Below are 445028 nucleotides of genomic sequence, written 5' to 3' on the forward strand. Positions count from 1 at the left end.
GACTTTGATTCAGGCGCTCGACAAGGAGCTTGCCGATCCGGCTCTCTATGAGAAGGCGCCGGCCAAGGCGGCCGAGAAGGCCAAGCAGCGCGGAGAAGCGGCGGCAAAGCTTTCGGCAGCGGAAGAGCAATGGCTGGAGCTGTCCACCGAATACGAAGAGGGCATGGCGGGCTGACCGTTGGCCTTACCTCTTTGCAACCCGAAGCAGTCTAAACCCGCCTACGAGGCGGCAAGGCCCAAATCGTACGAATTTGGTTGTAATCCATAGCGTTCCCATTGTTTTCTTATAATATTTAAATCAGAAAATCGTGATGTTGCGCAACTCAGGCGCGATTTTTAGTAAACTTTTAAATTCCAGACCACATCATTCCCGCGAGTTAGTTCAGCCTACTTCAATCCAAAGTGCATTTCGTACCCATCGTCAGCCTTCTGGCCGGATGACTGTGCGCAAACGTTTTTGTCCCCGACGGGCCCCTCCGTTGCCGGGAATTGCGAAGCTGTGCGCGGAACGATCTGCACACCTGAGAAGCGCCTCGGTGATGCAACCGGGGCTCCCCCTCCCCGCGATCCATGCCATGAGGGCACGGACCCGGAGTGAACGGAAAGCTGCGGAATGTCGACGAAACCCCTGTCCATCAAAGCCTCGCTGCTCGGGGCCTTCATGCTTCTACTTGCCCTTCTCGTCGTCCAGGGTGGCTTTGCCCTCTGGTCGATGAATGGTGTCTTTTCCAATGTCCAGCGACTGGCGCAAGGCTCGGTACCGGTCGTCGACATCACCAACCGCCTGAATATCTCCATTGCCAACCTGCGTGCCTTGCAGACGCGGCATATACTGAGCACGACCCCGGAGACGCTTGCTGCAGCCGACGCGGCAGTTGCCAAAGAGGTCGATAAATTGAGGGACCGGATGGCGCGCTATGAGGCAATGATCACACTTCCGCAGGAAAGGCCCGCTTTCGAAGGATTCAAGGCCAGCGCCGAAAACTATCTTATCGCAGGCGACCGCATGATCGAACTTTCGCGCACCGGCGACAAGGCTGCCGCTGCGGCGTTGCTCACGGGGGAAATGGTTGTCGCCTATGACGAGATGGATGGCTATGCAGACACATTCCGCGACGCCAATGTCGATGCGGCTGCCGCGATGTTCGAAGAAAGCGCCAGCAGTTTCCGTCTCTCGCTTCTGAGCAATGCCGCGATCCTGGTTGTCGGTGCGCTGGCCGGCATTGCCGCCATGATCTTTGTCGCGCGCGGCGTTACCAAACCGATCGAACGCATGACACGGATCATGGGGCGCCTCGCCCGCAACGAGTTCGATGTCGAGATCGCCTATCTCGAACGGCAGAACGAGATCGGTGACATGGCGCGTGCCGTCGATGTGTTCAAGCAGAACGGTCTTCGGGTGCGGAAAATGAACGCGCAGGAGCACCGGATGAAGCAGCGCTGCGACGAGTTGCAGGAAAGCATCGGCCAGGTTTGTGCTGCGGCCATTGCCGGCGACTTCTCCCAACGGATCGATCGCGATTTCGAGTTCCCGGATCTCAATGCCTTCGCAAGCTCGATGAACGACCTGGTGCGCTCGATCGACAACGGCCTTGCGGAAACACGGCGCGTCATCGCCGGTCTGTCCGATGGCGATCTGACCGATACCATGCGCGGCGAATTCAACGGCGCCTTTGCGGAACTGCAGGGCAATGTGAACGGCACGATGCAGGTTCTCAGAACCGTCGTCGCCGAGGTTCGTACCTCAATCGATCAGATCCGCTCCGGATCGGGCGAGTTGCGTTATGCCTCCGACGACCTTGCCAAACGCACAGAACAGCAGGCGGCCGCACTTGAGCAGACCTCGTCTGCACTCGAGGAAATCACCGCAGCGGTCCGGCAATCGACCGACACGGCGCTTCAGGCGACCCGCATGGTCGACGAGGCGCGCCGCAGCACCGAGGAATCGAGTTCTGTCGTCGGCGACGCGGTCGCGGCGATGGGACGGATCGAGCAGGCGTCAGGCGAGATCGGCCAGATCATCAATGTGATCGACGAAATCGCCTTCCAGACCAATCTTCTCGCCCTCAACGCCGGCGTCGAGGCGGCGCGGGCGGGTGAGGCTGGCAAGGGCTTTGCCGTCGTTGCCCAGGAGGTCCGGGAACTCGCCCAGCGTTCGGCAGGTGCGGCCAAGGACATCAAGGCGCTGATCACCAAGTCGGGCGAGGAAGTCGGGATCGGCGTGCGCCTTGTGACGGCAACCGGGGATGCGCTGTCGCGGATCAGGGACCATGTCATGCATATCAACCAGTCGGTTCACCAGATCGCGGCAGCGGCCAGGGAACAGTCCCACAAGCTCCATGAGGTCAATACCGCCGTCGGCCAGATGGACCAGTTCACACAGCGCAATGCTGCGATGGTGGAGGAGACGACCGCCAGCACCAACAGGCTGGCCGATGATGCCGTCAACCTGTCGCACCTGATCAGCCACTTCAAGCTCGAGACCGCCTCGTCCCGGGCACGATCATCGCTGCCCGCGGCAAACGACACTGGGAACGGGCTGCGAAGAGCAGCAGCCACGCGGTGATCAAGACATCATAGCAAACTGCGAAGGGCCGCCCTGTGGCGGCCCTTCTGCATTTCTGGCATTCGACGATTTCAGGCCTTCTTCTCCCAGCGCCCCTCTGGGCTCTGTTGCCAGTAGGTCAGTGTGTGACCCTGGCTCTTCAGCCGTTTCCATTGCGAGCGGGCCCCGTCGAGCTGTTCCGCGTCGTATCCGTCGAAGACGAAGACGACGCGGTCGTAGGGCAGCTCATCCGGCGGCTCGGCGCCATCGACCAGAAAGCGGACGCTTGCCTGGTTGATGTTTTCGGTACCCGTGGTCAGCAGCACCGGCTGGCGATCCGGCGAGGCGCCGTCTTCTGTGCCATGTGGCAGAAAACTCTCGTCCCGATAGGTCCAGAGAAGCGCATCGAGCGCATCCCGGCGTTCGGGATCACGCGTCTGGACGGCCACGCGCCAGCCGCGCTCCACGCTCTTTTCCAGGAGCGGCGGGAGCGCGTCTTCCAGCTTCGATTCCGTCAGATGGTAGAAGAGAACATCGGCCACGGAGGCAGTCACCGCCATCAGGATTCGTAATGCGCGCGAACGAGCTCATCAAGCAGGCGTACGCCGTAGCCCGAGCCCCAGGACTGGTTGATCTCGTCGTTGGGTGAACCCATCGCCGTGCTGGCAATGTCGAGATGGGCCCAAGGCGTGTCCTTCACAAAGCGCTTGAGGAACTGGGCTGCCGTAATTGAGCCTGCCTGACGGCCGCCGGTGTTCTTCATGTCGGCGAACTTGGAATCGATCAGCTTGTCGTACTCCTTGCCGAGCGGCATGCGCCAAAGCCGTTCATTGGTCGCGAGGCCGGCGGCCAGCAGCCTTTCCGAAAGCTCATCGTCGTTGGAGAACAGTCCGGCATGCACACTGCCGAGTGCTACGCCGATCGCCCCCGTCAGCGTGGCAAGGTTGATCATGAAGGTCGGCTGGAAACGATCGTTGCAATACCAGAGGGCATCGCAGAGCACGAGGCGGCCTTCCGCATCGGTGTTGATCACCTCGATCGTCTGGCCGGACATCGATGTCACGATGTCGCCGGGACGCTGGGCATTGCCGTCGGGCATGTTTTCCACCAGGCCGAGGATGCCGATGACATTGACCTTGGCCTTGCGGGCGGCAAGCACATGCATCAAGCCCGCGACGGCAGCGGCACCGCCCATGTCACCCTTCATGTCCTCCATGCCGCCTGCCGGCTTGATCGAGATGCCGCCGGTGTCGAAGACCACGCCCTTGCCGACAAAGGCGATCGGCTTGTCTTTCGACTTGCCGCCCTTCCACTGCATCACAACGAGCCGCGGCGGACGAACCGAACCCTGGGCGACGCCGAGAAGCGCCCCCATGCCGAGCTTCTTCATTTCTTTTTCCGTCAGGATCTCGACCTCGACGCCGAGCTTTTCGAGCTCCTTAGCCTTGGCGGCGAATTCGAGCGGTCCCAGCACGTTGGCAGGCTCGTTGACGAGGTCGCGGGCGAGGATCACGCCGTCGGCAACCGCTTCCGTTTCCGCAAAGGCCTTCTTGGCGGCTGAGGCCTCAGCGGTGACGATCGTCACCTTCACCGTCTTTTCAGCCTTCTCTTCCTCGTCATCCGACTTCTTCTTGGTCTTGTAGGTGTCAAACTTGTAGGCGCGAAGCAGCATTCCAAGCGCGAAATCCGCGACAGCCTTCGGCGAGACCTGAAGTCCGGGGACATCGACGTAGACGGTTACGGTGTCAGCCCCCTTCACCGCCGCCGTGGCAACGCCCCCTGCCTTCAACCAATCATGCGCGGACAAGCTATCGCCCTTGCCGAGCCCGAGAACGACCAGCCGGTCGAGCGGCGAGCCATGCGGAGCAACGATGTCCAGGGTTGAAAGCGACTTGCCGGTGAACTTGCCGGACTTGGCGGCGCGGGCATAGACGCCGGCCGGATCCGCTTCAGTTGCCCCCGCCGGCATGTCTGCACCTGACGTCGTCAGGAGAATGGCGAGCCCTTCCGCAGCGGCGTGGGACTTTGCGAAGGAGACGGCGAGTTTCAGCGACATGACGGGCATCCTGGATACGTGATGAGAAGACTTACAGGGATCATGGTCTTTTCGCGAACGATGGCAAGAGTTTGACCGGGCATTCCTCATCCAATCCCCCGATTGCAGCCAGGGCCGCGCCAGCGTGTCCGATTTATCGCGGTGGAGGAAAAAACAGGATCACGAAGCCGGGGAAATTGACATCCGTCGGTCGCCAAAATGCCGCAAGCGTTGTAGAGAACGCCAATCCTCGGCGCGACGTCTGCGTGTCGCGCCTGCAAGGGAACCCTATGAAGATACTCGAACAATACATCCTGCGACGGGTCGTCCTGATGTTCACGACAGCGCTTTTACCGGTGCTGGCGATCATCTGGACGACGCAGGTGTTGCGACGTATCAACCTCGTCACCGACAGTGGCCAGTCGGTAGGGTCCTTCATGCTCTTGGCGACGATGATCCTGCCGACCATCATCGCGACCGTCCTGCCCTTCGCGCTCGTCATCGGCATCACCCATACGCTGACCACGATGAACAACGATTCGGAGCTTGCGGTCATCGATGCTGCCGGAGCACCGAGACGGACGATCCAGCGTCCTCTCCTGATGCTGGCGGGCGGCCTCAGCATTTTCTCGCTGGTCATGCTCGGCTTCGTCGAGCCGGCAATGCGCGTCAACGTGCGAAGCATGATCGCAACCGCTTATGCCGATCTGCTTTCTTCGGTGATCGAGGAAAAGACCTTCCGACAGATCGAGCCCGGCCTCTATGTGCAGATTTCCGAGCGGCAGGCAGGCCGCCAGATGAAGGGGCTGCTGGTCGCCGATTCCCGTGATCCGGCTTCCGAGCTCATCTATTATGCCCGTGAGGGCGCAGTCGAAGAGACCGGCAAGGCGCTCGTGATGCAGGATGGCGAAGTGCAGCGCAAAGCGCCGAACGGCGATGTGACCGTCATCCGCTTCGACCGCTATGCCTTCGATCTTTCGGATCTCTCCGAGGAGCGCGGCCAGGCCCGCTTCGGCGCCAAGGATCGCGACCTTTTCTATCTGATGGATCCCGATCCGCTCGACGAGCGCTATGTGAGCAATCCCAACGACTTCACGGCCGAGCTCCACCGCCGCATCAGCGCGGCCTTCTTCCCGCTCGTCTTTGCCGTGATCAGTCTGATGATGTGCGGTGATGCCCGGTCCCACCGCGAAGCGCGGCTGCATCCGATGGCGTCGACCCTGCTGATGTCGCTCACCCTCTTCTGGGCTTCGAACTACGTCACCTCGCTCGTCGAAACATCCGCGGCATACGTGCCTCTGCAGTATTTCGTGCCCCTGGCCAGCGGGGCCGCTGCCGCCTTCATGCTGGCAACGAATCGCAGTCCGCGATTGCCGCGTGCGGTCTCCATTCTGGTGAGCAAGGCGATCACACTCACGCAGAAGCGGCTTGGCGCAAGCACCGGGGGCGCGGCATGATCTGGACTCTCGGGATTTATTTCTTCCGACGCTACATGATGACGACGCTGTGGTTCTTCCTCGGCGTCATCTCGATCACCTATCTCATCGATTTCACGGAAACCTCCGGCCGCTATGACAACCTGCCGGGCTATTCCGTGACAGGCGTGCTCTACCTCACCGCCTTGCGGCTGCCGCTGATCCTGCAACAGACGGTGCCGTTCATCGGCCTTTTCGTCGGCATGGCGACGCTGATTGCGCTCAACCGCAAGTCTGAACTGGTTGTCGCGCGGGCGGCCGGCATTTCCGTCTGGCAGTTCATGGCGCCCTTTCTGATCGGCGCCACCCTGATCGGTCTGACGACGACGCTGGTGATCAATCCCCTCGCCGCCTGGGGTGAACGCCAGGGCACCGAAATCGAAGCGAAATGGCGTGAAACGGCAGGCAGTGCGAAACCGGCGCCGATTCCGTGGCTGCGCCAGTCGAGCGGCGACAATGACGTGGCGCTCGGCGCTCGTTCTGTCCTTGAGGACGGAACCCTGCTTGTCGATGCCGTTCTGCTGCATTTCGACCAGGACGGACGCATCGTGCTGCGCCAGGATGCGCGCACCGCGACTTTGAAAGATGGTTACTGGATGCTTACCGACGTTCTCGAGACGCGTCCGGGAGAAATCCAGACGCGTCTCGCCGAAGCGCGGGTTGCGACCAATCTCAACGAGGAATTCGTCCAGCAGCGTCTAGCCAGACCGGAAAGCGTTGCTTTTTATGATCTATTTCAGAAAATTGAAGTTGCCCGATCCTTCGGGATCGCACCCCATGCGCTGGAAACGCAGTTTCATTCGCTGCTTTCACTGCCGTTCCTGATGATTGCAATGACGCTGATTGCTGCAACCGTTTCGCTGAAATTCAGCCGTATCAACCAATCGAGAACGGTGATTCTCGGTGGAATATTGTCAGGCTTCGTGCTTTATGTTGTCTCTGTGCTCGTCAGGGCATTCGGAAGCAGCGGCGTCATGCCGCCATATGTTGCGGCCTGGGTCCCAGTTGTCGTAGCCATGGCACTGGGGGCAACGATTCTGCTTCACAAGGAGGATGGTTAGTGGCGGTAAAAGACCGCGGGAATATCAGGAGGCTCTCAGTAGCCCTGCTGACCAGTGTCGCTGTGTGCGCTATGGCGCCCGCTGCGCCTCTCGTGCATGCGCAGAGCCTGTCCGACTCAGCGTCGATGGCAGGCAACGTCCCTGATGACGCGAAGCTGCTTCTGGCAGCCAATGAACTCGTTTATGACCGTGATGCCGAGCGCGTTGTCGCGAACGGTGCGGTACAGATCAATTATGCCGGCTACCAGATGGTGGCCCGTCAGGTCGTGTACGACCAGAAAACGGGCCGCGTCACCGCGGCGGGCAATATCGAGCTGGTCGAGCCGACCGGAAACCGCATCTATGCGGATTCACTCGATGTCACCGACAATTTCTCCGACGGCTTCCTGCGTGCCTTGCGCGTGGAGAGCACGGACAACACCCGTCTTGTTGCCGAAAGCGCCCAGCGCGTCGGCGGCACGCAGATGATCCTGCACAAGGGTGTGTACACGGCATGTCTTCCCTGCGCGGAAAACCCCTCTCGTCCGCCGCTCTGGCAGGTGAAGGCTGAGCGCGTCGTTCAGGACGGCACCAAGAAGACAGTGCGCCTCGAAAGGGCCCGGTTCGAACTTTTCGGCAAGTCGCTTGTGACGCTGCCGTTCATCGAGGTGCCGGACAATACCGTCAAGCGGAAGTCGGGCTTCCTGTTCCCGCAGTTCCGTTCCGGCGAAAATGTCGGCTTCGGCATTGCGGTCCCCTACTACATCGCCATTGCTCCGGACCGCGACGCGACGGTCACCGCTACCGGGTTCAGCGCCCAGGGCGTGCTGCTGGAAGCGGAAGTCCGCCAGCGCTTCGAGAAGGGTCAGGCCAGCATCCGCTTCGCCGGCATCAGCCAGATGAACACCGACGAGTTCACCGCCGGCACGAGCGACGCCGCGCGCGATACGCGTGGCCTCATCGCGTCGAAGGGCGAGTTCAAGATTAATCCGCGCTGGGCATTCGGCTGGGATGTGATGGTGCAGAGCGACAACAACTTCGCGCGCACCTACGGCATTGATGGCCTCAATGCGTCCACCAACACCAATGTCGTCTATTTGACCGGCATCGGCGAACGCAATTTCTTCGACATGCGCGGCTACTATTTCGACGTTCAGGACGCGGATCTGAACAACACGTCGGAAAAGAAGCAGGCGACCGTCCTGCCGGTCATCGACTACAGCTACTACGCACCCGAACTGGTCGCCGGCGGCCAATTGTCGGGCACCTTGAACTTCACGTCCCTGTCGCGCTTCTCGAGCGAATTCGCCGACACCAATAGGGACGGCGCGTTCGATGTTTATCGCGGGCTGAAGGGCAACATGAACCGCCTGACGGGCGAACTCGAATGGGAACGCACCTACGACGGTCCGGGCGGATTGCAGATCACACCGCTTCTTGCTGCCCGTGGCGATGTCTATGGCCTGGCCATGGACGCCCCCGGAAACTACACCGGCGGCTATACAAGCAACGATGCCCTTGGTCGCTACATGCTGACCGCCGGCATCGAGGCCCGTTATCCGTGGCTGATTACCACTGCGAACAGCTCGCATATCATCGAGCCGATCGCGCAGATCTATGCCCGCAACAACGAGGGCTATGCTGGCCAGTTGCCGAACGAAGATGCGCAGAGCCTGGTGTTTGACGCCAGCAACCTCTTCTCGCGCAACAAGTTCTCCGGCTTTGACCGTGTCGAGGGCGGAACACGCGCCAATGTCGGCATGCGCTACACCGGCAGCTTCGACAACGGGATCGGTGTACGCGCGGTCATCGGTCAGTCCTACCATCTGGCGGGCCTGAACTCCTACGCGACACAGGACCTGCTGGCCGTAGGCTCCGGTTCCGGCCTCGAGACGGATGTTTCCGACTATGTGGCATCGGCTGGTTTCGAACTGCCGATCGGGCTTTCGCTGAGCGCCGGCGTGCGGCTTGATGAGAAATCGCTCGACGTTCGTCGTACCGACCTCAATGCGACCTATTCTCAGGACAGGTTCGAAACAAGCCTGACCTTCACCCAGCTCGACGCGCGCCCGGCCTACTCGTTCAACAACGACAACCAGACGATCACCAGCTCGACCACAGTGAAGGTCACCGAGAACTGGTCGGTGTTTGGTTCGTTGAACTACGATATCGATGCTGACAAGTTCAACCGTCGAAGCGTTGGCATCTCCTATGCCGACGAATGCACGGTCTTCTCGATCGCCTATTCGGACAAGTATGATCCGAATGCGGAGACCGCGAACGACTGGACGATCGGTGGAAAGCTGGTGTTCCGCACACTCGGAGAGATCAATCTCAGCGACACCTCGTTCGAGTGAGGCCAAAGCGCTGCGATGCAGGTCATTGTTTCGCCGCATGGATTGTGCAATCCGTGCGGCGGTTCTAAAATCCGTTACATGATCTACGTCCGGAGCAGGCTTCTGCAGTTCGGAGAAAGGATGACAGATGGCTCATGCAAACAAAGGCACCGGTCTGCTGCTTGCCGGCGTCATCGCGCTGTCCTTAAGCGTCAGCCCGACACCAATCTTTGCGCCGGCTCAGGCAGCAACATCGGTGGCTGCCGTTGTCAACAAGACCGCAATCACAAGTGCTGACGTCGCTCGTCGCGTGGCCTTCCTGCGACTGCAGCGTCGCACTGGCAATCTCCAGCAGATCGCCCGCGACGAACTCGTGAACGAGACGCTGAAGCGCGAGGAGATCGCGCGGGTCGGCATGTCCGTCAGCACGGCGGATGTCGATGCCTCGTTCGAACGCTTTGCGTCGTCGAACAAGATGTCGGTGTCGCAGCTCAATACCGTGCTCGATCAGGCCGGCGTCGGTGCCGCGCACTTCAAGTCCTTCATCGCCATCTCCATGAGCTGGCCGCGCCTCGTGAACGCACGCTATGGGGCGGGAGCGCGTGGCCGTTTGTCCAACCAGGATCTCGTGACGCGTCTTCTCGAAAACAAAGAGAAGCCGGTGACGACGGAGTATTTCCTCAAGCAGGTGATCTTCGTGGTGCCCGCCTCGAAGAAGGGCATCGTCGGCAAGCGCAAGGCGGAAGCCGAAAAGTCGCGCGCCTCCTTCCCCGGCTGCGATCAGGCCATGGAGTTCGCCAAGAACTATCTTGATGTGTCGATCCGCAATCTCGGCCGTGTTCTCGAGCCTGAAATGCCGCCGGAGTGGAAGCCGCTGGTGGAGAAGGCAAAAGGTGGCACGACGGCAACCCGCGTGACCGATCGCGGCGTCGAGTATCTCGCCATCTGCAACCAGCGTCAGGTTTCTGACGATGTTGCGGCTGAGGTCGTCTTCCGCGCCGAGGATATCGGCAAGGAACAGCAGGGCGAAAACCCGAATTCCGATAAGTATCTGGAAGAACTGCGCTCCAAGGCCCAGATCGTAATACAATAAGCCGCGAAAGGCCGATCCATGACCAATGGCGTCCTTCCGCTGGCGCTCAGCCAGGGCGATCCGGCCGGTATCGGGCCGGATATTGCTCTTCAGGCCTGGCTGAAACGTGATGAGCTGGCGCTTCCGCCGTTTATCTATGTCGGCGATCCCGAGGTCCTGAAGGTTCGCGCCCGCCAGTTGGAACTCGACGTTACCGTCGAGGAGACGGATGCGGCGCATGCAAGCGACGTCTTCGTCCGCGCGCTTCCGGTTCTTCCCATTCCGACGGGCGTCGATGTCTTGGCCGGAAAGCCGCATGTGGCGAATGCCCGCGGCACGATCACAGCAATCGAGACGGCCGTCGCCCTGTGCCTCTCGGGTGCAGTGCGCGCGGTCGTGACCAATCCGATTGCAAAATCCGTGCTGTACGAAGCCGGCTTCGGGTTTCCCGGGCATACCGAGTTTCTCGCCGATCTCGCGGCGCGTGCAAAGGGTGGCTCCGTAATGCCGGTCATGATGCTCGCGGGGCCGAAGCTGAAGGCCGTACCCGTGACCATACACATTCCGCTGAAAGATGTTCCCGGCGCCCTGACCGAAGCCTTGATCGTCGCCACCTGCCGGATCGTCGCGCAGGATCTCGCCGATCGGTTCGGGATCGCCTCCCCGCGACTGGCGGTCGCCGGCCTTAATCCGCATGCGGGCGAGAATGGCGCGATCGGCCATGAAGACGATGATATCATCCACCCGGCGATCGGCAGGCTGCGTGACGAGGGCATCGATGCGTTTGGCCCCCTGCCCGCCGACACCATGTTCCACGACGATGCGCGTGATCGATACGACGTGGCGATCTGCATGTATCACGACCAGGCACTGATACCGGCCAAAGCCCTCGGCTTCGACGACAGCGTCAACGTAACGCTCGGACTTCCCTTCATCCGCACCTCGCCTGACCACGGAACGGCTTTCGGTCTCGCGGGCAGCGGTTTCGCCAAGGAAACCAGCCTCGTTGCAGCCTTGCGGATGGCTGATCGAATGGCGCATGCGCGGAATGCATCTCGCTGATGGCCGCGCTCGATGGACTGCCGCCGCTGCGCGACGTGATTGCGCGCCATGGACTGGATGCCAAGAAGGCGCTCGGACAGAACTTCCTGCTCGATCTGAACCTGACCCAGAAGGTGGCCCGCAATGCCGGGTCACTTGAAGGTGTGACGGTGATCGAGGTCGGGCCGGGTCCGGGCGGCCTTACCCGGGCAATCCTTGCTTTAGGCGCGAAGAAGGTCATTGCCATCGAGCGTGATCCGCGTTGTCTTCCGGCTCTGCAGGAAATTGCCGACCATTATCCCGGTCGCCTCGAGGTGATCGAAGGTGATGCGCTGAAGACCGATTTCGAGAGCCTGGCTCCAGGCGAGCCGGTGAAGATCATCTCGAACCTGCCCTACAATGTCGGTACGCAGTTGCTCGTCAACTGGCTGTTGCCAAACCAATGGCCGCCCTTCTGGCAGTCCCTGACGCTGATGTTCCAGAAGGAAGTCGGGCAGCGGATCGTGGCCCGCGAGGACGACAATCATTACGGCAGGCTCGGCGTGCTCTGCGGCTGGCGGACAGAGGCGCACATGGCCTTCGACATCCCGCCGCAAGCCTTCACGCCGCCGCCCAAGGTGACCTCGACCGTGGTCCATCTGGTCCCGATCGAGAAGCCCCTGCCCTGTGATCCGGACAAGCTGGAAAAGGCGACGCAGGCTGCTTTCGGCCAGCGTCGCAAGATGCTCCGGCAAAGCCTCAAGCCTATCGGCGGGGAAGCATTGCTCGCCCGCGCCGATATAGATCCTCAACGCCGGGCGGAAACGCTCAGCGTCGAGGAATTCTGCCGGATCGCCAATCTGCTCTGACTACCCGGCTCTTCGTCAGGCGGCCTCGCGGCCGCGCTGACGATTCTCGTTTCCAGGCAATTTGAACATGGCGATCTGACCGTTGAGCCGGTCGGCTTCAGTCGCCACGCTCGACGTTGCTGCACTCGCTTCCTCAACCATCGCCGCATTCTGCTGGGTCACCTGGTCCATCTGGCTGACGGCCTGACTGATCTCGTTGAGGGCTGCCGACTGCTCCTTTGCAGCCGAAACGATGGCCGTGACGCGTTCGTTGATCTTCATCACATGATCTTCGATGCCCTTCAGCGTGTCGCCGGTTTCGTTGACCAGCCGAACCCCGGCCTCTACCTCCTGCGCCGAGCGATTGATCAGTGCCTTGATCTCGCGGGCAGCGTTGGCAGACCGCTGGGCGAGTTCGCGGACTTCCTGCGCGACGACGGCAAAGCCCTTGCCGGCCTCCCCTGCCCGGGCGGCCTCGACGCCCGCATTCAGGGCGAGAAGATTGGTCTGGAAGGCGATTTCATCGATGACCGAGATGATCTGGCTGATCTGCCCGGAGGACTGTTCGATATGGTGCATGGCCTTCACCGTATCCGCCACGACGGCACCGGATCTCTGGGCGGTCACGCTTGCTTCGCGCACCAGATGGCCTGCCTCTTCCGCACGTTGCGTGGAACTCGTCATGGTCGCGGTGATCTGGGTGATGGAGGCGGCAGCCTCCTCCAAAGCTGCAGCCTGACGTTCGGTACGGCGGGCGAGGTCGTCGGCTGCCAGCTGCAGTTCCTGCGAGCCGCCATGCAGCTGTCCGGTACTTTCGCGGATGGTCGACATCACGCCGCACAGCCGCTCCATCGAGCCGTTGAAGCTTATGCGAAGCGGATCGAGAGAGGGCGCAAAGGGTTTGGAGAGACGATAGCCGATTTCCCCCGCTGACAGCGCATCCAGGCCGCTGGCGAGTTGTTCAACCGCATAAGAGATCTCCGCGGCACGTTCTGCCCGTTCGCGTTCGGCCTCCAGTTCGGCCGCACGCTTGATCCGCTCGGCTGCTTCCTGCTCCTCGCGTTCCTTGACCATGCGGGCCTTGGCAAGCGCGATATATTCGGTGACGGCGCGCCCCATCTGGCCGATCTCGTCCTTGCTCTCGGCTCGGATCAAGTCGACTTCGACATTACCGGCGGCCAGATCATTCATCGTCCGTGTCAGGCGCCGCAGCGGACGCACGACGGTCAAGGACAGGGAGATAGCAAAGAAGCAGGCAAAGGTGAGCACCGTACTCGTGATCCCGGCAACACGCAGCAGATGATGGTACTCCTGATCAGCCATCCCCTGCGCATCCACGACAATGGTCGCCAGCGTCTCGTTTTCGAGTTCCTTCAGACGCTCTATACGGCGCGCCGAACGCTCCAGCCACTCACCGCTGTCGATCGCCGAGAGGTCAGCCGACAGGCCACCCACCATCATCTTCGAGCGGATATCCTCGACGGCCTCCGCATCCGGCGTATGCAGCGATTCACGGTAGTGTTCGCGATCCTCGTCCGGCAGCAGTTCGAGATACTGGTCGATCAGCGATTTCTGCGAACCGAACATACCGACGAAATCAAGATAATGCGCCTCGTCGAACTTGCCTTCGGAGATGAAGGCGTGCCCTAGATTACGCTCCTGGCCTGCCACTTCCTTGGCGTTCATAAGCAGGCTGTAGGCCATCATCTTGCCGACCACGCCCTTGGCGCCGGCAGCGAGCGAGAACTCGCGCGAGACATTCATGAGCCGGTGAACGAGATCGGTGTAGTAGACGAATACTTCTGCGGGCGCCAAGGTCAGATTGTCGGTCGAGGACCGGATCTGCGGAAGCTTCGCCAGCACCGCCGTGAGCTCCTCTTCGTGGCGCATGAGTGTCGGATCGCCCTCGGCCTTCATGTCGGCGAGAACCTGGTCCATCTTGTCGAGGGCGGGCGCACCGGCGGTTCGGGCGGCCTCAAGTTCGGCGCCATGCTCCCGTCCCCTGGAGGCGAGCAGGCCCACCGCTTCGGCGCGTTCCGCCTGGAGCGCATGCACGAAATCACCGATCACGCCGAGATCGGCGCTGACGATGTTCAGATGGCGAGCATGCTGATAGGCTGTAAACGTCGTATTGATTTCGACATAGGCCAGACCGGCCAGAGCCACGAGCGGTATGGCAAGCGCCACCGCGAGGCGCCAAGTCACTGAAACATCCGTCAGTCGCATCTCGATCCCCAGCGTTGCATCGGATTTTACTAAAATTACGCAACCATAGCGTCAAACTGATCATGCGCTGCAATGGTTAAACATTAGTCATACTGAAATTGAGAAAATTGAGAGATGAGGCCGTTTCTTTGGCTTTCAGTTCGCAAAACGTCCAGCAACTGAGCCAGCGGCCTCGTCGATCAACCATGTGGCCAGCAGATTGACGGCTTCGCTGCTGCTGCCCGGCACAAGCCAGTAACCACGCCCTTGGACCGCCATCACCTCACCCGCCACGACCAGCAAATTGGCCTCGAGCAGCTGATCCACGACGCCCAGCCAGCCGAGAGCCACACCCTGCCCAGCCATGGCGGCCTGAACCACGAGCGCATAGGTGTTGAAGCGGAGATCGCCCGGACTGTCCTGCAGGCTTTCGCCCCGTTGCAACCGCGACAAGTATGCAGGCCAGTCGAGCCAAGGCGAGACGTGCTCGGCTTCGAGATGGATCAGGGGACATTGCCGGATGGGCAGGCCCGGACCATCCTTGAGGCTGTGCGCCAGGATGGGCGTGCAGACAGGCACGACCCGTTCGGGCATCAGCAGGCGGGCGTCGGCGCCGAACTCGCTGCCCGAGCCGAAGGCGACGGCGAGATCCGCATCCTCGCGCCAATGGGGCCCGAGGCGCTGGGTTGCGACGATCTGCAAATCGATTTCCGGATGGCTTTGCCGAAAGACATGCATGCGAGGAATCAGCCAAAGGCTGGAGAAGGCGTAATCCGTGGCGAGCCGCACGGTGGGTCTTCTGCGCGCAGCACGCACGCTGCGCTGCAGGGCATCCACCTCCGACACCGTGCGTTCCGCAATCGCGAGCAGTCGCCGCCCTTCATCGGTATACCTCACGCCTCTGTGGAGCCGATGCAGCAAGGGCTGACCAAATCGCTGCTCCAGAAGGCGGATCTGATAGCTCACGGCCGGCTGGGTCAGGCCGAGCGCTTCGGCTGCGGCCGACAGGGAGCCTTTCCGGTCGATCTCGACCAGCAGTCGCATCCAGGCGAGATCGACCGGCGCCTCAGACATAAATTTTTTCTATGTGAAACATCAAAATTCTCCCGCTTCACAGGTGAATGGTGCGGCTCTTGAATAAGGGTAACCAATATCACAACAAGAGGGAACCATCATGCGCAAGACACTCACGTGCGGCACACGCCTTGGCGGGCTCGCCGCTCTGGCAATGCTGTTGATTACCACCACTGCGGCGGCTGCGGACGCCGAAAGCTGCAAGGTCGTCCGGTTGTCCGATCCGGGCTGGACCGACATCACGGCGACCAATGGTGTCGCCTCGGTCGTTCTCGATGCGCTCAGCTATGAGCCCGATGTGAAGACGCTATCCGTGCCGATCGGCTATCAGTCGATGAAGAACGGCGAGATCGACGTGTTTCTCGGCAACTGGATGCCCGCTCAGCAGGCCTTCATCGACGACCTGAACGGTGCACAGGCGATCGAAGTGCTGGCGAAGAACCTGGAAGGTGCAAAGTTCACCCTCGCTGTCCCGACCGCGGTTGCAAACAAGGGCATCAAGGATTTCGCCGATCTCGGCAAGAATCCCGACGAGTTCGAAAGCAAGATCTACGGCATCGAGCCGGGCGCGCCGGCCAATGCGAACATCCAGAAGATGATCGATGCCGGCGAATTCGGTCTGAAGGGCTGGGAACTTGTCGAGTCCGGCGAGCAGGCGATGCTGGCCCAGGTCGAGCGCGCCACGAAGGAAGGCAAGGGCGTGGTCTTCCTCGCCTGGGCGCCGCATCCGATGAACGAACGGTTCGACCTCACCTATCTTTCAGGCGGAGACACCTATTTCGGCGCGAATTTTGGCGGCGCGGAAGTCTATACGCTGGCCCGCACTGGCTGGAGCGGCAACTGCCCGAACGCTGCCACCCTCTTCAAGCAGATGACCTTCGACGTCTCGATGGAAAACGTCTTGATGGGCGAGATCCTCGGCGGCAAGGATTCGAAGGAAGCCGCAACCGAGTGGCTAAAGGCCAATCCTGCCGTCATGGATGGCTGGCTGAAGGGCGTGACGACCTTTGACGGCCAGCCGGGTGACGCGGCGGTCAAATCCGCTCTCGGTCTTTGAGGTCGTATCCAGTGACATCACGCCCCAATATTCTGATCCTGATGGTGGATCAGGCCAACGGGACCTTCTTTCCGGACGGTCCCGCTGATTTCCTGCATGCGCCGCATCTCAAGTCCCTGGCGAAGCGCTCCGTGCGCTTCGCTAACACCTATACGGCAAGCCCGCTCTGCGCACCGGCGCGTGCCTCCTTCATGTCCGGGCAATTGCCGAGCCGGACCCGCGTCTACGACAATGCAGCGGAATTCGCCTCCGATATCCCGACCTATGCGCATCACCTCAGGGCTGCCGGTTATCAAACCAGCCTGTCGGGCAAGATGCATTTCGTCGGGCCTGACCAGCTGCACGGTTTCGAGGAGCGGTTGACGACCGACATCTATCCCGCCGATTTCGGCTGGACCCCCGACTATCGCAAGCCGGGCGAGCGGATCGACTGGTGGTATCATAATCTGGGTTCCGTCACGGGCGCCGGCGTTGCCGAGATCACCAACCAGATGGAGTATGACGACGAGGTGGCCTACAACGCCACGCGACGGCTCTACGACCTGTCGCGCGGACACGACGAGCGGCCCTGGTGCCTGACGGTCAGTTTCACCCATCCGCACGACCCCTATGTTGCGCGGCGAAAATATTGGGATCTCTACGAGGGCTGCGACGCCCTGCAGCCGAGTGTGCCTGCGATCCCCTATGACGAACAGGATCCGCATTCGCAGCGCCTGATGGATGCCTGTGACCACCTCGCCTTCGACATCACGGACGAGCACATACGCCGTGCGCGGCAAGGCTACTTCGCCAATATCTCCTATGTCGACGACAAGATCGGCGAGATCCTCGACGTGCTCGAGCGCACCCGGATGGCGGACAACACCGTCATCCTCTTCGTCTCCGACCATGGCGACATGCTTGGCGAGCGAGGCCTCTGGTTCAAGATGAACTTCTTCGAGGGCTCCGCGCGGGTACCGATGATGATGGCTGTGCCCGGGATCGAGGGACGGCTGGTAACCACGCCGGTCTCGACGCTCGATGTGACGCCGACGCTTGCCGGTCTCGCGGGCATCGACATCTCGACGATCAAGGACTGGACCGACGGCGAGGACCTGATGCCGCTTGCGACCGGCACTGGCGGCCGCAGCATTGTTCCGATGGAATATGCGGCGGAGGGCACGGTGAGTCCCATGGTCGGGCTTCGAAACGAGCGTTACAAACTGACGCTCTGTGCGGCGGATCCACCGATCCTGGCCGATCTAGAAGCTGATCCCTGTGAGATGACCAACCTCGCTCACGATCCGGCGGCGGCAAGCGTGTTCGAGGCATTGCGCGAGGAAGCAGCCCGACGTTGGGATCTGATGCGTTTCGATGCCGCTGTGCGGGAAAGTCAGGCGCGGCGACACATCGTCTATACGGCACTGCGCAACGGCGCCTATTTCCCCTGGGATTACCAGCCGCTGCAGAAGGCATCGGAGCGCTATATGCGCAACCATATGGACCTCAACATTCTCGAAGAAAGTCAGCGCTTCCCAAGAGGCGAATGATCCAAACAAGAAGGGCGGCCGAGATAATCGGGCCGCCCTTTTCAATGAATCAGAGACAATCTCAGGCGATCAGACCTTCAACAAAGTCGAAGAGGCCATGGCGACGATCGCGGCGCAGGCGCTCGGCCTTGACGATGGACTGGACGGCATCGAAGGCGGAGTTCAGGTCGTCATTGACGATGACATAGTCATATTCGCGCCAGTGCTTGATCTCTGAGCGGGAATTGTTGAGGCGTGTCTGGATGACCTCCTCCGTATCCTCTGCACGGCGATGAAGGCGCGACTGCAGTTCGGCCATGGTCGGCGGCAGGATGAAGATCGAGACGACATCGGCCGACATCTTTTCCTGTAGCTGCTGGGCGCCCTGCCAATCGATATCGAAGAGCATGTCGCGGCCCTCGCCCATGGCCGTCTCGACGGCCTCACGCGGCGTACCATAGTAGTTGCCGTGCACCTGCGCCCATTCGAGCAGCGAGTCGCTATCGCGGAGCCGTTCGAATTCGCGCTGGGAGACGAAGTGGTAGTGAACACCCTCGATCTCGCTCTGGCGGCGCTGCCGGGTCGTCACACTGACCGAGAGGCTGATCTGCTGGTCGCGATCCATCAAGGTGCGGGCGATCGTCGACTTTCCGGCGCCCGAGGGCGAGGAGATGACGAGCATCAGGCCGCGCCTTGCGATCTTGACGGAGGTGGGGGCGGCAGCGGCCATGGACTACTCCAGATTCTGAACCTGTTCGCGGAACTGGTCGATGACGACCTTCAATTCGATGCCGGCGGCAGTGACTGCGACGGCATTGGACTTGGAACAGATAGTATTTGATTCGCGGTTAAATTCCTGCGCCAGGAAATCGAGCTTGCGGCCGACGGGACCACCAACGGACAACAGTTCGCGGGCCGCCGTCACATGGGCCTTGAGGCGATCGATTTCCTCACGCAGATCCGCCTTGGTGGCGATCAGGGCAATTTCCTGATGCAGGCGGTCGCGGTCGAGGCCGCTGGTCGTGTCCATCAGACTGGCGAGCTGGGCTTCAAGCCGGCGTGCGATCTCATCGGGCGAACGCGACGGATCCGCCTCGATCTGCAGGGCAAGCTCTTCGATCCTGGCGATGTGCTCTTCGAGGATCCGGCGCAGTGCCGCCCCCTCGGTCGCGCGCATGTCGACCAGTGCGGAGATAGAGCGTTCGAGGCCGGCGAGAATGTCCGCGTCACGCTCGGCGATCGCTTCGGCATCATCAGTCGCTTCGCGCATGTCGACGAGCCCTCGGATCGACAGGAGTGTGTCCAGCCTGAGCGGAGCCGGGTCCAGTACGTCGGGTCCGAGCTCGTTGCGCAACGCGAGAACGGCCGCCAGTGCATCATGATTGAGCACCGCTTCGACGCGGTTTTCACTGACCGTCACGCTAAGGCCGATCTGCAGATTGCCGCGCGTCAGGCGCTCGCTGGCAAGGCGACGGATATCCGTCTCCAGCGCTTCGTGCCCCTGCGGCAGGCGCGTGCGCAGGTCGAGCCCCTTGCCGTTCACCGAGCGCAGTTCCCAGGCCCAGCGATAACGACCGGACGAGCCCTCGACCCGGGCGAAGCCCGTCATGGATTGCAGTGTCATGTCCCCGCCCCTTACCGCCGGTGTCAGTTATTGGCCGACGGATCGACTTCCGGATCGATATCCAGTGTGGCTGGCGGCGTTTGAGCGCGCTCGGCCTCGATCTTGCGCCAGCGACGCACATTGGCATTGTGCTCGTCGAGCGTCTTGGCAAAGGCGTGACCACCGGTCCCGTCAGCGACGAAATAGAGATCATCCGTCTTCCACGGATGGGCGACCGCTTCGAGGGCAGCACGGCCCGGATTGGCGATCGGGCCTGGCGGCAGCCCCCTGATCACATAGGTGTTGTAGGGCGTTTCCTTGCGGATGTCCGACTGATAGATCGGGCGATCTGCCGGTTTGCCGTCACCACCGAACAGGCCATAGATGATCGTCGGGTCCGACTGGAGCCGCATGCGCTTGTTCAACCGGTTGATGAAGACCGAGGCGACATGGGCACGCTCGTCGTCCTTGCCGGTTTCCTTTTCGACGATCGAAGCCAGCGTGACGAACTCTTCCTTGGTCGTGACAGGCAGATCCGGATCGCGCTTCTCCCAGATCTGGTCGATCAGGCGCTCCTGGGCGGCCCGCATCTGGGCAACGATCTCGGCACGGTTCGTGCCGCGCGTGAACTTGTAGGTATCTGGACGCAGGCTGCCTTCCGGCGGAAGCTCCGCAGGCAGGTCGCCTTCAAGCACCGGATCGGCGGCAAGCCGCAGGAACATCTGTTTGACGGTCAGGCCTTCCGGGAAGGACACCGAATACAGGATGGACTTGCCGGATTCGAGAAGCGCCGTGATCTCCTTCATCGAAGAGCCGGCCTTGATCTCATATTCGCCGGCCTTCAGCGTCTGGCCGTCCGTGAGGTAGGTCGTCGTGACATAGCGATAGATGCGGGCGTCAGAGACGATGCCGTTGCGTTCCAGGTTGTTGGCGATCTCGGCGAGGCCAGCACCGCTGCGCACGACGAAATTGGTGTTGGCGACGAGCGGACCGGGCTTCTGGTAGCTGTCCATGACGTAGAAGAAGCCGGCCACGGCCACGACGCTGACAAAGACCACCATGGTCATCAGGAAGTTCAGGAAGATCACCAGCTGGCTGCGCGCCTTGCGCGACCGGCGCGGCGGCTGCGGCACGCGCTCGGGGCGCAGGGCCTCGTTCGGCGACTTCGGAATGAAGGGTCCCTTGCCCGGCTGGGTCTCGGCATCGCGGCCGAAGGAGACACCGTTGTTCTGGCTACCGCCGTTCTGGCTGTTGTCGGTCACCGGCAATCCTTCTTTGTTTCGCACTCGCGGCTGTTTTATCCAGCAATGCGGCAAAAATCCGGGTCATCGTCCGGCACAGGTGCGCCGGGCGTTGGCATGATTTCTACCCGCTAAAAGTGGTGGCGGGCAAGAGCGCCCGGCCTTCATCCAGTGCAATCGCGGGCGGCAGATCAGCGACCGGCCGCCCGGGTGCGATCAGGCCTCGTAGCGCTTCAGCACGAGCGAGGCATTGGTCCCGCCGAAGCCGAAGGAATTCGACAGGGCAACATTGATCTCGCGCTTTCTCGCCTTGTGCGGCACGAGGTCGATCTTGGTCTCGACATCGGGAGTGTCGAGGTTAAGCGTCGGCGGCGCGATGTTGTCGCGGATCGCCAGCGCCGAGAAGATTGCTTCCACCGCACCGGCCGCACCAAGCAGGTGACCGATGGCCGACTTGGTCGACGACATCGAGACATTTTCGGCATGATCGCCGAGCAGGCGCTCGACGGCACCCAGCTCGATCGTATCGGCCATGGTCGAGGTGCCATGGGCGTTGATGTAGTCGATGTCGGACGGCTTCAGACCGGCACGCTTCAGCGCCATGGTCATGCAGCGGAACGCACCGTCACCATCCTCGGAGGGAGCCGTGATGTGGAAGGCGTCGCCCGAGAGACCATAGCCGACGACTTCGGCATAGATCTTGGCGCCACGGGCCTTGGCGTGTTCCAGTTCTTCCAGAACGACGATGCCGGCGCCTTCGCCCATGACGAAGCCATCACGGTCCTTGTCATAGGGACGCGAGGCGGCGGTCGGATTGTCGTTGCGGGCGGTCGACAGCGCCTTGCAGGCGGCAAAGCCGGCGAGCGAGATGCGGCTGATTGGCGATTCGGTACCGCCGGCGACCATCACGTCGGCATCGCCGAGCGCGACCAGACGGGCAGCATCGCCGATCGCATGGGCGCCGGTCGAGCAGGCCGTCACGACGGAATGGTTCGGGCCACGCAGCTTGTGGCGGATCGAAACCTGGCCGGAGGCGAGGTTGATCAGGCGGCCCGGAATGAAGAAGGGCGAGAGGCGACGCGGCCCCTTGTCGCGCAGGATGTGGCCGGCTTCGACAATGCCTTCGAGGCCGCCGATGCCGGAGCCGATCAGGACGCCCGTGGCACACTCTTCTTCGTAGTTCTTTGGTTCCCAGCCGGCATCCTTCAACGCCATATCGGCTGCAGCAAGGGCATAGATGATGAAGGCGTCAACCTTGCGCTGGTCCTTGGGCTCCATCCAGTCGTCGGGGTTCCAGGCGCCCTCGCCTTCGGTCGGGATGCGGCAGGCGATCTTGGCCGGCAGGTCCTCAACCTCAAATTCCGTGACCAGGCGGGCACCGCTCTGGCCGGCCAGTAGCCGCTGCCAGGTCAGTTCCGTTCCACATCCCAGAGGCGATACCATGCCGGTACCGGTGATGACGACACGTCTCATCGTGCGAAGCCCACCCTAAATTGGTTGACCGAAGTCACTGTAAACAAAGGTCCAGATACAACAAGGCCCGCTCATCGCGGGCCCAAGCGGATAGGACGGGCTCGCGCCCGCCTTCCGCAGCAGTGTGATCGATCAGGCCTGGGCCTTCTCGATGAACTTGACAGCGTCGCCGACCGTCAGGATCGAGTCAGCTGCATCGTCCGGGATCTCGACGCCGAATTCTTCTTCGAAGGCCATGACGAGTTCGACGGTGTCGAGCGAGTCAGCGCCCAGATCGTCGATGAAGCTCGCGCCTTCGACGACCTTTTCAGCGTCAACGCCGAGATGATCAACTACAATTTTCTTCACGCGTTCTGCGATATCGCTCATGTCGGTATCCTCGACCTTCTAAAATTCAGAGGGAGCCTTAATGGCGTCCCTACCCTGCATTCAGCCAGTGACGCTTTCGTCCCACCAGCAAACCTGTTCGGCCCTGACCCAGAGCGGTTTATGCAAACAAAAGCATAAACTTCGGCTCATGAGACGGAGCAACTGCTCACAGTCATGGCCCGCTTAACACGGTTTAAGCGCGCCGCAAAGCCAGAAATTCGCCCCCTCGCCTTGGTCAACATCCTATTGCGCAGGGGCTGTTTCCGGCAATGTTATCAGATCATCGCCATGCCGCCATTCACGTGCAGCGTCTGGCCCGTCATGTAGGCTGCCTCGTTGGAGGCGAGGTAAACGACGGCGGAAGCGACTTCTGCGCCCGTGCCCATGCGCTTCATCGGGATGGCGCCCATGATCGCATCCTTCTGCTTGTCGTTCAGCTTGCCGGTCATGGCGCTTTCGATGAAGCCCGGCGCCACGCAGTTGACCGTCACGTTGCGGGTCGCGATTTCCTGGGCGAGCGACTTGGAAAAGCCGATCATGCCGGCCTTGGAGGCGCAGTAATTGGCCTGGCCCGGATTGCCGGTCACACCGACGATCGAGGTGATGTTGATGATGCGGCCGAAGCGGCGGCGCATCATCGGATGGGTCAGCTCGCGCGTCAGGCGGAAGACGGCGGTCAGGTTGACTTCGAGCACCGCATCCCAGTCGGCATCCGACATGCGGACGAACAGGCCGTCCTTGGTGATGCCGGCATTGTTCACGAGGATGTCGACGCCTTCGAGTTCAGCTTCGGCCTTTTCGCCGAGCGCCTTGACTTCGTCGCGATCGGAGAGGTTGGCCGGGAAGATCTTGACGCGATCGCCGAGCTCGGCGGCCAGTGCTTCCAGCTTTTCGACGCGCGTGCCGTGCAGGCCGACAATTGCGCCCTGGGCATGCAGCTGGCGGGCAATTTCTTCGCCGATGCCGCCGGTGGCGCCAGTCACGAGGGCCTTGCGGCCTGTCAGATCGAACATGGTCGGATTCCTTGTTATTCGTTGAGGCGGTCAGCCGTTGAGGGCGGCGAGCGCTGCGTCGATGTCGGCCGGGCCGTTGACGGCCACACCGCTGATGTTCTTGTCGATGCGGCGAGCAAGACCTGTCAGGACCTTGCCGGCACCCACTTCATAAAGCGTGGTGACGCCATTGGCGCCAAACCACTCCACCGTTTCGCGCCAGCGCACCTGACCGGTGACCTGCTCGACGAGCAGATCGGCGATCTCGGCAGCGGAGGTGACGGGGGCTGCACGCACATTAGCGATCAGCGGCACGATGGGGTCTTTCTTCTCGACCTTGGAAAGGGCCTCGCGCATGGCGTCGGCTGCCGGGCCCATGAGTGCCGAATGGAAGGGTGCGGAGACCGGCAGCATGATGGCGCGCTTGGCGCCCTTTTCGGTGGCGAGTGCTGCGGCCTTCTCGACGGCGGCCTTACCGCCGGAGATGACAAGCTGTCCGCCGCCATTGTCATTGGCGATCTGGCAGGGACCGATTGCGGAGGCTTCAGCGCAGATCGCCTGCACATCGCCGTGCTCCAAACCGATGATCGCGGCCATCGCGCCTTCACCCACAGGGACGGCGGCCTGCATGGCATTGCCACGAATGCGCAGGAGACGCGCGGTGTCGCCGATCGAGAAGGTGCCGGCAGCGCAGAGCGCCGAGTACTCGCCGAGCGAATGGCCGGCGACGTAGGCAACCTTGGACTTGAGATCCAGGCCCCTGGCCTCCAGCACGCGGATGACTGCCATCGAGACGGCCATCAGCGCCGGCTGGGCATTGGCGGTCAGCGTCAGCGTCTCTTCCGGACCATTCCACATGATATCGGAGAGTTTCTGGCCGAGCGCTTCATCGACTTCTTCGAAAACGGCGCGGGCCTCGGCAAAACTGTCGGCAAGGTCCTTGCCCATTCCGACAGCCTGACTGCCCTGACCCGGAAAGGTGAATGCGACTGACATGGGCGTTTCTCCCTTGGTTTTTCCCTGTCAATTCACAGTTGGCCCTTGCGAGTCAAGCCTTGGCACCATTCCTCGACCGCCCGAAACACCGGAAATAGAGGGCTGTTCCACAGCTATCGACATCTTGCGATGCATCAATTTCTGACTAGATTGCTCCGGAACTCATCCCGCCTCCCAAGGCAATCCCTCCACATCAGAGGCTTCACCCATGAAGATGAACCGGCTCGGCCGAACCGATATCCTTGTTTCCGAGATCTGCCTGGGCACCATGACCTGGGGTTCGCAGAACACGCGCGAAGAAGCCTACCAGCAGATGGATTACGCGCTCGACCACGGCGTCAATTTCTTCGACACGGCCGAGCTTTATCCGACGACGCCACTTTCGGCTGAGACCTATGCCGACACGGAACGCCTGATGGGCGACTGGTTTGAAAAGACCGGCAATCGCGACAAGGTGGTTCTGGCAACCAAGGTCGCCGGCCCCGGCCGCCCCTACATCCGCGAGGGCAAGCCGATCACCGGCGCCGTGGTCAGGCAAGCGCTCGACGCCAGCCTGACACGGCTGAAGACCGATTATGTCGACCTCTTTCAGATCCACTGGCCGAACCGCGGCCATTTCCACTTCCGCGGCGCCTGGAACTACAATCCTTACAAACAGGATAAGACAAGGGCCTCTGCCGACATCGCGGAAATCCTCGACGCGCTGGGCGATTGCGTGAAGGCCGGCAAGCTTCGTGCCGTCGGACTGTCCAACGAGACCACCTGGGGCACACAGAAATATCTGACGCTTGCCGAAGCCAACGGGCTTCCGCGTGTCGCCACGATCCAGAACGAGTATAATCTGCTCTATCGCCACTACGATCTCGATCTGGCTGAACTCTCTCATCACGAAGACGTTGGCTTGCTCGCCTATTCACCGCTCGCGGGTGGTATTCTCTCGGGCAAATATCTCGACGGAAAGAAGCCGGCGGGCTCGCGTGGCTCGATCAACGGCGATATTGGCGGCCGCCTCGTGCCGCATCAGGAAGCGGCAACGCGCGCCTATGTCGAGCTTGCGGTCAAGCATGAAATTGATCCCTCCGCCATGGCGCTCGCCTTCTGCCTGACGCGCCCGTTCATGGCCTCCGTGATCATCGGCGCCACGACGATGGAGCAGTTGAAGACCAATATCGACGCTGCGGAGCTGACACTCTCAGACGAAGTGATGCAGGAGATCGCCAAGATCCATCGTCTCTATCCGATGCCGATCTGACGACACGAATACCGGGAAGCCGTCCGACAAACAAAAGCGTGAACGGACGTGACCTAAACATCGCCGCAGTGCATCACCACCTGCGGCGACGATCACATATCGGCCGTTTGGGCCTTGTTTTATGGGGGTTTGTCTTGGATTACCTGTTCGTGGCCGGGGGCCTGGTCGGCCTTTATTTCGGGGCCGAATGGCTCTTGCGCGGTGCAATCGGCGTGGCGCAGAAGCTCGCCATACCGACGCTGATCGTTTCGCTCGTGATCGTTGGCTTCGGCACATCCATGCCGGAGCTGCTGGTCTCCGTCCGCGCCGCCCTCACCGGTTCATCCGACATCGCCATCGGCAACGTGGTCGGCTCCAATACGGCCAACATTCTCCTGATCGTCGGAGCCTGTGCGATGATTTTCCCGATCACGCATTGGGACAAGGGCGTGAAACGCGACACCTATGTGATGATCGGCGCTGCCGTTCTGCTGCTGGGTCTCGTCCAGTTCGAGGCCATCGGGCGAATCGCAGGCCTCCTTATGGTCGCGGGTCTGATCGCCTACATCGTCTACGCCTATGTTCAGGGTAAGGGCGCGGTCGAAGAACTGGCGGATGAAGACGTGAAGCACGAGACACTCGGCACGGGCTTCATGACCCTTCTGATTGTCGGCGGCCTGGCCACGCTGTTTATCGGCGCAGAACTGCTGGTCCGCGGTGCAACCAATCTCGCCCGCGACTTCGGCGTCTCCGAAGCCGTCATCGGCCTGACGGTCGTTGCCGTAGGAACGTCGCTTCCGGAGCTTGCCACCGGCATCATGTCGGCGCTGCGCAAGCATTCCGATATCATGATCGGCAACATCGTCGGATCGAACATCTTCAACATCCTGTTCATTCTGGGTGTGACCTCCGTCATTCAGCCGATCTCGGTCGATCCGCGATTCGGCAGTTTCGACGTCCCAGTCATGCTGGGCGTCACCATCGGCTTCGCCTTCCTGCTTCTTGCGCATCTGGGCGTGCGCAGACTGACGGCCGGCGCGATGCTCGTGGCCTATGTCGGATACACGCTCGCACTGGTTCAGGTCTGACGTACCAGCGCCATTGCAAACCTTGACACGGGCCGCCGGCATAAAATGCCGTGCGGCCCTTGCTTTTGTGGCTAATCCGCGTATAAGCGCGCCGTTCACAACACCCGGTCTCTGGCTGGTGGCTGAACGGAGGGCTGGCAGGCCGATAAGGCTTGCAGCAGGAACCAGAAGGGTTTCCGGTCTCCCGTGTCTCCGCTCTCGACCGTCTCGAACACAACACTTTTCTTGCCGCGGCACACGCCGCACAGGAGCAGTCTGTGAGGCTTAGCGCCGGATCCGGGTGACGACAACCGCAAGAAAAGGCAAAGCTTACATGGCTCTTTACGAACACGTATTCCTTGCCCGGCAGGATATGTCCGCTCAGCAGGTTGATGCCCTCGTCGAACAGTACAAGGGTGTCATCGAAGCTAACGGCGGCAAGGTCGGGCGCGTAGAAAACTGGGGCCTCAAGTCCCTCACCTACCGCATCAAGAAGAACCGCAAGGCTCACTACGCCCTGATGGACATCGATGCTCCGGCACCGGCCGTCCATGAAATGGAGCGCCAGATGCGCATCAACGAAGACATTCTTCGTTACATGACCATCGCTGTTGAAGCCCACGAAGAAGGCCCGTCTGCCATGATGCAGAAGCGCGACCGTGACGACCGTCCGCGTCGTGACGGCGACGATCGTGGCCCGCGTCGCGATTTCGGTGACCGTGGCGATCGTGGTCCGCGTCCGGACCGTGGCCCGCGTGAAGGTGGCTTCGAGCGTCGTCCGCGCGAAGACCGCGCGTAATCTGAGCAATAGGAGAACACACAATGGCTGATGCATCCTCTTCTCAGGCACGTCGTCCTTTCCATCGTCGTCGCAAGACCTGCCCCTTCTCGGGCGCAAACGCTCCGCGCATCGACTACAAGGACGTCCGTCTCCTGCAGCGCTACATTTCCGAGCGCGGCAAGATCGTTCCGTCGCGTATCACCGCAGTTTCCCAGAAGAAGCAGCGCGAACTGGCCCAGGCCATCAAGCGCGCCCGTTTCCTCGGCCTGCTGCCGTACGTCGTAGCGTAATCTGATCCGAAGCCTGCCGGCTCTCCGCCGGCGGGCTTCATCCCTTCCGCGTTGGGCGCGGATCGGAACCGACCGCCAGATGGCGCGATTGCCGCGACGTCAGGTGAAAACCCATGTTGGGGATGGCTCTTGCGAGATCGCGTTAGCCTCTCCCCTAACTGCTAGAACAGCAGGACAGCGACATTGAAGAACCTGGATGCGAAATCGCTGACGACCGGCTTTGTTGCCGGCATTACCGCCGCCCTGCTCGTGCTGGGTGCTGCGGCACAGCCCACGCTTGCCTCCATCCTCTATGCTGCTTCCGCCCTTCCCGTTCTGATCGTCGGCCTCGGCTGGGGCAATGCCGCCGCCATCACCGCGATGGTGACGGCCGCCCTTCTCGGTATGGTCAGCGTATCGCCGACATTTGCCTTCGGCATGACAATCTTCACGCTCGGGCCGGCCGGCTGGCTGGCACACCTGTCGAGCCTGGCGCGTCCAGCGTCCGAAATCGGCGGCCCTGACCACCTGATCGCCTGGTATCCCCTTTCCGATATTCTTCTTCAGCTCTGTGCTTTCGTGTCGATCGCCGTCGTCGTGCTCGGCGTGATCATCGGCTTTGGTCCGGAATTCACGGGCCAGCTTGTTGATGCGATGACGCAGGCGATGAGCACGCAGGATCCGGCCATGCTGCCCGATGCCGTGGCGCTCGAGCAGTTGAAGCGGACCATGGTCATCCTGCTGCCGATCATCCAGGGCGGCACCTGGGTTCTGCTGCTGACGATGATGTATTACATCGCCATGCGGATCGTCACGGCTTCCGGCCGCAACAAGCGTCCGCGCGAAGACTTTCCGTCGGCGCTCCGGATGAACCGCAACACGGTCTTCATCTTCCTCGCCGGCATTGTCGCCTGCTTCATCGGCGGCGTGCCCGCCATGATCGGGGCAGTTGTCTGCGGCACCTTCGGCGCGGGCTTCCTGATGGCTGGCTTTGCCTCCATGCATCTCAAGACCCGGGGCAAGGACTGGCGCCTGCCGGCCCTCGTGCTCGCCTATCTCTCTTCGATCATGCTGCTTCCGCTCATGATCCCCTTCATCATCGGCCTTTCGGACACACGACGGACCGTTGCCCTGACGCCGGCCGGCAAGGCCGACACTTCAAACTCCGACACTGACAACTGAAAGGAACAGGATCATGCAAGTCATTCTCCTCGAACGCATCGCAAAGCTCGGCCAGATGGGCGAAACCGTCAAGGTTCGCGACGGCTTCGCTCGTAACTTCCTGCTGCCGCAGGGCAAGGCGCTGCGCGCCAACGAAGCCAACAAGAAGCGTTTCGATGCCGAGCGCGCCACGCTCGAAGCCCGTAACCTCGAGCGCAAGTCGGAAGCCCAGACCGTTGCCGACGCTCTCGCCGGCAAGTCCTTCATCGTCGTCCGTTCGGCTGGCGAAACCGGCCAGCTCTACGGTTCGGTCGCTGCTCGTGACGTCGTCGAAATCCTGGCTGCCGAAGGCTTCAACATCGGCCGCAACCAGGTTGAACTGAACACCCCGATCAAGGCCATCGGCATCCACCAGGTCACCCTGCACCTGCATGCGGAAGTCGAACTGTCCGTCGAGCTCAACGTTGCCCGTTCGGCTGAAGAAGCCGAGCGCCAGGCCAAGGGCGAAAGCCTGACCTCGGCCGACGCCATCTACGGCGTTGACGAAGACGCTCTTCGTCCGGAAGACTTCTTCGATCCGGACGCAGACATGGACGGCGAAGACGACTGATTTTTCCGCCATCGCGGAGACGAAACGCCCGGATTTTTCCGGGCGTTTTTCGTTTGCGCTCTGCTAAAATGAACGCTCCAGATCGCCGATTCGGCTGATGTCACAGTCAACCGAAAAGATCGGATTGCTCGGCTTTTTCTAAAGTCGCGATTGGGCGCCTGTGAATCAATGTGGGTTGCTGCGCGGGCCATTCCGCTGGCCCAGGTTCTCGCTATGGTGCAGCCACCGCCGACACTCTGAACGGATATGAACGAATGAATGATGCTGCGCGCAAACTGAGCCCGGTCCAACCGACTGAGCCGCTCTATCGGGAGGCTCCGAACAATATCGAAGCCGAACAGGCACTGCTCGGCGCCATTCTCGTCAACAACGATGCCTTCTACCGCGTTTCGGACTTCCTGAAGCCCGAGCATCTCTATGAGCCGCTGCACCGCAAGATCTTCGAGGTCGCCTCCGAGATCATCCGCATGGGCAAGACAGCGAACCCGGTTACCATCAAGACCTTCCTGCCGGCCGACCAGAAGGTCGGCGACCTTACCGTTGCGCAGTATCTCGCGCGGCTTGCTTCCGAAGCGGTCACAATCATCAATGCGGAGGACTATGGTCGCGCTATCTACGATCTGGCGCTGCGCCGCTCGCTGATCCAGATTGGCGAGGACGTTGTCAACATCGCGTACGACGCGCCGCTCGACATGCCACCACAGGCGCAGATCGAAGACACCGAACGCCGCCTCTTTGCGCTGGCCGAAAACGGCCGCTACGACGGCGGCTTCCAGTCCTTCTCGGATGCGGTCGCCCAGGCCGTCGACATGGCAGGGGCTGCTTTCGAGCGTGACGGCAACCTCTCGGGCGTCTCCACCGGCATCATGTCGCTCGATGCTAAGATGGGCGGACTGCAGCGTTCCGACTTGATCGTGCTCGCCGGTCGTCCGGGTATGGGCAAGACCTCGCTTGCGACCAACATCGCCTGGAACATCGCGGCCGCCTATGAGCCGGAAGTCCTGCCCGACGGCTCCTTCAAGGCGAAAAACGGCGGCGTGGTCGGCTTCTACTCACTCGAAATGTCGGCTGAACAGCTGGCCACCCGTATCATGTCCGAGCAGACGGAAGTCTCCTCCTCTAAGATCCGCCGCGGTGACATCACCGAGCACGAATTCGAGAAGCTCGTCGGCTTTTCCCAGACCATGCAGAAGGTGCCGCTGTTCATCGACCAGACCGGTGGTATCTCGATTGCCCAGCTCGCTGCCCGTGCCCGTCGTCTGAAGCGTCAGCGCGGTCTCGACTTCCTGGTCATCGACTATATCCAGCTGATGACCGGCTCGGGCAAGTCGGGCGAAAACCGCGTGCAGGAAATCACCCAGATCACCACGGGCCTGAAATCGCTGGGCAAGGAACTGAACGTGCCGATCGTTGCACTTTCCCAGCTCTCCCGTCAGGTTGAAAACCGCGAAGACAAGCGCCCGCAGCTCTCCGACCTTCGCGAATCCGGTTCGATCGAGCAGGACGCCGACGTCGTGCTCTTCGTGTTCCGCGAGGAATACTATGTGAAGAACCTCGAGCCCCGCGACATCGCCGATCCGAAGTATCCGGAATGGGAAGCGCATATGGAGAAGGTCAAGGGTACGGCCGACGTTATCATCGCCAAGCAGCGTCACGGACCGACCGGCACCGTGAAGCTCGCCTTCCAGTCGGAATTCACCCGCTTTGCGGATCTGGCCGAACCGAGCTTCATCCAATACGAAGAACCGTGAGATCGGAGGGCGCCCCAGAGGCGCCCTACTCATTTTCGGGTCAGAGGCCGAATAGACGCAGGAGCGCTACGGAGATGACGCCGAGTACTGCTGCCGGCAACAGTGACAGACGCAGCGCCGCTGCGACAACCACCAGGCAACCGATCGTCTCAGGCCAGCCCGTTGCCAGCGCCGTCGGCGCGACCACGGCCATCAGCACGGCGGGCGGGACGGTGGCGAGTGCCTTTTCGGCGCTGGCACCGAGTTTGAGACGGCGCACGAGGAATGCGCCGGACAAGCGGGTGAAAACCGTGGCGGCCATCATGGCAAGGATGGTCGCGAGGGTTGTGGGATCGAGGCTCATGCCGCCTGCTCCTTCTGCTTCAGCGGAATGAAAGCCGCCGCAAGGCCCGCGAGTGCGCCGGCGGCAATGTACCAGGCGCCCGGCACGAACGCCTGGACGGTGAGCGCCGCAAGTCCGCTGGCCGCCAGCACCAGTCCGGTCTCCCTGCCCTTCCAGAATCCGGTCAGCAGCACGATGAAGACCGCCGGGAAGGCGAAATCCAGGCCATAGATGGCGATGTCGCCGATCAGCGCACCGAAGAGCGCGCCAGCGAGGCTCGATGCCACCCAGCCGAGATAGAAGGGCAAGGCGAGCCCGAGATAGTAGGCTGGCGTCAGCACGGTCGTCCTAGCCCGCGCCTCTGCCAGCGCCCAGTTCTCGTCCGCCATGATGAGCAGCGTCGGCAGCTTCTGCCAAGGGCGGAAGAGGTCGAGGCTGCGTTCCAGCGAGGCGCCCATCAGTACGTGGCGGAGATTGACCAGAAGTGCTGCGAAGCCGAGCGCCGTCCAGGAGGCCGGGTGGGTCCACAGATCCATGGCAACGAATTGCGAGCCGCCGGCAAAGACCAGCGCGCTCATCAGCGTCACCTCAACCGGCGAAAGACCCTTGCCAGTCGCGACCGCGCCGAAGACGAAGCCGATGGGGATTGCGGCGATGATCAGGGGAAGGATGGCGCGAAAACCGTCGAGGGCTTCGCGCCGCAATGCTTGTGCTTTCATGGGGCCTCCTGTTCACGGAGGGTCTAGCCGGTTTGGTAACGCGCCGTCTTGAACGAAAGTGACTGATATCAGCCGGCGCGGAAGACGGCTGGGGTAAGGCCGGTCCGCGCCTTGAACTGCCGGGTCATATGCGCCTGATCCGCGAAGCCACAGGCCGCTGCCGTGTCCGACGGAGTGGCGCCTGATCGGAGCAGATGCCGGGCGTGGCGGATGCGCATGTCCGTCTGGAAGGCATGCGGCGTGATGAAATACTGCTTGCGGAAGGCGCGGATCATGTGGGCACGGCTGAGGTTCGCCACTTTCGCCAGCGTCTCGAGGCCGATCTCGTCGTCGAAATGGGCGGCGATATGATCGCGGACCCGGCGCATGGCCGAGGGTTCGCTGTGGTCAGGCGCGCGGATGATCTCGCTGCCGTGGCGGGCGAACATGGTGGCGAGAACACAATACATGCTCTCCTCGCCCTCCAGTGCCGCAACCTCACCGCTCTCGATCCGGCGGTGGGCAAGGTTGAAGGCCTTGGCAAGTTCCGGGTCGGTCAGAAGCTGTCGACCGAAGCTCGCAATGCCATGGAAGGCGCGGCCCGTCACGTCCTCGATGATGTCGGTCAGCAGCGCGACCTCGGGATAGATCATCCGGTAGCGATAGCCGTCCGGCGCGCCGGGCTGGCCGTCATGGATCTCGCCCGGATTGATCAGATAGAGCGCACCGGGGCCGGTGTGTTCGCGCGTGCCACGGATGCTTGCCACCTGGCAGCCGACCTCAATCGCGCCGATCGAGAAGGTGTCGTGCGAATGGGGCGAGAATTCATGCGTGATGAAGGAAGCGGTCAGGCATTCCATGTCGCGGAAGCGCCCGTCCCGCCAGAAGCGGGTTCGCTCCTTGCGTGAGACCGGATTGGCCTCGGCGGCCTCCTGCTGCGAAACACTGTGCATAGCAGCATAATATCGGGCCGCCGCATTTTCGTCTTGAAGAAAAGTGCTAGGGTCGGCGCATCGATCAACTGACCCGAAGCCTCCATGACAGACCGTTTCACCATCCTCGATGCGCCGGAGGAATTTCTTTCGGCACCGCTGCGCCTGACCGTGGATCTCTCGGCGATTGCTGATAACTGGCGAGAGATGGCACGCCGCTCCGGCAAGGCCCGGACGGCCGCCGTCGTCAAGGCGGATGCCTATGGTCTCGGCATCGAGGATGTCGGTCAGGTTCTGTATCACGCGGGCGCCCGCGACTTCTTCGTCGCGGTGCCGGCGGAGGGGGCCACACTCCGCCCCTATGCGCCCGAGGCTCGCATCTTCGTGCTGTCAGGCATCTGGCCGGGCCAGGAAGAGATCTTCTTCCAGAACGATCTCGTGCCCGTTATCGCATCCGAGGAACAGCTTGCCTTCTGGATGGCGGTGCTCACCGAGCGCGGCCCATACCCTTGCGCCCTGCATGTCGATACCGGCTTCAACCGGCTGGGACTACCGATGGCCGACGCGCTGGCGCTGACCGACGACGTCTCGCGTCCGGCAAGCCTCGATCCGGTTCTGGTCATGAGCCATCTCGCCTGCGGCGATGATCCGTCTTCGCCGATGAACCGCCAGCAACTCGAGAAATTCCGGGAGGTTAGCGCGGCTTTCGAAGGTGTTGATTCCAGCCTCTCGGCATCTGCCGGCATCTTCCTCGGCTCGGATTACCACTTTGATCTCACCCGTCCCGGAATCGCGCTCTATGGCGGGGAGGCTGTCAGCGGCGCCAGAAACCCGATGCAGCCGGTGGTCAAGGCCGAGGCCCGCATCCTGCAGATCCGCGAGGCAAAAGCCGGCGAAAGCGTCTCTTACGGCGCAACGCATGTGCTGGCGCGCGACAGCCGGCTCGCCGTTACGAGCGTCGGTTATGCGGATGGCTATCTGCGCAATCTCTCCGGCTCGGGTATCGCCTTGCGCGGGACAGGAATTGCTGGTGCAGAGGGGGTGATCGCCGGTCGGCGTGTGCCGGTCGTCGGCCGGGTCACCATGGATCTCACCGTCTTCGACATCACCGATCTGCCCGACAATGCGGTGCGCAGCGGCGACTATATCGAACTCCTCGGCCCCTCCATGCCGCTCGACGAGGTGGCCCGCGCCGCCGGCACGATTGGTTACGAAATGCTCACCGGACTTGGGCTGCGCTATGAACGGATCTATCTCGAGGGGGAAGACTGAGGTCTGGCGCGGGTGGATTTGTTCTGCTATTGTTCCCATAAATGGAGCATCTGATGACCGAAGAAAGCCCATCCCAAGCGACTGTTCAGGTACAGCTCGAACCTGACGAATCTGCCTTTGTCGAGCAGCAGATCAGCAACGGCATCTATGCTTCTGCTGAGGATATGCTGCGGGCTGGCCTTCGTCTGCTGGCTCAGAACGAGCGGCTGGAGCGGATCAAGGAACTGCGCACGATGATCGATGACGCGGACCGATCGGTGGATGCTGGTGACTTCAGGGAGTTCTCCAAGCCCGGCGACCTCACGGCATTCATTGTCGCCGAAGCGAAAGCACGACGGTGAACAGCAGTCCCGGTCGACCGTATCGACTGTCACCCCAAGCCGTCGAGGATCTCATCGAGATCTACGCCTACCTTTATGTCCGAAGTCCTGTTCCAGCCGAGCGCTTCACGGCCGATATCGAACAAAAGATTGGCGACCTGGCTGCCTCCAGAAACCCGGGGGTCGCCAGCGATTGGGTCAAAACCGGATTGCGCGCATTTCACTATCGACGTCGATGCATCTATTTTCGTCTCGTCGACGACACTCTGGTTGTGCTGCGCATCACGCACGGCCGCCAAAATATCTCCCCCGACGATTTCCCCGAAAGCGACCTGTAATTCATGGCCAAAGCCAAGACCCAATTCATCTGCCAGAACTGCGGCACAGTGCATTCCCGCTGGGCGGGAAAATGCGATGGATGCGGCGAGTGGAACACCATCGTCGAGGAAGATCCGATGGGCGGGATCGGCTCCGGTCCCGGCAAGGCGCCAAAGAAGGGGAGGCCCGTCACCCTCACCTCGCTGTCTGGCGAGATTGAGGAAGCGCCGCGCATTCCGACAGGCATGGGTGAACTCGATCGGGCAACCGGTGGCGGTTTTGTGCGCGGTTCGGCGGTCCTTATTGGTGGGGACCCTGGCATCGGTAAGTCGACGCTCCTGATGCAGGCAGCGGCGGCGCTGGCGCGGCGTGGTCATCGGGTAATCTATGTCTCGGGCGAAGAGGCGGTCGCCCAGGTCAGGCTGCGCGCCCAGCGACTGGGCGCTGCCGATACGGATGTGCTGCTCGCCGCCGAAACCAATGTCGAGGACATCCTCGCCACCATTTCAGAGGGCAAGCGGCCGGATCTCGTGATCATCGATTCGATCCAGACGCTGTGGAGCGATACGGCTGACAGCGCGCCGGGGACCGTGACCCAGGTGCGCACCGGGGTTCAGGCAATGATCCGCTTTGCCAAGCAGACCGGGGCGACCATGGTGCTGGTCGGGCATGTCACCAAGGAAGGCCAGATCGCCGGTCCTCGCGTCGTCGAGCACATGGTCGATGCCGTCCTCTATTTCGAGGGCGATCGCGGCCATCACTATCGCATCCTGCGCACGGTGAAGAACCGCTTCGGACCGACCGACGAGATCGGCGTCTTCGAAATGTCGGACAAGGGTCTGCGCGAAGTCGCCAATCCATCCGAGCTCTTCCTCGGCGAACGCAACGAAAAAGCCCCGGGCGCGGCGGTCTTTGCCGGGATGGAAGGAACACGGCCCGTGCTGGTCGAGGTGCAGGCACTGGTGGCCGCCACCTCGCTCGGCACGCCTCGTCGTGCGGTCGTCGGTTGGGATTCGTCCCGCCTCGCCATGATTTTGGCGGTATTGGAGGCGCATTGCGGGATCAGGCTCGGTCAACATGACGTTTACCTGAACGTTGCCGGCGGCTATCGGATCAGTGAACCGGCGGCCGACATGGCGATTGCTTCGGCACTGGTTTCGTCGCTGGCCGGTATTGCCCTTCCGGCCGATTGCGTCTATTTCGGCGAAGTCAGCCTGTCGGGGGCGGTGAGGCCGGTGGCCCATACGGCCCAGAGGCTGAAAGAGGCGGAAAAGCTCGGTTTCTCCGCTGCGGTCTTGCCGGCTGCCTCCCCGGACCTTCCAAAGGGTTCGGCAGGCAAATGGAGGGAAGTGGACAGCCTTCCCGATCTCGTGGCGCGGATCGCCGGTTCCCGGCTGAAAGCCCCCACGGGTCAGGAAGACGGTTGATCCGGTCCGACGCGTGGTATCACGCGTTCCGGCGGAATCGCGGTGACATCAATGCCGGTCTTTTCCGGCAGCCTTGGAGTTGGTATTTATGCCCATCACAATTTTCGACGGTATCGTCATCGGCGTCGTCCTGTTTTCAGCGGTGCTGGCGATGGTGCGTGGCTTTTCGCGTGAAGTGCTGTCCATCGCGAGCTGGGCGGGTTCGGTTGCTGCCGCCTACTATCTCTATCCCCTGCTCGTTCCCTATCTGATGAGCTACACCAACGATCCGCGGATCGCGATGGCCGGGTCTGCCGGCATCATCTTCCTGATTGCGCTGATCGTGATTTCCTTCATCACTTCGCGCATTGCCGACTTCATCATCGACAGCCGCATCGGCGCGCTCGACCGCACGCTCGGCTTTCTCTTCGGCGCGGCCCGTGGCCTGCTGCTGCTGGTCGTTGCGGTGGCTTTCTGGAACTGGTTGATCAACGAGCCGCAGCGGCCGGACTGGGTCAACAACTCCAAGTCCAAACCCTTCCTCGACTCGCTGGTGCAGAAACTTGAGGCCGTCCTGCCGGAAGACATCGAGCCGCAGATCCGCGAGCGCATCCTCGGCCGCGACGAGCCGGAAGCCGGCGCTGCTGGCGAAACGGCTCCCGCCGAGCAGGCGCCCGAACAGGCTCCGGCCCAGAACAACTGATCCTCTCGCGGCTTCGGCCGCGCGACATGAGACAAGACACAGATGCCGCCGGATCGGGACAGACCGGCGGCTTCCCTGTTCAAAGCGCAGCATCCCGCGTCTGTCCCCGGAGCAAAGGCCCTCGCCATGAAGCAGATCAGCCCTTCTTACGTCGTCTATGGCAGCCAGGACGACAAGTTCCACGAGGAATGCGGCGTGTTCGGCATTCTCGGTCATCCGGATGCTGCGACCCTGACAGCGCTTGGCCTGCACGCCCTGCAGCATCGCGGCCAGGAAGCAGCCGGCATCGTCTCCTTCGACGGGCGCCAGTTCTATACCGAAAAGCATATGGGCCTCGTCGGTGACCACTACACCAATCCGGCGACGCTCGCGAAACTGCCCGGCCCGCAGGCGATTGGCCATACCCGCTATTCGACGACAGGGGAAGTTGCGCTGCGCAACGTCCAGCCGCTGTTTGCCGAGCTCGAAGAAGGCGGCATTGCAATCGCCCATAACGGCAACTTCACCAACGGTCTGACGCTGCGCCGCCAGATCATTGCGACCGGCGCCATCTGCCAGTCGACCTCGGATACCGAAGTGGTGCTGCATCTGATCGCCCGCTCGCGCCATGCCTCGACCACCGACCGCTTCATCGATGCGATCCGCCAGATGGAAGGCGGCTATGCGATGATCGCGCTCACCCGCACCAAGCTGATCGCCGCCCGCGACCCGATCGGCATCCGTCCGCTCGTCATGGGTGAACTCGACGGCAAGCCGATCTTCTGTTCGGAGACCTGTGCGCTCGATATCATCGGCGCGAAGTTCGTGCGCGACGTGAAGAACGGCGAAGTGGTGATCTGCGAAACGCAGGCCGACGGCTCCGTGACGATCGAGTCCCGCATGCCGGCCCGTCCCCTGCCGGAACGCGTCTGCCTGTTCGAATATGTCTATTTCGCGCGGCCTGACTCGGTCGTTGCCGGCCGCAACGTCTACACCACCCGCAAGAATGCAGGCATGAACCTGGCCAAGGAAGCGCCTGTTGAAGCCGATGTCGTGGTGCCCGTGCCGGACGGTGGCACGCCGGCGGCGCTGGGATACGCACAGCAAAGCGGCATCCCCTTCGAATACGGCATCATCCGCAACCATTATGTCGGCCGTACCTTCATCGAACCCACGCAGCAGATCCGCGCTTTCGGCGTAAAGCTCAAGCATTCGGCCAACCGGGCAATGATCGAGGGCAAGCGCGTCGTGCTGGTGGATGATTCCATCGTGCGCGGCACGACCTCGCTGAAGATCGTCCAGATGATCCGCGATGCCGGCGCCAAGGAGGTGCATATCCGCGTCGCGTCCCCGATGATCTTCCATCCTGATTTCTACGGCATCGACACGCCGGATCGGGACAAGCTGCTTGCCAACCAGTATGCCGGCGACGAGGCGATGGCGAAGTATATCGGCGCGGACTCGCTTGCCTTCCTGTCGATCGACGGCCTCTACACCGCGGTCGGCGGCGCTCCGCGCGATCCGGCCAACCCGCAATTCACCGACCACTATTTCACCGGCGACTATCCGACGCGCCTTGTCGACAAGGAAAGCGAGAAGCCGGGCCGCAAGGAAAGCATGCTCGCCGCCAACGGCTGAGCTCCAGAGCAAGTCCAGCAAAAGTGCGCCAGCGGTTTTGCGTCCGGACTGCGTTAAAACAAGGAGATAGAGCATGTGATCCGGCTTAAGCCGGACATGCTCTAGGGATATAGGACAGACCATGACCATCGACCTCAAGGGACGGCTTGCGCTCGTCACCGGCGCCTCGCGCGGCATCGGCTATTTCACCGCGATCGAACTCGCCAAGGCCGGCGCGCATGTGATCGCCTGCGCCCGCACCGTAGGTGGCCTGGAAGAGCTGGATGACGCCATCAAGGCCGTCGGCGGGTCTGCGACGCTGGTCCCCTTCGACCTGTCGGACATGGCCGCCATCGACCAGCTCGGCGGGCATATCTTCGAGCGCTGGGGCAAGCTCGACATCGCAGTCCTCAATGCCGGTGTGCTCGGTGTCATCTCGCCGATCGGCCATGTCGAGGCAAAGGTTTTCGACAAGGTCATGACGATCAACGTCACCGCCACCTGGCGCCTCATCCGCTCGCTGGAGCCGCTGCTGATCAAGTCCGACCAGGGTCGTGCTCTGATCCTGTCTTCGGGTGCGGCCCACAAGTGCCGTCCGTTCTGGGGCCCCTACTCCGCCTCCAAGGCGGCCGTCGAGGCGCTCGCCCGCACCTGGGCGGCCGAGACCCAGCGCCTCCCTTTGCGCGTGCTCTCCGTCGATCCAGGTGCTACCCGCACCGCGATGCGCGCTCAGGCCATGCCGGGCGAAGATCCAGCCACTCTGCCGCATCCGTCAGAAGTTGCCGCCAAGCTCTTGCCGCTCGTCGGCCCGGACCAGACGGAAACGGGCAAGCTGTTCATCGTTCGCGAAGGCAAGATGGTCGATTACCGGATGCCGGAGTAAGGAAGGACCACCACCCTAGCGGCGGCCGTCCCGTAGCAGGATCACCCATGTCGCCCAGAGATTTTGCCGCTTATGCCTATCTGTCCCTGGCCTGGGGACTGTCGTTCCTGCTGCTTTTGCATGTCGTCGATGCGTTCGGCTGGATCGGCGCGGTGACGTTTCGCTGCTTCATCGCAGGCGCCCTGCTTTACGTGATTGCAAGGGCTATGCGACGCCGGCTTGACTTCGGCGCAGGCTGGCTTCCTTTCGCGGTCGTAGGCGCCACGACCGTGGCCGGGCAGCTGGTGGGGCTTTCCTATGCGACGCCGCTGATCGGCACGGCGATGGCCGCAATCTTCGTCGCGTCCATCCCGCTTTTTTCCATGGTCATCGCGCAGCTCTGGGGGCTGGAGCGGATCACGCCTGCGCGTGTGCTTGGACTTGCGCTTGGAACGATCGGCATCATCATGCTGGTCGGCTTCCCGGCCGTGCCGGTCACTGGCGCCTTCCTGCTCGGCTGTGCCGCCATGGTCGGCTCAACCTTCTCGGCCGCCTTCGGCAGCAATTATGCGAGCCGGCACCTTTCCGGCACCGGCCCCTGGGAGGTGACGATCGGCTCCTTCATCGCCGGCGGTATCCTGACGCTGCCGCTTCTGTGGTTCGTGCCTGTTCCCGGAACACCTGTAGCGATCGACTACCTCTATCTCGTGGCACTGGCAGCCTTGATGAGTGCGCTGACCTATGTGCTCTATTTCGGTCTGGTCAAAAGCATCGGCGCGACCGCCGCGATCAGCGTCGAATTCGTCGTGACCGTCGTTGCCGTGCTGGTCGGGGCTCTCGTACTCGACGAACCGCTGACGGTGATGCAGCTGGCGGGTGGTGCCGTCATCATCGTCGGATGTGCTCTGGTTCTGGGCCTTGTCCGCCCGGTGCGAGCAGCTACCTGATCACTTGCCTCGCCGACGGATGCGAGGAGCCGAGCGACGCGGTTCACCCGCGACCAGGGCGAGCGTTGCTGCCGTTTGCTCCAAAAGGACTGCGGGTTCGCAGAGACGAACGCAGTTTCGTCCATCCGCCTTGGCCCGGTAGAGAGCGGCATCGGCGCTGGCCAGGAGCATATCGAGATCCGCACCGCTCGCACTGGCTTCGGCAACACCGATGCTGACGGTAACCTGCAGGGGTGAGAGCGGCGACATCGCCATGCCCGCGACTGTAAGGCGCAACTCTTCGGCCAGGGCGAGCGCCTGTTGCACGCCAATGCGCGGCAAGAGACAGGCGAATTCTTCGCCACCCAGACGGGCAAAGAGGCAGCCCTTGGGCATCCGCTGTTCGATGGCACGTGAAAAGGCAATCAGGACCTGATCGCCGGCGGCATGGCCATGGGTATCGTTGACGGTCTTGAAGTGATCGATGTCTAGCAACAGCACACTCGTGCCGCCCTCCTGGCTGAGAGCGGCCTTGGCTTCCGTGACGAAGGTGCGCCGGTTGGCGAGATTGGTCAGGGGATCGCGCTCGGAAGCCAGTCGATAACGGAGTTCGTCGCGCTCCTTCGCCAGCATCAGCAGAGCGACGAGCGTCAGCACGATCATCATGGAGTTGGCCAGCACGACATAGGCAAACCAGGGTGCCGTCGTGCCATCGGCCGCATAGGCCGGGCCCACGAGAAGAGAGAGCGGCACCGGCACCAGCCAAATCGCGCCTCGAATGAGATTTGCCACCGCTGCAATCGACCTGGACGGCAACGGCTCTCGCTTTGCCTTGCGCAAGATATCTCGCGCCGTAAGGAAGCAGTAGCCGGCAATCAGGGCGCCGAGAATAGTGGTTCTTACCTCTATCGATTGATAGACGACCGGCATCAGCCAGAGCGCCGTCCAGACAATCAGCCCGATGGCGGCCTTTGTTAGAGAGGCCTTGCCGCCCTCGAACACAACGACCGCCTGCCAGTAGAGGCCGACGGCGAAGACGCCGAGCCCGAGACCGATGCCCGACGACAAGAAAAGCGGCAACGAACTGCGGGCAGAATGCAGAAACATTGCCGTGCAGCCGGCGAGCCCGGCCGCAACGAGGAGAGGCAGGATCCGGCTGTCTCGGTTTCGCAGCCACATATAAATCGTCACGACCGTCGATATCAGTGTGATCAACGCATGGACGATCATCACTGTTGGCAGATGCAGGCTGTGGTCCATACCGAAGATCATCTCCGAGGGCGGGGGAATACCACGCTAGAATTGGGGTAGTAATCTTGAAAAAGACTTAAGCCGAGGAGCAGGTATCCACAGTGACGGACACGGACATGCCGCTTTTCGGGACGCCGCAAGCGCCCTTGACCAAAATCACGACCCGCGCCATAACACCCAGCATGAAAACGAGCCTCTGCACCATTTGCGGGATCATTATTCGCTAGCGCATTCGCTGGCCTGGCCGTTTTCGTCTCCTGCATAGCCCCAGATGACAAACGACCCTGTCCAGCCGGGTCAATCATTTTGGGAGTTTCACATGGCCGGCGGCCTCAAGCTTTACAACACGCTCACACGCGAGAAGGTCGATTTCGAACCGATCGACCCCGACAATGTGCGCATGTATGTCTGCGGGCCGACCGTCTACGACTTTGCCCATATCGGCAATGCGCGCCCCGTGATCGTCTTCGACGTGCTCTACCGGCTGCTGCGCCACACCTATGGCGCGGACAAGGTCACCTACGTTCGCAACATCACCGACGTCGACGACAAGATCAACGCGCGGGCACTGCGCGATTTCGGCGGGCAGATCGCCGACGGATCGATGAGCCTCAATGAGGCAATCCGGGCCGTCACCGGCAAGACGGAAAGCCAGTTCCACGAGGACGTCGCCTCGCTCGGTTGCCTCAAGCCGACCGTCGAGCCACGCGCCACCGACAACATTCCGCAGATGATCACGATCATCCAGCGGCTGCTCGACATGGGCCACGCCTATGTCGCCAGCGGTTCGGAAGGCCATGAAGTGCTGTTTTCGACCGCGTCGATGGCCGATTACGGCATGCTGTCAAAGCGCAAGCTCGAAGACCAGCAGGCAGGCGCCCGCGTCGCGGTCGAAAGCCACAAGATGAACCCGGCCGATTTCGTGCTGTGGAAGCAGTCCGCTGACACAGAGCCAGGCTGGCCGGCGAGCTTCACCTTCGAGAAGATCACCACGCCGATCTATGGGCGTCCCGGCTGGCATATCGAATGCTCCGCCATGTCCGACCGCTATCTCTGGGAAGAGATCAAGGATCGCCTGTCCCCCAAGGCGAAAGCCAAGCCGCACCAGTTCGACATCCATGGCGGCGGACTGGACCTGATCTTCCCGCACCACGAAAACGAGATCGCCCAGTCCTGCTGCGCCTTCGACAACGACCTGATGGCGACCGTGTGGATGCATAACGGCTTCCTGCAGGTCGAAGGCCGGAAGATGTCGAAGTCGGAGGGTAATTTCGTCACGATCAACGAGTTGCTGGCGACTGAGAAATTCGGCGGTCGCCAGTGGCCGGGCGAGGTGCTGCGGCTGGCGATGCTGATGACGCATTACCGCGAGCCGATCGATTTTTCGGTGAAGCGGCTTGAGGAGGCGGAACGCCTGCTGGCGAAGTGGCCGGCGGGTGATGCCGGGGATACCGCCCCGGATGCATCGGTTATTGAGGCCCTTTCGGACGACCTGAATACGGTTGCTGCCGTTCAGGCGATTCATGCACTCGCGCAGGCAGCGAATGCGGATCCGTCGAAGCTGCCGTTGTTCGCGGCTTCCGCCGCCTTGCTCAGTGTTGCGCCGAAGAAGGCAGAAGTCAGCGACGACCTCTCCGCCGCCGTCCAGGCCCTCGTCGACCTCAGGCTCGAAATGCTGAAGGCGAAGAACTTTGCCGAGGCCGACCGCATCCGCGACGAGCTTGGCGAAAAGGGCATTCAGCTCAAGGACGGCAAGGACAAGGATACCGGCGAGCGGGTAACGACCTGGGAGGTCAAGCGGTAGTTGCTTGGGGGAAACCGTTGGCATATGCTTGGCATATGCCAACTCAGGAGATGCGAATGGAACTGGAAAGACATGTCCGGATCTTCAAGAACGGTCGCAACCGCGCCGTTCGCATTCCCGTGGAGTTCGACTTCCCCGGTGACGAGGCGATCATGCGCAAGGAGGGTGACAAGATCACCCTAGAACCCGTCCAGGCAAAGAAGGAAAGCATGATCGAATGGCTGCGCCGCCAGGAGCCAATCGAAGAGGACTTCGACTTCGACCTTCGTGAACCGCCAACGCGGGACGTCGAGCTGTGAATACGCCTCGCTACATGCTCGACACGAATATTGTTTCGGACGTGATCCGCAACCCGCATGGATCCGCCGCCACGATGATCGAGAGCGTCGGCGACGCGCAGGTGGCGATCAGTTCGATCGTTGCGTCCGAACTGCGTTTCGGCATTCTGAAACGCAACTCCGAGCGCCTGACGTTCCTGGTCGAAAACCTTCTCGATCGGGTTTCGATCCTGCCCTACGAAGACAAGGAAGCTTCCCATTTTGCCGAGATTCGCCTCGACCTTGAACGGAATGGAACGCCGATCGGTTCGACGGATCTCTTCATCGCCGCGCATGCAAGATCTCTGGACGTGACCCTGGTGACGGCCAAGGTCCGAGAATTCGGCCGAGTATCAGGCCTCAAGGTAGAAAACTGGGTCAGGTCGAACCCATGACCCAACCCAACCCCAACACCAAAATGCCGAAATGGCTGCTTTACGGGCTGATCGCAAAGGGCGTTCTGGTGGCTGCCGTGATCATCGGCGTCACGGTCTATGTGACGATGCAATGAGGACGTCGAGATGAGCGAAATCGAAAGCGGTGGCTGTCAATGCGGCGCGGTCCGGTTCCAGGCGTCGAAGCTTGGGCGCCCGTCGATCTGCCATTGCCGTATGTGCCAGAAACAATTCGGCTCCTTCTTCGGCGCCTTTGTCACCGCCGACCAGGCGCATCTGACCTGGACGCGCGGGCAGCCGATGCTTTACCGCTCCTCGGCCAAGGTGAAGCGCGGCTTCTGCGCCAAATGTGGCACGCCGCTCTCCTATCACCACCCCAACGGTGTGGAACTTGCCATCGGCGCCTTCGACCATCCGGAGCTGTTCGAGCCGCAGATCCAGGTCAATCACCACAAGCGCCTGCCCTGGATCGACCATCTCTTCGAAAAGCCCGCATATTCCAGCCCAGAGATGGAGGCCTTTTTCGCCTCGATCGAGAGCTTCCAGCATCCCGACCATGACACGGCTGAGTGGCCGCCGGAGGATGATCAATGACCCGTCAGGTGCATTCCGGTGGCTGCCAATGCGGCGCGATCCGCTACAAGATCGCGGGCGAGCTCGGCTATCCGCATATCTGTCACTGCCGCATGTGCCAGAAGGCGAGCGGCAACTTTTTCATGGCGCTGGCCGGCTCGCGCCAGGAAGATTTTTTGCTGATGCGCGGCGAGCCAAGCTGGTTCCAGTCGTCTGATCCTTGCGGGCGCGGCTTCTGCAAGGATTGCGGTACGCCGCTCTTCTTCCGCACCAAGGGTTCGCCCTATATCAGCGTGACGATCGGCAGTCTCGATAAGCCGGAGCTAGCCCAACCCATTTCGCAGGATGGGGTCGAAAGCCGAGTGCCGTACTTCGACAGACTTTTCGGACTGCCGGAAAAGCAGACCGACCGGTCGGACCTTCCGGCGGGCAATGCCGGGATCGCCGCCACCTCACGGCAACATCCCGATCACGATACGGTGGCCTGGCCGCCGAAAAGGACATGACATGACGAATGAATTGCGGGGCTTTTATCCCGAGATCGAACCCTATGAGACCGGCATGCTAGATGTCGGCGACGGGCATCAGATCTATTGGGAGCGTTTCGGCACCAAAGGTGCCAAGCCTGCCGTCTTCCTGCATGGCGGCCCGGGCGGTGCGACCAGCCCGTCGCATCGCCGCCTCTTCGATCCCGCGCTTTATGATGTGATCCTCTTTGACCAGCGCGGCTGCGGCAAGTCCACGCCGCATGCCTCGATCGAGGCCAATACGACCTGGCACCTGGTCGCCGATATCGAGCGGCTGCGTCAGATGATCGGCGCTGAAAAGTGGCTCGTCTTCGGCGGTTCCTGGGGTTCGACGCTGGCGCTTGCCTATGCCGAAACCCATCCGGAGCGCGTGTCCGAACTCGTGCTGCGCGGCATCTACACGCTGACCAAGGCCGAGCTCGACTGGTACTACCAGTTCGGCGTCTCCGAGATGTTCCCCGACAAGTGGGAGCGTTTTTGCGCGCCGATCCCGGAAAATGAGCGTCGCGAGATGATGGCGGCCTATCGTCGCCGGCTGACCGGTACCGACCGCGAGGAGCAATTGCGCTGTGCGATGGCCTGGAGCTCCTGGGAAGGCGAGACGATCACGCTTCTGCCGAACCCTGATTATTCCGGCCATTTCTACGACGCGGACTTCGCACTCGCCTTTGCCCGCATCGAAAACCACTTCTTCGTCCATGCAGGCTGGCTGGAGGAAGGTCAGCTCTTGCGCGATGCCTACAAGCTGAAGGACATTCCCGGCGTGATCATCCACGGCCGCTACGACATGCCCTGCCCGGCGAAGTATGCTTGGGCTTTGCACAAGGCCTGGCCGAAGGCGGATTTCCACCTGATCGAGGGTGCGGGTCATGCCTATCTCGAGCCTGGCATCCTCGATCAGCTGATCCGGGCGACGGATCGGTTTGCGGGGAAGAACTGAAGTAAAGATTGCCCCTCACCCTACCCTCTCTCCGCAAGCGGGGAGAGGAAGTGAGATCACCGAGTTGCCTGAGGACAACAGCATGACGCTTGAAAAGATCACTCTGTTCGACACGACGCTCCGCGATGGCCAGCAGACGCCGGGGATTGATTTTTCCGTCGAGGACAAGATCGCGATTGCGGCCATGCTGGACGAGTTCGGCATCGACTTCATCGAGGGCGGTTATCCCGGGGCAAACCCGACGGACACGACCTTCTTTTCCAGGAAGCGCACGCAAAAGGGCGGCTTCGTCGCTTTCGGCATGACCAAGCGTGCAGGCATCTCCGCCTCCAACGATCCGGGCCTCAGCCAGCTTATCCAATCCAAGGCGGATGCCGTCTGTCTGGTCGCCAAGAGCTGGGACTATCATGTGAAGGTGGCGCTCGGCTGCACCAACGAGGAAAACCTCGAAAGCATCCGCGATAGCGTCAAGGCCGTGGTCGAAGCGGGCAAGCTTTCCATGGTCGACTGCGAGCATTTCTTCGACGGCTACAAGGCCAATCCGGACTATGCTATTGCCTGCGCGAAGGAGGCTTACGACGCCGGCGCCCGCTGGGTGGTGCTCTGCGATACCAATGGCGGCACCCAGCCGCCGGAGATCCGCGAGATCGTCTCGGCGGTGATTGCCTCCGGCATCCCCGGTTCTTCGCTCGGCATCCACGCGCATAACGACACCGGCCAGGCGGTTGCAAATTCGCTCGCCGCCGTCGAGGCAGGCGTGCGGCAGATCCAGGGGACGCTGAACGGCATCGGCGAACGTTGCGGCAATGCGGATCTCGTCACGATCATCCCCACGCTCTGTCTCAAGGAGACCTATGCGTCGCGCTTCGAAACCTCGATCGACCGGGAAAAGCTCGTCGGCCTGACCCGCCTGTCGCGCGCCTTCGACGAGTTGCTCAATCGCTCCCCTAACCACCAGTCGCCTTATGTCGGCGGCTCGGCCTTTGCCACCAAGGCTGGCATCCATGCCTCGGCGCTGCTCAAGGACCCGAAGACCTATGAGCACGTCGAGCCCGAAAGCGTCGGCAATTTCCGCAAGGTCATGGTGTCGGATCAGGGCGGCAAGGCGAACTTCCTCAACGAGCTGAAGCGTCGCGGCATCACGGTTGCCAAGGATGATCCGAAGCTCGAAACGCTGATTTCCGTCGTCAAGGAACGCGAGGCCTCGGGCTATGCCTATGAGGGGGCCGATGCGAGCTTCGAGCTTCTGGCGCTGAAGACGCTCGGCACCGTGCCTAATTTCTTCGCGGTTGAAAGCTTCCGCGTCATGGTCGAGCGGCGCTTCGATAGCCACGGCAAGCTGAAGACAGTGTCTGAAGCCGTCGTGAAGGTGCTGGTCGATGGCGAAATGGTGATGTCGGTTGCGGAAGGCGATGGTCCGGTCAACGCGCTCGACATCGCGCTGCGCAAGGATCTCGGCAAGTACCAGGCGGAAATTCTCGACCTCGAGCTGGCGGACTACAAGGTCCGTATCCTCAACGGCGGCACAGAGGCCATCACGCGCGTTCTCATCGAGTCCACCGATGCCACCGGCGCCCGCTGGTGGACGGTCGGCGTGTCCGAGAACATCATAGACGCCTCCTTCCAGGCGCTGATGGACAGTATCGTCTACAAGCTGATGAAGAACCGCGAACTGGCGGGGCAGATCGCGGCGGAGTGAGATCGGCCGCGCCCAAACGATCGGTCTGCCTGAACGATGCTTCACAGAAATGAATTGGCGCCTGCAACCTTGCAGGCGTAATCCCGTTTCCAAGCATAACAAAAGTCAGGAAACACCATGGCCGACGTCTCCGCTCCTGCCGAGAACCGGGACAGCCTGAACGGCTTTCTCTTTGCGCTCTCGGCCTATCTGCTGTGGGGCTTCCTGCCGCTCTACATGAAGGCGCTCGCGCATATCTCGCCGGCAGAGGTGATCGCGCATCGCATCCTCTGGTCGATCCCGGTTGCCGGCCTGCTCTTGATCATCCTCAAGCGCACCGACGATTTGAAGAAGGCGATCAGAAACCCGAAGATGCTCGGCATGGCCGCCGTCACCGCAACCCTGATCAGCGTCAACTGGGGCATCTATGTCTGGGCAATCGGGGCCGGCCATGCACTGGACACCGCGCTCGGCTATTTCATCAACCCGCTTTTCTCGATCCTGATGGGCGCGGTAATCTTGAAGGAAAAGCTGAAGCGCACGCAGATTGCGGCCTTGGCACTCGTCGTGCTCGCCGTCGTGATCCTGACTGTCGAAGCGGGCCGGCTGCCGGTGGTGGCGCTGGCGCTCACCTTTTCCTGGGGCTTCTATGCCTTCTTCCGCAAGACGCTGCCGATCGGACCGAACCAGGGTTTCCTGCTGGAAGTGCTGCTGCTGTCGCCGATCGCGCTCGGCTATCTGGTCTATCTCAACCTTGAGGGCGGCGGACATTTCCTGATGGGCAACACGACCGATACGGTCCTGCTCGCCTCGGCGGGGCTGGTGACGGCAGTGCCGCTGATCCTTTATGCCAACGGCGCCAAGCTGTTGCGCCTCTCGACCATCGGAATCATGCAGTATATCGCGCCATCGATGATCTTCATCACCGCCGTCTTCGTCTTCAACGAACCCTTCAGCGCCGCCAAGGCCGTCGCCTTCCCGCTGATCTGGGCAGCTCTCGTGATCTATACGCTGCCGATGCTTCGGCAGCGCTGATCAGTACTCAAGTTCAGAGCTTGGAAATCGTTTCCGGGTCGCCTTCAGGCGCCTCGGTCTCGGCCCAGCGCGTTTCGATCGCCGGCACGATATCCTCGATCCGGTCGATGACCAGCGGCCGCACGAGATGGGCCGTGTGGATGAAGCCGGAGGCCGACATGTGGTCGATCAACTCCAGCATGGGCTTCCAGAAGTCGTTCACATTGGCAAAGACCATCGGCTTGGCATGACGGCCGAGCTGGCCCCAGGTCATGATCTCGACAATCTCCTCCAGCGTGCCGATACCGCCGGGCAGCGTCACGAAGGCGTCAGAGCGCTCGAACATGGCGTGCTTGCGCTCATGCATGTCCTTGGTGATGATCAATTCGTTGAGTTGGCCGAGCGAATGGCGCGTCGCTTCCATATCGACGAGAAATTCGGGTATGATGCCGGTGACATGACCGCCGGCCGAGAGCACGCCCGAGGCAACTGCCCCCATGATGCCCTTGGTGCCACCGCCATAGACGAGGCGGAGGTTGTTTTCGGCCAGCGCTCGACCGAAATTGCGGCCGGCTTCCATGAAGTCGGGATCGCGTCCGGGCTGGGAGCCACAATAGACGCAGACGGATCGAATCGGGGTTTTCTGTTCGCTCATGCGAAGCAAAAAACAGTCTGCGCTGACCAAGGTCAACAAAATTGGCTGAAAACCCCTGTCCAGCCGGGTGGATTGATCCATCGCCGCTTGTCGATTCATCAGGTTGACGCTAGCAATTCCAAGGGAATGGCGGCTGTTCCGCCGGGAGACTTGAGAAATGAAGAACCGTGCCCTCTGGGTGGTCCTGATCGTCCTTGCCATCGTCAGCCTGCTGATGGTCTTTGTCATCATGCCGCGGCTCAACTCACCGGTGGGGGATCTGCCGACCGTGAATGCTGCCGCTGATGCCGTGAAATCGGCAGCGGATGAGGCTAAGGCCACCGCCGAGACTGCAGTCGCCGATGCCGCTGCGACCGCGAGCCAGAAGATGGATCGCCTGAAGGCCGAGGCGGAAAAGGCCGTCGATGGCATCTCGGCGCTGTTTGCCGACGGCCGCACGCCGGGCATCGAAGCCTATACCGCCGCCAAGACACTGGCTCAGGGTGCCCTGCAGGCTCTCTCTTCGATCGAGATCCCAGAAGGCCTCGATGCGACGATCATGGATGGGATCAAGACGGTACAGGCCGATGCTGCGCGGGCTCTGGAGATGCTTCAGCAGCTGCCGGCTGATCCGGCAAAGGCCGCCGGCCTCGTCGCCTCGATCAAGGATGCGCTGCTCGGCAAGCCGGTCACCACCCCTGCTCCGGTCGCCGAGACGCTGGCGGACGTCGCTCCGCGCTTCGACGTCCTTCGCGTAGAGCCAGATGGCTCCACGGTCATTGCTGGCAATGCCGTGCCCGGCGCCACCGTCGAGATCCTCAATGGTGACCAGGTCATTTCCTCGCAGACGGTCGACGGCACCGGCGATTTCGCCGCCGTGCTTGATCAGCCGCTGCCGCCCGGCGACCACGCGCTGCAGATCCGCGCCACCGCTCCCGACGGCAAGGTCGTCACCTCGGAAGAGGTTGCGACGATTTCCGTACCCGAAGGTGGCAAGGGCGAGCTCCTGGCCATGGTGTCTAAGCCTGGCGAGGCGAGCCGGTTGATCACGCTTCCCGGTTCCGAAAATGCTGCGGCATTGGCAAGCCAGCCGGCAGCAGCAACTGATACCGCCACGCCGGCTGCAGCACCTGCCACACAGGCTGGTGGCGTCACCCTGCCCGACCTTCCTGCTGCGGCGACCGAGCTTGCCGGCTCGGCACCTGCCATGCCCGGCATGACCGACACGGCTGCAGCATCCGCATCGGAACCGGTGGCCGAAGAACCCGCCGCCCTTCCCGGCGCAACCGAGGTCCAAGTCACAGCTGTGGAGATCGAAGGCGATCGTATTTTCGTCGCCGGAAAGGCACGCGCCGGAGCCACGGTTCGCGGCTTCGCAAACAAGGCCGCCATCGGTGAGGCTGTGAGTGACGGGAATGGTAATTTCGTCATTGAAGGCGAGATGAAGCTCGACGTCGGCAACCACATCATCGAGGTTGAACTGCTGGATTCCGCCGGCAAGGTTGTCTTACGCGCCTCGGTGCCGTTCGAGCGTCCCGCCGGCGAGCAGGTCTCCGTCGTTGCCCAGACGGGAGCGGGCGCGGAGTCTTCGCCGACGAGCCCCGAACAGGCGGAATTCGAGCGTCTCAGGATCTCGTTGACCAAGGCTGTGACGATCCTGGAAAACCTGTTCGCCAACGGTCAGAAGCCGGCGCTGGAGCAGGCGGCAGCGGCGCGGTCTGCAACGGAAATCGGATTGCAGTCGATCATCGGCTTCCGTCCGTCTCCGAATGTTGGTCCTGAACTTGCAGCCGCCTTTAGCAGCCACGCCGCCAAGGCACGGGAGGCGCTCGCGCTCTTGCAGCCGATTCCAAACGGCAATGTGGACGCATTGGGCGCCGCCTTACCGCAGCTCGTCGCGCTGATCCGTGATCTCCTCAACGATCCGGCACCTGCTCCTGCTGCACAAGCACCGGCCGCACAGCCGGAGGCCGGTGTTGCGTCAAGCTCGCCTGCCCCGGAAACGGCGGCGGCCTCCGGCGAGCCGAAAACCATCCAGCAGGCGCCGCTCGAACAGAGCGACAGCAGCGTCATCATCCGCCGCGGCGACACGCTCTGGCAGATTTCGCGACGGGTCTACGGTCAGGGTGTCCGCTACACCACCATCTATCTCGCCAACGAGAACCAGATCAACAATCCTGATATGATCGAGCCCGGCCAGATCTTCATGGTGCCGCGCGATGCGCTTCCCAATGCGGAAGAAATCCACCGCAAACGTCTGCGCGGCGAGGCGGTGAACTGAGCTTTCACAGTTCCGTTATTGTATTCGCGCGAACTGGAACCTAATTGAGTGATAGCGGCGACTCCTCCGAGGGGTCGCCGCTTTTTGATCTTGATACAAGTGAGAGGGTCGGGGATGGCAGAGGCGAAGAAGAAGACGGTATCGGCCGACGACGGCAACCCGATGCAGACCCTCGTCAACCTCTGGCCCTATATGTGGCCGGCGGACCGCTTCGACCTCAAGATGCGGGTCGTCTGGGCGACCGTCTTCCTGATCATCTCGAAATTCGTCCTGATCCTCGTCCCCTATTTCTTCAAATGGGCGACCGATGCGCTCGATGGGCGGCTGGACATGGCAGGCCTGCTGCCGACCTTCCTCCTCGGGGCAGTCGCGCTCGTCATCTTCTACAATCTCACCCGCATCCTGCAGGTCGGCCTCAACCAGCTGCGCGACGCGCTGTTTGCCAGCGTCGGTCAGCATGCGGTGCGCCAGCTCGCCTACAAGACTTTCGTGCATATGCATCAGCTGTCGCTGCGCTTCCACCTGGAGCGCAAGACGGGCGGGCTTTCGCGCATCATCGAGCGCGGCACGAAGGGCATCGAGACGATCGTCCGCTTCACCATTCTCAATTCGATCCCGACGTTGATCGAGTTCATCCTGACGGCCGCAATCTTCTGGTGGACCTACGGCTTCTCCTATCTCGGCGTCACCGCCTTCACCGTCTGGGCCTATATCTGGTTCACCATCCGCGCCTCCGACTGGCGCATCGGCATTCGCCGCGCGATGAACGACAGCGACACGGATGCCAACACCAAGGCGATCGACTCGCTTCTCAACTTCGAGACGGTCAAATATTTCGGCAACGAGGAGATGGAGGCCAAGCGCTTCGATGCCTCGATGGCGAAATACGAGAAGTCCGCGACCCAGGTCTGGACCTCGCTCGGCTGGCTGAACTTCGGCCAGGGACTGATCTTTGGCGTGGGCACCGCGATCATCATGGTGATGTCGGCGCTTGCCGTGCAGCGCGGCGAACAGACGATCGGCGACTTCGTCTTCGTCAACGCCATGCTGATGCAGCTGTCGATCCCGCTCAACTTCATCGGCTTCGTCTACCGCGAAATCCGCCAGGGTCTGACCGATATCGAACAGATGTTCGATCTCCTCCAAGTCGAAGCCGAAGTGGTGGACAGCCCCGCCGCCAAGCCGCTCGTCATTGCGCAGGGCGCCATCGCCTTCAAGGACGTGCATTTCCACTACGACCCTGAGCGACCGATCCTCAAAGGCGTCTCCTTCGAGGTCCCGGCCGGCAAGACGGTGGCCGTGGTCGGGCCGTCGGGTGCCGGCAAGTCCACCATTTCCCGCCTGCTCTATCGCTTCTACGATGTGCAGCAGGGCTCGATCACCATAGATGGACAGGACGTGAGGGACATCACGCAGAAATCGCTGCGCGCGGCCATCGGCATGGTGCCGCAGGATACCGTACTGTTCAACGATACCATCGCCTACAACATCCGCTATGGCCGACCGGGCGCTGCGGAAGATGACATCGTCCAGGCGGCAGAAATCGCGCAGATCTCGAACTTCATCAAGGACCTGCCCGATGGCTTCGACACCAAGGTCGGTGAACGCGGGCTTAAGCTGTCAGGCGGCGAAAAGCAGCGTGTGGCGATTGCCCGCACGGTTCTCAAGGCGCCGCCGATCCTGATCCTCGACGAGGCGACCTCGGCGCTCGATACGACCACAGAGCACGAGATCCAGTCTGCCCTCGACATCGTCTCGAAGAACCGCACGACGCTTGTCATCGCTCACCGTCTCTCGACCGTCGTTGCAGCAGACGAGATCATCGTTCTGAAGGGCGGCGAAATCGCCGAACGCGGAAGCCATAGCGAGCTTCTGGCCCAGGACGGCCTCTATGCCTCGATGTGGAACCGTCAGCGGGAGGCGACGCAGGCAGAGGAAATGCTTCGGCAGGTGCGCGAAAGCGACGAACTCGGCGTCGTTGTCCGGCGCCCGCCAGCCGTCTGACGCGGCTGGTCAGCGACAGAGGACGATCAGTCCGCCCGGCATAGCCGATTGCGCCCATCGCGCTTGGCCCGATACAGGGCGAGATCGGCCCGCCGCAGCGCGTGGTCGATCGTCTCCTGCAGCGGATCGAAATCGGCAAGGCCGATGCTGATGGTGCCGACCGTGCCTATGCCGGTCACTACCGCGCAGTAGCGAGCGATATCGGCCCGCATCCGCTCGAGGATGGCAGCGGCCTGAGACGCATTGTCGCCAGTGAAGAAGGCAAAGAACTCTTCCCCTCCGGCACGTGCAATCAGAACTCCCTCCTCCTCATGGGCCCGCAGGGTGTCGACAATCGAACAGAGGGTTACGTCTCCCTCGCCATGCCCCAGCTCGTCGTTGATCGACTTGAAGTGGTCGATGTCGATGACGGCCACGGCGAAGCTCCGCTCACCTTCATTCGCCGTCTCGATTGCGGAACCCGCTACCTGGAAGAACTTGCGGCGGTTGTAGGCATTGGTCAGCGGATCGCGTTCGGCAGCTGCGGTCAGGCGTGACTCGAGTTCCTTGCGTTCTGTAATGTCGATCAGCACACCTGCAATGCCGCGCAGGCCGCCTTCGGGAGAGGCGACACAGGCCTTGTGCAGCATGATGTGACGTACGCCCGTGTCGGGAACGCAGACATCTGTCTCGAGCCTGATGGCGCCGCCCCTGCGCATCACTTCGAGATCCGATTCCCGATGTGCTTCGGCAACATCCGGCGGGAGAAAATCGGCGAGTGTGTGACCAATGACGCGGTCGCGTTCCGTGCCGACGAAATGGCTGAACGCCGTGTTGCAGCCAAGATACCGGCCGCCAACGTCTTTCAGGTATATCGGCGTCGGCAGATGGTCCAAGCCGTCCTGCCAGGCATCGAGCTTGTCCTGCAGCGCGGCGAGCGTCTTTTCATGCGTCTGCAGCAGGGTGAGGTGACGCTTGGCGCGCAAGAGGCAGCGCAGCAGCTGTGGGGTGCCCTCCTCCATGAGAAGGTCGTCCACCCCCGCGTCGAAGAGTTCCGCCTGAAACTCTGATGTCGCCGATCCGGTCACCGCGACCAGGTAAAGGCGATCGCCGCAGATCTCACGGAGCCGAACAACCTGGGCGATCAAGCCCTTGTCAGCGCAATCAAGGAAGCAAAGCGACGAGGCTCGCAGTGCCTCCGGAGCCGCGATGCGAGACGGCGACAGCGACGCGATCAAAGCTGGCGGCGGCAGTCCGCGAGAGGAATGCCAGGATATCGTGGCGAGCGTTACCGTGTCCGAATCCGGTTCAATTTGCCTGGCGAGCTGCAACGGTCATCCCTTGCCCGGACGGCTCCGAAAACGGCACCGCATTCCGGATCCTGCTTAAATCCAACACCCCTTTTTTAGGGTGCAGTTATTTATAAAGTCTCGCCAGGCTCATGAGCAATTGAGCTTTTTTTTGGGCCAGGTGTGGATTGTCACATGTGCTTTAGCGCGCCTTGATTTGACCGGCGGCATTGCCCATCTGCGGCTTTCAGAGTAGTCACGGGCGACACAATTCAAAGACCGAGGACCCCATGGATCTGTTCGAAACCATCCGCAAGACGATCGTGCCCGTGCACAAGGAAGGCTATCCTTTCGTTGCCGCCTTCTTCGTTGCATCGCTGGTGCTCGGCTGGATCTGGGATCCGCTTTTCTGGATCGGCCTGATCCTCACCCTCTGGTGCGCCTACTTCTTCCGCGATCCCGAGCGCGTCACACCGCAGGACGACGATCTGGTCATCAGCCCGGCCGACGGCCGCGTTTCGTCGGTACAGATGGTCGTTCCGCCGCAGGAACTCAATCTCGGCACCGAGCCGATGCTGCGCATCACGGTTTTCATGAATGTCTTCAACTGCCATGTGAACCGGGCACCGATGCGCGGCCGGGTGACGACAATCGCCTATAAGGAAGGCCAGTTCCTGAATGCCGAACTGGACAAGGCAAGCACCGACAACGAGCGCAACGGCCTCGTCATCGACACCAAGCATGGTGCAATCGGCGTCGTTCAGATCGCCGGCCTCGTTGCCCGCCGGATCATCTGCTGGACGAACATGAACGAGCCGCTGGATGCCGGTGAACGCTTCGGCCTGATCCGCTTCGGCTCGCGACTCGATGTCTTCCTGCCGGCGGGTGCCGAGCCGCGTGTTTCGCTTGGCCAGACCGCGATTGCTGGCGAGACCGTGATTGCCGAGTTCGGCTCGACCAAGGGCCCGGTCATCAGCCGTCGCAGCTGAGGAGATATTGATGGACGATCAGACCCCCTCGACCGAATTACGCAGCAGCACCCAGACTGATACGGGTGCGCGCGGCCCGAGGCTCCGCGAAATTCCTCTCCGGCTGATCATTCCCAATCTGATCACTGTGCTCGCGATCTGCGCGGGCTTGACCGGGATCCGGCTGGCCTTCGAAAACCGCTATGAATTGGCGGTCGCCATGGTTCTGGCCGCCGCCTTTCTCGACGGCATCGACGGCCGCGTCGCGCGGATGATGAAGGCGACGTCGAAATTCGGCGCGCAGATGGATTCGCTCGCCGACATCATCAATTTCGGCGTGGCGCCTGCTCTCGTTCTCTATGTCTTCGTGCTCGACCAGGCCCGTTCGCTCGGCTGGATCGCCGCTCTGATCTACGCCATCGCTGCCGGGCTTCGGCTCGCGCGCTTCAACGTAATGGACGAGCGCGAGACCAAGGCACCCTGGCAGTCGGAGTTCTTTGTCGGCGTACCGGCACCTGCGGGTGCTGCCCTCGTGCTGCTCCCGGTCTATCTCGGCTTTCTCGGCGTGGCACCGGTCGGCATCTTCGCCTATGCCAGCACTGCCTATACCGTCGTCATCGGCTATCTCCTCGTCAGCCGCCTGCCGGTCTGGTCGGGCAAGTCGGAGACGAGCCACATCCGCCGCGATTTGGTTCTGCCGATGATTCTCGGCGTCGTGCTCTATGTGGCGCTTCTGATGAGCTTCACCTGGGAAGTGCTGGTTGTCAGCGTTCTTCTCTATCTCTGCTCGCTGCCGTTCGGCGCCCGAAACTGGCACCGTCGCTACGGCACGCTGACCATTGGCGAAGAATCAGCGGAAAAGGGGCTTTCGGAGATCGATCGGGGCGTCTGACCGGCATTTTCGTTCAAGCTTGAAGTATTTTTGAGCCCCGCCAAGCCGAAAAGCTTGCGCGGGGCTCTCCATATCTACTCTTTTTCTTCAAATTTGATTTGTGTCACAGCAACGGCCACGCTTTTGTCATGATCTCCGCAGAGAGAGCCGCAAACAAAAAACACCGGTCAGGAAACACTCCAAGGAACATGATGATGACGACTGAGAATCAAGCCGAGCAGCAGAAGCCGGCAAACGAGAATCTCGCCGCGAAGTACCGCCCAGTCGGCCTCAAGGCCGTTCTCGCTGCAGCTCTCATGCTGAAGCCCAAGGTGGCACCGAAGATCGCCTGAAGGCTTTCAGGAAGACCGCAATTCTGTGCATGGGAAGCTCGCTTCCCGTCCCGGAAATTGCCTAGAACAGGCTCATCTGCCCGTCGCCGGACTTGTCCGCGATGGGCTTTTGTTTTTTCGGCTGGAGCGCAACTGGGGTCTGGAGTTCCGGACCCACATTGGCGACCTTGTTGACGAGGTCGGACACCGGGATCGCCTCGAAATAGTCCTCCGCTGCGGGCTGCAGAAGATCTGCCACATCGCGCGGCTCACCATGGCGGCAATCGAGCCAGCGGCTGAAATCCTGCGGCTGGATCACCACGGGCATACGGTCATGGATCTCGCCGATGGCTTTGTTTGCGCCGACCGTGAGGATACAGCCAGTATCGAGCTCGGAGCCGTCCTTCGACATGTAGGTTTCCATCAGCCCGCCGAAACAGACGATCCCGCCGTTCCTCGGGCGGATCCAGTAGGCCTGCAGCTTTTCGCCGCTCTCCTTTGGCGGCCGGTGCCATTCGTAGAAGCCGGAGGCTGGAACCAGAATACGCCGGTGCCGCATCGCCGCGCGAAAGGATGCCTTCTCGTTTGCCGTTTCGGAACGGGCATTGATCAGCAATGTGAATTCCTTGGGGTCCTTGACCCAGGACGGGATGAGGCCCCAGCGCACCAGCACCGCCATGCGATCCGGCCGGTTCGAACCGGGCTCCGCAGGCGGGGACGCCACCGCCACGAGGATCGGCTGCGTCGGCGCGATATTGTAGCGCGGCGGAAAGCCCTCGAGCTCCATCACGCCGAGTATCTCCGCCACTTCTTCCGGGCTCGCAGTCAGGGCAAAACGTCCGCACATGTGACGTAGATGGCAGTCCCACCCGCCAGGGTCAAGGCGTGACGCGATGCTTGCAGGGGGCGGCAAAGCCCGCGATAATCGGGGCATACTGCTTCGTCGCCGCGGTGCGATCTTTCGACCGGAGTTTCCAGTTCATGAGCATGCCTCGCCTCGCCTCTTCCGCCATCGTCGAGCGGGCCGGGCGTTATCTCCTTGTCCGGCGCGGCAATCCGCCGGCGGCGGATCTCTTTGCCTTTCCGGGGGGGCGCGCCGAGCCGGGCGAGATGCCGGAGGAAACGGCACTCAGGGAGCTGTTCGAGGAAACCGGGATCGTCGGGCGTAATCCGCGTCTATTCGAGACGGTCGAGCTTCTGCCGGAGGCCGGCGTCGCGGGCAGCCATTTCCTGCTTTCTGTGTTCCAGGTGGAAGCCGATGCGACGGGCGAAGCGGAAGCTAGAAGCGACGCGCTAGAGGCAGGCTGGTTTCTTCCGGAGGAAGTGCTTGAGCTTCCCATCCCCGAGAGCGTGCGCGACTGCATCCTGCGCCTGTCGTCAGCGACCCCGCGCGAGGGTGCAGCATGAGGAAGATAACGAAGTCCCTCCTCCTCGCAGCAGTTCTTCTGGCAATCGCCGGCCCGGTGGCTGCGCAGGGCAGCACTGAGGCCATCGTTCCGCCCGTGGCAGACACCGAGAAGCCGACGCCCTACGATGACCGTCTCGCGCGGCTTTCGGAGATCATCGGAGCCGTTCACTACCTGCGCAATCTCTGCAAGGCGGATGGGGAACCGGAATGGCGTCAGTCGTTGCAGGGCCTGCTGGACGCCGAAACGCGCGCCGAGCCGAAGCGCCGGGCACGGATGACGGCTGCCTACAACCGAGGCTACCGTTCTTTCGCCTCCGTCTATACCTCTTGCACGCCGGCCGCAGTTCGTGCAGAGCAGAATTACCGTATCGAAGGCGCAACACTTGCCACAGAAATTACCGCACGTTTCGGAAATTAACGATTAATTCACCTCTTTTGGTCTGCCCCCGTGTCGTTTTGGCAAAAGGCTGATAGGGTCGTTAAGGACTGAGTAAGTGCTTCGAGGAATGCCCATGGAACCGCGCCGCAACGAAATCGACGAGATGATCGTTCACGAGAAGATGCAGGCTGCGCTGGAATACCAGAACGAGGCCTGGGCAGACGGCATGGCCGACGGAATCGAGCCCGAGATCATCGCCGAGGCGTCCTTTGCGTTGGCGATGCGCGAGACCATCCGCATTCATGGCGAACATGGCGCCGAGGCTGTTCTCGACGCGCTCAAGGCCCGGCTGCTCGCCGGCGAATTCTCGCCCGAACGCCAGCTTCAGTAAGACAGCAATCGAGGGACACAATGATGATCTCGTCGCGGGTCAGGCTCCTCCGCTTGACGAGCGCGCTGACGCTCATGCTTGCCTCCACGGTGACGGCTCTGCCTGCCTTCGCCCTCTCCGACATCAAGGATATCACGCCGCCTGCCGCCGAATCGTCAGAGCCGCCGTCGAGCGATGAACTTGATGTCATCGAGGATTCGATCCCGGTGATCCCCGATCCGGATCCGCTGATCCGTTCACCTGAGCCGGAACAGGTCGAAGATGCCGAGCGCGTCGAGCCCGCCGGTCCGCCGGCCGAAGTCATCTATGACATCGAGAAGGCGCCGGAACCCGTGCGACGGATGCGCGAACTCATCATTGAGGCCGCAAAGACTGGTGACATCTCGAAGCTGAAGCCGCTGATGAACCCTGGTCCGGACCAGACTGTCGTGCCGCTTCAAGCGCCGGACCAGGACCCGATCGAGGCGCTGAAGGCGATCTCCGGCGATAGCGACGGCGTCGAGATCCTGGCGATCCTGCTCGATATTTTCTCCACCGGCTTCGTGCAACTCGACAAGGGCACGGCGGACGAGGCCTATGTCTGGCCCTATTTCGTCGGAAAATCGCTTGGCCTGCTGACGCCGCAGGAGAAGGTCGAACTGCTGCGCATCGTGACGGCCGGTGACGTCGCGGAGATGCAGGAATACGGCAATTACAACTTCTTCCGCGTCGGCATCACACCCGACGGCCGCTGGAAGTTCCTCTCCGTCGGCGACTGACCACGATCCAGATTGTCGGCCAAACTGTGGGCTGTGATCGGAACTGCTTGTCGTCTAGACTGGCAGCGCCTAACTCAGTCGGCATCGAAACAGCCCGGTGGACCCCATGCCCTCAGCCTTCCTGCCCGATCGCGCCTTTGTCCGAATAACGGGGGCGGATGCCGAGCACTTTCTGCAGAATCTGATCACCACCGATCTCGGGGCACTTGCGGCCCATGAGTGGCGTCCAGGCGCGCTTCTGACGCCACAGGGCAAGATCTTCTATGATTTCCTGATCTCCCGCAGCGATGACGGTTTCCTGATCGATATCCGCGCCGATCAGTTGGAAGCCTTCGTCAAGCGCATGACGATGTACAAGCTGCGCGCTGCCGTGACGATCGAGACGCTGCCGGAAACGGGGGCGACGGTCATCTGGGGCGAGGCCAGCGACGGCGCCGCCGATCATCGATTCGCGCTCGCCGGAACCGAGGTTCGCCGCCAACCGGGCCGGATCGATGGTGCTGGCGACCGGGGCGCTTACGATGCGCTTCGCATTCTCCACGGCGTGCCGGAATCGGGGCAGGACTACGCGCTTCAGGATGCCTTTCCGCACGACATTCTCTTCGACAAGTCGGCTGGTGTCTCCTTCCGCAAGGGATGTTATGTCGGTCAGGAAGTGGTGTCGCGCATGCAGCATCGCTCGACCGCACGGCGGCGCGTGGTAATCGTCTCTGGCGAAGCGCCGCTTCCCGCGTCCGGCTCAGAGATCACCATTGCCGGCAAGACGATCGGCGCGCTCGGCACCGTCGCAGGCGAGCGCGGGCTTGCGATTGTCCGCATCGACAAGGCCGGCGAAGCCATGGCAGCCGGCGAGCCAATTCTTGTCGGTGACGTGCCGGTATCGGTTGCCCTTCCCGGCTGGACGGGACTGACGTTCCCCAGCTCGGCCGAGGAGGCCTGACATGGGTTCGGCTGCCGCTCTGCCCTCCGCCCGTGCCTGGCAACGCATGCTCTCCGGTCGGCGTCTCGACCTGCTCGACCCCTCGCCGCTTGATGTCGAGATCACCGATATCGCCCATGGGCTTGCCCGTGTCGCACGCTGGAACGGGCAAACCTCCGGCGATCATGCCTTTTCCGTTGCCCAGCACAGCCTGATCGTCGAGGACATCTTCCGCCGCTCAAATCCAAAAGCCACGGCCGACGATCTGATGGTCGCGCTGCTGCACGACGGGCCTGAATATGTCATCGGCGACATGATCTCGCCGTTCAAGGCCGTCGTCGGTGGCGGCTACAAGGTCGTGGAAAAACGCCTGGAGGCGGCCATCCATTTGCGCTTCGGCCTGCCTGCCCATCCGAAAGCGGCGCTGAAGGACCTGATCAAGAAAGCCGACATGATCTCTGCCTATTTCGAGGCAACCGTGCTCGCCGGCTTCGCCGAGGCCGAAGCCCGCAAGCTGTTCGGCCAGCCCAAGGGCTTCACCCGCGACACGATCCTGATCGAACCGCTGCCCGCCTATCAGGCACAGGCAAAGTTCCTCGAACGCTTCGAGGAGATCGAGGCCGGCAGGCAGTCGACGACCTGGGCCAGCGCATGAGCGTCATCGTCGTTTCACCGCTCGCCCGAATTGCCGAGATGGCTGTGCGTCACAAGGCGCGCGAAATGATCAGCCTGCTCGCTGCCAATCAGGATTTTCACCGGCCGGCGGTGATCCAGGCCGAGCGGCATCTGAAGCTTGCGATGAACGACATCAGCTTTGCCGGGACCGGCGATCTGATCGCGCCGCAGGAAGCACATGTCGCCGAGATCATCGGTTTCGCAAAGGCCTGGGATCAGACCCAGCCGCTTGTCGTTCACTGCTGGATGGGCGTGTCGCGGTCCCCGGCAGCGGCGATGATCGCAAGCCTTGCGGTTGCTCCCGACGATGACGACGACGCGCTGGCGAAGCGTTTGCGCGAAGCCTCGTCCTTTGCCACGCCCAACATGCGGCTGGTGGAGATCGGCGACGAGATGCTCGGTCGTGGCGGACGCTTCGCGAAGGCGGTGAAGGCGCTGGGGCGGGGCACCGATGCCGACGGCAACACTCCGTTTGTATTGCCGCTTCCCTCAAGGGAACCCATCCAGTCATGACGGCACCGGCGGAGATCGAGATCGGGCTCAATGCCGCGATCGTCGCCATCAACGCCCGCACCCCACGCCTGCTCGTGGTCGGAGAGGACGGCAACGCACTTGATGCGCTGCCCTTCGGCCCCTTCGATCCAAACCGGCACCGGACGATGGAAATGTCGCTTCGGCATACCGTCGAAGCACAAACGGCGCTCGAACTGGGCTACATCGAGCAGCTCTATACCTTCGGGGATCGCGGCCGCCACAAGATGCCCGGCGATCAGGGGCCGCATATCGTGTCGGTCGGCTATCTCGCGCTGACGAGGCTCGACACCGACGGCGATGCACGGCTGGAACTGTCCGGAGCCCGGTGGCGTGACTGGTACGGATATCTTCCCTGGGAGGACTGGCGGCAGGGGCGACCGGCTCTCTTGGACCGTGTCATCCTGCCAGCGCTGACCGCATGGGCAGAAGAGGCGTCGGCCGCCTCGCGCCGCTCACGGCTGCGACTTGCTTTTGGTCTCGATGACTTCCCCTTCGACGAGGAACATGTGCTGGAGCGCTACGAGCTTCTCTACGAGGCAGGGCTGGTCGAAGAAGCCGTGCAGGACGGGCGCGTCGAGCGATGCCAAACGGGGGTCACCCTGGGGCGGCCGATGCGCCATGACCACCGGCGGATCGCCGCGACGGCGCTTGCCCGGTTGCGCAGCAAGATCAAGTATCGGCCTGTCATCTTCGAACTGATGCCGCCGGAGTTCACCCTCACCGAACTGCAGGGCACGGTCGAGGCGATTGCCGGGCACCACGTGCACAAGCAGAATTTTCGGCGTCTGGTCGAAGGCGCCGAACTGGTCGAAGCGACGGGGTCGACACAGGCCGCCACCGGTGGCCGGCCGGCGGCACTCTTCCGCTTCCGTCGCCAGGTGCTCGAAGAGCGTCCGGCTCCAGGCCTGAAGGTCGGAGGCCGGACCAGCGGTTGACCTCGCCTCCCCCTGCCCCATCTAGGCCTTGGACATCAATAGCCCAAGGAGCAGTACGGCATGGATTTGGATACGAACGAAGCGATCCTCGCGACACAGGCAGCACTGGCGCAGGCAAGCCAGCTTGCCGTCCAGTATTCCTTCTCTATCGTCGGAGCGCTTCTTCTCCTGTTCATCGGCTGGTGGCTTGCCGCCCTTCTCAGCCGGTGGACCCATGCCGGTCTCATGCGCGTGCGCGGCATCGACGAGACGCTGGCGCGCTTCTTTGCCAATGTCGTGCGCTACGGCGCCCTCATTCTCGTCTTCGTCACCGTGCTTGGCCAGTTCGGCGTCCAGACCGCCTCGATCATCGCAGCGCTGGGTGCGGCCGGTCTTGCCATCGGCCTTGCGCTGCAGGGCACGCTGCAGAACATTGCCGCCGGCATCATGCTTTTGGTGCTGCGTCCATTTCGCGTCGGCGAATACATCGATACGGGCTCGATATCGGGGACCATCGTCGAGATCGGACTGTTCGCCACGGAGCTGAAGACGCCTGATGGCCTATACCGGCTCGCGCCCAATTCGACGCTGTGGAATGTGCCGATAACCAATTTCAGCCGTCTTCCAACCCGACGTTTCGAACTGAAGGTGGGCATCGATTACAATGACGACATCGACCTGGCCGAGGAGATCATGCGCGATCACGCGGAGGCGGATGCACGGGTGCTGAAGGATCCGGCCATCTCCACCCATGTCGACCAGCTGGGCGACAGCGCGGTGGTCATTACGCTGTGGTACTGGACGGCGGCTTCAGACTTCTGGTCGACGTCACGCGAGATGATCAAGAAGGTGAAGAAGTCCTTCGACGAGAACGGGATTTCCATCCCGTTCCCGCAGGTGACCTATCACGGCTCGCCGCAAATGGTCGCCCTACCCGAACGCTTCGTCGACGCTCGGGCGAAGGAAGCCTGAGCGTCACCTGCCGCCACAGGTGCAACCCAGGTTTTGAAATGAGAGGCAGCGGGGTCAGCTTTCGCTCTGCTGCCCTGCAGTCTTTTCGAGGTGCCGGTCGATGATACGCTGCATTTCGGCAAGCACTTCCAGCACGCTGACAGTGTCGTCCTCGGTCATGCCCGCAGTGGTCTCGGCTTCCGGGTCCGCCTGCACCTGTTCAGAGCCGGACACGGACTTTTGCGTCACAAGCGTTGAACGCACAGGGGAAATATCGTCGCGAGCAGATGTCGTGTCGGAGTGACGTCCGTCACAAGCGATTGCTAGATCATTTTTAGTAAAAGATGCAGGTATCGAAGCATCATGGCGGGCATCCCTGCCCAGGGGTGCGCTGTCCGGCTTCAAAAGTGTCGTCGTCATACTTGCCCCTTACACAGTCGTCGTTCCGTCTGCATTACCCCGATGCGATACAAACTGTATGCATGACAAAGGGCTAGGGGATTCGGTTTTGGCGGTCAAAAACCAGGAATCACGGGTAATAACTAGCGAAGCAAATGCTGATATATCAGCAAGGCCTTGGCACACATGGGTTTTCCAGTGCGCGCGGGATCCCAGTGCGTGCTGCACCGCAAAACAATCCGCAAACTTTGTCGTGAGTTCAGCGGAGCGAGATGTCGAGGCCGATGTCGAGTGTCGGGGCTGCCATGGTGATCTTCGAGGTCGAGATATAGTCGACACCCGTCTCGGCGATCGGTCGAATCGTCTGCAGGTTGACGTTCCCCGAGGCTTCGAGGACCACGCGCCGGACATCCGAGGCGTAGTCAGCCAGGCCCAGGCCATGATGCCCGCGATTGATCGCGACCGCCTCGCGCAGCAGATCCGGCCCCATGTTGTCGAGCAGGATCACATCCGGTCGTGCGCCGAGTGCTTCGCGCATCTGCTCCAGACCATCAACCTCAACTTCGATCTTCACGAGGTGGCCGGCATAGGCGCGCGCGGCATGGACCGCGGAGGCGACGCCACCGGCGACGGCAATGTGGTTGTCCTTGATCAGGATCGCATCGTCGAGCCCGAAGCGGTGGTTCGAACCGCCACCCAGACGCACCGCGTATTTCTCCACAGCCCTTAGCCCCGGCAGTGTCTTGCGGGTGCAGGTCACCCGCGCCTTGGTATGGGTGATCTCGGCTGCAAAGCGTGCCGTGTAGCTGGCCACGCCCGAGAGATGCATGAGGAAGTTCAGCGCGACGCGCTCGGCCGACAGGACCGACCGGGCGTTGCCGGAAACGCGGGCGATCGCCTGCCCCGGCGCTACCGTATCGCCATCGGCCACAAAGGCTTCGAAGCGCAAGGACGGATCGATCAGGCGAAAGGCCGCTTCCGCCAGCGGCAGTCCGGCGACGACGCCGTCTTCGCGACTGTTCAGATCGGCCACCGCCGTCTTCTCCGGCCCGATCGTCGCATAGGTGGTGATATCCCCGGCACGGCCCAGATCTTCAAGGAGTGCGTTGCGGACGAGGTCCTCGATCATCAGGGGCGAAAGCTGAGGGCGAAAGCTCGTGGTCATCGGCGTGGTCTCCTCAGCCGGCCAGTTCGGCGGCAATGCGGTCGGCATCTTTCAGCGTCAGATAGGTGCGATGACGCTGCGCTTCCTCAGGATGCGGATGATCAGCGCGCGTATGGGCGCCACGGCTTTCCCTGCGCAGATAGGCGCCAACGGCAATCAGCTTGGCGGTCGCCGTGATGTTGGAGAAGCGCACGCGCGGGCGCTTGCGCTCCAGAGCCACCAGTTCACGGATCAGCACCTTCAGCCCCGCCTCGTCTCTGATGACGCCCGCATGGCGGCTCATCAGACCGCGCAGGTCCTTGAGCTCGGGGCTGTCTTCGACAGTGACGAGGTCATCGTTTTCGCCGGCGCTCGTGCCCCATTCGTAAAGGGCCGATTCCGGCAGCATGCCCTTGATCGATTCGGCGATCCGACCGGCAAAGACGACGGCTTCGAGAAGCGAATTGGAGGCGAGACGGTTTGCGCCATGCACGCCGCTCGAGGTCACCTCTCCCGCTGCCCATAGGCCATCCAGCGAGGTGCGGCCATCGGCATCCACGAGCACGCCGCCCATGTGATAATGCACCGCCGGGACCACCGGAATGGGCTGGCTCACCGGATCGATGCCGGCGGCGATGCAGGAGGCAAAGACGGTCGGAAAGCGTTTGGCAAAATCCTTGCCGATCGCCTTGGTGCAATCGAGGAAGGCGCCGCGGCCGGCCGCCACTTCGGCAAAGACGCCGCGGGCCACGATGTCACGCGGTGCAAGCTCCGCGTCCACATGCAGATCGGTCATGAAACGATGGCCGGCCGCATTTACGAGCACAGCGCCATCGCCGCGCAGGGCCTCGGTCGCGAGCGGCGCCGGGTCCTGGCCGATATCGATGGCCGTCGGGTGGAACTGGACAAATTCCGGATCGGCGATCATGGCGCCGGCCTTCGCCGCCATGCCGACGCCCGTGCCGCGCGCTTCGGCCGGGTTGGTGGTCACAGAATAGAGATGACCGACGCCACCGGAGCAGAGCACCACCGCACGCGCAGGAAAGGCGACGCGCGTCTTCGACTGGCCGGCATCAGGCCTTGCGATGACGCCGGAGACGAAGCGACCTTCGGCAATCAGTTCCTCGACCACATAACCTTCCATCACGCGGATCGACGGCGTGCGGCGGACAGCCGAGATCAGCGCCTCCATGATCGCGCCACCCGCCCTGTCACCGGCCACGCGGACGATCCGACGCTCGGAATGGGCGGCCTCTCGCGACAGAAGAAGATGGCCTTCCAGATCGCGGTCGAAGGGCACGCCATAGGCGAGCAGATCATGCACCCGATCCGGCCCCTCCGAGATCATCAGCCGCGCCATCTTCTCCTCGACCAGCCCGGCACCGGCTGAGACCGTATCGGCCAGATGCTTGTCGAAACTGTCGCCGGGGCTCATGGCGGCAGCAATGCCGCCTTGCGCCCAGGCCGACGACGCGCCCTGCCCGATCGGGGCGGCGGCCAGCACCGTGACGGGGCGTGGCGCCAGTTTCAGCGCGCAAAAGAGGCCAGCCAGGCCACCACCGACGATGACGATATCGTCGATGCCCTGCCAGGATTGCGGCCGCATGGATTCAAGATTGGTTGGCATTCAGCCCTCCCCGGCCGGCCGGTATTCAATTCTTCAGATTGATCATCCGCTCCACGGCAAGCCGTGCGCGGCCGGCAATCGCCGGATCAACCGTCACTTCCTCGGTCATGAAGAGCAGGCTGTCGAGGATCTTCGGCAGGGTGATGCGCTTCATGTGCGGACAGAGATTGCAGGGTTTGACGAAGTCGACTTCGGGCACCTCGACCTGGATATTCGAGGCCATAGAGCATTCGGTAACGAGCAGCACACGGGCGGGGCGCTTCGTCTTGACGTAGTCGATCATCCCCTTGGTCGACCCGGCATAGTCCGAGACGGCAAGCACGCTCGGATGGCATTCCGGATGGGCGACGATTTCGATGCGCGGATCGGCGCGCTTGTATTCCAGAAGTTCGTCGGCCGTGAAGCGCTCATGCACTTCGCAATGGCCCTTCCAGGTGAGGATCTTCTTGCTCGTCTGGTTGGCGACGTTCATCGCCAGATATTCGTCGGGGATGCAGAGCACGGTGTCGCTGTCGAAACTGTTGACCACGTCGACGGCATTGGCCGAGGTGCAGCAAATGTCGGTTTCAGCCTTCACGTCGGCGGAGGTGTTGACATAGGTGACGACGGGCACGCCGGGATAACGCTCACGCAGCAGGCGGACATCGGCACCGGTGATCGATTCCGACAGCGAGCAACCGGCGCGGCCGTCGGGGATCAGCACGGTCTTTTGTGGATTGAGGAGCTTCGAGGTCTCGGCCATGAAATGCACACCGCATTGGACGATGATCTCGGCATCGACGCTGACGGCATCGCGGGCGAGTTGTAGCGAATCGCCCTTGATGTCGGCGACGCAGTGGAAGATCTCCGGCGTCTGGTAGTTGTGCGCCAGGATGACCGCGCCGCGTTCCTTTTTCAGCCGGTTGATCGCATGGATGTAAGGCGCAAAAATGGGCCACTCGATCGCGGGGATGAAATCGCGGACACGCTCGTAGAGGTGCTCGGTCTCCCTGGCTATGGCCGGCGTATAGGTGAGATCCGGGCGCTCCCAGACGCCAAAACGCTCGGCTGCCGTGCGGGACGTGCGGGTGGTTTGCACCGGGTGCTGCGCTTCCATGGCCATCTCCTCCATTATTTATGCTCAATTTGAGCATAACAAGCGCCAAAGAAAACCGGCGATCGCCGGTACTGCGGATGTAGAAAGTTTCGCCCTCGATTGCAAGGGAGGTTTTAACCCCGTCTTCGCGCCTCGCAAGGTCGGCCATGACCGCGGCGTGATGAGAAACGCTTTCCCTGATCGAGAAAACCGTTAGTTTGGCGGCTCCTTGAGGCACGGCTCTGTGAGGCCAAATGTTCGAACTGTTGCCGCTGATCCTGATCGGCGTTCTCTTTGTCATCAACCGGGGCGCCGCCAAACGTATCGACCGCCTTGAGAGGGAACTCGGGGAGGTCCGCGAGCGGCTGCTCAAGGTGAGCGGAGCGACAGCAACGCCATCTGCCATTCAGGTGGGCCCGGAAGAGCCGGTTGAGATCGTCCTTCCGGAGACGTCCGCAGAGACCCTGGTTGCGGAGGCGGCAGCACTCGATGGAGCGCCGTATCAAAGCGCACCAGCCTCGTTGCCGGAAGAAAACGCTGCCGCCCTCACCACGGCGGCCAGCAGCAGAGCCACCGCCGCCGCACCCGCAGAGAGCCTGGAAAATCTGCTCGGCGCACGTTGGGCCGTCTGGGCCGGCGGACTGGCTCTGGCGCTCGGCGGGGTCTTCCTCGTCCGTTATTCGATCGAAAGCGGTCTGCTCGGCCCTGGCGTGCGACTGACGCTTGCCGCCCTGTTCGGCCTCCTCCTGATCGCCGCCGGCGAACTGGTCCGCCAAAAGGCATTGCCGAAGGCCGAAGCCCTCTATGCCAATGCCATGGTGCCGGGCATCCTGACGGCAGCGGGCGCTGTCTCGCTGTTCGGGGCGATCTATGCCGCCCACGGCATCTATGAATTCATCGGCCCCACTCTCGCCTTCCTGCTCCTCGGGCTCACCGCCTTCGGTGTGCTCGGCCTTTCGCTGCTCCATGGGCAGGCTCTGGCCGGGCTCGGGCTTGTCGGGTCGATGCTGACGCCGCTTCTGATCTCGACCACGGCGCCGAGCCTTTGGACACTGTTCATCTATCTGACCGTCGCCCAGATCGCGACGGCGCTCGCCTCGCGGATCAAGGGCTGGCTGATCGTGCCGGCGATTGCCCAGGTGCTGCTCGGGCTCTGGGCGCTCGTGGCACTCATTGACTCCGCCGAGATAACGCCGATTGCCTTGTCGCTGATCGCCATGATCGCGGCCTGGATGCTGATCTGGCCGGGTGTGAAGGGTGAAGATCCGGCGGAGCCCGGCACACCTCTGTCGCTCGATGCCCTTGGTCGGCGGATGGCCTGGGGTCCGCTTGCGCTCGACATCACGCTGTCGCTCGCGGTGCTAATACCGGCGCTCGTGATGCTGGACAGCGGACCGGCGGTCTCCTTGCCGCTCTTTGCCTTCGCCGCTCTGGTCGCAGCGCTCGCCGCTGCGGGAAGTGCGCGCCATGGCGCCTTCTGGCCAACGGTACTTGCGGCCGTGGGCGCCCTGATCGGCGCCGTGGTAAAGTCCGGCTTGATCGCCCAGGCGCAGGTCCTGCTGCTCGGCTTCGGCTGGGAGGAAACGGCCGTGGTCAGCCTCGGCGGACCTGTCATGCTGATCTTCCTGGTGCTTGCCGCCGTCTTCGCCTTTATCGGTCTTGCCCAGAACCGCCGTCGCTTTGCCGATGAGCCCTTGTTCGCAACGGTCTGGGCGGTGATCGTGGCGGTCCTGCCGGTGACGCTCGCGACCATCAGCTTCCTGTTTTACGGAACCTATGCGCGGGACTGGGTGCATGGCCTCTTTGCGCTCGGCCTCGGCTCCGTGCTGCTCGCAGCCTGTGAATATCTCTATCGACAAGGCGCCCTGCCCGCTTTCCGGCGCGGGGTCGACATCTTGCTTCTCGGCAGTTTCTTTGCCTTCGTGCTCGCGCTGCATTGCCTGACCGACGGCGTTGTAACCACGATCCTGCTGGCGCTCATCGGCTTTACCTATCTGATGGCGACCCGCAAACGGGCGTGGAGCGGACTGCCCTGGGTGATGGTGGCTGCGCTCGTTGGCGTACTCTTCCGCATCTTCTGGGATCCGACGCTGGTCGGGCCGGATGCGCTGTCGCGGACGCCCGTGTTCAACCCGTTGCTGCCCGGCTACGGCATTCCGGCACTGCTGGCGCTTCTCTCGGCCTATCAGATGCGAAACTGGCCGGGCCTCAGGGTTCGCAACGCGCTTCAGGGCCTGGCCAGCCTTCTTGGCCTGCTGGCGGTCGCAATCCTGGTCCGTCATGCGATGAATGGCGGCGTGCTCGACGCCTCCGCTCCGACGCTCGGTGAACAGTCGATCTACACATTGCTGGTGGTGGGTCTCTCCGGTATCCTGATGACGCTCAATGTCAAATCACCAAGCCACGTCTTCCGCTACGGTTCGATGTTGGCCGGCGGCCTTGCCATAGCGCAGACCATCAGCCTGCATCTCGGCGCGCTCAATCCCTATTTTTCTGGCGAGAGCAGTGGCAGCTGGCCGCTGATCAACCTGCTGCTGATCGGCTATCTGCTGCCTGGCCTCGCCTATGCGGGCCTCGCCTTCTACGCCCGCGACAAGCGCCCCCTTCCCTATGTCATTCTGTTGGCACTTTCCGGTGCGTTGCTCGGCTTTGCCTGGGTGACACTGTCGGTGCGACGCTTCTGGCAGGGCGAGTTCATCGCCTACTGGAAGGGGTTCGAACAGGCGGAAACCTACAGCTATTCGGTGGCCTGGCTTGCGATCGGCGTCGGGCTTTTGGCGCTCGGCTCGCGCTTCGATGCGAGAAGCCTTCGCATCGCCTCTGCCGTCATCGTCATCCTGACAGTCGCCAAGGTCTTCCTGATCGACATGGCGAATCTCGAAGGCGTGCTACGGGCACTTTCGTTCATCGGTCTCGGCTTCGTGCTGATCGGCATCGGGCTCTTCTATCAGAGGATCTTGAGCGGCAAGTCGAGCCGATCGCCAGCCGTGGACGAGGACGAGGCGCCGACGGGGATCTGATCAAGGGCGGTTGAACAGTTTGGCCTTGCGGGGCTAGATGCGGCCAGCCGAAACGGGGAACCAACGTTTGACCGCCCTTCTCACCGCCTCTGACTTCGCCCCCCACGATGCGCTCGCCGCCGTTCTCCTCGATCACGCGACCGAGGGGGATGATGGCTCGCACGACCTTGCCCATATCCACCGCGTCTTCAGGAATGCGCTGAAGATTCAGGCCGGCGAAGGTGGAGATGCCGAGATCCTCGCCGCCGCCGTTCTGCTACATGACTGCGTCGCGGTCGAGAAGAGCTCGCCACTCCGGTCGCAGGCTTCGCGGCTGGCCGCAGATAAGGCAAGTGGCATTCTTGCCGCGCTTGGCTGGCCGAAGGAGAGGATCGAGGCCGTGGCGCATGCGATCCTCACCCATAGCTTTTCCGCCAACATCAAGCCGGAGACACTGGAAGCGAAGATGCTGCAGGATGCCGACCGGCTGGATGCGATTGGCATGGTCGGCGTAGCGCGCTGTTTCTACATCGCCGGGCGGATGGGTTCCGGCCTCTACCACCCCGGCGATCCCAGCGCCGAGAACCGCCCGCTCGACGACCGCTCCTATGCGATCGACCACTTTCCGGCCAAGCTCCTGAAGCTCTCCGACGGCTTCCAGACGGCGACCGGCCGAAAGCTGGCTGAGGAGCGGCACGAGCGGCTCAATCTGTTCTTGACCCTCTTCCGCGACGAAATCTGAAGGACGCTAATCCATGCAAGTGACCGGGCTCTCCATCTATCCCTTCAAGAGCGGGCGCGGCATTGCGCTTCCCCAGGCGCGCATCGATGCCATGGGCCTCTCCGGCGACCGGCGCATGATGCTGGTCGATCCTGATGGCCAGTTCATCACCCAGCGGGAAATGCCCGACCTTGCTCGCCTCACGGCGCTCCCGGCCGCCGCCTATCTGACGCTTCGATTGAATGACGGGCGTGAAATGATGGTCGCGCCGCCGCAGCCGGACAATCGCATGGATGTCACCATCTGGCGCTCGACCGTCAGCGCGGCGATGGCGCATGACAGCGTTAATGCCAAGCTTTCCGACTGGTTCGGCCGGCCGGTGAAACTCGCCTTCATCGACGAGGAAAGCCGCCGCGAGGCGAGCGTGGAATGGGCCGGAGAAGCCTCGCCGATGGGCTTTGCCGACGGCTATCAGATCCTCGTGACGACATCAGGCTCCTTGCGCGCGCTGAACGAGGACATGGAGCGGCACGGCGAAGGTTCTATTGGCATGGATCGGTTCCGCCCGAACATCGTCGTCGACTGCGACGAGCCCTGGGCGGAAGATGCCTGGACCGGCCTCGAGATCGGCGGCGTCCGCTTCGATTTCGTCAAACCTTGCCCGCGCTGCATCATGACCACTCAGGACCAGCAGACCGGATCGCGCGAGGGCGCCAACCCGATGCCGGCCATGGGCCGCATCCGGATGTCTGCCGATCGCCGCGTGCCGGGGGTGCTTTTCGGCTGGAACGCGGTACCGCAGGGCGAGGGTATGGTGCGGGTTGGTGATACGGTGTCTGTGCTCGGCACTCGCGAGGCTTGGGCGATCAAGCAGCGGTGAGATTACGGGGTCAGCAGAGCTTGCGGCGCCCATCTCCCCCTTGGTGGGGGAGAAAGCGATTTCGATGAGTTAGTCGTGGCGGAAGCCACGGCTAAACATCTGAAATCGCAAGCGAGGGGGGCCGTGAGTCTGCGTCCACAGGACCGATCCCCTCACCAACATAATCTGAAGTTTAGCCCTGATCGGGCTAAGCCTTCGATTTTGTAACCTCTCCCACAAGGGGGAGAGGTGGCGCGACATCCCGCGGTCCCCTTCGGTCGGACCGACCCGCCCCCCCTGACATCCATCAAATCCCCTGATGGCCAGTTCATCAAAAGGCGTTTCTGCTCATGATCCGACTGCACTAGTGTGTGATCGACAAAGGAGAATCCGCGATGAACGCTATCAGCCGTCCCGCCATGCCCTGGCTTATCATTCTTGCGGGATCGCTGATTGCGGTGATGACCTTCGGGCCGCGTTCGGCGATGGGGTTCTTCCAACTGCCAATGCTCGCGGACCGGGGTTGGGACCGCTCCACATTCGGGCTTGCCATGGCATTCCAGAACCTGTTCTGGGGCTTGAGCCAGCCGTTCTTCGGGGCGCTCGCCGACAAATACGGCACGGGTCGGGTGCTGGTCATGTCGGGCGTGCTTTATGCCGCTGGCCTGGTGATGATGGCCAATGCTTCGGCGCCTATCTGGCTGCATATGGGCGGTGGCGTGCTGATCGGTCTTGCGATCGGCGCCGGCTCTTTCAGCGTCATTCTCTCGGCCTTTGCCCGCAACGTGACGCCGGAACAGCGGTCGATGGCATTTGGCATTGGGACAGCTGCGGGTTCGGCCGGCATGTTCCTGTTTGCGCCGCTCAGCCAGGGTTTCATCTCGGCCTTCGGCTGGTCGGATAGTCTCGTGATCATCGCTGTCATGATGCTGGTCGTGCCGCTGCTTGCCTTTCCGCTGCGCGGCAATGCACAGTCGGGCACGCAGTCCGGCAACCAGTATCAGCAGACGATCGCCGAGGCGCTGAAAGAAGCTTTCGCGCACAAGAGCTATCTTCTGCTGACGACCGGCTTCTTCGTCTGCGGCTTCCAGGTCGCCTTCATCACCGCGCATTTCCCCGCCTATCTCGGCGATATCGGCATCGAGGCGAGTTATGCGGTGATCGCGATGGCGCTGATCGGCTTCTTCAACATCATCGGCTCGCTGGCGGCCGGCTGGATCGGGCAGCGCTATTCCAAACCCTATTTCCTCGCCTTCATCTATATCGGTCGCTCGATCACAGTGACGCTCTTCCTGCTCCTGCCGCAGACGCCGGCCTCGGTCGTTGTCTTTGCCGCTGTCATGGGGCTGCTCTGGCTCTCCACCGTGCCGCCGACCAACGGGCTCGTGGCGATCATGTTCGGCACGCGCCACCTCGGCCTGCTCGGAGGCCTGGTCTTCCTCTCCCACCAGATCGGGTCCTTCCTCGGCGTGTGGATGGGCGGCTATCTCTACGACCACTTCGGAACCTATGACCAGGTCTGGTGGTTGGGTGTGGCGCTCGGCATCTTCGCGGCTGTGGTGCATTGGCCGATCCGCGAACAAGCCGTCGAACGCCCGGCAACGGGCGTGGCGTAATTTTGCCCAAACTGAGATCATATTTCGGCATTTCGCTCGTGCCGGATCAAAATTCCTGTGTTTTCAGCTGAGCAAGACTGTCACAGAAAATTATTTTATTTTTCCCGCACCGCCCGTTGACGGATTCCGAGCCAGCACCTACCTTGTGCGAGCTGGTTCGGATCCTGACGACGAACCATGTACGGCCTCGCTATTGAAGGCCGCAGCCAAAGAAGGAGGTCAGCGAAATGCAAGTTGTGTTTCTTGATGCCATCCGATCCTGGCAGCCGACCCCGCGCCTCGTGATGGTGAAACGCCATCCCGACTGCATCTGTCGAATGTGACGCTGCGCAAGCACTGATTCCATTTCATCGACACCTTACACAACGCCGTGCCGCGCGCATGGGCGGGGAATATCGTTATGAAGAAGCAAGTTATCGAATATGCCGGGATCCCGGTTGGCATCACCATACCCGATGGCGACAGGGTCAAGTTCATCGCCGTCAAATATCCGGTCATCGACCTCGACGGCGGTAGCTATCGCAACATCAGCGAACTACAGGCCGCGATTCATGATCACATGGCGAAATCGGCGCCAGAAGATCAGGCCGTGTTCCTGGGCGCGGCCAATTCGCCGGGCGCTTCCAGCGAACGCAAGGTTTTCAACGCCGCCTGACAGAACCCCTCGCGTGCCGCGCCGGGCTCCAGGCCCCGCGGCCCGTAGACATGCCGATCCAAAAAATAGGATGTCAGCCGAAAGGCGGCAGCGAGGCTGTCCGGATCAGCCGCCCGGTTCGTGCCGGGCGTGAGGAAATCCGGCAGCGCCAGCATCTTGTCCGCCCAGGGCGCGCCCGCCTCGCGGCTGACCGCCCTGCCCGACTTCGGCGAGACATAAGCCAGATCATGATGCGTGCCCGTCGCGGCACATTCGGTCAGATCCAGCCCGAAGCCGAGATCATTCAGCAGCCCAAGCTCGAAGCGGACGAAGAGTTCGCCGGCCGTCGCAGGTTCCTCCAGATGATCGAGAATGACATCCAGCGCCTGAAAGAGATGCGGATGGGGATCTCGCTCCGGCAAAAGCCGCAGCAGGGCCCCGAGCGCCTGCACACCGTAGACGGCGGTCGCGCTTTCCATCAACCGGCCCGCACGCAGCATCAGAGGTTCTATGCGAAACTCGCCCAGATGTTCGTCCAGGCGGGCACGCCAGGTGACTTCCAGACGATTGCCGGGCTGCAGCACCGGCTGCATCGTGCGTGAGCGACCAGAGCGCACCATGCCCAGATGCCGGCCGCGGCTGGCCGTCATCACCTCGGCGATGACGCTTGTTTCGCCATGCCGCCGCACCCCGAGAAGGATTGCCTCGTCTGTCCATTGCATGATCAGGTTTTACCGCAGAGGCCGCTTAAGCGCGAGGAATTTCGCGAGCGGTCAGACGTCCGCGAGATAGCGTTGCACCCAGCCGCGCCAATGGGCGATCGCTTCGGGCTTTCCCGGATAGCGTTTTTCTTCATGCAGTTGCACAAGTGACTTCATCGCCTGGAAGAGCACAACCGACATGATCTCGGCCTGTTCCTCGGGCAGGTGCGGGCGCCAGAGCGTAAGGATCTCGGTGATCCGCTTGCGCAGGCTTTCGCGAAGCACGCCCGGGCGCACACCCGGCTGCTCCCATCGGGCATCGAGCAGGCTGAGCGCCAGGCTGCGCTCGGCAGCATGGGCGACGAGCACATCGAGCAGGCGGTCGGCAAGCTGGCTTCCGTCGAGGTCTCCGACCTGCGCCCTGATTCGGTCCAGCGCTGCCTCGACATGCTCGGCATAGCGGGCAACGAGCGCGTCGGCGAGCACATCCTTGTTGGGAAAGAACTGGTAGAGTGAGCCGATCGGTGCCTCGGCTCGAGCAGCGATCTCCGTCATGGTCGCGGCCCTGTAGCCCTGCTCGGCGAAGACGGCGGCACCGGCATCAAGAAGCTTTGCGACCCGGGCAATGCCGCGCTTGCGTTTGGGCTCCTTGGCGGTCGGCGCGGGCGTCGCCTGCGGCGTCGAGGCCGAACTTGACTTTTGCGAGGCCATGCTCATAAAACTCGTTTGTGAGGTCTACCTCATTTATTTGATGAAAACGCGCTTTCGTCCAGCCCTTTCCGGCAAAGGTGTCTCAGACGAAGGACGGAGACAGTCATGTCCTTGGACAAAGAGCATGGGACGCCTACCCAACCCGGCCTGCTGACACCGCTTCCGGTCGCCCTTCGCTGGCTCATTCTCTTCGCCCTGTCCGTTGCGATCTCCGGCGGGCTTTTCCTCGCGCGTATCCCGGGCGCGCTGCTGCTCGGGCCCATGGTCTCGGCCATTCTCGTGGCCACAAACGGCGCACGGCTTTCCGTTCACCGCTACCCCTACATCTTCGCCCATTCGCTGATCGGTTGCATCATCGCCCGCTCGATCGATCTGGGAACGCTGTCGATGGTCGCAGACGACTGGCCGGTCTTTCTGTCCATCGTGCTTGCGATCATCGCGGCGAGCAGCCTGCTCGGCTATTTCATGGCAAAAGCCGAGATCCTTCCGGGCACAACCGCAATCTGGGGGACATCTGCGGGAGCCGCCTCGGCCATGGTGCTGATGGCAGAAGCCCATGGCGGGGATGCGAGGCTGGTCGCCTTCATGCAGTATCTGCGCGTCGCCTTTGTCGCGACCGGCGCCTCGTTGATGGCGGCCTTCGTCTTCAACGTCGAAGGCGGTGCTGCGCAGGCCGTCGTCTGGTTTCCGGAAACCGACTGGCTCGATCTGTCCTTAACGCTGGTTGCTGCCCTTGCGGCGGCGATGGTCGGCGCACGGTTTAGGATACCGGCGGGCACCATGCTCCTGCCGCTGGTTGCAACGACGGTTCTGCATGTCATGGGCTATATCACCCTGCAACTGCCCGAATGGCTGCTGGCGCTGGGTTACGGCGTGATCGGCTGGCGGATCGGCCTGTCCTTCACGCGTCGGATCCTGAGGCATGCGGCAAGCGCCCTGCCCCAGATCGTCGGCTCGATCCTGGTGCTGATGGCGTTCAGCGGCGGGCTTGCCTTCCTGCTCTGGTCGCTGCATGGCATCGACCCGCTGACTGCCTATCTCGCGACGAGTCCAGGCGGGCTCGATTCGATCGCGATTATTGCCGCGACCACGCCGGTCGACATGTCCTTCATCATGGCGCTGCAGACCATGCGGCTGATCGTCATCATCCTGATCGGACCGACGATTTCGGACTTCGTGGCAAGGCGCGTGGCGAAGGGCTGAGCGCCCTTCGCTTGATTGCGCTTAGTCGCGGGGGAATTCGAGGCCCATTTCGCGGAAGCGTTCGGGATCGTTGCCCCAGTTCTCGCGCACCTTCACAAAGAGGAAGAGGTGGACCGGCTGTTCGAGGATCTCGGACATCTCCTTGCGGGAAGCCGTGGAAATCGCCTTGATCGCGTCGCCGTTCTTGCCCAGCACGATCTTCTTCTGGCTGTCGCGCTCGACATAGATAACCTGTTCGATACGAACAGAGCCATCCTTGCGCTCTTCCCAGGTCTCCGTCTCGACATGCGAGGAATAGGGAAGCTCCTGGTGCAGGCGCAGGAACAGCTTCTCGCGGGTGATTTCGGCTGCGAGCTGGCGCATCGGCAGATCGGAAATCTGGTCTTCCGGATAATACCAGGGACCTTCCGGGAAGGTCTCTGCCAGATAGTCCATGATGTCGTCGCAGCCCGACCCGGTCGTGGCCGAGATCATGAAGGTGCGGTCGAACTTGACCGCTTCGTTGGCCTTCTCGGCCAGCGTGAACAGATCTTCGTGGCGCACCCGGTCGATCTTGTTCAGGACCAGGATCTTCGGCTGCGGCACGTCCTTCAGAGCTTCCAGGATCGCCTCGGCATCGCCGCGCAAACCGCGTTCGCTGTCGATCAGGAGCAGGATGATATCGGCATCCTTGGCACCGCCCCAGGCAGAGGTCACCATGGCGCGGTCGAGCTTGCGGCGCGGCTTGAAGATGCCGGGCGTGTCCATGAAGACGATCTGGGCGTTCTTGTGGATCGCGATGCCGCGCATGACGGCACGGGTCGTCTGCACCTTGTGGCTGACGATCGACACCTTGGCGCCGACGAAGCGATTGACCAGCGTCGACTTGCCGGCATTGGTCGGGCCGATCAAGGCGACGAAGCCGGATCGGGTCGGGGTGTTGACGGTGGCTTCGCCGCCGTCATGGGTTTCGGTATCGGTCATATCATCCATTCAATTCGCGTCGGAGGCCTTGGCCCAGACGCCTTCGCGTTCGAGTATCTTGGTCGCGGCCACCTGTTCGGCGGCACGCTTGGAACGTTCGATGCCGATCTCCGGCTTCAGGCCCGGGATCTCTACGATCACCGTGAAGCTGGGATCATGATCCGGTCCGGAGCGATCGGCAACCTTGTATGTGGGCGGCTTGCCAAATCTGGCATGCGTCCATTCCTGCAATTCGGTCTTGGCATCGCGGCGGGCGCCGTCGGCGCGGGCAGCACGACCCTCCCAGTATTTGAGGATGAAGCCGCGCGCGGCCTCCAATCCTGCCTCAAGATAAATGGCGGCGATCAGGCTTTCAACGACGTCGGCGCGGACATTCAGCATGTTCTTCGCCGTGATCTTCTTCACGTCCGCGCCTGTGCGGATGAAGCGGTAAAGCTCGATCTCGTCGGCGACCGAGGCACAGGCCTCGGCGCTGACCAGCTGGTTGAAGCGAACCGAGAGTTCGCCCTCGGTCGCGTCGCGGAAGGTCTTGAACAGCATTTCGGCGACGCAGAGGCCAAGCACCCGGTCGCCGAGGAATTCCAGCCGCTCGTAGTCGCCCTTCTTGCCCCGCGAGACCTGGGCGCTGGCATGAGTCAGCGCCCGCTTCAGGCGGTCGCGGTCGGCGAACTTGTGGCCGATCGCAGCTTCGAGCTGCTCCCAATCCTTTTCGCCGACCACGCTCTTATTCGTCATTCGACCACCTTGAACAGGCGATCCCAGCGCATGTTGGCCGGCCACTTCCAGACTTCGCGGAAGGAGGTGTCGTTGCCAAGCGAGAAGAAGATCAGCGAGGCCTTGCCGATCAGGTTCTCGGCCGGCACGAAGCCGACATCGAAGCGGCTGTCGAGCGAGTTGTCGCGATTGTCGCCCATCGCGAAGTAGTGGCCTTCCGGCACGATGAATTCGCGCGTGTCATCGCCACGGGTGCCCTGCGCCTGGTCGAGCGTGTTGTAGCTTACGCCGTTGTCGAGCGTTTCGCGGAAGACGGGAACGTCGGTGCCCGGATCCATACGGTAATCAGAGGTGAAGACGCCGTCCTGAACCTTCGGCACGGGCTGACCGTTGACCTGCAGCACGCCGCCGATCATCTGGATCCGGTCACCCGGCAAGCCAACGATCCGCTTGATATAGTCGATGCTCGGGTTCGGCGGGAAGCGGAAGACCGCGATATCGCCGCGCTCCGGTTCGCTCTCGAAGATCCGGCCCTCGAACAGATCCGGCGAGAAGGGCAACGAGTACTTCGAATAGCCATAGGAGAACTTGTTGACGAAGATGTAGTCGCCAACCAGCAGCGTCGGCATCATCGAGCCAGACGGAATTGTAAAGGGCTGAAAGAACACGGTCCGGATCACCATCGCCAACAGCAGGGCCTGGATGATGACCTTGACGTTTTCCCAGAGGGCACTTTGCTTCTTTTCTTCGCTCACGCGGATCGGTTCCTTCTTGCGAAAATCCTGCTCTCTCTAGTCGGTTCGGGCGAGCGCGGCAACCGCGTAGCCCCGTCAACCAGCGCGACCAGTTAACTCAGCGGCTTTCCGGCAGGGCCTCGACGATGACGAATGCCTGGGCATAGGGGAATTCGTCGGTGATGGTGAGATGAATGACAGGACGATGGCCTGCCGGCAGGAGGCGTTCCAGGCATCGGGCGGCGCCACCAGTCAGTTCCAGGCCCGGCTTGCCGTTCGGCAGGTTCACGACGCCCATCTCCTTCCAGAAGACACCTTCGGCAATTCCGGTCCCCAGCGCTTTCGCCATGGCCTCCTTGGCGGCGAAACGCTTGGCATAGGAGGCAGCGCTGTCCTTGCGGCCATTCGAGCGCGCCTGCTCCTCGTCCGTGAAGCAGCGGGCGGTGAATTTCTCGCCGAAACGGGTGATCGATTTCTCGATTCTTCTGATGTCGACCAAGTCGCTGCCGATGCCGATGATCATGTCAGACGCTCGATCCCTGGAGAGCTTCGGCGAGGCGGACACGGGCGCGTTCGGCAAGCCGTTCGCGGCGACGGGCCTGGAATTTCGCCACGGTGAAATAGATGACGCAATAGATGACCGCGCCACTGACGACGGCGAGCGGGATAGCCCCCACGAGCATCGGCTTCAAGATCGGATGCCACATGCTCTCGAAGGCCGAAAGGGAAAACTTTTTCTCGAGATCTACACTATCCGTGACCGGAACCCCCTTGCCGATCAGGCGATGGCCGACCTCCCAGGTCGAGGCCCAGATGAGCGGAAAGGTCAGAGGATTGCCAAAGGCTGTTCCGATGGCAGCAGCAACCATGTTGCCGGCAATGAGATAGGCAATCGCGAAGGCGAGCAGAAAATGCAATCCGATGAATGGGGTCCAGGACGAGACGACGCCTGCCACAACGCCGGCGGCAATCGCATGCGGGGTGGCCGACAAGCGCAAGATTCGTTTGCTCAGATATTGAAACGACCGGATGAAGCCCCGGCGCGGCCAAAAAAGCTCGCGTAGCTTCGTCAGTCTGGAAATCGGTTGCCTGCGTCGAAACAGCATGCGGGATATGTAGTGGATGCCGGACGGGTTGGGCAAGGAAAAGCGGCCATCAAGGTGGCCAAAAAGCAAAGACGCCGGCAAGAACCGGCGTCGCAGCATGGACCAGATATGGTCGGTCGACGTATCAGCCGCGGCGGAACATGCCACGGTCGATTTCGCGCTGGCGGTATTCCAGGTCGACGAGATCGCGGGCGCCGTTCAGGTAGCTCATTTCACGCTCTGCAACGGTCGGAACGCGAAGGGCGCGGGCGAATTTGCGGATCGGAGTAAACATCGTTTTGTCCTCGGTTCTTTGTCTTCATCTGTTGACCGAGATATAATGGTGCGGCGCACAATCAACCAGAGACAAGAACTGACGTCAGCCATGCGCGGAACGCATAGCGAAGGGGTCGAGGTTTACGAATTAGGCAGGATTGTGATGAAAAGTGAGGCAGCGAGGGCGGCTGCGAGGCGACCGGGCGGACATTATCCGCACCGGTCATGTCTGTGAGACGGCAGATCGCCTCAGTCGTAAACGCGCTTCACCGTCGAGATGCAGTCGAGTTCCTTGAGCTCGCCAAGCAGCTGGCTCAGCTGACGAAGGTCCCAGACCTCGAGGTCGATCCCCATTTCCGTGAAGTCGGTGGCGATGCGGATCATGTTGAGCACTCGGATGTTGATATCCAGACGGGCAACGCATTGCGCAACGGTCGCCAGCGTCCCCGGCTCATTGAGCGCATTGATCAGGATTCGTGCAACGAAACGCGACTTGTTCGCCTCGTCGAGATCCCAGCGCACGTCGATCCAACGCTCCGGCTCGTTTTCAAAGCGCTGCAGGGCGGAAGCCTGGATCGGGTAGATGGTGATGCCCTTGCCATCTTCCATGATGCCGACGATTCGGTCGCCGGGCACGGCACCTGCAGGCGCGAAATGCACCTCGGCGTTTCCGGAAAGGCCGCGGATCGGCAGCGGATCCGGACCATCGCCCGCTGTCGGCACATCACCCTTCGGATGGGCGGGACCGGGGATCTTGAAGACCATGCCATTGGCGCTGTTCATCGCGAACCAGCCCTCGTCCGAGGAGGGCTTCACGGTCACACGTTCATCCTGATAGTCGGGGAAGACGGCCCTGAGAACGTCGAGCGAGGAGGTCTCGCCGCGACCGACCGAGGCGATCGCGTCTTCCACGTCGCGCTGGCCGAGACGATGCAGCGCGGGTCTCAGCGTGTCCTTGGAGAACACCTTGCCGGCGCGCTCGAAGGTGCGCTCCAGAATGCGCTGGCCAAGGCCTGCATATTGCTTGCGAATCGCCATGCGGGTGGCGCGGCGGATGGCGGCGCGGGCCTTGCCGGTGACGACAATCTCTTCCCAGGCGGCGGGCGGCACCTGCACGCCGGAGCGGATGATTTCGACCTCGTCGCCATTCGACAGACGGGTGACCAGCGGCATGATCGAACCGTTGATCTTGGCGCCGACGCAGGTATCGCCGACATTGGTGTGAACGGCGTAAGCAAAGTCGATCGGGGTGGCACCGCGCGGCAACGCAATCAGCTTGCCCTTGGGCGTGAAGCAGAAGACCTGGTCCTGGAAGAGTTCGAGCTTGGTGTGTTCGAGGAATTCTTCCGGGTTGTCCCCTTCCGCCAGCGCCTCGATGGTATGGCGGAGCCAGGAATAGGCATTGCTTTCGCGCTGCAGCGGCTCGCTCGGATCGCCGTTCTCGCCATCCTTGTAGAGGCTGTGGGCGGCAATACCGAATTCGGCGATATCGTGCATGCGCCGCGTGCGGATCTGCAGCTCGATGCGCTGGCGCGACGGGCCGACGATGGTGGTGTGGATCGAGCGGTAGTCGTTCTGCTTCGGCGTCGAGATGTAGTCCTTGAAGCGGCCCGGCACGACGCGCCAGCGAGTATGCACGATGCCAAGCGCGCGGTAGCAGCCGGGGATGTCGTCAACGAGAATGCGGAAGCCATAGACGTCCGAAAGCTGTTCGAAGGAGAGCGATTTCGACTGCATCTTGCGGAAGACGGAGTAAGGCTTCTTCTGCCGGCCCTTGACCGAGGGGGTCAAAAGGCCGTTTGCCACCAGGAGCTCGCGGAGCTCGTCCTCGATCTTGGTGATCAGGCCTTCGTTGCGGGTCGACAGCTCCGCCAAGCGATTGGTGACCGTCTCATAGGCTTCCGGGTTCATGTAGCGGAAGGACAGGTCCTCCAGCTCGTCGCGCATGTCCTGCATACCCATGCGGCCGGCGAGCGGCGCATAGATTTCCATCGTCTCTTCGGAAATTCGCGCACGCTTGTCGTCACGCATGTGCTCGAGCGTGCGCATGTTGTGCAGGCGGTCGGCGAGCTTCACCAGGAGAACGCGGACGTCATCGGAAATGGCGAGCAGGAGCTTGCGCAGGTTTTCCGCCTGCTTGGCCTTCTTGGTGACGAGGTCGAGCTTCTTAATCTTGGTGAGGCCCTCGACCAGACGGCCGATATCCTCGCCGAAGAGTTCGTCGATCTCGGCACGGGTCGCGGAGGTGTCCTCGATCGTGTCGTGCAGGAGCGCAACCGCGATCGTCGATTCGTCGAGATGCATGTCGGTCAAGATGGCGGCGACTTCGAGCGGGTGGGAGATATAGGGGTCCCCGCTGGCGCGTGTCTGCTTGCCGTGCTTCTGCATGGCATAGACATAGGCCTTGTTCAGCAGAGCTTCGTTGGCATCGGGCTTGTATTTCTGCACCCGCTCAACGAGCTCGTATTGCCGCATCATTCCGATCGTCTCCACAAACGAAAAAGCGCGCCAGTCGAGACGACTGGCGCACGTTCATCCTACAGTCAGATCAAGACTTAAGTCTGATCTGTTGACGATTAGTAATCGTCGCTCTTTTCCGGCGGAACAAGGCCTTCGATACCGGCAAGCAGCTCTTCTTCCGACATCTGGTCGAAGGTGAGCGTTTCCGGCAGTTCGTCCTCTTCCTCGCCCTTGCCGGCGGTGCCGGTATTGGCCAGCATCGAGCTCGGCTCCTGTTCCGGCTCGTCGACTTCGACGTGCTTCTGCAGCGAATGGATCAGATCTTCCTTCAGGTCGTCGGGCGAGAGGGTCTCGTCAGCGATTTCACGCAGAGCGACGACCGGGTTCTTGTCCTTGTCGCGATCGATGGTGATCGGCGCGCCCTGGGAGATCTGGCGGGCACGGTGGCTTGCGAGCAGAACGAGCTCGAAGCGGTTCTCGACTTTGTCGATGCAATCTTCAACGGTGACACGGGCCATTGCCTGTCCTTTGCGATCTTGAATGCGTGGGATTGACGGCTGCGATACAGGCAATGGCAGGCAAATTCAAGTTTTTCGTGCTGGCACCCTGCCAAGCCCAAAAATGAAGGCCGGAAAAGGCCCTCAATACACCACATTTCAACCGCAGGCTGCTTGGATTGCACCTGACGATGCCCTAGATAGATTTTTATATGATCATTTCATAATGTAAAACTGTGATCATAACTGGAGGGGCAAGGTATTGTTTTGATTGCCGATTGCCGAGACTGTTCATATTTGACGTAAGGATATCGAAATGTTCGACCCCCGTGAAAAAATTGCACTCTTCATCGATGGCGCCAATCTTTATGCCGCGTCCAAGAGCCTCGGCTTCGACATCGATTACCGCAAGCTCCTGAAAGCCTTCCAGAAGCGCGGCTATCTCCTGCGCGCCTATTACTACACCGCTCTCATCGAGGACCAGGAATACTCCTCGATCCGCCCGCTGATCGACTGGCTGGACTATAACGGCTACAAGGTGATCACCAAGCCGGCGAAGGAATTCACCGACTCCATGGGCCGCCGCAAGGTGAAGGGCAACATGGATATAGAGCTTGCCATCGACGCGATGGAACAGTCCGAAACCGTCGACCATCTCGTGCTCTTTTCCGGCGACGGCGATTTCACCACGCTGGTCGAAGCGCTGCAGCGCAAGGGCCGCAAGGTCTCTGTCGTCTCGACCATGGCGACGCAACCGCCGATGATCGCCGACGACCTGCGCCGCCAGTCCGATCACTTCATCGATCTGATGACGCTGAAGGCCGAAATCGGCCGCGATCCGTCCGAACGCGGCACCCCGCGCGCACCGGAACCGGCAACTGCGAGCGAAGACGAACACTGAAGCAGGGCTGCCGGCCTTGCCGCCTTCCCGCTGCAGACCGCCGATTGCGGTCGATCGAGCGGCGAGAAAAAATCGGCGCCCGATTTTCGGCGGCAGGGTTGAGCGGGGTGGGTTATGGTGCCGCCATGCTGTTCCAAAAACCCGACCACGACACCCTATACGACGCCCTTATCCGCCGCGATCCGGCCCATGACGGCCTGCATTTCGTCTGCGTGACCTCGACACGGGTCTTCTGCCGGCTGACCTGCAGCGCCCGCAAGCCGAAATCGGAAAACTGCATCTTCGAGGACACTATCGCCGCCTGCCTCGGTGCCGGATTCCGTCCCTGCAAACGTTGCCGACCGACGTTGCATCACGGCGGCAACGACCCGCTTGTCGCGGGCCTCGTCGAAGCCCTGGAAGCCGATCCGTGCCGACGCTGGAGCGAGCAGGACGTGATCGCCCGCGGACACGATCCCTCCACGGTGCGCCGGGCCTTCAATCGCCGTTTCGGCATGAGCTTTCTGGAAATGGCGCGCCTGCGCCGCCTTGGCAGCGGTGCCGACACATTGTCGGGCGGCGAGAGCGTGATCGAGGCGCAGCTCGATGCAGGTTACGAGTCCGGCAGCGGTTTTCGCGCGGCGATCACCCGGCTCTTCGGCACGGCCCCGGCTGGCCTACGCGGCCAGGCACTGCTGAAGGCGGATTTCCTCGAGACACCGATCGGCACGATGGTCGCAATCGCCGACGACCATGCGCTGCATCTGCTGGAATTCACCGACCGCCCTTCCCTCTCTTCCGAGATCGCACGACTGCAGGCCCGCCAGAAGCTGGGCGTGATGCTCGGCAAGATCCGTGTCATCGAACAGGTCAGAGACGAGATCGACCGCTACTTTAGCGGCCAGGGCACCGACTTCACGGTCAGGCTCGCGGGACATGGCAGCGCCTTCGAGCGCGACGTCTGGCAAGCCCTGCGGGACATTCCGGCCGGCGAGACGCGCAGCTATTCCGGGATCGCCGCCGATCTGGGCCGGGAGAGCGCCGTCAGGGCCGTGGCCCGCGCCAATGGTGCGAACCAGATCGCCATCATCATTCCCTGTCACCGAGTGATCGGCGCCGATGGAGGCCTCACCGGCTATGGTGGAGGGCTCTGGCGCAAGCGCTGGCTGCTGGAGCACGAGCGACGCATGGCATTGTCTTTGCCATCGACGGGCGCAATCTCCGTCGACACATCCGCGTCGCACCGGCGGCACATGCAATCCCTGACCACGCCTGAAGCCATGCCTTCCGGACAGATCAAGGACTGATCAAACGACCGCAAGCCGAACGCCTCCCGAACATACGACCGCAACGGCGGGGCGTGCCCGGTCGCCCATCGCCATCTAAAGCAATTGCAGCAGAAGCGCGAAGCGGTTTTGCGTCCGGAATTCCGTAAAAACAAAGAGATAGAGCATTGAAGGCGACTCCGTTTCGCCGGAAATGCTCTAGGGGATCGACACCATGCAAACCAGACACAAGTGGCTCAACGCATCCGGCATCGAAGCCTCCCAACGCGCCCCGCTCACACTTTTGATGACCGCTGTCGCATGGCTCTTTCGCCACCGCGCCCAAGGACCGGTCAACTACGTGAATCACCTCGATGCGCACGGGCTGAGGGACATAGGGCTCGACGCGCAAGATGCCGCCCGGATCCCCTCGACGGCGCGTGCGGATGCGTTGCGTCTGCTGATGATGCGGGGCAACCTGTGAATGGGGGCACGGCCGCGGCCGTCGCTCACATCGCCTCGAAAGTGATAGCCTGCGCGCCCTGCCAAAGCACCATTTTCCCCATGGCCTCCAGCTGCTCCCCACCCTTCACCACCGTCAGAAAGTGATTGCCGGCCAGCACGCCCATCTTGCTCGCAAACTGCGAGGAGCCATAGGCGAAGAGCAGTTCCGTTTCGCTGAAGCCGCCGGGATAAAGCAGGATGTCGCCGCGCGAGGGATGGGCCGTGTGATTTTCGAAACCGGCCCCGAACTGGAAATCGCCGAGCGGCACCCAGACCGCCTCGCCCGACCAGCGCGAATGGATCGCCTGGTTGCGGAACGGCAGGAAGCTTTCGAAGATGCGGCAGGTCTCGGGCGCCTTTTCGCGTTCGAAACGGGCCTCGAAGACGAAGGGGCCGACGGTCAGTCTCAGGAATTCTAGGGACATGCCACTCAACCCGTCTTCATCAGGCGCTGCTTCTGGCGGTTCCAGTCGCGTTCCTTCTCGGTCTCGCGCTTGTCATGCAGCTTCTTGCCCTTGGCGAGCGCAAGCTCCAGCTTCGCCCTGCCCTTCTCGTTGAAATAGATCTTGAGCGGCACCAGCGTCATGCCTTCGCGATTGATCGAGGCGCGCAGGCGGTTGATCTCGCGCTTGGACAAAAGCAGCTTGCGACGGCGGCGCGGCTCGTGATTGAAGCGGTTCGCCTGCAGATATTCCGGCAGATGCGAATTGATCAGCCAGATCTCCTCACCCTCGTCGGAGGCATAGGATTCGGCAATATTGGCCTTGCCCTCGCGCAACGACTTCACCTCCGTGCCGGTCAGAACCAGACCCGCCTCGTAGGTGTCGATGATCTCATAATTGAAACGCGCCTTGCGGTTCTCCGCGACAATCTTGTTGACGGTGCGCTGCGAGCCTCTGGGGGCCATGGTCAAATCTTCCGTTTCGCCCGGGATTTTGTCGTGGATCGCCTGCGCCCGGGCGGGGCGTGGCTGTTGTCAGGGATATGTAATGGAGGATGGGGGGGAAATAAAGGTGGATGAGGATTTGGGGCGGGGGATCGCGCCTCGTATGGCGACCGGGAACCCTGGCTTGGTTGCATGGCGCGCCGAATTCTCCCGTCAAAGCAGCTGTATCGGAACATCCAGCAACCGTTTTTGGGAGGAACCCTCCGCATGTCTTCATTTGCGTCGACTTTAAAAAAGCGTGGTGCAAAAAAGACGGCGTCGAACTCTCATTGCTTCAAGGACACAAGATGAAATTCCATCGCCTTCGTACTGGTATGCTGGCCATCGCTTTCGGCATCGCGGCTAACGGCATGACCGTAACTGCGGCTCATGCCGATGAATTCTCGTTCACTGCCACGAACTCGACCAACACAGCTATCACCCAGCTATTGGTGTCCGAAGACAAGGCTGAGTGGGGTTACTTCGACATCGGAAGCGGCATCAAGCCGGGCGCGACCGTCGACATCGCTTGGGATCAGAGCACCAATGGCGACAACTGCACGCAGTGGGTCAAGGCCGCCTATGCCGATGGCAGCGAGTCGGAGCCTACCAAGTTCGATTTCTGCGAAAGTGGACTTGAGCTCGAATTCTGATCGGATTCTCGTCGGTTCATGAAAAACTGGCAGGTTACTTTCGGTAACCTGCCTTTTCTTTTGCTGGGTGCGGATCTAGACGGCGCGACCTCGCCTCCTCATCCCCTCAGTTCAGCAGTCCCGCATGCTTCAGCGCCGCATCGATCGCGGCTCCCGTCGAGGCCTCCAGCGTTGCCAACAGCGGCAGGCGCCCCCCCTCACCCATAGGTGACCTTGCGCAGCAGCAGTTCCAGCGGGCCGTGGCCGAAGCGGCTCGCGAAGGCGACGACCGGGAGCATGGCGAGGATTGTAACGGCGAAGGACAGGGCAAGCAGCGTAAGGTTGCCGAGCGTGCCGAACAGGCCGAGGCCATAGCCGCCAAAAAGGAGGCCGGCGAGCAAGCCCTGGGTGACATAGCAGCTCAGCGAATTGCGTCCCGCGAGCAAGAAAAAGCGGGGAAAGCGGACACGGTCCGACAGGCTGAGGATCAGGCCGAGATAGGCGGTGGCCAGTATCGGACCGCCAAGGGCGAGGCTGCAGAAGCCGAGAGAAGCAAGGACGGGGCTTGCCTCGCCGAACGCGCCGCTCGCGACATAGAGAGCATTGATGGTAAGGCCGAGGACGAGCAGCGGCAAAACCTTGCGTCGCAGATTTTTTGCCAGGGCATTTCCGCTTTCAAAAAGACCGTTTCTGGCGGCGACGATCCCGGCGAGGAAGGCGGCGAAAGCCAGATGCCCCTGGAAGAGCAGGAGGAAGAAGAAAGTCTGCGGCCAGTCGCGCCAACGGGTCAGGACCGTCTCGGTATAGCTGCCGCCGAGATTGGGATGGGCTGGCGGAAGCGGGATTTCCGCGAAGAGGACGGCGAGCACCATGAGCGAGAGGGCGGCCACAGGGATCATGCCGCCGGCGATCAGCAACAGCCTGCGGCTGGTAGCGCCCCTGACGGCCCAGGTGATCAGACCGAGCATGGCATAGAGCAGGAGAATATCGCCCGAGAAGACCAGAACGGCATGCAGGGCGCCGAACAGCGCCAGCATGGCGAGACGCCGGGAAAAGCGGCGGGCAAAGGAAGCGCCCGCGCGCTGTGCGGCCTGGATCTGGATCTCCATGCCCCAGCCGAAGACAAAGGAGAACAGCAGGAAGAACTTCGCCTGGAACACCAACTCCACAAGATAGAGCGCGACCCGGTCCACGGCGGCGGCCGGCGTCACCAGCATGGTCTCCATGGGCTGCGCCATGAAGGGCAGATTGACCACGGCGATCCCGATAAGCGCCACGGCGCGGACGACATCCACCGCCTGGTTGCGATCCTGAGTCATTGAGGGTACTCCATTGAGCGATTGCTCTATTTTATTGAGCGACCGCTCAATCTGTCAAGTGGAGGCGCCCGTGACCGGCAAGCCTGAGATCGACATGCCCCTTGTGACCCGAAACGGCACGCCCGCGATCAGCAAGCGGGAGAGGATTTTTGCTGCCACGGTCGAATTGTTGCTGGAGGAGGGGCTCGTTGTCGTTCAGACCCGTGCGGTGACCGAGCGAGCCGGTGTCGGGACCGGCCTGCTGAACCACTACTTCCGCTGGCCGGAACTGCGCGCAGCAGCCTGGAGCGTCATTTTCGCTGACATTGCCGAGGATATGCGGCGAGCCAAGGAAAGCCCGGCACAATCGCTCGACCGCTTTTTCAAGGAGAGCTTTTCGCCTGAGGCACAACCGATCTGGCGCCTGTGGATGGAGGCGGAAAGTCTTGGCTCTCAAGACGAATGGCTGGCAAAGGCCGTGGAGACGGCACGCCATCGGCTGCGGGACGGGCTCACGGCACTTCTCGTCGAAGGCCTTGCAGAACAGGGCCTGTCACTCGCCTCCCCGCGCGATGCAGCGTTGCGGCTTGAGGCCTTGCGCGACGGGTTGATTGGGCTTTTGCTGGCTCGGGATCGCGAGATCGACAGCGCAAAAGCCGAGGCCCATTTGCGCGAGGCCTTGCGTCGGGAGACCTGACCGCCGTCTGATCAGATCAGATAAGATAAGGTCAGGTCGAGGCCGTTGCGCTCGCCGCCTGGGCGGCGAGCGGTCATCCCCTCAGTTCAGAAGTCCTGCATGCTTCAGGGCCGCGTCGATCGCGGCTTCCGTCGAAGCCTCAAGCGTTGCCAACAGCGGCAGGCGGACGGTGCGGTTCATGCCGCGGGTGCGGTTCAGCGCATATTTCGCGCCGCAGAGACCGGGCTCCAGGAAGATCGCCTTGTGCAACGGCATCAGGCGGTCCTGGTAGGCGAGTGCCTTCGTATAATCGCCGGCCAGGGTCGCTGCCTGGAATTCGGCACAGAGGCGCGGGGCAACATTGGCGGTGACCGAAATGCAGCCGGTGCCGCCATGGGCGTTGAAGCCGAGTGCGGTTGCATCCTCGCCCGAGAGCTGGACGAAATCCGGGCCACAGGTAATGCGCTGGTCGGAGACACGCTCGATCTTGCCGGTCGCATCCTTCACACCGACTATGTTCTTGTGCGCCTTGGCGAGCGCCCCCATCGTTTCCGGCGACATGTCGATCACCGAACGGCCGGGAATGTTGTAGATGATGATCGGCAGCGCGACGGCTTCTGCGATCGCCTTGTAGTGCGCGATCAGGCCCTTTTGGGTCGGCTTGTTGTAATAGGGGGTGACGACGAGCAGCGCATCGGCGCCGACGGCTTCGGCATGCTGGGCAAGCTCGATGGCCTCAAGCGTGTTGTTGGAGCCGGCACCGGCGATCACGGGCACGCGCTTGTTTGCCACTTCGACGCAGAGCTCGACCACGCGCTTGTGTTCGGCATGGGAGAGGGTCGGCGATTCACCCGTGGTGCCGACCGGCACGAGACCGGAGGAGCCTTCGGAAATCTGCCATTCGACATGGGCGGCGAAGGCTTGCTCGTCGACAGCGCCCTCTTCAGTGAACGGCGTGACGAGCGCGGGAATGGATCCCTGATACATGCAATGAACTCCTCGGGGGCCGACATCCACGCTTCGGCCGCATTCTCAGATTAAATCGGGGGCACATTACTTCGCACCATCAGGTGCGACAAGCGCATCTGCAGGAGATTTGTGACAGTTTTCCGAGGCTTCGTTCGAGAGAATGTGATCGCTGGCTTTAGGCTTTTGTTAACCGCGTGCTCGGCCTACTCTCTCGTGTGATGCCATGAGTTATAGTGTGTGGATGAAGATGTCGCTGCCTTATCGTTCTGTCCTCGGTCTCGGTCTTGCGCTCGTCCTGTCGTCGACGAGTGCGCAGGCGCTTTCCGACGTGCCTGTGCCGCCTATGAAGCCGCTCGGCTTTGCACCGAGTAAGGCGGCACCGCCGTCGCTTGAGACCACCGGCGCCATTCCGCGCGGCGAGCGGCTGGCTGCCGCCAATCCGCGGCTGAAGTCCGGCCTTGATGCTCTGTCTGATCGCAAGGGCGCCCAGGCGATCGCGATCCGCGACCGCATGCCCGCCGGGCTCGACCGGCAGATGCTGACCTGGTCGATCGCCATGTCCGGCTTGAGCGACGTACCGGCGGCCGAAATCGCCGCTGCCCAGCGGCAGCTTCAGGGCTGGCCGGGGCTCAAATCCTTCCGCGCCAATTCGGAAAAGGCGCTTTTCCGCGAAAATCCGGCGCCATCCGCCGTGCTTTCCGCCTTCGGCAATACAGCGCCGGAGACGACCGAAGGCACGATGCTTCTGGCACGCGCGCATCTCGCGACGGGTGACCGGAGCAAGGCTGCAAGCCTGATCCGCAACCTCTGGCGCACGGAGGGCCTGGACGAAGCGACGGAAGATCGGGTGAAGGGTGAGTTTTCCGGCCTGCTGCGGCCCGCCGATCACCGCGCCCGCATGGACTATCTGATGTATCGCGAGCGGGTGGGCCAGGCGAAGCGCTTTGCCTCGCTCGGTGAGGCGCAGTCGCTCTACCGCGCCTGGGCAGGGCTGATTTCGAAGGCCGACAATGTCGGCGGGCTGATCCAGGCCGTGGATGGCAAGTGGCGCAACGATCCGGCGCTGCTCTTCATCCGCATTGAAAACCTGCGCCGCCAGCAGAAATTCGAGGAAGCGGCCAAGCTACTCTCGCAGATGCCGCGTGATCGGGCCGAGTTGGTCAATACCGGCGCCTGGTGGGACGAACAGCGTATCATTGCCCGCGGGCTTGCCGATCAGGGTCAGGTCCGCGAGGCCTATCGCATCGTCTCCCGGCATGTGGCGACTCAGCCAACCGATATTGCCGATGCGGAATTCCATGCCGGCTGGTTTGCACTGCGCGCGCTGAACGATCCGGATACCGCGAGCCGGCATTTTGCCCGCATCCTCGAGGTTTCCAACCGGCCGCTGACTGCCAGCCGCGCCTGGTACTGGCTGGGTCGCGCCGCGGAAGTGTCGCGCGACCGCAAGGCGCGCGAGTATTTTGCCCGCGCCGCCGAGCATTCCAGCACCTTCTATGGCCAGCTCGCCGCCGCGCGCCTCGACCGGCCGGGGATCGAGATCCCCTATCCGCGTCCCAGCCAATCCGATCGCAACCGCTTTGCGCAGCGCGAAGCCGTTCAGGCGATTGCCCGTTACGAAGCGGCCGGTCATGGCTGGCGGGCGCAAAGCCTCTACCGTGCGCTGGCCGATCAACTGGAGAGCCCTGGCGAACTCGCTATGTTGAGTGCAAGGGCGGAGAAATCCTCCGGCGGCCATCAACTGGCGCTGCAGATCGGCAAGACAGCCTATTCGCGGGGGATCGACGTGCCGGCGCTGGCCTTCCCCGTCGGCGTCATTCCGTCCTCGGCCAATATTGCCGGCTCCGGCAAGGCGCTTGCCTATGCCATTGCCCGCCAGGAAAGCGCGTTCAACCCGACCGCCATCTCGCCGGCGGACGCGCGCGGGCTCCTGCAGCTTCTGCCGTCGACCGCAAAGGCTGTCGCGCAACGCCATGGCCTTGCCTATCGCCCGGAGAAGCTGACCAATGATCCCGGCTTCAATGCCACGCTCGGCGCCCATTATCTGGGCGAGCAGATCGACCGCTTCGACGGCTCCTATGTGCTGACCTTCATCGCTTACAATGCCGGCGCCAGCAAGGTGCCGGGCTGGATCGAGCGTTACGGCGATCCGCGTGGCAAGTCGATCGACGAGGTCGTCGATTGGATCGAGCGGATCCCCTTCCCCGAGACGCGCAACTACGTCATGCGGGTGATGGAGAATTACCAGGTCTACAAGAGCCGGCTTGGGCAAAAGACCGACATCGTGCACGACCTGCGCTTCGGCCGGTAAGCGCCCGGCCCTGTCCATTATTGCCTGGTGACCGGCGGTGAAGGCTCCGCTAGGCTCTCTTTCGACACAGCGAAGGAGAGCCGCATGGCCGATGTTATCGACCGCTTCATCACCGTTCCCGACGGACTCAACCTGCATGTGCGCATTCATGGCGCAAACAATGGCGGCACGCCAATCGTCTGCCTGCCTGGGCTCACACGCAATGTGCTCGATTTCGAAGATCTCGCGCGGATGCTGGCAGCTCCGCCCTATGATCGGCGGATCATTGCGATCTCCTCGCGCGGCCGCGGCCTGTCGGATCGGGACCCGCAGCCGGAGCGCTACACAATCCCAGTCGAAGCGGGCGACGTTGTCAGCGTGCTCGACGCCTTAGGCATCGACCGCGCCGCCTTCATCGGCACCTCGCGCGGCGGCTTGATCCTGCATGTGCTGGCAATGACGCATCTGGATCGCATCGAACGGCTGGTGCTCAACGATATCGGGCCCGTGCTGGAGACGGAGGGGCTGAGGCAAATTCAGGGCTATCTCGGCACTCGGCCTGCGCCTTCAAGTTATGCCGAAGCGGCTGACATACTCAAGGCCACCCATGGCGCAGAGTTTCCGGCGCTGAGGCCGGACGACTGGGCCGGCATGGCGCAGGCGCTCTACCGCGAGATCGATGGAAAGCTCACCGCAGATATTGACCAAGCCATCGCCGCGCAGTTTCGCGCCGCCGACTTAAGCCAGCCCTTCCCCGACCTCTGGGCGCAGTTTGCGCTGCTTGCGGACAAGCGAGTGATGGTGGTGCGGGGGGAACACTCGCGGCTTCTGTCCCGCGCCACGACTGATGACATGGCTCAGCGACATGCCCAATGCACGGTCGTCGAGGCCAAGGGACAGGGCCATGCTCCGCTGCTGCATCTCAATGGGCTTGCAGAAGCGATCGGCACGTTTCTGGGCAGCTGAACCCTGCCGCAGATCGCGCACCAGCGATCGTCACAAAACCTCTTCAAAAACGAAAAGCCCGGCACAAGGCCGGGCTTCCCTTATTCGATCTGGAGATCGAATTAGAACGAACGGATCAGGCGAACGAAGCCGGTCCACTCGCCGCTGTCGGCCTTGTTGTAGTCAACAGTGGTGTCAACCTTGAGGCCCGAAGCAACAGCGTAGGAAGCCAGAACGCCACCGGTTACGTAGTCGACGTTGTTGAACTGCTCAACAAAGTTGACAGACGGGGTGATCGTCAGCTTTTCGGTGGCCTTGAAGCCGTAAGCAGCGCCAACGGTCCACTCAACGGTGCCGACGTAAGCCGACGGGTCGGAAGCCCAACCAGCGTAGAGTTCGAACGTGCCCGGGCCGATTGCAGCAGCGCCCTTACCAACGACATAGCCTTCGTCAGCCTTGGTGTCGTAGCCGCCCCAGAGGGTCAGGGTTACGGCGCCGAGGGTCGTGGAAGCCAGACCCTGGATGCCGAATGCGCCGTCAGCCTGACGGAGTTCGTCAACGCCGAGACCAACGGTAAAGGCGTCAGCCGAGTAGGTGTAGCTGACCGAGTCAAACTTCGCGTTGTCGATGAACGTGTCGTTTTCGCCGGAGATGCCGATGTCGTCAGCCCAGGTCAGGAAGTAACCAGCCTTGAAGCCGCCAACGGTGATGTAAGCCTGGTCAAGGGTCACGCCCTGCGAACCATCGCTCGTGCCCTGAAGACGGATGTAGGAACCGATGGTGCCAACTTCCGAGTCGTTCTTGGATTCGATTACGAGACGGGCGCGGGTCTGGAAGTCGTCAGCGTTGCGAGCTGCAACGGTGTCGCTGGTGTTCCAGTCGTAAGCGAAACGAACTTCGCCGCCGATCTTGAGGCAGGTTTCGGTGCCGGGGATGTAGAAGTAGCCGGTGCCGAAGGCGTCGCAAACGCGAACGTATTCCATGGGCTCGGGCTCAGCAGCGACGATTGCGTCAGCAGCCTGGGCGCCGGAAACTACAGCGAGAGCTGCAGCGGAGCCGAGAAGAAGGCTCTTGATGTTCATTATTGACCTCCAGTCAATTATAGAGGTCGCACCAGGTGATTTCAGAATTTAATTATTATTATCAATTGCTTGCTGGTGTCGCGTGAATCTGGTCGGCAACGCGGCGGCGAGTTGCGCGTCTCGGGAAACAGGATTTCTGACGGAGCTGTGGAAGGAAGCCAGGCGCGCAAGCTCGCGCAAAAGCTCGAGACAGTGCGAACGATATGCAAAGTGTAATGGTGATGTGCAGGGGTAAAACAATGGCGGAGAGGAAGGGATTCGAACCCTCGATACGCTTTTGACGTATACTCCCTTAGCAGGGGAGCGCCTTCGACCACTCGGCCACCTCTCCGGTGACGCCTGATTATTTGCTTGAATCAGTGATTGCAAGGCCTTTTCTCCGCTCTCAACATTTTAGCGAGCGGTCGCCAATGCCAGGTGTTGATCCCATCACTCATAGGAAAAGCCGAATCGTTCCCGCCTCACGACATGATTCTGTCGCTCGGGCGGCCATCTGCTGCCGATTTTCAGGCTTAAGGTCTGAAGCTGCCATTGTCGAAGATGCAGCTTCGAGGCGAGCCGACATGGTTCTAAATGCAACTTTTTGCGGAATCCTGTGCCAAAATGAGAAGACCACCCGCATGCGAACACCTGCCCCGCATACCCAAGAGCCTGTGTAAGCGGCGGTTTTTTTTGGATTTTCTTAACAAAACCTAAATGGATATGGGGCGGCGCAAGGGAGTTTGTGGCCTTTCAGCAACAGGCCGGGTGGAAGGGTGACCACATTCTCTCCATTCCACTCTTTGGTGATTGCATGACCGACGGGGTTTTGTATTTTCAACCTCGGAAGCGAGGCGGTGGATCGTCCGTCTTCTGAAACCGACGGGGATGGGGCAGGGAATGCTGTCCTTCAGCCAATTAACCCAGACCCATACGAAACTTGACTGGAGGTCAATAATGAACATCAAGAGCCTTCTTCTCGGCTCCGCTGCAGCTCTCGCTGTAGTTTCCGGCGCCCAGGCTGCTGACGCAATCGTCGCTGCTGAGCCCGAGCCCATGGAATACGTTCGCGTTTGCGACGCTTTCGGCACCGGCTACTTCTACATCCCCGGCACCGAAACCTGCCTCAAGATCTCGGGTGAAGTCCGCGTTACTCTCTCGGCTAACGAGAACAACGCTCCTTACGGCACCCCGTCGAACGACACCTGGGATAGCGCAGTCCGTGCTCGCCTGGCATTCGACGCCAAGAACGACTCGGAAATCGGAACGATCGGTTCCTACGTCCGCATTCAGGCTGATAGCCAGGGCGCAACGACCACAGGCGCTAACATCACGCTCGATCAGGCCTACATTACTGTTGGCGGCTTCAAGGTTGGTCGTTCGCTGACCTGGGCTGACGACTGGGGTCTGGCTGGTGAGTCTGACGACTTCTTCGGCAATGCCAAGTTCAACACCGTTTCCTACACCTACTCGGCTGATGCCTTCACGGTCGGGCTCGGCGTGGACGACCTCTCCGACCAGTTTGCTGGCAACGAAGTTGGTCTGGAAGCCGTTGGTTCCGCTTCGCTCGGCGTGGCCACTGTCACCGTGAACGGCGTTTATGACTTTGGCTCGGAAGAAGGCGCGATCGCCGGCGTGGTCGCCGCTGACGTTGGTCCTGGCACCTTCGCTTTGGCCGCCGCTTGGGCGTCTGGTCAGTCGGTTGGTTACAACTTCACTTCCGAGTGGACTGTTGGCGCTGCCTACACCTTCAAGGCAACCGACAAGCTGTCGATCACCCCGCAGGTTGTTTACTGGGATAGCGTTGGCTTCACGAATGCTGACCAGTGGGGCGCAGACCTGCTCGTTGAATACGCTCTCGCTTCCGGCCTGAAAGCTTCGGCTGACGTTCGTTACCTCGATCGCGACGGCGCTGCTGACGGCAACTGGGACGGCTTCGTCCGCCTGACCCGCTCGTTCTAATCCACAGCGATTAGCGAAAAAATGCGTTGGGTCCGGCTTCATCACGAGCCGGACCCTTCGCGCATTCCGGAATGAGCTTGAATACGCGTTCTGCCAAGGGCTTGGGCAGGATCAGTCAGGCTCTTCGTCAGAACAGAAAGGAGCGCGAACGATCCATTCAGACAGTCCGATAGGGGCTTAACACGAAAGTTTGTGCTGTTCTGCACTATACTTTTTATAAGTTATAACGATATCTACGCCTGTGGGGACGGGCGGTGAGCCCGTTCGCGTGCTCGCCAAAGGGAAATTTGGGGGATACATGCAGGTGGAAATGCCGGCCGGTAAGGGTTTTGACGTCTTTGTGGGCGTGCCCGATTATTCGGTACATTATCAATACAGACAGGGAACGATCCTGCACGAGGTGCGCGAAACCAATTTGCGCGAACTGTTCGGCAAATATGGCGACCTGTTGTGGATGAATGGCAGCCACAAATATAACGTAACCAATTTTATTGGAGAGCTTCACGATCTCCTTGATTTTCCGAGCTTTTCGGCTTTTTCAGACGAGATGCTCGACCAATTGATCGGCAAATTGCGCAAACGCGGTAATAGCAATGCCACCATCAACCGAAAGATGGCGGCCTTAAGCAAACTGCTGCGAAAGGCGAACAAGATGGGAGACGTTCACAGTCTGCCTGAATTCAAGCGCCAGAAAGAGAAAGCGGGTCGCATTCGCTTCCTCGACAGGGATGAAGAGGACCTGCTGTTTTCCGAAATCCGGGCGCATTCCGAACTCTATTGCCGGTTCTGCCTCTTCCTGGTCGATACCGGCGCCCGCCTGAGCGAGGGTCTGAACCTGCGCTGGGGTGACATACATAAAGACCGCGTGACCTTCTGGGTGACAAAATCGGGACGCTCGCGCTCGGTACCGCTCACCCAGCGCGCGCTGGCTGCCATTGAAGCGTCGGATCGTCGATATTCGGGCCCGTTTGCCGAGATCGACCAGCAGCGCTTCCGCATCGCCTGGCACAACGCCAAGGATGCGGTGGGCTTTGCCGACGACAAGGATGTTGTGCCGCACGTGCTGCGCCATACCTGCGCATCCCGTCTGGTTCAGGGCGGGATCGATATCCGTCGCGTTCAGATGTGGCTTGGCCACCAGACGCTCACCATGACCATGCGTTACGCCCATCTGGCTTCGCATGATCTCGACATGTGCGTTCCGATCCTGGAACGGGCGGCGGCGTCGTGAGTCATATTGTGATGTAAGTTGCAAAAGGGCCGGCTTTGTCCGGCCCTTGATCTTTATATTGTGTCATTCCCTGCCCTGCCCCAAAGGCGGGCTCATGGCCTCAGACCATCAGGCTCTTCAGGTCGAGCGCGGGATCTGCAATCGAGACAGGATCGACCGGCCGACTGAGTTCCAGGAGCTTCTTGCCGGTCACATAGGCCTTGGCATCGTTGATCGCATCGACGGCGATGAAGACGCCCTTGCAGAAATACCAGATCGAAAGGCTTCCCTCGCGGGTACCGGGGCGGAGCACCGTCTGATCATAGCCCAGATTGAAGCCGGCGATCTGCAGCTTCACATCATACTGGTCCGACCAGAACCAGGGCTTCGGGCGATAGGGCTCGGATCCACCCGCGATCACGGCTGCGACGGCTTCGGCCTGATCCACCGCATTCTGTACGGATTCGAGTCGTACCTGCTCCCCGTTCCATGCCTGAACGGCGCAGTCGCCCATGGCGAAGATGGCAGGGTCGCTCGTGCGGCCAAAACTGTCGACGGCGATGCCGTTCTGAACCTCAAGACCGGCATCACCCGCCAGACGATCGTTTGGGGTCACACCGATCCCGACGATGACGAGGTCGACGTTGATGACGCGGCCGTCCGAGAGCTCGGCGGCCTTCACCCTGCCCTCATCGCCGATCAAACGGGTCAGACCCGTCTTTTCGTGGATGTGCACGCCCTCGGTTTCGTGGATCGTGCGGATCGCATCCGCCGTGTCGGAAGCTGCAACGCGGGACAGAATGCGGTCCGCCATTTCGATCAGCGTGACGTCGAGACCCAGCTTGCGGGCGACGGCTGCGGCCTCAAGACCGATATAACCGCCGCCGATAATGAGAAGCCGATGGCCCGGTTTCATCTCCTCGGCCAGACGATCGGCATCAGCCTTGTCACGCATCGTGTAGACGCCCTCGAGATCACCGCCGATTGCGGCCGGCAGACGGCGCGGCGTCGCTCCGGTGGCGATGGCGAGGGTCTCATAAGGGATCTCGCTGCCGTCGAAAAGCGTGACCACGCGCTTGTCACGATCGATCGCTTCGACCGGCGTCGACAGGCGGATCTCGACCCCGTTCTCGCCATACCAGGCTTCGGGCCGGAACAGCAGTCGATCGAAGTCCATGTCGCCGAGCAGATACTTCTTGGAAAGCGGAGGCCGCTGATAGGGCAGCACCGGCTCGTTGCCGACAAGGGTGATCGGCCGCTCGTCCTTCAGCGCCCTCAGTTTCGCGGCCAGAGCGAAACCCGCCTGCCCCGCTCCGATAATCACCAGTCGCTCCGCCACGTGACGCACTCCCTGCAGCATGCCGTCCAAATCAGAATCGTTGCCTGAAGACCGGCTACGATGCGATGCAGCAAGGCCTAACTTTGTGGCGGTTTGCGGTCAAGTTGGCCTGGGGCTCGCCGGTCGAAACCGCCCATTGTAAACGGCGTGCACATCCTCGCTGATTGCTACCTACGGCATTCCCGACCAAAAACGGCACAAACAGCCAACTGACGAAGTAGCTGGCAAATCTTGCCAATTTGAAAGCTCGTCTGGATTTTACGGTTTGCATGCAGGATCTGGTAACGGACATCGGCTAGCATGTCATTCTAACTTGACACCGTGGGAGGGTAACATGCCCTTGCAGAGGATACCGGACGCAAAATCGGACATCCCTCGGGATCAGATCTTCGAGAAATTCAAGATCGATCGCCCCGGCAAGATCGTGTTTGTCGGCCACCATCTCAGCATGGCACGGTCGCAGCGCTGCCTCATCCGGACGATTTCGCTCTATGGCGCCGATCTCGACGTCTCGCCGCATGTCCAGGTGCCCCCGAACTTCTTTCTGGAGATCCTCGGCATTCACGATGACATCGGCTGCACGCTGATCCGCCGCGAAGCCGAAAAGGTCACGGTCGGCTTCAACATGTTGATCGACCCCGAATTCCTGCACCGTGTCGTCAGGCTTTCCTTCGAAACAAGTCACTGACATCTCGCGCCGACTGATCACCGCTTGCGCCCTCTTGCGGGCGCCAGCGCGGCCTGCGCTTGCCGGGACGTCCGTTGAAACCGAATATTCAGTATTGGTAAAATTTGAGCGATCTTATTGATGCTACTGCAAATATTAGTGCTCACAGTGGGAGACAGAAGAGTTTGGGGAGCCGGTCATGGCGATGGAAAATGCGACGCATCTGGCTGGGGTACGCTCGGAAATGTACGAGCGCAAATGGGAGCGCTTCTATGTCCGCCGGCCGGCCAAGGTGATGTCGGTTCGCCCCGGCCTCACAGGCATCACGATCCGCAGCTGCGAAGTGGTCGACATTTCGCAAGGCGGCGCAGCGATCGAACTCACGACCGCGATTGGCCTCTCCTCTCATTATTATCTGCAGATCGTCGGCCTTGCCGACCGGATCGGATGTGCCGAGGCCTATCGCAACGGCAACAGAGTCGGCGTGAAGTTCATTGCACCGATCTCCGAGCACATGTTGCACCGGATTGTCCGCGCCGACTTCATGCTTGGCGACGCCGTCAATGCACCGCTCAAGCCTTTCCAGAACGGCAACGGTGCGCGCCTCGGTCGCTGAGAAAATCTCTGCCGGCAGATGAGGTCTGATCGCCGCGGATCCGGCTTGCTTCGGCTGCGGCGGCACTTATGGTGGGCGGATCGCTCTCGACCTCCGGATGCCGCTTCGCAATGACCGCCTTCTCACGCTTCACGCCCCTCTCCGCCTCGCTCCCCGCAACCGTGCCCTTTGTCGGTCCCGAAGCCATTGAACGGCAACGGGGCCTTGCGGTTCGCGCCCGCATCGGCGCAAACGAAAGCGGCTTCGGCCCGGCACCTTCCGTGCTCGCGAGAATCGCCGAGAAGTCAGGCGAGATCTGGAAATACAATGATCCGGAAAACCATGCCCTCAAGGTGGCGCTCGCCGCGCATCTCGGACTGAAGCCGGAGAACTTCGTGATCGGCGAAGGCATCGACGACCTGCTCGGGCTGATCGTCCGGCTGGTGATCGAGCCCGGCATGCCTGTCGTCACATCGCTCGGTGCCTATCCGACTTTCAATTTTCATGTGAACGGGTTTGGCGGGCGCCTGGTCACCGCTCCCTACCGGGACGACCGCGAAGATCTCGACGCGTTGCTCGCATTGGTGAAGCAAGAAGACGCGCCGCTCGTCTATTTCGCAAACCCCGACAATCCGATGGGAAGTTGGTGGGATTCAGACAGCATTGTCGCCTTTGCCCGCGCCCTGCCCGCTACCACGCTTCTCATCCTCGATGAAGCCTATAGCGAGACGGCACCCGAAGGGTCGATCCCATGCGCAGATGCGCTGATCGCCCTGCCGAACGTGATCCGCACGCGCACCTTTTCCAAGGCCTATGGCCTGGCGGGCGCCCGTGTCGGCTATGGCATCGGCACGCCCGGCACCGTCTCGGCCTTCGACAAGATCCGCAATCATTTCGGCATGCCACGGCTGTCGACCGAGGCGGCTCTGGCGGCGCTCGCAGACCAGGCCTATCTCGACGACGTCGTCGGGCGGATCAAGGCGGCACGGGACAGGATCGCCAGCATCGCGACCGCGAACGGTCTTAGCCCCCTGTCCTCGGCCACCAACTTCGTCGCGATCGATTGCGGCCGCGACGGGGTCTATGCCCGGGCCATCGTCGACGGCCTAATGGAGCACGGTGTCTTCATCCGCATGCCCGGCGTCGCTCCGCTCAACCGTTGCATCCGGGTCTCGGCAGGACTGCCTGAAGATCTCGACCTTTTCGAAGTGGCACTGCCGAAGGTGTTGAAGGCGCTCAACTGACCTCGCCACAATGAAAAAGACCGCGCCGGCCTTGTTCCTGCCGGTCGCGGTCTTTGAAAAGTGTTGGCCCTGGCCCCGTCCAAAGGTCCCCGCCACGTTCCCCACTCAGGGTTATTCTTGTCATTCTCCTGCCGCGATCGCGGCCGGAATTCGTCAGTGCATGGTCATCCATTCGCGGGCGGCACGAAGCGCCTCGGCGAGCTGGATCTTGCTCATCGTCTGGGCGAGATCGGCGCGAAGCTCGGCGGCGCGGTCGCAGCCCTTGATCGCGGCGATGTTCAGCCACTTGTGTGCCGACACCAGGTCAACAGGGCAACCGCGGCCGGTCGCATACATCAGACCCATGTCGCGGAAGACATCAGCCCGGGTTTCGCCACCCATCGTGGCATTTTCGGAATTGTGCATTTCAAAGCGTGCCATTGGTTTTGTCCCTGTTTGCCTAGTTTCTCGGTGGTCCCTGTTTTCCCTTGCGGGCCCTTCCGAAACGGCGCCGGATCTTTGTCCGGTCATTCTCGTATCGGTTGGGTTTGGCGGGGTTTTTCCCTGCTCGTTTGATGGGTTCACTATGCCAAACGGTCTTCAAAACTCGCTTAAAATGCATCCTTAATTTGCTGAAAACAAAGTACAAAAGCTTCGTAAACTTCGGATTCCGTTAAGCATCGCTTCCCCTGCAACCCAAGGATTTCCGCTCAAAATTTACGAAAGCTTCACGCTGACAAATCAACCGATTTTTCACCATGTTTCCCGAAGGCATTTCGCAAAAGTGCAGGATTTGCTGCGATCTGAGGCTTTCCACCGCTCGCATTTCGCGGCGGATTGCTTTTACCTTTACGTGTGCGTAAGATAATTCTTAACCGTTGGACGGCTGCGGAGAGGACCGTCTCCGACCACGGGAGAGGACCATCATCTCGGGAGGAGAGATCAGACCATGCGTTCCATCATCATTGCGGCAGCCCTTGCGCTTTCGGCCTTCACAGCCCAGGCCGCCGAGCCCATCGAAGGCAACTGGAAAACGGCATCCGGCGCCACGGCCCAGATCGCACCGTGCGGCGGCGCCTATTGCGTGACGCTGAAGAGCGGCAAGCACAACGGCAAGCAGATCGGCAAGATGTCCGGCAGCGGCGACAGCTACAAGGGCGAGATCACCGATCCGGAAACCGACAAGACCTATGCGGGCTCCGGCTCCGTCTCCGGCAATTCGCTGAAGATGAAGGGGTGCGTCATGGCCGTGCTCTGCAAGACGCAGACCTGGACACGTCTCTGAAGCGATCGACATTCGAAAATAGCAAAGGGGCGCCGGCTACAACCGGCGCCCCTTCTGCATTCAAGGATTGATCACAGGGGCTGGCCCACATCGATGCGATTGCCATCGGGATCTTCGAAGACGAAGGCCCGCAGGCCGTAATCCTTGTCCTGAAGACGCTTGACCACTTTCAACCCTCGTTGCTGCACGAGGTCATGCAGCCGGTCGATATTCTCGACCATCATGTGGGCGATGTTGAAGTCAGCGGCCTTGTGGTTCTTTTGAAGCGTGAGATGCAGTTCGGCGTCGTCGCGCTGCAGGATCATGAAGCCGACGGGGCTACCGTTCTCGAAGACCTTTCGAAATCCAAGCAGATCGACATAGAAGGCTTGGGCCCGCTCCATGTCCTTGACGGGCAAGGTCGCGGCAATGCGCCCAAACCGGAGGGCGACGTCGTGTTTTTCTGTCATGGGTGAAACCCTGTTGCCGGACGGCGGGGCGCATGGCGACGGTGCACCAAAGGCGAGGCCATTCGGTAAGGAGAGCAGGACGGGACGGTGCCCGCCGGTTTCCATTATGTCCAGAAGCCGGAGAGAGGGAAGAGGCATTTCCAGACGCCCCGCATTTCAGTTAACCCTTCTGAATGCCAGATGAACCCACATCTCAGCCAGCATTCAGACCCGCTCCGCTATACCGGTCTCAACAGATCGGAAAGGAGCAAGGACATGGCCAAGCTGGCACGGCGTCTCACCATCATCTCTTTGAGCATGGCGCTTTTCGCCTTCATGTTCGCGCAGCTCGTCGTCAACACTCAGCCGACCGTGCGGCATCTTTCTTCGGGTCTCGTCGCAAGCTGCGCGCCGACCGGCCTCAACAGCTGCCGCCCGACCTTTTGATCGAAGCCAGGCGCGCAAGCGGCTCCGAAGAAATCTTGACGCATCCCCCATGACGTCGTTTGCTTGTCAGATTTCGTCTCCTATAATGCGCCATGAACACACGAATCCTGTCCCCAGCACCCCAGAACTCCATCAGCCCCGAGCCCTTTGCGCCTCAGGTCTTCACAGATGCGACGGCGGCCGTCGACGCGCTGACGGCGCTTTACGAGCGCAATACAAATTTCCTGATCGAGGCCTTTTCGTCTCTGGCCAAGGGCGGTCCGATCGAGGGTCGATATCGCGCCTTCTACCCTCAGGTCAGCATAGAGACGACGAGCTTCGGCCATGTCGACAGCCGTCTCTCCTACGGACACGTTACCTCGCCCGGCATCTACACCACGACGATCACACGACCGCAGCTCTTCCGGCATTATCTGAAGGAACAGCTGGCGCTTCTGATGCGCAATCATCAGGTGCCGATTACGGTGTCTGAATCAGCAACCCCCATTCCGCTGCATTTTGCCTTTGCGGAAGGCGCCCATGTCGAGGCGTCTGCCGGCGGCCTCGTCGACATGCAGCTGCGCGACATCTTCGATACGCCTGATCTCACTGTTACCGATGACGAGATCGCCAATGGCGAATACGAGCCCTTGCCCGGCGAACCGCATCCGCTGGCCCCGTTTACGGCACAGCGCATCGATTATTCGCTAGCGCGCCTGTCGCATTATACCGCGACGAGCGCATCGCATTTCCAGAACTTCGTGCTGTTCACGAACTACCAATTCTATGTGGACGAGTTCTGCGCCTATGCCCGCAAGCTGATGGCGGACGGAAACAGCGACTACACGGCCTTCGTCGAGCCCGGCAACATTCTCACCCCTTCGGGCCATTCCGAACCGATCGAAGGTGTCGCCCTTGGACGCCTGCCGCAGATGCCGGCCTATCATCTGAAAAAGAAGGGGCACGGCGGCATCACGGTCGTCAATATCGGCGTCGGTCCTTCCAATGCCAAGACAATCACCGACCATATCGCAGTACTACGGCCGCATGCCTGGCTGATGCTCGGCCATTGCGCCGGACTTCGCAACAGCCAGCGGCTCGGCGACTACGTGCTCGCGCATGCCTATATGCGCGAGGACCACGTGCTCGACGACGATCTGCCGGTCTGGGTGCCGATCCCCGCTCTGTCAGAAGTGCAGCTGGCGCTGGAAGATGCGGTCGAGGAGATCACCGGCTATGAGGGCTTCGAGCTGAAGCGCATCATGCGCACAGGCACGGTCGCCACGATCGACAACCGCAACTGGGAACTGCGCGACCAGCGCGGCCCGGTAAAGCGGCTGTCCCAGGCACGCGCCATCGCACTCGACATGGAATCGGCCACCATCGCCGCCAACGGCTTCCGCTTCCGCGTGCCCTACGGCACGCTGCTCTGTGTGTCCGACAAGCCGCTGCATGGCGAGCTGAAACTGCCGGGCATGGCGACGGCCTTCTACAAGACCCAGGTCAGCCAGCATCTGCAGATCGGCATCCGGGCGCTGGAAAAGCTCGGCGCCATGCCGACCGAGAAGCTGCATTCCCGCAAGCTCAGAAGCTTCTTCGAGACGGCATTCCAGTAAGGCAGCAAGCGCAGCGGCCGGCAGAAACGGCAGAATGGTGTCCGGCAGGAATTTCCTTCCTGCCGGCAGGTGTCTGATAGGAGCCTGAATCTCAGCGCGCCAGAAATTCGCCGCGCGTCAGTTCGTACCAGACATCGCCGTGTTCGGAACCCGGGATGGGATCGGCAAAATCGGCAAACTCCGTGCGCGTGTGTTTCATGCCGATTTTTTCCATCACCCGTCGCGAACCCTGGTTCACGGCCATCGTGGTTGCCACGATTTTTTCGTAGCCACCGCTGGTGAAGCCCCATGTGACAAGCGCCGAGGCTCCTTCCGGCGCCAGTCCCTGGCCCCAGCACGCTCGGCGCAGGCGATAGCCGATCTCGGCGATCATCTCCGTTTCCGGAAACAGACAGAACCATCCGACAAACGCGCCGTCGGTCGTCATGCGTGCAGTCCACACATAGGGTTCCGTGCCTCTCGGCATCAGGAACGGCGCTTGCTCCGGATCGATCTTCTGGTGATCGACCGCGCCGCCGTTCAGAAAGCGCATCACGTCCGGGTCGCGTTCCAGCGCGATGAAATCGGCAGCGTCACTCGAGCGACAAGGAGCGAGCGTCAGGTTCGCCGTCTGCAATTGTACCATCAGGTCTCCTCGCAGGTCTTCCCGTTGCATGACGATATAGGTGGTCGACGGGAGAGCTTCCGTCGGGCAATACCTGCCCCGCCCTCACCTTTCACGCCTCGACGATCTTCGCCTCGCAGCGCACAGGGAAATTCACCGAATTGGCAATGAAACACTTCTCGTGCGCGTCGCCATGAAGGTCCAGCGCGAGTTCCGGAAAGGTGCCACGCTTGATGGTAACGGTGGGGCGAAGCACGACATCGGTAAAGCGCCCCGTACCATTGGCATCCATTTCCATGACACCTTCGGCATGGTCTTCATAAGCGATCACAATGACGCCGGAGACGGCGCAGAAGTGCAGATACCAAAGCTTGTGGCAGGCCGACAGCGAGGCGAGAAAGAGATCTTCCGGGTTCCAGCGCTTGGGATCGCCGCGAAAGGCCGGATCGGCGGAGCCGAGAATATCCGGCTTGCCTTCCGCCGAGATCAGATGATCACGTCCATAGTCGCGGTAGCCGGAGGTGCCTGTGCCGGCATTGCCCTGCCAGGTGACCGTGACTTGGTATTCGTGCCGCTTCTCGCTCATCGACGCCCTCCTCAGCGATTCCTCTTGCGATCTTAGTCCTCGCGCACAAGCCGGACCAGCATGACCCCGGAGAGATTTTTATGGCCGGGCCTTGCATCGTCCGATCTAAGATATATCTTAGATGCAATTCAAACAGAACGAGAGATGATCATGAGACATTCCCAGAGCGGCCGCGGCGAATGCGGCAATCCCTTCCACGCCTTTCGCCAGGCGATGCATGCTATGCGCAATGGCGGCCCCCAGGGCGGGCCTTTCGGCGGCCCCAGAGGGCGTGGCGAACGCCGCCGTATGTTCGACGGCGGCGAGCTGCGCCTCGTTCTCTTGAAGCTGGTCGAGGACCAGCCGCGTCACGGCTATGACCTGATCCGCGAGATCGAGAGCCTGTCGGGCGGTGCCTATGCCCCTTCGCCCGGCGTCGTCTATCCGACCATGACGCTGCTTCTCGACATGGGGCTCGCGGAAGAGCATGAGAGCGACGGCCCGCGCAAGGTGATGACCATCACCGAAGCCGGCCGGACACATCTCGCAGAGCGGGCCGACGAGGTCGCGACCGCGATGGGACGCCTGACGGCCCTTGCAAAAGTCAGCGAAAGAACCGATGCAGCCCCGGTGCGTCGCGCCATGCACAACCTGAAGCAGGCCCTGCACGACTGTCTGTCGCGCGAAACGACCACGCGCGAGACGCAATTGGAGGTCGCCCGCATTCTGGACGAGGCGGTCGGCAAGATCGAAAGGCTTTGATCATGGCAACAACGACGACAACCGTTTCCACCGAAAACGGCTGGAAATATCTGCAGCAGCTCTGCAAGCACTGGTCCCACAAGCTCGAGGTCGAGCTCGACGAGCAGAACCACAAGGCCGTGGTGAAGTTTCCCGAGGCAACAGCATCCATGCACAGCGATGCATCGAGCCTGACGGTCACGATCGAGACCGAAGATGCCGGAAAGCTCGAAACCTATCAGGGCGTGGTGGCCAGCCACCTTGACCGCTTCGCCTTCCGCGAGGCCCCCCTGCCCTTCGACTGGAAAGCGGCTTAAGCCATTCCCGACGTCACTGGTTCGCCGGCCAGAACAGTCTGCTTTTTGGATCAGTCTCCTGCGTGAGGCTGATCCCTCTGGCGGAGGATGTGCAATACGTTCTGCCCCGCCTTCGATCCCCCCAAGATAAGAACTTTCCCTGGCAACAAAACTTGCTAGAAACTCGCAACTCGGTAAGGGCGCTAGGCAATGGGGGATGCCATGAATGTGGTAACAAGGACATCGACATCTTGGTTTTCTCGTCTGGGTGGGGCACTGATGGGGGCCATATTCGGCTTCATTCTCGTCATCGTGGCAATCGTCGCGCTGCTCTGGAACGAAGGGCGATCGGTCGCGACGTATGAGTCGCTGGTGGAAGGCCAGTCGATCGTCGTCAGCACCGATGCAGCGCGGATAGACCCTGCGCTCGATGGCAAGCTGGTGCATATCGAAAGCGGCGTGGTTCCGGAGGCTGACGTCGTCGACCCGGACACGGGAATCAGCGCGAGCGGCGTGATTGGCCTGGCTCGCAAGGTCGAGATGTATCAGTGGGTCGAGGAAAAAAGCAGTAAGACCGAGAAGAAGCTGGGCGGCGGCGAAGAAACCGTGACCACCTACACCTATTCCAGGGAATGGAGTGGGGATGCGCAGGACTCCTCGAAATTCCAGGAATCTGCGGGGCATGAGAACCCCGAATTCTGGCTGCCGTCGACGGAAACGCTGGTGGAGACGGCGAAACTGGGTGCCTTCAGTGTGGAAGGCTCGCAGATTGCCTCGGCTGGCACGCGGCAAGCCTTGCCGATCACCGCTGAAACGGCAGCCGAGGCTTCCGAAGCCCTCGGCTATCCCGGCGAAGGCCGTGCCGTCACGCAGGCGCTTTATTTCGGCGCCGATGAGAAGGCGCCGGAGGTCGGGGACACCCGGATCCGCTTCGAGAAGATCGTGCTGCCCGAAGTCAGCGTCGTGGCCATGCAGCGTGGCGATCGCCTGGCCGAATACACCACGGAAAATGGCTACACGCTCTTCCTGCTCGCCGCTGGCCGCGAAACCTCGGACAAGATGTTCGCCGACAGCCAGACCGAAAACGTCATTCTGACCTGGGTTATCAGGGCAGCGGGGATCCTGGGTTTGTTCGTCGGCTTTGCCCTGATCCTGCGGATCTTCAGCGTGATCGGTGACGTCATTCCGTTCGTAGGCACCCTGATCGGCTTCGGGACGGGTCTGATTTCGTTCGTCCTGGCGATCGCGGTCGGCGTAACGGTCATTGCGATCGGCTGGTTCGCCGTCAGGCCGCTGCTGTCGATCGGGCTGATCGTGGGCGTGGTCGCAATTATCTGGGCCTATTCCAGGTATGTCCGCAAACAGACGGCCCAGCCTGCAGCGTGACCCGCGGACGGTAGAGCACTGAGCACGCCTGGGTTCACTGAAACATCCTAGGTCAAGGTGCAACGAGATGGACGAGAGCGGCCTTGCCAAATCACATCGGGGCCGCTCTAAGCTTGTCTGACAACAGGAGGACAAGCCCATGACCGCACTCACCATCCCCGACCTTTCTGGCAAGGCCGTGCTGATCACCGGCGCATCGAGCGGCATCGGCGAGGCCCTGGCACGCGGCTTTGCCGCACAAGGCGCCCTGGTCGGCCTGCACTACAATTCGAATGCGGAAGCGGCGCATGCCATCGCCCGCGACATAGAAGCCGCCGGTGGCAGCGTCGTACTGGTGAAAGCCGATGCGGCGTCATCGGAGGCCATGGCCGAGGCCGTCGAGCATGTCGCCAAGACCTTCGGTCGGCTCGATGGTGTCATCAACAATGCCGGCAGCATGATCGCCCGCGTGCTCTATGAAGAGATGACGGACGCTCATTACGACAAGGTGATGGACGTGAACGCCCGCTCGGTGATCGCTACGACACAGGCCGCCGTGCCGTATCTGAAGCGTGAGGGCGGCTTCGTCATCAATACGACGTCGGTGGCCGCTCGCACGGGCGGCACCGCAGGCTCCGGCGTCTACGGTTCCTCGAAAGCCTTTGTCGGCGCAGTCACCAAGGGCATGGCGCTGGAATTCGGCAAATACAATATCCGCGTCAACGCGGTGGCACCCGGCGTCATCACCACCCCATTCCAGGACAAATATGCCCTGCCCGGCCAACTCGATCAGGTGGCAGCCGCCGTGCCCTTGAAGCGCACCGGCACACCGGAGGACTGCGTCGGCGCCTATCTCTTCCTCGCCTCGCCGATGCTCTCCGGCTACATCACCGGACAGACGATCGACATCAATGGCGGGCAATTCATGCCGTGAGGCAAAGGGCGCCGGTCTCGCCGGCGCCTCATTGGTTGGGCCCCTTCACCCCTCGCCGCGATTGTCCTTCAACCAGTCCAGGCCGTTGCGCAACGTATCGACCGCCTGGTCGATCTCGGCGCGCGAGATGATCAGCGGCGGGGAGAAGAGCATGCGGTCGCCGGTGGCGCGCAGCACGACGCCGGCGTTCACACATTGGTTGCGGACAGCTGTCCCGGTATCGTCAGGCTTCTTGAAGCGGCGGCGGGTGGCCTTGTCGGCGGCGATCTGGACGGCGCCCATCAGGCCGACGCTGACGGCTTCGCCGACGAGCTCATGGTCGGTGAGCGAGGCGAGAGCTGCGGCGAGATAGGGGCCGGTGTCGTCGCGCACGCGCTCGACCAAGCCTTCTTCCTCGATGATGCGGATGTTTTCCAGCGCTGCAGCTGCTGCCACCGGGTGACCGGAATAGGTATAGCCGTGGTAGAAGTCGCCGAGTTCGTTGACCATGACTTCCGCCACGCGGTCGGAGACGAGAACGCCGCCAATCGGCAGATAGCCAGACGACAGGCCCTTGGCGATCGGCGCGAGGTCCGGTTCGAAATCATAATGCTGGTGGCCGAACCACGAACCCAAACGGCCAAAGCCAGAGATGACTTCGTCGGCGACAAGCAGAATCTGGTACTTGGCGCAGATTCGCTTGATTTCCGGCCAGTAGGTAGACGGCGGCACGATGACGCCGCCGGCCCCCTGGATCGGCTCGGCAACGAAGGCGGCGACATTCTCTTCGCCGAGTTCGATGATCTTCTCTTCCAGCTCGCGGGCGACTTTCAGGCCGAAATCCTCAGGTGTCAGATCGCCGCCCTGGGCATACCAGTAGGGCTGGTTGATGTGGTGGATGCCCTCGATCGGCAGGTTGCCCTGCTCGTGCATCCACTTCATGCCGCCCAGCGAGGCGCCGGCGACGGTCGAGCCATGATAGGCGTTCTTGCGGGCAATGACCTGTGTCTTCGTCTCATGGCCGAGCGCCTTCCAGTAGACGCGCGCCATGCGGAACCAGGTGTCGGAGGCTTCCGAACCGGAGTTCGAGAAGAAGACGCGGTTCAGCTTCGGACCGGCCTTTTCGGCGATCTTCTGGGCGAGCAGCGTGGTCGGCGGCGTCGTGGTGCCGAAGAAGGTGTTGTAATAGGGCAGTTCCAGCATCTGGGCGTGGACCACATCGGCGATCGACTTGCGGCCATAGCCGACATTGACGCACCAGAGCCCGGCAAAGGCATCGAGATACTGCTTGCCGGTCGAATCCCAGATATGCACGCCTTCCGCACGGGTGATGATCTTGGTGCCGGCCGCATTCAGCTTCTTCATGTCCGAGAAGGGATGAAGATGGTGGGCAGCGTCGATGGCACCGAGGTTGGAGACGGCGGTAAGCGGCTTGTTCATGGGTCGGGTCCTTGACCGGGGCGGAAGCTCTTGCTTTCACGGCCAAACATGGTCCGCGTGGCAGCCCTGCCCCGCATTGAAAGGCGGAACATTATCGGCTACGAACATGACCGTCCAAAACGCGTTTGGCAAGGCACCGATTGCCGCGTTCCTCCGGCCAAATCCGCCCCGAAAGCCAACGAGAGTTTTCCCATGACAGCACCGACCGAGGCCGCCGATCTTACCGCAGCCGACCCTTCCGCGCGCATCGAGGTGCTGCTCGTCGGCATGAATGGCGACCTGCGCGGCAAGATGATTCCGCTGAAAGCCGAGGACAAGGTCTGGAAGAACACGGTGCGCCTGCCGGCCTCGACGCAATCGCTCGACATCTGGGGCGACGACAATGACGACATTACCAAGATCTCGCTGACGCTCGGAGATCCCGATGGCATCTGCATGCCGGACAAGAACTCGCTGACGACGCTTCCCTGGGGGCCTGCCGGCTCCAAGCAGGTGCTGGCCACCATGCATACGCTCGATGGAGAGCCGCATTTCGTCTGCCCGCGCGCGATCCTCGCCAATGTGATGAAGCGCTTCGAGGAGAAGGGCCTGACGCCTGTTGTTGCCACCGAGCTTGAATTCTATGTGATGGAGCCGGATTTCCGCGAGACCGGCGTGCCGATGCCGCCGAAGGCGCTGGTCATGAATGGCGAAGTCGAGGGCTACCAGCTCTACGACATGCGTGCGACCGCCGCGATGGAAGATTTCCTCGACACGGTGCGCGAATACTGCGACCATATGGGCCTGCCGGCCGATGCGACGACCGCCGAATTCGGCCCCGGCCAGTTCGAGGTCAACCTTTTGCACAAGCCGGACGCCATGGCCGCTGCCGACGACTGCATCTACCTGAAACGCGTCGTCGATTTCGCCGCCCGCCGGCATGGTTTCAAGGCGACCTGCATGGCCAAGCCCTATGGCGATCACGCGGGTTCCGGCCTGCATGTGCATGCCTCGATCATCGACAAAGACGGCAAGAACATCCTCGACGCCAAGGGCGGCGATCCGGTGAAGCTGAAGTCGATCACCGCCGGCATGCTGAAGAGCATGCAGGATGCGCAGCTGATCTTCGCGCCCTTTGCCAATTCCTATCGCCGCTTCCAGCCGGGCTCCTTTGCGCCCGACAAGATCGACTGGGGTTTCGGCAATCGCGGCACCGCCATCCGCATTCCCGACAAGGACGGCCCCGCCGCCCGTATTGAACATCGCGTCGCCGGCGCCGATGCCAATCCGCATCTCTTGCTCGCCGCCATCCTCGGCGGCATCCTGCTTGGCCTCGACGAGGATCTTGATCCCGGCCAGGTCACGACGCCGGACAGCGCGCCTGAAAACCCCGACATGCTGACCTATGATTTCCTGACCGCCGTCGAGCGGTTCCGCGCATCCGCCTTCATCGCCGACATCTTCGGGGCCGAATATCAGCGCATCTATGGCGACACCAAGCGCAAGGAGGCCATGGCCTTCCTCAGGACCGTGTCGAGCTTCGATTACCAGACCTATCTGCCGCGCATCTGACCCCTACCGAGCCACCGGAAACCTTGCAGACGCGGCCCTCGGGCCGCGTTGTCGCATTTCGGGCAGGATTTGACGCTATAATTTTATTTCGTCACAAAACGGTCACACGAAATCTTCGTGCCAAGTCACAGGCCAACCCTCCAATTTCCTCCCAAAAATTAGGGTAGCCACAAAAAATGCGGCTTGCCACCTCCGCACGAATATTCTTCTCTCCCTTTCCGTTAACGTGAACTGGGAGTTCCAAACGATGTCTATCCAGACGCGCCGGCTGCTCGGCACCTCTCTTCTCCTCACCTCCTTGATGTTTGGCGCAAGCCAGGCGCTGGCCGAAGTCGTGCTTCATCGCGGCAATTCCGGCGAGCCGCAGACGCTCGATCAGGCCAATACCTCGATCGACATCGAAGCCTTCATTCTGAAGGATCTCTATGAGGGCCTGACGATCTACGACGCCAAGGGCGAAATCGTGCCCGGCGCTGCCGAAAGCTGGACCATCTCCGACGATGGCACGGTCTATACCTTCAAGATCCGCGAAAACGCCAAGTGGTCGGATGGCTCGCCGGTGACGGCTGAAGACTTCGTCTACTCGATCCAGCGCGTCCAGAACCCGGAAACCGCCGCGAAATACGCCAACATCCTCTACCCGATCAAGAATGCCGAAAAGGCCAACAAGGGTGAAGCGAAGCTGGAAGAAATCGGCGTCAAGGCCGTTGACGAGAAGACCCTCGAAGTGACCCTTGAGCGCGCAACGCCTTTCTTCCTCGAGCTTCTGGCCCACCAGACCGCCCTGCCCGTCTCCAAGGCAAGCGTCGAAAAGAACGGCAAGGATTTCGTCAAGCCGGGCGTGATGGTGTCGAACGGCGCCTACAAGCTCGAGAGCCACGTGCCGAATGATAACCTCGTGGTCGTGAAGAACGAAAACCACTGGGATGCCGCCAATACCCAGATCGACAAGGTTGTCTTCTACCCGATCGACGATCAGGCCGCTTCGGTCCGTCGTTTCGAAGCCAAGGAAATGGACCTCGTCTACAACTTCTCGGCCGACCAGATCGACCGGCTGAAGGACAGCTATGGCGAGCAGGTCCGCGTTTCGCCGTCGGCCTCGACCTATTACTACGTCTTCGACACCCGCCAGGAACCCTATAGCGACGTGCGCGTCCGCCAGGCCCTCTCCATGGCCGTCGATCGCGACTTCCTGGCCGAGGAGATCTATTCCGGCGCGCAGCTGCCGACCTACTCGCTGGTTCCGGATGGTCTCGGCGGCTACGAGGCAGCCAAGGCCGACTTCGCCGAGATGTCGCAGCTCGACCGCGAAGACAAGGCGATCGAACTGATGAAGGAAGCCGGTTACGGTGAAGGCGGCAAGCCGCTCAACATCGAGATCCGCTACAACACCAACCCGAACCACGAGCGTGTCGCGACCGCCGTTGCCGACATGTGGAAGAACACGTTCGGCGCAACGGTGACGATGACCAACCTCGACGTGGCCTCGCACTACGCCTACCTCCAGGAAGGCGGCGCCTTCAACGTGGCTCGTGCCGGCTGGGTCGCCGACTATGCGGATGCTGAAAACTTCCTCGGCCTCAACGTCTCGACCAACACCTCGTTCAACTACGGCAAGTACAACAACCCGGAGTTCGACGCGCTGATGGCCAAGTCCTACACCGAAGGCGATGCCGAAGCCCGCAAGAAGATCCTGCATGATGCCGAAGTCATCCTGATGCGCGACCAGCCGATCGCTCCGCTGATGAGCACGGCGAACCTGTGGCTGGTCTCCGACCGCGTCAGCGGCTGGCAGGACAACGCCGCCAACGAGCATCTCAGCCGCTTCCTCCGCGTCGCTGAATAATCTCGTCACGTGACCGGACGACGCACGGCTCCGCCGCGCGTCGTCCTTTCAGGAGCAGGACATGACATCCTTCGTTCTCCGGCGGCTAATGAGCGCCGTTCCGACGATCTTCATCGTCGTCACCATCTCATTCTTTCTGATGCGGTTTGCGCCCGGCGGCCCCTTCAATCTCGAGCGCCCGCTTCCGCCTCAGACGATGGCCAATATCATGGCCACCTACAAACTCGACCAGCCGCTGATCAGCCAGTATCTGAGCTATATCGGCAATGCCGTCACCGGCGATCTCGGTCCGAGCTTCATTTACAAGGACAACACGGTCTCCGAACTGATCGGCAAGGCCCTGCCCTATTCGATCCAGCTGGGGGGGATCGCGATCCTGGTCGCGCTCATCGGCGGCGTCCTGCTCGGGACGGTCGCAGCACTCAGGCAAAACAGCACGATCGATTTTGCGGTCATGACGTTTGCGACGGTCGGCGTTACCATTCCCAATTTCGTCGTGGGTCCGGTGCTGACGCTTCTGTTTGCCGTGATCCTCAACTGGCTGCCGGCCGGTAGCTGGGGCGACGGCTCGCTGCGTTACCTGATCCTGCCGGTCACGGCGCTCGCCCTGCCGCAGCTTGCCGTTTTCGCCCGCCTCACCCGTGGCGCGATGATCGAGGCGCTGCATACCGACCATATCCGCACGGCCAAGGCTTACGGCCTGCCCTCGCGTGTCGTCGTCGTCACGCATGCGATGCGCGGTGCGATGCTGCCGATCGTCTCCTATCTCGCACCCTGTGCCGCCGCACTTCTGACCGGTTCCGCAGTGGTGGAGACGATTTTCACCATTCCCGGCGTCGGTCGCTACTTCGTGCTCGGCGCACTCAACCGCGACTATCCCCTCGTCATGGGCACCGTCATCCTCGTCGCCGTGTTCGTGATCGTCTTCAACCTGTTGGTCGACATCGCCTATGGCCTGCTCGATCCGAGGGTTCGCAATGACTGATATCACCGCTTCCCCCCAGCCGGAGATCACCGGACGCAGCCTCGCCCAGCTCGCCATGATGCGTTTTCGACGCAACAAGGCAGCCATCTCGGGCTGCGTGCTTCTGGCGTTCGTGACCCTGTTCTCCTTCGCCGGCCCGCTGTTCGTGCCACACAGCTACGATCAGGTCTTCTCCTCCTACGTCAACGTGCCGCCGAGCCTGACCCCTCGGCCCGATCCCGAGACGCTTCAGGACGTGGCCGAAAACGTGGCCCAGCGGGCAAGAGTGACACTCGACAGCTTTACGGTCGAGGATGGCCGCTTCACGGCCGTGGTCAGCTCGGATGAGGAAATCGATCCGCGCACGATCCGCTATTTCGACCGCAACAACGAGTTCAAGAATTCGGAAGTCGTTGAACAGGCAGCGGACGGTCGAAGCCTTACCGTGTCCGGAACCGTGGATCAGCTTACCTTCCCCTTTGGCACGGATTCGAACGGCCGCGACCTCCTCGTCCGCGTCATGCTCGGCGGGCAGATCTCGCTCGCCGTCGGCCTTGCAGCCAGCCTCGTCTCGCTCGGCATCGGCGTCGTCTATGGCGCGACCTCGGGCTATCTCGGTGGCCGCGTCGACAATGTGATGATGCGTATCGTCGAGATCCTCTACTCGCTGCCCTTCGTTTTCCTCGTCGTCGTGCTCGTGGTCTTCTTCGGGCGATCGGTGATCCTGATCTTCCTGGTGATCGGGGCGGTGGAATGGCTTGAAATGGCCCGGATCGTGCGCGGCCAGACGCTGTCGCTGAAGCGCCGCGAATTCGTCGGGGCTGCGGAAGCGCTGGGCCTGACCGACTGGCAGATCATCCGGCGCCACATCATCCCGAACACGATCGGCCCGGTCATCGTCTTCGTCACCGTCATCGTGCCGAAGGTCATCCTTCTCGAGAGCTTCCTGTCCTTCCTCGGCCTCGGTGTTCAGGCGCCGCTTGCCAGCTGGGGCACGCTGATCTCGGAAGGGGCGGCCAGCATGCAGAACGCACCCTGGCTTTTGATCTTCCCGGCGATCTTCTTCGTGACAACACTGTTTTCGCTGAATTTCGTGGGCGACGGCCTGCGGGATGCACTGGATCCGAAGGACCGATGAGCATGGACGACAAGACACACAACGAAACCGTGCTCGACGTTTCCGACCTCAAGGTGACGTTCGCGACACCCGACGGCACTGTCGAGGCGGTCAAGGGCATCAACTTTTCGGTGAAGAAGGGCGAAACGCTCGCCATCGTCGGCGAAAGCGGCTCGGGCAAGAGCCAGACCATGATGGGCATCATGGGCCTGCTCGCCAAGAACGGCGACGTCAGCGGCACGGCCGTCTATGGCGGACGCAACATCGTCGGCCTGCCGATCGGCGAGTTGAACAAGGTGCGCGGTGCGAAGATCACCATGATCTTCCAGGAGCCGATGACCTCGCTCGATCCACTCTACCGGATCGGCAAGCAGATATCAGAACCGCTCATCCATCACCGCGGCATGAGCAAGACGGAAGCGCGCGCCCGCGTGCTGGAACTCTTGAAGCTCGTCGGCATTCCCGACCCCGAGCGCCGCATCGACAGCTATCCGCACGAAATGTCCGGCGGCCAGCGCCAGCGCGTGATGATCGCCATGGCCTTGGCCAACGAGCCCGACGTGCTGATCGCGGATGAACCGACGACCGCGCTTGATGTCACCATCCAGGCGCAGATCCTCGATCTGCTGGCTGACCTGCAGAAGCGCTTCGGCATGGCGATCGTGCTGATCACCCACGACCTCGGCGTGGTCAAGCACGTGGCCGACCGTGTCGCTGTCATGCGCAAGGGCGAGATCGTCGAAACGGGAAGCCGCGATGCGATCTTCGGCAACGCCCAGCACGACTACACGAAGATGCTGCTGGCGGCAGAACCCTCTGGTACAAAGCCGCCGCCGGCTGACGATGCGCCGGTCGTGCTGGAAGGTCGCAATGTCACCGTCGATTTCGACATCGGCAGCGGTGGTTTCCTGCGTCCGAACCGCACCTTCCGGGCCGTCGACCAGGTCAGCGTCCGGCTCCGTCAGGGCCAGACCATCGGCATCGTCGGGGAATCCGGATCTGGCAAATCGACGCTCGGACGGGCGCTTTTGAAGCTGCTCGCAGCCGATGGCGCCTTCCGCTTCGAGACGGCGGATATCTCGAACCTCGACCGGGCCGGCATGCGCCCCTTCCGCAAGCAGTTGCAGCTGGTATTCCAGGACCCCTATGGCTCGCTCTCGCCGCGCCAGACCGTCGGCGAGATCATCACCGAGGGTCTCTACGTGCACGAGCCGCAGCTCAGCCGCGCCGAGCGTGACGCGCGCGCCATTGCTGCTCTCAAGGAGGTCGGCCTCGATCCGGCGGCCCGCAATCGCTATCCGCACGAATTCTCCGGCGGCCAGCGTCAGCGTATCGCCATTGCCCGCTCGATGATCCTGAAGCCGAAGGTGGTCATCCTCGACGAGCCGACCTCGGCGCTAGACCGGTCGGTCCAGCGGCAGGTGATCGAACTCTTGCGCGACCTGCAGGACAAGCATGGGCTTTCTTACGTCTTCATCAGCCACGACCTGTCGGTGATCCGTGCGATGTCGGACCATGTCATCGTGATGAAGAACGGCAAGATCGTCGAACAGGGTGCGACCGAGGCGATCTTCGATCATCCGCAGGAAGACTATACCCGCGACCTGATCGCGGCTGCCTTCAGCCACTGAGCTCGGTTCATCCACAAACCAGAAAGCGGCGCCCCAATCGGGCGCCGTTTTGGTTCATGCCGGCGCCTGCGGCCGCGCCACGAGCACCTTCAGCTGTCCGGCATGGATCTTGATCTCGACGTCAGCGGGCATGCGCAGCAATTCGCCGTCGAGCACACAGGCGGCACCCTTGCGATGTTTGGGGAAATGGAGATGCACCTTCTCCGCAGTCGAGGCGGTCACTGCCTCGTTCTCCTTGAACTTGCCCCTGATGATATCAAAAGCCAGCTTGCCGACGCCTGTCGGTTCCAGCGGCTCCGCCAGATAAACGCCAAGCCTGCCGGTATCGACTCGGTCGGCGAAGAACAGCGAATTGTTGCCGAGCGGATTGTTGGAGACGGAAATCGCCGAGACCGGGCGCTCCTCGCTGCGGCCGTCTCCGTCGATATCGAAGACGACCTCGAAGCGCGGCGGATCAAGCATGACGCCGAAGGCTGCACTCGTGCTTGCCCGGATCTTGCCGATACGGGAGGCAAAATTCATCTGGTTGCGCATCCGGACCATGCGGGCGTGCAGACCTGCGGAAAACTGGTGCACGAAGGGACGACCGTTCGCCGTTGCAATATCGACGTTGACAACGGTTGCGTCGGCCAAGAGGTCGAGTACCTTCCAGATGTCGAGCGGTAGCTTCAGCGAGCGGGCAAAGAGGTTCATCGTGCCGGCGGGGATGATGCCGAGCGGCACGCCGGCTTCCCAGGCGATGCCTGCGGCCGTGGATATCGTGCCGTCCCCACCGCCGGCCAGAAGCGCATCAAGGTCGCTCTCTTTGCTCGCCTTTTCCAGAGACTGCACAACCTCGTCGCCGCCGACGACATCGCATACGAGATCATGGCCCTTCGCCGCAAAGGCGCGGGTTGCCGTCTCGCAATAGGTCTGCATGTCGGTGGTCTTGAAGGTGCCACCTTCGCGATTGAGTACCGCCTTGATTTTCATGTCGCCCTTTCGCGGCCCTTGAGAGGCCAATGCTCACAACGTGTCGACGCCTCGAAAGTTTCGAAAGCCGCCTGCAGATCGATAGCGCACGAGCAGATTTCAAGATGGCGAGCAAAAGCCTTTGCCGCAGCGCACACGGATATGATAAAAAACAGTTCCTTCTTACGGCCTGCTGGCTCCTTTCTTTCATTTCGGCTTCCTCGGAAGCGCGTTTCGCGTGGCAAGGTTCTCTTGCGCGCCCATGGTGTTTTCATGACCGAATTCGCTTCGTCCCCCACCGCAGAACTACAACAGTCCCCGGCCCTGACGCCAACGACGATCCTGCTGATCGAACTGGCGCTCGCCGCTGGCGGTTTTGGCATCGGGACCGGCGAGTTCGTGATCATGGGGCTGCTGCCGGAGGTCGCAGAGACCTACGGGGTAACGGTGCCGCAGGCAGGCCATGTGATCAGCGCCTATGCGCTGGGTGTCGTCATCGGCGCACCGATCATCGCAGCACTTGCCGCCAAACTTCCGCGCAAGACGTTGCTCTTGCTGCTCATGGGCCTCTTCGCCGTCGGCAATTTCGCCAGTGCGCTCGCCACAGAATTTGCGACATTCACGCTTCTTCGCTTCATCACCGGTCTGCCGCATGGCGCCTATTTCGGTGTGGCCGCCCTGGTTGCCGCCTCCATGGCGCCGCCGAACCGTCGCGTTAGGGCCGTTGGCCGCGTGATGCTGGGGCTGACGATCGCCACGCTGATCGGCACGCCGATCGCAACCTTCCTCGGCCAGTTGATGAGCTGGCGCGCCGCGTTCTTCCTGGTAGCAGCCATCGCGGCCATAACCGTGGCGTTGATCGCACTCTATCTGCCGAAGGACGAAGTGGCCGAGGGCGCCAGCATCCGCCGCGAACTGTCGGCCTTCGGACGCCTGCAGGTCTGGCTGTCCTTCGGTGTCGCTGCCGTCGGCTTCGGCGGCATGTTTGCGATCTTCAGCTATATCGCCAAGACCGTGACCGATACCGCGGGTCTCCCGGCCAGCATGGTGGCAGTGGTTCTTGCCCTCTTCGGTATTGGCATGAATGTCGGCAATATCGTCGGCAGCCGCATGGCCGACTATTCGCTGAAGGGGACGATCGGTGGCATGCTCGCCTTCAATATCGTGCTGATGGCAGTCTTTTCGCTCACCGCGCACAATCCGATCATGCTGTGCATCTGCGTCTTCCTCACCGGCTGCGGCTTTGCCGCCTGCCCGGCCGTGCAGACCCGTCTCATGGATGTGGCAGCCGACGCGCAGACGCTCGCCGCCGCCACCAATCATTCCGCCTTCAACATTGCGAACGCGCTCGGCGCATGGCTCGGCGGACTGGTGATTGCCGCCGGCTACGGCTACGCCGCCACCGGCTATGTCGGCTCGGTGCTCTCGGCCTTCGGCCTGATCATCTTCCTGATCTCCATTGCTTTGGAAAAGAGGCTGTCACGCGGCTGAGGCGGTCTTCAAGGTCCGCTTGAGGGGACAGCCGGGAAATTGCTGGCCATCCTTTCGCGAGGGCGTGACATAGTCGGCACTGTGAAATGAACCGAGGTTCTTTTCTGTGCCTACAGACAACATGTGCATTCTTGCAGAACTCCAATCAATGTCCTTAATGAGTAGCGTTCAAACGCCAGACAGGAGTTTTCCATGCGCGCCATCGGCTTCCATATGCCCCAGCCCATCACCTCGGAGACGGCGCTGGTCGATCTCGAGCTGCCCGTGCCGGAGGCGGCAGGCCACGATCTCCTCGTCGAGATCAAGGCGATCTCGGTAAACCCGGTCGATACCAAGGTTCGCCGCAACCAGACGCCGCCGGCAGGCGAAGCCCGGATCCTCGGCTATGATGCGGCGGGCGTGGTCAAGGCCGTCGGTCCGGATGTCAGCCTCTTCAAGCCAGGAGACGAGGTCTACTACGCCGGCGCGATCAATCGTCCGGGCACCAATGCCGAATATCACCTCGTCGACGAACGCATCGTCGGCCTGAAGCCGAAGACGCTCTCCTTCGCACAAGCCGCCGCCCTGCCGCTGACTGCCATCACCGCTTACGAGGCGCTGTTCGACAGACTGAAGGTGAGCGATCCGGTCCTCGGCGCCGGACGGTCGATCCTGATTACGGGCGGTGCCGGTGGCGTCGGCTCGATTGCCATCCAGCTTGCCAAGGAACTGACCGACCTTACCGTCATCGCCACCGCCTCGCGCCCGGAGACGGTGGACTGGGCGAAGTCTCTCGGTGCCGATCACGTCATCGACCACAGCAAGCCGCTCGCCCAGGAATTTGCCGCGCTCGGCATCGACCCGCCGGGTTTCATCTTCTCGGTGACCCATAGCGGCCAGCATCGACTGGCGATGGCCGAGATCGTCGCGCCGATGGGCCGCATCTGCCTGATCGACGACTTCCCCGAAGGCTTCGACATCCTTGCCTTCAAGCAGAAGGTCGTCTCCCTGCACTGGGAGTTCATGTTCTCCCGGCCGGTCTTCCAGACGCCTGACATGATCGAGCAGCACAAGCTCTTGACGCATGTTGCCGAACTCATCGACGCGGGCAAAATCCGCACGACGCTCGATACCGTGCTCGGGCCGATCACGGCGGAAAACCTGCGCGAGGCGCACAGGCTGATCGAGAGCAACCGCACGCGCGGCAAGATCGTGCTGGAAGGTTTTCCGGCCTGAGCCAGTTCTTACCGGCCGCCGTCTCTGCGGCGGCCACCTCTTCCGCGATCAGGTGCGAACCGGGAGCTTCAGCGGCGCGCCTGTCTTGACGCTCCTGATCGCAAAATTCGACCGGATGTCGGTCACGTTGGGCAAGACGAGCAGCTTCTCCGTCAGCAAGGTCTCGTAGGCCGAGAGATTTTCGACGACGACTTCTGCCAGGAAATCGGACTCGCCCGAAATCATGTAGCAGGCAACGACTTCGGGAATGTCGAGCAAGGCCTCGTGCAGCGCATCGGCGTTCTCGCGCGTGTGGCGCGCCACCTTGAAGGCGACGAACACGGTGAGTTCGAGCCCCAGCATCCGACGGTCAAGATCTGCACGATAGCCGCGGATGAGACCGGTCTCCTCCATCAGCCTGATACGTCTGAGGCAAGGCGATTGCGAGAGCCCGACCTTGTCGGCAATCTCGACATTGGTGATGCGTGCGTCATCCTGCAGAAGCTTGAGGATCGCGTGATCGAACTTGTCGAGTTTTGGCAGCAATTAGAACTCCAATGCTTCTTTTTGGCATATTCTGCCAAATTGCTAACCATCAGGCGTGCATTGCGCAAGGACACGTCAGAGCGAACGGCATAAGATTGGACGCAAGCATCATCTTCTGGAGCAACCATGTCCGCCGTCGGCACCACTCCCCTTCCCGGCTCCGGCCGCTCAGCGCTGGGTGCATTGTCGGCGCTGTCCGTCGTGCTCATCTGGGCGTCGTGGCTGGTTTCCACACGTCATAGCGTCGGCGCCGGGCTTGGCCCCCTCGACCTCAGTCTTCTGCGTTATGGCATTCCGGCGCTCGTGCTGGCTCCGGTCTGGTGGCGTACGGGCCTGTTTCCCAAGGGGGCCATGGGACCACTCTGCCTGATGATTCTCGGCTCCGGCGCGCCCTTCTTTCAGATCGTCGCCTTTGGCATGCGCCATACACCCGCCTCGGCGGCCGGCGTCTTGCTGCCGGGGCTGATGCCGCTTGCGGTCGCAGTCATCGGGATGGCATTCCTTGGCGAACGACCCGACAGATGGCGCAAGGCAGGCATGGTTGCGATCCTCGCAGGCGGCGGCATCCTGCTCGCGGGCAATCTGGGTGCTGACGGGCTCGGCTGGATCAGCTTCACCATCCTTCCCATCGGCGCGACGCTCTGGGCCATCTATACCCATGCCTTCCGCCGCAGCGGACTCGATGCCTTCGAAGGAGCGGCCTTGATCTGCGTCTGGTCGACCCTTCTCAACCTTGCGGCCCTGCCCTTTGTCGGCACCCAATTCCTGACGGCACCCTTGGGGGAAATCGCCCTGCAATCCGTCACACAGGGCCTGCTTTCAGGCTTAGTCGCGACCTTGCTCTATGGGACGGCAGTTCGCGCACTCGGCGGAACCCAGGCTGCCGCCTATACGGCGATCACGCCAGTGGCTGCGGCCATTGGCGGTGCCGTGCTGCTTGCGGAGCCGCTCGGCATCTCGGTTCTCGTTGCGGCGCTTGTCACCGGGCTCGGCGTCCTCTTGTCCACCGGCCTTTTGTCCCGACGTCCGCCCGCAGGCTGACGGTCGGCATTACGCAGCAGAACGCATGATCGCTGCACTGCCCGTCGGGCTCTCGCTCGGCTTCAGTGCCGCATCCTCGACGGCCACGAGGTTCTCCTGGCCCCAACGGCCGATCGCCTGAAGCACCGGCTCGAGGCTGCGGCCGAGCGGAGTCAGCGAATAGTCCACACGCGGCGGCACGACCGGATAGACGGTGCGGGCGACGAGACCGGCGACCTCCATGTCGCGCAACTGTTTCGACAACATGCGATGGGTAATCGATGGCAGGCGCTTCACCAGTTCGTTGAAGCGCAGCACTTCGTCCTTGAGGAGATGGTGGAGGATCACGCCCTTCCATTTGCCGTCGAACAGCTGCAGGGTCGCCTCGATCTGGCAACCACCGAGGTCGGACAAGCCGGCGTTCATATCGCGAGCCATTCAAAATCCCTTCTCAAATCTTCGACGCGGCCGGTCACCGGCGCATCTGTTCCCACTTAGTCCCGATCGGTCGGCGGAAAAAGCCTCCGGCCGATCGGAATTGGTCGACACAGCGTCAACCAGACATTCGACGCACAAGAGCGCCGGAAAGTTTCATTGCGGGGAGATTGGGGCAAAGACTTGGAGCTGCAAGCGTGATGGCACAGTCGTGACTGGGTGTGACAAGACAGTGCCAATCGATCACAGCAAAGTGGCGCCGGTCCGGGAACCAGCGCCACAATAAAGACGGGAAAGTCGAAGCGCCGATCAGGCCTGAATCACCACGACCTTGCTGCCGACATCGACACGCGCATAGAGATCGATCACGTCGTGGTTCATCATGCGGACGCAGCCCGAGGACATCGCCTGGCCGATCGACCAGGGCTGGTTGGTGCCATGAATGCGGAACATGGTGTCGTTGCCGCCACGATAGAGATACATGGCGCGGGCGCCGAGCGGATTGTTCGGGCCGCCGGGCACACCGCCGGCATATTTCAGGTTCCGCTCGGGGTCACGGCGGATCATGTTGGGGGTCGGCGTCCAGCTCGGCCATTCTGCCTTGCGACCGACATAAGCATTGCCGGAAAGAGCAAGGCCCGCGCGGCCGACGCCGATGCCGTAGCGCATGGCCCGACCATTGCCCATCACGTGGTAGAGCCGGCGCTCTGGCGTATTCACCACGATCGTGCCCGGAGCGTGTGGCGTCTCGTATGCCACTTCCTGACGACGCAGTTCCGGCTTGATCTTCTCGATCGGTACCTTTTTCAGCGGAAACGGCTCGTCCGGCACGTCGCCATACAGGGCCTGCTGATTGGGAACGGACTGGCAGCCGGCGATGAAGAGCGGCAGGCCAAACAAAAGACCGCGGCGGGAAATGGTCATGTTTCAGGCGTCCTCGGGATTACGATTCGTTGCCGAGGAGCCTAGGAATTTATGGTTAATGACTGGTTAAATCTAAAGGTGCTTGTTAAGATCGATGGCGAAGATGGGGCGGTGGCTGGTGGCGACACCGCACTGCAATGCAAAAAGGGCGACCTCTCGACCGCCCTTTGAATAGACATTACATGTCGGATAGACCGGCCCTTCGCCGCCAATTTGCCAGCGGCGGTCCGTGCGGGCCTGCCTCTCGAACATTTACATGTTCGGATAGACCGGCCCTTCGCCGCCTTGTGGCGGTACCCAGTTGATATTCTGGTTCGGGTCCTTGATATCGCAGGTCTTGCAGTGAACGCAGTTCTGGGCGTTGATCACGAAGGTCTGCTCGCCCTCCTTCTCCACCCATTCATAGACGCCCGCCGGACAGTAGCGGGTCGACGGACCGGCATAGACGTCGAGTTCGGATCGCTTCTGCAGATCCATGTCCTTGACCTTGAGGTGGACCGGCTGGTCTTCCTCGTGGTTGGTGTTGGAGAGGAAGACCGAGGAGAGGCGGTCGAAGGTCAACACACCATCCGGCTTCGGATAGGCGATCGGCTTGTGGCTCGCTGCCGGCTCCAGGGATTGTGCATCGGTCTTGCCATGCTTCAGCGTGCCGAAGAAGGAGAAGCCCACGAGCTGGTTCATCCACATGTCGATGCCACCGAGGCCGACGCCCAGCGCCGTACCGAGCTTCGACCAGAGCGGCTTGACGTTGCGCACGCGCTTGAGGTCCTTGCCGATGTCGGTCGAACGCCATTCGATCTCGATCTCGATCGGTTCGTCATTGGCGCGGCCGGCGGCAATCGCATCCGCAATTTTTTCTGCTGCCAGCATGCCGGAGAGCACGGCGTTATGGCTGCCCTTGATGCGGGGGACGTTGACGAGACCGGCGGAACAGCCGATCAGCGCGCCGCCCGGGAAGGAGAGCTTCGGCACGGACTGGTACCCGCCTTCGGTAATGGCGCGGGCGCCATAGGACAGGCGCTTGCCGCCTTCAAAGGTCTTGGCGATCGCCGGATGGGTCTTGAACCGCTGGAACTCCTCGAAGGGATAAAGATAGGGGTTCTTGTAGTTCAGGTGCACGACGAAGCCGACGGCAACCATGTTGTCTTCGAGATGGTAGAGGAAGGAGCCGCCGCCGGTCTTCATCCCGAGCGGCCAGCCGAAGGAATGCTGGACGAGGCCCGGCTTGTGGTGCTCGGGCTTGACCTGCCAGAGTTCCTTCAGGCCGATGCCGAACTTCTGCACGTCGCTTTCGCGCGAAAGATCGAACTTGGCAATCAGCTGCTTGGCGAGCGAGCCGCGCACGCCTTCCGAGATCAGCACATATTTGCCGAGCAGTTCCATGCCGCGCGTGTAGGCCGGACCCGGCTCGCCGTTTTTCTTGATGCCCATGTCGCCGGTCGCGACGCCGATCACGGCGCCCTGGTCATTGTAGAGCACTTCGGAGGCTGCAAAGCCCGGATAGATCTCGACGCCGAGCGCTTCCGCATGGGCGCCGAGCCAGCGACAGACATTGCCGAGCGAGACGATGTAATTGCCGTGATTGTTCATCAGCGGCGGCATCAGCATGTTGGGAAGGCGAATTGAGCCGGCCGGACCGAGGAAGAGGAACTGGTCATCGGTGACTTCCGTCTTGAACGGATGGTCGGCTTCCTCGCGCCAGCCGGGGATCAGCCGGTCGATGCCGATGGGATCCACCACGGCACCGGAGAGAATATGCGCGCCGACTTCCGCACCCTTTTCGAGCACGACGACGGTCAGATCCGGATTGACCTGTTTCAGACGGATCGCTGCCGACAGACCTGCGGGACCTGCGCCCACGATCACGACGTCGAATTCCATGCTTTCGCGTTCTGGCAGTTCCATATCCGTGCTCATCGTCATTTCCTCATCAGGCGGTCCCATCCGCCTTCCTCCTTGACAAAACCGAACCCAATTGTCGAGCCGAAGCGCGACGCGCCAAGGCGCAAATTCCGGCAGGGCGATGTGAAGCGCGAGAATATCTTACGTGAACGTAAGGGTCAATGCGACGATTTCGCTGCGTTGGCTGTAGTCACCGCTCGCCGGACCTTTCTTCTCGCTTTCCCAACGAAAAGTGCGGCGCCGTGTTCCGCCTGCGTCAAATCCTGTCGCAGGCCAAAATCTGTCTTTGAAACCTTCCCCGCTTTGTCTCAGTCTGGCGACAAAACGCCAGCAGGGGGCAGACAACATGGCATTCACATATGGTTTCATCGGGCTCGGCCATCTTGGCCGCCATCTCGCCGGCAGCCTGGTCCGGGCTGGCTTCACCGTCGTGGTCAATGATCTCGATCCCGACAATGCCAAGGAGCTGGTGGCTGCCGGCGCCAAGTTTGCCGCAAACCCTCAAGCTGTGGCTGAAGTCGCAGATGCCGTGATCACGTGTCTGCCCTCGCCCAAGGTCAGCGAACGCGTTCTGACCGGCGAGCGCGGCATTCTGAAAGGCCTGAAGCCGGGTGCCACCTGGATCGAAATGAGCACGCTCGACGAACAGGAAGTCCTGCGTCTCGGCAAGATCGCGGCCGATGCTGGCGTGCGCATGCTTGAAGCGCCCGTTACCGGAGGCGTGCATCTGGCAGCCTCAGGCGAAATCACCGTCATCATCGGCGGAGATGCCGACCTCTACGATCTGCACCGGCCGGCCTTCCAGGCGATGGGAAAGCAGATTTTTCGAGCAGGCCCGCTCGGCAAGGCTGCCGTGATCAAGGTCATCACCAACATGCTCGCCTTCATCCACCTGATCGCAACCGGCGAGGCACTGATGCTGGCGAAGAAGGGGGGCATCGACCTGACGGATGCCTTCAACATCATCAAGGCCTCCTCGGGCAACAGTTTCGTGCATGAGACCGAGGGCCAGGTGATCCTGAACGGCAGCTACAACATCAACTTCACCATGGATCTCGCCGTCAAGGATCTGGGCTTTGCGCTGGGCTTCGGCCGCGACTTCGGCGTACCCCTCGACCTTGCCTCCCATGCACTGCAGACCTTCATCCGCGCCCGCTCGACCTATGGCGGCGACGCATGGTCGTCGCAGGTCGTGAAACTTCTCGAAGATGCAACCGGCACCGATCTGCGGGCACCCGGATTTCCAGCGGAGCTTTGAGCGGTTAGAGAGGTCTTGATTGGTGGCTCGGCGCCTTGCGGCGACCGGATTTTCAGGCGAAGAAGCCGCGAACAGTTCAGGTTGCACCATGTCTTCGCATTCGACCTTCTCGCCCCTCGACCTCACCTCGGCACTTGACGGCCTGCATCCGGACCTCCGGATCCTTGGTCCCGAGGCGCTTGCTGGTCGCCATCCCGGAGAAGACCAAGCGAACCTGAATGCCGGCGTGATGGCGCAGCCGGCATCGACGGAGGCGGTCGCGGCGCTGGTATCCTGGTGCAGGGCAAACCGCGTTGCCATCGTGCCGCAAGGTGGGGTCAGCGGGCTCGTCGGCGGCGGCGTTTCCCATGCGGGTGACATCATTCTGTCCAGCGCCCGGCTTAACCGGGTGCTGGCAATTCATGCGGACGAGGAAACGGTCGAAGTGGAGGCAGGCGTCACCCTGGAGGCCCTGCGGACGGCACTGGACCCGCATGGGCTGACCACAGGCATCGACCTCGGCTCGCGTGGATCGGCGACGATCGGAGGAATGGCTGCCACCAATGCCGGCGGCATCCTTGCCTTCCGCAACGGCGTGATGCGCCATCAAATCCTGGGCCTTGAAGCCGTTCTTCCCTCGGGCGAGATCTTCTCGGACCTGACGCGGGTGGTGAAGGTCTCGGCGGGGCCGGATCTGAAGCAGTTGCTGATCGGCAGCGAGGGTGCCTTCGGTTTCGTCACGCGGCTCGTGCTGAAAGTCGAGACAATCCGCCCGCATCGTGCCGTGGCGCTCCTCGGCGTACCCGATGCGAGCCGCGGGTTGCGGGTTGCCGCGCGGCTGCGGCGCCATCCGGCGCTCCAGTTGGAAGCCGCCGAGATGATGTGGCCGCGTTATGTGCGCGATCACGCCGCGCTGAAGCGCTTCGACCTGTCCTGGCTGGAGAACAATACGCCGGTGCTGCTGCTGGAAGTCTCCGGCGAGACGGCAGAGGCCGCAACAGCGCTTCTCGAGGCAGAACTCGCCGAGATCTGGGAGGAGACCGAGCTTCAGGGCGGGATCATCGCCCAGTCCTCCGATCAGGCACGCCGCTTCTGGGAAATGCGTGAGGATTCCGGCTTCTACTTCGCCGCATTTCCCAATGCCCCGTCCTTCGACGTTTCGATGCCGCCCTCCGCCCTGGACGACTATGTCGCCGGACTGACTAATCGTCTTGACGCGATCGGCGATGGCTTGGAGGCCTATGTCTACGGGCATATCGCCGACGGCAACCTGCATATCGCAATTGCGGCTGCCGGGCCCCTGCCCTCTGAGCTGAAGGCGGCCGTCGAGGCGGCGGTCTATGATGGCATCCGTGCCTCGGGCGGCAGCTTCTCCGCAGAACACGGTGTTGGCCTCGAAAAGCGTGCCGCCTATCTGACCCACGTCGATCCGGTGAAACAGGCGCTTGCGCGCCAGATCAAGTCCGTGCTCGACCCGCACAACCTGTTCAATCCGGGCAAGGTGCCGTTCTGAAACCGGTTGATCCGCAGATCGCAGGGGTTTCGATCGCGGTCCGGCACCGATAGACTGCCGCAAAGCATATCGCATCACAGGGAAGGATACACCCATGGATCTCGGCATTTCCGGCAAACGCGCCCTCGTGCTCGCCGCCTCGCGCGGCCTTGGCCTCGGCATCGCAAAGGCGCTTGCGGCGGAGGGGTGCCATGTCCTCATCTGCGGACGCACGGAAGACAAGCTCAAGGCCAATGTCGAGGCCATCAGGGCATCTGGGGGCAAGGCGGACTATGTGGTCGCCGACCTCGCCGATGCGCATTTCGTCGACCAGATGCTGCACGCGGTCCATCACACGCTCGGCGGCATCGACATCCTCGTCAACAATACCGGCGGCCCGACGCCCGGCACCGTCGAGGACATGGATGCCGAGAAGCTCTACAACTTTTTCCAGTCCATGGTGGTCCGCGTCATCACGCTCACCAATGCGCTGGTGCCCTTGATGAAGACTCAGGGCTTTGGCCGTATCGTCACCGTCGCCTCCTCCGGCGTCTTCGAGCCGATCCCGAACCTCGCCCTCTCCAACACGCTGCGCGGTGCGCTCGTCGGCTGGAACAAGACGCTGTCGGCGGAGCTTGCCTCCTATGGCGTTACCGCGAACATGATCCTGCCCGGCCGCATTCACACGGACCGTATCGACGAGCTCGATGGCGCAAACGCCAAGAAGCACGGCAAGTCGCTGGACGAAGTACGCGCGGCATCGGTCAAGTCGATCCCCGCCCAGCGGCTCGGCCGTGTCGAGGAGTTCGCGGCCGCTGCGGCGTTCCTCTGCTCTAGCCCTGCAAGCTACATCACCGGCACCATGCTGCGCGTTGACGGCGGGGCGGCGAAATCGATCTGAGCGGCCCGCCATCGGCGTCAAATTCGCATTAGCTAAAATGAGAACAATCGACTGAACGGCTTGGAAAGCTCTTGGGTTTACTCAAACGTGAGAAACCTGGGAGATGAGAGTTCCCGTGATGACCGATGCCGGACATGAAGACCGGATGCTGCTGGCACTCGACCCGGCAGCACTCGTGACCGAACCCGAACCGACCGTCGAAGAGCGCGCGCGTGTCCCGCGCTCTCGCAACGCCAGCTATGGCCGGATAATCGACCACTTCCTGACAAAGCTTGAGGGCTTCAACGAAGAGCAAGAAGCGCCAGAGATGGCGCAGTACGCTGCCCGTCTCTATCATGAAGTCTGAGCTCGACCGGCCTCGCCTCAACGCCGCCTCAGCCAGGCAAGCCCTGCCACACCCGCAATCGCCAAGAGAATACCATATATGATCCAGGGGCTCTGATCGATCATGAAGCTCGACGCCGGATAGGGAAAGTGACCCGAGCCCTGCCCGATCCACACGAAGCCCATCAGAATTGCGAGAGCAGCAAAGCAATGCAGGGCGATGCGCATGGGTGACATCTGTCGATCTCCAGGGTGAAGCCGACCATAGACCCAGGCGCCAACAACGGCTAGAGGCGCCCGCTTCGCAGGGACCGTCGATGCAATAGTTCGTGTCTGCGCGCCCACCTGCGCTCCGATTGCAGCCGTCACAAAAAGGTCGCTTGCCCTCGCCGCCCCCCTGTGGCATCAGGCGCCCTCTTTCATGTCTCGGCATCGCCGAGCACGACCGGCTCGCCGGGTCTCACACACAATCAGGCATAGATAAAGGGAGCGATGGCCATGGCTGAAGCGCTTGGGCTCGATTTCGGCACGACCAATACCGTGATCGCCGTCGCGGAAAGCAGCGACGCGACACATTCGGTCGCCTACACCTCGCCGGCCGGCACATCCGACAGCATGCGCACCGCGCTCTCCTTCCTCAAGGATCGACAACTCGGCGCTGGCGCGCTGAAGGTCGAGGCGGGCCAGGCCGCAATCCGTGCCTTCATCGACAATCCCGGCGACTGTCGTTTCCTGCAGTCGATCAAGACCTTTGCTGCTTCCGCCCTCTTCCAGGGGACGCTGGTGCATGCAAGGCGCTTCCAGTTCGAAGACCTGATGGAGGTGTTCCTGAAGCGCCTGCAGGCCTATGCGGGCGATGGCTGGCCGGGCGAGGCCAAGCGTCTCGTCGCCGGTCGTCCCGTCCATTTCGCCGGCGCCAGTCCCGATCCGGCGCTTGCCGTCACCCGCTACAACGAAGCGCTGACGCGGCTCGGTTTTCCCGAGATCCACTATGTCTATGAGCCGGTGGCCGCCGCCTTCTACTTTGCCCGCACGCTCAAGCGTGACGCGACGGTTCTCGTCGCCGACTTCGGCGGCGGTACGACCGACTTCTCGCTGATCCGCTTCTCGACCGAAGCCGGCAAGCTCAGCGCCACGCCGATTGGCCAGTCCGGTGTCGGCATTGCCGGCGACCAGTTCGATGCGCGCATCATCGACCAGCTGGTGGCGCCGGAAATCGGCAAGGGCAGCCAGTTCAAGAGCTTCGGCAAGCTGCTCGACGTCCCAAGCAACTACTATCTCGCCTTTTCGCGCTGGAACCAGCTTTCGGTCTTCAAGACCTTGAAGGAATTCACCGACCTCAAGTCGCTGGTGCGCCAGGCGGAAGAGCCGGAGAAGCTCGAACTGTTCATCGATCTGATCGATCACGACGAAGGTTACCCGCTCTATCAGGCGGTCTCGGCCACAAAGATGGCCCTGTCTTCGGCGGAGGAAGCCGATTTCCGCTTCGCGCCGCTCGGCAAGGCCGGCGAGAAGCGCGTGACCCGCCGCGATTTCGAAAGCTGGATTGCCGACGACCTCGTCCGCATGGAAGAGGCGCTCGACGAGGTGTTGGCCAAGAGCAACACCGAGGCCGGCACGATCGACAAGATATTCCTCACCGGCGGCACATCCTTCGTGCCCGCAGTGCGTGACATCTTCCACCGCCGCTTCGACGCAAGCCGCATCGAGACCGGCGGCGAACTGGTGTCGATTGCCCATGGCTTGGCTTTGATCGGCGAGCGGGACGATATCGAACAGTGGGTGGCGTGAACCGGGCCGACTAACTCCCACGGCCAGCGCATGCCGGGGGGCTCCCCTCATCCTGAGGATGCCTGCGAAGCAGGCCTCGAAGGATCAAAGCCATACAGAAAACCACCCGCCCTCGTCCTTCAAGGGTCGCATACGCTCCCGCCTCAGGATGAGGGCTGGTCGCCAAAGTTTGTCCTACGCTTTCCATTTGCCTTCCAGCGGCCAAAGGCACTAGAACAGCCTCATGATCCAGGCCCGCGACATGTCCTCCGCAGAGCTCGCCGCGCTTCTCGCATTTCATGCAGAGGCCGGTGTCGAGTGGCTGGTGGAAGACGATCCGATCGACCGCATCGCGGCTTTTGCAGCCGAAAAGGCGGCGCGGCAGGTGGCACGCCCGGCAGCGGATACACAAGCCACCAACGCCCAGGCGCGCAGCCTGCCGGGACGCAGCGTAACTCCCCCCTCCGAACGCCAGCCGGCGCGGGCGCAACCCGCCCAAGGCTCGGCGCTGCCGGCGATCCCGGATGAGAATGCCATTGCCGAGGCGCGCTTTGCGGCCGAAAGCGCACGTTCGCTTGCCGAATTGAAAACTGCCATCGAAGCCTTCACCAGCTGCAATCTGAAAACCTCGGCACGGTCGACCATCACGGCCGAAGGTACCGGCACGGCCGGCATCATGGTGATCGGCCCCATGCCGAACGCGGATGACGACCGCGAGGGTCAGGCCTTTTCAGGGCGCGCAGGCCTTCTCCTCGACCGCATGCTTTCGGCCATCGGCCAGAGCCGCGAAAGCGCCACCATCACCACCATCATCCCCTGGCGGCCGCCTGGCGACCGTATGCCCTCCGGCCCGGAAACTGCCATTTGCCGACCCTTCATCGAACGCCAGATCGCGCTTGCTGAACCTCGCCTGGTCCTTGTGCTCGGCAATTATGCCGCCCGCTTCTTCTTCGGTGAAACCGGGACGATCCACGCTCTGCGTGGCAAGTGGCGTGATATCGGCGCCGGCGGCCATACCGTCCAGGCCATGGCGACGCTGCATCCGCAGGAGTTGCTCGCCGCCCCAGCCAGCAAGGCACTTGCCTGGATGGATCTGCTCGCCTTCTCCGAACGCGTGAATCCTGTCCAAAACGGCTAAATTATCATCAGCATGAACAAATTATGAAGACAGCCATGCGTTTGATGCAGGGCAGGATCGCAGCCTTGTTCGTTGCCGAATCTATGCTGCACTGCGATATATAAGTCTGAAAGTGGGAGGGACACTTTTAAAGGAAGACCATCGTGAGCCTTCGCACCCGCCCCATTCACTGCAAGTTCGAGACCTTGCGTCTCGCCAGCGAACACGGCCGCAGCGCAAGCCCCTACAACCGAAGCAGCGCCGCAGTTTCCGCAGAACAGCTGAGCGCGCGCTTCACCGGCCATGCCGGTCGCATAGCGCGCCCCGCCAGTGTCTTTTCCGAATTCCGCACCTGACGTTCGACGACCTCACCGGCCAAAAACCGTCGATTTGCTGGGAACGCATATCAGGGCTTCCGCATTGTGCATTGCGGCATCGGTTCATCCATGAACAGATATACCTACAAACATCGATATGCATTTAGAGCAGAGGATAAGACCATGAACATCTCGTTCCACCCCGTCCGCAGCCTGCGCCAGGCCATGCATCACATCGGCCATGCCGTCAGCGCTTCGGAAGAGTTGTCCACCGCCGCCCGCAAGCGCCAGCAGGCCCAGGATCGTGGCGTCGAGCGTGCCTTGCAGCCGCTCGGCTTCTGATCCCGTCTGAACGAACACGGTTTCGTCGGGCCCGCCTTGCGCGGGCCTTTTCGCGTCTACAGATTGGAACCGAGTTTACAAGCCGCCGACCGCCCCGAGGCGGGGATCAGGCTTTCCCAGGCGAACAGGCCCGCAGATCCGCTCATAGGCAAAGTCAACAATCGAGAATTTGATCGCCTGCCAGCCACAATACTCCTCGAGGAAGTCGCGGTTGAGGATGCAGTGGTTACGATCGCCATCGGGCCAATAGAGGCAGCCCGTCTCCACAGCGCGGCGGAAAAGCCGCTGCAGATGCGTGCGGGAGATCATGAAGTGCTCGGCCATGACACGGGCATCGATCCGACCGATATCGTACCCGTCGCTACCCGGTGAATGCTCCATCGCCCGGCGAACCAGTTCATCCATGACGAGACCACCCGCCTCGGTCCACAGGAAGAGCGCCACGCGCGGCGGAGGCTCCAGCCAACTCGGATTGAGACAGGCATGGCGGGCGATCTGCGGCTGGATGAGACGGAAGAGATCCGGCTCAGCCGCAAGGGTCTCGGCCCGGTCGCCGCCATCGAGGTAATCGAGGAGCTCCAGATTTGTCACGAGCCATTGATACATCGCGCGGGTCGGCAATTCCGTCGCCTCGTAGCGCTTCGGCCGACGGTTCGGATCGCCGACGATGCGGACGAACTTGTAGCTCAACAACTGGTCGAGGAAATTCAGGACCGTATTGCGGCTCGCAGAATTGTTCGAGGTGATGATTTCGCGGAGATTGGTCGTCGTCAGTCCGCTTCCCGGCTGTGTTGGATCATATTCAAGCTGCAGCGCAAAAGCTGCCTGGCTGAGCAGCCAGCGCTGGTGCGATGCCAGCATGCGTGAAAGCCGAGGGCTCTGGTCGAACTGGCCGCGCAACTTGCCGGCATAGGCACCCAATGCGGTGGCGAATTGAGGATGACCAACAATATCGCTGGAGGAGAGCGTCATGACGGCCTCCGCGATCCGTACTTCCAGGCTGCAAAGGAGATCGACGCAGTCAGGCATCGCAATGCGTGCCGGTCCATTCCTCTGTTCGCCGCGGTCGTCCCCATTCGATCCCTTTGGCGGACGTGGACACTGGGTCCGACGCCTCTCTGACGCTGTTAGTGTGAAGGTAAACGAATTCCTGACGACGTTTCAATCCCTTATTGCCAAAGCGCGAGGGAAGAATGATATGGCGTTCACGATTGCGCCGACTTGCGTCGTATTCGACATTTCACTTGCCCGGCTCTACTGGCACTATTCTCGTTCCCAATTGCGCCCCACGGAGGCCAAATGCTGTCCAGTCTCGCCTCCATCGCCACCCTGATGCTGTCGACGCTGCTGATGATGGCGGGCTTCGGACTGATGGGCTACATGCTGCCGATCCGCTCGCTCAACGAGGGATGGTCGACCTTCATCATCTCCGTCATCGCCACCGGCTATACCTTCGGCTTTACGATGTCGTGCATCGTCACGCCGATCTTCGTGCGCCGCGTCGGGCATGTGCGGGTCTTCGGTGCTCTGATCACGCTCCTGACCGTTTCCATCCTGCTTTGCGCGCTCGTTGTCGAATGGTGGGCCTGGATGATCTTCCGCGGTCTTTCCGGCTTTGCCATTGCTGGCGCCTATCTCCTGATCGAAAGCTGGCTCAATGAGCGGGTGACGAACGACAATCGCGGCGCCCTGTTTTCCGTCTACATGGTGACCTGCCTCGTGGGCTCGATCGGCGGCCAATACATCGTGCCGCTCGGCGACGTGAACGGACCGAACCTTTTCATCATCTGCGCGCTGATCTTCTCGCTGGCACTCTTTCCTGTCGCCCTGTCGACGGCCAAGTCGCCAAGCCCGATTGCCGAGGCGCGCTTCGATCTGAGGCGGCTCTATCGCCGGTCGCCGATTGCATTCTTCGGCTCGCTGCTTTCCGGGGCGCTATCGGGAACCTGGGGCAGTCTCGGCGGCGTCTATTCCCAGACGATCGGCATGACCACGGCGCAAGGGGCGACGCTGCTGGCTGCCTTCCTGGCCGGTGGCGCTATCTCGCAGGTGCCGATCGGACGCATATCGGACCGCATGGATCGGCGCTTCGTGATGATTGCATCCGGACTGTTCGGCGTCGGCGCCTGCGGGATGATGATCGCTTTCGGCGCGGATGACCCAACCGCGCTCTATATCGCCGGCTTCTTCGTCGGCACCGTGCTCTATCCGGTCTATTCGCTCAACGTCGCCCATGCCAACGACCTCGCCGAGCCGCATGAATATGTGACGCTGTCGAGCGCCATCATGATCCTCTACGGCATGGGTACAGTCACCGGTCCGATCATGGCGGGCACGCTGATGCAATGGTTGGGGCCGACCGCGCTTATCGGCTTCCTCGGAACGGCCTTTGCGCTTTATGCCGGCTACGCGGCCTACCGCATCACCAGACGCCCTGATGACGTGACACCGGAAGACAAGACCGATTTCCAGGCGACGATCCTGCCGATGCAGGGCGCAGACAACGCCTCTCCGCTGCCTGAGCCTGATTTGGAGGAGCAGCTAGAGCTCGGGATCGAGTCCGGGCGCTAAGCTCACCCTTGCGGGGTGGATGCCTTGCGGGCGGCCCGCCGTTCCAGGCCAAGCTGGTGTTCGCGGTAGATGATGAAGATGCCGGCCGCAACGACGATGGTCGCGCCGATCAAGGTGGTCATCGTCGGGACTTCCGAAAACAGCATATAGGCGGCAATCGAGCCGAGGATGATCGAGCAGTATTCGAAGGGTGCGATCGTCGAGACATCGGCAAAGCGATAGCTTTCGGTCAGGAAGATCTGACCCAGCCCGCCGAAGAAGCCGGCAAGGGCAAGGAGCCCGAGCCCATGCCAGGAAAGGTCGGCCCAGCCGAAGAACCAGGTAATCGCCGAGAGAAGGGCTGCGGTCAGCGAAAAGAAGAGGACGATGGTCGAGGTCTTTTCCTCGCGCACCAGCTGGCGGACCTGCAGCATGGCCCCTGCCCCGAGGACGGCTGAAACCAGCACGGCCACGGCGCCGACCGCCACGTCTGAGCCCAGCCCTTCTTCGCCGAACAGCGTAAGCTTCGGCAGGGAAATGATCAGGACACCGACAAGCCCGATCACGACCGCCGTCCAGCGATAAAGCCGGACGGTCTCCTTCAGGAAGATGGCTGCAAAGACGACGGCAATCAGCGGCATCGCATAGCCAATGGCGATCGCATCCGGCAGCGGCAGATGGACGAGCCCATAGAAGCCTGCCCCCATCGCACAAACGCCGAGCAAACCGCGCTTCACATGGCCGACCGGGTTGTCTGTCTGGAACGCCTGACGCAACTCGCCGCGCCAGGCGAGATAGACGAGGATCGGCACAATGGCGAAAGCCGACCGGTGAAAGCTGATCTGGCCCGGCGGAATGCCGCTGCCTGCGAGTTTGATGCAGGTCTGCATAGCGACGAAGACGGTCACCGAGCAGACTTTCAGCACGATGCCGCGGAGAGGATTGGGATCGGCGAAGGCCATGGCGATCAGATTCTTGCGGGCAGGCTATGCGCAATCGCATAGGGATTTTGAGCCGGCGACGACGACGCCGTGGACTCGGGCTTCCGTCTAGCATGCATGCCCGTCCGCTCCGCGCAAGTGCAGTGCAAGTGCAGATATCGGCAGGCTGAACCCAGAAATGGCCCGGAAACACCGGGTTTTTGGCCATCCATCGTTAACCGACCGTTCAAACGAGGAAATTATCTTTCCTGTCAGTAAGTCATATTATTGCGGCACCTTGCCGTCTTTGCTGCTCGCTTTTTCAAAACGGGGTTTGGCGCCATGCCGCAGGCCGAATATCAGACCAATTCCATTTCAGAGATCCGCGCCACGCCCCGGTCCATGCGCCTCGTCACCGAGAGTATCGGCACCGATCTCGAGCAATTCAGCGCCGACAACGCCCAAATCGTGCGGCAGATCCGCCTTCTCGCCATCAATGCGCTGATCGAGGCGGCGCGTGCCGGTGAGGCCGGCAAAGGTTTCGCCGTCGTCGCCAACGAGGTTCAGCGTCTGGCGCAGGGTGCCGGAGAAACCGCAGAGCGCTTCCAGGAGAACGTGCTTGGACGTATCCGGCAAAGCCGGACCATGGCGGATGATCTCGTCGACCAGATGGAAGGCGTGAGACTGATCGACCTTGCCCAGACGCTCGTGCAGTTCATCGTCCGCAATCTCTTCGAGCGGACGGCGGACGTGCGCTGGTGGGCGACCGACAGCGCGCTCTGGGAAGCCCTCGAACAGCCCTCGCCCGAGCGAGCCCAGCATGCAGCCGCGCGGCTCGGCGTCATCAATCGGTTCTACACGGTCTATCTCGATCTCGTCATGACCGATGCCGCCGGCAAGGTCATCGCCTCGGCCAATCCCCGGCATCATCGCAGCCTCAAGGACCAGGATCTCTCCAACGAAGCCTGGTTTCGGGCAGCTCGCACCTGCCAGAGCGGTGACGACTATATCGTCGACACCGTCAAGCGCAGCCTGGTGCACGATAATCGCGACGTTCTCGTCTACGCCACCGGGATCCGGGAAGGCGGCCGCAGCGATGGCGCGCTTCTCGGCACGCTCGGCGTCTATTTCGACTGGAAGGCCCAGGGCCAGGCCATCGTCGAGAAAGAGGCGAACCTGGCGCCGCAGGTCGCCGAAAAGACCGAGGTCCTGCTGCTCGACGGCAACAACATGGTGATCGCCTCATCGCGTCCGGAGCGGATCTACACCCATTTCGCGCTCAACAATCCCAAACAACTCGCCAAAGGCAGCTATTACGATCAGAGCGGCGCCATCGTCGCCTTCGCAAAGACCCTCGGCTATGAGGACTATGACGGCCTCGGCTGGTCCGGTGTCATTATCCAGAGCATGGACAGTGAGGACCTCTTGCGTCAGCGGTTGCGATTGAAGTGATGCTGCCCACCTGGCTGCCGGTATTGCCGAAGATATTCTCCTGACTATTCTTGGATTTGAAGCCCGATTTCGGCCGTGAAATCCAAGAAAACCGGCGCCAGGATCAAGAGCATCGTAAAAATAACTCGTGTTTTAACAATCATTCAGAAATTGCTGCAATCATCGCGACAACTTGACCCCAGGCGATCGCGAGCCCAAGCGCTCGTGCCGTGCCTTGGTGGCCAACCCCGTAGCGACCAGGACACATTATGCGCACAGACACGGGCCGGATCGTTCATCTGGCAGACTACCGCCCCACCGACTTCGTTCTGGAACGGGTTGATCTGACCTTCGAACTGGACCCGACGGAAACCAAGGTGGAAGCCCGGTTGATCTTCCATCGGCGCGAAGGTGTCGATGCGGCAGCCCCCCTGGTGCTCGACGGTGACGACCTCACCATGACGAGCGTTCTTTTCGACCAGATCGAGATGGACCCGTCGCGCTACACGGCGACGCCCGAGAGCCTCACCATCCGCGACCTGCCGGAATCCACGCCCTTTGAGATCACCGTCGTGACGATGATCAATCCGGAGGCCAATACCCAGTTGATGGGCCTTTACCGCTCGAACGGCATATACTGCACCCAGTGCGAGGCCGAGGGCTTCCGCCGCATCACCTATTTCCCCGACCGGCCTGACGTGCTCGCCGTCTATACGATCAACATCATTGCCGACAAGGCGGCCAATCCGCTCTTGCTTTCGAACGGCAATTTCCTCGGCGGCGCCGGCTTCGGCCCGGACAAGCATTTCGCCGCCTGGTTCGACCCGCATCCGAAGCCGTCCTATCTCTTCGCGCTGGTTGCCGGCGATCTCGGCATTGTTGAAGACACGTTCACCACCATGTCTGGCCGTGAAGTGGCGCTGAAGATCTATGTCGAGCACGGCAAGGAGCCGCGTGCGGCCTATGCCATGGATGCCTTGAAGCGTTCGATGAAGTGGGACGAAGAGGTCTTCGGCCGCGAATACGATCTGGATATTTTCATGATCGTTGCCGTCTCAGACTTCAACATGGGGGCCATGGAAAACAAGGGCCTCAACATCTTCAACGACAAATACGTGCTCGCCGACCCCGAGACCGCGACCGACCAGGACTACGCGAATATCGAGGCGATCATCGCGCATGAATACTTCCACAACTGGACCGGCAACCGCATCACCTGCCGCGACTGGTTCCAGCTCTGCCTGAAGGAAGGCCTCACCGTCTATCGCGACCATGAATTCTCCGCCGACATGCGCTCGCGTTCGGTCAAGCGGATCGCCGAAGTCCGCCACCTGCGCTCGGAGCAGTTCCCGGAAGATGCAGGTCCGCTCGCTCATCCGGTGCGGCCCAGCAAGTATCGCGAGATCAACAACTTCTACACGACGACCGTCTACGAAAAGGGCTCCGAAGTCACCCGGATGATCGCGACCATTCTCGGCCGTGACGACTTCAAAAAGGGCATGGACCTCTACTTCGATCGTCATGACGGCGATGCCGCGACCGTCGAAGACTTCGTCAAATGCTTCGAAGATGCGAGCGGCCGCGACCTCACACAGTTCTCGCTCTGGTATCATCAGGCCGGCACGCCGCAGATCACCGTTTCCTCGTCTTATGACGCCGGTGCCAAGACGCTCACGCTGTCGCTCGAGCAGATGATCCCGGCAACTCCTGGCCAGAGCGCCAAGGAGCCGATGCATATTCCGCTCCGCTTTACGCTGATCTCGGAAAACGGCTCGGAAGCCTCAGCTTCTTCCATCTCCGGCGGCGACGTCACCGGCGATGTGCTGCATCTGACCGAGCGCGCCCAGAGCTTCACCTTCTTCGGCATCGGCAGCCGCCCTGCTGTCTCGCTGAACCGCGGCTTCTCCGCTCCGGTCACCCTGCATTTCTCGCAGAGCGCTGAGGATCGCGGCCATATCGCCCGCCACGACAGCGACCTCTTCGCCCGCTGGCAGGCGATCACCGACCTCGCTCTGCCGGCCCTGATCGATGCTGCGAAGACCGCCCGTGACGGTGGTACCCTGGCGGCCGACCCCGCTTTCGTAGACGTCCTGCTTGCAGTGGCAGCGGACGAGGCGCTGGAGCCCGCCTTCCGCGCCCAGGCGCTCTCGCTTCCGAGCGAAGCCGACATCGCCCGTGAACTGGGCGGCAACAACGACCCGGATGCTATCCATGCCGGCCGCCAGGCCGTGCTCAGCGCCATTGCCACGGCAGGCGCCGATGTCTTCCGCAAGCTGCACGCCACCCATTCGGCTTCCGGCCCCTTCTCGCCAGATGCCGCAGGTGCAGGCAAGCGGGCGCTGAAGAACCTTGCGCTTTCTTTCCTGTCGCTGGCGGAAAACACCCCGGCGCTGGCCGCCGAGGCATTTGCCAAGGCGGACAACATGACGGACCTGTCGCAGGCCCTCACCATCCTCGCCCATCGCTTCCCCGATGCGGAAGAGACGAAGCAGGCGCTCACCGCTTTCGAGACCCGCTTCGCGTCGAACGCGCTCGTGCTCGACAAGTGGTTCACCATCCAAGCGACGATCCCGGGTGCGGCGAGCCTCGACCGGGTAAAGGCCTTGATGGCGAGCCCGCATTACCAGCCGACCAATCCGAACCGCGTGCGCTCTCTCGTCGGCACCTTCGCCTTCGGCAATGCGACCGGCTTCAACCGTGCGGACGGCGCGGCCTATGCCTTCTTTGCCGAGCAGATCCTCGCGATCGATCCTCGTAATCCGCAGCTTGCGGCACGCCTCCTGACCGCCCTGCGTTCCTGGCGGCTGCTGGAAGCCGGCCGAGCCGACAAGGCGCGCGCGGCGCTTGCGACCATCGAAGCCTCGGCGACGCTGTCGACCGACGTGCGCGACATCGTCGACCGCATCCTGAAGGGCTGAGCCGCCCGTCCGATCCGATGAAAAAAGGCGCCGCGCAAACCGGCGCCTTTTTTCGTCCTCGATCGTTTTCCGGCCTCCGAACGCCGGCTAATTTTCCATGAGATTCAGCCTCTTGCACTGACGCCGATAAAAAAGCGGAGTCGGAGCAATGGGTTAATATTTTCTTTACGCACCGGCTCTGGACAAGCCGAATCGGCCATGATTCCTTGGCGTCAGATTCGGGCAAGCGGCGCTCGAATCACACGAGGGACAGAGGCAGGGACGATGTTGGACGCGCGGCGGGTCACCGCAGCCGATGAGCGGCTGCGCATCAAATTTTCGGACAGGGGTGAATTCTTCGCACGGCTCGGACGGCGGTTTTTCGGCTCGTCCTCGTCCGTTCCGGGTCAGGCCGAGGTATCCGTCCGCTCGATGCGGATCGAGACCATTTTGCGTCGGGCGATCCCGATCCTCATTCTCGCTTTTCTCGCCGTCGTGGCGCTCGCCCGCACCATCGGCATCGTCAACGAACACCAGCGCATGGCAGCGGCCGCCCGCCAGTCGACGGCCCTGATCGCAGCCACGGTCAATGCCGCGCTCGGCGAGCGGCCGGCGCTATTTGAGACCCGCAATCGCGCTGAGGCAGAGAAGCGCCTCGCCACGTACCTGGATCACGAGCATTTTGCCAACGGTGCCCTCGTGCTGCTCGTCGACCCCACCGGCCGCGTCTTCGGCTCGTCGCCGGCAGCCGCAGGTCAGGTCGGCTCGATGCTCGTCAGCCTGCTGCCGGAGATGATGACGATCCGCAAATCCGGCAGCCGCGCCGGCGCAATCGAAACGGATCTGAACGGCGTGCCCCATCACGCGATCTTCACACCCGTCGGCACCGATGGCGCGATGATCGTCGCTGCCCATTCGCTGCAGGCTGTCGAAGACTTCTGGCGCCGCGAGCTGTCGCTCAACGTTACGCTGTTCACCTGCATCACCGTCATCCTCTTCGTCATCCTCTATGCCTATTTCTACCAGGTGAAGCGGGCCCGCGAGGCGGACGATACCTTCCTCGAATCCAACCTGCGGGTGGAAACGGCACTCGCCCGCGGTCGCTGCGGCCTCTGGGACTTCGATCTCGAAAGCCGAAAGCTCGTCTGGTCGCGCTCGATGTACGACATGCTCGGCCTCACGCCATCGACCCAGCCGCTGGCATTCGCCGATGCCGCCCGCCTGATGCATCCCGACGATGGCAATCTCTATGCACTCGCCCGCTCGGTCGGTCGCGGCAGCTCGCGGCATATCGACCAGATCTTCCGCATGCGCCACGCCCAGGGCCACTATGTCTGGATGCGCGCCCGCGCCCAGATCATCTCTTCCAATACCGGCGACCTGCATGTCATCGGCATTGCGATGGACGTGACCGAACAGCACCGCCTCGCCCAGCGTTACGCCGAAGCCGATCAGCGCCTCGCTGACGCGATCGAATGCACCTCGGAAGCCTTCGTACTCTGGGACAAGAACGACAAGCTCGTCGCCTGGAACGGCCATTTCCAGAAGGTCTACGGTCTGCCTGACGACGTGCTGGTGCCCGGCAAGGAGCGTTCGCTGGTGCTCGCGGCCGCCGGCAAGCCAATCATCCAGCGCCGCATCGCCGACGCCGATGACGGCACCAATTCGCGCACCTCGGAAGTACAGCTCGCCGACGAGCGTTGGCTGCAGATCAACGAGCGCCGCACCCGTGACGGTGGCCTCGTCTCGGTCGGCACAGACATCACGCTTCTGAAGCGGCACCAGGAGCGCCTGCGTGAACAGGAACGCCGCCTGATGGCCACGATCGGCGATCTCTCCGCCTCGCAGAAGATCCTCGAGCGTCAGAAGACCGAGCTCTCCGACGCCAACGAAAAGTATATCGCCGAGAAGCAGAATGCCGAAGCTGCCAACAAGGCAAAGTCGGAATTCCTAGCCAATATGAGCCACGAGCTCAGGACGCCGCTCAATGCCATCCTCGGCTTCTCGGAAATCCTGCTCGCCCGCATGTTCGGCCCGGTCGGTTCGCCGAAATACGAGGAATATGCCAAGGACATCCACGAAAGCGGCAAACACCTGTTGAACGTCATCAACGACATCCTCGACATGTCAAAGATCGAGGCGGGACAGATGAAGATCCGCTGCGAAACCATTGATCTCTGCCCACTGATTGAAGAGAGCATGCGGCTGACCGCGATCCCCGCCGAAGAAAAGAACATCACCGTCGAACAGCGTATCGAAGCCAGCCTCTCGCTTGTCGCCGACCGTCGCGCCATCAAGCAGATCCTGCTCAACATCCTGTCCAACGCCGTCAAGTTCACCGATGAAGGCGGCAAGATCGCTCTTCGGGCCCGCAAGGTTCAGGGCGCCGTGATCGTCTCCATCGCCGATACCGGCATCGGCATTCCGAAAAGCGCGCTCAGCAAGATCGGCAATCCCTTCGAACAGGTGCAGAGCCAGTATGCCAAGTCGAAGGGCGGCTCGGGTCTCGGCCTTGCCATCTCCCGTTCGCTGGTCGCGCTGCATGGCGGCTCGCTGAAGATCCGCTCCCGCGAAGGCCAGGGCACGGTCGTGTCGATGCGCATCCCGGATGTGAGCTTCGCCCAAGGCTTGAAGCGGCGCGCGTGAACGCCGGCACACTGTGAATACGAGACCTTGTCTCCGGCCCTTTTGAGGGCCGGATCGGCTTTGCGCGAGACCTTGCGATCACGAGGGTGATCGCTACGCCACCACCCGCGAAAACACCTTCCTCACCGCCTTGGACAGCCGCTTCACTTCCGACTCGGCCGTTTTCATATCGGGACTTTCGGCGGCGCGTGCCACGCGGTCGGTCAGGCCGGCCGGGACATTGGCGGGATCGAAGGGGCCGTCGATGCAGAGGCGAATGACCTGCGACAGGTCCGTGTAGAGCTTGAGCGCCGAGAGGCAGATATCGAGATCGTTGGGGTCGATCAGCGTGCCGAGTGCCTTCAGAGCATCCGCAGTGGACAATTCATTGGTGCGCACGCGGTGGCCTTTGGAGGGAGCCAGAAGCGCCAGATACTGCGCGATGAACTCGATATCAACCAGGCCGCCGGGAATAAGCTTCAGATCCCATATGTCCTTTGCCGGCTTCTCCTGTTCGATCAGGGCGCGCATTTCCAGCACGTCCTTGACGGTCTTTGCGCGATCGCGCGGGGCTGCCAGCACCTCCTCGATGATCCGCTCGGCCTCGGCCACGAGGCCTGCATCGCCGGACATCATGCGGGCCCGCGAGAGCGCCATGTGTTCCCAGGTCCAGGCCTCCTCGCGCTGATAACGGGCAAAGGCGCGAAGCCTCGTTGCGACCGGCCCCTTGTTGCCGGAGGGGCGAAGCCGCATGTCGACCTCGTAGAGCACGCCTTCTGCCGTCGGCGCCGAGAGTGCCGCGATCAGCCTTTGCGTCAACCGGGTGAAGTAACGCACCGGATCAAGCGGCTTTGCACCATCCGATTCAGAGGCATCGTCGTCATGCTCGTAGAGCAGGATCAGGTCGACGTCGGATCCTGCCGTCAGCTCGAAGGAGCCGAGCTTGCCCATGCCGGCCAGCGCCACGCGGCCGCCAGGGATCTTGCCATGCGCCGCCTCCATCTCTGCGATGACCGCCTTCAGCGCCTCGTCGATGACGAGGTCGGCGAGGTCGGTAAAGGCATGGCCTGCCTGGGCCCCGCCGATCGAGCCGGTCAGCAGGCGAATACCGATCAGGAACCGCTGTTCGGCGGCGAAGATGCGCAGCCGGTCGAGGATTTCCTCGTAGTGGCGCGCGCTGGAGAGGAAACTCTTCAGCCGCTGGCCGAGATAGTCGCGGGTGGGAAGTTCGACCAGGAGGCCCGGATCCAGCATGCCGTCGAAAACGTGCGGCCGCTCTGCGATGATCTCGGCAAGCCTTGGGGCAGCCGCCATGATGTTGACCATCAGGTCGAGAAGGGCGGGATTGTTGCCGAGCAGCGAGAAGAGCTGGATGCCGGCGGGGAGCCCTGAGAGGAAATTGTCGAAGCGCAGAAGTGCCTCGTCGGCCCGCCGGCTCTCGCCGAAGGCCTTCAAAAGATCCGGCGTCATCTCGGTCAGCCGCTCACGCGCTTCCACCGATTGCGTCGCCCGGTATCTACCGTAGTGCCAGGTGCGGATCACACCGGAGATGGCTTCGGGCCTCTCGAAGCCGAGACCCTTTAACGTCTTCAGCGTGTCTGGGTCATCCTGCTGGCCGGTAAAGACGAGATTGCCGGTCGCGCTCGACAGGCCCTCCTCCTTTTCAAAGAGACGGGCGTAGCGCTTTTCGACGGTCTTCAGCGCTGTTTCCAGCGCCCGCGAGAAGGCTGTCGTGTCGATGAAGCCCAGCATGAAGGCAATGCGCTTCAGTTCGGCCTCGGTCTCGGGCAAGACATGAGTCTGCTCGTCATGCACCATCTGGATACGGTGCTCGACATCGCGCATGAACCAGTAGCAGTCCGTCAGTTCTTCCGCCGTCTGCTCATCGATCCATCGCGCCGAGGCCAGCGCCTTCAACGCTTCTTCGGTCGGGCGGCAGCGCAGATCCGGCATGCGGCCGCCGGCGATCAACTGCTGCGTCTGGGCGAAGAACTCGATCTCGCGGATGCCGCCGCGGCCGAGCTTGACGTTGTGCCCCTTCACGGCAATCGCGCCGTGGCCCTTGTGCACATGGATCTGGCGCTTGATCGAGTGGATGTCGGCGATTGCTGCATAATCGAGATATTTGCGGAAGACGAAGGGCACGAGCTCTCTGAGGAAACCCTCGCCTGCCTTCAGGTCACCAGCCACCGGCCGCGCCTTGATGAAGGCGGCACGCTCCCAGTTCTGGCCACGGCCCTCATAGTAGATGAGCGCCGCTTCAACAGGCACGGCAAGCGGTGTCGAGCCCGGATCGGGCCGCAGACGCAGGTCGGTGCGGAAGACATAACCATCTGCCGTGCGCTCCTGCAGGATGCGCACCAGACGACGCATCATCCGACCATAGGTCTCCATGGCATCGTCGGGATCCCCAAGGATCCCGACGTCCGGGTCGTAGAAGATCACAAGGTCGATGTCGGAGGAATAGTTGAGCTCTCGGGCGCCGTGCTTGCCCATGCCGAGCACGATCAGCCCGCTGCCTTCAGCCGGATTGTCCCGGTTCTTGAGGGTGAGCTTCCCGCCCTCATGGCCCGAAAGCAGCAGATGATCGATGGTAGCAGCCACGGCTGCGTCTGCCACCGCACTCAGCCAGGCCGTGGTATCGCGGGCGGTGAAGACACGGGCAAGATCGGCAAGCGCCGTCAGAAAGGCCATCTTGCGCTTGGCGCGCCGCAGCCTCGCCATGACCTCGCCTTCGCCCGGTACAGCACCGGCGGCATCCGGCTTCCAGGCCGTGCGCGCCTCTTCGATCGCATCGACAATCTGCGGCTCGATCGGTGCCGAGACCGCATCGAGCAAAAGCGACGGCTTCAGATTGGCGACGTCGCGCAGGTAGGGAGACAATGTGAAAGCCGCAAGGATGAAGCTGCGCAGCGGCCCTTCAGCCGAAAGATGCTCGGCGAGCGCCGGCTCCTGTTTCGTCAGATCCTTGAGCAAAGCGGTGGCCGCCTTGAGCTCTGTCTGATTCAACGGACGGATTGCTCCGTCGGCCACATCGGACAATCTGCTCGTCCTGCCGTTCCCCATCAGCGTGTCCTCTCCCGGTCGAGATTTCTAGCGAATCTCCAACCGGGTAAGGTTACGACCTCATCCCGGGAAAAACCATGGTCGCGGTCAAGCCGGGATAATCGGCATGGCTGCGAGTATCCGTCAGTTGCAGCCGGCCGCCATGGAGGGCCATGATCGCCTCGACGAGCGACAGGCCCAGGCCTGTCCCCGGCTTCGACCGGCTCTTGTCCAGCCGAACGAAACGTTTGACCACCTCGGCACGTTTGTCGGCAGGCACGCCCGGCCCCTCGTCCGAGACGGAAATCTCGACACCATCCGTCCCCCGCGAGACTCGTACCCGGATCTCCGAGCCTGCCTCTCCCTGACCACCATACTTGATGGCATTGTCGATCAGGTTGGAAATCGCCTGTCCCACCAGTTCGCGATTGCCGCGCACGGACAGACCCGGCGAGATCTCGCAGATCATCGTCTGGCCGGCCTCTTCCGCCACCGGCTCGTAAAGCTCGGCGCTGTCGGCCGCGATCGCAGAGATGTCGATGTCGGAAAGCTCGGCCGCAATCGATCCGGCTTCGACGCGCGAAATCATCAGCAGCGCGTTGAAGGTGCGGATGAGCTGGTCGGATTCGCCGATGATCGTCTCAAGGGCTGCCCTGCGGGCATTCGCATCATCCTCGTTCAGCGCATCGGCCGCCTTGTTGCGCAGGCGCGTCAAGGGCGTCTTCAAGTCGTGGGCGATGTTGTCGGAAACCTGTTTCAGCCCCTCGTTCAGCTGTTCGATGCGCCCCAGCATGCCGTTCAGCGACGACGACAACCGGTCGAATTCGTCGCCCGAGCCCGATACGGGCAGTCGCTGAGACAGGTCGCCGGCCATGATCTTCTGGCTCGCTTCCGAAACACGGTCGATGCGTTTCAGCGCATTGCGGCCGATGGCGAACCAGATGACGACGGCGCCGATCCCCATGATCAACAGCGCCACCATCAGCGCCTGACGTACGAGAAGTCTGAGCTTGCCTGGCTCGCCGAGATCGCGCCCAACAAGCACACGGATGCCATTGTCCAGCACGAAGACATGGCCCGTCGCCAGATGACGTTTCACCCCGCCGCTGTCGGTATAACGCTGGTAACGGAAGGGAAAATTGGTCCAGCCCTCCTCGTCAAAGACGCCGGGTTGCAGCGAGGCGACATTGCCGGCGAGGATCTCACCGTTCGGGCTTGCGATCACATAGAGGTTCGCCCCCGGCTGGCGGGCACGCCTCTCCATGGTGCGCAAGAGCTGGTTGATGCCGCCGCGCTCGAAGGCGCCCTGGATTTCGGTCACCTCCTGGCGAAGGGCATCGCGGGTCTGGTTGTTGAGGATGCGCTCGGCGAGCCCCGTTACGTAAAAGACGAGGAAGGCGGCGCAGAGCGCAAAGAGAATGATGTAGAGCGCAGACAACCGGACGGCCGTGGACTTGGCCAGCACCCCGATGCGGGACTTCAGCCGCATGTCAGCCTTCGTCCTTGATCATGTAACCGGCACCGCGAACCGTCTTCAGAAGCGGCCGGTCGAAATCCTTTTCGATCTTCGAGCGCAGCCGCGACACATGCACGTCAATGACATTGGTCTGCGGGTCGAAGTGATAGTCCCAGACGTTTTCGAGCAGCATGGTGCGCGTCACCACCTGTCCGGCATTCTTCATCAAGTATTCCAGAAGGCGGAATTCACGCGGCTGCAGCAGGATCTCCTTGCCGGCGCGCTTCACCTCATGGGAGAGCCGGTCGAGCTCGAGATCGCCGACCCGGTAGGCCATGTCTTGCTCCGGTTTGCCCTTGCGGCGGCCAAGCACCTCGACGCGCGCCAGGAGCTCGGAAAAGGCATAGGGTTTCGGCAGGTAATCGTCGCCACCGGCGCGCAGGCCCGTGACGCGGTCATCCACCTGGCCCAACGCCGAGAGGATGAGGACGGGCGTATCGATGCCGCGCTTGCGCAGCTCGCTGATGACGGAAAGGCCATCACGGCGCGGCAGCATGCGGTCGACCACCATCACGTCATAGGCGTTTTCGGTGCCCATGAAGAGCCCGCTTTCGCCGTCGCTCGCATGGTCGGCGACGATGCCGGCCTCGCGAAAGGCCTTGGTCATGTAGGCTGCAGCTTCCAGATCGTCTTCGATGACAAGTATCTTCATGCGCGCGACATTAGCCTCAGCATCCGCCACCGTATAGCCGGTTTCGCCGGACTTCGGCTGTCCTTGTTCCGCGATCCCCATGCTTCGTCCTTTCCTTGCATCTGGCGGTCGGCGACCACCGGAAACGTCAAGGGGCGCCGCCGGTCCTCGACCGCCGGCGCCCCTTGTCAGATCACGATTAGCCCTGGGCGATCGGGAGCGCCACGAAGCGGCTGCCGCTATCCGATTCGACCTGGAAGAGCGCCCGGGTCCGGCCGTCCTTCTTCGCCTGATCCAGAACCTTCTGGACGTCAGCAGCGGACGAGACTTCCTGGTTGTTCACCGAGGTAATCGTCTCCCCGGCCTTCAGGCCCTTGTCGGCGGCGTCGCTCGACGGATCGACGTCGATGATGGCGAGCCCCTTGCCGCCATCAGCAGGGCGAACGGAAAGGCCGAGGCCCGACAGTTCCTGCTCGGCTTCCGGAGCGGGTGCGGCATCATTCTCCGTGCCGGCACTCGCAGACTGTTCCGCCGGCAGTTCACCGAGCTTGACCTCGACTTCGGTCGCCTTGCCATCGCGCCACAGCGTCACATCAACCGTGGTATCCGGGGCATAGGCGGCAATGCGGCGAGCGAGATCGCGGGGATCCTTAACCGGATCGCCGTTGACGGCAGTCACCACGTCACCCTGCTGAATGCCGGCATCTTCACCCGGCGAGCCCGCCTGCGGGGCAACAACAAGGGCACCGGCTGCCTCAGACAGGCCGAGGCTGTCGGCGATATCCTGGGTCACCGGCTGGATCTGCACGCCGAGCCAGCCGCGAGACACCGTCCCGGTTTCCTTGAGCTTGGCGATGACATCGGTTGCAACCGAGGCCGGGATCGCGAAGGCAATGCCGACATTGCCACCCGAAGGCGAGAAGATCGCGGTGTTGATGCCGACGACTTCGCCGTTCAGGTTGAAGCCGGGACCACCCGAGTTGCCGCGGTTCACCGCTGCGTCGATCTGGAGATAGTCGTCATAGGGGCCGGAGCCAATGTTGCGGCCACGAGCGGAGATGATGCCGGCAGTTACCGTGCCGCCGAGGCCGAAGGGGTTACCGACAGCGACGACCCAGTCACCGACGCGGACCTTCTCGTCGTCTGCGAACTTCACATAGGTGAACTTGGTGTCCGGCGCGTCGACCTTGAGCAGCGCAAGATCGGTTCGGCTGTCCTTGCCGACGAGCTTGGCGTCATATTCCTTGCCGTCGTTCATCACGATGGTGAAGGCGGCACCGTCATCGATGACGTGGTTGTTGGTAACGATATAGCCGTCTTCGGAGATGAAGAAGCCGGAGCCCTGCGAGGTCGGACGCAGGCGTCCCGGGCCACGCTCGGCGCGCGGACCACGGTCGCGCGGACCTTCCATGCCCGGACCGCCGAAATCACGGAAGAAGCGCTTCAACGGGTGATCGTCCGGCAGATCTTCGAAGCTGCGGCCACCGAAATTGAAGGAGAAATTGCTTTCGTCGGATGATGCCGGCTGAACATTCGACTGGACGCGGACGGAGACGACGGCCGGCAGCACGGCCTGCACGACATCGCCGAAACTCGGGACCTGCGGCGCGTTCACTTCGACCGGTGCGGCAAGCGCCGGAACTGCGGCGAAGGGAGCAGCCGTCACCAGCATCATGGCGGCAAGGCTCGCGGCGGTGGAGGTCTTGAGGATCGTCTTGAGGGAGCGACCTTTGTTCTCGGACATGTGATCTACCTTCATCTGTTCTTCTGACTGGAGCCGCCGGACAACCCGGCGGTGGGAAGCGGTGGATGAAGTGAGATATAGGGGGCGTCACGTTACGGCGAACTGTACGGCAGATGAATTCTTCGTAATCTTTGGCGAAAGCTTGGACGGGATTTGACCCCATCTCTGACCAGAGCTATCATCCGTATTACAAACGGAGCAAAAAGCGATGTCGAAACAGCATCTGTCAGATCCGATCACACTTCGCTTGCCACTTGATCTTCTCGGCGAAATCGAAGCTGTGGCCGGCGCCCGTGAACGCAGCCGCAGCTGGGTCATGGTACGGGCGTTGAAGGCCTATATGGCTCAGGAAGGCCGCGAGATCCTTGAGATCGCGCAGGCACCCAGGGCGATCGCCGACGGTGAGGTGACGGACGCCGATGATGTGCTCGCCGAACTGAACGCCATCATCAAGGGTGCCGCGGCGTGAAAGTCGTCGTTTCGCCCAGTGCCAGAGCGTATGTCGCGCGCGAGGCCGGCTACTTGAGAGAACGAAATCGGGCAGCAGGCGAGCGTTTGCTTCACGACTTCAAACAGTTCCTGACAGCGCTCGCGCAGTTTCCCATTATGGGTCAGGACGCAACTGAGCTTCCCCTTAGCGGCATCCGGCGCTTCGTCCTTGGAGATTATCTGATCCACTACGAGGTTGGGGCCGCAGCCATCGTCATTCTGACAATCCCCCACGGTCGCGAGCGGCCACCAGAACTGCCGCTCGACGATGCCTCCGACTACGAATTTCCTTGATCACTCCCGATCCAGCAGCTTGCCCAATCGCGCTTCCTCTTCGGGCGAGAGCTTCGCCACCGGCTGCACGGCGCGCCGGCGCGTATAGACCACAGCCACGATCAGCCCGATGATCGCGAGTGCCGCCGGCGCGCCCCAGAGCCCGATCGTCCGGATGCTGAGCCGCGGCTTCAACAGCACGAACTCCCCGTAGCGCGACACGACATAGTCGAGCACCTGCTCGTCGCTGTCGCCACCCACCAACCGCTCACGCACCACGACGCGCAGGTCGCGGGCGAGCTCGGCATTGGAATCGTCGATCGACTGGTTCTGGCAGACCATGCAGCGCAGCTCCGCCGAGAGCGCCCGCGCCCGCTGTTCAAGAGCAGGATCGGCGAGCACCTCGTCGGGATTGACGGCAAAGGCATGGACGGGGGTGAAGAGCAGTGCGAGCAGGAGGAAAAGGCGGTGGAGTGTAAGCCGCCGCTGCCCCTCATCCGGCTGCCGCCACCTTCTCCCCGCAAGCGGGGAGAAGGCCGAAGCCACAAGCGCCTGCCATCCCCTCTCCCCGCTTGCGGGGAGAGGGTCAGGGTGAGGGGCAATCTTCTGAAACCACGCACTCACTCCGCAGCCTCCAGCACCGGCTTTGCCGCCACCTTGGCCCGTTTCGGCGCACCGACCCGCAGTCTGCGGTCGGACAGCGACACGACACCACCGACCATCATGACGATCGTGCCGTACCAGATGCAGAGGATCCACGGCTTCCACCAGACCCGCACGACAATGCCGCCATCGGCCATCGGATCGCCCAGCGAGACATAAAGCTGACTGAAGCCGAAGGTGACGATGCCGGCTTCTGTCGTCGGCATCTGGCGGGCCGTATAGAGCCGCTTCGACGACCAGACATCGGCGACTTCGACACCGCCCTCGCGGATGGTGAAATGCCCCTGGTCTTCGGTGTAGTTCGGGCCGTTGGCAGCGCGCAGGCCATCAAAGGTGATGACATAGCCACCGGATTCCACCGTCATGCCAGGCTTCATCTCGACCACGGCTTCCGTTTCGAACGTGGTCACAGCCACGACGCCGAGCACCGTGACGCCGACACCGAAATGGCCGAGCGCCGTACCGAAGGCGGAGCGCGGCAGGCCCTTCAACCGAGCCCAAGCCGTGGCGACCGGATGTTTTCCGAAACCGGCGCGATACCAGAGATCGGAGACCGCGCCGCCCATGACGAAGAAAGCGAGTGCGAGACCGCCCACGGCCATCACGGGCCCGCCGTTCTGGGCGTACCAGAGGCCGAGACCGAGAACGAGCGAAAGTGCCGCCGCCACATACAGGCGCTGCAAGGCGCCGAGCAGATCGCCGCGCTTCCAGGCGAGGAACGGCCCAAAGGGTACCGCCAGCAGAAGCGGGATCATCAGAAGCCCGAAGGTGATGTTGAAGAAGGGCGGACCGACCGAGATCTTCTCGCCCGTCAGCGTCTCGAGCAACAACGGATAGAGCGTGCCGATCAGCACCGAGGCGGTGGACACCGTCAGGATCAGGTTGTTGAGGACGAGCGCGCCTTCACGCGAGATCGGCTGGAACAAGCCGCCGGCCTTCAAAAGCGGCGCACGCAGGGCAAAGAGCATGAAGGCGCCGCCGATGAAGATGACGAGAATGCCGAGAATGAAAACACCGCGCGTCGGGTCTGTGGCGAAGGCATGCACCGAAGTCAGAACCCCGGAGCGCACCAGGAAGGTGCCGAGCAGCGACAGCGAGAAGGCGATGATGGCGAGCAGCACCGTCCAGATTTTCAAAGCGTCACGCTTTTCCATCACGAGCGCCGAATGCAGGAGCGCCGTGCCCGCAAGCCAGGGCAGCAACGAGGCGTTTTCAACAGGATCCCAGAACCACCAGCCGCCCCAGCCGAGTTCGTAATAGGCCCAGTAGGAGCCCATGGAGATGCCGGCGGTCAGGAACACCCAGGCAGCCAGCGTCCAGGGCCGTACCCAGCGCGCCCAGGCGGCATCGATGCGACCGTCCATCAGCGCAGCGATCGCGAAAGAGAAGCAGACCGAGAAGCCGACATAGCCGAGATAGAGCAGCGGCGGATGGATCGCGAGGCCAATATCCTGCAGGACCGGATTGAGGTCCTGCCCCTCGGCCGGAATGGGCGAGAGACGGATGAAGGGGTTCGACGTCAGAAGGATGAAGAGCGTGAAGGCGGCGGTGATCCAGGCCTGCACGGCCAGCACATTCGCCCTCAGACGGTCCGGCAGGTTGGTGCCGAAAAAGGCGACCATGGCGCTGAAGAAGGCCAGGATCAACACCCAGAGCAGCATTGAGCCTTCATGGTTCCCCCAGACGCCGGAGATCTTGTAGATCATCGGCTTCAGCGAATGGGAGTTCTCGTAGACGTTCTGGACCGAAAAGTCGGAAACGACGTAGCCGTAGGTCAGAACCGCAAAGGAAAAGCCCACGAGCAGGAAGAGCGCGTAGGTGCCGGTGGTCGCGACCGCCATCATCGCCGCGTCGCCGCGGCGCGCACCGATCACCGGCAGGATGGAGACGACGAGACAGGTGGCAAGCGCCAGAACGAGGGCATAATGGCCAAGCTCGATGATCATTGGATCTTCTCCTTGCCGCTCAGTTGAACCCCTTGCGCCTCCAGACGGTCCGCAACGTCCTTCGGCATGTAGTTCTCGTCATGCTTGGCGAGAACGGTATCGGCGACGAACACCTTGCCCATGCCCTCGAAGCGACCTTCGGCGACGACCCCCTGCCCCTCGCGGAAGAGATCGGGGAGGATGCCGGTATAGGTCACGGGCAGCTGGCTCAGGGTGTCGGTCACTGTGAAGGTTACCGTCGAGCCTTCTCCGCGCACCAGCGAACCCGTCTCGACCAGTCCGCCGAGGCGGATGCGGGTGCCCGGCTGGACATCGGATTCGGCAAGATCGTTGGGCACATAGAAATAGGCGATCGACTGGCCAAAGGCGAACATCACCAGAAGCACGGCGGTCAGGATGAAACCCATGCCGCCGCCAATCACGGCCAGGCGTTTCTGTTTGCGGGTCATTGGCTCACCTCCTCAACGGACAGGTCGAGTTCCCTCGCCATTGCGAGCAGCTGCTGGCCCTCGGCGCCGTCGGCCGGGAAGGTTTTCAGGCCCTCCTTGAGCGCGGCTTCTGCCCGTTCCTTGTCTTTCAGCATCGCATAGGAGCGGACAAGCCGCATCCAGCCTTCAAAATTATTCGGATCTTCCTTCAGCCGTGCATCGAGGCTCGCCACCATGCCGCGGATCATCTCGCCGCGATCAGCCTCCGACATGGCTCCGGCATTGGCAACGTCCTCGGCCGTCGGGTTGCCCGGGGCTGCCGGGTTCTGAGCCTGAGCTTCGCCTTCCGGCGCAGTCTGTGCCGGCTGTTCGACAAGCGGCACGCCGGCGCTGTTGACCGCAATATGCTGATTGACCAGCGGCATCCACGGGGCCGTCGGCGGCGAGGCCTTGGCGATGTTCTGGAAGGCCGTGAGCGCCTCGGCGCGGCGACCGGACTGCTCGAGCGCCAGCGCCAGATAGAAGTCGGCACGCGGATTGTTGGGTTCGAGCTTCAGCGCCGCCTGGAAGGCCATCTGGGCATCGTCGGTGACGATCCCGTCATTGCGCATGACAACGGTCTCGCCGAGGCCGTTCATACGCTCGGCATCCGGCCCGAGAATGCGGATCGCATTGCGAAAGGCAAGCTCGGCATCGTCATAGCGGCCAATACGAAAATAGACGGGCGCCAGCACGTTCCAGCCGTTCCCGTCTTCCGGTGTGGTCGCGAGATGCCGCTCCACCTTGGCCACCAACAGATCGACATCGTCGCCGGGGTCGGCAATGCGTGCTTCGAGCGGCGCATCGGGTGTGCCCGGACTGCCGATTTCCAGATAGCCCGCAAGCCCGATCACGGGAAGACAGAGCAGGATGAAGACTTGCGACCAGGTGTAGCGACGGCGGCCGGAACGCTTCGCCGCGGCATCCGCGGGCTCGTCCCCCTCGCCTTCGCCACCGGCCTTCTCCCGACCTGCGATCGCCAGCAGACGACGGCCGATTTCGGCGCGCGCATAGTCGGCATCTTCGGGAGAAATAAGCCCCCCGGCCTTGTCCCGCTCCAGTTCGCGCAGCTGGTCGCGATAGACCGCCGCCTCGCCTTCGTCATAACGCGTCGCTCGGGCCGAAGCCCGCAGCAATGGGGACAGCAGGACGACGGCAACAAGGACCGTCAGAAGCGCGGAGATGATCCAGAACAACATGAAACTCAATTACGTCAAGGACAGGTGCTTTCCAACAGCCAAACCTCGCCTGACGGAAAGTTGAGGCGTTTGGCCGCAAGAATTCTCTAAGTCACCATAACCCGCCCAGCCTTGACCCAAGTCAAGTGGGAGGCGCGTTCAAATGATTGAAATCTCGGGATCAGCAGCCCCGGGTTCGCCTCAGCTCAGCGGCGTCCAGGTGCCGTTCGGGTTGCGGCAGGCAGCGCCGCGGGCCTGGCGTTCACGCCCGTCCGTAAAAACCTTGTGGGTGAACTGGCGGCAGTTCTGCTGGCCGACCTGGTAAGGGGCGGCTGCAATGACCTCCCCACGCACCTCGCCGCCTGCCCAGATTACAGGCTGGCCACCGGGGGCAGCCTCAAGCGCGCGATATTCGGCTTCGAGCGCCCGCTGCGTCTGGCTGCGCGAGAGTTCGACGCCAGTCCGGGATACGATGCCCCCCTGCAAGGCAGAAATATAGACCGCGGAATTGGCGATTGCGCTGCGTCCGCCGCCCGAAGTGGTGCAGCCCGCAAGCGCGAGCGACACGAGGCCAGTGGTTGCAAGTATCCCGAAGTGCTTCACACCCATCAGACCGTTCCAAGTCCCGTCGATTTCTGTTGTCGAGGCCGATCGTTTCGCGCGAAGCGGATCGCGGCCTTCGACCGGCTCAAGGCCATCTTATACACCTATGTAATTTCACAGGAAAATCAATCACGCAGTGTCCTTGGTCACAGCTGGTAGGATCAACTGTGCGCGAAGCCCACCGATGCCGGCGCGCGACAGGCCGAAAGAGCCTTGATATTCCCCCGAAATCTCCTTGACGATCGACAGCCCGAGCCCCGTGCCGGGCTTGCTCTCGTCGAGCCTTCGGCCGCGCTTCAGCGCCTCGCCGATCTGGTCGGGGGCAAGCCCCGGCCCGTCATCTTCGACCACCACCTCGATCCAGCCGCGCCGGCCGTCGGTCGTGTCGCCATCACGGGTCGTCATCACGGCCCGGGTGACGACCTTGGTTCGGGCAAAGCGGGAGGCGTTTTCGAGCAGGTTGCCGACAACTTCCTCGACATCCTGCTGCTCCATCGCAAAGGTCAGGTCTGCCGCGACATCGAGTTCGAACACGATATCGGCGTTCAGCTTGCGCATCACCCGCGCCAGCCGCTCCATGACAGGCTGCGCCTCGGTACGGGCCAGCACGCTGTCGCGCTGGGCTGCGATCCGCGCCCTGTTCAGATAGGAGCTTACCTGCGCCTGCATGGCCTCGGCCTGGGTCGCGATGACTTCGGCCTGGTTCTTCTCCAGGGTGCGCGCCTCGTTCAAAAGCACGGCGATTGGCGTTTTCAGGGAATGGGCGAGATTGCCGACCTGCATGCGGGCCCGCTCGACAATGCGGCGGTTGCTGTCGATCAGCGCGTTGATCTCGTTGGCAAGCGGCTGAACTTCGCTCGGGAAATCACCTTCGATCCGCTCGGCCTCGCCCCGCCGGATTCGTTCCAGCGCCCGGCGCGCGCGGTCGAGCGGTTTCAGGCCATAGAGAATGGCAAGTCCGTTGACGACGAGGCCGCCAATACCAACCACCGCGAGAGCCGCATAAAGACGGCTGGTGAAAAAGGCGATCTCGTCTTCGACCACCTGCAGATTGCCCGACACGCGGAAGCGTGCTGCCCGTCCCTGGTCGTCGAGCACCACTTCGGTTTCGGCAACCCTTATCTGGTTGCCGACATCATCCGTCATTTCGTAATAGCGTTCGTAGTTCTGGTCGAAGGGTGTTGCGTCCACGTCGGGGACGGCCAGGTTTGCGACCCCGAGCGAGGCGGAGGCGAGCGGTGCCGTGGCATAGTTGCCGAGCGGTTCAACCAGCCAGTACCAGCCGGTTGCTGGCTGGGAAAACCTGAGATCACCCAGCGCCGGCGAACCGGTCAGGCTGTCGCTATCGCCGATCGAGACCGAGTTGACCACGTTATAGAGCTGGGCACGCAGGAGATTGTTGAATCCGCGCTCGACACCCTGGCGATAGAGGGCTGAAATCGCTACCGCAATCGTCACCAGGGCCAGCGCCGACCAGAGCGTGGCGAGGATCAGGACGCGCGCGGTGAGCGAGCGGATCCTCATTTCGCCGGGGCTTGGATTCGGTAGCCGAGGCCGCGCACGGTCTCGATCATGTCGACGCCGAGCTTCTTGCGCAGACGGCCGACAAAGACCTCGATCGTGTTGGAATCGCGGTCGAAATCCTGGTCGTAGAGATGCTCGACCAGTTCGGTCCGCGACACGACCTCGCCCATATGGTGCATGAGATAGGACAGAAGCCGGTACTCATGCGAGGTGAGCTTCAGCGTCACGCCTTCGACAGTGGCTTTCGAGCTTTTGGTGTCGAGCCGGACGGGGCCGCAGACGATTTCCGAGGATGCATGGCCTGCCGCACGGCGGATCAGGGCGCGGATACGGGCGAGCACTTCCTCGACATGAAAAGGCTTGGTGACATAGTCATCGGCGCCTGCATCGATGCCGGCCACCTTGTCCGACCAGCGGTCGCGCGCGGTCAAAATCAGTACCGGCATGCCCCGGCTTGCGGCGCGCCATTTCTCCAGCACCGTAATGCCGTCCATCTCGGGAAGGCCGATGTCGAGGATGACGGCGTCATAGGGTTCGGTCTCGCCGAGGAAATGGCCTTCCTCGCCGTCAAAGGCCTTGTCGACGACATATCCCGCTTCCTGCAGGGCCTCGACAAGCTGGCGGTTCAGATTGACATCGTCTTCGACGACGAGAATGCGCATGCGTTCACCCCTCGGTGCGGAAAGCTCTTCAATCCCGGAGGCGGGTCACTCGGCGACCCGCATCGTGACCTTGCGCGGCCGTTCGTTGCCGTTGCCCGGCACGAGCACGACGATCACGCATTCACCGCCCGATTCGTGCACGGAAAGCAACTGCCCGCCAACTTCGGCGACCACGCGTTCCGCGGCTTGTCTGCAATCCGCCGCCACGGCATCGCCCACCGTCGCCGGCAGAGCCGCCACGGTCACGGCCAATGCCAGGCCCGCGTATTTCATGAAAGATGCCATTGCTGCTTCTTCTTGGATGACGTCCACTTTGGCAAATTATGTACCGCAAGGCGTCTGAATGGCAAATGAATGCGTGGACTCAGAGTGTGGATCACGGTCGGGAGCCAATCACGACCGTCACACAGGGGGCAAGACGCAGAGGTCACCTTGTCGGTCCCCTCTCCAACAAAATCTGAGGCTTAGCCCTCATCGGGCTAAGCCCTCGATTTTGTAACCTCTCCCAAACGGGCAGAGGAGATGATGCGGCCGGCCCCTCCCTTCCTCTCCCCCCCATCGTGGGGGAGAAAGCGAAATCGAAGGCTTAGGCGAGCGTAAGCCGCCTAAACTTCAGATTTCGCAAGTGAGGGGATCGGTGCAGTTGGCAACATCGGCCCGCCCTCACCCACCCACGCCCTTCGTCGCCGTCAGTCTGCCATAAAGCGCCAGCAACCCTCCGACCGTGCCGGCAAGCGTCGTCAGTGCGTCGGCGATTTCCGCCTGCTCGGCGCCGCCGAGTTCCAGTCCGGCCCGGCCGAGAAGCGGGGCGGCAATGGCGATCAGGGCGCCCCAGACGGTCTTCGACTGGTACCAGGGTTTCATCTCCAGCATGTCATCCTCCTGTTGAATGGTTTTCAATCGATGGGAACCACAGCCTCCAGCGGCAGACCGGCGGCCAGCCGTCCGAGTTGGCGGATGCGGAGGCCAAGCGCCGTCTGCGGCGCGCCGAAATCTGCCAGTTCATCGGCGACGGCATAGGTCCAGGCGGGCTCGGTCACCTCGGCCACACGAAGCACGGTGCCGCCATCAAGGATCTCCAGCCGGTAGCGCTCCTGCGCCTCGTCGAGCGGCACCTCCCCGTCTGTCCAGGCATCGGCCTCGATACGGCCGCGCCGGATCCAGGTGATCGAAAGACCGCCCGCGGCCTGCCGCAGCACCTTCGCATGCACAGGCGATAGCGGCGTCTCCGCCCGCAATCCGCCGGCAAAGACATGTGGCCCCGAAAGCTCTGTCACGAGCCCCATCGGCTCGAGGATCCAGTTTTGTGCGGCCCCGCGTTCGGCATTCCCGAGCCCCAGCGACCGGACCGCTTCGTCGAGCGCCACGATGTCGGCCCCGGCTGCGGCACCAGCCACGACTGCGTCCTCCGTGCCCCCCAGCCCCCGCAAGAGGTCTGTCAGTCGGAAGCATCCGACCGTAATCTCCTCGGCCTCGACAAAGCCGACGACCTCCCAGCCGCCGGTATTGGCCCGGACCGCGAGCCGGTTCGCGCCGGAGAGAACAGCCATGTGGCTCGCCGAGGCAAAGGCTCCTGCTAGAACCTCGACTACAAGGGCATTCGCCCCATCGAAGCGCCCGACAGGTCCGGGGGCAAGCGGCTCCAGAAGCCGTCCCAGGGGCGCTGGCCGATCCAGCGTCAGCCTGAGCCGATAGCCCTCGGCTTCCGGAGAGCTCGATACCGCAAGCCGCCGCCAGGGACGGCCATATGCCGCAACGCTCGCGTCACCGGCATGGCTTGCACCCTCCAGCCTCGGCAGATCGAGAAATTGCACGACCGGCGCAAAGCCGGCCGCACCGCCACCGTCGACCACCCGTCCGGGTTCAACCACCGGCACGGGTGCGGAGACCTTGCCCGCGAAGGCCCTGAGGGTCAGGCGTCGCTCGAAGCCCTCGTCGATGCCCTGCACCAGAAAACGCCCGTCCGGTCCTTCGGGGAAGCGCAGCACGTCACCTGGTTCGACCGCAATCTCCTGCGGCCCGAGCGCCAGCTGAACCGTGCGCCGCGCCAGCCGGTTGTCACGCAGCCAGCCTTCGGCGGCAGCAAGTGCTGTCTCCTCCGGCATCGCCGCCGGCAGGTCGCGCGCAAGCTGCCGATCGGTCGCGGCCTCCACCTTGCGCGAGCGCACGCTCGCCTCGACATAATCCGCCGCCGGATCATAAAAGGTCACCAGCGCCTCGGAGGCGAAATCGCTGTCATGGCCGCGCGTCTCGCTCCAGAGCGGGCGATCGGCGATGTCGGCGAGGACGGTGATCTCGCGGGCAGCCGGGCTCGCCGTCGGCCGAGTGCGGAATTTCAGCCGCCCGGCGTCCTCGATCACGTCGATCTGGAAGAGGTCGAGCAAGGGCTCGATCAGGTCGCGCGCCGAGGTCAGATCCCCCTTTACATAGCCGCCGAGATCGCCTGCCACTTCCGACACGTCGAAATCGGAAAAGCCATGATCCCTGAGGATCGCCGCAATCGTGTCGGCCAGTGTCGCCGTACCCAGGCGGCCGTTCAACCAATGCCCTGTCCGCCAGTTCGATCCGTCTGCCCAGAGCGCCGTGTTCTGCGGAAAGGCCGGATAGGGCCGCGCATCCCAGGTCCAGGAATAGACATGCGATGGATCAACCATATTAGGCGGCAGAAGACTGCCAGCCCAGTGGTCGAGATGGGCCTCCAGAAACCGACGCTGCTGGCTGTCGCTGCGCGCGCCCGCCGAGAAGTGAGGCATTCCGCTCTCGGCCGATTTGGCATCGACGAAGATGTTCGGCTGGTTCGCCCCCTTGTCGACTGCGCCGCAACCGACTTCGGTCATCCAGAAGGGTTTCATCCCGGGTATCCAGGCCGTCGGGCTCGCCTGCTCGACGCCGCCGATCCGGTTGAAATGGGGGTTCTCCCACCAGGATTTCAGGTCCTTGAACCTGAAGACCCAGGGCTTGCCATAGGCGCCATCGGTGATCGGCGTCCGCACCCGCGCCCGGCGGTCTGCCTCGCTGGCATAAAACCAGTCGAAGCCCTCACCCGATGTCAGCGTCCGGGCAAAACCTTCGGCATCGTCGGCACCGGTGAAGCCATCGGGGCTCTCCGCCTCGAGATCCTCGTCACGCCAGTCGGCGAGCGGCATATAGTTGTCGATCCCGACGGCGGTGATGTGAGGGCTCGCCCAGAGCGGATCGAGATGGAAGAAGACATCGCCCGAGCCATCCGCCGGCTGATGGCCGAAATACTCGGTCCAGTCGGCGCCATAGGAAATCGCCGTCCCGCCGCCGAGCAGACCGCGCACTTCACCGGCGAGCGCCACCAGCGCCTCGACGAATGGAAAGGCGTTGGCCTCGTCGCGCAGGGCGGTCAGCCCGCGCAGTTCCGAGCCCAGCAGAAAGGCGTCGACCCCGCCAGCAGCGGCGGCAAGCGCCGCATAATGCAATACGAGACGTCGATAGCCGTCACCGCGGTAGACGAAGCTTGAGACCTGCGCCTGCGCCGAGGCCGTCTTGTCGCTTCCGGGAGGATAGGCCGTGATCCGCCCCCGCCAAGGATAGGCCGCCTGCTCGGCGCCGCCATAGGGGTCGGGCAGGCCGTTGCCGGCGGGAATATCCATCAGCACGAAGGGATAGAGCGTCACCTTCAGCCCGCGCGCCTTGATGTCCCTGATCGCCTCGATGACGCTCTCGTCGCTCGGCGAGCCGCCATAGGCCGGACCACCGCTGTGGCGCGACACCACATAGGCATCGCCCCGCGCCAGCCCCGCGACACTCCAGGGCCGGCTCTCCTCGTTGCGGTAGCCGACCTCCACCCCCGGCAGCACCCGGCAATCACCGGCGCGCAAATCCGTGCCGAACCAGGCCACCACCAGGGCCACGCTTTCGAGATCAGGGCAAAGCGCCTGCAATTCGTCCAGCGAGGCCTGCCAGTCCGTCGCCGCAACAAGCGTGTTGCGGTTCAGCCAGCGTTTCGCGCCCTCGCTCGGCGCATCCGAGATCCTCACCGTCGCATAACCGTGTTCGGTCGCGCCGGGAATCATCGTCACCGCCCGGATCTTCTCCTCCAGCGCGCCGACCGGTCGGATCACCTCAAACTGGATCAGCGGAATGCGGTTGCCGAAATCATCGAGCGGCAGCCGCTCGAAGACGACATAGGCTAGCCCCCGATAGGCCGGCGCATTGGCCGCCCCTTGCTTGGCCGCAATCAGCGGATCGGCCGGCTGGCTTTCCGATCCGCGATAGACGCGCATCTCGATTTCGGTCGTGTCGAGCTCGCGCCCGTCCGCCCAGACCCGCCGCACGCCCGCAATCGGCCCCTCGCAGAGCCCAAAAGCCAGATTGGCATAGTAGCGATAGGTCGTGGTGCGCGTGCCGCCGGAGGATTTTCCGCCGCTACGCTCGGTCACAGTCTCTTCCTCGAAACGCGTCGCCCAGATCAGCGTGCCGCCCAGCCGCGCGGTGCCGTAGAGCCTCGGAATGACACTGCCTTCGCTGGCGCCTGAAATACGCGCCGAAGACAGCCGTGCACCGTTCACTTCGCGGGTGCCCGACAGCAGGCTCCGATCGATCATGCTGCCGGCAAGCGCGCCTGCCGCCTGGCCGATCGCCGCTCCGACCGGACCGAAGACGGAGCCGAGGGCAGCACCCGCCGCCTGCAGAAGAATGGTCGCCATCTTCAGATCCTTTCGGGGAAGCGGTAGATGCCGGCAATCCTGCGCTGCCAGGCCGGCACGAGCGCCGATAGCGTCACCGCCGATTGTTCATAAGCATGGATGAAGGCGTCGGGCGGCGGCTGACTGGAAGCGTATTCCGCCGAAAAGCGCGGCCCGTCGGCGTCCATGGCACCACCGCCCCCTTCCGGCACCATGGAGGCCAGAATGCCCGCATGTTTCGCCGCCAGATGCGGCCGAAAGCGAAACAGCACGAGATCGCCCGGCCGGCTCTCCGCAAAAGAAGCCACGGCCAGAAAATGCCGCCCGGCCGCCGCGATCAACCGCTCCTCGCCCGCCCGCTCCGCCCAATCAGGCGCATAGGCCGGCACGGCCTCGGGCTCTTTGCCATAGAGTTCCCGCCAGATCCCGCGAACAAGCCCCAGGCAGTCGCAGCCCACCCCCTTCACCGATCCCTGATGCCGATAGGGCGTGCCGATCCAGGTCCCGGCAATCGCCAGGACGGATGTGTTGACGGACATGGGGAAGCTCCGGAGGGAAGGTAATGACCGGGAAGCGGCGGGTGGGGGTGAACCGAAGAGAAGCAAGCCAGGCTCACCCCACCCCAAACCTCCGGTCCGCCCCTCCCCCTCAAGGGGAGGGTAGAGCGAGCCTCACCGATACAACACCCCGCCATCATGGGTGCTATCGCCACTGACATAGGAATAGGCAAAGTCGCTGCCCGGCATGTGCGGAAAACCGCGGAAATTCAATTGATTGCCAAAGACTGCTCGACAGGTGGCAAAACTCTTGTCACAGCCGACCGTCAGCGTCACGGCATTCCCTTCGGCCGGCCGCGCCTCCAGCGGCAACCACAGCCTCAGCGTCATCAGCCCACCCACCACAGCACTGCTCTCCTCGATGGCCAGCCGCTTGCCGGCCAGAGGCCCGTCGTCGAACCTCACATGCCCGAGCCGGAAATGCCCCTCGCCCAGACCCGGCAGGCCAGAGACCGTCAGCCGGTCCCCCGCCAACACCGCCGCAACGACGCCCAAAACCCGGCGGTTCGCAACGTCCATGTTCACCCGGCACCTGTCATCGCCGAGATCGGCGTCGCAGCGGCGGTTGTAGATCCGCCCCTCCGCCTGCTGCAGGCGATGGGCAAAGCTGCGGAGCTCCGCCGAAAAGCCCGGCCCCGCGCGGCTCACCTCGCCGATTTCCTGCACCGTAACAAGCGCGTGCTGCTCTTCCGGCGCCTGCCAGTTGATCAAAAAACACTCGACCCGCGCCCCGTCAAAGCGCCCGGCTGCGAGATCGGCTTCGGTAATCGCCTCGCTCGAAAATCCGCCCCGCACCTCAGCCCCCGGCGCAGCAAGACCGCTTGCACCACTGGCCTCGGTCGCTGAGAAGCCGGTACCCGGCTCGAACACCGTGCCGGCGAAGTCGAGCCGCTGGTCATGTTCGGTGAACCCGAGCCGAAAACCGTCCCGGCAGGTGACGCGCCAGGCGCGGCACAGCGTCGTCTCGCCGGTCGCAACATGGGTGGCAAGCGCTTCAGGAAGCCTTCTCATGGGATTACCTCGATCAGCGGAATGGAGGGAATGCGCCCGGCCCGAAAGGCTTCGAGATCAATCTCGATCCGGTCGGCGTCGAAACGAACGGGCACGTCATAGTCGAAACCCGCCCGGATCTCCGTTCCCTCTTCCGGCACATGACCGGGTCCAAAGGTGACGACCCCGGTGGCCGCATCGACGGAAAAACCACCCGTCTGCTCCACCCCGTCAAGCGCAACCCGAACCGATCCCGCCGCCGGCTTCACCACCGGCCGCCGCTCGACCGCCGCGCCATCGCCATAGGCCTTCACCAGCTGGAAAGCCGCAGTCTCGCCGTCACCTGCCCCGATCCACTGGTCGAGCGGCGTCACCGCCATCCCGGGTCGGGCCGACGAACCATCGACTGGATCGCGAAAGCGAAACCCATGCAGCTGCCCGCCGCACGCCTCGAAGAATTCCAGCACGGCATAGAGATCCGCGACCGAGCGCACTGAGGTGCCGACATCATAGCGGCGCCTGGAAAACCGCCAGCGCCGATTGCGCGCCTCGCGACCATTGGAGAGCGAAATGATATCCGTCTGCCGCCCCGGCCCGCCGCTCGTGGACAGCGACAGACGCAGCGGAAAACGCTGTTCGTGAAAGGCCATGATGGGCTCCGTTCGATAAAACTGCGAGAAAGAGAAAAGAGAAATGTCAGACGGGCGCCTGAGCGGTGAGCTGTAGGGCTGACGACATCTGTCTTTGGCGGCAGCGCACGCGGATATTCCGGACGGCAGCGCGCCTGGCGCCCCTTGGAAAACCGGCCACGACCATCTACATTGAAAGCGGAAAACATCTACATGGAGCCGTCATGGCCATCAACGTCAACAATCCGGAAGCCGATGCGCTGACGCGGCAGTTTGCGCAGATGGCAGGCGTCGGCATCACCGATGCGATCGTGATCGCCATGAAGGAGGCGATCGAACGGCGCAATCGCGCCGAAACAGCGCTGGAAACGGCCGCGCGCCTCAGGACAAAACACCAGGTCGTGCTGGCGGAGCGGGCCCGGAGCCCCCTTCCCCGCGAGGTCTTCAATGACCTGTGGGACGACAACTGATGTTCGTCGACGCCTGCGCGATCATCGCCCTTCTCTCGGACGAGCCGGAAGCACAGCGCGTGTCCGATGCGCTCGCGTCCGCCACCCGGCCGTTCACTTCCCCGGTCGCGGTCCTCGAAACGGTTCTCGGTCTCGCCCGCCCGGACAAGCTAGACCTTCCAGTGACTGCGGTCGAAGCCCTGGTGACGGAATTTCTCGAAGCCCGCGGCATCGACATCCGCGATCTGCCGCCAGCCGCAGAGACGGTGCGGCTCTCCTCGGAGGCCGCCCATCGCTTCCGCCAGGGTCGCCACGGCCTGAACCTCGGCGACTGCCTGCATTATGCCTGCGCCAAATTCCACGGTGTCCCGATCCTTGCCACCGCCGACGAGTTTCGCGCCACGGATCTGGAGGTCGTTGCCTGAGCACAGGCTGGACGCCGGCCGCCCTTTCCTTCTCCCCGCCTGCGAGGAAAAGGTGGCCCGTAGGGCCGGATGAGGGGCAAGCCACTCGCTACTCACTACCCCACTCACATCCCCCGCCGTCCGCGCCCCACGGAGCGCGCCAGCATCGCCGTGATCTGCCCCTCACTTCTGGCGAAACTCGCCGCATCGCTCGCCGTCACCTGGAAATGGATGACCGTGGTTGCACCGCCGCCCTCGGACGCCACCCCGAGCGCGCCGTCCGCACCGCGTTTCAGTGGCAAAATCGCCTCCGCCCCGGCCTCGCCCATCAGCCCGGTCCCACCGGCCATCGGAAAGTAAGTCGGTGCCGCCACGACGCCGCCGTCGGCAAAAGGGGTGACCCGCCCCGGCACGCCGCCTTGGGCAAAGGCCGTGACCCCGCCCGAAATCGACGATCCGAGCCCGGCGGAGAGACTGCCGATCAGGTTCCCCGCTGCATTTCCAAGCATTGTCTCGAGCGGCTTCAGACCCGAAGCGAGCGCAATATCGGTCAATCGCAGACCGACCCCGCGCAACACTTCCTCCAGCCCCTTGCCGCCTGTCGTCGCGCCCTTCAACGCCGAGGTCAGCGCCCGGCCGAAACTCGCCGACCGGCTTTCGAGATCGTCGAGCACGGAGAGCGCTGCCGCCGCATCGAGGTCGACTGCGACCGCCAATGTGTCGTCATCGGTCATGGAAACGTCCTTTCGTGAAAGGGTCTGACGGACAGGCAAGAGACATCCGTGATGCCTGGCAGCACTTTCCCCTCACCCTGAGGCGCCCTCGCCCGTGAGGGCCTCGAAGGGCGAGGGGGTGCAATCTGCAACACACCTCCTCCCCGAAGGGAGAGTCGGTCACGCCGACGCTCAATCTGGAAATTTCTGCATCAGGGTCTCCACCTCCCGCCGCGACAGGCCGGTAGGCTCACCGAAAGCCCCCGCCATCGCCGCCAGCTCCGGCAAGCTCAGCCCCCAGAACACATCAGGAGAAAGCCGCAGGCGGGAGAGGCCGAGCGTCATCACCGTTCCCCAGGGAAACGGCCGCACGTCTCGCCCGCCTGCGGCCCTCAAGGGGAGGTGCCGCCCTCGCCTGATCTCAGATCCTGCGCGCCTGGTTCAGACCCAAAGGTCACCGCCAGCAACTCGCCCACCAGTTTCGCTGCACCCGCCACGCCGCCCTCGACCGCCATCTCGGCGACATCGGCATCGGAAACCCGGTTGCCCCCACCGCGCAATCCGCAGGCGAGGATTCGGGTCAGATCGGCGCTCTTCAGCCGGCCACTGGCAAAACGTGTCGCGAGATCCGTGAGACTGTCAGCGCCGAAAGCAGTCTCGAGCTCGGCAAGCGCGCCGAGCGTCAGACACAGGATGCGCCGCTCACCGTCGATGACGCCTTCGACCTCGCCGCGATGGCGGTTGGCGCGGTTGACCGTCACCGGCTCGCGCATCTCGCGTTCATAGCCCCGCATCGCCGCCTCACAGCGCCGCGAAAGAAACGGCACCGGCCGATTCCAGCGCGATTTCGAAGGTCACCTCGCCGTCGTGATTGCCGGCATAATCCAGCGCCGTCACCTGAAACGGCGCCGTCACCGTGCCGAAATCCGGGATCACCACCTGATAGGTCAGGATGGAGCCGGCAAAAAAGGCCGCCCTTATCAGCGCATCGGAGGCGGCATCCTTGAACAGGCCGGAGCCCGTCAGACCGGCGCGCCGCACGCCGGCGCCCTCCAGCAGTTCCCGCCAGCGCCCGGCGCTTTCACTATCGGTCACGTCAACCGATTGCGCATTGAAGGCGAGACGTCTGGCCCTCAAGCCCGCCACCGTCACAAACTCCGCCCCATCCTCGACCTTCAGCAACAGATCCTTGCCCTTCTGCGCGCCCATGGCGTCTCTCCTTTGATGATGTCTGTGATCGCCTGTCAGCCGAGGCGCCGGCGTCGCTCCCACCTCCCCCTTGAGGGGGGAGGTCGCCGCAAAGCGGCGGGTGGGGGTGACCACCGTCAGAAAGAGCGCAACCGGAATCTGGATCACCCCACCCGGGACCTGCGGTCCGACCCTCCCCCTCAAGGGGAGGGTGGAGACGGCACACTCGAACGTCCCCTCACCCTGAGGTGCCCGGCAACGCCGGGCCTCGAAGGGCCGAGGCTCAGCCGGCGCCCCATCTCTCCCCCGGCGGGGGCGAACGGAAAATCGAAGGCTTAGGCGAACCCGGAAAAGCCCCAACACCGCAGCCCCTGAGATTTCGCCCTATCGCCCGCCCCACAACCGGCCTAGAAGAAACACTCCCGCCGATTGCAAACTCCCCCTCGAGTCTCCCATGAACATGCCCCGCACCCTCCTCGTCGCCGCGCTTGCGGTCTCGCAGATCCTTGGCTGGGGCACGACCTATGAAATGCCGGCCGTCTTCGGCCGGGCCATGGCGTCCGATCTCGGGCTTGCCAACGAGACCGCCTTTGCCGGGCTCACCGTGATGATGCTCGTCATGGCCTTTCTCGGCCCCTGGACCGGCCGGATGATCGCCCGTCATGGCGCTGCCCGCGTGCTCGCCATGGGCTCGGTCCTGATGGCATCCGGTCTTGCCATGCTGGCGCTCTCGACCGGCATCGTCACCTATGCGATCGCCTGGCTGATCCTCGGCGCCGGCGGATCATTTGCCCTGACGGTCCCGGCCTTTGCCGCCGTCGTCGAGCGCGAGGGCCACAATTCCCGCCGCGCCATCGGCATACTGATGATCTTCACCGGGCTTTCCTCGGCGGTCTGCTGGCCGCTGCTGACGCTCGCCGGTGAGGCGTTCGGCTGGCGCGGGGCGCTTTTCGCCGCCGCCGCCGCCCAGCTCGCGCTGGCGCTTCCGATCCATCTGTCGCTCGGCCGCATCGCGATCACCCGCTCTGCGGAAGACCTCGCCGCGGACGCCAGGGAACCGCTGGAGTTGAGCCGTCGCATGGCGACGCTTGCCTTCCTCATGATTGCGCTCTCGACCTCACTCGCCAGCCTGATGACCTTTGGTCTCTCGCCGCAGCTCCTGCATATCCTCGAACTCTCCGGCGCGACGCCGGCACTGGCGCTGCAGCTCGGATCGCTGCGCGCCGTCTTCGGCATTGCCGCCCGCGCCTTCGATCTGGTGCTCGGCAAGCGCTCCTCGCCTGTGACCACCGGGCTTGCCGGCATGGCCATGCTCACGGGCTCCACCCTGCTATTGATCTTCTCATGCGGCACGCCCTCGAGCCTGCTGATGTTCACCGCGCTCTACGGCTTCGGCTCCGGCGTCACGACACTCGCCCGCGCCACGCTGCCGCTCGCCTTCTTCTCCGCCAGCCGCTTCGCCCGCCAGTCGGCGCGCCTCGCTCTGCCGCAAAACCTCGCCAATGCGACCGCCCCCGTTCTGATGACGGCCGTCATCGACCGCGCCGGCATCGATGCCGGCCTCGTGCTTGCCACCCTCTTCGCCACCACGGGTTTCGCGGCCATCCTGGCGCTGGCGGTGATTGCGAAGCGGGGACAGGTCAAGGTCTAGGCGCGCGGTGGGCTCGACGTCGCTGCTGGCAATCGATCCGAGGCGAGAAGCTCGACGCCACAATGCCCCGCGAGATCGGTCAGGATTTGCTTCAGCGTTGCGAGTGCCGCTTCCAATTCAACGCGCTCGGCCCGCGCCGGAATTCGACCGGCATCCTTGGGATAGCGACAGGTGGTCGCGAACACCGTCAAGAAAGTCAGTGTTGCAAACCGCGCCTTGAATGGATCCGTGTCGGGCAGAAGCTCCCGCAACACGTCGATACGGTGGCTGTCCCGGCGCTCGGCCCTGATACCTTCCGCCGTCAGAAGGGCCAGGAGCATTTTCTTCGCAGCCTGTTGTGCATGATAGGCGTCATTGCGGTTATCGGCAGCCGCAAGCAAGGTCGCCGCCTCCAGATCCTCACGCGCCAACCGCAGCGCGTTGGCGATATGCAGTTCAGCGGACAAGCAGGATACCGTCGTCTACGATATGGCTGGCCGCAGAATTTGCGACTTCGAGGTCCGCCTGGAATTCCGAAAGGCGCGCAACGGAAACGTCTGCATGCACCCCTGAGCCTTCCTGCAGACGCCAGCCGAACAGCGGCGACATCACCGTCTCCGGCGCGTCATCCGAAACGATTACCTTCAGATCCCAGTCGCTCTGAGCGTTGGCGTCACCGCGCGCACGGCTCCCATAAAGGATCACCTCGATGGGATTGCAGGCCGCGTCGATCCGCGCAAGCAAGGTCTGCAGCTCCGGAAACCTCTCAGGATCCGCCACCCGCCCGCTCAAGCTCTGCGCGATCTCGCCCATGGATCTTCCCATTGAAAAACCACCGCGAAGATACAGTATTCTGCCTTTGCGTTCCACAGCCTTGTTGTCTTGATGTCGTCAGCGCTTCAGCGCGTGACTGTCCGTCCAGGCACTGGTGATACCTCCGTCCGCACTGACGACCGCGCGCATCCACATCGACTCGCCTCGAATCATGAAGCCATTGCCAAAATCACTCGTCTGCTTCGATATCTCGCCGGTAACAGCAGTCTTAAGATCGGTCTCGAACGTTTCAGCCTCCTGCGCGCCGCAGGCAGTCGTACCGCCGAGGGCACCGATGGAGCTCATGACCTCGAAAGTACAGGTCACGGACGCAAATGAACCGTAGTCCTGATAGAATACAGCGAAGGCAAAGCCGTCAGGAGAGGTGGCCGTAAACGAGCCAGATCGAGGTATGGGTCGATCCACCCGGTCTGTGTTTGCGTCCTTGGTCCAGCCTGGTCGCTCCGCCAGTTCTCGAAGGCGCTCGATGTCGGCGGCACCTGTAACGCAAAAATCGATCATTGCCGGCAACGGGCACGACGATGCCAGACTGACCGAATGCGTGGATGACAAAAGGACCATGGAGAGAAAAGCCCGCTTCATCGAAACTCCTTTCAACGCAAATGTATGGAATCGAACGTCAATCGACAGAAACAAGCCTGCCACCGCACCCTTGAGGACACAACCATTTGTCCGCAGGCGGTCCAACATAGACACCTGGCATCCCAGCCCCACGTGACGCCCGGCTCCGAGCTTCGCTACCTCACTCCACCACCGCCCGATACACGGCCTCGGCCACGAACAACCCCGTCTTCACCTCGCGCCGGCTCACCGTCCGACGGTGGCGAAAGTTGACCAGTCGAAACTCACCCAGCATCTCGGGCAAGCTGTCGGCCAGCCGCCTCACCTCCGCCACCAGCCCTTCGGCCTCGCGGCGCGACACCGCGCTCCAGGCCTCGAGCGTCAACAGGATCTCAGCCCCCTCCGCCTCCCCGGTTGAAAAATCCCGCGCCTCGACCGCGCCGACGACAAGTGCCGGAAAGCGTTGCGGCCGGATCGTCCGGTCGGACAGTCCCTAGGGTCCGAGCGCGGTCGTCAGCGCCGTGTCCGCCTTGACCGCCTGTTGAAGCGCTGCAAGCAAGGCATTGACCGCATTCGTCATATTCCAGTCTCCCCAAGCTGTGCCAAGCAACACCTACCGGCGCCTTTGTGCCCCTCGCGCACAGCCGGTGTCCGCGAAGCTTCCATTTGCCTAGCGGCCCGTCTGCGCCTCACCCGTCACCCGGTTATAGCGTCCGTCAGCGCCCAGTCCGTCGGTTGCCGACCCATCCGGCTCCATCGAGCCCCCGTCTTTCGATGCCGGCTCGCTGCGCTTTGCCACACGGACTGCCAGCGCCCGCCGCAAGATCGCGGCAAGCTGCGTGCCCGTCTCCTCCAGCGCCACGCCCCGCCGCCCGGATCCGCGCCCTTGTCCGGCGCCGCGGCTCATCCCGTCACCTCGCGGCAAAGCGCCAGCTGAAACCGGCCCGTCTCGTCGGGGTCGCGCACCGCCAGGATCTCGAACACCCGCGCGCCTTTGCGAAATCGCTGCCCGGCCACGAGATCGCCACGCGAGCGCACCGTCACATGATGCGTGACGGTCGCCACAAGCCCCGGCCCCTTTTCCTCTTCGGCAAAGCTGCGCGGCTCGACCAGTGCCCAGACGCGGGCAATTTCAACGAAGCCCGTCACCGCCCCGCCCTGCCCGTCCTCGGCCACATCCGGTCGCTCCAGCGTAAGCCGCGCCGTCAGCCGCCCGGCATCGATATCCAGCATGACCATGGTCAGAGCCCCCTTTGGCAGAAGGGCGCGATCAGCCGGTCATAACCCGGCGGCACCATAGCCGGCTGCGCCTCGACCGCGACCACACCGCGGCAGGCATACATCGCCGCGACATGCGTGAGCATCGCCCGCTTCAGCGTCTCCGGCACATCCTGGCCGCTCTCGCCGAAGCCGGCTGACAATTCCACCTCGATCCCGTTCATTGCCCGCCCCGGCTGCGGCACGTCCCGCAGCCAGAGCCGCGCTGGACGCGCCTGACCGTCGAGCAAGTGGCCATCAAGATCCACAGCCTGCGGCTCGCCATCCCCGTCATAGACTGTCACCGCGGTCACCACCCGGACAGGCCCACGCGGAATGGTCACAATCCCATCCGCCGGCCAGTCGTCGAGGCAGAGCCGGAAATTCCTTTCCGCCAGCACCAGTCCCGTCCCCCGCTCCAGATGCTCGCGGGCGACGATGGCAAGCGCTGAAAGCAGCGCATCCTCCTCCTCCGTATCGAGCCTCAGATGCGCCCTGATCTCGACAAGCGTCAGCGGCTCCACCGTGGGTGGATTAAGTTCGATGATGGTCATGGGAGGTTCCTTGAAAACGAATTGCAGGTAGCCCCTCACCCTGAGGCGCCGGGCCACGCCCGGCCTCGAAGGGCGAGGCCACCCTGAAGAGTTGAGAGATGGATGCTTCGAGGGGCGCTCCGCGCCCACCTCAGCATGAGGGCGGTGGCGGGCCTCCCTCTCTTCTCCCCAGCGGGGAGAAGGTGGCGCGCAGCGCTCAGGTGCAACTTTTTGCACCGGGGATGAGGGGGAGCGAAGCTCAGGCTTACTATTCAACGCTTCGCCGCCCCCCCTCACCTCGCCTCCGCTGCGCTCGGCGCTCCTCTCCCCGAGGGGAGAGGCGGTCACGCGGCCGCAAAACCACCTCGCCCTCAAGCGGAGGGACACGCCACCCTCACGCCCCGAACTTCACCAGCTTGATCGCCTCGAAGTCCTGCACCCCGCCGCCCACACGCTTCGTCGTGTAAAACAGCACGTAAGGCTTCGCCGAATAGGGATCGCGGAGCACGCGGACGCCAACGCGATCCACCACGAGATAACCCGCGCGGAAATCACCGAAGGCGATTGCCGTCGCATTGGCCGCAATCTCCGGCATGTCCTCGGATTCGGCGACCGGGAAGCCCATCAGCGAAGCGGGATCACCCGCCCGCGCCGGTGGCGCCCAGAGATAGTTGCCGTCGGCATCCTTCAGCTTGCGCACCGCGCCCTGGCTGCGACGGCTCATGACGAAGGTGCCGTTCTGCCGGTGTCCCGCCTTCAGCGCATAGACCACGTTGATCAGCACATCGGATGCACCGCTTGCCGCGAAAGCCCCCGCCGCCCCCGTGGCAACGGTGCCGATCTTGCCCCATTCCCAGGCGCCGTCATCCACCTGGTCATAGGCCAGGAACCCCTTCGGCTTCAGCACGCCGTCACCCGACACGAAGGCCTCGCCTTCCTGTTCGGCAAAGGCGATGTCGACTTCCGCCGCAATCCAGGCCTCGATATCGACAGCCGCATCGTCGAGCAGGCCTTGGGTCGCCGCCGGCATGGCATAGAGCTCCATGGTCGGGAAGGCGAGTTCGGCCAGTTCCGGCGTGCCGGTTTGCGTGCGCGCCGCCGTCTCCGCCACCCAGCCCGAGGCAAAACCCGAGGCGGCAAACGGCTTCTTCAGCACCGCGCCCGAGACCTGCCGCACGGTCGCCAGCGACCGGATCGGCGAGATCACGCGCAGCCTGCGGCCGATCTCCTCGTCCACCTGCTGCGGCACCAGATAGCCCCCGTCGCCGGAGACCCCCGCCGACAGCGCCTTCTGGTCGAGATCGCGCAGGGCCTGGTCGTCGCCGCGCCGCACATAGGCCTCGAAGGCCGCCTTGTGTTCGGCCAATCCCGCCTCGTCGCGACCGGGCCGCTCCAGCGCCGGACGGCGCTTCTTCAAGACGAGTTCGTCCAGCAGCCGGCTCTGCTCGTCGATCGCCTTGTTGATCCGCTCGACCTTGTCGCGGGTCACGACATCGCTCGACAGCTTCTCCTCGATCTCGCCCAGCCGCTCGTCATTGGCCTCCTTGAAGGCCTCGAAGGCATTCATGAATTCGGCAAAGGCCGCCGTCACCGTATCGGGCGCCGCCTTCACCTCGGGTGCTAGCCTCGCCGGCGCCCCCTTGGCCCGCTTGCCGCCTCGCCCGCCTGCAGCGGAGGCCCCACGCCCCACCGCATCCGTCCTGTCCTGCCCCGTCATCATTGCGTCTTCCATGTCGCTCATCCTTTCGTGAAGTGATTGTTCGCCATCGACCGAGCCGCCCGGCGCATCAGCCGGACAAGCTCGGTTTCCCTGTCGCGGCAAAACCGCCTGTGCTTGACATTGGACACTCTCGCTGTCGGCAGCATGGGAAAGGTCACCACCGAGATCTCCCAGAGATCGGCCTCGAGAATCCGCCGCACGCCCGTCTTGCGGTCCGCCCTCGTCTTGACCGCCCGAAACCCAATCGACAGCCCGTCGAGCGCGCCGGCCTTCATCAGCGCATGCACCTCGCGGGCGCGGCCGACATCGGTTGCAAGCTTGCCCTCGACATAAAGCCCCCGCTCATCCTCGCGGATGACAGTCCAGCGGCCGATCACCTCGGCCGGATCATGCTGAAAGAGCATGCGCACGCCGCCCGCCCCGCGCTTCGTCAGCGACGCGGCAAAGGCCCCGGGCTCGATCGCATCGCGGCCAAGATCGACCTCGCCGAACAGGCTCGCATAACCCGAAAACCGCCCGTCGCCCGCCACGCCCTTCAGCGTCAGCCCGGCATACCAAAACCGCGGCGCACCCGCCGTTTCCAAAGCCTGCATGGCTTGTCTCCTCGTGATGTTGATTTGGTTTGGTCTCCTTGCGACGCGCAAAGGCGGTGCCCACCTGCCTGCCCCTTGAGGGGGGAGGTCGCCGCAATGCGGCGGGTGGGGGTGACGTGCGGACGCAGAACGGTTGGCACGGCAGCGGCGGGTCCCTCCCTCTTCTCCCCAGCGGGGAGAAGGTGCCCGAAGGTCTCAGGTGCAACTTGTTGCACCGGGGATGAGGGGGAGCGAAGCTTAAGTTGAACCTTCGACGCCTCGTCGATCCGCCCCCTCACCTCGCCTCCGCTGCGCTCGGCGATCCTCTCCCCAAGGGGAGAGGCGGTCACACAACCGCTCCCGGCTCCCCGTCAAGGGGAGGGTAGAGACCGGCGTCCCCCATCGCCCTCACCCTGAGGTGCCCTCGCCATGCGAGGGCCTCGAAGGGTCGAGGCCAGCCGTATCACGCACACAGCATCCTTCGAGGCCCCTGCCTGCGCAGGGGCTCCTCAGGATGAGGGGTCACTGCGTCACCCACCCACCCTGTCCCCCGCCCGGCACGTCAGCCGCACCAGTACACCCAGCCCCCACCAGGCGGTAAACGACGCCAATGTCGCCCCCGCCAGCATGATCTCCGCCGTCGAGAGCCGCCCCTCAAGCCCCAGCTGTCCGGCGCCCCAGAGACCCGTCGGCCCGCCAAAGATCAGCCCGCAGGCAACCCCGGTCAGAAAACGCACGGCCGCCTCGCGGCGATGTTTGGGGAGGAGATAGACCAGCGAGATCGCGGAGCCCGCGACAGCACCGATCAGACGCGCGGAGGTCACCCCGCCATCATGGCCGAAGTCAGTCATTTGTTCATCTTTCGCAGTTAGCTTTTAGGAGAGCGCCGGCCGGAACGATCCCGCCCTCAAGGCTGCGGCCGGCGCCCTTTTCCCCTTCAGCCCGAGCCGAGCGCTTCACCCGTCAGGTGAAGTGGCAGCGAATTGCCGAGTCAGTGGAGTCGCTTGACGGCGAAAATTCACAATCTGATTCCGCCGGTTGAATTGATAGATGAAGCCGTGGCTGGCCCTGCCTGCCACGAACTGCGGTCAAAACCGCATCGTCCGAAACGTCAGCGACACCAGCCGCACGCGCATCAATCACGTCCGACCGCCGCGCCGGGATCGCATGCGTCCAGTCGCGCCGCGCTGGTCCCGCGAGCACCAGCAGCGAACGCGGCTGCAAGATGACTGCGCGCGTCTCGCCGCTTGCAAGGCATCCAAACCGCATCTCGCAGCCCGACAGCAGACTGAGCGAGGCTATCACCTCGCCGAAACAGGGCTCGCAATCGACATGCGCGCTGATCCCCTGCCCGGGCAGATATTCATTGGCAATCACCTGGTCCGGCACGTCTGAGAAAAACCCGTCCGCCACCAGCCGCTCCGCCAGCCCCTTGAGCATGTCCGGCAGCGGCCCGATCCGGCTCTCCGCCGTGGCGCTCCTCGCCCGGTAGTCATAGCGATGGCCGAAATGCCGCACCCGCCGCTTCAGCTCGCCGCTCCACGCACCGGCGTCGAGGAAGGCGGCAAGCGCTACTTCCTGCAGAGGGATGATCCAGTCGGCGGTGAGGCTGGCACCGGGTGGCAGGTGGGGCTGGGTTTCCATAGGCGGTGTCCGTATCGGTAGAGCAAGCATCCTAGTGCGGACATCTGTAACTGGCATCCGTGTGATGCTGGGGGATATTGCCAGCGGAACTGATCCCCTCACTTGCGAAATCTGAAGTTTAGGCGGCTTGCGCTCGCCTAAGCCTTCGATTTCGCTTTCTCCCCCAAAGAGGGGGAGAGGGAGCCGAGGCCCGCAGCATCGACACCTCTCCCCTTTGTGGGAGAGGTTACAAAATCGAGGGCTTAGCCCGATCAGGGCTAAACCTCAGATTTTGTTGGTGAGGGGATCAGCGCTTTTGGCACAACCAACCCCTCAATACCCCACCGCCTCGCGCTTCTCCTCGTCCGTCAAAAACGCCGCCGCCCCCACCCGCGCCCAGAGCGCATCGCGCTCGGCCGAAAGCCCCGCCACCGTATCGAGATCCGGCACCAGCCGCAGCCCCTCGCCGGTCAGCTCGCCCAGAAACACCGAAAGCGACGCCCCCGTCCGCGTCACCAGAGGCAGCACGGTCAGCCGATAGAAGGCGCGGTTCGCCTCCTGGTAATTGGCATAGGTGTTGTCGCCGGGAATGCCGAGCAGCATCGGCGGCACGCCGAAGGCGAGTGCGATGTCGCGGGCAGCCCCATTCTTCGCCTCGACAAAATCCATGTCCTTCGGAGAAAGCCCCATCGACTTCCAGTCAAGCCCGCCTTCCAAGAGCAGCGGCCGCCCGGCGCGCATCGGGCCGGAATAGCCCTCGTCGAGCTCCACCTTCAGCCGCTGATACTGGTCGGCGGAGAGGTTGCCGCCCTCCTTGGGCTGATAGACCAGCGCGCCGGAAGGCCGTGCCGAATTGTCGAGCAGCGCCTTGTTCCAGCGCCCCGCCGCGTTATGCAGATCGAGTGCCACCTGCGCTGCCGCCAGCGGCGCAAAACCCTCGTGATCATCGAGCGGATGAAACAGCTTCAGATGCAGGAGACCATCGAGCGCGATCCGCCTGGCCTTGGTGCCGGCGCGATAGTCATAGGCAGACGGCCAGCCATCCGCCCCGGTCACCACGCTCACCCGGTCTGGCCGAAGCAGATGCAGCTCCACCGCCCGCTCCGCACTGCGCCCGCCGGTCGCCACCGCCTCGACATAGGCATTGCCCGAAAGCAGCAGCTGGCCATAAAGCGTTTCGAGAAAATCCGCCCCTGTCATCGCGCCGTTGGGCCGTGCCAGCAGAGCAAGCGCCGGATGCTCCGGCCGCTCGGTCTCGCTGTTATAGGCGAGGAACGCGATGCTGGCCGCCGCCTCTGACACCAAACGCACGCAGCGATGCGCGACCGGGTTCTTCATGAACCCCTCGCGCGAAAGTGCCGCATAGGACCTGCCCGTCCACCGCGCCTCGCCCTCGCCCGCAATCAGCGCCAGCGCCGTCCCGGGTCGCGGATGAAGCGCCTTTTCCTCGGGCACGGAGGTTCGATCCCGGGCTTGCGCCCAGGGCATTCGGAAGGGAAGTTTCATGGGGATGTCCTCGACAGAAATGAAATCGATCAGGCAGCCTGCCGCGATCGGCCCGGCCCCCGCCTATGCCGTCTCTTGCAAGCGATCGCCGGCCTCAGCCTGCAGCCGGCGGTACCTTGCCCGCACTTAAGCGCAGTCCGTCGATCAGCAGCTCGACCATCACTGATGTCTCGCCCTCCGGCTCCGCGCCCTTGATCGCCGCGAGATTGCCGATGGCGCGCAGCAGTTCGTAGGGCTCAATGCCTGAACGAACGGCCCCGACATCGACAGCTGCGTCCAGGAGCCCGGCTAAAGCCGGTTCGAAATTCTGACGGAAATAATCGGGCAGCGCCTGAAAGGCCGGATCGCCGGAATGCAGCGCCTGAGCCAGCCCACGCTTGGCGGCAATGAACCTGGTGAAACGGCGCAGCCAGAGCGCCAGCGCCTCGCCCGGCGGATGCCCTGATGCGAGCACCACCGCCTCCGCCGTACAGGCGTCCACCTCGCGCTTGAACACTGCGATGACGAGATCCGCGCGGCTCGGAAAGCGCCGGTAGAGTGTGCCCACACCCACTCCGGCGCGTGCCGCGATCTCGCGGGCCGGCGCGTCGACACCGCTCGCGGCAAAGATCGCCTTGGCCGCCTCGATCAGCGCATCCTCGTTGCGCTGCGCATCGGCGCGCACCCGCGATCCGCCTGCGTCCTGTCCGTGATTCCCGTCCAATTCGGCCTCTTTATCCATGCTCAGTTTGGAGCAGCACGGAGAAATCCCGCGCAGCCCTTGCTAAACGGAACGGCGTTCCGTATATAGCCTCAACATTCGGAACGACGTTCCGCTTAATCCTTATCCCCTTCACCCCGCAATTTCCAGAGCCCGGAGCTTCATTCCATGAACGATCTCGTCACAAAAGCACGCACCATCCCGACGCCGACCCCGCAAGCCACCATAACCATCAACCCGGTCACGCTGCCGGCGCCCGGTCGCGGCCGCCCGCTCGATCTGCGCATCACCACACCGCTCTCCGGCGACAGCCTGCCGATCATCCTTCTCTCGCATGGCCACGGCCCATCGCTCTATATTCCCTCCAAGGACGGCTATGGCCCACTCGTCGATTTCTATGCCGCCCATGGTTTCGTCGTCATCCAGCCGACCCATGCCAATTCGAAGGTCGCGGGCCTCGGCCAGGATGCGCCCGGCTATCCCTTCTTCTGGCAGTCGCGGCTCGACGACATGACGCTCATCCTCGACAGTCTCGCCACCATCGAACAGGCCGTGCCGCTGCTATCAGGCCGCCTCGATCACACTCGGATCGCGGCCGTCGGCCATTCGCTCGGCGGCCAGACCGTCGGCATGCTGCTCGGCGCGGGCCTCACGGATACCGCCGATCCGGCCGTCACCCGCGTCCGCCGTCCGGAACCGCGCATCAAGGCCGGCGTGCTTCTCGCCGCCCCCGGCCTCGGCGGCGAGAGCCTCAGCGATCACGCGCGGGCAAACTACACCACCCTCAACCCGGATTTCTCGACGCTCACCACCCGCACCCTGGTGGTAACAGGCGATGCCGACGACAATCCGCATCTGACACCGCGCGGCGCCGACTGGCACGTCGATCCCTATCGCCACGCCCCGGGTGCGGAAGCGCTGCTCACACTCTTTGGCGGAAAACACGGCCTCGGCGGCATCGCCGGCTATGATGCCAAGGAAACCGACGACGAAGACCCTGATCGCCTCACTGTTACCCAGCGCATAACACTCGCATGGCTGAGAACTGCGCTCGATATCGACGCCAAGAGCTGGCCGGACGCGATGGCTGCGCTTGAGGCCCATGCTGCGGATCTCGGCAAAGTCGAGCAGAAGCAGATGTGAACTGGGTGCCCCGCTGCGGCGCGTGTCTCGTGCCGCAGCGGGACGGTTTGTCAGCAGACCGTTCCCGTGCAAAACTGCGCAGCACCCTTACCGGCACGAACATTTCTCTCGGACCTTGAGGAAGCACCATGATGGACATCACTGCCACTAGCGGTTTTTTCAACCAGGCCGGTCTCTTCCTGCTCGGCTTATCGGTCCTCGCCGGTCTCCATCTCTTGCTGCGCCGGCGCCAGAGCCGCTGAGCCCTCACACCCGCGCCGTCACCGCATCCCCCACCACATAATCCGCCGCATAGCGCTCCTCGCGCAGCGGCTTCACCCGGCGGATGCTCTCCTCATAAAGCGGATGCGCCTTGTAGGCAGCGAGTGCCGCCTCGTCCTCGAATTCGCCGTAAACCACCAGATCGATGCTGCGGTGAAAACGGTCGGTCTTCACATTCGTGCCGATCTCCAGCCGTGTTGCACTCGGGATCTCCGTCAAGATCGATAGCCCCGCACGCACGGCCTCGAGATGTTCGGGGCTGACGGTGAAGAAGACGATGTGGCGGATCATGAGGCACCTCAAAGAGCTATTGCAGCGCAAAAGCCGATAGCATCGCGCGGGCCTCCGCTCAATGCGCCGCTTGGCCGCCTCACACCACCAGCCCCGCCCTGACAGCCGCGTCGAAGATCCTCGCCGTCACCGCGATCTTTTTCGCCCGGTCGGTGCCGTTGACGATCTTTCGCGCCCCCGTCCAGTCGGCCTTGGTGCCGGAGAAAAAGTCGGAGAGCCTTGCCCCCGAAAACAGGCCTTCGGTCATGCCGACCACCAGGATGGTGGCGGATACGTCGAGCCTGAGCGCCAGATCCGGCTCGGCCACGAGGTCGAGCCCGGTCACCCGGCTCATCTTCGCGTAGTTCTCGCGATGGGTGATCTGCACAAGACCCCGCCCATAATAGCTGCGGCCCGCCGCATCGCGGCGCCAATAGGGTGTCGTCACCGTCGGCAGCCTGCCCGCCCGCCAGGCCCGTTCCAGCCGGTTGACGGCCTCCGCATCGTCAGGCGCAAAGGTCTCGCGCACCGCCTGCATGGTGCCGCCGGTCTCGTGATGCGCGGTCGCCAGCATATAGGCGAGCCAGCGCGGATCGCCCCAGCCGCGCGCCGAAAACCGCGTCAGCACCGCCTCCACGCCGTCCACCTGCCCTTGAGAAAGCCGCCCGCCGAACACGGCATTGCGCAGCCCCGCGAAGACGATTCGCCGGTCGATCCGCATGATGAAATCCTCGATGTCGGGAAGAAAGCTGCCGGCTACGCCGTATCGGGCGCTGCGGCCCTGCGAAAAAGTTCGGAATTAAAACGATTGAAGAAATTTCAATCGTTTAGAGCTCGTTCCGTTCATATTTACAAAGGTTTAACGCTGTGGAACTTTCAGCCTACAGACACGTTTGGAGGCCAGACTTCCAAACCCGAGGAGGGAAGACATGCAGACGAACACTTCGACCAAGACCGCCGCCCCGGCAACGATCCCGGCCCATGTCCTGCAGCGCCTCGAAAACGAATGGCGCCAGGTCCGCCAGCCGGCAGCCCCCGCAACGGCTGCGAAGTAAACCTACCCACCGCATTGCGTGATCAACCGGCGTCCGAAAGGGCGCCGGTTTTTTCGTGTGGTGGATAATGGAACGGATCCCCTCACTTGCGAAATCTGAAGTTTAGCCGGCTTGCGCTCGCCAAAGCCTTCGATTTCGCTTTCTCCCCCACAGTGGGGGGAGAGGGAGCGCGGGGCCAGCCGCATCGACACCTCTCCCCCTTGTGGGAGAGGTTACAAAATCGAGGGCTTAGCCCGATCAGGGCTAAACCTCAGATTTTGTTGGTGAGGGGACCCGTTCCGTTAGCACCACACCTCTTGTCCCCACACCCCAAAGGCGCATACTGAGCCAATCCAACAGGCCAGTCCCATGCGCCACGAACCAAAACCCCTTGCTCGAGCCCGGGCGCGCCAGATGCACGCCGACCCGACCACACCCGAAGCCATGCTCTGGCGCGCGCTCCGCGACCGCCAGCTCTCCGGCGCCAAATTCCGCCGACAGGTACCGTTGCGCGGCTACATCCTCGATTTCGTCTGCTTCGAAGCCAGGCTGATCGTTGAGGTCGACGGCGGCCAGCACGGCGACAGCCTCCACGACCTTAATCGTGACGCCCTCTTCCGTGCCGAAGGCTTCCGCATCCTGCGCTTCTGGAACGACGAGGTCCTGCAGCATCTCGACGATGTCTGCCGTCATATTCTGTCGGAGCTGCGCAATTCGGGCGAGTGAGAGTGCCAACGGAACCGATCCCCTCACTTGCGAAATCTGAAGTTTAGGCGGCTTGCGCTCGCCTAAGCCTTCGATTTCGCTTTCTCCCCCACAGAGGGGGGAGAGGGAGCGCGGGGCCAGCTGCATCGACACCTCTCCCCTCTGTGGGAGAGGTTACAAAATCGAGGGCTTAGCCCGATCAGGGCTAAACCTCAGATTTTGTTGGTGAGGGGATCGGCACCATGGGCACATACCCACCTCACACCCCCCGGATCCTTGGCTCGCCGCCACCCTCCAGCATCAGCGCCGTCAGCGCCCAGACCAGCGCATCCAGCCGGTCCGGCGAGCGCCCGTTCGACAGTCCCTCCGGGCCAAAATCACACATCTGGTCCTCGAGCTCGGTAAACCGCCCCGCATGCAAAACCCGCCCCTGCTCGTAGAGCGCCGCCACCGGTTCGGCGCGCAGGAACTTGCCGCGCGTCGCCCGCACCGTCGTCACCGGCAGCCGCGCTTCGATGCCCTCGAGCACGGCGCGCACCATGTCGCCGCCCTGGTTCACCTCGGCCACCACCCGGTCGGCCTCGAACCGCCTGTAGGCAGAGACCACCGCGCGCGCCCAGCCCGCCGGGCCCTGCCCCTCCACAGAACAATCGGACAGCACCACCGCCTGGCCGTTTTCCTTCAGCCCGGCCACCACGATGCCGCAGCAGGCAGAGACCCCGCCGGCCGGCGGATCGACCGCAACCACGATGCGCCGCAAGGGCTCTGAAAGCTTCACCACGATCTCATCGAGCCGCGCGCGCTTCCAGAGCGCATCCGGCCGGTCCTCGATCAGCTCGCCATCGAGCTCCTGCCGCCCGAGCCTTGTCCCGCCATAACGGGCGCTGAGCGCGCTCAGGAACCCCGGCGCCAGATGCCTCGCATTGGCAGCCGTCGCCATCCTTGTCAAAACCGTCGCCTCGTCCGCCATCAGCCGCTTTACCAGCGGCACGGGCCGCGGCGTCGTCGTCACCACCTGGCGCGGATCATCACCCAACCTCAGCGCAAACTGCAGCATGTCGAAGGTCTCGTCGGCATGTTTCCATTTGGCGAGCTCGTCGCACCAGGCGAGATGAAACTGCGGCCCGCGCAGGCTTTCGGGATCCTCTGATGAAAAGATCTGGGCGATCGCCCCGTTCGGCCATACCAGCCGCCGCCGCGAAATCTCCACCTCCGGCCGCATGCGTCTCGCAATCCTTGCCAGCCCCGAGTCGCCGTCGATCATCACCTCACGCGCATCGCCGAGCGTCTCCGCCACCAGCGCAATGCGCAAATCCGTCCGTTTGCCCGCCGCCAGCACCTGCGCCTGCACCCATTCGGCCCCCGCCCGCGTCTTGCCCGATCCCCGCCCGCCGAGGATCAGCCAGCTGCGCCAGTCTCCGTCAGGCGGAAGTTGTTCGGGCCGCGCCAGAAGCAGCCAGTCACGGGAGAGAAAGGCGAGATCGGAAGGTGAGAGCTGCGAGAGGTTGAGTGGTCCCTCCGGGCGAGCAGCGACACCTGCACCATCCTCAATCGCCCCTGCCGTCACCCTCACGTCCCGCACCCGATGCCCTATGCCAGCCACAACAACCTCTGGAGCATCAAGCCCCGCCGCCGCCCAGCTTTCGGGCGCCATGGTCGTGGAAACAGTCTCCAGAGCGGCTGTGGTCCTCCTGCCATTCACGGCCAGCGCCTCGGCTTCCACCGCGACCTGCCCGATCATGACGGATGCGGCCCGTTCAGTCTCGACCACCCGATCCCTCATCCGCCGCCCCAGCGATTTCGGCGTCATCGGCAGTCTCCTTGGGCGATTATGCAAAACAGCGTCAGCCCTCAGGGCGCCCCTCATGCCGAGGTGTTCGCAACAGCTAGTTACGAAGCATCCGTTTGATCCGGTGCCTGTGTAACCGATCCCCTCACCAACAAAATCTGAGGTTTAGCAAGTGAGGGGACCGGTTCAGTTGGCAAGCCTCCTTCAGCATCAGACCTCGAAAGCTTGGCTCAATCACCCCTCAAGGCGGCCCCCGCCCCTCGGCGAGGCCAGCCACCTCCGCCATCCGCGCGGCCACCGCCGCCTCCAGCCGTGCCGCCACCTCAGCCTCGACCCGTGCCGCAATCAGCGCCTGGACCTCGCCCCGCAAAACCTCCGGATCGCGCGCCTCGATCAGCCGTTCCTCGGCATCCAGTCGGTCGCGCTCCATCTGGCGCAAAAGCGCATCGATCTTCTCCAGGGTGCGCACGATCAGCGCAATCGCATCGGTCGCCGCCTTGATGTCGGCCCGCGCCAGTTTCGCCAGCGCCTCGTCGGCCCCGTCGATCAGGCTCTCGGCCCCGGCCCTGAGGCGGCGAAACAGCTCGAACTGGGCGCGCATCTCGGTGGTGAATTCGTTGAGCAGGGTCACCAGATCGCCCGCGCCCGCCGCCTTCACCTCGATGACATCAGGCAGCGCCTCGTCCAGACCCGCACGTCGATCCTCGCCCAGCATGGCCCCCTCCGAAACGAAAGAAGGGCCCGCCAAGCGGACCCTTTCCAAACCTCTCCGGATCACCTTGGCCCTCAAGGCCACAGCTTCCCGATCATGTCAAAATCCTATCCGACGACCGTCACGGTGTCAAGGATTATTTTCCTATTTTGGTTATGACCCACCTCCCCCCTTGCGGGGGAGGACGGAAAATCGAAGGCTTAGGCGAGCGCAAGCCGCCTAAACTTCAGATTTTCCAGGAGAGGGGCGCAGTTCCGTTGCATCTGCCTTACCGATCCCCCCTCACCCTGCCTTCGACCTGTTGCGCCCCGCGTTCTTCGCCTCATAGAGCGCCAGATCCGCCCGGGTGATGAGATCGCGCGCTTCCCGCACGCCGCCCTCACCCGTGCCAGCGTAACCGACGGAGACGGTGACGGTCGTAAGCCCGTCGGCGCGGGCCGGATGCGGGATCGAAAGCTCGCGCACGGTGCGGACCAGCCGGTCGGCCAGGAAGGCGCCGCCGGTCTCTTTGTCCACGGCAAAGAGCAGCGTGAACTCCTCGCCGCCATAGCGGGCGGCAAAGCCGTCGTGGCGGGCGGCGAAGGTTGCGAGCGTCGAGGCGATGCGGCGCAGGCAGTCGTCGCCGGCGACATGGCCGAAGCGGTCGTTGAAGGCCTTGAAGTGGTCGACATCGACCATCAGCAAGAGCACGTCGCTGCGCGTCTCGAGCCAGGCATGCAGCGTCTCGTCGATATGCCGGCGGTTGGCAATCCCGGTCAGCATGTCGGTCAGCGTCAGGTCGCGCAATTGGTCGCCGCGGCGCTCGGCAATGTCGGCACGGTTTTGCGCATCGTAGCGGGCGAGATAGGTGAGACAGCGCTGTCTCTCGACATGCCAGTTGCCGTAGAGCGTGAAGAAGAGGCCGGTCACCACCTGCACGGTCAGGGGAAAGATCAGGTTCTCGTCCAGCCCCGGCTTGGCGTGGATGACAAAAAGCGCCGTCAGGCAGGTACCGGCGGTGAAGATCAGCGCAAGGCGAAAACGCAGCACCAGCAACATGTTGCCGAAGAGCAGCACGAGCGGCAGTTCACCCAGCGTATAGGTCGCATAGCTCGATTGCGAGATGTAAACCAAATAGAGCGGCAGCAGGCTCGCGACGAACATACCGCCGAGCAAGAGCAATTCGCGGATCGCCGGCGGCACGCGGGGCACGAGATAGAAGATCACCAGCGAGCCCGGCACCAGCACCAAGAGGCGCATGGCGACCGTGAAGGGCTGGATGTCGGCCATCAGGTGCAGGCTGGTGAGATTGTAGATGTTGTAGACGATCAGGCCGACGATGATCGCATGGCGCAGATGCCGGATGCGTTCGGCGCCGAAATCCCGTTCCTCTGCGCGTTCCACTTCGGGCGCCATGCGCAACAGCCAGTTCAACCGCCCTCTTGCGCCCGTCTCCGTCTGCATGCCCCCGCCATTGCTCCCTCGCGACGCTCGAACAGCGCCGCATCGGGTTTCACCATGGCGGAAGGCGGCAAATTTTTCGCTAATTTAGAGCGCGCAAAATGAAGCTGGCCCGGTATTTTTTGGGCCGCGACCTAGCGCCGTCGCACCAGACTTTGCCCCTGCTTGACCCCAGCTCGGGGCCGGGTTGCGCCTGCCTTCAGGCCTCCGGCCCGCCGAACTGCTCCCAGGCGGCCATGGCGTCGCCGGCATACATCAGCGAGGGGCCACCGCCCATATAGACGGCGAGCCCCAGCGCCTCCTCGAATTCCGCCTTTGTGCAACCAAGCTTGATCAGCGCTTCGGTGTGAAACCCAATGCAGCCGTCGCAGCGGGTGGAAATCGCAATGCCGAGCGCCACCAGTTCCTTCACCTTCTTCGACAGCGCCCCATCCTTGGTCGCCGCGCCCGCCATGGCTGAAAAGCCCTGCATCACATCGGGAATGTCCTTGCGCAGGGTCTTGATTCCGCTTGAGATATCCCGGGTGATGGCGATGTAGTCCTTGCCCATGGCGGCGTCTCCATAATATATACGACGCTACATATATATTGAGGTTCGAGGAGATTGCAAGACATTCAGCGGGTACCGGGTACCGGGTACCGGGTAGCGGGTAGCGGGTAGCGGGTAGCGGGTAGAATGCAAGTCGCCTATAGGCCGATCAAGCCCTTGTCTGTTCGACCTGCCCCCTTCCAACTCTTCGCTACTCCCTCCACCCTCACACTTCCCGCACCGGCGTGTAACCCGCCTCACGGATCGCCTGTTCGGCAAGGACCGCATCGCCTTCGATAAAAGCCTTGCGGGCGGCGAGATCGATCGTGACCGCCTTGCCCGGCAACACCTCCGCCAAGGCCTTGACCACGGTCTTCTCGCAATGCCCGCAGGTCATGTCCTCGATCTTGAAAACCGTCTGTCCAATCATGGTCTTGTCCTTTCCATTTGCCGACCGCTTCAAGCCGTCGCTTCCAATCCCTTTCTGCACCTTCCCATGGGGGCAAGGTCAATCCCCGCAGCAGTCCCCGGCCTTGTCCTTTCCGGCGGTCTTTTGCCGCAGCGGCTTGCCCTCGAGATCGGCGAGGATCGGGCAGGTGGGTCGATCATTGCCGAGGCAGCGCTCGGCGAGATGGGCCAGCGTGTCACGCATCGCCTGCATCTCGGCGATCTTCTGTTCCAGCTCCTCGACATGGGCGAGCGCCAAGGCCTTTACCTCGGCACTTGCCCGCTCCTTGTCGTCCCAGAGTTTCAAGAGCCGTTCGGTCTCTTCAAGCGAAAAGCCGAGATTGCGCGATCGCCGCACGAAACGCAGCCGGTTGACGCTGTCGGCATCATAGACCCGGTAATTCGAGGCCGTCCGGCCCGCCGGCGCAATCAGCCCGATCTCCTCATAGTAGCGGATCATCTTGGCCGAAACGCCCGAGGCATGCGAGGCTTCGCCGATATTCATCGTCATCGTCGTTTCTCCTTTCGTCGCCGCCCCCACAGGGGGAGAGGCGGAAATTGCCGACCTCCGCGCACGCCACCCTCCCCTTGAGGGGGAGGGTCGGAGCGAAGCTCCGGGGTGGGGTGACCCAGCGGCGCACATCAACTCACCCCACCCGCGCGTTCCGCGCGACCTCCCCCTCAAGGGGAGGTCAAGAACCCCGTCACCTTCGCCGTCCGCAACCGCAATGCATTCGTCAACACAAACACGCTCGACAACCCCATGGCCGCCGCCCCCAGCATCGGCGAAAAGGTGATGCCGAGGAGCGGATAGAGCAGCCCCGCCGCCACCGGGATCAGCGCAACATTGTAGCCGAAGGCCCAGAACAGGTTCTGGCGGATATTGGCCATGACCTTGTCCGAGAGCTCGATCGCATGCAGCGCACCCATCAGGTCGCCGCCGACCAGCACGACATCGGCGCTTTCAATCGCCACGTCGGTGCCGGTGCCGATGGCAATCCCGGCATCCGCCGTGGCGAGCGCCGGCGCATCGTTGATGCCGTCGCCGACAAAGGCGACCTTACCACCCTTCGCCTGCAGCGCCTTGATCGCGCTCACCTTTCCCTCCGGCAGCACTTCCGCCACCACAGCATCGATGCCGGCCTTCCTCGCCACGGCCTCTGCCGTGCGCCTGTTGTCGCCGGTCACCATCATCAGCTTCAGACCGCGGGCCTTCAGGGCTGCAATCGCCTGTTCACTCGTCTCCTTGATCGGATCGGCGACCGCAATCGCCGCTGCCAGCTTGCCGTCGATGGCAACGTAGAGCGGGCTTGCGCCTTCATCGGCAAGACGGGTGACGGCGGCGGTGAGATCCGATGTCTCGCCCTCTGCCATCACCCCGAGCTTCACCATGAACCGGTCAGCCCCCGCTGCAATCTTCCGCCCGTCAACGATCCCGGTCACGCCAAACCCTGCCACCGCCTCGACATTCTCCACGGCAGACAGGGCGATCCCCCGCGCCTCCGCCGCCCGCACGATGGCATCCGCCAGGGGATGCTCCGAGCGCGCCTCAAGGCTTGCGGTCAGCCGCAGCACCTCGGCCTCGTCGAACCCCTCTGATGTCACGATCTCGCTCACTTCGGGCTTTCCGGCCGTGATCGTGCCGGTCTTGTCCATCACCACCCAGTCGATGTCCGCCAGGCTCTGCAGCGCCTCCCCCTTGCGGAAGAGCACGCCGAGTTCGGCGGCGCGGCCGGTTCCGACCATGATCGAGGTGGGCGTGGCGAGCCCCATGGCACAAGGGCAGGCGATGATCAGCACGGCCACCGCCGCCACGAGCCCGTGCGTATAGGCGGGCTCCGGCCCGAAGATCAGCCATAGGAAAAAAGTCACAACTGCGATACCGATGACTGCGGGCACGAACCAGGCGGTCACCTCATCGACCAGTTTCTGGATCGGCAGTTTCGCCCCTTGCGCTTCCTGGACCATGCGGATGATGCGCGAGAGCATCATGTCGGCGCCAATGCCTGTCGCCTCGAAGCGGAAGGAGCCGGAACCGTTGACCGTACCGCCGATGACGGTGGCGCCCGGCCCCTTTTCGACAGGGATCGGCTCGCCCGAGATCATCGCCTCGTCAACGGCACTTGCCCCGTCGATCACCCGGCCATCGACCGGAATACGCTCGCCCGGACGGACCACGACGGTGTCACCGAGCTTCACCTCCGACAGCGGCACGTCGCGCGTCGCCCCGTCTCGCTCGACCCGCGCAGTCTTTGCCTGGAGGCCTGCCAGCTTGCGGATCGCAGCCCCCGTCCGGCCCTTGGCGCGCGCTTCCAGCAGCCGGCCGAGCAGGATCAGCGAGACGATGACGGTCGCGGCCTCGTAATAGACATGCCGGGCATCGACAGGCAGGATTTCAGGCGCAAAGGTGGTCACGACGGAATAGAGATAGGCGGCGCCCGTGCCGATCGCGACGAGTGCGTTCATGTCGGGCGCCAGACGCAAGAGCGCCGGAATGCCCTTCAGATAGAAGCGCCGGCCGGGGCCGACAAGCACCGCCGTCGCAAGCGCAAACTGCAGGAGATACAGACTGTTGCCGGGGAAAATCTGCATCAACACATGATGCAGCGGCGGATAAATATGCGCGCCCATTTCCATGACGAAGAGCGGCAGTGTCAGGACAAACGCGATCAGGAAATCGCGCTTCAGCCCCGATATCTCCTTCTCCCGGCGCGCCTCGCGGCTGTCGTCGGCCTGGCCTGTCGAGACCGCCGGATGCGCCGCCCCGGGAACCTCACCGGGTCTGGCCTGGCCAGCGCCCCCCTGCCCTTGTTCGGCCGCGGCTTCATCCGTCGAAGCACCGACGAGCCTGACCGCGTAACCTGCCTTGGCCACGGCTGCGGTAAGCGCCGGCAAGGCATCGGCCCCGCCCAGCACCTTCACCACCGCCTCGCCGGTCGCCAGATTGACGCTTGCGCTCTCGACGGCGGCCACGGATTTCAAGGCCTTCTCAACCCGCGACACGCAGGAGGCGCAGGTCATGTCCTCGACCTCCAGCACCAGCGTCTCGGCCTTGGCCTCATAGCCGGCCTTGTCGATCGCTTCGAGCAGAGCGCCTGCCGAGAAGCCCTTTCCCGGGGTCACAGACAACGTCTCGGTCGCAAAATTCACCGCGCTCGCCTCGACCCCCGGCACGGATGCCACGGCCTTTTCCACCCGCCGCACACAGGATGCGCAGGTCATGCCCTCGACAGGCAAAAGGATGGTTTCGTTCTTGTTCTTGGCCACATCTGGCTTGGACTGCATATTCATAGCGGTCACCTCCGCCACCATAGATGGACCTTCCCATCATGGGAGGGTCAAGGGCGGGGGTGCCAATTAGTTCTCGAGAGCTGAAAAATCCGTGCGAAGAGACTCAATAAGGTTCTTCAAGTGAACACGTCTCTCGTCGGGCAAATGCCAGAACGGCCAAGGATCGGCTGCAATTCTTCCAATCAAGGTAACAATTTCCACCGCCATTCGCGGTAAGCCGGCCAACTCGATCGACCATCCCGCTGGCTCAAAGTGGACAAAACGATTTCGGAGTTCATGAAGCAGCTCAAAAGCACGCTTTTCGCCAGCGGAAATCTCTATTGGTTGACCCGCTCCCAACTCCGTCATCTCGTCCCTGGTTTGAACCCGAGAGAAAAGTGTCTTCATGTCAGCGAGACGGGACGACGGAAACGGATCCGAGATATTCTTTGGCTTACCAGCAATATGGCGCTCACGATCTCGCTCATGCCACTCCAGCTGTCTGTCGACGGATCTCTGATCGAGCGCACCCACGCCGGCTGTGCCGTTCAAATGACAGACTAAAGCTCCCTGTAGCGCGTTGTGAAGGCAGATGACGAGGTATTTCCAGTTTAAGGGCTTGGACTGAAGATCCTCAAGGAAGGTTTTGCAAGCTTCCAGCGATCCCAATACGTCTTCACGTTCATCGACGCGCAGCCAAACGTCGGAACGGGCAGTTACAGACGACGGAACTTTTTGAACATCCGTGAGCTTTTCTACAGCGTCATCCTCGACATCATCGCGCAGATCCTCCAGCGCCTCGCGCACCTTGGCGCGGAACCAGGCATCATGAACAGCGGGATCCGAGAGGAGTTCGATCGGAAGAGCACCTTCATTGGCGGTGCGTGTCAGCAGAATGCGCACGGCATCGGATACCGTCAGCCCCATGCTCTCCAGCACAGCGGCCGCGCGGTCGCGGATATCGGGATCGATGCGTGTCTGGACGAGTGCGTTGGTCATGCCGGCCTCCAAGAAGGCAGCGTAATTCAATTGAATGACGGCGGCAATGGACGTTCGGTGGTGCCGCGCCACACTCCCTCAAACGCGCGATCCTCGTCGCCTGCCGCGCCATCCCGTGCTTGCCGCCAAACCGCCGTTGCCTTAGGCATGAACGCATGTCCGGAGGAAACGAGATGCCCGCCAGATGCAGCATCGGCGACACGCCATTTGCCGATAAATCGCACATCCCCACCCTCTATGCAGCCGCCTTTCCGCAGGAGGATCTTGTGCCGCTGGTCGAGGCTTTGCTCGCCGATCCAACCGTCCTTTCGCTCTCAGCCCATATAGACGACAGGCTGATCGGGCACGTTCTTTTCACCCACGGAAAGCTCGAAGACCGGTCCGAGACCGTCGCCCTGCTCGGACCACTCGCCGTTCATCCCGATCATCAGCGCCAGGGGATCGGCAAGGCCTTGATCGCCGCAGGTTTGAGCCGCCTAAAGGCCACGGGTGTGGCGGAGGTGCTGGTGCTCGGCGACCCCGCCTATTACAGCCGTTCAGGTTTCAGATCTGCAAGCCATGTCATTCCACCCTATCCACTGCCCGCCGAATGGACAGAGGCCTGGCAATGGCTGAGGCTTGATGGCGGCGAGGACGATCTCGCCGGGCGGCTGCTGCTGCCGGAGGCCTGGATGCGTGCGGAATTGTGGAGCTAAAGGGCTTCGAGGTCCACGGGCCGCGAAGTAGCCAGCATGACGATGGTTTCCATCATCAGCATGATAAAACCTGGCCCACCGCCCGCGAGCCCCTCAATCCCGTTCCTCTCCAACTCGCATCGGCCAGTCGACCACGTAATCCTCGAGATCCTCGACATCGAGCCCCTCCTCCGAGATCGTCCGGCCGCGGGCGGAAATCCCGGCCTGATGCACCGTTTCCGCACTGCCCGAGACCAGCGGGTGCCACCAATAGAGGTCGAGGCCTTCATCGATCAGCCGGTAGCCGCAGGTCGGCGGGAGCCACTGGATTTCGCGCAGACCCTTCAGTGTCAGCTGGATGCAGTCAGGCACGGTTTCCTGGCGGTTCTCGTAGTCGGAGCAGCGACAGCTGTCGCCATCGAGCAGCTTGCAGGCAACCGAGGTGAAGACCACCTCGCCGGTGTCCCAGTCCTCGAGTTTGTTGAGACAACAGAGGCCACAGCCATCGCAGAGGCTTTCCCATTCTGCGTTGCTCATTTCGGCCAGCGTCTTGGTCTTCCAGAAGGGCTGTTCGGTCATCGTCTCGTTCAACTGACTGTGGTCTTTCGGTCTTGCTGTGGCATCTGGCTGCGGTGCTGGCCGCTATCCTCGACCAGTCGGTGGCCGGGGTGCAACGCCCGCCGCCAAAAGCGCGTCCGGGGCCGCGCCGGGTTCACCATGGCCGGCGAAACCGCTTGTTCTTTTACGGCAAATCGACCATCACTCACATAATGACGACACGCCCGTAATCTCTCCGGGTCCTGATCCCAATCGGCGGGCGCGTCAAGGGAGCCGACAACAAGTTTTCGGGAAAAGCCACGGTGGCCGACAACGACAAGCCTGACGATCTTCAGCCTGCGGAGCGCCTCGGCGGCGCCGACAGCGGCGATCGGCCAGCTTCGGGCGCTGCTGGGACCAGCACCGAAAAGCCACAGAAGCTGAAGCGTCACATCTTTCTCAAGATCGACAGCTGGCTCGACTCGACGCTGTGGAATGCCGGTTACGACCTCGCCGAGGCCTGGGAAGAAATCACCATCTTCTTTCGCCGCTTCCGTGTGCGCGGCCTCAAGAAGCTCGGCTTCGAGATCGCCGGCGAAGCCATGACGCTCGGCACGGCGGGCATGGTGCTCTTGCTCGCGCTTGCCCAGCCGGCCTTCGAGGAAACCAAGAAGGACTGGCGCAACCACGACAATTTCGCCGTCACCTTCCTCGATCGCTACGGCAACACGATCGGCCATCGCGGCATCATTCATGAAAACTCCGTTCCGGTCGACGAATTGCCGGACCACCTGGTCAAGGCGGTTCTGGCGACGGAAGACCGGCGCTTCTTCGATCACTTCGGCATCGACTTCATCGGTCTTGCGCGCGCCATGACGGAGAATGCCAAGGCCGGCGAAGTGGTGCAGGGCGGCTCGACGCTGACGCAGCAGCTGGCGAAGAACCTCTTCCTCACCAATGAGCGGTCGATCGAGCGCAAGATCAAGGAAGCCTATCTCGCGCTCTGGCTCGAGGCGAACCTGTCGAAGAAGGAAATCCTGTCGCTCTATCTCGACCGCGCCTATATGGGCGGTGGCACGTTTGGCGCAGCAGCCGCCTCGCAATTCTACTTCGGCAAGAACATCACCGAAGTGACGCTTGCCGAAGCGGCGATGCTGGCCGGCCTGTTCAAGGCGCCGGCGAAATATGCCCCGCATGTCAACCTGCCGGCGGCGCGTGCCCGCGCCAACGACGTTCTCACCAACATGGTGCAGAGCGGGCTGATGACCGAGGGCCAGGTGGTCGCGGCACGCCGCAATCCGGCTTCCGTCATCGACCGCGACGAAAAGGATGCGCCCGATTTCTTCCTCGACTGGGCCTTCGAGGAGGTGCAGCGCATCGCGGCCCGCTTCAAGGATCATACGCTGGTCGTGCGCACGACAATCGATCTTGGCCTGCAGCAGGCAGCCGAAGAGGCGGTCGCCTCGTCTCTGCGCGAATATGGCGAGAGCTACAACGTCAAGCAGGGCGCCCTGGTGATGGTCGAAAACGGCGGGGCGGTGCGCGCCATGGTCGGCGGACGCGACTATGGCGAGAGCCAGTTCAACCGCGCGACAAGGGCGCTGCGCCAGCCCGGTTCGTCCTTCAAGATGTACACCTACGCGCTGGCCATGGAGAACGGCTATACGCCGGAAACCGTGGTTGTCGATGCGCCGGTCGCCTGGGGCAACTGGAGCCCGCAGAACTACGGTCGCAGCTTTTCCGGCCGGGTGACCATGGAAACGGCGCTGGCGAAATCGATCAACACGATCCCGGTCCGGCTCGCCAAGGAAAAATTCGGCATCGACGCGATCATCCAGACGACCAAGGCGATGGGTGTGGAGACGCCGATCAAGAAGGACGTGACGATCCCGCTCGGCACGTCGGAAGTCACCGTCATGGATCAGGCGACCGCCTATGCCGTGCTACCGGCCGACGGTTATGCCTCGCGCCGCCACGGCATCGCGCAGATCGTCAATTATGCCGGCGAGGTGCTTTACGACTTCGAGCGCGACGCGCCCGCGCCCGAGCGCATCCTGTCGGAACAGGCCGCCCGCTCGATGAACCAGATGATGACCAAGATCCCCTATATCGGCACGGCACGGCGCGCGGCGGTTGACGGGATCCTGACCGCCGGCAAGACCGGTACGACCCAGGCTTACCGCGATGCCTGGTTCGTCGGCTATACCGGCAATTACACCGCCGCCGTCTGGTTCGGAAACGACGACTATACCTCGACCAACAACATGACGGGCGGCTCGCTGCCGGCCATGACCTTCAAGAAGCTGATGGACTATGCCCATCAGGGCATCGACATCAAGCCGATCCCCGGCGTCGACCAGCCGATGCCGGAGAGGGAGGCCAAGCCCGAAGTCGCAGATGCCGCCAATCCGGATGCTCTGCCGCCGATGGTGCGTCCGCGCTCGCTGTCATCGCAATCGACCCGCCTGATCCGGGAGCTTGCAACGCGGCTGAAATCTGCCGACGCGCTTTCGGCACCGGCGGGCACGGCACAGGCGGCGATAGAGCCCGAAACGACGGGATCGACCGGTCGTTAAGACAATCACAAGTTTACTTCATCTCAAGCACGGTGGCTGCGAATCACGACAGCGGCGCGTCGGCTTTCGGCACTCTGTGCGTCCCATCGAGGCACAGGCCTGCGCCCGCACTTCCCTACCATCCTGAATTGAAACAGGTTGCAGTTTCCAAGGCGTTCCAGGTCGTCAAGCGTTCACCAACGGTTAACCATGTCGCTTGTGTTCATCCATGATTTCTCGTATTGGCACATCGCCTTCACCCCAAATTAAGGGGGCCAGACATACATTTCGGCTGTTTCGACGGTTCATATATTTCAATCGGTGATTGGACATCCATGATGAGATGGCTCGGACTTCCCGCTAGGCCCCGATTGACGGTGGAGCAGTATGCGGCGTTTCTCGAAGATCGCGCAGCTTTGCGCAGCCGAATGCTGAAGGCTGCCGTTGTCTGTGTTCTGATCTTCTATCTCACCTGCTTTCTCTTCGATCTGTGGTTGCTCGGCGATGTCACCATGCTGTCGGCGGTTCTGCGCTTCGGCGTGATGCTGCCGATCGCGATTGGCCTGCTCGTCTACATTGCCGGCAAACATCCGATCGAGAAGAAGGAGATCGCGGCGATCCTCGTCGCGCTTCTCGCCAATGTCTGCTGGTGCGCGATCCTCGTCTCCAGTTCGAGCCCGGGCGTGCTCACCTATTTCTACGCGGCCGCGACCTTCCAGATGGCAATCACGATTGCCGCCGCCTCGCCGTTCCGTCCGGCGCTGCGCGCCAGCATCTTCACCTTCTGCCTCAACTATTCGGTCATCTGGTTCCTGGAGGGGGCCAGCCCCTCCTATGTCATCCAGCATCTGGCGGTCTACATGCCGACGGTGTTGATGACGCTGCTGGTCTCCTATCAGCTCGAGGTGGAGGCGCTTACCAGCCATCTGCAGATGCAGGAAAACGAAGCGCTTAAGCGGGAGTTGTCGCGGCAGAACAAGGATCTCGCCCGGCTCTCGGTCACCGACCCGCTGACCAGGCTTGCAAACCGTCGCGGCACCGAGATGGAGTTGATGCGGCTTGCGACGGACGTGCCGGACGAGGCGCGGCGCGTGGTGCTGCTGGTCGCCGATGTCGATCACTTCAAGGCCTATAACGACGCCTATGGCCACGGCGCGGGCGACGAATGTCTGAAACGGGTGGCCCGCGCCATGCGCCGGGCCCTGCCGATGGAGGCGCATCTCGCCCGCCATGGCGGCGAGGAATTCCTCGCCATCTTCTCCGACGCCGACAGGGACATGGCACCGACGCTGGCCGAGAGCCTGCGTCGCGCAGTGCGCCAGCTCGGCATCGCCCACGGCTTTACCGGCGACCGGAACACCTATGTGACGATCAGCGTCGGCGCGGTCTCGGGCACGATCCAGTCCGAGGGCGACTTCGAGCGCCTGCTCGACATGGCCGACCGCGCGCTCTACGCCGCCAAGGCCGACGGCCGCAACACCTGGCGCGTCAGCCTCGATGAGGACGAGGCGCGGGTGGTGGCGTGAGGGTGAGTGCGGGGCTTTCGCCGACTGCGCCTCCCCTGTTGCCGCCGCGAGTTCTGTTGCGTCCCGCCCTCTTGGCTTCGTAAAGCAGCTTGTCGGCCCGTTCGTACAAAGCGGGAAAGCCTTCATCGCCAGAGATCGAGGTGATGCCCATGCTTGCAGTCACGGCCCCGGCGAGTGCTGGAACGGCGCTGGCGACGGTCGTCGGGATCGCCTGGCGGCGTAGCTCGGCCTCTCCATCGACGTCATGCCCGCGCAGCACCAGCAGGAACTCTTCGCCACCCAGGCGATAGGCGCGGACGTCCGGCCCGGCCTTGAGTGCGGCAGCGACTGCCTTCAGCACCTCATCGCCAACACCATGCCCGTAGCCATCATTGATCGCCTTGAAATGATCGACGTCGATGACAGCCAGTGCGGTAAAGCGGTCGGTGCGAAGCTGCTCGAAATGGCGCTCGATCGCGCGTCTGTTGAGCAAACCCGTCAACGGATCGGTTTCAGACAGACGCTCGAGCAGCTCCGCCTCGTTCAGCGCACGATCCCGCTCACGTCTGATCAGTACAAAACGATCTGCCACGCCAAGCGTTGTGAGCAGCACTTCAAACATGCAGCCGAAATAGAACAGCAGCATGGCATCCTGGCTGGGCAGTCCCGGCATTACGCCCGTCACCAACCGTATCAGTCCGACCAGTATCAATGGCGCGTAGCCAATGGCCTGGAACCTTGCGGCGCGGCTTCCGCGGCGCAATGAGTCGATCATGGAGAAGAGAAAGACGGCAAGAACCGGGGTAAATGCTGCCGTGTAGACGGTCGATTGCACCGGACGGGCCACGAAGGGGAAGCTCGCGTGGAAGACACTGAGGAAGATCGCCCATGCGGCACAATAGGGAAGGATGCGCCGCAGGAGGGGATGCAGCATTCCTTGCTCGATGAAGCTGTAGGTGAACATCGCGCCTGAAGCGATCGTCAAACCGAAGATCAGCGTCGTCATCCAGCTTAGCGTCATGGGCGGAGGATTGAAGAACACGACCGACAGACCTGATGTGACGACAAGCGTCATCAGCAGCGACAATGTCAGCGCCGAGTGCCAGAGAACGAAGGGTTGCCGGAGGGCTCGATAGAATGCTGCATTGAAAATGAGGGGCATGACGAGCATGCCGGAGAGCCCGGCCATCAACAGCAGAAACCGCAGATCGTCACGGCCAGCGCCTGCGTCCGCAGGTGAAAGATAGGCTTGCTCCAATGTCATCTGGTGAGAGGGCAGATCAAAGACCGCGACGACATGCCGGGTCATCTCCGTGACATCAGGCAGGGCTGCATTGAAGTAGCCACCAGCCATCGAGCTGCGCAAGGAGGCGGAAGGATAGGACGTCTGGCGAATTCCACCATCCTTGTCGATCGCCAGCAGATGCACGGCTTCGAGCGCGCTTCGCCTCGAGAGAAGATATTGCGGCGGTGTCCTATCGGGTTCGATATCGAAGCGAAGCAGCACACGCTCGGCAGCGATCGAGAACGCCTGGCCCGCGCCGGAGCAGGACCATCTTTGTTCATCGCGCGCCACCGCAACGGGATCATCCGCCAGCGTGGCTTCAGCCCAGCAGGACGGGCGAAGGCTGGTCGCATCGCTCGCATAGGCGGTGTCGGCACCCAGTTTTGCCAGCACCACCAGAAACAGACATGCCAATAAATTCTTAAAGAAACCGTTGGAAATCATGGACTTTTCGATAGCGGAGAAAGCTTTTGATGCCGTTAAGAGGGGCATCTGCTTCTGATGGCGACAAATCAGGCATTCGGAGCCAAGGGGCGGTGTTGGCGCGTGTCGAGCATGGCTGCCGTCGGCCCGGAGCAGACATACGCGGCATGTGGTATCGGAAAGCCAGACGCATCAATGATATCATCGTCCGCGATGCGAAGGGCCGTTATTCCTAACTGAGTAATGCGGCAGTCGAGTAGATAGAAAGGCAGAGGATGGGGATGCAGCATTTTCCCGATGATGCGTGGGATGCCTGGACACCGGAACTGCTTTTCCAGCGCTTCCGCTACCAGAGTTCACCCTGGTATGTGGTCGGAGGCTGGGCACTGGACCTGTGGCAGGGCTACCAGTCTCGCGATCATGAGGACCTGGAGTTCTGCATACTTTCGGATGATCTCGATCTCTTTCGCGCCCAGTTACCCGAGCTAGATTTCTTCGAGGTCCATAACGGCATGTTTGCTTATCTTGCTCCTGAAATGAGGCCTCGACCAGAGACCCACCAATTGTGGGGAGCCGACACGGCCAACGCTTGCTGGCGAATAGACATGATGATCGAACATGGCACCCCGGAAATCTGGATTTACAAGCGCGACCCATCGTTGCAGTTGCCTAGATCGACTGTCGTTCGAGAAACACCATCCGGAATTCCTTATCTCGCTCCTGCTCTCGTCCTTTTGTTTAAGGCAAAACACATTCGGCCCAAAGATGCTGCAGACTTCCAGGCTGCGTTGCCGAAGCTTCACGTTCAGGAAAAAGCCGACCTACGATGTTGGCTGGAGGCGATGTATCCCGGACATGAATGGATCACACAGCTTTAAGGAAAGGCAGGATGACCGCTGTTGGCGCAAAGCCGCCATCTGCTCTGCCCCCCACGACCACCCGCCTTGATGCGTTCCCCCTCCGGCGTTAGGTCCGCAGGCCAATCATGCGAGGGGGCGAGCCAGTGTCGCGGACCGACTATCAGACTGCCGTGCATCAAATCGGCATCCTGGAGGCGCTTGCGGCCTATGATCCGCATGTCGCGGGGACGCCGCCGCTCGGGGTCGACACCCTGACCAGCGACATCGATATTCTCTGCTGTGCGCCGGATGACGAGGCCTTTGTTGCCGATGTGCTGCGGTTCTATGGCGAAATGAGCGGGATTCGCATCTGGCAGTGGATCGCGAGAGACCGGCCGGTGATTGCGACGTTTCGAGCATGCGGGTGGGATTTCGAAATCTTCGCCAGCCCCCTGCCTGTCGCCGAGCAGTTCGGCTGGCGCCATTTCGAGATGGAACGGCGCTTGCTGGGTCTCGGCGGTGACGGGTTCAAAAGCGCCATTCAGGCGCTGCGGCGGCAGGGTTTGAAGACCGAGCCGGCCTTCTGGTCGGCGCTGGGCCAAGAGGGCGATGCCTATCTCGGCCTGCTGTCTCTGGAACAGGCGACGGATGATGAGCTTCGGGCCAAGCTTGAAGCGGCCGGCTTCGGGTCACGTTGATCCGCGCTGCGGTGCCGGTGGCCTCGGACCTGAGGCGCCAACGGTGCTGGATACGGCTGCCCCTGGCGTCCCCTGCCCTCATCCGGCCTTTGGTCCGCTTCTCCCCGCCTGTGGGCAGAAGGCAAGACCTCACCCCTCCTGCGCCTTGCCGATCGGATAGAGGAAGAGCCGTGTCTTGCGGGTGTCCGACAGTTCCCAGATCTCGTCGGGATCGACATCCGGCACGGCAAAGCTGTTGGAGACGAAGAGGCTACCGGGCTTCATTTCGCTCGACAGTTTCTGCCAGAGGGCGGCCATGGGGGCGGGCGAGAGGAAGGCATAGACCAAGTCTTCCTGCGCGACATTCGTCTTCCAGAGATCGCCGCGGCGGATCTCGCCCTTGCCCGAGATACGCGACATGAGGCGGGCTGCGAGATAGACGGCCGGCGCGTTCTCCACACCGCGCGCCCGCCTTCCCTCGCCGTCCAGCGCGCGGACCACGCCGCCGAGGCCGCAGCCGAGGTCGAGCATGCGGGTCGCGCCGCGATCGCGCATCATGTCCTTCAGGACCGAGGCCGTTTCGGGGTTGGTGAGATAGAGCGGCACGCGGCCGCGAGTGGTGTTGGAAAAGACCAGCGCCAGTAGGAGGAAGGCAAGGCCGAAGGGCCAGGCCGGCAGATTGCCGAGCAGCATGACCGAGCCCATGGCGAGCGGAAAGAGGAAGGCGATCAGCAGCCACCAGCGCGGAAGGCGCAGAAGCGCACAGATCAGTGCGGCAAGCGCGCCCTGCAGGACGAGCGCGATCGCGATCAGCGGCAGGCGCTCGACCGAGGTCGACAGCGGCGCCGTCACGGTGGCCACCACCGGCAGGGCGACGACCTGGGCGAGAAGCGCGCCGAGGATCGGCGTCTTGCGGAAAAGGGCGAGCATTCGGTCTCCGGCAGGTTTCGAACCGCGCGACACTGGCAGGTGGTGGGGCGATTCTCAAGGGCGGACCCTACCCTTGCGGGGAAGCGCTGGAGCAAAGTTCCGGGGTGGGTGGCCGCTTGAGCATGCCTGAGGCGTGATCACCTCCACGCGCCGCTTCGCGGGCGATCTCCACCCTCATCCTGAGGTGCCCTCACAAGGCGAGGCCTCGAAGGATCGAGGCCTCAGCTTTGCCACCCGCCCTCGTCCTTCGAGGGTCGCTTCGCTCCCGCCTCAGGACGAGGGCAAGCCAACGGACAGGAACGGGAACGGGAACGGGAACGGGAACGGGAACGGGCAAGTAACGCAAGGTTCGCGTCCGGGCTACAGGTGGACCGGGTGCGGCGGGTTTATCGCGCCGGTCTTGCGCCCTCTCTTTGCGGCTGGCATCGTCGCGTGCGACCAGCCAAGGCCGTTCGGTCGCCACAGGTCACTTAGGGAATATGCATGGATTTCATGAGGCTGTTGAAGTCGCTGGAGGAACTGCTCTACGAGCTCGTTTCCTGGCTGGTCTTCTATCCGATGACCTTCTGGCGCGCCTTCACCCGGCCGCTTAGCATGATGCGCTATGCCGATGACGAGCTGGAGGACCGGCCGGAAGACCAGTATGACGATACGATCAGCCCGCCCCTGTTTCTCTTGATCACGCTGTTGCTTTCGCAGGCTCTGTCGACGGCGTTTCCGAGCGTGGCCTCGCCGACGGAGGTCACCGCACTCACCCATTCCTTCTCCAACTTGCTCATCGTGCGCGGGGTCATCTTCGGGATCTTTCCGATGGTCATGGCCGTGACGCTGATCCTGCACAAAAGGCTGATCCTGAAGCGGTCGACGCTGCGGCCGCCCTTCTTCAGCCAGTGTTATGTGGCTGCGCCCTTCGTCTTCCTGGTCGGTCTTTCGGTTGATTTTCTGGCCATACCGGGGGAGCGAGGTACCGCCTATGCGGCGGCCGTCTTCGTCGGTGCGGTCGTCTGGTATGGGCAGGCGGAAATCCGCTGGTTCCGCCGCGATCTGGGGATCGGCAGCGCCCGGGCGACGGGGCTGTTTCTGCTCGCCTTTTTCGTGGCAATCACGACCGCTCTAGCCTTGGCGGTCGGTGTGGCGCTGCAACTGCCGCGCTGGATTGCGCCGGGTTGACGATCAGTGCCAGCTGACAGGGCGTTCGTCCCGCTCGCCGTTTTCTGCGGTATTGTCGCCAACCAAAATGCGGCCGACCTCGACTTCCAACTCCGTGCGTTCCCGCGGATCGAAATCTCGATAGCCATGGATCGCCGCGTGGGACCAGAGGATGCGCCCCGACAGCAACGGCGCATCAATCGTCGAGATCACGTGACCCTGCATCGCCACATCGAAGGTGACGAAGCTCTGGCCGCGCACTTCGATCTGCGCGCAATTGGCGATTTCCATGCGCTTTTCGTGCATGACTGTTCTTCAGGCCGTCGACAAACCCTAGAAATGAAGGGTTTTTCTATATTCCTCATATGTGAAAAACCCGCGCATTTCATCCACCAATTTAGGATTTTACCCGTAAAAATTCACAGGCAATGAGCGTTCCCCACCTTATGCGCCGATGGGGGACGCGACCTGGGTGTCAGCGGCTGTCGCGCCGTGCGCATGCCCTTGTTCGCACGGCGCGAGGTCGCCTCAGACCTTCACGTATTTCCGCCAGTCGTGCTCTTCCTTGAAGCCGAGGAGTTCGCGGATCTTGCGGTTCGACAGCGGCGCATCGAAGCCGTCGATCTCGCCGGTGATCGGCGTGTTCGGCGCCCATTTGGCGAGGAATTCGCGGGTCGGTACGGTCGCGGTGATCGTGTCGTTGACGGCGTTGAAGACCTGGAAACCGAGGCCGTCCTTTGCCACGCAGAGGTCGACGATCTGGCCGAGATCGCGGGCATCGATATAGGCCCAGGCATTGCGCTTGCGGCATGGCGGATCGGCGAGATAGCCGGGGAAGTTTGCATAGTCCTCAGGCGAAATGACATTGCCGATGCGCAGGGCGTAGACATCGATGCCGAACCGCATGGCAAAGGCGCGGGCGGTCTTTTCGTTGACGACCTTGGACAGGCCGTAAGAGTCCATCGGATCGACGTCATACTCCTCGGTCAGGGGGAATTCCTTGTAATCCTTGTCGCCTTCGGCGAAGCAGACCCCATAGGTGGTCTCGGAAGAGGCGATGATCACCTTCTTGATGCCGAGCTTTGCAGCGGATTCGATGACGTTGTAGGTCGAGACGGTGTTTTCCGCGAAGGTCTTGTTATCGGGATGCATCAGGATGCGGGGAACCGCTGCGAAATGCACGACAGCATCGGCCGGCTTCGGGCCGCCCGCTTCTTCATAGCCCTCATAGCCGAAATGGCAGCAGAGCGCGTTGAAGACCTCACCGGCATCGGTGACGTCCGTCAGGAGCGTGTGCACGCCCGGCACGTCGAGCACGGCGCGGTCGACATTCAGCACCTTGTGGCCCTTACCTAAGAGATAGGGCACGACATGGCGCCCCGCCTTGCCGCTGCCGCCGGTGAATACGATCCGCTTGCCCATGGTGATCCTCCTCGTGGATTGGGTTGTCTGACGACCAGATAGCGCGGCGGAGGCAAAAGCGTAAGGGGCCAAAGCGCCTCTTTGAACCCCAAGGGAACCGGAGCCGCCTACCTCGTGTTTCACCGGACCAATCGGCAAACCAGGAGAGATGCCTTGAAACTCGAGGATTTTGCAGACAGAGAGCCCAGGTTCGTTCTGGAGGAGTTTTTCTCCGGCACGCTGCGCGGCTATGGGATGACCATCGGTCGCCTCGGCGGCTTCCAGAACCGGTTCACGATCGACGCCCGCGGGCGCTTCGACACGAGCGCCAATGTGCTGTCGCTGACGGAAGACTATTTCTTCGACGACGGTCATTCCGACACGCTCAACTGGACGATCCTGAAGCGCGGCGAAAACCGCTATGAGGGCCGCGAAACGCTGATCGACGGCACGGCAGAGGGCGAACAGGCCGGCTGCGCCTTCCGCTGGCAATATGCCCGCGACGTGCCGGATGCCGATGGTTCGAAGACGCGGTTCGGTTTCGACGACTGGTTCATACTGCATGACGAACGCCACATGAGCGTGCATGCCTCGCTCACCAAGCTTGGGGTGGAGGTGGCGACGCTGGAGGCATTTTACGAGAAGGTGGGGTAGTCGCACGAAAGGCGGAGGCAGCGCTTGACGCTCTGCCAGTCCCATACTCTTGTCATGCGGTCAGGCTCTGCTAGTCTCGGATCTGGCCGATGCAGCCTGCCGCTCCGCGGCGCTTATTCCAGAGCGCGATGGTGAACGCATCACGAAACGACGTCCTTATCCTTGCCCTTTCAAATGGTGGCGACGGATCAGCAGATGCGGACACTGATCGGACCGTTTGCCACTGCGGAGGGACGACGATGCGCGACATGCGTGACGCCAAACTGATGGCCAGAACGCTAAAGGCGGAGCTGGCCAAGAGCAATCTCGAGATCAGCCATTCCCAGGCCCTGGAACTCGTCGCAAGACAGCTGGGCTTCGAACAATGGAACATCCTAGCGGCCCGGATTGACGCTGGAGAGACGCCGCCAGCCAAGATCTCTTTCGAGCCGCCTATCCCGATTTTCCGCATTTTCGATGTCGACAAGGCGATGGAATTCTACCGCGACTATCTCGGCTTCACCGTCGACTTCGAACATCGCTTCGGCGAGAATTTTCCGCTCTACTGCCAGGTGTCGCGAGGCGCTTGCGTGCTGCACCTGTCGGAGCACGCGGGTGATGCCTCGCCCGGCGCCAAGGCCTTCACCTGGATGCGGGGCGTGAAGAGCTTCCATGCGGATCTGACGGTCAAGGACTATCGCTACCTCAAACCGGGGCTGGAGGACGCGCCATGGGGGCTCCAGATGACGGTAACGGATCCATTCAGCAACCGCATTGCCTTTTGCGAGCGGGTGTGAGGGGCAGAGAGCGCGCCCCTACCTTGACCGCGTCGCCGCCTCTTCCCATCTCCGCTCTAACCACAGATGGAGGATCACAATGGGTTTGTTCGACGGATTGCTGGGCCATGGATCGAGCGTCGATCCTTCCGATCTCGCCAAACGGCTGGATGGCGTGTTGATCGACGGCGAGCGGGTTTCGTTCGCTTTCCGTGTCATCCGCGACGTCTTTGTCTTCACTGACAAGCGGCTGATCCTGATCGACGTGCAGGGCATAACCGGCTCGAAGGTCGACTACATGTCCGTCCCCTACCGCGCCATCACCCGCTTTTCCGTCGAAACCGCCGGCACCTTCGACCTCGACAGCGAGCTGAAGATCTGGGTGTCGGGCAGCCATGAACCGGTGACCAAGACCTTGAAGAAGGGCACGGATGTGAGAGGCATCCAGCGGGCGCTGGCGACGGGCGTGTTGAGGTAGGCGAACGGGAGCTCGGACCTTTATTCACCAAGCTGTCTACCAGCGCCCGTATCTTGTCTTCCTTCCAAGCAGAGACAGGTGCCGCCCCTCTCTAGCTCAGGCGGCGGATGAGCGGCCGATAATGCTGAAGGACAGCAGACTCATATCTGCAGTTGCACTTCCTCACGACACATCTACACTGCTCATTGGCGGAATTGCTCATTGCCGGCCTGAGATCTATTGCACTAGGTGCTAGCTTATGACATCATATCGGGTGTTCAAGACGGCATGGTTTGCTAGAGCGGCACGGAAAGCCCGGATCGATGATTTGGCTCTATGCCAAGCTGTTGTTCAGACCGTTCGCGGACAAGCCGATGATCTGGGCGGCGGCGTATTCAAGAAGCGGTTGGACGACAACAGGCACCGCGCAATTCTTCTGACCAAGGCGGGCGAATTCTGGGTGTTCGCCTACCTGTTTGCGAAGCAGGACAGGGCGAACATCGATGACGACGAGCTCAAGGCTTTTCGTTCACTGGCCATGCTTTACCGCCGCAAGACGACGGACGATATAGCAGCGGAATTGGAGAGCGGTGCAATAACGGAGATCTGCAATGACAGCTAAAGCGGACTATAAGTCTGACGCATTCGAGGCGATTCACAGCGCCGTTGCAGGCATGCTGGAAGCAGGCACCATTGACAAGCAGACGATGCGCCGATTTGACGAGACCTGCCTCGTTGTTCCGGACGCCATGTCGCCGGATGCCATCAAGGCGCTGCGCGAGCGCAACCATGTAAGCCAACCGGTTTTTGCCCGTTATCTCAACATCAGCCCCTCTACCGTGCAGAAATGGGAAAATGGCTCGAAACGCCCCAGTGGCCCGGCCCTGAAGCTTCTCGCAATCGTAGAGAAGCACGGGATTGGAGTTCTGGTGTGACAGTAAGCGTTCCGAACTGAGGGGACGAAAGACACTCGGTGCGACGTGCAGCAACGGCTGTGTCAAGTTTCGCCCCCTCCCGCCTCAAACTTCCCTCACTCCCGAATCAGTGATACCCCTCGGGCACTGCCGCCCGGCGCGAATGCGCCTGCATTGCCGAAGGTCTCGACCCGCCCGTGTTTCGTGTTCCCCTCATCGTCGCCACTGCGCTCGTCATCGCCTTCGGAGGCGGGATCCTGTCGGCGTTGTCGATGTTGAATGCCTCCGTCGGGTTCGGGGCAATCGAGGTGGCGGGATGGCGGGCGTTTCCGGCGGCGCAGACGGCGTCTGCCGATCCTTACGCCAAGGCGCACCGGGCCAAGGGTGGGCGACTGCTTTACGGGTCTGCCGAAGGGCTGCAGTTCACTGCCTCTCGCGACAAGGACGGATTGACGCTGACGGGGACCTGCTCCTACCGGATGAGCGGGCGCACACCCACGGCGAGGCTGTGGACGCTCTATGCCGCCGATGCCGACGGCAATCCCCTGGATGCAGGTCCCGAACTTCCGGCGGCTAAGAATTCCCAAACGGTTCTGAGGCGCCGTGACGGGACATTCGACATCACGATCTCGCGCACGGCAAAATCAGGCAACTGGCTCGCAATCCCCGATGCCGGCTCATTCCAGCTGGTGCTGACACTGCTCGACACCCCGGCGGCCGCCTCGACGGGCCTGTCCGGTCTTGCCATGCCGGTCATCGAGCAGATCGGATGTGGCCAATGAGCAAGCTTCTCTATGCCATCCTGACCGGTTTCTTCGGTGCGGTGCTCCTGCACATCATCATCATTCTCGGCGTGCCGCATTTCACAGGGCGCGACGCCTATACAAGGGTGACAGCCGAAGGCACACCCTTTGTCTTCCACCCGCTGTCAGCTGCGCCCGATGCGGTGGGCCTGTCTAACCTCGATCCTTATCTTCGGGTCGCGGTCTGCCATTTCGACATTGCCCGCCAGCCGCTGTCCCTCATTGCCCTTGGCGGCGGCGTCGATTTCTGGTCGGTCGCGATCTACGATCGGGACGCCAACGAAGTCTTCTCGATGAACGACCGCACCTCCGTTGCCGGCGATCTCGACGTGCTGGTCGCGACCCCGGTGCAGGTGGCGCAGCTCCGCAAGACGCCGATCGCGGCGCTCGCCGAAACCATCCTGGTCGAGCATCCGGGCATGGAAGGCTATGTGGTTCTGCGGGTACTGGCGCCGCAGGCAAGCTATGAGGCGGATGCCAGGGCGTTTCTCGCCGATGCGGAATGCATGCCGTTTACCGGGCGCTGAACAAGTCTTAGCCGATCGGCCCGTCGCTGAGCACGCTGCCCAAACGGATGACCATCTTGCGATCGAAATGATGGGGACGGGCAAACATCCAGTCGAGCGCCTGTGATGTCGACCAGGGACGCTTGTAGGGACGCACGGATGTCAGGGCCTCGAAGACATCGCAGACCGCGCTCAGTTGAACGGGCAGGCTCAAGTCCTTCTGCTTCAGACCGAGCGGATAGCCGGAGCCATCGAGAACCTCATGATGCAGGCGGCAGACGTCGAGAACAACTTGCGGGATCTCCGGATAGGACTTCAGAAGCTGGTAACCCGCCTCCGGGTGGCTGCGGATGACCACGCGCTCGCGGTCCGTCAGATTGCCGGGCTTGTTGAGGATTTCGTTCGGGATCAGCAGCTTGCCGATATCGTGCATCATGCCGGCGACACCGAGGATGCGCACCGTTTCATCGTCCATCTGCAATGAGCGTCCGAGAAGCGTCATCAAACCGCTGACGGCGAGCGAGTGGACATAGGTGGTCTCGTCCTTGCTCTTGAGGCGGGTCACCTCCAGAGCGATCGCGGTGCTGTCGGACCAGAGTTCGCCATTGTCATCTGCGGCGCGTGACAGCTCGGACATGTCGAGGGAGCGGCCGGACACGATATCGCGGAGGCTGGAGCGCAGCGCACTTGCCGATTGGCTGACCGTCCCGCGCACGGCTTCCCTGCGGGCGCGATCGCCTGTTGCGGATTTGGCCGTTGCAGGGGCGACAGCGGGTTTGCGTCCGTCCAGATCAACACCAAGGCTGAGATTGATCGATACGTTGGTCGCGGAGGAGGCGAGGATCGCCGTGATGTCCTTGTCCGTTTTCAGGACGAAGCGGCGTCTTGGGAATTCCTGGCTGGGGCACGCGACGCTTTCGATGAACATTCCCTTGCGAATGCGATCCTTGGCAATCTTCATCAGCATGGGCCGTCGACCTGGCTCCGCAATAGGCGCCCGTACCGAGGGGGCAGCGGTTGATCGCAGCGTCCTGCCACGACTTCTTATTTTATCTTATCCTACTTAAACGATTTACAACCGGTGAATCGCTGGAATCGGATTGACGACTTGGCCTGGATCGCGGAACAGCGAACAGCCGTAGAAGGCCGGACGATGACCGGCAACGGCGAATGATGAGAGGATCTTGCTCAGCAAGGCCGGCGGTCGGGTCCGAAAAAAGGTCCCTTTGGTGACGGTAGAGCCGGCAAGGTCGGCAATTCCACCCGCGGCCAGATGGCGTTGGGATCCAGCCGCTCGTAGCGGATGCCGGTGAAGAAGAGGATCTCCGCCTTATGCTCACGCGTGCCTGCTGAGCGGCGCGAGGGGTTCAGCCGGTCCGAAATCCTGATGATATCCGCCATGCTCGTCTCCTTTCGAGAAGAAAGATCGAGAGGGTCGAGAGGGTCATCTCGCCCTGCCCTCCATTTACGAGGGCCGGCACAATCCGGTTCATGCTGCGGAAAGTCTCACACAAACCAGGGTCATCTGCGCCTTTCTCCGACGCGTTCCCCCTGTCGCGGTTCACCCCACGAAACGGGGTACGCATATGCCTAATATCAGAAACATGCGGCGAATCTTCTGACTTGACCATCCGCTTGTCCACAAGAAGCCATAGGTTAGTTAACAGCTTGCTAACAAATTCGTTCTAATCTCGCACACATCTGTATTGCGTTGGAGTGGGTAGTCGTGAGCGAACAGTTCAGGGAGCTTGAAAGGCCAGCCGGCGCGCGGAACAAGGATGTCGTTCTGATGGCCACGGTCACGAGTTTCCAGGCGCTCTCCTTTCCCGGCAAGTCGGAACTCCGACAATTTGCCGAGCTGTTTCAGCCACTGTTTGCCGGATCCTCTGCCGAAGCGCGGCGGGAAGCTGTCGCGGCCCTGTCGCAGAGCCCGAACCTGCCGCTCTCGGTCGCCGCCTTCATCGCCTCTCAGCCGATTTCGGTCGCCGCCACCTTTCTTGCCTCGTCGCCTGCGCTGTCTGACGACATGCTGATCATGATCGCGCGCACGCAAGGCGCCGACCATGCCCGCGCCATCGTCAAGCGCGAGCGGCTGTCGCCGACGGTCATCGATGCGCTGGTGTCGCTGCGCCATGCCCTGCCGCCGCGGCCGGAAAAGGTGAAGGCAGATGAGCAGACACCGGAAATGCAGCCTCTGCAGGCGGCCAAGATGCCGGCTTCGAGCTTCGACACCGTGATGGCAGATCTCGAGATGCGCGACCTGCCGGGCGCCGCATCAGACGCTGTGGCCGAGCCTGCAGCAGAGAGCCGCGAAGAGGCGCTGCGCCAGACGATCAAGCGCATGGCCGCTCAACAGCGGCCGCCCCGCAGCGATCGGCTCGGCCGACGCCAGGCGACGCTGGTGCAGACCGCCCTGCTCGTCCGCTTTGCCCGCACCCATGACGGTGGCTTCTTTGCCACGACGCTCGCCGACATGCTGACCTCGAGCCGCTGGCTTGCCGAGCGCATCCTGCTCGACATTTCCGGGCGTCAGCTCGCAACGACGCTTGCCGGCGTTGCGATGGAGGATCGCGAGGCGATCTTCATCCTGGAGCACATCTACCCGCATCTCGCGCGTCGCGAGAATGGTGCAAGCCGGGCGGAGAGCCTCTTGTTCGGCATTGACCCGGACCAGGCCGAAGCCCGGATCGACAGCTGGATCCGTGCCGACCGCTATACCTTTGCCGGCGACGAGATGCAGGCCGAGGTGCGTGACGGCGTTGAGCACCCGGCGGCACCGAGCAGTATCCCGCTCGTCGCTGCCAACCAGGCCGCCCCCAAGCGTCAGCCCGTGGGCGACGAGCATGGGCGGCAGGTGCTCAGGGCGCGCAAGCGGTAGACCTAGGACATAAGCGGTAGGCGGTAGGCAGTAGGCAGTAGGCAATAGTCGTGCCTGTTTGTGGGTTTTCGCAGCCGCCATCGGCGGTCACCCCACCCCGGCGCTTTGCGCCGACCCTCCCCTCAAGGGGAGGGTGGAATGTCGCCTTGTTGGCCGCTCAATCCTTCGTATCCGCCAGTGTCAGGTATGTACCGAGATCCTCCACCTCGATCTCGACCAGCCAGAGGTCACTGTCGAACTTCTGTTCACGCGCGATCAGAGCCTCCACGGTCTCGGGTTCGGCTCGCACGAGGCGGGGCTCGAACACGCGGTCGTCGCGTGTCTCGTCATCGATCATGGCCTGAGGGGCTGGGCCATACAGTGTCTCCAGACCATCGCGGAAGCGCTGGCGCACGAAGACCGCTCCCGAGGCCTCCGAGCCCTTGGCGACAACAGCGGCATAACCGCCGTCGGAGAAGACGCGACGGGTCAGGGCCGAGACGAAGATGTCGGAGCGAATGCGCATGGGCAAGGGTTTAGGGGATTGCGCGGGCGGCGTCGAGGGTTGGAAGGGGCTCAGGATTCGTTGACCGGCCTTATCAATTGCGCAAAGCGAGCGGCTGCCCCTTTGGCCTCTTTCAGGACCGCATCGAAATCGTCTGGCGGATGCCCATTGTCGAGCATGCCCTTGACGACCGAATAGGCATCGGATCGACTGCCGTAGGCGCGAAGTGTATCTTCATCGTTGACCCAGACGAAAACGATGATCTTTCGGCTGCTGTCGAAGCGAAAGAACAGCCTGTATTGCTGGAAGAACTTTGCCCGGAACCAGTATTTGCGGTGACTGCCCAGCGTGTCACCCTGACGGAATTGCGGGGCGCCCGGATCGGCCGGGATATCAGTCGTCACGAGCTTGAGGATGGCGGCCAGCCGTTTCGAGGCATTCTTCCGGCGCCAAGTCTCCGGGTCACGGCGCTTGCGCACTTCGACTTCGTCCGTGAGGGTCATCAACTGATCGAGAAAGAGCGGGTGAGCATAGATGGCCCAGCCGTTGGCGGCGAAGGGCGCGCGGACTTCACTCATCTTCGGGCGACAGAGGCGCGTCGAGATCGACGGCGATATCTCCGACCAGCGCTCCGATCCGCTGCACCAGCGCTCCCTCCATCGGCTTCAGCCGTTCGGGATGATCCATCACATCTCGTTCCAGAAGATCCAGGAATGAGCCGAGGGCCGGATCGCGCTCCTCAGCCATGGCTTCGATATACACCCGACCGCTCGCATCGGTACGATAACGGATCTGGTCGCCCTTACGAAGCTGCAACTGCTTGCGCACTCCCGTCGGCACCGTCGTCTGGTACCGGTCGGTGAGCTTCGAAATCTCGTCGGGTCGCATAGTCATCGCCGGCCTCGCAGGAAACAAGGCTCAAAGTAATGCATCTGCATTGCCTGCGCAAGACAATGAAAAGGCGATCCGACTTAGAAGACCGATACGCTGCATCTACTTGGGTTTCCCTGGCCCAGGCACACGCCGATCTTGATCAATCGTTGCCAACTGCAATCGGACGATTACACCTTCACCGCCAGCCGCAGCCCACCCCAATGCCTTCCGGCGACGAAGATCGGGGCGGAGATGTCCTTCATCAGGACGAAATTGCCGCCGCCCATGTCGCGGCGGTAGGTCTGGACGAGGAAGGGGGCCGTCGACCGCCCGGCGGCGAGGCCGACGCGGTCATTGAAGATGCGGCGGTTGCGGCAGTTGGCGGTGTTCCACACCGTATCGCCCGGGCGCTGTGGCGCCGAGAACTTCTTGTTGTGGGTCGGCAGGTAGCCGTTTTCGTCGACGGCGGCACAGAAGCCGATACGGTCCGACGAGGCGGCAACCGGCTCGATGATTCCGGGCAGGACCTGGTCGGTGAAATCGGTGAAACCGGTCATCATCTGCACAGGATCAGTTCCCGGGATCGGACGATAATTGCGATCGAAAAGGTCGGCCGTACGGATCCGGCCGCTGTCGACGCCCTGCTGGAAGGCGTGGGAAATGCGGGCGGCAACATCGACGGCGGTGTCGATCCAGTCACTGTCGGCCGTGCGGATGCCGGCACTTGCGGTCAGCTGGATCAGCGTTTCCGAGAGAGCCACCACCTTGTCCACACGGCCTGCGGTCTGCTGCAGGTGATGGTCGGACTGGCGGACTTCGGCGGACATGTCGCTCAAGGTCGCGACGAATTCCGAGCACTGGCGATCGACCCGGTCGGTTGTCTGGGCCATCGCAGAGGAGCCGTCGAGAATGCGGGTGATGACCTGCTCCATGGCGGAGAAGGAGTGGTTCATCGCCTGGGAGGTCTCGCGCACGTCGCGGGCGCTGGCGGTCGCACCACGGCCGGCATCGTTCAGGCGGACGATCTTCTGGCGGATCTGGTTCAGGGTTTCCTGGATGGCACCGGTCGCCTGGGACGTCTGCAGCGCGAGCGCGCGGACTTCGGCTGCAACTACGGCAAAACCCTTGCCGGCTTCGCCCGCACGGGCAGCTTCGATCGCGGCATTCAGCGCCAGGAGATTGGTCTGCCGGGCGATCGTGCCGATCTCTTCGGCGACCTTGTCGACCTCGGCGAGCGACTGGGAGAAGCTGCCGATCTCTGTGCCGATTTCCTCTGATGTCTCGACCATGTGGTCGATCTTGTCGATGGCGCCGGTCAGGCGGGTCGCGCTGTCGGTCAGCATCCGGCGGGCTTCGCCCGCAGTCTGATCCGTTTCGCGCAGAGAGCTTGCGACATCGCGATTGGTTTCGGCGATCGACAGCGCTGTTCGGGTAATGCCGTCGAAGGTCACCGCATGGCGTTTGGAAATGCCGGCCACGTCCTGGATCGCTCCAGCGATATCAACGAGATCGACGCCGAGCGTCGAGGCCTCTTCAGCCAGGCGCTGGACTATGCCGCGCAAGGTGGCAGCATCGATTTCCGGTGGCCGCGGGGTCTCCGCCACATCCTGCTGGTCATCATCGTAGCGCGCGTTCATCGCTGCAGTCATGGATCATCCTCCTCCAATCGACGGATGCTAACATCTGTATGATTAATGAGGCCTTTCTTTAGGCACCACGAGAACTCACCTAGACTAAAGTTTCAGGGAGCGCTGGTCGAAAGCCATCCGCACATGGCGTTGGAGAATTGTCGGACACCGATCCGGCATGCTAAATCACAGAAACGTGAACCAGGGCTGCCATGCACATTGTCCTCGCCACTCATACCCGCATTCCCGCGCTGCGTTACGGCGGGACGGAACGCATCATCGCCTGGCTTGGCCGCGCGCTTGCGGAAAAGGGTCATGTGATCGGGCTCCTGGGGCCGGCGGGCTCGACCTGGCACTATGGGCCACTCACCGTCATCGAGCCCGCTCGGCCGCTCGAGGCGCAGATCCCGCGTGAGGCGGATGTCTTTCACAGTCATATCGGGCTCGATCCGGATTTCGACGGCAAGGCCTGTCAGACGATCCATGGCAATGCGGCCGGTGCCCGGCTGCACCGCAACTCGATCTTCGTCTCTGCCGACCATGCCGCGCGCCATGGCGGCACGGCCTTCGTGCATAACGGGCTCGATCCGCGCGTCTATCCCGAGCCGGACCTTGGCCATGGCGGTAAGTCCCTCGCCTTTCTCGCCAAGGCGGCCTGGAAGGTGAAGAATGTGCGAGGCGCGATCCGGGTCGCCCGCAAGGCCGGGCGGCGGCTTGATGTGCTCGGAGGGTATCGCCTGAACCTGAAAATGGGGCTGCGCCTGACGCTTGATCCCAATGCTCGTTTCCACGGCATGGTCGATGATGCGGGCAAGGCTGACGTTCTCGGGCGATCTGCTGGCCTGCTCTTCCCGGTGCGCTGGCACGAACCTTTCGGGCTTGCGGTGATCGAGGCGATGTATTTCGGCCTGCCCGTCTTTGCCACGCCTTACGGTTCCCTGCCGGAACTGGTGCCGGAGCATGTGGGTTGCCTGTCGGACAAGGGCGACGTGCTGGCGGAGGCAATACGAGATATCGGGCGGTTCGACCGCGCGGCGATCCATCAGCATTTCCAGGAGAATTTCACGGCGGAGCGCATGACCGCGCGCTATCTGTCTCTCTACGAACGCATCGAGGCGGGGGAGAGCCTGCATTCGACAAGCTTCACCGCGCCGATCGCCCCCCATCAGGGCTTGCTGCCCTGGACGGACTGAAGCGTCGCCGCTTCAGGGGAGCAAGATCACAGGGCGCCGATGGATTTCAGCTTCTTCAGGACCGCCGCGCTCGGCTCGCCGGTTTCCGGCAGCTGGTAGTGGCGCTCGAAGCGTCGGATGGCGGCACGGGTGTCTTCGCCGGGCACGCCATCGATGCGGATGTTCTTGTAGGCCATGTTGGAGAGGCCACGCTGGATTTCCATGACGAGGCCCGGATCGAAGTTCGCCTGCTGGACCGGCGGCGGGGCCGTCGGTTCGACGGTTTTCGGTGGAACCGGCTGGCTGGCTGTCACCGGACGCCGCGGCGCGGTGACAACCTGGGTTTCAGCGCTGCGGATCGCGGCGGCAACCGGGTCTTCGCCTGGCGCATCCACATCCATCACTGGGCGCTGCGCCGGAACGGCGGCGGTGATGCCGCGATCAAGCGTCAGCGCCGCCAGGAGTTCCGGCGTCACGAGGCCGTTTGCCTCCATGCCGACGGTTTTCTGGAAGATGGCAATCGCGGTCTCGGTGCGCGGCCCGATGACGCCGTCGGCATCGCCATCATAGAGGCCGCGGCGCAGGAGTTCACCCTGGACCTGGCGAATGAGGCCAGCCGTTTCCGCGGCATTGGCGGGAAGGCTGGCGGGCACGGGAGACACGGACGTCGCGGTTTGAGCCGGTGCGATCGCCGGGCGGGCATCGGTCGTATCCGAGGGCGCCGCCTCGCTGCCCGGCTTTTCGCGTTCGATGCGGAAGGTGGTTACGTTTTCTGCGTCCTGCTCGCTCAACAGCGGGCTACGCGGCGTGCCGGCGAGTACGCTAAAATCGGCAGCATCTCGGGTGCGCAGGAATGGCGAGGGATGCTGGCCAGGCTGGTACCAGAGGGCATTGGCGGCGATCGTTCCGAAGACCAGCGTAAAGCAGAAGGCGCCACCCACGGCGCGCGGATGACGTCCGGCAAGCCGCGCAAGGGCGCCAGCGCCCGTCGAGAGAACCAGGAGGACCTTTGAGCCCGCCTTCTTCTTCTCAGGCGATTTTCGCTTTCGCTTCGTCATGCCCCGGTGCTTTCCCACCCCTTGTCAGATCACTCCCCGCTTCGGCAAGGCGCGGCGGGAATTCGACCATGTTCGTTTCACGGGCAGCCCTGGCACCCGAACCGTCCGCCGGCAGCGTCACCAGGACCACGGTGCCCTCGCCTGCTCGGCTTTCGATCCTGAACGTGCCGCCATGGAGAGCCGTCAATCCCTTTACCAGCGAAAGCCCAAGGCCGGAACCCTCGTAGTTGCGATTGAGATCGTTCTGCACTTGTGTAAACGGGCGACCGATCAGCGCCATCTTGTCCGGCGAGATGCCGATACCTGTATCGCTGATGCTGATCGTGACTTCGTTGCCCTGTCTTGTGGCATCAATGTTCACGGCGCCACCGGCATCGGTGAACTTGATGGCATTGCCGACGAGGTTGATGACGATCTGGCGCAGTGCCCGGCCATCGGCCGAGATCTCGCCGAGGCCCTTGGGCAGACGGCTGCTCAGCTTGACGCCCTTGGTCTGGGCCTGCAGCGAAAGCATGCGTTCGCATTCGGTCAGCGACTGCGCGAGATCGACATCCTCGAGCATCAGTTCGTAGCGGCCGGCCTCGATCTTCGACATGTCGAGCATGGTGTTGACGACAGAGAGCAGGTGCGCGCCGGACTGGCGGATCAGCTGGACGTATTCGCGCTGGCGGTCGTTTTCGAGCTTGCCGAAATATTCACCGGCCAGGATATCGGAAAAGCCGAGGATGGCGTTGAGCGGTGTGCGCATCTCATGGCTGACGGCAGCGAGGAAGCGGCTCTTGATCTCGTGGGCGGCGCTTGCCTCTTCTTCCTTGCGGGCCACCTCGTCGCGCATCAGCATCTCGCCTTCGATATCGAGCATCTGGGCGCGGACACCGGCAAGCGTGCCATCGTCGGAGCGGACGGCGGTCATGTCGAGACGGACGTTGAGGAACTGTGCCTGATCGAGGCCGATCACCGGGCGATCGAGCCTTAGATCGGTTACTACGACATCGGCACCGAGGCGCAGCTCGTCGAGCGCCTGGACGAAGGCCAGACGGTCGGAGACATGCACCTGTTCGACGAAGGCACGCGACAGCGGCTCGCGCAGGAAAGACAGGAACATCTGGCGGTCACGACCACCGGCCGCGCGCACGATGCCGGTCGCGTCGAGTGTCAGGAACAGGCCGGGGCAGTATTCATAAGGGTCGGCCGTGGTGGTGGCGATCGCCGTCTCGGCCTCGTCCTGCTCGCTTCCGAGGCGAAGGCCCGAGACCAGCGCCAGGGCTGCGAGCAGATAAAGAGCGGTGACGAGGGCAAAACCGATCGGCAGGCCGGTCGCAACGCCAAAGACCAGAGTGAGGATGGCGGGCACGGCGACGACCGCGGGCAGAACAGCAAGGGTTAGGCGGCGCAAGGCGACGATCTCGGCCCGGTCGACCGGACGGCCGACAGCATGACGCACCAGAAGGCGGGCCAGGAGCCCGTCCATCTTTACCGTCAGTGCAGCCGACATTTTACGCAATACAACCACGCCAGAAATCCGCGACCGGTTCATCTGATTTATGCGTCTGAGGATAGGCCGACGCGCTTAAGGAATAGATAAGGCAGAGCCCCGGAAGGGCCCCGGCCTAGCCGTTCTGACCCGAAACAGGACAGCCTAACGAGGCTTTCCAAATCATGGTTAACGGGGCGTAAGCACTGAAATCATTCAAGTTTTCTGATGGCCGTTAAGATTTGTGTCGGCGCCATCAGGCCAAAAGCGGTGGATTGCGGGGCCAGCGCCACATTTATGCTTAACGGTGACCGCTAAAGTTTTACCGACGCGTCCCGAAATGGGGAGATCACTCAAATTTTAGTCGAATTCGCATCAAAACCGACCGTCTTTCGCAAATCGATTTTGGCGAATCAAACCTAGGGTGGAATTCACGAGTTTGGGGAGAAACCCGGACCGTTCCGGCAAAGACCGGCAACAGGGATTTGGTGAAGACCATGTGGTTTCTGATCAAGGGAACTTTCTATTGTACCGCGACGCTTGTCGCACTGTCCTTCCTCGCGGCCCCGCCTGCAGAGGAAAAGGATGGCGCCAGCTTCGACATGGGTGCCGCCATCACCGCCGCAAGCGGTGCCTATGAGTATGTCACCTCGCTCTGCGTCGAGAAGCCCGAGGTTTGCGAAAAGGGTGCCCAGACTTTCCAGGCGCTCGGTCAGCGTGCCCGCGAAGGGGCGCTCGTCGCCTACCAGCTGCTCGACCAGCAGTTTACCGATGAGGGCACGGCAGTTGTGGCCGACGGGATCCAGACGCCGAAGAGTGGCGCAGTCGAGATCATCAGGCCTCACGTAGAGAGCCCGCAGCTCGTCAGTGCCGAAACCGAAGCGCCCGTTATCACCGGCACGGTGACACCGACGGAACGGCCGAAGCATCTGCCGAAACCCTACCAGCCGCCGAAGCCCTGAGGGCTTGAGGCGCATGACCGACGCTCACGCGGTCATCTGACGAAATCCGGGGCGGACAGCCGCCCCCTCCCCGCCTTGCAGCCGGTTCTGCCATAGACCGGATGCCTGTCTGCCTGTCCCTGACTGAATTCGGCATTTGCCGGGCCGCGTGGCGCAAGCTGCGCGGCTTTTTTCTTTTCCAGACCCCACGCCTGAAGCATCGACAGCTTTCATTGCCGCAGCCAGTTCAAAAGCCTGTCGGTCTCAACTATATGGGTCCGACGTAACAAGCAGGTGCAGCATGGCTAACTTGAACGAGATGATCGACGACTTCGGCTTCCTGGATGATTGGGAGGACCGGATGCGCTATGTCATCGAGCTCGGCAAGGCACTGCCGGATCTGCCCGACAGCGAGAAGTCCGCCGAGAACAAGGTGCAGGGCTGCGCGAGCCAGGTCTGGCTCTCGGTGTCCTCAAGCGACGGCGCCGATCCCGAAATGACCTTCCGTGGCGACAGCGACGCCTTCATCGTGCGCGGTCTCGTCGCGATCGTGCTTGCCGCCTATTCCGGCAAGAAGGCGTCCGACGTGGTCAGCTTCGATGCGCTCGACCTCTTCAAGCAGCTCGGCCTTCTCGAACACCTGACGGCGCAGCGCGCCAACGGTTTGCGCTCGATGATCCAGCGGATCCGCGAAGAGGCGGCACGCCGGCTGGTGTGACTGTCCCTCAACCGATCTCCGGGCGAAAGCCCTCGTCGCCCCAGTGTCGGGCGCGGAGCCGGACGGGCGGCGGGGCATAATGGCGGGCGAGCGACAACAAGGCGGTGCGCAGCATCAGCTTGGCGGAACGGGCCGGCCATTGGCGCTCGTGTTCGACGGTTTCCAGGCCCTTGCCGAAGCAGCAGACATCGAGCGCCACGCCTGAAAGCTCCGGCCCCATGGCCTGGACGGCACGATTGACGCGGGTGCGGGCGGAGAGCGTCGCATCGGCCAAGTCGGTTGCCGGCGGGGCTGCGCCCTTGTTGCGGGTCGCGAGCCGCGGCTGCCAGCTGGCGGTGATGCGCGGCTGCAGACCGGCAAAGTCGAAATCGGCTGCCAGACGCTCGCCGGCGGCAACAGCCTCCTCTGGCAGAAACGGACGACCGTCCTTCTCCTTGAGGCGCAGCAGGGGAAAGAGCGGCGATTCCTGCAGGTTGCGGCGCACGGACTGGCGGCCCTGCGGCATATCGAGCGTACCGACCTCGACCGTGCGGTGCTGAGCGGCATGGGCCTCCTCGGGCAGGTCGCAGAGATCGCGGCGAAGCCAGGCGGCTGTCTCGGGGCTAGCTGCCAGTCCGTCGGGCGTGCGGAGAAGCAGGCAATCGGCCACCAGGCGAGCGAGGAGCTCGGGCGTAGCCTCGGCCGGCGACGCGGCGACCCGAACGGTGGTACCGTGCGGAGGCTGTTCCAGAGGGCCGGCCAAAGCCCGTCGGAGGATCTGGCGGATCTGCTTTCGTTCGCTGCGGGTCATGACCTGCCTTCTCCTTCAGATGCGCTTGCCGGCGATGAGATGGACGGCGCTTGCCATGCGCTCGACGATCGCGACAAAGGTGTCGTAAGCGCGGTCGTCGCGGCGGTCTTCGACCATGCGGCAGGCATGTCCAACGGTGGTGCGATCGCGGCCGAAGGCTTGGGCGACCTCTCCCATGGGCATCGAATAGGCGACGTGGCAGACATACATCGCCACCTGGCGGACATGGCTCGTGGCCCGGCGGCCAGGCTCCTGATCATGTTCGAGGCCTGTGGCGCGCAGCAATTCCTCGGTCAATTGCCGGACAATCATGCAGAGCAGCCGTCGCTCGGGCGTCAGGGGACGCTCGGAGAAATCATCCGCCTCGGCTGCGGGCTGCCATTCAACCGATGGTGCGGCGGGAAGGATCGCGGGTGGCGGGCTGATGGGGTCGTCGGGGGTCATGGCGCGCTCCAAGAAAGGATTTTATTCCTATCAAAGCTAGCAGAGCTTGAGAGAATGTGAACCCCATGATTTTAGGGGCATCGCTGTGATCCCACAAATCATCGAAAGGTGACTGCCGCCGCGGCGAGCATGGCAGCCGACAATTGGAAGAGGATCTTTTTCCTATCCGCCAATGCAAAAAAAGGCCGGTCGCGGGACCGGCCTGATCTTCCTCGCGTCGCGAGAAACCAAAGAAGGCTTACTTGGCGCGCTTGCGGCGCTGGCCGAGGCCCATTTCCTTTGCGAGACGCGAGCGCGCTTCGGCATAGGCCGGGGCAACCATCGGGTAGTCGGCCGGCAGGCCCCACTTCTCGCGGTACTCTTCCGGGGTCATGTTGTAGTGGGTCATCAGGTGTCGCTTCAGCGACTTGAACTTCTGGCCGTCTTCGAGGCAGATCAGATAATCATCCTCGATCGACTTGCGGATCGGAACAGGCGGCTTCGGCTTTTCGACGACCACGGGGGCTGGAACCGGCGAAGCGGTGTTGTTCAGGGCCATATGCACATCGGCAATCAGGTTGGTCAGGTCGCTGACCTGGACGACGTGGTTGCTGACATAGGCAGAGACGATGTCAGCGGTCAGTTCGACCAGCAACTGCTGGCTTGGGCCCTGCTGGGTTTCAGTCATTCAATTCTCCTGTTCAGATCCCGAAGGGGCCGCCGCCCCTACAGACAATAGTTTACATGTCTTCCCGATCCGGCCGGACAGGGAAGGCGAAAGACACCCCCATGAAGATCACCAATTTGCCGGGTCGGCCCCAAACCGTCCGGCATTTTGCTACGCAGAATTCAGCCAAGATCACGTGTTAGACTTGCCAATAGCTGGCAGTTCACTTCGCCTACATACCACGAACGCAACAGACCAGCGCTCTCAAAAGTGAATTAACACCCCTGCCGCAAATGTCCACCTGATATTTCTACTAGATTTGACGGGTATAAATCTTTTCTATTTGCCGATCAGGCATTTTGCACTGGGCAGGATAGCTAGGATTTCAATAGAGACGCTCACTCAACCAGAAATATCAGCCGTTTCATCATGACATCATATCGTCACGTACCGATGCGGATGACAGCTTATAGCCAACCTTGTGGGCCGCACGGGCAAGAAGATGAGCGGAAATCGGGGCCGTCAGGACGAAAAAGATGATGCCGGCCAGGGCACGGCCGAAGGTCGCGACATCGGCCGCATGCAGGCCAACGGCGAGCAGCAGCAGGCCGGACCCGACCGTGCCGGCCTTGGAGGCCGCATGCATCCGCGTATAGAGGTCCGGCAGGCGATTGAGGCCGATTGCGGCGATGAGGGAGAAGAGCGCGCCGCCGATGGTCAGAACGGCAATGGCGATGGCTGCAAGAAGCGAAATCATTTTCCCTCCTTGCCGAGAGATCCGGCCGGTTTGCTTGCCTTGACGTTCTTGGCCGTCTTTGTCTTTGCCGGCTTCGACGGTCCGCGACCAGCCTCAACCCGCTCCCCTTCGCCGACGCAGCCGCGCGCCAGGATGAAGCGGGCAAAGGCGACGGTCGCCAGGAAGCCGACGAGACCAAGCGCAATCGCGATGTCGATATAGAGCGTATAGCCGGTTCTGAGCGCAATGACGGCGATGAAGCCGATGACGATGCCGACCAGCATGTCGAGGGCGATGACGCGGTCCGGCAGGGTCGGACCGACGACGACGCGGTAGACGGTCATCAACAGGGCAATCACGAGGATGACGATGGCGACGACGGATGCGTATTCGACGATGAGTTCAGGGGTCATCAGGCAAATGCCTCCATGATCTTCTTCTCGAAGCCCTCGGCGATGTCACGGCGGGCGGCCTCGACGTCGGAGCAGTCAATCGCGTGGATGTAAAGGGTTGTGCGGTCATCGGACACGTCGACCGAGAGCGTGCCCGGGGTCAGCGTGATGAGATTGGCGAGAAGCGAGATCTCCCAATCGCTCTTGACCGTCAGCGGAAAGGCGAAGATCCCGGGCTTCAGATCCATTTTCGGCTGTAGCACGAGCGTCGCGACACGCCAGGCGGACTTGGCGAGCTCGACGAGAAAGAGCAGGACCAGAGCCAGCACGCGGCGGAAGCGGCTCGTGTAGTCGCGACCGACGAAACGCTCGCGCAACAGGTAGAGCGTCAAGAGCGAGATGACGAAGCCGAAGATCAGATTGGGGACCGTGAAGCTGCCGGAGACGGTGGCCCAGATCACCGTCATCAGCATGCTAAGTGCATAAAGGCTCATCGGGCACCTCCTTCAGGGAAGACGGAGCGGATATAGGCGGTGGGATCCGAAAGACCGGCGGCTGCCTGCTGCGTGACGACGATCAAGCTGTCCGGGAAGAGGCCGAACCAGACCACGAAACCGGTCAGGATGACAATCGGCGTGAAACGCCAGCGTAGCGCACCCGCCGAGGCCGGGACAGCCGTTGGCTGCTCGCGGCCTGCGGCAGCGACCGGTCGCCAAAAGGAGAACAGAAAGACGCGGCCAAAGGCGATCGTTGTCAGGAAGCCGGAGACGAGCACGGAAGCGGCCAGCCACCAGGCACCAATGTCGATGGAGGCCTTGACCAGGAGCGCCTTTGGCCAGAAGCCGGAGAAGGGCGGAAGACCGCTTGCGGCGAAGAACAGCGCGAGCGAAATCGCGGCGAAGGCAGGTGCGGCCGTCCAGAGGCCGGCCACACGATCGAGACGGAAGCTGCCGCCGATGCGGCCGATCTCACCGGCGACCAGATAGAGTGCCGTCATCAGAAGGATGGAGTGCAGCGCATAGAAGATCGCCGCGCCCACGGCCATGTCGCCGCCGATCGCCACGCCGGCCATCATGTTGCCGATGCCGGCAACGACGACGAAACCGAGGAAGCGGCGGATATCGTTCTGTGCGAGTGCGCCGATCGCGCCGAAGATCATGGTGAGTGCTGCGACGATCGCGATGACGAGGCTCAGCGCCTCACGTTCGACGGGGAAGAGCATGACCACGACGCGGAACAGCGCGTAGACACCGACCTTGGTGAGCAGGCCGGCAAACAGCGCCGACACGACGACGCGCGGCGTGTGATAGGAGGCCGGCAGCCAGAAATTTACCGGGAAGGCCGCAGCCTTCATCGAGAAGGCCAGAATGAAGAGCGCCGTCAGCGTCATCAGCGGCGCGGTCTCGGCATATTGCGGAACCTTCATGGCGATATCAGCCATGTTGAGCGTGCCGAAGATGGCGTAGAGATAACCGACAGCGATCAGGAAGAGCGTCGTCGCCATCAGGTTGAGGACCGCATATTTCAGCGCGCCATCGATCTGCTCCCGCTCCGAACCGAGGATCAAGAGACCGAAGGAGGAGATCAGCAGCACTTCGAACCAGACATAGAGGTTGAAGATGTCGCCGGTCAGGAAAGCACCGCAGACGCCGGCCATCAGCAGCATCAAAAGCGGGTAGAAGCCATAGCGGCGACCGCTGTTGTTGATCTCGACATGGGCGTAGAGCGCGCCGCAGAAGGCGACGATGGCGGCGGACAGCGCCAGCAACGCACCGGAAAGGTCGACGGTGATGGCAATGCCGAAGGGTGGCAGCCAGCGGCCCATCATCATGGTCAGGGGGCCATCGGCCATGACCTTGGCGAGCAGCAGCCCGTTGTTGAGGACGAGTAGCGCCAGTCCCGTCAGTGCCACCGGCGGATGCCAGTGGGTGCGGTGGCGGATCATCATCAGGATCGCGCCGAAGGCAATGCAGAGCGCCATCGGCGTAACCGCGAGCCAGTCGGCAGCCGTCATCGGCTCCATGACATAGGCGGCGGCGTAGTCGGCAGGGGTCGTTGTGGGGGCAGCCATGTGGTCCTCGTGTCTCCCGCTCAGTAGCCGCTCGGCGGCAGCGGCTCGTCCATCGGCTCGGCGACACGCATTTCACCCGTGTCGTCGGTGCCAAGGTCCTGATAGGCGCGATAGCTCAGCACCAGCAGGAAGCAGAAGAAGGAGAAGGAAATGACGATCGCCGTCAGGATGAGAGCCTGCGGCAGCGGATTGGCGGTGCCAGCCGGCAGCACGTCGACGCCGCCCGGAATGATCGGCGGAATCGACGGGGTCAGTCGACCGGCGGTGAAGAGCAGCATGTTGACGGCATTGCCGAGCAACACGATGCCCAGCAGGATGCGGACGATCTTTTTCGACAGCATCAGATAGACGGCGGCGGCAAAGAAAATACCGACGACGAGCGAGAAGATGACTTCCATCAGCCGTCATCCCTTTCTTCGAGTGCAAGCGCGATCGACGCGAAGGTGCCGACGACCACGAGATAGACGCCAATGTCGAAGGAAATCACCGTCGCCAGCGGCACTTCGACACCGAAGAGGCTCGGATAGACCCAGATACCGGTCATGAAGGGGTAACCGAGCGGCGCGGAGATGAAGCCGGACAGGGTCGAGACCAGCAGGCCAAAGCCGGCGATCGACATCGGATGGAACACCATGGCGCGGCGCACGGCCTGGACGCCGAAGGCGATGCCGTACATGGCAAAGGCCGCAGCGCCGATCAGCCCACCAATGAAGCCACCACCGGGCTCGTTATGGCCGCGCAACAGGACGAAGATCGAAAAGACCAGCATCAGCGCGGTGAGAAAGGGTGCGAAGGTTCGGAAGATCAGGGTGTTCATGAGCGCTTGCCACCTTTCGTCTTGCTCGGACGGGCCACCGCGGCGGAGGGGGTCGTCGAGGTCACGGCCGCAACTGCCGGAGCGCCACCCACCCGGATGCGGATCAAGGCCAGGATCGACAGGCCGGTGATCATCACGACAGCGATCTCACCCAGGGTATCAACACCGCGGTAATCGACGATGATGACGTTCACGACATTGGCGCCGTGGGCGATGATCTTGGAGTGCTCGCCAAAGAAGGCGGACAGCGAACCATCAAAGGGACCCGAAGTCGAGGCCACCAGCATCAGGCCGAAGCCGAGACCGCAGGCGATGGCCAGCGAACCATCGAACAGGCGCGCCGCCATCGGGCGATGGTCGGCGAGCGACAGCCTGAGGCGGGTCATGACGAGCGCCAGAATGATGACCGACAGTGTTTCGACCATGAACTGGGTGAAGGAGAGGTCCGGCGCGCCATACAGCAGGAAGATGACGGCGATGGCAAAGCCCTGGATGCCAAGGCAGACGATGGCGGTCAGGCGGTCCTTGGCCGTGAGCACGGCAATGACGCCGATGACCGCGATCACCAGGATCGCCATTTCATGCAGATCGATTTCCGACGGTAGTGGAATCGCCGTCGGAAGTTCGCCGAACATCACCGGTGTCGCCAGAAGCACGACCGCAACGAAGATGAAGGAGAGAGTGACATAGGTTTCGAGCCGGCCGTTCTGGACGAAGCGCGTAACGCTGGTCGAGAAACGCACGAGGCCGGAGATGAAATGGTCGAAGCCGCGATCGGGGCTGATGCCGAGGCCGATGACGAGACGATCGACGGCGGCCCTCAGGCGCTCGAGGCCGAGATAGAGAACGAGGCCGATCACCACCGTCAGCACGGACAGCGCGAGGGCCGCCCCCAGCGAGGGGATCAGGCCGATGGTCACGGTCTGCGCCTCGCCATCGACGGCGCTTGCCATGGGCGACGAGATGAAGCGATGGGCAAGGCCGGAGAAGAGCGCGCCGCCGAGCGACAGGAGGGCGAGCGTCAGCGGGCCGATCCACAGGAGCACGGGGCCCTCATGGGCATGTTTCGGGGTCTTGTCTTCCTTGCCAATGAAGGGCTTGAGCCCGACGGCAAAGGCGATGACGAACATCAGCGCATTGCCGATGACGGCCACGGCCGTGAAGAGGATGGCGCGCGGCTCGGCGCCAGCCAGCGCATAATAGATCTCTTCTTTGGCGAGGAAGCCGAAGAGCGGCGGCAGGCCGGCCATGGAGACGCCGGAGAGAATGGCGGCGGCGAAGGTGATCGGCATCAGCTTGCCGAGGCCACCCAGTTTCGTGATGTCACGCGTGCCGGCCTCGTGATCGATCGCGCCCGCGACCATGAAGAGCGCGCCCTTGAACAGCGAATGGGCGACGAGATAGAGCACCGCCGCCTCGACCGCATGCTCGGTGTCGAAGCCGGTCAGCATGACGAGCAGGCCGAGCGAGGCGACCGTCGTATAGGCGAGCATCAGCTTAAGATCGGTCTGGCGGACGGCGAGCACCGAGCCGACGATCAGGGTGATGCCCCCGAAGAAGGGCAGCAGGATTTCCCATGCAGGCGTTTCGCCCATGACCGGGTTCAAGCGCATCAGGAGATAGACGCCGGCCTTCACCATGGTGGCCGAATGCAGATAGGCGGAGACCGGGGTCGGCGCCTCCATGGCGTTGGGCAGCCAGAAATGGAAGGGGAACTGGGCCGACTTGGTGAAGGCGCCGCCGAGCACGAGCAGCAGGGCTGCAAGATAGAAGGGACTTTCGCGTAGCGCATCGCCGGTCGAGAGCAGCAACGACAGCTGGCTGACGCCGGTGATGTTCCAGATGAAGATCATGCCGGCGAGCAGGATGAGGCCACCGCCGCCGGTGACGACCAGCGCCTGCAAGGCCGCGCGGCGCGAGGCTTCCCGCGTGTGGTCGAAGCCGATCAGCAGGAAGGAGGTGATCGAGGTCAACTCCCAGAAGACGAAGAGCATCAGGAAGCTGTCGGAGACGACGAGGCCCAGCATGGCGCCCATGAAGAGCAGAATGAAGCCGATGAACCGGCCCTGCTGCGGATGGCCCTTCATGTAGCCGCCGGCATAGAGCACGATCAGCGTGCCGATGCCGGTGATCAGCAGCGCGAAGGTGAGCGACAGTCCGTCGATGAACCAGGAGAAGGAGAGGTTCAGGCTCGGCACCCAGGCATAACCGCCAGTCACCCGCTCGCCGTTGGCGATCTCGGTCAGGAAGCCGGCGAAATGGGCAAAGGCGAGCGCCGGCGCCAGCGCCAGGACCCAGGCGCCGTTTGCACCGAGACGGGAGACGATCCACGGCGCCAGAACGGCGGCGGCAAACGGCAACAGCATGGCGACCCAGGTCATGTCGCTCGTCATCTCAGGCATTCCATCTCCCCGTGGGCAACGATCAGCGCTCGATCATCAGTCGATACAAGGTGGCACGTGTTAGGACAAGCCAACCTTTGTCTCAAGCGAAAACGGAACCTTGTCCCTTCACGGACGCGTCAACCCACGATTCTGTGAGTTCCCGGTGAGGGGGTTCAGTTTCTCGTGAAAGAAACGGGAGGTGCGAACGACCAAAGCTCAGTGACAGACAATTGCCGCCTTGCCTCTGGCTCCCTATCTATCATGCAACACCCGCGAGGCTTTGCCCTGCCCCGCGCCTGGCCAAGGAGATCATCATGACCGCTTCCACAACTGCCCCGAAGATCGTCAAGTCGGATGCCGAATGGCGCGACCAGCTGACGCCGGAGCAATACCGGATCCTGCGCGAGCACGGCACCGAGCGCGCCTTTACCGGGCCCTATTGGGACAATTTCGACAAGGGCCTTTATCGCTGTGCGGCCTGCGACGAACCGCTCTTCGTCTCCGACACCAAGTTCGACGCCGGTTGCGGCTGGCCGAGCTATTTCGAGCCGGTGAAGGCGGATGCCGTGACCGAGCATCGCGACACCGCTTTCGGCATGGTGCGCACGGAAATCCGCTGCGCCAATTGCGGCGGGCATCTGGGACACGTCTTTCCCGACGGCCCGAAGCCCACGGGCTTGCGCTACTGCATCAACGGGCACTCGATGGTGTTTACGCCGATCGAGTGATGGGCAAGACCGGCGCCGGAAGACGCGCCTGGCCGAACGGCCGGGCGGCTTCCAGTCCGGCAGAGCCGCTTTCGCGCGGCAGAAAATAGCCCGAGCGAGACCTGCTTGAAGACAAAGATCATCCTCTTTATCGGCGTCGCTGCCGTCGCCCTGGTCATCGGCTTTACGGCCGTCAGGTTCGCCGGAGGCGAAGCTCAGGCGACGGCATCGCTGCCGCACAAGCACTGCCCCGTGATCGGTTGCGCCTTGCCGTGAACGGCGGCCGACATGCGGCCTGAAGCGCATTGCTGCCGTTCTTGGCTGTGGAAAGCCTCATCTTAAAGCTCAAGTTGTAATCTTTGCATTTGACCGGCAAACGCGATGATGGAACCCCATTCAGGTCAACAACCTGGGGGTCTACCATGCATACCAAACTCGCGACCGTTCTCGGCCTCGCCGCCGTGCTCTCATCCTGCGCCAGCAAACCGCAGGACATCGAAGCGGCCTATGTCTCGCCGACACTCTATGAAAGCCTCTCCTGCGACCGGCTGCGGGAAGAAGCGACCGCCGTTTCGGCCCGTGCCATTGCGGCAAGCGGCGCGCAGCAGAAGAAGGCCGACAATGATGCGGTCGCTGTCGGGGTCGGCCTCGTTCTCTTCTGGCCGGCGCTGTTCTTCGCCAAGGGCGACGGTGCCTCGGCCGCGGAAGTCGCGCGGTTGAAGGGCGAGATGAAGGCGATCGAGGCCGCCTCGATCAAGAACAATTGCGGCATCCGCTTCGAGGACCCGACTGCGAAGCCGGCGGCCAAGAAAGCCTGACGCGGGCAACCACCCTCCCCGCTGCGGGGAGGGTCGGCCCTGCGGCGCGGTAGATTGCACCGAAGATCATCCGCTCGCTCTCATCAACCCTTGGGCGTTTTGAGGCCATCAGAACGGCAGGGTAGCCGAGCGCTGTCTCAGGCCCTTGCCGCCAGCGCCTTAAGGCACTGCTCGAAGGCCGTCAGATCGGTGAAGAGCTTTTCGGGTTCGGCCGCATGCACGGCCACCGGGCCGCCGCGGCGCTCAACGCCGCCATGCAGCATCAGGTTCTCGATCATGTCGAAGTCTTCAAGCGAGTGGCCATCCGGCCCGCGCATTCGGCCTTCGGCGTCACGGCTGAGCTTGCCCTCATACCAGGCGAGCGTGCGCTGGTAATGGGTTTCTGCGACATTGGTGTAGCAGGCGACGATCTTGCCGGCGCCACACATGTAGCCAAGTTCGAAGACCGTACCCGGATCAGCGGCAATGCCGCGAAAGGGGGTCAGGTTGGCGATCACGCCATCCGCCCGGTTCATGAAGCTCTCGTCGATCTCCGAAATGTTGAGCCCGAACTGACGTTTGGTCGGGGCCGGCGGGATGGCGAGGTCTCCCGGGCACATCGGCTCGAAGCCATAGGCACGCGTCATCGCGGCCTTTTCATCGAGCACTGCGCGGGCATCCGGCAGGAAGACTTCCGGGCCGGCGAGGTAGAGTTTCAAGGGAGAGGACATCAGGGAATGGCAATCTTCTGGTCGGTGCGGAAATGGGTCGAAGGGAACATGGAGGCCCACGTCCGGCAAGGGCCTTTCGGCGCTGTGCACAGGCTTGGACGATCCGCAGAGGCGCGACGCGGCCGGGGCTGAGACGCGGACCGCCCGCCTGCGGCAGATCAGGCTCGGGCAAGACACTGCGGGTACTGCTGATCAAGCTAAAACTCCGGCGCCAAAGGGCACTCACGACCATGGAAGCGATTACAATAGGCAGCCCGCAATTCGTCCAATATATCGCAATGATCGTCAATGAGATGACCGGCAAGAAGCCGGGCGGCTCTTTCAATCTGGAATCCATCGCGAACCTCACCGCCGCAATTTCCTCTTCGCAGTATCTGTTCACGCGGATGACCGGCGCCAAGCGCCTGAACACGCCGACCGAGGTGCTGGATTATGCGCTGTCCTGTGCCACTGTTCCGGGGCTCTGCCTCGAATTCGGCGTCTTCTCGGGAAGGTCCATCAACCAGACTGCCCTGCAGCGGTCGGATACCGTTTACGGTTTCGACAGCTTCGAAGGGCTGCCGGAGGGCTGGCGTGAGGGTTATGAAAAGGGCGCGTTTGCCCGCACCGACCTGCCGGCAGTGGAGCCGAATGTCGAGCTCGTCATCGGCTGGTTCGACCGCACGCTGCCGACCTTCCTCGACTCGCATCCGGGGCCGCTCTCCTTCCTGCATGTCGACTGCGATCTCTATTCGTCGACGCAGACCGTCTTCACGCAGCTGCGCGAGCGCATCGTGCCCGGCACGATCATCCTGTTCGACGAATACTTCAACTATCCCGGCTGGGAGCTGCATGAATTCAAGGCGTTCCAGGAATTCGCGGTGAGCACCGGTCTGCAATACGAATACATCGCACTGAACCTCAACCACCAGCAGGTGGCTGTGCGGGTCAACGGCTGCTTCAACCGCTGGGTTTAAACGGCGTTTCACCACGTTCATTGTAAGGGCGCCTTCTGGGCGCCCTTCTGCTTTGCTGTGGCCATCCCCTGCCCTCTCGGCTAAACCCTCTGATCATGCCGACTCACTCCCTTACCGATCCGCTCTTTTCCGCCCAGGCTGAGGAAGGCCCGCTTTCCGTTCTGAAGCGCGTCTATGGCTATTCCGCTTTCCGCGGGCGCCAGGCCGAAGTGGTCAGCCAGGTAGTGTCCGGCGGCGATGCCGTGGTGCTGTTTCCGACGGGGGCTGGCAAATCGCTCTGTTTCCAGGTGCCCGCACTCTGCCGGCCGGGCGTCGGCGTTGTCGTGTCGCCGCTGATTGCCCTGATGCGCGATCAGGTGGAGGCCTTGAAAGGCCTCGGCGTCAAGGCGGCGGCTCTCAACTCGACGCTGAGCCGCGAGGAGTATGTCGAGATCCGCCGGGCGCTCGATCGCGGCGAGCTCGACTTTCTCTATGTGACGCCGGAGCGGACCGCGACCCCAGGCTTCATCGAGATGATGCAAGGCGTGGAAATCGCGCTCTTTGCCATCGACGAGGCCCATTGCGTTTCGCAATGGGGGCATGATTTCCGACCTGAATATCGCGAACTCGGCAAGCTTGCCGATCTCTTTCCGGGCGTGCCGCGACTGGCGCTGACCGCCACCGCCGATCCGCATACGCGCGAAGACATCATTGCCCGACTGCGGTTGGAAGAGGCAGAAGTCTTTACCACCTCCTTCGACAGGCCGAACATCGCCTATGAGATCGTCGAGCGTGATCAGCCGCGCCAGCAGCTGCTCCGTTTTCTCTCGCGCCACAAGGGATCGAGCGGCATCGTCTATTGCCTGTCGCGCGCCAAGGTCGAGGAGACTGCCAGCTGGCTCGACGACCAGGGGATCCGGGCACTGCCCTATCACGCCGGCATGGACCGGGCGATCCGAGACGCCAATCAGGATGCCTTCCTGAAAGAAGAAGACCTTTGCCTGGTTGCCACGGTTGCGTTTGGGATGGGGATCGACAAGCCGAATGTGCGTTACGTCGCGCATCTGGATCTGCCGGGTTCGGTCGAGGCCTATTATCAGGAGACGGGCCGCGCGGGGCGTGACGGTCTGCCCTCCGAGGTGTGGATGGCCTATGGCATGGCCGATGTCATCCAGCGCGGGCGGATGATCGACGAGGGCGGGGCCGCCGACGACATCAAGCGGGTGGAGCGCGCCAAGCTCAATGCGCTGCTCGCCATCTGCGAAACGCCCGGCTGCCGGCGCCAGGCAATCCTCAAGCATTTCGGCGAGAGCCACGCCGGCGGCTGCGGCAATTGCGATACCTGCCTGAAACCTGTCGAGACCTGGGACGGCTCCGAGGCGGCGATCAAGGCGCTGGCCGCCATCTACCGGACAGGCGAGCGCTTCGGCACCGGGCATCTGATCGACGTGCTCATGGGCAACGAAAACGACAAGACGATGCGTTTCGGCCATACGGACATGCCGGTCTTCGGCGCGGGCAAGGATCTATCCGCGAAGACCTGGCAATCGGTCTATCGCCAGCTGCTTGCCGCCGGATACATTCGCGTCGATCACACGGCCTTTGGTGCACTGACGCTCGAGGAAAGCGCACGCGCGGTCTTCAAGCGCGAGGTCGATGTGCGCTTCCGCAAGGACCGGCCGACGACGGGCAAGGCAGCGCGCGGCCAGTCCTCGCGCACGGCGCAGGCCAAGGCGGGGCTCGACCAGGCGGATCAGGAACTGTTCGAGGCCCTGCGCGCCAAGCGCATGGAGCTTGCAAAAGAACAAGGCGTGCCGCCTTACGTCATCTTCCCCGACACGACGCTGGTTGCACTCGCGACCGAACGGCCGATGGACGAGGATGAGATGCTCTCGATTTCCGGCATCGGGCAATCGAAGCTGGAGCGTTACGGCGATGCGTTTCTTGAGGTGATCACGGCCTATTCGCGGTGAGTGCGTCAGTCTCCCCTTGAGGGGAATTGACCGCGACGATGGAGTACCACCTCCTCTCCCCTCGGGGAGAGGGAAGCCGAGCGTAGCGGAGGCAGGGTGAGGGGGCGGACCGGCAAAGCGTTTTCCACATGGCGTTGCGCAATGCGCCCCCCTCATCCGGCGCTTTCGCGCCACCTTCTCCCCGCTGGGGAGAAGAGGGAGAGCACCGCTCGCGACACCGCGTGCCCTCAAGGGGAAAGTTGGGTGATCACCAGCCGATATCGGTGTGGACGAAATCGTCACCCTTGTAGGCGACCCTCGTCTGGCTTGCTGTCGCGCAGGCATGAGCGAAACAATCGCCCATGTTGAGGCGGGCTGCATGGTTGACGATCTTGCCGAACCGCTGGGCGGCATCCAGAGCTTTATTGGCAACGTCGTCCGCAATGTTAACATCACGGGCCTCCAGATCGGTAATGAACTGGTCGACGAGACGCCTGGCCGTGGCGACCATGTCGGCGGTCGCGGGATTGCCCGGACCCGCCAGTCGGCGCGCGACAGAAATGCTCGTTTCGAGTTTCATGACTGCGGAAACGTAAAACGGCCCGCCTTCTTTCTCCAATCGATCCATGAGCGCATCGGCATCATCCTCCCGGGCGATGATCGCGACGGCAACGGAGGCGTCGATGAAAATCATCAGTCGTCCTCGCCCCACATCTCGTCGGATTCCCGCTTGTGATCACCAGGATGGAAGGGGCCGGCTGCGTCGGCCATGGCAAGCGTGGTGGCAAGGCGATTGCGAACCGATAGCTTCGCCTTGCGGCTTGCAATGGCGTCCTTCAGCGCATCCCTCACCGCCTCCACCTTGGTCGTCCGGGTGAGGCCGATCAGTTCGTTGGTGAGTTGGTCCACCTCGGGATCCCTGATGTAAAGTGGCATGCCAGCATATCCTCTTGAGGATTTGAATATATCCTCGCTAGCAGGTCTTTGCCAGTCCAAGGTTTTGTGCGCGTCGCCAGTCGCTCGGGCTTTCGCCTGTCACGCGCAGGAATTCCCGGTTGAAGTTGGATTTGGTCATGAAGCCCGCCTCGAAGAGGATGCGGGTGACGGGCATGTCGGTGTCGCTAAGCAGGCGGCAGGCCTCTGTGATGCGGTGGTTGTTGACGTAATGCGAAACGCTGATGCCGTGGACGCGGTTGACGGCTTCGGAGACGGCACGGGCGGGCAGGCCGAGGCGGCGAGCAAGACGGGCAAGGTTGAGATCCGGATCCGCCCAGAGGCGTTTCTCCCGCATCAGGTCATCAAGCGCGGTTGCGATCTGGCGGTGATCTTCGGTGGCGGTCCTCGTCGGTGTGGAAGAAGCAGGGACAGAGGCGGAGGTGTTCGCCGCATCCATGGGCACGGCTGACGGCCGGTCGCGATCGGACATCGGGCGAGGCTCAAGAGCGCTCGCCCGATCGACCGTCGCATCAGCCCCCTCGCCTGCCTCTTCCTGGCCGGCGGTGACGGCGCTGATGCCGAGGAGCAGCAGGATCAGCGTGGTGGCGGCCGAGACGACCATGGGCGAATAGCGACCGCCGGACCACAGCATGTCGAGGCTGATCACGACATCCGTCAGCGCCGAGGCAATGAGGGCGATGCCGGTCAGCATCAGGGCGCGGAAGGAACGCAGCGAGCCATCGAGGCGGGCGGCGATCAGCCCATCGGGACCAAGGCGGGCGAGCCAGAGCAGCCCCAGACCATAACCGAGGAAGTTGGCGATGATGACGAGATCGACCGGCGCCCGGCCAATCAGAAGCAGCATCAGCGTCGCGGCTGTCGGGAGAAGATGGGGCCAGTCGCGGACCGAGAGCCCAGGTTCTTCACGGGTGAGATCGCGGAAGGCGAGGAAGGAGAGCGCCGGCACGAGGCTCGCCATCACCGGCAAGGCCGGCAGCACGGCCATCACCCCATAGCCCCAGCGCAACCCGACCAGCAGGCTCTGCACGACGTAAAGCGCCAGCAGCGCGAGGAAGAGGCTGTTGCGGCGCCAGCTTTCGCGGCCTTCACCGAGAAGGCGGACGAGGAAGACGGCAAGGAACAGGGCGACGAGGAAGGAGAGCGGGACGAGCAGCATGCGGATGTTTCGATCATGGAGGCCAAGTGAGCGTGGTGCGACCATGACCGAAAGCGCGATCCCGGTCGACCCGGATCGCGATCGAGGTCGCGGATGCCAGGTTTATCGACGGAAGTTAGGGCATCGAAACCGGCCGGCCGAAACGGACGCGCCAAACCAGGAGTGCCCTTCATGCGCAAACGAGCCATCCTTCTTTCCATCCTCGGCGGGATCATCGGCCTCGCCGTCATCGACGGCAGCGTGCAGATGATCCGGGCCAGCGACGCGTTGTCAGGGCCGATCGATCTCACCGGCGTGACCCAGCTTTCGGTGACCGGGGCTGCGAGCGACATCGCCATTTCCACCGGGGGCGACGGCGCGCGGGAGGCCCTCCTCTCAGGCACGCGGCATGGCTGGGGCGCGATCTGGCGGTCCGGCTGGTTTGCCGGCGACTGCATGGGTGAGGCTCAGATGCGGCGGGACGGCGATACGCTTCATGTCGACATGGGCGATCGGGGCGGCTTCTTCGGCTGGAACGATTGGGACGACTGCACGCTGTCTTTGACGGCGACGCTACCGCCGGAGACCCGGATCTCGATCCGCCAAGATGCCGCGCGCATGCGACTTGCCGGCGACTTCGATGCCATCACCGTCGATAGCGATGCCGGCGACTTCGCCCTGACCGGCCATGCCGCGTCCGTCGCCGTATCGGGTGCGGCCTTACGTGCACGGCTCGCTTTCGAGCGGGTGATGAACACCGAGGAGATCCGCATTTCAGGCCAGATGCTGGATGCCACGGTGAAGTTCCTTGTGCCGACACCGATCTCCTATGGCGTCGAGGCCGTCGCCTCCTTCGTCGACAGCGCCTTGCCGAACACGCCTGGCGCCAAGCCCGAGATCCGCATTCGCGGCGAGATGGCGCGGGTGCGGATCGAGTGAGGCGGCGCGGGACGCCGACGTTGACCGCAGCGCAGCAGGCTGAGGGGGTGGGCGGACCCGTGATGACTTGCTTGCGCTCCGCGCCCCCTCATCCGGCGCTCGCGCGCCACCTTCTCCCCGCTGGGGAGAAGAGGGAGGTCGCGGCCTTCGAAGCGCCTCCCCCCTCCCCTTGAGGGGGAGGGTCGGAGCGGAGCTCCGGGGTGGGGTGGATGGGCAAAGCACCGGCTCTGCCCAGTGCATTGTAGCCGCCGGACGTTTCACCCCCACCCGCCGCTTTCGCGGCGACCTCCCCCCCTCAAGGGGGAGGTGGAGAGCGCTAGCCCTGCCTGCCGTCACAGCCGCGACAGGATGTCATGGAACAACGCCATTCGGGTGCCGTTGTCATGGCTCATGGCCGTCGTCTTCGATGAGCGCTGAGGCGCGATCGATGATCGAACGGACAGCGTGCTCATGGCCCGGCCGAGACGGACGGGCTTTGCAAGACAGGAGAATTTCCATGCCGCAATCGACCACGACCAACCGCCGCTTCGTTCTGGCAGAGCGCCCCAAGGGCGAACCCAATGATCAGACGCTGCGGCTTGAGACCGTCGACATTCCCGAACCGGCAGACGGCCAGATGCTGCTGCGCACCGTCTTTCTTTCGCTCGACCCTTACATGCGCGGGCGGATGAGTGATGCTCCCTCCTATGCGGCGCCGGTCGAGATCGGCCAGACCATGGTCGGTGGTACCGTGTCGCGCGTGGTGACCTCGAAGCTCGATGGCTTCCAGGAGGGTGACTGGGTCGTCGGCTTCACCGGCTGGCAGGACTATGCGCTTTCCGACGGCCGGGGCGTGACGCCGCTTGGCGCCCATCCCAGCCATCCCTCGTGGGCGCTCGGGGTGACCGGCATGCCCGGCTTTACCGCCTGGTCGGGCCTCAAGGAAATCGGCAAACCCAAGGCCGGCGAAACGCTGGTGGTAGCAGGTGCGACCGGTCCCGTCGGCTCGACCGTCGGCCAGATCGGCAAGATCCTCGGGTTGAAGGTCGTCGGCATCGCCGGTGGACGGGACAAATGCGCCCATGCCACCGACACGCTGGGCTTCGATGCCTGTGTCGACTACAAGGCGGACGGCTTTGCAGAAGCATTGAAGCAGGCAGTGCCTGATGGCATCGACATCTATTTCGAGAATGTCGGCGGCCAGGTGTTCGATGCGGTCGCACCGCTTCTCAACACGGCTGCGCGCATCCCGCTTTGCGGACTGATCGCCCAGTATAATGCGACCTCGCTTCCCGAGGGGCCGGACCGGTTGGGCTGGCTGATGGGGCTCTTCCTGAAGAAGCGCGTCACCGTTCACGGCTTCATCGTCTTCGACGACTTCGGCCATCTTTATCCGGAATTTTCCAAGGAGATGGCCGGCTGGGTCGAGGCCGGCAAAATCAAATACCGCGAAGAGATGATCGACGGGCTGGAACAGGCGCCGAGCGCCTTTATCGGTCTGCTTCGTGGCGAGGCCTTCGGCAAGCGGGTGATCCGCGTCGGGCCGGATGATTGACCCCGCGGGTGGTTCGATCCTTCGAGGCCCTCGCTTCTGCGAGGGCGCCTCAGGGTGAGGGCCGCATCAATCTCCTGACATACGACTTCCCAGACAGATCAACACAAAGGACAAGCCACAATGAAAATCCTCATGGTTCTCACCTCGCATGACCAGCTCGGCGACACCGGCAAGAAGACCGGCTTCTGGCTCGAAGAATTCGCCGCCCCCTACTACGTGATGAAGGATGCAGGTGCGGACATCACGATCGCCTCGCCGAAGGGCGGCCAGCCGCCGCTCGATCCGAAGAGCGACGAGCCGGATGCACAGACCGAAGCGACCGATCGGTTCAAGGCGGACCAGACGGCGCAGCAGCTGCTGGCCTCGACCACGCCGCTGTCGCATATCGATCCCGCCGATTTCGACGCGGTCTTTTATCCGGGTGGCCACGGCCCGCTCTGGGATCTGGCCGAAGACCGGGACAGCATCGCGCTGATCGAGGCTTTCGCCGCCAAGGATCTGCCGATCGGTGCTGTCTGCCACGCGCCGGGCGTGCTGCGTCACGTCAAGGGCAAGGACGGCCAGCCGCTCGTTTCAGGCCGCAAGGTGACGGGCTTCACCAATTCGGAAGAAGAAGCCGTTGGCCTGACGGAGGTCGTGCCCTTCCTCGTCGAGGACATGCTGCAGGAGCGCGGCGGGCATTATGAAAAGGGCGCCGACTGGAGCGTGTATGTCATGACCGACGGCAAGCTGGTGACCGGCCAGAACCCGGCCTCATCGGAAGAGGCGGCAAAGGCGCTGCTGAAGCTGCTTTAAGGCAACTCGTCCACCCTCCTCTTGGGGGGAGGGTCGGAGCGGAGCTCCGGGGTGGGGTGAACTTCGGGGCGGACTCGAAGCTATCACCCCCACCCGCCGCTTTGCGGCGACCTCCCCCCTCAAGGGGAGGTGGAGGCCTCAAGGAGAGGTGGTGCGTCAGGCCAGCTTCAGTTCCATCATCGTCAGGTCCAGCCAGCGGCCGAATTTCTGGCCGACCTCGTGGTGGGTGCCGACGAGGCGGAAGCCGAGCGAGGTGTGGAGCGCGATTGAGCCCTTGTTGCCGGCTTCGATGGCGGCGACCATGACGTGGATGCCACCTGTCTTCGCGCGCTCGATCAGCGCCGTCATCAGCGCCTTGCCGAGCCCCTGGCCGTAGTGATCCTTCTCGACATAGACGGAATGTTCGACCGAGGCGCGGAAGCCATCGAAGGGCCGCCAGTCGCCATAGGAGGCGTAACCGGCGATCGTTCCGTCGATATCCGCAACCAGGATCGGGAAGCCTCTCGTCTGGCGGAGATCGAACCAGGCGCGACGGTTGTCGAGATCGACCAACGTCTCGTTCCAGATCGCGGTGGTCTCGGCGACGGCGTTATTGTAGATGGCGAGGATGGCGGGAAGATCAGCTGGCGTTGCGTCGCGGAGAATGAGGGGCATGATACGGCTTTTGCAATTTGTGGCGGAAAAACCGCCCTGCGGGAACGAGATGTGACGGGCGATACTTCGCCGCATCGACACATCGGGCAACAAGGGTGCAAAGGCAAGACCATCACAGACGGAAAACAGATTTCATGACCTCCATGCTTCCCGGCCTCCTCACCCGCTATGTGCTCGTCTTTGTCGCAGCACAGCTGTTCATCTATCTCCTCGTGCTGGTCCTCGACAATTTCGGCTGGGGCGACAGTCTGTCTTCGGCGGGCAATGTGGCCGTGCTGATGGCCGCCGGCTCGTCTGCGGGTACGTTCGTGGCCCAGCGGCTGAAAGGCCGACCGAGCTGGGGATTGAGCCTCAAGCTTTCGGCCCTGCTTGCCGTCGTCGCTGTGCTCATCGGCTCCTTGATCCTTCTCGCGATCGTCTGGGTGAACGGGATCAGCGGCGCGGAATTGCAGCTCCTCGCCGCGCAGATGGGCATGACGCCAGTCATGGCGACGCTGGTGTTGGCGGCGGTGTCGCTGACGCTCAGTTTTCCGATGACGCTTGCGGGCTTTCGCATCGGTGCCGGTCAGGTGGCCAAGCAGATCGAGAAGCAGGCGAAGATGACGGGGATCTGAGGCAACCCACCTCTCGGCGTCATGCTCGGCCTTGCGCCGAGCATCTGCTGCCGGTGGATTGTGTGGGACAGGAGCGGAGGCGTTGAGGCCGAAGCAGACCTCAGTAGATCCTCGGGACAAGCCCGAGGATGACGATCGGGGAAAGGTTGAGGCCCCTCAGCCCAGGCTGATGGCCGTGAACACCGCCGAATAGTGGACGATGGCGGCCGTTACCACGAAGGCGTGCCAGATGGCGTTCTGGAAGCGCAGGCGTTCCCAGACATGGAAGACGACGCCGGCGGAATAGATGCAGCCGCCGACGATGATCAGTGTCAGGGTCACGCCCGGGATGATCTCGGAGATCGGGCCCATGGCCAGCGCCCCGCTCCAGCCCATGCCGAGATAGAGCAGAATGGCGAGGCGATCATAGCGGCCGGGAAAGCGGAACTTCAGCCAGATGCCGGTGAACGCCGTGATCCAGATGCCGATCAGGAGCGCGAGGATCAGGGGACGATCGGCCCCCTGGATGAGGAAGGGCGTGTAGGTCGAGGCGATCAGGATGAAGATCGCGGAGTGGTCGAAGCGGCGCAGGATCCACTTCACCCGCGAATGCGGCCACATGTTGTAGGTGAAGGAAACCCCCAGCGAGATGATCAGGCCGAGGCCATAGATCCAGCTGGCGGCGATGTTGGCGTAGTCCGAATAGACGGTTGCGTAGAAGATCAGCGCGGTGGCGCCGACCAGCGCAAAGACCACGCCGATGCCATGGATGATCCCGTCGGCGACCAGCTCGTGCAGGTCGTAGGCGCGGCCAAACTTGAAAGGATCGGTGGTCATCGGGGCTCTTCGTTTCTCGGCAGGGGACGGATCGGCGGGCAGTCGAAGCATTGCGGCAATGATGGCGGAAAAGCCCGCAACCGACAAGCCGAAGCACCATCACGAACATGTCGATCCGGTAATCTTGCTTGCTTGCCTTCTCAGCTCACGCCGCCTACCAATCAATGATTACTAATGCCTTTTCACGCTTCGGATAGACAATGCGTTTCACCATTCTCGCGACGTTTGCCGCCCTCCTCACCTATTGCTGGTTCCTGCTCAAGGTCGGCCAGGCGCGCAAGAAGTTCCGCGTCGAGGCGCCGAAGACGACCGGCAATGCCGATTTCGAGCGGATCTTCCGGGTGCAGCAGAACACGGTGGAGCAAATGGTGCTCTTTCTGCCGTCGCTGTGGATCTTCGGTTTTTACGTCTCCGACATGCTGGCCGGGCTGCTCGGCCTTTCCTGGACAGCGGCGCGGGTGCTCTATGCTGCGGAATACTATGCCGATGCGAAGACGCGCGGACCGGGGGCGGCGCTGACCTTCCTGATTGGCATCGTGCTGCTGGTCGGCGGCACGGTAGGCGCGCTGCTGGGCGGAGCGTGAGGCCCGGGGGGCGGGCTCGGCCAGCTAGACACAACTCTCCGGCTACAGAAGCGGCATTTGCCGATTATAGAGGCAATTTTATGCCCGCAAGGGTTGCGGCGTTAACACAATATTCTTCTGCATTTGCGTAGATACTTACGTACGGTGCGTGTTTGAGCCCAGAGTTTAATAAGTCGTAAACGAATCACTACTAGATCTTGCAGAGATCGGCACACGCGACGGCCTTGCCTTTCGTTGCGTAGACCGACGTGCATGCTGCCCATGACGGGTGCCGCAGCCAGATAAGGGCTGCGCCCATGACCCGTGATGCAATGACCTGCGCCGTTGTGAATTCAATCCCTCCAGGCTTCTGAGGTAATCATGACCATCCGATTGAAATTGCTGGCCTGCATCTCCCTTCTGACCACGGTGATTGTGGTGATTTCCGCCTTTTCCTTCTTCACCATGAACGAGCAATCGAAGCTTGCGAATTCGATTGTGGCTGATCGCGTCATTCCGATGGAGCAGCTCAAGGTGATTGCTGATGCCTATGCGGTGGAGATCGTCGACGCGGTCCACAAGGTGCGGTCTGGCGCCTTCAGCGTCGAACAGGGGCAGCAAAGCGTCGATGCCGCGATGGGCAAGATCGAAAGCAAGTGGGCGGAATACGTCGCCACCTACCTGACGCCAGAGGAGAAGGCCATTGCCGACGAGTTTCTCAAGGTCCAGCAGGAGGCTGATGCCGGTGTGAAGGAGTTGCAGGCGCTGCTTGTGGCCAAGGACATGCAGGGACTGGCCAGCTTCGCCGACAAGCAGCTCTATCCGACCATCGATCCGCTCGGCACCGAGATTTCCCGGCTGATCGAATTGCAGATCCGGGTGGCGAAGGAGAATCTGGCGGCCGGCAACGCATTGAAGTCCATGCTGACGACGCTGATGGTGGTGCTGTCAGTGGTGGCGGCCGGCATTGCCGCCTTCTCGATCTGGACCGTCACGGTCGGCGTCATCCGGCCGGTCAGTTCGATCACCACTGCCATGGACCGTCTGGCGCATGGCGATCTTGATGTCGCCATCTATGGCGAGGGCCGGCGCGACGAGATCGGCGTGATGGCCTCGACGGTCGTCGTGTTCCGCGACAATGCCCGCGAGCGGGTGCGGCTGGAGAAAGAGGCCGACGACAATCGTCAGGCCGCGGAAGCGGAGCGCCTCGCGCATGAGCGCCAGCAGGCTGTGGAAGCAGCGGAAGTGCACTTTGCCGTCGAACGGATCGGCCATGCACTCGGAGAATTGTCGGATGGCAAGCTGACCTATCGGATCACGGAAGCCTTTGCCGAGCGGCTGGATGCGATCCGGGTAAATTTCAACGATGCGGTGGCGAAGCTCGAGGATGCGATGCGCCGTGTCGGCCAGAACGCGCAGGTGATCGCAGCCGGATCTGGCCAGATCCATGCCGCCGCCGACGACCTGTCGAAGCGCACCGAGCGCCAGGCCGCTTCCGTCGAGGAGACAGCCGCAGCGCTCGAGCAGATCACCACCACCATCGGCGAAACCAGCCATCGGGCCCGAGAGGCCGGGCGGCAGGTGACCGAGACACGCGGGGCTGCGGAAAGGTCCGGATCGATCGTCCAGCGGGCGGTTTCCGCCATGCAGGAGATCGAAGGCTCGTCGAAGGAAATCACCACGATCATCACCGTGATCGACGAGATCGCCTTCCAGACCAATCTACTCGCCCTGAATGCCGGCGTCGAAGCCGCGCGTGCCGGCGAGGCCGGCAAGGGCTTTGCCGTCGTGGCGCAGGAAGTGCGCGAACTTGCCCAGCGTTCGGCGAGTGCTGCAAAGGAAATCCGCTCACTGATCGGCAAGTCGGGCGACCAGGTGAAAAACGGCGTCGAGCTCGTGGTGGCGACCGGCAAGGCGCTGGATGAAATCGTCGCCAAGGTTCAGGCGGTCAGCATCAACGTGAATGCGATCGTCGAAGCCTCCGGCGACCAGGCGACAGGCCTCAAGGAGATCAACACCGCCGTCGCCGTCATGGATCAGGGTACGCAGCAGAATGCCGCCATGGTCGAGGAATCGACTGCGGCCAGCCACTCGCTGGCCAAGGAGGCGGAGGCGCTGTTCCAGCTCATCGCGCGCTTCGAGATCGGCGGGCAGAGCCGTCCGGGTGAGCCGGGCATGCGTCGGGCGGCATAACTGCCCCCCCCTATGGCGACCCCAGTCGATGAGCGACGCTCACGGCTGCGGTTTGCCTGTCTCCAGGTTCGGCGCAAGATCAGGCGCTTCAGCCGGGATCGGATTGGCTTCGAGATCGGCGATCAAGGCCTTCATCTCGGCGATCTCGCGCACCTGTGCCTCGATGATCTCGTCGGCGAGCTCTCGCACGCGCGGGTCACGAATATGGGCGCGCGCGCTGGTCATGATCGCAATCGAATGGTGCGGGATCATCGCCTTCATGTAGCTCACGTCGTCTACCGTCTCCTGACTGCGCACGAGCCAGAGCGCGAAGGCAAAGACGATGACGCTGCCGGCGATGATCACCGCGTTCAGCCGCTGGTTCTTGTACATGGACGCCATGAACCCCATCATGATCACCGCCATGACGGCGCCCATCAGAATCGCCATCCAGGTACGGGTCTGACTGTAGGTCACATGATCGAGCGCATAGGTGTTGAGATACATCAGGCCAAACATCACCACCGTCGAAGTGGCAATCATGGCAGCAAAACGGGTGTAGGTCATGGAGGCCTCCGGGACAGACTTCGGTGCCGGGTAGGCTCGAGGGTGCCCCGGCTAAGAATGCCAACAGCGGGGACGGGTGATTGTTCCATGGGTGGCGGGCTGACCGGCAGAGGACGAGGAGCCACGCCTCTGAAGTTGTATTGCGATTTGCATTACATTTGTAAAAGCAAAACTCTACGAGGTAATTCCGATGCCCCTCCCCGATCGCAAGGACTACCCCATTTCCATGCGCCTGCCGGAAGCGGATGTGGCGATGATCGACCGCGCGGCGGCTCTTAAAGGCCGGTCGCGGACAGACTTCGTCCGCGATGCGGCCGTGCGCGCCGCCGAAGAAGCACTCATGGAACAACAGCTAATCCGGATGACGGAGGAAGGCTTTGCCGACTTCATGGCGCTGATGGCGGCGCCGGTGGAGGTTGTGCCTGAACTGGTTGAGGTCATGCGCCGCCCTGCCCCCTGGGAGGCGGGTTACAGAGCGAAGGACTGAGCATGGCGCTTTCCGCTCCCGAGCCGCTCGATGATGCACACGATCTGAGCGCCTTTTCCTGTGGCAAGCCTGCGCTCGACATCTGGCTGAAAACACGGGCGCGTGCCAATCAGGAGAACGGCTTTACCGTCGTGATCGTGGTGCATGATGCAGGCCGCATCGTCGGCTATTACGGCCACTCGCCGACGGCCGCGCTGCCGGCGTCCCTGCCCCGCCCGATCCGCACCGGCCAGCCGCCCAACCCCGTCCCATGCCTGCTGCTCGGGCAGCTTGCCGTCGATCAATCCTATGCCGGGCATGGGATCGGGACAGGTCTGATCAAACATGCGCTTACCCGCTGCGTGCAGGGCGCAGCGCTTATTGGCGGGCGGGCGCTGATCGTCAATGCGATTGATGAGGAGGCGCGGCTGTTCTGGACGCGGCGTGGATTTCTGCCGTCGAAAGATGATCCGTTTCGGCTGTTGCGGCCGATCTCGCATATTGCGGCGGCGCTTGAGGCGACGGAAAAGCATCACGGGTAACCTGCCCTCTGGTTACTGCGCGCGCCAAACATAAACGAGGGGACTTTCGCCCCCTCGCCTATCTCAGTTCAGTGTCACAACGCTCACGCCGTCTGCATGGCACCAGGGCCAGGCACCGCCCCCGGGGGGCACTTGCCGAGGATGATCATGCCGAGAACTTCATCCTTGGTGACATCCTCTGTGCGGGCATGGCCCACCACGCGGCCGTTCTTCATGACGAAGACGCGGTCGGCGAGGTCGAAGACGTCGTGGATGTCGTGGCTGATCAGGAAGATGCCGATCCCGTCCTTCTTCAGCTGCTGGATGAGATCGCCGACCTGGGCGGTTTCCTGCGGGCCCAAGGCGGCCGTCGGTTCGTCCATGATCAGGATCTGGGCGTCGAATAGGATCGCGCGGGCGATCGCCACCGACTGGCGCTGACCACCGGAGAGCGCCTTGACCGGCTCCTTGAAGCGCTGGAAGTTGGGGTTCAGGCGACCCATGACTTCACGCGCCTTGGCTTCCATCGCGACATCATCGAGCGTGCCCCAGGCGGTGCGCAGCTCGCGGCCGAGATAGAGGTTGGCCGCGGCATCGACGTTATCGGCGACGGCGAGCGTCTGGTAGATCGTCTCGATGCCATATTTCTTGGCGTCGCGCGGGTTGTTGATGTCGGCAAAATCGCCGCGGACCAGGATATCGCCGTTGTCGCGCTTGTAGGCGCCCGAGAGTATCTTGATCAGGGTCGACTTGCCGGCACCGTTATGCCCGAGCAGGGCCACGACTTCGCCGGGGAAGAGGTCGATCGAGGCGTCGTCGACGGCGTGAATGCCGCCGAAGGAAATGGAAACGTTGCGCATTTCCACGAGGGGGGTGCGGTTTTCTGACATGAGTTCAACTCCCCTTACTTCGCACGCGAGCGGTAGACGGTGTCGAGCCAGACCGCGACGACAAGCACGATACCGATGACGATGCTCTGGAGCGGTGTGTCGAGACCGAGCAGAACCATGCCCGAGTTCAGTGATTGCATGACGATGGCGCCGAGCATGGCGCCGGCGATTGTGCCGACACCGCCGGCAAGCGAGGTGCCGCCGATGACGGCTGCCGCGATTGTGTAGAGCTCGTCGAGCGTGCCCTGGGCATTGGTCGCAGCATTCAGGCGGGCCGTCGAGATGGCGGCGGCGATGGCGCAGAGCGCACCCATCAGCGCGAACAGCTTGACGGTAACCCACTTGACCTTGATGCCGGCGAGTTCTGCGGCTTCCGGGTTGCCACCGATCGCGAAGACATAGCGGCCGAAGCGGGTGCGGTTGGTGATGAAGGCCATGACCATGGCGATGCCGATGGCGATCAGAACCGGCACGGCGATGCCGAGACCGATCTGCAGACCACCTTCCGGCCAGGCAATGCCGTTTTCTTCAGCATAGCGGCGGGCCAGATTGACCGGCATGTAATAGCTGTTGGCGACCCAGACGGCGCCGAGAACGGCCGCGCAGCCGGAGGCAACGAGGAAATATTCCGCCCAGACCGGGCGCAGCGGGAAGCCGAAGCGGCGGCGCTGGCGACGGGTGTTGAGGATCGACAGGACGATCATCAGGCAGGCGACAAGGCCGACAATCCAGCTTGCCGTGACGCCGATCGAACCATCGGCACCGCCGCCCATCAGACGATAGGTGGTGTCCATCGGAGCGACGGTGGCACCCGAGGTGACCATCCAGGCCGCACCACGCCAGACGAGCAGGCCGCCGAGGGTGACGATGAAGGCGGGCACGCCGAGGAAGGCGATGATGGCGCCATGCAGCGCGCCGATCGCCGTGCCAACGAGGATGCCGGCGGACAGCGCGATGATCCACATCATCGGATGTTCGAAGCCGATGATCGGCGGCAGGATGCGGGCCTGAAGCACCGCCATGATCATGCCGACGAAACCGAGAATGGAGCCGACCGAGAGGTCGATGTTGCGGGTGACGATGACCAGCACCATGCCCGTGGCCATGACCGAGACGGAAGCCGCCTGAACCGAAAGGTTCCAGAGGTTACGCGGGGTCAGGAACAGGCCGTTCGACAGGATGTCGAAGCCGACCCAGATGAACCCAAGAGCGATGACCATGCCCAGCAGGCGCGTGTCGATTTCGGTGGCTTGAAAGAAGCGCTTCAGCGCTGAAACATTGGATGCCCGAGCACCATGCGCGGGTGTGGCAAGGCTGTGATCCGCCATACGAAAAATTCTCCCCAGTCGTTTGTCGGCTTGCGAAGGGCCGCGCCTTGCGCGGACTTGCGGGCATTGGACCCGCCATGCGGATCGAGGCATCTGACGTTCTTCGGCGGCTGTTGCCTGGTCGTGCGGCGGCCCCTTAAAGCCGGCCGATACCTTGCTGCCGCGATGCTCTCGACCAGTCGAAACGCCGCAGCGCAAAAGGCTGCGGCGTTCCGGCTCAAGCTCTGTGGTCAGTCACTTCAGGATCAGTTGCAGGCGGCAACAGAACCGGCGGCAACGCCCTGGCATGCTTCTTCCTTGGAGATCCAGCCAGCGTCGATGACGACGTTGAGGTTGTCCTTGGTGATCGGCAGCGGAGCGATGAAGAAGGAGTTCATTTCGACACCCTTCGGGCCGCCAGCGAACTTCACGGTGCCTTCGATCTCGTCCATCGACTTGCCGGCGGCGAGTTCGTTGGCGATTTCAGCAGCACGCTTACCGAGTTCGCGGCTGTCCTTCCAGACAGACACGGTCTGGGTGCCGAGAGCGACGCGGTTCAGAGCGGCCTTGTCGCCGTCCTGACCGGAGACCGGAACGGAACCGGCGAGACCCTGGGCTTCCAGAGCAGCAACCACACCGCCGGCCATGCCGTCGTTCGACGAGACAACAGCGTCAACGGCGTTGTTGTTGGCGGTCAGGAACTGCTCCATGTTCTTCTGGGCAGCTTCCGGCTTCCAGCCGTCCGTGTAGGCTTCGCCGACGTTCTTGATCTTGCCGCCGTCAATGGCTTCCTTCAGGACTTCGATCTGACCCGAATAGAGGAAGTCAGAGTTCGGATCGGTCGAGGCGCCCTTGATGAAGACGTAATTGCCTTCCGGCTTCGCCTTGAACACTTCGCGAGCCTGCATGCGGCCCACTTCCTTGTTGTCGAAGGTGATGTAGTAGGCGTCCGGGTTCTCGATCAGACGGTCGTAACCGACGACCGGGATACCTTCAGCCGTTGCCTTTTCGATCGCCGGAGCAATGGCTTCCGAATCCTGGGCCAGAACGATCAGAGCGTTTGCGCCCTGGGCGATCAGGCTTTCGATGTCGGTGAGCTGCTTGGCGGCAGACGTCTGGGCGTCGGCAGAGATGTACTTGTTGCCGGCTGCTTCGAGGGCTGCCTTGATCGCTGCCTCGTCCGTCTTCCAACGCTCTTCCTGGAAGTTCGACCAGGAAACGCCGACGGTCAGACCTTCGGCATTGGCGACAGAATGCAGGCTCACGATGACGGCAGTTGCTGCCATCAGCTTCATAACGGATTTCATTTTTAAAACCTCCCAAGGTGATAGCGGACCGTCGGAAGACCTCCCAACCTACGACCCGCTGCGAAACTGTCCTTACCCCATGGACCCCCGTCCAATGGTTTTTCTCGACAGTCGAGAAAATAACTGGCAGAAGATTCTCACGCTGTCAACACGGCCCGGAGGAGGCTTGCAAAGACAGTTGCCAAATGCTTTGGGAGGAGCATGCGGTGGACCATACGAGAGCGGGCGACAAGCCCATCATGACAGCCAGTCCGAGGGCGAGCACGGAGGCCGTTCGCCATCAGAACAACGGGCTTGTGCTCAAGGTGCTCAGGCGCGAAGGGCCGCTTGCCCATACCGATCTGTCGACGGCGACGGGGCTTTCCTCGGCGACCGTATCGGCAATTACCTCGCATCTCGAGAAAAATGGCTTGCTGGAACGGCGCGAGGTCGCGAATGCCGGCCAGCGCGGACGTCCGCGGGCACTCTTTGCCCGTCGCCGTGACGCCGCCCATGTGATTGCGGTGCGCATCTCCTCGCATGCGGTGCAATATTCGCTCGCCGATTATCGCGGCACGATGATCGACCGTTTCGAGGAGGCGCGCGAACAGGGGGCGGAATCGCCCAAGCACTTCATTGAGGGCTTCCGGGCGGCGCTTGAGCGCCTGATCCAGCGGTCGCGCCTGCCAGCGTCTTCGATCTCGACCATCTCGATCTCCAGCAAGGGGCTGGTGGACCGCGAGGGGGCGAAGCTTCTGTGGTCGCCGGTGTTCGGCTATCAGGAGCTCGACTTCGTGACGGCGCTTTCCGACTTCAGCGGCAGCCGGATTCACCTCTTCAACGAGAGCCTGCTCGTCACCCATGCGCTGGCGCTCAGGCTGGAGAAGAACAGGGGCGCACCGCTCGCCTCGCTTGCCACGCTGTCGCTCGGCCATTCGATCGGGCTCGGGATTGCCTATCGCGACCAGCATGGCGATCTCGAAATCCGGGCGCCGAATTTCGGCCACATGCTGCATGCGAGCGACGGCAAGCTCTGTCGCTGCGGCGCGATCGGCTGCATCGAGGCCTCTGCCGGCTTTTACGGCATCCTGCGCATGGCATTCGAAGTGCCGCCGGACACGATCCCGGCGAAATTCGTGCCGCTTGCCGAGATGGAAAAGATCGCAAGCCGCGCCCGCCAGGGACACCGCGCCTCCGAATATGCCTTCCGCCAGGCAGGACTTGCGCTTGGCCAGGGATTGTCACGCATGCTGAGCCTCGCCGAGGAGACCATGCCGATCGCGATCACCGGCCCCGGCACACGTTTCATGGATCTCTTGACACGCGGCCTCGACGAGGGGCTGGCGCAATCGCAACATGTGCGCGTGCGCGGCGCGCCGGAGATCCTTATTATCACCGAGGAAGAGACGCTTGTCTTCGAGGGGCATGTGGACCGGGCGCTGACGGAGATTGATCAGGATCTGGGTGGGTAGCGGACGCCGCACTCGGCTTCCGGGCCAGAGATGGCCCGGGGAAGTCATTTTTTGGATCGACGCCTCTGTAAAGCTCAGGCATAGCAGCAGGCGATTACAATTGAAGTGCTGACTTGCAGTTATCGTCGTGTAGCTGCGTCAACCGATCGAGCGCCCGACCGGGCAGCGGGAGATCGGCCGTGCCCAGAGAGAGACCCCGATGATCAAGATCATGGTATTGCTGCATGCGGCTCAAGGCCGGGACTGGCAGACGCCGCCGAAGGGCACCAGCCTGAAGACCCTGGGCGAGGCCGAGGAACAGGGGCTGATCGAGATCAGGGGCGAGTTTCAGAAGCGCCAGTTCCGGCTGACGACCCGCGGCTTTTCGACCGTCGAACACGACCGAAAGCGGCTCGCGGCACGCCGCAGCTGATTGTGGTCAGAGGTTGGCCCCTGCCCGCTTGAACGGCAGACGCCTGAGCCCTACCCTCCTTCAAGGAGGAACATTCATGACAGACGCGATCGCATCCCATGCTGACGCCAGGACCGGGTCCGGGCGCCAAGCCTATGTCTTCGATGCCTATGGCACTCTCTTTGACGTGCATGCAGCCGTGCGCCGGCATGCGACGGCGATCGGGCCGGATGCCCCGGCACTCTCCGATCTCTGGCGGGTGAAGCAGCTGGAATATACCTGGGTGACCAGTCTGATGGGGCATTATCGGGATTTTCGCGCGCTGACCGAAGATGCGCTCGACTTTTGCCTCGCGCGGTTTCCCGGTGTCGACAAGGCCTTGCGGGCGGATCTGCTCGACGCCTATCGCAAGCTCGACTGTTTTGCCGAGGTGCCAGAGGTGCTGGCGGCGTTGCGCAAGACCGGGGCACGGATCGCGATCCTCTCCAACGGCACGCCCACCATGCTGGATGAAGCGGTTGTTGCGGCCCGGATTGGGCACTTGATCGACGACATCTTCTCGGTCGATCCCTTGAAGATCTACAAGACGGCGCCTGCGGCTTATGCGCTGGTCACCTCGGCCTACAAGATTGCCGCCCCGGATATCGCGTTCCAGTCCTCGAACCGCTGGGACATTGCCGGTGCCAAGGCCTTCGGCATGACCTGCCACTGGATCAACAGAAGCGGTGCGCCGAACGAATACGCCGATTTTGCACCCGACAAGGTGTTGTCGTCGCTTTCGGGACTCGTCGAGATTGCCGGATGAACTGGTCAGCGCGCAATATCTGCAGTTCGAGGACGAACGGACGCGGCCGGCGCGGGATCTGCTTGCGCGTGTGCGCGACGATCCGCCGATGGCGGGCGGACGGGCCGCGCTAGCCTTGCCCCGGCTCTTTATCGTGGCCTAGACAAACCGAGCGTATCTGGCGTGATGGCATCGTGACCGCTATAGAGACCGCCACGATCCGGCGCTGACGCGCCACAGACTTCACGAAAGATGAAAACGCTGATGACGAAGACCTGGAGCAAGCCCGTGATCCTGCACGGGATCGGCGAAGAGGGCGAGGATGTTGTGGTCGACAGTTCACTCGGCGCCTCATGGGCGCTGATCGAGGACTGGCCGGAAGAGGAGAGCGAGGCGCTGGATAAGGCGCTTCTGGTGCTCGGCGCCGTCGCCCAGGGCAAAGCCGGGGAAGAGGATGGTCGCAGAGCCCTGATTTCGGCGGCGACGGCAGCAGGCGTGAAGTTTACCGCCTGAGCGGCACCTTTGACTTAAGGCGTGACGCTTGCGGTATCGGTGGTATCGGTCGGCAGGACGACATCATCGGCAGACGTTGGCGCCAGCGGATCCGGCGCACTGACGATCTCGTCAGCCGGATCGGGGGCCGGGTCCGTCACAGGATCGACAACGGGATCCAGCACGGGAACAACGACCGGCTCGACCGGCATTGCCGCAGCAAGTTCTTCCCGGATCTCATCGATCTTGCCGACGGCTGGACCGACACCGAGAAGCTCCTTGGCCCAATCGAGCGTTGCGTCGTCGACGATGGCACCTGGCTTTGCTGCGGCCTGAAGGGCCGCCCTCAGCGCCTCGTCGTCAAGCGCCGCATCTGTCGGCACCGTGTCGATACCGCTGGCCAGTTCATAGGTGGCATAGGCGGTGACATAATTCCTGATCGCGCTCATGCGGGGATCGGAGTTGTTGAGATAGGCGCGATAGTTGCGAGTGAGCGAGTTCAATCCGGCGAGTTCTGCCCTGAGCGGTCCGACGGCAGGCTTCATCTTAGGCACCGAGGCGAGCGTGGTGATCGGCTCAAGCGGTTGGCGAGTGGCAGACTTTGTTTCGGTGCGCCCCTGGCGACGCTCCACGCTCTGGGCCTTGCTCGATTTCTGGCCCTTGCCTGTCAGTGTCGCGAATGCATCGGTGAAGAAATTACCCGACTTGCCCCTCTCGCCGGCCTTGCCGGAAGATTTTCCACGCTCTGCGGACTTTGCTTCGCGGGTCTCGGCGCTGCGACCATTGCCACCTCCATTGCCGCCACCGCCACCGCCGCCGCCGCCGCCGTTACCGCCACCATTTCCTCCGCCGTTGCCGCCACCATTGCCACCACCGTTATCCTTGGCGAGGGCAGTCTTTTCGGAGAGGCTGTAATGATCGGGAGAAAGCCCGAAGGGTGCGGTCGCCAGAGCGATGGCAAATGTGGCGACAACTGCCGAGTTCGAGATCCGCATAAGTTTCCTCCGCGCTGATCGGTTGGGCGCAGTGACGAGATTCCGACGTCAGAATTTCACGCGGATTTGACAATCTCGTCAACACATCCATTAGAATTTTAGCAGGCTCGACTTTTAATGACCCGGTTGATGGCAGATGGCTCAGGTGGAGACCTGCAATGTCAGGAACGCCAGAACCGCATAGCGCCCGGCCTTGGCGATCGTGACGAGGATCAGGAAGGTGAGAAAGGGTGTGCGCAAGAGGCCGGCGACGACCGTCAAGGGATCGCCGATAATCGGCACCCAGGACAAGAGCAGCGACCAGATGCCGAAGCGCCGGTACCAGGCTTCGGCGCGAGCGAGCTTTTGTTCTGAGACGGGAAACCAGGGCCGGTCGCGGAAATGCTCGATAAAGCGGCCGAGCAGCCAGTTGACGACCGAGCCCAGCACATTGCCTGTCGTCGCGACGAGAAGCAGCAGGACAACCGGCTGATCTTCGGCGAGGATCAGGCCGACCAGCACGGCCTCGGACTGCGCCGGGACGATGGTCGCGGCGAGGAAGGCTGCCAAGAAAAGGGCTGTATAGGCGGCGAATGCTGTGATCACCGGCCCGGTCTAGCGCGGCGAGTTCCCGCTGGCAATGTGGTGGGTTCGCGCGACGGCACCTGCGTCGGTTCAGACGCTTCCGGTCTTTGCAAACGAAGGCTTCGAAAAGGGCTTCGAAACTGACCAAAAGAATGGCCGCCACGCATCCGGGGGCGATGCATGGCGGCCGGATGGCCGGGGGCTGGCCATCGAGACTCTTTCTGTCAGACGCTTTTCGTCAGACGACGCGGCGGGCGGCGTGCTCGATATCAGTGCCTGCGGCCTCGTCGGCATCGATCACGCGGCTTCCTTCAACGCGTGCGCCCGGCTCCAGACCCTTCGGCCCCTGGTCACGGACCTGATGCGGGGCGGGCGTGGTGATGGCGCCGTGTTTCGGATCGTTGACGTCCTGGCCGCGGACCCCATCGGCATCAGCCTTGCGTTCATCCGGATTGCTGCGCGTTTCGCGTTCGCGGGTCGCATCGGCAATCAGGCGGTCGAGCTCGTCTTTGCTCATGGCGCTCAGATCGAAATCCTGCATCTTGGTCTCCCTGCTTTTCGTGATGAAAGGTGTTCGTCTCATCAACGCGCGACGCGGCGAAAGGTGCCGTCACTGCTGTCGATTGTGGAAACCGATCGGCCGGGGCTACGTTGCATCCTTATCAAAGGGGAGCCGGATCCATGGATTTCGTCAGCATCATGCACATCATCACCCGGGCGATCGAGGCCGTCGGCGTCGCGGTTATCGTCATCGGCATTGCGGTCTCGGGATTTGCCTATCTGAAGAGCCCGCGCGGCCTGGACGCCTACGGGGATCTGAGGGCCGGCATGGGACGGGCGATACTGCTCGGGCTCGAGCTGATGGTGGCCGGCGACATCATCAATACGGTGGCGATCGAGCCGACGCTCGATTCGGTGCTGGTGCTCGGCGTGATCGTCATCATCAGAACCTTTCTCAGTCTGTCGCTGGAGGTGGAGATTTCCGGTCGCTGGCCCTGGCAGGGCAAAGGCGGCGAACAAAGCCTGCATCGCGGCAAGACGGACGGCGGAGAGGATGAAAAGGCGTGATCATCCCGGCTTGCCGATGATGCTGAGCGTACCGTCACTCTCCAGCACCACGGCCGCTACCTCATCGAGACTGTCGCGGCCATTGGAGCGCGCCGCGCTCATGATCTCGTCTTCGGTGATGCGCTGTCGCATCATGGCGTCGTGGCAGTAACTGCCGTTGCGTACGAGAAGTGTCGGCTCCGAGCGGATGGCCTTCGCCACGCTTTTCGATCGAACCGAGGCGAACGTGACGATGTATTGCAGGAAGATCAGCAATCCGAGCGCCGTTGCCCCTTCGGCGAGCGCAATCGATTCCTGCAGGAGAACGGCAGAGAGCGTCGAGCCGAGCGCCACCGTCACCACCAGATCGAAGGCATTGAGCTTCGCGAGCGTTCGTTTGCCAGAGATGCGCAGGAAGAGCACCAGGGTGATATAGGCGAGCGTTCCAACAAATATGGTGCGCGCCATGCCTGTCCAGCCCTGAAACAGCATCTCCTGCCAGTCCATGCCTTCGCTCCTTCCCGGTCATTCAGCGCTGCGGATTGTCGGCGTTGGCAAGCGGCGATGGGCGACCGTCAGGTCCGTCCTGTCCCTCGCGCTGGTCGCTGTCTTCCATATCCTGATCCACCAGGTAGGTGTCGGAGCCGAGCCGGTTCGCCTCGCGCAGGGCATCGTTGCGGGGTGTGGTGCCAGTGGTCTCGGGCAGCTTGCGAACGCCTTCCTCGCGATGGTTTTCATGGTCAGACGTCATCGTCTTTCTCCTTGAATGTCCTTGGGTTTTTATCTCCTTGTCGAACGGCGGTTGACGCAATTCGTTCCGACCCACGGCGGCGAAACTGTCGCGGCAGACCGGTCATCGTGTTGCAATGGTGGTTCCAAACTGCTCTATAAGGACAGCCTTGAACAATTTTCGACGCAATTTCGAAAGGGCGCACGGCTTGGCAGTCTGGGGTCCCGACATGGTGTTACGCTGGTTCCGGACCATTCAAATCGGGAGTGTCCTGATCCCGGTCGTTGGCGGGCTGATCTGGGGCGGGATCGCCTGGCAGGAGCAGAAGGCGATCGCCACCGATCATGCGGTCGATACCGTCACGCTTGTCCGTCAATACTCGCAGCGGCTGATCGAGACCGAGATCATCAAGCATGGCGCGGCCCGCAGCCGGGTGAACGGCGAGCCTGCGGACTTCCTGCTTTCAGAAGCCTTTCACAGTTTTCTCGCCGGCCTTGACGGTCGCCAGCCGGATAATTTCGGACTGGCTGTTATCAGCGACGAAGGGCGGATGATTGCTTCGAGCCGTGCCTTCCCCGTCGATACGCCGATGGGCGCGCGCGACTATGTCGATGCGATCCGGGAAGGCAGCCGGCTCTATATTGACCGGATCAAGCTGGAACCGGGCGGCGAGGACGCGATCATCGTGGCGACACCCTTCGTCACCAATGATTTCCGCGGCATGATCGTCTCCTCGATCGCCACCGACACCAGCCGCACCTTCCTGCGCGATGTCGCAGCGCAGGATAATGAGGCGGCGTCGCTTACCCGCGACGATGGCAAGCTCCTGGTCCGCCAGGTCCCGTCCGAGCCTATCTTCCTTACCCCGGACACACAGGCGCGGCAGAACATGGCGCTCGGCAATGAAGGGGTTTACGAGGCGCTGGCGATCTCCGACGGTATCAGGCGCATCTACGCCTTCAGCCGGCTCGGCGGCATACCCCTCGTCGCCAATTTCGGTGTGCCGATCGACGGCATCCGTGCAGCCACGATCCGCAGCGCCCTGCCCGTCTGGCTGCTGATGCTTGCCATCAGCGCCTTCACGCTGGTTGCGACGTCGCTTGCGAGACGCAGCATGCTGGCACAGCGCGAAAGCGACCGGCAGGCGCTGAAGCGGGCAGAAGCTGAGAACCTCGCGCATCAACGGGCCGAACTCATGCGCGAGATGAATCACCGGGTGAAAAACAATCTCGCGCTGGTGACGAGCCTCATCAACATGCAGGCCCGACGCGGCAGCTTCGACGTGCAGGCGCTGCAGATGCGGGTCAGAGCGCTCGCCGAGGTGCATGACCTGCTCTACCGCTCCAGCCACGGCGAGAAAATCGATCTCGGCGAGCTCCTGACCCGCGCCTGCGATCCGGCGACGCTGGTGCCGGAAGACCGGGCCATCACGCTCCAAGCCGTTCTGCCGAGCGGCATTCTCCTGCCTGCCGACCGGGCCTCGCCGCTGGCGCTTGCTGCGCTGGAACTGGTGACCAATGCGGTGAAACATGCCTTTGCCGACCGAGAGACCGGCACGATCCGCCTGACGCTGACAGCAGAAAACGACGGCCAGGCCAGCCTCACCATCGCCGATGACGGCATCGGCATGGAGGAGGAGACCGCGCGGCGCTCCGGCACCCGCCTCGTCGATGCCTTCGTCAAGCAGGTGGGCGGCGAGATCACCCGCGAGATGGACGGCGGCACGCGCTATGTGATCCGGTTCGGCCTGTGAGGGAAGCCACGTCGGGGGTTCCGCGACTTCCCTCGCCTCCCCTCAGAGCGTCATCTTTTCCTTCGGGTGCGGGCTGTCCTCATAGGCGCCCCAGATCGACTGGTCGAAATTGATCGTGGCGCCCGTCATCAGGCCGCTTTCCTCCGACGACAGATAGGCGCAGGCGCGGGCGACCTCGGCCGGATCGACGAGGCGGCCGAAGGGCTGGCGGGCGGCCGCTTCCTTCAGCCAGTCGGCGGGCGCGCCGTGATATTCCCGCTGGATGCGATCTTCGCCGTCGCTCGCCATCCAGCCGATGTTGAGGGCATTGCAGCGGATGCGGTTCTTCAAAAGGCCGAAGGCGACATTGCGGGTCAAGGTGTCGAGTGCGCCCTTGGAGGCGCAATAGGCGGCGATGAAGGGCTGGCCGGCCATTGCGGACATCGAGGAGATGTTGACGATGGTGCCCTCGATACCATCACGCAACATCAGCTTCACCGCATCCTGGATCAGGAAGAAGGGCGCGCGGGTGTTGATCGCGAACATGCGGTCGAACAGCGCCTCGTCGGTGTCGAGGATGGTGCCGCGATCGGTGATGGCAGCGACATTGACCAGCGCGTCGATGCGGCCGAATTTCTCATCGGCGGCGGCAATCACCCGGCGGCAGTCGGCGACCTCGCCGAGATCGGCTGAGATTAAATGCACCGGGGTGCCGTAGCGCTCGGTGATCTCACGCGCCTTGGCCTCACCCTTGTCGCGGCTGCGACCGCAGATGACCAGGCCTTTTGCGCCGCGCTCGGCAAACAGCCGGGCGACTTCCGCGCCGAGCCCCTGCGTGCCGCCGGTAACGACGGCGATCTTGTTGTCCAGTCTTCCCATTGTCTTCCTCATGCCCTGCGCTTGGCAGCCTGTGTCTCGACGAGCGCTGCGAAGGCCTCCGGTTCCATGCCCGCCTTGAGCGCTTCCGCCATCATGGTGTTCTGTGTCTTCGGCGCAAGGCCACCGACCGGCGGATCGCTGTCGAGATTGGTCGGGAAGGCATAGCCTTCCGCCGTTGCGGCCATGGCATTGGCGATTTCGGCCAAGGTCAGCGCGCCCGCCCTCTCGGCCGCCAGCAGCGCCGGATAGACCGCCTTGCACATGGCATCGCGGTCGACGCTTTCCATGGCGCGGCCGAAGGCGGAGGACACCTGCAGCAGGTTTGCCATGCGCCAGATATCGGCGGACACATTGTTGCCGGCGCCGTGCATCAGGGCCGGATTGAAGAAGACGGCGTCGCCCTTCGAGAGCGGCAATTGCACGTGGCTCTCGGCAAAGACGGCCTGGAATTCGGGACGGCCGAAGGCGAGATAACCTTCGAAGAAGGACTGCGAATAGGGCAGGAAGAGCGTCGGGCCGCTTTCGACGGGCATGTCGCAATGGGCGACCGCGCCCTGCAGGGTGAGCAGTGGCGAGACGGCGTGGATGTGGCCCGGATAGGCCTGCATCTGTTCCGGCGACATGAAGCCGAGGTGATAATCGCGATGCGGGACCTGCGCCTTGCCGCCGGGGTTTACCCGGTTCATCTGCGCAGTCATCTGGTAGCCCCGGCCGAGCCAGGCTTCCGACGCCATGGCGATCGCGTCCGAGGCATAGTAGCGGGCGAAATTGTCGGGGTCGGCGAGCGCGTGTTTCTGCAGCGAATTCCAGATGCGGTCATTGGCGCCGGGTTTGGCGAAATGGTCGGCGGCCGCCTTGCCGCCTTCCTTCTCGGCCTTGACGATGGCGTTGAAGACTTCGGTGGCGCGATCGACGACCGACAGGTCGGCAATGGCATTGCGGATGACGATGACGCCGGGGCCATTCGAGAAGGCTTCGACCCACTCGGCCATCAATTCGCGGCGGGCCTCCGGGTCGCGGGCGATGTCGCGCACGGCCGATCCATCATAGAAGAGCACGTTCTTCTCGACGCCGGCGGCGAATGGCCAGTCTTCGCGCCTGGTCTTTAGCGCCACCAGCGCCTTGAAGGCCTCGATGTCGCCGGCCTGGCTGTCGAGCCAGACCTTGTCGCGGCGACGGCTGGTCAGTGTTCTCTGGTCCATGATGTCCTCCCGAATTCCTCATCCACCTTGACCATAGTCAGGCGACGGGCGAGAGATGAGCGGCAAAACACCTCAAAAACACCTCAAGGCCGATCCCATGCGCCCGCCCTTTCCGCTCAAGGACATCGCCCTGCAATCGGGCCTCAGTCTCGCCACCGTCGATCGGGCCCTGCACCGACGCGGGCATGTGGCGAAGGCGACGGGGCTTCGCATCGAGGCGGCGATCGCGGAACTGGAGCGGCAATATGCCGAGGCACGCATCGGCGGGCGGCGCCTCATCATCGACGTGGTCATGGAAACGCCGCAGCGATTTTCGAACGCCGTGCGCGCGGCCTTCGAAGCCGAGCTGCCGGGCATGCGGCCGGCTTCGCTTTCGGCGCGCTTTCACGTGGCCGAGACCATGGAGGAGCGCGATCTTCTCGCCATCCTCAAGCGCATCCGCCGGCGCGGCAGCCATGGCGTCGTCGTCAAGGTGCCCTCGACGCCAGCGATCGCCGAGATGGCGGCGGAGCTGATGGACAGCGGCATTCCTGTGGTGACGCTGGTGACCGACCTGCCCGCCACTGTGCGGCAGGGTTACGTCGGCATGGACAATCGGGTGGCGGGGGCAACGGCCGCCTATCTGCTGGCCCGCATGGCGGGGCCAGCTGCGGGCAAGGTGCTGGTCACGCTATCGAGCGCCCGATTTTCCGGCGAGGAAGAGCGCCAGCGCGGCTTTCGCGATGCGCTCAAAAAGGACGCGCCGCATCTGGGCATCGTGACGATATCAGAGGGGTTCGGCGTCGACCGCACGACGGAAAGGCTGGTGAAGGCGGCGCTTGTCGCGGATCCCGAGATCCGCGCCGTCTATTCGATCGGCGGCGGCAACCGGGCGATCCTGCGCGCCTTTGCCGAGGAGCGGCGCCGGATCGACGTCATCGCCGCCCATGACCTCGACGCCGATAACAAGGCGCTTTTGGCGGAGGGCCGCCTGACCTTTGTCATCCATCACGATCTGCGCCAGGATGCCCGCAGCGCCTGCCAGATGGTCATGGCGCATCACCGCATGCTGCCCCGGGATTTCCAGGTGGCACCATCGCGGGTGGCAATCGCCACGCCGCATGAGGGGATGTGAGGGGATTAGTCGTCGCGGCGGATCATGCCGGAGATGGCGGCGGCGGCGATAGAGGTGACGACCCAGCCTGCGACGATGAACATCTTCTGGAGGTAGAAGAGCCGGTAGCCCCACTCGCCACGCGCCGGGGACGGTGCCCAGGCATCGGTCTGGCCGAGGTCGAGGACGGGCACGACGACATCGAGGGCATAGGCGAAGGCGTAGAAGGTCTCGTAGTCCTTGCCGGGGGCTTGGGGAGCGGTCCAGTCGGCGGCGGGGTTTTCGGAGGGGCCGTCGGCGATGGCTTTCCAGTCTTGCGATGTGAGGATGACGGCGGAGTTGGGGGCGAAGTCGCCGGCGTTCCAGGTGAGTTGTGCGGCGATCATCATCAGGCCAACGAGACCAGCGATACTGCTACTTAGGAGCAACCGCTCAGCCTCACTGAGCGCGTCCTCGCCCTCCAGCTTCTCGATATCGGCATAGGTTCGGATCAGTATGCTCACCCCAGCGTTTCAAGTGATCGCGACACTAGCTGCGGGTTTCGGCGCCCGCAACCATAGGGCGGCAAGGTGCTTGTGGTTCCCCCTCACCCGGCCTCCGCTTCGCTCGGCCACCCTCTCCCCGAGGGGAGAGGAGCAGTCGCAAGCGTCGTGGCGCCGGTGACGAGAACGCAAAAAGCCGCCAGGTTGCCCCGGCGGCTTTTGTCATTTCACACCTATCGCTCGTCTCAGACGAACTGGCTGAGGCCCGGGACCGAGGCGACGACTTCGTCGACAACGTCTGCGCCAGCGTATTCGCGGGCAACCGCCATGGTTTCCTTGGCAAGCGTCGAGATTTCGCCCATGCCGAGGCCTTGCGACATCAGCTGCTGGCCGAGGCCCATGATGCCGCCGCCGCCGATGGCGCTCATCAGGCCGCCGAGCAGGCCGCCGCCGCCAGAGCCTTCGCCATTGTGCTTGGCGACCAGTTCAGCGGCACCGGGGATGGCTTCGATCATGCGGGCGACCGGGCCGTCGGCTGCTTCGCGCTGCAGGAAGCCGAGCATCATGCCAAGGGCTGTTTCAGCCTTTTCCGGGGAAATGCCGACACTGTCGGCGATGCGGGTGACGATTTCGCTCATTCTCGAAGTCCTCCTGAGGCGATTTTGACGTTAACGTCAACGTAATGGATGTTCACGGTGAACTCAAGCGGTCCAGCCCTGGGGTGACAAAAATTGCCGGGGACAGGACGGACCCGGCAGAGCACCCGAGACCGCCTTGACGCCAAGGACCGTACCAAGGTGAGACATCCGACCGTTGTCGATGTTCCACACTCCTCCTATAAGAGCAAGCTGAAGTCCTGATGACGATGGGAGAAACGTCCGCATGCTGCAAGAAGGCTCGCTCTATCTCGGCACCAGCCGCAACCCGGACGACAGCCTCAACAAGGCTGAATACATGGCGCTGAAATACGGCAACCGCCACGGCATCGTCACCGGCGCGACGGGTACCGGCAAGACGGTGACGCTACAGGTGCTGGCCGAGAGCTTTTCCGAGGCCGGCGTTCCCGTCTTTGCCTCCGATATCAAGGGCGACCTTTCCGGCGTTGCCGCCATGGGCGAGCCGAAGGACTGGATCACGCAACGTGCGACACAGATCGGCTTTACCGATTACGCACCCGCCGAATTCCCCGTCATCTTCTGGGATCTCTATGGCGAGAAGGGCCATCGGGTGCGCACCACCGTCGCCGAGATGGGACCGTTGTTGCTCTCGCGCCTGATGAACGCTTCGGAGGCACAGGAAGGCGCGCTCAACATCGCCTTCAAGATTGCCGATGAGGGTGGGCTGCCGCTGATGGATCTCAAGGATCTGCAGGCGCTGCTCAATTACATGGCCGAGCATGCGACCGAGCTTTCGAGCCAGTTCGGTCTCATCTCCAAGGCCTCGATCGCGACACTTCAACGGGGATTGCTGATCCTCGAGCAGCAGGGCGCGGAGAATTTCTTCGGCGAGCCGGCGCTCAAGGTGACCGACATCATGCGCACCACCCATGACGGGCGTGGGGCGATTTCGATTCTGGCCGCCGACAAGCTGATGATGAACCCGCGTCTTTACGCGACCTTCCTGCTCTGGCTGCTCTCTGAGCTGTTCGAGGAACTGCCTGAGGTGGGCGATCTCGACAAGCCGAAGCTCGTCTTCTTCTTCGACGAGGCGCATCTTCTCTTCAATGACGCGCCAAAAGTGCTGATCGAGCGGGTCGAGCAGGTGGTGCGGCTGATCCGTTCCAAGGGCGTCGGCGTCTATTTCGTCACGCAGAACCCGCTCGACGTGCCGGAAACCGTGCTCGCCCAGCTCGGCAACCGGGTGCAGCACGCGCTTCGCGCCTATACGCCGCGCGAGCAGAAGGCGGTCAAGACAGCGGCCGACACCTTCCGGCCGAACCCCGCTTTCGACTGTGCTGATACCATCACCCAGCTCGGCATCGGCGAGGCGCTGGTGTCGACGCTCGAAGCCAAGGGCATTCCTTCCATGGTCGAGCGGACGCTGATCCGCCCGCCCTCGGGCAAGGTGGGACCGATCGACGACGCCACACGGCAGAAGGTGATGAACCTGTCGCCGGTCGCCGGGCAATACGACATCGATCTCGATTCGGAATCGGCTTACGAGATCCTCACCGCCCGGGCGAAGAAGGCCGCAGACGCCGAGGCAGCGCGGCGCGCGGCGGAGGAGAAGGCGGAAAGCGGAGACAGCGCTGCCGGTCGCTGGACCCTGCCCGGCTTCGGCGACGAGCCCGAGGAGACGCAGAACAGCCGCAAGACGACAACGACGAAACGCTCCGGCGGCTATCAGCGCGAAACGGTGATCGAGGCCGCCATGAAAAGTGCGGCACGCTCCGTTGCGACCTCGGTTGGCCGTGCCTTGGTTCGCGGTATCCTCGGCAGTCTTCGCCGGTGACGGCTCGCGTTTTTCTCGCGCGCCACAAGAACTGAGTGACGAAAGCTCGCCGTTATCGGCGGGTTTTTGTTCACTTCCGTGCAACCATACCTGATATATACTCATCACTGATACAATTCGCGGACCTGTCTCCGGGAATTCATGGGGTCGAGCTTGGACAGCAGTCTGGATCACGTCGTTCTGGTCAACAATGCAAAGCGCGCGCTGGAACGCGGACGCTTTGAGCTCACCTACCAACCCATCTATTCCGTCGACAACCGGGAAGTGGACAGTGTGGAAACACTGCTGCGCTGGCGCATTGCGCCTGGTCGACTGGCGGCCGCGCAGGACTTCCGCGCCGTCTTTCGCGATCCCATGATGTCGCTGTCGATCCGTGATTTCGTGCTATCGACGACACTGCGCCAGGCGGCGCGTTGGCGGGCCGAGGGCCACGACATGGGGCGGATCAGTGTCAATGCCACGGCCTTCGATCTGTGTTCCGGCGATTTTGCCCTGCGGCTGACCGACATGGTGCAGGGTTTCGGGCTGACACCCGATATGCTGGAGATCGAGGTTGCAGAGCCGGCTTTCTATGGCCCGCTGGCCAAGCCGGTCAGTCTGGCGCTCGAAGCCTTGCATTACTGCGGCTTTTCGCTGGCCATGGACAATTTCGGCGCGACCCATGCCGGGCTTACGGCGCTCCGCAACCACAGCTTCCGGCGCTTGAAGATCGACCATTCGCTGATGCGCAGCGCGCTCACCAATGCCGTCGACAAGGCGATCGTGCGCCATGTCATCGCGCTCGGCCACGATCTCGGCATGATCGTCACGGCAGCCGGCGTCGAGAACGAAGACCAGATGGAAATCGCCGTGCAGCTCGGCTTCGACAGCGTGCAAGGCTTCTTCGTCTGCTTCCCGAAGGAAGCGGAGCTTCTCCCGCGCGTCTGTCATGTACTCAACCTTCAGGGCCGATCCGCCTGAGCCTCTGACCTCATGCCATTATGCCCTTCCGCCCTCGCCGATGAGATGGCAGGATGGCGCCCATGACCTTGCTGATCTATCCGCTGGCTGCCCTTGCCGAAATCGCCGGATGTTTTGCCTTCTGGGCCTGGCTGAAACTCGACCGCTCGCCACTCTGGCTCGTGCCCGGCCTTCTGTCGCTTGCGGTGTTCGCGTGGCTGTTGACACTGGTCCCCTCCGAGGCAGCGGGCCGCGCCTATGCCGCCTATGGCGGGGTCTATATCGCCGCATCGCTTGTCTGGCTCTGGCTGATCGAGGGGCAGCGGCCGGATCGCTTCGACCTGACGGGTGCCGCGATCTGCCTTGTCGGCGCAGCGGTGATCCTGTTGCCTGCCCGGGGCTGAACGAAAAGACCCCAGATTGGCAGGATGCCGGCTTGCGGAATTTCCGTATATACATGAACTACGGTGATTGTCTGGGATGAACCGAAGCGGCAGCAGAATCTGGCGAAGCACAGCCTCGACTTTGCCGAACTCGATCTGTCGTTTTTTCCTGACTGCTTCGATCCGGATGGCGAAGACCGGTCGGGCGATCGCGGTCGGAGAGTTCCAGGGTCGCGCTATCGTCGCAGTCGTCTTTCTTCCGATGGGGCGCGAAGCAATCTCCATCATCTCCATGCGTCCGGCGAGCCGTCGGGAAAGGAGCGAGGCATGAAGGACAAATTCTCATCGGCCCGCCCGCTTACGGACGCGGAAGAGGCCGATATTCAGGCGATGATTGCGTCTGATCCCGACAACCCGGAAATGACGGAAGAGGAATTGAAGGAGTTCCGCCCCTTCCGCGAGGTGTTTCCGGATCTCGCGGAGGCAATCGACCGCAAGCTTGGTCGTCCCAAGGCGAAGACGACGAAAAAGGCGATCAGCCTGCGGCTCGACCAAGAGGTGATCGAGCGGTTCAAGGCGGGTGGCGAGGGATGGCAGTCGCGGATGAACGAGGTGCTGCGAAAGGCGGTGGGGCTTTAAGACCCCTGCCCCGTTCCGCCCTCCCGAGCCATTCACCAACTCCTCCACCCTTCCACCAGCATCAGCGCCGCCACGGCAACCAGCAGCCAGCCGGCGGCGCGGCCGATCCAGATGGTGACTTCAGGCTTCGAGACCAGCGCATCCCGCCCCTTGGCCGCAGCGAAAGCAAGCCCGCCATAGACCAGCCCCTGCAGCATGAGGGTGAGCGCGCCCATGACGAGCGCCTGACGCCAGAAGGGCCCATATTCAGGGCGCATGAATTGCGGATACACGGCGAGGATGAAGAGCCAGGCCTTCGGGTTGAGCAGGCAGGTGATCAGTCCCTGGCCGAAGATGCGGGCCGTCCGGTGCAGGTTTGAGGCTTCAATGCCGTCGATGACGATGGCGCTTCTGGCCAGCGTATAGCCGATCCAGATCATATAGGCCGAACCGATCACCAGCATGGGGCCGGCAAGCTGCGGGACCAGCGTCGAGAGGACTGTCACGGCGATGGTGCCGAAAAGCGTGTGGAAGACGCCGCCCAGCATGATGCCGGACGTGGCGGCCACGCCTGCGCGGCGGCCGCCGGTCAGGCCATTGGCGATAACGAAGATCATGTCCATGCCGGGCACGATGATGATGCCCGCCAGCAGGGCGGAGAAGAGCCAGAGGTTTTCGGCATAGGTCATGTCAGTAGGATCTCCTTAAATGGGCAGGCCATGCGCGGGGAATGGCCTGTTTTCAATGCTTTGGAGATGCTTTAGACAAGGGCTACTGACAAAGGTGTGTCAGTTGAGATGAGGTCTGACCCATGCGCAAGGCGTCCCGGCTGTTCGAGATCATCCAGACCTTAAGGCTTGCTGCCCACCCGATAACGGCGCAGCAGATCGCGGAAAAACTGGAGGTCACGCAGCGGTCGATCTACCGCGATATTGCAGCCCTCCAGGCGATGCGCGTGCCGATCGAGGGCGAGCGCGGGATTGGCTATATCCTGAGGCCCGGCTTTCACCTGCCGCCCCTGATGTTCACGCCGGAGGAAACCGAGGCGATCGTGCTTGGCATGGCGCTGACCAAACGCACGGCGGACCCAGAGCTGCGCGAGGCGTCGGTCCGCGTGCTCGACAAGATCGCGGCTGCCGTGCCCGCCCCGCTGAAGGAGGCGATCGTGTCGCGCACGCTCTATGCCTGGGGGCGTGTGGCCGAGGCCCCTGAGACCATCGACTTTTCGATGATCCGCCGCGCCATCCGTGACGAGCGGACGCTCGAGATCGACTATGTCAGCGAGCAGCGGGAGGAAACGACACGGCGGATCCGGCCGATCGCGCTGATTTATTACTCGGAGGCGGCGGTGGTCGTCGGCTGGTGCGAGCTGCGCGAGGGCATCCGTAATTTCCGGGTTGACCGGATGAGAGACTGCCGGGCGACAGGCGCACATTTCCGCCGCGAGGGGGACCGGCTGCGGAAGTTGTGGGTGGCGGGGTGGGACACCTCCGGCCAGGGCGGTTAGAGACGTGCCAGCACTACTGCAAATGAAACGCCCGCCGCTTCTGGAGCGACGGGCGTAAAGACTTTGCGAAAAACCGGTAGTCGTGTCGTGGACTCAGGCGACCGCCATCCGCCTGGCTTCCCGGAACGACACCAGACGACCGCGGGCTTCGTCCCAGAGAACCAACTTCACGCAGGCGAAGCTTTGCATCAGTGTGATGCGGCTGATCGTCTTCAGCTCCGGATGATCGCGCAGGACTTCCGGCAGACGGTAGAAGGGGATCTTGCTCGACAGGTGATGCACATGGTGCACGCCGATATGGCCGGTCAGCCAGCGCAGGCCCCAGGGCAGATCGTAGTGCGAGGCGCCGTGGAGAGCGGCGTGCTGGAACTGCCACTCCGGAGGGTTGGACCAATGGGTGTCTTCGAACTGGTGCTGGACGTAGAAGAGCCAGATGCCCAATGCGCCGGCGAGCAGCACGATCGGCAGATGCACGATGAGGAAAGCATCGAGGCCTGCAAGCCAGATCATCAGCGCCGCCATGATAACCATGCCGGCATTCGTTGCCATGGTGGAGACCCAGGGCAAAGCGCCGTCCTTCATCATGCCGAAGGGCAAACGCTGCTTCAAGAGGAAGACCCAGATCGGGCCGATGCCGAAGAGCACGACCGGATTGCGATAGAGGCGGTAGCCGAGGCGGCCCATCGGGGACAGGGCCTTGTATTCGGCAACGGTCAGCGTGGTGATGTCACCGACGCCACGTTCCTCGAGATTGCCGGCGGTCGCATGGTGTTCGGCATGGGCCCGGCGCCAGTAGTCGTAGGGCGTAAAGGTCAGGACGCCGAGCAGGCGACCGGTCCAGTCGTCGATCGAGCGACGGGCGAAGAAGGCGCCGTGGCCGCAGTCATGCTGGATGATGAAGAGGCGCAGCAGGAAGGCTGCCGCCGGCACGACGAGCACGAGGCCCGGCCAGAAGGCGTATTCGAAGCTTGCCCAGGCACCGAGCCAGAGCAGGACGAAGGGCACGAGCGTGACGCCGAGCTCGAAGCTCGAGCGCGTCAGGTCCGGTTTGCGATAAGTATTGACGATTTTCAGCCAGGCCTTGGCGTCAGGGGTCTCGTCTTCGACGATTTGATCGTCGCGGTAATCGAATGCAGCGCTCACAGGCCGGCCTCCGAAAGGTTGGTTTGATCGGGGAAGGCGGCAGAGAGGCTAATGACGCCCGATATCGGGGCGCGCGACACGGGGCATCCGAAGGAGAGGCCCGCAGCAATGGTCATGGTCGGCTGGCTTTCGTGACTTAGAGATCGCCCGTCACTCCTGGAACGGGTGGCCTCTCCTATCAGATCATGGAGGCCTTGTCGCCATGGAACACTGTCGCTTGTCCGGCTGCGGCATTTCGCCGGCCATTGTGCATGGCGTCCCGGAACACTTGTGAACCGGGACGCTGGTCTTCTGGTCAGGGACGAGCGGCGCTCATCAGCCGGCCGGCTTCAGTGTTGCGAGGATCTTTCCGACTTCGGGCATGTTCTGGGCTTCGGTTTCCGTGGATGCCCAGTAGGTGACGATGGCGATCTTTTCGTCAGAAAGGCCAATGATGCCCACGCCGATGGAGACGGGACCGTCCTTGTCCGTCCCCTTCCAGTCGATGGTCTCGAACGGCATGCCGTTCAGCTGGTCCTTTGATTCTTTCTGAGACGCCGGATCGGGCACGACACCGTTTTCTTCCAGGAAGCCGAAAACGTCGGTCATGACCTGGTCCATGTCTTCGGCGCCTGCAATGTCGAAGGAGATATAGGTGCCGGCGTCAGGAGAGTTCGCCTCGACGCCGTAATCGGTCTCGGTCGGCTGCCAGTCATCGGGGATTTCCACGGTTGCGGCCGGCTCGTCGGAGGGGAAGGTAAAACTGCCTGCAAGTGCGGTGGACGCGGTGATCAGGAGGATTGCGGTTGCGGCGAGAAACTTGTTCATCGGAGGGTCCGTTGATGAGGGATGAGACGTGCCAGATGGTGGCTTTTTCAAGCCGCAGGTGGCGCGTTGTCGTAGCAAGCAGAGGTCAAGAAAGTCGTACTGTTTTTGCGTGAAACGGCCTACAGCGTTGAAAAAAATATCGATCCTTCACGATATGATGAAGAAATATTGAAGGAGCGTATTCCACGGCTTGCCACATCACTTTTTCGCCGCGGTGCAAAAGCCGCTTTCTGCAATGTTTTCCGCCGCTTCCCGCGCGCCTTTCGCTTCGTGAACAGCCTTGAAACAGCGGTTTTCCGGTTTTTGCTTGTATCGACGCCATCCTTTCCCTATATTGCCGGCATCGAAGATTGCGAGCGACTTTGTCTACGCGCTTTTAGCGCACGCCAGATTTCCTTCAACGTCGATATACCAGCCGTCGAATGTCTCGGCGGCAAGCCCAACGATTGAAAGGAAATCGTTATGAACACAGGTACCGTAAAGTGGTTCAACAGCACCAAGGGTTTTGGTTTCATCCAGCCGGATGAAGGCTCTGCCGACGTGTTTGTCCACATCTCTGCAGTTCAGCGCGCCGGCATGCGCGACCTCGTCGAAGGCCAGAAGATCGGCTACGACATCGTCCAGGACAAGCGTTCTGGCAAGAGCTCGGCCGACAACCTGCGCGCCGCTTAATAATTTGTCGCTCGCCCCCGCTGATAACGGATTTACCGGCAGAGGGGGCTGAGTGGCGAGGGAAGGTCGGGTTCCGCCCGGCCTTTTTTGTTTATCCTGTGATCGAAGCCATCAGCCGCGATCCACATCTTTGCCCGATTTTGTCGGGATCTTCGCCGGGGCATGGCGCGTTAGCCTGTCGTATCCCCTCCTTTGAAACTCGAAAACAAGCGGGCATCAACGCCCGGAAAGGAAACGACCGTGCAAGTTCTCGTTCGTGACAACAATGTCGACCAAGCACTCCGCGTGCTGAAGAAGAAGATGCAGCGCGAAGGTCTCTTCCGCGAGATGAAGGCCCGCAGCGCCTTTGAAAAGCCGTCGGAGAAGCGCGTGCGCGAAAAGGCGGAAGCCATTCGTCGCCAGCGCAAGCTCGCGCGTAAGAAGATGCAGCGCGAAGGCCTTCTGCCGGCTCCGAAGAAGGCAGTGCGTACGCGCTAATGACGCTATGATCCGTGCGCCTTCGGGCGCGCGGACCCGCCCTCCCCGCCACGAAGGCGCAACGCAGTTTGCGACGCGGGCAGGGACCAGACATGCCGAGACAGGCAGCCAGGCTGCAGGAAGGATCCGGACATGACCGCCACCAAAGAGACCTTCTTCAAGCCTGAAAAGGTTTCCCCGCAGGACAAGGCAGCCACGACCGACAGCGTCGCCCGTTCGCTGATCGCTCAGGAAGCGACCGCGCGCGAACGCAAGACGGAAACGCTGAAGGCGCTGCGCATGCAACGTGAAGCGCTCGAAGCCGAGCAGGCCCCTGCACCGAAGAAGCGTGCCGTGAAAAAGGCCGTGAAGCGCGGCTGAGCCGAGCGCAAACGACCACCAAGTCAGAAATTCCAGGAAGCCGGGGCTGCGGATGCTGCCCCGGCTTCTTTCATGTCATTTCTTCGCCGCCGTCAGATTGAAATAGGCGCCTTGCGGGTCCTGGCAGGCTGCGATCCAGGCGCCACCGGGGACCTCATGGGGGCCGAACATCAGCTGCCCGCCGAGAGACTTCATCCTGTCGATCGCCGAGTCGATGGCCGGGACGATGAAGAAGAAGCCCCAATAGGGCATGGGCATCTCCGGCGTCTTGTTCATCATGCCGCCGATGCCCCGATCGCCGAGCTTGAAGGTTTGATACGTCCCCAAATCACCCATATCGACTGCCATGTCCTTTTCCCAGCCGAATCGGCCGGCGTAGAAGTCCCAGACCTTTTCCCAATCACCGGCCATCAACTCGTTCCAGCCGACCGTGCCGGTGCTGCCGGGGGTCGGCCAGCTGCCGGTTTCACCATCCGGCATCTTCGGCGTCATGAGGCAGACGACGGCGCCTTGCGGATCGGCGACGACGGCGAAACGGCCAATGCCGGGGATATCCTCCGGCGGGCGGTGGATCGCGCCGCCGTTCGACTCGTATTCGGCGGCCGTCTTGTCGACATCGTCGACGGCGATATAGCCGGTCCAGTTGGGTGGTATGCCCTGCCCTTTCATGTCCTCGGTCAATGCCATCATTCCGGCCACGCCGGAAGGGAAACCGGGTACGGCGAAGGTGGTGTAGGTAAAGCCCTCCATCTCCATATCGGTCGGCTCCCAGCCGAGCAGCGGGCCATAAAAGGCCTTGGCCGCGGCCGGATCGGGGGTCATCAGCTCGTGCCAGATGAATGTGCCATGCATGCGCAGTCCCTCTCTCAATCTGTCGGCGATCAGCCGATGCGTTTTGCTTCGCTGGTCATGAAGGTGTGAAAGCTGCCGTCGGGTTGGCGAACGCTGCCCGAGAAGGTTCTGGTGTCATCATCGACGAAGTGGATGACATCACGATAGGTCTCGGTCCGCGACGGATCCTGCATGCTCGGCCCCTCGGCCTCGAGCACCAGCGTCTGGCCGTCATCTTCCAGCCAGCCCTTGTAGACCCAGAACTTGTCCATCATCGAGCCGATCCAGCTGCCGACATAATGGCCGAGGCTCGGATCGTAACCGATGGTCATGATCATGGTAGCACGGCCGCCTCTCGTACCCATACCGCCCTCACCTTCCGCGACCACCCAGAGGCCGCCGATGGAGCGGATCTTTTCGGTCCATCGCTTCTCGGGATCGTCGGGGTCGTAGCCTTCCATCCCGGTCGAGGTCAGGAAGAGCCAGTCGCCGACCAGCCGGTCGAGGACACGGTGATGTTCGCTGGGTTTGGCAAACTCCATGATACCCTCCTTAGTGGCAGCAACCGGCCTTTTCAGCCGGCTTGGCGACATACTCGTCCTTGCGCTTGACGAAACTCAGCGTGCCCGTCTCGTTGCGGCCGAGCGGCGCGTGGTCGAGGATCATCAGTGTGCCCAGCGCCTCCTCCCCGCCCCGGGCATATTGCGAATAGGTATGGAAGATCTCGCCCTCGTCGTTGCGGTAGAAGGCGGACAAACCCGGCAGCTCGTCGAAGGCCCGGTCGCTCGGCGTTTCGCGGAAGTTGTAGTTCACCGCGCCGGAAGCGAGCTCCTCCTTGGTGAAGGAGACGTGGAAATCGTAGTTGAAGTCGCTGCCTGCGGACGAGACCCAGGGGAAGCGCCAGTTCATACGGCGCTTATAGGCCTCGATCTTTTCGAGCGGCGCCCGCGATACGGTGACGAGGGTAACGTCGTGATTGTTGAGATGCGGCAACATGCCGTCGATATGATCGGCGAAGAAGGAGCAGCCCTCGCAGCCGGCCTCCCAATCCGGATGAAACATGAAATGGTTGATCATCAGCTGGCTGCGACCATCGAACAGGTCGGCAAGCGTCTTTTCGCCCGATGGCGACTGGAAGCGGTAATCCTTCTCCATGCGCACCCAGGGCAAGGCGAGGCGCGCGGCATTCACCCGGTCGCGCTGACGGGTCAGTTCTTTTTCCTGCTCAAGCAAGGTTTTGCGGGCCTCCAACCATCCTTCCCGCGAAACAACCGAATATTCCATTTTCCCGATCCTCCTCTTGACAATTAGGTTGATATCAACATATTTAGTCCATGTCAAACATGCCCCTGATTCCTTACGCCACGACCATCCACGTCAAAGATACCTGCCTTTGCCTGCATGCCCAGCGCGCGGCGCGCGCGCTCGCTCGTCGCTTCGATCTAGCACTGAAGCCGGTCGGACTGACCAACCAGCAATTTTCCCTGATGATGGCGCTGAACCGGCCGGAACCGCCGCCCATGGGGCCTGTTGCCAGACTTCTGGCCATGGATCGCACCACGCTGACGGCCGCGCTGAAGCCGCTTTCGGCGCGCGGTTGGGTATCGATCGAGCCGGATCCGAAGGACAAGCGCGGCAAGCGGCTGCGGCTCACGGAGGAAGGTGCGCGTACGCTGTCCAGCGCAGTGCCGATCTGGACCGATCTGCATGGCGAGATCGAGGCCGGCATGCAGGCCGACCCCGCGATCCTTCGCCGCGGACTGCTGGAGGTCAGTGCCTGACGGCTGCCTCAGCCGAGGCCAAGCGGCAGGGCGACCAGCGGACCGATCAACATGACTGTCGCCATGGCGAGCGCCACACGGTCGCGGCCCTCGAACAGCGGCCCGCGGAAGGCGGATGCCGGGTAGCTGCGGCGAATCTCGTGACGGGTCACCTCGTTGACCGGAAGATCCGGCGACAGGCGATGATCCTCATAGATTGCATTGGCTGTGGTGGTTTGCATGGTTTCGTCCTCGATTGTGGGTATCGAGGTCCAACCGGGAACAAGGGCAAAGGGTTCCCCTCCGCGCTTATTGCGCTTTCCGCTGGACTGGCGGTTGCGATTGGCACCGGCGCAGTGACGGCGCCCGGCCCGGACAATTGACGCGGCTCAAGAGCATGCGACGCGGACATGAAAAAGGCCGGCGCGAGGCCGGCCTTCGGGCGGTGGATATCTCAATTGAGACCGATCAGATGACCGAGACCGGAACTTCGGTCGAGGTGCGCATGGCGTGGCTGTAGGGGCAGACGATGTGGGCGGCCGCAACCAGCTTCTCGGCCAGTTCGCGCTCCATGCCGGGGATCTCGACCGAAAGCTTCACTTCGATGCCGAAGCCAGTGCCGTCTTCGCGGGGGCCGATGCCGACTTCGGCGTGGACCTTGGCGTTTTCCGGGATCTTCACCTTTTCCTTGCCGGCAACAGCCTTCAACGCGCCGAGGAAGCAGGCTGAATAGCCGACAGCAAAGAGCTGCTCGGGATTGGTGCCGGTTGCGCCGTCGCCGCCGAGTTCCTTCGGGGTGGTGAGCGTGACATCGAGGACGCCATTGTCGGAGGCGCCATGACCGGAGCGGCCGCCGGTGGCATGTCCGTGTGCGGTGTAAAGAATAGCCATTGGATGTTCTCCTTGTTTTGCGGTTGGTGAATTTCTATATAGCGCACAATTGAATTGCGCGCAATTGTTTTTTGCGCATTGAAATGTGCGCCAGTTTTGGTCACTGTGGAAACAATAGATGCCGAAAGGGGTTCATCAAGGGCTATGGATGACGAAACGCTGGAAAAGGAACTGAGGCTGGACAAGCAGCTGTGCTTTGCGCTCTACGGCGCCGCACATGCCTTCACGCGCGCCTACAAGCCATTGCTCACGCCTCTAGGACTGACCTATCCGCAATATGTGGTGATGATGGCGCTGTGGGAGGAGGACGATCTCTCGGTGAAGGCGCTGGGTGAAAAGGTCGGCCTGGATTCCGGCACGCTGTCGCCGCTTCTGAAGCGGCTCGAACAGATCCATTACGTCTCGCGCCGCCGGGATGCGGCCGACGAACGCGTGGTGTTCATCACGCTCACCGAGGAAGGGCGCGCCCTGAAGGGTCGAGCGCTCGAAGTCTTTTCGACGATCGGCAACCAGATCGGCTGCGACATTGCCGAGATCGAGAGCCTGCGTGACAGTCTCAAGCGGCTGAAAGGCCATCTCGAGGCGATCGAGGAGAACCGATCCTGAAAAGGCGCTCCTTGAGCCTCGACAGCTTGTCTGATTCTCACTCTTGGTTACGGAGCAAACTGCCGCCTTGTACGTTGTGGAACAATGGACAAGGCGCGCAATCTTTTCGATATCGTCAGTGGCAAGCTATGGCTTCTGCCTCTCATCTTTTCGGGCCTTTCGGCCCTACTCGCCATACTGCTGATCAGCTATGGACACCTTCTGGGGCCCGATGTCGTGAGCGCGGGATGGTGGCTCTATAGCGGCGAGGCCGAGACAGCGCGGCAACTGCTGAGCAGCCTGTTGGCCGGGTTGATGACGATGACGTCGCTCGTTGTCTCCGTGACCTTCGTCATCCTGACGCTTGCCGCCAGCCAGCTCGGTCCGCGGCTGATTTCGCAGTTCATGTCCGACCGGCAGATCCAGTCCGTCATCGGTCTATTCATCGGCACGATCCTCTACCTCATTCTCGTTTTGCGGATGATTTCCGACACGCTGGGCAAAGACGGCGTTCCGCATCTGGCGATCTCGGTCGGCAGCCTGCTGACCGTGATCTGCCTGATGTCGCTCTTGTTCTACATTCACAAGGTGGCGCGGCTGATCATCGCCGACAACATGGTGCAGGCTCTGCATCGCAATCTGCTGGTGACCCTTGATGAGGTTTTGCCCGGCGAACCGACGAAACATGTCGAAGAGGCTGCCCGTTTTGCAGGCATAGGTCAGCCGGTGGCATTAAGGACGGTCGGGCACGTACAGGTGATCGATTATGCCGCGTTGACCCGCATCGCGGTAGAAAAGGATCTGCGGATCGACGTGGCCGTGAGGGCCGGTCAGTATCTGTTGGCGGAAGGCGATCATTTCACGATTTTTACCGGAGACACCGGCGAAGGGACTGACATAGACGACGAGACGATCGCAGCCTTGCGTGCCTGCTTCACCATCGGGCTGCAGAACACCACCGCGCAGGACCTCGAATTCAGCATACGACAGCTGACCGAGATCGCGGTTCGGGCCCTTTCGCCGGGGATCAACGACCCCTTCACAGCAGTCGCCGTGGTCGACCGGCTGGCGGCCTCCTTCGAGGCGGTGCAGCAGCGCCCCCTGCCCTATCGGCAGTATCACGATGACGATGGAGTGCTGCGTCTGATCGTCAGCCGTTCCGACTATCGCCGCATGCTCAACACCGGCTTCCGATCGATCCGCCAGGCGGGCGCCGACCAGCCGCTCGTGCTGATGCGGATTGCCGCCCGGCTCGCGGACCTCTCCCATTCCGTCCGCTCGCCCGACCAGGCAGATGCGCTGAGGGAGCAGTTGGCGGCGCTGGAACAGACGGTCGAGGAATGCCATTCCATCGAGCACGACAAGTCGTCCATGCAGGTCTACCTCAGCGAAACTCGGCAGGTTCTGGCCGCGATCGAGACGGCGGCGGCTGACAATCCGGCTTGATCGCTGGCCCTCCGCCTCTCCTGCCGCGTGCCTCCCTGATGCCTTGATTGCCCCCGATGCAGGCAGCAGAAGGAGAGATTCGCATGACACCATCGAGAACCCTTACCGCTCGCCGTATCACCGCCCAAATCCAGCTTCTCGTTCTGCCGCTGATGCTCCTGGGCATAGCTATGCCAGCGTCCGTGCAGGCTGCCGAAGGCCAGATCGTCGCGGCGGCCAAGCGCGTGGAGCAGAAGCTCGGCATGCGGGTCGGGCTTTCGGTCATCGACACGGGCAGCGGCGCAGTCGTCGCCTACCGGGACGATGAGCGCTTCGCCATGGCAAGCACCTTCAAGTCGCTCGCCTGCGCGGCAGCCCTGTCGGGTGGCGATGCGGTTCTCGAGCAGACGACACGCATCACAAAAGCGGACCTGCGACCGCATTCGCCGGTGACGGAGACGCGGGTCGGCACGAGCCTCTCCACGCGAGAGCTCTGCGAGATCACGCTGCGGACCAGTGACAATGCCGCCGCCAATGCGATCCTCAAAGTGCTCGGCGGGCCGGCCGAAGTGACAGGCTTCCTGCGCGGCATCGGCGATGCGACCACGCGGCTTGACCGTTATGAGCCAGAGGTCAACAAGGCGAAACCCGGCGACCCGCGCGACACGACGACACCGCAGGCGATGGCGCAGACGCTTCACCGGCTGTTGCTGGACGGCGCGCTCCCGCCACCGGCCCGCGACCAGCTGGAAGCCTGGATGGCGGCGAATGCCGTGGCCGGCGGCCTGCTGCAGGCCAAGCTGCCAAAGGGCTGGACAATCGCCGATCGCGGCGGTGCGGGCGGGCATGGCACGCGTGGGGTGGTGGCGCTCCTGCGCCCGCCGCAAGGCGCGCCGCTCGTCATTGCGATCTACATGGACGGCAGGAAACATCCGCTGATGACGCGGGACGCGGCGATTGCCGAGATCGGTGAAGCGGTCTTTGAAGAGTTTGCGCGATGACTGGGCGGACGATTGTCCGTCTGGCTTTCACGCTGTCGCTGGCAACGACACTGATGGCGCCCGGCACGCATGCCATGGCGCAGGAAGCCGGCACCACGGCAGAAGCACGGTCGGACTGGCAGCGGAAGAAATGCGACGTCTACCGGCAGGCCTTTGCCGAGATCCTCGACCATGTCGGACGCGAGGGCGTTTCGGACATATTCCTGGTCCGGAACCAGGCATTCATCGACAGCGGCTGTCTTGCCGATATCGATGCCTGTCCGCAGACGGAGGCCGACATCGAGGTCGCCAATGGCCTGACCATCGCCAGCATGAATGCGGGTGCTGCGAGCTCGTTCAGCCCATTTCGCTGTCGGGAATAAGCCGCGTCAATCCGCCCCTCGGCCGGCGGGTGGAACGAGGAACCGATCTGCACGCGAAGGGTTGTCCTTCGGTCAACTGCGGTGACGACACCTCCGGGTGAGCGCCGCACAGACCATCAAGGAGAATGCCCATGCAAGTACCGCAGAATGCCGTGATTGCCGTTGCCGACGGCGAGAAGCTGAGCCTCTTCCAGAACGAAGGGAATGCTCTTGATATCAAGCTGAAGGCCATTCCGTCCGACGAGATTGACGGTTCGAAAATCCCGTCCGGCGCCCGCCATTCCAGCAGCGCCGCCAATCCCGACGACAGCCAGCAGGACGAGGACGGCTTCAGCAACGGTGTCACCGAAATGCTGAACAAGCAGGTGCTCGACGGCAAGATCAAGAGCCTCGTGATCGTTGCTGCGCCGCGGACGCTCGGCGAGATGCGCAAGAGCTACCACAAGCAGCTCTCCGCGGTGCTGGTCGGCGAACTCGACAAGGACCTGACCGGCCACACGGTTCAGGAGATCGAAAAGGCGCTTGAAGCCGCCTGATCTCGACGAGCATTCGAGACCCCGCAATGCAAACAGGCCCCGCCGTCACCGGCGGGGCCTTCTGTCTTCTTGCGGTGATTGCCGCGCGCGATCCGATCAAGAACGCCGGTTACTGGCGGACGACGATCTTTGCCTTGGTCGGCACGCGTTCGTAGAGATCGATGATGTCCTGGTTCATCAGACGGACGCAGCCGGAGGAGACGGCCTTGCCGATGGAGCTCCATTCCGGCGAACCGTGCAGACGGTAGAGCGTGTCCTGACCATTCTGGAAGATGTAAAGCGCACGTGCACCCAGCGGATTGTCGAGGCCGCCGGGCTTGCCGCCGTTGCGGACCGAGTATTTCTCCAGTTCCGGCTGACGGGCGATCATCTCATCCGGCGGGGTCCATTTTGGCCATTTCTGACGCCACTGGATGACGCCGGCGCCACCCCAGGCAAAACCGTCGCGACCAATGCCGACACCATAGCGCATGGCGGTTCCGCCACGCTCGACAAGGTAGAGAAAGCGGTTCGGGGTATCGACGACAACGGTGCCGGGGGCTTCGCCGGTGGGATCGATCACCTGCTGGCGATAGAAGCGCTCCGGAATGCGCCAGTACGGGACGGCCGGAATGACGTAGCCGCCATCATAGACCTCGCCATACATTGCATCGAGTTCGGGCGTGCGGCCGCTCGGTGCGGCCGGCACGACCGGCCCTTCCAGACGGGTGCCCGGCGGGAGCGGACGGGAGGTGGTCGTGCAGCTGGCCAGCAGGGATGCCGCGCCGAGGCCTGTCAGGGACAGAAGCGAACGGCGGGTCAAATTGGGTGTAGAGGACATTTAGGTATGAGTTTCCTGTAGCAGTTCTGCGGATGAAGACGCTGGGAGGTGCGCTTTGTTCCGCGATGATGCGATGCAAACAGGAAAGGTTCAATTAAAGCAACGCTACCACCCCCTCACGTTTTGGAGAGAGGGCTAAGGTCGCAAATGAGTGTCGCTAAATGACAACAATCGGGGTGTTGTCGGGCACGCGATCAAAGAGGTCGATGACATCCTGATTGAACATCCGCACACAGCCCGAGGACGTCGCCTTGCCGACCGACTGCCAGTCCGGCGTGCCGTGGACACGGTAGAGCGTATCCTTGCCGTCCTGATAGATGTAGAGCGCACGCGCGCCGAGGGGATTGTTGAGGCCTGCGACTAGACCGCCGCGGGCTGCGGAAACGGGCCTGAGGTTGGGATTGTTCTCGACCATGTTGTCGGTCGGCGTCCAGTGCGGCCATTTCGCCTTGCGCTGGATCACGCCCCGGCCCGACCAGGCATAACCGTCACGGCCGAGCCCGACGCCGTAGCGGATCGCCTTGCCGTTCGGCTGGACGAGATAGAGGTAGTGCGCCCTGGTGTCGACGACGATGGTGCCCGGGGCTTCCGTCGACTGGTAGCTCACCTCCTGGCGCAGCATGTCGGAGCGTACGCGGTCGAGCGGGATGGCGGGAAGCGTGTGGCCGTCATCGACCATCACGCCGTAGAGCGTCCGATGCAGCGGGTTGGAGACCGGCAGACCATAGGTCTGGTGGAACTGGGTGCGGTAAAGGTCGCGCTTTTGCGGTGCGCTCTGGTCGGCGGCCGGCGGCGTGCGGGCCGGATCGTACCAGACCGGGGCCACCTCATCCTGGAAGACCTCGATGTTCATGCGGCTGGTATCGGTCATCAGGATGCAGCCTGAGAGCGAGCCGACAAGAGCCGTACCGAGGCCGAGCGACAAGAGCCGCTTCGACAGGAGGGAGGCCGGGCCGGACGGGAGAGGCTTCAACATGCTGCACCGATTCACTGACATCGTTGCCGGCACCCTGTCAGCTGCGGCTGGCGCGAAGCTTATGACCGGGGGTGACTTGCGTGCGCCGTCATGTTGCCCCCCCGAATTGGAGCTGTGACGTCGTGGTGCCCGCATGTGGGGAATTGCTTCGGATAGACTTTTACCGGAAGTCGTATTTCCCCTTCAGATCGGCACGCAACTATGATCTTTAGTATTGCAGATATTAGTGTTTCATAACTTTTTAAGGCGTCTCGATCACGATCCGTTCAACATTTCACATCTGGGCAGGGCGAACGAACGTGCTTCACAACATGAAGATTGGCAGCAAGATCTATCTGGGCTTTGGGTCGGTGCTGGTCGTGCTCGGCGTCATCGCCGGGGCCGGCGTCTATTCAAACCTCAGCAACGAGGCGTCATTCGCGGAATATCGCGAGAGCGCGAGGCAGACGAACGAAGCGGGCCGTATCCAGGCCAATATGCTGGAAGCGCGGCTCGCCTTCCGCAAGTTTCGCGCCGACCCTTCGGACGAACTGAAGCAGGATGTGACGACGCGGCTTGCGACGACAAAGGCATCGGTCGACACCATGCTGAGCTATAAGCTGAGCGACACGGCAAAAACGGCCGTTTCCGGCTACCACGGCATCATCGACACCTATGCGCAGGGCTTCGACAAGGTCGTGACGCTGCAGACCCAGCGCGAAGAACTCGTGGACGGAACGCTCGACACACTCGGGCCGAAGATGGCCGCGGAACTGGAGGCAATCAGCGAGTCTGTTGCGACCTCCGGGAACGTCGAGGCGGTCGCTACGCTCGAGCGATTGAAGTATGACATCAGCAGCCTCCGCCTGGGAACCAACAAGTTCCTGCTGAACAACAGCGATGACGCATTCGAAAACGCCAAGACGTTTGCCGAAAAGGCGCGTGAGGAAGTCGCAGAAATCAAAGCGAGCTCAACCGATCCCGCCGCGACTGCTACGCTCGACAGGCTTGCGACCGAATTGGCGACCTACGAAGCCGCCATCCAGTCGGTATATGAGGTGATCAAGAGCCGGAACCAGTTGATCAGCGAGACGATGAACGTCGCCGGGGATCAGCTGTCGAAATCGGTGGAGCAGCTCAAGCTAGACCTGAAGAAGCAACAGGACACGCTGGGGCCGAACATCCAGTCGACGATGGAGACCGCCGTCGTGATCGGCAGCACGCTCGCGGCCGTCGGCATCTTCATGGCCGGTTTCATCGCCTTCTTCATTGCGCGCAGCATCACGCAGCCGATTGGCCAGATTACCGGCGCCATGGGTTCGCTCGCCGACAACAAGCTCGACACCGCTATTCCAGGGCTCGACCACCAAAGCGAAATCGGTCTGATGGCCAAGGCCGTCGACGTCTTCAAGCAGAACGCCATCAAGATCCGTGACATCGCTGCCCAGGAAGCAGCCCTGCAGGAGAAGAATGCCGACCTGCAGTCGAACATTGCGACCGTGGTCGATGCCGCCGTTGCCGGCGACTTCACCCGTCGCATCACCAAGCGCTACGACAATCCGGACCTCGACCGTTTCGCCGCCAACGTCAACACGCTGGTTCAATCCGTCGATGCCGGCATCGCCGAGACCGGCAGGGTGATCTCCGCGCTTGCCCAGGGCGACCTGACCGAGAGCATGGAAGGACACTATCAAGGCGTCTTTGCCAGCTTGCAGACGAATGTGAACGAGGCCATGGCCAGCCTGCGCAACCTGATGCAGCAGGTTCGCCAGTCGGCCGATGCGATCAATGGTGGCGCCGACGAGATCCGCCAGGCCTCGAATGACCTGTCGCGCCGCACCGAGAACCAGGCCGCCTCGCTGGAGGAAACCTCTTCGGCGCTTGAGGAAATCACGGTCGCCGTCAAGACCTCGACCGAGCGGGCGCAGGATTCGAGCAAGATGGTGACGGAAGCCCGGCAGTTCGCAGAGGCTTCTTCCGGCGTGGTCGGCGAGGCGACGTCGGCGATGAGCCGGATCGAACAGGCCTCGAAGGAAATCTCGCAGATCATCAACGTGATCGACGAAATCGCCTTCCAGACCAACCTTCTGGCCTTGAATGCCGGCGTTGAAGCGGCGCGGGCCGGCGAAGCGGGCAAGGGTTTTGCCGTCGTCGCCCAGGAAGTGCGCGAACTCGCCCAGCGTTCGGCAACGGCTGCCAAGGACATCAAGACGCTGATCACCAAGTCCTCGCAAGAGGTGCGGACAGGTGTCGACCTCGTCGGCTCAACCGGCCAGGCGCTGAGCGACATCCAGACGAAGGTTGTCGGTATTGCGAGCCAGGTGACCTCGATCGCAACGGCCGCCCAGGAGCAGTCGACGGGTCTCGCCGAGGTCAACATGGCCGTCAACCAGATGGACCAGATGACCCAGCAGAATGCGGCGATGGTGGAAGAAGCCGCCGCCAGCACCGCAAAGCTCGCCGAAGAGACCGCGCATCTACGCGCCCTCGTCGCGCGCTTCAAGGTCCAGAAGGACGGTAACGCCCAGCGCTACGCGGCCTGATCGACCCAAAAGCTATCCTGCAAGACAAGACCCCGGCGCTTCGCACGCCGGGGTCTTTCATTTCTGTCTCAACGTTTAAGCGCCGGCAGCGGCCGCGGGCTTGCCCTCGCCTTCGCGCGGCAGGCGGATATTGGGGAGGAGGAGCGCCGCGATCAGGCCGATCACCATCATGCCGGAGGCCGTCAGGAAGAGCGGCACGAAGGCGTCGGAATAGGCGTTGGCAACCAGGGCACGGGCGGCCTCCGGCAGGGCGGCGAGCCCTTCGGGTGTGAGGTTGCGGAAATCGACGCCACCGGGAAGCGCGATCTGGACCTGGGTGAGGCCGGAGCTGACGATAGCGCCGTAGATGGAGATTGCGATCGCGGCGCCGCCCATGCGCGTCAGCGTGACCGTTCCGGTGGCGGCGCCGACATCAGCGCGGGAAGCGGCATTCTGGACGCCGATGACCGGAACCTGCTGGCCGATGCCGACGCCAAAGCCCTGGAACAGCATGACCAGCGCGATGAAGATCAGCGGGGTTCCGGCATGCAGGAAGGAGAAGATGCCAAGACTGACAACGCCGAGGGCTGCAGACGCAATCGAGAAGGGTTTGTAGCGGCCGCTTTTCGCGATCAGCCGACCGGCGGCGATCGAGCCGATGGCGATGCCGCCTGTTGTCGCGACGAAGAGCAGGCCGGCCATGGAGGGCGAGAGGCCCGTCGTCGTTTGCAGATAGAGGGCGATGTAGTTGACCGATCCGATGCCGATGGCGCCCGAGACCAGCGAGATGACCAGCAGCAGGTTGATCGTCGGCTTGGCAAACAGCGAAAGCGGCACGACGGGCTCGGGGGCACGACGCTCGACAAGCACCCAGCCGATGGCGCAGAGCGCACCGAAGGCGACGACGGCAAGGCTTTGCCAGGCGATCAGCGAGCCGAAGATCTGGCTGCTATCGGCCCAGAAAACGATGGAGGCGACGGCACCGGCGAGCAGGATCGCACCGGCATAGTCGATCTTCGGTTTGCGGTTCGGCTTGCGATAAGGCAGCAGAAAGGCAAGGCCGATCAGGACGGCGATGCCGATCGGCAGGTTGACGAGGAAGATCGAGCGCCAGCCGAAGAGATCCGACAGCGTGCCGCCGAGGACTGGACCAAGCGCGCCAGAGGCCATTAGCACGAGGCTAGAATAGCTCTGGTAGCGGGCCCGTTCGCGCGGTTCGAAAAGATCGGCATTGATCGAGAAGATCGAGACCATGATGCCGCCGCCGCCGAGCGCCTGCAGCACGCGGGCGGCAATCAGCGTATCCATGGAGACGGCAAGACCGCAGACCAGAGAGCCGAGCGTGAAGATCGCGATGGCTGCCATGATCACATACTTGCGGCCGAAGAGATCGCCGAGTTTGCCATAGAGCGGCATGACGGCGCTGGTCGTGAGCAGATAGGCGGAGCCGACCCAGCCGAAGCGTTCCAACTCGCCGAACTCGCCGACAATGGTCGGAAGCGCCGTCGAGACGATCTGGTTGTCGAGGGTCGCCATGAACATGGCGGACATCAGCAGGAGATAGACGAAAAGGCGGAGCCTGGGATCAGTGACCAGCGGCGTATTGTCCGCTGTCGGCGCGGCGGTGGCGCTCGCTGTCGGATGCGGTTCGAAACGGGGATCGGGCCCGGTGGGGGCGGCGGTGGTGGCTCTGGTCATGGATCGGGGGCTCCTGTCTGGCCACAAAATGTGCCCCTCGCATTTATATGTCAATAGCACATATTTGCTAAAAGCATTCATTTTGCTTTCCGCACCGTTCAACTTTTGCTATGCTGGAACCATGATGCCTGCTTCGCACACCAAACTCTCGAACACTGAGCCCGAAACCGCGGATGCCCTGCCCGACAGCCTGCCGGAAGGGGGCGACGCCTCGCTGGCTGCCATCGGGCAAGCCATGACGCGCATGCGGCTGTTGATCGGCCGCCGCTTCATCGGGCGCATGGCCTTGCAACGCATCGGGACGGGGCTCGAACTGTCGGACCTCGATGCCATCGGCGTAATCAAGCGGATCGGCAGCCAGCAGGAGGTGACGGTCGGCACGATCGCCGAACAGCTGAGGATCGATCCTTCGCGGGGCAGCCGGATCGTTGCGGATCTCGTCAAACAGGGGCTTCTGGAGCGCGCGGCCTCGCAGGAGGACGGCCGCCGCAGCCTTGTCAGGGTGACGGCTGCGGGCCGCAAGGTGCTCGATGACATCGAGGCCATCAAGCGCGAGACGATCACCGAGGCGACCGCCGGTTGGTCCGACGCGGATGTGGAGACATTCGGGCGGCTCTATGCCCGCTTTACCGAGGGCCTGGAGGCGCAATTCAAGCGCTTCGAGCAGGACGAAGGCTGACGGTCTCAGGGCGGCACGGCAGCGCGCAGCTGGAACGGAAACGACCCGACCGGCACTCCCTCCCCCGAGAAAATGCCGGCCGGTCGTCATGGGACTGGTTGTTCACCACCCTCCCCGCTCCGCCAGGACAGGAAGGGCTTGCGTCCCACGCCGAAGGGAATGGCTCAGACCGGTTTCGGCCCTTGCAAGGCGTTGTAGATCTTCTTCGCCAGGATTGCCGAAATCGGGACCGAAAGGACGAGACCGGCTGCGAAGGCGGATGCGATCTGCCAGCCTTCGCGCATGTCGAGCGACAGAACCGCGATCACCGCCGCACCGCCAACGGCGCTGGCGACGAGGATATAGAGAACTGCAGCGAGGCGAAGCATGATCGTTTTCCTTCGTGTTCATGTCTTTCTGTTGTGACAATAGGATCAACCCGGCAAGTTTCCTTGATCTGGCTCAAGTCTTTGCCTGAAATTGCTTAGACCAAAGGCGAAGCGCTTCACGTGCACCGTTAACACTGTTTTAAGCCTGTTCTTGCCGGGGCTGCACGCTTCCTCCAAGGTTCTGGCCTGACAGTGAAAGCCGTAAACGGAACGGACACATGCCTTCTCGACGCTCGGTCATGATCGGCCTTGGCGGGCTCTTTGCGACAGCGGGCCTGCCCGGCGGCCTGCGCCTTGCATCCGCCCAGACGCTTGCCATGGCGGAACTGCGCGGCGGCTTCGACGCGGCCGAAGCCGGGATCCTGCCGGGCACCGAAGACGACCAGAGCGCCAAGCTGCAGGATCTGATCGACCGAGCGGCGGCCATGGGCCAGCCGGTCTTCCTGCCGGCCGGCACCTATGAGGTCGCCAATCTCGAATTGCGCGATGGCAGCCGGATCGTCGGCGTGCCGGGACTGACGCGACTTGTCTATCGCGGCGACGGACATCTGATCGCAGCCCAGGACATCCGACGCCTCAGCCTGTCGGGCCTCACCTTCGATGGCGCCAATCGCTGGCTTGCCGATTATACCGAGGGGCTCCTCTCCTTCCGCAGTGTCGACGACGTGACGATCGAGGCTTGCGAGATCACCGGCAGCCGCAAATGCGGGATCTATCTGGCACGCTGCGGCGGCCGCATTGATACCACGCGCATCTCGGGCGCTACTGATGCCGGCATCTGGGCGATCGAAGGCAAGGCCTTCTCGATCCGCAACAACCAGATCTTCGACTGCGGCAATGGCGGCATCCTCGTGCATCGCTGGACGAAGGGCGAAGACGGCAGCGTCATTGCGGGCAACAGGGTGGCACGGATCGGCGCGACCAATGGCGGCACCGGGCAGTATGGCAACGGGATCAACGTCTTTCGCGCCGACAATGTGCTGGTGTCGCAAAACCATGTGTCGGACTGCGCCTTCTCGGCGATCCGGGCCAACTCTGCCTCCAACATCACGATCAGCGGCAACCAGGCCTTCCGGTCCGGCGAAACGGCCATCTATGCCGAATTCGAGTTCGAGGGCGCGCTGATATCCGGCAACATCATCGATGGCGCAGCGATCGGCATTTCGGTCGCCAATTTCGACCATGGCGGGCGCCTGTCCACCGTCAGCAACAACATCATCAGGCGGATCGTCAACAAGGGCCCCTATGTGCCGACGATCAGCAGCTTCGGCTTCGGCATCTCGGTCGAGGCCGACACGCTGGTCAGCGGCAATCTCGTCGAAGGCGCTGAGACGGCGGCGCTCGCGATCGGCTGGGGGCCCTATCTGCGCAATGTCATCGTCAGTGACAACATCCTGCGCGACAGCCCGGAAGGCATACGGGTGAGCGTGGTCGAGGGCGCCGGCCAAACTGTGATCCGCGGCAATATCGTCGAGGGTGCGGATAAGGGCGCGATCCTCGGATATCGCTGGAAGGAGCGCGTCGGCGACAAGCTTTCGGATGGAGAGACCGACTACAGGCATCTCAGTATCGCAGATAATGCGCGCATTACGCGGTGACACGATCAAGGCCATGCTTGTGCGTTAACCAAGTGGAAACCAACACCGGTATTTTCGGGTAGTCGTAATCTCTGTTTAAGGTCGCGCTGATCTAATCGCCGACGACCCTAATGCAGCGAAGCCCATGTTCCTGAAACTGCAGAACACCATTCTCGAGATGATCGCGACGGGGCATCCCCTGGCGGAGACGGTCGATAGACTCTGCCGCGAGGTGGAAGCGATCAGCGACGATGTCGTCTGCTCGGTGCTGCTGCTCGACGACGAGCGGCGGCTGAGGCATCTTGCCGGTCCATCGCTGCCGCTCGAATACACCTCCGCCATCGATGGCACCGCGATCGGACCCGGCGTCGGCTCCTGCGGGACCGCCGCGCATTTCGGCGAGCCGGTTCTGGTCGAGGATATCGACACACATCCCTACTGGCAGCCCTACAAAGGCCTGGCTTTGCCGAACGGCCTGAGGGCCTGCTGGTCTACACCGATCATCGGCGCCGGAAAGGTGCTCGGCACCTTCGCCTTCTACTACCGTGTCACGCGCGGTCCCTCGGATGCAGAAAAGGCGGCCGTCGAAGCCTGCGTGCATCTCTGCGCCATCGCCATAGAGCGCGACCAGCGGATCGCCGAGCGACGCAAGCTCGCTGAAACCGACAACCTGACCGGCCTGCCCAACCGCAGCCGCTTCAACGAGACGATCGATGACGTGTCGCGCCGCGGCCAGGACTGGGCGCTGATGCTGATCGACCTCGACAATCTGAAAATGGTCAACGACACCTTCGGCCACAGCGCCGGCGATGACCTGATCCGGATCGTGGCGCATCGCTTGCAGGATCGCGCTCCCGCAGAGATGACCTTCCGCCTCGGAGGTGACGAGTTTGCCGTGATCGTGCCTTGTCTGGAGGCAACGGACCCGACAGAACTCGCCGAAGCGTTGATCCAGCGGATCAAGGAGCCGGCCGACTGCGCTGGGCACCTGATCTATCCTGCCGCCACACTCGGCGGCGCAAAGGCCGGCCTGGAGCGCAGCCCGCAACAGGTGCGCCAGAACGCCGACTACGCGCTCTATCACGCCAAGGAACGGGCACGCGGGCGCTATCTCGAATATGCACCGGGTCTCGGCACTTCCATCGTCAAGCGCTTCCGCGCCGTGCAGGAGGTGGATCGGGCGCTGCGCGAGGACCGCATCGACGCCCATTACCAGCCGATCGTCGAACTCGCCACCGGGCGGATCATGGGATTTGAGTCGCTCTGCCGGATGAAGATGGCCGATGGCAGCATCGTCGCTGCCGCCCATTTTCAGGAGGCGATGAAGGATGCGCATGTGGCGATCGAGATCACCGAGCGCATGCTGGAGCGCATTGCGGCGGCTTGCAACGAATGGCAGCGAGACGGGCTGCAATTCTCGCGTATCGGTCTCAACCTGTCCGCCGCCGATTTCCACCGTGGTGGACTGACGCAGCGGATCGTCGATGCGGTGAGCCGCGTCGGCCTGCAGCCCAGCTCGATCGTCGCCGAGGTCACCGAATCCGTCTATCTCGCCCAGAAGGACAACGTGATTGCCGAAGAGATCCGCGCCATGCGCGAGGCCGGCATCAAGGTGGCGCTCGACGATTTCGGCACCGGTTTTGCGTCGCTCACCCATCTGCTGACGGTCCCGGTCGATGTCATCAAGATCGACAAGTGCTTCGTTCGCCGCCTGGCCGACGCCGGAAGCGGATCGGTGATCACCAAAGGGTTGCTCGACATCGCACGAGGGCTCGGCATCTGGGTGATTGCAGAGGGCATCGAAGAAGAGGGCCAGGCCGAGCATCTGTTGTCGCTCGATTGCAAGGCAGGCCAGGGCTATTATTTCTCGCGTCCCATGGATCGCGACAGCGTGCGGGAGATGCTTGAAGTCAGCCAGTTCCATCCGGACTGGTCACGCATTCTCCTGGAACGCGAACGGCAATTTCTTCCCAAGGTCGGTTGAGAGACCGGCGGCCACGGCCGCCCGTCCCTGCAACCTCTCTCCGCTTCAGTTCCGTGCGGTCTGGCGACTGCCGACCCAGCGGATCAGTTCGCGCGCCTCCGGTGGCGGGCGCTTTTCGACCCTACGATAGAGGCGGCAATCGCGGGTGCGGGTGAGAAGCCCCATATTGACCAGTTCCCGGCGGATCAGCACGTGATCGCCAAAGCCGTTGTGGCGCATCAGCACCGCATTGACCGCCTTTTCCGGCATGTCCTCGCCCGCGGGCAGGAAGGACCAGAGCACCCAGAGCGCCAGTTGCTGCTGGTTGAGCTTGCCCGGCCAACGGACGAGGATGTCGGTTCCGGCGAAGCAGCGGGCGGTGAGTTCGACGCGGCGGAAATCCACGGCGGGCTCTGCTTCGACCACCACTGGATGGGCCAGACGATCTTCGGCCGCGCGGCTTGCCTTGAAATGCTGGTAGTTGCGAAAGCCGACGGCGCGGGTCAGCATGTTCAGGAGCTCGACATGGCCGGGCAAGTCTGCCCGCGCTTCAAGTTCGCGTTTCAGGTTTTTGGCAAGCGCCGACAGATCGGGGGCTGCGAAGGCATGTGTTGTCTTCGACATCTCATTTCTCCTGGTCGTGCCCGGTCTTTGAAAGGACCACATGGCCGGTGGTCACCGACTTCCGACGGGGCACGGGAAAACGAGCTTCGTCGATCAGAAGAAAGGCAGGTTTAGCTCCCCTTGTCGGGGCGGTGACGCCTGGGTGAACTGCAGACCCTGGAGGCTCAGCAATAAACGCAGCTCGGGCATGCTGTCAATTGCGGCGACGATCAGCAAAATTCATCGATCCCATCAGCGCGAACGGCTTTTCCAGAGCCCATCGGCGCGATAGCCTCCGGCCCACCAATCAAGGAGACCGGCATGCTGAAGATCTATGGCGTCTACAAGTCGCGCGCGACGCGCATCCTCTGGCTCGTGGAAGAGCTCGGCATACCCTTCGAGCTGGTGCCGGTCATCCAGGCTTACAAGCTCAAGGATCCGACGGCGTCGGATGCGCGGCTCAATACGCGGTCGCCGGAATTCCTCGCTGTGAACCCGATGGGCAGCATTCCGACCATCGAGGATGACGGGCTGGTCTTGAACGAGTCGCTGGCCCAGACGCTTTATGTGGCGAAGAAGCAGGGCGGCACGATTGCGCCGCGCGATCTCAACGAAGAAGCGCAGATGCTGCAATGGTCGCTGTTTGCAGCAACCTCGATCGAAACGGATGCACTCAAGATCTCCATGGCCAATGCCAGCGGCAAGCTGGCTTCGGCAGAGGGACAGGCGGAAGCGGCCGAGGTCGCCAAGATGCTCGCGCGGCCGTTCGGCGTGCTTGAGGCACATTTCTCGCACAATGATTATACGGTCGGCGGACGTTTTACCGTTGCCGATATCAACCTGGCCGAGGTCGTTCGCTACGCTCAGGCCTATCAGCCCATCTTCGAAGCGCATCCGAAGACCGCCGAATGGCTGGCACGCATCCAGTCGCGGCCGGGCTTCAAGGCGATGTGGGAGAAGCGGCTGGCCGAGGTGGAGTAACTACTCTGGTCCCTATCGATTAGCCCGTGCAAAGGGACGCACCAGCACCCAATAACCCGTGTGGCGGTGGACCAGCCCAGTGACCACCACCAGCCGGATGAGCTGCACGAGGACCATGGCGGCGGCAGCGCCGGTGATCCCGTAGAGGGGGACCAGCAGCAGCATCAGGCCGAGGCAGGCTGCGACCGAAATGGAGACGATGGCAAGGCTCAGGCGATAGCGGCCCTGGACCACGAGAAGTTCAGCTGCCTGGCCGGTAGCGGCGCGGACGATATAGGCAAGCCCCAAAAGGACAAGACAGGGATAGGCGGAGACGAAGGCCTCTCCGAAAAGGTGCAGCAGCGGATAGCCGGCGGCAAGCGTCAGCGCCACCGAGGGGATGGTGAGCCAGAAGGTGGCATTGGTCGAGCGGGTGATGCGGGCCTGTAGCCCTGCCCTGTCGGCAGAGGCGAGCGAGAGTGAAAAGCCACGCGCTGCGACCAGCATGAAGCCATATTGCACGAAGGCGGCGAGCGAGAGCGAACGCTGGGCGGCGAAATAGAGCGAGGCCTGATCAGGGCTTACCAGAAAGCCGAGGATGAGCACGTCGATCCAGACGAAGAGCTCCTCCGCCGTCATTGCCGGCATCATCAGCACCGAAGCGAGCAGCCAGAAGCGGCGGCGCTCCGGTGTCGTTGCGGTGGGCGCGGCTTTCTTCGGGAGGCGGGCGCGCAGGAGGAGTGCCTGGACGATGAGGACGACGATCGAGGAGAGCACGACGAGAGCAAGGACGGTTACCGCATCGAGGGGCAGGCCCGAAAGCCTCGCCAGACCGACACCGGTCATGACCAATACGGGCCGCAGGATGAAACCCGGCACGGTCGAGAGCGCATACCAGCCGAAGCCGCGGGCAACACCCGTCACATAGGTTTCGAGCGACAGGACGGGGAAGCCGAGGGCCAGCACGCCGATCGGCAGCAGGAAGGCCGGATCGACGAGGCCCGGCAGGACAAGCAGGAAGGCAATGGCAAGAGCCGCCAGCAGGCCGGATCCAAGGATGACGGCGCGGAAGCCGGTCGCGAGATAGCCCGTCAGATGCGCGTGTTTTTCGCGCCGGCCATAGCGGGGAATGAAGCGGGCGGCGGAATCGTAGAAGCCGAGCACGCCGATCTGTCCAACGACGCTGACCCAGGTCCAGAGGATGACATAGACGCCGTAGTCCTCGAGCGCCATCAGCCGGGCGAGCAGGATCTGCAGGCCGAGCCCGACAAAGGCGGCAGCGATGCGGACGGAAATGCTGACAAGCGCCCCGCGCAGGCCGGGGTCACGCACCGCCTGCTGCAGCCTGGCGACAAACCGGGCGATCATGGGATGCAGCACAGGACCAGGACCATGCTGCCGCCATGGCGCCCAAGGAGGCGCTGGACCGCGTCGACCGCGGACAGGAGGCGGGCTCGAATTTGCGCCCCGAAGCGATGGTAGATAGACCGGACATGCGGGCGAAGGCCTGCCATCCAATGATGGCAATAGAGCCGGCCGAGGCTGGTCAAGGGAACATAGAAGGCCGTCAGCGGCTCCGTGGCGTTGGTCCAGCTCGACTTGTAGGCGGAGGGATCATTGAGAAAATCGAAGCGGCGGATCCCGGTTTCGATCGCCCAGCGCTGGGCGCTCTCCATCTGCACCTTGCCCGGCGAGTGTTTCTGATAGGCAAGATCGATGGCGCCGAGGAAGCAGTAATAGTCATCGCGGAAGCGCATGCCGATTTCCATGGCGATCGGGCTGCCGTCGAGCGTCAGCGCATGCAGGTAGACGCCGTCATCGCCCTCGTTCGCCCTGGTGCCGAGATCGCGGAGGAAGGCGGCAAAACGTGGATCAAACACGTCGCGCCCGAGGCGGCCGGTGTCTCTCAACCAGGCCTGTTTGAGGGCAATGCAGCGATCGACGTTGTCAGCGTAACCTGCACTTCCTGCCGGATAGACGCGATAATCGAGGGCGCCCAGCTTTTCCAATCGGTTGCGGCGGCTGTTGCGCTGCAGGCGCTGTTTCTTCGGCAAGGCGCGGTGATGGCTTTCCCAGTCAGTGATAGCAGAGAGATCGAGGATGGAGGATTGCTGACCGTCTTCGGGGCTTACGCCCTGGCCTTGCAGAATATCTGCGAGCAGGGCTGATTGTGGTACATGGTCGAGGCAGACGGCATCGAGCCCACGATCCCTGCGGATCTCATCGAGGACTGCGCGACCAGCGTCACGATCAAAACGAGCGGGATCGTAAAGCAGCGTCGAATACTGGTTCATCGGTGCCGTCAGCGGAACGAGAAGCGTGATCGCCGGACTGATGCGGCGGGTCATCATCGGCCAGATCATCACGCAATCGGCGCCATCCCACAGTACATAGACCCGGGCGCGCACATCCGTCTTTTCCGGCGCGAGGAAAACCCTGCACCAGGACAAACACCAGTCGAAGCTCTGGAAATAACCGAAAGGCTCCGGGCAGCGCGTTTCAAGCCCCTGCCAGACATCCCTCAATGCTTCGAGTTCATTGAGCGTTTCGAGGCATTCGAGCTCCAGGTGGCGGCCATGGCGCACGAGCGGAATGGCCCAGCTACGGCCGGCGCTGGCCACGGCGACGCGGTCTCGCCCTCTGATCGCAACAGTCATGAAACTCGGCCTCGTCGTTTGCCCACGATGGGTCGTGGCCGCAGTCTAGACCGACAAGGGTTAAACCTCCCTTGAAGCAGGTGACCCCGACGGGACCGCCCGGCAAGGGCGCTCGAGGCTCAGGCGAACAGGACGTCCGTCGTGCGGATCGCGCCGACCGGCATGCCATTCCAGTTCGACATGCCGTGATGGGCAAGCGTCATCAGGGCCGCCCGCTCTTCGCTATCGGCGTCGAAATGGCGGGCAAGTAGGGCTGCGATCATCGCTTCTGCGGCGCGGGTTGCGCCATCCTCGGCCTTGACGGCGAAGGAAAGGCCCTTGTCCGGGAGAAGCGCGCAGAAGACGCCCTCGGCGCCGGTCTTGGCGAAGATCCTGCCCGGTGCGACCTGCATCAGCTTGGTGCAGAAACGCTTGGTGCCGGCGACGTAGAAAGGTTCTGCCATGCAGGCATTGATCAGGCGGCGGGCGGCAGCGGCGCGCAAGGGTTCCAGGCCCTTGCCGGTGACCAGCTTGCCGAAGCCGCGCGCAAGGCCCGTGAGCGGCACGGCATAGGTCGGGATCGAGCAGCCGTCGGTGCCGCAATTGTCTCTTGAGAGCACGGCCCCGGTCAGATCCGTCATGATGGCGCGGATCGCCTCCTGCAGCGGGTGGTCGAAGCCGGCATAGCCGCGCGGGTCCTCGCCGGTGTGGCAGCATGTGCAGACGAAGCCGGAATGTTTGCCGGAGCAGTTGTTGTGGAGGGCGGTCGGCTTATCCAGCGTGCGGGCCTGATCGATCAGTACGTGTTGGTGCGAGGACCAGTGGGCGCCGCATTCGAGCACGCTTTCGTCCCTGCCGGCGGCCTTCAGCATGAAGGCTGCGGTTGCGACATGTTCCGGTTCGCCCGAATGGGAGGCGCAGGCGAGTGCGAGTTCGCGGTTTCCGAAGCCATAGGCATCCGCCGCACCGCTTTCGACCAGCGGCAGGGCCTGCATGGCCTTGCAGGCGGAACGCGGGAAAACACCGGAATCGACATCGCCGGCGGAAAAGACGATCGCGCCCTCCGCATCGATCACGACGGCCATGCCGCGATGGCGGCTCTCGACGAGTTGACCGCGCGTGACCTCGACCGTGATTGGATTTTCCATGACGTGCCTCAAAATGCCAATATTCCCTGATGCTTCTTAAAGCATGCATCGTCCTGCTGTTCGAGGTCCGGATTGAAATTTCTGCTGCGCATCGTTTCCGTCATCCTGCTTGTTTTCGTCCTGCCGACGCTGGTTTCGGCCGGGCTTTGGGCGACACGCGACCATCCGGAAGGCTGGAGTTCGGCACGATGGAGCTCGTCCGGGCTGCTGCCGACGGCCGAAGAAAGTCCGGAAGCGGCGATCTACATATTCTCGGCGATGACCGGGGGACTGAAGGGCGCGATCGCCAGCCATGCCTGGATCGTCACCAAGAACGAAAACGGCGACTATCAGCGCTATGACAAGGTGGGCTGGGGCTCACCGATCCGCCGGAACCACCGGGCACCCGATGCCTTCTGGTATTCCAACCCGCCGCGGCTCGTGGCGGAGGTGAAGGGCGAGGAGGCCAAGCGGCTGATTCCGATGGTGGAGGCGGCGATTGCCGGCTATCAATATGGCCAGCCGGGCGGCTACCGGATCTATCCGGGGCCGAACTCCAACACTTTCGTCGCGCATGTGTTGCGTGAAGTGCCGGAGCTGGGAGCAGTGCTTCCGGCCGATGCGGTCGGCCGCGACTATCTGCCTGATGGCGCCTTCTACCATCTCGACAAGGATGGCCGCGACCTGCACTTAAGCCTCGGCGGCTTTGCCGGGCTGTCGGTCGGGGTGCGCAGCGGGCTGGAGGTGAATTTCCTCGGCCTCGTGGCCGGCATCGATGTCGCGCGGCCGGGCATCAAGGTTCCGGGCTTCGGGACTGTGGGGCTTTGAGCGCCCTGCCCTTACAACAAATCCCCTGAATCAAAAGAGCCACCCGCGAGGGTGGCTCCCATGAGTTTTAGTCCTTTGTCTGGACCCGGACGGGGAAACCGCCCGAAGGAAGGCTGGATCAGGCCGAGGGCTGCCCCGTCAAAACCGCACCCTTTCCAAAGTCACACACGCAGACCGAAATCTCATTAGACATTGGATCACCTTCCTTTCGTTACGTTGCCGATGACTTGAAGGTAGGGCGGAGAAATGGATTCGACAAGGCACGTTATGTGACGTTTTGTTTGGATAATTGTGTTGCATTGCAGCGGAGTGCGATCATAATTCGCGCGCCGGCGGTTCGATCACTCGCTCTTGTGCAAGGGGCGTCAGGAACAGGCGCTCATAGCTGGTAAACGGTGGGGACTTGCCGAACCTTTGGTTGGCAGCCAAGCCATCCGGATCTTGCGCAACCTTTTGACGGTACTTCAAGTAGGATTGCTCATCTGGAAAGGTGAAGATCGCGACCACTGTGTTGGCCTCGCCATCTTGACCGGTCCCAAGAAAGCTCATCTGGGCATCGTCAGGCCTTTTCCGGGGCATGAAGTAGCCAAGGTGGTGACCTCCATGGCGCTCGATGAGTCCAACCCAGATCCTTGCATATTCTTCGAAATCTGCGATCCGGCCGGGGTCCAGCCGATAACGAATCTCACATGTGATTGGACGTCTCAGCATGGGACCTCTCGTCGGTGTCTTGGCGGTTCGCCACTGTTGGTGCAACGCCTTGCCATGGCGCAATTCGTGTTGACCGCCCAGCCTCCGGCAGCGACACTCCTGCCTGCAATGGGAGGAGCATATCATGGACGAATCCATCCGCTGGCGAAACATGCGCTCGGCGCCGCGCGACGGCAGCCGCATTCTCGTGACCATCCGCGCATCCGAACAGGGGCCTGGCGCCGTCGATCTCGTCTACTGGTCGAAGGGCGACCGGTTCGGGGCGGACGGCTGGCGGTCCTCCGACTCGACGCCGGGACTGATCGTTGCCTATGCGGAGCCGGAGCTCAAATGCTGGATGCCGCTGCCGGGGGTCAACATGGATGCCATGGTCCGTCCGCCGGCCTGGGAAGGCGAGGACGAAAAGGAGCTGGATGGCTCGGGGATCTGAGCCTCAGCGCCTCAGTCGAATATCTTGGCGATGGCGGCCTGTTCGGCCTTCTCCCAACGAGCCACGACATCTGCGACCTTGTCGATCTCCTTGTCGGTCAGGTGATGGGCGCCGTCCTTGGTGATGCGGCACAGGCTGAATGGCTTGCCGACGCTGGCGGAGGTGAGGTCGAGCGACTGCAACACGCGCAACACCGCCGCACAGCCGACATCGACAGAGCGCTTGCCGAGGCTAAAATGCGAGAGCAGCGAGCCCGCCTGCTGGGCCATGGCCGCCCCACTGCCGATCGCGTGGAAACCAATATCTGCATAATGTCCGATCATGCCCGACGGGGTGATTTCGATGATCCACGGCTCACCATCCCGCCATCCGGCCGCCATGACATAGGCCGAGGGCGTGCCGCCGCCTTCCTCGCCGGGCACGTCGAGAATGAAGGTGTCGTAGTGATGGCGAAGGATCGGCAGGACCTGGCTCTGCAGGGCACGGCCGATGTCCGGCGCCTCGAGGATCGCCGCACTGTTTTCGTTGAAGCTGCGCTCTACGTCTGTCAGCACCGAGCGGGCGCCGCTGCCGGCCCAGGCGGCGTCGGTGCCGAGAGGGTGAAGCTTCTGGGCCGGATAGGTCATACCGCGCCCCTTGTCGGTGATCTGGGAATCCGATCCCATGACCACGCCATCTTCACACACGGTGGCAAGCACGACAGTCATGTTGCAGTCCTTTCAATTTCAGCGTCTCCGACGCCCGACTAGCCACCTCTCAGCGGCCGCGATAGATCGTCGTCTCGACGTTCAGAACAATGTGGGGGAACACATCATCCGCTTCTCCTAGACGCCTTCGGCCCTCAAGCCGTTCCAATCAGGCCCCGCTTTTCGCCTCCACCGGCGCAGACTTGGCCGGGCATGGCCTGCACAGACGGCCTGCCCAGAGAGGGGCTTTTCGCGCTAAGCTCCGACCAGCCAAAGATTCTCGAGGGAGGAAACATTGAGCCGCGATATCATTCTGGTCGATCCATTGCCGAGGACACTCGACCTGATCATGGAACCGTCCGTCCGGGCACGGCTCGAGGCGCTGGGCGAGGTGATCGTGTCAGAGGATCGCCCAATGCCGGCCGAAGACGTAGAGCGGTATCTTGCCGATACCGTCTTGATCTTCGGCCAGACCGACATGCCGAGAGAGCGTCTGGACAGGGCGCCGAGGCTGAAGGCGATCATCAATGTCGAATCGAATTTCCTGCCCAACATCGACTATCAGGCCTGTGTCGAACGCGGGATCTGGGTGATCACGCCGGCCTCGGCCTTTGCCTCGCCGGTGGCGGAGGCAGCACTTGCCATGGCGCTCGATCTCGCCCGCGGGATCACGGCGGCGGATCGTGATTTTCGCCAGGGCGTCGAGCGCTATGGGCTGGAGGGCAACGCGCACACCTTCCGTTTTGCCGGCGCACCCGTCGGGATCATAGGCTTTGGCGATCTCGGCCATGCATTTCGTGACCTGATCCGCCCGTTCAAGAACAGGGTTCGCGTCTTCGATCCCTGGCTTCCCCGGGAGATCATCGAAGGCCAGGATTGCGAACCGTCGACGCTCGACGAGGTGCTCAGCGAAAGCCAGGTGGTCTTCGTGTTTGCGAGCGTCACCAGCGAGAATGAAGGCTTCATCGGCAGCAGAGAATTCGCGATGATGAAGCCGGGGGCCGCCTTCCTGCTGATGAGCAGGGCTGCCGTCGTCGACTTTCCGGCGATGATCGAAGCGGCGCAATCCGGCCATATCAAGGTGGCAACGGACGTCTTTCCGGAGGAGCCTGTTGCGGCCGACGATCCCGTGCGCCAGGCGGCGGGCATTCTCTTATCTGCCCACAGAACCGGCGGCACGCGGGACGCCTTCTATGCGCTGGGGTCGATGGCCGTTGCCGATGCCGAACTGATCATGAAGGGCCTGCCGCCCCGCCTCTGCCGCCGCGCCGACCCGGCAACGGCCAGCCGGCTGCGGTCGAAGCCGGTGACGGTGTCGTGATGGTGGGGTCGGCATTGAATGGGTAGCCGGCATCCGGTCCAAAGGTCATCGCGTATCGAGATATCAGATTTTACCGTCCGGCCTGACCGAATGTTAAGCTCCCCTGCCTCAAGATCCTGGTCGTTGTGTGCCCCTTGCGGGTTCAAACATGTCCGTGAGGGATTTGACGTGCGTGACAGAGAGACCGACGATGTCTTCAAGACGCTGGTATCGGAGTTGCATTCAACGCTCACCCCGACGACGATCATGGGGATCACCATCCTTGCCGTCGGGCTTTTCGCCTATGAGAGCCTTCAGAGCACACCGCTCCTGATTGCGACGATCGCCGCTACCCTTGCCTCCCTTGGCAAGATCGCCGTTTCCCTGGCGCATAGACGCGCTGACGCTACGAAGCGCTCAACGGTTGCGGATGCCGCGCGCTGGGAAAAGCTGCAGGGCCTTTTCATCTTTGTCATTGCGGCTTGTGTGGGTACTCTCGCCACCGTCGCCTTTGCCTACCGGGACCTGTCGGTCCATATGCTTGCCGTAGCGCTCACCTTTGGATACTGCGCCGGAGTGACGGTCAGGATATCCGTTCGGCCATTTATCGCCGCGACCGCCATCTTGCTTGCAGCCCTGCCGCCGACACTCTCGGTCATGCTGTATGGCGATACGGCCCACTGGATTTTGAGCCTGCTGTGCGTGATCTTCCTGATTGCCGCAATGCAGAGCATGCTGCATGTGTATCGAACGACCATACGGCAAATCCGCCTGTTTCTCGACATGGAGCATCAGGCACGCCACGATCCGCTGACGGGGCTTTTGAACCGCAAAGCGCTGTGCGAGGCCTATCTGAGCCTCGGTACCGCTGACGATGTGCTCACCTGCGTGCATTGTTTCGACCTTGACGGTTTCAAGAGCGTCAATGATCGCTTTGGCCATGCGGTGGGCGATACCTTGCTGGCTGAGATCGCCGGGCGGCTGCGGGAGAGCCTGGATCCACCTGCTCTTGCCATTCGGATTGGCGGCGATGAATTTGTCATCCTTCACCCCGATGTTCGGGATCCCGCCGATGCCGAAGCCCTGGCGCGCAGGGTCGTTGCACTTCTCGGCATGCCTTACCAGATTGCCGGTGATGAGATCACCATCGGCATCAGCCTCGGTTATACGATGGCCATTTCCGGATCTGTGGATCTGGAACAGATGATGGTCACAGCGGATAAGGCGTCTTACCGCGCCAAACGAAACGGCGGCGGCATTGACCGTGAAATTCCCGCAACGCTGGACCTTGGGAAGTTCTCTGTAGCCGCATGATCGCCGCTCGTGACGCGCCCGCCTCTCTCAAGCGGCGCTCGCCTCACCCCAGCTTCAGCACGATCTTGCCGATATGTTCTGAGCTTTCCATCAGCCGGTGCGCCTCGACGACTTGCTCGAAGGGAAGGACCGTATGGATGACCGGGCCGAGTTCGCCGCTTTCCAGGCGGGGCCAGACTTCCGTCATCAGATCATCGCGAATGGCGCGTTTTTCTTCCGGGCTGCGCGGGCGCATGGTCGAGCCGGTGACCGTGAGGCGCTTGGTCATGATCGGGGCAAGGCTCGCCTTTTCGACGGTCGAGCCGCCGAGGAAGGCGATGATCGAGAGACAGCCGTCCTTGGCGAGGACCTGGAGATTGCGGTCGAAATAGGCAGCACCGATCATGTCGAGCACGACATCAACGCCCTTGCCTTGGGTCTCTTCCTTGACGATCTCGACGAAATCCTCGGCCTTGTAATTGATCGCCCTTGCGGCACCGAGATCCATGCAGGCGGCACATTTTTCCGCCGAGCCGGCGGTGGTGTAGACGGTTGCGCCGAAGGACTTTGCGAGCTGGATGGCCGTCGTGCCGATGCCTGAGGATCCGCCATGGATGAGGACGGTCTCGCCTTCGGTCAGCCCGGCCATCTGGAAGAGATTGGCCCAGACGGTGAAGAAGGTTTCCGGCAGTGCTGCCGCCTTCACGGCATCATAACCCTTCGGAAACGGCATGGCCTGACTTGCCGGCACGGCACAGTATTCGGCGTAACCGCCGCCATTCGCCAGCGCACAGATCCGGTCGCCGAGCTGGAAATCGGTGACGCCGGCACCGAGACCGACGATCTCGCCTGCGATCTCCAGGCCGAGAATGGGGCTTGCATCCTTCGGTGGCGGATAGGCGCCCTGGCGCTGGGCGACATCCGGCCGGTTGACGCCCGCCGCCTCGACCCTGACCAGCACTTCGCCGGGCCTCGGGCTCGGCAGCGGCCCCTCGACGAGGCGCATGACCTCCGGACCCCCATGGGTGGGCAGGTCGACATGGCGCATGGTGGCGGGCAGAGACATGGGCGGGTTCCTCGGATCAATTGCTCAAGGTGAGGCATAGAGCCTCTGAAATGCGATGAAAAGGAGGCCCTTTGTCCGACGTGACAAATGGTATCGGGTATCAGTTTCGCCGGCGTCCGCCTGCACGGCCCCTTGCCGTCAGACCCGTGGAAACCTCATTCCGAGCCACGGACTGCGATGAGCTCCGGATAGGGATAATAGCGTAGACGCTTGTCGCGGCAGCGATAATCATGAAGCGTCGAGCCGAGGATCTTGTTGTCCCGCATCGATATACCGATCACGTCAGGCTGACGCTGGCGTTCCGCGTGCCAGGCACGGACGCAAAAGGCATAAGTCTCGGTCTGCGGATCAAGCAACACGACGCTTGAAATTTCAGGTCTGACGAAATCGCCGATCTTGCCACCGTTATCCCTTACGATTTGCACGACCTGATTGCGGACAGACGACGGGGGCGGAACCTGCGATTCGGCAACGGATTGCGGCACGTCTGTCTGACAGCCCGCCAGCAGGATCAGGCAGCCGATAAAGGTTATCGATTTTTTCATAAGAGAATCCCGTTTAAAGTGCGGCGCAATCTTGCGCATCTCAAGCGGGCATTCAAGTCGTGCCGCAGGTGGCGCCATCGATCCATGGGAGGATTGCGCCGTCGAGCCCTATCAGACGTCAATCAATCCGAAGGAAAGCCCACCCTCATTCTCCTTCGCCTGCTTCTTCAAATCCGCGATCTCGCCGCTGATGCGGCTGACATCGTCGATGACGAGACCGGCGGGGAGTTCCAGCACGCCGATCGAGCAGCGCATCAGGGGGAAATCGCGTTCCAGGCCCTGGCGGTCGAGGCCCTTGATGTGTCCAGTTTGGCGATCGGCTTCGGAATAGAGGTCGATGACGTCGTCGTGGAAATCCGACAGCAGGCGGTCGAGGATTTCGGTCAGCTCCTCGCGGGACCAGTCGGTGACGCCGATGAAGAAATCATCGCCGCCGACATGGCCGAGGAAATCGCCTTCGGAGAAGAAATAGCGGCGCAGGAGGGCTGCGAAAAGCGAGATGGCGTGGTCGCCCTGGTGGAAGCCGTAATGGTCGTTGAACGGCTTGAAGTGGTCGAAATCGCAGTAGCAGAAGAAGCGGGCGCCATCGCCATCCAGTGCTGCGGAACGCATGAAATCGCGGATGGCGCGGTTGCCGGGCAGGCTCGTCAGCGGGTTCTGATCCTGGGCGGTCTTCAGCTGCTTCTCGCTCATGATGCGGATCAGCGAGGCGGCGGAGACAACGCCGGCATAGCGCATGTTTTCCGTCAGGATGACGCAGTCCGAGCCCTCCATATTGGCAAACATCGTCATCAACCGCTCGGCATCGGCATCCAGGCCGACGATCGGGGCGCGGTCGACGAAGTGCGAGATCGAGCGCTCATAGAGCTTGTTCTTCAAAAGGTCGCGGCCGAAGGGCTGATAGATGTATTCCTTCAGATGCCGCTCGTTGATGATGCCGCGCGGCTCGCCATTGGCGTTCAACACCGGGAAGAAGGACTGGCCGGGATTGCGGCGGAAGAGATCGAAGACGTGGTCGATGTTCTCGTGCTCGAAGACGGTCGGCAGCGTCTCGATCTGCTTGCGGATCAGGATCTCGTCGAGCGACTGGGTGGCGCGGCGGGCCTTGCCGACATCCTGGAGATGGGGAAAGGCGCTTTTCAGTTCCGAGACGATGGTGCTGGGGCGGGCGATATACCAGCCCTGGACGAGATCGACGCCGAATTCGCGGCAGGCGAGGAACTCGCCCTCGGTCTCGATGCCTTCGGCGATGACACGGACGCCGAGCACGTGGCAGAAGTTGACGATGTTCTTGACCAGATGGCGCTTGCGCGGATTGCTGTCGAGGCCGGCGATGAAGTGACGGTCGATCTTCACATAGTCGACTGGAAAGTCGCAGAGCAGCTTCATCTCGCCATGGCCGACGCCGAAATCATCGATGGCGAGCTTGAAGCCGGATCGGCGCAGGCGCTCGACGAGGGCCGCGAATTCCGGAACGCGCGTGTTGTCGAAGCGCTCGGAAAGCTCGAAGCAGACGGAGGACGGCGGCACATGGGCCTTGCGCAGCTGGTCGAGCAACGTATCGACGAGCGCATTGCCTTCAGGGATCAGGCGGACGTCGAGATTGAGAAAGAGTGTGGCGCCGGCGCAATCCGGCAGGGTCGCGAACTTGGCAAGCGCCCGACTTGCGACCATCTGTTCGAGGGCTAAAAGCTGGCCGGTCGAGGCCGCCTGATCGAGCAGATCGAGCGGGCTTTCGAAGCCGATCCGGTCCTGGCCGCGCATCAGGCTTTCATGGCCGAAGACAGCACCTGTGCCGACCTCGACGATCGGCTGGAAGGCGTTTTCCACGACGAGCTTGGCCAGTGTGACGAGCTGGTCACTGGCAAAACGCCTGAGCGCCCCCAAATCTTCCGCGACCCCCGCACCCATCCGCGATACTCCCAGTATGCATTTGTTTTTATGGGCGGAAATGTGGCTGAACAATCGTCAATAAAAGCTTTCCGTTGTGTGACAGTGGGATGAAAGTTTCTCGACACGACAACTGCTGGAACGGGCCCTCACCTGCCTGGATCATGACGCGAAAGGCCATGAAACGCAGGCCGTCCAGCGTTGGGTTCCGGGTCGGCAAGCAGCCAGATCGCTGGATCACCGACCGGCTTTCCGGTCTCGCTTTACCGTTAACGGCTGATCTCCACGGCCAGGAATCGCGCTGCCGTAGATTTTTTATTGATTGATCAGTCAATCAAAATTATCATGGGCGGGATAGGAGAAACCGGATGCCCAAGGTCGGAATGGAGCCAGTGCGTCGCAAGGCCCTTGTCGATGCCGCGTTGAAGACGATCGGCCATCACGGCTCGCTCACGGTCACCATGTCGGAGATCGCGCGCGAGGCGGGTGTTTCTCCGGCGCTAGCGCATCACTATTTCGGCTCGAAGGACCGCTTGCTGATCGAGACCATCCGCTCGCTGCTGCGGCAATTGCGGGCGGATGCAGTCGGCGCGCTCGGCCGGGCGCAGATGCCGCGGGAACGGGTCTCGGCGGTGATCCGCATCTCCTTCAATGCCGACCAGTTCGACCCACAGGTGGTCGCCGCCTGGCTTGCCTTCTATTCGGAGGCGCAGCGCTCGGAAGAGGTGCGTCGGCTGCTCGCGCTCTATGCGCGGCGACTGCATTCGAACCTGATGTCGGGCTTGGGGCCGCTTTGTGGCGCTGAAGACGCGGGCAGGATTGCGGATGGCGCAGCCGCCATGATCGACGGGCTCTATATCCGCCAGTCTCTGAAGGCAGCGCCGCTTTCGATTGATGCCTCTGTCGCATTGGTCGAGGATTATGTGACGGGGCAGCTGCAAGCCTTGACCGCCGAAACAATTGCCCCTCACCCTACCCTCTCCCCGCAAGCGGGGAGAGGGTGCCCAAAGGGCGGATGAGGGGCATCGCCCGACAACAAGAACATTCGAACACCCGTCTGGAGACAGGACATGAAAGCCCAACCGCAAGCCTCCCACTTCATCGACGGCGAGTATGTCGAGGATACCGATGGCACCGTCATCGAGAGCATCTATCCCGCCACCGGCGAGGTGATCGCAAGACTGCATGCGGCAACGCCTGCGATCATCGAAAAGGCGATTGCATCGGCCAAGCGGGCGCAGAAGGAATGGGCGTCCTGGAGCCCGACCGCACGGGGCCGCGTGCTCAAGAAGGCGGCCGAGATCATGCGTGAGCGCAATCGCGAGCTGTCCGAGCTCGAAACGCTCGACACCGGAAAGCCGATCCAGGAGACCATCGTCGCCGATCCGACTTCGGGCGCCGACAGTTTCGAATTCTTCGGCGGCATCATCGCGAGTGCGATGAATGGCAGCCAGATCCCGCTCGGCGGCGACTGGGCCTATACCAAGCGCGTGCCGCTCGGCGTCGTCGTCGGCATCGGTGCCTGGAACTATCCGCAGCAGATCGCCTGCTGGAAGGGGGCGCCTGCGCTTGCCGCCGGCAATGCAATCGTGTTCAAGCCGTCGGAAGTCACGCCGCTCGGCGCCTTGAAGATTGCCGAGATCCTGATCGAGGCCGGCGCGCCGAAGGGCGTCTACAATGTCATCCAGGGGGACCGCGAGACCGGGCCGCTGCTCGTTTCGCATCCTGACGTCGCCAAGGTGTCGCTGACGGGCTCCGTGCCGACGGGGCGCAAGGTGGCAGGCGCGGCTGCGTCGCAGCTGAAGCACGTGACGATGGAACTCGGCGGCAAATCGCCAATCGTCGTCTTCGACGATGCCGATATCGACAGCGCGATCTCAGGCGCCATGCTCGGCAATTTCTATTCGACCGGCCAGGTCTGCTCGAACGGCACACGCGTCTTCGTGCACAAGGCGATCAAGGAGACGTTTCTTGCGCGCCTCAAGGCCCGCACCGAGGCGATCCTGATCGGTGATCCGCAGGACGAGGCAACCCAGATGGGGCCGATGGTGTCGCTCGCTCAGCGCGAGAAGGTCCTGTCCTATATCGACAAGGGCAAGGCAGAAGGGGCGACGCTCGTGACCGGCGGCGGCATTCCGAACAGCGTGACCGGCGAAGGCTTCTACATCCAGCCGACGGTGTTTGCCGATGTCACCGACGACATGACCATCGCCCGCGAGGAGATCTTCGGGCCCGTGATGTGCGTGCTGGATTTCGAGGACGAGGCAGAGGTGATCTCGCGCGCCAACGCCACCGAATTCGGCCTGTCGGCGGGCGTGTTCACGGCGGATTTCTCGCGTGCGCACCGGGTGGTGGATCAGCTGGAGGCGGGCACGCTGTGGATCAACACCTACAATCTCTGCCCGGTCGAGATCCCCTTCGGCGGGTCCAAGCAGTCGGGCTTTGGCCGCGAAAACTCGGCAGCGGCACTGGAGCATTATTCCGAGCTGAAGACGGTTTATGTCGGCATGGGCAAGTGCGAGGCGCCGTATTGAGATGACCAGCAACACCTTCCCTCCGGGGGAGGTCCCGGGACATCACCATATTCTAGAGGCTGGGATTTTACAGCAATGAACCAAGCAGACTTCATCATCATCGGTTCCGGCTCTGCCGGTTCGGCGCTGGCCTACCGCCTCTCCGAGGACGGCAAGAACAGCGTCATGGTGCTCGAATATGGGGGATCGGATATCGGGCCGTTCATCCAGATGCCGGCGGCACTTGCCTGGCCGATGAGCATGAAGCGCTACAACTGGGGCTACCTCTCCGAGCCCGAGCCGAACCTCAACAATCGGCGCATCACAGCGCCGCGCGGCAAGGTGATCGGCGGCTCCTCTTCGATCAACGGCATGGTCTATGTGCGCGGATCGGCCGAGGATTTCGACGGCTGGGAGGAGAGTGGCGCCAAGGGCTGGGGCTATGCGGACGTGTTGCCCTACTTCAAACGCATGGAGAACTCGCATGGCGGCCAGGAAGGCTGGCGCGGCACCGACGGGCCGCTGCATGTCCAGCGTGGCCCCGCGAAGAACCCGCTGGTGCGCGCTTTCGTCGAGGCGGGACGCGAGGCAGGCTTCGAGACGACGGAAGACTATAACGGCGAGAAGCAGGAGGGCTTCGGCCTGATGGAACAGACCATCTGGCGCTCGCGCCGCTGGTCTGCCGCCAATGCCTATCTCAAACCGGCGATGAAGCGGGGCAATGTCGAGTTGGTGCGCTGCTTTGCCCGCAAGATCGTCATCGAAAATGGCCGGGCCACTGGCGTCGAAATCGAGCGCAATGGCAAAATCGAGGTGGTGAAGGCCAATCGGGAGGTCATCGTTTCCGCTTCAACCTTCAACTCGCCGAAGCTCCTGATGCTGTCAGGCATCGGCCCGGCTTATCATCTGAAGGAGATGGGCATCGAGGTGAAGCTCGACCGGCCCGGCGTTGGCGCCAACCTCATGGACCACATGGAATTCTACTTCCAGCAGGTCGCCACCAAACCCGTCTCGCTCTATTCATGGCTGCCCTGGTTCTGGCAGGGGGTTGCAGGGGCGCAATGGCTGTTCTCGGGCACCGGGCTTGGCAGCTCCAACCAGTTCGAATCCTGCGCCTTCGTGCGCTCGGCAGCCGGCGTCAAGCAGCCTGACATCCAGTTCCACTTCCTGCCCGTCGCGATCTCCTATGACGGCAAGGCGGCAGCGAGAAGCCATGGCTTCCAGGTGCATGTCGGCTACAACCACTCGAAGTCGCGCGGCGCCGTCACCTTGCGCTCGTCCGATCCGATGGCCGATCCGGTCATCAAGTTCAATTACATGAGCCACGAGGAAGACTGGATCAAGTTCCGCCATTGCGTGCGGCTCACGCGCGAAATCTTCGGGCAGAAGGCTTTCGACCCCTTCCGCGGACCGGAAATCCAGCCGGGTGAGAGCGTGCAGAGCGACGAGCAGATCGATGCCTTCCTGCGCGAGCATCTGGAGAGCGCCTATCACCCCTGCGGCACGTCGAAGATGGGCGCGAAGGACGATCCGACGGCCGTGGTCGATCCGGAATGCCGCGTCATCGGTGTCGATGGCCTGCGTGTCGTGGACTCGTCGATCTTTCCGCGGCTGACCTATGGCAACCTGAATGGTCCCTCGATCATGACGGGCGAGAAGGCGGCCGATCACATCCTTGGCAAGCAGCCCCTGCCCCGAAGCAATCAGGAGCCATGGGTCAACCCGCGCTGGGAGACCAGCGACCGGTAGCTCGGACGGCTTGAGAATTATCGATGATCTCAGCGGCACGCCGCAGCTGATTGTCACGGCTCCGGCAGGCGTCGGGGAAAAGCTGATCATGGATGACAACACGCTGATCGGCAATCCGGATGTCGAGATCTATCCGAACGAGGCCACTGCGGTGCTGGTCGACTAAAGGTCCGGCCTCTCTTCAGACGACATGGGAACGGAGCAGTCACAACCGCCCCCGCCAACTCAATGTGCCATGACCCGCCTCAGGATGCGGTCCGCCACGAGCTCGTAATTCTCGTCGAAGTGATGGCCGCCGGGGCGGGCGATGAGTTCGAGGCCATCCGTGACGCGCCCCTCAAGTGCCGGGCAGGCGGTGTCCTGCTCTTCCAGCCCGTAGACGCATTGGATCTTGGCGGTCTCGACTGTCTCGAGGTGATCGACGGGATCGCCGTGCCTGCCTTGACCGGCGGCGCCGAGCCAGCCGGAAACTGCGATTTCGAAATCGGCCTGAAGCGAGAGCGCCAGCAGCGAGAGCAGCGTGACGGAGTTTCGGTCGGGCTCGGGCAACAGGCCGTAGACACGCGGCAGGATGTTGGCGCCGAAGGAATAGCCGATCAGCACGACCCTGGAGACACCCAGCCGGTTGCGGTAGTGGGCGATGATCCGGGCCAGGTCAGCCGCGGTCTCCTCGGGCGTTTTTTCGCTCCAGAAATAGCGAAGTGCATCGACGCCGATGACGGGCACGCCGTTTGCGTTGAGGCGTGCAGAGATGCGCTGGTCGATCTCGCGCCAGCCGCCATCACCCGAATAGAAGATCGCGACGGTGTCGTGATCTGGCGCAACGATGTCCTCCACCAGCGGCAGGTCGAGTGCGGCGTCAGCGGGTGCAAGGCGGGCGACGAGGGTCGAGGCTTCGGCGGAGAGCATGCGGGCGGGACCGCCCTCCCCCTCACCGATCACCACGTCCGGATGGCTCGCCTTGAGCGATGCCGCATGCTGCCGCGCGCTTGCCTGCGCCGCTGGCGAAAAGGCGATACGGACGGGATTCGGCAGTTTCCCGGCTGTCAGACCATAGGCGGTGCCATGCTGTGTGTCGCGGCGTGGGGCGGACGTGCAGAGTGGTTTTGGAAGGGACACGGCCTCGGTCGGATCGACTGCCACCGTCTCGCCAATGGTTTCGGCGAAACTGCCATTGGGTGTCTGGGCCGCCATGGCGAGCACCAGTGCGCCCCCTTCGCCAAAGCCCAGCAATCGTGGTGGGCGATAGAACACAGCAGTATGGCTGCGGTGCAATTGGCGGGTCAGGCGCTCGATGTCGGCTGGGAGGAAAAGACAGTCGCGCTCGGTCTCGCGCGACAGTGCAGCGCGCCAGACATTGAGGTCGACGCCAACGCCGATCGCGCCGCCCAAAACAGCCGTTTCCAGCGCCGCCTGCTCGACAGCGTCCCAACCATTCACATCAGAGACGATGATCACGACACCGGTCATGCTGCCATCATCGGGCACCGAGATGCGGTCCTGTGGCAGACTGACGATGCCGTCACCGCTGGCGGCGGCAGGAGCGGCGGAAACCTGCACCGATACGGCGAGGCAGGCCATGAGGAGCATCGCCCGCAGCCTGTGCGGCAGTTGCCTGTGCCGCATACCGCTGATGTCGACAGCGGTCACCTGCGCGTCAGGCCCTTGAGGCCGCCACCGATGAGCAGGGTGACGTCGAGCAGTGACAGGACGGGCAGGCCCTGGCCGGTCACGACGAGATAACGGGCCTGCCAGTCCGGATCGAACTTCTCCTTGAAGGCGCGCACGCCACGGAAATTGTAGAAGCGCTCGCCGTGTTCGAAGATCTGGCGGGCAACGTGGTTCCAGACGGGGGCGCGACGATTGCCTGACAGACCGGCCAGCGGCGCCATGCCGAGGTTCAGCGTGGCGAAGCCCTCTGCCTTCAGGGTTTCCATGATCTTGACGAAGAGGAGGTCCATCATGCCGCGATGGACACCGGGAACATGGCGCATCAGGTCGATGAAGGCGTCGCCGCTTGACGATGCGGTCATCAGGCTGGCGAAGGCAACGATGCGCCCGTCGAGGCGGATGAGTGCAACGGGGCCGGAGGCGATATAGGCGCGATCGAAGGTGCCGAGCGAGAAGCCCTTCTCGGCAGCCTGGTGGGCAGAGAGCCAGCTGTCGGAGACGGTCTGCAGCTCATCGAGAACTGGCGGCACGGCGTCAGCAGCCAGCATCTCAAAGCGCAAACCGTCGCGTTCGGCGCGGTTGATCGACCGGCGCAGCTTCAGCCAGTCGCCGCCGGCGAGCGTGAAGCGGGAGAGATCGACGACCGCCTGCTCGCCGAGTTTCAACGCCTGCAGCCGCATTTCGACGACGATCGGCAGGAAGTCGGGGGAGACCTGGTAGAAGACCGGGCGGCTTCGACTGCGGCGTGCTTCGGCGATGAACTTTTCGACCAGCGGCGCCCAGAGATGCTTCGGCGCGACGGGATCGAAGAGGGCGACGAGTGAGCGCCCCCGGCGTGCATACATGATGAAGCCCTGGCCGCAATCAGAGAACAGGACACGCTTGTCGCCGAGACGCACGAGACCGGCGCTGGCATTCGCCTGGGCCGGCAGCAGGGAGACGGCGCGGGCGAGATCGTCTTCGACATCCTTCGGTTCACGCCGGCGGCGCGGATTGCGGACGAGGCCGCGCGAGGCGATGACGCCGAGCACCATGGAGAGCCCGAGCGTACCCTCGGTCACGTCGATGCCGTGGCGGGCGAGCACGAGGCCCCAGCCGAATTTCAGCAGGTTCTCTTCAGCCAGGATCGGACCGAGCAGCGCCAGCATGACAAGCGCGCCAAACACGGCGCCGCTGCGGGGCGCCCGCAAGACAAGCTTCGGGATCAGGGAAAGAACGACGAAAGATAGGGGCTTGGCATGACGTGCGGCTTGAGCAGGCGCAGGCGCTTCGGCATCGGACAATGAAGAGGCCATGATTGGAACCAAGTAACGAAGGGGGGATCGAACGCTTATTAGCGCGCATGCATGGACCGAAGCTTGTGACACCCAGGGGTAAACGAGTCGGTAAACCAACGCATAAATTGCGCAAGACACCGAATTTCGTCCATCGTCAACCTGACGAAACGCAAGGCTGACTTGCAAGTCGTGTCTTATGTCTCAGATAGCTGCGCTCAGTGCACCGTCATTGCTGACGCAGAACCCTGGCGGCCAGCGAGAAGGGACTGGAGACGGTCTGGGCGGCGGCATCCAGCACGAAGGCACCGGCATCTCCGAGCGTTGCACTCGAGGTCGGTTTGCCCAAGGTCGCAGCCAGTTGCTTCACGTCGAAGAAGCGGTTGTGATTGGTGGCGTCGATCGACTCGAGTGACGAGATATCGATGATTGTCACGCCATAACGCTTGGCCGCCTCTGCCACTTCCGGATTGCGCGCATCCAGTGCTCCGACACGCTGGGTACCGGCGCCGAGAATGCTCGAGACTTGTAGCGCCCGGTCGTCCGGCGAGACGAGGATGGTGATCGGAATGCGCATGCGACCGATGACATCGAGCTGGGCCGTGAAGACGTCTCCATCAATGTCGGGTGCAGCCATGATGACCCTCAGCCGATCGAGGACGTCACACTTGCCCTGCAGTCTCAACTGGCGCAGCGCCTCGACCGTCAGCCAGCCGCCCATCGAATGGGCAAAGACATCGACCGCACCCTTGCGCGCCCGCACCATGTCGGTCAGCAGGTCGGCAAGCGCATCGCGGGAATAGGTGGCGGCTTCCTTGTCGGCGACATAGGCCGGCAGAGCGGCAAGCGAAGGCCAGGAGAACAGGACCGGTGTGCCGTCGAAATTGCTGTCCGTCTTCAGCTGCGCCAGACGGAACAATGCTTCCTGGAAATTGTAGTTGTAGCCATGCACAAAGACGACCGGCGTGGCGGCCTCGCGGGCGCGGATCGCCTGCAGGAGGCCTGGGCGATCCAGCACGGACTGCGAAACGACCGCGAAGTCGGTCCTTGGATCGACCTTTCGGCCGGGCTTCGGCCATTCGATATTGGCCGGCTTGTGATTTGGCGGGATGGAAACGGCGAAGCTCGCATAATTGGGCTCCCGGGTCTTGGTCGTCGTGAAGACGTTCTCGCCGGGTTCCGCGCGATCGCGTGTCGTCACCGTATAGAGCGTTTCGACCCGCGTAGGCTTGTAGTCACCGAGCGCTACCGTCCCCAGCGTCTCAGGGCCCGGTCGACCGGCACAGGAGGCCAAGCCCGTTGCCGAAAGCAGGCAGAGTGCCACGAAGGCCGCGCGCGACCGACGATAGGGGCCGAAGGAAAGAAGACGCATCCGGGATCATCCTTGCAGATCGACAATCGCCCGCCTCGTGTCGTCATGACCGGGCCGGAGCGGCGAGCTATAACCGGAGACGAGGATGGAGCCAAGGCCCGGCAGCCGGCCCGTCGTCGCGATCGCGGCACGGGGCCGCGACGCGCGGCTTTGCACCGCGCCATGCATACTAATCTGGTTATGATTTCCGGCCACATAATTATTTGCGTGCCCGCATCCCATCTGTAATCATAACTTACAAGGAAGAGTTTGCCGGATGGGAGTGAGGAACCGGGCGACGCGATCTTTACATGACTTTCGTCGTGTTTTCTGATTGCTCTGTTGCCTCGAGCCGGTCGATTTTTCCAGATCAACAAGACATGGGAGGAAATCATGTTGCGCCAGTTTCTTATCGCCGGATTGTCCGGTGCCGCATTGTCGATGATGGCGTCCGCCAGCTTCGCCGCAGACGTTACCCTCAAGCTTCACCAGATGTTGCCGCCACAGGCGACGATCCCTGCCAAGGTACTGCAGCCCTGGGCGGAAAAGATTCAGGCTGATTCCGGCGGCCGCATCGCCGTCGAGCTCTACCCGGCCATGCAGCTGGGCGGCAAGCCGGCTGACCTGGTGGATCAGGTCAAGGACGGCGTGGTCGATCTGACCTGGACGCTGTTCGGCTACACGCCCGGCCGTTTCCCGAAGTCGGAAGCGTTTGAGCTTCCCTTCATGGTGACAACAGCGGAGGCCACCTCGGTCGCCTTCCAGGAGTATTATGAGAAGCACCTCAAGGACGAGCTGACCGACTATCACGTGCTGGCGGTCCATACCCATGGTCCGGGCCTCATCCACACCATCGCCTCCAAGCCGGTCGAAAAGCTCGAGGACATGCAGGGGCTGAAGCTGCGCGGCACCTCGAAGGTGATCAACCAGATGCTCGAAGCCATGGGCGCGTCTGCCATCGGCATGCCAGTCACGGCTGTTCCGGAAAGCCTGTCGAAGAGCGTCATCGACGGTTCGGTCGTTCCGTGGGAAGTGACCCCCGCAATCAAGATCGCCGAGCTCGCGCCGAACCATACCGGCTTCTCCGGTCCGAACGGACTTTACACCGGTACCTTCGTGTTCGCGATGAACAAGGACAGCTATGACGCGATGCCGGACGACCTGAAGAAGGTGATCGACGACAATTCCGGCAAGGAACTCGCCCGCCTCTTCGGCCAGGCCATGGACGCAGGCGACATCCGCGGCAAGGAAATTGCCGAGAAGAGCGGCAACAAGATCATCAACCTGGACGAGACCGAGACTGCACGCTGGAAAGCTGCGGGCGAGGCAGTGACCAAGGCGTGGATCGCCGAAATGGACGGCAAGGGTCTCGATGGCACGATGCTCTACAACGACGCCCTTTCGCTTATCCAGGCGAATACCCAATAACCTCCCCGCCTTGTCCGGGCGCTTGTCGGAAGGCGCCCGGACCCTTTGCACGGACTTTCAAAGGACTTTCTGATGGCGACTGCCGTTTCCACCAGCTTCGAACGACTGGAGCGGGCTTGCCATAGCCTGGCCTCCGCCCTCGTTCTGTTCGGCGGCCTCTGTCTCGTGGTTGCCTGTGCGCTGACCGTCGCGTCGATCTTCGGCTCTGTCGCCATCCGCCCCCTGCCCGGTGAAATCGAACTGGTCGAAGCGCTCTGCGGTCTCGCAGTCTTTGCCTTCCTGCCCTTTTGCCAGTTGAAGCGTGGCCATGTGGGCGTCGACATCCTGATTTCCGCCTTCGGACCGAAGGCGATGAACTGGACCCAGCTCATCGGCGACATCATCATCGCCGCGCTGATCGGGCTCGTTACCTGGCGCCATGCTATCGGCACCATGGACAAGTTCGGCAATGGCGAAACCACGCCGCTGCTTCTTCTGCCTGTCTGGTGGGGCTTTGCCATCGCGCTCGCCCTTCTTATCGCCAATCTCCTCGTCTGCCTGTATGTGATCGCTGCCGATATCCGCGACATCCGCCGCGGCAAGACGATCGTCGCTGCGATGGGAGCGCACTGATGAGCAGCATTGAAATCGGCCTCTGGTCTTTCCCCGTCCTCATTCTGCTGATTTTCCTGCGCGTGCCGATCGGCGCCGCCATGCTGGCGACCGGCGTCGTCGGCACCTATCTGGTGCTCGACCGCTGGACGCCGATCATGGCGCAGATGAAGGTTCTGGCCTGGAACACGAACGCGAATTATTCGCTGTCGATCATCCCGCTCTTCCTGCTGATGGGTCAGTTCGCGGCCCGCGGTGGCATGAGCCAGGCCCTGTTCAACGCGGCTGCGGCCTTTGTCGGCCATCGCAAGGGCGGGGTTGCCATGGCGGCGATCGGTGCGTCTGCCGGCTTCGGCTCGATCTGCGGCTCGTCGCTCGCGACCGCTGCGACCATGGCGCAGGTGGCGCTTCCGGAACTGAAGCGCAACGGCTATGCAGGCGGGCTTGCAACCGCGACGCTGGCCGCCGGCGGCACGCTCGGCATTCTCATCCCGCCGTCCGTGGTGCTGGTCATCTATGCAATCCTCGCCGAGCAGAACATCGCCAAGCTCTTCCTCGCCGCCTTCGTGCCGGGGATCATCGCCGCGATCTCCTATCTGGTCGTCATCGCCATCTATGTCCGACTGAAGCCGGAAAGTGCGGGCCAGGCGCCGCGCATTCCGTGGAAGGACCGCGTCCCGGCACTGATTGCCGTCTGGCCGGTCGTCGCAATCTTCTTTGCCGTCGTCGGCGGCATCTATCTCGGCTGGTTTACGCCGACACAGGCCGCCGCCGTGGGTGCCGTTGGTGCCGGCCTGGTCGCCTTTGCCAATGGCGGGCTCGACCGCACGTCGCTGATCGCCTGCTTCAAGGAGACGGCGGTTTCCACCGGCATGATCTTCTTCATCATTCTCGGCGCCTCGGTGTTCAACTCCTTCCTCGCCTTCTCCCGCCTGCCGCAGGTCGGCGCGGAATGGGTGACGGCGCAGGGCTTTGCGCCGATGACGGTACTGATCATCATTCTCCTGCTCTACATCATCTTCGGCTGCATCATGGATTCGCTCTCCATGATCGTGCTCACCATCCCGATCTTCTTCCCGATCGTGACGGCGATGGATTTCGGCATGAGCCCGGAGCACTTCGCCATCTGGTTCGGCATCCTGGTGCTGATGGTGGCCGAGATCGGCATGATCACGCCACCGGTGGGCTTAAATCTTTTCATCATCTCGGCGATGTCGCGCGACGTGCCGATCCGCGAGACCTACAAGGGGATCGTGCCATTCGTCGGGGCTGATATCTTCCGCATCGTGCTTCTGACGGCCTTTCCGATCATCTCGATCTTCCTGGTGTGAGACGGCGGTCAACCGGCTCGGCCCAGGTTTCAGGCTTATCCGAACGGCAGCGCAAACAGGCACGGAAGCCGCCTTCACGGGCGGCTTCCCTCGTTTCGTAGAAGGTGACATTTTCCGGTCGCGCCGGACGCGAGGGGCAAGACGGTCGGCAGAAAATCCCGGTCGAAAGCACGCCATAGACGAAATGGCCGTCCATCGCGGCATCACGGGTGCGGACCGCCTGCCAGCGGGTATCATCTTCGGTCAAATCGGGGTTCATGCGGGGGCGTCCTCTCGGCTACCGGATCCAAGGATCGCGGGAGAAGACCGGAAGGGCCACCCGTTTCCTGTGCCTCGCCGGAGATTTCCTGATGACGCTCACCGACAAAGCAGGCTAGAGCATCTCCGGTGATACGAGATCACCCGAGATGCTCTATCTATTTGTTTTTACGCAGTCCGGACGCAAAACCGCTAACGCACTTTTGCTGGACGTGCTCTATGTGTCAGCTCTTGCGCAACCTGATCCCGAGCCCCATGGAAACCTCGCTCTATCTGCCGGTCAAAGTCTTTCTCGAACAGGCCGGCTATACCGTGAAGGGCGAGATCGGCGGCTGCGATATCGTGGGCCTCAGCGACGAGGACCCGCCCGTGGTGGTCGTCTGCGAGCTGAAGCTCAGCTTCAATCTCGAACTCATCCTGCAGGCAGTCGACCGGGCATCCGTCGCAGACGAGGTGTGGATCGCGGGGCGCGTCTCGGCCAAGGGCAAGGGACGCGAGAGCGACAGACGCTACCGCGATCTTTGCCGCCGGCTCGGGATCGGCATGCTCGGCGTTGCCGACAATGGCACGGTCAATGTCATCGTCGCTTCGGTCACGCCGATGCCGCGGACCAATCCGAAGCGGCGTTCGCGGCTGATGCGCGAACACCAGAAGCGAAAGGGCGATCCAGTCATCGGCGGCAGCACACGCACACCGCAAATGACCGCCTATCGCCAGCAGGCGCTCGCCTGCGCGGCGGCACTTGCCGCAAGTCCGCTGAAGGTGCGTGACATCAGGGCGAGCGTTCCCGAAGCGGGCAAGATCCTGCAGGCGAATGTCTATGGCTGGTTCGAACGGGTCGAGCGCGGCGTCTATGGCTTGACGCCTGCGGGACAAGAGGCGCTGGAGCGGTGGCAGAAGCCGTGACCACACGCCTGCCCTAGAGAAAGCCGATCCAGCGACCGGCGAGGACGGCCGACAGCCAGATTGCCAAAGAGAAGACAGCGCCGAGTTTCAGCAGAAGCGACGCCTCCTCTGCCACGATCATCTCGGCCCAGTCCCGGGAGAGATGAACGGAGACGGCATTCGCGGTTCCGAGCCCGACGAGCAGGAGCTTGATCAGAAAGGCGGTATTGCCGGCATATTCGACCGGACGCACGGAAAAGAGAAGGGACCCCGTCAGCACCGCGCAGCCGAGCGCCACGGCTGCGATGCGGGAGAACAGTTCGGCGCTCTCGGCGAGCGGCAGGCTCTTGAACCGGCCGAGCAGACGCAGATCGAGGATCACGCTCGCCCCGATCAGCATGGCGAGCGACAGGATGTGTGCTGCATTGGCAACGATGTAGAGCACCGGCGACCGGATGAGCGCTTGCGCGACCAGCGACTCGCCGAGGATTGCCAGCCACTCCATGCCGTCAGTTTGTCACGATGCGACTGGGATAGATGTCGTAGTTCTTGCCCTCGACGATGACGCGCACGGCCTTCAGGCGCTTTTCATCCGGATCGAGCGAGCGGTTGCCGCGCACGGTGATCGCATCGCCGACCGTAGCGACACCCTCGACAAAGCCGGAACGCTGGGTCAGGTTCGGATTGCCGAGTTCGATGCGCCAGGGGCCTTCTGCCGTCTCCAGTTCGAGCGTCGGATGCGGCGGGGCAAAGGAGATCGCGGTGATCGTGCCGGTCAGGTCGATCTGGTCGGCCTCGGCCCATGACCAGCCGTGATGGGCCATGGCGGAGCCGGCAAAGAGTGCGGCGCCGGCCAGGCCCGCGAGGGAGAGTGCGCGGTTCATGATCGTTCTCCGGGTTGGGACACAACGTTTAAGAGAGAGTAATGCGCCCGACCGGCATTTCGACGTCACCTTTGCTTGATCGACGGGTGAGGTTTAGGCCGAGGACAAAAGGCGGCCCTTTCGGAACCGCCTTCCTGACCCTTGGGAGGAGACGGCCGTCAGAGGCGGTAGATCTGATCGAAGACACCGCCTTCGCCGAAATGCTGTGCTTGCGCCTTGGCCCAGTCGCCGAAGAGCGGATCGTCGATGGTGACGAGATCAAGCTTGGGCAGGTGGGGGCCGGAGCCTCGGCGACGAGGTCGGGGCGCGAGGGGCGGTAGACGTGCTCTCGAGAGATTTTCCTCCCCTTTCACCCCACCAGGCTGTCACAAAAGGGTGATGATGACAAAAAATAATCGTTGTATGCCATAGTTAAATGACAGTGCATTTGCAGCCTAACCCGCTGTTTTTCCTCACCTCACCCTTCAAGTATCCTCCGTGATACCGGGTACTCTCACCGAACCAATCAGTTCGATTGTGCGCAAAGGGGTATTGATTTCTCCAGCGCCATACGCCAAATACATCTCATCGAACCGAGCAGTTCGATAAAGCAAGGCTCTAAAGGCTTACACACTATGAAGACCATCGCAGCAGCACTCCTGACCACCATCGCAGCCGCTTCGGCCGCTTTCGCGATCGAGCCAGTCCCAGGCTCAATCACCTATGGCGGTGCGCAGCCAAGGCTCGAACAGGCACCCGCCGGTTCGAACTTCTTCCACACCTTCCATCTCAACGGCACGGAAGTCCATGAGATCTACAAGGTGAATGCAGACCGGACCGTCTCCATCGTCTCCCGTTCCATGGCGAACGACTGACGGCACGCAAGACGATCCCCATCACGGGTAGATGCTACCCATCAATACAATCTAGAGCTGAACGCCTGAGGCTAAGCTCAATTCAAGATAAGGAACTATCACCATGAAGACCATCATCTCTGCCGCCCTCATCACCCTCGCAGCCGGCTCGGCCGCTTTCGCTTCCGTCCAGCCGATCCCGGGCTCGATCACCTATGACAACGCCAATGTTCAGCTCGAGAAGGCACCTGTTGGTTCGACCTTGTTCCACACCTTCTCCAACGGCGACGGCCGCGACGTTCGCGAAGTCTACAAGGTCAACGCCGACCAGACGGTAACCCTGGTCGATCGTCAGATCTCCAACGCTTCGTAATCGAAGCGTTCAACCCAACACGCCTCCCAAGACGTGAAGACCTCCAGCGGCAGGCTCGACCCTCTCCACCGCCCCGAGCCGCCGCCCACAAAACGCTACACAAGGAATACGACCATGAAGACCATCATCTCTGCAGCCCTCATCGCCCTCGCTGCCGGCACCTCCGCTTTCGCCTCCGTCCAGCCGATCCCGGGCTCGATCACTTATGACAATGCCAATGTTCAGCTGGAAAAGGCCCCGGCCGGTTCGACCTTCTTCCACAACTTCACTGACGGCAGCGGCCATGACGTCAGCGAAGTCTACAAGGTCAATGCCGACAAGTCGGTGACCCTCGTTAACCGCCAGATCTCCAACGCTTCGTAATCAGCGTCTCCCAGGACGCAAAACCCTTCGGCGGCAGGCTCGGCCCCTCCCCTCTGGCACTGAGCCGCCGCCAACCCAACGCACAAAGGAATATAACCATGAAGACCATCATCTCTGCAGCCCTCATCGCCCTCGCTGCCGGCACCTCCGCTTTCGCCTCCGTCCAGCCGATCCCGGGCTCGATCACCTATGACAACGCCAATGTTCAGCTGGAAAAGGCACCTGTTGGTTCGACCTTCTTCCACACCTTCTCAGACGGCAGTGGTCGTGACGTGAACGAAGTCTATAAGGTCAATGCCGACCAGACGGTGACCCTCGTCACCCGCACAGTTTCCAACGCTTCCTGATTCCAGGGTGCGTGGTGGGCCTCGGGGCATCAGTCCCGGGGCCTTTTTTTGCGTTTATAGGGATGGCGTGAAGGGCCTTCGGCAGTTCCGGTTAGTGGGGAGGTTCGCTGACCTCGCCTGCGGCATCTGCAAGGCTCGTCGAGAGCAGCACGGCCCGGGTTTCATCGGCGACACGCGCGAAGACGCGGCGGATCTCGCAATCGTTTTCGCCGTCGCAATCCTCGCAGCGGCGATAGGCTGTCAGTGACAGGCAGGGCAGAGGTGCCACCGGACCATCGATCAGGCGCAGCACTTCGCCATAGGTGATGTCGTTGGCCGGGCGCAGCAGGAGATAGCCGCCCTGCTTACCACGCCGGCTTTCGACCATGCCGCCGCGTTTCAGGTCGAGCATGATCTGCTCGAGGAATTTCTTCGGGATCTTTTGTTTGTCGGCAATATCAGGGATCTGGATCGGCTCGCCCGGCTCGGCGCGGGCGAGAAGCGTGAGCGCCCTCAGCGCATATTTGGCTTTCTGTGTGATCATCGAGCGTCAAAGTCTGCCAGAACCGGTGCCACAAACATGGGTCCGGCCATAGCGTAATTTGCCATGGCATTCCATGGATCATTTGAGCCCTGCGGCACGAATTGCCGCGATATCGGCGCGCAAGAGAGATATTTGCTCTTTGTCTCCGCCTCGGCGCATGTCGATTTCTGTCCGTCCCCCCGCTCATGCCGGATAATGGCACCACTGAGTAGGGACCCTATGATGACCATCAACACCTCCGCAGATCTGGCCAGGGCACTGGACCAGCAACTCGCATCGGCAGACCTCACCGAACGCCTGCGTATCGTTTCAGCTCTCGATGGCCGTGCCGTCTTCACCACGTCGCTCGGCATCGAGGACCAGGTGATCACGGCGGCGATCGGGCTTGGCCAGCTGCCGATCGATGTCTCGACGCTGGAGACGGGGCGACTTTTCAAGGAGACGGTCGAGTTGATCGCCGAGACTGAAGAGCGCTTCGGGATTTCGATCAAGCGCTTTTATCCGCGCCAGGACGATATCGACGCCTATGCGGCAAAGTATGGGCTGAACGGCTTCTATGAAAGCGTCGAAGCCCGCCACGCCTGCTGTCATGTGCGCAAGCTGGTGCCTTTGGCGGAGGCGCTCACCGGCGCCCGCTTCTGGATCACCGGCTTGCGCCGCTCCCAGTCCGGCAACCGTGCGGCCACGCCCTTTGCCGAATATGACGCCGAGCGCGACCTGATCAAGGTGAACCCGCTGGCCGACTGGTCGCTCGACGACATCAACGCTTACGTCGACACCGAGAGCGTGCCGGTCAATCCGCTGCATGCGCGCGGCTATCCGTCGATCGGCTGCGAGCCCTGCACCCGGGCGATCAAGCCCGGCGAGCCGGAGCGCGCCGGGCGCTGGTGGTGGGAGAATGACGAGAAGCGGGAATGCGGGCTGCACGTTCCGGAGGCGGCAGCGTCTTCGGTGCCGACGCCGGCTTGAACAACTGAATGCCCTTGGATTTGCCCCTCATCCCCCTGCCGGGACCTTCTCCCCGCAGGCGGGGAGAAGGGGATAGCCGCAGACGGCGCCACAAGGCTCTTCTCCCCGTTTACGGGGAGAAGGTGGCGGCAGCTCAGGCGCAACTTGTTGCGCCGGGGATGAGGGGCAACCCCAAAAGACACATGCGGGCGGAAGCTCAAAGGAAGAAAAATGCACGTACACACATCCGAATTTGATCCGCATTCCAAGGATCCCGTCACCAAGCCGCCGCTTGATCCGCATCTGAAGGCGCTGGAGAACGAGGCGATCTACATCTTCCGCGAAGTGGCGGCCGAGTTTGAAAAGCCGGTCATGCTCTATTCGATCGGCAAGGATAGTTCGGTGCTCCTGCACTTGGCGCGCAAGGCCTTCTTCCCCGGCCGCGTGCCCTTCCCGCTGTTGCACATCGACACCGGCTGGAAATTCCCGGAGATGATCGCGTTTCGCGATGCGACGGCGGAAAAGTTCGATCTCGACCTGATCGTGCATACCAATCCGCGCGGCAAGCAAGAGGGCATCGGCCCGTTCAGCCATGGCTCGTCCTATCATACCGACGTGATGAAGACGGAAGCGCTGCGCCAGGCGCTCGATGCCGGCAAGTATGACGCGGCCTTTGGCGGCGCGCGCCGCGACGAGGAAGCGAGCCGCGCCAAGGAGCGCATCTATTCCTTCCGCACGCCCGACCACAAATGGGATCCGCGCAACCAGCGCCCGGAACTCTGGAACATCTATAACGGCATGATCCGCCGCGGTGAAAGCGTGCGCGCCTTCCCGCTGTCGAACTGGACCGAAGTCGACATCTGGCGCTACATCCAGGCCGAAAACATCGAGCTGCCGCCGCTCTACTATGCGAAGAGCCAAAAGTATGTGGAGCGCGACGGCATGCTGATGTGGGCGGAAGATCCCCGCTTCGAGCCGCTGCCGGGCGAACAGATCCAGGAAGGGAACCTACGCTTCCGCACGCTCGGTTGCTGGCCGCTGACCGGCGGCATCCGCTCCAATGCGACCACCCTCGACGAGGTAATCGCCGAACTCGAAATCGCCACCGTCTCCGAACGCCAGGGCCGCGCCATCGACCGCGACCAGTCCGGCTCGATGGAAAAGAAGAAGCGCGAAGGATATTTCTGAGATGATCGCAGCTGCCAATACCGCCCTCGCCTCCGAGGCAACCCAAACCGAAGCCGCACCCGTCATCCGCGACTCGCGTCCCCTTCGCCTGATCACCTGCGGCTCCGTCGATGACGGCAAGTCGACGCTGATCGGTCGCCTGCTCTGGGATACCAAGGCCGTCAAGGAAGACCAGGCGGCGACGCTTCGTCGTGATAGCGGCCAGCAGAACGATCTCGGCCTGCCCGACTTCGCGCTGCTGCTCGACGGTCTGCAGGCGGAGCGCGAACAGGGCATCACCATCGATGTCGCCTATCGCTATTTCGCCACCGACCGCCGCTCCTTCATCGTGGCCGATACCCCCGGCCACGAGCAGTATACCCGCAACATGGCAACCGGCGCCTCGACGGCGGATCTTGCGATCCTTCTGGTTGACGCCCGCGCCGGCCTGCTCGAACAGACCCGCCGCCATGCCACCATCGCCTCGCTGATGGGCATCAAGCAGTTCGTGCTGGCGGTCAACAAGTTCGACCTCGTCTCATACGACAAGGCCGTGTTCGACCAGATCAGCACCGAGTTCAAGGCTCTGGCGCTGACGCTCGGCGTGCGCCAGGTGACCGCGATCCCGATGTCGGCGCTGAAGGGCGAGAACGTCGTCTATTCCGGCCGCTCGGTGATCCCGTGGTATGAAGGCCCGACGCTGGTCGAGACGCTTGAACTCGCCACGTTGCGCTCCGGCCAGTCGACCGGCTTCCGCCTGCCCGTCCAGCGCGTCTCGCGTCCGGGCGAGAGCTTCCGTGGCTATCAGGGCACGGTTGCCGGCGGTGCGGTGAAGCCCGGCGACAGTGTCGCCATCCTTCCATCCGGGCAGATCGCCAACGTCAAGCAGATCGTCACCTTCGACCTCGTGCGCAATGCCGCCGTTTCAGGCGATGCGATCACGCTGGTGCTCGACCGGCAGGTGGACGTGGCGCGTGGCGACATGATCGTTTCGCTCGACGCCCAGCCGCAGACGGGGCTTGCGTTCGACGCACAGATCGTCGCCCTGCAGCCGGATGGCATCGTGCCGGGTAAGCGCTACTGGCTGAAAGCCGGCTCGCGGCGCCAGCGCGTGCAGGTCCAGCCTGTGCAGCAGCTCGACCTCAAGTCCGGCAAGTGGCAGGCGGCCGAGATGCTGCAGATGAACGCGATCGGCAAGGTGCAGCTTGCCTTCGACGAAACCGCGATCTTCGATCCTTACGAGCTCAACCGCGGCACCGGCGCCTTCATCCTGATCGATCCTGATACCAACAACACGGTGGCCGGCGGCATGATTAGCGCCAAGCGCACCGAACTTAGCGGGCTCAACGCCCATGAGGGGCGCGTGATCCTGTCGCTGCCGGCAGATCTTGCAGAACAGCTGCTGGCAACCGAATTGCTCGCCAGCCGCCGCGACGAAGTCGAGACACGCCGTGTCACGACGAGCGCCGCCCGTCAGCTGCTGGATGATATCGACGGTTGATCGGCAGACCAGGCCACAAGGTCGCACCGATACCGAACGGCTCGCCTTGCGCGGGCCGTTTGCGTTTCAAGTCGCGACAACCAGCCCGCTTTCCTTCCTGAAATGCCACGCTAATATGTGCTGCAAATCAGCTAGGGGTGGGCATGCATCGCAACAGGCAGCAGGAGAGGGAAGTGCTGATTGGCCTGGCCGAAACACTTGCCACGAGCGGGATCTCGAAACTGCTGCTGCATGCCTGGGAGCGGCGCTATGGACTTGAGCCTACGGAGCGCAGCCCCACGGGACGGCGTTTCTACACCCGCGAACAGGTGGAACGGCTACGGCTGTTGAAGACCTGCAGCGACGGCGGCCACCGGATCAGCTCGCTCGTGCCATTGTCCAACGAGGCCTTGTCGCGGCTCGAATGCGAACTGGCGGGCCGGCAAACCATTTCGGAGATCATCGAAGCGATAAAGGACATGGACAGTGATCGTCTGCAGGCGCTCTTGCAGGCACGCGCTGAAACCGAAGCGCCCGAAGATTTCATTCGCGTCACCGCGCTGCCGCTGATGCGCGAAGTCGGCTCGAAATGGGCCGCCGGCGAGGTCTCGATCGCGGCGGAGCATATGACGACAGCGTATATCAAGCGCGTCCTCGGCGGGCTCTTCGACCGATGTCCGATGCCGTCACCTGACGCGCCGCGCCTGATCGCCACGACCCCGGAAAAGGAAGATCACGACGTCGGAGCGCTGGTCGTGACCCTGCTCGCGCGGCTCAGGGGCTGGAACGCGCTGTTTCTCGGCGCGAGCCTGCCGGCCAGAGACATCGCCGATGCGGCCCGTCGGCGTGAGGTCGTCTGCGTCTGCCTGAGTGCGCTTGTCGGACGCAGGGCGACTTTGCAGCTCCATCTCGAGACGCTGCGATCGTCGCTTTCGCCCTATATCGACATCTGGATCGGCGGCGCGGCCTACGGGAACCTCCCTCCGATCACCGGCGTCTCCTTCATGTCGAACATGGATGTCTTCCTGGAGGCGCTGGCAACGGCGGCCCCGGCCCTTCAAAAGGCTGAGTGAGCGCACTCGTCAATCTCGCCTCGGGTTCCCCTCGTTGTGGCTCCTGTTCGCGACAGTACGCGTTGGTAGTTCTTCGCTGGTCCTCCGACCTGTCATCCCCTGCCCCGTCCGCGCCGCTTCAAGGCTTGCTCGGCCCAGGGCACTACAAAAAATCGCATGAAAGGTAGACAGGGCGCTCGTATTTTAGCTCTTCATTTATTTCTTGCATGCATTTTTTTCCGCCTCTAATTTTCGCGGATGCGCTGCAGGCCAATGTCATGGTTGCGGACGCCAATCCCAACGTCACCTATATGAACCCTGCGGTCATGGACCTGCTGAAGGAAGCCGAAGTCGACCTGAAGAAGGAGTTGCCGAAGTTCAGTGTTGCGACCCTGATCGGCAGCAATATCGACGTCTTCCACAAGAACCCCTCGCATCAGCGCAACATGCTGGCCGCGCTGAAGTCCGCCACAGCGCAACGATCACCGTCGGCACCCGGGTGTTCGACCTGCTCGTCACGCCGTTGAAGCATGGCGCGAAAAAGGTCGGGTTCATGGTCGAATGGGCCGACGCCAAGGCGCGTCTGCTGAATGTCGACTATGCGGCCCAGATCGCGGCGATCTCCCGCTCCCAGGCGATCATCGAATTGTCTGTCGATGGCAAGATCATGAGCGTCAATCAGAACTTCTTCAACATGATGGGCTATTCGCCGGCGGAAATCATCGGACAGCATCACAGCATGCTCGTCGACAAGCCGCATGCAAATTCCGAGGACGACAAGACGTTCTGGCAGAGGCTGCGTGATGGCCAATATATCGCCGCCGAATTCCCGCGCATGATGAAGGCCGGCAAGAAGATGATCATGTCCGCCTCCTACAATCCGATCCTCGACATCCATGGCAAGGTGGTGATGTTCGCGACCGACGCGACGGCACGCGTCCGGACCGTGAGCTCGCTCAGGGACGCGCTGAAGCGGCTCTGTTCCGGTGACTTCGGCTTCCAGCTGACCGAGCCGTTTGCCGACGAGATCGCCTTCCAGACCAACCTGCTGGCGCTGAATGCCGGCGTCGAGGCAGCGCGCGCCGGTGAAGCCGGCCGTGGATTTGCCGTCGTTGCCCAGGAAGTTCGCGAGCTCGCACAACGTTCGGCAAAGGCAGCGAAGGAGATCAAGGATCTCATCCAGAACTCCGCAAGCGAGGTAGCCTCAGGGGTCAAGCTGATCAGCGATACCGGTGGGGCACTGAAATCCATCAGTCAGCCGATCGTCGAGATCAACGACCATGTCGTTGCCATTTCGACGGCGGCGCGCGAACAGTCGTCCGGTCTGGTCGAGGTCAACAGCGCCGTGAACGGCATGGACCAGATGACCCAGCAGAACGCGGCGATGGTCGAGGAAAACAGTGCTGCCGCCTCGACGCTGTCGACGGAAACAGACAAGCTGCGCGGCATGATCGGGCAGTTCAATCTCGGCAACCAGCAGTCCGGCGCGGCTTCCTTCCGGATGAACCGGGCCGCCTGAGCGGCCCAGACACACGTGCCCGCGCGGACGACCCTGGTGTCATCCGTCGCGGGCCGTCGATCCGCGCGACACGAGCTGGTAGCCGAGATCGACGACCTTTGCCGGATAGGCGCCCGATCCGGAGGCGCGGATGATCATGTCCACGGCACGATAGCCGATCTCGTAACGGGGAACGCGCACCGACGTGATCGCCGGGAAGGCAAAGCCGGCATATTCGAGATCGTTGAAGCCGCAGATGCCGAAATCATCGGGGACGCCGAGACCGCGCCTCTGGCATTCGAACAACGCGCCGAGCGCAATGTCGTCATTGTGGCAAAAGGCGGCATCGGCATCCGGAAACTCGCTCCTCAGCCGATCCAGCAAATGACAGCCGAGACCAACGCTCGTGCTGCTGTCGATCGAGAGCACGAGGGCCGGATCATAAAGCCCGGCTTCCTCCAGCACGGCCTGAAAGCCCTCCTGTCGGCGCCGGGCACGAAAATCCCAGGCACCACCCAGCATGGCAATGCGTCTGTAGCCCTTCGCCAGCAGATGCCGCGTCGCCGTCTCTGCGGCCAGACGGTGGTCGATCCCAACCGCCATATCCGTCGGCTGACGGCTGATATCCATGATCTCGACAACGGGGCACGGCGCGCGACGCAGGAGATCGTCGATCGCGGGGTCGCCGATCTGGCCGACATGGATGAGGCCGGCGGGGTTCTGTGACATGAAGAAGCGCAACTGGTGCAACTGATCTTCGCTGTCGCTGTCTGCGCTGGCATATTGAATGCGCAGATCGGAGGGACGAACGCGATCTTCGATACCGCGGATCAGGGCGAGGAAGGCGTGGCTGGTCAGGCCGGGCGAGAGCACGCCAACGAGACCGCTGTTCTTGCTGGCAAGGGCACGGGCCGCGAGATCGGGCACGTAGCCCATCTCTTCGACAACCTTGAGGATCGTGTCCCGCAGTTGCGGCGAGACCTTTTCGGGATCGCGCAAGGCCCGGGAGACGGTGATCGCGCTGACACCGGCCCTTTGGGCCACATCCGATAGGGTCACCTTGTCCTGGCGCTGACGACGTTTTCTCGTCCCTGGGATCATGCTCACCCGACCATCCCGATTGCAATCAATGGTGGCATTTTCAGCCGGGCCGATCCCTGCCTGCGTCGCCGAATACAATTCAAGATAGACTAATCTGCGTTCCTCAGCAATGACTTACTGAGGCAATCCCCATCTGGGAGCGAAATGGGAGATGCGTATCCACTACCACTGTCTGCAGGATATACAACTTGACCGGGCTAGAGATACAGCAAGCCGACGCCGCACATCGTCTACCGGGCATCCTATTATGGGGGACAAGCGGGGGAGATTTCGGGAAATCAAACTGGTCGGAGTGGAGTGATTCGAACACTCGACCCCCACGTCCCGAACGTGGTGCGCTACCAGACTGCGCTACACTCCGTGACCAGCGGCGCTTCTATAGACCAGCGATTTTCGTTGCACAAGCAGGGAAACGCAAAAAGCGGCGAGAAAGTTGAAGTTTTCGTGACGCGAACTGCATGCTGCTGAATTCATTGGCTTAATTGTCGATGATCGACGGCTGTCCGCAAGGCTGCGGGGATCGTCTGGCGCTGGAGCGGCGCGCCGTTGCGGGCAAGTCACCGTCGTAAAAATTGCGTCGCACAAGGAGCCACGACCATTTCGTCTGTGCCGGTTTCGCAGTAAAGCAGGTGTGGGCCGAATGCGCCCGGCGGCATGGCGCCGACGACGGCCCTCATGGGGTTCAAGGGACAGTGACAATGAATTTGCTGAAAAGCACGACGACGGGACTGATCGCAACGCTTTGCCTGGCTGCTGCAGGCTGCACGACGGTGGGTGGAGCACCGACGAACGAGATAGAAACGCGCTGGAACGGCCAACAGGCAGGCGCCTTCTTCGCCAAGTTCGGACCGCCCGTCTCGGATGCGGCCTCCGGTTCGGCGACGCTCTATACCTGGCGCGGTGGCTTCAAGACCCGGGTCGTGCCGGCGACATACGAGGATCTCGGCGACGGCAAGAGGGGCAAGCTTCTCACCCGCGCGCGCACCGAATATCTGCGCTGCGAGGTCCAGCTCACGGTCTCTTCCGACTATATCATCCGCAGCGTTCGCACGGTCGTCGACCGGCCGGGCACAAATGGCGGCAAGAGCTATTGCGCGGAATTCCTGACGGCAAGCTGATACCCCCCGCGCGCTTCAGAAAATGGAAAAGCCTCCCGCCAGCATGGCGTGGAGGCTTTTTGTTTCCAGGTCCGGTCCAACCGGACGGGCTTCGTGGCATGCGCCGTGCACCAATCGCCGCCGGGGCCTCATGCCCTCTGAACACCCGGTATATGGCGTGCGCGGGAGGACGCCGTGGATGACGCCCTCCCCGATACGCAATACAGAAACCGAGCGCTTCGCGACGCACTACCTTGGTGGAAGCGCATTCTTTATAGGGAGATCAAGGTTAACAGTTACCTTACAACCGGCAGAATTTATGGTTAATTTTCAGTGACCTAGCCGCCAAGAGAAATGCCGCGCCCGCGGGGCTCCGCTCCCTTGCAAAAAGCCTTGAAAACCAGGGGCAGCAGCGTTTCGTGATCATGTGCGCACTTGACGATGTTCTTGTTTTGTTCAAGATCGCAGTCATGACCCAGACGATCGATACCCTTGGAAAAGCGCTTCGCCACAACATGCTGGTGGTTGCCACCTGTCGTGAATGTCAGAACCAGGGGCGGTTTCTCGCCAAGGATCTCGCCAGCTTCTACGGCCACGGCCGCGACCCGTTCTCGCTCAAGTTCCGCTGCAAGCAGTGCGACACGCGAAACTGCAAGATCACCCTGATGGACAACCCTTACGACCGCACGCCGGAGACCATCGTCTGGCGCCCGGTCAAGGTGAAGCTATAAGTTAAGGGGTCTTTCCGACCTGCCACAGTTTCGGAAGGAAGCCTAACGCAGATCCGGATAGCCCGCTGCGATCGCTGCCTGTTCATGCGCGAGCAGGATGTCGTAGGCGCTCTCGTGCAGCACGACCACCTCCTTAAGCCCAAGCGTCTGACGGACACCTCCGAGTTCGGGTGCAGCGATGGCGGCCTTCAGTGCGGCGCGGAGCAAGGCGATCTCATGATCCGAGGCAGACAGCCTGGTGATGAAAGGCAGATTGGGTCCGCGTGGGGTTTCAGTGAGGATGACAAGGCCTTCGATCTCTTCCGGGGCATGGCGGCGCAGGAGATCATAGGTGATGCAATCGATCGCCGCGAGATCGGCCTGACCATTTCGCACGGCCTCGATGCTGGCGAGATGGCCGCCGGTCTCGAGGATGTCGGTGAAGAAGGCGCGACCGCCGGCATGCGGGGCAATTGCCGCGCGCAGCAGATTGTAGCCGGAATTGCTGCCGGTTTCGTTGATCGCAGCCCTCAGTCCCCGGCAGGCCGCAAGGTCTGTTGGTGTGCCCCTCTCGCGGGCGACGATGAAACTGCACATGTCAGCGCCGGAGCAGCCCGGGGCCTCGTAGACCGGGGTCGCGACGAGGCGGACCCTGCCCTTCAGATGTTTGACGAAGGGGAAGCCGCAGGTCTGGGCAAGCACGAGGCGCGGATCGAGCCAGGCCTCGTGGTGGGGCAAGGCCTCGTCCAGGATCTCGGGCAGGCCGACCATGCCTGCACTGCGCAGATGGTCGCGCAGGAAGGCCCAGAGCACCCGCTGCGCCTCCGCCACCACGGATGGCGCGACATACATCCGAAGGCTTACGAGCCTGGTGTCAGAGGCCGCTGTCAGGAGTGCCTCGGATGGGTCGGGCGGTCGTGTTGCCGGAAGAGGAAACGGCGCGCGACATCGAAATAGCCGCGATAGACCAGACCACCGTTCAGCCGCACGAGGAAATCGCGGTGGCGCTCATAGATGCCGGGGAGCATGTACCAGGGCAGCGCCGGCACGCGGTGATGCAGCACATGCAGGTTGTTGTAGAGAAAGAGCAGGCCGAAGAGCGGGCTTTTCTCGACGATCGCCGTGCGCTCCTCGTGATTGTCGGCAAAGCGGTGTTCGGCATAGGAGCGCAGACGAGACAGCGCCGTGCCGCAATAGACGAAGCCGAAGAAGAAGAGCAGGAAAGGCATGTCGCAGACGACGAGCACCCACCAGAGCACGATGGCCACACCGACACCATGCCAGGCCCAGAGGCGCCGGCTGTCGCCCTCGCCGCGGATCACCTTGATCGCCTCATGCCAGAGGAAGGAGGCGAGGATGATGGCCGGACCAACCGTCAGGCGGCCGATCAGGGTCAGATTGAACTCCCACAGCGTGCGACCAGCCCAGCCGAAGCGGTCCCAGTCCTTGGCGGTGAAGTAATAGGATTCCGGATCCTCGATCGGATCGGTCAGATGCTCGTCGCGGTGATGGGCGAGATGGCTTGCCCTGTAGACATGATAGGGCAGCCACAGCGAAATCGGCGGGACGCCGATCGCATCATTGATCAGGTCGTGGCGGGTCGGATGATGGTGGATCACCTCATGCTGCAGCGACCCGTGCCAGGCAATCAACCAGGCTCCCAATGGCACGAGAATCAGAAGCGGAATGTCGCGCCAGAAATATGTGAGGGCGATAAATCCCCCGTAGATCAAAAAGGCCAATGCGACGGTCGGCCATTCGATGCGCGCAATGCGCGGTATTACGATCTCACCCTCGGCAAGATGTGCCATGCAGTCCCCATAGACGAATCCCCTATGGACGTTCAGAGTAACTGTGTGCTTGCAGGCCTGATAGAATAAAAGCGGCAGAAAATGACGCGATATGATCACAAAGCGGCGGAAATCGGCAAAAAGCGCGGATCCAGCCTCGGCGGGCGGCTCCTTTGATGGGTTGCGAGCAAGTCAACCGCATCCCGACATCTCCCACGATTGAAACCATCTGGTGAATGGGATAAGCGAAAGCTTCATTCCACACTCAGATTTTAATCCGGTGACATCGAACGCCCCATGGCTGCAGAAACCAAGAGCCATCTTGAGGTTTTCCTCGAGAACAGAACGGCCCTGGTGAGCTATGCCGCCCGGCTTCTGGGTTCGCGTGACCAGGCGGAAGACATCGTGCAGGATGCCTTTCTGCGGCTGAAGCCGGAGGATGGCGTCGGCTATGCGCCGCGCCAGATCCTCGCCTATCTGTACAGCATCGTGCGCAATCTCGCCTTCGATCAGCTGAAGCGGCGCAATGTCGAGACGCGCGGGCGCGATATCGATCCGCCCTTCTGGATCCTGCCGCAAGATCCGGGCTCGCCCGAAGAGACGGTTCTTTTTGCCGACCAGGCCCGCGTCGCCCGTGAGGCGCTGGAGGGGCTGCCTGCGGATATGCGCCGGGCGATCGAACTCTATCGCATCGAAGGCTGGACGCTGGAGGCGATTGCGGGCGAACTCGGGATCTCGGTTGCGACCGCCCATCGGCTGATCCGCAGCGGCATGGTCAAGATCGCGCTCTCCATGGATCGGGCGAGCCATTGATGGGGGCGACACGGAAAAATGCCGGGGGCAAGATGAAAAAAAGCAGGGCGTCGATCGTATCTTCAATAGGCACGGAGAAGTGTGCGATAGGCGCTGCCATGTCGCGCGGAGGCGGCGGAACACTTGCAGTCCTCGCACAACACGAACGCAGCAGTCAGGGAACGGTCGGCCGGTGAGCGTCACGGATCATTCACAGCAGCAGCAGGAGCGGCTTCTCGACGAGGCGATGGACTGGCTGATGCGCCTCAACGAGGCACCGACCGACGCGGCGCTGATCGCTGCCTGGGACGACTGGCTGCAGGCCTCGGAGGCCCATGCCGGCGCCTGGGCCCGGATCTGTCGCACCTGGGCGGCCCTGGGCGACATGCCGACTGCCGCGCCTGAAGCCGTTCCGCCGGTCATCGATGCCGTTCCAAACCGGTCGGCTCACCCTCAAGGCTGGCGCGTCTCGCGCCGCAGCCTCGGTATCGTCTCCGCCAGCTTGATGTCTGCGGCACTGGTCGCCGTTCTCGTTGCTCCTACCCTCCAGATGCGCTTCGAGGCAGATTTCCGCACAGGGGTCGGCGAGACGCAGATCGTGACACTGGCGGATGGCTCCAAGGTGACGCTCGCTCCGGAAACGGCGTTGGCCGAGGACTTCGATGGCGGCGCGCGGCATGTCCGGCTGCTCGCCGGCGAGGCCTTTTTCGAGGTGGAGCGCGATAGCGCCCGCCCCTTTGTCGTTGCGGCACCGGATGTATCGGTCCGGGTGCTCGGCACAGCCTTCAGCGTGCGCGACACCGGTCATGGCACGCGCGTGGAGCTGGCGCATGGGGCGATCGCGCTGACGCCGGATAAGGCAGAAGCCGGCGCCGAACTGACACTGCAACCCGGTGACGTGGTCAACGTCGAGCGTGCCGATGGCAAGACGGAGCGGAGCCAGGTCGACCCCGCCGACATCGCGCTCTGGCGGACGGGTCAGCTTGCCGTCACCGACCAACCGCTGGGCGACGTCGTGGCGCTCATCCAGCGCCAGCACTCCGGCTGGATCGTCATGCCCGAGAGCGACGTTGCCGCTCTCAGAGTGACCGGCCTCTATGATCTCAGCGCCCCCGACAAGGCACTAATGGCGCTTGTCGCACCCTTCGGGCTGCAGGTCCGCAAGGCCTCGCCCTATCTGCGGATCATCTCCAGCCGATAATTTTTTCGTTCAATATCAATCCACTAAATGGACTTAGGCATACCAGACGCAAAAAATTTGGACGATGCTGAAAAACTTGTCTGAATTACTCGTATTTTCATCTAAGCAGAGCCGAGATCGGTTTCTGCATGGGAATGAGTATGCGTTCGACGAGACTGCCCGCGAAGCAGGACGCCTTGATCAGCGCGGCGTGGCGCCGCCGGCTGACGGCGACCGCTTGCGCGCTTACGCTTCTGGCGGGGGCCTCCAGCCTGCCTGTGGCGGCGCAGACGGCGGCCGGTAGCGAGACCGTGCAGGCTTATGACATTCCGGCACAGCCACTTGCGAACGCATTGCGCGCCTTTGGGCAGCAGTCCGGGCTGCAGGTGTCGCTCGCCGCGGAGCTTGCCCGCCACACGCGCTCGGTCGCCGTCTCCGGCGCCCTGACGATGGACACGGCGCTCGCGCAAATGCTCACCGGAACCGGCCTTGCCTATCGCATCGACAATGGCGTCGTCGTCATCGGCGACACGTCGCCCGCCCTGCCCGGCGATATCTCCGCGACGGATGGTTCGACCGTGATCGAAGAGATCAACGTGACCGATCGGCGGATCCAAGGCGGCATCAGCACAATCACTGTTGACGCCGAAGCGCTTGCGGAGCGCAATCCGTCCGACATCGCCGATGTCTTCCGCGACACGGCAGGCGTCAGCGTCGGAAGCTCGATCGCGACCTCGCAGAAGGTCTTCGTCAACGGCCTCGAAGAGACGACGCTTGCCGTCACCATCGACGGCAGCCGGCAGAACAACCGCGTCTTCCACCACAATGCCACCAACCTGATCGACCCCGCGCTGTTGCGCAGCGTCACCATCGACGCCGGCATCGCGCCGGCCGATGCCGGTCCCGGCGCACTCACCGGCTCGATCGCCTATGAGACCCGGACCGTGAAGGACCTTCTGTCCGAGGATGGTTTCGGCGGACTGGTGTCGGAGACCTATGACAGCAACGCCGAGACCTTCACCACCGGGCTCGGCGGCTGGGCGATGCAGGACGGTTTCGAGTTCCTTGGTTTCCTGAACTACGGCAGGGGCGAGAACTATCATGCCGGCGACAGCGAGGAGGTGCGTGGGACCGCGACCAACCTTTTGAGCGGGCTTGGCAAATTCGCCTACGAAGCAGAGAGCGGCGAGCGTTTCGAGATCAGCCACGAGCGGATCCGCGACGATGCGGAGCGGCCATTCCGTGCCAATGCCAGCGTGGTCACAACTGGCCGAGCCTGGGAACCTCGCTACAGAAACTACAAGCTGGACCGGGACAACACCGTCTTCACCTATAGCGACACCGCGCCGGAGGGCTGGTGGGACCCGTTGGTGCGTCTCGCCTTTAGCCACAGCGCGGTCGAAACGCCTGTTTATTTCGATGACGGCAGCGGAAACCCGGCTTCCTATGCGGGCCGGGGCGCAAGCGGAAGCCTGAACGGGCGCCTGCAGAACAGGTTCGCGCTGGAGGATGGCGATCTGGTTGCCGGTCTCGATTTCTACAGCGACCGGATCGAGCTCGACACCGCACGCAACGCGGAGGACGCGGCGGAGACTGCCCGGAACATCGGGGTCTATGCCCAGGCCCGTCTCGAACCCTTCGAGGCAACGCGGCTGTCCTTCGGCGGGCGGGCTGACCGGCAGTGGTTCGAAGGCACCACCGGCCAGAGGTGGCGCCATGCCGGCCTCAGCGGCAATGCCGCGATCGAATACGACCTCACGCGCTTCCTCACGGTAAAAGCCGGCGCCTCGCATGTCTGGGCCGGCATTCCGCTGGCGGAAGCCTTCATCATGAACCCCGGCTGGACCTATGGCGCGGCAGGGCCGGAGGTGACGACCGCCGACAACCTGATGGCCGGCCTCGAATTCCATCACGACGGCTTCACGGCGGAAGCGAGCCTTTTCCGCAGTCGCATCCACAATGCCCGCGTTGCGAAATTCGCGGTCGCGCTGGGCAATCAGAATCACGAAGTGGAGACTGATGGCTTCGAGCTTGCGGCGGGCTACGACTGGATCGACGGCTTCATCAAGGTCAAATATGCGCATGTCGATGCGGAGATCGACGGCCGGCCGGCGGATTCCGATACCGGCAATTACCTGACCACGCCGGTTGGCGACATCATCGTGCTTTCGGCGGGCCACAGCTTTGCTGACTGGGGTCTGACCATCGGCGGCGATGTCGAAATCGCGCCGGAATACACTTCCGGGGACGCGACCTACCGGTCCTATGAGGTTGTGAACCTCTTTGGCGAATGGAACCCTGAGAGCCTGCCGCACATGACCCTTCGCGCGGAGGTGCAGAACCTCCTGAACGAGACCTATGCCAGCCGCGCAACCTACGGCCAGGAGTTCGGCAATGTGACGCCGCTGCATGAGAAGGGGCGAAGCTTCCTTCTCTCCGTCAAGGCGACCTTCTGACAACAAGACCGCATCGCGCCTGAAGGCGCGGGGCTAAACGACGACCACCCGCTTACGTTTCGGAGAGACCAGAATGACCACCCGCTCCTTTACCCGCCGCGCACTGATCGCCGCCGGCCTCACCCTTGCCGCCCTGCCGGCGCTGGCGCTCGATGTCGAGACCTATGCCGGCAAGGTCACCGTCGAGGGCACGCCGTCGAAGGTTGCCGTCTTCGATATCGCCGCGCTCGATACGCTGCTGGCGATCGGCGTGATGCCATCAGGCATTCCGGAAAACCTGTATCTGCCGGAACTGTCTGATCTGAAGGGCAAGGCCGAGGTGGTGGGCGATATCTTCGAGCCCGATCTCGAAGCCTTGAGCGCGCTTGCCCCTGACCTGATCATCGTCGGCGGGCGCTCCTCCGGCAAGGAAAAGGAGACGGTGAAAGTCGCGCCCTCGCTCGACATGACCATGGACGGCGTCAATGTGGTCGACCAGGCGCGAGAGCGCGCCTTCACCTATGGCGCGATCCTCGGCAAGCAGGTGGAGGCAGAAAAGGCGGTTGCCGATTTCGACGCCGCACTTGCCCGCGCCAAGGCCGCCGTTCAGGGCAAGGGCAAGGGCCTGATCCTGATGACCAACGGGCCGAAGATCACCGCTTACGGGATCGATTCCCGCTTCGGCTGGGTGCACAAGGCGCTTGACCTGCCGCCGGCAGTCGAAGATGTCGAGGCCGCCACCCATGGCGAGCCGGTCTCCTTCGAATTCATCGCCAAGGCCAATCCCGACTGGCTGCTGGTGCTCGACCGGGCCGCCGCCATCGGCGCCAATGACCAGAATGCCAAGGCAACGCTCGACAATGCGCTGGTCGCCGAGACCACGGCCTGGAAGAGCGGCCAGGTGATCTATCTGCCGTCGGCCGACTTCTACATCGCAGCCGGCGGATTGAAGGCCACCGAGCGGGTGCTGGCGACGATCGAGGTCGGTTTCTCCGCCAGCCAGTGATGTCTGCCATCGCTGATACACACCATCGCCGCGTGATGATTGGCGCCGGGCTCTGCCTGGCGCTTCTCGTCGTCATGAGCCTTGCCATCGGCGTGCAGGAGCTGTCGCTCTCTGGGACCGAGGGCACGATGCCCTTTGCCGATCTCATGGCCATCAGCCGGCTGCCGCGCACGCTCGCCGCCGTGCTCTGCGGTGCGGGGCTCGCCGTTGCCGGCCAGATCATGCAGACGCTGACGCGCAACCGCTTCGTCGAGCCCTCGACGGCGGGTACCGCCCAGAGTGCAGCACTCGGCATCCTGATCGTGACGCTCTTTCTGCCGGCCGCAGGTCTGGGCCTGAAGGCACTGGTCGCCAGCGGCTGTGCGCTTGCCGGCACGGCGCTGTTCCTCGCCACAGCCCATCGCCTGCCACCGGAACAGCCGCATCTCGTGCCGCTCTTTGGCCTCGTCTATGGCGGCGTGGTGGGGGCGGCCGTCACCTATGTCGCCTGGCAGACTGATCTCCTGCAATATCTCGACATCTGGACCAATGGCGAATTCTCCGGCGTGCTGAAGGGTCGCTACGAGCTTCTCTTCGTCGCCGTGGTCATCGTCGCGGCGGCGATGCTGATTGCCGACCGGCTGACGATCATGGCGCTTGGCGAGGACCAGGCGACCAGCCTCGGCATCGATTATCGCCGCATGACGCAGATCGGGCTGGTGCTGGTCTCGGTCATGTCGGCGCTCTCGGTCGTCGTCGTCGGGCTCATCCCCTTTGTCGGCCTCGTCGTGCCCAATCTCGTCTCGCGTATCTCGGGCGACAATCTGCGCGGCACGCTGCCGCTTGTGGCACTCGGCGGGGCGATCCTCGTTCTTGCCTCCGACATCGCCGGGCGCGTCATGCGCTTTCCTTACGAGATCCCCGTCGGCACCGTGATGGGCGTGATCGGACCTGCTGTCTTCCTCTGGTTCATCCTTCGGGAGCGTCGCGATGCGTGACCGGATCGTGATCGGCCTCCTCCTCTGTCTGGCGCTCTTGGCCGTCATCGCCTTCATGACGGTCAACCTGCGCGGCAACATCGCTTTTGCGCTGGAGCTGCGCGGCATCCGGCTTGCAGCACTTGTGACAGTCGCGGTTGCCATCGCGCTCTCGACCGTCACCTTCCAGACGATCACCGGCAACCGCATTCTCACACCCTCGATCATGGGGCTCGACGCGCTCTACCAGTTCGGCCAAGTGGCCCTTGTCTTTGCGCTGGGCGGGCTGGGTTATGTCTCGCTCTCGCCGCAACTGAAATTCGGCATGGAAGCATCCGCCCTGATGCTGCTGGCCATGGTCATCCTCTGGCCGGCGCTCAAAAGCCGGATGGACCTGACGCTGATGCTGCTCGCTGGCGTCGTCATCGGCGGCCTCTTCCGCAGCCTGACCAATCTCCTGGCGCGGCTGATCGATCCGCAGGAATTCGCCGTGGCGCAGCGGGCGATGTATGCCAACTTCTCCGCGCCGAACACCGATCTGCTCGCCATCGCAGCGCTCGTCACGATCCTCGCCGGCGGCTTCCTCTTCTCGCGCCGCCATCTGCTCGATATCGCAGCGCTGGGTCGCGACACGGCCATCGGCCTTGGCGTCGACTGGAACCGGCTGGTGCTGCTGCAGCTCATCACCGTGTCACTGCTGGTCGCCGTTTCCACCGCGCTTGTCGGCCCCGTCACCTTTTTCGGCCTGCTGATCGCAGCACTTGCCGAACGGCTCACATCCTCGCGCCGGCATGCCTCCGTCTTCGTGGTTGCCATGTTGCTCGGCGTCATCGTGCTGGTCGGCGGACAGACGCTGTTGCAGCACGGGCTTGGCCAGGCCGGCACTCTCTCTGTTGTCGTCGATTTCCTCGGCGGCCTTGTCTTCATCCTGCTTCTGTTTGCGAGGCGCACCCGATGATCGAAATCACATCCGTCAGCCTTACTCGCGAGGGACAGCGCGTGCTTGAGGGCATTGACCTCGTTCTGCCCAAGGGTGGCCTTACCGCCCTGGTCGGCCCAAACGGGGCTGGCAAATCGACGCTGCTCTCGCTTGCCGCCCGGCTGTTACCGCTGCAGCAGGGATCCGTCACCATCGACGGGCTGCCGGTCGGCTCGACACCCGGCAAGGTGCTGGCCAAGAAGCTCGCGATCCTCCGGCAGGAGTCCGGCTCGCCGCCACGCGTCAGCGTGCGCGAAATGGTCGGCTTCGGCCGCTTTCCGCATAGCGGCGGGCGGATGACGGCGGAGGACAAGGCGATGGTCGAGGAGGCACTTGGCCGCTTCGAGCTCGAAGGCCTTGCCAACCGCTCGCTCGACCGGCTCTCCGGCGGCCAAAGGCAGCGGGTGATGGTGGCGATGACCTATGCGCAAGGGACCGACTATATCCTGCTCGACGAGCCCCTGAACAATCTGGACATGTATCACGCCCGCCAGCTGATGCTGGAACTGCGCCGGCTTGCCGATGAGACCGGCCGCACCATCGTCATCGTGCTGCACGACATCAACCATGCCTCTGCGAGCGCCGACCGGATCATCGCCATGAAGGACGGCCGGATCGCCGCCGACGGTCCGCCCGGTGCGATTATGCGAACCGAGGTGCTGGAGGCGATCTACGGGTTTTCGGTGCCGGTGGTCGAAACGGGCGGCATGCGGCTTGCGCTGCAATATGCCCGGATGAGTTAGGCGTAAGCAGTCATTGGTCCGAAGCGCGCTTTTGTGGACGGCAGCAGATCGGCCGCCGGAAGAGACTTTCCCCGACGGATCATCGGGGGGATCATCCGGCGCCCTTGGTCAGGCTTACCCCGTCACTGCGTTTCGACCCTGCCCTTCTTCTCGTCCTTCTTGTTCTTCTGCAGCAGCCAGGTCAGCAGGTCGGGTGTTTCCTTCGGCTTGGCCGGCGGCCGCTTTGCGACAACCCTCGGGCGATAGACCTTGACGTTGTCGAGGGCTGCGAACTTCTCGCCATACTGCTTCTTGATCGATGCGACCCGTCCCCAGTTCTTTGCGCGCGAGGCCAGAACCGCAAGGCCCACGACGCCGCCTTCGGTCGGCTCCCATTCCACCGATTGCTGGAAGAGGCGCGTTGCGTCCTTGGTGGCCTTGTTGTCCAGGCGGTGCCAGGCAAGCGCCTGGGCGCCCAGTGCCGATTTCTGCTCGAAGACATAGGCTTCGAAGGTCTTCAGCTCCTCCTCTGTGGGTACCAGAGGGGTATCCTGATCGGTGAGGCCGGCCGATAGCAGCTCGATATAGATCTTCTTCAGCTCCGGGGTCTGGGTTGCATACTGACGGGCCAGTTGAAGCGCTTCGTCGCGATGCTCCATGTTGCGCAGCGTGAGGATGACGCCTTCGATGCTCTTCAGGCTGGTTGTCATGCGCGTGGCGCTGACGAACCAGTGATAGGAGGCCTCCCAGCTCTGCTGGCCATAGTAGAACCAGCCAAACAGCTCCGCATCGGCGGCCGAGAACGAGCGCTGGGCATAGTCGCTGAAGCGCTGCAACTCGTCGAGCGTCAGACCGGTCGCGGCATTGCCCTGAGCAATCTGGCCCATCTTGCGGCGCACGAGATCGAAGGAGACATTGTCGAACTCACCCGTGCCGTCAGGCAGGACAGAGCCGAGGGCGACCAGCGAACGGGTTCCGGCTTCGGGCAGCAGAAGGCTTGCCTTCTGCACCGTCGACAGCCGCTCGCTCGGATCCTCGCAGGTCGTGACGATGTATTTGTAGAGATCGAAGGCACGGGCAAAGTCCCGGGACTGGGCAAGTGCTTCGGCCGTGATCCACATGGTATTCATCTCGGCACAGACCATCAGCTGCGGCGAGCCCTCGGCCAGGCTGACCACCTGGGCCCAGTTGCGCTGGGCGTGCGAGCGCTCCATCAGCCTGCGGGTTTCGGCCTGGGCCAGCTTGTCGAGGAGTTCCTGGCTAGGCTTCCAGTTGGGGTTCTCGCTCTGCAGCCTCGCCATCTCCGTGCGGACGCGCACATAGTCGCCGCTCCCGAAGATATCCCAGAGCGGCTGTTCGGAGATGTTGTTCGGAGCGTCAAACAGATCCTCCGGCGCATCCCAGTTGGGATAGAGAGCCTTCAGGCGGCGCAGCTCCGCGCCAAGACGTTTCAGGTCGCGTGTCTGGGCATAGTAACGCAGCGCCGTGTCATCGACCTCGGGCCGGGTCGCAACCACGGGCTCCTCGGTCTGCTGGCTGAGGCGGGCGATCTGGAGCTCGACACTGTCGCGACGCGATACCGCTGCGGGCGCCTGGGCGCTGACGGCGACGGGCGCCGGCTGAACAGCCGGTCTTTTCGCCGCTGTCGCCTGGCTCGGCCCAAACGGGTTTTCACCCGGCGCGACATCGCGGATCACAGGTGAGGCAGCCTGCGGCGCCATGGCCATGGGGGTTGTCGGCTCCGGCATAGGGGTGGGCAGAACGATCTGGGCGGCAGCCGGTGCGACGGGCATCACCGGCTGCGGCGCTGCGATGGTCGGCGGCACGACGGGCGGAAGGGTCGGCGCCGCGACCGGCGCGAAGCTCGGCATCGCCGGCTGGACGCCAGCTGGCACGGAGACGTTGGAGAGCACCACGCCGCCCGGAACGACAACGCCCATGGCCGGGAAGTTGTTGAACCCATCTCCCGTGGCCTGGCTGATCGGGATGGTGATGCAGGCGCCGAGAAGAAGGGCAGTCTTCAGGGGAAATCGGTCAAACATGTGGGATACCTTTCAGCGATCGCCATGAGGCTGAGCACATGGAGCGTGGCGGGGTAGTAGTCTTGGGAGCTGAAGTCAGAGAGAAGGGCGACATCGGGACGTCGGCCCAGGCTGCATTCGACGAGGCCGGCGACGGCCTGGTAGCCGGGGCCGGGCATTGGGGCGAGACGCGTGGCGGTTGAAAGTTCGACCACGGACATCGAGGCTTGACCGAACTGCTTCCAGTGGGCGGCAAAAACCTCGAGAATGTCCGGGTAGTCGCGCGAATACCAGGCCAGATAAAGCGGGACGCGGATTGCATCATAGCCGAACTGCGAGGGGTAGCCGCTTGCCGGACGTGGCGTCTCACCCGAGAGAGACACCCAGTCCGCCGGCAATCTTGCCGGACCGAAGCGGGCCTCGCGCAGCAGACGCACACCGCTGTCCATGAGGGCTGCGGAGGGGAAACGGTTCGACAAACGTCCGAGATCGACGATCGCCGGAAATATCCAGTAGGCCATGTTGACCACCGGACCGTCCGCCTGATCGTTTTCTCCGAAACCCTGAACACCGGGTAGCATGACGAGGCCATGCGCCGTGTCGATCGCGGTCCGGGCGATGATGGCGTCTGAAATCCGCCGGGCCTCGCGCTGCAGGTCGGCATCCCCCCAACGCTTCCCGGCCCGCATCAGCGCCCATGCGATGAGCAGATCGCCATCGGTCGCGTTGTTGCGATCCGTAATCGGCGGCATCTGCGTCGGATCCCAGCGCCAGGCGGCGAGACCGTCCTCGCGGACGAAGAGGTTTGCCTTCGTCCACTGCCAGATGCGATCGAAGCTGTCGCGATCGTCAGCCGCCTCGGCCATCAGCATGCCATAGCCCTGGCTCTCGCTGTGACTGATGCCACCGGCCCGGTTGTCGACCACCCGCCCCTCTTCGGTGAGGAAGTTGTGGCGGTAGACCAGCCAGGCGCCGGCGGCGAGATCGGCGGCAACATTTTCCTCCGGCTGCGAGCGCACCGCAGTCGCAGCACCCGTAAACAGGGAGCAACCCAACAGCAGAAGCGACAGGAGACGCGTGCGTGTCTTCACGATTTCCGTCCCTGCCGCAGAACGACGAAGGTCGACGCGCCGAGAAGGATTGCGGCGAGGATCTGCGCGATGGTGAACTCCCGAGCATTGTTGGAGAACCAGCCGGCCACGATCAGACGGCCGTTCTGCAGGCTGAGCGGCTTCGTCTCATAAAGACGCTCGTGGGCCGCCACCTTGCGCTCGACGAAGGTCCCGTCACCCTTGAGGGCGTTGACAGACCCGCCGAGACGACCCCAGACATCTGCCTCAACGAGGCTTCTCAAGCCGTCTGAAAGCAGAGCCGGGTCTCGAACGGCGACCACAGTCCAGGCATCCCTGTCGTTGACGAGACGCTGGGCGAGCAGCATGTCTGCTTCACCGCTGACCTGGTAGACGGCGTCGGCTGAGAGGACATTGCTGTCTTCGACAAGTCCGAGCTGAGCGGCCTGGATGCGGATGCGGGTGCTGATCCCATCGTAAAGATTGTTGGTTCCCTCCCGCAGGCGGGCAACGAGAGACGTCGGCCCCGGTTCGTCCACCGTCACCGGACTGCCGTCAACGGAGAGTGCGGGGGCGGCCACTTCGACCGGCGCGCCGCTCGGATCCGCAGAAGTCTGATCGAGCGAAAGGCTCAGATCGCTCGCGATCGGATTGAGGTTGATTCCGAGATCCGACTGCAATTGGCCGGAAAAACCGGAGAAGGTTCCGAAGGCCAGCAGAGACCCCTGGCGGTCCAGCGGCCAGCCGGAGGTGACCGAAACGGGGCTGACCTCGCGCGACACATAGGCCATCTTGGCGAGGAAGGTGCCGGCTGCACCAAGGACAGCGTTGTCCATGTTTTCGACGTAGAGCGGCATGGCCGCATCGTCGTCAAAGTCCGCCTTGCCTGCGGAGACCACCGCGAGATCCGGGGCGTGGCCGATCTGGGCGAAAGCCGGGATATTGAGGGTGCTGTCACCCTTGATGAAGAAGCGCGCGGTAGTGTTGCCGAGGGTCGAGGGGTCGCAGACCATGTCGGAGGCCGCATGCAGCTCCGCCTCGAACTCGATGACATTGTAACCGGGTCTCAGCTTGTCGAGCGGGATCGGCAGGACCTGGCCGTCGATGCGGCCTGAGCGCGCCTCGCCGAGGCGGATATTGGCGACGGTGTCACCGTTTGCGCGGATGACCATCTGGGCCGTCGGCGAAAGACCGGCGGCGTATTCGGCATTCAGTTTCAGGTTCGCGGCACCATAGTCACCCGGGTAGAAGTCCGCCGGAAGGCTGAAGGCGATCGCCTGCTGGAAATGGCGGCCGGCAAAGGGACGAGACACGAAGCCGAGTTCGGCCAGGGTGTTTGCGCTGCCGGATTCGAGCAGGCGTCCCCGACGATTGCCAAGCGCGCGACGCCCCTGGGGCGAGCCGTCGGTCACTTCCGTCTGGGCACGCAGGGTAAAGTCCCGGATCGTGCTGGCGAGTTCATCGGCGGTACGGGCCGCCACCACCATGCGGCTCCGGCCCGTGGCCGGATCGATGTCGAACTCGACGCCGGACTGCTGCGGTACAACACCGATCAGGTCGCGCACCGTACCGAAGGTGCCGACCACCAGGTCGATGCCGGGACCGGAGCCGGCACTGTTGCCGACGGTGACCACCGGACGATCGAAATGGCCAAGGATCGAGAGCGCCTGCACAACGGCAAAGGTACGGTCAATGTCTTCGCCGGCGGCACCGCGGGGGATCAGGCCGTTGATGGCGGCATGACCGTTGACGTCGCGGCTATAGGCGAGAAGCGTCGAGACATCGCTCGGATCGTCCTTGGCGTTGCGGGTGAAGACGAAGCCGCTGCGGGCAGGATCGATCTGGGTCCACAATTCATAGGTCGCCTCGACCGAGCAATCGACGCGATGCGACTGGTCCATGAGGACCGTCACGGCATTGTAGCCGGGCTGAAGAAGCCCCTTCGGCAGCTCGAGCTCGACCTGATGGGCGTCACCGGACTTCAGGTTGACCGACCCGATGTCCCGGTCGTTGACGAAGATGCGCATCGCAGAGCGTTCCGGCGCGACCGAAATGGCCGTCTGCAAAGTCAGGATCAGCTTGGCCGATCCCGTCATTTCCGAGGGCAGCACGACGAAAGGATATTCGCGATTGGCGGTCTCGCCGGTGAAGAACAGGTCCTGCTTGTCTGCAATCAGACGGCGGATCTGGCCCTCGTCCTGGAAATATTCCTTGGCTTCGGTCTCAACCTTGACCTGCGGTGCCAGAACGAAGCCGGCGGAGGTGGATGCAGCGGACGGCGAGGCTGCGAAGAGCAGACCGACGGTCGCCAGCGAAGAGAGGTGTTGCCTGATCATTCTCCGGCCTCCTGGTGACGGACCGGGGCAGCGGCCAGGGCCGCACCGGCAAGAGGTTTCAGTCTCTGCGGCTCGGCCTTGTCGGCCGGCTTGCCACCGAGCGCGACGCCGATCGCGGCGAGCGGGCACATGATCGCCCAGCGCAGGATGCGAATGCTGCCGGCGATCATGCTCTTTGGGCGCTGGCGCAGGGCACGCTGTTCCCGGACCACCGACATGTCGTGCATCAGCAGTTCCGCGATGATCGGGAAGTGATAGGGCTCAGCATCGAAGCGCAGTGCAATCGCGCCGTCTTCGTCGGGTGCTCCGCCGGCAATGCTGACGGGCAGCGAGGTGACGAGCATGGTGGAGGAGACGTTGAGCAGCTGGAGGCGGCCGTATTCGCCCTTGCGCAACATGCGGGAGGCGCCCTGTGCCGGGATGAGCTTGGCACCCTTGGCGGAAGCCTCGGTGATTGCCCCGCGCAGGACGGTCTCGCCGAACTGCAACTCGACATTGGTGCGCAGCGGCAGCTCGACGCCGGCGAGGTCCTGGCTGCGTTCGGTGACGACGCCCAGCGCACAGCCGGCGATCATCAGGTTCATCCAGTTCCAGGCACCGACGATCAGGAGCAGGCTCGAGATCTCGGGCTCGGTGTTGTAGCGATAGGCCGCGACAAACAGCGTGAAGCACAGGATACCGAAGATGATGAAGTAGGGCAGCGAAAGTTCCGAAAGCCGGTCCTGCTTCAGGGAGACGCCCTTGGCTGTCACCTTGAATGTCGGGCTCTTCGGCTTCAGGAGCACGCTGATGATCGCCTGGAACAGATAGACCGACTGGACATATTCGTAGAGTTCGGAAATCCAGGGCCAGCGAACGCTGCCATAGAGATAGCTGCGGACCATTTCCCCGACGATCAGGTACATGACCGTATAGGCGAAGAAGTCTTCGAAGGACGCGACGAAGATCTTCATGTCGAAGAGGATGAAGAGCAGCGGCGCGACGAAGAAGACGGCGCGTACGAAGGGGAAGAACCAGAAGAGCGAGCTCGAGATATAGCTCAGGCGCTGCGGCAGGGAGAGGCCACGCTTGAAGAGCGGGTTCTTGAGCATCAGGATCTGCACCATGCCCTGGCACCAGCGGGAACGCTGGCCGACGAAGCTGGCGAAGGTTTCCGGCTGCAGGCCCGAAATCAGCGGCTTGTCGATATAGAGGCTGTTCCAGCCGCGGGCGTGGAGCTCGAGGGCGGTCTCGCAATCCTCGGTGATGGTGATGCCCGAAAAGCCACCGACCTCTTCCAGAGCCTCACGGCGCAGGACAGCGGCCGATCCGCAGAAGAAGGAGGCATTCCAGCGGTCGAGGCCCTTCTGGATCTTGCCGTAGAACATCTCGTTCTCGGACGGCATGCGGCCGAAGGTACCGAGATTGCGCTCGATCGGATCCGGGTTGGAGAAGAAGTGCGGCGTCTGGACGAGGAACAGGCGCTCGTCCTCCAGGAAGTAGCCGACGGTCTCGCGCAGAAAGTTGCGTTCCGGAGCATGGTCGGCATCGAAGACGACCACGAGATCGGCATGGGTGCGCCAAAGCGCGGCATTCAGATTGCCGGCCTTGGCATGCACGTTCTCCTGACGGGTCATGTAGACGGCGCCGAGGTCGCTGCAGAGATCCTTGAGGATTGCCGCGCGCTCCTTCGCCTGGGCTGCGGCGACCGGATCGTCGGCATTGCGCTTCTGATCGGTGCCGCCGTCGTCGAGGAGATAGACGGTGAACTTGTCCGAGGGATAGTCCATCGCCCTGGCTGCCGCCACGGTGAGCGCCAGGATCTCGCGATCTTCATTGTAGGTGGGGATGAAGACGTCGACGGTCGGGCTCTCGTCGTCGGCCAGCTGCGGCGCCCGCGGGCGATCAATCGGATCGGCGACGACGAAGAGGCTGATGCCGAGCATCAAGATGCAGTACATCTCGGCGGCGTAGAGAATGACACCGGGAATGAAGGAATAGAGATCCTCCAGCGGCGGCAGGGTGCTCGTCGTGCGCCAATAGGCATATTGCAGGATCACGACGCTCGCCAGCGCCAGGAAGATGTGGCGCCAGAAGCCATCGAGCTTCAGCAGCATGATGGCGCCGAGAAGGGCGATCACGATGATGGAAAGGCTGAAGCGCGCGGCATGGCCGACGGGCTGGGCGATCAAAACGAACATCGCCACGACGATGGCCAACCAGGTTGCATAGCGAAGCAAATCTCGCACGGGCTCGGACTCCTCATGAGTTCAATCGTCGATTGACCCGGGATGGCCCTGCCCGCTTCGCCGCGCTCTCGAATGCGTCCTCGAATTGAGACACGTCAAGCAAGATGGGGAAGCGGCAAGACCCGAAAGGTTAATCTTGACTTAACGTTAGGAGCCGTTCGCGGAGAATGGGAAGTGCAGTGTGTCACTGACTTGCGCAGTTGTCGGAATCTTGTCGCAAAATGTCCGAATAGTTGCGGTGCAACATAGAATTCACACGCCGACACCATGCAATTAATAACCAAAAAAGGTCTGCAGCGCCATTCAAATTGTCATATATTATTTGTTATAACCGGACTCGAAGTCATCAACGAAATCCAATGCAACAACACATCAATACAATTTGGTTTATACTGATACCATAATTCGCAAATAATCATACTGACTAGTTTTTAGACATTCCTAGGTCAAAATTTGTTCATAAATTCGCATTTTTCATCAAGATGAGCACATTACGACCATTGGCGCCCTAAGGACCGGACAGCGATGCGGACAGTGATGATTGTGCTGCGCAGCAATTGCGGAATGTTAGATCTGGCGTCCTTCGTCGAGGCACTTCGGTCAGCACGCGACCCGAATGGCGAAGCATCCTATCTGCTCACGACCTGCGCCTATGGGCAGGACAGCCTTCAGGCCGAGGAGCCCTGGATCAGGGTCCAGGCCGCCCATGACATCACCAGCGCGCCCCTGGACATTGATACGCTGATCCTGCCGAACTCCTCGGTGAGCGACCTGCAGGATCAGGATCTCGAATGCAGCGTATTTCTCGCCCGGCGCGGCAAGTCGATCCGCCGGATTGTGGCACTCGGAAACGGCGTCCTTTTGGCTGCTGCCGCCGGGATGACGCGCGGACAGACCGTGGCGGCGGACAGCGCGGTCGAGGAACGTCTCGCGACGCTCTGCGACCAGACGATCGTCGACGCCAATTACGATCTGCACAAGAGCGGCAAGATCTGGAGTGCACGCGGGCCGGCCGTCGGGCTGTCGCTCGCTTTGGCCCTCATCGAGGAAGACCTTGGCCATGAGGCGGCGATGGATGTCAGCCAGCGTTTTGCCGACCGGTTTCCGGACATGCGTCCTCGCTTCGCCAATGGCGGCACACATCTGGTGCATGGCGATCGACGCAGCCCGGTCGAGCGTATCCAGGAATGGGTAATCGCAAACCCCTCGGCCGACCTCACCGTCAGCCGACTTGCCAGCATGGTCGCGATGAGTGAGCGCACCCTGTCACGCGCCTTCAAGCAAAGGACCGGCCAGACGGTGGGTGATTTCGTGCTGTCCGTCCGCTTGGCCTATGCCCGTGAAATGCTCCGGTCAGGGGAGCGCAAGATCAAGGATGTCGCGCGCCTCGCCGGCCTTGGCAGCCAGACAAACATGCGCCAGCTGTTCGTCAGCCGCTATGGACGTCCGCCTTCGGAATTTCGCAAGATCGAGGCGGAACCGGCGATCGACGACGAGCGAGCGGCGCCCCTGGGCGTAGCATTATCAGCCCGCATTTGAACGCCTGATCGACTGCCACGCGCGCCGCAGCCTATCGGAACTGATGTGCCGGGCGCCTGCCCTTTGTCCATCAGGCCGCAAGCTTTGCGTAGGCGCCCTGCCGCTTCATCAGTTCGGCATGGTTGCCGACTTCGACGATGCGGCCCTGCTGCATGACGACGATGCGATCGGCATTGCGGATGGTGCCAAGCCTATGGGCGACGACAAGCGTCGTGCGGCCCTTGGACAGCTCCTCCAGCGCAGACTGGATCTCGCGCTCCGTCGTGCTGTCCAGCGCTGACGTCGCTTCGTCGAGCAGCAGGATCGGCGGATCCTTGAGGAAGGCGCGGGCAATCGCCACACGCTGTTTCTGGCCGCCGGACAGCATGATGCCGCGCTCGCCGACGATGGTGTCGAGGCCCTCGGGAAGGTTTTCCAGCATGGTCGAGAGCTGGGCCCGGCGGCAGGCCTCCAGCACCTCGTCGTCGCTTGCACCGATGCGACCATAGACGATGTTTTCCCGCAGCGTTCCACCAAACAGGAAGACATCCTGCGAGACGAGGCCGATCTGGCGACGCAGGCTCTCGACGGTCATGTCCGGCAGAGCCAGACCGTCGATGGTGATGGTGCCCGAGGTCGGCTCGTAGAAGCGCGGCAAAAGCGACAGAAGCGTCGATTTGCCGGCACCGGACTCGCCGACGAAGGCGATCGTTTCCCCCGGCCTCACATGCAGCGAAATGTCGTGCAACACGGGGCGGCCGGGCGTGAAGGCAAAGGTGAGGTTGGAGAAGGCGATTTCGCCGCTGAGCGTCGAGACCGGGCGGGCGTTCGGGCTGTCGGTGATCTCCGGTTCGGTTGCGAGCAGATCAAGGTAACGACGGAAGCCGGCGATGCCGCGCGGATAGGTTTCGATGACGGCGCTGATCTTGTCGAGCGGGCGGAAGAAGACGCCGACCAGAAGCAGGAAACCGACAAAGCTGCCGGTCGTCATGGCGCCCGAGAGCACATAGGCCGAGCCGATCACCATGATCACCACCTGGACGAAGCGCATGCCCATGTAGTGCAGGGAGGACGAGGCGGCCATCACCTTGTAGGCGTCGAGCTTGGTCTTGCGGTAGCTGGCATTGTCTTTGGCAAAGAGTTTCCGCTCATGATCTTCATTCGCATAGGCCTGGACGACGCGAATGCCACCGATCGTTTCTTCCAGGCGCACATTGAAGGCGCCAATGCGGCCATAGATCTCCTGCCAGGTGCGGGTCATGCGGCTGCCATAGATCGAGACGATAGCAACCGTGCCCGGCACGATGAGGGCCGTGACCAGCGCGAGTTCGACATGCATGTTGAGCATCAGGATGAAGGCGCCGACAAAGGTCATGATGGCGATGAAGAGATCTTCTGGCCCGTGATGGGCGACCTCTCCCACTTCTTCTAGGTCACGCGTGACGCGGGCGACCAGCTTGCCGGTGCGGGCCGTATCATACCAGCGCCAGGAGAGCGTCGTCAGATGCTCGAAGGCCCTGGCGCGCATCGCCGTCTCGATATTGATGCCGAGCTTGTGACCCCAATAGATGACGATTGCCATCAGGGCTGCATTGACGACATAGATCGCGAGCAGGCCGGCGGCGGCAATCAGCGTCAGCGTCCAGTTGCCGGTCGGCAGCAGCCTGTCGATGAAAGCGGTGACGGCGAGCGGGAAGGCAAGCTCCAGCAGGCCAGAAACAACGGCACAGGAAAAATCCAGCCAGAACAGACCTTTCCACGGGCGGTAATAGGCGAAAAACTGTTTCAGCATGCGATGATCCTGCAATGGTCCATGGCACCCGCAAAGGGCACTGGCAAGCGGCCGGGACGTGTCACCTCATCCATGGCAAGACCCGGGACGCGCGACAAGGCTTCCAGCGGCTTCAGCGCGCCGGATGTGCCGTTGAGCACAACCTTTCCGTTTCAGTCAAGTTTAGACGGCTTGTGCATGATCCCGCGCAGAATGAAGGGTCACGACAAGTATGGACAGGCTGCGTGGCATGACGGACGCGCGAGCCGCAACCGCAGTACGTATATCACTTTTAAAAGACCGCCTGTGGATATGGCTGGGGCGCCAGGATTCGAACCTGGGAATGCCGGTACCAAAAACCGGTGCCTTACCGCTTGGCGACGCCCCAACAGAGTTGCAGGCGAAAAAGCAGCGCTGCAAATCGCGGCCTGATTAGCAAAGCGAAAGCCGGGCGGCAACACCTTCGGAAGGAGGAACGTGCGTTTTTCCCGGAACGATGCTGCGGCCACGTCGTTTCCTTTTCATCCCCCACGACAAAAACCAACGAAAAGGACATCCCATGCCCTCCATCACATCCGCCCGCATCCTTATCCTCGCCACCCATGGCTATGAGCGCTCCGAGCTGCGCGTGCCGCTGGAACAGCTCTCCGCCAAGGGTGCCAAGGTCAAGATCGCCTCGCTGGAAAAGGCGCCGATCAAGAGCTGGGACGAGAACAACTGGGGCGACACTGTCGATGTCGATCTCACCCTCGACGAGGTGAAAATCGATGATTTCGATGCTCTGGTCATTCCGGGCGGCCAGATCAATCCCGACCTCCTGCGCAAGGAGCAGAAGGCCGTCGACGTGGTGAAGACTTTCGTCAATTCCGGCAAGGCCGTTGCCGCCATCTGTCACGGCCCATGGCTTCTGATCGAGGCCGGTGCCGTCAAGGGCCGCAAGGCGACCTCCTTCCCCTCGATCAAGACCGACATGATCAATGCCGGTGCCGACTGGCGCGATGAGGCCGTGGTTACGGATCAGGCGATCATCACCTCGCGCAATCCCGGCGATCTCGATGCCTTCGTGGCGAAGATCGTCGAGGAGATCGAGGAAGGCCGGCATCAGCGCCGCGCCGCCTGATCGCGTCTGCCAGACAACACGAGAGACCCGGCGGGCAACCGCCGGGTTTTTTGTGTTATGCCTGTGCTCACGGCATCTTCAGCCCGGAACCGAGGGCACTTCGCGCTTCAGGTCCGGCTCGTCGTGGATGAAGGTGAGCTGCAGCGTTGCCATACGCTCAATAGCGGGATCGCTGAAATCACCCAGCCCCTCTGGTGGCCCAACGGAAATGCCGCCCTCTTCCAATACGTCGACCAGCGTGCCAAATGCGCCGGCCGGAAGCGTCATCCGGATCGTGTTCATCAGGTTCGAATACATGCGCGTGTCGTCGATCCAGCCGCCGAGGCGGTTGACGGTGTCAAAGACGAAACTCGTTGCGGCCTTGCGCTCGACGCGCGTGATGGCCGTCAGCATGACGATGGCCATGGCCCGGACCCTCCCTCTCACGAGAGAGTGCAGCGGCAAGCGGTGACAAATCAAGCCTCATGTGAAATAGGCTGAGGGCTGCGGCTTGCCGCGCAAGCTCGGACCCTGGACATGAAGAAGCAGAAGCAGCCACACAGGAAAACGGGGCGGGTTGTCGCGAAGAGCGGGCCTTCAGGGGCCGTCCGCAGCGTGGCTCATGGCGAGGGCAGCGGCGCGGCGATCCGCGACCCGGCCACCGTCAACGGCGCCGAGGACAAGGCGAGCGCTGCTGCCGAACGCTTCCGCGCTGGAGTTCGCACGCCTGGCTTCCGGATCGCCTTATCGGTATTTCTCGCCGGTGTTCTGACGGTTGCAGGTTCGCTTGCCATTCCACATGAATTCGCCTTCTTCGAGCTCGGCTATCTCTTCACGCTGTCGATCTATGATCTGGTTCTGGCCATGCTTGGCCTGTCAGTCGCCATTGGCATGGCCGAGCGGCGAGGCGAGGTCGTCTCGATTGTCGTCGCCTTTCTTGGCGTGATCACGCCGATGCTCCTCTTCTTCGACCCGATCTTCAGCGCCATCCTGCAGAGCCCGCTCGGGCACGAGCTCTTCCTGATCGCACCCATTGCCGTGATGCTGTCCGGCGTGGTCCTGTGGCTGCCGGCGCGGGTGCGCCGGATTGCAGCCCCGCTTGCGGCCGCTGTCGTCGGCTTCTCCTTCGCGCTGTTCATCGGGCTCGACGACTTCGGCATCGGCATCAAGGAGTTCGCTTTCGCCGCCGTGCTCGGCGCGCTGTGGATCCTCGTCATCCCCGGCTTGATGCTGCGCCCGTTCCGCGGCGCCTGGCTCACCATCCCGGCACGGATCATCGGTTCCTGGCTGATGGTAATCGCGGTCATCGTTACCGTTTCGCTCTACGTGCCGTTTTCACCCGATGCCCCGCCGCTGCCCGAGCTCCTCGATGACCCGTCGCTTGCGCCGCTCGATCCGGCGGTCGAGGACGGGCTTACGGAGGCGCCAGAGAGCTTCGACAGTCCAGTCGACGACAACGCCATTCCGCCACCGGAGTTCGGCGACAATCCGCTTCTCGGCGGCCGGCGCAACGGTGAGCCGTGAGGCGAAGCAGACCGCATTGCCAGTCGACGCCTTCCACGTCAGCCGTTACAAGCGGTCAGTGTCGCCTCTGATTCCGGTAGATCCTGATGCATATCCGCTATGACCGTCCGGTGTCCCGTTCCGCCTTTCTCGCGCGACGGCTGGCGCTGTTTTCGCTCGGCTTGCTGCTGATCGTCGTGCTGGCGCATCGCTTCGGGCCGCTCTCGACGCCGGATTTCGTGCTTTTGGTGCTGGCAGCTGCCGTGCCGGCGGCGCTTGCCGTTCCGCTTGCGCTTCTCGGCCTTGCCCGGCTCTGGCAGATCGGTGCGCTCGGGGGCGTGGCTTCCGCCTGGGCGCTGATCTATGCGGCCGTGCCGCTCGCCCTGCCCGGCTATGGCTACTACCTCTATGTCACCAAGCCGAAACTGACCGAGGTTTCGACCGATCTCGCCGATCGGCCGGCCTTCGTGTCCCTGCCGGATGCGCCGCAAAATCTCTTGCCCCGCCCTGCCCTGCCTGACAATGCCGGCGAGGCGCAGCTTGCCGCCTATCCGGGTTTGAACGGCCGGCGCTATGAAGGGGCAATCGACCGCGTCTATGAGGCGGTGCGCAAGGTGGCGGGCGAAAACCGGCTGGTGGTGACGGCAAGCCGGGGCGAGGAATATGGCCTGCCGGCGCTGGAACTGCGGCCGACGACGGAAGTCCCGGTCGAGGCGGAAGCCCAGGGCGCAGCACTCGCGTCCCAGGACGCACTGCCGGAAAGTGGGCCGCTGCCCACCGCGCGCCCCGAGCCGAGCCTGCTCGTGCCGCTGGATGACGGCGAACCGGAGGGGACTGCCCGGCTGCAGTTTGCCACCCGCACGCTGGTGCTTGGGCTGCCCTTCAATGCCGTCGTGCGGCTTCGCGAAGAAGCGGAGATGACGCTCGTCGACATCCGCGTCGCCTCACGCTACGGGCCGCATGATCTGGGGATCAGCGATGAGATTGCCGAGGGCTTCCTGCATGCGCTGGATGCGGAGCTTCTGGGGATTGCCGGGAACTGAGGCTGGCCTTGTGCCGCTTGGCACCCCTTCTGGCCTCCTGAGCTTGTCGAAGGGCGGCCATCTCCCCCACACGGGGGGAGAGCGGAAAACGCCGGCGCTGCCGCACCCTCCACTCTCCCCACCTGTGGGGGAGATGTCGGCGCAGCGGACAGAGGGGGCAAGCCGAAGGCTCATGACCTCTCAAGCCGGCCGATACTCTCCCGACAGCTTCGCCGGACCGTCCGTAGCGATCAGGCCCTTCTCCACGAGGTCCTCGAGATGGGCGAGCACTGAAAGGGCAGCTGCCCCATGCAGGCGGGCATCGGTGGTGGCGTAGATGACCTTGACCATGTCCGATATCCGGCGATCGCCTTGTCGAATGCGCTCCAGCACGGCGCGCTCGCGCATCAGACGATGGGTGCGCAGCGCCCGGACAAAAGCGCGGGGCTCGCTGACCGGACCGCCATGGCCGGGCAGATACAGGCGGTCGTCACGCGTGAGCAGCCGGTCGAGCGAGGCCATATAGTCGGCCATGGCGCCATCCGGGGGTGCGACGATCGAGGTGGCCCAGGCCATGACGTGATCGGCGGAAAAGAGGATGCCGGTGTTCTCAAGCGCAAAGGCTGCGTGGTTGGCGGTGTGGCCGGGGGTATGCACGGCGGTGAGCTTCCAGCCATCACCTTCGACGGTCTCGCCGTCGGCAAGGGCAAGGTCGGGGACAAAATCGGTGTCGGAGCTTTCGGCGAAGGGGTTCACCTCGCCTTCAAAGAGCGGACGCGACGGGCGATGCGGGCCTTCGGCGACGATGATCGCATCGGTCGCTTCCTTTAGCCGACGGGCGAGCGGGGAATGGTCGCGATGGGTGTGGCTGACGGCGATATGGGTGACCTCACGGCCCTCAAGCACTGCCATCAGCGCCTCGAAATGGGCTTCATTGTCGGGACCGGGATCGATGACGCAGACGGATTTCTGACCGACGATATAGGTGTTTGTGCCGTGGAATGTGAAAGGGCTCGGATTGGGCGCTGTGAGACGCTCGACGCCGTCTGCCACGGGCACCGCCACGCCATGCTGCGGCTCGAAGGCGGTAACGAATTGCGGCACCGGCTGATCGCCAGCCGGATCTTCCGTCTTGCTCATTTATACTCGATCTCGATGAAGCTCATCGGCTGGTCGCCGCCATTGACGACATTGTGTTCGACGCCGGCATCCCGGCGATAGGCCTCGCCGGCCTTGCTCGTGACGCGGCGCTCGCCTTCGGCATCCTCGATCAGGAAATGGCAATCGGTGAGCGGCACGACGACATAACCGAGGCCATGGGTGTGATGCCCCGTTGCGGCGCCTGGTTCGAAATCCCAGCGGGTGATGCGGGTGACGGCATCATCGAGAACAACGGTCGGGATGGCTGGCGGACGGGCGGAATAGCCGGGCATGGGTATCTCCGGGTGGGTGGCGGGCACGGGCGGTGCCCGTGATGTCCGGACGTTAGCCTCTGGCCGTCCCGGGGGCAATCGCGCTGCAGGAACGGGCGCGGGCTCTAAGGCCATTTGCGATCCGCAGATTGATCGCAAACATCGGGATCCTTGGCGCGCGCCAGTTCAGTGTTCAGGTCGGAACCATGGCGGCAACCGTGATGTCGTGTCGCTCCCCCCGTTCCTTAAGGCCGCGCCTGACGCCGTCCCGATCCGCCTCGGGCCGATTCTGGCTCATCTTGCGTTTGCCCTCGAGAGCGACGATCGGCATGCGCATGCCGATGATGCCGCGCAACTGTCCGCTGACGAAGCTCTCCGGAGCGTCCGCGACGGTCCAGGGCTGCTTGCGGGAGGATTCGTGGTGATTGGTCAGGCGGTTGACGACCTCGAGCAGGCGCTCGGCATCATCAAAGAACTCGACCGGACCCGAGGCGTGCACGGCTGCGTAGTTCCAGGTTGGCACCACTTTTCCATGCTCGGCTTTCGTCGCGTACCAGGATGGCGTGACATAGGCATCGGGGCCCATGAACACGGCCAGGCCGTGTCCGAGGACATCCGCCTGCCATTGCGGATTGGGTCTTGCGAGATGGCCGTAGAGCACCCCCATTTCGCCCTCGGTTTCATCAAGCAACAGCGGCAGGGGCGTTGCCATCGGCCCTGTCTCTGTCGCGGTGATGAAGTTCGCCAGATGACACTGGCGCATCATCTCATAGAGTTCGGACCTTTCGGAAACAACGAATGCTGGAGGCGTGTACATTTGGATCTCCGGTGACGTCTTCGGATTATCGCATCCAACTGGCATCAAACGAAGGACCAGTTTCCGGCAAAAAGCATGGACCATTTGAGCCGTGACAGGCGGTGAAATTGGCCCGGGGATGTCTTATGTCGGCCCGCAGGTGTCGGCGTAGCGGCAGAGGGCGGACGGCGTTATCATGCCAGCACCGTCAGGAAGGATCGTTATGTCCAGACACCAGACCGTGACCGTAACATTGCCCGAAGATCTTCTCGACCTGATCCGCTCTAAGGTGGCGTCTGGGGACTATGCCAATGAAAGCCAGGTTGTTTCGGAAGGGCTGAGACTGCTCGCGTCAAACGAAGACGCGCTGGAGGACTGGCTTCGCGACGAGGTAGCGCCGACCTATGACAGGGCGATGGCCGAGCCTGAGAGCTTGCTGGATCTGGATGCAGCGTTTGATGGTATCCGCGAGGGGCTGAAGTCCGGCAAGGCTTCGGCTGCAGAATGAAATATCGGCTTCGCCTGACACGCGAGGCGAGACAGGATATCGACGCACTGGCGCGATACATCGCGGAGCGTGCGGTCCAGACAGTGGCTCTTGCCTATGTCGATCGATTGCAGGCATTTCTTGTCGCGACTCGCTCCGACCTCCCAAGCACAAATGCAATCCAAGGATGGCACGATGCGCACTAAGGTATGCGGTCTAAATTTGGCATGGGCACTGATCCAATTGCCTTGCAAAATAATAGTAACGGCTTCCGGCAACGGTATCTCGATTCAGTTGCGCAAGGTTATCTTGATTTATCGAGCTATCTGAGACGTTTCCGATTAATGCTAAATCAGGGGTGAGCGGTATAATCCATTGCGTTGGTACGTCAGGAACAATGTACTGGCCGCCTTCAGATACAACGACCCGCCAAGTCGAAACAGGCTTAAAGCGTTTATAGAACTCGTCAACGCTCTGCTGAATCCAAATGCCATTAAGGTGTCTGGTCGGCACGAAACCGCCGCTCCTAACAAAAACATAGTGGTCCCGCTCCAAATTCTCTTCTTGCTCCAATGTGAGTTCATCACCATCTAAGCCGACTAATTCAGTTTCCTGATCCCTCAATTGATTGAATCGGGATCTCACGTACCAAAGCGCAAAAAAATCATCAACACTGCGCCTATCCGGCCCTTGAACCAAGCCGCATCGTTTCGCGATAACGGCTTCTGCAGCTGCTTGAAATCTAATTTCTATATCTCGCATATATCCGGACTCAGATCGTTGATCCCAAGCCCTTCTGGCGCAGAAAATTTGGTCCTTGGGCTTTGCTTTGCGCGTTCGCCCCCAAGCAGATCATGCACCTGCAGTGTACCGCCGGCATCCGTGAATCTTGCGATGCACTTGGCTGGAAACACATGTTGCGACAACGTTAGCCCGCTGGGATTTCCCGGACGGGTCTTTGCCGGTTTGGACCATTTGGTTTCGTCTTCGTAGTCCGGTCGACCAGAGGCAATTGCTCCCGCAATGGCGGCTGCGGAATATTCTCCGCTCCGACTGTACACCTGAATAGTCCTAGTGAAATGCTTCGGTTTATTCATTGACTTTACAAGCCTCAATGATCAGCTGTTAGAATACGTCGCGCAGGTCGTTTTGGCACCACCCCTCAAGAGGCAGATATCCCATTGCCCCATCACCCCCGCGCCTTGATCGCCGCCTGGGCCGCCCAGAGCCTCGCAATCGGCACACGAAACGGCGAGCAGGAGACATGATCCAGGCCGACATCCTCGCAGAAGTCGATTGAGGTCGGGTCGCCGCCGTGTTCGCCGCAGATGCCGAGTTTCATGTCGGGGCGGGTGTTGCGGACACATCCGCCGTCAGCGAAATCCCGAGCGCCTTCATCACTGCAAGCGTGGTCTTGAGCGTCGGATTACCCTCGCTGGACAGCGTGGTCACCTCGGCAATCCCGGCCATGCCACTTGCTCTGGCGCAGACACCGAGTGCGTGCGCGATATAGTCTGCATTTCGGTCTTCAGCGCCTCATTGACGAAGACGGAAAGCGCTTCCGGTGAAGTGAGGTCTTCGGCTGGATCGTAGTCAGAAACACTCTCAGCCATCCCCTCACCCCCGCGCCTTGATCGCCGCCTGGGCCGCCGACAACCTCGCGATCGGCACGCGGAACGGCGAGCACGAGACATAATCCAGCCCGACATCCTCGCAGAAGTGGATCGAGGTCGGGTCGCCGCCGTGTTCGCCGCAGATGCCGAGTTTCATGTCCGGGCGGGTTTTGCGGCCGCGTTCGGCGGCGATGCGGATGAGTTCGCCGACGCCGTCGAAATCCAGCGATACGAAGGGATCCTGCACGATGATCCCCTTCTTCTGATAGGTCGGGATGAAGCGGGCGGCGTCGTCGCGGGACATTCCGAAGGTGGTCTGGGTCAGGTCGTTGGTGCCGAAGGAGAAGAATTCGGCAGCTTCCGCGATGATATGGGCGCGGATGGCGGCGCGGGGCAGTTCGATCATCGTGCCGACGAGATAGGAGATCTCGAGTTCGGCTTCGCCCATGACTTCGGCGGCCACGCGGTCGATGACGGCCTTGACGTAATCGAGCTCGGATCGCAGGCCGACCAGGGGCACCATGACCTCAGGGACCACGGGGGCGCCCGTTTCGCGTGCGGCGGCAACGGCTGCCTCGAAGATGGCGCGGGCCTGCATTTCGGCGATCTCGGGATAGGAGATGGCAAGACGGCAGCCGCGATGGCCGAGCATGGGGTTGAACTCGTGCAGGGCATCGATGCGGCGGCGCATGAAGCCGGGTTCCAGGCCCATGGCGTTTGCCACTTCCTCGATCTCGTCATCGCTCTTCGGCAGGAATTCGTGCAGCGGCGGGTCGAGCATGCGGATCGTCACCGGCAGGCCATGCATGATGGTGAAGAGCTCGGTGAAGTCAGAGCGCTGCATGGGCAAGAGCTTGTCGAGCGCGGCGCGGCGGCCGGCTTCGTCTTCGGCGAGGATCATCTCGCGCATCACATGGATGCGCTCGCCCTCGAAGAACATGTGTTCGGTGCGGCAGAGCCCAATGCCCTCTGCCCCGAAAGAGCGGGCGGCGCGGGCGTCGGCGGGCGTGTCTGCATTGGTGCGCACCGTCATGCGGCGGGTGCGGTCGGCCCATTGCATCAACTGGGCGAAATCGCCCGAGAGTTCCGGCTGAAGCATGGGCACTTCGCCCTTCAGTACCTGGCCGGAGGAGCCGTCGATGGTGATGATGTCGCCCTTGGTGAGGGTGACACCCATGCCAACCAGCTTCTCATTGCGCAGGTCGACGCGCATGGTGCCGGCACCGGAGACGCAAGGGATGCCCATGCCACGGGCAACGACGGCCGCATGGCTGGTCATGCCGCCACGGGTCGTCAGGATGCCCTGGGCTGCATGCATGCCGTGGATGTCTTCGGGGCTGGTTTCGACGCGCACGAGAATGACCTTGCGGCCTTCGCTTTCGGCTTCGACCGCCTCTTCCGCCGTAAACACGATGGCGCCGGTCGCCGCGCCCGGCGAGGCGGGCAGGCCCGAGCCGATGACATGGCGGGTGACGCGCGGATCAATGGTCGGGTGCAGCAGCTGGTCGAGCGATGAGGGCTCGATGCGCATCACCGCCTCTTCCTCCGAGATCAGCCCTTCCGCCACCATATCGACGGCGATCTTCATCGCGGCCTTGGTCGTGCGCTTGCCCGAGCGGGCCTGCAGCATCCAGAGCTTGCCGCGCTCGATGGTGAATTCGAGATCCTGCATGTCGCGGTAATGGGCCTCGAGCCGGTCGCAGATCGCGCAGAATTCGGCAAACGCCTCCGGCATCAGCTTTTCGAGCGAGGGCTTGTCGGAGCCTGAATCGATGCGGGCCGCCTCGGTGATCGATTGCGGCGTGCGGATGCCGGCAACGACGTCTTCGCCTTGCGCATTGACCAGGAATTCGCCGTAGAGTTCCTTGGCGCCCGTGGAAGGGTTCCGGGTAAAGGCGACGCCGGTGGCGGAGGTGGAGCCCAGGTTGCCGAAGACCATGGTCTGCACGGTGACGGATGTGCCCCAGCCTTCGGGGATCGAATGCAGCATGCGATAGGTCTGGGCGCGCGGGTTCATCCAGCTGGAAAAGACCGCGCCGATCGCGCCCCAGAGCTGGACATGCGGATCCTGCGGAAAGGGCTCGCCCAGTTCCTGTTCCAGCACTTCCTTGTAGAGTTTCACGACCTGCTGCCACTCGGAGGCCGAGAGATCGGTGTCGAGTTCGTGGCCAAGCCTTGCCTTTTCGTCCTCCAGGATTTCCTCGAAGACCTCGTGATCGAGGCCCATAACGACATCGCCATACATCTGGATGAAGCGGCGATAGCTGTCCCAGGCGAAACGGGCGTCACCCGAATGCTCCGCGAGCGCCTCGACCGTGTGGTCGTTGAGGCCGAGATTGAGGACGGTGTCCATCATGCCGGGCATGGAGGTGCGCGAGCCGGAGCGGACGGACAAGAGAAGCGGCTGGCTGGTGTCGCCAAAGGCGCGGCCTGTTGCGGCCTCGATGCCGGATATGCCGCGGAGAACCTGGGTCTTCAGTTCGTCGGCGAGCGTCTTTCCACTCTTGTAGAAAAGGCCACAGGCATCTGACACGATCGTGAGGCCGGGCGGAACCGGCAGGCCAAGCGCCGCCATTTCGGCGAGATTGGCCCCCTTGCCTCCCAGCTGCTCGATCTCGGCCCTACTCCCCTCGGCCGCTCCTCCGCCGAAGGTGTAAACCCACTTGCGCATTGCCCTCTCCACCCGAACAGGCTTGTTTTTCCACCGTTTACAGCAATTGTGACGGATTGGAAATGTTCAACAGACAAGTTTATGCTGCAATGCATCATAATTACGGCAGATCTCGCCTCGAAGGCTCACGCGGATGTGAAATTGCGTGGAGAGACGTGAAAGACAGATTTCGACGCGGCATTGTAAGCAAGGCCTACAAGTGCAGGGATAGATGGGGACCGAAATGACTGTTCACTGGACGCGGCGCCAGCTTTTGCGGCTGGCCGGAGCGGCAACACTGACCGGAGCGCTCACCGGAGCGCTGAGGGCGGAGGGGATCGAGACCCAGACCGCGCTTCCGGCGGCGCAGACGCCACAGCTGCCTTTCGGTCTGACGCGCCCAGTGCATGTCGGCGAGGTTTGCCTGCGGGCGAAGGATGTCGCGCGGCTCAAGGCCTATTACACCAGCATGCTGGGGCTCGACGTGCTGACGGATGCGCCCGATGCCGTGACGCTCGGGGCGGGCGGGACGCCGCTCCTGCATATCCTTGCCCGGCCGGATGCGACGCCCGAGGCGCCGGGCCAGGCCGGCCTTTATCATACCGCCTTCCTGATGCCTGACCGTGCCGATCTCGCCCGCTGGCTGGTGCATGTGGCCCGCAGCCAAATTCCGCTCACCGGCTTTGCCGATCACTCGGTGTCGGAAGCGGTTTATCTGACGGATCCCGAGGGGAATGGCGTCGAGGTCTATAGCGATCGCCCGCAGGAGACCTGGCTCTGGGCCGGCAATACGGTGACCATGGGCAGTCGTGAACTCAACATCGACGACATCTTCATCAAGACGAAGACGCGCACGGACCGCGACGAGTATACGACCGTCCCGGCCGCGCTGCGGATCGGTCATATCCATCTGAGGGTCGGCGGGCTGGAAACGGCGCGCGCCTTTTATGCCGATGGGCTTGGTCTGGACGTGGTGGCCGGCAGCGATCAGCGTGGCGCGACCTTCCTGTCGTCGGGTCGCTATCACCACCATATCGGCGCCAATATCTGGGAAAGCCGTGATGCCGGCCCGCGTCAGGAGGCCATGACCGGGCTCGACTGGTTCTCGCTGCACACGACCGATGAAGCGATCCTTGAAGGGCGCCGCGCAGATCTTCAGGCGAAGGGCTTTGCCGTCAGCGCCATCGAGGGCGGGTTCGAGGCACTGGATCCCTGGGGCACAAGGGTCAGGCTCAAGCGGGTTTGACGTGCCAGGACCGGGCTGATGTTACAGGGTCATCACGCAATGCAATAAACGGTCACGCAAAATGACCAGACAAATCAATTGAGGGTGATGCGCTCCGGTCCAGCGTTTGCTAGTTGGCATTCTAGTAAATTGTAATCCGGAATCAAACATGACCCTGACCAGCCCGGTTTCACTGACTGAGATCCCGCAGAACAACCTTTACCAGAAGGGCGACGTCTTCGTTCTCTTCGGCGAATTGTTCGGTCGTGGCTATGTCACTGGCCTGCTCGACCAGGCCAAGAAGGCCGGCATGGAGATCATAGGGATCACCGTCGGTCGCCGTGACGAGAACAACAAGCTGCGTCCGCTGACCGACGAAGAGCTTGCCCAGGCGGAAGCCAATCTCGGTGGCCGGATCATCAATATTCCCGCCATGGCCGGCTTCGATCTTGATGCGCCCGAAGGCGAGAAGACACCGACGGACCTGCTTGCTTCGCTGACGCTGGAAAACTGGGAAACGGAAAAGCTCGACTGGGCGCATATCGAAAAGTGCCGCCAGGTTGGCGTGTCGCGTTTCCAGGATGCTGTTGCCAAGATCATGGGCGAGCTGGAAGGCATGATTGCCGATGGCCGGAATGTGCATTTCGCCCACACGATGGCCGGCGGCATTCCGAAGGCCAAGGTCTTCCTCGTTCTTGCCAACCGCATCTACAAGGGCCGTGGCGCGCGCCACATGTCCTCTCAGGTGCTGCTCGACAGCGATCTCGGCAAGCTGATCCTGCAGAACTTCGACGAAGTCTCCGCCAACACCTTCCGTCACCTGATCGAGGGCAGCACTGCTATCCGCAACCGCATCGAAAAGAGCGGCGGCCAGGTGCGTTATTCGGCCTATGGCTATCACGGCACGGGCATCCTGATCGGCGACGAATATCGCTGGCAGACCTATACGAACTACACCCAGGGCTATGCCAAGATGAAGCTCGAGGCGATTGCCGAAGAGGCTTACGCTTCCGGCATCAAGGCCGCTGTCTTCAACTGCCCTGAGATCCGCACCAACTCCTCCGATGTCTTCGCCGGCATCGAGCTGCCGCTTCTGCCGCTCCTGAAGGCACTGAAGAAGGAAAATCCCGGCGCCCGCGCCGAGAAGATCTGGGCCGACTGCGAGGCGCTTCTGGTCGAGGGTGCGACCGTCGAGGACGTGCTCAAGAAGATCGCCGACTTTCAGGCAAGCGACGTGATGATCCCGTTCTACGACTTCAACAACTGGCCGATGCCCAACAGCCAGGGCCAGTCCGACATCACCATCGGCACCTCGCAGGAGATTGCGCAGATGCACAAGGACGGCAAGGCGCTGATCTCGGACTATCTGAGCGTGCTCGTGGTCGAAGCAACCGGCGCGCTGATCTTTGGCGAAATGGCCAATCCGTCTGCGCCGGTGCTCTGGCTGAACCATGACATGGTCGCGCGGCAGATCAACAAGGCCGGCTGAGCGCGCGAAGCGAATAGGCAGTAGCCAAGGTCTGATGGTGCCGGGAGCCTCGCTTCCGGCATTTTTCGTTTCGCGAGGCCCCCTCCTTCGTCATCCTCGGGCTTGTCCCGAGGATCTACTGCCGCTGCTATTGGCTCGACCTTTCAGTCCGCTCCATAAGCCTCCAATCCATGGCAAGCCTTGGCAGATCCTCGGGACAAGCCCGAGGATGACGGCGTGTGTGGGGCGGCGAGCACCAGCCTGAACCTGGCATAGCCCGTGAGCTGACCTGTCGAGACGCACGGTCTTTTCCGGGGGAGAACCAATCGGCCGCCGCAACGGCTGGACTTGGCACACCGATGCTGGCACGCACATGACTGGTCATCAGACAAATCGAGTCTCCCCGATGCATTTCCAGCCGCAGTATCGTGTCTATATCGCCTTCTTTCTGTTTGCCATGTGTACGGGATCGCTGTTCTCCCGGCTGCCCGACCTTCAGCTGCAACTCGGGGTCAACAAGGCCGAACTGGGGCTGACGCTGATCGGCATGGCGATCGGCTCGCTGATTTCGCTCACCCTCTCCTCGCCGCTGATCGTCCGGCTCGGGTCGCGCACGACGTTGGCCATCTGTCTGCTCGGCGTGATGGCGCTCTTGTCCCTCATCTCGCTCCTGCCGTCCGCCCCTCTCGTCTTTGCCACGCTCTTCGCCGTCGGACTTCTCGCCGGCGCTTTGGAGATCTGCCTTAATGTCGAGATCGGGCGGATCGAGGCGCAGGCCGGATTCGGCATCATGAACCGCGCGCATGGCTGCTGGAGCCTCGGCTTCTTCGTCACGGCGATCACTGCCTCGCTGGTCCGGCAGGCGGGGGTGACGATGCAGGTGCATATGCATGTGCTGCTGGGACTGATGTTCGTCATCGGTTCGATCACGATCGCGGGCATGAAGAATGCGCCTGTCCTCACCACCGCCGGAGCCGAGGACAAGGCACCGCATTTCGCGCTGCCGACGCTTGCTCTACTACCGCTCTGCATCATCGGCACCTCGGCCTTCCTGATCGAAGGGGCCGGCATCGACTGGTCGACGATCTATATGGAAGAAGTCTTCGACGTCTCGCCCTTCATCTCGGGTTCGGGGCTGACGCTGTTTGCCTTCTTCATGGCGCTGGCACGCCTGACGGTCGACCCGGCCGTCGATCGCTACGGCGCACGGCTCGTCGGGCGGGTGTTGCTTTCGGTCGCTGCATTAGGCATCGCCATGGCCTGGATTGCGCCGTCTCCGACGATTGCCCTTCTCGGCTTCGCTCTGATGGGCGCCGGCTGCAGCGCAGTCTATCCGATGGCGGTCTCGGCCGCGGCCCAACGCACCGATCGCCCCGCCGTGATCAATGTCGCGGCAATCGCGCAGATGGCCTTCGTCGTCTTCTTCCTCGGGCCGCCGCTTCTGGGCTTCGTGGCCGAGGCCTTCGGCATCCGCAACGCCTATCTCGTCTGCCTGCCCCTGGTGCTCGGATCGATCCTCGCCAGCGGCGCGCTGCCGGTTGGGCCTGCTCGGCGGCAGAAGCTGGCGGCTTGATTCAAGAGCGCGTCAGAAACGTCAACTCCTCCGGCGTCGGATCGCCGAAGATCTTGATGCCGAGCTTGGCGTCAGAGACATAAAGCAGGGCACGCTTGCCGTCCTTGGAGTAAAGCACCCGGATCCAGCTTGTTTCGCAGGTCCGCGGCTCGCAGGCGCGGAACAGCTGCATGCGCTTGTCCTTGACCGCGACCTCCTCGGAGGCAAGCGCCACGTAACGCGGCTGGCGCACCAGGGCGCGCACCCAGAAGGGCAGCCCCGGCTGGCCCTTGAGCATCTCCATCAGGCTGTCGCGATGGGCCGGCGAGGTTGCCAGCACGCTCGGCAGGTAGTTGCCGGCGAGCGAGGGGGATGCGGTCTGGGCGTGGAGGGGGGCGGCGCTCACAGCCGCCAGGAGGCCAAGGGCGATGAGGTAGCGTTTCATACTACCTCCCTCTCGCGCAGGGCCTCCGCCGTCTGCAGGTCGACGGAGACGAGCTGGCTGACCCCCTGCTCTGCCATGGTGACGCCGAAGAGGCGGTTCATGCGGGCCATGGTGATGGGGTTGTGTGTGATGATGACGAAGCGGGTCTCGGTCGAGGCGGCCATTTCGTCCATCAGGTTGCAGTAGCGCTCGACATTGTGGTCGTCGAGCGGCGCGTCGACTTCGTCCAGCACGCAGATCGGCGCAGGGTTCGTTAGGAAGACGGCGAAGATCAGGGCCATCGCGGTCAGCGCCTGTTCGCCGCCCGAGAGCAGCGTCATCGTCTGCGGTTTCTTACCCGGCGGGCGGGCGAGGATTTCGAGGCCGGCTTCGAGCGGATCGTCGCTTTCGATCAGCTGCAGTTCAGCCGTGCCGCCATTGAAGAGGTGGGTGAAGAGGCGCTGGAACTGGGCATTGACGACGTCAAAGGCGGCGATCAGGCGTTCGCGACCTTCGCGGTTGAGGCTCTGGATGGCACCACGCAGCTTGCGGATCGCGTCGATGATATCGTCGCGCTCCTTGATGAGGGCGGCGAGCTTGTCCGACAGTTCCTTCTGCTCTTCCTCGGCGCGCAGGTTGACGGCGCCGAGCCGCTCGCGCTCCATCTTCAGACGGTCGAGATTGCGCTCGACCTCGCGCAGGTCGCCGATCTCGGAGGGGTCCTTGAGACCGGTCAGGCGGAAGGCCTCATGCGGGCTGACATTTAGCGTATCGCCGATACGGGTCTCGGCCTCGATGCGCCATTCGCGGGCAGAGACCAGACGCTCTTCGGCGCGGCCGCGCTTTTCTCTGCTTTCGGCGAGTTCAGCCAGGGCGGCTGCCGCCTTCTGGTCGGCCTCGCGCTGGCGGGTTTCTGCCTCGATCAGGCGATCGGCGGCATCGCGGCGGTCCTTCTCGGCCTTATCGAGGGCGGTCATCAGATTGCGCCGCTTGTCCTCGAATTCGTCGGGCGCCATTTCGAGATCGGTGATCTCGTCGCGGGCCTCGGCCTCACGCTCGCGCAGCGTTGCGATGTGTTCTTCCGCAGACTTGGCTCGGTTCTGCCAGTTCTGCTTTTCCTGGCGGATCGAGAGGATGCGGCGGCGGCGCATTTCATCTTCGCGGGCGAGGCCCTCGAAACGGGCGCGCGCTTCGGCGAGCAGGCCACGATCGCGGGCAACGACGGCCTCAGCTTCCCGCAGGCGGGCGTCGAGAGCAGAGAGGTCAGGCGTCTCCTCCATCTCGATGCGGGCGGTTTCTTCCTGCTCGACGATCTCCTCGATCTGGGCCTTCAACCCGTTCACCGCCTCCTCGATCACCTCGCGGCGGCGGATGAGATCGCCGGAGGCGCGTTCGGCCTGGGCAAGGGCATCGCGGGCTTCGGCCAGGCTTCGAACCGTCAGGCGGCTGCGGTCGCGGGCTTGCGTGAGGCGGGCTTCCTCGGTGCGGATGGCATCTGCGGCTTCGGCGAGACGATCCTCGGCCTCGACCATCTGGTCGCGGGCTTCCTCGGTTTCGATCTCGATTTCGGCAAGCCGGTTCTTCTGGGCCAAGCGCAGGGCGGCGGCACTCGGGGCATCGGCGCCGGTGACATGGCCGTCCCAGCGATAAACCGCACCATCGCGGGTGACGAGGCGCTGGCCGGGGGCGAGTTTGGGCATCAGGGCAAGCGCTTCGGCTTCCTCGACGACGCCGATTTGGCGAAGCGCGCGGTTGAGCGCTGCGGGTGCGCGGACATGGGTGATCAGGGGCTTCGCGCCAGACGGCAGGCCTGCGTCCCCTGCCCCGTCACCATTGCCATGCCAATGGGCCGGGGCTGTGGGATCAAGCGCGCTGTCGAGATCGTCGCCGAGGGCGGCACCGAGGGCCGTTTCATAACCGCGATCGACGGAGAGTTCGTCGGCGACCGGCGGGAAGTCGCCCGTGGTCGTTGAGGCGAGGATGCGGGCGATGGTGCGGGCTTCGGTCTCCAGCCCGTTGACGCGGGCACGCGCGGCGTCCAGCGGCTGGCGCAGATGGCTTTCGGTGCGGCGGGCTTCGGTCAGCGCTGCTTCCGCCTCCATGGCCGCACTTTCGGCGTCAGCGACGGCCTGTTCGGCGATCTCGACCATTTCGCGCTTTTCGTCCGGATCAGGCAAGGCTGCTATGCGGTCGGAGATGTCGGAGAGTTCACGGGAGGCATCGGAGACCTGACGCTCCAGCCTTGCGCGGCGCTCCGTGAGGTCGCGGATGGCACGTTCCAGCTGGTTGCGGCCGGCAGCGGCTTCGGCGCGCTCTGCGGTCAACCGGGTGAAGTCGCGTTCACTATCGGCAATCGTTGCAGCAGCGGCGTCGAAGGTCTCCTTCGCCTCCTCACCGAAGCGGCCGGCATCGGCGAGGATTTCCTCGAGTTCGGCTTCTTCCTCGGAAAGACGGGAAATGACCTCGGCATTCTCAGAGACGAGGCGTTCCTCACGGCGGATGTCTTCATCGAGCTGGGCAAGGCGGCGGGTCAGCTCATCGCGGCGACGGAGAATCCGGTTCGCTTCTTCGTCGAGTTGGCTGCGGGCGATCTGCAGGCGCTGCAAGGCGGCGGCGCATTTTGCCTCCTCCTCGCGCAGTTCCGGCATCTTCAGGCTTGCGATGGCCTGGAGCTTGGCCGCCTCCATCTGGTGGTTCGCCTTTTCCGCGACCGTGGACATGGCCTGGTTCAAGGCGCTCTCGGCCTCGCCTTCAGCCTGCTTGGCCTGCGACCAGCGGATATGCAGGAGCATGGCGTCATGGGCGCGGATGTCGGCCGACAGTTGCTTGAAACGGTTGGCCTGCCGGGCCTGGCGCTTGAGGCTCTCGATCTGGCTTTCCAGCTGGGCGGTGATGTCTTCCAGTCGCTCGAGATTGGTTTCCGCCGCACGCAGCCTGAGTTCCGCCTCGTGGCGGCGGGAATGCAGGCCGGAAATGCCAGCGGCTTCTTCGAGCAATTGCCGCCGCGCCTGGGGTTTGGCCGAAATCAGTTCGCCGATACGACCCTGGCCGACCATGGAAGGCGAGCGAGCCCCCGTCGAGGCATCGGCAAACAGAAGCTGCACATCCTTGGCGCGGGCCTCCTTGCCGTTGATGCGATAGACCGAGCCATTGCCGCGCTCGATGCGGCGGGTCACCTGGATCTCATCGGCATCGTTGAAGGCCGCCGGTGCCGTGCGGTCGGAATTGTCGAGATAGAGGCCGACTTCGGCCGAGTTGCGTGCAGGACGATTGCCGGAACCGGAGAAGATCACGTCGTCCATGCCGGACGCGCGCATGTTCTTGTAGGAATTCTCGCCCATCACCCAGCGGAGCGCTTCGACGAGGTTCGACTTGCCGCAGCCATTCGGTCCTACAATGCCGGTAAGGCCCCGTTCGATGACGAATTCGGAGGGTTCGACGAAGGACTTGAAGCCGACAACGCGGAGGCGGTTGAATTTCATGGCGCCACCCCCCGCCGAAGAAACGCACGAAAAACGGGCGCACGGGTTTCCCCGGCGCCCGTCGTCAGGACGGATCGTCGATCAGAGCATGCTGTCGATGAGGGCCGACATGGAGTCAACCGACATGTCCCCCGAATAGGCCTTGCCATTGATCAGGAAGGTCGGGGTCGACTGGACACCGAATTCCTGGGCGCCGCGGTCGCGGACTGCCGACACATCACCGGCAAGCTGGGCGTTCGTCAAGCAGGCGTCGAAGCTCTCCTGTGTAAAACCGGCAAGCTTGGACATTTGCAGCATGGCATTGCGCACGTCGCCGTCGGCCGGCGCGGCCCAGGCGGACTGCTGCTTGAGAAGCGTGGAGACGAAGGGGAAGTAGCGCTCTTCGGTCGTGCAACGCGCCAGCATGAAGGCCGCCAGCGATGCGGTGTCCTGCGGGAACGGGAATTCGCGCACGACGAAATAGACCTTGCCGGTGTCGACATAACGCGCCTTGATTTCGTCGAAGGTGCGAACGTGGAAGTTTGCACAATGCGAGCAGGTCATCGACATGTATTCGATGATCTTGACCGGCGCGTTCGGGTCACCGAGCGCCATTTCCTTCAGCGGGCCGGGCTTCAATGCCTCTTCCATGTCGACGTCGCGATCGGCAGTCGGGATCTCGGCAGAGGTCGTCGAGGCGGTCGTCTCGTTGCTGACAGCGGGTTTGGGCTCGGCACTGGCGGCCTTGTCTTCTGCGTCGCTGCAGGCGGTGAGTGCCAGACCGACGGCGGCAATGGCGATACCGCCGAGGAGGCGGCGCTTGGTGATCGAGAGTTCGGATGTCGACATGGGTCAGTTACCTGCGTTGCAAGGATCTTGGATGGCTTCACCGTTATAACGGCAAAAGGCGCCAAACAAGGCAGGCTCCCACCTGAAAAATCAAAGATCCGTGACCTTTTAACCGTAGCCACGGCAAAATTGCCGAGACCGGCAAGTCATGTGCCTGCCGGTCCAGCATCAGTTTAAGGTGCGTTTTCAGCGAACCACGGGACGGCTCACCAGCGACTGCACCGTGTAAACGAGGATCGCGATGCCGATGGCCCCCATGGCGGCGACGCCGAGCAGCACGATGATATCGACGGGACCGCCGATGTCACCAAAGCCGGAGCGGGTGACGGCCTGGACGAACCAGACGGCGCCGATCGCGCCGAGCGGCATGGCAAGCTGGGCCAGCAGGAACTTCTTCCAGGAGACCTGGCGATCGCGGATCAGCACGTAAAGATAGGCGAGCGTGATCACGGCTGCAACCGCGACCATGACCCAGAACAGGGTATGGCCGAAGATCTCTTCGAGAACCGCGACGATCATTCCGACAGTCATGTCCTTCATGGCATCCTCCTCAGGCGCGACCGCGCAGCATGGCGTTATAGGTGGGTTTCAAGGCGATCTCCTTCATCAGCCAGGAAATCCAGAGCTCTTCCAGCGGGGCGATCAGTCCGGGGAAGGACGGGACGAGATTGTCCTTGTAGTCGAACTCGACCAGCATCGCCGAGCCGATGCGGGTGATCAGCGGGCAGGACGTATAGCCATCGTAACTTTCCTTGCTCTCGCGCCCCTCGATCTGGGCGACGAGCTGGTCGACGGCGACGGGCACCTGCCATTTGACGCTGGCCGCCGTCTTGCCCTTCGGCACGCCGGCGATGTCGCCGACCGCGAAGACCTCGGGATAACGCATGTGGCGCAGGGTGTGCTTGTCGACCTCGACCCAGCCCTGGCCCACCCATTTGTCGGCCCAGGGCAGCGGGCTGTTCAGGATGACATCGGGCGCCCGCATCGGCGGGATGACATTGGTGAAGTCATAGCCGAGTTCCTTGTCGCCTTCCGGCGTGGTGAAGGTGGCGATCTTGCGCACGGGATCGATCTTCTTCATCACGTGTTCGTAGACCGTGTCGATGCCACGCTCCTCATAGAGCATGCGCACTTTTTCGGAGACGATCGGCACCCCGAAAAGCGCCTTGTTGTGGGCAGCATAGACGATCTTGGAGTTGCTGCGGGTACCCTTGCGGGTCAGGTAGTCCTCGGTGAGGAAGGTGTATTTCAGCGGGGCGCCGGCGCATTTCATCTCGGTCGCCGGGCGCGAGAAGAGGGCAAGACCGCCCTTGTCGGTGAAGCGGTCCATCTCCGCCCAGGTCTTCTCGGCGTAATCAGGGCCTGCATAGACAGAACCGATGCCGTCCTTGCCGATCAGGTCGAGCGACATGCCTTCGATGGCTGCGTAGTCGAGCTTGAGACCGGTTGCGACGAACAGGAAATCGTATTCGATCGCCTTGCCGCTTTCCGTCACCACCTTCTTGCCGTCGGGATCAACTTCGGCCGCACCTTCCTCGATCCATTCGACGCCGGAAGGCAGCCAGTCGGCCGTGCCGGACACGGAATAGGACGCGGGCTTGAGGCCTGCGGCGATCAGCGTGAAGCCCGGCTGGTACCAATGCTGCTTGCGCGGATCGAGAATGGTGATCCTGGCGCCGTCGAGTCGGTTGGACAACTGGTTGGCAAGCGCCGTTCCGGCCGCACCCGCACCAAGGATCAGAATTCGGGCATTGGTCTTGACGGGTTGTGCCGTCGCGCTGTGCAAAGGTGCCGCGGCCAGTGCCGCACCACCGGCCGCCAGACCGAAAAATTGTCGTCTGCTGGTTTTCATTGCTTCCTCCCCCGGGGTGCAGCAAGTGCCCCCTTGCCTGTTCTGGATAACGCCTCGCCGACACAGCATCGCCTACGGCTGGGCCTCCCAACGCTGATCGTTAAATATATATACTATTTCGTATCTTCGACGCAACGTAGTTATTGAAATTTCACACTAGACTGTCGTCGGGGATTTCCCTGCCCGCGCATTGCCGCGGGATCATCAGGCCTGTAACAATTCATCGCGGATGACCGATGAAGACGGCAAAGACCCAAACTTGGCCGGTCCAGTCGCGTTTGAGTTATTCTAACAAGATCTTAACGTGCCCTAGAGATTTCAGCTCGATCACAGTCAGAGTTCCTTTTCCCATGACGTTGCCGAAGAGCCGGGAGACTTTCTCTCTCGCTACCCATAATCTGAGCCTTGCACTTGCCACCTTTTGCGTGGCGTTGTCCGTGGGCGGAGCCCTGGCGCAGCAATCCCAAAACGTTGCGCCGCGGACGGGCAGCGCATCGATCGACGAGGTCGAGGCCAAGCGAGAAGCCTTGTTCGGCCGGATGATGGCAGCACCCGACGATCTCGACACCGCTTTCGAATATGCAGCGCTGTCCTCCGAGGCCGGCGATCTGGAAGGGGCGATCTCGACGCTCGAACGTATGCTGATCTACGCGCCCGGCCTGCCACGACTGCAGCTTGAGCTCGGCGTTCTCTATTATCGCCTCGGCGCCTACGAGACCGCGCGCCAGTATTTCGACGCGGCGAAGTCCGCAGGCGACATGCCACCGGAGGTCTCCGCCAAGGTCGATCAGTATCTTTCGGCCATCGACCAGCGCGGCGCCCCCTCGCAATTCTCCGGCATGATCAGGACCGGCATCCGGTATCAGAGCAATGCCAATGCGGGCCCGGGCAATTCGACGGTGACGCTGAATGGCCTGTCCTACACACTGGACGGCTTGAGCGTCGCCGGCAAGGACTTCAACGGCTTCGTCAATGGCGGGCTGCGCTATCGCCATGACACCGATATCCAGGGACTATCGCTGGAGGCAGGCCTTTCCGGCTATGCCGCCGGCTACCGCGACCGCAACACACTGAACACGGCTGCGGTCGAGGCCTATGCCGGCCCGGTCTTCGATCTTGGACGTTTCGGGCTCGACGACCGGACGCTCTCCGTCCTCCTGACCACCAGCGGCGTGCTGATCGAGGGCGACCGGTATATGGCATCCGCGGGGGTCTCGACGACGATCGACTGGCAGGTGACACCGGTCGACAGTCTTTCGGGCAGCCTGCAATACCGCTACGAGGATTTTTCCAACACCAAGTCCCGCCGGACCGCAAATCTGCAGAGCGGCCATCGTTTCGATGGCCAGTTTTCCTGGTCGCACAATCTCACTGAAGACTTCAGCCTGACGGGGCGCATTCTTGCGACCCGGCGCGACGCGGAGGTGGGTTACCTGTCCTCCAGCGAACTGGGCGGGGCGATCTCCGGTACCTATCGCTATGCCGCCCTTATCGGCGACGGGCCGGCCTGGATCACCGGGGTGGAAGCGGCCGTCGCCGGACGCGGCTACGACGATCCCGACAGCATGATCAATTCGGCGACGCGTCAGCGAGACACCGACTTCAGCCTCAACCTGCGCCAGATCGTGCCGTTCAACGAGCGCGTGGCGCTCGTCGCAGAGGCCGGCTACCGCAAGGTCTGGTCGAACTATGACATCAAGAGCTTTGACAACATCTCGCTGTCGATCGGCATCCAGTCCGCGTTCTAGGAGCATCACGATGAAGCCAAACACCCGTCATGCCCTGCTGGCCGCATCCGCGGCACTCTTCGTTGTCGTGGCGTTTCCCGTCAGCGCAGAGACCGATGTCGCTGGCGTCACCGCGGCGGTCAATCCCGATGCAAGCACCATCGACCGCGCTGGCAAGACGCGCCTGATCTCGCTCGGCGACCCCGTGATCCGCAATCACCGCATCGAGACGAGTGGTGCCGGCCTTGTGCAGATCCTGCTGGCCGACGGCACCTCGTTCACGGTCGGTCCGAACTCGTCCGTGGTGATCGACAGCTTCGTCTATGATCCGGAGAAGAACACGGCTGCGCTGGCGGCGACCATGAGCAAGGGGGCGCTGCGCTTCATCGGCGGCAAGGCATCGAAGGCGAGCGGCAATGTAACGATCAAGACGCCGATCGGTACGGCCGGCATCCGTGGCGCGGTGGTCGACATCAACCTCAGCGGCCAGACGTCCGACGACCAGCCCCTGCCACCGCACATGACGCTGGTCTATGGCAAGGAAGTGCAGCTCACCGGCAATGGCGCGCCGCAGCGGCTGTTCAAACAGGGCTTCTCCATCGTTGCCGGCGACGGACAGCCGCGCGTCCAGCGCACCCCGCCGCAATGGGTGAGCGGGCTGCAGCAGGTGCTCGCCGGCCGGCCTGGCCAGAGCGGTGGCGCGAGCAATGCGCCGACGGAGCAGACAGTGGCCAGCAGCCCGGTTGCCGAGAGCAATTCTGCCCAGTTGCCTTCGGATAACGCCATCCCCGTGCCAACACCGCGCCCGATCGTGACGACACCGGTCGAAGAGGTGGCGAGTGCGTCGCAGCGGGATGTGGGGACAAGGCCGCAGGTGCCGGGCAGCAACGATAATGGTAACGGCGGCGGTGGTACCGACAATGCGGAGACTGCGGTTTCCGTGCTCTCGCCGAAGGAAAATTCCGGAGGCATTGGCTCCAGTGGGCCGAGGCTTACTGCATCGCGCGGGACACTCACCCGCAACGCTGACGGGACACTGAGCGGGACCGATGGTGACAACAACAGCTTCACCCTGCCGGCGCTGAGCGCGACCAGCGTCTTCACCGAGCGCAACGTTTCGGCCGCGGTCAACGGCACAGCCGTGAGCGGTACGGCCTATACCGGAAGCGGTGGTTTCTTCACCTATATGCTGACGGCCGGCAACGACGATCCCAAGGCCTTCTACGTCATCGGCGGCACGCCTGCCGATGCACGGGTAACACTCTCGACCGGGGAAATCCTGTCCTATGTGCTGGAACCGGATCTGCTTGCTGCGCTGACGAATGGCAGTGGCACAACGATCCCGTTCACCGGCAGTTTCGACGCGGGCAGCGACGCAGCCGTGGTGAGCGATCTTCTCATAAGCGGAGTGTCGGATACCAGTGACGGCGTCATAGGACGTGCGCTACAGGCATCGCTCGTCATCAGCGGCACTGGAGCCGGCCAGCAGAGTGCCATCAATGTCTTTAGCGGTAGCGTCGAGTCCTTGTCCGGCGGGGGATATGGCCTCGTTGCTTCGACAGCGGGATCGATCCGCACCAATGCAATCGAGCTCGCCGAGAACAGCCAGGGTCAGGCCGGGAGTATTGGCTCGACCGCCGGGAAGGATCACTTCCTCGGTTCAAACGGCGAGTATCTGGTGATCGGGTCGGGATCGATCGGCGCAACAGAATTCGGCGATCCTGCTCCCGCTTTTCAGGGCTACGAGCAGGTACATGTTGCGAGCCGTGACGACACGGCAACTGTTTCAGGCAGTCGCACATTCAGCGGGAATGTTGACGGCTTCTCCTCCGCCGTGATCCGGCAGTGGGGCAGCAACAATCTGACGCGCGGCAGCTTCAGCCTCAACTTCGACAATGCTGCGGGCACATTCACCGGGGGCATCAGCACGGGCGGCGGCAGCTACTTCGCCGAATTCTACGGAGAAGCCGACCGATCCTATTTGTCCGACCAAGTGATTGCCGGAACCAATTCAAAGGACGGCGCCTATATGGTGTCGTCTGCCGTGGTGCCGGCGAAGATCTTCAACAACAGTACCAGCTCCACAATCTGCAATGCCTGTGAATTCATGACCTGGGGCTGGTGGGGTCGCAATGTCTATGGCGAAGTCAACTACACGGTCCATCTCGGCAACTGGATCATCGGCAAACAGCCTGAGAACAGCGCCTTGCCGACCTCCGGCACCGCCACCTATAACGGCAATGCCGTAGGGACGGTCGTCAATGGCAGCGCCCAATATATCGCTACGGGGACAATGACCTCGACGATGGATTTCGGCGCGCGGTCAGGGACAGTTTCTGTGTCCAACTATGACAGCAAGAGCTTCAGCGCCGGGGTGAACTTCGGCAGCGGCGCGGCGACTTTCAGCGGCAACGTGACGAGCGGCGTTGCCTCGGGCAGCGTCACCGGCGCCTTCGCCGCCAACGGCACCGATCCCGTCAAGGGCATCATGGGCAACTTCACGGTAACGGACGGCAGCTGGGAGTCGACCGGGATCTTCGCAGGCAGCACGACAGGCGTCGTTCCGTGACCAAGGCAGCCGGAGGCCTGCGCCCCGAACAGAGACAAGGGCGGCCGACATCACGCCGCCTGTCTTCCTCGCAGCGCCGCAAGTTCGGCGTCGTGCTGGTCGGCCTTGCAGCGCTCATGATGGTCATTCTCGGCCACGCAGCTTTCTCCTCCCAGGCCTTTCGGCTCACGGCGCTGGTCTTCGACACCTATCAGGTGATGAAACCGCGTGACGCGACTGATCCACCGGTTGCGGTCATCGACATCGACGAAGTGTCGATCGGCAAGCTCGGACAATGGCCCTGGTCGCGCGGCACTGTGGCCGAGATGGTGACCAAGGCAAGCGGTCTTGGCGCGGCAGCCATCGGCTTCGACATCGTGTTTTCCGAGCCGGACCGGACGGCACCGGCGCGGCTCGTCGAGGCGATGCGGCGCCAGGGGATCGCCATCGACATCGGCGCCGACCTGCCGGACCCGGACGCCCAGCTGGCCGACGCGGTCGCCTCGAACGCCGTGGCGCTCGGGATCGCGCTCAGCAACGAGACCACCGCGCCGGTACCGGAGCCGAAGGCGGGGTTCTCGTTTCTCGGACCTGATCCGCGGGCGCGGCTCACACCCTATTCAGGCGCCTTGTCCAACCTCTCCGCGTTGACCGAACGCGCAACCGCAATGGGCTATTTTTCCTTCCCGCCGACGCCTGACAACATCATCCGCACCTTTCCACTCGTCTCCATGAGCGGCGACCGGCTCTACCCGGCCCTTTCGATCGAGGCGCTGAGGATCGCACAAGAGGAGGGCTCCTTCATCCTGCGCTCCGCAGGCGCGGAAGACGGCTCGGCCTTCACCGACTTGAGGGTCGGTGCGCTCGATGTGCCGCTCTCGGCCGACGGCGAGATCTGGATCTACTATTCCGGCCTTCCGAACATGCCGGTGATTTCCGCCGCCGATCTCTTCGATCCGGAGAAGGCCGAAACATTGGCAGGGCTGATCCAGGGACGCATCATGCTGGTCGGCACAAGTGCGGTGGGACTGCGCGATATCGTGGCGACCCCGGTCGACCCCGCCATGCCGGGCGTCAAGGTGCATGCCGAGATCATCGACCAGATCGCCAGCGGGGTATTCCTTCAGCGGCCCGACTGGATCATGGGGGCAGAACGGGCGGCAGCTGTTATCGTCGGCCTGATCCTGCTGACGGTCCTTGCAACAGCCGCGCCGGCCGTTTCGGTGGTGACGGGCCTGCTGCTGGCCGGACTTGTCGCCAGCGGATCCTGGCTTGCCTTTTCCCGGGCGTTCACGCTTTTCGATCCGTTGCTACCACTTTTCGCCCTCGGCGCGGTGTTGCTGACAGCGTTGCCGCTGCTCCTGATGCTCACCCATCGGGAGAAACGCTTCGTACGTGAAAGCTTCGGCCGCTATCTGTCGCCGACCCTGGTCGAACGCCTGTCTGAAAACCCAGAAGGTCTTACGCTGGGCGGCGAGGACCGCGAACTCACGATTCTCTTTTCCGACATCAGAGGCTTTACCGGCCTCTCCGAAAAATTGACGCCGACCGAGCTCACCGGGCTGCTCAACAACTTCCTGACGCCCATGACCGACGTGCTTTTGGAGCGCGAGGCGACGATCGACAAATATATCGGCGATGCGATCATGGCCTTCTGGAACGCGCCGCTCGACATTGCGGAGCATCCGCAGAAGGCGTGTCTGGCGGCGCTCGACATGGTCTCAGCCCTCGACCGGCTCAACCGCGAGAGCGGCATGAACCTCAAGATCGGCATAGGTCTCAACTCCGGCATGGCCTGTGTCGGCAATCTCGGCTCCGACCAACGCTTCAGCTATTCCTGCCTCGGCGACAGCGTCAATCTTGCGTCGCGCGTCGAGGGCATGACCAAGCTTTACGAGGTCTCGATCCTGGTGACGGAGGATGTCAGAGCGCGGACGAAAGGGCTGGTCTTCGCCGAAGTCGACCGGGTGCGTGTCGTGGGGCGGCAGGCGCCGGTGACGCTGCATGCGCTGCTCGGTGCCGCCGATGCGAAGAGCTCGGATCAGGCTGATCTGCTACAAGCCCACGCGGCTTTCATCGCTGCCTGGCAGGCGGGCGATCTCGGAACTGCACGCAACCTGCTGAAAGACCTCCTGACACTGCCGCAGAACACGCTCTCCGGCACGCACAGGCTCTACAGTGAGCGGCTCGCCATGCTACCAGAAACCGCTCCAGAAGACTGGGATGGCGTGTTTACCGCGAGCCGCAAGTAAAGGTCCTTACTCGTGCAGCGACTGCACCACGCGGTTGGCAATGGTGAGCCGCTCGGCGAGCGTGGTTGCGCAGAGGCGGTGGACGAGAAGCGCGAGCTCGGGGTCAGCCTGCTCGAGGTAACGCAGCTGGCGCCGGGCGAGGCGATAAACGGTCGAGGGCACCTCCGCCACGACATCGGCCGTGCGCGCGCCACCGCGATAGATGGCGATCTCGCCGAGCACGACGCCGGGCTTGACGGTTCTCAAACGCAGGCGCTTGCCGTTGGCGAGCACGGCCTCGACCTTGGCGCGGCCGGTCCAGAGCAGGAAGAGATCCTCCCCCGGTTCCCCCGCCCGGATGAAGCGGTCGCCTGGCTGGAGGCGGATTTCCTCCATCGAGGCGACCAGGTCCCTCAGCCGTGCGCTCGGACCAATGGTCTGGGCAAAGTAATCCTCGATATCCTGCCAGGTCTCTTCGCGGGCGATGTCTTGCAGTAGATTTTGCTCGCAATATTCGATGGCATGATCAAGATCGGGCTCGAGACGGAGGGCTGGGCCATGTGGCTCGCCGAGACCATTGCGGCGGAGCGTAGCCTGGCTCTCGGATGACAGACCACTGAGGAGCAATTCAGCGCCAGCTTCTGCCAAGAGGTTGCGGATCTTGACGAAAGCAGCGGCTGCCGCAGCGTCCATGCCGCTGACGCGGCGGAAGTCGACGATTGCATGGCGCAGCGTGGGACGATGCTGGTCCTGCAAACGCCGGCGCACAGCCGCGACCACCTGTTCCGCCGTCCCGAAGAACAGATACTCCTGGAGCTCCAGCACCTGGACCTGATCACCAACCGCATCCAGATGGCTTGTCTCGACGGGCGGGCGATCCGTGCTGCTGCGGCGAGCATGCAGGGACGTGTCGCTGCGGATGACCGACAATCGCGCATAGTTGTAGACGAAGGACAGGATGGCGAGCGCAAGGCCTATCATCATGCCGGTCAGGAAGCCGAAGACCAGCATGCAGAAGGGAATGGTGAGAATAACCAGCCATTCGTTGCGCGGAAGTTGGCGGCGCGCTCCCCAGAGCCATTCCTCCGCCATGTCATAGCCCAGTGTGATCATAAGGCCGGCAGCCACGAAGGTAGGCATGGCACCGGCGAGTTGTCCGGCAAAGGGCAGCATCAAGACCAGTACCAGCGTGGTTGCTAAGCCTGGAAGGCGGCTTACACCGCCCATGCGGGTCGCAAGCATTGTCATGCTCATGCTGCTGAACCCCGGCGCGCCGCCGAAGCCGCCAACCAAGAGATTGGCGAACCCGGTGGTGCGCAATTCGCTATCGGCGTCGATCTCGCGTCGCGTGGCGACCTCCTGGCCACTCGTGTTCAGAAGAAGCCCGACCATACTGAGAAGCACGACGGAAGCGATGGCGGGCGCTGCGTGAATAACGGCAGACCAATCGGCATGCGTGAAGATGGCGATGGGCGACGGCAGTTCGAGGCCGGCCTCAGCCGGCAGGGCGGGCAGCCAGTGGAAGCTCCGCGCTGTTTCAGCGTCCACGCCGAGGCCGATTAGCATCAGGTAAAAGAGGACTGCAGCCGCCAGCATGATGCCGGGGGCGACCAGCGGGCTCGAAGAGCGGCGAAGCGCAAAGTTTAAAATGAAAGCGAAGATCAGGGCAATGTGCAGATTTGCGATCGCCTGACGGCCATCCACCGTCGTGAACAAGTCGATGACCGGATACCCCGCGACAAGCATGTTTACGGCCCCCTGAATCATCAGGCATCCGGACCCCGCCAGGAACCCGGCAGTGACCGAGAAGGGCATGAAACGGACGAGCTTGCCGAAGCCGAATGCGCCCGACAGCACGAAGACGAGACCGGTTGCGACCGCACTGGCGCCGAGGACGGCGAAGGCGGTCATGATGCGCACATCTTCCGGCGCATCCATCAACGAGGGAGAGGCCAGTGCGGCTGCAATCGCGGCAGCCAGAATAGCGACATTCGGCTTGCGCACCTGGCCGATGCTCGTCGGGTAACGACTGCCGAGCGCGATGACGAGCGTGAGCAGGACGCTGGACATCAGGATTGCGCCGACGCCCATGCCGAAGCCGGTGGAAACGGAGCCGGTGAAGATGAGGGCGGCAAAGGCGATACTTGTACCGAGGCCATCGATGCCGGCAATCACCGCGAACAGCAGCGGCGCAATGAGACCGGTGAGCCTCGCCATGCGAGGCCGCATGGATCTCTCCGGCGCAGTCTCGGCCGGCAGTCTGTCCGGCTTTTGCGGATACGAGGCGTCCTGTAGCATCACGAGCGTCGACGTCCTTACTCGTGCAGAGACTGCACCACGCGGTTGGCAATGGTGAGCCGCTCGGCGAGCGTGGTTGCGCAGAGGCGGTGGACGAGAAGCGCCAGCTCGGGGTCTGCCTGTTCAAGATAACGCAGCTGGCGCCGGGCCAGGCGATAGACGGTCGAGGGAACTTCGGCCACGACATCTGCCGTGCGTGGTCCACCGCGATAGATGGCGATCTCGCCGAGCACGACGCCGGGCTTGACGGTTCTCAAACGCAGGCGCTTGCCATTGGCGAGCACGGCCTCGACCTTGGCGCGGCCGGTCCAGAGCAGGAAGAGATCCTCTCCCGGTTCCCCCGCCCGGATGAAGCGGTCGCCCGGCTGCAGGCGGATTTCCTCCATCGAGGCGACCAGGTCCTTCAGCCGTGCGCTCGGACCAATGGTCTGGGCGAAATAGTCCTCGATATCCTGCCAGGTGTCTTCGCGACTGATGGCGGCGATCAGCCGTTCCTCGCAGCGTTCCAGGGCATGGTCGAGGTCACGCTCCCGGCCGACGGAAGGGTCGGAGACGAAATCGATGCCGTTTCTGGCCAGGGCTTGCTCGATCTCGGGCGAGAGGCTGCTGAAGACGAGCTCGACCTCGCTTCCGGCCAGCAGGTTGCGGATCTTCACGAAGGTGGCGGCAGCGGCCGCATCCATGCCGCTGACGCGGCGGAAATCGATGACGACGAAGCGCAGCGACAGGCGGCTGCGATCCTGCTGGCGGCGGCGTATCGCCTCTATGATCTGTTCTGCCGTGCCGAAGAACAGGAATTCCTGCAGTTCAAGGACCTGGACCTGCTCGCCTTCCAGCTCGATCAGGCTGTTTTCTGCCGGCGGTCGGTCGATGCTGCTCTTGCGTTCGCGTAGCGAAGCGTTGACGCGGATGACCGAGAGACGGGCATAGTTGTAGACGAAGCTGGCGATGGACAGCGCAAGTCCAAGCGCCATGCCGCCCATGAAGCCGAAGGCTGCCATGCCGAGGGGAATGGCGAGGACGACCAGCCACTCCATGCGCGGCAGTTGGGTGCGCGTGCGCCACAGCCAGTCCTGGATCAGCTCGACGCCGAGTGCGATCATCAGACCGGCTGCTACGAAAGTGGGCATGGCGCCGGCCAGTTCGCCGGCAAAGGGCAGCATCAGCGCCAGCATCAGGGCAGTCGCGATACCGACGGAACGGGCCTTCGCCCCCATGCGGTTTGCGAGCAGTGTCATCGACAGGCCGGTGAAGCCGGGCGCACCGCCGAAGCCGCCGGCAACGATATTGGCAATGCCGGTCGTGCGCAGTTCGGCATCGGCGTCGATCTCCTGGCGGGTGGCAACTTCGAGACCGCTGGTGTTGAGAAGCAGCCCGACCATGCCGAGCAGCGCGACGGAAATGATCGCCGGCATAGCCTGCAGGACAACAGACCAATTGGCAGTAGAAACGATTTCAAGCGGTTGCGGGAGGGCAAAGCCCGGCCCTGAGGGCATGGCAGGCAGCCATTGCATTGCCCTCGCCTGCTCGCTGTCGACCCCGATCACCGCGAGCATGCCATAGAAGAGAAGACCGCCGCCAAGGAGGACGAGCGGCATGGTCAAAGGGCTCGTCGAGCGGCGCAGGGCAAAGACCATGACGATGGCGAAGACGACGGCGACATAGAGATTGGCGACCGCCTGCTGCCCCTCGGGGCGGACGAGAAGATCGACGAGGTTGCGGTCGCCGATGATCATCATCACCGCGCCCTGGATGAGCAGCCAGCCGGAGCCGGCGAGGAAACCGGCGACGACCGGATAGGGCATGAAGCGCACGAGCCGGCCGAAGCGGCCAAGGCCGAAGAGCCAGAAGACCACACCGGTGACCACGGCACTCGATCCGAGAATGGCAAAGGCGGTGGCGACCTTGACCTCCTCGGGGGCCAGTTCGAGCTGCAGGGTCGCAGTTGCAATCGCGGTCGCAAGGATGGCGATGCTCGCTTCCTGCACCTGGCCGATGCTTGAGGGATAGCGGCTGCGCAGCGCAATCCACAGCGCCATGACGATGCTGGACATGAGGATGACGCCGACGCCCATGGAGAAGCCGGCAGCCAGCGGCCCGGCAAAGATCAGCGCGGCGAAGGCGATGCTGGTGCCGAGGCCATCGATGCCGGCGATCAGTGCAAACAGCACGGGAGCGACATAGCGCCTCGCCGCGCTCGGAACAGGATAACGCCATGCACGCTGCCGTGGGACGACATCGACCGCGGTCTTGCGATCCGGGGCGGGCGCTGGATTGTGGATGTTCACGGCTTTTCCTGCTCTTGAAAAGGCATTCGCCGCCGGGGACGACATGCCGGCTCACCGACTGGTAGACGGCGCTGGCGTGGCGGGCAACGCGACCATCCGGATCGGCCCAAACTTGGCCGGATCAGCTGCAGGAAAGGCGGAGTACGACGGGGAAAACCCGCAGGTTTAACGGGTCGGGGCCAGTGGGGAGAGCCGGTGGCTATTTGCGTTTCGCCTGCAAGACGGCGGTGCCCAGACGCTCGACGGCGCGGCGCAGGTTCTCGTTTTCAATGCCGTCCATCATCGCTTCGAGCCGGCGGGCCTTCTCACCTTCCAGCTTGCGGATGCGGGGTCTCGTAATCGCCACCGAAACAGGTTTCTGGACGATGCGAACCTGGCCGATCGCGGGATAGCCGAAGAAGCCGTTGATGCGGGCGATCAGCTCGCCCTGGGCATGGGAGAGAAAGAGCGCACGCGCGCCTTCGCAGGCAACCGTCAGCACGCCTGGACGATGGCCGCCATCCTCAGGCAGATCGGAGCGGCGTGGCCAGGCGATCTTTTCGGGCCGGGTACAATCGGCAAAACCTTCGCCAACGATGTCTTCCCAGGAGCCGAGCAGCGCCGTGTTGATGCCCGCACGCCTTGCCAGCACCGGGTCGACGATGCCGTTGGCAATCTCGGAAATCTGGTTTGCGCCCTTGAATGTGGCCATGGCCTCTGGGGATCCTTCACATCGGCCCTTGAACGGGCGACTGCTTTGGTCAGATATAGGCCATCCTCCCCTCTCTTCGCAAATGACCGGCGTGACACTCCCCAGCAAAGCATCGACAAGACCGACGGCTCCCATGCTTCTCGCCTGGTATGACCGGCATCACCGCGAGCTTCCCTGGCGCATCTCGCCCGCTGCGGCGAAGCGTGGTGTGAGACCCGATCCCTATCACATCTGGATGTCGGAGGTGATGCTGCAGCAGACGACGGTTGCCGCGGTGAAGGCCTATTTTGCCAAGTTCATTGCGAGATGGCCGACGGTCAGGGATCTGGCAGAAGCGCCCACCGAGGATGTGATGGCGGCCTGGGCGGGGCTCGGCTACTACGCCCGCGCCCGCAATCTGAAGAAATGCGCAGAGGCCGTGGCTTTCGATCATGGCGGCGTCTTTCCCGATACCGAAGAGGGTTTAAGGGCACTGCCCGGCATCGGCGACTATACCTCGGCTGCGGTTGCGGCAATCGCCTTCAACCGGCCATCCGCTGTCATGGACGGCAATGTCGAGCGGGTGATCTCACGGCTTTTTGCCATCGAGGCGCCGCTTCCGGGATCGAAGCCGCAGATGAAGGCGAAGGTCGCGGAACTCACGCCGACCGACCGGCCCGGGGACTTTGCCCAGGCGATGATGGATCTCGGCGCCACGATCTGCACTCCGAAGCGGCCGGCCTGCGCGCTCTGTCCGTTCAACGGTGCCTGTCTGGCGCTCGCCACCGACGAGCCGGAGCGTTTTCCGGTGAAGGCGGCAAAGAAGGCGAAACCGGTGCGGCTCGGGGCGGCCTTCATCGCTGTTGATCGCGATGGCAACATCCTGCTGCGCAAGCGGGTGGAAAGCGGGCTGCTCGGGGGGATGACGGAGGTGCCGACGACCGAGTGGACCTCGCGGCAGGACGGGGAAACGGGGACGGAGGCAGCCCCCTTCCCGGCCGAGTGGCAGGCGGCGGGCGCGATCTCCCATGTCTTCACCCATTTCGAGCTTCGGCTCTCGATCTTCCGCGTCGGCCCGATCGACCGCCCCTCTGTCAATCACGGTTTCTGGGTGCCCGTCACCGAACTTGATGGGCAAGCGCTGCCGACTGTCATGAAGAAGGCAATTGCGGCGGCTATTCCAACCGCCTTTCCAACTCCTAAGGGCTAAGACATGACCGAAATCCGCCATATCGTTTTCGACATCGGCAAGGTGCTGATCCATTACGATCCGAACCTGCCGTATCAGCGGATCATCCCGGACCCAGCAGAACGGGCGGATTTCTTCGCCCGGGTCTGTACCCATGACTGGAACATCGAGCAGGATCGCGGCCGCAACTGGGCCGACGCCGAGGCGCTGCTGATCGAGCAGTTTCCCGAGAAGGAAGCGCATATCCGCGCCTTCCGGAAGCACTGGGCCGAGATGGTGCCGCATGCCTATGACGACAGCGTTTCCATCATGACCGGGCTGATCGATTCGGGCCGGGACGTGACGATGCTCACCAATTTCGCCGCCGATACATTTGCGGAAGCGCGCAAGATGTATCCCTTCCTGAACCTGCCGCGCGGCGTGACGGTGTCAGGCGAGGTGGGGCTGATCAAGCCTGACGTCGCGATCTACGAGCGGCATGTCGCGAATTTCGGACTGTCTCCTGCGCATTCCGTCTTCATCGACGACAGTCTGGCGAATGTCGAAGGCGCGCGGGCTGCCGGTTGGCACGCGGTGCATTTTACCGGGGCGGAGACGCTGAAGGCGGATCTGCAGGGGCTGGGCATCAGCCTTTAATCTTTTACACGAAGGCATATCGGGCGGCCTGCTGATGCGGGCCGCGTTCCCTCAACCGGGTCGTTCAACCAGCTCCACGCGGCGGTTCATGGCTCGGCCAGGCTCGGTCTGGTTACTGGCGCGCGGTGCGAGCATGCCCATTCCGGCAGCGGCGAGGCGTTCTTTCGAGATGCCCGCCGACACCAGGGCTCCCATGACCGCTTGCGCACGCTTTTGTGACAGCGACAGGTTCGTCTCGGCATCCCCGATCCAATCGGTGTGGCCGACGATATAGACCTGCAGCGCCGGGTTGGAGGTCAAGAGCTTTGCCATTTCGGCGATAGCGGGTGCCGCTTCCGGCGACAGGTTTGCCGTGCCGAAGTCGAAATAGACATTGTCGAGCGCGATATGGCCCTCGTCCGAAATACCCTTGGCCATGGCTGCGGCATCGATCATGCGGCTTTCGAGGGCTGAAGACGTGACGAGATCCAGATGCACGGCGGCACGCTCGGATGCATTGCCGGAAAGCGGCGCTTTCTGGTTCTGCGCGACATAGAGCGCCACGTGACGCGCGCCATCTGCCGAAACGGCGGCCATGTAATGCTCGTCGCCGTCAATATAGAGCGCGAATTCCGACGCCTTGCCCAGATTCTTCAGCTTCCGCTCCGGCGGATAGATGATGAGCTTGCCAAGCAGGGCATTGTTGCTGCCACAGGTTCGCGCGGAACATTCAAACAGGGAGGAGAAGCCGGCCCCCACCAGGGCCGTGCGGTAGTTGAGAAAGACATCGGCTGCGCTTGCGCCTTCAGGGGCCACATAAAGGCGGCGCTGCAACTGGCCCTCGATCGGCTTGACCTCGGACACGGTCCGGCCCTTCATCGGGCCGACCGGCAGCTCGAACCGGGTAAAGCCTGCGTCTTCGGCGCCATAAAGGCAGGCCCCGTCATAGACCGCCAGCGCATCGAGCGGTGCAAAGCCTTCGAGGACAGGACAGGTTTCGGCGGCACTGGTGCGGGCAAAGCCGAAAAGGACAAACGCGACGATGCTGATGAATTTCAGTGAATGCCGGGCCATGGAGCACCTTTTTCCGGGCATTCCCCCAATGGCCTGCCGGCAGTCAGGATCGTGGCGCTATAGCGATCGCTGATCAAGTGTTTCCTGTCACTCTCTCCGGATTCTAGGACCGTGAGAGTGCGAATGTCGACTTTTGGGGTGAGCGCCCGACCAGAGGGGCGAATAAGGCGCTGGCGCGGGTGGAGTTGGCGGACCCCTGCCCGCGCCAGATCGATCCCTTGAGATCGAATTCAGCCCGATTAAAGGCTTCGACTTGCTCGAAGCTGATCACAAGAATGTGAAGTTATTCTAATCTATATGAAGATCGGATCGGCGCGATCCAGGCGCCGATCCGTTGCTTTTACTCCAGGCCGCCCATGCGGCTGCGGATGATCGAGCGCAAATCGTCGATCGGCTTCAGGGCACCCTTTTCTTCGGTATGCCAGAAGGTCCAGCCATTGCAGGCATCAAGCCCTTGCACCTTGGCACCAACACGGTGGATGGAGCCGGCCTCGCCGTTTGCCGTCAGCGTGCCATCGGCGCGGATGATGGCGGAGTGGCGGCGCTTGGCATCGGTCAGGATCTGGCCGGGCTTCACGAGACCGGCTTCCAGCAGAACGTTGAAGGCAACGCGGGGCTCGGCCTTCTTGCCGGTCAGGACGGTCAGCTCGACCTTGCCCAAAGGCTCGACGGCGGCGATGCGGGCAGAGGCTGCATCGATGTAATCCTGCTCGCGCTCGATGCCGACGAAATGACGGCCGAGGCGCTTGGCAACGGCACCCGTCGTGCCGGAGCCGAAGAAGGGATCGAGCACGATATCGCCCGGCTTGGTCGAGGCCATGATGACACGGGCGAGAAGGGCTTCCGGTTTCTGGGTCGGATGGACCTTCTTGCCGTCATCGCCCTTCAGCCGCTCGCCACCCGAGCAGATCGGGAAGAGCCAGTCGGAGCGCATCTGGACATCGTCGTTCGAGGCCTTCAGCGCATCGTAATTGAAGGTGTAACCCTTGGCCTTCGGATCGGGCGAGGCCCAGATCATCGTCTCATGGGCGTTCTGGAAACGACGGCCCTTGAAGTTCGGCATCGGGTTGGTCTTGCGCCAGACGATGTCGTTGAGGATCCAGAAGTTGAGATCCTGCAGCGTCGCGCCGACACGGAAGATGTTGTGATAGCTGCCGATGACCCAGATCGTGCCGGTCGGCTTCAGTACGCGGCGGCAGGCGAGCAACCAGGCGCGGGTGAAGGCGTCATAGGCTTCGAACGAGGCGAACTGGTCCCATTCGTCGTCGCAGGCATCGACGAGGCTCTGGTCGGGACGATGCAGAGCGCCGCCAAGCTGAAGATTGTACGGCGGATCGGCGAAGATGACGTCGACGGATTTATCGGGAAGGGCTTCGAGGGCGGAAACGCAATCGCCCTTGATGATGCTGTCGACCCAGGCCAGCGGGTCGGACGAACGGCGGAGTTCGGCAATCGGAAATACAGAAGCCATCGGTTACTCACTCTTACGCTGACGCAGCACGGGATGTGAGGCTTATGGTTACCGAACTTGGTTACTGAAGGGTGAAGACGGGGTGAGAATTTGTGCGGGGGTGGGATGGCGTGGCTGCGTTTGTTGGGCCACGTGGAAGACCAAACCGTTCTGAAGCGCAAAGGTGTTACTTACTCACAGCTTGCGGAGAAGCTGGCGTCTATTGGCGTAGACGAAAAGGAAGTGAGCATCAGAAACAAGCTAAGCCGTGGCAAGTTCACGGCTTCGTTCGTGCTCCAATGCCTTTCGGCTATTAGCGCATCCAGTATTTCGATTTCTTAGATCGTTCGGGACATCTCATTTCTGCGGATGGTCTCAAGAAGGCCTAGGAACTCTCGCCCTACTAACTGCCTCAACTGTCCTATGGCCTTCCGGCAGGCCTCAATATCCGGTTCGACTAGCGCCACAGAAAGCTCGTCGAACCTATAAGAGAGGCGCTCTGCCTTTTCTCTGGCGGGCGCAAGAGCTGTGCCCGGTGCGTTGATTTTTGAGGCAATCGCGTCCTCGTATAAAAAAATCTTGTCGTAGAATTTATACCGTTGCATCAGCTTTCTTATCGGCTCGTATGCCTGGGCTACGTTCTGTGTCTCTTCGTGCATCATGCGAAAATAATCAACAGCTTGACCGCTTAGGAAATACTCTCGCCAAGCACCTGACCTATTACCCATGGCGTCGACATACACCTCAGATAGATCGTGTGCCAAAGGGTATATTTCATCTATAAGCGCGATCAATTTAAGATCTGCAGGGCGTTTCTGTTTGTCGACAACTTGGGTTTGATCCTCACGACTATCGCCCGCCAAGGTTTCCTCACCACGGCCCCACTTCGCCAACTGCCGTGCAAGAAAGTCCCAAAATCCAAATATCAGCGCACCAATAACGAACCCTAAGAATATTTGAGACGACAAACCAGAAATAACCCAGTTTATCCATTCAAGACCGGATGCTAGATATGGGAGCACGTTCTGTCCCCCATCAACAAGCTCGTCGTCGATGCCTTTTGAAACAGCCCAGGTCTCAATGTTGACGCTGACGACGGGGGAGATAAATATGTCGTATATCTTCCCAAACACGAACAGCAAAAGTAGCCAAAAGCTGAGTTCGCGTTTGCTGAAGATTTTCCACATAATGTGAAAGATGCCCCAATATATGGAAGTTGTGGAGTCCTCATTTTTCCACTCCATTCCGTATTGGTGCGCTTGCTACATAAGACCGGAGCATTGAAGCGATGCCTTATGTGAACATCAAGATTACCCGCGAGGGCGCAACAGCTGCACAGAAGGCCGAACTCATCCAGGGAGTGACGAAACTGCTCGTGGACGTGCTGAACAAGACCCCCGCGACAACCTTTGTCGTCATCGATGAGGTCGCGATGGAGGACTGGGGTATCGGTGGCCTGCCTGTCGAGGCGTATCGACAGGCTTCGAAGCGGGGCGCCTGAAGCTTCATGGCTCTCAGAACCCGCATTACCGAAAACTTTGGTCTCTCGGTACCGATCCTGTCGGCGCCGATGGCTGGCATCGCAGGCGGCGCCCTCGCGGCGGCGGTCGGTCATTCCGGAGGCCTGGGGCTGATCGGCGGCGGCTATGGCGACCGGCGCTGGCTGGAGCAGGAATTCGAACGCGCCGGCAATACCAAGGTCGGCGTCGGCTTCATCAGCTGGGCACTCGCCAGGGATCCCGGCCTGCTTGATATCGCCCTCGATCGATCTCCAAGAGCGATCTTCCTTTCGTTCGGCGATGTCGGGCAGTTTGCACCGGCAATCGCGCGCGCGGGCATCGCTCTCATCGCGCAGGTTCAAACGGTAAAGGCGGCGAAGATTGCCGTCGCCGAAGGGGCGCAGGTGATCGTCGCACAGGGCACCGAGGCCGGTGGCCATGGCGGCAGCCGCGCGACGCTTCCGCTCGTCCCGGCTGTCGTCGATGCCGTCCCCGGAACGCCCGTCATCGCTGCAGGCGGCATTGCAGACGGCCGGGGCCTGGCTGCTGCGCTCATGCTCGGAGCAGACGGCGTGCTGTGCGGCACGGCACTCTACGCGACACGGGAATCGCTTGCCAACATCCCGGCAAAGAACGCCGCGATCACCGGCTCCGGGGACGAGACCGTCAAGGGCACGGTCTTCGATCTGATACGCGGCCATGATTGGCCAACGCAATGGCAATTGCGGACACTCGACAACGGCTTGTACCGCGCATGGCACGACCGTCTCGCAATGCTGAAAGACAGTATCGATCAGGTTCGCCATCGCTATCTTGACGCCCAGGCGACCGGCGATACCGAGCAGTTGCCGGTCATCGTCGGCGAGGCTGTCGACCTTGTGCGGTCCCTGGAACCTGCCTCCCTCGTCATCGAACGCATGGCGCGCGAGGCCGAGGAGCGGATGCGAAACATCGTCAGAGACTGTATCACGCGCTAGTCGCGGGCATCCCAGGCCTTCACCACGGCCTTCTTCGCCTGCGTCCGCCAGACACGCGTCAGGTTTTCCCGCGCCCATTCGAGGTCGAGCCGGTCCGGACGGGCGAGCACCAGCCTATGGGGTCGGTGATGATCGGTGGTGAAAAAGGTGTCGGGGTCGATCTCAATCAGGTGGTCGCGCTCCTCGAAAGGGACTTTGAAGACCGGGCAGTCATGGGTCGGGTTCCAGAACAGCATGGCCTTGCCGTTGACCTTGAAGGACGGATGCCCCCAGGAGGTCGTTTCCTCCGTGGTCGGGAGAGCAAGGATGATCTGGCGCAGGGTATCGAGGGTGATCATGGCGGGGCCTCCGGAGGTCAGTCTGCCAGAGGCTTTAGGACGTGTCATCAGGTCCAGATACGCCCCCTCATCCGCCCTTCGGGCACCTTCTCCCCGCGAGCGGGGAGAAGGAGACGCCGCCAGCCTCAGGGGGCAACACGCACACTCAGATATCCGCCGTCCGCGACGCTGTCGCAAAGCTCCGACCATTCGCAGCCGGAACAAGCGGAGCGGATCTCACCGGTGGCGAAGGTCTTCCTCAGACGCGCCAGCAGTGCGGCTGAGGGTGCGATGCGAGCGCCCGGTGGAAGCGGGCTGCCGATCAGGCGGGCGACGGCGTCTGCCGCTGCCCGGTCCCGTTCGATGACGCTTGTCCCATGGCAATGAGCCCCAGGGTCTGCGGTCAGCGGGCCGCAGATATCGTCCGGCCCCGCCACCAGCTCGATCTCCTCGCCGGCCGAGAGCCTTGCGGCAATCACCTCGTAGTTCTCGACGAAGGCGTGCGAATAGCCCTTGCCGACATAAGTCAGCATGCAGAGCAGGTGGTGGGCGCGGAGCCGGACGGTCATTCTTGCTGCAGTCGGTTGTTATGGGTTCAGAGGTCGAGCGGCTTTGCCTTGCGGCGGGCCAGCGCCATCAGCAGGGCGGCGGCGAGTGCGGATTTCAGCACGGCACCCAGGATGAAGGGCGTGACGCCGAGAGCCAAGCCCTTTTCGGCTCCGATAAGATAGGCAAGCCAGGCACCGCCGATGGCGAGGCACAGGATGTTGGCGGAGAGATGGGCGAGGAAGCTTTTGACGACTTGGCTGCCCGTCCAGCCCTTTTCGGCGAGGTAACCGGCGAGCGCTGCGATGATCGGGAAGGAGACCAGATAGCCGGCGGTCGGGCCGACGAAGGGCGCAAGACCGCCACCGCCATTGGCGAGAACCGGCAGGCCCATCATCGCCTCGCCGAGCCAGGCAAGCACGGTGAGCGCGCCCAGACGCCAGCCATAGAGCACGCCGATCATGGTCAGCGCAAAGGTCTGCATGGTGATCGGCACCGGCACCATGGGCACGGAGATCTGCGAGGCAAGGGCCAATACGCCCGTGCCAAAGAGGAGAAGAGCGGCCTGCACGGGAAGCGAACGGCCCGATATGCCAAGCGGATCGAAACCGCGGCCGGCGGGCGCAAGAATGGTCGTCATGGGCAATCTCCATTTTATAGATAATTTGAAGTGGCGGAGAATCTTTTATCTATGGAATCGACGAATGCCAAGATGAAGACTGCAAGAATCTCGGAGAAGGTCGCTGGGGTGGGGATCAAGATTGCCGAGCATGGCATAGCTTTGCGCCTCTTCTCTCTTTTTATCTATAATTTTAGAACGAGGCCGCGCGCCTCACCCTACCCTCTGCCCGCAAGCGGGGAGAGGGAGGTGCGCGCGGTCAGCGTTTTGGCCTTCTCCTCGGCAGCCAAGGAGAAGGTGCCGCCCTTCGGCGGGCTCAGGAGGCGGATGAGGGGCAAAGGATCACCCCTCACCCTGAGGTGCCTGCGCCCGCAGGCCTCGAAGGGCGAGGCCACGGAAGAGCCACCCGCCCTCCTCCTTCGAGGGGAGCGCTCGCTCCCGCCTCAGGATGAGGGCTTGCCAGCAGAGAGGGCGCATCCATCACAGGACGGTGGCTGGTCAGCAGAGAGCGGCACCCTTCTGCCTGGATGAGGGCTTGCCTGAGGCGGCGGCGCCAACACCCTCCCCTTGAGGGGGAGGGTCGGACCGCAGGTCCGGGGTGGGGTGACAGCGACGCTGGCCGGGATCGATGGCGGAGGTGGTTTTCGCCCCACAAAGCGGCCCGTGGCGGAAGTCGGACAGGTCGGCGGGCTTCACCCCCACCCGCCGCTTTGCGGCGACCTCCCCCCTCAAGGGGGAGGCGGAGTGCGGCGGAACGGCTCGGCGACGCTCACCCGACGATGGCGAAACCTTCCGTCTCGGCGCGACCCGGCACCGGCATCGGCGCGCGGCCGATCCATTGGACGTGACGCTCCAGGATGCGGGCGGCTTCTGCCGCGTCGCCTGATTTCAGGGCTTCGAGGATGGCGCGGTGGTCGTGGTCGGTGCGGGCTTCCCAGGTGGCGCGCCAGGCGACGAAGAGGAAGCGGGCGGAGACGGCGTGGAGATCGTCGATGACGGACAGCAGGCGCGGCATACCACAGGTGGAGACGATCAGCCGGTGGAAGCGGCGGTTGGCCTCCTCCCAGGTGCGAACATCCTTGGCGTCATCCGCGTCGGCTGCGGCCTGTTCGGCAGCGGCCAGCACCTCCGGCGTCAGGTTGGGGGCGGCGTGGCGCAGGGCGAGCACTTCAAGTGCTGCGCGCATCTCGGCGACTTCGCGCACCTGTTTGAGATCAAAGCTGGCGACCCGCACGCCCCGACGGGGCAGCGAGACGACCAGGCCTTGCGCCTCCAGCCGGCGGAAGGCCTCGCGCACGGGCACATGGCTTGCGCCGAATTCCTCGGCGATATGGTCCTGCGCCAGACGCGAACCGGGCACGAGTTCGCCATGGATGATACGCTCCGCAAGCGCGCGGCTGATGCGGCTCGCCACCGTGTCCTTCAAGGAATCGTCGCGGGTCTTGGGCATGCGGTCATGCATAGTCAGCGGGGCATGGCTTGTCGAGGGAGTGGCAGGACGCGCGTCAGTCGAGCGCCCTTAGGATCGCCTGCCAATCCTGCCGCCCGCCGAGAATACGCAGGATGGTCACCTGCCCTTCGAGATCCACATAGACAATAAGATGACTGCGATAGGGATAAATCCGGACCAGAGGCATGAATTCGAGGCACTCGCGAAACAACGCCGGAGACCGAGCAACCCGGTCAAAGGCCTGCACGAGTTCGTCGAGATAGCGATCGGCCTGATCGGCGGACCAGGTTTCCGCACCATAGGCCCAGACGGTTTCGAGGTCACGCAGGCCTTCAGGCGCGATCGCATAACCGCGACTATCGGGCGCCATGGCTCTCGCGCATCCGCCGCTTGAAGGCCTCGGGATCGAAGGGCTCCGGCGGGCCGCTTTCGATCCCCTTGGTGATGGCGGCCTGAAGCTGGTCGAAGGCTGCGAGACGCTCCTGATCCTTGCGGATCAGGTCGCGGATATAGTCGCTGGCATTGCCGTAGCGGCCGCTCTCGGCCTGACGCTCGACCCAGGCCTTCATCGGATCGGGAAGGGATACGTTCATCGTTGCCATGGCCTGCCTCCAGTCATGAGCCAAAGATGGCGCGGATGGCAAAGTTTGTCAAAACCCCACCCTCACCCATGTCTCGCGCGGCTGTCCTCCGGCGCCTCGGCCCGGTCTTCGAGACCGTAGTCGCGCAGCACTTGGGCGACGCGCAGGCGATAGGCGGCGAAGACGCCGCCCCTGCCGGCCGCTTGCGCGGCGCGGTGTTCTTCCGTTTCGCGCCAGCGGCGGACGGCCTCTTCGTCGCGCCAGAAGGAGAGCGACAAGAGCTTGCCACGGGTCGACAGGCTCTCGAAGCGCTCAACGGAGAGGAAGCCGTCGGCCGCCTCCAGTTGGGCGCGCAGTTCACCGGCCAAATCGAGATAGCGGTGGCGTTCTCCGACAAATGGCACCACCTCGAAGATGACGGCGATCATGGCTGGACTTTCGACGATGGCGAGCTGGAGACATTCTTCAGGAAGAGGCGGTCCTCCTCCAGGATGAAGCGGGCGTTCCTGGCGAATTCATAATTGGCCTTGCCGAGCGGATCGGCAGCAAGCTTCGCGCGATAGGCTTCATAGGCCGCCAGATTTTCGATGTGGTAGATGCCGTAGGCCGTGGTTGCCGAGCCCTCGTGCGGGGCGAAATAGCCGACCAGATCGGCGCCGCAGCGGGGGATCGCCTCGCCCCAGTTGCGAGCGTAAGTGGCGAAGTCGTCGCGACCGAAGGGGTCGATGCGGTAACGGATGATGCAGGTGATCATGGGTTGTTCCTCGTGGTTTGCGAGGTGGGTTTGCCACGGCACCGACGCCTGATGCTTCGATCGGGGTCGAAGTTTTGCCCAACCCTTTCCTTCAACAGTTCGACCCGGATCGAAGCATTGGCTACACTTGCGATGCAGACTGCGCTTTCTAACGGGGAGAACATCATATGGCGGAAGGACCTGACATCGCGCGCATCGCTTCACTGATCGGCGATCCGGCGCGCTCGAACATGCTCTTGGCGCTGATCGGCGGCAAGGCGTTGACCGCGACGGAACTTGCGGGCGCGGCAGGCGTGACGCTGCAGACGGCGAGTTCGCATCTGTCGAAGCTCGAAGAGGGTGGCCTCCTCTCCCAGCGCAAACAGGGGCGGCATCGCTATTTTGCACTGGCCGACGGTCATGTCGGGACGATGATCGAGAGCCTGATGAGCTTTTCAGCGACGCGCGGGCACCTGCGCCACCGCACCGGGCCGAAGGAGCCGGAGCTGCGCAAGGCGCGGATCTGCTACGACCATCTGGCCGGCGATTTTGGCGTGCGCATGCTGGACAGCCTGGTTGGGCAGGGCGCAATCCGGGCGGAGGACGAGGCGCTGACGCTGACAACTGTGGGCGAGAGCTTGCTCGAAGGTCGCGGCCTCGATATCGGCAGCCTTAGAGCCAAGCGACGCCCGCTCTGCCGCGCATGCCTCGACTGGAGCGAGCGGCGGACGCATCTCGCGGGCGCGCTGGGGGCGGCGCTGCTCACACATTTCCTCGATCGGGGACTGGCGCGGCGGGTGGAGGAGAGCCGGATCATCCGGTTCTCACCCGAGGGCGAGCGGCATTTTCTCAAGTGGTTTCCCCTGCCCGACTGAGTTCGACATGCATGCGTCACAGGCACCTTGAAAAGAAACCAACCATACGGTATGTTTTAACATTCTCTTTTCCGGAGCCCCGTCCATGAACCCCACACTGACCGCCTATGGCGCGCTGGCTGCCGCCATCGTGCTCGAAGTCATCGGCACGACGTTGCTACAGAAATCGGCGCAGTTCACCAAGCTTCTGCCGACGGCTGGCATGGTGATGTTTTATGTCGCCTCCTTCTACCTTCTGTCACAGGCGCTGAAGGGCATGCCGCTTGGCATCGCCTATGCGATGTGGGGTGGGCTAGGCATCGTGCTGACCGCTCTGATCAGCGTGTTCTACCTCAAGCAGAGCCTGGACCTTGCGGCGCTTGTGGGTATCGCCCTGATCGTTGCCGGCGTCATCGTGATGAACACGCTGTCGAGCACGGTGTCGCACTGATGGCGGCCTCTCCCTCGCGCGGAGACAAAACGCTTTCCGCGCATCACCGCAAGAAACAGCCGGAGCAGGTGCGCCGGGCATTGCTTGACTGTGCGGCGCAGATCGCCGCCGAACAGGGATCGTCGGCCATCACGATCCAGGCGGTCGCCGAACGGGCCGGCGTGACCAAGGGCGGGCTGCTGCATCATTTCGATAGCAAGCAGGCGCTGCTGGCCGCCGTCTTTGAGGATCTTCTCGACAAGATGGATCAGGAAATCGACCGGACTCTGGCGGATGATCCCACGTCGCGGGGACGCTTCACGCGGGCCTATGTGCGTGCCTGCTTCTCCGACCGCCTGCTGGGCGACCGCAGCCTCTGGGGTGCACTGTCGGTCGCAATCGTCTCGGAACCGGCGCTGCGCGCGCTCTGGTCGGCCTGGCTCGACGGGCGCATGGCGCGGCATGCCGAGACCGACGGCGATCCGAGGCTGGTTGCCGTGCGGCTTGCAGCCGACGGCGTCTGGCTCGCTGACATGATGGAAAAGGCGGGCGGGCTCAAACGTTATCCGCAGGATTTCGAGGTCGTGCTGCTCGCGATGGCTGAGGCTTGAAACTAGACGGCCATGCGATGTTCGGCACGGCAGCCGTGCATGACGCGTGATTGTCCTTGCCCTTCCGATCGTGTAGGGAGCGACTTTCCCTGGACCACATGACGGATGTTTCCATGAGCGGCTTCGACCTCACCCTTTTCGATTGCGACGGCGTGCTCGTCGATTCCGAGATCATCGCGGCCAAGGTCGAATCGAAGCTTCTGACGGAAGCGGGTTATCCGATTTCGGTCGAGGAGATGGGCGAGCGCTTCGCCGGCATGACCTGGAAGAACATTCTGCTGTCGATCGAGAAGGAGATCGACATTCCGCTCTCCGCAAGCCTGATCGACAAGTCGGAACAGCTGCTCGACCAGAAACTCGCCCGCGAGGTGAAGGCGATCGAAGGCGTGCAGTATGCCCTGGCGCGTCTCGCCGGTCCGCGCTGCATCTGCTCCAACTCCTCCTCGCATCGTCTCGACATGATGCTGACCAAGGTCGGCCTCAAGGAGTTCTTCGCGCCGCATATCTATTCGGCCAAGGATCTCGGCGCTGACAGGGTCAAGCCGAAGCCGGACATCTTCCTGCATGGCGCCCAGCAGTTCAATGTCAGCCCATCCAAATGCATCGTGATCGAGGATTCCGTGCACGGCGTACATGCGGCACGCGAAGCCGGCATGCGCGTCATCGGCTTTACCGGCGCCTCGCACACCTATCCCTCGCACGCGGACCGGCTGACGGATGCCGGTGCCGAGACGGTGATTGCCCGCATGCAGGATCTGCCGGGCGTGATCGCCGCCATGGCCGAGTGGGAAGGCGCGTTTTAATTCTCTGACGAGCGACTGGCTCAGGTCTTGATGGTCAACGCCTGGGGCAGGATTTCTGCGACGAAACCGCCCCGGATTGGCATTTCGCCGTCGATTTCCACCGGGAAACGCTGGGGATCACGCGGCCGCACCTCGACGCGACGTCCTTTATGAAAACTTAAGAGCGGATGGCCGACATGGCCGGCGGAATGCAGGCGTCCCAGTAAATTGAGAAGGCCGAGGATCTTTTCCTCGCGCATCACGGCAATGTCGAACAGGCCATCGGCGACATCGGCATCCGGCGTGATGTGCATGCCGCCGCCAAACCAGCCGCCATTGGCAATCGCTGCGATTGCCAGCCGCCCCTGATGCACCTGCATGCCATCGATCAGCACTTCGAAATCATAGGGACGATAGCGCAGGATCGCGCGTGCCGCATGGACAAGGAAGCGGAGGGGGCCGTTCAAGATGCGTCTGCGTCCAGGCGCGTTCACAGCATCGACGATTTCGCCGGAAATGCCGACACTGGCGATATTGGCAAAGTGGCGACGCTGCTCGTTGCCGGCAGCATCGCGGCTGACGAGCAACCCGGCGTCAATCTTGCGGACAGGGGCGTTTGCGATGTGTTCTGCGAGGGCCGCCGGATCGCTCGGTAGCTTGAAGTTTCGGATGAAATCGCAGCCCGTGCCGATCGGCAGAAAGGCGAGCGGCATCTCGGGGCGCGACGAGGTCAGCACACCATCGACGACGTCGCTGATCGTGCCGTCACCGCCGGCGACCACAACAACGTCGTAAGGCCCCACTGCCAGCTCGCGGGCGAGCCTTCTCACGTCCCCGCTGGAGCGGCTTTCATGGATTTCCAGATCCGGGAAACGATGGCGGAAGGCGGCAAGCAGGGGAGCCCATTGCTTCTGGCCTGCTCGGCCGCCCGCAATGGGATTTCTCACGACAGCAATTTTCAACAAGGCCTCCCTGGGGACACCGCCTTAGTGGCCCACTCCCTCTAAATGCCAGCGCGTGCATCCCGAGGGGGCGCATGCTCCGCCATGTGGCTTGCACGCTAGCATCCGCCGAGCAGAGAGAGCAAGGCGAGGCACCGGCCCGGACCGATGCCTTGCACAACATGAGAAAGACGTGATCAGCCCCGCTGATGCCGGTGGGTGGAGGCAATGTGGCGATCGGTCAGACGGGCGTTGCCGAAGAGCTTTTGCCGCAGCGGCCCTTCGCGGTATTCGGTCTTGTAGAGACCTTTCTCCTGCAGGCGGGGAACGACCAACTCGATGATGTCGTCGAAGCATTCCGGCACGACCGTGCGCGACAGGTTGAAGCCGTCGACGCCGGTGTCTTCCACCCAGTCCACCAGCCAGTCGACGACCTGATCTGCGGAGGCGACGAGTGGCGGCTGGCGGCTGCCGAGCACCATCTGTTCGATCAGTTTGCGCTTCGTCCATTGCGGCCCGGCCGCGCGGTCCATGGCCTTGATGTTGGAGATAATCGCCTGGCTCTTGCCCGTCTCGACCGGTTCGTCCATGTCGAATTTGTCGAAGTCGATGCCCATCGAGGCGGCAGCATGGGTGAGCGCGGCCTCGGAGCTCACGTACTGGCGGTAGTCCTCGAACTTTTCGCGGGCCTCCTTTTCGGTACGGCCGGTGACGATGGTGGCACCAAGGAAGACCTTGATGTCATCGCCTTGACGCCCCAGTCCCTCGGCACGTGCCCGGATGTCGGAGACGATTTCGCGCACGCCCTCCTTCTTCTGGCCGTTGACGAAGACGCATTCAGCGTGTGTTGCGGCGAACTGTCGGCCACGCGGCGAGGAACCGGCCTGATACAGCACCGGCGTGCGCTGGGGCGAGGGTTCTGAGAGGTGATAGGCATCGACCTTATATTGGCGTCCATGATGATGGACGGGATGGACACGCTGCGGATCGGCATAAACCTTTGCCGCCTTGTCGGCCACCACAGCGCCGTCTTCCCAGCTCCCTTCAAGGAGCTTGTAGATCACCTCCATGTATTCATCTGCGAGGTCGTAGCGATCGTCATGGGCCATCTGCCCGTCGAGGCCGATGGCGCGTGCGGCACTGTCGAGATAGCCGGTCACGATGTTCCAGCCGATGCGGCCACCGGTCAGATGATCGAGCGTCGCCATGCGGCGGGCAAAGAGGAAGGGCTGTTCGTAAGTGAGGTTGGCCGTGACGCCGAAGCCGAGATGGCGGGTGGCCGCGGCCATGGCCGGAACCAGCATCATCGGATCGTTGACCGGCACCTGCACGGCACCGCGAAGTGCTGGCGCCGGACTGCCGCTCAGAACGTCGTAGATACCGACGACATCGGCGAGAAAGATACCGTCGAAGAGGCCAGCTTCCAAGCGCTTCGCGTAGTCGGTCCAGTAGGCGAGGTTCGTATATTCCATCGAGCGATCTCGCGGATGGCTCCAGAGACCCTGCTGGATATGCCCGACGCAATTCATGTCGAAGGCGTTGAAACGGATTTCGCGTGCCATGCTGGGTTTGTCCCTTCCAGTGTTCGACAGGCGGCGACTTGTGGATGCGCCGTTATCTATCGTATGCTCCTGTCCACTATAGAAGACGCGGCCGGAGAATTTGGCAAGGGTCGAGATGAAAAACACGGTGCAGAGAAACGATGTTCACGACGAGGACCGTCAGGCGCGGGCGATCGCCGAGCGTATCCGGCTGGAGCGGGAAACACGCGGCTGGTCGCTTGCCGAGCTTGCGGCGCGTTCGGGCGTCTCCAAGGCAATGATCAGCAAGGTGGAGCGCTGCGAGGCGAGCCCGACGGCAACCGTGCTCGGCCGCCTCTCCGGCGCCTTCGGCCTGCCGCTCTCGGTTCTTCTTGCGCTCGCCGAACGCGAGGGGGATCGACTGGCGCGCCACAACGAGCAACCGCTCTGGATCGATCCGGATACGGGCTATACGCGGCGGACGCTTTCCCCTGGAAACGGAGGCCAGCTTGAATTGCTGGAAGTGGTCTTGCCGCCTGGCGTCCGAGTGCCCTACCCGGCCTCTGCCTTCAGCTTCCAGCACCAGCAGATCTACGTGCTCGAAGGCCGCCTCGACTTTATGGAAGGCACACGCAGCCATCAGCTATCGACGGGTGACTGCCTGCAACTCGGCGCGCCCAGCGATTGCGTGTTCGTCAACGCCAGCGACCACGCAACCCGCTATTTGGTGGCCCTGACGCGTCGGGGCTAGGCGCCGATCTTCAGATCCGGCGCCGTCCTCGGGAACTTACTTCTTCTTCGGCTGTTCGAAGCCGATGAAGACGCGGGCCGTGCCGGAGATATTGCCGGGAACGGTTGCCACCTTGCTGTAAATGAACTGCGTCGGCTGGTTCACATCGGCAAGTGTGACGGCATACTGCTCGACTTCGTTGAAGACTTCCTGACCGCCATCCACGACGGTGACGCGCACCGGCAGATTGATCGTGCCGGCCTTGCCCTGCGGGCCTGCGACGAGTCGGCCCTGAACAAGCGCGTTGATCGTCAGTGATGTTTCGGTGCGAGCGCAGGAGCGCGTGGTGTCGGCGAGCGAGGCCTGGAAGATGACCTGCTCGGCATCGCCGTCCTTGCCGCGCGCATAGGTGCGATAGGCGGCGGTTCCGTCACGCAGAGAGATCTGCGGGCAGAAGCCCTGCACGAAAGCCTGCTGAGTTGCGGCTGCAGCCGCGTTGCCTGGCTCCGACGGCGAAAGGCCGAGGCCACTGCCGAGACCGCCGGCGTTGCAGCCCGAAAGAACCATCATCAGCGAAACGGCGATCACACCGCGCGACACGTTTACAGACACGAGACTTCACCTTCCGCATGCTCGGCCCGAGGCCGAAAAACAGTCAAACTTGAGGCTTTTCAGCGCCCTCGCGGATGGTCTATACCAGCGGCCACGACAAAAATCGATTGGGTAGCCGGCAATTTGCTTCAATTTTCGATGGACCTTCGAGAGCCGGCAGGAGTCTCGGTATCAGCGCGTGAATGCACGACTGCCGGGCTTGCGAAATCCTGGCCGGTGCACTGGCGCAAACGGGCAAACCTCTTTATCCGAAACGCCATAGGTTTGACGGCGGCTTCGGCTCCGAATTCTTGAACTTTAGGGATGAGCGACGTGGAATATGTTTCGACCCGCGGCGAGGCTCCGAGCCTCGGCTTTTGTGACGCACTTCTGGCAGGCCTTGCCCGGGACGGCGGGCTCTATGTGCCGCGCGAATGGCCGCAGATGTCGAAAAAGGCGATCCGCGGGTTGCGCGGCAAGTCCTATGAAGAGGTCGCCTTCGAGGTGCTCCTGCCCTTTACGAACGGGGAGATCGAGCCCGACACCTTCCGCGCGATGATCGACGAGGCTTATTCGACCTTCAAGCATCCGGCCGTCGCACCGCTGGTGCAGACGGGGCCGAATTCCTTCGTGCTTGAGCTCTTCCATGGCACGACGCTCGCCTTCAAGGACGTGGCGATGCAGCTGCTCGCCCGCCTGATGGACCATGTTCTGGAAAAACGCGGCGAGCGGGCAACCATCGTCGGCGCGACCTCAGGCGACACCGGTGGGGCCGCGATCGATGCCTTTGCGGGTCGTGCGCGCACCGACATCTTCATCCTTTTCCCGCATGGCAAGGTTTCGCCGGTGCAGCAGCGCCAGATGACCTCGTCGCAGGACGAAAACGTGCATGCCATCGCCGTCGAAGGCAATTTCGACGACTGCCAGAACCTGGTAAAGGCGATGTTCAACGACGTACCGTTCCGCGATCGCGTCGGTCTTTCCGGCGTCAACTCGATCAACTGGGCGCGCATCATGGCGCAGGTGGTCTACTACTTCACCTCTGCAGTCGCGCTTGGCGCCCCCGACCGGAAGGTGTCGTTCACGGTTCCCACCGGCAATTTCGGCGACATCTTCGCCGGTTATGTCGCCAAGAAGATGGGCCTGCCGATCGACAAGCTGGTCATTGCCACCAATGACAATGACATTCTGGCGCGCACGATGAAAACCGGCCGCTACGAGATGAAGGGCGTCTCGGCGACCACCTCGCCGTCAATGGACATCCAGATCTCGTCGAACTTCGAACGCCTGCTGTTCGAGGCCTATGGGCGCGATGCTTCCGCGATCCGTTCGGCGATGGAGGGACTGAAGCAGTCCGGCGCCTTCGAGATCCAGCCGGAAGCACTGAAGTTCATCCGCAAGGATTTCCGCGCCGGGCGCGCGACGCAGAAGGAAGTGGCGAAGACGATCCGCACCGTTCTCGACGAGACCGGGTACCTGCTCGACCCGCATACGGCCGTCGGCGTGCATGTGGCAAGCAAGTTCGAAAAGCCGCAAAGCCCGATGGTTGTGCTGGCGACGGCCCATCCGGCCAAGTTCCCGGCGGCAGTAAAATCGGCCTCCGGTATTGACCCCGCGCTTCCGGCGTGGCTTGCTGATCTGATGGACAGGGAGGAGCGCTTCGAAGTCCTGCCCGCGGAACTGAAAGCCATCGAAAGCTTTGTCAGCAAACAGGCGCGAGCAGTCAGGTAGGAAGTGCGGAAAGACGGACCATGAATGTTGAATGCACCCGGCTTCCATCGGGTTTGACTGTCGTAACCGAAAACATGCCCCATCTGGAAAGCGTGGCTCTCGGAACCTGGATCAAGTCCGGCTCGCGTAACGAGACCGAAGCCGAGCATGGCATTGCGCATCTGCTCGAGCATATGGCGTTCAAGGGTACGAATACGCGCACGGCCCGGCAGATCGCCGAGCAGATCGAGAATGTCGGCGGCGAAGTGAACGCCGCCACCTCGACGGAAACGACCTCCTATTACGCCCGCGTGCTGAAGGACAATGTTCCGCTCGCGGTCGATATCCTCGCCGACATCCTGACCGACAGCGTCTTCGACGAGGAGGAACTGGAGCGCGAGAAGCACGTCATCCTGCAGGAAATCGGCGCAGCCGACGATACCCCAGACGACGTGGTCTTCGACCGTTTCTCCGAACAGGCCTATCGCGGCCAGACGATCGGCCGTAGCATTCTTGGCACGCCCGAGACGGTGCAGTCCTTCTCCAGCGACCAGATCCGCGCCTATCTGTCGCGCAACTACACGACCGACCGGATGTTCGTCGTGGCCGCCGGCAAGGTCGACCACGATGCCTTCGTCAAGCAGGTGGAGCAGCGTTTCGCCTCGCTGCCGACAAAGCCGTCTGCGACGCCGGTGATGGATGCCGCGCACTATACCGGTGGCGAGTCGCGGGAAGAACGCGACCTGATGGATACCCAGGTCCTGCTCGGCTTCGAGGGCAAGGCCTATCACATGCGCGACTTCTACTGCTCGCAGATCCTCGCCAACATTCTCGGTGGCGGCATGTCTTCGCGGCTGTTCCAGGAAGTGCGCGAGATCCGTGGCCTGTGCTATTCGGTCTACGCCTTCCACTGGGGCTTTTCGGATACCGGCATTTTCGGCATCCATGCCGCGACCGGCGGCGAGAACCTGCCGGAACTGGTGCCCGTGATCATCGATGAGCTGCGCAAGGTCTCCGACCGCATCGACCAGCAGGAAATCGAGCGTTCGCGGGCGCAGATCCGCGCCCAGCTTCTGATGGGCCAGGAGAGCCCGGCTGCCCGCGCCGGTCAGATCGCCCGGCAGATGATGCTCTACGGACGCACCATTCCGAACCAGGAAATGATGGAACGGCTTGCCGGCATCACCACCGAACGCCTGACGGACCTTGCCGGTCGGCTGTTCTTCGACACGGTTCCGACGCTGTCGGCCATTGGCCCGGTCGATCATCTGGTTCCGCTCGACGATATCAGAGGCGCGCTGACGACACAGCCTGCCGGTATCCGCAAGGCCGTCGGCTAAGGGCCGCCGGCACAGACTGCGACCGGCGGGGACCCCGCCGGACATCGCTTGGGGATTGACGATGACGCGCTCGGTGTTTCGGTTTCTGTCCCGGCAGCCGGATATGCCGGAAATCACCAGCGAACGACTCCTCCTTCGCCTGCCCCGCTTCCGCGATTTCGAGCAATGGCACCAGCTGCGCAAAGAGAGCCGTGCATTTCTGCAGCCATGGGAGCCGTCCTGGCGCACCGACGAGCTGACCGAGCGCGCGTTTCGGCAGCGTGTGCTGCGTAATGAACAGGAATTTCACTCCGGCATGGCAGTGCCCTTCTTTGTCTTCGATCGGGCCGAGGACACCTTGCTGGGCGGGCTCACCATCGGTCTCATCCGCCGCGGAGCGGCTCAAAGCTGCATGATCGGCTACTGGATGGGCGAACGTCATGCCGGCCAGGGCCACATGTTTGCCGCACTTCAGCTGGCTATTCCCTACATCTTCGGGCCACTCGAGTTGCACCGTATCGAAGCAGCCTGTATTCCGGACAACGTCAACAGCCTGAGGCTACTCGAAAAAGCGGGATTTGAGCGGGAAGGTCTTTTGCGCGATTATCTGAAAATCAACGGGGAATGGCGCGACCATCTGCTGTATTCCCGGATCGGCGGCCATAAGGCGCGGAACGGCAAGACGCCCTCATGACGAATACCCGAACCCTTTCGCGCGCCGTGCCTCGCCTCGCCGCCCTTTGGATTGCTGCGCTTACGACAGCATATCTGTGCCTCGCTGCATCGGCGGCATTCGCCGTCGAGCCGGTGAAGATTGCGCGCGACGACACTGCGCTCGACCTGACGGCAACCACCGAGATCTACACGAACCAGGGCGAGGCCTTCCAGGTTTCGACCGCCGCCGGTGCCGACGGCATTCGCCGGCGCATCGAGGTGCGTTCGAGCTCCGAGGAGCATCAGGGCGACTGGGCTGTCTTTGCGCTCGCCAATGTCTCGGAAGAACAGCTGGAGCGCGTGATCGTCGCACCGCATTTCCGTCTTTCCGGTTCCAGGATGTTCTGGCCGGATCTCGGCTCCCAGCGCATCATGGCGATCACGCCATCGGAAGGCTTTGCGCTCGACCGCGTGCCGGGCCCCGATGCCGACGTCTTCCGCATTACGCTCAATCCGGGCACGGTCATCACCTTTGTTGCCGAGCTCGCGACGCCGGAGTTGCCGCAGATCTATCTCTGGGAGCCGGACGCCTACAAGGACACGGTCAACGCCTTCACCCTCTATCGCGGTATCGTGCTCGGCATTGCCGGTCTGCTCGCGGTGTTCCTGACGATCCTTTTCGTGGTCAAGGGAACGTCGATGCTGCCGGCCGCGGCAGCGCTTGCCTGGGCGGTTCTCGCCTATATCTGCGTCGACTTCGGCTTCCTCGAAAAGCTGATCTCGCTCACCTCGTCCGACATCCGAATGTGGCGCGCCGGAGCGGAAGTGGCGCTTGCCTCGTCGCTGGTCATCTTCCTCTTCACCTATCTCAACCTCAACCGCTGGCATGTGCATCTGGGCTACGCGACGCTTGCCTGGATGCTCGGCCTTACCGTGCTCTTCGGCGTAGCGATCTTCGACCCATCGATTGCTGCTGGCATCGCGCGTGTCTCCTTTGCGCTGACGGGCGTGGTCGGCATCGGGCTGATCATCTATCTCGGCTTCAATCGCTACGACCGCGCCGTGCTTCTGGTGCCGACCTGGGCCCTGATCCTGGTCTGGCTCTTCGCGGGCTGGCTGACCGTGACCGGCCAGCTCGACAACGACATCATCCAGCCGGCGCTTGGCGGTGGTCTGGTTCTCATCGTTCTCCTGATCGGCTTTACGGTCATGCAGCACGCCTTTGCCGGCGGCGCCTATCAGCAGGGTCTGTTCTCAGACCTCGAACGCCAGTCGCTGGCGCTCACCGGGTCCGGCGACACCGTCTGGGACTGGGACGTGGCGCGCGACCGCGTGGTGACGAGCCCTGATGTCTCGATACGTCTCGGCCTGTCGCCCGGCACCATGCATGGTCCAGCGCGCAACTGGCTGCCGCGCCTGCATCCCGACGACCGGGACCGCTTTCGTGCGACGCTCGACGTGCTACTCGAACATCGCAAGGGCCGGCTGAGTCACGAATTTCGGATCCGCGCCGAGGATGGCCACTTCCACTGGCTGAAGATCCGGGCGCGGCCGGTGCTCGGCTCGAACGGCGAGGTCATCCGCTGCGTCGGCACGATCATCGATGTCACCGAGCAGAAGAACTCGATCGACCGGCTGCTGGTCGATGCCATGCACGACAATCTGACGGGCCTGCCGAACCGCGAGGTCTTCCTCGACCGGCTGCAGGCGATCCTGTCGCTTGCCTCGACATCAGAGAGCGTGCGGCCTACCGTACTCGCGATCGATATCGACCGTTACAAGCAGGTCAATGACGCGCTGGGCATTGCAGCCGGTGACAATATCCTGATCGCCATCACGCGCCGCCTGCGCCGGCTCCTGAAGCCGCAGGATACGCTGGCGCGCCTTTCCGGCGACGAGTTCGGGCTGATCCTGGTGTCGGAAAAGGATCCGGCCAAGATCGCCGACTTTGCGGATGCCATTTCCAAGGCGATCATGGTGCCGCTGAATTTCGCCAATCGCGAGATCAGCCTGACAGCCTCGATCGGCCTCGTGTCCTGGGTCGACCAGCAAGAGAGCGCGGCCAGCCTGCTCGCCGACGCGGAGCTTGCCATGTACCGGGCGAAACGATCAGGTGGCAATCGCGTCGAGCCCTTCCGTCCGGCCTTCCGCACCGTCAGCACCGACCGCCTACAGCTGGAGACGGATCTCCGCCGCACCATCGAGCGCAAGGAGCTGTCGATGGCCTATCAGCCGATCGTCAGGCTTGCGAATGGCGAGATCGCCGGCTTCGAGGCGCTGATGCGCTGGGATCATCCGAAGCGCGGCAACATCTCGCCGACGGAGTTCATTCCGATCGCGGAAATGTCGGACCTGATCGAGCCGCTCGGCATGTTCGCGCTGGAGCGCGCATCGGGTGACCTGATGGACTGGGAACGCCAGACGGGCGAACTGCCGATCTTCGTCTCGGTCAACCTCTCTTCGGCGCAGCTGATCTCGAGCGAGATCTACAACGACATCCGCGCCATGCTGGTGAAGACCCAGTGCGATCCGAAGCGGATCAAGCTGGAGCTGACCGAAAGCGTCGTGATGGAAAATCCGGAACAGGCGCGCCTGATGCTGGAAAAGCTGAAGGACACCGGCATCAGCCTGGCGCTCGACGATTTCGGCACCGGCTATTCATCGCTTGCCTATCTCACTCGCTTCCCCTTCGACACGATCAAGCTCGACAAGGCGCTGGTCTGCGACCAGTCGGACAAGAAGTCCGTGCTGTTACGCTCCGTCGTCTCGATGGCGCGCGGGCTCGACATGCAGGTGGTGGCCGAGGGCATCCAGACCGACCAGGACGCCGCAGACCTTGCGATGATGGGCTGCGACTTCGGCCAGAGCTATCTGTTCGGCCCGCCCTTGGGTTCGGAGTCGGTGCTGAGGCTGCTCAAGGAACGGTTTCCGCTGATGAAGCGGGCGTGAGGCGGAAGGGCCTCACGTGCGTTGGAAGGCGACCTGGAGGCCCAGCCCGACGAGGATCGCGCCCCCTGTCCTTTGCAGATTGCGCTGCAGCGCCGAGACCCGTGATAGACGCGCGGTGATCGCGCCGGCCGCCAGGACGCAGACAATATCGGCGATGGTGAACATCGCATTGACCAGCGTGCCGAGGATCAGGAACTGCAGCCAGACTGGAAAGCCTGCCGTCGCATCGATGAACTGCGGCAGGAAGGCCAGGAAGAAAATCGCCGTCTTCGGGTTGAGTATTTCAACAAGCATGCTCTCCAGGAATGCACGGCCTGCTGATTTTACGGGCGGCAGTGCGCCGCTCATGCCACCAGCCGCGCGGGCGGCACGGAACATGCGGACACCGAGATAGATCAGATAGGCAGCGCCTGCGAGCTTCACCGCGACATAGAGCGTGGGGACCAGGTGGAAAAGGATGGACAGGCCTGCGGCGGCGGCCACCACATGCACATAACATCCGACATGAATGCCAAGCGTCGCCATCAGGCCCGCGCGGCGATCCGCAGCCAGCGTGCGGGCCGCGACATAGAGCATGGCGGGCCCCGGGATGAAGGCGAAGACGGTCGTGGTGAGGAAGAAAGCGAAGAGGATCTCGACGGCAGGCATGGATGGGCCTCACTGTGATCTGGGCATGATGGCCAGACGCTCGGAACATTGACCTCTCAGGTGGAGAGATGCAAGCCTTGCAACTGGGGCCGACGACAAAGCATGGGCCAGTTCCGCAGGATTTATCGGTCGGGATCGTGCAAGACTTCAGACGACTTCAATCACGCCAGAGAGTTCTCATGCATCGCCAGAAAGCTTATCACGACCGTCTCGATCGGGTCCTCGACTACATCTACACCCATCTGGACGATGATCTCTCTTTCGACCGTCTGGCGGACGTCGCCTGCCTTTCGTCCCATCATTGGAGCCGCATCTATTCAGCCATGCGCGGAGAGACGATTGTCGCCACGATCCGGCGGCTGAGGCTCCAGCGTGCGGCTGATCAACTCGCGAATTCCGATGCGGATATACAGGCCATCACCCGGCGCGCCCGCTACAGCTCTGCCGACAGCTTCGGGCGGGCATTCAAGGAGGCCTTCGGTACGAGCCCGACTGCTTACCGCGAGATGGGCTCGCATGCCGCGTTCAAAGCCGCCAGCATGGCCAGCGACGGCCGCGGTTTTCCCGTGACGGTGGAAACCTTGCCGGAGCGCCGCTGCGCTGGGATCGATCACACAGGATCTTACATGAACATCGACCATGCCATGGGCAAACTGTTCGGCGAACTTGTCCAGCGATCTCTTCTACCGGAGGAGCCTGCCATGATCGGCATGTTTTTCGACGATCCCGATTTCGGGCCAGAGCACGCCCTGCGTTCGCGGGCCTGCTTGCCGATACCCGTTTCCATTGCCATCGAAATGCCGCTGGTGGAGACAGTTCTGCGCGGTGGGGCCTACGCCAAGCTCAGCTACAAGGGGCCTTATGCCGATATGCGGGGTGCCTATCGCTGGCTGCTTGGCACTTGGTTGCCCGCCTCCGGTTACGAGCCGGATGATGCGCCAATCTTCGAAGCCTATCTCAACGACGCGCGTCACGTGCCGCAAGCGGAACTGCGCACAGACATTCACCTGCCGCTGAAAGCCGCGCCATGACTGTGCAGCCCGTACCGGACGCCATTTACCGCGCACTCTCTCGCCACCCGGAACATGTGCGGGGGCGTCTCCTCGAGATCCGCCAGTTGATCTTCACGGTCGCGGCAGAGATCGGAAATGTCGGTCCACTCACGGAAACGCTCAAATGGGGCGAGCCCGCCTACCTGACCGAGTTCAGCCGAAGCGGAACCACCATTCGGCTGGGCGCCACCAGAGAGGCGCCCCAGGACAGCGCGGTGCTGTTCAACTGCAAGACAAGCCTCATCGCCATGGCTCGCACTGCATTTCCTGCAGATTTCAAGTTCGAGGGAAACCGCGCGCTCGTGATCCCTGCCGAACTCGCAATGCCTTGCACGCCGTTGCTATTCTGCCTGAGTGCAGCTTTGACCTATCATCGGCAGAGAGGCACAGGCTCTCGCAACTAACGGGAGGAAAAACTCCAGGACGCCTGGCCCTCAGGCGTGCCCCGCCTCCATCGACAGCATGGCCGGATTGATCCCCATCAAGGCGAGTGCCCTGTCGTATTTGTTGTCGAGGCTGCGGTCGAAGATCAGGCTTTCGGTGGCAGCGCAATGCAGCCAGCCGTTCTGGGCGATCTCTTCTTCCAGCTGCCCCGGGCCCCAGCCGGCATAGCCGAGCAGCATGGTGGCGTGGCGGGGACCGCGCCCGTCCGAAATGGCGCGGACGATATCGAGCGTGGCGGTAAGCGAGATGTCGTCGCTGACGGGGATGGAGCTGTCCGACAGATAATCGTCGGAATGCAGCACGAAGCCACGGTTCTGCTCGACCGGGCCGCCGCACTGGATGGGAAAATGGCGGGCGTGATCGGGCAGCATGATCGCGTCGTTGCGGTCGATCAGCTCCAGGTGCAGGAGGAGATCCGCGAAGGTCACCGATTGCGAGCGGTTGATGATGAAGCCCATGGCACCGGCATCGGAATGGGCGCAGATATAGACGACCGCGCGGGCAAAGTTGCCATCGGGCATGCCCGGCATGGCAATCAGCAGCTGTCCATCGAGGAAGCCGCGTTCTCTCAGATCGGTTTTCGACGACAATGCCATGCCCGCCTCCTTAGTTCGCCTTATCGGCAATCGGCTTCACGCGTGGTTCTGATGTAGTCTCCCATTCAAGATGGGCCAGAAGCGGGTTCCGATCAACCCAAAATGATTGGCATGAAGCAAGCGTGACTGGCCAAGCCGACAGCGATCTTCTAGAGCCGGAGGCATGATCTCCAAAATGAACCCAGCGATGTCTTGTTCCCATCTCCGAGGCTTTTCTCGCAGCAGCCGCGCATCGGTAGTTGCAGCAGCCCTTGGCCTGTTCTCGCTGGCGTCCGCCATGCCGGCGCTGGCGGCGAGCAGCGACTGGGCGGTGAACGAAGGCGGACGGATGCGCCTGATCCTGCTGCCCCCGGAGGCAGACGGGACGCGACACGGCGCGCTCGTGATCGAGCCCAAACCGGGCTGGATCACCTACTGGAAAGAGCCCGGCGATGTCGGCATTCCGCCCGCAATCACGCCTCAGCCGGGCGCGTCCTACACCGTGGAGCTTATCGGTTTTCCCGTGCCGAAGGTCCTCTCAAACGACGAGATGACCGATGTCGGCTATGACCAACCTGTTACCCTGCCGCTCCGCCTGAAGAATGCGCCTGATGACACCGGCGTGACGCTGAGTGCCTTTGTCGGAGTCTGCCAAAACATCTGCATCCCCTTCCAGGCCGATCTCAGCGTGCCGCCAGACGCAGACGGGATCGCCAATGCCGTCGAAACCGCCCTCGTCCGCTCGGCACAGGCCCAGGTGCCGCCAGGTCCCTCTCCCGACTTTCACGTCATCGACCACCAGCTGGGAGCCGGCCACAGAGAGCTCGTCGTGCGGCTGAAGATGCCAGCTGGCGCCGACAGTCCGAAGGCCTTTGTCAGCGGGCCGAGCGGCCATGTCTTCGTCGATTCCGTCGCCTCCCGAGGCGCCGATGGCGAGACGATTCTGACGTTGCCGATCGGCAAGCTGCCGAAGAAATACAAGATTGCCGGCAAACACTGGGGAATTCTCGTGATCAGCGGCGACCGCGCCATGGAAACCACGCTTGCCTTTGATTGACCCATTCCTATATTCGCCTCGATTGCCATTCGGAGGGGTTCTGGATGGAGCAACCAAGCGAGGACGATTTCATGACCATTGCCATTGGCGACAAGCTGCCCCAGGCCACCTTCAAGGAAAAGACCGCTGACGGTCCGGTGGAGATCACCACGGAACAGCTGTTTGCGGGCAAGAAGGTCGTCGTCTTCGCCGTTCCGGGTGCGTTTACCCCTACCTGCACGCTGAACCACCTGCCGGGCTACCTGGAAAACCGTGATGCGCTGATCGCGCGTGGCGTCGACGACATCGCCGTCGTCTCCGTCAACGACTGGCATGTCATGGGCGCCTGGGCTCAGCATTCGGGTGGCCAGGGCAAGATCCATTTCCTCGCCGACTGGGACGCCTCCTTCACCAAGGCGCTCGGCCTCGACATCGACCTGTCGGGCGGCGGGCTCGGCGTACGTTCGAAGCGCTATTCGATGCTGGTCGAGGACGGCGTGCTGAAGAGCCTCAACATCGAAGAGAACCCGGGCCAGGCGACGGTCTCCTCGGCCGCGACGATGATCGAGCAGCTCAGCGCCTGAGACAGCAAGAGATTTTTTAGAACTGAAGAGGCTCGGGAAACCGGGCCTCTTCTCGTTTTGGGAAGCGTCAGTGCGCCAGATCGAAGACGAGGATGCCGGCCAGGCCACCATCGGTTGCGCCGACGATGCGTTCGCCGACTTCGACATGCTTCGGATGCTTCAGATAGTAGTCGCGGACCATCTCGTCCTCGAAGGTGACGATGAAGCCGTCATTGTAGCCGCCTGCCAGCCCTTCCGGCGAGACATTTGCCCCGGCCTTCACCTCCAGCATGCCCGGTACCACGTCCTTCAGATCGGCAATGGCCGCATAGATCGCCTGCTTCTCGGCCTCCTGGACGGCCGCCTTGAAGCGCAGGAACACGCAGTGCTGGATCATGGATGTCTCCCGTATGTTGTTTTGACGGGAGCATAGGGTCAACGGGGGAAAGGGCAAGGGGATGATGCGTGGCGCCCTCCTCGCCCCTTCAATCACTTCACCATCAGGGACTTGGGAAAGCCGCCCGACTTCTTGAACGGCTCCATGCCCTTACGGGCAAGCTCGTCGGCGCGTTCGTTCTCCGGGTGGCCGGCATGGCCCTTGACCCAGTGCCACTTCACCTTGTGGCGCTGGTTGGCGACGTCAAGCGCCTGCCACAGCTCGCCATTCTTCACCGGCTTCCTGTCTGCGGTCTTCCAGCCATTCTTCTTCCAGCCGAAGATCCACTTGGAGATGCCGTCCATCACGTATTTGCTGTCGGTGTAGAGGTCGACTTCGCAGGCGTCTTTCAGCGCATTCAGCGCAGTGATCGTGGCGAGCAGCTCCATTCGGTTGTTGGTGGTGTCGGCCTCGCCGCCGGAAAGCTCCTTCTCGGTTTCGCCGTAGCGCAGCACAGCACCCCAGCCGCCGGGGCCGGGATTGCCCGAACAGGCGCCGTCTGTGTAGATCTCGACATGTTTCATGCGATCAGTCCGTATTCCGAGGCATTGGTAACGGCGCGGTGGAAGCGCAGCTTCTTCAGATATTCGAGCGGGTCCTTCTTGACCACCAGGGCTCCGGCGGGCGTCGTCAGCCAGTCGTAGAGGCGGGTCAGGAAGAAGCGGAGAGCAGATCCGCGGCAGAGGATCGGCAGGGCCTCGATTTCGGCGGCCGACAGCGGGCGCACGGACTGGTAGCCTTCGATCATCGCCTTGCCCTTGGTGATGTTGTAGGCGCCATCTTTCTCGAAGCACCAGGAATTGAGGCAAATCGAGAGGTCGTAGACCAGGAGATCGTTGCAGGCGAAATAGAAGTCGATCAGGCCCGACAGGGTGTCGCCGAGGAAGAAGACGTTATCCGGGAAGAGATCGGCATGGATGACGCCTGTGGCCAAGTCCTTCGGCCAATGGGTCGAGAGGAAGTCCAGCTCGGCGCCGATCTCGGCTTCCAGCCCCTCCTCCACCTCGTCGGCCCGTGCCTCGGACTTTGCCCAGAGCAGCTGCCAGCCTTCAAGCGACAAGGCATTCGGACGCGTAAGTTCAAAGCCTTCGCTGGCGATGTGCATCTTGGCAAGGGCTGCGCCCACCTCGCGGCAATGCTGCGCTTCCGGCTTTCGCAGCCACATGCCTTCAAGGAAGGAGATCAGCGCTGCCGGGCGGCCCGAGAGTTCGCCGAGCAGTTCGCCATCCTTGCGCGGCAGGGGCAGCGGGCAGTTGAGCCCGCGCTCCGAGAGGTGATGCATCAGGCCGAGAAAGAAGGGCAGGTCGGACTTTTCGACCCGCTTCTCGTAGAGCGTCAGGATCAGCGGGGACTTCGAGGTGTGCAGCAGGAAGTTGGAATTCTCCACGCCTTCGGCGATGCCCTTGTAGGAGAGCAGTTCGCCTGCATCATACTGCGCCAGAAAGGCCTTGAGGTCGACTTCGTTGATATCGGTATAGACTGCCACAGCGTGAGGTTCCGTGCCGCTTCGGGGATGAAAGCAGTCCTATAACGGGCGCGGCGCCCATGCCAGCCCTGCTGCGACACGGGGCACAGGAAATGGTACTCACAGGTGCTGAGATCGCATGACTGCAATGTCACGCTGAGAGCGCATAGCCCCGGATGTTGTTCGGATTGTTGTCGCTCGTCATCTGCTGCTCTGCCGCCCTGGCCAAGAAACCAGAGCGCGTCAGACCATGCGCCTCGGCATGAGCGTCAATGGCACGCAGGAGGTCTTCGGCCAGAGTGATGTTGACGCGGACTGCCTTCTTCGCAGGGGTTCTCAGCGGGATGAGAACGGCCACGGCATCGCTATTTCCAGGATCAGACATGATTGCCTCGAGCGACGAAGGCTCCGGAATGGCCTCACCATCCTCAATCATGCCTTCGACATGGAATGCCAGAGCTTCCTCCGCCATGCGGCGTGCATCGTCCAGATCCGTACCCGCCGTGGCGACACCGGGGAAATCGGGGAAGGAGACGCCGTAATCGCTGTCGGGATCCTTGTGAATGAGGCCAATGAAATTCTGCATGAGCTCACCTCAGCTTCAACGAAGACTGTTTCTCGATATTTTTCAGGGTGCCGATTGGCAGATCTCTCTTCGGATGAGGGACAGTGACGCGGCCGGGCTTCTTCTCATGCTTGAACTGCACATGACTGCCCTTGGTGGAGACTTCATACCACCCGTCAGCTTTCAACGCGGCGATAACTGCTGAACTCCTCATGTTAAATATTATACACACCCGATGCGCACGTCTCAAGATGCTCACCCTGTGCCGATCTTGGACGAACACTTTACGAACTGCTAATATCGATCCGATAGCATTTCCGAAACAACGCGGGACTGTTGCAATGGATCTCCCTCCGACTGCTCGCCTGGCACATGACTTTGCTGCAACAATGAACCTCGCGCTCATCGTGGTCGACAGCCAAGGCAACATCCGCTTCGCCAATGCCGCCTTCTGCGCCATGTTCGGTTACGAAGCCGAGCAGGTTCGTGGCCGACAGATCACGATGATCATCCCAGAGCGCATGCGCGGCGCCCATTCTGCCGGCATGGCCAATGCTGCGTCGGGCGCCAAGCCGGGGCTGGCGGGAAAACCGGTGGAAGTGTCCGCGCTGAAGAGCGACGGAACGGAATTTCCGATCGAGATCACGCTTTCCATGTGGACTTCAGAGGGCGAATTCTGGGCCGGGGCCACCATTCGTGACATCTCCGAGCGGCGCGAGCGCGACGCGCGGTTGATGCGCCTTGCCTCGCATGACACGCTGACCGGCCTGCGAAACCGCCACGAATTCATGACCGTTCTTGCTGAAAAGCTGTCGTCGGGTGCTGCCTGCTCTCTCCTGATGATTGATCTGGACGGCTTCAAGGACGTCAACGATATGCATGGCCATCTTGTCGGTGACAGCCTCCTGCAAGCGGTCGGGGTGCGCCTGCCCTATCTGCTCGGCGACAAGACGGTGATCGGACGCCTCGGCGGCGACGAGTTTGCAGTGCTCTTCCCCGACAGTGGTGATCCGGTCGTTGCAAAAAGAGAGGCAGCGCGAATTCTCGACGCCTTTCGCAAGCCCTTCAGCCTTGGTGGTCTGGAGCTGGAACTGGGGGCGAGCATCGGCATCGCGCTTGCGCCTGCGCATGGACGTGAGGCCGAGGAATTGCTGGCCTCGGCCGATTTTGCCCTCTACCGCGCCAAGGCGGCCGGCGGTCGTGCCTATCGGTTCTTCGAGACATCCATGCGCAACGAGAGCCAGGCCAAACGCGACATGCGCGACCGGCTGCGCCGCGCGTTGCACAAGAATGAACTCGAAATCTATTACCAGCCACAGGTGGATCTGAGCACGCGCAAAGTGGTCGGTTTCGAAGCGCTGATCCGATGGAACCATCCCGACCTCGGTCTCCTTTTGCCCGGCGCATTCCTGCCTTCCCTGGAGCAAAGCTCATTGGCCAGCGATATCGGCTGGTGGACCATCGAAGAAGCCTGCCAGATGGCGGCAGACCTCAATCGGCAGGACGGCCGATACCGGATCGCCGTCAATCTTTTCCCGCAACAGTTCCGGTCGCCACATCTATGCGACCGTGTGAGCGATGCACTGGAACGCCACCAGGTGGCGCCGGAGTGGCTGGAACTGGAAATCACCGAAGAGGTGGCGTTGAACGATGCGGACGCGAGTGTGCAGGCTCTGAAGGCGATCCGCGATATCGGTGTCGGCGTCGCATTCGACGATTTCGGGACAGGTTTTGCATCGCTGAGTTCGTTGCAGCGCTACCCGCTGACCACCCTGAAAATTGACCGAGGCTTCATCCGCGACATTCGCACGCGCACCTCGGACGCGGCAATTACCCGCGCGCTCGTCGCGATGAGCACGGAAATGGGCTTGCGGACGGTGGCCGAGGGGATCGAGGGCCCCGAACAAGAAAGCGTCTTGCGCGATATCGGCTGCCAGGAAGGCCAGGGTTATCTGTATGGTCGGCCGATGCGGAAAGAGGATGCGCTGAGATGCATAAACAATGCTGGAACGATCGGCAAACCCCTCCGCGTCAACGGACTCTGACGTCCGTGTTCAAGCTAGTCCGCGCGGAGTTGCAGAAGTCGGCCGGTTCTGGTCTTGGCGGCAATCTGCTTCTTGCCAAAGGCGCAGTCGAAAGTTTCCGCCAGCCGGCCCTTATCTATGCTGTTGGCGGCTAGCCGCGCCTGTGAGCCTGCCAATTGCGAGCGCGATCTTGTTTCAGCCATCAGGCCATCGAATTTCATGGCGAGCTTCGGAGACTTGCGCTTCAGGAGGCACTCAAAATTTCAGACTGCGCGGCAGGTCAGCCATTGACCCAGGCCATGTCCTCCCGTGTCAGTTCGACATCGCGCAATTCGCGGTTCACGAGGAAATGTTCGTTTTCTTCCGCCGTTATGGCCAGTTCGACCTTGGCATCGAAGCGCTGGCGGAAGGCGTCGATGATCTCGTCGACGATGACCTCAGGCGCTGAGGCGCCGGCGGAAATGCCGAGGGTTCCGATCTCGCCGATTTCAGACCAGTCGATTTCGGATGCGCGCTGGACCAGCATCGAGCGCGTCGCCCCTGCCCTCAAGGCGACTTCGACGAGGCGCTTCGAGTTCGACGAATTGGGAGCGCCGACGACGATGAAGAGATCGCAGCCGGGGGCGGCTTGCTTTACGGCTTCCTGGCGGTTGGTCGTCGCGTAGCAGATGCTATCGGCGGAGGGCGCCGTCAGGTTGGGGAAGCGCTCCATGAGGCGGGCGATGACGCCTGCCGTGTCATCAACGGACAACGTCGTCTGCGTGACATAGCCGAGATTGTCGGGATTGGCGGGCTCGTAGGCATCCGCATCCTCGACCGTTTCGATCAGCGAGACGCTTCCCGGCGGCAGCTGGCCCATGGTGCCAATGACTTCCGGATGGCCTTCGTGACCAATCAGGATGACATGGCGGCCAAGGCGCTCATGGCGCATGGCCTGCTTGTGGACCTTGGAGACCAGCGGACAGGTGGCATCGAGATAGAAGAGGTTGCGGCTTGCCGCATCCTCCGGCACCGATTTCGGCACGCCATGGGCGGAGAAGACCACCGGCTGCTGGCGATGTTCGGCGGGGATCTCGTCGAGTTCCTCGACGAAGATCGCGCCCTTGGCTTCCAGCCCCTCCACGACATAGCGGTTATGCACGATCTCGTGCCGCACATAAACCGGCGCGCCATAACGCTTGAGGGCGAGCACGACGATCTGGATCGCGCGATCGACGCCGGCGCAGAAGCCGCGCGGGCCGCAAAGCCTGATCGTCAGAGGGGGGCGGTTCAGGTGCATGTTCATCGGTTCAACCGGCAATCAGGACAGCGATAATGGCGAGTGCCGCCGGAAGAGCCTGAATGACAAAGATCTTCCGCGAGGCCGTTGCTCCCCCATATAGGCCCGCGACCAGTACACAGCCAAGGAAAAACAACTGAATTTGAAAACCGAAGGCGACATCCGGGTGCAGCAGGCCCCAGATCAGGCCTGCGGCGAGGAAGCCGTTATAGAGGCCCTGGTTGGCCGCCATGACCTTGGTCGCTTCGGCCTGTTCGGGTTTCATGCCGAAGGCACGGCGGCCGGTCGGCGTGGTCCAGAGAAACATCTCGAGGATCAGAATATAGATGTGTTCAAGCGCGACGAGCGCGACCAGTGTCGAAGCGAGATAGGACATGCATGTACCCCTTGGCGGCGATCGATCGGGACCGCACGGCCTTGCGTGTTTAGCCGAAAAGCTCTCTTCGGACTATCGGGTTTTGCGCCTGAACAGACCTGCGACCGCGACGGCCACGAGGGCAACTGCCAGACCGTACCAGGTGATGACATATTGCATGTGATTGTTGGGCAGGTCGATCTGCGTCACGCCGCCCCGGGGCAGACCACCGGCGACCGGGGTCGAATCGGCATCGAGGAAGAAGGGCAGAACGCGATCGGCCGGCAGATCCACGGAAGCGGCCATGCGGCTTAGATCCTTCCAGTAGAAGATGTTCGCCTGCTCGTCATTGTCGGGAACAAGCGAAGAGGGCTTTTCCGTCAACTCCGCCCGGGCAAGGCCGGTGACCGTCTGCGCACCTTCGATCTGTCCTTCGGCACGTCCGGCGGACTCCTTGCGGTCATAGGGAACGAAGCCGCGGTTGACGAGGAGATAGCGGCCGTCCGCGAGTTCGAGCGGGGTGTAGATGTAAAAGCCTGACTGGCCCTGGAAGGTCGCCAGGAAATGGCGCTCCTTGTCATGCAGGTAGCGGCCGCCGGCGGTGGCGTGACGATAGTCGACAGGTTCGCCGGTCGAGAGCAGGCGCTCCAACGTGGCAACATCCACGGGGGCGGCCGTGCTGCGTTCCTGGATGTCCGCGAGCAGACTTTCCTTCCAGTGCAGCCGGTTGACCTGCCAGGTGCCGAGCGACAGCAGGATGGCGAGCGCTGCCGGCACCAGAACCAGGGCAAGCCAGAAACGCCAGGTGCGGCGACCCTCGCGATTTGCCTCGTTCATCCGTGTCTCAGCCACGATCGATCACCCCTTGGGAGGCATTGTGCTTGTATTGCAGGGCGATCAGCAATGCCTTCAGGAAACGCATGAGCCAGAGAGTCAGCGCCACACCGAGCGGAGCAAAAACGAGGATGTGCAGCCACATCGAGGGCTGATAGGTGAGTTCCACCCAGACCGCGAAGCCAACGACGAGCAAGTCGGCAAGCAGGATGACGAAGATTGCCGGACCATCGCCGGCGTCGACCCAGGAGAGATCGAGGCCGCAGGAATTGCAGCGTGCCCTCGGTTTACTGAAGCCGTCGAAGAGCTTGCCATTGCCGCAGCGGGGGCACGACGCGGTCAGTGCCGCCTTGACCGGATCCACCGGCGGGAATTTTGCGCTGTCTTCGGTCACTGAACCTCTCCTTGATGCTGCTACGTGTCCCCGGCCAACCCTTAGAGCAAGCAGTGGTTCCCGACGAGTGCCGGATCGTCGCACGGGCCGAAAACACGAAGGGCGGCTTTCGCCGCCCTTCTGAAACTTTCGTCACCCGGATCAATGGGCGAGCGGTGCACCCCAGTCGCCCCAGATGTAGATGGCGAAGAAGAGGAACAGCCAGACCACGTCGACGAAGTGCCAGTACCAGGCGGCGGCTTCGAAGCCGAAGTGCTGCTGCGGGGTAAAGTGGCCGGCAAGCGCACGGAACAGGCAGACGATCAGGAAGATCGTACCGACCAGAACGTGGAAACCGTGGAAGCCCGTCGCCATGAAGAAGGTCGCGCCATAGATCGAGTTCTTGAAGTCGAAGGGCGAGACTGCGTATTCATAGGCCTGCACGAAGGAGAACAGGACGCCGAGCAGCACGGTCAAGAGCAAGCCGTAGACGAGGCCCTTGCGGTCGTTGTGCAGCATGGCATGGTGGGCCCAGGTCACACAGGTGCCCGAGAGCAGCAGGATGACGGTGTTGTAGAGCGGCAGGTGCCAGGGATCGACAACCTCGATGCCAACGGGCGGCCACTGGCCACCGGTGAACTCGACGCGGCTCGTCTGGATCGCTTCGTTGGCGAAGAGGCTGGCATCGAAGAAGGCCCAGAACCAGGCAACGAAGAACATCACTTCAGAAGCGATGAACATGATCATGCCATAGCGCAGGTGCAGCGACACGACGCGGGTGTGATGACCTTCGTGGGCTTCCTTGATGGTGTCTGCCCACCAGGCGAACATGGTGAAAAGCACGATCGCAAGGCCGATGTAGAAGAGCCAAGGGTTGGCCCAATCCACGCCGAACAGGTTCAGCGAACCGCCGTTGAGGTAGCGCATGTAGCCGACGCCACCGAAGGTGAGGACGAAGGCGCCGATCGAGGCCAGAAGCGGCCAGGGGCTCGGATCGATGATGTGGTAGTCGTGGTTCTTCTGGTGCGCTTCGGCCATTTCAGCAATCCCCGAATGTCAATTTCATTACGAGTTCCGGCGAGCCGGAGCCCTCTCACAGTTTCGGCTGTCCTTTGTCTTCCTCGACCGCGAGTGCGGCCACCGGCGCCTGATCTGCGCGCGGATAGAAGGTGTAGGACAGGGTAATCGTTCCGATGCCCTTTGTCTCATCCGCCTCGACGATGGCGGGGTCAACGAAGAAGACGACCGGCATTTCCAGTGTCTCGCCCGGCTGCAACGTGGTTTCAGTGAAGCAGAAGCACTGGACTTTATTGAAGTAGGCTCCGGCTTCGCCGGGGGTGACGTTGAAGACCGCCTCACCCGTGACCGGATGGGGCGAATTGTTCGTCGCGGTATAGGTGATCTGAACGGTCTCGCCGATCTTCGGCGTCACCTTCTTGTCGACCGCCTTGAAATCCCAGTTCAGACCGGACGCTGCATTGGCGTCGAAGGTCACGTTGATCGTACGATCCAGGACCACGTCCGAGACCTGCTCCACCCGCTGGGTCGTGCCGCCATAGCCGGTCACCTGGCAGAACAGCTGATAGAGCGGAACGGCCGCATAGGCCATACCCACCATGCCGCCGACGAAGACGACACAGGCGGTCGCTACGCCAACATTGCGGCGGTTCGAAACCTTGATGTTCTCGTTCGATACAGTCACGGTGCGAAGCCTCATTAACCCACGTTGCCGATCTTGATGATGGTTACGACGTAGAAGATCACCACCAGAGCTGCGAGCACCACGCCAAGCGCGATGTTGCGGCCGCGACGGGACTTCTTCTGCTTGTCATTCAGTTGCACGGTCTCCATCAGGCGGCACCTCCGAGGCTTGCCGCAAAGGGCGCGACGTAAAAGTCGATCATCAGGGCCGAGAAGATCGCGAAGAGATAGAAGATCGAATAGGCGAACAGCTTCTTGGCCGGCACCATCTTTTCGTCGCCGTCGGCCATGCGCCAGACGGCGATGGAACAGTGCACGAAGATTGCGCCAAGAAGGGCTGCTACAATGCCGTAACCGATCGAAGACAGGCCGGTGAAGGTCGGCAGCACACCGGTGATGGCCGTCAGCACGGCGTATACCGCGATCTGACGCTTGGTCGACGGGATGCCTGCGACGTTCGGCATCATAGGCACGCCGACATCACCGTAATCCTTCATCTTGAACAGCGCGAGCGCCCAGAAATGCGCCGGCGTCCAAAGGAAGATGATCATGAAGAGGATGAAGCTGTCGAGCGACACACCACCCGTCACGCAGGCCCAGCCGACCATGGGCGGAAAGGCGCCGGCCGCACCGCCGATGACGATGTTCTGCGAGGTCGAGCGCTTCAGCCACATCGTATAGACGACGGCGTAGAAGAAGATGGTGAAGGCGAGCAGACCGGCGGCAAACCAGTTCACGGCGAGGCCAAGCACGCCGACCGAAAACACCGAGAGGACGAGGCCGAAGGCGAGCGCCTCTTCCGGCGTGACGCGACCGGCCGGTACCGGACGGGTCGCCGTGCGGCTCATGATGGCGTCGATGTCGGCATCGTACCACATGTTCAGCGCGCCGGATGCGCCGGCGCCAACTGCGATGCAGAGGATCGCGATGAAGCCGATGATCGGATTGATTTCGCCGGGCGCAAGAACCAAGCCGGCAAGCGCCGTGAAGACGACGAGCGACATGACCCGCGGCTTCAGGAGCGCGAAGAAATCGCGCGGGTTCGCTTCGGACAGGCGAACCTCGCCTTCGATGCCGAATACGTCGCGATTGTCGATGACCGTCATGCTTTCGAATTCCGTCTTTCGTTTGGCTTTGCGGGCGCCGCGATCCCGAAGATCGCGGCGCCCGTTAGCGTTTCGCAGGTTAGGCGCTGCTTACTTGATCTTCGGCAGCTGTTCCCACTGGTGGTACGGCGGCGGCGAAGACAGCTGCCATTCCAGCGTGGTCGCACCTTCACCCCAGGGGTTGTCGCCAGCGACGCGCTTCTTGGCGAAGGCTTCGAAGACGCCGTAGAGGAAGACGAGAACCGCAAAGGCCGAGATGTAGGAGCCGATCGACGAGACATAGTTCCAGCCGGCATAGGCATCCGGATAGTCGATGTAGCGGCGCGGCATGCCGGCAAGGCCGAGGAAGTGCTGCGGGAAGAACACCAGGTTCACGCCGATGAACATGACCCAGAAGTGAAGGTGGCCAACGAACTCGTTGTACATGTAGCCGGTGATCTTCGGGAACCAGTAGTACCAGCCGGCGAAGATCGCGAAGACGGCGCCGAGCGACAGAACGTAGTGGAAGTGGGCCACGACGTAGTAGGTGTCATGCAGCGAACGGTCGAGGCCGGCATTGGCGAGCTGGACGCCCGTGACGCCACCGACGGTGAACAGGAAGATGAAGCCGATCGACCAGACCATCGGGGTCTTGAAGGTCAGCGAACCGCCCCACATCGTTGCAATCCACGAGAAGATCTTGATGCCGGTCGGCACCGCGATGACCATGGTTGCGAAGAGGAAGTAGCGCTGCGCCTGGAGCGACAGGCCGACCGTGTACATGTGGTGAGCCCACACGACGAAGCCGACAGCACCGATGCCGACCATGGCATAGGCCATGCCGAGATAACCGAAGACCGGCTTCTTCGAGAAGGTCGAGATGATGTGGCTGACAATGCCGAAACCGGGCAGGATCAGGATGTAGACTTCCGGGTGACCGAAGAACCAGAACAGGTGCTGGTAGAGAACCGGGTCACCACCGCCTTCAGGCGAGAAGAAGGCCGTGCCGAAGTTGCGGTCGGTCAGCAGCATGGTGATGCCGCCGGCGAGAACCGGGAGCGACAGCAGCAGCAGGAAGGCGGTGACCAGAACGGCCCATGCAAAGAGCGGCATCTTGTGCAGCGTCATGCCCGGAGCGCGCATGTTCAGGATCGTGGTGATGAAGTTGATTGCACCGAGGATCGAGGACGCACCGGAGACGTGAAGCGCGAAGATCGCGAGGTCAACCGCCGGTCCAGGCTGTCCAGAGGTCGCCAGCGGCGGATAGAGCGTCCAGCCGCCACCGACGCCATAGGCGCCTGCCGGACCTTCGACGAACATCGAGAGGACGAGCAGCAGGAAGGCCGGGACGATCAGCCAGAACGAGATGTTGTTGAGGCGCGGGAAGGCCATGTCCGGTGCGCCGATCATGATCGGGATCATCCAGTTGGCGAAGCCGCCGATCAGCGCCGGCATGACCATGAAGAAGATCATGATCAGGGCGTGCGCCGTCGTGAAGACGTTGTACATGTGCTTGCCGCCGTCGATGGCAGCATCACCTTCGAAGCCGTAGACCATCTGGGCCAGACCGTGGAAGATCTGGATGCCCGGGTCCTGGAGCTCCATACGCATGGCAACCGAGAGGGCGGCACCGATGATACCCGCGACGATCGCGAAGATCAGGTAGAGGGTACCAATGTCCTTGTGGTTGGTGGACAGAAACCAGCGAGCGAAGAAGCCCGGCTTATGGTCGTGATGTGCGTGTTCGTCGTGGGCAACAGAGCCAGCCATTGACCTCACTCCTCTCAGTTCGTTGTGTTTTCGGCAGTCTGGACGGCGGGAGCGCCGTCAACAGCAGCCATGAGAGCGCGGTTGGCGCCCGACAGATCCGAGGTCGCAGCCTCAAGCCAGGTCGCATACTGCTCGTCGGTGACGACGCGGATGGCGATCGGCATGTAGGCGTGGTCCTTGCCACACAGCTCCGAACACTGGCCGTAGTAGAGACCTTCACGGTCGGCGCGGAACCAGGTTTCGTTCAGGCGGCCCGGGATGGCGTCGATCTTGATGCCGAAGGCCGGCATTGCGAAAGCGTGAATAACGTCGGTGGGGGCGGCCGTGACAAGCAGACGAACCGTCTTGCCGACGGGAACGACGACTTCGTTGTCGACGGCCAGAAGGCGCGGATAACGTGCGACATCTTCCTTGCCGGCGTCGGCGCGGTCGGTTTCCTTCAGCATGTAGCTGTCGAAGGAGACGGCCTGCTCGCCCTCATATTCGTAGGACCAGAGCCATTGGGTGGCGGTCGCCTTGATGGTGATGTCGGGGTTTTCCGGCATCTTCAGCTGGTAGGTCAGCAGGTTGAAGGACGGGATCGCAATCGCGAAGAGAATGAGAACCGGAGCAACCGTCCAGACGATCTCGATCGTCGTATTGTGGCTCGTCTTCGACGGCACCGGATTGGCGGCGGCGCGGAACTTCACGACCACGACGATCAGGAGAATCAGAACAAAGATGGTGATCGGAACGATGAACCACAGTGTGTACTGCTCGAACCAGCTGTTGAACTCCATGATGGAGGTGGCTGGTTCCTGCATACCCATCTGCCAGGGCTTCGGCTGATCGGCGAAGCCTACAGAAGCGAAAAGCAGACAGGCCAAAGCGGCCAAGGCTGCATAGGTTCTCTTCATCACGGTTTGGTCTCCCACAAGCGCTTGATCCACATCAAACCATAGCGCAAAAATCATGCTAGTGTCGCCGTTTCAAATCACAGATTGGCCGCAATCGCAATACGCCCGCGCGAAAGGCGGTGCGGCATTTTTGCGCTTCATCAAATACATGCGACCGCGATACACAGGCTTTAACCAGTTGGGGCACCATGAGGCGCATGATTGCGCTTCTACATCCAAAAACGCAGTCCCAATTATGCCGCACTCGACCTTAAAACAGGGGTCGGGGCTTCCATTTGCGGACCCTCGCGACAAGAATGTCGTCAATGATTCGTTTTCCAGAGGTTTTCATGGGTCTGCCTAGACTTGCCTGGTCGAGCCTGACCGCGAGCGCCGTGCTGATGGCCGCACTCGCCACTCCGGCGCTGAGCCAGCAACAGCAACAACAGCCGGGCTCGATCCGCTCCAACCACGGCGCCTGGTCTGTCATCTGCGACAAGCCGGCCGGCGCTTCGGAAGAACAATGTGCGCTGATGCAGAACGTTATTGCGGAAGACAGGCCGGAAGTCGGCCTTTCCGTCGTCGTGCTGAAGACCGCTGATCGCAAGGCCCGCATCCTGCGCATTCTCGCACCGCTCGGCGTTCTCCTGAAGGACGGCATGGAGCTCTTCGTCGACGGCAACAATATCGGTCGGGCCTATTTCACCCGCTGTTTCTCAGAAGGCTGCTATGTCGAAGTCGAGATCGACGAAGAGCTGATGAAGATCCTGCGGGCCGGCCAGGCAGCCGTCTTTGCGCTTCGCGAATCGGCAGACCAGGACCGCGTCGGCATTCCGATCGAGCTTGCCGGCTTCGGCGAAGGCTATGACACACTGCCGTAAGGGCGCGGTCGCCTGATCGTGATGACATTATAGACAGGGGCAAGTCCGGCGGGCTTGCCCCTCTTTCGTTGCGCGCCTACATGCTGAAGGCCAGCGCCCAAGGAGACATTCATGACCCAGGACCTTATCTCCCTCTTCGATTGCGACGAAGCCACGCTGACGCGGCGCGTTGCGGATGCTCTCAAGGGCGCCGACGACGGAGAGTTGTTCGTCGAACATGCCCAGGCGGAATCGCTGACCTTCGACAATGGTCGCCTGAAGGGTGGCTCTTTCAACACGGACCAGGGGTTCGGCCTGCGCGCCGTGGCCGACGAAGCGGTCGGTTATGCCCATTCCGGCGAGCTGTCTCTGGCCGCGCTTTCCCGCGCGGCGGACGCCGTGGGTGCTGTGACCCATGGCTATTCCGGCTCGTATGCGACGGCGCCACAGAGGACCAATGCCAAACTCTATGGTGACGGCAACCCGATCGGCTCCCCGACCTTCGAGGAGAAGGTGAAGCTGCTCTCGGAGATCGATGCCTATCTGCGCGACAAGGATCCCAAGGTGCGGCAGGTCACGGCAACCGTCGGCGCAAGCTGGCAGGTGGTCGAGATCCTGCGTGCCGACGGCCACCGGGTGCGCGACATCCGGCCGATGACCCGCATCAACATTTCCGTTGTCACCGGCCAGGGCGACCGCCAGGAAAGCGGCTCCTTTGGCACTGGCGGCCGCATGAGCTTCAACGAGTTCCTGACCGAGGAGAGCTGGCGCCGTGGTGCCGACGACGCACTGCGTCAGGCGCTGATCAATCTCGAAGCCCAGGAGGCGCCGGCCGGCACCATGGACATCGTGCTCGGCAATGGCTGGCCGGGCGTCATGCTGCACGAGGCAGTCGGCCACGGGCTGGAAGGTGACTTCAACCGCAAGAAAACCTCCGCCTTTGCCGGCCTGATGGGCGAGATGGTGGCGGCTCCCGGCGTCACCGTCGTTGACGATGGCACGATCAACGACCGGCGCGGATCGATCACCGTCGACGACGAGGGCACGCCGTCCGCCTACAACGTTCTGATCGAGAACGGCAAACTGGTCGGCTACATGCAGGATCGGCAGAATGCCCGGTTGATGGGCATGAAGGCGACCGGCAACGGACGTCGCCAGGGTTATGCCCACCAGCCCATGCCGCGCATGACCAATACCTACATGCTCTCGGGCGACAAGACGCCGGAGGAGATCATCGCCTCCGTCAAGAAGGGCATTTATGCCGTCTCCTTCGGCGGCGGACAGGTGGACATCACCTCGGGCAAGTTCGTCTTCGGCTGCACCGAGGCCTATCTGATCGAAAACGGCAAGATCGGCGCACCGGTCAAGGGCGCCATGCTGATCGGCAACGGTCCCGATGCGATGAAGCGCATCTCGATGATCGGCAACGACACCAAGCTTGACACGGGCATCGGCAATTGTGGCAAGGCCGGTCAATGGGTCCCCGTCGGCGTTGGTCAGCCGCATCTGCGGATGGACCAGATCACGGTGGGCGGGACGAAGGCTTGAGGGAAAACGCGCTCGTCCCCGAACTGGCGGTCAGCGACTGGCGGACGAGCCGCGCCTTCTACTGCGATCTTGTTGGATTCGAGGTTGCCTATGAGCGGCCCGAAGAGGGCTTCAGTTTTCTGACCCTCGGAGACGCGCAGCTGATGATCGACCAGATTGGGATCGGGCGGACCTTCGAGGTTCAGGACGCTCCTGTCGAACGGTCACTTGGCCGCGGCCTGAATCTGCAGATCCTGGTGCCGCAGGTTGCACCCGTTCTGAAGCGGCTTGCTACGGCCGGAGTGTCTCTATATCTGCCGCTCGAAGAGAAGTGGTACCGGCGCGGCGATCGTGAGGTCGGCAACCGGCAGTTCGTCGTGCCGGATCCGGATGGTTACCTGCTAAGGCTCTACGAAGACTTGGGTGAACGCGATCTAGACCGCTAGCCTTCGCAGTCACCACTCGATAGCCGCTGCGGAAGCCCGCATCGAACCCCTCACCCCCGCGCGGGCATCAGGACGCAGTCGTAGCGCTGGCGCACCAGCTTATCGCAGGCCGCACGAGCCGCTTCCTTGGTCTCGAATCCGGTGAAACGGGCGCGGTAGAAGGTGATGCCGTTGCGGGTGACCATTTCGGTATAGGTGTCGAGCCCCTGAAGCGGGCCACCGACCTTCTGGCGGGCCTGGGACAGCAAGTCCATGGCTGCCTGGGCGGATGTCGCGGCGGCAATCTGGACCTGCCATCTGCGTTCGAAAGAGGTCGCGGGCGTGCTGGCGGTCTGCTGCGGGTCGACGGCAGCAAAGCGGCTTGCCGGTGTCGCGACGAGGTCTGCGGTTTCGGCCTGTGACGATGGCGCATAAGCCGAGGCGGTGCCCGGCGTCGCGGTCCCTGTGGCTCCGGCGAGCCCCTGCACTGCGGCCAGCGCCGACTGGCGGGAAACCGGAACCGGTACCTCGTCGCCAAGGCGGGCTAGATCCATCTGCGCGCCGGTCGAACGGGAGACGAGAAGCTGTTGGCCGGTCGAGGCCTTCTTGATGCTGGCGTCGATCAGACGCTCCATGATCTTGTCGCGGCTGGCAGCCGTGCGGCCGCCCATGACGACGCCGATGACGCGGCGGCCATCATGCTCGACTGCGCTGACCAGATTGAAGCCTGACGCGTTGGTATAGCCGGTCTTGATGCCGTCCATGCCCTTGTAGCGATACATGAGGTTGTTGTGACCGTTGATCGTCTTGCCGCGGAACTTGAAGCTCTTGGTGGCGAAGAGTTCGTATTCCTTCGGGAAGTCGCGCATCAGGGCGACACCGAGGGTCGACATGTCGCGGGCTGTGGTAAACTGCCGGGGATGCGGCAGGCCGGAGGCATTGAAGAAGGTGGTGTTCATCATGCCGAGCGAACGGGCCTTGCGCGTCATGAGGGCCGCAAAGCCCTCTTCACTGCCGCCGATCTTCTCGCCGATCGCAGCCGAGGCGTCATTGGCCGAGCGGACGATCATGGCGAGTACGGCTTCGCGGACGGTGATGCTGTCGCCTGCCTTGACGAAGAGCTTGGTCGGCGGGCGGGAGGCGGCATGTTTCGAAAAGGGAACGGGGCTATCCCAGCTGAGCTTGCCGGCCTTGATCGCGTCGAAAACCATGTAGACGGACATCATCTTGGTCAGCGATGCCGGGTGATTGAGCACGTCCGCGTTTTCGGAGGCGAGGACTTCGCCGGTGCGGGCATCGAGCAGAAGCTGGGCACTTCCTGCCTGGGCTGTCGTCGAGAGGGAGAGGATCGCCACGCAAAACGAGAACGCGATCAGCAACTTGCTCATGAAAACTCCAATGCCGCCCGGATTTCAATGATGACTGCGACTGGTTCGATTCGATCGATCCGCCGTCTTCGGGTTGAGGCCCTATGGCAAGAATGGGGCGACAATCAGCCGATCGGAATCAAATGCAACCATCGATCCACAGAAGGTCGCCCGATCATGGTCAACAGATGGTTAATCGATTGCGCGAATGCTGGCACGGACGGTCACGAAGGCGTCAGCGGGCGAAGGTCACAGCGCCAGTCCCTTCTTCACCCAGCCGGTCTGCGGGATTGACCAGATGGCAGCGCTGGAGAGACAGGCAGCCACAGCCAATGCAGCCGTCGAGATCATGCCGCAGGCCTTCGAGAATGCGGATGCGCTGGTCGAGCCTCTCGGCCCAGCGGGTGGCAATCTCACGCCAGTCTTGGGGCGTCGGCGTGCGCTTCTGCGGCAGTGCGGACAGCGCCGCGGCGACTTCCGAGAGCGGAAGCCCCACCTCTTGCGCGGCGCGGATCAAGGCGAGCCTGCGCAGCACGTCGCGGCCGTAGCGGCGCTGATTGCCGCCCGTCCTGTCGGCGAAGATCAGACCCTTGCGCTCGTAGAAATGGATGGCGGACACGGCCAGTCCGCTGCGGCGGGCGACATCTCCGACGGTCAGATGGTTTTTTTGTTCGGGCATGGCTTTACCTCAACCTTTGTTGAGGTTGTAGCATCGCGTCAAATCGCATCCAATGCCATTTCGCAAAGTGAGTTCACGAATGACCGACAGCACGACCGACAAATCGGCCGGCCCTTCCCTACCGTCGATTCCGGACATGATTGATGAGTTCAAGACGCCGCCGAGCGAGCCGGGCGGCTGGCTCGATCTTCTGTCGCGCGAACACCTATCCACCACGCTGATGCTGAGCATGGGGGTTGCGCTCTTTGCCTTTAACGGCTTCTTCGTTTCCACCGTGCTGCCGAGCGCGATTGCCGAGATCGGCGGCGGCCACCTCATCGCCTGGTCCGTCTCACTTTACCTGATCGGGTCAATCGTCGCCGGCGTGACCGCAGCCCAGTTCAAACAACGCTTCGGCGCCCGCCGCGCCTTGGTCGTGGCGACACTGGTCTTCCTCGTCGGCACTCTGACGGCAGCGTTTGCGTCGACGATGGAGCAGGTTCTGCTCGGGCGGCTCGGACAGGGGCTCGGCGAAGGCGTGGTCGCCGCGATCTGTTACGCGCTCATTCCAGCCCTCTATCCGTCGCGTCTGGTGCCCAAGGTCTTTGGCGTGGAAGCGCTGGTGTGGACATGTGCTTCCTTCGGCGGACCGTTTGCGGCCGGCTGGCTGGCGGAAAGCTTTTCCTGGAGGACGGCCTTCCTGATCAATCTGCCGTTCGGGCTCGTCTTTCTTCTTCTCGCACTGTTCACGGCAAGGCCGCGTGATGAGACAGTCGCCGCGTTTGCCAGGGTGCCGCTCTCCCCGCTGGTGCTGCTGTCAGTGGGCCTTCTGATGATCCTGTCCTCAGGAGTGATGGCCGAGCCTCTGACCTCGGCCGTGCTCGTAGTGTTCGGCATTGCCCTTCTGGTCGCAAGCGTTCGCCGCGATCGGGTACTTCCAACGGGTCTGATGCCGGCGGAAGCCTTTGGTCTTTCGTCAACGGTCGGGGCGGGTCTTTGGCTGGTTCTTCTCATGCCCGTCGCCCAAGCGACCAGCAGCGTCTATTTCGTCTTGGGGCTGCAGCATGGCTTCGGCTTCGGTCCGCTGGCGGCCGGTGGGCTTGGTGCGATCATGGCGATGAGCTGGAGCCTGGTCGCCGTACTCGTTGCTCATGTCGGGACGGAACGCGCGCGGCGGCGGGCAATCGAGTCCGGACCGCTCCTGCAATGCTGCGGCATGCTCCTGGTTGCCCCCGGCTTTCAGCAGGGATCGCTTTTCCTTCTGGTCACGGGCCAGATCGTGGTCGGTGCAGCTTTCGGCGCCAGCTGGGCCTTTCTGAGCCAGATGCTTATGGAAACGAGTACGCGTACCGAGCGAGACAAGACTTCGGGGCTTATTCCGACGCTGCAATCCGCGGGCTTCGCAATCGGTGCGGCCTTTGCCGGCCTGGCGGGCAACAGTCTCGGCTTGGCAGAGACCTCTACAAGCGAGACCTCCCGGGCCGCTTTCTCGGCGACATTCCTCATTCCGGTACTGTGGACGATCCCTGCCATGCTGCTTGCTCGACGGGCAACCCGGCTGGCTGCGGAGCTGCCGCCGCATTCGCCATAATATTGAGACGACGTGTTGAACCTGCCTTAAGGGTTCGGGGGTAGCCTGTCTGGCATTGCAGTCAATGACATTTCAGGCAGAGGTTATGGCGGGACGGTTCAAACATAAGCTGAAGCGAGTGGCAATCACGGGGGGGCTGGAGGCGTCCTTTCTGTTGTCGCGGCTCGGGCTGGCGGCTGGTCTTCGGGGCCGCGGGGTGATCTTCACGCTGCATCATGTCCGGCCGGCCAATGCCAGACCGTTCCAGCCGAACCGGCATCTCGACATCACGCCCGACTTCCTCGACGCAGCGATCCAGACGCTAATCCGGCGCGGCTATCGCTTCCTCCGACTGGACGAGGTGCCGGCGGCTCTTGCCGAACCCGAAGGCGGACAGCCCTTTGCCGTCTTCACACTCGACGACGGGTTTCGCGACAATCGCGACCATGCTCTGCCGGTCTTCGAGCGCCACGGGGTTCCTTTCACCATCTTCGTCTGCAAGGGGCTTTCGGAGCGCAGCCATACGATGTGGTGGGAGACGCTTGCGGCCCTGATCGGGGCCCGGCAAAGGGTGGCTCTCTGCCTGCCGGCAGGGCGGATAGACATCGACTGCAGCTCGACTAGCGCCAAGTGTGCCGCATTCGACGCCGCCGCGCGCCTGCTGATGGCGGGCGACGAAGCGAAGGGAGTGGCGCAACTCGATGCGGCGGCGAATGCTGCCGGTATCAACCCGCATGCGCTGGTTTCCGAAACGGTCATGGATCGGGAGGAACTTGCCGCCCTGACCCGCAACCCGCTGGTCTCCTACGGAGCGCATACCGTGAGCCATCGCGGCCTCGCCGATCTTAACGACGAGGCATTGTTGCAGGAGTATAACGAGAGCGCCGAATATGTTGCCGGCATCACCGGCACGCGCGCCGTCACCTTCGCTTATCCTTATGGCGATGCGCGGAGCGCAACGGTCCGGACGGCAGGCTATGCCGACTGGGCGGGCTTCAAGCTGTCGGTGACCACACGGCCGGGCACATTGACGCCCGCCTCGATGGCGAGCCCGCAGCTTCTGCCGCGGATCTCGCTGAACGGGCTCTATCAGAAGCCGCGCTATGTCGAGGCGCTGGCGTCGGGGCTGCCGTCGAAGCTTGTCGGCGGCTGAGCCCATCCCCCCTGATCAGGGATACATCCGGACCTTGGACCAGCCGTCGCCTTCCGCGTCGCGACGGAACTCGATGCGGTCATGCAGGCGGAACTTGCGATCGTGCCAGAACTCGATCGAGCGCGGAATGATGCGGAGGCCCGACCAATGGGGCGGGCGTGGGACGTTTCCGAGCGCATATTTCGCGGTGTATTCGGCGACCGCCTTTTCCAGCGCGAAGCGGCCTTCGAGCGGCCGGGACTGCTTCGAAGCCCAGGCACCGATCCGGCTGCCAAGCGGCCGGGACTGGTAATATTCGTCTGCCTCCTCATCGGAAACCACCTCGACATCGCCCCTCAGGCGGATCTGGCGGCGCAGCGATTTCCAATGAAAACACATGGCTGCCTTTTTCTGGCCGAGAATTTCCTGTCCCTTCTGGCTCTCGAAATTCGTGTAGAAAACGAAACCCCTGACATCGAAACCCTTGAGCAGCACCATACGGACATTCGGCAGGCCATCCGCATCCACGGTGGCGAGTGCCACCGCATTGGGATCGTTGATCTCCGAGGCCTCGGCATCCTTCAGCCAGGTGGCGAAGAGCGCAAAGGGTTCGCTCTCTTCGGTGAAGTCACCAGTTGTTAACCCGATATCTGACATATTGTGTAAAATGCTCCCGATATGCATATTGGCCGTCGATGACGAAGCACTGGATCGCAGGCCCCTTGGCAGACATAGCAAAATCGGTCGAGCGGACAAAGGGTTGGTGCATGCGTAGAAGCTCGATCTTGCTCATCATCACTGCGACACTTCCGCTCAGCGGTTGCTTCGGCAGCAGCATGGACCTGTTCGGCTCGGATACGGTCGACAGTTCGATCTCCACATCGACTGTCGTGAAGAGTGGCAACCCCACGAGCCGTTCTGACGAGCTCACGGTACAAAGCGCTGTTTCGTCCGCGGATCTGTCCAAGACCGAGGGCAAGCCGCTTCCCTGGGCCAATGCGACGACCGGCAGTGCGGGTGTCGTGACCGCCATCCAGGAAGAGAAAGGTGACGGCGTCATCTGCCGCAACTTCTCGACGACCCGACATTCCTATGAAGGCATCGCCTACTTCTCCGGCAAGACGTGCACATCCGGCACCGGCAACTGGCAGCTGTTGAGCTTCGACCGCCGATCGTAAACGGCGGATCGATTTCGGTCGCATTCGAAAGACTTGCTTAAGCAAACCGGAAGAATGAGGTCGCCCTGACGGCCGACAGCTAACCTTCGATTAGCATATGGCATGCAACGGTTCCCGGGACTGTAGCGTCCGGATCTGCATGAATTCGGCAGGACGGCAGGAAAGTTTTGCGGACCGGGCCCGATGAAGGGACCTTTTCCGCCTGAGGTGTGTTGGTGTCCTCGATGCGAGATTTTTATTCGATCCTTGGCGTGAAACGCGATGCCGGCTCTGACGAGATCAAGGCAGCATGGCGCACGAAGGCGAAATCCGTACATCCGGACAAGAACCGTGACGATCCGCAGGCCCACAACAGGTTTGCCGAGATCGGCCGCGCCTACGAAGTGCTCAAGGATCCGGCCAAGCGGAACCGGTACGATCAACAGCGCATGAAGGTGGAAGCCTTGGAACGCGAACAGACGATCATGCAGCAGCGCCAGGCAGCGCGCGAGGCGGCGGAAAAAGCCAAGCAGGCCAAGATAAATGCCGAGCGCGTGCTTGAGGAGCTGGCGCGCGCCGAGGCGGAGAAAGCCAAGGCGGATGCGACCCAGGCCGCCAAGGCGAAGGCTGCAAAGGAACAGGCCGCCGAGGCAAAGACCAAAGCCCAGGCCGAATCCGGTGCGAAGGATGCAGCCGCAGAAACGGCTTCTGCGACCGGCACCGACAAGACTTCGACTGCCGGTGCAAGCGCTGGCCCTAAATCGGGTCCGAGCGCTACCGTCGGCGGCACGGCTTCAGGCCCGGAGGAAGCCGCTTCACGCATTTTCGGCGATAGCCCGGAAGCAGCCGCAGCCGCTGAAAGCCTGCGCCGCGAGCAGGAGGCCGCAGAGCTTCAGGAGGGCATTCCCCTGAAGCCGGCGGCATCGCCCCTGCTGGCGCCGATCGAGCTCTTCAGTTCGCTGGTGCGTCGCCTGCGCGGCGCCCCGCCGCCGCTGCCGGAAAAGGCACCCGATATCTTTGCGGATGCCGTGGTCGCGATTGCCGATCTGCTCGAGCAGAAATCCGTGTCGATCACCCTGAACGACGGGCGCGAAGTGCGCGTGCCGCTCAACGGTGTGACCGAGGGCCATGTCGTGCGCCTCAAGGGTCAGGGGCTGAAGTTCCAGGGCCTGCAGCGCGGCGATGTCGCCGTGACGATCAAGGTGCTGCGCGCCGATCGCTTCGCGGTCGACCAGTTCGATATCCGCACCGTGTTGCCGATCACACTCGAAAACGCCGTGCTGGGCTGCGAGACCCAGGTCGAAGGACCTGACGGGACCATGGTGCCCGTCACGGTGCCCGCCTGGTCGAACTCCGATCAGGTCATCCGAATCGACGACCTCGGCCTTCCCAACGCCGAAGACGGCCGTGGCGCGCTTGTCGTCGAACTGCGCGTGATGCTCTGGGAAAAGCCGGACGAGAAGGTCACCGACCTGATGCGGCTGATGCGCGAGGGGCTCTATATCTGAGCCCCTTCGGTCCCGGTGACGGGTCTCCAGGTTTCGACCTCCTATTGTGCACAGCATTTTCGGCGAGCCTGTCGTTTGGGCCCGGCGGCAATTGTTGCGCTTCAGCCCTGCAGATTTCCGCCTGCTAAATGAGTGATTTCTGACGTTGTGATGGATGTCGGGGCCGTGTTCCGTCGATCTGAGCCTGCAATCTTGAACCCCGGATCGGCCTATGCCATAGGCAACTCCACCGAACGTCTTAAAGGGTCTCGATATGGTTCAGGGTTCCGGCCTTATGGCAGGCAAGCGCGGCGTCATCATGGGTGTCGCCAACAATCGCTCCATCGCTTGGGGCATCGCGAAGGCCTGTCGTGACCAGGGTGCCGAGATTGCCCTCACATGGCAGGGCGATGCGCTGAAGAAGCGTGTCGAGCCGCTCGCACAGGAACTGGATGCCTTTCTTGCCGGCGACTGCGACGTGACCAATCTTGAGAGCATCGACGCCGTCTTCAACAATATCGAAGCCAAGTGGGGCAAGATCGACTTCGTCGTGCATGCCATCGCCTTTTCCGACAAGGACGAGCTGACGGGCCGCTACATCGAGACGACGCGCGACAACTTCGCCCGGACGATGGATATCTCCGTTTATTCCTTCACCGCCGTTGCGGCGCGTGCCGAGAAGATCATGAATGATGGCGGTTCGCTTCTGACGCTCACCTATTACGGCGCCGAAAAGGTCATGCCGCACTACAACGTCATGGGTGTGGCAAAGGCCGCACTCGAAGCGTCCGTGCGCTATCTCGCCGTCGACATGGGTGGCCGCGGCATCCGCGTCAACGCGATCTCGGCCGGCCCGATCAAGACGCTTGCGGCTTCCGGCATCGGTGATTTCCGCTATATCCTCAAGTGGAACGAGTATCATTCGCCGCTGAAGCGCAACGTCACGACCGACGAAGTCGGCAAGTCGGGCATGTATCTCTTGTCCGACCTCTCGACCGGCGTTTCCGGCGAAGTGCATCATGTCGACTGCGGTTATCACACGGTCGGCATGAAGTCGGTCGATGCGCCCGACATCGTTCTCGGCAAAGACTGAATTCGGAGACTGCGCCGTGCTCATCTACATGATCCGTCACGGCCAGACCGATTGGAATGCCGAGGGCCGGATGCAAGGCCAGAAGGATATCGGCCTCAACGACACCGGCCGTCAGCAGGCCAGCGAAAACGGGCGCAAGCTCGCCCAGATCCTCGGCGGCCGCGCCGGGGATTTCGACTTTGTGAGCTCCCCGCTCGGACGCACGCGCGACACCATGGAACGGGTGCGCACAGCCATGGGCCTTCCCCCTGCCGACTACCGGCTTGACGAGCGGCTGAAGGAGCTTTCCTTCGGCGATTGGGAAGGCTCGACCCTGCCGGAACTGGCAGAGGTCTCGCCAGAGCGGGTCGAGGAACGGGCGCGCCAGAAATGGGGCTTCATTCCGCCCGGCGACGATGCGGAAAGCTATGAGATCCTGTCCTGGCGGATCGGCGCCTGGCTGACCTCTGTCGAACGGCCGACCGTCTGCGTCAGCCATGGTGGCGTTATCCGCAGCTGCTTCCGGCTGATTGGCAATGTCAGTGAGGACGAGGCCTGCGAGATGAACATTCCGCAGGATCGGATCCTGAAAATCGATCGCGACCGAAAATTGATAGACTGGATCTGAGATCGACCGTGCCGCCCTCTTCGGGCGGCCCCGCGCTTGCTACTGCAGCAGTTCCAGATCGTCGACGACCCGCTTGCCGTCCACTTCCGTGTAGAAGACGAGAACCTTCTGGCCCGGTTCGAGACCCTCGAAGTTGAATTCTGAGGGAACGGCATAGGTCTTGCCGTCATCGAGAACGAGGTTCATTCCATCGATGTTCACATCACGAATGGTGGCTTCCACATCGGCGCTGCCGGCATAGACGCTGACCGGCGACAGGAAGCCTGCGGTGGCGAGAAGCAGGGATATAACGACACGCATGCAAACCACCCTCGACCAAATCACTGCTGAAACCGACTGCAAACTAGCCTCCTGAATGTGGCGGAATTCGCCCCTGACAAACTCATTTCGGGGGATAGTGGACCCGAAGGGCAACCGGGATCAAGCGCGTTCGCCGCTGTCCCCCGACAATCTGTGGGCTCGTGCTCTGGCTCAAGGACCATGTGCGCCCCCTAAACAGAGAAACGATAAAAAAACCTGCCCCTGACGAAATCCTAAATTAACCGCAGCCCCATAGGCTTAGCGCAATCGGGATCAGGGGAAGCATACACTTGCGCAAGTTGACGATGGACGCGCGTGCCGACAGGCGACTGAGCAACGGCATGCTCTGGCTGATCGGCGCGGCTGTGCTGAGCGTGCTCATCGTGTCCGCAGGACTGATGATCGACCGCCAGACCGCGCTTACCGAACGCGGGCGCATCGAGCACGGGATCCTGGATCGCCTGCTGCGTGTGCAGTCCGACATCGAGACTCATCTGGATCAAGACATCAACATTGCTCTTTCCCTGGCGGACGACATCGCCGACGACGGCCTGCTTTCTCCGTTGGAGTTCAATCGGACGGTCAATCGCCTGATCACCGACAACCCGCAGCTTGACAGCATTCGCCTCGCCCCACTCGACGATCCCGCTCGCATGGCCTTTACGCCGAAGGTCACAAGGGACTCGCGGACCATCAGCGTCGACATCCCGGTCCCGCCTGTCTCATGGCAGTCCAGTACGGCATGGATTTCACTGGTCGTCGACATCGACGCTGGCCGCTTCTTCGACCATCACGGACTGCTGACCGAGGTCGACGTGCCAGACCATGAAGGGCATGACCACACCAAGGTCGCCATCGTCATGCCATCCGCCGATGGCACCGATGAAGTCTTCGGTGACGAGACGATTTTCGATGACAACCCGATCAGCACCGCGTCTGTCGGCGGGCGTCTGGGCTACAATCTCTATGGCGTACCAGCCGATGGCTGGGATGCGGCAATGAACAGGCTGCTACCGAGCCGCCTTCTGGTCCTGGCCGGCGTCATCGCGATGACGAGTTCCGTGCTGCTCGCCCTCTTCCTGCTGCGCGAGCGCAACCTGAACATCAAGCGTCTGAGAGCGCGCGAACAGCGGCTTGTCGAACTGTCGCAGCGTTTTCAACTCGCACTGGAAACCTCCAATATCGGCATCTGGGAGATCGACGCATCGACCCATGCGCTCATTTGGGACAGCCGCAGCGCCGGCCTGCATGGCCTGCCCAACAGCCTGACCGACGAAGAAGACCGCCTGGCAGACTGGTTCGCCTGTCTGCATGCCGACGATATCGGTCGCGCCGAACAATTCTACTTCGATTCCGTTGTGGCCGCGACCGCCGACCAATGGGACATCAGCTACCGCGTTCCGCTCTCCGACGACAGTTTCCGCTATCTGCGTTCAGTTGGCGCCCGCACGAGCGACGGCAGCATCACCGGTATCGTCTGCGACGTGACGACCGATACGCTGGTCACCCAGTCGCTGAGCCGCGCGAAGGAAAACAGCGACATCAAGAACGCCGAGCTGGAGCTTGCCCTTGAGGAACTCTCAAGCCGCGAGCACCAGCTGGCGGAAGCCTCGCAGCGTCTGGATCTGGCACTCGGCTCATACAATTGCGGCACCTGGGAAGGCGATCCCGTTACGAAGAGCGCCATCTGGGACGAGCGCATGCATCAGCTCTACGGCATACCGTTCAGCGACAAGCCCGTTGCCGAACACGTCTGGCTGTCACGCCTTCATCCGGACGACCGCGGCGAGATCCAGCTTGCCACAAAGCGGGCGGTCACGCTCGACCAGATCATCAACACGACACAGAGAGTGGTGTTGCAGAATGGCGAAATTCGCTACATCCGCTCGGTCGGCCAGCCGCATATCGGGCGCGACGGCAAGAAGAAGCTGATCGGCATTGCCTTCGACGTGACCGCCGACGCGCTGCTTGCCGAACAACTGCGCAATGCCAAGGCGGAAGCCGACATGCGCAACATCGAGCTGGAGCTCGCCAAGAACCGCATCGAGTTCAACGCCCTGCACGACCCGCTGACATCGCTCGCGAACCGCCGTAAGCTCGACCTCGAACTCGACACGCTGGCACGCAATGGCAACCGCCAATCGTCGAAGTTCGCGATCCTGCATCTCGACCTCGACCGCTTCAAGGAAATCAACGACACGCTCGGCCATGCGGCTGGTGATGCCATGCTGGTGCATGCTTCCCGCATCCTGATGAAACACGTGCCGCGCGGCGATCTCGTCGCCCGCATCGGCGGCGATGAATTCGTGGTGCTGGCACGGCGGCAGACTTCGGTCGACGAGCTGGCGACGCTCGCCAACAAGATCATCGACGAGATGCGCCAGCCGCTCGACTTCGAAGGCTTCGATTGCCGCTGCGGCGTCTCGATCGGGGTTGCGCAATCCCAGGGCGCGGCACCCGACCCGCGCAAGGTGCTGATCAACGCCGATATCGCGCTGTACCAGGCCAAGGAAAAGGGCCGGAACTGCTACGAGTTCTTCACCCCGGACCTGCAGGCCAACATCGTCGCCAAGAAACGCATGGCCGACGACATGCTGGCCGGTCTCGACCGCGACGAATTCATCGTCTGGTACCAGCCGCAATTCGAGGCCTCCAGCATGCAGCTCTGTGGCGCCGAAGCCCTGATCCGCTGGCGCCATCCGGACCGCGGCATCCTCGCCTCCGGCAACTTCCTGAAGGTCGCCGAAGACCTGAACGTGATGGCACGCATCGACGAACTCGTGCTGCAGACGGCACTCAAGGACCAGATGCGCTGGACGGCGCTCGGCATGCAGGTACCGCGCATTTCGGTCAACGTCTCCTCCAAGCGCCTGCATGACGACAACCTGATCGACCAGTTGAAGGGCCTTTCGATCACGCCCGGTTCGATCTGTTTCGAACTGGTGGAGTCGATCTTCCTCGACGATAGCGACACGTTCGCCTCCGAGAATATCGAGAGGATCAAGGCGCTCGGCATCGACATCGAAATCGACGATTTCGGAACCGGCCATACCTCGATCGTATCGCTCCTGAAGCTCAAGCCGAAGCGGCTGAAGATCGACCGCCAGCTGGTCATGCCGGTCACGGTCCAGCCGCAGGAACGAAGCCTGGTGCGCAATATCGTCGAGATTGCCCGCTCGCTCGGCATCGAGACCGTTGCCGAAGGCGTCGAAACCCATGAACATGCAGGCATCCTGCGTCAACTCGGATGTGACTACCTGCAGGGTTACGCCTTCGCCAAGCCCCTCTCGTTTGAGGATTTCACCCGCTTCGTCGACCGCCTGCCGCAGCGCAAGGCGTCTTGAGCCGGCGCACGGCCGGATCACAAACGCTTCGGTGACACTGTGTCGTCGCAAATCGGCGGCGCGCGGCGCAAAAGCGCTTCACAGAAATTGTCAATTTGCTCTATGAGTGACGCCATCCAAGGCAGGGCCCGCCGGAAGACGTTCCGGCGGACGAGAATGGGACGGTAGCATACGCATGTCGCACAATACCTTCGGTCATCTCTTCCGCGTCACCACCTGGGGCGAAAGCCACGGGCCGGCGCTTGGCGCTGTTGTCGACGGCTGCCCTCCGGGTGTCCGCTTTGCCCAGGAGGATCTGCAGGTCTTCATGGACAAGCGCAAGCCCGGCCAGTCGCGCTTCGTCACCCAGCGGCGCGAAGACGACATCGTCAAGGTGCTCTCCGGCGTCATGCCGCAGGAAGACGGCACGATGATCACGACGGGCACGCCGGTCTCGCTGTTCATCGAGAATACCGACCAGCGCTCCAAGGATTACGGCGAGATCGCCAAGCGTTATCGCCCCGGCCATGCCGACTATACCTATGATCTGAAATACGGGATCCGCGACTATCGTGGCGGCGGACGCTCTTCCGCTCGCGAGACGGCCGCCCGCGTGGCAGCCGGTGCGCTGGCCCGGCTTGCCATGCCCGGCGTCACCATTCGTGGCGCGCTGGTGCAGATCGGCACGCACAAGATCAACCGCGAGAACTGGGACTGGGCGCAGGTCGACCAAAACCCGTTCTTCTGCCCTGATGCCGCGATGGTTCCCGTCTTCGAGGAGTATCTCGACGGCATTCGCAAGGCAGGCTCCTCTGTCGGTGCCGTGATCGAAGTGGTAGCCGAAGGCGTGCCGGCCGGCATCGGCGCACCCGTCTATGGCAAGCTCGACCAGGAGATCGCAGCCGGCCTCATGTCGATCAATGCGGTGAAGGGCGTCGAGGTCGGAAACGGCTTCCAGGCCGCCGAAATCACCGGTGAGGAGAACGCCGACGAGATGCGGATCGGGGCGGACGGCAAGCCCGTATTCCTGTCGAACCATGCCGGCGGCGTGCTCGGCGGTATTTCGACCGGTGAGCCGATCGTTGCGCGCTTCGCCATCAAGCCGACTTCATCGATCCTGACCGAGAAGCGCTCCATTGATGCCGATGGCAACGAAGTCGATGTGCGCACCAAGGGTCGCCATGACCCTTGCGTCGGTATCCGGGCCGTGCCTGTCGGCGAGGCCATGCTCGCCTGCATCCTTCTCGACCATATTTTGAGAGACCGCGGCCAGAACGGCCGGACCAGATAAGGACTTGCCCCATGAGCTATGACCAGAAGCGCGTCGTCGAGGCGATCCGCGCCTTTGAAGCCGGCGAGATCGTCGTCGTCACCGACGATGACGGCCGCGAGAACGAAGGGGACTTGATTGTTGCGGCCGTTCACTGCACCGCCGACAAGATGGCCTTCATCGTGCGCCACACCTCGGGCATCGTCTGTACGCCGATGCCGAAGGAAGAGGCCAAGCGCCTGAACCTCTCGGCGATGGTGGCGGAGAACGACAGCGCGCATACCACGGCCTTCACCGTCTCCGTCGACTTCAAGCACGGCACGACAACCGGCATTTCGGCAGACGACCGGACGCTGACGGTGCGGAATCTAGCCAACCCGAATGTCGGCCCTTCAGATTTCGTTCGCCCCGGGCACATCTTCCCGCTGGTCGCTCGCGAAGGCGGGGTTCTGATGCGCTCGGGTCATACCGAAGCCGCCGTCGACCTTTGCAAGCTTGCGGGCCTGCCACCGATCGGCGTCATCTGCGAACTCGTCAATGACGACGGCACCGTGACGCGTGGCCAGCAGGTTGCCGATTTTGCCGTGAAACATGGCTTGAAGCAGGTGTCGGTCGCCGACCTCATCGCCTATCGCCAGCGCAAGGAGACGCTGATCCAGCTGGTCTCCAAGTTCGATCTGCAGACGCCCTATGGCGCGGCCAAGGCCTATGCCTATTCCCTGCCCTGGGACCCGATGCAGCATCTCGCCGTCGTCTTCGGCGACATCCGGGACGGCGAGGACATTCCGGTTCGCCTGCATCTCGAGCATGTCGGCCAGGATGTCTTCGGCACCAACCGGCAGGTCGATGGCATCATGAAGCGGATCGCCGACAAGGGCCGCGGCGTGATCGTCTATCTGCGCGAGGGGTCCGTCGGTGTGGGTGTCTCCACCACCGCACGCAGCGGCAAGCATGACCGCGAAGATCATTCGGAAGCCCAGGCACGCGAAAGCGAATGGCTGGAAATCGGGCTCGGCGCGCAGATCCTGAAGGACCTCGGCGTCACCTCGATCCGGCTCTTCTCGTCGCGCGAGCGCCACTATGTCGGGCTCGAAGGTTTTGGCATCAAGATTTCGGCGACGGAGATCGTCTGAGGGCCTTGCCTCTCGATTGATGCGATGTGGCGGCTGACAGCCGCCTGATCACCCCACCCCGGACCTTCGGTCCGACCCTCCCCCTCAAGGGGAGGGTGGAGTGACCCGAGTGCCGCCGAAAAGCTCAGAACCCGATCGGCCCCTCGATTACCGGCTCTGGCCTGCCTTTCCAGCTCAGCCGCCAGACGTCCCCCTGGCGCACCGACTGGACGGCAGCGGGCCGCAATATGGCAAAGCAGGTTCCGCTATCGTGGCGGACTGACGGGTAGACGATGCCGTTCAGCCCGGACCGTCTGGCTTCGAGGGCCAGGCGGTTGCCCTCCGGGTAGCCGAGCGCCTTATCCAGCGAGAGCGCCGGATGATCGGGCAGCGTCCTCAGGTCGAGGAACTCTCCCGACGTGCTGCAGAGCATTTCCGCATAATCGGCCACCGCTTCATAGACGCCCGTTCGTGACAGGAATTCCGTCATGTGAAAGGCGATTTCGGCGAGGCATGTGTCTACGCCGAGCGCCGCATACCAGGCACCCCGGGTCTCACCGTTGAAGCGATTGGGTTCGCGCGGCTTGGCATAGGCGAAGCTAGCATTGATGAAATGCGCATGCGGCACGTCATAGACGAGTTCGTTGGCAGCCAGCCCGGAAATACCTGTTGACTGGGCCTGGATGCGGGTCGACGTGGCCGCCTCGATCTCGGCGAGTTCGGCGAGTTCATCGGCCGTATCGGCGAGTGGCGCGAGCACGGCTTGGCGCAAGCGTGCGGTGGAGACGAGACGCACGGTCCTTGGATAGGCGACAATGCTCACCGGAACGCCGGCGACCTCCAAGTCAGAGCCCCCCGCGCACGGCGTCGAGATAGCGGCGGACCTCCAGCATATGCGGGATCCCGCCTTCGATCATGGCGGCGACGGGCGTGCGGCGATCAAAGAGCGGCCCGGTATTTTCCAGCATCGGCCAGCGGTCGGCCATGGTATCGACGAAGAGCAGATGCAGCGCCTTGTAGATGCCGGTCAGCGCCGAGATCCGGGTCATCTGATCCTGGCTCAGGGTTTTCGTGACGCTCTCAGGCTTCAACCGTTCCCAGGTGCTGAGCGAGACCCCGAGCAAGGCCGCCGCCTGCTGGCTCGTCAGGTCCCACTGAATGACCAGACGGCGAAAGGCTTTCAGCGCAGTCGTCGAAAGACGCTTCCGATCGGCTTCGATCGAGAAGCCCTGAGGCGGAGCGGCATCCGAGACGGCCTTGCGTTCGACAGCATGGAGCATAATCGACATCCTTCAAGTGACATATGAAAATTACGTCATTTGAAGGTTTTTTCAAGTGGACGGCACCACTGGGGCCAACAAAGTGGACATTGTGGAACGCCGGCGGCGGCTTGTCCTGCCTCAAACCACCCGGCGCGCCATGCCGACCGAACGCGGTGCAGTCTCGTCGAAGCCGAACTGGCTGTAGAGGCGATTGGCGGGCACGTCGGCGATCAGGCTGACATAGGCGGACTTCGGCAGCGTGGCGATGAAGTCGGAGAGTGCCGCCATGATCCATTTCGCGAGCCCCCTGCCCTGATGCGCGGGCAGGATGGCGATGTCGGTCACCTGGAAGAAGCAGCCGCCATCGCCGATGATGCGGCCCATGCCAACGGTCTGGTCTCCCAGCATCAGGCTGACGCCAAAGATCGAGTTCGGCAGGCCTTTTTCCGCAGCTTCGCGGGCAAACGGCGTGAGGCCGGATTCAAGGCGAAGACGCATGTAGTCGTCGACGGCGGGCACACGGGGTTCGATGCGGTAGGCGCTGTTGTCGGTCACGTCTGGTTTTCCTGTTGATTGTGTCTTGATCAGCCGAGCCAGCCGGGCTGCAGGCGCACGGTTTCCATGCCGGCAAAGCGGGCGATACGCTGGAGTTCGGCTTCCAGCTTATCGAGGCGACCGGCCGTCGGCTTCACGCCCGGCTCCAGCCAGAGGCGGCGGACATGGAGAAGACCTTCCCTGCGTTCCGCCTTGATGTCGATGCGACCGATGAGGCGGTCGCCCTCCAGCAGCGGGAAAACGTAGTAGCCATATTGCCGCTTCGGCTCGGGCACGAAGACTTCGATGCGATAGAAGAAGCCGAAGAGACGTTCGGTGCGATTGCGGTCGCGGATCAGGGGGTCGAAGGGCGAGAGCACGCGGATGCGGGCCGGCGGCTCGGGAGCGTCGAGGAGCGATGCCACGTGGTTCGCGAAGGCAAAGGAGGCGCGCGGCTTGCCGTCGACGGTTTCCAGTTGCAACTCCTGAAGTTCGTCGCGATGGGCGGCGACCCAGGCCTTGGCCTCGTCGGGAGTGACGATATCGAAAAAGGCGGCGATTTCGCCCGAGGTGGCGAAGCCGAGGCGGGTGAGAGCTGCCCGGCAGGCCCAGTCGACGAAGGTTTCGTGATCGACTTCAGCGGTGTGATGTTCGGTTGGGATCACGCGTTCGGAGAGGTCATAGACCTTCTGGAAGCCTTCGCGGCGTGCAATCGACAGTTTGCCGGTGTGCCACAGAAATTCCAGC

General features: G+C 62.5%; 459 protein-coding genes, 3 tRNA genes and 5 pseudogenes (2 of these 467 running past the window's edge). 234 read left to right on the forward strand and 233 right to left on the reverse strand.

Going from position 1 to position 445028, the window contains the following annotated elements:
* Both BSY240_RS05995 and BSY240_RS06000 read left to right on the forward strand, forming a co-directional pair.
* Positions 1-175: the end of an ABC-F family ATP-binding cassette domain-containing protein gene (locus BSY240_RS05995; RefSeq protein WP_054150521.1), read on the forward strand. It extends 1715 nt beyond the left edge of the window; 175 of the gene's 1890 nt are visible here — the last part of the coding sequence; its start codon lies beyond the left edge, outside the window; its stop codon occupies positions 173-175.
* 438 nt (positions 176-613) lie between these two features.
* Positions 614-2566, forward strand: coding sequence for a HAMP domain-containing methyl-accepting chemotaxis protein (locus BSY240_RS06000; protein ID WP_083229566.1), 1953 nt, complete (start codon positions 614-616; stop codon positions 2564-2566).
* Between the two features lie 71 nt (positions 2567-2637).
* On the opposite strand, the gene BSY240_RS06005 is transcribed toward BSY240_RS06000, so the two are convergent.
* Both BSY240_RS06005 and BSY240_RS06010 read right to left on the reverse strand, forming a co-directional pair.
* Complete coding sequence (locus BSY240_RS06005; RefSeq protein WP_069043845.1) at positions 2638-3087, reverse strand: DNA polymerase III subunit chi; 450 nt, start codon at positions 3085-3087, stop codon at positions 2638-2640.
* Positions 3088-3104: 17 nt separating this feature from the next.
* Positions 3105-4601, reverse strand: coding sequence for a leucyl aminopeptidase (locus tag BSY240_RS06010; protein ID WP_069041711.1), 1497 nt, complete (start codon positions 4599-4601; stop codon positions 3105-3107).
* 269 nt (positions 4602-4870) lie between these two features.
* Here BSY240_RS06010 and BSY240_RS06015 point away from each other — a divergent pair, with 269 nt between their 5' ends.
* The 6 genes from BSY240_RS06015 (at position 4871) to rsmA (ending at position 12392) form a co-directional block, all read left to right on the forward strand.
* Entirely contained in the window at positions 4871-6037 is a 1167-nt protein-coding gene (locus tag BSY240_RS06015; protein WP_069041712.1) for an LptF/LptG family permease, read from the forward strand.
* The gene (lptG, locus tag BSY240_RS06020; RefSeq protein WP_069041713.1) at positions 6034-7116 is read left to right on the forward strand and encodes an LPS export ABC transporter permease LptG; all 1083 of its coding nucleotides are present in this window, start codon (positions 6034-6036) and stop codon (positions 7114-7116) included. Before BSY240_RS06015 ends, lptG begins: the two co-directional genes overlap by 4 nt.
* The gene (locus BSY240_RS06025) at positions 7116-9452 is read left to right on the forward strand and encodes an LPS-assembly protein LptD (RefSeq protein WP_069041714.1); all 2337 of its coding nucleotides are present in this window, start codon (positions 7116-7118) and stop codon (positions 9450-9452) included. Before lptG ends, BSY240_RS06025 begins: the two co-directional genes overlap by 1 nt.
* Before the next feature lie 127 nt (positions 9453-9579).
* Positions 9580-10524, forward strand: coding sequence for a SurA N-terminal domain-containing protein (locus BSY240_RS06030; RefSeq protein WP_054150516.1), 945 nt, complete (start codon positions 9580-9582; stop codon positions 10522-10524).
* Positions 10525-10542: 18 nt separating this feature from the next.
* Positions 10543-11565 carry a 4-hydroxythreonine-4-phosphate dehydrogenase PdxA gene (gene pdxA / locus BSY240_RS06035; protein ID WP_069041715.1) on the forward strand — a complete coding sequence of 341 codons (1023 nt, stop codon included), beginning with the start codon at positions 10543-10545 and terminating at the stop codon, positions 11563-11565.
* Entirely contained in the window at positions 11565-12392 is an 828-nt protein-coding gene (gene rsmA / locus BSY240_RS06040) for a 16S rRNA (adenine(1518)-N(6)/adenine(1519)-N(6))-dimethyltransferase RsmA (protein WP_054150514.1), read from the forward strand. Before pdxA ends, rsmA begins: the two co-directional genes overlap by 1 nt.
* Before the next feature lie 15 nt (positions 12393-12407).
* On the opposite strand, the gene BSY240_RS06045 is transcribed toward rsmA, so the two are convergent.
* On the reverse strand, positions 12408-14597 hold the full coding sequence (locus BSY240_RS06045) for a methyl-accepting chemotaxis protein (protein ID WP_069041716.1): 2190 nt from the start codon (positions 14595-14597) through the stop codon (positions 12408-12410).
* A 135-nt stretch (positions 14598-14732) separates the two neighbouring features.
* Positions 14733-15650, reverse strand: a complete 918-nt coding sequence (locus tag BSY240_RS06050; RefSeq protein ID WP_069041717.1) for a LysR family transcriptional regulator — start codon at positions 15648-15650, stop codon at positions 14733-14735.
* A gap of 154 nt (positions 15651-15804) precedes the next feature.
* On the opposite strand from BSY240_RS06050, the gene choX reads away from it, so the two are divergent.
* Both choX and betC read left to right on the forward strand, forming a co-directional pair.
* Positions 15805-16707 (forward strand): choline ABC transporter substrate-binding protein, encoded by a 903-nt coding sequence (gene choX, locus BSY240_RS06055; protein ID WP_236759357.1) that lies wholly within the window; start codon positions 15805-15807, stop codon positions 16705-16707.
* Between the two features lie 41 nt (positions 16708-16748).
* A complete protein-coding gene (betC, locus tag BSY240_RS06060) occupies positions 16749-18236 on the forward strand; it encodes a choline-sulfatase (RefSeq protein ID WP_069041719.1) in 1488 nt (495 codons plus the stop codon).
* A gap of 61 nt (positions 18237-18297) precedes the next feature.
* On the opposite strand, the gene gmk is transcribed toward betC, so the two are convergent.
* From gmk to fabD, 7 genes are all read right to left on the reverse strand, one after another.
* Positions 18298-18945 carry a guanylate kinase gene (gene gmk / locus BSY240_RS06065; protein WP_054150510.1) on the reverse strand — a complete coding sequence of 216 codons (648 nt, stop codon included), beginning with the start codon at positions 18943-18945 and terminating at the stop codon, positions 18298-18300.
* Positions 18946-18948: 3 nt separating this feature from the next.
* A complete protein-coding gene (locus BSY240_RS06070; RefSeq protein ID WP_069041720.1) occupies positions 18949-19839 on the reverse strand; it encodes a YicC/YloC family endoribonuclease in 891 nt (296 codons plus the stop codon).
* Positions 19840-19862: 23 nt separating this feature from the next.
* Positions 19863-21086: an endolytic transglycosylase MltG gene (mltG, locus tag BSY240_RS06075; protein WP_442856010.1), complete on the reverse strand. Its 1224-nt coding sequence runs from the start codon at positions 21084-21086 to the stop codon at positions 19863-19865.
* A 189-nt stretch (positions 21087-21275) separates the two neighbouring features.
* The gene (gene fabF, locus BSY240_RS06080) at positions 21276-22532 is read right to left on the reverse strand and encodes a beta-ketoacyl-ACP synthase II (RefSeq protein ID WP_054150508.1); all 1257 of its coding nucleotides are present in this window, start codon (positions 22530-22532) and stop codon (positions 21276-21278) included.
* Positions 22533-22664: 132 nt separating this feature from the next.
* Positions 22665-22901 carry an acyl carrier protein gene (locus BSY240_RS06085; RefSeq protein ID WP_006727438.1) on the reverse strand — a complete coding sequence of 79 codons (237 nt, stop codon included), beginning with the start codon at positions 22899-22901 and terminating at the stop codon, positions 22665-22667.
* A 275-nt stretch (positions 22902-23176) separates the two neighbouring features.
* Positions 23177-23914 (reverse strand): 3-oxoacyl-[acyl-carrier-protein] reductase, encoded by a 738-nt coding sequence (gene fabG, locus BSY240_RS06090; protein WP_054150507.1) that lies wholly within the window; start codon positions 23912-23914, stop codon positions 23177-23179.
* Positions 23915-23944: 30 nt separating this feature from the next.
* Positions 23945-24889, reverse strand: a complete 945-nt coding sequence (gene fabD, locus BSY240_RS06095; RefSeq protein ID WP_069041722.1) for an ACP S-malonyltransferase — start codon at positions 24887-24889, stop codon at positions 23945-23947.
* Positions 24890-25097: 208 nt separating this feature from the next.
* Between fabD and BSY240_RS06100 the strand changes: the two genes are divergently transcribed.
* From BSY240_RS06100 to BSY240_RS06130, 7 genes are all read left to right on the forward strand, one after another.
* Positions 25098-26141 carry an aldo/keto reductase gene (locus tag BSY240_RS06100; RefSeq protein ID WP_069041723.1) on the forward strand — a complete coding sequence of 348 codons (1044 nt, stop codon included), beginning with the start codon at positions 25098-25100 and terminating at the stop codon, positions 26139-26141.
* Positions 26142-26275: 134 nt separating this feature from the next.
* Complete coding sequence (locus BSY240_RS06105) at positions 26276-27208, forward strand: calcium/sodium antiporter (RefSeq protein ID WP_069041724.1); 933 nt, start codon at positions 26276-26278, stop codon at positions 27206-27208.
* Between the two features lie 313 nt (positions 27209-27521).
* Positions 27522-27986, forward strand: coding sequence for a 30S ribosomal protein S6 (gene rpsF, locus BSY240_RS06110; protein WP_054150503.1), 465 nt, complete (start codon positions 27522-27524; stop codon positions 27984-27986).
* Between the two features lie 23 nt (positions 27987-28009).
* On the forward strand, positions 28010-28258 hold the full coding sequence (rpsR, locus tag BSY240_RS06115; RefSeq protein ID WP_006727431.1) for a 30S ribosomal protein S18: 249 nt from the start codon (positions 28010-28012) through the stop codon (positions 28256-28258).
* 183 nt (positions 28259-28441) lie between these two features.
* Entirely contained in the window at positions 28442-29419 is a 978-nt protein-coding gene (locus BSY240_RS06120) for a DUF2232 domain-containing protein (protein ID WP_069041725.1), read from the forward strand.
* Positions 29420-29432: 13 nt separating this feature from the next.
* Positions 29433-30008: a 50S ribosomal protein L9 gene (gene rplI, locus BSY240_RS06125; protein ID WP_054150501.1), complete on the forward strand. Its 576-nt coding sequence runs from the start codon at positions 29433-29435 to the stop codon at positions 30006-30008.
* Positions 30009-30262: 254 nt separating this feature from the next.
* The gene (locus BSY240_RS06130) at positions 30263-31759 is read left to right on the forward strand and encodes a replicative DNA helicase (RefSeq protein ID WP_054150500.1); all 1497 of its coding nucleotides are present in this window, start codon (positions 30263-30265) and stop codon (positions 31757-31759) included.
* 40 nt (positions 31760-31799) lie between these two features.
* Here BSY240_RS06130 and BSY240_RS06135 read toward each other — a convergent pair whose 3' ends face one another.
* From BSY240_RS06135 to BSY240_RS06145, 3 genes are all read right to left on the reverse strand, one after another.
* The gene (locus tag BSY240_RS06135; protein ID WP_054150499.1) at positions 31800-32102 is read right to left on the reverse strand and encodes an AzlD family protein; all 303 of its coding nucleotides are present in this window, start codon (positions 32100-32102) and stop codon (positions 31800-31802) included.
* Positions 32099-32800, reverse strand: a complete 702-nt coding sequence (locus tag BSY240_RS06140; protein ID WP_069041726.1) for an AzlC family ABC transporter permease — start codon at positions 32798-32800, stop codon at positions 32099-32101. The genes BSY240_RS06135 and BSY240_RS06140 overlap by 4 nt, the downstream gene beginning before the upstream one ends.
* A 68-nt stretch (positions 32801-32868) precedes the next feature.
* A complete protein-coding gene (locus tag BSY240_RS06145; RefSeq protein ID WP_069041727.1) occupies positions 32869-33732 on the reverse strand; it encodes an AraC family transcriptional regulator in 864 nt (287 codons plus the stop codon).
* A gap of 84 nt (positions 33733-33816) precedes the next feature.
* Here BSY240_RS06145 and alr point away from each other — a divergent pair, with 84 nt between their 5' ends.
* From alr to BSY240_RS06185, 8 genes are all read left to right on the forward strand, one after another.
* Positions 33817-34983 (forward strand): alanine racemase, encoded by a 1167-nt coding sequence (gene alr / locus BSY240_RS06150; RefSeq protein ID WP_069041728.1) that lies wholly within the window; start codon positions 33817-33819, stop codon positions 34981-34983.
* A 53-nt stretch (positions 34984-35036) separates the two neighbouring features.
* A complete protein-coding gene (locus BSY240_RS06155) occupies positions 35037-35324 on the forward strand; it encodes a type II toxin-antitoxin system ParD family antitoxin (protein ID WP_171901551.1) in 288 nt (95 codons plus the stop codon).
* The gene (locus tag BSY240_RS06160) at positions 35321-35641 is read left to right on the forward strand and encodes a type II toxin-antitoxin system RelE/ParE family toxin (RefSeq protein ID WP_236759319.1); all 321 of its coding nucleotides are present in this window, start codon (positions 35321-35323) and stop codon (positions 35639-35641) included. The genes BSY240_RS06155 and BSY240_RS06160 overlap by 4 nt, the downstream gene beginning before the upstream one ends.
* Positions 35642-35644: 3 nt before the next feature.
* Positions 35645-37048, forward strand: coding sequence for a DNA repair protein RadA (gene radA / locus BSY240_RS06165; RefSeq protein ID WP_054150494.1), 1404 nt, complete (start codon positions 35645-35647; stop codon positions 37046-37048).
* 88 nt (positions 37049-37136) lie between these two features.
* On the forward strand, positions 37137-37730 hold the full coding sequence (locus BSY240_RS06170) for a CvpA family protein (protein ID WP_054150493.1): 594 nt from the start codon (positions 37137-37139) through the stop codon (positions 37728-37730).
* A 126-nt stretch (positions 37731-37856) separates the two neighbouring features.
* Positions 37857-39347 (forward strand): amidophosphoribosyltransferase, encoded by a 1491-nt coding sequence (purF, locus tag BSY240_RS06175; RefSeq protein WP_054150707.1) that lies wholly within the window; start codon positions 37857-37859, stop codon positions 39345-39347.
* 121 nt (positions 39348-39468) lie between these two features.
* Positions 39469-40209, forward strand: a complete 741-nt coding sequence (locus BSY240_RS06180) for an SDR family NAD(P)-dependent oxidoreductase (protein WP_069041729.1) — start codon at positions 39469-39471, stop codon at positions 40207-40209.
* A 47-nt stretch (positions 40210-40256) separates the two neighbouring features.
* Positions 40257-41135: a DMT family transporter gene (locus tag BSY240_RS06185; RefSeq protein WP_069041730.1), complete on the forward strand. Its 879-nt coding sequence runs from the start codon at positions 40257-40259 to the stop codon at positions 41133-41135.
* Here BSY240_RS06185 and BSY240_RS06190 read toward each other — a convergent pair whose 3' ends face one another.
* A complete protein-coding gene (locus tag BSY240_RS06190; RefSeq protein ID WP_069041731.1) occupies positions 41136-42374 on the reverse strand; it encodes a GGDEF domain-containing protein in 1239 nt (412 codons plus the stop codon).
* A gap of 310 nt (positions 42375-42684) precedes the next feature.
* Between BSY240_RS06190 and cysS the strand changes: the two genes are divergently transcribed.
* From cysS to rarD, 8 genes are all read left to right on the forward strand, one after another.
* A complete protein-coding gene (gene cysS / locus BSY240_RS06195; RefSeq protein WP_069041732.1) occupies positions 42685-44169 on the forward strand; it encodes a cysteine--tRNA ligase in 1485 nt (494 codons plus the stop codon).
* A 56-nt stretch (positions 44170-44225) separates the two neighbouring features.
* Complete coding sequence (locus BSY240_RS06200; protein WP_054150488.1) at positions 44226-44468, forward strand: antitoxin; 243 nt, start codon at positions 44226-44228, stop codon at positions 44466-44468.
* 14 nt (positions 44469-44482) lie between these two features.
* Positions 44483-44881: a type II toxin-antitoxin system VapC family toxin gene (locus BSY240_RS06205; protein ID WP_069041733.1), complete on the forward strand. Its 399-nt coding sequence runs from the start codon at positions 44483-44485 to the stop codon at positions 44879-44881.
* A gap of 126 nt (positions 44882-45007) precedes the next feature.
* Positions 45008-45475, forward strand: a complete 468-nt coding sequence (locus tag BSY240_RS06210) for a GFA family protein (protein ID WP_069041734.1) — start codon at positions 45008-45010, stop codon at positions 45473-45475.
* Positions 45472-45960 (forward strand): GFA family protein, encoded by a 489-nt coding sequence (locus tag BSY240_RS06215; protein ID WP_054150485.1) that lies wholly within the window; start codon positions 45472-45474, stop codon positions 45958-45960. The genes BSY240_RS06210 and BSY240_RS06215 overlap by 4 nt, the downstream gene beginning before the upstream one ends.
* Position 45961: 1 nt before the next feature.
* Positions 45962-46921, forward strand: a complete 960-nt coding sequence (gene pip, locus BSY240_RS06220) for a prolyl aminopeptidase (protein ID WP_054150484.1) — start codon at positions 45962-45964, stop codon at positions 46919-46921.
* An 82-nt stretch (positions 46922-47003) separates the two neighbouring features.
* A complete protein-coding gene (gene cimA / locus BSY240_RS06225) occupies positions 47004-48620 on the forward strand; it encodes a citramalate synthase (RefSeq protein ID WP_069041735.1) in 1617 nt (538 codons plus the stop codon).
* Positions 48621-48737: 117 nt separating this feature from the next.
* Positions 48738-49634, forward strand: a complete 897-nt coding sequence (gene rarD, locus BSY240_RS06230; RefSeq protein ID WP_069041736.1) for an EamA family transporter RarD — start codon at positions 48738-48740, stop codon at positions 49632-49634.
* A 13-nt stretch (positions 49635-49647) separates the two neighbouring features.
* On the opposite strand, the gene BSY240_RS06235 is transcribed toward rarD, so the two are convergent.
* The gene (locus tag BSY240_RS06235) at positions 49648-50268 is read right to left on the reverse strand and encodes a TIGR00730 family Rossman fold protein (RefSeq protein ID WP_069043848.1); all 621 of its coding nucleotides are present in this window, start codon (positions 50266-50268) and stop codon (positions 49648-49650) included.
* A gap of 157 nt (positions 50269-50425) precedes the next feature.
* Here BSY240_RS06235 and BSY240_RS06240 point away from each other — a divergent pair, with 157 nt between their 5' ends.
* Together BSY240_RS06240 and BSY240_RS06245 are read left to right on the forward strand one after the other, a co-directional pair.
* A complete protein-coding gene (locus BSY240_RS06240) occupies positions 50426-52528 on the forward strand; it encodes an Ig-like domain-containing protein (protein ID WP_069041737.1) in 2103 nt (700 codons plus the stop codon).
* A 114-nt stretch (positions 52529-52642) separates the two neighbouring features.
* Positions 52643-54532, forward strand: coding sequence for an ABCB family ABC transporter ATP-binding protein/permease (locus BSY240_RS06245; RefSeq protein ID WP_054150480.1), 1890 nt, complete (start codon positions 52643-52645; stop codon positions 54530-54532).
* Between the two features lie 26 nt (positions 54533-54558).
* Here BSY240_RS06245 and BSY240_RS06250 read toward each other — a convergent pair whose 3' ends face one another.
* A complete protein-coding gene (locus BSY240_RS06250) occupies positions 54559-55659 on the reverse strand; it encodes a GGDEF domain-containing protein (RefSeq protein ID WP_150127409.1) in 1101 nt (366 codons plus the stop codon).
* Positions 55660-56090: 431 nt separating this feature from the next.
* Between BSY240_RS06250 and BSY240_RS06255 the strand changes: the two genes are divergently transcribed.
* From BSY240_RS06255 to BSY240_RS24090, 3 genes are all read left to right on the forward strand, one after another.
* Positions 56091-56789 (forward strand): phosphatidylserine decarboxylase, encoded by a 699-nt coding sequence (locus BSY240_RS06255; RefSeq protein WP_054150478.1) that lies wholly within the window; start codon positions 56091-56093, stop codon positions 56787-56789.
* 10 nt (positions 56790-56799) lie between these two features.
* A complete protein-coding gene (pssA, locus tag BSY240_RS06260; protein ID WP_054150477.1) occupies positions 56800-57660 on the forward strand; it encodes a CDP-diacylglycerol--serine O-phosphatidyltransferase in 861 nt (286 codons plus the stop codon).
* Positions 57661-57854: 194 nt separating this feature from the next.
* The gene (locus BSY240_RS24090) at positions 57855-57992 is read left to right on the forward strand and encodes a hypothetical protein (RefSeq protein WP_171901533.1); all 138 of its coding nucleotides are present in this window, start codon (positions 57855-57857) and stop codon (positions 57990-57992) included.
* A gap of 61 nt (positions 57993-58053) precedes the next feature.
* Here BSY240_RS24090 and BSY240_RS06265 read toward each other — a convergent pair whose 3' ends face one another.
* Entirely contained in the window at positions 58054-58818 is a 765-nt protein-coding gene (locus BSY240_RS06265; RefSeq protein WP_069041739.1) for an SOS response-associated peptidase, read from the reverse strand.
* 134 nt (positions 58819-58952) lie between these two features.
* On the opposite strand from BSY240_RS06265, the gene BSY240_RS06270 reads away from it, so the two are divergent.
* The 9 genes from BSY240_RS06270 (at position 58953) to BSY240_RS06310 (ending at position 64921) form a co-directional block, all read left to right on the forward strand.
* Positions 58953-59378 carry an NUDIX hydrolase gene (locus tag BSY240_RS06270; RefSeq protein ID WP_054150475.1) on the forward strand — a complete coding sequence of 142 codons (426 nt, stop codon included), beginning with the start codon at positions 58953-58955 and terminating at the stop codon, positions 59376-59378.
* On the forward strand, positions 59375-59797 hold the full coding sequence (locus tag BSY240_RS06275; RefSeq protein WP_069041740.1) for a TIGR02301 family protein: 423 nt from the start codon (positions 59375-59377) through the stop codon (positions 59795-59797). The genes BSY240_RS06270 and BSY240_RS06275 overlap by 4 nt, the downstream gene beginning before the upstream one ends.
* Positions 59798-59891: 94 nt before the next feature.
* Positions 59892-60149: a hypothetical protein gene (locus BSY240_RS06280; RefSeq protein WP_054150473.1), complete on the forward strand. Its 258-nt coding sequence runs from the start codon at positions 59892-59894 to the stop codon at positions 60147-60149.
* 20 nt (positions 60150-60169) lie between these two features.
* Positions 60170-60907, forward strand: coding sequence for a hypothetical protein (locus tag BSY240_RS06285; protein WP_069041741.1), 738 nt, complete (start codon positions 60170-60172; stop codon positions 60905-60907).
* A 106-nt stretch (positions 60908-61013) separates the two neighbouring features.
* Positions 61014-61847, forward strand: a complete 834-nt coding sequence (gene ygfZ / locus BSY240_RS06290) for a CAF17-like 4Fe-4S cluster assembly/insertion protein YgfZ (RefSeq protein ID WP_069041742.1) — start codon at positions 61014-61016, stop codon at positions 61845-61847.
* 1 nt (position 61848) lies between these two features.
* Entirely contained in the window at positions 61849-62481 is a 633-nt protein-coding gene (locus BSY240_RS06295; RefSeq protein WP_069041743.1) for an HD family hydrolase, read from the forward strand.
* Positions 62478-63014, forward strand: a complete 537-nt coding sequence (locus BSY240_RS06300) for a tyrosine phosphatase family protein (RefSeq protein ID WP_069041744.1) — start codon at positions 62478-62480, stop codon at positions 63012-63014. The genes BSY240_RS06295 and BSY240_RS06300 overlap by 4 nt, the downstream gene beginning before the upstream one ends.
* Positions 63011-63970, forward strand: coding sequence for an NUDIX hydrolase (locus tag BSY240_RS06305; protein ID WP_069041745.1), 960 nt, complete (start codon positions 63011-63013; stop codon positions 63968-63970). Before BSY240_RS06300 ends, BSY240_RS06305 begins: the two co-directional genes overlap by 4 nt.
* 60 nt (positions 63971-64030) lie before the next feature.
* Positions 64031-64921 carry a mechanosensitive ion channel family protein gene (locus BSY240_RS06310; protein ID WP_069041746.1) on the forward strand — a complete coding sequence of 297 codons (891 nt, stop codon included), beginning with the start codon at positions 64031-64033 and terminating at the stop codon, positions 64919-64921.
* Positions 64922-64975: 54 nt separating this feature from the next.
* Here BSY240_RS06310 and BSY240_RS23920 read toward each other — a convergent pair whose 3' ends face one another.
* The 4 genes from BSY240_RS23920 to nadA form a co-directional block, all read right to left on the reverse strand.
* Positions 64976-65320 (reverse strand): hypothetical protein, encoded by a 345-nt coding sequence (locus BSY240_RS23920; protein ID WP_150127410.1) that lies wholly within the window; start codon positions 65318-65320, stop codon positions 64976-64978.
* Between the two features lie 238 nt (positions 65321-65558).
* Positions 65559-66464: a carboxylating nicotinate-nucleotide diphosphorylase gene (nadC, locus tag BSY240_RS06320; protein ID WP_069043849.1), complete on the reverse strand. Its 906-nt coding sequence runs from the start codon at positions 66462-66464 to the stop codon at positions 65559-65561.
* 13 nt (positions 66465-66477) lie between these two features.
* On the reverse strand, positions 66478-68070 hold the full coding sequence (locus BSY240_RS06325) for an L-aspartate oxidase (protein ID WP_069041748.1): 1593 nt from the start codon (positions 68068-68070) through the stop codon (positions 66478-66480).
* A 25-nt stretch (positions 68071-68095) separates the two neighbouring features.
* Positions 68096-69166: a quinolinate synthase NadA gene (gene nadA, locus BSY240_RS06330; RefSeq protein ID WP_069043850.1), complete on the reverse strand. Its 1071-nt coding sequence runs from the start codon at positions 69164-69166 to the stop codon at positions 68096-68098.
* Between nadA and BSY240_RS23925 the strand changes: the two genes are divergently transcribed.
* The 6 genes and pseudogenes from BSY240_RS23925 to BSY240_RS06355 form a co-directional block, all read left to right on the forward strand.
* Complete coding sequence (locus BSY240_RS23925; protein WP_150127413.1) at positions 69165-69362, forward strand: hypothetical protein; 198 nt, start codon at positions 69165-69167, stop codon at positions 69360-69362. The genes nadA and BSY240_RS23925 overlap by 2 nt on opposite strands.
* 37 nt (positions 69363-69399) lie before the next feature.
* The gene (locus BSY240_RS06335) at positions 69400-72165 is read left to right on the forward strand and encodes a DUF2339 domain-containing protein (RefSeq protein WP_069041749.1); all 2766 of its coding nucleotides are present in this window, start codon (positions 69400-69402) and stop codon (positions 72163-72165) included.
* A 37-nt stretch (positions 72166-72202) separates the two neighbouring features.
* Positions 72203-72886, forward strand: a complete 684-nt coding sequence (locus tag BSY240_RS06340; protein ID WP_069041750.1) for an HD domain-containing protein — start codon at positions 72203-72205, stop codon at positions 72884-72886.
* Between the two features lie 13 nt (positions 72887-72899).
* The gene (locus tag BSY240_RS06345) at positions 72900-73745 is read left to right on the forward strand and encodes an MOSC domain-containing protein (RefSeq protein WP_069041751.1); all 846 of its coding nucleotides are present in this window, start codon (positions 72900-72902) and stop codon (positions 73743-73745) included.
* A 374-nt stretch (positions 73746-74119) separates the two neighbouring features.
* Positions 74120-75340, forward strand: a complete 1221-nt coding sequence (locus BSY240_RS06350) for an MFS transporter (protein WP_069041752.1) — start codon at positions 74120-74122, stop codon at positions 75338-75340.
* A 400-nt stretch (positions 75341-75740) separates the two neighbouring features.
* Positions 75741-75920 (forward strand): annotated as a pseudogene (locus BSY240_RS06355) (hypothetical protein); the annotation flags it as partial.
* 2 nt (positions 75921-75922) lie between these two features.
* Here the strand turns inward: BSY240_RS06355 and recO are convergent.
* Both recO and BSY240_RS06365 read right to left on the reverse strand, forming a co-directional pair.
* Positions 75923-76696: a DNA repair protein RecO gene (gene recO / locus BSY240_RS06360; RefSeq protein ID WP_069041754.1), complete on the reverse strand. Its 774-nt coding sequence runs from the start codon at positions 76694-76696 to the stop codon at positions 75923-75925.
* 51 nt (positions 76697-76747) lie between these two features.
* Entirely contained in the window at positions 76748-77386 is a 639-nt protein-coding gene (locus BSY240_RS06365; protein WP_069043851.1) for a TetR/AcrR family transcriptional regulator, read from the reverse strand.
* 105 nt (positions 77387-77491) lie between these two features.
* Between BSY240_RS06365 and BSY240_RS06370 the strand changes: the two genes are divergently transcribed.
* Positions 77492-78589 carry an AbrB family transcriptional regulator gene (locus BSY240_RS06370; protein WP_069041755.1) on the forward strand — a complete coding sequence of 366 codons (1098 nt, stop codon included), beginning with the start codon at positions 77492-77494 and terminating at the stop codon, positions 78587-78589.
* A 21-nt stretch (positions 78590-78610) separates the two neighbouring features.
* Here the strand turns inward: BSY240_RS06370 and era are convergent, their stop codons facing one another.
* From era to rpoZ, 8 genes are all read right to left on the reverse strand, one after another.
* Entirely contained in the window at positions 78611-79561 is a 951-nt protein-coding gene (gene era / locus BSY240_RS06375; protein ID WP_069041756.1) for a GTPase Era, read from the reverse strand.
* Entirely contained in the window at positions 79562-80287 is a 726-nt protein-coding gene (gene rnc, locus BSY240_RS06380; RefSeq protein ID WP_069041757.1) for a ribonuclease III, read from the reverse strand.
* Entirely contained in the window at positions 80284-81021 is a 738-nt protein-coding gene (gene lepB, locus BSY240_RS06385; protein ID WP_054150455.1) for a signal peptidase I, read from the reverse strand. Before lepB ends, rnc begins: the two co-directional genes overlap by 4 nt.
* A 97-nt stretch (positions 81022-81118) precedes the next feature.
* On the reverse strand, positions 81119-81523 hold the full coding sequence (gene acpS, locus BSY240_RS06390) for a holo-ACP synthase (protein ID WP_054150454.1): 405 nt from the start codon (positions 81521-81523) through the stop codon (positions 81119-81121).
* A 1-nt stretch (position 81524) separates the two neighbouring features.
* On the reverse strand, positions 81525-82106 hold the full coding sequence (locus BSY240_RS06395) for a DUF2062 domain-containing protein (protein ID WP_069043852.1): 582 nt from the start codon (positions 82104-82106) through the stop codon (positions 81525-81527).
* Positions 82107-82230: 124 nt separating this feature from the next.
* Positions 82231-82380 (reverse strand): DUF3563 family protein, encoded by a 150-nt coding sequence (locus BSY240_RS06400; RefSeq protein WP_069041758.1) that lies wholly within the window; start codon positions 82378-82380, stop codon positions 82231-82233.
* Between the two features lie 230 nt (positions 82381-82610).
* Entirely contained in the window at positions 82611-84839 is a 2229-nt protein-coding gene (locus tag BSY240_RS06405; protein ID WP_054150453.1) for a RelA/SpoT family protein, read from the reverse strand.
* 98 nt (positions 84840-84937) lie between these two features.
* Positions 84938-85339 (reverse strand): DNA-directed RNA polymerase subunit omega, encoded by a 402-nt coding sequence (rpoZ, locus tag BSY240_RS06410; RefSeq protein WP_006727366.1) that lies wholly within the window; start codon positions 85337-85339, stop codon positions 84938-84940.
* Positions 85340-85634: 295 nt separating this feature from the next.
* Between rpoZ and BSY240_RS06415 the strand changes: the two genes are divergently transcribed.
* The 3 genes from BSY240_RS06415 (at position 85635) to BSY240_RS06425 (ending at position 87947) form a co-directional block, all read left to right on the forward strand.
* Positions 85635-86219 carry a LabA-like NYN domain-containing protein gene (locus BSY240_RS06415; protein ID WP_054150452.1) on the forward strand — a complete coding sequence of 195 codons (585 nt, stop codon included), beginning with the start codon at positions 85635-85637 and terminating at the stop codon, positions 86217-86219.
* Positions 86220-86344: 125 nt separating this feature from the next.
* Complete coding sequence (locus BSY240_RS06420; protein WP_083229714.1) at positions 86345-87505, forward strand: bifunctional transcriptional activator/DNA repair enzyme AdaA; 1161 nt, start codon at positions 86345-86347, stop codon at positions 87503-87505.
* A gap of 193 nt (positions 87506-87698) precedes the next feature.
* Positions 87699-87947 (forward strand): hypothetical protein, encoded by a 249-nt coding sequence (locus BSY240_RS06425; protein ID WP_069041759.1) that lies wholly within the window; start codon positions 87699-87701, stop codon positions 87945-87947.
* Positions 87948-87972: 25 nt separating this feature from the next.
* Here the strand turns inward: BSY240_RS06425 and BSY240_RS06430 are convergent, their stop codons facing one another.
* Positions 87973-88392, reverse strand: coding sequence for a DUF3830 family protein (locus BSY240_RS06430; protein WP_069041760.1), 420 nt, complete (start codon positions 88390-88392; stop codon positions 87973-87975).
* Between the two features lie 5 nt (positions 88393-88397).
* On the reverse strand, positions 88398-88874 hold the full coding sequence (smpB, locus tag BSY240_RS06435; protein WP_054150449.1) for an SsrA-binding protein SmpB: 477 nt from the start codon (positions 88872-88874) through the stop codon (positions 88398-88400).
* Between the two features lie 326 nt (positions 88875-89200).
* Between smpB and BSY240_RS06440 the strand changes: the two genes are divergently transcribed.
* Positions 89201-89545 (forward strand): hypothetical protein, encoded by a 345-nt coding sequence (locus BSY240_RS06440; RefSeq protein WP_150127415.1) that lies wholly within the window; start codon positions 89201-89203, stop codon positions 89543-89545.
* Between the two features lie 197 nt (positions 89546-89742).
* Here BSY240_RS06440 and BSY240_RS06445 read toward each other — a convergent pair whose 3' ends face one another.
* Positions 89743-90843 carry a DUF418 domain-containing protein gene (locus BSY240_RS06445; protein ID WP_069041761.1) on the reverse strand — a complete coding sequence of 367 codons (1101 nt, stop codon included), beginning with the start codon at positions 90841-90843 and terminating at the stop codon, positions 89743-89745.
* 70 nt (positions 90844-90913) lie between these two features.
* Here BSY240_RS06445 and BSY240_RS06450 point away from each other — a divergent pair, with 70 nt between their 5' ends.
* The gene (locus BSY240_RS06450; RefSeq protein WP_197278021.1) at positions 90914-91519 is read left to right on the forward strand and encodes a TetR/AcrR family transcriptional regulator; all 606 of its coding nucleotides are present in this window, start codon (positions 90914-90916) and stop codon (positions 91517-91519) included.
* Positions 91520-91600: 81 nt separating this feature from the next.
* Here BSY240_RS06450 and dapA read toward each other — a convergent pair whose 3' ends face one another.
* Complete coding sequence (gene dapA, locus BSY240_RS06455) at positions 91601-92485, reverse strand: 4-hydroxy-tetrahydrodipicolinate synthase (protein WP_069041762.1); 885 nt, start codon at positions 92483-92485, stop codon at positions 91601-91603.
* A 223-nt stretch (positions 92486-92708) separates the two neighbouring features.
* Between dapA and BSY240_RS06460 the strand changes: the two genes are divergently transcribed.
* Both BSY240_RS06460 and BSY240_RS06465 read left to right on the forward strand, forming a co-directional pair.
* On the forward strand, positions 92709-94778 hold the full coding sequence (locus tag BSY240_RS06460; protein WP_069041763.1) for a lytic transglycosylase domain-containing protein: 2070 nt from the start codon (positions 92709-92711) through the stop codon (positions 94776-94778).
* An 84-nt stretch (positions 94779-94862) separates the two neighbouring features.
* Entirely contained in the window at positions 94863-95723 is an 861-nt protein-coding gene (locus tag BSY240_RS06465) for an alpha/beta fold hydrolase (RefSeq protein WP_069041764.1), read from the forward strand.
* 101 nt (positions 95724-95824) lie between these two features.
* Here the strand turns inward: BSY240_RS06465 and BSY240_RS06470 are convergent, their stop codons facing one another.
* Together BSY240_RS06470 and BSY240_RS06475 are read right to left on the reverse strand one after the other, a co-directional pair.
* Positions 95825-96784, reverse strand: coding sequence for a porin (locus BSY240_RS06470; protein ID WP_069041765.1), 960 nt, complete (start codon positions 96782-96784; stop codon positions 95825-95827).
* Between the two features lie 240 nt (positions 96785-97024).
* Positions 97025-97115, reverse strand: a tRNA-Ser gene (locus BSY240_RS06475).
* 605 nt (positions 97116-97720) lie between these two features.
* Between BSY240_RS06475 and BSY240_RS06480 the strand changes: the two genes are divergently transcribed.
* Both BSY240_RS06480 and BSY240_RS06485 read left to right on the forward strand, forming a co-directional pair.
* Positions 97721-98725 (forward strand): porin, encoded by a 1005-nt coding sequence (locus tag BSY240_RS06480; protein WP_069041766.1) that lies wholly within the window; start codon positions 97721-97723, stop codon positions 98723-98725.
* 298 nt (positions 98726-99023) lie between these two features.
* Positions 99024-99956 (forward strand): tyrosine-type recombinase/integrase, encoded by a 933-nt coding sequence (locus BSY240_RS06485; protein ID WP_083229572.1) that lies wholly within the window; start codon positions 99024-99026, stop codon positions 99954-99956.
* 100 nt (positions 99957-100056) lie between these two features.
* Here BSY240_RS06485 and BSY240_RS06490 read toward each other — a convergent pair whose 3' ends face one another.
* Positions 100057-101274 carry an NAD(P)/FAD-dependent oxidoreductase gene (locus tag BSY240_RS06490; protein ID WP_069043855.1) on the reverse strand — a complete coding sequence of 406 codons (1218 nt, stop codon included), beginning with the start codon at positions 101272-101274 and terminating at the stop codon, positions 100057-100059.
* 334 nt (positions 101275-101608) lie between these two features.
* Between BSY240_RS06490 and BSY240_RS06495 the strand changes: the two genes are divergently transcribed.
* The 3 genes from BSY240_RS06495 (at position 101609) to BSY240_RS06505 (ending at position 103780) form a co-directional block, all read left to right on the forward strand.
* Entirely contained in the window at positions 101609-101962 is a 354-nt protein-coding gene (locus BSY240_RS06495; RefSeq protein ID WP_054149604.1) for a hypothetical protein, read from the forward strand.
* A gap of 178 nt (positions 101963-102140) precedes the next feature.
* Positions 102141-102557, forward strand: a complete 417-nt coding sequence (locus BSY240_RS06500; RefSeq protein WP_069041767.1) for a PilZ domain-containing protein — start codon at positions 102141-102143, stop codon at positions 102555-102557.
* A gap of 110 nt (positions 102558-102667) precedes the next feature.
* On the forward strand, positions 102668-103780 hold the full coding sequence (locus BSY240_RS06505) for a pyridoxal phosphate-dependent aminotransferase (protein ID WP_069043856.1): 1113 nt from the start codon (positions 102668-102670) through the stop codon (positions 103778-103780).
* Between the two features lie 153 nt (positions 103781-103933).
* On the opposite strand, the gene BSY240_RS06510 is transcribed toward BSY240_RS06505, so the two are convergent.
* Complete coding sequence (locus tag BSY240_RS06510) at positions 103934-104200, reverse strand: SEL1-like repeat protein (protein WP_006727350.1); 267 nt, start codon at positions 104198-104200, stop codon at positions 103934-103936.
* A 508-nt stretch (positions 104201-104708) separates the two neighbouring features.
* Between BSY240_RS06510 and BSY240_RS06515 the strand changes: the two genes are divergently transcribed.
* Positions 104709-105044, forward strand: coding sequence for a DUF2147 domain-containing protein (locus BSY240_RS06515; RefSeq protein WP_054149607.1), 336 nt, complete (start codon positions 104709-104711; stop codon positions 105042-105044).
* 71 nt (positions 105045-105115) lie between these two features.
* On the opposite strand, the gene BSY240_RS06520 is transcribed toward BSY240_RS06515, so the two are convergent.
* The gene (locus tag BSY240_RS06520; protein ID WP_069043857.1) at positions 105116-105493 is read right to left on the reverse strand and encodes a glyoxalase superfamily protein; all 378 of its coding nucleotides are present in this window, start codon (positions 105491-105493) and stop codon (positions 105116-105118) included.
* A gap of 255 nt (positions 105494-105748) precedes the next feature.
* Here BSY240_RS06520 and BSY240_RS24095 point away from each other — a divergent pair, with 255 nt between their 5' ends.
* Entirely contained in the window at positions 105749-105919 is a 171-nt protein-coding gene (locus BSY240_RS24095; protein WP_153761860.1) for a hypothetical protein, read from the forward strand.
* Positions 105920-106011: 92 nt separating this feature from the next.
* On the forward strand, positions 106012-107514 hold the full coding sequence (locus BSY240_RS06525; protein ID WP_054149609.1) for an AMP nucleosidase: 1503 nt from the start codon (positions 106012-106014) through the stop codon (positions 107512-107514).
* A gap of 91 nt (positions 107515-107605) precedes the next feature.
* Here the strand turns inward: BSY240_RS06525 and BSY240_RS06530 are convergent, their stop codons facing one another.
* On the reverse strand, positions 107606-108139 hold the full coding sequence (locus tag BSY240_RS06530) for a GNAT family N-acetyltransferase (protein WP_083229573.1): 534 nt from the start codon (positions 108137-108139) through the stop codon (positions 107606-107608).
* Between the two features lie 91 nt (positions 108140-108230).
* Positions 108231-108704, reverse strand: coding sequence for an OsmC family protein (locus BSY240_RS06535; protein ID WP_069041768.1), 474 nt, complete (start codon positions 108702-108704; stop codon positions 108231-108233).
* 150 nt (positions 108705-108854) lie between these two features.
* Here BSY240_RS06535 and BSY240_RS06540 point away from each other — a divergent pair, with 150 nt between their 5' ends.
* The 4 genes from BSY240_RS06540 to BSY240_RS06555 all read left to right on the forward strand — a co-directional run bounded on the left by BSY240_RS06540 (position 108855) and on the right by BSY240_RS06555 (position 112019).
* A complete protein-coding gene (locus tag BSY240_RS06540; protein WP_069043859.1) occupies positions 108855-109445 on the forward strand; it encodes a PadR family transcriptional regulator in 591 nt (196 codons plus the stop codon).
* 2 nt (positions 109446-109447) lie between these two features.
* The gene (locus BSY240_RS06545) at positions 109448-109741 is read left to right on the forward strand and encodes a DUF2218 domain-containing protein (protein ID WP_069041769.1); all 294 of its coding nucleotides are present in this window, start codon (positions 109448-109450) and stop codon (positions 109739-109741) included.
* A gap of 258 nt (positions 109742-109999) precedes the next feature.
* Complete coding sequence (locus tag BSY240_RS06550; RefSeq protein ID WP_171901552.1) at positions 110000-111106, forward strand: TMEM43 family protein; 1107 nt, start codon at positions 110000-110002, stop codon at positions 111104-111106.
* Between the two features lie 139 nt (positions 111107-111245).
* The gene (locus tag BSY240_RS06555; RefSeq protein ID WP_069041770.1) at positions 111246-112019 is read left to right on the forward strand and encodes an SDR family NAD(P)-dependent oxidoreductase; all 774 of its coding nucleotides are present in this window, start codon (positions 111246-111248) and stop codon (positions 112017-112019) included.
* 45 nt (positions 112020-112064) lie between these two features.
* Here BSY240_RS06555 and BSY240_RS06560 read toward each other — a convergent pair whose 3' ends face one another.
* Positions 112065-113438, reverse strand: a complete 1374-nt coding sequence (locus BSY240_RS06560; protein ID WP_069041771.1) for an aspartate aminotransferase family protein — start codon at positions 113436-113438, stop codon at positions 112065-112067.
* Positions 113439-113630: 192 nt separating this feature from the next.
* Between BSY240_RS06560 and BSY240_RS06565 the strand changes: the two genes are divergently transcribed.
* The 5 genes from BSY240_RS06565 (at position 113631) to BSY240_RS06585 (ending at position 120547) form a co-directional block, all read left to right on the forward strand.
* Entirely contained in the window at positions 113631-114989 is a 1359-nt protein-coding gene (locus tag BSY240_RS06565; protein ID WP_069041772.1) for a glutamine synthetase family protein, read from the forward strand.
* Positions 114990-115236: 247 nt separating this feature from the next.
* A complete protein-coding gene (locus tag BSY240_RS06570; protein WP_069041773.1) occupies positions 115237-116835 on the forward strand; it encodes a peptide ABC transporter substrate-binding protein in 1599 nt (532 codons plus the stop codon).
* A 61-nt stretch (positions 116836-116896) separates the two neighbouring features.
* The gene (gene oppB / locus BSY240_RS06575; protein ID WP_069041774.1) at positions 116897-117820 is read left to right on the forward strand and encodes an oligopeptide ABC transporter permease OppB; all 924 of its coding nucleotides are present in this window, start codon (positions 116897-116899) and stop codon (positions 117818-117820) included.
* Positions 117813-118937, forward strand: a complete 1125-nt coding sequence (locus BSY240_RS06580; RefSeq protein ID WP_069041775.1) for an ABC transporter permease — start codon at positions 117813-117815, stop codon at positions 118935-118937. Before oppB ends, BSY240_RS06580 begins: the two co-directional genes overlap by 8 nt.
* A 2-nt stretch (positions 118938-118939) precedes the next feature.
* On the forward strand, positions 118940-120547 hold the full coding sequence (locus tag BSY240_RS06585; RefSeq protein WP_069041776.1) for an ABC transporter ATP-binding protein: 1608 nt from the start codon (positions 118940-118942) through the stop codon (positions 120545-120547).
* 54 nt (positions 120548-120601) lie between these two features.
* On the opposite strand, the gene BSY240_RS06590 is transcribed toward BSY240_RS06585, so the two are convergent.
* On the reverse strand, positions 120602-121519 hold the full coding sequence (locus BSY240_RS06590; protein ID WP_054149619.1) for a diacylglycerol/lipid kinase family protein: 918 nt from the start codon (positions 121517-121519) through the stop codon (positions 120602-120604).
* Between the two features lie 252 nt (positions 121520-121771).
* Here BSY240_RS06590 and BSY240_RS06595 point away from each other — a divergent pair, with 252 nt between their 5' ends.
* Positions 121772-122989, forward strand: a complete 1218-nt coding sequence (locus tag BSY240_RS06595; protein WP_069043861.1) for an MFS transporter — start codon at positions 121772-121774, stop codon at positions 122987-122989.
* Between the two features lie 192 nt (positions 122990-123181).
* On the forward strand, positions 123182-124204 hold the full coding sequence (locus BSY240_RS06600) for a zinc-binding alcohol dehydrogenase family protein (RefSeq protein ID WP_069041777.1): 1023 nt from the start codon (positions 123182-123184) through the stop codon (positions 124202-124204).
* A 48-nt stretch (positions 124205-124252) separates the two neighbouring features.
* On the opposite strand, the gene BSY240_RS06605 is transcribed toward BSY240_RS06600, so the two are convergent.
* Positions 124253-124726, reverse strand: coding sequence for an Lrp/AsnC family transcriptional regulator (locus BSY240_RS06605; protein WP_069043862.1), 474 nt, complete (start codon positions 124724-124726; stop codon positions 124253-124255).
* A 129-nt stretch (positions 124727-124855) separates the two neighbouring features.
* On the opposite strand from BSY240_RS06605, the gene BSY240_RS06610 reads away from it, so the two are divergent.
* Complete coding sequence (locus tag BSY240_RS06610) at positions 124856-125770, forward strand: DMT family transporter (protein ID WP_069041778.1); 915 nt, start codon at positions 124856-124858, stop codon at positions 125768-125770.
* 9 nt (positions 125771-125779) lie between these two features.
* On the opposite strand, the gene BSY240_RS06615 is transcribed toward BSY240_RS06610, so the two are convergent.
* The 3 genes from BSY240_RS06615 to BSY240_RS06625 all read right to left on the reverse strand — a co-directional run bounded on the left by BSY240_RS06615 (position 125780) and on the right by BSY240_RS06625 (position 129025).
* The gene (locus BSY240_RS06615) at positions 125780-126187 is read right to left on the reverse strand and encodes a winged helix-turn-helix transcriptional regulator (RefSeq protein WP_054149622.1); all 408 of its coding nucleotides are present in this window, start codon (positions 126185-126187) and stop codon (positions 125780-125782) included.
* 306 nt (positions 126188-126493) lie between these two features.
* Entirely contained in the window at positions 126494-127108 is a 615-nt protein-coding gene (locus tag BSY240_RS06620; RefSeq protein ID WP_054149623.1) for a L,D-transpeptidase, read from the reverse strand.
* A gap of 252 nt (positions 127109-127360) precedes the next feature.
* Positions 127361-129025 carry an electron transfer flavoprotein-ubiquinone oxidoreductase gene (locus BSY240_RS06625; protein ID WP_069043863.1) on the reverse strand — a complete coding sequence of 555 codons (1665 nt, stop codon included), beginning with the start codon at positions 129023-129025 and terminating at the stop codon, positions 127361-127363.
* A gap of 331 nt (positions 129026-129356) precedes the next feature.
* Between BSY240_RS06625 and BSY240_RS06630 the strand changes: the two genes are divergently transcribed.
* The 4 genes from BSY240_RS06630 (at position 129357) to BSY240_RS06645 (ending at position 132986) form a co-directional block, all read left to right on the forward strand.
* A complete protein-coding gene (locus BSY240_RS06630; protein WP_069041779.1) occupies positions 129357-130268 on the forward strand; it encodes an NAD(P)-dependent oxidoreductase in 912 nt (303 codons plus the stop codon).
* Between the two features lie 88 nt (positions 130269-130356).
* Positions 130357-131760 (forward strand): FAD-binding oxidoreductase, encoded by a 1404-nt coding sequence (locus BSY240_RS06635; RefSeq protein ID WP_069041780.1) that lies wholly within the window; start codon positions 130357-130359, stop codon positions 131758-131760.
* Positions 131761-131854: 94 nt separating this feature from the next.
* A complete protein-coding gene (locus BSY240_RS06640; RefSeq protein WP_069041781.1) occupies positions 131855-132640 on the forward strand; it encodes an SDR family oxidoreductase in 786 nt (261 codons plus the stop codon).
* A gap of 103 nt (positions 132641-132743) precedes the next feature.
* Positions 132744-132986: a hypothetical protein gene (locus tag BSY240_RS06645; protein ID WP_150127416.1), complete on the forward strand. Its 243-nt coding sequence runs from the start codon at positions 132744-132746 to the stop codon at positions 132984-132986.
* A 17-nt stretch (positions 132987-133003) separates the two neighbouring features.
* On the opposite strand, the gene BSY240_RS06650 is transcribed toward BSY240_RS06645, so the two are convergent.
* A complete protein-coding gene (locus BSY240_RS06650; RefSeq protein ID WP_069043864.1) occupies positions 133004-133192 on the reverse strand; it encodes a hypothetical protein in 189 nt (62 codons plus the stop codon).
* 270 nt (positions 133193-133462) lie between these two features.
* Between BSY240_RS06650 and BSY240_RS06655 the strand changes: the two genes are divergently transcribed.
* The 4 genes from BSY240_RS06655 (at position 133463) to BSY240_RS24100 (ending at position 136510) form a co-directional block, all read left to right on the forward strand.
* Positions 133463-134755: an Hsp70 family protein gene (locus BSY240_RS06655; RefSeq protein ID WP_054149629.1), complete on the forward strand. Its 1293-nt coding sequence runs from the start codon at positions 133463-133465 to the stop codon at positions 134753-134755.
* A gap of 223 nt (positions 134756-134978) precedes the next feature.
* On the forward strand, positions 134979-135872 hold the full coding sequence (locus tag BSY240_RS06660; RefSeq protein ID WP_069041782.1) for a uracil-DNA glycosylase: 894 nt from the start codon (positions 134979-134981) through the stop codon (positions 135870-135872).
* A gap of 143 nt (positions 135873-136015) precedes the next feature.
* On the forward strand, positions 136016-136207 hold the full coding sequence (locus tag BSY240_RS06665) for a hypothetical protein (protein ID WP_054149631.1): 192 nt from the start codon (positions 136016-136018) through the stop codon (positions 136205-136207).
* A gap of 144 nt (positions 136208-136351) precedes the next feature.
* Positions 136352-136510 carry a hypothetical protein gene (locus BSY240_RS24100; protein WP_153761840.1) on the forward strand — a complete coding sequence of 53 codons (159 nt, stop codon included), beginning with the start codon at positions 136352-136354 and terminating at the stop codon, positions 136508-136510.
* 75 nt (positions 136511-136585) lie between these two features.
* Here the strand turns inward: BSY240_RS24100 and BSY240_RS06670 are convergent, their stop codons facing one another.
* On the reverse strand, positions 136586-137482 hold the full coding sequence (locus BSY240_RS06670; RefSeq protein WP_054149652.1) for a hypothetical protein: 897 nt from the start codon (positions 137480-137482) through the stop codon (positions 136586-136588).
* Positions 137483-137809: 327 nt separating this feature from the next.
* Here BSY240_RS06670 and BSY240_RS06675 point away from each other — a divergent pair, with 327 nt between their 5' ends.
* Positions 137810-139081, forward strand: coding sequence for an MFS transporter (locus BSY240_RS06675; RefSeq protein WP_069041783.1), 1272 nt, complete (start codon positions 137810-137812; stop codon positions 139079-139081).
* A 2-nt stretch (positions 139082-139083) separates the two neighbouring features.
* Here the strand turns inward: BSY240_RS06675 and BSY240_RS06680 are convergent, their stop codons facing one another.
* Positions 139084-140022, reverse strand: a complete 939-nt coding sequence (locus BSY240_RS06680; protein ID WP_054149633.1) for a DMT family transporter — start codon at positions 140020-140022, stop codon at positions 139084-139086.
* Between the two features lie 300 nt (positions 140023-140322).
* On the opposite strand from BSY240_RS06680, the gene BSY240_RS06685 reads away from it, so the two are divergent.
* The 3 genes from BSY240_RS06685 to BSY240_RS06695 all read left to right on the forward strand — a co-directional run bounded on the left by BSY240_RS06685 (position 140323) and on the right by BSY240_RS06695 (position 146954).
* The gene (locus BSY240_RS06685) at positions 140323-141432 is read left to right on the forward strand and encodes a methyl-accepting chemotaxis protein (protein WP_069043865.1); all 1110 of its coding nucleotides are present in this window, start codon (positions 140323-140325) and stop codon (positions 141430-141432) included.
* A 248-nt stretch (positions 141433-141680) separates the two neighbouring features.
* Complete coding sequence (gene pepN / locus BSY240_RS06690; RefSeq protein ID WP_069041784.1) at positions 141681-144329, forward strand: aminopeptidase N; 2649 nt, start codon at positions 141681-141683, stop codon at positions 144327-144329.
* Between the two features lie 264 nt (positions 144330-144593).
* Positions 144594-146954, forward strand: a complete 2361-nt coding sequence (locus BSY240_RS06695) for a PAS domain-containing sensor histidine kinase (RefSeq protein WP_069041785.1) — start codon at positions 144594-144596, stop codon at positions 146952-146954.
* 93 nt (positions 146955-147047) lie between these two features.
* Here BSY240_RS06695 and BSY240_RS06700 read toward each other — a convergent pair whose 3' ends face one another.
* The 4 genes from BSY240_RS06700 to BSY240_RS06715 all read right to left on the reverse strand — a co-directional run bounded on the left by BSY240_RS06700 (position 147048) and on the right by BSY240_RS06715 (position 153869).
* The gene (locus BSY240_RS06700; protein WP_069041786.1) at positions 147048-149999 is read right to left on the reverse strand and encodes a bifunctional [glutamine synthetase] adenylyltransferase/[glutamine synthetase]-adenylyl-L-tyrosine phosphorylase; all 2952 of its coding nucleotides are present in this window, start codon (positions 149997-149999) and stop codon (positions 147048-147050) included.
* 52 nt (positions 150000-150051) lie between these two features.
* Positions 150052-151467 (reverse strand): sensor histidine kinase, encoded by a 1416-nt coding sequence (locus BSY240_RS06705; protein ID WP_069041787.1) that lies wholly within the window; start codon positions 151465-151467, stop codon positions 150052-150054.
* 1 nt (position 151468) lies between these two features.
* Entirely contained in the window at positions 151469-152227 is a 759-nt protein-coding gene (locus BSY240_RS06710; protein ID WP_150127417.1) for a response regulator transcription factor, read from the reverse strand.
* 97 nt (positions 152228-152324) lie between these two features.
* Entirely contained in the window at positions 152325-153869 is a 1545-nt protein-coding gene (locus BSY240_RS06715) for a Do family serine endopeptidase (RefSeq protein WP_236759320.1), read from the reverse strand.
* 208 nt (positions 153870-154077) lie between these two features.
* Here BSY240_RS06715 and BSY240_RS06720 point away from each other — a divergent pair, with 208 nt between their 5' ends.
* Positions 154078-154338: a CopG family ribbon-helix-helix protein gene (locus tag BSY240_RS06720; RefSeq protein WP_069041789.1), complete on the forward strand. Its 261-nt coding sequence runs from the start codon at positions 154078-154080 to the stop codon at positions 154336-154338.
* Positions 154335-154652 (forward strand): type II toxin-antitoxin system RelE/ParE family toxin, encoded by a 318-nt coding sequence (locus BSY240_RS06725; protein ID WP_069041790.1) that lies wholly within the window; start codon positions 154335-154337, stop codon positions 154650-154652. The genes BSY240_RS06720 and BSY240_RS06725 overlap by 4 nt, the downstream gene beginning before the upstream one ends.
* Here the strand turns inward: BSY240_RS06725 and BSY240_RS06730 are convergent, their stop codons facing one another.
* The 13 genes from BSY240_RS06730 to BSY240_RS06790 form a co-directional block, all read right to left on the reverse strand.
* On the reverse strand, positions 154653-155087 hold the full coding sequence (locus tag BSY240_RS06730) for a cytochrome c-type biogenesis protein (protein ID WP_054149655.1): 435 nt from the start codon (positions 155085-155087) through the stop codon (positions 154653-154655). It abuts the gene before it with no gap.
* A gap of 164 nt (positions 155088-155251) precedes the next feature.
* Positions 155252-157240: a heme lyase CcmF/NrfE family subunit gene (locus tag BSY240_RS06735; protein ID WP_054151264.1), complete on the reverse strand. Its 1989-nt coding sequence runs from the start codon at positions 157238-157240 to the stop codon at positions 155252-155254.
* Complete coding sequence (gene ccmE / locus BSY240_RS06740) at positions 157237-157689, reverse strand: cytochrome c maturation protein CcmE (protein ID WP_054151265.1); 453 nt, start codon at positions 157687-157689, stop codon at positions 157237-157239. Before ccmE ends, BSY240_RS06735 begins: the two co-directional genes overlap by 4 nt.
* A complete protein-coding gene (ccmI, locus tag BSY240_RS06745) occupies positions 157686-158906 on the reverse strand; it encodes a c-type cytochrome biogenesis protein CcmI (RefSeq protein WP_069041791.1) in 1221 nt (406 codons plus the stop codon). Before ccmI ends, ccmE begins: the two co-directional genes overlap by 4 nt.
* 180 nt (positions 158907-159086) lie before the next feature.
* Positions 159087-159494 (reverse strand): hypothetical protein, encoded by a 408-nt coding sequence (locus BSY240_RS06750; RefSeq protein WP_054151267.1) that lies wholly within the window; start codon positions 159492-159494, stop codon positions 159087-159089.
* A gap of 123 nt (positions 159495-159617) precedes the next feature.
* Positions 159618-161012: a sensor histidine kinase gene (locus tag BSY240_RS06755; protein ID WP_069041792.1), complete on the reverse strand. Its 1395-nt coding sequence runs from the start codon at positions 161010-161012 to the stop codon at positions 159618-159620.
* Positions 161009-161674 (reverse strand): response regulator transcription factor, encoded by a 666-nt coding sequence (locus BSY240_RS06760; protein WP_069041793.1) that lies wholly within the window; start codon positions 161672-161674, stop codon positions 161009-161011. The genes BSY240_RS06755 and BSY240_RS06760 overlap by 4 nt, the downstream gene beginning before the upstream one ends.
* A 45-nt stretch (positions 161675-161719) precedes the next feature.
* Complete coding sequence (locus BSY240_RS06765; RefSeq protein WP_069041794.1) at positions 161720-161959, reverse strand: hypothetical protein; 240 nt, start codon at positions 161957-161959, stop codon at positions 161720-161722.
* A 378-nt stretch (positions 161960-162337) separates the two neighbouring features.
* Entirely contained in the window at positions 162338-162547 is a 210-nt protein-coding gene (locus tag BSY240_RS06770) for a hypothetical protein (RefSeq protein ID WP_054151270.1), read from the reverse strand.
* A gap of 23 nt (positions 162548-162570) precedes the next feature.
* Positions 162571-166350, reverse strand: coding sequence for a baseplate multidomain protein megatron (locus BSY240_RS06775; RefSeq protein ID WP_069041795.1), 3780 nt, complete (start codon positions 166348-166350; stop codon positions 162571-162573).
* A 2-nt stretch (positions 166351-166352) separates the two neighbouring features.
* Positions 166353-166868, reverse strand: a complete 516-nt coding sequence (locus BSY240_RS06780) for an NlpC/P60 family protein (RefSeq protein ID WP_069041796.1) — start codon at positions 166866-166868, stop codon at positions 166353-166355.
* A 132-nt stretch (positions 166869-167000) separates the two neighbouring features.
* Positions 167001-167897 carry a DUF2163 domain-containing protein gene (locus tag BSY240_RS06785; protein ID WP_069041797.1) on the reverse strand — a complete coding sequence of 299 codons (897 nt, stop codon included), beginning with the start codon at positions 167895-167897 and terminating at the stop codon, positions 167001-167003.
* Positions 167894-168526, reverse strand: a complete 633-nt coding sequence (locus tag BSY240_RS06790) for a DUF2460 domain-containing protein (RefSeq protein WP_171901553.1) — start codon at positions 168524-168526, stop codon at positions 167894-167896. Before BSY240_RS06790 ends, BSY240_RS06785 begins: the two co-directional genes overlap by 4 nt.
* A gap of 203 nt (positions 168527-168729) precedes the next feature.
* Between BSY240_RS06790 and BSY240_RS06795 the strand changes: the two genes are divergently transcribed.
* Entirely contained in the window at positions 168730-168975 is a 246-nt protein-coding gene (locus tag BSY240_RS06795) for a type II toxin-antitoxin system VapB family antitoxin (protein WP_054151275.1), read from the forward strand.
* Positions 168975-169379, forward strand: a complete 405-nt coding sequence (locus tag BSY240_RS06800) for a type II toxin-antitoxin system VapC family toxin (protein WP_069041799.1) — start codon at positions 168975-168977, stop codon at positions 169377-169379. The genes BSY240_RS06795 and BSY240_RS06800 overlap by 1 nt, the downstream gene beginning before the upstream one ends.
* A gap of 104 nt (positions 169380-169483) precedes the next feature.
* Here the strand turns inward: BSY240_RS06800 and BSY240_RS06805 are convergent, their stop codons facing one another.
* From BSY240_RS06805 to BSY240_RS06815, 4 genes are all read right to left on the reverse strand, one after another.
* Positions 169484-170092, reverse strand: coding sequence for a phage tail tape measure protein (locus tag BSY240_RS06805; RefSeq protein ID WP_069041800.1), 609 nt, complete (start codon positions 170090-170092; stop codon positions 169484-169486).
* Positions 170093-170263: 171 nt separating this feature from the next.
* The gene (locus BSY240_RS23630) at positions 170264-170416 is read right to left on the reverse strand and encodes a phage tail assembly chaperone (protein WP_156322993.1); all 153 of its coding nucleotides are present in this window, start codon (positions 170414-170416) and stop codon (positions 170264-170266) included.
* Between the two features lie 47 nt (positions 170417-170463).
* Positions 170464-170865 (reverse strand): gene transfer agent family protein, encoded by a 402-nt coding sequence (locus BSY240_RS06810; RefSeq protein WP_236759321.1) that lies wholly within the window; start codon positions 170863-170865, stop codon positions 170464-170466.
* Positions 170866-170872: 7 nt separating this feature from the next.
* A complete protein-coding gene (locus BSY240_RS06815; protein WP_069041801.1) occupies positions 170873-171280 on the reverse strand; it encodes a phage major tail protein, TP901-1 family in 408 nt (135 codons plus the stop codon).
* Between the two features lie 433 nt (positions 171281-171713).
* Between BSY240_RS06815 and BSY240_RS06820 the strand changes: the two genes are divergently transcribed.
* Positions 171714-172910: an MFS transporter gene (locus BSY240_RS06820; RefSeq protein WP_069041802.1), complete on the forward strand. Its 1197-nt coding sequence runs from the start codon at positions 171714-171716 to the stop codon at positions 172908-172910.
* Here the strand turns inward: BSY240_RS06820 and BSY240_RS06825 are convergent.
* The 13 genes from BSY240_RS06825 to BSY240_RS06885 all read right to left on the reverse strand — a co-directional run bounded on the left by BSY240_RS06825 (position 172907) and on the right by BSY240_RS06885 (position 182216).
* A complete protein-coding gene (locus BSY240_RS06825; protein WP_069041803.1) occupies positions 172907-173356 on the reverse strand; it encodes a HEPN domain-containing protein in 450 nt (149 codons plus the stop codon). The genes BSY240_RS06820 and BSY240_RS06825 overlap by 4 nt on opposite strands.
* The gene (locus BSY240_RS06830) at positions 173346-173702 is read right to left on the reverse strand and encodes a nucleotidyltransferase domain-containing protein (RefSeq protein WP_054151341.1); all 357 of its coding nucleotides are present in this window, start codon (positions 173700-173702) and stop codon (positions 173346-173348) included. Before BSY240_RS06830 ends, BSY240_RS06825 begins: the two co-directional genes overlap by 11 nt.
* 78 nt (positions 173703-173780) lie before the next feature.
* Positions 173781-174413 (reverse strand): hypothetical protein, encoded by a 633-nt coding sequence (locus BSY240_RS06835; protein WP_150127418.1) that lies wholly within the window; start codon positions 174411-174413, stop codon positions 173781-173783.
* A gap of 52 nt (positions 174414-174465) precedes the next feature.
* Positions 174466-174774 (reverse strand): DUF3168 domain-containing protein, encoded by a 309-nt coding sequence (locus tag BSY240_RS06840; RefSeq protein WP_335622542.1) that lies wholly within the window; start codon positions 174772-174774, stop codon positions 174466-174468.
* Between the two features lie 180 nt (positions 174775-174954).
* Positions 174955-175146, reverse strand: a complete 192-nt coding sequence (locus BSY240_RS06845; RefSeq protein ID WP_150127419.1) for a hypothetical protein — start codon at positions 175144-175146, stop codon at positions 174955-174957.
* A 41-nt stretch (positions 175147-175187) separates the two neighbouring features.
* Positions 175188-175523, reverse strand: coding sequence for a phage head closure protein (locus BSY240_RS06850; protein ID WP_069041806.1), 336 nt, complete (start codon positions 175521-175523; stop codon positions 175188-175190).
* A gap of 2 nt (positions 175524-175525) precedes the next feature.
* The gene (locus BSY240_RS06855; RefSeq protein ID WP_069041807.1) at positions 175526-176095 is read right to left on the reverse strand and encodes a head-tail connector protein; all 570 of its coding nucleotides are present in this window, start codon (positions 176093-176095) and stop codon (positions 175526-175528) included.
* A 373-nt stretch (positions 176096-176468) separates the two neighbouring features.
* Positions 176469-177806, reverse strand: a complete 1338-nt coding sequence (locus tag BSY240_RS06860; RefSeq protein ID WP_150127420.1) for a phage major capsid protein — start codon at positions 177804-177806, stop codon at positions 176469-176471.
* Positions 177807-177811: 5 nt separating this feature from the next.
* Complete coding sequence (locus BSY240_RS06865) at positions 177812-178387, reverse strand: HK97 family phage prohead protease (RefSeq protein WP_069041808.1); 576 nt, start codon at positions 178385-178387, stop codon at positions 177812-177814.
* Positions 178388-178896: 509 nt separating this feature from the next.
* A complete protein-coding gene (locus BSY240_RS06870) occupies positions 178897-179217 on the reverse strand; it encodes a DUF6107 family protein (protein WP_069041809.1) in 321 nt (106 codons plus the stop codon).
* Between the two features lie 112 nt (positions 179218-179329).
* Positions 179330-180010, reverse strand: a complete 681-nt coding sequence (locus BSY240_RS06875) for an alpha-ketoglutarate-dependent dioxygenase AlkB (RefSeq protein ID WP_150127421.1) — start codon at positions 180008-180010, stop codon at positions 179330-179332.
* Positions 180011-180322: 312 nt separating this feature from the next.
* Positions 180323-181495, reverse strand: a complete 1173-nt coding sequence (locus BSY240_RS06880; protein WP_069041810.1) for a phage portal protein — start codon at positions 181493-181495, stop codon at positions 180323-180325.
* A 94-nt stretch (positions 181496-181589) separates the two neighbouring features.
* On the reverse strand, positions 181590-182216 hold the full coding sequence (locus BSY240_RS06885; RefSeq protein ID WP_083229576.1) for a TetR/AcrR family transcriptional regulator: 627 nt from the start codon (positions 182214-182216) through the stop codon (positions 181590-181592).
* A gap of 147 nt (positions 182217-182363) precedes the next feature.
* On the opposite strand from BSY240_RS06885, the gene BSY240_RS06890 reads away from it, so the two are divergent.
* The gene (locus BSY240_RS06890; protein ID WP_069041812.1) at positions 182364-183338 is read left to right on the forward strand and encodes an alpha/beta hydrolase family protein; all 975 of its coding nucleotides are present in this window, start codon (positions 182364-182366) and stop codon (positions 183336-183338) included.
* Between the two features lie 246 nt (positions 183339-183584).
* Here BSY240_RS06890 and BSY240_RS06895 read toward each other — a convergent pair whose 3' ends face one another.
* Positions 183585-183890, reverse strand: a complete 306-nt coding sequence (locus tag BSY240_RS06895; protein ID WP_069041813.1) for a Dabb family protein — start codon at positions 183888-183890, stop codon at positions 183585-183587.
* A gap of 79 nt (positions 183891-183969) precedes the next feature.
* Positions 183970-184590 (reverse strand): glycoside hydrolase family 19 protein, encoded by a 621-nt coding sequence (locus BSY240_RS06900; protein WP_069041814.1) that lies wholly within the window; start codon positions 184588-184590, stop codon positions 183970-183972.
* Positions 184591-184798: 208 nt separating this feature from the next.
* On the opposite strand from BSY240_RS06900, the gene BSY240_RS24500 reads away from it, so the two are divergent.
* Entirely contained in the window at positions 184799-184924 is a 126-nt protein-coding gene (locus tag BSY240_RS24500; RefSeq protein ID WP_256367279.1) for a hypothetical protein, read from the forward strand.
* Positions 184925-185272: 348 nt separating this feature from the next.
* Positions 185273-185629 (forward strand): endonuclease domain-containing protein, encoded by a 357-nt coding sequence (locus BSY240_RS06905; protein WP_069041815.1) that lies wholly within the window; start codon positions 185273-185275, stop codon positions 185627-185629.
* Between the two features lie 238 nt (positions 185630-185867).
* Here the strand turns inward: BSY240_RS06905 and BSY240_RS06910 are convergent, their stop codons facing one another.
* From BSY240_RS06910 to BSY240_RS24340, 8 genes and pseudogenes are all read right to left on the reverse strand, one after another.
* The gene (locus BSY240_RS06910; RefSeq protein WP_083229716.1) at positions 185868-187349 is read right to left on the reverse strand and encodes a DNA-packaging protein; all 1482 of its coding nucleotides are present in this window, start codon (positions 187347-187349) and stop codon (positions 185868-185870) included.
* A gap of 289 nt (positions 187350-187638) precedes the next feature.
* The gene (locus BSY240_RS06915) at positions 187639-188112 is read right to left on the reverse strand and encodes a hypothetical protein (protein WP_069041816.1); all 474 of its coding nucleotides are present in this window, start codon (positions 188110-188112) and stop codon (positions 187639-187641) included.
* Positions 188113-188391: 279 nt separating this feature from the next.
* A complete protein-coding gene (locus BSY240_RS06920; RefSeq protein WP_069041817.1) occupies positions 188392-189552 on the reverse strand; it encodes a GGDEF domain-containing protein in 1161 nt (386 codons plus the stop codon).
* A gap of 196 nt (positions 189553-189748) precedes the next feature.
* Positions 189749-190099 carry a carboxymuconolactone decarboxylase family protein gene (locus tag BSY240_RS06925; RefSeq protein WP_069041818.1) on the reverse strand — a complete coding sequence of 117 codons (351 nt, stop codon included), beginning with the start codon at positions 190097-190099 and terminating at the stop codon, positions 189749-189751.
* A gap of 205 nt (positions 190100-190304) precedes the next feature.
* On the reverse strand, positions 190305-190508 hold the full coding sequence (locus BSY240_RS06930) for a heavy-metal-associated domain-containing protein (protein WP_069043869.1): 204 nt from the start codon (positions 190506-190508) through the stop codon (positions 190305-190307).
* Between the two features lie 78 nt (positions 190509-190586).
* Complete coding sequence (gene cueR, locus BSY240_RS06935) at positions 190587-191030, reverse strand: Cu(I)-responsive transcriptional regulator (protein ID WP_069043870.1); 444 nt, start codon at positions 191028-191030, stop codon at positions 190587-190589.
* Between the two features lie 176 nt (positions 191031-191206).
* Positions 191207-193816 carry a heavy metal translocating P-type ATPase gene (locus BSY240_RS06940; RefSeq protein WP_069043871.1) on the reverse strand — a complete coding sequence of 870 codons (2610 nt, stop codon included), beginning with the start codon at positions 193814-193816 and terminating at the stop codon, positions 191207-191209.
* 732 nt (positions 193817-194548) lie between these two features.
* Positions 194549-194794 (reverse strand): annotated as a pseudogene (locus BSY240_RS24340) (type II toxin-antitoxin system RelB/DinJ family antitoxin); the annotation flags it as partial.
* 173 nt (positions 194795-194967) lie between these two features.
* Between BSY240_RS24340 and BSY240_RS06950 the strand changes: the two are divergent.
* The gene (locus BSY240_RS06950) at positions 194968-195489 is read left to right on the forward strand and encodes a GNAT family N-acetyltransferase (protein ID WP_069041819.1); all 522 of its coding nucleotides are present in this window, start codon (positions 194968-194970) and stop codon (positions 195487-195489) included.
* Between the two features lie 93 nt (positions 195490-195582).
* On the opposite strand, the gene BSY240_RS06955 is transcribed toward BSY240_RS06950, so the two are convergent.
* Positions 195583-196047, reverse strand: coding sequence for a YcgN family cysteine cluster protein (locus BSY240_RS06955; RefSeq protein WP_054149816.1), 465 nt, complete (start codon positions 196045-196047; stop codon positions 195583-195585).
* Between the two features lie 398 nt (positions 196048-196445).
* Here BSY240_RS06955 and BSY240_RS06960 point away from each other — a divergent pair, with 398 nt between their 5' ends.
* On the forward strand, positions 196446-198581 hold the full coding sequence (locus BSY240_RS06960) for a transglycosylase domain-containing protein (RefSeq protein ID WP_236759360.1): 2136 nt from the start codon (positions 196446-196448) through the stop codon (positions 198579-198581).
* Positions 198582-198895: 314 nt separating this feature from the next.
* Positions 198896-200086: a GGDEF domain-containing protein gene (locus tag BSY240_RS06965; protein WP_236759324.1), complete on the forward strand. Its 1191-nt coding sequence runs from the start codon at positions 198896-198898 to the stop codon at positions 200084-200086.
* On the opposite strand, the gene BSY240_RS06970 is transcribed toward BSY240_RS06965, so the two are convergent.
* Complete coding sequence (locus BSY240_RS06970) at positions 200049-201764, reverse strand: sensor domain-containing diguanylate cyclase (protein WP_236759325.1); 1716 nt, start codon at positions 201762-201764, stop codon at positions 200049-200051. The two genes, BSY240_RS06965 and BSY240_RS06970, sit on opposite strands and share 38 nt — an antisense overlap.
* A gap of 290 nt (positions 201765-202054) precedes the next feature.
* Here BSY240_RS06970 and BSY240_RS06975 point away from each other — a divergent pair, with 290 nt between their 5' ends.
* A complete protein-coding gene (locus BSY240_RS06975; protein WP_082347663.1) occupies positions 202055-202651 on the forward strand; it encodes a nucleotidyltransferase domain-containing protein in 597 nt (198 codons plus the stop codon).
* A gap of 125 nt (positions 202652-202776) precedes the next feature.
* The gene (locus BSY240_RS06980; RefSeq protein WP_069041821.1) at positions 202777-203310 is read left to right on the forward strand and encodes a DUF4269 domain-containing protein; all 534 of its coding nucleotides are present in this window, start codon (positions 202777-202779) and stop codon (positions 203308-203310) included.
* A 129-nt stretch (positions 203311-203439) separates the two neighbouring features.
* Here BSY240_RS06980 and BSY240_RS06985 read toward each other — a convergent pair whose 3' ends face one another.
* Positions 203440-204219, reverse strand: a complete 780-nt coding sequence (locus tag BSY240_RS06985) for a class I SAM-dependent methyltransferase (protein ID WP_069041822.1) — start codon at positions 204217-204219, stop codon at positions 203440-203442.
* Positions 204220-204702: 483 nt separating this feature from the next.
* On the opposite strand from BSY240_RS06985, the gene BSY240_RS06990 reads away from it, so the two are divergent.
* Positions 204703-205389, forward strand: coding sequence for a permease (locus BSY240_RS06990; RefSeq protein ID WP_069041823.1), 687 nt, complete (start codon positions 204703-204705; stop codon positions 205387-205389).
* A gap of 3 nt (positions 205390-205392) precedes the next feature.
* Here BSY240_RS06990 and BSY240_RS06995 read toward each other — a convergent pair whose 3' ends face one another.
* Together BSY240_RS06995 and BSY240_RS07000 are read right to left on the reverse strand one after the other, a co-directional pair.
* Positions 205393-205659 (reverse strand): hypothetical protein, encoded by a 267-nt coding sequence (locus BSY240_RS06995; protein WP_150127422.1) that lies wholly within the window; start codon positions 205657-205659, stop codon positions 205393-205395.
* A 237-nt stretch (positions 205660-205896) separates the two neighbouring features.
* Entirely contained in the window at positions 205897-206790 is an 894-nt protein-coding gene (locus BSY240_RS07000; protein WP_069041825.1) for an NAD-dependent epimerase/dehydratase family protein, read from the reverse strand.
* 153 nt (positions 206791-206943) lie between these two features.
* Between BSY240_RS07000 and BSY240_RS07005 the strand changes: the two genes are divergently transcribed.
* The 7 genes from BSY240_RS07005 to BSY240_RS07035 all read left to right on the forward strand — a co-directional run bounded on the left by BSY240_RS07005 (position 206944) and on the right by BSY240_RS07035 (position 210879).
* On the forward strand, positions 206944-207423 hold the full coding sequence (locus tag BSY240_RS07005) for a DUF3833 family protein (protein ID WP_069041826.1): 480 nt from the start codon (positions 206944-206946) through the stop codon (positions 207421-207423).
* A gap of 239 nt (positions 207424-207662) precedes the next feature.
* Positions 207663-208199, forward strand: a complete 537-nt coding sequence (locus BSY240_RS07010; protein WP_069041827.1) for a glyoxalase superfamily protein — start codon at positions 207663-207665, stop codon at positions 208197-208199.
* Between the two features lie 79 nt (positions 208200-208278).
* Positions 208279-208656 carry a PH domain-containing protein gene (locus BSY240_RS07015; protein WP_069041828.1) on the forward strand — a complete coding sequence of 126 codons (378 nt, stop codon included), beginning with the start codon at positions 208279-208281 and terminating at the stop codon, positions 208654-208656.
* Between the two features lie 238 nt (positions 208657-208894).
* Positions 208895-209257, forward strand: a complete 363-nt coding sequence (locus BSY240_RS07020; protein ID WP_069041829.1) for a type II toxin-antitoxin system RelE/ParE family toxin — start codon at positions 208895-208897, stop codon at positions 209255-209257.
* Entirely contained in the window at positions 209247-209570 is a 324-nt protein-coding gene (locus tag BSY240_RS07025; protein WP_054149829.1) for a helix-turn-helix domain-containing protein, read from the forward strand. Before BSY240_RS07020 ends, BSY240_RS07025 begins: the two co-directional genes overlap by 11 nt.
* A gap of 176 nt (positions 209571-209746) precedes the next feature.
* The gene (locus BSY240_RS07030; RefSeq protein WP_054149830.1) at positions 209747-210331 is read left to right on the forward strand and encodes a DUF1214 domain-containing protein; all 585 of its coding nucleotides are present in this window, start codon (positions 209747-209749) and stop codon (positions 210329-210331) included.
* Complete coding sequence (locus BSY240_RS07035; protein WP_069041830.1) at positions 210328-210879, forward strand: DUF1254 domain-containing protein; 552 nt, start codon at positions 210328-210330, stop codon at positions 210877-210879. Before BSY240_RS07030 ends, BSY240_RS07035 begins: the two co-directional genes overlap by 4 nt.
* Positions 210880-210886: 7 nt before the next feature.
* Here BSY240_RS07035 and BSY240_RS07040 read toward each other — a convergent pair whose 3' ends face one another.
* Together BSY240_RS07040 and BSY240_RS07045 are read right to left on the reverse strand one after the other, a co-directional pair.
* The gene (locus BSY240_RS07040; RefSeq protein ID WP_069041831.1) at positions 210887-211825 is read right to left on the reverse strand and encodes an HD-GYP domain-containing protein; all 939 of its coding nucleotides are present in this window, start codon (positions 211823-211825) and stop codon (positions 210887-210889) included.
* Positions 211826-212046: 221 nt separating this feature from the next.
* Positions 212047-212259 carry a hypothetical protein gene (locus BSY240_RS07045; protein WP_054149833.1) on the reverse strand — a complete coding sequence of 71 codons (213 nt, stop codon included), beginning with the start codon at positions 212257-212259 and terminating at the stop codon, positions 212047-212049.
* Positions 212260-212584: 325 nt separating this feature from the next.
* On the opposite strand from BSY240_RS07045, the gene BSY240_RS07050 reads away from it, so the two are divergent.
* Positions 212585-213736 carry a DUF2336 domain-containing protein gene (locus BSY240_RS07050; RefSeq protein ID WP_069041832.1) on the forward strand — a complete coding sequence of 384 codons (1152 nt, stop codon included), beginning with the start codon at positions 212585-212587 and terminating at the stop codon, positions 213734-213736.
* A gap of 157 nt (positions 213737-213893) precedes the next feature.
* Here BSY240_RS07050 and BSY240_RS07055 read toward each other — a convergent pair whose 3' ends face one another.
* From BSY240_RS07055 to BSY240_RS07070, 4 genes are all read right to left on the reverse strand, one after another.
* Complete coding sequence (locus tag BSY240_RS07055; protein WP_054149834.1) at positions 213894-214241, reverse strand: DUF1491 family protein; 348 nt, start codon at positions 214239-214241, stop codon at positions 213894-213896.
* A gap of 50 nt (positions 214242-214291) precedes the next feature.
* The gene (locus BSY240_RS07060) at positions 214292-214798 is read right to left on the reverse strand and encodes a type II toxin-antitoxin system YhaV family toxin (protein ID WP_069041833.1); all 507 of its coding nucleotides are present in this window, start codon (positions 214796-214798) and stop codon (positions 214292-214294) included.
* The gene (locus BSY240_RS07065; RefSeq protein WP_054149836.1) at positions 214791-215114 is read right to left on the reverse strand and encodes a type II toxin-antitoxin system PrlF family antitoxin; all 324 of its coding nucleotides are present in this window, start codon (positions 215112-215114) and stop codon (positions 214791-214793) included. Before BSY240_RS07065 ends, BSY240_RS07060 begins: the two co-directional genes overlap by 8 nt.
* 167 nt (positions 215115-215281) lie before the next feature.
* Complete coding sequence (locus BSY240_RS07070) at positions 215282-216742, reverse strand: methyl-accepting chemotaxis protein (RefSeq protein ID WP_371418432.1); 1461 nt, start codon at positions 216740-216742, stop codon at positions 215282-215284.
* A 191-nt stretch (positions 216743-216933) separates the two neighbouring features.
* Here BSY240_RS07070 and BSY240_RS07075 point away from each other — a divergent pair, with 191 nt between their 5' ends.
* On the forward strand, positions 216934-217914 hold the full coding sequence (locus BSY240_RS07075) for a glycosyltransferase (protein ID WP_069041834.1): 981 nt from the start codon (positions 216934-216936) through the stop codon (positions 217912-217914).
* A 26-nt stretch (positions 217915-217940) separates the two neighbouring features.
* Here BSY240_RS07075 and BSY240_RS07080 read toward each other — a convergent pair whose 3' ends face one another.
* Positions 217941-218951 (reverse strand): peptidoglycan-binding domain-containing protein, encoded by a 1011-nt coding sequence (locus BSY240_RS07080; RefSeq protein ID WP_069041835.1) that lies wholly within the window; start codon positions 218949-218951, stop codon positions 217941-217943.
* Positions 218923-220422: a sensor histidine kinase gene (locus tag BSY240_RS07085; protein ID WP_083229719.1), complete on the reverse strand. Its 1500-nt coding sequence runs from the start codon at positions 220420-220422 to the stop codon at positions 218923-218925. The genes BSY240_RS07080 and BSY240_RS07085 overlap by 29 nt, the downstream gene beginning before the upstream one ends.
* Positions 220423-220922: 500 nt before the next feature.
* Between BSY240_RS07085 and BSY240_RS07090 the strand changes: the two genes are divergently transcribed.
* On the forward strand, positions 220923-221387 hold the full coding sequence (locus BSY240_RS07090) for a DUF5330 domain-containing protein (RefSeq protein ID WP_069041837.1): 465 nt from the start codon (positions 220923-220925) through the stop codon (positions 221385-221387).
* A 280-nt stretch (positions 221388-221667) separates the two neighbouring features.
* Positions 221668-222084, forward strand: coding sequence for a SufE family protein (locus BSY240_RS07095; protein ID WP_054149841.1), 417 nt, complete (start codon positions 221668-221670; stop codon positions 222082-222084).
* A gap of 7 nt (positions 222085-222091) precedes the next feature.
* Here BSY240_RS07095 and BSY240_RS07100 read toward each other — a convergent pair whose 3' ends face one another.
* From BSY240_RS07100 to BSY240_RS07145, 10 genes are all read right to left on the reverse strand, one after another.
* On the reverse strand, positions 222092-222874 hold the full coding sequence (locus tag BSY240_RS07100; protein ID WP_069041838.1) for a DUF6456 domain-containing protein: 783 nt from the start codon (positions 222872-222874) through the stop codon (positions 222092-222094).
* A gap of 15 nt (positions 222875-222889) precedes the next feature.
* Positions 222890-223318: a helix-turn-helix domain-containing protein gene (locus BSY240_RS07105; RefSeq protein ID WP_054149843.1), complete on the reverse strand. Its 429-nt coding sequence runs from the start codon at positions 223316-223318 to the stop codon at positions 222890-222892.
* A gap of 238 nt (positions 223319-223556) precedes the next feature.
* Positions 223557-223985, reverse strand: a complete 429-nt coding sequence (locus BSY240_RS07110; protein WP_054149844.1) for a MucR family transcriptional regulator — start codon at positions 223983-223985, stop codon at positions 223557-223559.
* 406 nt (positions 223986-224391) lie between these two features.
* A complete protein-coding gene (gene mnhG / locus BSY240_RS07115) occupies positions 224392-224721 on the reverse strand; it encodes a monovalent cation/H(+) antiporter subunit G (RefSeq protein ID WP_069041839.1) in 330 nt (109 codons plus the stop codon).
* Positions 224718-225113 (reverse strand): cation:proton antiporter, encoded by a 396-nt coding sequence (locus BSY240_RS07120; protein WP_069041840.1) that lies wholly within the window; start codon positions 225111-225113, stop codon positions 224718-224720. Before BSY240_RS07120 ends, mnhG begins: the two co-directional genes overlap by 4 nt.
* Positions 225113-225586 carry a Na+/H+ antiporter subunit E gene (locus tag BSY240_RS07125; protein ID WP_069041841.1) on the reverse strand — a complete coding sequence of 158 codons (474 nt, stop codon included), beginning with the start codon at positions 225584-225586 and terminating at the stop codon, positions 225113-225115. Before BSY240_RS07125 ends, BSY240_RS07120 begins: the two co-directional genes overlap by 1 nt.
* Complete coding sequence (locus BSY240_RS07130; RefSeq protein ID WP_069041842.1) at positions 225583-227163, reverse strand: Na+/H+ antiporter subunit D; 1581 nt, start codon at positions 227161-227163, stop codon at positions 225583-225585. Before BSY240_RS07130 ends, BSY240_RS07125 begins: the two co-directional genes overlap by 4 nt.
* 20 nt (positions 227164-227183) lie before the next feature.
* Complete coding sequence (locus BSY240_RS07135) at positions 227184-227561, reverse strand: Na+/H+ antiporter subunit C (protein WP_054149849.1); 378 nt, start codon at positions 227559-227561, stop codon at positions 227184-227186.
* Complete coding sequence (locus BSY240_RS07140) at positions 227561-227980, reverse strand: Na+/H+ antiporter subunit B (protein ID WP_054149850.1); 420 nt, start codon at positions 227978-227980, stop codon at positions 227561-227563. Before BSY240_RS07140 ends, BSY240_RS07135 begins: the two co-directional genes overlap by 1 nt.
* Positions 227977-230373, reverse strand: coding sequence for a putative monovalent cation/H+ antiporter subunit A (locus BSY240_RS07145; RefSeq protein ID WP_069041843.1), 2397 nt, complete (start codon positions 230371-230373; stop codon positions 227977-227979). Before BSY240_RS07145 ends, BSY240_RS07140 begins: the two co-directional genes overlap by 4 nt.
* 305 nt (positions 230374-230678) lie before the next feature.
* Here BSY240_RS07145 and msrB point away from each other — a divergent pair, with 305 nt between their 5' ends.
* The 3 genes from msrB to BSY240_RS07155 all read left to right on the forward strand — a co-directional run bounded on the left by msrB (position 230679) and on the right by BSY240_RS07155 (position 231889).
* Entirely contained in the window at positions 230679-231092 is a 414-nt protein-coding gene (msrB, locus tag BSY240_RS07150; RefSeq protein ID WP_054149851.1) for a peptide-methionine (R)-S-oxide reductase MsrB, read from the forward strand.
* 105 nt (positions 231093-231197) lie between these two features.
* Positions 231198-231347: a hypothetical protein gene (locus BSY240_RS24105; RefSeq protein ID WP_171901554.1), complete on the forward strand. Its 150-nt coding sequence runs from the start codon at positions 231198-231200 to the stop codon at positions 231345-231347.
* 146 nt (positions 231348-231493) lie between these two features.
* Complete coding sequence (locus BSY240_RS07155) at positions 231494-231889, forward strand: hypothetical protein (protein ID WP_054149853.1); 396 nt, start codon at positions 231494-231496, stop codon at positions 231887-231889.
* A 137-nt stretch (positions 231890-232026) separates the two neighbouring features.
* Here BSY240_RS07155 and BSY240_RS07160 read toward each other — a convergent pair whose 3' ends face one another.
* A complete protein-coding gene (locus BSY240_RS07160; protein WP_069041844.1) occupies positions 232027-232599 on the reverse strand; it encodes a nucleoside 2-deoxyribosyltransferase in 573 nt (190 codons plus the stop codon).
* A 230-nt stretch (positions 232600-232829) separates the two neighbouring features.
* On the opposite strand from BSY240_RS07160, the gene BSY240_RS07165 reads away from it, so the two are divergent.
* Both BSY240_RS07165 and recQ read left to right on the forward strand, forming a co-directional pair.
* Complete coding sequence (locus BSY240_RS07165; protein ID WP_069041845.1) at positions 232830-233555, forward strand: TylF/MycF/NovP-related O-methyltransferase; 726 nt, start codon at positions 232830-232832, stop codon at positions 233553-233555.
* A 95-nt stretch (positions 233556-233650) separates the two neighbouring features.
* Positions 233651-235507 (forward strand): DNA helicase RecQ, encoded by a 1857-nt coding sequence (gene recQ / locus BSY240_RS07170; RefSeq protein ID WP_069041846.1) that lies wholly within the window; start codon positions 233651-233653, stop codon positions 235505-235507.
* Positions 235508-235754: 247 nt separating this feature from the next.
* On the opposite strand, the gene BSY240_RS07175 is transcribed toward recQ, so the two are convergent.
* The 3 genes from BSY240_RS07175 to BSY240_RS07185 are packed head-to-tail and all read right to left on the reverse strand — an operon-like array spanning position 235755 to position 237599.
* Positions 235755-236180 carry a type II toxin-antitoxin system VapC family toxin gene (locus BSY240_RS07175; RefSeq protein ID WP_054151087.1) on the reverse strand — a complete coding sequence of 142 codons (426 nt, stop codon included), beginning with the start codon at positions 236178-236180 and terminating at the stop codon, positions 235755-235757.
* Positions 236180-236422, reverse strand: a complete 243-nt coding sequence (locus BSY240_RS07180; protein ID WP_054151088.1) for a type II toxin-antitoxin system VapB family antitoxin — start codon at positions 236420-236422, stop codon at positions 236180-236182. Before BSY240_RS07180 ends, BSY240_RS07175 begins: the two co-directional genes overlap by 1 nt.
* Before the next feature lie 37 nt (positions 236423-236459).
* Positions 236460-237599 (reverse strand): helix-turn-helix domain-containing protein, encoded by a 1140-nt coding sequence (locus tag BSY240_RS07185; protein ID WP_236759327.1) that lies wholly within the window; start codon positions 237597-237599, stop codon positions 236460-236462.
* A gap of 171 nt (positions 237600-237770) precedes the next feature.
* Between BSY240_RS07185 and BSY240_RS07190 the strand changes: the two genes are divergently transcribed.
* The 3 genes from BSY240_RS07190 to BSY240_RS07200 all read left to right on the forward strand — a co-directional run bounded on the left by BSY240_RS07190 (position 237771) and on the right by BSY240_RS07200 (position 240846).
* Positions 237771-238517: a hypothetical protein gene (locus tag BSY240_RS07190; RefSeq protein ID WP_069041848.1), complete on the forward strand. Its 747-nt coding sequence runs from the start codon at positions 237771-237773 to the stop codon at positions 238515-238517.
* A 496-nt stretch (positions 238518-239013) separates the two neighbouring features.
* On the forward strand, positions 239014-240051 hold the full coding sequence (locus BSY240_RS07195) for an NADP-dependent oxidoreductase (protein ID WP_069041849.1): 1038 nt from the start codon (positions 239014-239016) through the stop codon (positions 240049-240051).
* A gap of 120 nt (positions 240052-240171) precedes the next feature.
* Positions 240172-240846 carry a type 1 glutamine amidotransferase domain-containing protein gene (locus BSY240_RS07200; RefSeq protein WP_069041850.1) on the forward strand — a complete coding sequence of 225 codons (675 nt, stop codon included), beginning with the start codon at positions 240172-240174 and terminating at the stop codon, positions 240844-240846.
* Positions 240847-241002: 156 nt separating this feature from the next.
* Here the strand turns inward: BSY240_RS07200 and BSY240_RS07205 are convergent, their stop codons facing one another.
* Positions 241003-241500, reverse strand: coding sequence for a GNAT family N-acetyltransferase (locus BSY240_RS07205; protein ID WP_069043873.1), 498 nt, complete (start codon positions 241498-241500; stop codon positions 241003-241005).
* A gap of 134 nt (positions 241501-241634) precedes the next feature.
* Here BSY240_RS07205 and BSY240_RS07210 point away from each other — a divergent pair, with 134 nt between their 5' ends.
* Entirely contained in the window at positions 241635-242114 is a 480-nt protein-coding gene (locus BSY240_RS07210) for an ABZJ_00895 family protein (RefSeq protein WP_054151094.1), read from the forward strand.
* A 156-nt stretch (positions 242115-242270) separates the two neighbouring features.
* Here the strand turns inward: BSY240_RS07210 and trhA are convergent, their stop codons facing one another.
* A complete protein-coding gene (trhA, locus tag BSY240_RS07215) occupies positions 242271-242930 on the reverse strand; it encodes a PAQR family membrane homeostasis protein TrhA (RefSeq protein ID WP_054151095.1) in 660 nt (219 codons plus the stop codon).
* Between the two features lie 200 nt (positions 242931-243130).
* Here trhA and BSY240_RS07220 point away from each other — a divergent pair, with 200 nt between their 5' ends.
* On the forward strand, positions 243131-243514 hold the full coding sequence (locus BSY240_RS07220) for an MAPEG family protein (RefSeq protein ID WP_054151096.1): 384 nt from the start codon (positions 243131-243133) through the stop codon (positions 243512-243514).
* Between the two features lie 360 nt (positions 243515-243874).
* Positions 243875-245686 carry a HAMP domain-containing methyl-accepting chemotaxis protein gene (locus BSY240_RS07225; protein ID WP_069041851.1) on the forward strand — a complete coding sequence of 604 codons (1812 nt, stop codon included), beginning with the start codon at positions 243875-243877 and terminating at the stop codon, positions 245684-245686.
* 39 nt (positions 245687-245725) lie between these two features.
* Here the strand turns inward: BSY240_RS07225 and BSY240_RS07230 are convergent, their stop codons facing one another.
* Positions 245726-246232: a DUF305 domain-containing protein gene (locus tag BSY240_RS07230; protein ID WP_069041852.1), complete on the reverse strand. Its 507-nt coding sequence runs from the start codon at positions 246230-246232 to the stop codon at positions 245726-245728.
* 190 nt (positions 246233-246422) lie between these two features.
* Here BSY240_RS07230 and BSY240_RS07235 point away from each other — a divergent pair, with 190 nt between their 5' ends.
* Together BSY240_RS07235 and BSY240_RS07240 are read left to right on the forward strand one after the other, a co-directional pair.
* Positions 246423-246719, forward strand: a complete 297-nt coding sequence (locus BSY240_RS07235) for a type II toxin-antitoxin system TacA family antitoxin (protein ID WP_069041853.1) — start codon at positions 246423-246425, stop codon at positions 246717-246719.
* 2 nt (positions 246720-246721) lie between these two features.
* A complete protein-coding gene (locus BSY240_RS07240; RefSeq protein ID WP_069041854.1) occupies positions 246722-247240 on the forward strand; it encodes a GNAT family N-acetyltransferase in 519 nt (172 codons plus the stop codon).
* 83 nt (positions 247241-247323) lie between these two features.
* Here BSY240_RS07240 and BSY240_RS07245 read toward each other — a convergent pair whose 3' ends face one another.
* The 3 genes from BSY240_RS07245 to xylF form a co-directional block, all read right to left on the reverse strand.
* Complete coding sequence (locus BSY240_RS07245) at positions 247324-248109, reverse strand: ATP-binding cassette domain-containing protein (RefSeq protein ID WP_054151101.1); 786 nt, start codon at positions 248107-248109, stop codon at positions 247324-247326.
* Positions 248110-248123: 14 nt separating this feature from the next.
* A complete protein-coding gene (locus BSY240_RS07250; protein ID WP_054151102.1) occupies positions 248124-249437 on the reverse strand; it encodes a sugar ABC transporter permease in 1314 nt (437 codons plus the stop codon).
* A 245-nt stretch (positions 249438-249682) separates the two neighbouring features.
* Positions 249683-250723 carry a D-xylose ABC transporter substrate-binding protein gene (gene xylF, locus BSY240_RS07255; protein ID WP_054151103.1) on the reverse strand — a complete coding sequence of 347 codons (1041 nt, stop codon included), beginning with the start codon at positions 250721-250723 and terminating at the stop codon, positions 249683-249685.
* A 239-nt stretch (positions 250724-250962) separates the two neighbouring features.
* On the opposite strand from xylF, the gene BSY240_RS07260 reads away from it, so the two are divergent.
* From BSY240_RS07260 to BSY240_RS07275, 5 genes and pseudogenes are all read left to right on the forward strand, one after another.
* Positions 250963-252174 carry an ROK family transcriptional regulator gene (locus tag BSY240_RS07260; RefSeq protein WP_069043874.1) on the forward strand — a complete coding sequence of 404 codons (1212 nt, stop codon included), beginning with the start codon at positions 250963-250965 and terminating at the stop codon, positions 252172-252174.
* Between the two features lie 199 nt (positions 252175-252373).
* Entirely contained in the window at positions 252374-252586 is a 213-nt protein-coding gene (locus BSY240_RS07265; protein ID WP_236759328.1) for a hypothetical protein, read from the forward strand.
* Between the two features lie 76 nt (positions 252587-252662).
* The gene (locus BSY240_RS07270) at positions 252663-253370 is read left to right on the forward strand and encodes a haloacid dehalogenase type II (RefSeq protein ID WP_069041855.1); all 708 of its coding nucleotides are present in this window, start codon (positions 252663-252665) and stop codon (positions 253368-253370) included.
* A 1-nt stretch (position 253371) separates the two neighbouring features.
* Positions 253372-253458: pseudogene (locus BSY240_RS23930) on the forward strand (trans-aconitate 2-methyltransferase); the annotation flags it as partial.
* A gap of 155 nt (positions 253459-253613) precedes the next feature.
* Positions 253614-253862 carry a DUF982 domain-containing protein gene (locus BSY240_RS07275; RefSeq protein ID WP_069043875.1) on the forward strand — a complete coding sequence of 83 codons (249 nt, stop codon included), beginning with the start codon at positions 253614-253616 and terminating at the stop codon, positions 253860-253862.
* Positions 253863-253876: 14 nt separating this feature from the next.
* On the opposite strand, the gene BSY240_RS24110 is transcribed toward BSY240_RS07275, so the two are convergent.
* The 3 genes from BSY240_RS24110 to BSY240_RS07290 form a co-directional block, all read right to left on the reverse strand.
* Positions 253877-254836, reverse strand: coding sequence for a hypothetical protein (locus BSY240_RS24110; RefSeq protein ID WP_069041856.1), 960 nt, complete (start codon positions 254834-254836; stop codon positions 253877-253879).
* Positions 254837-254977: 141 nt separating this feature from the next.
* Positions 254978-255418, reverse strand: coding sequence for a YqaA family protein (locus BSY240_RS07285; protein WP_054151168.1), 441 nt, complete (start codon positions 255416-255418; stop codon positions 254978-254980).
* Positions 255419-255638: 220 nt separating this feature from the next.
* A complete protein-coding gene (locus BSY240_RS07290; protein WP_069041857.1) occupies positions 255639-255941 on the reverse strand; it encodes a hypothetical protein in 303 nt (100 codons plus the stop codon).
* 140 nt (positions 255942-256081) lie between these two features.
* Here BSY240_RS07290 and BSY240_RS07295 point away from each other — a divergent pair, with 140 nt between their 5' ends.
* Positions 256082-256468 carry a DUF1622 domain-containing protein gene (locus tag BSY240_RS07295; protein WP_069041858.1) on the forward strand — a complete coding sequence of 129 codons (387 nt, stop codon included), beginning with the start codon at positions 256082-256084 and terminating at the stop codon, positions 256466-256468.
* On the opposite strand, the gene BSY240_RS07300 is transcribed toward BSY240_RS07295, so the two are convergent.
* Positions 256469-256954 (reverse strand): DUF421 domain-containing protein, encoded by a 486-nt coding sequence (locus tag BSY240_RS07300; RefSeq protein WP_069041859.1) that lies wholly within the window; start codon positions 256952-256954, stop codon positions 256469-256471.
* 22 nt (positions 256955-256976) lie between these two features.
* The gene (locus tag BSY240_RS07305) at positions 256977-257198 is read right to left on the reverse strand and encodes a hypothetical protein (protein ID WP_054151110.1); all 222 of its coding nucleotides are present in this window, start codon (positions 257196-257198) and stop codon (positions 256977-256979) included.
* 208 nt (positions 257199-257406) lie between these two features.
* On the opposite strand from BSY240_RS07305, the gene BSY240_RS07310 reads away from it, so the two are divergent.
* Complete coding sequence (locus tag BSY240_RS07310) at positions 257407-258930, forward strand: sensor histidine kinase (protein ID WP_171901555.1); 1524 nt, start codon at positions 257407-257409, stop codon at positions 258928-258930.
* Positions 258931-258972: 42 nt separating this feature from the next.
* Here BSY240_RS07310 and BSY240_RS07315 read toward each other — a convergent pair whose 3' ends face one another.
* Positions 258973-259788: an SDR family oxidoreductase gene (locus BSY240_RS07315; RefSeq protein ID WP_150127426.1), complete on the reverse strand. Its 816-nt coding sequence runs from the start codon at positions 259786-259788 to the stop codon at positions 258973-258975.
* A gap of 8 nt (positions 259789-259796) precedes the next feature.
* On the reverse strand, positions 259797-260990 hold the full coding sequence (locus tag BSY240_RS07320; protein ID WP_069041862.1) for a phytanoyl-CoA dioxygenase family protein: 1194 nt from the start codon (positions 260988-260990) through the stop codon (positions 259797-259799).
* A 55-nt stretch (positions 260991-261045) separates the two neighbouring features.
* Here BSY240_RS07320 and BSY240_RS07325 point away from each other — a divergent pair, with 55 nt between their 5' ends.
* A complete protein-coding gene (locus BSY240_RS07325; protein WP_150127427.1) occupies positions 261046-262104 on the forward strand; it encodes a LacI family DNA-binding transcriptional regulator in 1059 nt (352 codons plus the stop codon).
* Between the two features lie 5 nt (positions 262105-262109).
* On the opposite strand, the gene BSY240_RS07330 is transcribed toward BSY240_RS07325, so the two are convergent.
* Both BSY240_RS07330 and BSY240_RS07335 read right to left on the reverse strand, forming a co-directional pair.
* The gene (locus tag BSY240_RS07330) at positions 262110-262586 is read right to left on the reverse strand and encodes a hypothetical protein (protein WP_069041863.1); all 477 of its coding nucleotides are present in this window, start codon (positions 262584-262586) and stop codon (positions 262110-262112) included.
* Between the two features lie 224 nt (positions 262587-262810).
* Positions 262811-263203, reverse strand: coding sequence for a DUF937 domain-containing protein (locus BSY240_RS07335; protein ID WP_054151115.1), 393 nt, complete (start codon positions 263201-263203; stop codon positions 262811-262813).
* Positions 263204-263447: 244 nt separating this feature from the next.
* Between BSY240_RS07335 and BSY240_RS07340 the strand changes: the two genes are divergently transcribed.
* The 5 genes and pseudogenes from BSY240_RS07340 (at position 263448) to BSY240_RS07355 (ending at position 266977) form a co-directional block, all read left to right on the forward strand.
* On the forward strand, positions 263448-265016 hold the full coding sequence (locus tag BSY240_RS07340; protein WP_069041864.1) for a helicase HerA-like C-terminal domain-containing protein: 1569 nt from the start codon (positions 263448-263450) through the stop codon (positions 265014-265016).
* Positions 265017-265169: 153 nt separating this feature from the next.
* Complete coding sequence (locus BSY240_RS07345; protein ID WP_236759329.1) at positions 265170-265976, forward strand: EAL domain-containing protein; 807 nt, start codon at positions 265170-265172, stop codon at positions 265974-265976.
* 62 nt (positions 265977-266038) lie between these two features.
* The gene (locus BSY240_RS07350) at positions 266039-266359 is read left to right on the forward strand and encodes a YnfA family protein (protein ID WP_069041865.1); all 321 of its coding nucleotides are present in this window, start codon (positions 266039-266041) and stop codon (positions 266357-266359) included.
* Positions 266360-266422: 63 nt separating this feature from the next.
* Positions 266423-266669, forward strand: a pseudogene (locus BSY240_RS24545) (BrnT family toxin).
* Positions 266666-266977: a BrnA antitoxin family protein gene (locus BSY240_RS07355; RefSeq protein ID WP_069043877.1), complete on the forward strand. Its 312-nt coding sequence runs from the start codon at positions 266666-266668 to the stop codon at positions 266975-266977. Before BSY240_RS24545 ends, BSY240_RS07355 begins: the two are co-directional and overlap by 4 nt.
* Before the next feature lie 32 nt (positions 266978-267009).
* On the opposite strand, the gene BSY240_RS07360 is transcribed toward BSY240_RS07355, so the two are convergent.
* Positions 267010-267645 carry a LysE family translocator gene (locus tag BSY240_RS07360; RefSeq protein WP_069041866.1) on the reverse strand — a complete coding sequence of 212 codons (636 nt, stop codon included), beginning with the start codon at positions 267643-267645 and terminating at the stop codon, positions 267010-267012.
* Positions 267646-267767: 122 nt separating this feature from the next.
* On the opposite strand from BSY240_RS07360, the gene BSY240_RS07365 reads away from it, so the two are divergent.
* Positions 267768-268463, forward strand: coding sequence for a helix-turn-helix transcriptional regulator (locus tag BSY240_RS07365; protein ID WP_069041867.1), 696 nt, complete (start codon positions 267768-267770; stop codon positions 268461-268463).
* 93 nt (positions 268464-268556) lie between these two features.
* Here BSY240_RS07365 and BSY240_RS07370 read toward each other — a convergent pair whose 3' ends face one another.
* Together BSY240_RS07370 and BSY240_RS07375 are read right to left on the reverse strand one after the other, a co-directional pair.
* Complete coding sequence (locus tag BSY240_RS07370) at positions 268557-269606, reverse strand: fatty acid desaturase (RefSeq protein WP_069041868.1); 1050 nt, start codon at positions 269604-269606, stop codon at positions 268557-268559.
* A 315-nt stretch (positions 269607-269921) separates the two neighbouring features.
* Entirely contained in the window at positions 269922-270413 is a 492-nt protein-coding gene (locus tag BSY240_RS07375) for a hypothetical protein (protein ID WP_054151123.1), read from the reverse strand.
* 105 nt (positions 270414-270518) lie between these two features.
* On the opposite strand from BSY240_RS07375, the gene BSY240_RS07380 reads away from it, so the two are divergent.
* The 4 genes from BSY240_RS07380 to BSY240_RS07395 all read left to right on the forward strand — a co-directional run bounded on the left by BSY240_RS07380 (position 270519) and on the right by BSY240_RS07395 (position 271922).
* The gene (locus BSY240_RS07380; protein WP_069041869.1) at positions 270519-270863 is read left to right on the forward strand and encodes a hypothetical protein; all 345 of its coding nucleotides are present in this window, start codon (positions 270519-270521) and stop codon (positions 270861-270863) included.
* Between the two features lie 12 nt (positions 270864-270875).
* On the forward strand, positions 270876-271085 hold the full coding sequence (locus tag BSY240_RS07385) for a cold-shock protein (RefSeq protein ID WP_006727165.1): 210 nt from the start codon (positions 270876-270878) through the stop codon (positions 271083-271085).
* A gap of 240 nt (positions 271086-271325) precedes the next feature.
* A complete protein-coding gene (rpsU, locus tag BSY240_RS07390) occupies positions 271326-271562 on the forward strand; it encodes a 30S ribosomal protein S21 (RefSeq protein WP_054151125.1) in 237 nt (78 codons plus the stop codon).
* A gap of 132 nt (positions 271563-271694) precedes the next feature.
* Positions 271695-271922, forward strand: coding sequence for a hypothetical protein (locus tag BSY240_RS07395; protein ID WP_006727163.1), 228 nt, complete (start codon positions 271695-271697; stop codon positions 271920-271922).
* A 75-nt stretch (positions 271923-271997) separates the two neighbouring features.
* On the opposite strand, the gene BSY240_RS07400 is transcribed toward BSY240_RS07395, so the two are convergent.
* Genes BSY240_RS07400 through BSY240_RS07410 form a run of 3 tightly spaced genes read right to left on the reverse strand, consistent with a single transcriptional unit; the run spans position 271998 to position 274037 of the window.
* Positions 271998-272774 (reverse strand): VOC family protein, encoded by a 777-nt coding sequence (locus BSY240_RS07400; RefSeq protein WP_069041870.1) that lies wholly within the window; start codon positions 272772-272774, stop codon positions 271998-272000.
* 29 nt (positions 272775-272803) lie between these two features.
* Positions 272804-273295: a DUF1579 domain-containing protein gene (locus tag BSY240_RS07405; RefSeq protein WP_069041871.1), complete on the reverse strand. Its 492-nt coding sequence runs from the start codon at positions 273293-273295 to the stop codon at positions 272804-272806.
* Positions 273296-273305: 10 nt separating this feature from the next.
* Positions 273306-274037: a DUF899 domain-containing protein gene (locus tag BSY240_RS07410; protein ID WP_069041872.1), complete on the reverse strand. Its 732-nt coding sequence runs from the start codon at positions 274035-274037 to the stop codon at positions 273306-273308.
* A 50-nt stretch (positions 274038-274087) separates the two neighbouring features.
* Here BSY240_RS07410 and BSY240_RS07415 point away from each other — a divergent pair, with 50 nt between their 5' ends.
* Positions 274088-274534 (forward strand): MarR family winged helix-turn-helix transcriptional regulator, encoded by a 447-nt coding sequence (locus BSY240_RS07415; RefSeq protein WP_069041873.1) that lies wholly within the window; start codon positions 274088-274090, stop codon positions 274532-274534.
* Between the two features lie 8 nt (positions 274535-274542).
* On the opposite strand, the gene BSY240_RS07420 is transcribed toward BSY240_RS07415, so the two are convergent.
* Positions 274543-274755, reverse strand: coding sequence for a hypothetical protein (locus BSY240_RS07420; RefSeq protein WP_054151130.1), 213 nt, complete (start codon positions 274753-274755; stop codon positions 274543-274545).
* Positions 274756-274981: 226 nt separating this feature from the next.
* The gene (locus BSY240_RS07425; RefSeq protein ID WP_054151131.1) at positions 274982-275404 is read right to left on the reverse strand and encodes an organic hydroperoxide resistance protein; all 423 of its coding nucleotides are present in this window, start codon (positions 275402-275404) and stop codon (positions 274982-274984) included.
* 144 nt (positions 275405-275548) lie between these two features.
* Between BSY240_RS07425 and BSY240_RS07430 the strand changes: the two genes are divergently transcribed.
* From BSY240_RS07430 to BSY240_RS07450, 5 genes are all read left to right on the forward strand, one after another.
* Entirely contained in the window at positions 275549-276010 is a 462-nt protein-coding gene (locus tag BSY240_RS07430; RefSeq protein ID WP_054151132.1) for a MarR family winged helix-turn-helix transcriptional regulator, read from the forward strand.
* Positions 276011-276094: 84 nt separating this feature from the next.
* Positions 276095-277435, forward strand: coding sequence for a DUF2254 domain-containing protein (locus BSY240_RS07435; protein ID WP_069041874.1), 1341 nt, complete (start codon positions 276095-276097; stop codon positions 277433-277435).
* Positions 277436-277518: 83 nt separating this feature from the next.
* Positions 277519-278415 carry a class A beta-lactamase gene (bla, locus tag BSY240_RS07440; protein ID WP_210183769.1) on the forward strand — a complete coding sequence of 299 codons (897 nt, stop codon included), beginning with the start codon at positions 277519-277521 and terminating at the stop codon, positions 278413-278415.
* Complete coding sequence (locus BSY240_RS07445) at positions 278412-278777, forward strand: hypothetical protein (protein WP_069041875.1); 366 nt, start codon at positions 278412-278414, stop codon at positions 278775-278777. Before bla ends, BSY240_RS07445 begins: the two co-directional genes overlap by 4 nt.
* 131 nt (positions 278778-278908) lie before the next feature.
* Entirely contained in the window at positions 278909-279313 is a 405-nt protein-coding gene (locus BSY240_RS07450; RefSeq protein ID WP_069041876.1) for a host attachment family protein, read from the forward strand.
* Between the two features lie 109 nt (positions 279314-279422).
* Here BSY240_RS07450 and BSY240_RS07455 read toward each other — a convergent pair whose 3' ends face one another.
* Together BSY240_RS07455 and BSY240_RS07460 are read right to left on the reverse strand one after the other, a co-directional pair.
* The gene (locus tag BSY240_RS07455) at positions 279423-280133 is read right to left on the reverse strand and encodes a L,D-transpeptidase (RefSeq protein ID WP_069041877.1); all 711 of its coding nucleotides are present in this window, start codon (positions 280131-280133) and stop codon (positions 279423-279425) included.
* A 157-nt stretch (positions 280134-280290) separates the two neighbouring features.
* Positions 280291-281109 (reverse strand): L,D-transpeptidase, encoded by an 819-nt coding sequence (locus BSY240_RS07460; protein WP_054151137.1) that lies wholly within the window; start codon positions 281107-281109, stop codon positions 280291-280293.
* 311 nt (positions 281110-281420) lie between these two features.
* On the opposite strand from BSY240_RS07460, the gene BSY240_RS07465 reads away from it, so the two are divergent.
* Positions 281421-283631, forward strand: coding sequence for a methyl-accepting chemotaxis protein (locus BSY240_RS07465; RefSeq protein WP_236759330.1), 2211 nt, complete (start codon positions 281421-281423; stop codon positions 283629-283631).
* A 75-nt stretch (positions 283632-283706) separates the two neighbouring features.
* Here the strand turns inward: BSY240_RS07465 and BSY240_RS07470 are convergent, their stop codons facing one another.
* On the reverse strand, positions 283707-285308 hold the full coding sequence (locus BSY240_RS07470) for an MDR family MFS transporter (RefSeq protein WP_150127428.1): 1602 nt from the start codon (positions 285306-285308) through the stop codon (positions 283707-283709).
* Between the two features lie 124 nt (positions 285309-285432).
* On the opposite strand from BSY240_RS07470, the gene BSY240_RS07475 reads away from it, so the two are divergent.
* A complete protein-coding gene (locus BSY240_RS07475; RefSeq protein ID WP_171901556.1) occupies positions 285433-285987 on the forward strand; it encodes a MarR family winged helix-turn-helix transcriptional regulator in 555 nt (184 codons plus the stop codon).
* A gap of 164 nt (positions 285988-286151) precedes the next feature.
* On the opposite strand, the gene BSY240_RS07480 is transcribed toward BSY240_RS07475, so the two are convergent.
* Positions 286152-286355: a hypothetical protein gene (locus BSY240_RS07480; protein ID WP_054151139.1), complete on the reverse strand. Its 204-nt coding sequence runs from the start codon at positions 286353-286355 to the stop codon at positions 286152-286154.
* A gap of 218 nt (positions 286356-286573) precedes the next feature.
* Here BSY240_RS07480 and BSY240_RS07485 point away from each other — a divergent pair, with 218 nt between their 5' ends.
* Together BSY240_RS07485 and BSY240_RS07490 are read left to right on the forward strand one after the other, a co-directional pair.
* On the forward strand, positions 286574-287953 hold the full coding sequence (locus BSY240_RS07485) for a TIGR03808 family TAT-translocated repetitive protein (RefSeq protein ID WP_069041879.1): 1380 nt from the start codon (positions 286574-286576) through the stop codon (positions 287951-287953).
* Between the two features lie 124 nt (positions 287954-288077).
* Positions 288078-289916, forward strand: a complete 1839-nt coding sequence (locus tag BSY240_RS07490) for a putative bifunctional diguanylate cyclase/phosphodiesterase (RefSeq protein WP_069041880.1) — start codon at positions 288078-288080, stop codon at positions 289914-289916.
* A gap of 45 nt (positions 289917-289961) precedes the next feature.
* Here the strand turns inward: BSY240_RS07490 and BSY240_RS07495 are convergent, their stop codons facing one another.
* On the reverse strand, positions 289962-290519 hold the full coding sequence (locus tag BSY240_RS07495; protein WP_069041881.1) for a DUF2087 domain-containing protein: 558 nt from the start codon (positions 290517-290519) through the stop codon (positions 289962-289964).
* 300 nt (positions 290520-290819) lie between these two features.
* Between BSY240_RS07495 and BSY240_RS07500 the strand changes: the two genes are divergently transcribed.
* Positions 290820-291479, forward strand: a complete 660-nt coding sequence (locus BSY240_RS07500) for a glutathione S-transferase family protein (protein ID WP_069041882.1) — start codon at positions 290820-290822, stop codon at positions 291477-291479.
* A 12-nt stretch (positions 291480-291491) separates the two neighbouring features.
* Here BSY240_RS07500 and BSY240_RS07505 read toward each other — a convergent pair whose 3' ends face one another.
* From BSY240_RS07505 to BSY240_RS07515, 3 genes are all read right to left on the reverse strand, one after another.
* Positions 291492-292826: a lipopolysaccharide biosynthesis protein gene (locus BSY240_RS07505; protein WP_069041883.1), complete on the reverse strand. Its 1335-nt coding sequence runs from the start codon at positions 292824-292826 to the stop codon at positions 291492-291494.
* Complete coding sequence (locus BSY240_RS07510; RefSeq protein WP_069041884.1) at positions 292823-294115, reverse strand: GNAT family N-acetyltransferase; 1293 nt, start codon at positions 294113-294115, stop codon at positions 292823-292825. Before BSY240_RS07510 ends, BSY240_RS07505 begins: the two co-directional genes overlap by 4 nt.
* 119 nt (positions 294116-294234) lie before the next feature.
* Positions 294235-295242, reverse strand: coding sequence for an asparaginase (locus BSY240_RS07515; protein WP_054151146.1), 1008 nt, complete (start codon positions 295240-295242; stop codon positions 294235-294237).
* A gap of 72 nt (positions 295243-295314) precedes the next feature.
* Between BSY240_RS07515 and BSY240_RS07520 the strand changes: the two genes are divergently transcribed.
* Positions 295315-296049: a DUF3750 domain-containing protein gene (locus BSY240_RS07520; RefSeq protein ID WP_069041885.1), complete on the forward strand. Its 735-nt coding sequence runs from the start codon at positions 295315-295317 to the stop codon at positions 296047-296049.
* Positions 296050-296364: 315 nt separating this feature from the next.
* Here BSY240_RS07520 and BSY240_RS07525 read toward each other — a convergent pair whose 3' ends face one another.
* On the reverse strand, positions 296365-296760 hold the full coding sequence (locus tag BSY240_RS07525; RefSeq protein WP_069041886.1) for an NIPSNAP family protein: 396 nt from the start codon (positions 296758-296760) through the stop codon (positions 296365-296367).
* 124 nt (positions 296761-296884) lie between these two features.
* Between BSY240_RS07525 and BSY240_RS07530 the strand changes: the two genes are divergently transcribed.
* Positions 296885-297190, forward strand: coding sequence for a hypothetical protein (locus tag BSY240_RS07530; protein WP_054151149.1), 306 nt, complete (start codon positions 296885-296887; stop codon positions 297188-297190).
* Positions 297191-297201: 11 nt separating this feature from the next.
* Here BSY240_RS07530 and BSY240_RS07535 read toward each other — a convergent pair whose 3' ends face one another.
* Positions 297202-297897 (reverse strand): proteasome protein, encoded by a 696-nt coding sequence (locus BSY240_RS07535; RefSeq protein WP_069041887.1) that lies wholly within the window; start codon positions 297895-297897, stop codon positions 297202-297204.
* Between the two features lie 274 nt (positions 297898-298171).
* Between BSY240_RS07535 and BSY240_RS07540 the strand changes: the two genes are divergently transcribed.
* Positions 298172-299197, forward strand: a complete 1026-nt coding sequence (locus BSY240_RS07540; protein WP_069041888.1) for a hydroxyacid dehydrogenase — start codon at positions 298172-298174, stop codon at positions 299195-299197.
* A gap of 168 nt (positions 299198-299365) precedes the next feature.
* A complete protein-coding gene (locus tag BSY240_RS07545; RefSeq protein WP_069041889.1) occupies positions 299366-300490 on the forward strand; it encodes a GGDEF domain-containing protein in 1125 nt (374 codons plus the stop codon).
* A 43-nt stretch (positions 300491-300533) separates the two neighbouring features.
* On the opposite strand, the gene BSY240_RS07550 is transcribed toward BSY240_RS07545, so the two are convergent.
* From BSY240_RS07550 to BSY240_RS07560, 3 genes are all read right to left on the reverse strand, one after another.
* The gene (locus BSY240_RS07550) at positions 300534-301535 is read right to left on the reverse strand and encodes an NAD(P)H-quinone oxidoreductase (RefSeq protein WP_069041890.1); all 1002 of its coding nucleotides are present in this window, start codon (positions 301533-301535) and stop codon (positions 300534-300536) included.
* Between the two features lie 155 nt (positions 301536-301690).
* A complete protein-coding gene (locus tag BSY240_RS07555) occupies positions 301691-302119 on the reverse strand; it encodes a hypothetical protein (protein WP_236759331.1) in 429 nt (142 codons plus the stop codon).
* Positions 302120-302191: 72 nt separating this feature from the next.
* Positions 302192-303991 (reverse strand): bifunctional diguanylate cyclase/phosphodiesterase, encoded by a 1800-nt coding sequence (locus tag BSY240_RS07560; protein ID WP_150127429.1) that lies wholly within the window; start codon positions 303989-303991, stop codon positions 302192-302194.
* Positions 303992-304338: 347 nt separating this feature from the next.
* Between BSY240_RS07560 and betI the strand changes: the two genes are divergently transcribed.
* The 4 genes from betI (at position 304339) to BSY240_RS24115 (ending at position 308398) form a co-directional block, all read left to right on the forward strand.
* Complete coding sequence (gene betI, locus BSY240_RS07565; RefSeq protein WP_069041892.1) at positions 304339-304989, forward strand: transcriptional regulator BetI; 651 nt, start codon at positions 304339-304341, stop codon at positions 304987-304989.
* Positions 304990-305040: 51 nt separating this feature from the next.
* Entirely contained in the window at positions 305041-306504 is a 1464-nt protein-coding gene (betB, locus tag BSY240_RS07570; protein WP_069041893.1) for a betaine-aldehyde dehydrogenase, read from the forward strand.
* Between the two features lie 75 nt (positions 306505-306579).
* Complete coding sequence (betA, locus tag BSY240_RS07575) at positions 306580-308232, forward strand: choline dehydrogenase (protein ID WP_069041894.1); 1653 nt, start codon at positions 306580-306582, stop codon at positions 308230-308232.
* A gap of 10 nt (positions 308233-308242) precedes the next feature.
* A complete protein-coding gene (locus tag BSY240_RS24115) occupies positions 308243-308398 on the forward strand; it encodes a hypothetical protein (RefSeq protein ID WP_156322977.1) in 156 nt (51 codons plus the stop codon).
* A 59-nt stretch (positions 308399-308457) separates the two neighbouring features.
* On the opposite strand, the gene BSY240_RS07580 is transcribed toward BSY240_RS24115, so the two are convergent.
* From BSY240_RS07580 to BSY240_RS07590, 3 genes are all read right to left on the reverse strand, one after another.
* Entirely contained in the window at positions 308458-309882 is a 1425-nt protein-coding gene (locus BSY240_RS07580) for a virulence factor family protein (protein WP_236759332.1), read from the reverse strand.
* Positions 309879-311198: a phosphatidylglycerol lysyltransferase domain-containing protein gene (locus BSY240_RS07585; RefSeq protein WP_069041895.1), complete on the reverse strand. Its 1320-nt coding sequence runs from the start codon at positions 311196-311198 to the stop codon at positions 309879-309881. The genes BSY240_RS07580 and BSY240_RS07585 overlap by 4 nt, the downstream gene beginning before the upstream one ends.
* 208 nt (positions 311199-311406) lie before the next feature.
* On the reverse strand, positions 311407-312549 hold the full coding sequence (locus BSY240_RS07590) for an alpha/beta hydrolase (protein WP_069041896.1): 1143 nt from the start codon (positions 312547-312549) through the stop codon (positions 311407-311409).
* Between the two features lie 372 nt (positions 312550-312921).
* On the opposite strand from BSY240_RS07590, the gene BSY240_RS07595 reads away from it, so the two are divergent.
* The 3 genes from BSY240_RS07595 (at position 312922) to BSY240_RS07605 (ending at position 315878) form a co-directional block, all read left to right on the forward strand.
* Positions 312922-313956: a TRAP transporter substrate-binding protein gene (locus BSY240_RS07595; protein WP_069041897.1), complete on the forward strand. Its 1035-nt coding sequence runs from the start codon at positions 312922-312924 to the stop codon at positions 313954-313956.
* 72 nt (positions 313957-314028) lie between these two features.
* On the forward strand, positions 314029-314568 hold the full coding sequence (locus BSY240_RS07600) for a TRAP transporter small permease (protein WP_069041898.1): 540 nt from the start codon (positions 314029-314031) through the stop codon (positions 314566-314568).
* Positions 314568-315878: a TRAP transporter large permease gene (locus tag BSY240_RS07605; protein ID WP_069041899.1), complete on the forward strand. Its 1311-nt coding sequence runs from the start codon at positions 314568-314570 to the stop codon at positions 315876-315878. Before BSY240_RS07600 ends, BSY240_RS07605 begins: the two co-directional genes overlap by 1 nt.
* Here BSY240_RS07605 and BSY240_RS07610 read toward each other — a convergent pair.
* A complete protein-coding gene (locus BSY240_RS07610; protein WP_069041900.1) occupies positions 315856-316137 on the reverse strand; it encodes an Ada metal-binding domain-containing protein in 282 nt (93 codons plus the stop codon). The genes BSY240_RS07605 and BSY240_RS07610 overlap by 23 nt on opposite strands.
* A 254-nt stretch (positions 316138-316391) precedes the next feature.
* Here BSY240_RS07610 and BSY240_RS07615 point away from each other — a divergent pair, with 254 nt between their 5' ends.
* On the forward strand, positions 316392-317042 hold the full coding sequence (locus tag BSY240_RS07615) for a DUF2161 domain-containing phosphodiesterase (protein ID WP_069043883.1): 651 nt from the start codon (positions 316392-316394) through the stop codon (positions 317040-317042).
* A 13-nt stretch (positions 317043-317055) separates the two neighbouring features.
* On the opposite strand, the gene BSY240_RS07620 is transcribed toward BSY240_RS07615, so the two are convergent.
* Together BSY240_RS07620 and BSY240_RS07625 are read right to left on the reverse strand one after the other, a co-directional pair.
* A complete protein-coding gene (locus tag BSY240_RS07620; RefSeq protein ID WP_069041901.1) occupies positions 317056-317526 on the reverse strand; it encodes a DUF6644 family protein in 471 nt (156 codons plus the stop codon).
* 4 nt (positions 317527-317530) lie between these two features.
* Positions 317531-317905, reverse strand: a complete 375-nt coding sequence (locus BSY240_RS07625) for a DUF6152 family protein (RefSeq protein WP_069041902.1) — start codon at positions 317903-317905, stop codon at positions 317531-317533.
* Between the two features lie 614 nt (positions 317906-318519).
* Between BSY240_RS07625 and BSY240_RS07635 the strand changes: the two genes are divergently transcribed.
* The 4 genes from BSY240_RS07635 to BSY240_RS07650 all read left to right on the forward strand — a co-directional run bounded on the left by BSY240_RS07635 (position 318520) and on the right by BSY240_RS07650 (position 319821).
* Positions 318520-318759, forward strand: coding sequence for a hypothetical protein (locus BSY240_RS07635; protein ID WP_054151765.1), 240 nt, complete (start codon positions 318520-318522; stop codon positions 318757-318759).
* A gap of 103 nt (positions 318760-318862) precedes the next feature.
* Positions 318863-319111, forward strand: coding sequence for a hypothetical protein (locus BSY240_RS07640; protein ID WP_069041172.1), 249 nt, complete (start codon positions 318863-318865; stop codon positions 319109-319111).
* A 114-nt stretch (positions 319112-319225) separates the two neighbouring features.
* Positions 319226-319474, forward strand: coding sequence for a hypothetical protein (locus tag BSY240_RS07645; protein WP_069041904.1), 249 nt, complete (start codon positions 319226-319228; stop codon positions 319472-319474).
* 98 nt (positions 319475-319572) lie between these two features.
* A complete protein-coding gene (locus BSY240_RS07650; protein ID WP_069041905.1) occupies positions 319573-319821 on the forward strand; it encodes a hypothetical protein in 249 nt (82 codons plus the stop codon).
* Between the two features lie 91 nt (positions 319822-319912).
* Here BSY240_RS07650 and BSY240_RS07655 read toward each other — a convergent pair whose 3' ends face one another.
* Positions 319913-320344, reverse strand: coding sequence for an RrF2 family transcriptional regulator (locus BSY240_RS07655; RefSeq protein ID WP_054150961.1), 432 nt, complete (start codon positions 320342-320344; stop codon positions 319913-319915).
* A 222-nt stretch (positions 320345-320566) separates the two neighbouring features.
* On the opposite strand from BSY240_RS07655, the gene BSY240_RS07665 reads away from it, so the two are divergent.
* The 6 genes from BSY240_RS07665 (at position 320567) to BSY240_RS24580 (ending at position 326510) form a co-directional block, all read left to right on the forward strand.
* A complete protein-coding gene (locus BSY240_RS07665) occupies positions 320567-321313 on the forward strand; it encodes a phosphoadenylyl-sulfate reductase (RefSeq protein ID WP_069041907.1) in 747 nt (248 codons plus the stop codon).
* Positions 321314-321523: 210 nt separating this feature from the next.
* On the forward strand, positions 321524-322480 hold the full coding sequence (gene cysD, locus BSY240_RS07670; protein ID WP_054150960.1) for a sulfate adenylyltransferase subunit CysD: 957 nt from the start codon (positions 321524-321526) through the stop codon (positions 322478-322480).
* Position 322481: 1 nt separating this feature from the next.
* Positions 322482-323960 carry a sulfate adenylyltransferase subunit CysN gene (cysN, locus tag BSY240_RS07675; protein ID WP_069041908.1) on the forward strand — a complete coding sequence of 493 codons (1479 nt, stop codon included), beginning with the start codon at positions 322482-322484 and terminating at the stop codon, positions 323958-323960.
* 143 nt (positions 323961-324103) lie between these two features.
* Positions 324104-325012 carry a MerR family transcriptional regulator gene (locus BSY240_RS07680; protein ID WP_083229585.1) on the forward strand — a complete coding sequence of 303 codons (909 nt, stop codon included), beginning with the start codon at positions 324104-324106 and terminating at the stop codon, positions 325010-325012.
* A 257-nt stretch (positions 325013-325269) separates the two neighbouring features.
* A complete protein-coding gene (locus BSY240_RS24345) occupies positions 325270-325518 on the forward strand; it encodes a hypothetical protein (protein ID WP_236759333.1) in 249 nt (82 codons plus the stop codon).
* On the forward strand, positions 325491-326510 hold the full coding sequence (locus BSY240_RS24580; protein WP_069041911.1) for a PAS domain-containing methyl-accepting chemotaxis protein: 1020 nt from the start codon (positions 325491-325493) through the stop codon (positions 326508-326510). The genes BSY240_RS24345 and BSY240_RS24580 overlap by 28 nt, the downstream gene beginning before the upstream one ends.
* 39 nt (positions 326511-326549) lie before the next feature.
* Here the strand turns inward: BSY240_RS24580 and BSY240_RS07695 are convergent, their stop codons facing one another.
* The gene (locus BSY240_RS07695) at positions 326550-327590 is read right to left on the reverse strand and encodes a LacI family DNA-binding transcriptional regulator (RefSeq protein WP_069043884.1); all 1041 of its coding nucleotides are present in this window, start codon (positions 327588-327590) and stop codon (positions 326550-326552) included.
* Positions 327591-327874: 284 nt separating this feature from the next.
* Positions 327875-327951, reverse strand: a tRNA-Pro gene (locus BSY240_RS07700).
* A 337-nt stretch (positions 327952-328288) separates the two neighbouring features.
* Between BSY240_RS07700 and BSY240_RS07705 the strand changes: the two genes are divergently transcribed.
* Both BSY240_RS07705 and BSY240_RS07710 read left to right on the forward strand, forming a co-directional pair.
* A complete protein-coding gene (locus tag BSY240_RS07705) occupies positions 328289-328708 on the forward strand; it encodes a hypothetical protein (protein ID WP_069041912.1) in 420 nt (139 codons plus the stop codon).
* 449 nt (positions 328709-329157) lie between these two features.
* Positions 329158-329418: a hypothetical protein gene (locus BSY240_RS07710; RefSeq protein ID WP_040300825.1), complete on the forward strand. Its 261-nt coding sequence runs from the start codon at positions 329158-329160 to the stop codon at positions 329416-329418.
* 42 nt (positions 329419-329460) lie between these two features.
* Here BSY240_RS07710 and BSY240_RS07715 read toward each other — a convergent pair whose 3' ends face one another.
* Positions 329461-330249, reverse strand: coding sequence for a phosphate/phosphite/phosphonate ABC transporter substrate-binding protein (locus tag BSY240_RS07715; RefSeq protein WP_069041913.1), 789 nt, complete (start codon positions 330247-330249; stop codon positions 329461-329463).
* 35 nt (positions 330250-330284) lie between these two features.
* Positions 330285-331208, reverse strand: coding sequence for a fatty acid desaturase (locus BSY240_RS07720; RefSeq protein ID WP_069041914.1), 924 nt, complete (start codon positions 331206-331208; stop codon positions 330285-330287).
* Positions 331209-331484: 276 nt separating this feature from the next.
* Here BSY240_RS07720 and BSY240_RS07725 point away from each other — a divergent pair, with 276 nt between their 5' ends.
* The 7 genes from BSY240_RS07725 (at position 331485) to BSY240_RS07755 (ending at position 339278) form a co-directional block, all read left to right on the forward strand.
* Positions 331485-332000: a sigma-70 family RNA polymerase sigma factor gene (locus BSY240_RS07725; RefSeq protein ID WP_054150952.1), complete on the forward strand. Its 516-nt coding sequence runs from the start codon at positions 331485-331487 to the stop codon at positions 331998-332000.
* 172 nt (positions 332001-332172) lie between these two features.
* Positions 332173-333180, forward strand: a complete 1008-nt coding sequence (locus tag BSY240_RS07730; RefSeq protein ID WP_083229586.1) for a FecR family protein — start codon at positions 332173-332175, stop codon at positions 333178-333180.
* Positions 333181-333320: 140 nt separating this feature from the next.
* Positions 333321-335615: a TonB-dependent receptor domain-containing protein gene (locus BSY240_RS07735; protein ID WP_069041915.1), complete on the forward strand. Its 2295-nt coding sequence runs from the start codon at positions 333321-333323 to the stop codon at positions 335613-335615.
* A gap of 73 nt (positions 335616-335688) precedes the next feature.
* Complete coding sequence (locus tag BSY240_RS07740; protein ID WP_069041916.1) at positions 335689-336600, forward strand: siderophore ABC transporter substrate-binding protein; 912 nt, start codon at positions 335689-335691, stop codon at positions 336598-336600.
* Positions 336600-337577 carry an ABC transporter permease gene (locus tag BSY240_RS07745; protein WP_069041917.1) on the forward strand — a complete coding sequence of 326 codons (978 nt, stop codon included), beginning with the start codon at positions 336600-336602 and terminating at the stop codon, positions 337575-337577. Before BSY240_RS07740 ends, BSY240_RS07745 begins: the two co-directional genes overlap by 1 nt.
* Complete coding sequence (locus BSY240_RS07750; protein ID WP_069041918.1) at positions 337570-338514, forward strand: iron chelate uptake ABC transporter family permease subunit; 945 nt, start codon at positions 337570-337572, stop codon at positions 338512-338514. Before BSY240_RS07745 ends, BSY240_RS07750 begins: the two co-directional genes overlap by 8 nt.
* Entirely contained in the window at positions 338511-339278 is a 768-nt protein-coding gene (locus BSY240_RS07755; RefSeq protein ID WP_069041919.1) for an iron ABC transporter ATP-binding protein, read from the forward strand. Before BSY240_RS07750 ends, BSY240_RS07755 begins: the two co-directional genes overlap by 4 nt.
* A 122-nt stretch (positions 339279-339400) precedes the next feature.
* On the opposite strand, the gene BSY240_RS07760 is transcribed toward BSY240_RS07755, so the two are convergent.
* The 4 genes from BSY240_RS07760 to bcsA are packed head-to-tail and all read right to left on the reverse strand — an operon-like array spanning position 339401 to position 346912.
* A complete protein-coding gene (locus BSY240_RS07760; protein ID WP_069041920.1) occupies positions 339401-341299 on the reverse strand; it encodes a hypothetical protein in 1899 nt (632 codons plus the stop codon).
* A complete protein-coding gene (locus BSY240_RS07765; protein WP_069041921.1) occupies positions 341278-342369 on the reverse strand; it encodes a glycosyl hydrolase family 8 in 1092 nt (363 codons plus the stop codon). The genes BSY240_RS07760 and BSY240_RS07765 overlap by 22 nt, the downstream gene beginning before the upstream one ends.
* The gene (locus tag BSY240_RS07770) at positions 342366-344684 is read right to left on the reverse strand and encodes a cellulose biosynthesis cyclic di-GMP-binding regulatory protein BcsB (protein ID WP_069041922.1); all 2319 of its coding nucleotides are present in this window, start codon (positions 344682-344684) and stop codon (positions 342366-342368) included. Before BSY240_RS07770 ends, BSY240_RS07765 begins: the two co-directional genes overlap by 4 nt.
* On the reverse strand, positions 344681-346912 hold the full coding sequence (gene bcsA, locus BSY240_RS07775) for a UDP-forming cellulose synthase catalytic subunit (protein WP_236759334.1): 2232 nt from the start codon (positions 346910-346912) through the stop codon (positions 344681-344683). Before bcsA ends, BSY240_RS07770 begins: the two co-directional genes overlap by 4 nt.
* Positions 346913-347476: 564 nt before the next feature.
* Between bcsA and BSY240_RS07780 the strand changes: the two genes are divergently transcribed.
* Positions 347477-348451 carry a GlxA family transcriptional regulator gene (locus BSY240_RS07780; RefSeq protein WP_054150942.1) on the forward strand — a complete coding sequence of 325 codons (975 nt, stop codon included), beginning with the start codon at positions 347477-347479 and terminating at the stop codon, positions 348449-348451.
* 70 nt (positions 348452-348521) lie between these two features.
* Here BSY240_RS07780 and BSY240_RS07785 read toward each other — a convergent pair whose 3' ends face one another.
* The 3 genes from BSY240_RS07785 to BSY240_RS07790 all read right to left on the reverse strand — a co-directional run bounded on the left by BSY240_RS07785 (position 348522) and on the right by BSY240_RS07790 (position 350589).
* Positions 348522-350222 carry an ABC transporter ATP-binding protein gene (locus BSY240_RS07785; protein ID WP_069041925.1) on the reverse strand — a complete coding sequence of 567 codons (1701 nt, stop codon included), beginning with the start codon at positions 350220-350222 and terminating at the stop codon, positions 348522-348524.
* A complete protein-coding gene (locus BSY240_RS24120) occupies positions 350216-350362 on the reverse strand; it encodes a hypothetical protein (protein WP_156322953.1) in 147 nt (48 codons plus the stop codon). Before BSY240_RS24120 ends, BSY240_RS07785 begins: the two co-directional genes overlap by 7 nt.
* Before the next feature lie 152 nt (positions 350363-350514).
* A tRNA-Gln gene (locus BSY240_RS07790) sits at positions 350515-350589 on the reverse strand.
* 171 nt (positions 350590-350760) lie between these two features.
* Between BSY240_RS07790 and BSY240_RS07795 the strand changes: the two genes are divergently transcribed.
* On the forward strand, positions 350761-351321 hold the full coding sequence (locus BSY240_RS07795; protein ID WP_069041926.1) for a type 1 glutamine amidotransferase domain-containing protein: 561 nt from the start codon (positions 350761-350763) through the stop codon (positions 351319-351321).
* A 78-nt stretch (positions 351322-351399) separates the two neighbouring features.
* Here the strand turns inward: BSY240_RS07795 and BSY240_RS07800 are convergent, their stop codons facing one another.
* Complete coding sequence (locus tag BSY240_RS07800; protein WP_069041927.1) at positions 351400-351726, reverse strand: hypothetical protein; 327 nt, start codon at positions 351724-351726, stop codon at positions 351400-351402.
* Between the two features lie 111 nt (positions 351727-351837).
* Between BSY240_RS07800 and BSY240_RS07805 the strand changes: the two genes are divergently transcribed.
* Both BSY240_RS07805 and BSY240_RS07810 read left to right on the forward strand, forming a co-directional pair.
* Positions 351838-352824: a hypothetical protein gene (locus tag BSY240_RS07805; protein ID WP_069041928.1), complete on the forward strand. Its 987-nt coding sequence runs from the start codon at positions 351838-351840 to the stop codon at positions 352822-352824.
* A gap of 86 nt (positions 352825-352910) precedes the next feature.
* Complete coding sequence (locus BSY240_RS07810) at positions 352911-353846, forward strand: DUF1499 domain-containing protein (RefSeq protein ID WP_069041929.1); 936 nt, start codon at positions 352911-352913, stop codon at positions 353844-353846.
* A gap of 180 nt (positions 353847-354026) precedes the next feature.
* On the opposite strand, the gene BSY240_RS07815 is transcribed toward BSY240_RS07810, so the two are convergent.
* The 3 genes from BSY240_RS07815 to BSY240_RS07825 form a co-directional block, all read right to left on the reverse strand.
* Positions 354027-354965, reverse strand: a complete 939-nt coding sequence (locus tag BSY240_RS07815) for an MBL fold metallo-hydrolase (RefSeq protein WP_069041930.1) — start codon at positions 354963-354965, stop codon at positions 354027-354029.
* Positions 354962-355258: a cupin domain-containing protein gene (locus BSY240_RS07820; RefSeq protein WP_069041931.1), complete on the reverse strand. Its 297-nt coding sequence runs from the start codon at positions 355256-355258 to the stop codon at positions 354962-354964. Before BSY240_RS07820 ends, BSY240_RS07815 begins: the two co-directional genes overlap by 4 nt.
* Positions 355259-355430: 172 nt before the next feature.
* Positions 355431-356054 (reverse strand): FMN-binding negative transcriptional regulator, encoded by a 624-nt coding sequence (locus BSY240_RS07825; RefSeq protein ID WP_069041932.1) that lies wholly within the window; start codon positions 356052-356054, stop codon positions 355431-355433.
* Positions 356055-356256: 202 nt separating this feature from the next.
* Here BSY240_RS07825 and BSY240_RS07830 point away from each other — a divergent pair, with 202 nt between their 5' ends.
* Complete coding sequence (locus BSY240_RS07830; protein WP_069041933.1) at positions 356257-356541, forward strand: ribbon-helix-helix domain-containing protein; 285 nt, start codon at positions 356257-356259, stop codon at positions 356539-356541.
* Between the two features lie 195 nt (positions 356542-356736).
* On the opposite strand, the gene BSY240_RS23935 is transcribed toward BSY240_RS07830, so the two are convergent.
* The 4 genes and pseudogenes from BSY240_RS23935 to ppdK all read right to left on the reverse strand — a co-directional run bounded on the left by BSY240_RS23935 (position 356737) and on the right by ppdK (position 360804).
* Entirely contained in the window at positions 356737-357282 is a 546-nt protein-coding gene (locus BSY240_RS23935) for a hypothetical protein (RefSeq protein WP_150127430.1), read from the reverse strand.
* Between the two features lie 427 nt (positions 357283-357709).
* A pseudogene (locus BSY240_RS23660) lies at positions 357710-357880 on the reverse strand (putative PEP-binding protein); the annotation flags it as partial.
* On the reverse strand, positions 357859-357990 hold the full coding sequence (locus BSY240_RS24550; RefSeq protein WP_335622540.1) for a putative addiction module antidote protein: 132 nt from the start codon (positions 357988-357990) through the stop codon (positions 357859-357861). The gene BSY240_RS24550 and the pseudogene BSY240_RS23660, both read right to left, overlap by 22 nt.
* Positions 357991-358137: 147 nt before the next feature.
* Positions 358138-360804 carry a pyruvate, phosphate dikinase gene (ppdK, locus tag BSY240_RS07845; protein WP_069041935.1) on the reverse strand — a complete coding sequence of 889 codons (2667 nt, stop codon included), beginning with the start codon at positions 360802-360804 and terminating at the stop codon, positions 358138-358140.
* Positions 360805-361027: 223 nt separating this feature from the next.
* Here ppdK and BSY240_RS07850 point away from each other — a divergent pair, with 223 nt between their 5' ends.
* From BSY240_RS07850 to BSY240_RS07860, 3 genes are all read left to right on the forward strand, one after another.
* Entirely contained in the window at positions 361028-362029 is a 1002-nt protein-coding gene (locus BSY240_RS07850) for a VOC family protein (protein WP_069043886.1), read from the forward strand.
* Positions 362030-362183: 154 nt separating this feature from the next.
* Complete coding sequence (locus BSY240_RS07855; protein WP_069043887.1) at positions 362184-363497, forward strand: enoyl ACP reductase FabMG family protein; 1314 nt, start codon at positions 362184-362186, stop codon at positions 363495-363497.
* Positions 363498-363882: 385 nt separating this feature from the next.
* Entirely contained in the window at positions 363883-365049 is a 1167-nt protein-coding gene (locus BSY240_RS07860) for an MFS transporter (RefSeq protein WP_069041936.1), read from the forward strand.
* A 1-nt stretch (position 365050) separates the two neighbouring features.
* Here the strand turns inward: BSY240_RS07860 and BSY240_RS07865 are convergent, their stop codons facing one another.
* The 5 genes from BSY240_RS07865 to BSY240_RS07885 form a co-directional block, all read right to left on the reverse strand.
* Positions 365051-365473 carry an Ivy family c-type lysozyme inhibitor gene (locus tag BSY240_RS07865; RefSeq protein ID WP_069041937.1) on the reverse strand — a complete coding sequence of 141 codons (423 nt, stop codon included), beginning with the start codon at positions 365471-365473 and terminating at the stop codon, positions 365051-365053.
* Positions 365470-368934, reverse strand: a complete 3465-nt coding sequence (locus BSY240_RS07870; RefSeq protein ID WP_069041938.1) for a chromosome segregation SMC family protein — start codon at positions 368932-368934, stop codon at positions 365470-365472. Before BSY240_RS07870 ends, BSY240_RS07865 begins: the two co-directional genes overlap by 4 nt.
* Before the next feature lie 81 nt (positions 368935-369015).
* Positions 369016-369762 (reverse strand): DsbA family protein, encoded by a 747-nt coding sequence (locus BSY240_RS07875; RefSeq protein ID WP_054149180.1) that lies wholly within the window; start codon positions 369760-369762, stop codon positions 369016-369018.
* A 186-nt stretch (positions 369763-369948) separates the two neighbouring features.
* Positions 369949-370302: a DUF5368 domain-containing protein gene (locus tag BSY240_RS07880; RefSeq protein ID WP_069041939.1), complete on the reverse strand. Its 354-nt coding sequence runs from the start codon at positions 370300-370302 to the stop codon at positions 369949-369951.
* Between the two features lie 10 nt (positions 370303-370312).
* Positions 370313-371614, reverse strand: a complete 1302-nt coding sequence (locus tag BSY240_RS07885; RefSeq protein WP_054149182.1) for an NAD(P)/FAD-dependent oxidoreductase — start codon at positions 371612-371614, stop codon at positions 370313-370315.
* A gap of 350 nt (positions 371615-371964) precedes the next feature.
* On the opposite strand from BSY240_RS07885, the gene BSY240_RS07890 reads away from it, so the two are divergent.
* Genes BSY240_RS07890 through BSY240_RS07900 form a run of 3 tightly spaced genes read left to right on the forward strand, consistent with a single transcriptional unit; the run spans position 371965 to position 378141 of the window.
* Entirely contained in the window at positions 371965-373362 is a 1398-nt protein-coding gene (locus tag BSY240_RS07890) for a tetratricopeptide repeat protein (protein WP_150127432.1), read from the forward strand.
* Between the two features lie 10 nt (positions 373363-373372).
* Complete coding sequence (locus tag BSY240_RS07895; protein ID WP_069041941.1) at positions 373373-375910, forward strand: FecR domain-containing protein; 2538 nt, start codon at positions 373373-373375, stop codon at positions 375908-375910.
* Complete coding sequence (locus BSY240_RS07900; protein ID WP_083229591.1) at positions 375907-378141, forward strand: CHASE2 domain-containing protein; 2235 nt, start codon at positions 375907-375909, stop codon at positions 378139-378141. Before BSY240_RS07895 ends, BSY240_RS07900 begins: the two co-directional genes overlap by 4 nt.
* Positions 378142-378147: 6 nt before the next feature.
* Here BSY240_RS07900 and BSY240_RS07905 read toward each other — a convergent pair whose 3' ends face one another.
* The 3 genes from BSY240_RS07905 to BSY240_RS07915 form a co-directional block, all read right to left on the reverse strand.
* On the reverse strand, positions 378148-380349 hold the full coding sequence (locus tag BSY240_RS07905; protein ID WP_171901557.1) for a SulP family inorganic anion transporter: 2202 nt from the start codon (positions 380347-380349) through the stop codon (positions 378148-378150).
* Positions 380350-380435: 86 nt separating this feature from the next.
* On the reverse strand, positions 380436-382706 hold the full coding sequence (locus BSY240_RS07910) for a SulP family inorganic anion transporter (RefSeq protein ID WP_171901558.1): 2271 nt from the start codon (positions 382704-382706) through the stop codon (positions 380436-380438).
* A gap of 199 nt (positions 382707-382905) precedes the next feature.
* Positions 382906-383397 (reverse strand): DUF721 domain-containing protein, encoded by a 492-nt coding sequence (locus tag BSY240_RS07915; protein WP_054149188.1) that lies wholly within the window; start codon positions 383395-383397, stop codon positions 382906-382908.
* An 82-nt stretch (positions 383398-383479) separates the two neighbouring features.
* On the opposite strand from BSY240_RS07915, the gene mutY reads away from it, so the two are divergent.
* Positions 383480-384586, forward strand: a complete 1107-nt coding sequence (mutY, locus tag BSY240_RS07920) for an A/G-specific adenine glycosylase (protein ID WP_069041942.1) — start codon at positions 383480-383482, stop codon at positions 384584-384586.
* 3 nt (positions 384587-384589) lie between these two features.
* On the forward strand, positions 384590-385201 hold the full coding sequence (locus BSY240_RS07925) for an HAD family hydrolase (RefSeq protein ID WP_069041943.1): 612 nt from the start codon (positions 384590-384592) through the stop codon (positions 385199-385201).
* A 51-nt stretch (positions 385202-385252) separates the two neighbouring features.
* On the opposite strand, the gene BSY240_RS07930 is transcribed toward BSY240_RS07925, so the two are convergent.
* Both BSY240_RS07930 and BSY240_RS07935 read right to left on the reverse strand, forming a co-directional pair.
* A complete protein-coding gene (locus BSY240_RS07930; RefSeq protein ID WP_069041944.1) occupies positions 385253-386254 on the reverse strand; it encodes an OmpA family protein in 1002 nt (333 codons plus the stop codon).
* A gap of 340 nt (positions 386255-386594) precedes the next feature.
* Complete coding sequence (locus BSY240_RS07935) at positions 386595-387725, reverse strand: site-specific DNA-methyltransferase (protein ID WP_069041945.1); 1131 nt, start codon at positions 387723-387725, stop codon at positions 386595-386597.
* A 105-nt stretch (positions 387726-387830) separates the two neighbouring features.
* Between BSY240_RS07935 and BSY240_RS24360 the strand changes: the two genes are divergently transcribed.
* Positions 387831-388046: a DUF6471 domain-containing protein gene (locus tag BSY240_RS24360; protein WP_069041946.1), complete on the forward strand. Its 216-nt coding sequence runs from the start codon at positions 387831-387833 to the stop codon at positions 388044-388046.
* Here the strand turns inward: BSY240_RS24360 and BSY240_RS07945 are convergent.
* A complete protein-coding gene (locus tag BSY240_RS07945) occupies positions 388043-388891 on the reverse strand; it encodes a hypothetical protein (RefSeq protein WP_150127434.1) in 849 nt (282 codons plus the stop codon). The genes BSY240_RS24360 and BSY240_RS07945 overlap by 4 nt on opposite strands.
* Positions 388892-388992: 101 nt before the next feature.
* On the opposite strand from BSY240_RS07945, the gene BSY240_RS07950 reads away from it, so the two are divergent.
* Positions 388993-389205: a tautomerase family protein gene (locus BSY240_RS07950; protein ID WP_054149195.1), complete on the forward strand. Its 213-nt coding sequence runs from the start codon at positions 388993-388995 to the stop codon at positions 389203-389205.
* A 6-nt stretch (positions 389206-389211) separates the two neighbouring features.
* Positions 389212-390180, forward strand: coding sequence for an NAD(P)H-dependent flavin oxidoreductase (locus BSY240_RS07955; RefSeq protein ID WP_054149196.1), 969 nt, complete (start codon positions 389212-389214; stop codon positions 390178-390180).
* Here the strand turns inward: BSY240_RS07955 and BSY240_RS07960 are convergent.
* The 3 genes from BSY240_RS07960 to BSY240_RS07970 form a co-directional block, all read right to left on the reverse strand.
* On the reverse strand, positions 390177-390518 hold the full coding sequence (locus BSY240_RS07960) for an MmcQ/YjbR family DNA-binding protein (protein WP_069041948.1): 342 nt from the start codon (positions 390516-390518) through the stop codon (positions 390177-390179). The two genes, BSY240_RS07955 and BSY240_RS07960, sit on opposite strands and share 4 nt — an antisense overlap.
* A gap of 125 nt (positions 390519-390643) precedes the next feature.
* Positions 390644-391066, reverse strand: a complete 423-nt coding sequence (locus BSY240_RS07965) for a DUF1284 domain-containing protein (RefSeq protein ID WP_069041949.1) — start codon at positions 391064-391066, stop codon at positions 390644-390646.
* 26 nt (positions 391067-391092) lie between these two features.
* Entirely contained in the window at positions 391093-391683 is a 591-nt protein-coding gene (locus tag BSY240_RS07970) for a biotin transporter BioY (RefSeq protein ID WP_069041950.1), read from the reverse strand.
* Between the two features lie 51 nt (positions 391684-391734).
* On the opposite strand from BSY240_RS07970, the gene BSY240_RS07975 reads away from it, so the two are divergent.
* Complete coding sequence (locus BSY240_RS07975) at positions 391735-392193, forward strand: hypothetical protein (protein ID WP_069041951.1); 459 nt, start codon at positions 391735-391737, stop codon at positions 392191-392193.
* A gap of 238 nt (positions 392194-392431) precedes the next feature.
* On the opposite strand, the gene BSY240_RS07980 is transcribed toward BSY240_RS07975, so the two are convergent.
* The 5 genes from BSY240_RS07980 to BSY240_RS08000 all read right to left on the reverse strand — a co-directional run bounded on the left by BSY240_RS07980 (position 392432) and on the right by BSY240_RS08000 (position 394447).
* The gene (locus tag BSY240_RS07980; RefSeq protein ID WP_069043891.1) at positions 392432-393112 is read right to left on the reverse strand and encodes a GntR family transcriptional regulator; all 681 of its coding nucleotides are present in this window, start codon (positions 393110-393112) and stop codon (positions 392432-392434) included.
* 55 nt (positions 393113-393167) lie between these two features.
* A complete protein-coding gene (locus tag BSY240_RS07985) occupies positions 393168-393482 on the reverse strand; it encodes a type II toxin-antitoxin system RelE/ParE family toxin (RefSeq protein ID WP_069041952.1) in 315 nt (104 codons plus the stop codon).
* Positions 393469-393714: a type II toxin-antitoxin system ParD family antitoxin gene (locus BSY240_RS07990; protein WP_054151189.1), complete on the reverse strand. Its 246-nt coding sequence runs from the start codon at positions 393712-393714 to the stop codon at positions 393469-393471. Before BSY240_RS07990 ends, BSY240_RS07985 begins: the two co-directional genes overlap by 14 nt.
* Before the next feature lie 62 nt (positions 393715-393776).
* The gene (locus BSY240_RS07995; RefSeq protein ID WP_054151188.1) at positions 393777-394121 is read right to left on the reverse strand and encodes an antibiotic biosynthesis monooxygenase family protein; all 345 of its coding nucleotides are present in this window, start codon (positions 394119-394121) and stop codon (positions 393777-393779) included.
* Positions 394118-394447: an NIPSNAP family protein gene (locus BSY240_RS08000; protein ID WP_054151187.1), complete on the reverse strand. Its 330-nt coding sequence runs from the start codon at positions 394445-394447 to the stop codon at positions 394118-394120. The genes BSY240_RS07995 and BSY240_RS08000 overlap by 4 nt, the downstream gene beginning before the upstream one ends.
* A 167-nt stretch (positions 394448-394614) precedes the next feature.
* Between BSY240_RS08000 and BSY240_RS08005 the strand changes: the two genes are divergently transcribed.
* From BSY240_RS08005 to BSY240_RS08020, 4 genes are all read left to right on the forward strand, one after another.
* Complete coding sequence (locus BSY240_RS08005) at positions 394615-395301, forward strand: ArsR/SmtB family transcription factor (RefSeq protein ID WP_054151186.1); 687 nt, start codon at positions 394615-394617, stop codon at positions 395299-395301.
* Between the two features lie 85 nt (positions 395302-395386).
* On the forward strand, positions 395387-395731 hold the full coding sequence (locus tag BSY240_RS08010; RefSeq protein WP_054151185.1) for a DMT family transporter: 345 nt from the start codon (positions 395387-395389) through the stop codon (positions 395729-395731).
* Positions 395731-396321, forward strand: coding sequence for a TetR/AcrR family transcriptional regulator (locus BSY240_RS08015; RefSeq protein ID WP_069041953.1), 591 nt, complete (start codon positions 395731-395733; stop codon positions 396319-396321). Before BSY240_RS08010 ends, BSY240_RS08015 begins: the two co-directional genes overlap by 1 nt.
* A 113-nt stretch (positions 396322-396434) precedes the next feature.
* Complete coding sequence (locus BSY240_RS08020) at positions 396435-397124, forward strand: HAD family hydrolase (protein WP_069043892.1); 690 nt, start codon at positions 396435-396437, stop codon at positions 397122-397124.
* Between the two features lie 20 nt (positions 397125-397144).
* Here BSY240_RS08020 and BSY240_RS08025 read toward each other — a convergent pair whose 3' ends face one another.
* Positions 397145-398065 (reverse strand): diacylglycerol/lipid kinase family protein, encoded by a 921-nt coding sequence (locus BSY240_RS08025; RefSeq protein WP_069041954.1) that lies wholly within the window; start codon positions 398063-398065, stop codon positions 397145-397147.
* A 176-nt stretch (positions 398066-398241) separates the two neighbouring features.
* Positions 398242-399606 carry an LLM class flavin-dependent oxidoreductase gene (locus BSY240_RS08030; RefSeq protein ID WP_069041955.1) on the reverse strand — a complete coding sequence of 455 codons (1365 nt, stop codon included), beginning with the start codon at positions 399604-399606 and terminating at the stop codon, positions 398242-398244.
* Between the two features lie 127 nt (positions 399607-399733).
* Here BSY240_RS08030 and BSY240_RS08035 point away from each other — a divergent pair, with 127 nt between their 5' ends.
* The gene (locus BSY240_RS08035) at positions 399734-400315 is read left to right on the forward strand and encodes a helix-turn-helix domain-containing protein (protein WP_210183770.1); all 582 of its coding nucleotides are present in this window, start codon (positions 399734-399736) and stop codon (positions 400313-400315) included.
* Positions 400316-400351: 36 nt separating this feature from the next.
* Here the strand turns inward: BSY240_RS08035 and BSY240_RS08040 are convergent, their stop codons facing one another.
* On the reverse strand, positions 400352-400906 hold the full coding sequence (locus BSY240_RS08040; RefSeq protein ID WP_069041957.1) for a hypothetical protein: 555 nt from the start codon (positions 400904-400906) through the stop codon (positions 400352-400354).
* 303 nt (positions 400907-401209) lie between these two features.
* Here BSY240_RS08040 and thrC point away from each other — a divergent pair, with 303 nt between their 5' ends.
* From thrC to BSY240_RS08060, 4 genes are all read left to right on the forward strand, one after another.
* Positions 401210-402616, forward strand: coding sequence for a threonine synthase (thrC, locus tag BSY240_RS08045; protein ID WP_069041958.1), 1407 nt, complete (start codon positions 401210-401212; stop codon positions 402614-402616).
* A gap of 20 nt (positions 402617-402636) precedes the next feature.
* Positions 402637-403935, forward strand: a complete 1299-nt coding sequence (locus BSY240_RS08050; RefSeq protein ID WP_054151179.1) for a M16 family metallopeptidase — start codon at positions 402637-402639, stop codon at positions 403933-403935.
* A 61-nt stretch (positions 403936-403996) separates the two neighbouring features.
* On the forward strand, positions 403997-404608 hold the full coding sequence (locus BSY240_RS08055; protein ID WP_054151178.1) for a GNAT family N-acetyltransferase: 612 nt from the start codon (positions 403997-403999) through the stop codon (positions 404606-404608).
* On the forward strand, positions 404605-407517 hold the full coding sequence (locus tag BSY240_RS08060) for an EAL domain-containing protein (RefSeq protein ID WP_069041959.1): 2913 nt from the start codon (positions 404605-404607) through the stop codon (positions 407515-407517). The genes BSY240_RS08055 and BSY240_RS08060 overlap by 4 nt, the downstream gene beginning before the upstream one ends.
* A 12-nt stretch (positions 407518-407529) precedes the next feature.
* Here BSY240_RS08060 and BSY240_RS08065 read toward each other — a convergent pair whose 3' ends face one another.
* A complete protein-coding gene (locus BSY240_RS08065) occupies positions 407530-408165 on the reverse strand; it encodes a LysE family translocator (protein ID WP_069041960.1) in 636 nt (211 codons plus the stop codon).
* Between the two features lie 179 nt (positions 408166-408344).
* Here BSY240_RS08065 and BSY240_RS08070 point away from each other — a divergent pair, with 179 nt between their 5' ends.
* Together BSY240_RS08070 and BSY240_RS08075 are read left to right on the forward strand one after the other, a co-directional pair.
* Positions 408345-409196, forward strand: a complete 852-nt coding sequence (locus BSY240_RS08070; RefSeq protein ID WP_069041961.1) for an AraC family transcriptional regulator — start codon at positions 408345-408347, stop codon at positions 409194-409196.
* Positions 409193-409621 carry a hypothetical protein gene (locus BSY240_RS08075; RefSeq protein WP_069041962.1) on the forward strand — a complete coding sequence of 143 codons (429 nt, stop codon included), beginning with the start codon at positions 409193-409195 and terminating at the stop codon, positions 409619-409621. Before BSY240_RS08070 ends, BSY240_RS08075 begins: the two co-directional genes overlap by 4 nt.
* Positions 409622-409651: 30 nt before the next feature.
* Here BSY240_RS08075 and BSY240_RS08080 read toward each other — a convergent pair whose 3' ends face one another.
* Entirely contained in the window at positions 409652-410257 is a 606-nt protein-coding gene (locus tag BSY240_RS08080; RefSeq protein ID WP_069041963.1) for a YqgE/AlgH family protein, read from the reverse strand.
* 187 nt (positions 410258-410444) lie between these two features.
* Here BSY240_RS08080 and BSY240_RS08085 point away from each other — a divergent pair, with 187 nt between their 5' ends.
* Positions 410445-411293: a protein-disulfide reductase DsbD domain-containing protein gene (locus BSY240_RS08085; RefSeq protein WP_236759336.1), complete on the forward strand. Its 849-nt coding sequence runs from the start codon at positions 410445-410447 to the stop codon at positions 411291-411293.
* Between the two features lie 71 nt (positions 411294-411364).
* On the forward strand, positions 411365-411856 hold the full coding sequence (locus tag BSY240_RS08090) for a peroxiredoxin (RefSeq protein ID WP_069043894.1): 492 nt from the start codon (positions 411365-411367) through the stop codon (positions 411854-411856).
* A gap of 67 nt (positions 411857-411923) precedes the next feature.
* On the opposite strand, the gene BSY240_RS08095 is transcribed toward BSY240_RS08090, so the two are convergent.
* The 5 genes from BSY240_RS08095 to BSY240_RS23665 form a co-directional block, all read right to left on the reverse strand.
* The gene (locus BSY240_RS08095) at positions 411924-412232 is read right to left on the reverse strand and encodes a Dabb family protein (RefSeq protein ID WP_054148958.1); all 309 of its coding nucleotides are present in this window, start codon (positions 412230-412232) and stop codon (positions 411924-411926) included.
* A gap of 92 nt (positions 412233-412324) precedes the next feature.
* Complete coding sequence (gene rnhA, locus BSY240_RS08100) at positions 412325-412795, reverse strand: ribonuclease HI (protein WP_054148957.1); 471 nt, start codon at positions 412793-412795, stop codon at positions 412325-412327.
* A complete protein-coding gene (locus BSY240_RS08105; protein WP_069041964.1) occupies positions 412792-413757 on the reverse strand; it encodes a homoserine kinase in 966 nt (321 codons plus the stop codon). The genes rnhA and BSY240_RS08105 overlap by 4 nt, the downstream gene beginning before the upstream one ends.
* A 130-nt stretch (positions 413758-413887) precedes the next feature.
* The gene (locus BSY240_RS08110; RefSeq protein WP_054148955.1) at positions 413888-414322 is read right to left on the reverse strand and encodes a type II toxin-antitoxin system HicB family antitoxin; all 435 of its coding nucleotides are present in this window, start codon (positions 414320-414322) and stop codon (positions 413888-413890) included.
* A 4-nt stretch (positions 414323-414326) separates the two neighbouring features.
* Positions 414327-414515: a type II toxin-antitoxin system HicA family toxin gene (locus BSY240_RS23665; RefSeq protein ID WP_082347610.1), complete on the reverse strand. Its 189-nt coding sequence runs from the start codon at positions 414513-414515 to the stop codon at positions 414327-414329.
* A gap of 127 nt (positions 414516-414642) precedes the next feature.
* Here BSY240_RS23665 and BSY240_RS08120 point away from each other — a divergent pair, with 127 nt between their 5' ends.
* Positions 414643-416346: a putative bifunctional diguanylate cyclase/phosphodiesterase gene (locus BSY240_RS08120; protein ID WP_236759337.1), complete on the forward strand. Its 1704-nt coding sequence runs from the start codon at positions 414643-414645 to the stop codon at positions 416344-416346.
* 14 nt (positions 416347-416360) lie between these two features.
* Here BSY240_RS08120 and BSY240_RS24125 read toward each other — a convergent pair whose 3' ends face one another.
* From BSY240_RS24125 to coxB, 11 genes are all read right to left on the reverse strand, one after another.
* Positions 416361-416528, reverse strand: a complete 168-nt coding sequence (locus BSY240_RS24125; protein WP_171901559.1) for a hypothetical protein — start codon at positions 416526-416528, stop codon at positions 416361-416363.
* Positions 416529-416605: 77 nt separating this feature from the next.
* Positions 416606-417604: a 4-hydroxy-3-methylbut-2-enyl diphosphate reductase gene (gene ispH, locus BSY240_RS08125; protein WP_371418470.1), complete on the reverse strand. Its 999-nt coding sequence runs from the start codon at positions 417602-417604 to the stop codon at positions 416606-416608.
* Between the two features lie 10 nt (positions 417605-417614).
* Complete coding sequence (locus tag BSY240_RS08130) at positions 417615-417980, reverse strand: DUF1304 domain-containing protein (protein ID WP_054148951.1); 366 nt, start codon at positions 417978-417980, stop codon at positions 417615-417617.
* A 72-nt stretch (positions 417981-418052) separates the two neighbouring features.
* Positions 418053-418796, reverse strand: coding sequence for an SURF1 family protein (locus BSY240_RS08135; protein WP_054148950.1), 744 nt, complete (start codon positions 418794-418796; stop codon positions 418053-418055).
* A 7-nt stretch (positions 418797-418803) separates the two neighbouring features.
* Positions 418804-419187, reverse strand: a complete 384-nt coding sequence (locus BSY240_RS08140) for a DUF983 domain-containing protein (RefSeq protein ID WP_054148949.1) — start codon at positions 419185-419187, stop codon at positions 418804-418806.
* A gap of 141 nt (positions 419188-419328) precedes the next feature.
* Positions 419329-420204, reverse strand: a complete 876-nt coding sequence (locus BSY240_RS08145; RefSeq protein ID WP_054148948.1) for a cytochrome c oxidase subunit 3 — start codon at positions 420202-420204, stop codon at positions 419329-419331.
* 55 nt (positions 420205-420259) lie between these two features.
* Positions 420260-420883, reverse strand: coding sequence for a cytochrome c oxidase assembly protein (locus BSY240_RS08150; protein ID WP_069041966.1), 624 nt, complete (start codon positions 420881-420883; stop codon positions 420260-420262).
* Positions 420883-421017, reverse strand: coding sequence for a hypothetical protein (locus tag BSY240_RS24505; protein WP_054148946.1), 135 nt, complete (start codon positions 421015-421017; stop codon positions 420883-420885). The genes BSY240_RS08150 and BSY240_RS24505 overlap by 1 nt, the downstream gene beginning before the upstream one ends.
* Entirely contained in the window at positions 421017-421973 is a 957-nt protein-coding gene (locus BSY240_RS08155) for a heme o synthase (protein WP_054148945.1), read from the reverse strand. Before BSY240_RS08155 ends, BSY240_RS24505 begins: the two co-directional genes overlap by 1 nt.
* A 90-nt stretch (positions 421974-422063) precedes the next feature.
* Complete coding sequence (ctaD, locus tag BSY240_RS08160) at positions 422064-423722, reverse strand: cytochrome c oxidase subunit I (RefSeq protein WP_054148944.1); 1659 nt, start codon at positions 423720-423722, stop codon at positions 422064-422066.
* Between the two features lie 14 nt (positions 423723-423736).
* Positions 423737-424621, reverse strand: a complete 885-nt coding sequence (gene coxB, locus BSY240_RS08165) for a cytochrome c oxidase subunit II (RefSeq protein ID WP_150127435.1) — start codon at positions 424619-424621, stop codon at positions 423737-423739.
* A 326-nt stretch (positions 424622-424947) separates the two neighbouring features.
* Between coxB and BSY240_RS08170 the strand changes: the two genes are divergently transcribed.
* From BSY240_RS08170 to BSY240_RS08180, 3 genes are all read left to right on the forward strand, one after another.
* Entirely contained in the window at positions 424948-425478 is a 531-nt protein-coding gene (locus tag BSY240_RS08170; protein WP_069043896.1) for an invasion associated locus B family protein, read from the forward strand.
* A gap of 111 nt (positions 425479-425589) precedes the next feature.
* Positions 425590-427005 carry a metalloprotease TldD gene (gene tldD, locus BSY240_RS08175; RefSeq protein WP_069041967.1) on the forward strand — a complete coding sequence of 472 codons (1416 nt, stop codon included), beginning with the start codon at positions 425590-425592 and terminating at the stop codon, positions 427003-427005.
* Entirely contained in the window at positions 427002-427430 is a 429-nt protein-coding gene (locus BSY240_RS08180; protein WP_069041968.1) for a bleomycin resistance protein, read from the forward strand. The genes tldD and BSY240_RS08180 overlap by 4 nt, the downstream gene beginning before the upstream one ends.
* 50 nt (positions 427431-427480) lie before the next feature.
* Here the strand turns inward: BSY240_RS08180 and BSY240_RS08185 are convergent, their stop codons facing one another.
* Positions 427481-428797, reverse strand: coding sequence for a D-alanyl-D-alanine carboxypeptidase (locus BSY240_RS08185; protein WP_069041969.1), 1317 nt, complete (start codon positions 428795-428797; stop codon positions 427481-427483).
* Positions 428798-429011: 214 nt separating this feature from the next.
* Positions 429012-429455 carry a redox-sensitive transcriptional activator SoxR gene (gene soxR / locus BSY240_RS08190; protein ID WP_069041970.1) on the reverse strand — a complete coding sequence of 148 codons (444 nt, stop codon included), beginning with the start codon at positions 429453-429455 and terminating at the stop codon, positions 429012-429014.
* Positions 429456-429534: 79 nt separating this feature from the next.
* Between soxR and BSY240_RS08195 the strand changes: the two genes are divergently transcribed.
* Together BSY240_RS08195 and BSY240_RS08200 are read left to right on the forward strand one after the other, a co-directional pair.
* Positions 429535-431025 carry an MFS transporter gene (locus BSY240_RS08195; RefSeq protein WP_171901560.1) on the forward strand — a complete coding sequence of 497 codons (1491 nt, stop codon included), beginning with the start codon at positions 429535-429537 and terminating at the stop codon, positions 431023-431025.
* Positions 431026-431110: 85 nt separating this feature from the next.
* Positions 431111-432157, forward strand: coding sequence for a polysaccharide deacetylase family protein (locus BSY240_RS08200; RefSeq protein ID WP_069041971.1), 1047 nt, complete (start codon positions 431111-431113; stop codon positions 432155-432157).
* Between the two features lie 15 nt (positions 432158-432172).
* Here the strand turns inward: BSY240_RS08200 and pdxH are convergent, their stop codons facing one another.
* Positions 432173-432793, reverse strand: a complete 621-nt coding sequence (pdxH, locus tag BSY240_RS08205; RefSeq protein ID WP_054148936.1) for a pyridoxamine 5'-phosphate oxidase — start codon at positions 432791-432793, stop codon at positions 432173-432175.
* 65 nt (positions 432794-432858) lie between these two features.
* Here pdxH and BSY240_RS08210 point away from each other — a divergent pair, with 65 nt between their 5' ends.
* The 4 genes from BSY240_RS08210 (at position 432859) to BSY240_RS08225 (ending at position 436480) form a co-directional block, all read left to right on the forward strand.
* Positions 432859-433314, forward strand: a complete 456-nt coding sequence (locus BSY240_RS08210) for an RT0821/Lpp0805 family surface protein (protein ID WP_371418425.1) — start codon at positions 432859-432861, stop codon at positions 433312-433314.
* 224 nt (positions 433315-433538) lie between these two features.
* Complete coding sequence (locus BSY240_RS08215) at positions 433539-434801, forward strand: J domain-containing protein (protein WP_069043898.1); 1263 nt, start codon at positions 433539-433541, stop codon at positions 434799-434801.
* Between the two features lie 253 nt (positions 434802-435054).
* Entirely contained in the window at positions 435055-435873 is an 819-nt protein-coding gene (gene fabI, locus BSY240_RS08220) for an enoyl-ACP reductase FabI (RefSeq protein ID WP_006726747.1), read from the forward strand.
* 16 nt (positions 435874-435889) lie between these two features.
* On the forward strand, positions 435890-436480 hold the full coding sequence (locus tag BSY240_RS08225; protein WP_054148991.1) for a histidine phosphatase family protein: 591 nt from the start codon (positions 435890-435892) through the stop codon (positions 436478-436480).
* A gap of 39 nt (positions 436481-436519) precedes the next feature.
* Here BSY240_RS08225 and BSY240_RS08230 read toward each other — a convergent pair whose 3' ends face one another.
* A complete protein-coding gene (locus BSY240_RS08230; RefSeq protein ID WP_054148933.1) occupies positions 436520-436780 on the reverse strand; it encodes a DUF1344 domain-containing protein in 261 nt (86 codons plus the stop codon).
* 290 nt (positions 436781-437070) lie between these two features.
* Between BSY240_RS08230 and BSY240_RS08235 the strand changes: the two genes are divergently transcribed.
* From BSY240_RS08235 to ribB, 3 genes are all read left to right on the forward strand, one after another.
* Positions 437071-440124, forward strand: coding sequence for a bifunctional diguanylate cyclase/phosphodiesterase (locus tag BSY240_RS08235; protein WP_054148932.1), 3054 nt, complete (start codon positions 437071-437073; stop codon positions 440122-440124).
* A 175-nt stretch (positions 440125-440299) separates the two neighbouring features.
* Positions 440300-441394: a chorismate synthase gene (gene aroC, locus BSY240_RS08240; protein WP_069041972.1), complete on the forward strand. Its 1095-nt coding sequence runs from the start codon at positions 440300-440302 to the stop codon at positions 441392-441394.
* An 11-nt stretch (positions 441395-441405) separates the two neighbouring features.
* Positions 441406-442506 (forward strand): 3,4-dihydroxy-2-butanone-4-phosphate synthase, encoded by a 1101-nt coding sequence (ribB, locus tag BSY240_RS08245; protein WP_054148930.1) that lies wholly within the window; start codon positions 441406-441408, stop codon positions 442504-442506.
* A 124-nt stretch (positions 442507-442630) separates the two neighbouring features.
* On the opposite strand, the gene BSY240_RS08250 is transcribed toward ribB, so the two are convergent.
* From BSY240_RS08250 to BSY240_RS08265, 4 genes are all read right to left on the reverse strand, one after another.
* Complete coding sequence (locus BSY240_RS08250) at positions 442631-443329, reverse strand: RES family NAD+ phosphorylase (protein ID WP_069041973.1); 699 nt, start codon at positions 443327-443329, stop codon at positions 442631-442633.
* 1 nt (position 443330) lies between these two features.
* On the reverse strand, positions 443331-443765 hold the full coding sequence (locus BSY240_RS08255; RefSeq protein WP_069041974.1) for an antitoxin Xre-like helix-turn-helix domain-containing protein: 435 nt from the start codon (positions 443763-443765) through the stop codon (positions 443331-443333).
* A 120-nt stretch (positions 443766-443885) separates the two neighbouring features.
* Positions 443886-444245: a GNAT family N-acetyltransferase gene (locus BSY240_RS08260; RefSeq protein WP_069043899.1), complete on the reverse strand. Its 360-nt coding sequence runs from the start codon at positions 444243-444245 to the stop codon at positions 443886-443888.
* Positions 444246-444331: 86 nt separating this feature from the next.
* Positions 444332-445028, reverse strand: the 3' portion of a protein-coding gene (locus BSY240_RS08265) for a winged helix-turn-helix domain-containing protein (protein WP_069041975.1). It continues 491 nt past the right edge of the window; 697 of the gene's 1188 nt are visible here — the last part of the coding sequence; its start codon lies off the right edge, out of view — the gene reads right to left on this strand; it ends in the stop codon at positions 444332-444334.

Source organism: Agrobacterium sp. RAC06, from assembly GCF_001713475.1.
Taxonomy (GTDB): domain Bacteria; phylum Pseudomonadota; class Alphaproteobacteria; order Rhizobiales; family Rhizobiaceae; genus Allorhizobium.

Coding starts and splice junctions, on each gene's coding strand:
- BSY240_RS07620 (WP_069041901.1), bottom strand. CDS start 317,526: ATGGAGTGGCTGGCAATCCTCGGCGAGTCGCTGGTCGCGCAAGCGCTC.
- BSY240_RS08170 (WP_069043896.1), top strand. CDS start 424,948: ATGGGTCTGCCTAGACTTGCCTGGTCGAGCCTGACCGCGAGCGCCGTG.
- BSY240_RS06170 (WP_054150493.1), top strand. CDS start 37,137: ATGCCCATCACAATTTTCGACGGTATCGTCATCGGCGTCGTCCTGTTT.
- pssA (WP_054150477.1), top strand. CDS start 56,800: ATGGACGATCAGACCCCCTCGACCGAATTACGCAGCAGCACCCAGACT.
- BSY240_RS06000 (WP_083229566.1), top strand. CDS start 614: ATGTCGACGAAACCCCTGTCCATCAAAGCCTCGCTGCTCGGGGCCTTC.
- nadA (WP_069043850.1), bottom strand. CDS start 69,166: ATGGAAGCGCAGCACCCGGTGCAAACCACCCGCACGTCCCGCACGGCA.
- betC (WP_069041719.1), top strand. CDS start 16,749: ATGGTGGATCAGGCCAACGGGACCTTCTTTCCGGACGGTCCCGCTGAT.
- BSY240_RS06050 (WP_069041717.1), bottom strand. CDS start 15,650: ATGTCTGAGGCGCCGGTCGATCTCGCCTGGATGCGACTGCTGGTCGAG.
- BSY240_RS07465 (WP_236759330.1), top strand. CDS start 281,421: ATGAAGATTGGCAGCAAGATCTATCTGGGCTTTGGGTCGGTGCTGGTC.
- rpsF (WP_054150503.1), top strand. CDS start 27,522: ATGGCTCTTTACGAACACGTATTCCTTGCCCGGCAGGATATGTCCGCT.
- BSY240_RS07135 (WP_054149849.1), bottom strand. CDS start 227,561: ATGGAAGTCATCTTCTCGCTCGTCGTCGGTATTTTCTTTGCCGCCGCC.
- BSY240_RS06705 (WP_069041787.1), bottom strand. CDS start 151,467: ATGCGGCTGAAGTCCCGCATCGGGGTGCTGGCCAAGTCCACGGCCGTC.
- BSY240_RS06205 (WP_069041733.1), top strand. CDS start 44,483: ATGCTCGACACGAATATTGTTTCGGACGTGATCCGCAACCCGCATGGA.
- BSY240_RS06885 (WP_083229576.1), bottom strand. CDS start 182,216: ATGGATAAAGAGGCCGAATTGGACGGGAATCACGGACAGGACGCAGGC.
- rnhA (WP_054148957.1), bottom strand. CDS start 412,795: ATGAAACATGTCGAGATCTACACAGACGGCGCCTGTTCGGGCAATCCC.
- mnhG (WP_069041839.1), bottom strand. CDS start 224,721: ATGATTTCGCTTCTTGCAGCCATCGCCATTGCCGTTCTGACCATCGGC.
- BSY240_RS07880 (WP_069041939.1), bottom strand. CDS start 370,302: ATGAAGGACATGACTGTCGGAATGATCGTCGCGGTTCTCGAAGAGATC.
- BSY240_RS07785 (WP_069041925.1), bottom strand. CDS start 350,222: ATGCTGAAACAGTTTTTCGCCTATTACCGCCCGTGGAAAGGTCTGTTC.
- BSY240_RS07290 (WP_069041857.1), bottom strand. CDS start 255,941: ATGCAGGATTTCGATCTGAGCGCCATGAGCAAAGACGAGCTCGACCGC.
- BSY240_RS06990 (WP_069041823.1), top strand. CDS start 204,703: ATGGATTTCATGAGGCTGTTGAAGTCGCTGGAGGAACTGCTCTACGAG.
- BSY240_RS06865 (WP_069041808.1), bottom strand. CDS start 178,387: ATGCAGGCTTTGGAAACGGCGGGTGCGCCGCGGTTTTGGTATGCCGGG.
- BSY240_RS06500 (WP_069041767.1), top strand. CDS start 102,141: ATGGCGATGGAAAATGCGACGCATCTGGCTGGGGTACGCTCGGAAATG.
- BSY240_RS06505 (WP_069043856.1), top strand. CDS start 102,668: ATGACCGCCTTCTCACGCTTCACGCCCCTCTCCGCCTCGCTCCCCGCA.
- era (WP_069041756.1), bottom strand. CDS start 79,561: ATGGATGATATGACCGATACCGAAACCCATGACGGCGGCGAAGCCACC.
- BSY240_RS07650 (WP_069041905.1), top strand. CDS start 319,573: ATGAAGACCATCATCTCTGCAGCCCTCATCGCCCTCGCTGCCGGCACC.
- BSY240_RS07970 (WP_069041950.1), bottom strand. CDS start 391,683: ATGACGACCATTCTTGCGCCCGCCGGCCGCGGTTTCGATCCGCTTGGC.
- gmk (WP_054150510.1), bottom strand. CDS start 18,945: ATGGCCGCTGCCGCCCCCACCTCCGTCAAGATCGCAAGGCGCGGCCTG.
- BSY240_RS07640 (WP_069041172.1), top strand. CDS start 318,863: ATGAAGACCATCATCTCTGCCGCCCTCATCACCCTCGCAGCCGGCTCG.
- BSY240_RS06800 (WP_069041799.1), top strand. CDS start 168,975: ATGTTCGTCGACGCCTGCGCGATCATCGCCCTTCTCTCGGACGAGCCG.
- BSY240_RS06340 (WP_069041750.1), top strand. CDS start 72,203: ATGCGGCCAGCCGAAACGGGGAACCAACGTTTGACCGCCCTTCTCACC.
- BSY240_RS24090 (WP_171901533.1), top strand. CDS start 57,855: ATGACGACTGAGAATCAAGCCGAGCAGCAGAAGCCGGCAAACGAGAAT.
- BSY240_RS07525 (WP_069041886.1), bottom strand. CDS start 296,760: ATGCTGAGACGTCCAATCACATGTGAGATTCGTTATCGGCTGGACCCC.
- BSY240_RS07130 (WP_069041842.1), bottom strand. CDS start 227,163: ATGGCTGCCCCCACAACGACCCCTGCCGACTACGCCGCCGCCTATGTC.
- BSY240_RS08015 (WP_069041953.1), top strand. CDS start 395,731: ATGGCGGCCTCTCCCTCGCGCGGAGACAAAACGCTTTCCGCGCATCAC.
- BSY240_RS07745 (WP_069041917.1), top strand. CDS start 336,600: ATGTCTGCCATCGCTGATACACACCATCGCCGCGTGATGATTGGCGCC.
- BSY240_RS07375 (WP_054151123.1), bottom strand. CDS start 270,413: ATGAACAAGTTTCTCGCCGCAACCGCAATCCTCCTGATCACCGCGTCC.
- BSY240_RS07350 (WP_069041865.1), top strand. CDS start 266,039: ATGACCTTGCTGATCTATCCGCTGGCTGCCCTTGCCGAAATCGCCGGA.
- BSY240_RS08110 (WP_054148955.1), bottom strand. CDS start 414,322: ATGCAGAATTTCATTGGCCTCATTCACAAGGATCCCGACAGCGATTAC.
- BSY240_RS07510 (WP_069041884.1), bottom strand. CDS start 294,115: ATGACTGTTGCGATCAGAGGGCGAGACCGCGTCGCCGTGGCCAGCGCC.
- BSY240_RS07800 (WP_069041927.1), bottom strand. CDS start 351,726: ATGGCCATCGTCATGCTGACGGCCATCACGCGCGTCGAGCGCAAGGCC.
- BSY240_RS07795 (WP_069041926.1), top strand. CDS start 350,761: ATGCCCTCCATCACATCCGCCCGCATCCTTATCCTCGCCACCCATGGC.
- BSY240_RS08260 (WP_069043899.1), bottom strand. CDS start 444,245: ATGCGTCTTCGCCTTGAATCCGGCCTCACGCCGTTTGCCCGCGAAGCT.
- BSY240_RS06285 (WP_069041741.1), top strand. CDS start 60,170: ATGATGATCTCGTCGCGGGTCAGGCTCCTCCGCTTGACGAGCGCGCTG.
- BSY240_RS06850 (WP_069041806.1), bottom strand. CDS start 175,523: ATGGTCATGCTGGATATCGATGCCGGGCGGCTGACGGCGCGGCTTACG.
- BSY240_RS07355 (WP_069043877.1), top strand. CDS start 266,666: ATGAAGGACAAATTCTCATCGGCCCGCCCGCTTACGGACGCGGAAGAG.
- BSY240_RS06365 (WP_069043851.1), bottom strand. CDS start 77,386: ATGGCCTCGCAAAAGTCAAGTTCGGCCTCGACGCCGCAGGCGACGCCC.
- BSY240_RS06255 (WP_054150478.1), top strand. CDS start 56,091: ATGGATCTGTTCGAAACCATCCGCAAGACGATCGTGCCCGTGCACAAG.
- msrB (WP_054149851.1), top strand. CDS start 230,679: ATGACCGCTTCCACAACTGCCCCGAAGATCGTCAAGTCGGATGCCGAA.
- BSY240_RS07430 (WP_054151132.1), top strand. CDS start 275,549: ATGGATGACGAAACGCTGGAAAAGGAACTGAGGCTGGACAAGCAGCTG.
- soxR (WP_069041970.1), bottom strand. CDS start 429,455: ATGCCCGAACAAAAAAACCATCTGACCGTCGGAGATGTCGCCCGCCGC.
- BSY240_RS07780 (WP_054150942.1), top strand. CDS start 347,477: ATGTTAGATCTGGCGTCCTTCGTCGAGGCACTTCGGTCAGCACGCGAC.
- BSY240_RS07475 (WP_171901556.1), top strand. CDS start 285,433: ATGCCTGCTTCGCACACCAAACTCTCGAACACTGAGCCCGAAACCGCG.
- BSY240_RS07695 (WP_069043884.1), bottom strand. CDS start 327,590: ATGATCCCAGGGACGAGAAAACGTCGTCAGCGCCAGGACAAGGTGACC.
- aroC (WP_069041972.1), top strand. CDS start 440,300: ATGTCGCACAATACCTTCGGTCATCTCTTCCGCGTCACCACCTGGGGC.
- BSY240_RS24500 (WP_256367279.1), top strand. CDS start 184,799: ATGCAGACGAACACTTCGACCAAGACCGCCGCCCCGGCAACGATCCCG.
- BSY240_RS06595 (WP_069043861.1), top strand. CDS start 121,772: ATGACCGAATTCGCTTCGTCCCCCACCGCAGAACTACAACAGTCCCCG.
- BSY240_RS07425 (WP_054151131.1), bottom strand. CDS start 275,404: ATGGCTATTCTTTACACCGCACACGGACATGCCACCGGCGGCCGCTCC.
- BSY240_RS07195 (WP_069041849.1), top strand. CDS start 239,014: ATGCCGCAATCGACCACGACCAACCGCCGCTTCGTTCTGGCAGAGCGC.
- BSY240_RS07770 (WP_069041922.1), bottom strand. CDS start 344,684: ATGATCAGGCAACACCTCTCTTCGCTGGCGACCGTCGGTCTGCTCTTC.
- BSY240_RS06835 (WP_150127418.1), bottom strand. CDS start 174,413: ATGTTGGACCGCCTGCGGACAAATGGTTGTGTCCTCAAGGGTGCGGTG.
- BSY240_RS08200 (WP_069041971.1), top strand. CDS start 431,111: ATGGCGGGACGGTTCAAACATAAGCTGAAGCGAGTGGCAATCACGGGG.
- cueR (WP_069043870.1), bottom strand. CDS start 191,030: ATGAATATCGGCGAAGCCTCGCATGCCTCGGGCGTTTCGGCCAAGATG.
- BSY240_RS07260 (WP_069043874.1), top strand. CDS start 250,963: ATGACAGCCAGTCCGAGGGCGAGCACGGAGGCCGTTCGCCATCAGAAC.
- BSY240_RS08075 (WP_069041962.1), top strand. CDS start 409,193: ATGACTGTGCAGCCCGTACCGGACGCCATTTACCGCGCACTCTCTCGC.
- choX (WP_236759357.1), top strand. CDS start 15,805: ATGCTGTTGATTACCACCACTGCGGCGGCTGCGGACGCCGAAAGCTGC.
- purF (WP_054150707.1), top strand. CDS start 37,857: ATGAAGCAGATCAGCCCTTCTTACGTCGTCTATGGCAGCCAGGACGAC.
- BSY240_RS07225 (WP_069041851.1), top strand. CDS start 243,875: ATGACCATCCGATTGAAATTGCTGGCCTGCATCTCCCTTCTGACCACG.
- BSY240_RS06485 (WP_083229572.1), top strand. CDS start 99,024: ATGCAGGTGGAAATGCCGGCCGGTAAGGGTTTTGACGTCTTTGTGGGC.
- BSY240_RS06030 (WP_054150516.1), top strand. CDS start 9,580: ATGGCTCATGCAAACAAAGGCACCGGTCTGCTGCTTGCCGGCGTCATC.
- BSY240_RS06085 (WP_006727438.1), bottom strand. CDS start 22,901: ATGAGCGATATCGCAGAACGCGTGAAGAAAATTGTAGTTGATCATCTC.
- BSY240_RS06100 (WP_069041723.1), top strand. CDS start 25,098: ATGAAGATGAACCGGCTCGGCCGAACCGATATCCTTGTTTCCGAGATC.
- BSY240_RS07625 (WP_069041902.1), bottom strand. CDS start 317,905: ATGAACCGCGCACTCTCCCTCGCGGGCCTGGCCGGCGCCGCACTCTTT.
- BSY240_RS06635 (WP_069041780.1), top strand. CDS start 130,357: ATGTCTTCGCATTCGACCTTCTCGCCCCTCGACCTCACCTCGGCACTT.
- BSY240_RS06905 (WP_069041815.1), top strand. CDS start 185,273: ATGCGCCACGAACCAAAACCCCTTGCTCGAGCCCGGGCGCGCCAGATG.
- BSY240_RS07830 (WP_069041933.1), top strand. CDS start 356,257: ATGTCCAGACACCAGACCGTGACCGTAACATTGCCCGAAGATCTTCTC.
- BSY240_RS07070 (WP_371418432.1), bottom strand. CDS start 216,742: ATGACTGCAGCGATGAACGCGCGCTACGATGATGACCAGCAGGATGTG.
- cysD (WP_054150960.1), top strand. CDS start 321,524: ATGCACGTACACACATCCGAATTTGATCCGCATTCCAAGGATCCCGTC.
- BSY240_RS07740 (WP_069041916.1), top strand. CDS start 335,689: ATGACCACCCGCTCCTTTACCCGCCGCGCACTGATCGCCGCCGGCCTC.
- BSY240_RS06370 (WP_069041755.1), top strand. CDS start 77,492: ATGTCCTTGGACAAAGAGCATGGGACGCCTACCCAACCCGGCCTGCTG.
- BSY240_RS07645 (WP_069041904.1), top strand. CDS start 319,226: ATGAAGACCATCATCTCTGCAGCCCTCATCGCCCTCGCTGCCGGCACC.
- BSY240_RS07055 (WP_054149834.1), bottom strand. CDS start 214,241: ATGCGCATTCGCTCCGACATCTTCGTCTCGGCCCTGACCCGTCGCGTC.
- BSY240_RS07450 (WP_069041876.1), top strand. CDS start 278,909: ATGCAAGTACCGCAGAATGCCGTGATTGCCGTTGCCGACGGCGAGAAG.
- BSY240_RS06775 (WP_069041795.1), bottom strand. CDS start 166,350: ATGGCGACCATTCTTCTGCAGGCGGCGGGTGCTGCCCTCGGCTCCGTC.
- BSY240_RS06790 (WP_171901553.1), bottom strand. CDS start 168,526: ATGGCCTTTCACGAACAGCGTTTTCCGCTGCGTCTGTCGCTGTCCACG.
- BSY240_RS07825 (WP_069041932.1), bottom strand. CDS start 356,054: ATGTACACGCCTCCAGCATTCGTTGTTTCCGAAAGGTCCGAACTCTAT.
- BSY240_RS07950 (WP_054149195.1), top strand. CDS start 388,993: ATGCCTTATGTGAACATCAAGATTACCCGCGAGGGCGCAACAGCTGCA.
- rsmA (WP_054150514.1), top strand. CDS start 11,565: ATGGCCGCGCTCGATGGACTGCCGCCGCTGCGCGACGTGATTGCGCGC.
- BSY240_RS06995 (WP_150127422.1), bottom strand. CDS start 205,659: ATGGAAATCGCCAATTGCGCGCAGATCGAAGTGCGCGGCCAGAGCTTC.
- BSY240_RS07250 (WP_054151102.1), bottom strand. CDS start 249,437: ATGGCGGATCACAGCCTTGCCACACCCGCGCATGGTGCTCGGGCATCC.
- BSY240_RS24360 (WP_069041946.1), top strand. CDS start 387,831: ATGGCGTGGCTGCGTTTGTTGGGCCACGTGGAAGACCAAACCGTTCTG.
- BSY240_RS06210 (WP_069041734.1), top strand. CDS start 45,008: ATGAGCGAAATCGAAAGCGGTGGCTGTCAATGCGGCGCGGTCCGGTTC.
- BSY240_RS07965 (WP_069041949.1), bottom strand. CDS start 391,066: ATGACCGTCCGGCTCCGCGCCCACCACCTGCTCTGCATGCTGACTTAT.
- BSY240_RS07000 (WP_069041825.1), bottom strand. CDS start 206,790: ATGGGCAAGCGGATCGTATTCACCGGCGGCAGCGGCAAGGCGGGGCGC.
- BSY240_RS07240 (WP_069041854.1), top strand. CDS start 246,722: ATGGCGCTTTCCGCTCCCGAGCCGCTCGATGATGCACACGATCTGAGC.
- BSY240_RS07315 (WP_150127426.1), bottom strand. CDS start 259,788: ATGGGAAGACTGGACAACAAGATCGCCGTCGTTACCGGCGGCACGCAG.
- BSY240_RS07615 (WP_069043883.1), top strand. CDS start 316,392: ATGGAAACCTCGCTCTATCTGCCGGTCAAAGTCTTTCTCGAACAGGCC.
- BSY240_RS06545 (WP_069041769.1), top strand. CDS start 109,448: ATGGCAACAACGACGACAACCGTTTCCACCGAAAACGGCTGGAAATAT.
- BSY240_RS07385 (WP_006727165.1), top strand. CDS start 270,876: ATGAACACAGGTACCGTAAAGTGGTTCAACAGCACCAAGGGTTTTGGT.
- BSY240_RS06305 (WP_069041745.1), top strand. CDS start 63,011: ATGACGGCACCGGCGGAGATCGAGATCGGGCTCAATGCCGCGATCGTC.
- BSY240_RS07470 (WP_150127428.1), bottom strand. CDS start 285,308: ATGACCAGAGCCACCACCGCCGCCCCCACCGGGCCCGATCCCCGTTTC.
- BSY240_RS06830 (WP_054151341.1), bottom strand. CDS start 173,702: ATGGGCGAGATCGCGCAGAGCTTGAGCGGGCGGGTGGCGGATCCTGAG.
- BSY240_RS07870 (WP_069041938.1), bottom strand. CDS start 368,934: ATGAAATTCAACCGCCTCCGCGTTGTCGGCTTCAAGTCCTTCGTCGAA.
- BSY240_RS08000 (WP_054151187.1), bottom strand. CDS start 394,447: ATGATCACCTGCATCATCCGTTACCGCATCGACCCCTTCGGTCGCGAC.
- BSY240_RS07320 (WP_069041862.1), bottom strand. CDS start 260,990: ATGGACCAGAGAACACTGACCAGCCGTCGCCGCGACAAGGTCTGGCTC.
- fabG (WP_054150507.1), bottom strand. CDS start 23,914: ATGTTCGATCTGACAGGCCGCAAGGCCCTCGTGACTGGCGCCACCGGC.
- BSY240_RS07410 (WP_069041872.1), bottom strand. CDS start 274,037: ATGGAATATTCGGTTGTTTCGCGGGAAGGATGGTTGGAGGCCCGCAAA.
- BSY240_RS06135 (WP_054150499.1), bottom strand. CDS start 32,102: ATGAGCCTCGATCCCACAACCCTCGCGACCATCCTTGCCATGATGGCC.
- BSY240_RS06525 (WP_054149609.1), top strand. CDS start 106,012: ATGAACACACGAATCCTGTCCCCAGCACCCCAGAACTCCATCAGCCCC.
- cysS (WP_069041732.1), top strand. CDS start 42,685: ATGGCCGGCGGCCTCAAGCTTTACAACACGCTCACACGCGAGAAGGTC.
- BSY240_RS06655 (WP_054149629.1), top strand. CDS start 133,463: ATGGCTGAAGCGCTTGGGCTCGATTTCGGCACGACCAATACCGTGATC.
- BSY240_RS06965 (WP_236759324.1), top strand. CDS start 198,896: ATGATGAGATGGCTCGGACTTCCCGCTAGGCCCCGATTGACGGTGGAG.
- BSY240_RS07600 (WP_069041898.1), top strand. CDS start 314,029: ATGGCGACTGCCGTTTCCACCAGCTTCGAACGACTGGAGCGGGCTTGC.
- BSY240_RS07820 (WP_069041931.1), bottom strand. CDS start 355,258: ATGCCCGGCTATTCCGCCCGTCCGCCAGCCATCCCGACCGTTGTTCTC.
- BSY240_RS06495 (WP_054149604.1), top strand. CDS start 101,609: ATGCCCTTGCAGAGGATACCGGACGCAAAATCGGACATCCCTCGGGAT.
- thrC (WP_069041958.1), top strand. CDS start 401,210: ATGAGCGACGTGGAATATGTTTCGACCCGCGGCGAGGCTCCGAGCCTC.
- BSY240_RS07365 (WP_069041867.1), top strand. CDS start 267,768: ATGCGCAAGGCGTCCCGGCTGTTCGAGATCATCCAGACCTTAAGGCTT.
- BSY240_RS07590 (WP_069041896.1), bottom strand. CDS start 312,549: ATGCGTCTTCTTTCCTTCGGCCCCTATCGTCGGTCGCGCGCGGCCTTC.
- BSY240_RS06900 (WP_069041814.1), bottom strand. CDS start 184,590: ATGCGGATCGACCGGCGAATCGTCTTCGCGGGGCTGCGCAATGCCGTG.
- BSY240_RS07705 (WP_069041912.1), top strand. CDS start 328,289: ATGAATTTGCTGAAAAGCACGACGACGGGACTGATCGCAACGCTTTGC.
- BSY240_RS06685 (WP_069043865.1), top strand. CDS start 140,323: ATGCCGCAGGCCGAATATCAGACCAATTCCATTTCAGAGATCCGCGCC.
- BSY240_RS24125 (WP_171901559.1), bottom strand. CDS start 416,528: ATGGCTGAAACAAGATCGCGCTCGCAATTGGCAGGCTCACAGGCGCGG.
- BSY240_RS07655 (WP_054150961.1), bottom strand. CDS start 320,344: ATGATCACACAGAAAGCCAAATATGCGCTGAGGGCGCTCACGCTTCTC.
- BSY240_RS07985 (WP_069041952.1), bottom strand. CDS start 393,482: ATGGCGCCCGATAGTCGCGGTTATGCGATCGCGCCTGAAGGCCTGCGT.
- BSY240_RS06245 (WP_054150480.1), top strand. CDS start 52,643: ATGGCAGAGGCGAAGAAGAAGACGGTATCGGCCGACGACGGCAACCCG.
- BSY240_RS07310 (WP_171901555.1), top strand. CDS start 257,407: ATGGTGTTACGCTGGTTCCGGACCATTCAAATCGGGAGTGTCCTGATC.
- BSY240_RS06805 (WP_069041800.1), bottom strand. CDS start 170,092: ATGACCGATGACGACACATTGGCGGTCGCAGTCGACCTCGATGCGGCG.
- BSY240_RS06785 (WP_069041797.1), bottom strand. CDS start 167,897: ATGAGAAGGCTTCCTGAAGCGCTTGCCACCCATGTTGCGACCGGCGAG.
- BSY240_RS06045 (WP_069041716.1), bottom strand. CDS start 14,597: ATGCGACTGACGGATGTTTCAGTGACTTGGCGCCTCGCGGTGGCGCTT.
- BSY240_RS06810 (WP_236759321.1), bottom strand. CDS start 170,865: ATGCGGGGCTATGAACGCGAGATGCGCGAGCCGGTGACGGTCAACCGC.
- BSY240_RS06180 (WP_069041729.1), top strand. CDS start 39,469: ATGACCATCGACCTCAAGGGACGGCTTGCGCTCGTCACCGGCGCCTCG.
- fabI (WP_006726747.1), top strand. CDS start 435,055: ATGGTTCAGGGTTCCGGCCTTATGGCAGGCAAGCGCGGCGTCATCATG.
- BSY240_RS07805 (WP_069041928.1), top strand. CDS start 351,838: ATGAAGAAGCAGAAGCAGCCACACAGGAAAACGGGGCGGGTTGTCGCG.
- BSY240_RS07040 (WP_069041831.1), bottom strand. CDS start 211,825: ATGCTGATGAAGATTGCCAAGGATCGCATTCGCAAGGGAATGTTCATC.
- BSY240_RS08095 (WP_054148958.1), bottom strand. CDS start 412,232: ATGATCCAGCACTGCGTGTTCCTGCGCTTCAAGGCGGCCGTCCAGGAG.
- BSY240_RS06585 (WP_069041776.1), top strand. CDS start 118,940: ATGGACGACAAGACACACAACGAAACCGTGCTCGACGTTTCCGACCTC.
- BSY240_RS07145 (WP_069041843.1), bottom strand. CDS start 230,373: ATGACGAGCGACATGACCTGGGTCGCCATGCTGTTGCCGTTTGCCGCC.
- BSY240_RS07850 (WP_069043886.1), top strand. CDS start 361,028: ATGACTGTTCACTGGACGCGGCGCCAGCTTTTGCGGCTGGCCGGAGCG.
- radA (WP_054150494.1), top strand. CDS start 35,645: ATGGCCAAAGCCAAGACCCAATTCATCTGCCAGAACTGCGGCACAGTG.
- BSY240_RS24110 (WP_069041856.1), bottom strand. CDS start 254,836: ATGCGGATCTCGAACTCGGCAGTTGTCGCCACATTTGCCATCGCTCTG.
- BSY240_RS07140 (WP_054149850.1), bottom strand. CDS start 227,980: ATGAACACCCTGATCTTCCGAACCTTCGCACCCTTTCTCACCGCGCTG.
- BSY240_RS23935 (WP_150127430.1), bottom strand. CDS start 357,282: ATGCGAGATATAGAAATTAGATTTCAAGCAGCTGCAGAAGCCGTTATC.
- BSY240_RS06465 (WP_069041764.1), top strand. CDS start 94,863: ATGGCCGATGTTATCGACCGCTTCATCACCGTTCCCGACGGACTCAAC.
- BSY240_RS07155 (WP_054149853.1), top strand. CDS start 231,494: ATGCATACCAAACTCGCGACCGTTCTCGGCCTCGCCGCCGTGCTCTCA.
- BSY240_RS08135 (WP_054148950.1), bottom strand. CDS start 418,796: ATGAACGAGGCAAATCGCGAGGGTCGCCGCACCTGGCGTTTCTGGCTT.
- BSY240_RS07535 (WP_069041887.1), bottom strand. CDS start 297,897: ATGACTGTCGTGCTTGCCACCGTGTGTGAAGATGGCGTGGTCATGGGA.
- BSY240_RS07990 (WP_054151189.1), bottom strand. CDS start 393,714: ATGGCAACGATGAACGTATCCCTTCCCGATCCGATGAAGGCCTGGGTC.
- BSY240_RS06140 (WP_069041726.1), bottom strand. CDS start 32,800: ATGAAAGCACAAGCATTGCGGCGCGAAGCCCTCGACGGTTTTCGCGCC.
- rarD (WP_069041736.1), top strand. CDS start 48,738: ATGGCCGACGTCTCCGCTCCTGCCGAGAACCGGGACAGCCTGAACGGC.
- BSY240_RS08030 (WP_069041955.1), bottom strand. CDS start 399,606: ATGGCACGCGAAATCCGTTTCAACGCCTTCGACATGAATTGCGTCGGG.
- BSY240_RS23630 (WP_156322993.1), bottom strand. CDS start 170,416: ATGACGCTCGGCCTCTCCCGCCTGCGGCTTTCTCCTGATGTGTTCTGG.
- BSY240_RS06515 (WP_054149607.1), top strand. CDS start 104,709: ATGCGTTCCATCATCATTGCGGCAGCCCTTGCGCTTTCGGCCTTCACA.
- BSY240_RS07335 (WP_054151115.1), bottom strand. CDS start 263,203: ATGAGCGAAATCGTCACCCGCATCGCCGACAGTGTCGGCATTTCCCCG.
- betI (WP_069041892.1), top strand. CDS start 304,339: ATGCCCAAGGTCGGAATGGAGCCAGTGCGTCGCAAGGCCCTTGTCGAT.
- BSY240_RS24095 (WP_153761860.1), top strand. CDS start 105,749: ATGGCCAAGCTGGCACGGCGTCTCACCATCATCTCTTTGAGCATGGCG.
- fabD (WP_069041722.1), bottom strand. CDS start 24,889: ATGTCAGTCGCATTCACCTTTCCGGGTCAGGGCAGTCAGGCTGTCGGA.
- BSY240_RS07200 (WP_069041850.1), top strand. CDS start 240,172: ATGAAAATCCTCATGGTTCTCACCTCGCATGACCAGCTCGGCGACACC.
- BSY240_RS06795 (WP_054151275.1), top strand. CDS start 168,730: ATGGCCATCAACGTCAACAATCCGGAAGCCGATGCGCTGACGCGGCAG.
- BSY240_RS08010 (WP_054151185.1), top strand. CDS start 395,387: ATGAACCCCACACTGACCGCCTATGGCGCGCTGGCTGCCGCCATCGTG.
- smpB (WP_054150449.1), bottom strand. CDS start 88,874: ATGGCCCCCAGAGGCTCGCAGCGCACCGTCAACAAGATTGTCGCGGAG.
- trhA (WP_054151095.1), bottom strand. CDS start 242,930: ATGACCACCGATCCTTTCAAGTTTGGCCGCGCCTACGACCTGCACGAG.
- BSY240_RS06720 (WP_069041789.1), top strand. CDS start 154,078: ATGTCGAAACAGCATCTGTCAGATCCGATCACACTTCGCTTGCCACTT.
- BSY240_RS07085 (WP_083229719.1), bottom strand. CDS start 220,422: ATGGACGGGCTCCTGGCCCGCCTTCTGGTGCGTCATGCTGTCGGCCGT.
- BSY240_RS06460 (WP_069041763.1), top strand. CDS start 92,709: ATGAAGATGTCGCTGCCTTATCGTTCTGTCCTCGGTCTCGGTCTTGCG.
- ribB (WP_054148930.1), top strand. CDS start 441,406: ATGAGCTATGACCAGAAGCGCGTCGTCGAGGCGATCCGCGCCTTTGAA.
- BSY240_RS07915 (WP_054149188.1), bottom strand. CDS start 383,397: ATGGCCACATTCAAGGGCGCAAACCAGATTTCCGAGATTGCCAACGGC.
- BSY240_RS06300 (WP_069041744.1), top strand. CDS start 62,478: ATGAGCGTCATCGTCGTTTCACCGCTCGCCCGAATTGCCGAGATGGCT.
- BSY240_RS06645 (WP_150127416.1), top strand. CDS start 132,744: ATGAGAGTTCCCGTGATGACCGATGCCGGACATGAAGACCGGATGCTG.
- BSY240_RS06955 (WP_054149816.1), bottom strand. CDS start 196,047: ATGACCGAACAGCCCTTCTGGAAGACCAAGACGCTGGCCGAAATGAGC.
- BSY240_RS06600 (WP_069041777.1), top strand. CDS start 123,182: ATGCGCGCCATCGGCTTCCATATGCCCCAGCCCATCACCTCGGAGACG.
- BSY240_RS06280 (WP_054150473.1), top strand. CDS start 59,892: ATGGAACCGCGCCGCAACGAAATCGACGAGATGATCGTTCACGAGAAG.
- BSY240_RS08050 (WP_054151179.1), top strand. CDS start 402,637: ATGAATGTTGAATGCACCCGGCTTCCATCGGGTTTGACTGTCGTAACC.
- BSY240_RS06350 (WP_069041752.1), top strand. CDS start 74,120: ATGAACGCTATCAGCCGTCCCGCCATGCCCTGGCTTATCATTCTTGCG.
- BSY240_RS08255 (WP_069041974.1), bottom strand. CDS start 443,765: ATGCTCCATGCTGTCGAACGCAAGGCCGTCTCGGATGCCGCTCCGCCT.
- BSY240_RS07435 (WP_069041874.1), top strand. CDS start 276,095: ATGGACAAGGCGCGCAATCTTTTCGATATCGTCAGTGGCAAGCTATGG.
- BSY240_RS07445 (WP_069041875.1), top strand. CDS start 278,412: ATGACTGGGCGGACGATTGTCCGTCTGGCTTTCACGCTGTCGCTGGCA.
- BSY240_RS08145 (WP_054148948.1), bottom strand. CDS start 420,204: ATGGCCGAAGCGCACCAGAAGAACCACGACTACCACATCATCGATCCG.
- pdxH (WP_054148936.1), bottom strand. CDS start 432,793: ATGTCAGATATCGGGTTAACAACTGGTGACTTCACCGAAGAGAGCGAA.
- BSY240_RS23920 (WP_150127410.1), bottom strand. CDS start 65,320: ATGACGACGACACTTTTGAAGCCGGACAGCGCACCCCTGGGCAGGGAT.
- BSY240_RS07045 (WP_054149833.1), bottom strand. CDS start 212,259: ATGGCGGATATCATCAGGATTTCGGACCGGCTGAACCCCTCGCGCCGC.
- BSY240_RS06240 (WP_069041737.1), top strand. CDS start 50,426: ATGAAGAACCGTGCCCTCTGGGTGGTCCTGATCGTCCTTGCCATCGTC.
- ppdK (WP_069041935.1), bottom strand. CDS start 360,804: ATGCGCAAGTGGGTTTACACCTTCGGCGGAGGAGCGGCCGAGGGGAGT.
- BSY240_RS08005 (WP_054151186.1), top strand. CDS start 394,615: ATGGCGGAAGGACCTGACATCGCGCGCATCGCTTCACTGATCGGCGAT.
- BSY240_RS07035 (WP_069041830.1), top strand. CDS start 210,328: ATGAGCAAGCTTCTCTATGCCATCCTGACCGGTTTCTTCGGTGCGGTG.
- BSY240_RS07750 (WP_069041918.1), top strand. CDS start 337,570: ATGCGTGACCGGATCGTGATCGGCCTCCTCCTCTGTCTGGCGCTCTTG.
- tldD (WP_069041967.1), top strand. CDS start 425,590: ATGACCCAGGACCTTATCTCCCTCTTCGATTGCGACGAAGCCACGCTG.
- BSY240_RS08020 (WP_069043892.1), top strand. CDS start 396,435: ATGAGCGGCTTCGACCTCACCCTTTTCGATTGCGACGGCGTGCTCGTC.
- BSY240_RS06130 (WP_054150500.1), top strand. CDS start 30,263: ATGAATGATGCTGCGCGCAAACTGAGCCCGGTCCAACCGACTGAGCCG.
- BSY240_RS06015 (WP_069041712.1), top strand. CDS start 4,871: ATGAAGATACTCGAACAATACATCCTGCGACGGGTCGTCCTGATGTTC.
- BSY240_RS23925 (WP_150127413.1), top strand. CDS start 69,165: ATGGCCATCTCCTCCATTATTTATGCTCAATTTGAGCATAACAAGCGC.
- BSY240_RS08080 (WP_069041963.1), bottom strand. CDS start 410,257: ATGGCATTGTCGTCGAAAACCGATCTGAGAGAACGCGGCTTCCTCGAT.
- BSY240_RS06530 (WP_083229573.1), bottom strand. CDS start 108,139: ATGGTACAATTGCAGACGGCGAACCTGACGCTCGCTCCTTGTCGCTCG.
- BSY240_RS24100 (WP_153761840.1), top strand. CDS start 136,352: ATGAACATCTCGTTCCACCCCGTCCGCAGCCTGCGCCAGGCCATGCAT.
- pepN (WP_069041784.1), top strand. CDS start 141,681: ATGCGCACAGACACGGGCCGGATCGTTCATCTGGCAGACTACCGCCCC.
- BSY240_RS07925 (WP_069041943.1), top strand. CDS start 384,590: ATGACCGAAATCCGCCATATCGTTTTCGACATCGGCAAGGTGCTGATC.
- BSY240_RS06590 (WP_054149619.1), bottom strand. CDS start 121,519: ATGAAAATCAAGGCGGTACTCAATCGCGAAGGTGGCACCTTCAAGACC.
- BSY240_RS07340 (WP_069041864.1), top strand. CDS start 263,448: ATGCTGCAAGAAGGCTCGCTCTATCTCGGCACCAGCCGCAACCCGGAC.
- BSY240_RS06625 (WP_069043863.1), bottom strand. CDS start 129,025: ATGAGCACGGATATGGAACTGCCAGAACGCGAAAGCATGGAATTCGAC.
- BSY240_RS06760 (WP_069041793.1), bottom strand. CDS start 161,674: ATGCGCATTCTCGTCGTCGAAGACGATGTCAATCTGAACCGCCAGCTT.
- BSY240_RS07715 (WP_069041913.1), bottom strand. CDS start 330,249: ATGTATGTCGCGCCATCCGTGGTGGCGGAGGCGCAGCGGGTGCTCTGG.
- BSY240_RS06615 (WP_054149622.1), bottom strand. CDS start 126,187: ATGGCTCGCGATATGAACGCCGGCTTGTCCGACCTCGGTGGTTGCCAG.
- BSY240_RS06765 (WP_069041794.1), bottom strand. CDS start 161,959: ATGGCATCTTTCATGAAATACGCGGGCCTGGCATTGGCCGTGACCGTG.
- BSY240_RS07485 (WP_069041879.1), top strand. CDS start 286,574: ATGCCTTCTCGACGCTCGGTCATGATCGGCCTTGGCGGGCTCTTTGCG.
- BSY240_RS07065 (WP_054149836.1), bottom strand. CDS start 215,114: ATGACTATGCGACCCGACGAGATTTCGAAGCTCACCGACCGGTACCAG.
- BSY240_RS07020 (WP_069041829.1), top strand. CDS start 208,895: ATGACATCATATCGGGTGTTCAAGACGGCATGGTTTGCTAGAGCGGCA.
- fabF (WP_054150508.1), bottom strand. CDS start 22,532: ATGAGACGTGTCGTCATCACCGGTACCGGCATGGTATCGCCTCTGGGA.
- BSY240_RS06640 (WP_069041781.1), top strand. CDS start 131,855: ATGGATCTCGGCATTTCCGGCAAACGCGCCCTCGTGCTCGCCGCCTCG.
- BSY240_RS06480 (WP_069041766.1), top strand. CDS start 97,721: ATGAACATCAAGAGCCTTCTTCTCGGCTCCGCTGCAGCTCTCGCTGTA.
- BSY240_RS07760 (WP_069041920.1), bottom strand. CDS start 341,299: ATGTTTGACCGATTTCCCCTGAAGACTGCCCTTCTTCTCGGCGCCTGC.
- BSY240_RS06070 (WP_069041720.1), bottom strand. CDS start 19,839: ATGACACTGCAATCCATGACGGGCTTCGCCCGGGTCGAGGGCTCGTCC.
- BSY240_RS06700 (WP_069041786.1), bottom strand. CDS start 149,999: ATGGGGAACGGCAGGACGAGCAGATTGTCCGATGTGGCCGACGGAGCA.
- BSY240_RS07490 (WP_069041880.1), top strand. CDS start 288,078: ATGTTCCTGAAACTGCAGAACACCATTCTCGAGATGATCGCGACGGGG.
- BSY240_RS07495 (WP_069041881.1), bottom strand. CDS start 290,519: ATGTCGAAGACAACACATGCCTTCGCAGCCCCCGATCTGTCGGCGCTT.
- BSY240_RS07460 (WP_054151137.1), bottom strand. CDS start 281,109: ATGTTGAAGCCTCTCCCGTCCGGCCCGGCCTCCCTCCTGTCGAAGCGG.
- BSY240_RS24345 (WP_236759333.1), top strand. CDS start 325,270: ATGGTTGCGGACGCCAATCCCAACGTCACCTATATGAACCCTGCGGTC.
- BSY240_RS06415 (WP_054150452.1), top strand. CDS start 85,635: ATGTTCGACCCCCGTGAAAAAATTGCACTCTTCATCGATGGCGCCAAT.
- BSY240_RS06325 (WP_069041748.1), bottom strand. CDS start 68,070: ATGCCAACCAATCTTGAATCCATGCGGCCGCAATCCTGGCAGGGCATC.
- BSY240_RS07325 (WP_150127427.1), top strand. CDS start 261,046: ATGAGCGGCAAAACACCTCAAAAACACCTCAAGGCCGATCCCATGCGC.
- BSY240_RS08185 (WP_069041969.1), bottom strand. CDS start 428,797: ATGAGCAAGTTGCTGATCGCGTTCTCGTTTTGCGTGGCGATCCTCTCC.
- BSY240_RS07230 (WP_069041852.1), bottom strand. CDS start 246,232: ATGACCTACACCCGTTTTGCTGCCATGATTGCCACTTCGACGGTGGTG.
- BSY240_RS07060 (WP_069041833.1), bottom strand. CDS start 214,798: ATGAGTGAAGTCCGCGCGCCCTTCGCCGCCAACGGCTGGGCCATCTAT.
- betA (WP_069041894.1), top strand. CDS start 306,580: ATGAACCAAGCAGACTTCATCATCATCGGTTCCGGCTCTGCCGGTTCG.
- BSY240_RS07755 (WP_069041919.1), top strand. CDS start 338,511: ATGATCGAAATCACATCCGTCAGCCTTACTCGCGAGGGACAGCGCGTG.
- BSY240_RS06650 (WP_069043864.1), bottom strand. CDS start 133,192: ATGCGCATCGCCCTGCATTGCTTTGCTGCTCTCGCAATTCTGATGGGC.
- BSY240_RS06675 (WP_069041783.1), top strand. CDS start 137,810: ATGCTGTCCAGTCTCGCCTCCATCGCCACCCTGATGCTGTCGACGCTG.
- ispH (WP_371418470.1), bottom strand. CDS start 417,604: ATGCACCTGAACCGCCCCCCTCTGACGATCAGGCTTTGCGGCCCGCGC.
- BSY240_RS07515 (WP_054151146.1), bottom strand. CDS start 295,242: ATGGAAAATCCAATCACGGTCGAGGTCACGCGCGGTCAACTCGTCGAG.
- BSY240_RS06420 (WP_083229714.1), top strand. CDS start 86,345: ATGCTGTTCCAAAAACCCGACCACGACACCCTATACGACGCCCTTATC.
- BSY240_RS06870 (WP_069041809.1), bottom strand. CDS start 179,217: ATGACTGACTTCGGCCATGATGGCGGGGTGACCTCCGCGCGTCTGATC.
- BSY240_RS06975 (WP_082347663.1), top strand. CDS start 202,055: ATGCAGCATTTTCCCGATGATGCGTGGGATGCCTGGACACCGGAACTG.
- BSY240_RS07205 (WP_069043873.1), bottom strand. CDS start 241,500: ATGCCCCTCATTCTCCGCGACGCAACGCCAGCTGATCTTCCCGCCATC.
- BSY240_RS07175 (WP_054151087.1), bottom strand. CDS start 236,180: ATGATTTTCATCGACGCCTCCGTTGCCGTCGCGATCATCGCCCGGGAG.
- BSY240_RS06570 (WP_069041773.1), top strand. CDS start 115,237: ATGTCTATCCAGACGCGCCGGCTGCTCGGCACCTCTCTTCTCCTCACC.
- BSY240_RS06695 (WP_069041785.1), top strand. CDS start 144,594: ATGTTGGACGCGCGGCGGGTCACCGCAGCCGATGAGCGGCTGCGCATC.
- ygfZ (WP_069041742.1), top strand. CDS start 61,014: ATGCCCTCAGCCTTCCTGCCCGATCGCGCCTTTGTCCGAATAACGGGG.
- BSY240_RS07725 (WP_054150952.1), top strand. CDS start 331,485: ATGGCTGCAGAAACCAAGAGCCATCTTGAGGTTTTCCTCGAGAACAGA.
- BSY240_RS07455 (WP_069041877.1), bottom strand. CDS start 280,133: ATGTCCTCTACACCCAATTTGACCCGCCGTTCGCTTCTGTCCCTGACA.
- BSY240_RS07015 (WP_069041828.1), top strand. CDS start 208,279: ATGGGTTTGTTCGACGGATTGCTGGGCCATGGATCGAGCGTCGATCCT.
- BSY240_RS07595 (WP_069041897.1), top strand. CDS start 312,922: ATGTTGCGCCAGTTTCTTATCGCCGGATTGTCCGGTGCCGCATTGTCG.
- BSY240_RS07500 (WP_069041882.1), top strand. CDS start 290,820: ATGCTGAAGATCTATGGCGTCTACAAGTCGCGCGCGACGCGCATCCTC.
- BSY240_RS08070 (WP_069041961.1), top strand. CDS start 408,345: ATGCATCGCCAGAAAGCTTATCACGACCGTCTCGATCGGGTCCTCGAC.
- BSY240_RS06395 (WP_069043852.1), bottom strand. CDS start 82,106: ATGCTGTTTCGACGCAGGCAACCGATTTCCAGACTGACGAAGCTACGC.
- BSY240_RS06520 (WP_069043857.1), bottom strand. CDS start 105,493: ATGACAGAAAAACACGACGTCGCCCTCCGGTTTGGGCGCATTGCCGCG.
- rpoZ (WP_006727366.1), bottom strand. CDS start 85,339: ATGGCCCGTGTCACCGTTGAAGATTGCATCGACAAAGTCGAGAACCGC.
- BSY240_RS06440 (WP_150127415.1), top strand. CDS start 89,201: ATGAAATTCCATCGCCTTCGTACTGGTATGCTGGCCATCGCTTTCGGC.
- BSY240_RS07305 (WP_054151110.1), bottom strand. CDS start 257,198: ATGACGTCTGACCATGAAAACCATCGCGAGGAAGGCGTTCGCAAGCTG.
- BSY240_RS07905 (WP_171901557.1), bottom strand. CDS start 380,349: ATGCGGCCTCGCATGGCGAGGCTCACCGGTCTCATTGCGCCGCTGCTG.
- BSY240_RS07555 (WP_236759331.1), bottom strand. CDS start 302,119: ATGCGCAAGATTGCGCCGCACTTTAAACGGGATTCTCTTATGAAAAAA.
- BSY240_RS06735 (WP_054151264.1), bottom strand. CDS start 157,240: ATGATCATCGAGCTTGGCCATTATGCCCTCGTTCTGGCGCTTGCCACC.
- BSY240_RS07160 (WP_069041844.1), bottom strand. CDS start 232,599: ATGTCCTCTCCCTTGAAACTCTACCTCGCCGGCCCGGAAGTCTTCCTG.
- BSY240_RS07815 (WP_069041930.1), bottom strand. CDS start 354,965: ATGAGCAAGACGGAAGATCCGGCTGGCGATCAGCCGGTGCCGCAATTC.
- BSY240_RS07075 (WP_069041834.1), top strand. CDS start 216,934: ATGCACATTGTCCTCGCCACTCATACCCGCATTCCCGCGCTGCGTTAC.
- BSY240_RS06145 (WP_069041727.1), bottom strand. CDS start 33,732: ATGCACAGTGTTTCGCAGCAGGAGGCCGCCGAGGCCAATCCGGTCTCA.
- BSY240_RS06310 (WP_069041746.1), top strand. CDS start 64,031: ATGGATTTGGATACGAACGAAGCGATCCTCGCGACACAGGCAGCACTG.
- BSY240_RS07865 (WP_069041937.1), bottom strand. CDS start 365,473: ATGAAACGCTACCTCATCGCCCTTGGCCTCCTGGCGGCTGTGAGCGCC.
- BSY240_RS06345 (WP_069041751.1), top strand. CDS start 72,900: ATGCAAGTGACCGGGCTCTCCATCTATCCCTTCAAGAGCGGGCGCGGC.
- BSY240_RS08090 (WP_069043894.1), top strand. CDS start 411,365: ATGACCATTGCCATTGGCGACAAGCTGCCCCAGGCCACCTTCAAGGAA.
- BSY240_RS06155 (WP_171901551.1), top strand. CDS start 35,037: ATGACCGAAGAAAGCCCATCCCAAGCGACTGTTCAGGTACAGCTCGAA.
- BSY240_RS06910 (WP_083229716.1), bottom strand. CDS start 187,349: ATGATCGGGCAGGTCGCGGTGGAAGCCGAGGCGCTGGCCGTGAATGGC.
- bla (WP_210183769.1), top strand. CDS start 277,519: ATGACACCATCGAGAACCCTTACCGCTCGCCGTATCACCGCCCAAATC.
- BSY240_RS06750 (WP_054151267.1), bottom strand. CDS start 159,494: ATGGGTGTGAAGCACTTCGGGATACTTGCAACCACTGGCCTCGTGTCG.
- BSY240_RS07960 (WP_069041948.1), bottom strand. CDS start 390,518: ATGATCACCCTCGATACCCTGCGCCAGATCATCCTTGCTCTCCCGACC.
- BSY240_RS07190 (WP_069041848.1), top strand. CDS start 237,771: ATGCGCAAACGAGCCATCCTTCTTTCCATCCTCGGCGGGATCATCGGC.
- cimA (WP_069041735.1), top strand. CDS start 47,004: ATGACGCTTGAAAAGATCACTCTGTTCGACACGACGCTCCGCGATGGC.
- BSY240_RS06620 (WP_054149623.1), bottom strand. CDS start 127,108: ATGACCATTTCCCGCCGCGGTCTTTTGTTTGGCCTGCCGCTCTTCATC.
- BSY240_RS06755 (WP_069041792.1), bottom strand. CDS start 161,012: ATGAGGATCCGCTCGCTCACCGCGCGCGTCCTGATCCTCGCCACGCTC.
- BSY240_RS06855 (WP_069041807.1), bottom strand. CDS start 176,095: ATGACCATCATCGAACTTAATCCACCCACGGTGGAGCCGCTGACGCTT.
- BSY240_RS07890 (WP_150127432.1), top strand. CDS start 371,965: ATGACGTTGCCGAAGAGCCGGGAGACTTTCTCTCTCGCTACCCATAAT.
- BSY240_RS07610 (WP_069041900.1), bottom strand. CDS start 316,137: ATGAACCCCGATTTGACCGAAGATGATACCCGCTGGCAGGCGGTCCGC.
- BSY240_RS07010 (WP_069041827.1), top strand. CDS start 207,663: ATGCGCGACATGCGTGACGCCAAACTGATGGCCAGAACGCTAAAGGCG.
- BSY240_RS07415 (WP_069041873.1), top strand. CDS start 274,088: ATGTCAAACATGCCCCTGATTCCTTACGCCACGACCATCCACGTCAAA.
- rpsR (WP_006727431.1), top strand. CDS start 28,010: ATGGCTGATGCATCCTCTTCTCAGGCACGTCGTCCTTTCCATCGTCGT.
- lptG (WP_069041713.1), top strand. CDS start 6,034: ATGATCTGGACTCTCGGGATTTATTTCTTCCGACGCTACATGATGACG.
- BSY240_RS06200 (WP_054150488.1), top strand. CDS start 44,226: ATGGAACTGGAAAGACATGTCCGGATCTTCAAGAACGGTCGCAACCGC.
- pdxA (WP_069041715.1), top strand. CDS start 10,543: ATGACCAATGGCGTCCTTCCGCTGGCGCTCAGCCAGGGCGATCCGGCC.
- BSY240_RS06895 (WP_069041813.1), bottom strand. CDS start 183,890: ATGATCCGCCACATCGTCTTCTTCACCGTCAGCCCCGAACATCTCGAG.
- BSY240_RS07100 (WP_069041838.1), bottom strand. CDS start 222,874: ATGACCCGCAGCGAACGAAAGCAGATCCGCCAGATCCTCCGACGGGCT.
- BSY240_RS06860 (WP_150127420.1), bottom strand. CDS start 177,806: ATGGAAGACGCAATGATGACGGGGCAGGACAGGACGGATGCGGTGGGG.
- BSY240_RS07860 (WP_069041936.1), top strand. CDS start 363,883: ATGCATTTCCAGCCGCAGTATCGTGTCTATATCGCCTTCTTTCTGTTT.
- BSY240_RS07605 (WP_069041899.1), top strand. CDS start 314,568: ATGAGCAGCATTGAAATCGGCCTCTGGTCTTTCCCCGTCCTCATTCTG.
- BSY240_RS07220 (WP_054151096.1), top strand. CDS start 243,131: ATGCGTTTCACCATTCTCGCGACGTTTGCCGCCCTCCTCACCTATTGC.
- BSY240_RS08065 (WP_069041960.1), bottom strand. CDS start 408,165: ATGCCTGCCGTCGAGATCCTCTTCGCTTTCTTCCTCACCACGACCGTC.
- BSY240_RS07165 (WP_069041845.1), top strand. CDS start 232,830: ATGGAAGCGATTACAATAGGCAGCCCGCAATTCGTCCAATATATCGCA.
- BSY240_RS06985 (WP_069041822.1), bottom strand. CDS start 204,219: ATGCTCGCCCTTTTCCGCAAGACGCCGATCCTCGGCGCGCTTCTCGCC.
- BSY240_RS07895 (WP_069041941.1), top strand. CDS start 373,373: ATGAAGCCAAACACCCGTCATGCCCTGCTGGCCGCATCCGCGGCACTC.
- BSY240_RS07095 (WP_054149841.1), top strand. CDS start 221,668: ATGGCTAACTTGAACGAGATGATCGACGACTTCGGCTTCCTGGATGAT.
- BSY240_RS06630 (WP_069041779.1), top strand. CDS start 129,357: ATGGCATTCACATATGGTTTCATCGGGCTCGGCCATCTTGGCCGCCAT.
- rplI (WP_054150501.1), top strand. CDS start 29,433: ATGCAAGTCATTCTCCTCGAACGCATCGCAAAGCTCGGCCAGATGGGC.
- BSY240_RS08060 (WP_069041959.1), top strand. CDS start 404,605: ATGACGAATACCCGAACCCTTTCGCGCGCCGTGCCTCGCCTCGCCGCC.
- BSY240_RS07875 (WP_054149180.1), bottom strand. CDS start 369,762: ATGTCGACATCCGAACTCTCGATCACCAAGCGCCGCCTCCTCGGCGGT.
- BSY240_RS24550 (WP_335622540.1), bottom strand. CDS start 357,990: ATGGCCGGGATTGCCGAGGTGACCACGCTGTCCAGCGAGGGTAATCCG.
- BSY240_RS07120 (WP_069041840.1), bottom strand. CDS start 225,113: ATGACCCCTGAACTCATCGTCGAATACGCATCCGTCGTCGCCATCGTC.
- acpS (WP_054150454.1), bottom strand. CDS start 81,523: ATGATCATCGGCATCGGCAGCGACTTGGTCGACATCAGAAGAATCGAG.
- BSY240_RS06925 (WP_069041818.1), bottom strand. CDS start 190,099: ATGGGCAAGGACTACATCGCCATCACCCGGGATATCTCAAGCGGAATC.
- BSY240_RS06295 (WP_069041743.1), top strand. CDS start 61,849: ATGGGTTCGGCTGCCGCTCTGCCCTCCGCCCGTGCCTGGCAACGCATG.
- BSY240_RS07300 (WP_069041859.1), bottom strand. CDS start 256,954: ATGGACTGGCAGGAGATGCTGTTTCAGGGCTGGACAGGCATGGCGCGC.
- BSY240_RS07885 (WP_054149182.1), bottom strand. CDS start 371,614: ATGAAAACCAGCAGACGACAATTTTTCGGTCTGGCGGCCGGTGGTGCG.
- BSY240_RS07810 (WP_069041929.1), top strand. CDS start 352,911: ATGCATATCCGCTATGACCGTCCGGTGTCCCGTTCCGCCTTTCTCGCG.
- BSY240_RS07295 (WP_069041858.1), top strand. CDS start 256,082: ATGGATTTCGTCAGCATCATGCACATCATCACCCGGGCGATCGAGGCC.
- BSY240_RS07980 (WP_069043891.1), bottom strand. CDS start 393,112: ATGCCCAAGACCCGCGACGATTCCTTGAAGGACACGGTGGCGAGCCGC.
- BSY240_RS08230 (WP_054148933.1), bottom strand. CDS start 436,780: ATGCGTGTCGTTATATCCCTGCTTCTCGCCACCGCAGGCTTCCTGTCG.
- BSY240_RS06875 (WP_150127421.1), bottom strand. CDS start 180,010: ATGGAAACCCAGCCCCACCTGCCACCCGGTGCCAGCCTCACCGCCGAC.
- BSY240_RS07405 (WP_069041871.1), bottom strand. CDS start 273,295: ATGGAGTTTGCCAAACCCAGCGAACATCACCGTGTCCTCGACCGGCTG.
- BSY240_RS07935 (WP_069041945.1), bottom strand. CDS start 387,725: ATGGCTTCTGTATTTCCGATTGCCGAACTCCGCCGTTCGTCCGACCCG.
- BSY240_RS06815 (WP_069041801.1), bottom strand. CDS start 171,280: ATGGGCGCGCAGAAGGGCAAGGATCTGTTGCTGAAGGTCGAGGATGGG.
- BSY240_RS08085 (WP_236759336.1), top strand. CDS start 410,445: ATGTCTTGTTCCCATCTCCGAGGCTTTTCTCGCAGCAGCCGCGCATCG.
- BSY240_RS24505 (WP_054148946.1), bottom strand. CDS start 421,017: ATGGAGACCGTGCAACTGAATGACAAGCAGAAGAAGTCCCGTCGCGGC.
- BSY240_RS06510 (WP_006727350.1), bottom strand. CDS start 104,200: ATGGCACGCTTTGAAATGCACAATTCCGAAAATGCCACGATGGGTGGC.
- BSY240_RS08215 (WP_069043898.1), top strand. CDS start 433,539: ATGCGAGATTTTTATTCGATCCTTGGCGTGAAACGCGATGCCGGCTCT.
- BSY240_RS08120 (WP_236759337.1), top strand. CDS start 414,643: ATGGATCTCCCTCCGACTGCTCGCCTGGCACATGACTTTGCTGCAACA.
- BSY240_RS07560 (WP_150127429.1), bottom strand. CDS start 303,991: ATGGGTGCGGGGGTCGCGGAAGATTTGGGGGCGCTCAGGCGTTTTGCC.
- dapA (WP_069041762.1), bottom strand. CDS start 92,485: ATGTATCAGGGATCCATTCCCGCGCTCGTCACGCCGTTCACTGAAGAG.
- BSY240_RS07710 (WP_040300825.1), top strand. CDS start 329,158: ATGACCCAGACGATCGATACCCTTGGAAAAGCGCTTCGCCACAACATG.
- BSY240_RS07480 (WP_054151139.1), bottom strand. CDS start 286,355: ATGCTTCGCCTCGCTGCAGTTCTCTATATCCTCGTCGCCAGCGCCGTT.
- BSY240_RS06335 (WP_069041749.1), top strand. CDS start 69,400: ATGTTCGAACTGTTGCCGCTGATCCTGATCGGCGTTCTCTTTGTCATC.
- BSY240_RS06215 (WP_054150485.1), top strand. CDS start 45,472: ATGACCCGTCAGGTGCATTCCGGTGGCTGCCAATGCGGCGCGATCCGC.
- BSY240_RS07735 (WP_069041915.1), top strand. CDS start 333,321: ATGCGTTCGACGAGACTGCCCGCGAAGCAGGACGCCTTGATCAGCGCG.
- BSY240_RS07110 (WP_054149844.1), bottom strand. CDS start 223,985: ATGACTGAAACCCAGCAGGGCCCAAGCCAGCAGTTGCTGGTCGAACTG.
- ccmI (WP_069041791.1), bottom strand. CDS start 158,906: ATGTTGTTCTGGATCATCTCCGCGCTTCTGACGGTCCTTGTTGCCGTC.
- BSY240_RS07995 (WP_054151188.1), bottom strand. CDS start 394,121: ATGATCGCCGTCATCTTCGAGGTGGTGCCATTTGTCGGAGAACGCCAC.
- BSY240_RS06555 (WP_069041770.1), top strand. CDS start 111,246: ATGACCGCACTCACCATCCCCGACCTTTCTGGCAAGGCCGTGCTGATC.
- ccmE (WP_054151265.1), bottom strand. CDS start 157,689: ATGACCCGCAAACAGAAACGCCTGGCCGTGATTGGCGGCGGCATGGGT.
- BSY240_RS07955 (WP_054149196.1), top strand. CDS start 389,212: ATGGCTCTCAGAACCCGCATTACCGAAAACTTTGGTCTCTCGGTACCG.
- BSY240_RS07420 (WP_054151130.1), bottom strand. CDS start 274,755: ATGCAAACCACCACAGCCAATGCAATCTATGAGGATCATCGCCTGTCG.
- BSY240_RS06535 (WP_069041768.1), bottom strand. CDS start 108,704: ATGAGCGAGAAGCGGCACGAATACCAAGTCACGGTCACCTGGCAGGGC.
- BSY240_RS07680 (WP_083229585.1), top strand. CDS start 324,104: ATGCATCGCAACAGGCAGCAGGAGAGGGAAGTGCTGATTGGCCTGGCC.
- BSY240_RS07270 (WP_069041855.1), top strand. CDS start 252,663: ATGACAGACGCGATCGCATCCCATGCTGACGCCAGGACCGGGTCCGGG.
- BSY240_RS07210 (WP_054151094.1), top strand. CDS start 241,635: ATGACCTCCATGCTTCCCGGCCTCCTCACCCGCTATGTGCTCGTCTTT.
- xylF (WP_054151103.1), bottom strand. CDS start 250,723: ATGAAATCCGTTATGAAGCTGATGGCAGCAACTGCCGTCATCGTGAGC.
- BSY240_RS08055 (WP_054151178.1), top strand. CDS start 403,997: ATGACGCGCTCGGTGTTTCGGTTTCTGTCCCGGCAGCCGGATATGCCG.
- BSY240_RS06915 (WP_069041816.1), bottom strand. CDS start 188,112: ATGCTGGGCGAGGATCGACGTGCGGGTCTGGACGAGGCGCTGCCTGAT.
- BSY240_RS06780 (WP_069041796.1), bottom strand. CDS start 166,868: ATGTCCGTCAACACATCCGTCCTGGCGATTGCCGGGACCTGGATCGGC.
- BSY240_RS06550 (WP_171901552.1), top strand. CDS start 110,000: ATGGGGGCCATATTCGGCTTCATTCTCGTCATCGTGGCAATCGTCGCG.
- BSY240_RS07265 (WP_236759328.1), top strand. CDS start 252,374: ATGATCAAGATCATGGTATTGCTGCATGCGGCTCAAGGCCGGGACTGG.
- BSY240_RS07185 (WP_236759327.1), bottom strand. CDS start 237,599: ATGCTGCTCGTCCCGCTCTCCTTCCTCGTCGCCCTGTTCCTTGCCGTC.
- BSY240_RS06265 (WP_069041739.1), bottom strand. CDS start 58,818: ATGTGCGGACGTTTTGCCCTGACTGCGAGCCCGGAAGAAGTGGCGGAG.
- nadC (WP_069043849.1), bottom strand. CDS start 66,464: ATGACCACGAGCTTTCGCCCTCAGCTTTCGCCCCTGATGATCGAGGAC.
- BSY240_RS06275 (WP_069041740.1), top strand. CDS start 59,375: ATGAGGAAGATAACGAAGTCCCTCCTCCTCGCAGCAGTTCTTCTGGCA.
- BSY240_RS06445 (WP_069041761.1), bottom strand. CDS start 90,843: ATGACTCAGGATCGCAACCAGGCGGTGGATGTCGTCCGCGCCGTGGCG.
- BSY240_RS07360 (WP_069041866.1), bottom strand. CDS start 267,645: ATGACCTATGCCGAAAACCTCTGGCTCTTCTCCGCCCTGCTGGCGGGC.
- BSY240_RS06270 (WP_054150475.1), top strand. CDS start 58,953: ATGAGCATGCCTCGCCTCGCCTCTTCCGCCATCGTCGAGCGGGCCGGG.
- BSY240_RS06770 (WP_054151270.1), bottom strand. CDS start 162,547: ATGCTGGAGATGAAACCCTGGTACCAGTCGAAGACCGTCTGGGGCGCC.
- betB (WP_069041893.1), top strand. CDS start 305,041: ATGAAAGCCCAACCGCAAGCCTCCCACTTCATCGACGGCGAGTATGTC.
- BSY240_RS06430 (WP_069041760.1), bottom strand. CDS start 88,392: ATGTCCCTAGAATTCCTGAGACTGACCGTCGGCCCCTTCGTCTTCGAG.
- BSY240_RS07720 (WP_069041914.1), bottom strand. CDS start 331,208: ATGGCACATCTTGCCGAGGGTGAGATCGTAATACCGCGCATTGCGCGC.
- BSY240_RS07550 (WP_069041890.1), bottom strand. CDS start 301,535: ATGTCTCTGCCCGCCACCATGCGCCATGTCGACCTGCCCACCCATGGG.
- BSY240_RS07105 (WP_054149843.1), bottom strand. CDS start 223,318: ATGACCCCCGACGACCCCATCAGCCCGCCACCCGCGATCCTTCCCGCC.
- BSY240_RS06190 (WP_069041731.1), bottom strand. CDS start 42,374: ATGGACCACAGCCTGCATCTGCCAACAGTGATGATCGTCCATGCGTTG.
- pip (WP_054150484.1), top strand. CDS start 45,962: ATGACGAATGAATTGCGGGGCTTTTATCCCGAGATCGAACCCTATGAG.
- BSY240_RS06010 (WP_069041711.1), bottom strand. CDS start 4,601: ATGTCGCTGAAACTCGCCGTCTCCTTCGCAAAGTCCCACGCCGCTGCG.
- BSY240_RS08130 (WP_054148951.1), bottom strand. CDS start 417,980: ATGTCCTATCTCGCTTCGACACTGGTCGCGCTCGTCGCGCTTGAACAC.
- BSY240_RS06540 (WP_069043859.1), top strand. CDS start 108,855: ATGAGACATTCCCAGAGCGGCCGCGGCGAATGCGGCAATCCCTTCCAC.
- BSY240_RS07180 (WP_054151088.1), bottom strand. CDS start 236,422: ATGCCACTTTACATCAGGGATCCCGAGGTGGACCAACTCACCAACGAA.
- BSY240_RS06820 (WP_069041802.1), top strand. CDS start 171,714: ATGAACATGCCCCGCACCCTCCTCGTCGCCGCGCTTGCGGTCTCGCAG.
- BSY240_RS23665 (WP_082347610.1), bottom strand. CDS start 414,515: ATGAGGAGTTCAGCAGTTATCGCCGCGTTGAAAGCTGACGGGTGGTAT.
- BSY240_RS07665 (WP_069041907.1), top strand. CDS start 320,567: ATGACCATCAACACCTCCGCAGATCTGGCCAGGGCACTGGACCAGCAA.
- BSY240_RS07235 (WP_069041853.1), top strand. CDS start 246,423: ATGCCCCTCCCCGATCGCAAGGACTACCCCATTTCCATGCGCCTGCCG.
- BSY240_RS06400 (WP_069041758.1), bottom strand. CDS start 82,380: ATGTTTACTCCGATCCGCAAATTCGCCCGCGCCCTTCGCGTTCCGACC.
- BSY240_RS06710 (WP_150127417.1), bottom strand. CDS start 152,227: ATGGGGATCGCGGAACAAGGACAGCCGAAGTCCGGCGAAACCGGCTAT.
- BSY240_RS07090 (WP_069041837.1), top strand. CDS start 220,923: ATGTGGTTTCTGATCAAGGGAACTTTCTATTGTACCGCGACGCTTGTC.
- BSY240_RS07080 (WP_069041835.1), bottom strand. CDS start 218,951: ATGACGAAGCGAAAGCGAAAATCGCCTGAGAAGAAGAAGGCGGGCTCA.
- BSY240_RS06930 (WP_069043869.1), bottom strand. CDS start 190,508: ATGATTGGACAGACGGTTTTCAAGATCGAGGACATGACCTGCGGGCAT.
- BSY240_RS06660 (WP_069041782.1), top strand. CDS start 134,979: ATGATCCAGGCCCGCGACATGTCCTCCGCAGAGCTCGCCGCGCTTCTC.
- BSY240_RS06470 (WP_069041765.1), bottom strand. CDS start 96,784: ATGAACATCAAGAGCCTTCTTCTCGGCTCCGCTGCAGCTCTCGCTGTA.
- BSY240_RS07530 (WP_054151149.1), top strand. CDS start 296,885: ATGGACGAATCCATCCGCTGGCGAAACATGCGCTCGGCGCCGCGCGAC.
- BSY240_RS07025 (WP_054149829.1), top strand. CDS start 209,247: ATGACAGCTAAAGCGGACTATAAGTCTGACGCATTCGAGGCGATTCAC.
- BSY240_RS07245 (WP_054151101.1), bottom strand. CDS start 248,109: ATGTCAGAAAACCGCACCCCCCTCGTGGAAATGCGCAACGTTTCCATT.
- ctaD (WP_054148944.1), bottom strand. CDS start 423,722: ATGGCTGGCTCTGTTGCCCACGACGAACACGCACATCACGACCATAAG.
- BSY240_RS06920 (WP_069041817.1), bottom strand. CDS start 189,552: ATGCAGACGGAGACGGGCGCAAGAGGGCGGTTGAACTGGCTGTTGCGC.
- BSY240_RS07975 (WP_069041951.1), top strand. CDS start 391,735: ATGGAATCGACGAATGCCAAGATGAAGACTGCAAGAATCTCGGAGAAG.
- oppB (WP_069041774.1), top strand. CDS start 116,897: ATGACATCCTTCGTTCTCCGGCGGCTAATGAGCGCCGTTCCGACGATC.
- BSY240_RS06235 (WP_069043848.1), bottom strand. CDS start 50,268: ATGAGCGAACAGAAAACCCCGATTCGATCCGTCTGCGTCTATTGTGGC.
- BSY240_RS07395 (WP_006727163.1), top strand. CDS start 271,695: ATGACCGCCACCAAAGAGACCTTCTTCAAGCCTGAAAAGGTTTCCCCG.
- BSY240_RS06560 (WP_069041771.1), bottom strand. CDS start 113,438: ATGAACAAGCCGCTTACCGCCGTCTCCAACCTCGGTGCCATCGACGCT.
- BSY240_RS06950 (WP_069041819.1), top strand. CDS start 194,968: ATGCCCGCCAGATGCAGCATCGGCGACACGCCATTTGCCGATAAATCG.
- BSY240_RS06580 (WP_069041775.1), top strand. CDS start 117,813: ATGACTGATATCACCGCTTCCCCCCAGCCGGAGATCACCGGACGCAGC.
- BSY240_RS06405 (WP_054150453.1), bottom strand. CDS start 84,839: ATGATGCGGCAATACGAGCTCGTTGAGCGGGTGCAGAAATACAAGCCC.
- recQ (WP_069041846.1), top strand. CDS start 233,651: ATGCCGACTCACTCCCTTACCGATCCGCTCTTTTCCGCCCAGGCTGAG.
- BSY240_RS07125 (WP_069041841.1), bottom strand. CDS start 225,586: ATGAGCCTTTATGCACTTAGCATGCTGATGACGGTGATCTGGGCCACC.
- recO (WP_069041754.1), bottom strand. CDS start 76,696: ATGCAATGGACAGACGAGGCAATCCTTCTCGGGGTGCGGCGGCATGGC.
- BSY240_RS06610 (WP_069041778.1), top strand. CDS start 124,856: ATGTCCGCCGTCGGCACCACTCCCCTTCCCGGCTCCGGCCGCTCAGCG.
- BSY240_RS07400 (WP_069041870.1), bottom strand. CDS start 272,774: ATGCATGGCACATTCATCTGGCACGAGCTGATGACCCCCGATCCGGCC.
- alr (WP_069041728.1), top strand. CDS start 33,817: ATGACAGACCGTTTCACCATCCTCGATGCGCCGGAGGAATTTCTTTCG.
- BSY240_RS06185 (WP_069041730.1), top strand. CDS start 40,257: ATGTCGCCCAGAGATTTTGCCGCTTATGCCTATCTGTCCCTGGCCTGG.
- BSY240_RS06940 (WP_069043871.1), bottom strand. CDS start 193,816: ATGAATATGCAGTCCAAGCCAGATGTGGCCAAGAACAAGAACGAAACC.
- cysN (WP_069041908.1), top strand. CDS start 322,482: ATGATCGCAGCTGCCAATACCGCCCTCGCCTCCGAGGCAACCCAAACC.
- BSY240_RS06565 (WP_069041772.1), top strand. CDS start 113,631: ATGACAGCACCGACCGAGGCCGCCGATCTTACCGCAGCCGACCCTTCC.
- BSY240_RS06880 (WP_069041810.1), bottom strand. CDS start 181,495: ATGAAACTTCCCTTCCGAATGCCCTGGGCGCAAGCCCGGGATCGAACC.
- BSY240_RS07930 (WP_069041944.1), bottom strand. CDS start 386,254: ATGGCCCGGCATTCACTGAAATTCATCAGCATCGTCGCGTTTGTCCTT.
- BSY240_RS06890 (WP_069041812.1), top strand. CDS start 182,364: ATGAACGATCTCGTCACAAAAGCACGCACCATCCCGACGCCGACCCCG.
- BSY240_RS06670 (WP_054149652.1), bottom strand. CDS start 137,482: ATGACGCTCTCCTCCAGCGATATTGTTGGTCATCCTCAATTCGCCACC.
- BSY240_RS07635 (WP_054151765.1), top strand. CDS start 318,520: ATGAAGACCATCGCAGCAGCACTCCTGACCACCATCGCAGCCGCTTCG.
- BSY240_RS07505 (WP_069041883.1), bottom strand. CDS start 292,826: ATGATCGCCCGGTTTGTCGCCAGGCTGCAGCAGGCGGTGCGTGACCCC.
- BSY240_RS07585 (WP_069041895.1), bottom strand. CDS start 311,198: ATGGCCTCTTCATTGTCCGATGCCGAAGCGCCTGCGCCTGCTCAAGCC.
- mutY (WP_069041942.1), top strand. CDS start 383,480: ATGACCGGCGTGACACTCCCCAGCAAAGCATCGACAAGACCGACGGCT.
- rnc (WP_069041757.1), bottom strand. CDS start 80,287: ATGACGAATAAGAGCGTGGTCGGCGAAAAGGATTGGGAGCAGCTCGAA.
- BSY240_RS06715 (WP_236759320.1), bottom strand. CDS start 153,869: ATGTCCGAGAACAAAGGTCGCTCCCTCAAGACGATCCTCAAGACCTCC.
- BSY240_RS07945 (WP_150127434.1), bottom strand. CDS start 388,891: ATGTGGAAAATCTTCAGCAAACGCGAACTCAGCTTTTGGCTACTTTTG.
- BSY240_RS06425 (WP_069041759.1), top strand. CDS start 87,699: ATGCAAACCAGACACAAGTGGCTCAACGCATCCGGCATCGAAGCCTCC.
- BSY240_RS08155 (WP_054148945.1), bottom strand. CDS start 421,973: ATGACGGTCATCGACAATCGCGACGTATTCGGCATCGAAGGCGAGGTT.
- BSY240_RS08150 (WP_069041966.1), bottom strand. CDS start 420,883: ATGAGGCTTCGCACCGTGACTGTATCGAACGAGAACATCAAGGTTTCG.
- BSY240_RS07275 (WP_069043875.1), top strand. CDS start 253,614: ATGACGAAGACCTGGAGCAAGCCCGTGATCCTGCACGGGATCGGCGAA.
- BSY240_RS06680 (WP_054149633.1), bottom strand. CDS start 140,022: ATGGCCTTCGCCGATCCCAATCCTCTCCGCGGCATCGTGCTGAAAGTC.
- BSY240_RS08195 (WP_171901560.1), top strand. CDS start 429,535: ATGACCGACAGCACGACCGACAAATCGGCCGGCCCTTCCCTACCGTCG.